Origin of the sequence: Micromonospora echinospora (assembly GCF_014203425.1) — a bacterium.
Taxonomy (GTDB): domain Bacteria; phylum Actinomycetota; class Actinomycetes; order Mycobacteriales; family Micromonosporaceae; genus Micromonospora; species Micromonospora echinospora_A.
Genome location: NZ_JACHJC010000001.1, coordinates 3,307,672 through 3,769,044 on the forward strand (window position 1 = coordinate 3,307,672; position 461,373 = coordinate 3,769,044).

The 461,373-nt window shown below is 72.1% G+C and carries 370 protein-coding genes and 9 pseudogenes (2 of these 379 cut by a window edge); 233 read left to right on the top strand and 146 right to left on the bottom strand.

Features of this window, described 5'->3' with window-relative positions; genetic code table 11:
* The 22 genes from FHU28_RS15605 to FHU28_RS15710 form a co-directional block, all read left to right on the top strand.
* Nucleotides 1-3,594, top strand: partial view of a non-ribosomal peptide synthetase gene (locus FHU28_RS15605; RefSeq protein ID WP_184684852.1) — the 3' portion only. Its footprint begins 1,371 nt before the window's first position; 3,594 of the gene's 4,965 nt are visible here — the last part of the coding sequence; its start codon lies beyond the left edge, outside the window; the stop codon is at nt 3,592-3,594.
* Nucleotides 3,591-23,642, top strand: a complete 20,052-nt coding sequence (locus FHU28_RS15610) for a non-ribosomal peptide synthetase (protein ID WP_184684856.1) — start codon at nt 3,591-3,593, stop codon at nt 23,640-23,642. The genes FHU28_RS15605 and FHU28_RS15610 overlap by 4 nt, the downstream gene beginning before the upstream one ends.
* Nucleotides 23,643-23,704: 62 nt before the next feature.
* The gene (locus FHU28_RS15615) at nt 23,705-24,952 is read left to right on the top strand and encodes an MFS transporter (RefSeq protein WP_184684859.1); all 1,248 of its coding nucleotides are present in this window, start codon (nt 23,705-23,707) and stop codon (nt 24,950-24,952) included.
* 79 nt (nt 24,953-25,031) lie between these two features.
* A complete protein-coding gene (locus FHU28_RS15620) occupies nt 25,032-25,370 on the top strand; it encodes an ArsR/SmtB family transcription factor (protein WP_184684862.1) in 339 nt (112 codons plus the stop codon).
* Nucleotides 25,367-25,630, top strand: a complete 264-nt coding sequence (locus FHU28_RS15625) for a hypothetical protein (protein ID WP_184684864.1) — start codon at nt 25,367-25,369, stop codon at nt 25,628-25,630. The genes FHU28_RS15620 and FHU28_RS15625 overlap by 4 nt, the downstream gene beginning before the upstream one ends.
* A gap of 58 nt (nt 25,631-25,688) precedes the next feature.
* Nucleotides 25,689-27,989, top strand: a complete 2,301-nt coding sequence (locus tag FHU28_RS15630; protein ID WP_221453205.1) for an MMPL family transporter — start codon at nt 25,689-25,691, stop codon at nt 27,987-27,989.
* A complete protein-coding gene (locus FHU28_RS15635; RefSeq protein WP_184684866.1) occupies nt 27,986-28,615 on the top strand; it encodes a DUF4097 family beta strand repeat-containing protein in 630 nt (209 codons plus the stop codon). Before FHU28_RS15630 ends, FHU28_RS15635 begins: the two co-directional genes overlap by 4 nt.
* Nucleotides 28,616-28,746: 131 nt before the next feature.
* Complete coding sequence (locus FHU28_RS15640; RefSeq protein WP_260413458.1) at nt 28,747-29,520, top strand: thioesterase II family protein; 774 nt, start codon at nt 28,747-28,749, stop codon at nt 29,518-29,520.
* A complete protein-coding gene (locus tag FHU28_RS15645; RefSeq protein ID WP_184684870.1) occupies nt 29,517-29,723 on the top strand; it encodes an MbtH family protein in 207 nt (68 codons plus the stop codon). The genes FHU28_RS15640 and FHU28_RS15645 overlap by 4 nt, the downstream gene beginning before the upstream one ends.
* A complete protein-coding gene (locus FHU28_RS15650) occupies nt 29,720-35,530 on the top strand; it encodes a non-ribosomal peptide synthetase (RefSeq protein WP_184684871.1) in 5,811 nt (1,936 codons plus the stop codon). Before FHU28_RS15645 ends, FHU28_RS15650 begins: the two co-directional genes overlap by 4 nt.
* 97 nt (nt 35,531-35,627) lie before the next feature.
* Nucleotides 35,628-35,960: an ArsR/SmtB family transcription factor gene (locus FHU28_RS15655; RefSeq protein WP_184684873.1), complete on the top strand. Its 333-nt coding sequence runs from the start codon at nt 35,628-35,630 to the stop codon at nt 35,958-35,960.
* A 17-nt stretch (nt 35,961-35,977) separates the two neighbouring features.
* Complete coding sequence (locus FHU28_RS15660; protein WP_311773595.1) at nt 35,978-36,241, top strand: hypothetical protein; 264 nt, start codon at nt 35,978-35,980, stop codon at nt 36,239-36,241.
* An 87-nt stretch (nt 36,242-36,328) separates the two neighbouring features.
* Entirely contained in the window at nt 36,329-39,508 is a 3,180-nt protein-coding gene (locus FHU28_RS15665; RefSeq protein WP_184684877.1) for a non-ribosomal peptide synthetase, read from the top strand.
* 237 nt (nt 39,509-39,745) lie between these two features.
* Nucleotides 39,746-50,398: a non-ribosomal peptide synthetase gene (locus FHU28_RS15670; RefSeq protein WP_184684879.1), complete on the top strand. Its 10,653-nt coding sequence runs from the start codon at nt 39,746-39,748 to the stop codon at nt 50,396-50,398.
* Nucleotides 50,395-51,483, top strand: a complete 1,089-nt coding sequence (locus FHU28_RS15675) for a serine hydrolase domain-containing protein (RefSeq protein ID WP_184684881.1) — start codon at nt 50,395-50,397, stop codon at nt 51,481-51,483. Before FHU28_RS15670 ends, FHU28_RS15675 begins: the two co-directional genes overlap by 4 nt.
* A gap of 113 nt (nt 51,484-51,596) precedes the next feature.
* Nucleotides 51,597-52,601, top strand: a complete 1,005-nt coding sequence (locus FHU28_RS33080; protein ID WP_184684883.1) for a hypothetical protein — start codon at nt 51,597-51,599, stop codon at nt 52,599-52,601.
* On the top strand, nt 52,598-53,344 hold the full coding sequence (locus FHU28_RS15685) for a DUF6182 family protein (protein ID WP_184684886.1): 747 nt from the start codon (nt 52,598-52,600) through the stop codon (nt 53,342-53,344). Before FHU28_RS33080 ends, FHU28_RS15685 begins: the two co-directional genes overlap by 4 nt.
* A complete protein-coding gene (locus FHU28_RS15690) occupies nt 53,341-55,014 on the top strand; it encodes a GH3 auxin-responsive promoter family protein (RefSeq protein WP_184684888.1) in 1,674 nt (557 codons plus the stop codon). The genes FHU28_RS15685 and FHU28_RS15690 overlap by 4 nt, the downstream gene beginning before the upstream one ends.
* A complete protein-coding gene (locus FHU28_RS15695; RefSeq protein ID WP_184684890.1) occupies nt 55,011-57,395 on the top strand; it encodes a phosphotransferase in 2,385 nt (794 codons plus the stop codon). The genes FHU28_RS15690 and FHU28_RS15695 overlap by 4 nt, the downstream gene beginning before the upstream one ends.
* Nucleotides 57,388-58,224, top strand: a complete 837-nt coding sequence (locus FHU28_RS15700) for a hypothetical protein (RefSeq protein WP_184684892.1) — start codon at nt 57,388-57,390, stop codon at nt 58,222-58,224. Before FHU28_RS15695 ends, FHU28_RS15700 begins: the two co-directional genes overlap by 8 nt.
* Nucleotides 58,225-58,569: 345 nt before the next feature.
* Complete coding sequence (locus FHU28_RS15705) at nt 58,570-58,830, top strand: hypothetical protein (RefSeq protein ID WP_184684894.1); 261 nt, start codon at nt 58,570-58,572, stop codon at nt 58,828-58,830.
* A complete protein-coding gene (locus FHU28_RS15710) occupies nt 58,787-59,491 on the top strand; it encodes a hypothetical protein (protein WP_184684896.1) in 705 nt (234 codons plus the stop codon). The genes FHU28_RS15705 and FHU28_RS15710 overlap by 44 nt, the downstream gene beginning before the upstream one ends.
* An 18-nt stretch (nt 59,492-59,509) precedes the next feature.
* On the opposite strand, the gene FHU28_RS15715 is transcribed toward FHU28_RS15710, so the two are convergent.
* Entirely contained in the window at nt 59,510-59,938 is a 429-nt protein-coding gene (locus FHU28_RS15715; protein WP_184684898.1) for a cold-shock protein, read from the bottom strand.
* A 379-nt stretch (nt 59,939-60,317) separates the two neighbouring features.
* On the opposite strand from FHU28_RS15715, the pseudogene FHU28_RS15720 reads away from it, so the two are divergent.
* The 4 genes and pseudogenes from FHU28_RS15720 to FHU28_RS15735 form a co-directional block, all read left to right on the top strand.
* Nucleotides 60,318-60,437, top strand: a pseudogene (locus FHU28_RS15720) (transposase); the annotation flags it as partial.
* A gap of 150 nt (nt 60,438-60,587) precedes the next feature.
* A complete protein-coding gene (locus FHU28_RS15725; protein ID WP_376700856.1) occupies nt 60,588-61,466 on the top strand; it encodes an IS5 family transposase in 879 nt (292 codons plus the stop codon).
* Nucleotides 61,467-62,297: 831 nt separating this feature from the next.
* Nucleotides 62,298-62,877, top strand: a pseudogene (locus tag FHU28_RS15730) (IS3 family transposase); the annotation flags it as partial.
* A 144-nt stretch (nt 62,878-63,021) separates the two neighbouring features.
* Nucleotides 63,022-63,192 (top strand): LuxR C-terminal-related transcriptional regulator, encoded by a 171-nt coding sequence (locus FHU28_RS15735; RefSeq protein ID WP_184684900.1) that lies wholly within the window; start codon nt 63,022-63,024, stop codon nt 63,190-63,192.
* 27 nt (nt 63,193-63,219) lie between these two features.
* On the opposite strand, the gene FHU28_RS15740 is transcribed toward FHU28_RS15735, so the two are convergent.
* Genes FHU28_RS15740 through FHU28_RS15750 form a run of 3 tightly spaced genes read right to left on the bottom strand, consistent with a single transcriptional unit; the run spans nt 63,220 to nt 65,378 of the window.
* Nucleotides 63,220-64,293: an alcohol dehydrogenase catalytic domain-containing protein gene (locus tag FHU28_RS15740; protein ID WP_184684902.1), complete on the bottom strand. Its 1,074-nt coding sequence runs from the start codon at nt 64,291-64,293 to the stop codon at nt 63,220-63,222.
* Nucleotides 64,290-64,667, bottom strand: coding sequence for an aldehyde dehydrogenase family protein (locus FHU28_RS15745; protein WP_184684904.1), 378 nt, complete (start codon nt 64,665-64,667; stop codon nt 64,290-64,292). The genes FHU28_RS15740 and FHU28_RS15745 overlap by 4 nt, the downstream gene beginning before the upstream one ends.
* A gap of 45 nt (nt 64,668-64,712) precedes the next feature.
* Nucleotides 64,713-65,378, bottom strand: coding sequence for a TetR/AcrR family transcriptional regulator (locus tag FHU28_RS15750; protein ID WP_184684906.1), 666 nt, complete (start codon nt 65,376-65,378; stop codon nt 64,713-64,715).
* A gap of 90 nt (nt 65,379-65,468) precedes the next feature.
* Here FHU28_RS15750 and FHU28_RS15755 point away from each other — a divergent pair, with 90 nt between their 5' ends.
* Genes FHU28_RS15755 through FHU28_RS15775 form a run of 5 tightly spaced genes read left to right on the top strand, consistent with a single transcriptional unit; the run spans nt 65,469 to nt 70,597 of the window.
* Nucleotides 65,469-66,617: an acyl-CoA dehydrogenase family protein gene (locus FHU28_RS15755; RefSeq protein WP_184684908.1), complete on the top strand. Its 1,149-nt coding sequence runs from the start codon at nt 65,469-65,471 to the stop codon at nt 66,615-66,617.
* Nucleotides 66,618-66,631: 14 nt separating this feature from the next.
* A complete protein-coding gene (locus FHU28_RS15760; RefSeq protein ID WP_116507002.1) occupies nt 66,632-67,390 on the top strand; it encodes an SDR family NAD(P)-dependent oxidoreductase in 759 nt (252 codons plus the stop codon).
* A gap of 32 nt (nt 67,391-67,422) precedes the next feature.
* The gene (locus FHU28_RS15765; protein WP_184684911.1) at nt 67,423-68,595 is read left to right on the top strand and encodes an acyl-CoA dehydrogenase family protein; all 1,173 of its coding nucleotides are present in this window, start codon (nt 67,423-67,425) and stop codon (nt 68,593-68,595) included.
* On the top strand, nt 68,592-69,056 hold the full coding sequence (locus tag FHU28_RS15770; protein WP_184684914.1) for a MaoC family dehydratase: 465 nt from the start codon (nt 68,592-68,594) through the stop codon (nt 69,054-69,056). Before FHU28_RS15765 ends, FHU28_RS15770 begins: the two co-directional genes overlap by 4 nt.
* A complete protein-coding gene (locus FHU28_RS15775) occupies nt 69,053-70,597 on the top strand; it encodes a long-chain-fatty-acid--CoA ligase (protein ID WP_184684916.1) in 1,545 nt (514 codons plus the stop codon). The genes FHU28_RS15770 and FHU28_RS15775 overlap by 4 nt, the downstream gene beginning before the upstream one ends.
* A 490-nt stretch (nt 70,598-71,087) precedes the next feature.
* On the opposite strand, the gene FHU28_RS15780 is transcribed toward FHU28_RS15775, so the two are convergent.
* Nucleotides 71,088-71,804, bottom strand: a complete 717-nt coding sequence (locus tag FHU28_RS15780) for an ABC transporter permease (RefSeq protein WP_221453206.1) — start codon at nt 71,802-71,804, stop codon at nt 71,088-71,090.
* A 29-nt stretch (nt 71,805-71,833) separates the two neighbouring features.
* Nucleotides 71,834-72,715, bottom strand: a complete 882-nt coding sequence (locus tag FHU28_RS15785; protein WP_184684921.1) for an ABC transporter ATP-binding protein — start codon at nt 72,713-72,715, stop codon at nt 71,834-71,836.
* 107 nt (nt 72,716-72,822) lie between these two features.
* On the opposite strand from FHU28_RS15785, the gene FHU28_RS15790 reads away from it, so the two are divergent.
* Nucleotides 72,823-73,977, top strand: a complete 1,155-nt coding sequence (locus FHU28_RS15790; RefSeq protein WP_221453207.1) for a sensor histidine kinase — start codon at nt 72,823-72,825, stop codon at nt 73,975-73,977.
* Complete coding sequence (locus FHU28_RS15795) at nt 73,974-74,576, top strand: response regulator (protein WP_184684924.1); 603 nt, start codon at nt 73,974-73,976, stop codon at nt 74,574-74,576. The genes FHU28_RS15790 and FHU28_RS15795 overlap by 4 nt, the downstream gene beginning before the upstream one ends.
* Here the strand turns inward: FHU28_RS15795 and FHU28_RS15800 are convergent.
* Entirely contained in the window at nt 74,549-74,815 is a 267-nt protein-coding gene (locus FHU28_RS15800; RefSeq protein ID WP_311773596.1) for a hypothetical protein, read from the bottom strand. The genes FHU28_RS15795 and FHU28_RS15800 overlap by 28 nt on opposite strands.
* 348 nt (nt 74,816-75,163) lie before the next feature.
* Between FHU28_RS15800 and FHU28_RS15805 the strand changes: the two genes are divergently transcribed.
* Together FHU28_RS15805 and FHU28_RS15810 are read left to right on the top strand one after the other, a co-directional pair.
* Nucleotides 75,164-76,624: an alpha/beta hydrolase gene (locus tag FHU28_RS15805; RefSeq protein WP_221453208.1), complete on the top strand. Its 1,461-nt coding sequence runs from the start codon at nt 75,164-75,166 to the stop codon at nt 76,622-76,624.
* A 549-nt stretch (nt 76,625-77,173) separates the two neighbouring features.
* On the top strand, nt 77,174-77,824 hold the full coding sequence (locus tag FHU28_RS15810; RefSeq protein ID WP_167944411.1) for an NAD(P)H-binding protein: 651 nt from the start codon (nt 77,174-77,176) through the stop codon (nt 77,822-77,824).
* A 530-nt stretch (nt 77,825-78,354) separates the two neighbouring features.
* Here the strand turns inward: FHU28_RS15810 and FHU28_RS15815 are convergent.
* Nucleotides 78,355-81,126, bottom strand: coding sequence for a helix-turn-helix transcriptional regulator (locus FHU28_RS15815; RefSeq protein ID WP_184684930.1), 2,772 nt, complete (start codon nt 81,124-81,126; stop codon nt 78,355-78,357).
* Between the two features lie 565 nt (nt 81,127-81,691).
* On the opposite strand from FHU28_RS15815, the gene FHU28_RS15820 reads away from it, so the two are divergent.
* From FHU28_RS15820 to FHU28_RS15850, 6 genes are all read left to right on the top strand, one after another.
* On the top strand, nt 81,692-82,645 hold the full coding sequence (locus FHU28_RS15820) for a protein kinase domain-containing protein (RefSeq protein ID WP_184684933.1): 954 nt from the start codon (nt 81,692-81,694) through the stop codon (nt 82,643-82,645).
* Nucleotides 82,646-83,948: 1,303 nt separating this feature from the next.
* Nucleotides 83,949-84,203 carry an ATP-binding cassette domain-containing protein gene (locus tag FHU28_RS15825; RefSeq protein WP_260413003.1) on the top strand — a complete coding sequence of 85 codons (255 nt, stop codon included), beginning with the start codon at nt 83,949-83,951 and terminating at the stop codon, nt 84,201-84,203.
* Nucleotides 84,204-84,276: 73 nt separating this feature from the next.
* Nucleotides 84,277-85,116, top strand: coding sequence for an alpha/beta fold hydrolase (locus FHU28_RS15830; RefSeq protein ID WP_184684939.1), 840 nt, complete (start codon nt 84,277-84,279; stop codon nt 85,114-85,116).
* Nucleotides 85,117-85,532: 416 nt separating this feature from the next.
* A complete protein-coding gene (locus tag FHU28_RS15835) occupies nt 85,533-86,843 on the top strand; it encodes a glutaminase (RefSeq protein ID WP_053659590.1) in 1,311 nt (436 codons plus the stop codon).
* Between the two features lie 226 nt (nt 86,844-87,069).
* On the top strand, nt 87,070-87,741 hold the full coding sequence (locus FHU28_RS15845) for a DUF5996 family protein (protein WP_260413006.1): 672 nt from the start codon (nt 87,070-87,072) through the stop codon (nt 87,739-87,741).
* A 27-nt stretch (nt 87,742-87,768) separates the two neighbouring features.
* Nucleotides 87,769-88,077, top strand: coding sequence for a GNAT family N-acetyltransferase (locus FHU28_RS15850; RefSeq protein WP_184684942.1), 309 nt, complete (start codon nt 87,769-87,771; stop codon nt 88,075-88,077).
* A 176-nt stretch (nt 88,078-88,253) separates the two neighbouring features.
* Here the strand turns inward: FHU28_RS15850 and FHU28_RS15855 are convergent, their stop codons facing one another.
* The 11 genes and pseudogenes from FHU28_RS15855 to FHU28_RS15905 form a co-directional block, all read right to left on the bottom strand.
* A complete protein-coding gene (locus tag FHU28_RS15855; protein ID WP_221453209.1) occupies nt 88,254-88,982 on the bottom strand; it encodes an FAS1-like dehydratase domain-containing protein in 729 nt (242 codons plus the stop codon).
* Between the two features lie 84 nt (nt 88,983-89,066).
* The gene (locus tag FHU28_RS15860; RefSeq protein WP_184690095.1) at nt 89,067-89,552 is read right to left on the bottom strand and encodes a hypothetical protein; all 486 of its coding nucleotides are present in this window, start codon (nt 89,550-89,552) and stop codon (nt 89,067-89,069) included.
* An 884-nt stretch (nt 89,553-90,436) separates the two neighbouring features.
* Complete coding sequence (gene tuf, locus FHU28_RS15865) at nt 90,437-91,624, bottom strand: elongation factor Tu (protein ID WP_184684944.1); 1,188 nt, start codon at nt 91,622-91,624, stop codon at nt 90,437-90,439.
* A 689-nt stretch (nt 91,625-92,313) separates the two neighbouring features.
* Nucleotides 92,314-93,312 carry an IS481 family transposase gene (locus FHU28_RS15870; RefSeq protein ID WP_184689574.1) on the bottom strand — a complete coding sequence of 333 codons (999 nt, stop codon included), beginning with the start codon at nt 93,310-93,312 and terminating at the stop codon, nt 92,314-92,316.
* Nucleotides 93,313-93,436: 124 nt separating this feature from the next.
* Nucleotides 93,437-93,979 (bottom strand): annotated as a pseudogene (locus FHU28_RS15875) (sigma-70 family RNA polymerase sigma factor); the annotation flags it as partial.
* Between the two features lie 62 nt (nt 93,980-94,041).
* On the bottom strand, nt 94,042-94,515 hold the full coding sequence (locus tag FHU28_RS15880; RefSeq protein WP_221453210.1) for a GNAT family N-acetyltransferase: 474 nt from the start codon (nt 94,513-94,515) through the stop codon (nt 94,042-94,044).
* 230 nt (nt 94,516-94,745) lie between these two features.
* Entirely contained in the window at nt 94,746-95,417 is a 672-nt protein-coding gene (locus FHU28_RS15885; RefSeq protein WP_184684948.1) for a hydrolase, read from the bottom strand.
* A gap of 29 nt (nt 95,418-95,446) precedes the next feature.
* On the bottom strand, nt 95,447-96,304 hold the full coding sequence (locus FHU28_RS15890; protein ID WP_184684950.1) for an NAD(P)-dependent oxidoreductase: 858 nt from the start codon (nt 96,302-96,304) through the stop codon (nt 95,447-95,449).
* A 59-nt stretch (nt 96,305-96,363) separates the two neighbouring features.
* Nucleotides 96,364-97,143, bottom strand: a complete 780-nt coding sequence (locus FHU28_RS15895; protein ID WP_184684952.1) for a GOLPH3/VPS74 family protein — start codon at nt 97,141-97,143, stop codon at nt 96,364-96,366.
* 51 nt (nt 97,144-97,194) lie between these two features.
* Nucleotides 97,195-98,034 carry an alpha/beta fold hydrolase gene (locus FHU28_RS15900; protein ID WP_184684939.1) on the bottom strand — a complete coding sequence of 280 codons (840 nt, stop codon included), beginning with the start codon at nt 98,032-98,034 and terminating at the stop codon, nt 97,195-97,197.
* Nucleotides 98,035-98,107: 73 nt separating this feature from the next.
* Entirely contained in the window at nt 98,108-98,368 is a 261-nt protein-coding gene (locus FHU28_RS15905; RefSeq protein ID WP_184684954.1) for an ATP-binding cassette domain-containing protein, read from the bottom strand.
* A 340-nt stretch (nt 98,369-98,708) separates the two neighbouring features.
* Between FHU28_RS15905 and FHU28_RS15910 the strand changes: the two genes are divergently transcribed.
* Nucleotides 98,709-101,444 carry an AAA family ATPase gene (locus FHU28_RS15910; RefSeq protein ID WP_260413008.1) on the top strand — a complete coding sequence of 912 codons (2,736 nt, stop codon included), beginning with the start codon at nt 98,709-98,711 and terminating at the stop codon, nt 101,442-101,444.
* Nucleotides 101,445-101,564: 120 nt separating this feature from the next.
* On the opposite strand, the gene FHU28_RS15915 is transcribed toward FHU28_RS15910, so the two are convergent.
* The 4 genes from FHU28_RS15915 to FHU28_RS15930 all read right to left on the bottom strand — a co-directional run bounded on the left by FHU28_RS15915 (nt 101,565) and on the right by FHU28_RS15930 (nt 104,698).
* The gene (locus FHU28_RS15915) at nt 101,565-102,527 is read right to left on the bottom strand and encodes a CPBP family intramembrane glutamic endopeptidase (RefSeq protein ID WP_184684958.1); all 963 of its coding nucleotides are present in this window, start codon (nt 102,525-102,527) and stop codon (nt 101,565-101,567) included.
* 159 nt (nt 102,528-102,686) lie between these two features.
* A complete protein-coding gene (locus FHU28_RS15920) occupies nt 102,687-102,830 on the bottom strand; it encodes a hypothetical protein (RefSeq protein WP_184684960.1) in 144 nt (47 codons plus the stop codon).
* Between the two features lie 3 nt (nt 102,831-102,833).
* Nucleotides 102,834-103,406, bottom strand: coding sequence for a small multidrug efflux protein (locus tag FHU28_RS15925; protein ID WP_184684962.1), 573 nt, complete (start codon nt 103,404-103,406; stop codon nt 102,834-102,836).
* Between the two features lie 272 nt (nt 103,407-103,678).
* Nucleotides 103,679-104,698 (bottom strand): protein kinase domain-containing protein, encoded by a 1,020-nt coding sequence (locus FHU28_RS15930; protein ID WP_184684964.1) that lies wholly within the window; start codon nt 104,696-104,698, stop codon nt 103,679-103,681.
* Between the two features lie 387 nt (nt 104,699-105,085).
* On the opposite strand from FHU28_RS15930, the pseudogene FHU28_RS15935 reads away from it, so the two are divergent.
* The 5 genes and pseudogenes from FHU28_RS15935 to FHU28_RS15955 all read left to right on the top strand — a co-directional run bounded on the left by FHU28_RS15935 (nt 105,086) and on the right by FHU28_RS15955 (nt 112,265).
* Nucleotides 105,086-106,202 (top strand): annotated as a pseudogene (locus FHU28_RS15935) (IS630 family transposase).
* Between the two features lie 73 nt (nt 106,203-106,275).
* A pseudogene (locus FHU28_RS15940) lies at nt 106,276-107,202 on the top strand (ISL3 family transposase); the annotation flags it as partial.
* A gap of 106 nt (nt 107,203-107,308) precedes the next feature.
* A complete protein-coding gene (locus tag FHU28_RS15945; protein WP_184684966.1) occupies nt 107,309-107,947 on the top strand; it encodes a discoidin domain-containing protein in 639 nt (212 codons plus the stop codon).
* A 296-nt stretch (nt 107,948-108,243) separates the two neighbouring features.
* Complete coding sequence (locus FHU28_RS15950) at nt 108,244-109,437, top strand: hypothetical protein (RefSeq protein ID WP_184684968.1); 1,194 nt, start codon at nt 108,244-108,246, stop codon at nt 109,435-109,437.
* Nucleotides 109,434-112,265, top strand: coding sequence for a right-handed parallel beta-helix repeat-containing protein (locus tag FHU28_RS15955; RefSeq protein WP_184684970.1), 2,832 nt, complete (start codon nt 109,434-109,436; stop codon nt 112,263-112,265). The genes FHU28_RS15950 and FHU28_RS15955 overlap by 4 nt, the downstream gene beginning before the upstream one ends.
* A gap of 603 nt (nt 112,266-112,868) precedes the next feature.
* Here the strand turns inward: FHU28_RS15955 and FHU28_RS15960 are convergent.
* The 4 genes from FHU28_RS15960 to FHU28_RS15975 all read right to left on the bottom strand — a co-directional run bounded on the left by FHU28_RS15960 (nt 112,869) and on the right by FHU28_RS15975 (nt 117,477).
* On the bottom strand, nt 112,869-114,302 hold the full coding sequence (locus FHU28_RS15960) for a GH1 family beta-glucosidase (protein ID WP_184684972.1): 1,434 nt from the start codon (nt 114,300-114,302) through the stop codon (nt 112,869-112,871).
* Nucleotides 114,299-115,198, bottom strand: a complete 900-nt coding sequence (locus FHU28_RS15965; RefSeq protein WP_091427581.1) for a carbohydrate ABC transporter permease — start codon at nt 115,196-115,198, stop codon at nt 114,299-114,301. Before FHU28_RS15965 ends, FHU28_RS15960 begins: the two co-directional genes overlap by 4 nt.
* A gap of 10 nt (nt 115,199-115,208) precedes the next feature.
* The gene (locus tag FHU28_RS15970; protein WP_184684974.1) at nt 115,209-116,141 is read right to left on the bottom strand and encodes a carbohydrate ABC transporter permease; all 933 of its coding nucleotides are present in this window, start codon (nt 116,139-116,141) and stop codon (nt 115,209-115,211) included.
* A 64-nt stretch (nt 116,142-116,205) separates the two neighbouring features.
* A complete protein-coding gene (locus FHU28_RS15975) occupies nt 116,206-117,477 on the bottom strand; it encodes an ABC transporter substrate-binding protein (protein WP_184684976.1) in 1,272 nt (423 codons plus the stop codon).
* 267 nt (nt 117,478-117,744) lie between these two features.
* Between FHU28_RS15975 and FHU28_RS15980 the strand changes: the two genes are divergently transcribed.
* Nucleotides 117,745-118,758: a LacI family DNA-binding transcriptional regulator gene (locus tag FHU28_RS15980; RefSeq protein WP_184684978.1), complete on the top strand. Its 1,014-nt coding sequence runs from the start codon at nt 117,745-117,747 to the stop codon at nt 118,756-118,758.
* A gap of 713 nt (nt 118,759-119,471) precedes the next feature.
* Nucleotides 119,472-120,599, top strand: a complete 1,128-nt coding sequence (locus FHU28_RS15985; RefSeq protein WP_184684980.1) for a hypothetical protein — start codon at nt 119,472-119,474, stop codon at nt 120,597-120,599.
* Nucleotides 120,600-120,675: 76 nt separating this feature from the next.
* On the opposite strand, the gene FHU28_RS15990 is transcribed toward FHU28_RS15985, so the two are convergent.
* A complete protein-coding gene (locus FHU28_RS15990) occupies nt 120,676-121,380 on the bottom strand; it encodes an SGNH/GDSL hydrolase family protein (protein ID WP_184684982.1) in 705 nt (234 codons plus the stop codon).
* Nucleotides 121,377-122,006, bottom strand: a complete 630-nt coding sequence (locus FHU28_RS15995) for a class I SAM-dependent methyltransferase (RefSeq protein WP_184684984.1) — start codon at nt 122,004-122,006, stop codon at nt 121,377-121,379. The genes FHU28_RS15990 and FHU28_RS15995 overlap by 4 nt, the downstream gene beginning before the upstream one ends.
* A 90-nt stretch (nt 122,007-122,096) precedes the next feature.
* Here FHU28_RS15995 and FHU28_RS16000 point away from each other — a divergent pair, with 90 nt between their 5' ends.
* The gene (locus tag FHU28_RS16000) at nt 122,097-122,681 is read left to right on the top strand and encodes a TetR/AcrR family transcriptional regulator (RefSeq protein ID WP_281577375.1); all 585 of its coding nucleotides are present in this window, start codon (nt 122,097-122,099) and stop codon (nt 122,679-122,681) included.
* A 277-nt stretch (nt 122,682-122,958) separates the two neighbouring features.
* Here FHU28_RS16000 and FHU28_RS16005 read toward each other — a convergent pair whose 3' ends face one another.
* Both FHU28_RS16005 and FHU28_RS16010 read right to left on the bottom strand, forming a co-directional pair.
* Nucleotides 122,959-123,441 carry a deaminase gene (locus tag FHU28_RS16005; RefSeq protein ID WP_311773597.1) on the bottom strand — a complete coding sequence of 161 codons (483 nt, stop codon included), beginning with the start codon at nt 123,439-123,441 and terminating at the stop codon, nt 122,959-122,961.
* A gap of 441 nt (nt 123,442-123,882) precedes the next feature.
* Nucleotides 123,883-124,512 (bottom strand): annotated as a pseudogene (locus FHU28_RS16010) (GNAT family protein); the annotation flags it as partial.
* Between the two features lie 1,196 nt (nt 124,513-125,708).
* Here FHU28_RS16010 and FHU28_RS16015 point away from each other — a divergent pair.
* Nucleotides 125,709-128,426 (top strand): S8 family serine peptidase, encoded by a 2,718-nt coding sequence (locus FHU28_RS16015; RefSeq protein ID WP_311773699.1) that lies wholly within the window; start codon nt 125,709-125,711, stop codon nt 128,424-128,426.
* Between the two features lie 712 nt (nt 128,427-129,138).
* Here the strand turns inward: FHU28_RS16015 and FHU28_RS16020 are convergent.
* Nucleotides 129,139-129,597: an Lrp/AsnC family transcriptional regulator gene (locus FHU28_RS16020; RefSeq protein WP_184684986.1), complete on the bottom strand. Its 459-nt coding sequence runs from the start codon at nt 129,595-129,597 to the stop codon at nt 129,139-129,141.
* Nucleotides 129,598-129,705: 108 nt separating this feature from the next.
* Here FHU28_RS16020 and FHU28_RS16025 point away from each other — a divergent pair, with 108 nt between their 5' ends.
* The 3 genes and pseudogenes from FHU28_RS16025 (at nt 129,706) to FHU28_RS16035 (ending at nt 132,554) form a co-directional block, all read left to right on the top strand.
* Nucleotides 129,706-130,764, top strand: coding sequence for a Glu/Leu/Phe/Val dehydrogenase dimerization domain-containing protein (locus FHU28_RS16025; protein ID WP_260413010.1), 1,059 nt, complete (start codon nt 129,706-129,708; stop codon nt 130,762-130,764).
* Between the two features lie 329 nt (nt 130,765-131,093).
* Nucleotides 131,094-131,309 (top strand): annotated as a pseudogene (locus FHU28_RS16030) (transposase); the annotation flags it as partial.
* Nucleotides 131,310-131,516: 207 nt separating this feature from the next.
* Nucleotides 131,517-132,554 (top strand): DUF808 domain-containing protein, encoded by a 1,038-nt coding sequence (locus FHU28_RS16035; protein WP_184684990.1) that lies wholly within the window; start codon nt 131,517-131,519, stop codon nt 132,552-132,554.
* A 464-nt stretch (nt 132,555-133,018) separates the two neighbouring features.
* Here the strand turns inward: FHU28_RS16035 and FHU28_RS16040 are convergent, their stop codons facing one another.
* Entirely contained in the window at nt 133,019-133,789 is a 771-nt protein-coding gene (locus FHU28_RS16040) for a hypothetical protein (RefSeq protein ID WP_184684992.1), read from the bottom strand.
* A 198-nt stretch (nt 133,790-133,987) separates the two neighbouring features.
* Here FHU28_RS16040 and FHU28_RS16045 point away from each other — a divergent pair, with 198 nt between their 5' ends.
* Nucleotides 133,988-135,001 carry an acetamidase/formamidase family protein gene (locus tag FHU28_RS16045; protein ID WP_184684994.1) on the top strand — a complete coding sequence of 338 codons (1,014 nt, stop codon included), beginning with the start codon at nt 133,988-133,990 and terminating at the stop codon, nt 134,999-135,001.
* Nucleotides 135,002-135,154: 153 nt separating this feature from the next.
* On the opposite strand, the gene FHU28_RS16050 is transcribed toward FHU28_RS16045, so the two are convergent.
* Nucleotides 135,155-135,565: an NAD(P)-binding domain-containing protein gene (locus FHU28_RS16050; RefSeq protein ID WP_221453212.1), complete on the bottom strand. Its 411-nt coding sequence runs from the start codon at nt 135,563-135,565 to the stop codon at nt 135,155-135,157.
* 380 nt (nt 135,566-135,945) lie between these two features.
* Complete coding sequence (locus FHU28_RS16055) at nt 135,946-136,317, bottom strand: ArsR/SmtB family transcription factor (protein WP_184684996.1); 372 nt, start codon at nt 136,315-136,317, stop codon at nt 135,946-135,948.
* Nucleotides 136,318-136,710: 393 nt separating this feature from the next.
* Here FHU28_RS16055 and FHU28_RS16060 point away from each other — a divergent pair, with 393 nt between their 5' ends.
* Complete coding sequence (locus FHU28_RS16060) at nt 136,711-138,411, top strand: HEAT repeat domain-containing protein (RefSeq protein ID WP_260413011.1); 1,701 nt, start codon at nt 136,711-136,713, stop codon at nt 138,409-138,411.
* Between the two features lie 172 nt (nt 138,412-138,583).
* On the opposite strand, the gene FHU28_RS16065 is transcribed toward FHU28_RS16060, so the two are convergent.
* Entirely contained in the window at nt 138,584-139,153 is a 570-nt protein-coding gene (locus tag FHU28_RS16065) for a DUF3885 domain-containing protein (protein ID WP_221453213.1), read from the bottom strand.
* 458 nt (nt 139,154-139,611) lie between these two features.
* On the opposite strand from FHU28_RS16065, the gene FHU28_RS16070 reads away from it, so the two are divergent.
* Genes FHU28_RS16070 through FHU28_RS16080 form a run of 3 tightly spaced genes read left to right on the top strand, consistent with a single transcriptional unit; the run spans nt 139,612 to nt 141,835 of the window.
* Entirely contained in the window at nt 139,612-140,535 is a 924-nt protein-coding gene (locus FHU28_RS16070) for an NAD-dependent epimerase/dehydratase family protein (protein ID WP_184684998.1), read from the top strand.
* Nucleotides 140,532-141,008, top strand: a complete 477-nt coding sequence (locus FHU28_RS16075) for a nuclear transport factor 2 family protein (protein ID WP_184685000.1) — start codon at nt 140,532-140,534, stop codon at nt 141,006-141,008. The genes FHU28_RS16070 and FHU28_RS16075 overlap by 4 nt, the downstream gene beginning before the upstream one ends.
* The gene (locus FHU28_RS16080; RefSeq protein ID WP_184685002.1) at nt 141,005-141,835 is read left to right on the top strand and encodes an SDR family NAD(P)-dependent oxidoreductase; all 831 of its coding nucleotides are present in this window, start codon (nt 141,005-141,007) and stop codon (nt 141,833-141,835) included. Before FHU28_RS16075 ends, FHU28_RS16080 begins: the two co-directional genes overlap by 4 nt.
* A gap of 48 nt (nt 141,836-141,883) precedes the next feature.
* Here FHU28_RS16080 and FHU28_RS16085 read toward each other — a convergent pair whose 3' ends face one another.
* From FHU28_RS16085 to FHU28_RS16110, 6 genes are read right to left on the bottom strand one after another with little or no spacing between them, the layout of a single operon-like run.
* Nucleotides 141,884-142,753, bottom strand: coding sequence for a TIGR03619 family F420-dependent LLM class oxidoreductase (locus FHU28_RS16085; RefSeq protein ID WP_184685004.1), 870 nt, complete (start codon nt 142,751-142,753; stop codon nt 141,884-141,886).
* A 4-nt stretch (nt 142,754-142,757) separates the two neighbouring features.
* Entirely contained in the window at nt 142,758-143,276 is a 519-nt protein-coding gene (locus tag FHU28_RS16090) for a nuclear transport factor 2 family protein (RefSeq protein ID WP_184685006.1), read from the bottom strand.
* Nucleotides 143,277-143,326: 50 nt separating this feature from the next.
* Nucleotides 143,327-144,223: an LLM class F420-dependent oxidoreductase gene (locus FHU28_RS16095; RefSeq protein ID WP_184685008.1), complete on the bottom strand. Its 897-nt coding sequence runs from the start codon at nt 144,221-144,223 to the stop codon at nt 143,327-143,329.
* Nucleotides 144,220-145,356 carry a TIGR03617 family F420-dependent LLM class oxidoreductase gene (locus FHU28_RS16100; protein ID WP_221453214.1) on the bottom strand — a complete coding sequence of 379 codons (1,137 nt, stop codon included), beginning with the start codon at nt 145,354-145,356 and terminating at the stop codon, nt 144,220-144,222. Before FHU28_RS16100 ends, FHU28_RS16095 begins: the two co-directional genes overlap by 4 nt.
* Nucleotides 145,353-146,228 (bottom strand): SDR family NAD(P)-dependent oxidoreductase, encoded by an 876-nt coding sequence (locus FHU28_RS16105; protein WP_184685010.1) that lies wholly within the window; start codon nt 146,226-146,228, stop codon nt 145,353-145,355. Before FHU28_RS16105 ends, FHU28_RS16100 begins: the two co-directional genes overlap by 4 nt.
* Nucleotides 146,225-146,872, bottom strand: a complete 648-nt coding sequence (locus tag FHU28_RS16110; protein ID WP_184685012.1) for a PaaI family thioesterase — start codon at nt 146,870-146,872, stop codon at nt 146,225-146,227. The genes FHU28_RS16105 and FHU28_RS16110 overlap by 4 nt, the downstream gene beginning before the upstream one ends.
* Before the next feature lie 406 nt (nt 146,873-147,278).
* Between FHU28_RS16110 and FHU28_RS16115 the strand changes: the two genes are divergently transcribed.
* The 16 genes from FHU28_RS16115 to FHU28_RS16190 all read left to right on the top strand — a co-directional run bounded on the left by FHU28_RS16115 (nt 147,279) and on the right by FHU28_RS16190 (nt 166,151).
* Nucleotides 147,279-148,850: an ABC transporter substrate-binding protein gene (locus tag FHU28_RS16115; protein WP_221453215.1), complete on the top strand. Its 1,572-nt coding sequence runs from the start codon at nt 147,279-147,281 to the stop codon at nt 148,848-148,850.
* Nucleotides 148,851-148,912: 62 nt separating this feature from the next.
* Nucleotides 148,913-150,547: an AMP-binding protein gene (locus tag FHU28_RS16120; protein ID WP_184685018.1), complete on the top strand. Its 1,635-nt coding sequence runs from the start codon at nt 148,913-148,915 to the stop codon at nt 150,545-150,547.
* On the top strand, nt 150,544-151,692 hold the full coding sequence (locus tag FHU28_RS16125; RefSeq protein ID WP_184685021.1) for a CaiB/BaiF CoA transferase family protein: 1,149 nt from the start codon (nt 150,544-150,546) through the stop codon (nt 151,690-151,692). The genes FHU28_RS16120 and FHU28_RS16125 overlap by 4 nt, the downstream gene beginning before the upstream one ends.
* Nucleotides 151,693-151,781: 89 nt before the next feature.
* Nucleotides 151,782-153,479 carry an AMP-binding protein gene (locus FHU28_RS16130; protein ID WP_184685024.1) on the top strand — a complete coding sequence of 566 codons (1,698 nt, stop codon included), beginning with the start codon at nt 151,782-151,784 and terminating at the stop codon, nt 153,477-153,479.
* A gap of 58 nt (nt 153,480-153,537) precedes the next feature.
* Nucleotides 153,538-154,722: an acyl-CoA dehydrogenase family protein gene (locus FHU28_RS16135; RefSeq protein WP_073831589.1), complete on the top strand. Its 1,185-nt coding sequence runs from the start codon at nt 153,538-153,540 to the stop codon at nt 154,720-154,722.
* On the top strand, nt 154,719-155,744 hold the full coding sequence (locus FHU28_RS16140) for a bifunctional MaoC family dehydratase N-terminal/OB-fold nucleic acid binding domain-containing protein (RefSeq protein WP_184685026.1): 1,026 nt from the start codon (nt 154,719-154,721) through the stop codon (nt 155,742-155,744). The genes FHU28_RS16135 and FHU28_RS16140 overlap by 4 nt, the downstream gene beginning before the upstream one ends.
* Nucleotides 155,744-156,871 (top strand): acyl-CoA dehydrogenase family protein, encoded by a 1,128-nt coding sequence (locus FHU28_RS16145; RefSeq protein ID WP_184685029.1) that lies wholly within the window; start codon nt 155,744-155,746, stop codon nt 156,869-156,871. The genes FHU28_RS16140 and FHU28_RS16145 overlap by 1 nt, the downstream gene beginning before the upstream one ends.
* Nucleotides 156,868-157,293 carry a MaoC/PaaZ C-terminal domain-containing protein gene (locus tag FHU28_RS16150; RefSeq protein ID WP_198937703.1) on the top strand — a complete coding sequence of 142 codons (426 nt, stop codon included), beginning with the start codon at nt 156,868-156,870 and terminating at the stop codon, nt 157,291-157,293. The genes FHU28_RS16145 and FHU28_RS16150 overlap by 4 nt, the downstream gene beginning before the upstream one ends.
* A 1-nt stretch (nt 157,294) precedes the next feature.
* The gene (locus FHU28_RS16155; RefSeq protein ID WP_184685031.1) at nt 157,295-158,476 is read left to right on the top strand and encodes a lipid-transfer protein; all 1,182 of its coding nucleotides are present in this window, start codon (nt 157,295-157,297) and stop codon (nt 158,474-158,476) included.
* A 128-nt stretch (nt 158,477-158,604) separates the two neighbouring features.
* Nucleotides 158,605-160,182: an ABC transporter substrate-binding protein gene (locus tag FHU28_RS16160; RefSeq protein ID WP_184685033.1), complete on the top strand. Its 1,578-nt coding sequence runs from the start codon at nt 158,605-158,607 to the stop codon at nt 160,180-160,182.
* 138 nt (nt 160,183-160,320) lie between these two features.
* The gene (locus tag FHU28_RS16165; RefSeq protein WP_184685035.1) at nt 160,321-161,262 is read left to right on the top strand and encodes an ABC transporter permease; all 942 of its coding nucleotides are present in this window, start codon (nt 160,321-160,323) and stop codon (nt 161,260-161,262) included.
* Nucleotides 161,259-162,224, top strand: coding sequence for an ABC transporter permease (locus FHU28_RS16170; protein ID WP_184685037.1), 966 nt, complete (start codon nt 161,259-161,261; stop codon nt 162,222-162,224). The genes FHU28_RS16165 and FHU28_RS16170 overlap by 4 nt, the downstream gene beginning before the upstream one ends.
* A gap of 26 nt (nt 162,225-162,250) precedes the next feature.
* A complete protein-coding gene (locus FHU28_RS16175; protein WP_184685040.1) occupies nt 162,251-163,318 on the top strand; it encodes an ABC transporter ATP-binding protein in 1,068 nt (355 codons plus the stop codon).
* On the top strand, nt 163,318-164,151 hold the full coding sequence (locus tag FHU28_RS16180; RefSeq protein WP_184685042.1) for an ATP-binding cassette domain-containing protein: 834 nt from the start codon (nt 163,318-163,320) through the stop codon (nt 164,149-164,151). Before FHU28_RS16175 ends, FHU28_RS16180 begins: the two co-directional genes overlap by 1 nt.
* A gap of 3 nt (nt 164,152-164,154) precedes the next feature.
* The gene (locus FHU28_RS16185; protein WP_184685044.1) at nt 164,155-165,624 is read left to right on the top strand and encodes an MmgE/PrpD family protein; all 1,470 of its coding nucleotides are present in this window, start codon (nt 164,155-164,157) and stop codon (nt 165,622-165,624) included.
* Nucleotides 165,621-166,151 carry a nitroreductase/quinone reductase family protein gene (locus FHU28_RS16190; RefSeq protein WP_184685046.1) on the top strand — a complete coding sequence of 177 codons (531 nt, stop codon included), beginning with the start codon at nt 165,621-165,623 and terminating at the stop codon, nt 166,149-166,151. The genes FHU28_RS16185 and FHU28_RS16190 overlap by 4 nt, the downstream gene beginning before the upstream one ends.
* Before the next feature lie 5 nt (nt 166,152-166,156).
* On the opposite strand, the gene FHU28_RS16195 is transcribed toward FHU28_RS16190, so the two are convergent.
* Entirely contained in the window at nt 166,157-167,110 is a 954-nt protein-coding gene (locus FHU28_RS16195; RefSeq protein WP_184685048.1) for a quinone oxidoreductase family protein, read from the bottom strand.
* 10 nt (nt 167,111-167,120) lie between these two features.
* Entirely contained in the window at nt 167,121-168,377 is a 1,257-nt protein-coding gene (locus tag FHU28_RS16200) for an FAS1-like dehydratase domain-containing protein (protein WP_184685050.1), read from the bottom strand.
* A 156-nt stretch (nt 168,378-168,533) separates the two neighbouring features.
* On the opposite strand from FHU28_RS16200, the gene FHU28_RS16205 reads away from it, so the two are divergent.
* Complete coding sequence (locus FHU28_RS16205) at nt 168,534-169,328, top strand: hypothetical protein (protein ID WP_184685052.1); 795 nt, start codon at nt 168,534-168,536, stop codon at nt 169,326-169,328.
* Nucleotides 169,325-170,140: an SDR family NAD(P)-dependent oxidoreductase gene (locus tag FHU28_RS16210; RefSeq protein ID WP_184685054.1), complete on the top strand. Its 816-nt coding sequence runs from the start codon at nt 169,325-169,327 to the stop codon at nt 170,138-170,140. Before FHU28_RS16205 ends, FHU28_RS16210 begins: the two co-directional genes overlap by 4 nt.
* A 17-nt stretch (nt 170,141-170,157) precedes the next feature.
* Here FHU28_RS16210 and FHU28_RS16215 read toward each other — a convergent pair whose 3' ends face one another.
* Genes FHU28_RS16215 through FHU28_RS16230 form a run of 4 tightly spaced genes read right to left on the bottom strand, consistent with a single transcriptional unit; the run spans nt 170,158 to nt 173,610 of the window.
* Nucleotides 170,158-170,955, bottom strand: a complete 798-nt coding sequence (locus FHU28_RS16215) for an SDR family NAD(P)-dependent oxidoreductase (RefSeq protein WP_184685056.1) — start codon at nt 170,953-170,955, stop codon at nt 170,158-170,160.
* On the bottom strand, nt 170,948-171,532 hold the full coding sequence (locus tag FHU28_RS16220; protein ID WP_184685058.1) for a nuclear transport factor 2 family protein: 585 nt from the start codon (nt 171,530-171,532) through the stop codon (nt 170,948-170,950). The genes FHU28_RS16215 and FHU28_RS16220 overlap by 8 nt, the downstream gene beginning before the upstream one ends.
* On the bottom strand, nt 171,525-172,346 hold the full coding sequence (locus tag FHU28_RS16225) for an SDR family NAD(P)-dependent oxidoreductase (RefSeq protein ID WP_221453216.1): 822 nt from the start codon (nt 172,344-172,346) through the stop codon (nt 171,525-171,527). Before FHU28_RS16225 ends, FHU28_RS16220 begins: the two co-directional genes overlap by 8 nt.
* Nucleotides 172,347-172,395: 49 nt before the next feature.
* Entirely contained in the window at nt 172,396-173,610 is a 1,215-nt protein-coding gene (locus tag FHU28_RS16230) for an MFS transporter (protein WP_260413474.1), read from the bottom strand.
* 112 nt (nt 173,611-173,722) lie between these two features.
* Here FHU28_RS16230 and FHU28_RS16235 point away from each other — a divergent pair, with 112 nt between their 5' ends.
* From FHU28_RS16235 to FHU28_RS16245, 3 genes are read left to right on the top strand one after another with little or no spacing between them, the layout of a single operon-like run.
* Entirely contained in the window at nt 173,723-174,607 is an 885-nt protein-coding gene (locus FHU28_RS16235; RefSeq protein ID WP_184685062.1) for an SDR family oxidoreductase, read from the top strand.
* A gap of 37 nt (nt 174,608-174,644) precedes the next feature.
* Nucleotides 174,645-175,793 carry an acyl-CoA dehydrogenase family protein gene (locus tag FHU28_RS16240; protein WP_311773700.1) on the top strand — a complete coding sequence of 383 codons (1,149 nt, stop codon included), beginning with the start codon at nt 174,645-174,647 and terminating at the stop codon, nt 175,791-175,793.
* Between the two features lie 10 nt (nt 175,794-175,803).
* Nucleotides 175,804-176,949 (top strand): acyl-CoA dehydrogenase family protein, encoded by a 1,146-nt coding sequence (locus FHU28_RS16245; RefSeq protein ID WP_184685066.1) that lies wholly within the window; start codon nt 175,804-175,806, stop codon nt 176,947-176,949.
* A gap of 94 nt (nt 176,950-177,043) precedes the next feature.
* Here FHU28_RS16245 and FHU28_RS16250 read toward each other — a convergent pair whose 3' ends face one another.
* Nucleotides 177,044-177,850 carry an SDR family oxidoreductase gene (locus FHU28_RS16250; RefSeq protein WP_184685068.1) on the bottom strand — a complete coding sequence of 269 codons (807 nt, stop codon included), beginning with the start codon at nt 177,848-177,850 and terminating at the stop codon, nt 177,044-177,046.
* Nucleotides 177,850-179,001, bottom strand: a complete 1,152-nt coding sequence (locus FHU28_RS16255) for an acetyl-CoA C-acetyltransferase (RefSeq protein WP_184685070.1) — start codon at nt 178,999-179,001, stop codon at nt 177,850-177,852. Before FHU28_RS16255 ends, FHU28_RS16250 begins: the two co-directional genes overlap by 1 nt.
* 183 nt (nt 179,002-179,184) lie before the next feature.
* Between FHU28_RS16255 and FHU28_RS16260 the strand changes: the two genes are divergently transcribed.
* Both FHU28_RS16260 and FHU28_RS16265 read left to right on the top strand, forming a co-directional pair.
* Nucleotides 179,185-180,789 (top strand): FadD3 family acyl-CoA ligase, encoded by a 1,605-nt coding sequence (locus tag FHU28_RS16260; protein WP_311773701.1) that lies wholly within the window; start codon nt 179,185-179,187, stop codon nt 180,787-180,789.
* A 155-nt stretch (nt 180,790-180,944) separates the two neighbouring features.
* The gene (locus FHU28_RS16265; RefSeq protein ID WP_184685074.1) at nt 180,945-182,165 is read left to right on the top strand and encodes an acetyl-CoA C-acetyltransferase; all 1,221 of its coding nucleotides are present in this window, start codon (nt 180,945-180,947) and stop codon (nt 182,163-182,165) included.
* A 144-nt stretch (nt 182,166-182,309) separates the two neighbouring features.
* Here FHU28_RS16265 and FHU28_RS16270 read toward each other — a convergent pair whose 3' ends face one another.
* Entirely contained in the window at nt 182,310-183,386 is a 1,077-nt protein-coding gene (locus FHU28_RS16270) for a phosphotransferase family protein (RefSeq protein WP_184685076.1), read from the bottom strand.
* Between the two features lie 104 nt (nt 183,387-183,490).
* Nucleotides 183,491-184,078, bottom strand: coding sequence for a TetR/AcrR family transcriptional regulator (locus FHU28_RS16275; RefSeq protein ID WP_184685078.1), 588 nt, complete (start codon nt 184,076-184,078; stop codon nt 183,491-183,493).
* Nucleotides 184,079-184,271: 193 nt separating this feature from the next.
* On the opposite strand from FHU28_RS16275, the gene FHU28_RS16280 reads away from it, so the two are divergent.
* Nucleotides 184,272-185,216, top strand: a complete 945-nt coding sequence (locus tag FHU28_RS16280; RefSeq protein WP_184685080.1) for an SDR family NAD(P)-dependent oxidoreductase — start codon at nt 184,272-184,274, stop codon at nt 185,214-185,216.
* A gap of 63 nt (nt 185,217-185,279) precedes the next feature.
* Nucleotides 185,280-186,095, top strand: a complete 816-nt coding sequence (locus tag FHU28_RS16285; RefSeq protein WP_184685082.1) for a sugar phosphate isomerase/epimerase family protein — start codon at nt 185,280-185,282, stop codon at nt 186,093-186,095.
* A 4-nt stretch (nt 186,096-186,099) separates the two neighbouring features.
* Here the strand turns inward: FHU28_RS16285 and FHU28_RS16290 are convergent, their stop codons facing one another.
* Nucleotides 186,100-186,861: an enoyl-CoA hydratase/isomerase family protein gene (locus FHU28_RS16290; RefSeq protein WP_184685084.1), complete on the bottom strand. Its 762-nt coding sequence runs from the start codon at nt 186,859-186,861 to the stop codon at nt 186,100-186,102.
* Between the two features lie 172 nt (nt 186,862-187,033).
* On the opposite strand from FHU28_RS16290, the gene FHU28_RS16295 reads away from it, so the two are divergent.
* From FHU28_RS16295 to FHU28_RS16370, 16 genes and pseudogenes are all read left to right on the top strand, one after another.
* Complete coding sequence (locus tag FHU28_RS16295; protein WP_184685086.1) at nt 187,034-187,894, top strand: CoA transferase subunit A; 861 nt, start codon at nt 187,034-187,036, stop codon at nt 187,892-187,894.
* Nucleotides 187,891-188,709: a CoA-transferase subunit beta gene (locus tag FHU28_RS16300; protein ID WP_184685088.1), complete on the top strand. Its 819-nt coding sequence runs from the start codon at nt 187,891-187,893 to the stop codon at nt 188,707-188,709. Before FHU28_RS16295 ends, FHU28_RS16300 begins: the two co-directional genes overlap by 4 nt.
* Nucleotides 188,706-189,821, top strand: coding sequence for an NAD(P)H-dependent flavin oxidoreductase (locus tag FHU28_RS16305; RefSeq protein ID WP_376700804.1), 1,116 nt, complete (start codon nt 188,706-188,708; stop codon nt 189,819-189,821). The genes FHU28_RS16300 and FHU28_RS16305 overlap by 4 nt, the downstream gene beginning before the upstream one ends.
* Nucleotides 189,822-189,823: 2 nt before the next feature.
* Nucleotides 189,824-190,699, top strand: a complete 876-nt coding sequence (locus FHU28_RS16310) for an SDR family NAD(P)-dependent oxidoreductase (protein ID WP_073831563.1) — start codon at nt 189,824-189,826, stop codon at nt 190,697-190,699.
* Nucleotides 190,696-191,489: pseudogene (locus FHU28_RS16315) on the top strand (SDR family oxidoreductase). The gene FHU28_RS16310 and the pseudogene FHU28_RS16315 overlap by 4 nt, the downstream one beginning before the upstream one ends.
* A gap of 60 nt (nt 191,490-191,549) precedes the next feature.
* The gene (locus FHU28_RS16320) at nt 191,550-192,023 is read left to right on the top strand and encodes an FAS1-like dehydratase domain-containing protein (RefSeq protein ID WP_184685092.1); all 474 of its coding nucleotides are present in this window, start codon (nt 191,550-191,552) and stop codon (nt 192,021-192,023) included.
* Complete coding sequence (locus FHU28_RS16325) at nt 192,020-192,541, top strand: MaoC/PaaZ C-terminal domain-containing protein (RefSeq protein WP_184685094.1); 522 nt, start codon at nt 192,020-192,022, stop codon at nt 192,539-192,541. Before FHU28_RS16320 ends, FHU28_RS16325 begins: the two co-directional genes overlap by 4 nt.
* Entirely contained in the window at nt 192,538-193,326 is a 789-nt protein-coding gene (locus FHU28_RS16330) for an enoyl-CoA hydratase family protein (RefSeq protein WP_184685096.1), read from the top strand. Before FHU28_RS16325 ends, FHU28_RS16330 begins: the two co-directional genes overlap by 4 nt.
* A 42-nt stretch (nt 193,327-193,368) precedes the next feature.
* Nucleotides 193,369-194,313, top strand: coding sequence for an NADPH:quinone oxidoreductase family protein (locus tag FHU28_RS16335; RefSeq protein ID WP_221453218.1), 945 nt, complete (start codon nt 193,369-193,371; stop codon nt 194,311-194,313).
* A gap of 29 nt (nt 194,314-194,342) precedes the next feature.
* Nucleotides 194,343-195,593 carry an acyl-CoA dehydrogenase family protein gene (locus FHU28_RS16340; RefSeq protein ID WP_184689610.1) on the top strand — a complete coding sequence of 417 codons (1,251 nt, stop codon included), beginning with the start codon at nt 194,343-194,345 and terminating at the stop codon, nt 195,591-195,593.
* 1 nt (nt 195,594) lies between these two features.
* Entirely contained in the window at nt 195,595-196,734 is a 1,140-nt protein-coding gene (locus tag FHU28_RS16345; protein WP_184685100.1) for an acyl-CoA dehydrogenase family protein, read from the top strand.
* Nucleotides 196,735-196,740: 6 nt separating this feature from the next.
* A complete protein-coding gene (locus tag FHU28_RS33085) occupies nt 196,741-197,757 on the top strand; it encodes an acyl-CoA dehydrogenase family protein (RefSeq protein WP_184685102.1) in 1,017 nt (338 codons plus the stop codon).
* 68 nt (nt 197,758-197,825) lie between these two features.
* The gene (locus FHU28_RS16355) at nt 197,826-198,698 is read left to right on the top strand and encodes an enoyl-CoA hydratase (RefSeq protein ID WP_311773598.1); all 873 of its coding nucleotides are present in this window, start codon (nt 197,826-197,828) and stop codon (nt 198,696-198,698) included.
* A gap of 44 nt (nt 198,699-198,742) precedes the next feature.
* Nucleotides 198,743-199,522, top strand: a complete 780-nt coding sequence (locus tag FHU28_RS16360) for an electron transfer flavoprotein subunit beta/FixA family protein (protein ID WP_184682816.1) — start codon at nt 198,743-198,745, stop codon at nt 199,520-199,522.
* 12 nt (nt 199,523-199,534) lie between these two features.
* Complete coding sequence (locus FHU28_RS16365; RefSeq protein WP_184682819.1) at nt 199,535-200,494, top strand: electron transfer flavoprotein subunit alpha/FixB family protein; 960 nt, start codon at nt 199,535-199,537, stop codon at nt 200,492-200,494.
* 57 nt (nt 200,495-200,551) lie between these two features.
* A complete protein-coding gene (locus tag FHU28_RS16370) occupies nt 200,552-201,586 on the top strand; it encodes an MBL fold metallo-hydrolase (protein ID WP_184685104.1) in 1,035 nt (344 codons plus the stop codon).
* Nucleotides 201,587-201,682: 96 nt separating this feature from the next.
* Here the strand turns inward: FHU28_RS16370 and FHU28_RS16375 are convergent, their stop codons facing one another.
* From FHU28_RS16375 to FHU28_RS16390, 4 genes are all read right to left on the bottom strand, one after another.
* Nucleotides 201,683-202,378, bottom strand: a complete 696-nt coding sequence (locus FHU28_RS16375) for an ABC transporter permease subunit (RefSeq protein WP_221453219.1) — start codon at nt 202,376-202,378, stop codon at nt 201,683-201,685.
* Between the two features lie 118 nt (nt 202,379-202,496).
* Entirely contained in the window at nt 202,497-203,444 is a 948-nt protein-coding gene (locus FHU28_RS16380; RefSeq protein ID WP_184685115.1) for an ATP-binding cassette domain-containing protein, read from the bottom strand.
* Between the two features lie 93 nt (nt 203,445-203,537).
* Nucleotides 203,538-204,209 (bottom strand): response regulator transcription factor, encoded by a 672-nt coding sequence (locus FHU28_RS16385; protein ID WP_184685119.1) that lies wholly within the window; start codon nt 204,207-204,209, stop codon nt 203,538-203,540.
* A complete protein-coding gene (locus tag FHU28_RS16390; RefSeq protein WP_221453220.1) occupies nt 204,206-205,387 on the bottom strand; it encodes a sensor histidine kinase in 1,182 nt (393 codons plus the stop codon). Before FHU28_RS16390 ends, FHU28_RS16385 begins: the two co-directional genes overlap by 4 nt.
* Nucleotides 205,388-205,626: 239 nt before the next feature.
* On the opposite strand from FHU28_RS16390, the gene FHU28_RS16395 reads away from it, so the two are divergent.
* Complete coding sequence (locus FHU28_RS16395; RefSeq protein WP_184685122.1) at nt 205,627-206,379, top strand: SDR family oxidoreductase; 753 nt, start codon at nt 205,627-205,629, stop codon at nt 206,377-206,379.
* A gap of 111 nt (nt 206,380-206,490) precedes the next feature.
* Here the strand turns inward: FHU28_RS16395 and FHU28_RS16400 are convergent, their stop codons facing one another.
* Together FHU28_RS16400 and FHU28_RS16405 are read right to left on the bottom strand one after the other, a co-directional pair.
* Nucleotides 206,491-207,129, bottom strand: coding sequence for a GntR family transcriptional regulator (locus FHU28_RS16400; protein ID WP_221453221.1), 639 nt, complete (start codon nt 207,127-207,129; stop codon nt 206,491-206,493).
* Nucleotides 207,130-207,236: 107 nt separating this feature from the next.
* Nucleotides 207,237-208,340: a Gfo/Idh/MocA family protein gene (locus FHU28_RS16405; RefSeq protein ID WP_184685128.1), complete on the bottom strand. Its 1,104-nt coding sequence runs from the start codon at nt 208,338-208,340 to the stop codon at nt 207,237-207,239.
* Between the two features lie 101 nt (nt 208,341-208,441).
* Here FHU28_RS16405 and FHU28_RS16410 point away from each other — a divergent pair, with 101 nt between their 5' ends.
* From FHU28_RS16410 to FHU28_RS16495, 18 genes are all read left to right on the top strand, one after another.
* On the top strand, nt 208,442-209,767 hold the full coding sequence (locus FHU28_RS16410; protein WP_184685137.1) for a Zn-ribbon domain-containing OB-fold protein: 1,326 nt from the start codon (nt 208,442-208,444) through the stop codon (nt 209,765-209,767).
* A complete protein-coding gene (locus FHU28_RS16415; protein ID WP_184685139.1) occupies nt 209,760-210,953 on the top strand; it encodes a thiolase family protein in 1,194 nt (397 codons plus the stop codon). Before FHU28_RS16410 ends, FHU28_RS16415 begins: the two co-directional genes overlap by 8 nt.
* Entirely contained in the window at nt 210,950-212,734 is a 1,785-nt protein-coding gene (locus FHU28_RS16420; RefSeq protein ID WP_184685141.1) for a CoA-transferase, read from the top strand. Before FHU28_RS16415 ends, FHU28_RS16420 begins: the two co-directional genes overlap by 4 nt.
* Nucleotides 212,712-213,236 (top strand): gamma carbonic anhydrase family protein, encoded by a 525-nt coding sequence (locus FHU28_RS16425; RefSeq protein WP_184685143.1) that lies wholly within the window; start codon nt 212,712-212,714, stop codon nt 213,234-213,236. The genes FHU28_RS16420 and FHU28_RS16425 overlap by 23 nt, the downstream gene beginning before the upstream one ends.
* Nucleotides 213,237-213,255: 19 nt before the next feature.
* Nucleotides 213,256-214,050: an enoyl-CoA hydratase/isomerase family protein gene (locus tag FHU28_RS16430; protein ID WP_184685147.1), complete on the top strand. Its 795-nt coding sequence runs from the start codon at nt 213,256-213,258 to the stop codon at nt 214,048-214,050.
* Nucleotides 214,047-214,835 (top strand): enoyl-CoA hydratase-related protein, encoded by a 789-nt coding sequence (locus FHU28_RS16435; protein ID WP_184685150.1) that lies wholly within the window; start codon nt 214,047-214,049, stop codon nt 214,833-214,835. The genes FHU28_RS16430 and FHU28_RS16435 overlap by 4 nt, the downstream gene beginning before the upstream one ends.
* 12 nt (nt 214,836-214,847) lie before the next feature.
* Complete coding sequence (locus FHU28_RS16440; RefSeq protein WP_184685153.1) at nt 214,848-215,597, top strand: SDR family NAD(P)-dependent oxidoreductase; 750 nt, start codon at nt 214,848-214,850, stop codon at nt 215,595-215,597.
* 5 nt (nt 215,598-215,602) lie between these two features.
* Complete coding sequence (locus FHU28_RS16445) at nt 215,603-216,760, top strand: acyl-CoA dehydrogenase family protein (RefSeq protein ID WP_184685163.1); 1,158 nt, start codon at nt 215,603-215,605, stop codon at nt 216,758-216,760.
* Nucleotides 216,757-217,509: an SDR family NAD(P)-dependent oxidoreductase gene (locus FHU28_RS16450; protein WP_184685166.1), complete on the top strand. Its 753-nt coding sequence runs from the start codon at nt 216,757-216,759 to the stop codon at nt 217,507-217,509. The genes FHU28_RS16445 and FHU28_RS16450 overlap by 4 nt, the downstream gene beginning before the upstream one ends.
* A 13-nt stretch (nt 217,510-217,522) precedes the next feature.
* Complete coding sequence (locus tag FHU28_RS16455; protein WP_184685168.1) at nt 217,523-218,665, top strand: CaiB/BaiF CoA transferase family protein; 1,143 nt, start codon at nt 217,523-217,525, stop codon at nt 218,663-218,665.
* Nucleotides 218,666-218,857: 192 nt separating this feature from the next.
* Nucleotides 218,858-220,093, top strand: coding sequence for an ABC transporter substrate-binding protein (locus tag FHU28_RS16460; RefSeq protein ID WP_184685170.1), 1,236 nt, complete (start codon nt 218,858-218,860; stop codon nt 220,091-220,093).
* A gap of 60 nt (nt 220,094-220,153) precedes the next feature.
* Nucleotides 220,154-221,020, top strand: a complete 867-nt coding sequence (locus tag FHU28_RS16465) for a branched-chain amino acid ABC transporter permease (protein WP_184685172.1) — start codon at nt 220,154-220,156, stop codon at nt 221,018-221,020.
* Nucleotides 221,021-221,024: 4 nt separating this feature from the next.
* Entirely contained in the window at nt 221,025-222,917 is a 1,893-nt protein-coding gene (locus FHU28_RS16470; protein ID WP_184685174.1) for a branched-chain amino acid ABC transporter ATP-binding protein/permease, read from the top strand.
* On the top strand, nt 222,914-223,648 hold the full coding sequence (locus FHU28_RS16475; protein WP_073829951.1) for an ABC transporter ATP-binding protein: 735 nt from the start codon (nt 222,914-222,916) through the stop codon (nt 223,646-223,648). Before FHU28_RS16470 ends, FHU28_RS16475 begins: the two co-directional genes overlap by 4 nt.
* Complete coding sequence (locus FHU28_RS16480; RefSeq protein WP_184685176.1) at nt 223,648-224,382, top strand: SDR family NAD(P)-dependent oxidoreductase; 735 nt, start codon at nt 223,648-223,650, stop codon at nt 224,380-224,382. Before FHU28_RS16475 ends, FHU28_RS16480 begins: the two co-directional genes overlap by 1 nt.
* Entirely contained in the window at nt 224,373-226,043 is a 1,671-nt protein-coding gene (locus FHU28_RS16485; RefSeq protein WP_184685178.1) for an AMP-binding protein, read from the top strand. Before FHU28_RS16480 ends, FHU28_RS16485 begins: the two co-directional genes overlap by 10 nt.
* Before the next feature lie 29 nt (nt 226,044-226,072).
* Nucleotides 226,073-227,380 (top strand): hypothetical protein, encoded by a 1,308-nt coding sequence (locus FHU28_RS16490; protein ID WP_184685180.1) that lies wholly within the window; start codon nt 226,073-226,075, stop codon nt 227,378-227,380.
* 10 nt (nt 227,381-227,390) lie between these two features.
* Complete coding sequence (locus tag FHU28_RS16495) at nt 227,391-228,011, top strand: maleylpyruvate isomerase family mycothiol-dependent enzyme (protein WP_184685183.1); 621 nt, start codon at nt 227,391-227,393, stop codon at nt 228,009-228,011.
* 4 nt (nt 228,012-228,015) lie between these two features.
* Here FHU28_RS16495 and FHU28_RS16500 read toward each other — a convergent pair whose 3' ends face one another.
* Entirely contained in the window at nt 228,016-228,951 is a 936-nt protein-coding gene (locus tag FHU28_RS16500) for an LLM class flavin-dependent oxidoreductase (RefSeq protein WP_184685185.1), read from the bottom strand.
* Between the two features lie 56 nt (nt 228,952-229,007).
* Here FHU28_RS16500 and FHU28_RS16505 point away from each other — a divergent pair, with 56 nt between their 5' ends.
* Genes FHU28_RS16505 through FHU28_RS16515 form a run of 3 tightly spaced genes read left to right on the top strand, consistent with a single transcriptional unit; the run spans nt 229,008 to nt 231,256 of the window.
* Nucleotides 229,008-230,180 (top strand): acyl-CoA dehydrogenase family protein, encoded by a 1,173-nt coding sequence (locus FHU28_RS16505; protein WP_184685186.1) that lies wholly within the window; start codon nt 229,008-229,010, stop codon nt 230,178-230,180.
* Nucleotides 230,173-230,619, top strand: coding sequence for an acyl-CoA thioesterase (locus FHU28_RS16510; RefSeq protein WP_184685189.1), 447 nt, complete (start codon nt 230,173-230,175; stop codon nt 230,617-230,619). Before FHU28_RS16505 ends, FHU28_RS16510 begins: the two co-directional genes overlap by 8 nt.
* Complete coding sequence (locus FHU28_RS16515) at nt 230,609-231,256, top strand: carboxymuconolactone decarboxylase family protein (protein WP_184685191.1); 648 nt, start codon at nt 230,609-230,611, stop codon at nt 231,254-231,256. Before FHU28_RS16510 ends, FHU28_RS16515 begins: the two co-directional genes overlap by 11 nt.
* An 11-nt stretch (nt 231,257-231,267) precedes the next feature.
* Here the strand turns inward: FHU28_RS16515 and FHU28_RS16520 are convergent, their stop codons facing one another.
* Nucleotides 231,268-231,936 (bottom strand): GntR family transcriptional regulator, encoded by a 669-nt coding sequence (locus FHU28_RS16520; protein WP_184685193.1) that lies wholly within the window; start codon nt 231,934-231,936, stop codon nt 231,268-231,270.
* A gap of 133 nt (nt 231,937-232,069) precedes the next feature.
* Here FHU28_RS16520 and FHU28_RS16525 point away from each other — a divergent pair, with 133 nt between their 5' ends.
* From FHU28_RS16525 to FHU28_RS16540, 4 genes are read left to right on the top strand one after another with little or no spacing between them, the layout of a single operon-like run.
* Nucleotides 232,070-233,233, top strand: a complete 1,164-nt coding sequence (locus tag FHU28_RS16525; protein WP_198033276.1) for an acyl-CoA dehydrogenase family protein — start codon at nt 232,070-232,072, stop codon at nt 233,231-233,233.
* The gene (locus FHU28_RS16530; protein WP_184685195.1) at nt 233,230-234,060 is read left to right on the top strand and encodes an SDR family NAD(P)-dependent oxidoreductase; all 831 of its coding nucleotides are present in this window, start codon (nt 233,230-233,232) and stop codon (nt 234,058-234,060) included. The genes FHU28_RS16525 and FHU28_RS16530 overlap by 4 nt, the downstream gene beginning before the upstream one ends.
* 18 nt (nt 234,061-234,078) lie before the next feature.
* A complete protein-coding gene (locus FHU28_RS16535) occupies nt 234,079-234,927 on the top strand; it encodes an amidohydrolase family protein (protein ID WP_184685197.1) in 849 nt (282 codons plus the stop codon).
* Nucleotides 234,928-234,937: 10 nt separating this feature from the next.
* Entirely contained in the window at nt 234,938-236,407 is a 1,470-nt protein-coding gene (locus FHU28_RS16540; protein ID WP_184685199.1) for a class I adenylate-forming enzyme family protein, read from the top strand.
* Between the two features lie 33 nt (nt 236,408-236,440).
* Here the strand turns inward: FHU28_RS16540 and FHU28_RS16545 are convergent, their stop codons facing one another.
* The gene (locus FHU28_RS16545; RefSeq protein WP_184685200.1) at nt 236,441-237,301 is read right to left on the bottom strand and encodes a hypothetical protein; all 861 of its coding nucleotides are present in this window, start codon (nt 237,299-237,301) and stop codon (nt 236,441-236,443) included.
* Between the two features lie 298 nt (nt 237,302-237,599).
* Between FHU28_RS16545 and FHU28_RS16550 the strand changes: the two genes are divergently transcribed.
* The 3 genes from FHU28_RS16550 (at nt 237,600) to FHU28_RS16560 (ending at nt 239,769) form a co-directional block, all read left to right on the top strand.
* Nucleotides 237,600-238,247 carry a hypothetical protein gene (locus FHU28_RS16550; RefSeq protein ID WP_184685202.1) on the top strand — a complete coding sequence of 216 codons (648 nt, stop codon included), beginning with the start codon at nt 237,600-237,602 and terminating at the stop codon, nt 238,245-238,247.
* Entirely contained in the window at nt 238,220-238,543 is a 324-nt protein-coding gene (locus tag FHU28_RS16555) for a hypothetical protein (RefSeq protein ID WP_184685204.1), read from the top strand. The genes FHU28_RS16550 and FHU28_RS16555 overlap by 28 nt, the downstream gene beginning before the upstream one ends.
* 488 nt (nt 238,544-239,031) lie before the next feature.
* Nucleotides 239,032-239,769, top strand: a complete 738-nt coding sequence (locus FHU28_RS16560) for an alpha/beta fold hydrolase (protein ID WP_260413027.1) — start codon at nt 239,032-239,034, stop codon at nt 239,767-239,769.
* A gap of 41 nt (nt 239,770-239,810) precedes the next feature.
* On the opposite strand, the gene FHU28_RS16565 is transcribed toward FHU28_RS16560, so the two are convergent.
* From FHU28_RS16565 to FHU28_RS16605, 9 genes are all read right to left on the bottom strand, one after another.
* Nucleotides 239,811-240,710 (bottom strand): GlcNAc-transferase family protein, encoded by a 900-nt coding sequence (locus tag FHU28_RS16565; protein ID WP_184685206.1) that lies wholly within the window; start codon nt 240,708-240,710, stop codon nt 239,811-239,813.
* Nucleotides 240,707-241,639, bottom strand: a complete 933-nt coding sequence (locus FHU28_RS16570) for a hypothetical protein (RefSeq protein ID WP_184685208.1) — start codon at nt 241,637-241,639, stop codon at nt 240,707-240,709. The genes FHU28_RS16565 and FHU28_RS16570 overlap by 4 nt, the downstream gene beginning before the upstream one ends.
* A gap of 122 nt (nt 241,640-241,761) precedes the next feature.
* Nucleotides 241,762-242,685 (bottom strand): hypothetical protein, encoded by a 924-nt coding sequence (locus FHU28_RS16575; RefSeq protein WP_184685210.1) that lies wholly within the window; start codon nt 242,683-242,685, stop codon nt 241,762-241,764.
* Complete coding sequence (locus FHU28_RS16580) at nt 242,682-243,176, bottom strand: type VII secretion system-associated protein (protein WP_184685212.1); 495 nt, start codon at nt 243,174-243,176, stop codon at nt 242,682-242,684. Before FHU28_RS16580 ends, FHU28_RS16575 begins: the two co-directional genes overlap by 4 nt.
* On the bottom strand, nt 243,173-243,538 hold the full coding sequence (locus FHU28_RS16585) for a hypothetical protein (RefSeq protein WP_184685214.1): 366 nt from the start codon (nt 243,536-243,538) through the stop codon (nt 243,173-243,175). The genes FHU28_RS16580 and FHU28_RS16585 overlap by 4 nt, the downstream gene beginning before the upstream one ends.
* 63 nt (nt 243,539-243,601) lie before the next feature.
* Nucleotides 243,602-243,925 carry a YrhB family protein gene (locus tag FHU28_RS16590; protein WP_116510267.1) on the bottom strand — a complete coding sequence of 108 codons (324 nt, stop codon included), beginning with the start codon at nt 243,923-243,925 and terminating at the stop codon, nt 243,602-243,604.
* Between the two features lie 77 nt (nt 243,926-244,002).
* Nucleotides 244,003-263,280, bottom strand: coding sequence for a DUF6531 domain-containing protein (locus FHU28_RS16595; RefSeq protein WP_184690097.1), 19,278 nt, complete (start codon nt 263,278-263,280; stop codon nt 244,003-244,005).
* A gap of 27 nt (nt 263,281-263,307) precedes the next feature.
* A complete protein-coding gene (locus tag FHU28_RS16600) occupies nt 263,308-264,192 on the bottom strand; it encodes a WXG100 family type VII secretion target (protein ID WP_184685216.1) in 885 nt (294 codons plus the stop codon).
* A complete protein-coding gene (locus FHU28_RS16605) occupies nt 264,189-264,599 on the bottom strand; it encodes a YbaB/EbfC family nucleoid-associated protein (RefSeq protein ID WP_184685218.1) in 411 nt (136 codons plus the stop codon). The genes FHU28_RS16600 and FHU28_RS16605 overlap by 4 nt, the downstream gene beginning before the upstream one ends.
* Nucleotides 264,600-264,853: 254 nt before the next feature.
* Here FHU28_RS16605 and FHU28_RS16610 point away from each other — a divergent pair, with 254 nt between their 5' ends.
* The 13 genes from FHU28_RS16610 (at nt 264,854) to FHU28_RS16670 (ending at nt 286,519) form a co-directional block, all read left to right on the top strand.
* Nucleotides 264,854-265,174 carry a WXG100 family type VII secretion target gene (locus tag FHU28_RS16610; RefSeq protein ID WP_073829923.1) on the top strand — a complete coding sequence of 107 codons (321 nt, stop codon included), beginning with the start codon at nt 264,854-264,856 and terminating at the stop codon, nt 265,172-265,174.
* A 39-nt stretch (nt 265,175-265,213) separates the two neighbouring features.
* Nucleotides 265,214-265,516 carry a WXG100 family type VII secretion target gene (locus tag FHU28_RS16615; RefSeq protein ID WP_116510285.1) on the top strand — a complete coding sequence of 101 codons (303 nt, stop codon included), beginning with the start codon at nt 265,214-265,216 and terminating at the stop codon, nt 265,514-265,516.
* A gap of 123 nt (nt 265,517-265,639) precedes the next feature.
* Nucleotides 265,640-266,497, top strand: a complete 858-nt coding sequence (locus FHU28_RS16620; protein WP_311773599.1) for a hypothetical protein — start codon at nt 265,640-265,642, stop codon at nt 266,495-266,497.
* 42 nt (nt 266,498-266,539) lie between these two features.
* A complete protein-coding gene (locus tag FHU28_RS16625; protein ID WP_184685222.1) occupies nt 266,540-269,491 on the top strand; it encodes a hypothetical protein in 2,952 nt (983 codons plus the stop codon).
* A gap of 2 nt (nt 269,492-269,493) precedes the next feature.
* The gene (locus FHU28_RS16630; RefSeq protein WP_184685224.1) at nt 269,494-269,892 is read left to right on the top strand and encodes a hypothetical protein; all 399 of its coding nucleotides are present in this window, start codon (nt 269,494-269,496) and stop codon (nt 269,890-269,892) included.
* On the top strand, nt 269,853-273,848 hold the full coding sequence (gene eccCa / locus FHU28_RS16635) for a type VII secretion protein EccCa (RefSeq protein ID WP_184689618.1): 3,996 nt from the start codon (nt 269,853-269,855) through the stop codon (nt 273,846-273,848). Before FHU28_RS16630 ends, eccCa begins: the two co-directional genes overlap by 40 nt.
* Before the next feature lie 13 nt (nt 273,849-273,861).
* On the top strand, nt 273,862-275,271 hold the full coding sequence (eccD, locus tag FHU28_RS16640; protein WP_184685226.1) for a type VII secretion integral membrane protein EccD: 1,410 nt from the start codon (nt 273,862-273,864) through the stop codon (nt 275,269-275,271).
* Between the two features lie 6 nt (nt 275,272-275,277).
* A complete protein-coding gene (gene eccB, locus FHU28_RS16645) occupies nt 275,278-276,633 on the top strand; it encodes a type VII secretion protein EccB (RefSeq protein WP_184685228.1) in 1,356 nt (451 codons plus the stop codon).
* Nucleotides 276,634-276,640: 7 nt separating this feature from the next.
* Complete coding sequence (locus FHU28_RS16650; protein WP_184685230.1) at nt 276,641-279,928, top strand: hypothetical protein; 3,288 nt, start codon at nt 276,641-276,643, stop codon at nt 279,926-279,928.
* 4 nt (nt 279,929-279,932) lie between these two features.
* Nucleotides 279,933-283,214 (top strand): right-handed parallel beta-helix repeat-containing protein, encoded by a 3,282-nt coding sequence (locus FHU28_RS16655; RefSeq protein ID WP_311773600.1) that lies wholly within the window; start codon nt 279,933-279,935, stop codon nt 283,212-283,214.
* Between the two features lie 53 nt (nt 283,215-283,267).
* Entirely contained in the window at nt 283,268-283,567 is a 300-nt protein-coding gene (locus FHU28_RS16660; protein WP_376700872.1) for a YbaB/EbfC family nucleoid-associated protein, read from the top strand.
* A gap of 119 nt (nt 283,568-283,686) precedes the next feature.
* Nucleotides 283,687-284,322 (top strand): helix-turn-helix transcriptional regulator, encoded by a 636-nt coding sequence (locus FHU28_RS16665; RefSeq protein ID WP_184685237.1) that lies wholly within the window; start codon nt 283,687-283,689, stop codon nt 284,320-284,322.
* A gap of 1 nt (nt 284,323) precedes the next feature.
* Nucleotides 284,324-286,519, top strand: a complete 2,196-nt coding sequence (locus tag FHU28_RS16670; RefSeq protein ID WP_184685241.1) for a hypothetical protein — start codon at nt 284,324-284,326, stop codon at nt 286,517-286,519.
* A gap of 85 nt (nt 286,520-286,604) precedes the next feature.
* Here the strand turns inward: FHU28_RS16670 and FHU28_RS16675 are convergent, their stop codons facing one another.
* The 4 genes from FHU28_RS16675 to FHU28_RS16690 all read right to left on the bottom strand — a co-directional run bounded on the left by FHU28_RS16675 (nt 286,605) and on the right by FHU28_RS16690 (nt 293,246).
* On the bottom strand, nt 286,605-288,638 hold the full coding sequence (locus tag FHU28_RS16675; RefSeq protein ID WP_184685242.1) for an ATP-binding protein: 2,034 nt from the start codon (nt 288,636-288,638) through the stop codon (nt 286,605-286,607).
* Nucleotides 288,635-290,824, bottom strand: coding sequence for an ATP-binding protein (locus FHU28_RS16680; RefSeq protein ID WP_184685243.1), 2,190 nt, complete (start codon nt 290,822-290,824; stop codon nt 288,635-288,637). The genes FHU28_RS16675 and FHU28_RS16680 overlap by 4 nt, the downstream gene beginning before the upstream one ends.
* A 285-nt stretch (nt 290,825-291,109) precedes the next feature.
* Nucleotides 291,110-292,351 carry a cellulose binding domain-containing protein gene (locus FHU28_RS16685; RefSeq protein ID WP_184685246.1) on the bottom strand — a complete coding sequence of 414 codons (1,242 nt, stop codon included), beginning with the start codon at nt 292,349-292,351 and terminating at the stop codon, nt 291,110-291,112.
* A 181-nt stretch (nt 292,352-292,532) separates the two neighbouring features.
* The gene (locus FHU28_RS16690) at nt 292,533-293,246 is read right to left on the bottom strand and encodes a Clp protease N-terminal domain-containing protein (protein WP_184685249.1); all 714 of its coding nucleotides are present in this window, start codon (nt 293,244-293,246) and stop codon (nt 292,533-292,535) included.
* A 225-nt stretch (nt 293,247-293,471) separates the two neighbouring features.
* Here FHU28_RS16690 and FHU28_RS16695 point away from each other — a divergent pair, with 225 nt between their 5' ends.
* The 7 genes from FHU28_RS16695 to FHU28_RS16725 are packed head-to-tail and all read left to right on the top strand — an operon-like array spanning nt 293,472 to nt 299,336.
* Complete coding sequence (locus FHU28_RS16695) at nt 293,472-294,191, top strand: class II aldolase/adducin family protein (RefSeq protein WP_184685252.1); 720 nt, start codon at nt 293,472-293,474, stop codon at nt 294,189-294,191.
* The gene (locus FHU28_RS16700; RefSeq protein ID WP_184685254.1) at nt 294,188-295,162 is read left to right on the top strand and encodes an ABC transporter substrate-binding protein; all 975 of its coding nucleotides are present in this window, start codon (nt 294,188-294,190) and stop codon (nt 295,160-295,162) included. The genes FHU28_RS16695 and FHU28_RS16700 overlap by 4 nt, the downstream gene beginning before the upstream one ends.
* 20 nt (nt 295,163-295,182) lie before the next feature.
* The gene (locus tag FHU28_RS16705; protein ID WP_221453223.1) at nt 295,183-295,920 is read left to right on the top strand and encodes an ABC transporter permease; all 738 of its coding nucleotides are present in this window, start codon (nt 295,183-295,185) and stop codon (nt 295,918-295,920) included.
* Entirely contained in the window at nt 295,917-296,681 is a 765-nt protein-coding gene (locus FHU28_RS16710) for an ABC transporter permease (protein ID WP_184685258.1), read from the top strand. The genes FHU28_RS16705 and FHU28_RS16710 overlap by 4 nt, the downstream gene beginning before the upstream one ends.
* Nucleotides 296,678-297,493, top strand: coding sequence for an ABC transporter ATP-binding protein (locus tag FHU28_RS16715; protein ID WP_184685260.1), 816 nt, complete (start codon nt 296,678-296,680; stop codon nt 297,491-297,493). Before FHU28_RS16710 ends, FHU28_RS16715 begins: the two co-directional genes overlap by 4 nt.
* A complete protein-coding gene (locus FHU28_RS16720; RefSeq protein ID WP_184685262.1) occupies nt 297,490-298,407 on the top strand; it encodes an MBL fold metallo-hydrolase in 918 nt (305 codons plus the stop codon). The genes FHU28_RS16715 and FHU28_RS16720 overlap by 4 nt, the downstream gene beginning before the upstream one ends.
* Complete coding sequence (locus FHU28_RS16725) at nt 298,407-299,336, top strand: amidohydrolase family protein (protein WP_184685264.1); 930 nt, start codon at nt 298,407-298,409, stop codon at nt 299,334-299,336. Before FHU28_RS16720 ends, FHU28_RS16725 begins: the two co-directional genes overlap by 1 nt.
* Before the next feature lie 8 nt (nt 299,337-299,344).
* Here the strand turns inward: FHU28_RS16725 and FHU28_RS16730 are convergent, their stop codons facing one another.
* Nucleotides 299,345-299,908: a DM13 domain-containing protein gene (locus FHU28_RS16730; RefSeq protein WP_184685266.1), complete on the bottom strand. Its 564-nt coding sequence runs from the start codon at nt 299,906-299,908 to the stop codon at nt 299,345-299,347.
* A gap of 102 nt (nt 299,909-300,010) precedes the next feature.
* Here FHU28_RS16730 and FHU28_RS16735 point away from each other — a divergent pair, with 102 nt between their 5' ends.
* Nucleotides 300,011-300,706: a response regulator transcription factor gene (locus FHU28_RS16735; protein WP_184685268.1), complete on the top strand. Its 696-nt coding sequence runs from the start codon at nt 300,011-300,013 to the stop codon at nt 300,704-300,706.
* Nucleotides 300,703-301,725, top strand: a complete 1,023-nt coding sequence (locus FHU28_RS16740; RefSeq protein ID WP_184685271.1) for a sensor histidine kinase — start codon at nt 300,703-300,705, stop codon at nt 301,723-301,725. Before FHU28_RS16735 ends, FHU28_RS16740 begins: the two co-directional genes overlap by 4 nt.
* Before the next feature lie 17 nt (nt 301,726-301,742).
* On the opposite strand, the gene abc-f is transcribed toward FHU28_RS16740, so the two are convergent.
* Nucleotides 301,743-303,380: a ribosomal protection-like ABC-F family protein gene (gene abc-f, locus FHU28_RS16745; protein ID WP_184685273.1), complete on the bottom strand. Its 1,638-nt coding sequence runs from the start codon at nt 303,378-303,380 to the stop codon at nt 301,743-301,745.
* 294 nt (nt 303,381-303,674) lie between these two features.
* Between abc-f and FHU28_RS16750 the strand changes: the two genes are divergently transcribed.
* The 11 genes from FHU28_RS16750 to FHU28_RS16800 all read left to right on the top strand — a co-directional run bounded on the left by FHU28_RS16750 (nt 303,675) and on the right by FHU28_RS16800 (nt 330,165).
* The gene (locus FHU28_RS16750; protein ID WP_260413031.1) at nt 303,675-304,448 is read left to right on the top strand and encodes a thioesterase II family protein; all 774 of its coding nucleotides are present in this window, start codon (nt 303,675-303,677) and stop codon (nt 304,446-304,448) included.
* A gap of 161 nt (nt 304,449-304,609) precedes the next feature.
* Nucleotides 304,610-305,617, top strand: coding sequence for a methyltransferase domain-containing protein (locus tag FHU28_RS16755; RefSeq protein WP_184685276.1), 1,008 nt, complete (start codon nt 304,610-304,612; stop codon nt 305,615-305,617).
* The gene (locus FHU28_RS16760) at nt 305,614-308,259 is read left to right on the top strand and encodes a non-ribosomal peptide synthetase (RefSeq protein WP_311773601.1); all 2,646 of its coding nucleotides are present in this window, start codon (nt 305,614-305,616) and stop codon (nt 308,257-308,259) included. Before FHU28_RS16755 ends, FHU28_RS16760 begins: the two co-directional genes overlap by 4 nt.
* The gene (locus tag FHU28_RS16765; RefSeq protein ID WP_184685278.1) at nt 308,240-309,388 is read left to right on the top strand and encodes a potassium transporter TrkA; all 1,149 of its coding nucleotides are present in this window, start codon (nt 308,240-308,242) and stop codon (nt 309,386-309,388) included. Before FHU28_RS16760 ends, FHU28_RS16765 begins: the two co-directional genes overlap by 20 nt.
* Nucleotides 309,385-310,740: a DUF6002 family protein gene (locus tag FHU28_RS16770; RefSeq protein ID WP_184685280.1), complete on the top strand. Its 1,356-nt coding sequence runs from the start codon at nt 309,385-309,387 to the stop codon at nt 310,738-310,740. Before FHU28_RS16765 ends, FHU28_RS16770 begins: the two co-directional genes overlap by 4 nt.
* Nucleotides 310,737-313,070, top strand: a complete 2,334-nt coding sequence (locus FHU28_RS16775) for a non-ribosomal peptide synthetase (protein WP_184685282.1) — start codon at nt 310,737-310,739, stop codon at nt 313,068-313,070. The genes FHU28_RS16770 and FHU28_RS16775 overlap by 4 nt, the downstream gene beginning before the upstream one ends.
* Nucleotides 313,067-314,719 (top strand): beta-ketoacyl [acyl carrier protein] synthase domain-containing protein, encoded by a 1,653-nt coding sequence (locus tag FHU28_RS16780; protein WP_184685284.1) that lies wholly within the window; start codon nt 313,067-313,069, stop codon nt 314,717-314,719. Before FHU28_RS16775 ends, FHU28_RS16780 begins: the two co-directional genes overlap by 4 nt.
* Nucleotides 314,716-318,201: a non-ribosomal peptide synthetase gene (locus tag FHU28_RS16785; RefSeq protein ID WP_184685286.1), complete on the top strand. Its 3,486-nt coding sequence runs from the start codon at nt 314,716-314,718 to the stop codon at nt 318,199-318,201. The genes FHU28_RS16780 and FHU28_RS16785 overlap by 4 nt, the downstream gene beginning before the upstream one ends.
* Nucleotides 318,198-320,513 carry a lantibiotic dehydratase gene (locus tag FHU28_RS16790; protein WP_184685289.1) on the top strand — a complete coding sequence of 772 codons (2,316 nt, stop codon included), beginning with the start codon at nt 318,198-318,200 and terminating at the stop codon, nt 320,511-320,513. The genes FHU28_RS16785 and FHU28_RS16790 overlap by 4 nt, the downstream gene beginning before the upstream one ends.
* On the top strand, nt 320,510-324,865 hold the full coding sequence (locus FHU28_RS16795) for a type I polyketide synthase (protein ID WP_311773602.1): 4,356 nt from the start codon (nt 320,510-320,512) through the stop codon (nt 324,863-324,865). The genes FHU28_RS16790 and FHU28_RS16795 overlap by 4 nt, the downstream gene beginning before the upstream one ends.
* A complete protein-coding gene (locus tag FHU28_RS16800) occupies nt 324,862-330,165 on the top strand; it encodes a non-ribosomal peptide synthetase/MFS transporter (protein WP_184685291.1) in 5,304 nt (1,767 codons plus the stop codon). Before FHU28_RS16795 ends, FHU28_RS16800 begins: the two co-directional genes overlap by 4 nt.
* Here the strand turns inward: FHU28_RS16800 and FHU28_RS16805 are convergent.
* Nucleotides 330,127-332,388 carry a lantibiotic dehydratase family protein gene (locus FHU28_RS16805; protein WP_260413033.1) on the bottom strand — a complete coding sequence of 754 codons (2,262 nt, stop codon included), beginning with the start codon at nt 332,386-332,388 and terminating at the stop codon, nt 330,127-330,129. The genes FHU28_RS16800 and FHU28_RS16805 overlap by 39 nt on opposite strands.
* 105 nt (nt 332,389-332,493) lie before the next feature.
* Here FHU28_RS16805 and FHU28_RS16810 point away from each other — a divergent pair, with 105 nt between their 5' ends.
* The 6 genes from FHU28_RS16810 (at nt 332,494) to FHU28_RS16835 (ending at nt 338,831) form a co-directional block, all read left to right on the top strand.
* Entirely contained in the window at nt 332,494-333,504 is a 1,011-nt protein-coding gene (locus FHU28_RS16810) for a 3-oxoacyl-ACP synthase III family protein (RefSeq protein ID WP_184685295.1), read from the top strand.
* On the top strand, nt 333,501-333,740 hold the full coding sequence (locus FHU28_RS16815) for an acyl carrier protein (protein WP_260413037.1): 240 nt from the start codon (nt 333,501-333,503) through the stop codon (nt 333,738-333,740). The genes FHU28_RS16810 and FHU28_RS16815 overlap by 4 nt, the downstream gene beginning before the upstream one ends.
* Nucleotides 333,737-334,639 (top strand): thiamine pyrophosphate-dependent dehydrogenase E1 component subunit alpha, encoded by a 903-nt coding sequence (locus FHU28_RS16820; RefSeq protein ID WP_184685297.1) that lies wholly within the window; start codon nt 333,737-333,739, stop codon nt 334,637-334,639. Before FHU28_RS16815 ends, FHU28_RS16820 begins: the two co-directional genes overlap by 4 nt.
* Nucleotides 334,636-336,792 carry a 2-oxo acid dehydrogenase subunit E2 gene (locus FHU28_RS16825; RefSeq protein ID WP_184685299.1) on the top strand — a complete coding sequence of 719 codons (2,157 nt, stop codon included), beginning with the start codon at nt 334,636-334,638 and terminating at the stop codon, nt 336,790-336,792. Before FHU28_RS16820 ends, FHU28_RS16825 begins: the two co-directional genes overlap by 4 nt.
* A gap of 220 nt (nt 336,793-337,012) precedes the next feature.
* Nucleotides 337,013-338,236 (top strand): multidrug effflux MFS transporter, encoded by a 1,224-nt coding sequence (locus tag FHU28_RS16830; protein WP_184685301.1) that lies wholly within the window; start codon nt 337,013-337,015, stop codon nt 338,234-338,236.
* Between the two features lie 46 nt (nt 338,237-338,282).
* Nucleotides 338,283-338,831, top strand: coding sequence for a P-loop NTPase family protein (locus FHU28_RS16835; protein WP_184685303.1), 549 nt, complete (start codon nt 338,283-338,285; stop codon nt 338,829-338,831).
* Here FHU28_RS16835 and FHU28_RS16840 read toward each other — a convergent pair whose 3' ends face one another.
* The 3 genes from FHU28_RS16840 to FHU28_RS16850 are packed head-to-tail and all read right to left on the bottom strand — an operon-like array spanning nt 338,832 to nt 340,984.
* Complete coding sequence (locus FHU28_RS16840; RefSeq protein ID WP_184685306.1) at nt 338,832-339,779, bottom strand: acyltransferase domain-containing protein; 948 nt, start codon at nt 339,777-339,779, stop codon at nt 338,832-338,834.
* Nucleotides 339,780-339,827: 48 nt separating this feature from the next.
* Nucleotides 339,828-340,142, bottom strand: coding sequence for a TraR/DksA family transcriptional regulator (locus FHU28_RS16845; RefSeq protein ID WP_184685308.1), 315 nt, complete (start codon nt 340,140-340,142; stop codon nt 339,828-339,830).
* Nucleotides 340,143-340,144: 2 nt separating this feature from the next.
* Nucleotides 340,145-340,984 carry a rod shape-determining protein gene (locus FHU28_RS16850; RefSeq protein WP_184685309.1) on the bottom strand — a complete coding sequence of 280 codons (840 nt, stop codon included), beginning with the start codon at nt 340,982-340,984 and terminating at the stop codon, nt 340,145-340,147.
* 370 nt (nt 340,985-341,354) lie between these two features.
* On the opposite strand from FHU28_RS16850, the gene FHU28_RS16855 reads away from it, so the two are divergent.
* Nucleotides 341,355-341,585 carry a cation:proton antiporter regulatory subunit gene (locus FHU28_RS16855; protein WP_184685310.1) on the top strand — a complete coding sequence of 77 codons (231 nt, stop codon included), beginning with the start codon at nt 341,355-341,357 and terminating at the stop codon, nt 341,583-341,585.
* 49 nt (nt 341,586-341,634) lie between these two features.
* Here the strand turns inward: FHU28_RS16855 and FHU28_RS16860 are convergent, their stop codons facing one another.
* Both FHU28_RS16860 and FHU28_RS16865 read right to left on the bottom strand, forming a co-directional pair.
* Nucleotides 341,635-342,855 carry a PucR family transcriptional regulator gene (locus FHU28_RS16860; RefSeq protein WP_184685311.1) on the bottom strand — a complete coding sequence of 407 codons (1,221 nt, stop codon included), beginning with the start codon at nt 342,853-342,855 and terminating at the stop codon, nt 341,635-341,637.
* Between the two features lie 124 nt (nt 342,856-342,979).
* Complete coding sequence (locus FHU28_RS16865) at nt 342,980-343,930, bottom strand: SpoIIE family protein phosphatase (protein ID WP_184689628.1); 951 nt, start codon at nt 343,928-343,930, stop codon at nt 342,980-342,982.
* A 192-nt stretch (nt 343,931-344,122) separates the two neighbouring features.
* Between FHU28_RS16865 and FHU28_RS16870 the strand changes: the two genes are divergently transcribed.
* The 7 genes from FHU28_RS16870 to FHU28_RS16900 are packed head-to-tail and all read left to right on the top strand — an operon-like array spanning nt 344,123 to nt 351,868.
* Complete coding sequence (locus tag FHU28_RS16870; RefSeq protein ID WP_184685312.1) at nt 344,123-346,957, top strand: Na+/H+ antiporter subunit A; 2,835 nt, start codon at nt 344,123-344,125, stop codon at nt 346,955-346,957.
* Nucleotides 346,954-347,421 carry a Na(+)/H(+) antiporter subunit C gene (locus FHU28_RS16875; protein WP_184685314.1) on the top strand — a complete coding sequence of 156 codons (468 nt, stop codon included), beginning with the start codon at nt 346,954-346,956 and terminating at the stop codon, nt 347,419-347,421. Before FHU28_RS16870 ends, FHU28_RS16875 begins: the two co-directional genes overlap by 4 nt.
* Nucleotides 347,418-348,989, top strand: coding sequence for a Na+/H+ antiporter subunit D (locus tag FHU28_RS16880; protein ID WP_184685317.1), 1,572 nt, complete (start codon nt 347,418-347,420; stop codon nt 348,987-348,989). The genes FHU28_RS16875 and FHU28_RS16880 overlap by 4 nt, the downstream gene beginning before the upstream one ends.
* The gene (locus tag FHU28_RS16885) at nt 348,986-349,588 is read left to right on the top strand and encodes a Na+/H+ antiporter subunit E (RefSeq protein ID WP_184685320.1); all 603 of its coding nucleotides are present in this window, start codon (nt 348,986-348,988) and stop codon (nt 349,586-349,588) included. The genes FHU28_RS16880 and FHU28_RS16885 overlap by 4 nt, the downstream gene beginning before the upstream one ends.
* A complete protein-coding gene (locus FHU28_RS16890) occupies nt 349,585-349,848 on the top strand; it encodes a monovalent cation/H+ antiporter complex subunit F (protein WP_073829889.1) in 264 nt (87 codons plus the stop codon). Before FHU28_RS16885 ends, FHU28_RS16890 begins: the two co-directional genes overlap by 4 nt.
* Nucleotides 349,845-350,243: a monovalent cation/H(+) antiporter subunit G gene (gene mnhG / locus FHU28_RS16895; protein ID WP_184685324.1), complete on the top strand. Its 399-nt coding sequence runs from the start codon at nt 349,845-349,847 to the stop codon at nt 350,241-350,243. The genes FHU28_RS16890 and mnhG overlap by 4 nt, the downstream gene beginning before the upstream one ends.
* A gap of 32 nt (nt 350,244-350,275) precedes the next feature.
* The gene (locus FHU28_RS16900) at nt 350,276-351,868 is read left to right on the top strand and encodes an amidohydrolase (protein WP_184685327.1); all 1,593 of its coding nucleotides are present in this window, start codon (nt 350,276-350,278) and stop codon (nt 351,866-351,868) included.
* 43 nt (nt 351,869-351,911) lie between these two features.
* On the opposite strand, the gene FHU28_RS16905 is transcribed toward FHU28_RS16900, so the two are convergent.
* The 5 genes from FHU28_RS16905 to FHU28_RS16925 all read right to left on the bottom strand — a co-directional run bounded on the left by FHU28_RS16905 (nt 351,912) and on the right by FHU28_RS16925 (nt 357,290).
* Nucleotides 351,912-353,666 carry an exo-alpha-sialidase gene (locus tag FHU28_RS16905; RefSeq protein WP_184685330.1) on the bottom strand — a complete coding sequence of 585 codons (1,755 nt, stop codon included), beginning with the start codon at nt 353,664-353,666 and terminating at the stop codon, nt 351,912-351,914.
* A 138-nt stretch (nt 353,667-353,804) separates the two neighbouring features.
* A complete protein-coding gene (locus tag FHU28_RS16910) occupies nt 353,805-354,800 on the bottom strand; it encodes an ArsR/SmtB family transcription factor (protein ID WP_184685333.1) in 996 nt (331 codons plus the stop codon).
* Between the two features lie 134 nt (nt 354,801-354,934).
* Nucleotides 354,935-355,426 (bottom strand): hypothetical protein, encoded by a 492-nt coding sequence (locus tag FHU28_RS16915; protein WP_184685337.1) that lies wholly within the window; start codon nt 355,424-355,426, stop codon nt 354,935-354,937.
* Nucleotides 355,427-355,484: 58 nt separating this feature from the next.
* Nucleotides 355,485-356,441 carry a hypothetical protein gene (locus tag FHU28_RS16920; RefSeq protein ID WP_184685339.1) on the bottom strand — a complete coding sequence of 319 codons (957 nt, stop codon included), beginning with the start codon at nt 356,439-356,441 and terminating at the stop codon, nt 355,485-355,487.
* 117 nt (nt 356,442-356,558) lie between these two features.
* Nucleotides 356,559-357,290, bottom strand: a complete 732-nt coding sequence (locus FHU28_RS16925) for a FadR/GntR family transcriptional regulator (RefSeq protein WP_184685341.1) — start codon at nt 357,288-357,290, stop codon at nt 356,559-356,561.
* 138 nt (nt 357,291-357,428) lie between these two features.
* On the opposite strand from FHU28_RS16925, the gene FHU28_RS16930 reads away from it, so the two are divergent.
* From FHU28_RS16930 to FHU28_RS16965, 8 genes are all read left to right on the top strand, one after another.
* On the top strand, nt 357,429-359,051 hold the full coding sequence (locus tag FHU28_RS16930) for an ABC transporter substrate-binding protein (RefSeq protein ID WP_184685343.1): 1,623 nt from the start codon (nt 357,429-357,431) through the stop codon (nt 359,049-359,051).
* A gap of 102 nt (nt 359,052-359,153) precedes the next feature.
* Nucleotides 359,154-360,110, top strand: coding sequence for an ABC transporter permease (locus tag FHU28_RS16935; protein WP_116510352.1), 957 nt, complete (start codon nt 359,154-359,156; stop codon nt 360,108-360,110).
* Nucleotides 360,110-362,068 (top strand): dipeptide/oligopeptide/nickel ABC transporter permease/ATP-binding protein, encoded by a 1,959-nt coding sequence (locus tag FHU28_RS16940; protein WP_184685345.1) that lies wholly within the window; start codon nt 360,110-360,112, stop codon nt 362,066-362,068. Before FHU28_RS16935 ends, FHU28_RS16940 begins: the two co-directional genes overlap by 1 nt.
* Nucleotides 362,065-363,132, top strand: coding sequence for an oligopeptide/dipeptide ABC transporter ATP-binding protein (locus FHU28_RS16945; RefSeq protein WP_184685347.1), 1,068 nt, complete (start codon nt 362,065-362,067; stop codon nt 363,130-363,132). Before FHU28_RS16940 ends, FHU28_RS16945 begins: the two co-directional genes overlap by 4 nt.
* Complete coding sequence (locus FHU28_RS16950; RefSeq protein WP_184685349.1) at nt 363,129-364,067, top strand: dihydrodipicolinate synthase family protein; 939 nt, start codon at nt 363,129-363,131, stop codon at nt 364,065-364,067. The genes FHU28_RS16945 and FHU28_RS16950 overlap by 4 nt, the downstream gene beginning before the upstream one ends.
* 2 nt (nt 364,068-364,069) lie before the next feature.
* Entirely contained in the window at nt 364,070-364,999 is a 930-nt protein-coding gene (locus tag FHU28_RS16955; RefSeq protein ID WP_184685351.1) for an ROK family protein, read from the top strand.
* On the top strand, nt 364,996-365,685 hold the full coding sequence (locus tag FHU28_RS16960) for an N-acetylmannosamine-6-phosphate 2-epimerase (RefSeq protein WP_184685353.1): 690 nt from the start codon (nt 364,996-364,998) through the stop codon (nt 365,683-365,685). Before FHU28_RS16955 ends, FHU28_RS16960 begins: the two co-directional genes overlap by 4 nt.
* Complete coding sequence (locus tag FHU28_RS16965; RefSeq protein WP_184685355.1) at nt 365,676-366,647, top strand: acetylxylan esterase; 972 nt, start codon at nt 365,676-365,678, stop codon at nt 366,645-366,647. The genes FHU28_RS16960 and FHU28_RS16965 overlap by 10 nt, the downstream gene beginning before the upstream one ends.
* Here FHU28_RS16965 and FHU28_RS16970 read toward each other — a convergent pair.
* The 4 genes from FHU28_RS16970 to FHU28_RS16985 form a co-directional block, all read right to left on the bottom strand.
* Nucleotides 366,644-367,687: a polyprenyl synthetase family protein gene (locus FHU28_RS16970; RefSeq protein WP_184685357.1), complete on the bottom strand. Its 1,044-nt coding sequence runs from the start codon at nt 367,685-367,687 to the stop codon at nt 366,644-366,646. The two genes, FHU28_RS16965 and FHU28_RS16970, sit on opposite strands and share 4 nt — an antisense overlap.
* Before the next feature lie 7 nt (nt 367,688-367,694).
* Nucleotides 367,695-368,105 (bottom strand): hypothetical protein, encoded by a 411-nt coding sequence (locus FHU28_RS16975; protein ID WP_184685359.1) that lies wholly within the window; start codon nt 368,103-368,105, stop codon nt 367,695-367,697.
* An 83-nt stretch (nt 368,106-368,188) separates the two neighbouring features.
* A complete protein-coding gene (locus FHU28_RS16980; RefSeq protein WP_184685361.1) occupies nt 368,189-369,574 on the bottom strand; it encodes a DUF11 domain-containing protein in 1,386 nt (461 codons plus the stop codon).
* A complete protein-coding gene (locus tag FHU28_RS16985) occupies nt 369,571-370,452 on the bottom strand; it encodes a hypothetical protein (RefSeq protein ID WP_184685363.1) in 882 nt (293 codons plus the stop codon). The genes FHU28_RS16980 and FHU28_RS16985 overlap by 4 nt, the downstream gene beginning before the upstream one ends.
* 213 nt (nt 370,453-370,665) lie before the next feature.
* Here FHU28_RS16985 and FHU28_RS16990 point away from each other — a divergent pair, with 213 nt between their 5' ends.
* The 5 genes from FHU28_RS16990 (at nt 370,666) to FHU28_RS17010 (ending at nt 377,751) form a co-directional block, all read left to right on the top strand.
* Nucleotides 370,666-372,228, top strand: a complete 1,563-nt coding sequence (locus tag FHU28_RS16990; protein ID WP_184685365.1) for a phenylacetate--CoA ligase family protein — start codon at nt 370,666-370,668, stop codon at nt 372,226-372,228.
* Between the two features lie 3 nt (nt 372,229-372,231).
* Entirely contained in the window at nt 372,232-372,672 is a 441-nt protein-coding gene (locus tag FHU28_RS16995; protein WP_184685367.1) for a DUF4188 domain-containing protein, read from the top strand.
* Nucleotides 372,669-373,751 (top strand): GNAT family N-acetyltransferase, encoded by a 1,083-nt coding sequence (locus FHU28_RS17000; RefSeq protein WP_184685369.1) that lies wholly within the window; start codon nt 372,669-372,671, stop codon nt 373,749-373,751. The genes FHU28_RS16995 and FHU28_RS17000 overlap by 4 nt, the downstream gene beginning before the upstream one ends.
* Before the next feature lie 2 nt (nt 373,752-373,753).
* Nucleotides 373,754-374,767: a nitroreductase family protein gene (locus FHU28_RS17005; RefSeq protein WP_184685371.1), complete on the top strand. Its 1,014-nt coding sequence runs from the start codon at nt 373,754-373,756 to the stop codon at nt 374,765-374,767.
* Between the two features lie 155 nt (nt 374,768-374,922).
* Nucleotides 374,923-377,751, top strand: coding sequence for a glycosyl hydrolase family 95 catalytic domain-containing protein (locus tag FHU28_RS17010; protein WP_184685374.1), 2,829 nt, complete (start codon nt 374,923-374,925; stop codon nt 377,749-377,751).
* Between the two features lie 57 nt (nt 377,752-377,808).
* On the opposite strand, the gene FHU28_RS17015 is transcribed toward FHU28_RS17010, so the two are convergent.
* Nucleotides 377,809-378,522, bottom strand: coding sequence for a hypothetical protein (locus FHU28_RS17015; protein WP_184685376.1), 714 nt, complete (start codon nt 378,520-378,522; stop codon nt 377,809-377,811).
* 73 nt (nt 378,523-378,595) lie between these two features.
* Between FHU28_RS17015 and FHU28_RS17020 the strand changes: the two genes are divergently transcribed.
* Nucleotides 378,596-379,423, top strand: a complete 828-nt coding sequence (locus tag FHU28_RS17020; RefSeq protein ID WP_184685378.1) for a PIG-L family deacetylase — start codon at nt 378,596-378,598, stop codon at nt 379,421-379,423.
* A gap of 46 nt (nt 379,424-379,469) precedes the next feature.
* On the opposite strand, the gene FHU28_RS17025 is transcribed toward FHU28_RS17020, so the two are convergent.
* Both FHU28_RS17025 and glnA read right to left on the bottom strand, forming a co-directional pair.
* On the bottom strand, nt 379,470-380,615 hold the full coding sequence (locus FHU28_RS17025; protein WP_184685380.1) for a carboxylate-amine ligase: 1,146 nt from the start codon (nt 380,613-380,615) through the stop codon (nt 379,470-379,472).
* Between the two features lie 161 nt (nt 380,616-380,776).
* The gene (gene glnA, locus FHU28_RS17030) at nt 380,777-382,201 is read right to left on the bottom strand and encodes a type I glutamate--ammonia ligase (protein WP_184685382.1); all 1,425 of its coding nucleotides are present in this window, start codon (nt 382,199-382,201) and stop codon (nt 380,777-380,779) included.
* Between the two features lie 233 nt (nt 382,202-382,434).
* Here glnA and FHU28_RS17035 point away from each other — a divergent pair, with 233 nt between their 5' ends.
* Both FHU28_RS17035 and FHU28_RS17040 read left to right on the top strand, forming a co-directional pair.
* On the top strand, nt 382,435-384,219 hold the full coding sequence (locus FHU28_RS17035; protein WP_184689630.1) for an N-acetylglutaminylglutamine amidotransferase: 1,785 nt from the start codon (nt 382,435-382,437) through the stop codon (nt 384,217-384,219).
* Nucleotides 384,220-384,251: 32 nt separating this feature from the next.
* Nucleotides 384,252-384,515: a hypothetical protein gene (locus FHU28_RS17040; RefSeq protein ID WP_221453224.1), complete on the top strand. Its 264-nt coding sequence runs from the start codon at nt 384,252-384,254 to the stop codon at nt 384,513-384,515.
* 82 nt (nt 384,516-384,597) lie between these two features.
* Here FHU28_RS17040 and FHU28_RS17045 read toward each other — a convergent pair whose 3' ends face one another.
* From FHU28_RS17045 to FHU28_RS17060, 4 genes are all read right to left on the bottom strand, one after another.
* On the bottom strand, nt 384,598-384,768 hold the full coding sequence (locus tag FHU28_RS17045; protein ID WP_013285860.1) for a hypothetical protein: 171 nt from the start codon (nt 384,766-384,768) through the stop codon (nt 384,598-384,600).
* Nucleotides 384,769-385,320: 552 nt separating this feature from the next.
* Nucleotides 385,321-386,055, bottom strand: coding sequence for a serine/threonine-protein kinase (locus FHU28_RS17050; protein ID WP_184685384.1), 735 nt, complete (start codon nt 386,053-386,055; stop codon nt 385,321-385,323).
* Nucleotides 386,056-386,102: 47 nt separating this feature from the next.
* Nucleotides 386,103-387,107, bottom strand: a complete 1,005-nt coding sequence (locus FHU28_RS17055) for an Acg family FMN-binding oxidoreductase (RefSeq protein WP_184685386.1) — start codon at nt 387,105-387,107, stop codon at nt 386,103-386,105.
* Between the two features lie 107 nt (nt 387,108-387,214).
* Entirely contained in the window at nt 387,215-388,438 is a 1,224-nt protein-coding gene (locus tag FHU28_RS17060; RefSeq protein WP_184685388.1) for a PucR family transcriptional regulator, read from the bottom strand.
* Nucleotides 388,439-388,521: 83 nt separating this feature from the next.
* Here FHU28_RS17060 and FHU28_RS17065 point away from each other — a divergent pair, with 83 nt between their 5' ends.
* The 5 genes from FHU28_RS17065 (at nt 388,522) to FHU28_RS17085 (ending at nt 396,398) form a co-directional block, all read left to right on the top strand.
* Nucleotides 388,522-389,613, top strand: a complete 1,092-nt coding sequence (locus tag FHU28_RS17065; RefSeq protein WP_184685390.1) for a ferredoxin reductase — start codon at nt 388,522-388,524, stop codon at nt 389,611-389,613.
* A gap of 15 nt (nt 389,614-389,628) precedes the next feature.
* Nucleotides 389,629-390,768, top strand: coding sequence for a fatty acid desaturase family protein (locus FHU28_RS17070; RefSeq protein ID WP_184685392.1), 1,140 nt, complete (start codon nt 389,629-389,631; stop codon nt 390,766-390,768).
* A 989-nt stretch (nt 390,769-391,757) separates the two neighbouring features.
* Entirely contained in the window at nt 391,758-392,951 is a 1,194-nt protein-coding gene (locus FHU28_RS17075; RefSeq protein WP_184685394.1) for an alanine--tRNA ligase-related protein, read from the top strand.
* Between the two features lie 149 nt (nt 392,952-393,100).
* Entirely contained in the window at nt 393,101-394,561 is a 1,461-nt protein-coding gene (locus FHU28_RS17080; RefSeq protein WP_184685396.1) for an ATP-binding protein, read from the top strand.
* 16 nt (nt 394,562-394,577) lie between these two features.
* On the top strand, nt 394,578-396,398 hold the full coding sequence (locus tag FHU28_RS17085; protein ID WP_184685398.1) for an acyl-CoA dehydrogenase: 1,821 nt from the start codon (nt 394,578-394,580) through the stop codon (nt 396,396-396,398).
* An 85-nt stretch (nt 396,399-396,483) separates the two neighbouring features.
* Here the strand turns inward: FHU28_RS17085 and FHU28_RS17090 are convergent, their stop codons facing one another.
* The 3 genes from FHU28_RS17090 to FHU28_RS17100 form a co-directional block, all read right to left on the bottom strand.
* The gene (locus FHU28_RS17090) at nt 396,484-397,953 is read right to left on the bottom strand and encodes an ATP-dependent nuclease (RefSeq protein WP_184685400.1); all 1,470 of its coding nucleotides are present in this window, start codon (nt 397,951-397,953) and stop codon (nt 396,484-396,486) included.
* A gap of 136 nt (nt 397,954-398,089) precedes the next feature.
* Nucleotides 398,090-398,665 (bottom strand): HD domain-containing protein, encoded by a 576-nt coding sequence (locus FHU28_RS17095; RefSeq protein ID WP_184685402.1) that lies wholly within the window; start codon nt 398,663-398,665, stop codon nt 398,090-398,092.
* Nucleotides 398,662-399,792 (bottom strand): helix-turn-helix domain-containing protein, encoded by a 1,131-nt coding sequence (locus FHU28_RS17100; RefSeq protein ID WP_184685403.1) that lies wholly within the window; start codon nt 399,790-399,792, stop codon nt 398,662-398,664. The genes FHU28_RS17095 and FHU28_RS17100 overlap by 4 nt, the downstream gene beginning before the upstream one ends.
* A 218-nt stretch (nt 399,793-400,010) precedes the next feature.
* Here FHU28_RS17100 and FHU28_RS32715 point away from each other — a divergent pair, with 218 nt between their 5' ends.
* The 3 genes from FHU28_RS32715 (at nt 400,011) to pyrE (ending at nt 401,214) form a co-directional block, all read left to right on the top strand.
* A complete protein-coding gene (locus FHU28_RS32715) occupies nt 400,011-400,370 on the top strand; it encodes a hypothetical protein (RefSeq protein ID WP_184685406.1) in 360 nt (119 codons plus the stop codon).
* Complete coding sequence (locus FHU28_RS17110; protein WP_013477111.1) at nt 400,367-400,585, top strand: hypothetical protein; 219 nt, start codon at nt 400,367-400,369, stop codon at nt 400,583-400,585. Before FHU28_RS32715 ends, FHU28_RS17110 begins: the two co-directional genes overlap by 4 nt.
* Nucleotides 400,586-400,689: 104 nt before the next feature.
* Nucleotides 400,690-401,214 (top strand): orotate phosphoribosyltransferase, encoded by a 525-nt coding sequence (gene pyrE / locus FHU28_RS17115; RefSeq protein WP_184685409.1) that lies wholly within the window; start codon nt 400,690-400,692, stop codon nt 401,212-401,214.
* A gap of 20 nt (nt 401,215-401,234) precedes the next feature.
* On the opposite strand, the gene FHU28_RS17120 is transcribed toward pyrE, so the two are convergent.
* Nucleotides 401,235-401,819: a GIY-YIG nuclease family protein gene (locus FHU28_RS17120; protein ID WP_184685411.1), complete on the bottom strand. Its 585-nt coding sequence runs from the start codon at nt 401,817-401,819 to the stop codon at nt 401,235-401,237.
* Nucleotides 401,820-401,878: 59 nt separating this feature from the next.
* Here FHU28_RS17120 and FHU28_RS17125 point away from each other — a divergent pair, with 59 nt between their 5' ends.
* From FHU28_RS17125 to FHU28_RS17135, 3 genes are all read left to right on the top strand, one after another.
* On the top strand, nt 401,879-402,316 hold the full coding sequence (locus FHU28_RS17125) for a YunG family protein (protein WP_311773603.1): 438 nt from the start codon (nt 401,879-401,881) through the stop codon (nt 402,314-402,316).
* Nucleotides 402,317-402,380: 64 nt separating this feature from the next.
* Complete coding sequence (locus FHU28_RS17130; RefSeq protein ID WP_184685413.1) at nt 402,381-402,743, top strand: antibiotic biosynthesis monooxygenase family protein; 363 nt, start codon at nt 402,381-402,383, stop codon at nt 402,741-402,743.
* A gap of 85 nt (nt 402,744-402,828) precedes the next feature.
* Nucleotides 402,829-403,752: an AEC family transporter gene (locus FHU28_RS17135; protein ID WP_184685415.1), complete on the top strand. Its 924-nt coding sequence runs from the start codon at nt 402,829-402,831 to the stop codon at nt 403,750-403,752.
* A 17-nt stretch (nt 403,753-403,769) separates the two neighbouring features.
* On the opposite strand, the gene FHU28_RS17140 is transcribed toward FHU28_RS17135, so the two are convergent.
* The 3 genes from FHU28_RS17140 to FHU28_RS17150 all read right to left on the bottom strand — a co-directional run bounded on the left by FHU28_RS17140 (nt 403,770) and on the right by FHU28_RS17150 (nt 405,654).
* Nucleotides 403,770-404,423 (bottom strand): Type 1 glutamine amidotransferase-like domain-containing protein, encoded by a 654-nt coding sequence (locus FHU28_RS17140; RefSeq protein WP_184685418.1) that lies wholly within the window; start codon nt 404,421-404,423, stop codon nt 403,770-403,772.
* An 80-nt stretch (nt 404,424-404,503) separates the two neighbouring features.
* Nucleotides 404,504-404,866: a nuclear transport factor 2 family protein gene (locus FHU28_RS17145; RefSeq protein ID WP_184685420.1), complete on the bottom strand. Its 363-nt coding sequence runs from the start codon at nt 404,864-404,866 to the stop codon at nt 404,504-404,506.
* Nucleotides 404,867-405,060: 194 nt separating this feature from the next.
* On the bottom strand, nt 405,061-405,654 hold the full coding sequence (locus FHU28_RS17150; RefSeq protein ID WP_184685422.1) for a CGNR zinc finger domain-containing protein: 594 nt from the start codon (nt 405,652-405,654) through the stop codon (nt 405,061-405,063).
* Between the two features lie 103 nt (nt 405,655-405,757).
* Here FHU28_RS17150 and FHU28_RS17155 point away from each other — a divergent pair, with 103 nt between their 5' ends.
* The 5 genes from FHU28_RS17155 to FHU28_RS17175 all read left to right on the top strand — a co-directional run bounded on the left by FHU28_RS17155 (nt 405,758) and on the right by FHU28_RS17175 (nt 410,004).
* The gene (locus FHU28_RS17155; protein WP_184685424.1) at nt 405,758-406,972 is read left to right on the top strand and encodes an MFS transporter; all 1,215 of its coding nucleotides are present in this window, start codon (nt 405,758-405,760) and stop codon (nt 406,970-406,972) included.
* Nucleotides 406,973-406,999: 27 nt separating this feature from the next.
* The gene (locus FHU28_RS17160) at nt 407,000-407,839 is read left to right on the top strand and encodes an AraC family transcriptional regulator (RefSeq protein WP_311773604.1); all 840 of its coding nucleotides are present in this window, start codon (nt 407,000-407,002) and stop codon (nt 407,837-407,839) included.
* 66 nt (nt 407,840-407,905) lie between these two features.
* The gene (locus tag FHU28_RS17165; protein WP_184685428.1) at nt 407,906-408,487 is read left to right on the top strand and encodes a dihydrofolate reductase family protein; all 582 of its coding nucleotides are present in this window, start codon (nt 407,906-407,908) and stop codon (nt 408,485-408,487) included.
* A gap of 288 nt (nt 408,488-408,775) precedes the next feature.
* Nucleotides 408,776-409,546, top strand: coding sequence for an ArsR/SmtB family transcription factor (locus FHU28_RS17170; protein ID WP_184689636.1), 771 nt, complete (start codon nt 408,776-408,778; stop codon nt 409,544-409,546).
* Between the two features lie 17 nt (nt 409,547-409,563).
* Nucleotides 409,564-410,004 (top strand): DinB family protein, encoded by a 441-nt coding sequence (locus FHU28_RS17175; RefSeq protein ID WP_184685430.1) that lies wholly within the window; start codon nt 409,564-409,566, stop codon nt 410,002-410,004.
* Here FHU28_RS17175 and FHU28_RS17180 read toward each other — a convergent pair.
* Both FHU28_RS17180 and FHU28_RS17185 read right to left on the bottom strand, forming a co-directional pair.
* Nucleotides 410,001-411,095, bottom strand: coding sequence for a sensor histidine kinase (locus tag FHU28_RS17180; RefSeq protein ID WP_260413041.1), 1,095 nt, complete (start codon nt 411,093-411,095; stop codon nt 410,001-410,003). The two genes, FHU28_RS17175 and FHU28_RS17180, sit on opposite strands and share 4 nt — an antisense overlap.
* A 10-nt stretch (nt 411,096-411,105) precedes the next feature.
* Nucleotides 411,106-411,789, bottom strand: a complete 684-nt coding sequence (locus FHU28_RS17185) for a response regulator transcription factor (RefSeq protein WP_311773605.1) — start codon at nt 411,787-411,789, stop codon at nt 411,106-411,108.
* Between the two features lie 112 nt (nt 411,790-411,901).
* Here FHU28_RS17185 and FHU28_RS17190 point away from each other — a divergent pair, with 112 nt between their 5' ends.
* The 3 genes from FHU28_RS17190 to FHU28_RS17200 all read left to right on the top strand — a co-directional run bounded on the left by FHU28_RS17190 (nt 411,902) and on the right by FHU28_RS17200 (nt 414,201).
* Entirely contained in the window at nt 411,902-413,179 is a 1,278-nt protein-coding gene (locus FHU28_RS17190; RefSeq protein WP_184685431.1) for a serine hydrolase domain-containing protein, read from the top strand.
* 103 nt (nt 413,180-413,282) lie between these two features.
* Entirely contained in the window at nt 413,283-413,831 is a 549-nt protein-coding gene (locus tag FHU28_RS17195) for a hypothetical protein (protein ID WP_260413042.1), read from the top strand.
* Nucleotides 413,824-414,201 (top strand): MmcQ/YjbR family DNA-binding protein, encoded by a 378-nt coding sequence (locus tag FHU28_RS17200; protein ID WP_184685433.1) that lies wholly within the window; start codon nt 413,824-413,826, stop codon nt 414,199-414,201. The genes FHU28_RS17195 and FHU28_RS17200 overlap by 8 nt, the downstream gene beginning before the upstream one ends.
* A 9-nt stretch (nt 414,202-414,210) precedes the next feature.
* On the opposite strand, the gene FHU28_RS17205 is transcribed toward FHU28_RS17200, so the two are convergent.
* The gene (locus FHU28_RS17205; protein WP_184685435.1) at nt 414,211-414,708 is read right to left on the bottom strand and encodes a DinB family protein; all 498 of its coding nucleotides are present in this window, start codon (nt 414,706-414,708) and stop codon (nt 414,211-414,213) included.
* Between the two features lie 325 nt (nt 414,709-415,033).
* Between FHU28_RS17205 and FHU28_RS17210 the strand changes: the two genes are divergently transcribed.
* Nucleotides 415,034-415,792: a GNAT family N-acetyltransferase gene (locus FHU28_RS17210; protein ID WP_184685437.1), complete on the top strand. Its 759-nt coding sequence runs from the start codon at nt 415,034-415,036 to the stop codon at nt 415,790-415,792.
* Nucleotides 415,793-416,045: 253 nt separating this feature from the next.
* Here the strand turns inward: FHU28_RS17210 and FHU28_RS17215 are convergent, their stop codons facing one another.
* Nucleotides 416,046-416,513 (bottom strand): SAM-dependent methyltransferase, encoded by a 468-nt coding sequence (locus tag FHU28_RS17215; protein ID WP_184685439.1) that lies wholly within the window; start codon nt 416,511-416,513, stop codon nt 416,046-416,048.
* A 100-nt stretch (nt 416,514-416,613) separates the two neighbouring features.
* Between FHU28_RS17215 and FHU28_RS17220 the strand changes: the two genes are divergently transcribed.
* From FHU28_RS17220 to FHU28_RS17230, 3 genes are all read left to right on the top strand, one after another.
* Complete coding sequence (locus FHU28_RS17220) at nt 416,614-417,474, top strand: PhzF family phenazine biosynthesis protein (protein ID WP_184685441.1); 861 nt, start codon at nt 416,614-416,616, stop codon at nt 417,472-417,474.
* 324 nt (nt 417,475-417,798) lie between these two features.
* Entirely contained in the window at nt 417,799-417,951 is a 153-nt protein-coding gene (locus FHU28_RS32720) for a hypothetical protein (RefSeq protein WP_260413043.1), read from the top strand.
* Nucleotides 417,952-418,046: 95 nt separating this feature from the next.
* Nucleotides 418,047-418,415, top strand: coding sequence for a YciI family protein (locus tag FHU28_RS17230; protein ID WP_184685443.1), 369 nt, complete (start codon nt 418,047-418,049; stop codon nt 418,413-418,415).
* Between the two features lie 104 nt (nt 418,416-418,519).
* On the opposite strand, the gene FHU28_RS17235 is transcribed toward FHU28_RS17230, so the two are convergent.
* Nucleotides 418,520-418,924, bottom strand: coding sequence for a nuclear transport factor 2 family protein (locus FHU28_RS17235; protein WP_184685446.1), 405 nt, complete (start codon nt 418,922-418,924; stop codon nt 418,520-418,522).
* Nucleotides 418,925-418,991: 67 nt separating this feature from the next.
* Between FHU28_RS17235 and FHU28_RS17240 the strand changes: the two genes are divergently transcribed.
* From FHU28_RS17240 to FHU28_RS17250, 3 genes are all read left to right on the top strand, one after another.
* Nucleotides 418,992-419,528: a TetR/AcrR family transcriptional regulator gene (locus FHU28_RS17240; RefSeq protein ID WP_260413045.1), complete on the top strand. Its 537-nt coding sequence runs from the start codon at nt 418,992-418,994 to the stop codon at nt 419,526-419,528.
* A 194-nt stretch (nt 419,529-419,722) separates the two neighbouring features.
* The gene (locus FHU28_RS17245; protein ID WP_184685449.1) at nt 419,723-420,511 is read left to right on the top strand and encodes an alpha/beta hydrolase; all 789 of its coding nucleotides are present in this window, start codon (nt 419,723-419,725) and stop codon (nt 420,509-420,511) included.
* 9 nt (nt 420,512-420,520) lie between these two features.
* Entirely contained in the window at nt 420,521-420,919 is a 399-nt protein-coding gene (locus tag FHU28_RS17250) for a VOC family protein (protein WP_184685458.1), read from the top strand.
* A 10-nt stretch (nt 420,920-420,929) separates the two neighbouring features.
* On the opposite strand, the gene FHU28_RS17255 is transcribed toward FHU28_RS17250, so the two are convergent.
* Genes FHU28_RS17255 through FHU28_RS17265 form a run of 3 tightly spaced genes read right to left on the bottom strand, consistent with a single transcriptional unit; the run spans nt 420,930 to nt 421,904 of the window.
* Nucleotides 420,930-421,319, bottom strand: coding sequence for a hypothetical protein (locus tag FHU28_RS17255; RefSeq protein ID WP_184685461.1), 390 nt, complete (start codon nt 421,317-421,319; stop codon nt 420,930-420,932).
* Nucleotides 421,316-421,696, bottom strand: a complete 381-nt coding sequence (locus FHU28_RS17260) for a VOC family protein (protein WP_184685463.1) — start codon at nt 421,694-421,696, stop codon at nt 421,316-421,318. Before FHU28_RS17260 ends, FHU28_RS17255 begins: the two co-directional genes overlap by 4 nt.
* Nucleotides 421,697-421,709: 13 nt before the next feature.
* The gene (locus FHU28_RS17265) at nt 421,710-421,904 is read right to left on the bottom strand and encodes a helix-hairpin-helix domain-containing protein (RefSeq protein ID WP_184685465.1); all 195 of its coding nucleotides are present in this window, start codon (nt 421,902-421,904) and stop codon (nt 421,710-421,712) included.
* A gap of 201 nt (nt 421,905-422,105) precedes the next feature.
* On the opposite strand from FHU28_RS17265, the gene FHU28_RS17270 reads away from it, so the two are divergent.
* Nucleotides 422,106-423,512, top strand: a complete 1,407-nt coding sequence (locus FHU28_RS17270) for an alpha/beta hydrolase (protein WP_184685467.1) — start codon at nt 422,106-422,108, stop codon at nt 423,510-423,512.
* A 12-nt stretch (nt 423,513-423,524) separates the two neighbouring features.
* On the opposite strand, the gene FHU28_RS17275 is transcribed toward FHU28_RS17270, so the two are convergent.
* From FHU28_RS17275 to FHU28_RS17295, 5 genes are all read right to left on the bottom strand, one after another.
* Entirely contained in the window at nt 423,525-424,529 is a 1,005-nt protein-coding gene (locus FHU28_RS17275) for a hypothetical protein (protein WP_184685469.1), read from the bottom strand.
* Nucleotides 424,530-424,561: 32 nt separating this feature from the next.
* Nucleotides 424,562-424,882, bottom strand: a complete 321-nt coding sequence (locus tag FHU28_RS17280; protein ID WP_184689646.1) for a PadR family transcriptional regulator — start codon at nt 424,880-424,882, stop codon at nt 424,562-424,564.
* 41 nt (nt 424,883-424,923) lie between these two features.
* Complete coding sequence (locus FHU28_RS17285; RefSeq protein ID WP_184689648.1) at nt 424,924-425,421, bottom strand: YcxB family protein; 498 nt, start codon at nt 425,419-425,421, stop codon at nt 424,924-424,926.
* A 174-nt stretch (nt 425,422-425,595) separates the two neighbouring features.
* A complete protein-coding gene (locus FHU28_RS17290) occupies nt 425,596-426,339 on the bottom strand; it encodes an SAM-dependent methyltransferase (RefSeq protein ID WP_184685471.1) in 744 nt (247 codons plus the stop codon).
* A 53-nt stretch (nt 426,340-426,392) separates the two neighbouring features.
* Complete coding sequence (locus tag FHU28_RS17295; RefSeq protein ID WP_260413047.1) at nt 426,393-427,169, bottom strand: hypothetical protein; 777 nt, start codon at nt 427,167-427,169, stop codon at nt 426,393-426,395.
* 112 nt (nt 427,170-427,281) lie between these two features.
* Between FHU28_RS17295 and FHU28_RS17300 the strand changes: the two genes are divergently transcribed.
* Nucleotides 427,282-427,746 (top strand): MarR family winged helix-turn-helix transcriptional regulator, encoded by a 465-nt coding sequence (locus tag FHU28_RS17300; RefSeq protein WP_184685473.1) that lies wholly within the window; start codon nt 427,282-427,284, stop codon nt 427,744-427,746.
* Between the two features lie 14 nt (nt 427,747-427,760).
* On the opposite strand, the gene FHU28_RS17305 is transcribed toward FHU28_RS17300, so the two are convergent.
* Nucleotides 427,761-427,985 (bottom strand): hypothetical protein, encoded by a 225-nt coding sequence (locus FHU28_RS17305; protein ID WP_184685475.1) that lies wholly within the window; start codon nt 427,983-427,985, stop codon nt 427,761-427,763.
* A 115-nt stretch (nt 427,986-428,100) separates the two neighbouring features.
* Between FHU28_RS17305 and FHU28_RS17310 the strand changes: the two genes are divergently transcribed.
* Entirely contained in the window at nt 428,101-428,976 is an 876-nt protein-coding gene (locus tag FHU28_RS17310) for an alpha/beta fold hydrolase (protein WP_184685476.1), read from the top strand.
* Nucleotides 428,977-428,982: 6 nt separating this feature from the next.
* Here FHU28_RS17310 and FHU28_RS17315 read toward each other — a convergent pair whose 3' ends face one another.
* Complete coding sequence (locus FHU28_RS17315; protein ID WP_184685478.1) at nt 428,983-429,588, bottom strand: YdeI/OmpD-associated family protein; 606 nt, start codon at nt 429,586-429,588, stop codon at nt 428,983-428,985.
* A 10-nt stretch (nt 429,589-429,598) separates the two neighbouring features.
* On the bottom strand, nt 429,599-429,988 hold the full coding sequence (locus FHU28_RS17320; protein ID WP_311773606.1) for a winged helix-turn-helix transcriptional regulator: 390 nt from the start codon (nt 429,986-429,988) through the stop codon (nt 429,599-429,601).
* Nucleotides 429,989-430,049: 61 nt separating this feature from the next.
* Between FHU28_RS17320 and FHU28_RS17325 the strand changes: the two genes are divergently transcribed.
* On the top strand, nt 430,050-430,715 hold the full coding sequence (locus FHU28_RS17325; protein ID WP_184685480.1) for an NAD(P)-dependent oxidoreductase: 666 nt from the start codon (nt 430,050-430,052) through the stop codon (nt 430,713-430,715).
* On the opposite strand, the gene FHU28_RS17330 is transcribed toward FHU28_RS17325, so the two are convergent.
* Entirely contained in the window at nt 430,712-431,368 is a 657-nt protein-coding gene (locus FHU28_RS17330; protein WP_184685482.1) for an HAD family hydrolase, read from the bottom strand. The two genes, FHU28_RS17325 and FHU28_RS17330, sit on opposite strands and share 4 nt — an antisense overlap.
* A gap of 62 nt (nt 431,369-431,430) precedes the next feature.
* Between FHU28_RS17330 and FHU28_RS17335 the strand changes: the two genes are divergently transcribed.
* The 3 genes from FHU28_RS17335 to FHU28_RS17345 all read left to right on the top strand — a co-directional run bounded on the left by FHU28_RS17335 (nt 431,431) and on the right by FHU28_RS17345 (nt 433,755).
* Nucleotides 431,431-432,012: a carboxymuconolactone decarboxylase family protein gene (locus FHU28_RS17335; RefSeq protein ID WP_221453226.1), complete on the top strand. Its 582-nt coding sequence runs from the start codon at nt 431,431-431,433 to the stop codon at nt 432,010-432,012.
* 84 nt (nt 432,013-432,096) lie between these two features.
* Nucleotides 432,097-433,071, top strand: coding sequence for a DUF1152 domain-containing protein (locus FHU28_RS17340; RefSeq protein WP_184685486.1), 975 nt, complete (start codon nt 432,097-432,099; stop codon nt 433,069-433,071).
* 39 nt (nt 433,072-433,110) lie between these two features.
* Nucleotides 433,111-433,755 (top strand): alpha/beta fold hydrolase, encoded by a 645-nt coding sequence (locus tag FHU28_RS17345; protein WP_184685488.1) that lies wholly within the window; start codon nt 433,111-433,113, stop codon nt 433,753-433,755.
* Between the two features lie 17 nt (nt 433,756-433,772).
* Here FHU28_RS17345 and FHU28_RS32725 read toward each other — a convergent pair whose 3' ends face one another.
* Together FHU28_RS32725 and FHU28_RS17350 are read right to left on the bottom strand one after the other, a co-directional pair.
* Complete coding sequence (locus FHU28_RS32725) at nt 433,773-434,264, bottom strand: MFS transporter (protein ID WP_311773607.1); 492 nt, start codon at nt 434,262-434,264, stop codon at nt 433,773-433,775.
* Nucleotides 434,195-435,010, bottom strand: coding sequence for an MFS transporter (locus tag FHU28_RS17350; RefSeq protein WP_311773608.1), 816 nt, complete (start codon nt 435,008-435,010; stop codon nt 434,195-434,197). Before FHU28_RS17350 ends, FHU28_RS32725 begins: the two co-directional genes overlap by 70 nt.
* Nucleotides 435,011-435,123: 113 nt before the next feature.
* Here FHU28_RS17350 and FHU28_RS17355 point away from each other — a divergent pair, with 113 nt between their 5' ends.
* Nucleotides 435,124-436,050: a LysR family transcriptional regulator gene (locus tag FHU28_RS17355; RefSeq protein WP_184685490.1), complete on the top strand. Its 927-nt coding sequence runs from the start codon at nt 435,124-435,126 to the stop codon at nt 436,048-436,050.
* On the opposite strand, the gene FHU28_RS17360 is transcribed toward FHU28_RS17355, so the two are convergent.
* Nucleotides 436,051-436,818, bottom strand: coding sequence for a class I SAM-dependent methyltransferase (locus tag FHU28_RS17360; protein ID WP_184685492.1), 768 nt, complete (start codon nt 436,816-436,818; stop codon nt 436,051-436,053).
* A 51-nt stretch (nt 436,819-436,869) separates the two neighbouring features.
* Here FHU28_RS17360 and FHU28_RS17365 point away from each other — a divergent pair, with 51 nt between their 5' ends.
* Entirely contained in the window at nt 436,870-437,508 is a 639-nt protein-coding gene (locus FHU28_RS17365; RefSeq protein WP_184685494.1) for a class I SAM-dependent DNA methyltransferase, read from the top strand.
* Nucleotides 437,509-437,741: 233 nt separating this feature from the next.
* On the opposite strand, the pseudogene FHU28_RS17370 reads toward FHU28_RS17365, so the two are convergent.
* Nucleotides 437,742-438,287: pseudogene (locus FHU28_RS17370) on the bottom strand (maleylpyruvate isomerase N-terminal domain-containing protein); the annotation flags it as partial.
* Complete coding sequence (locus FHU28_RS17375; RefSeq protein WP_184685496.1) at nt 438,284-438,838, bottom strand: P-loop nucleotide/nucleoside kinase family protein; 555 nt, start codon at nt 438,836-438,838, stop codon at nt 438,284-438,286. The pseudogene FHU28_RS17370 and the gene FHU28_RS17375, both read right to left, overlap by 4 nt.
* 38 nt (nt 438,839-438,876) lie before the next feature.
* On the opposite strand from FHU28_RS17375, the gene FHU28_RS17380 reads away from it, so the two are divergent.
* On the top strand, nt 438,877-439,641 hold the full coding sequence (locus tag FHU28_RS17380) for a class I SAM-dependent methyltransferase (protein ID WP_184685498.1): 765 nt from the start codon (nt 438,877-438,879) through the stop codon (nt 439,639-439,641).
* A gap of 4 nt (nt 439,642-439,645) precedes the next feature.
* Here the strand turns inward: FHU28_RS17380 and FHU28_RS17385 are convergent, their stop codons facing one another.
* Both FHU28_RS17385 and FHU28_RS17390 read right to left on the bottom strand, forming a co-directional pair.
* On the bottom strand, nt 439,646-440,737 hold the full coding sequence (locus FHU28_RS17385; RefSeq protein WP_184685500.1) for a winged helix DNA-binding domain-containing protein: 1,092 nt from the start codon (nt 440,735-440,737) through the stop codon (nt 439,646-439,648).
* Nucleotides 440,738-440,803: 66 nt separating this feature from the next.
* Nucleotides 440,804-440,965: a hypothetical protein gene (locus tag FHU28_RS17390; protein WP_161565977.1), complete on the bottom strand. Its 162-nt coding sequence runs from the start codon at nt 440,963-440,965 to the stop codon at nt 440,804-440,806.
* 108 nt (nt 440,966-441,073) lie between these two features.
* Between FHU28_RS17390 and FHU28_RS17395 the strand changes: the two genes are divergently transcribed.
* Complete coding sequence (locus FHU28_RS17395) at nt 441,074-441,595, top strand: hypothetical protein (protein WP_184685502.1); 522 nt, start codon at nt 441,074-441,076, stop codon at nt 441,593-441,595.
* A 10-nt stretch (nt 441,596-441,605) separates the two neighbouring features.
* Here the strand turns inward: FHU28_RS17395 and FHU28_RS17400 are convergent, their stop codons facing one another.
* The 9 genes from FHU28_RS17400 to trxA form a co-directional block, all read right to left on the bottom strand.
* Complete coding sequence (locus tag FHU28_RS17400; RefSeq protein ID WP_184685504.1) at nt 441,606-443,285, bottom strand: long-chain-fatty-acid--CoA ligase; 1,680 nt, start codon at nt 443,283-443,285, stop codon at nt 441,606-441,608.
* Between the two features lie 100 nt (nt 443,286-443,385).
* Nucleotides 443,386-443,565 (bottom strand): hypothetical protein, encoded by a 180-nt coding sequence (locus FHU28_RS17405; RefSeq protein WP_043324665.1) that lies wholly within the window; start codon nt 443,563-443,565, stop codon nt 443,386-443,388.
* Nucleotides 443,566-443,636: 71 nt separating this feature from the next.
* The gene (locus tag FHU28_RS17410; protein WP_184685505.1) at nt 443,637-444,347 is read right to left on the bottom strand and encodes a polyamine aminopropyltransferase; all 711 of its coding nucleotides are present in this window, start codon (nt 444,345-444,347) and stop codon (nt 443,637-443,639) included.
* Nucleotides 444,348-444,428: 81 nt separating this feature from the next.
* On the bottom strand, nt 444,429-445,034 hold the full coding sequence (locus FHU28_RS17415) for a class I SAM-dependent methyltransferase (protein WP_184685507.1): 606 nt from the start codon (nt 445,032-445,034) through the stop codon (nt 444,429-444,431).
* Nucleotides 444,973-445,869: a sulfite exporter TauE/SafE family protein gene (locus tag FHU28_RS17420; protein ID WP_184685508.1), complete on the bottom strand. Its 897-nt coding sequence runs from the start codon at nt 445,867-445,869 to the stop codon at nt 444,973-444,975. The genes FHU28_RS17415 and FHU28_RS17420 overlap by 62 nt, the downstream gene beginning before the upstream one ends.
* Nucleotides 445,866-446,450 carry a rhodanese-like domain-containing protein gene (locus tag FHU28_RS17425; RefSeq protein ID WP_184685510.1) on the bottom strand — a complete coding sequence of 195 codons (585 nt, stop codon included), beginning with the start codon at nt 446,448-446,450 and terminating at the stop codon, nt 445,866-445,868. Before FHU28_RS17425 ends, FHU28_RS17420 begins: the two co-directional genes overlap by 4 nt.
* Before the next feature lie 80 nt (nt 446,451-446,530).
* Nucleotides 446,531-447,928 carry an MBL fold metallo-hydrolase gene (locus tag FHU28_RS17430; RefSeq protein ID WP_184685512.1) on the bottom strand — a complete coding sequence of 466 codons (1,398 nt, stop codon included), beginning with the start codon at nt 447,926-447,928 and terminating at the stop codon, nt 446,531-446,533.
* A 153-nt stretch (nt 447,929-448,081) separates the two neighbouring features.
* Nucleotides 448,082-448,351, bottom strand: a complete 270-nt coding sequence (locus FHU28_RS17435; protein WP_013285930.1) for a metal-sensitive transcriptional regulator — start codon at nt 448,349-448,351, stop codon at nt 448,082-448,084.
* 55 nt (nt 448,352-448,406) lie between these two features.
* On the bottom strand, nt 448,407-448,760 hold the full coding sequence (gene trxA / locus FHU28_RS17440) for a thioredoxin (protein WP_073830044.1): 354 nt from the start codon (nt 448,758-448,760) through the stop codon (nt 448,407-448,409).
* Between the two features lie 560 nt (nt 448,761-449,320).
* Here trxA and eccB (FHU28_RS17445) point away from each other — a divergent pair.
* Nucleotides 449,321-450,703: a type VII secretion protein EccB gene (gene eccB / locus FHU28_RS17445; RefSeq protein WP_184685514.1), complete on the top strand. Its 1,383-nt coding sequence runs from the start codon at nt 449,321-449,323 to the stop codon at nt 450,701-450,703.
* 43 nt (nt 450,704-450,746) lie between these two features.
* On the opposite strand, the gene FHU28_RS17450 is transcribed toward eccB (FHU28_RS17445), so the two are convergent.
* From FHU28_RS17450 to FHU28_RS17470, 5 genes are read right to left on the bottom strand one after another with little or no spacing between them, the layout of a single operon-like run.
* Complete coding sequence (locus FHU28_RS17450) at nt 450,747-451,352, bottom strand: class I SAM-dependent methyltransferase (protein ID WP_184685516.1); 606 nt, start codon at nt 451,350-451,352, stop codon at nt 450,747-450,749.
* Nucleotides 451,353-451,384: 32 nt separating this feature from the next.
* Nucleotides 451,385-451,990, bottom strand: coding sequence for a phosphatase PAP2 family protein (locus tag FHU28_RS17455; protein WP_184685518.1), 606 nt, complete (start codon nt 451,988-451,990; stop codon nt 451,385-451,387).
* Nucleotides 451,991-452,012: 22 nt separating this feature from the next.
* On the bottom strand, nt 452,013-452,879 hold the full coding sequence (locus FHU28_RS17460; protein WP_116510488.1) for a carbohydrate ABC transporter permease: 867 nt from the start codon (nt 452,877-452,879) through the stop codon (nt 452,013-452,015).
* Nucleotides 452,879-453,838, bottom strand: a complete 960-nt coding sequence (locus FHU28_RS17465) for a carbohydrate ABC transporter permease (protein WP_116510489.1) — start codon at nt 453,836-453,838, stop codon at nt 452,879-452,881. The genes FHU28_RS17460 and FHU28_RS17465 overlap by 1 nt, the downstream gene beginning before the upstream one ends.
* Nucleotides 453,835-455,226, bottom strand: a complete 1,392-nt coding sequence (locus tag FHU28_RS17470) for an ABC transporter substrate-binding protein (RefSeq protein ID WP_116510491.1) — start codon at nt 455,224-455,226, stop codon at nt 453,835-453,837. The genes FHU28_RS17465 and FHU28_RS17470 overlap by 4 nt, the downstream gene beginning before the upstream one ends.
* A 121-nt stretch (nt 455,227-455,347) precedes the next feature.
* Here FHU28_RS17470 and FHU28_RS17475 point away from each other — a divergent pair, with 121 nt between their 5' ends.
* The 3 genes from FHU28_RS17475 to FHU28_RS17485 are packed head-to-tail and all read left to right on the top strand — an operon-like array spanning nt 455,348 to nt 458,534.
* On the top strand, nt 455,348-456,382 hold the full coding sequence (locus FHU28_RS17475; RefSeq protein WP_116510493.1) for a zinc-binding dehydrogenase: 1,035 nt from the start codon (nt 455,348-455,350) through the stop codon (nt 456,380-456,382).
* The gene (locus FHU28_RS17480; RefSeq protein ID WP_184685520.1) at nt 456,382-457,200 is read left to right on the top strand and encodes a sugar phosphate isomerase/epimerase family protein; all 819 of its coding nucleotides are present in this window, start codon (nt 456,382-456,384) and stop codon (nt 457,198-457,200) included. The genes FHU28_RS17475 and FHU28_RS17480 overlap by 1 nt, the downstream gene beginning before the upstream one ends.
* Nucleotides 457,197-458,534 (top strand): MGH1-like glycoside hydrolase domain-containing protein, encoded by a 1,338-nt coding sequence (locus FHU28_RS17485; RefSeq protein WP_184685522.1) that lies wholly within the window; start codon nt 457,197-457,199, stop codon nt 458,532-458,534. The genes FHU28_RS17480 and FHU28_RS17485 overlap by 4 nt, the downstream gene beginning before the upstream one ends.
* Before the next feature lie 45 nt (nt 458,535-458,579).
* Here FHU28_RS17485 and FHU28_RS17490 read toward each other — a convergent pair whose 3' ends face one another.
* Nucleotides 458,580-459,284, bottom strand: coding sequence for a CBS domain-containing protein (locus FHU28_RS17490; RefSeq protein WP_184685524.1), 705 nt, complete (start codon nt 459,282-459,284; stop codon nt 458,580-458,582).
* Between the two features lie 94 nt (nt 459,285-459,378).
* Nucleotides 459,379-461,373, bottom strand: the 3' portion of a protein-coding gene (locus tag FHU28_RS17495; RefSeq protein ID WP_184685526.1) for a molybdopterin-containing oxidoreductase family protein. It continues 120 nt past the right edge of the window; 1,995 of the gene's 2,115 nt are visible here — the last part of the coding sequence; the start codon falls outside the window, past its right edge; it ends in the stop codon at nt 459,379-459,381.

The window sequence follows — 461,373 nt, forward strand, 5'->3', positions numbered from 1 at the left end:
GTTCCCCGCACCGGTGCCGACCAGGACCTCGACGCCTCGCTGCGGACGCACCTGCTCGACAGGCTGCCGCAGTCGCACGTACCCGGCCGGTTCGTCCACCTCGACGCGCTCCCGCAGGTCGCCAGCGGCAAGGTCGACCGTCGTGCGCTGCCGCATCCCGACGAGACCGGGTCGGACGAGTCGCGCACCGCCACCGCCCCCACGACCCCGTCCGAACGGCTCGTCCAGAGCGCCTGGCAGGGCCTGCTCGGCTCCGCCGGTGACGGTCACGAGCTGACTCTCGAGGACGACTTCTTCCGACTCGGCGGCACCTCGCTGCAGCTGACGAAGCTGCTGTCCGAGCTTCGCGCGCGGACCGGGGCCGACCTCAACCTGCGCTCCCTGCTGTACGCCCCGACCCTGCGCGCCCAGGCCCGGCTGCTCGACGCCGCGCAGGCCGACCACGGGTTGCCCCGCGTCGCGCGCGAGGGCGGGGTGCCGCTGTCCAGTGGCCAGCGGCGTCTGTGGTTCATGGACCGGCTCAACCCGGCCAGCCCCGAGTGGATGGCCGGGCTGCTGTTCCGGCTGCCCGCCGGGGCCGGCCGCACGCTCGCCGAGCAGGCCCTGAACATCCTGGTGGCGCGGCACGAGGCGCTGCGCACCCGATACCGTGAGGTGGACGGCGAGCCGCGCCAGTTCGTCCGGCCCGCGCTCACGATCGAAGTCGGCGAGCAGCACACCACGCCGGCCGACCTGCCCGACCGGCTGGCCGGGCTGCTGGGCCACGGGATCGCGTTGAGCGGAGACGAGCCGCTGCTGCGCGCGGTCGTGCTTCACGTCTCCGACGGACGGCGGCTGCTGGCGGTCGCCATGCACCACATCACCACCGACGGCTGGTCGGCGGCCGTGCTGGAGCGCGAGTTCGCGCAGGTTGCCGACGCGCTGATGGCCGGTCGTGCGCCGGACCTGCCGGCGCTTCCGGTCCAGTACGCCGACTTCGCCGCGTGGCAGCGCGGCCGGCTCACCGACGAGGTCGTCAAGGCGGAGCTGGGCCACTGGGCGGGTGTACTCGACGGACACCAGCCGCTCACGCTGGCCACCGACCACCCCCGCCCGCCGGTTCGAGACGGCAAGGGCTCAATCGTCCGGGTCACCGTGCCCGCCGCGCTGCTACACAAGCTGGACGAACTCGCCGCCGGCATCGGCGCGACCCGGTTCACCGCGATCCTCGGCGTCTACGCGATGGTACTCGCCCGCTACAGCGGCCAGTGGGACATCCCGATTGGTACGGTGGTCGCCGGCCGCGGTCGCGCCGAACTGGACGGCGTGGTCGGGTTCTTCCTCAACAACCTCGTGCTGCGCTGCAAGCTCGACCCCGCGTCGACCGTGACCGAGACGGTGGCCCGGCTCGCGACCGTCACCCGGGACGCCTTCGCCCACCAGGAGCTGCCGTTCGATCTGCTGGTGGACCATCTGGTCCCGGACCGCGACCTGTCCCGTACCCCGCTCTACCAGGCCGCCTTCGACCTGCATGGCGAGGATTTCAACGAGACCGTTGACGACGACCTGGACACGGTCCGACGGATGTGGCGGGTCACCCACACCGACCTGACCCTGCTGCTGCGCCCGACCGGCGACGGCGGGCTGGTCGGCGGCCTGGAGTACGCCAGCAGCCTGTTCGACGAGGACACCGCCGAGCGGATGGCCAGGACCTTCGAGCACGCGCTGGCCGCGGCCGCCGCGGCGCCGGACACCCCGCTGGCGTCGTTGCGGGCGTTGACCGGGAAGGACGCCGCCGACCTCGAGCGGTGGAGCAACGGCGGGCCGCCGGTCGAGGGCGCGATCGTGCCCGTCCGGCTGGTCGAGCAGGGCGCCCGGACACCGGACGCGGTCGCCGTGCGCGGCGACGGCTTCGCGCTGACCTTTGGCGAGCTGCTGAGCCGGGCCGGTGCGGTGGCCCAGTCGCTGCGCGCCGCCGGCGTGGCTCGCGGTGACCGGGTCGGCGTGCTGATCGAGCGCGGCCCGTGGCTGCACGCCGCGTTCCTGGGCGTGTGGCTGTCCGGGGCGGCGTTCGTGCCGGTGGACCCGGGCTTCCCGGTGGGACGCGTGCAGTCGATGCTGGTCGGTGCCGCCGCGCTGGTGACCGACGCGTCGCAGGCCGGTGTCTTCGACGGCCCGGTGACGGTGGTCGACGACCTGAAGCCGGCGGTTGCCGCGCCGGTCGAGCTGGACCCGGACGAACTCGCGTACGTCATCTACACCTCCGGCTCGACCGGCCGGCCCAAGGGCGTCGGGGTGACCCATCGAGGGCTGGCGAACCATCTGAGCTGGGCGGTCCGGGAACTCACAACGGCCGGCGGTACGGGCGGGGCGGTGTTCTCGTCGGTGGCCTTCGACCTGGTGCTGCCAAACGTGTGGGCGCCACTGCTGGCCGGGCAGCCGGTGCACCTGCTCCCGCAGGATCTGGACCTGGCCGAGCTGGGCTCGCGGCTGGCCGCCGCCGGACCGTTCGCGTTCCTGAAGCTGACGCCGGGCCACCTGGAGGTGCTGTCCCATCAGCTCTCCGTCGACGAGGTACGGGATCTGGCCGGCGTGACGGTCGTCGCGGGCGAGGCGCTGCCGGGCGCACTGGCGGGCCGCTACTCGGATTCGGGCCGTCTGGTCAACGAGTACGGCCCGACCGAGGCAAGCGTGGGTACCAGTACCTACCAGGTCCTGGCCGACCCGGGCCCGGGCGTGGTGCCGATCGGCTCCCCGCTGCCGGGCATGGTGATGCGGGTCCTCGATGAGCGGTTGGACCAGGTGCCGGTCGGCGCGCTCGGTGAACTCTGCGTCGGCGGCGTCGGCGTCGCCCGCGGCTATGTGGACCGGCCGGCGCTGACCGCGTCCCGGTTCGTCCCCGACCCCTGTGGCCCGGGGGGTTCCCGCCTGTACCGCTCGGGTGACGTCGTTCGCTGGCGGGGCGACGGCGTGGTCGAATTCCTCGGCCGGGTCGACGACCAGGTCAAGATCCGCGGCTACCGGGTCGAGACAGGCGAGATCGAGACGGTCCTGCGCGAGCACGCCGGCATCACCGACGCGCGAGTCGTGGTCGACGAGCGAAGCGGCGCGAAGCGGCTGATCGCGTACTGGGTGCCGGTCGGCTCGGACCCGGTCGCCGACGAGGTTCTGCGCGAGCACTGCGCCGGCCTGCTGCCGGACTTCATGGTCCCCGCGTCGTTCATCGCGATTCCGGCGATCCCGCTCAACGCCAACGGCAAGCTCGACCGGACCGCGCTGCCCGATCCCACCCCACCGGCCCCGGGCACGGACGAGGAGCCGCTGTCGCCGGTCGCCGAGTTCGTCCAGCAGCTCTGGCGGGAGAAGTGCGGGATCGTGGCCCGTCCCGGGGAGAACTTCTTCCACGCCGGCGGCAACTCGATCACCGCGATCCGCCTGATCGCCGCCATCCAGGATGAGTTCGGCGTCACGCTGCCCGTCCGCGCCGTGTTCGAGGGGCCGACCGTCGTCGAGATGGCCCAGTTGATCGAAAACCTGATCCGTGACGAGATCGACCAGATGTCCGACTCGGAGGTCGTCGCGGAACTCACCATGACCGAGGAGCCGCAGGCATGACCGAGCAGTCCGCCACGAACGCCGCCGACCTCCGCGCGGCGCTGCTGCGCAAGCGGCTCGCCGGGCAGCCCGGAACGGCCCCACGGAACGCGATTCCCCGGGCGGACCGGAAAGCCGCCCTGCCGCTGAGCCACGGTCAGCAGCAGATGTGGTTCCTCAGCCGGCTGGAGCCGGACAGCATCGAGTACCTCGTGCCGCTGGTGATGCGGCTGCGCGGGCCGCTCGACACCGACGTGCTGCGCCGCGCCTGGGAGCACGTGTGCGCCCGGCACGAGGTGCTGCGTACCCGGATCGAACTGCGCGGGGTCGAGCCGGTCCAGGTCATCGACGCGCCGCGGCCGGTCGGCCTGCCCGACACCGACCTGCGCGCCATTCCCGCCGAGCTGCGCGACGACGAGGCGCTCGCACTGATCCGCCGCGATCTGCAGGCGCCGTTCGATCTGGCCGCCGAGTGGCCGGTGCGTGGCGCGCTGCTGCGGCTCGGCGACGACGACCACGTGCTCGCGGTCGTCTTCCACCACGTCGCCTGCGACGCGTGGTCCACCCGGATGTTCGGCGCCGAGTTGGGCGCCGCCTACAACGCCCTGCTGCGCGGCGCCGCGCCGTTCCTGCCCGAGGTGTCGGTGCAGTACGCCGACTTCGCCCAGTGGCAGCGACGTGAGCTGGCCGGCGAGCGCGGCGAGAAGGAGCTCACCTACTGGCGGGATCGGCTCGCCGGCCTGGAGCCGATCGCACTGCCGATCGACCGACCACGTCCGCCGGTGCGCGGCCACGACGGCGCCGACGTGGTGTTCGACGTGCCTGCTGAGCTCGCCGAGCGGGTTCGCGAGCGGGCCCGCGAGTTCGATACCACCGCCTTCACCGTGCTGCTCAGCGCCTACCAGGCGATGCTGTCCCGGTTCAGCGGCACCGCCGACGTCGCGGTCGGCACGGTGGTTTCCGGCCGCACCCACGCGGACCTGCAGCGCGTGTTCGGCTACTGCATCAACACGTTGGTGATCCGGGCCCGGTGCGAGGGTGACAGCACGTTCGCCGAACTGCTGCGCCGCGGGCGCGCCACCGTACTGGACGCGTTCGACCACCACGCGGTGCCATTCGCCCAGCTGGTCGACGAACTCGAGCCGGACCGCGACCAGTCCCGCACGCCGATCTTCCAGACCGCCTTCACCCTGCACGAGTACCGCCTCGACACGCTGCAGTTCTCCGAGCTGACCGTCGAGCCGTTCGGTGACGACGAGGGCATCGCGAAGTACGACCTCACCCTGCAGATGCAGGAGCGCCCGGACGGCACGATCCACGGCCGCCTGCAGTACGCGACCGCGCTGTTCGAGCGGTCGACCGCGGAGCGGCTCGCCACGGCGTTCCAGCGGGTCCTCGCCGCCGCGGTGACCGACCCGGAGGTACGGCTGTCGCGCATCGAGATCCTCAGCGCGGCCGAGCGGGCGGTGGTGGTGGTGCCGCCGGTGTTGGGTGCGGAGGTGGATGTTCTTGCGCATGAGTTGTTTGAGGCGCGGGTGGTGGAGAGTCCTGATGTGGTTGCGGTGGTGGCGGGGGAGAGTCGGTTGTCGTATGGGGAGGTGAATGGGCGGGCGAATCGTTTGGCGTGGTTGTTGCGGGATGTTGGTGTGGGTCCTGAGGATTTGGTTGGGGTGTATTTGGAGCGTGGTCCGGAGTTGGTTCCGGCGTTGTTGGGTGTGGTGAAGTCGGGGGCTGGTTATCTGCCGTTGGATCCGGCGAATCCGGTGGAGCGGTTGGGTTTCGTGGTGGGTGATGCGGGTGTTCGGGTGGTGGTGACGTCGGCGGGGTTGGCTGCGGGTTTGGCGGGTGTGTTCGATGGTCGGGTGATCGTGTTGGACGAGTTGGGTGTTGAGGGTCGGGTGGATGATCCGCCGCGGGTGGCGACGCCGGACAGTGTTCTCTACACGATTTACACGTCTGGGTCGACCGGTCGTCCCAAGGGTTGTGTCGTGACGCATGCGAATGTGGTGCGTTTGATGCGGGTCTGTGCTGGCGAGTTGGGGATCGACGCGTCGGGTGTCTGGTCGATGGCTCATTCGTTCGCGTTCGATTTCTCGGTTTTCGAGATGTGGGGTGCGTTGGCGTTCGGTGGCCGGGTGGTGGTGGTTCCGCGGTCGGTTGCTCGTTCGCCGGAGGATTTCCTGCAGTTGTTGGTCGATGAGCGGGTCACGTTCCTGTCGCAGACGCCGACGGCGTTTCGCGCGTTGGTTGCGGCGGCGGCGGGCGGGGATGAGCGGGTCGATCGGTTGGCGTTGCGTTCGGTGGTCTTCGGTGGTGAGAAGTTGGAGATCGCCGAGTTGAGGCCGTGGGTTGATCGGGTTTCTCTCGATCGGGTTGCTCTGGTCAACATGTACGGGATCACCGAGACCACGGTTCATGTGACGGTCCATGGGTTGACGACAGGTGATCTGGCGGCGCCGGGGGTGAGTCCGGCCGGGGTGGCTTTGCCGGATCTTGCCGTCTATCTGCTCGATCCGTGTGGTGAGCCGGTTCCGGTGGGTGTGCCGGGGGAGATCTATGTGGCGGGTCCGGGTGTGGCTCGTGGGTATCTGGGCCGGGCCGCGTTGACGGCGCAGCGGTTCGTGCCGGATCCGTTCGGTGCAGCCGGTACCCGCATGTATCGCAGCGGTGATCTGGCCCGGTGGACCGTGCACGGCACGCTGGAATTCCTCGGCCGTGCCGATGACCAGGTCAAGGTCCGTGGTTTCCGGATCGAGCTCGGTGAGATCAGCGCGGCCCTGTCCGCCTGCGCGGGGGTCCGCGACGCGGTCGCCGTGCTCCGCGAGGACACCCCTGGCGACAAACGCATCGTCGGTTACCTCGCGCCGATGGCCGGTCACCGTCCCGACTCGCGGGTGGTCCGTGACCAGTTGGCCCGTACGCTGCCCGACTACATGGTCCCCGCGGCGCTGGTCGAGATCGACGCGATCCCGGTCACCGCCAACGGCAAACTCGACAAGCGCGCCCTACCCGCCCCCGACGGCACCCACCTACGCACCGCCGGCGAGTACCTCGCGCCGCGCGACGCCACCGAGGACGCCGTCGCCGCGGTGTGGCGCAGCGTGCTCGGCGTCGAGCGGGTCGGCATCACCGACAGCTTCTTCGATCTGGGCGGCGACTCGATGCGCGCGGTCGCGCTGGTCGGCGCCCTGCGCGAGGCGGGCTACCAGGTCAGCGTCCGCGACGTGTTCGAGCACCGGACGGTGGCCCGGCTGGTCGAGTTCGCCGGCGAGGCGGGCGGGGACGCGGTCGACCGTCCCGTACAGCCGTTCGAGCTGATCGACGAGGCCGACCGGGCCCTGCTGCCGGACGGCGTCGTCGACGCCTACCCGCTCGGCCAGAACCAGCTCGGCATGGCCATCGAGATGTTGGCCGACAACGAGCAGAACAACTACCACAACGTGTCGGCGTACTGGATCCACGACGACCAACCGTTCTCGCCCGGCAGTTTCGCCGAGGCCGGGCGACTCGTCGTGGCCCGGCACGAGGCGTTGCGGACGTCGATCGAACTGACCGCGTACTCGCGTCCAATGCAGATCGTGCACGCCCACGCCGAGATGACCACCGACGTCTGGGACTGCACCGGGCTGACCGCCGACGAGGTACGCGCCGAGGTGGAGGCGTTCGGCGTACGGGAGCGCGCGCACCCGTTCGACCTCGCCGTGCCCGCGCTGATGCGCTTCCATGCGCACACCACCGACCTCGGCGGTTGGTGGATCTCCCTCGTCGAGTGCCACCCGATCCTCGAAGGGTGGAGCTACCACTCGTTGCTGATGGAGTTCGTCACCACGTACCTGACGCTGCGCGCCGGGCAGACGCCGGACGCCGTCGAGCCGCCGCCCGTCCGGTTCGCCGACGCGATCGCGGGAGAGCTGGCCGCGATGGAGTCGGAGAGCGACCGGGAGTACTGGCGCGATCTGGTGAACTCGCACGCGCCGCTGGTGCTGCCGGCGAGCTGGGGTGACCCGGAGGCGGGTGTCGCCGCGCCGTACAAGACCGGCTTCTCCTGGCGGGACCTGGAGGCCGGGCTGCGGGCGCTGGCCGCCGCGACCGGCACCTCGATGAAGGCGATCATGCTGTCCGCCCACCTCAAGGTGATGAGCCAGCTCACCGACGAGGACGTCTTCCACACCGGCCTGGTCTGCGACGTCCGGCCCGAGGTGACCGGCGCCGACCGGGTGTACGGCATGTTCCTCAACACGCTGCCGTTTCCGTACACCCGGGGTGCCGACACCTGGGGGCGGCTGGTCCGGGACGTGTTCGCGGCGGAGGTGGACCTCTGGGGACACCGCCGCTTCCCGTTGCCGGCCGTGCTGCGCGAGTGGTCGGGCAGCGGCCGACTCATGGACGTGTACTTCAACTACCAGGACTTCCGGCAGCTTGACACCGAGGTGGTCGACGCCAACTCCGGCATGGATGACAGCCCGACCGAGTTTCCGCTGACAGTCGCCTCCCGTGCCGGCTATCTGATCCTGACTGCCAACCGGCGCTACCTGACGACCGCAGCCGCGGACAGCCTCGCCGCGATGTACCGCGCAGTGCTGCAGAGCATGGCCGCCGAGGGTGAGCAGGGCGACGCGCGCGCGGTGTACCTGTCGGCGGCCGAGCGGGCCGCGCTGGTGGCGCCTCCGGTCGTGCGCGCCGGTACCGACGTGCTGGTGCACGAGTTGTTTGAGGCTTGGGTGGCGCGGGGGTCGGGGTTGGTGGCGGTGGTGGCGGGTGGGGTGGAGCTTTCGTATGGGGAGGTGAATGCGCGGGCGAATCGTTTGGCGTGGTTGTTGCGTGGTGTGGGGGTGGGTCCGGAGGATTTGGTGGGGGTGCATTTGGAGCGTGGGGTTGATTTGGTTCCAGCGTTGTTGGGTGTGTTGAAGTCGGGGGCGGGTTATCTGCCGTTGGATCCGGCGCAGCCGTTGGGGCGTCTGGGTTTTGTGGTGGGTGATGCGGGTGTTCGGGTGGTGGTGACGTCGGCGGCTTTGGCTGGGGGCTTGGCGGAGGTGTTCGATGGTCGGGTGATCGTGTTGGACGAGTTGGGTGTTGAGGGTCGGGTGGATGATCCTCCGCGGGTGTCGACGCCGGAGAATGTGGTTTACACGATTTACACGTCTGGTTCGACGGGTCGGCCCAAGGGTGTGGTGTTGACGCATCGGAATGTGACCCGGTTGTTGGACGCGGCGCAGGAGCATTATGCGTTCGACGAGTCGGATGTGTGGTCGATGGCTCATTCGTATGGGTTCGACGTGTCGGTGTTCGAGATGTGGGGGGCGTTGGCGTTCGGTGGTCGTCTGGTGGTGGTGCCGCGGGATGTGGCGCGTTCGCCGGGGGATTTCCTGGACTTGTTGGTTGATCAGCAGGTGACGGTGTTGTCGCAGACGCCGACGGCGTTTCGTTCGGTGGTGGCCGCGGCGGCTGAGGGTGATCCTCGGGTGCGGCGGCTGGGTCTGCGCGCGGTGATCTTCGCGGGTGAGCGGTTGGAGGTGGCCGGGCTCAAGCCGTGGGTTGACCGGGTCGGGTTGGGTCGGGTCGCGTTGGTGAACATGTATGGGATCACCGAGACGACGGTGCATACCACCTACCACCGGTTGACCAGGCGGGATCTGGAGCCTGGGGCGGGCAACGCGATTGGTCGGCCGTTGTCGGATCTGGCGGTGTACCTGCTCGACGCCGGTGGGCGTGCGGTGCCGTTCGGGGTGACCGGTGAGATCTATGTGGCGGGGCCGGGTGTGGCTCGTGGGTATCTGGGTCGGGCGGCGTTGACCGCGCAGCGGTTCGTGCCGGATCCGTTCGGTGCGGCGGGTAGTCGTATGTATCGCAGTGGTGATTTGGCTCTTCGGCGTCCTGACGGGACGCTGGAGTTCCTGGGCCGGGCCGATGACCAGGTGAAGATTCGTGGTTTCCGGATCGAGCTCGGTGAGATCAACGTGGCGTTGTCCGGTTGTGCCGGGGTGCGTGAGGCGGTCACCGTGTTGGCCGAGGACGGTCGTCTGGTCGGCTACCTGGTGCCGGTGCACGGTCAGCGTCTCGATCCGCGGGTGATCCGGGAGACCATCTCCCGGGTACTGCCGGAGTACATGGTCCCGGCCGCGTACGTCGAGATCGACGCGATCCCACTGACCAACAACGGCAAACTCGACAAACGCGCCCTGCCCGCGTACGGCGAGCAGGTCTACGACCGCGATCGCTACGTCGCCCCACGCACGCCCGACGAGGAGCGGATGGCGACGATCTGGGCGCACGCGCTCAAGGTCGAGCGGGTCGGCGTCGACGACGACTTCTTCGAGCTCGGCGGCGACTCGATCCGCGCGGTCAGCCTGGTGGGCGCGCTACAGGCGGCAGGCTTCGCGGTCGGGGCGCTCGACGTCTTCCAGCACACCACGATCGCGCAGCTGTGCGCATCGGCGACCGGTAACGAGATTCCGCCGTCGCCGGTGCACGCGGTGAGCCCGTTCGAGCTGATCGGCGACGAGGACCGGGCCCGGCTGCCGGAAGGGCTGGACGACGCGTACCCGCTCCTGCGGACGCAGACCGGGATGCTGGTCGAGACTCTCGCCTCCGGCGACCAGGCCAACTACCACGATTTCACGTCGTTCCTGGTCCGCGACGACGCGCCGTTCGACGCCGAGTTGTTCCGCGAGGCGGTCACGGTGGTCGGACGCCGGCACGACATCCTGCGCACCTCGGTCGATCTGACCGGATACACCGTGCCCATGCAGCTCGTGCACCACGAGGTCACGATCCCGGTGGCCTGCCACGACCTGCGCCACTTTGACCCGGCCGACCTGCCGGACCGGTTGGTCGCGTTCGCCGCGACCGAGCGGGCCACCCCGTTCGACCTGTCGTCGCCGTTGCCGCTGCTGCGGATCACCGTGCACGTGCAGACCGACGACTCCTGGCGACTGTCGTTCACCAAGAGCCACGCCCTGCTTGAGGGCTGGAGTTACCACCAGCTGCTCAAGGAACTCGTCGAGGTGCTGCGCGCGCTGCGCGACGGCATCGAGATCCGCTACGAGGCGCCGCCGGTCCGGTTCGCCGACACCGTCGCGGCCGAACTGGCCTCGCTCGCCTCGGATGCCGACCGCGACTTCTGGCACGGCCTGGTCGCCGAGTACGAGCCGCTGTCCCTGCCCGAAGACTGGCACGGCGACCTGGCCGTGCCGGCCGAGCGGATCGACGCCGGGTTCTCCTTCCAGGAACTCGAACCCGGCCTGCGCGAGCTGGCCGCCAAGACCGGCGTGCCGTTCAAGGCCGTGCTGCTCGGCGCGCACCTGAAGGTGATGAGCCAGCTCACCGGTGCGGAGCGGTTCTTCACCGGCCTGGTCGGGCACGTGCGGCCCGAGGTTCAGGGCTCGGAGCGGCTGATCGGCATGTACATCACCACGCTGCCCCACCCGTCCGCCCGCGACGCCGCCACCTGGGGAGACCTGGTGCGCCGGGTGTTCGAGGACGAGGCGGCGGCCTGGCCGCACCGCGCGTACCCGATGCCGGCGATTGCGTCGGGCGGACGGCGCCTGATCGACACGTTCTTCAGCTACCTCGACTTTCACCTGTTGGACGAGGGAGACGTGGTCGACGAGGGCAACGGCATCAACCGGACCGCGATGGAATTCGGCCTCGCGGTGACCGCGATCGGCGGCATCCTCGGCCTGCGCAGCAACACCCACGTGCTGTCCCGCGAGAACATCGACCGGATCGCCGGCATGTACCGAGCGGTACTGACGAGCATGGCCGCGGACGGCGAGCAGGGCGACGCGCGGGCGACGTACCTGCCGTCGGCCGAGCGGGCGGTGGTGGTGGTGCCGCCGGTGTTGGGTGCGGAGGTGGATGTTCTTGCGCATGAGTTGTTTGAGGCGCGGGTGGTGGAGAGTCCTGATGTGGTTGCGGTGGTGGCGGGGGAGAGTCGGTTGTCGTATGGGGAGGTGAATGGGCGGGCGAATCGTTTGGCGTGGTTGTTGCGGGATGTTGGTGTGGGTCCTGAGGATTTGGTTGGGGTGTATTTGGAGCGTGGTCCGGAGTTGGTTCCGGCGTTGTTGGGTGTGGTGAAGTCGGGGGCTGGTTATCTGCCGTTGGATCCGGCGAATCCGGTGGAGCGGTTGGGTTTCGTGGTGGGTGATGCGGGTGTTCGGGTGGTGGTGACGTCGGCGGGGTTGGCTGCGGGTTTGGCGGGTGTGTTCGATGGTCGGGTGATCGTGTTGGACGAGTTGGGTGTTGAGGGTCGGGTGGATGATCCGCCGCGGGTGGCGACGCCGGACAGTGTTCTCTACACGATTTACACGTCTGGGTCGACCGGTCGTCCCAAGGGTTGTGTCGTGACGCATGCGAATGTGGTGCGTTTGATGCGGGTCTGTGCTGGCGAGTTGGGGATCGACGCGTCGGGTGTCTGGTCGATGGCTCATTCGTTCGCGTTCGATTTCTCGGTTTTCGAGATGTGGGGTGCGTTGGCGTTCGGTGGCCGGGTGGTGGTGGTTCCGCGGTCGGTTGCTCGTTCGCCGGAGGATTTCCTGCAGTTGTTGGTCGATGAGCGGGTCACGTTCCTGTCGCAGACGCCGACGGCGTTTCGCGCGTTGGTTGCGGCGGCGGCGGGCGGGGATGAGCGGGTCGATCGGTTGGCGTTGCGTTCGGTGGTCTTCGGTGGTGAGAAGTTGGAGATCGCCGAGTTGAGGCCGTGGGTTGATCGGGTTTCTCTCGATCGGGTTGCTCTGGTCAACATGTACGGGATCACCGAGACCACGGTTCATGTGACGGTCCATGGGTTGACGACAGGTGATCTGGCGGCGCCGGGGGTGAGTCCGGCCGGGGTGGCTTTGCCGGATCTTGCCGTCTATCTGCTCGATCCGTGTGGTGAGCCGGTTCCGGTGGGTGTGCCGGGGGAGATCTATGTGGCGGGTCCGGGTGTGGCTCGTGGGTATCTGGGCCGGGCCGCGTTGACGGCGCAGCGGTTCGTGCCGGATCCGTTCGGTGCAGCCGGTACCCGCATGTATCGCAGCGGTGATCTGGCCCGGTGGACCGTGCACGGCACGCTGGAATTCCTCGGCCGTGCCGATGACCAGGTCAAGGTCCGTGGTTTCCGGATCGAGCTCGGTGAGATCAGCGCGGCCCTGTCCGCCTGCGCGGGGGTCCGCGACGCGGTCGCCGTGCTCCGCGAGGACACCCCTGGCGACAAACGCATCGTCGGTTACCTCGCGCCGATGGCCGGTCACCGTCCCGACTCGCGGGTGGTCCGTGACCAGTTGGCCCGTACGCTGCCCGACTACATGGTCCCCGCGGCGCTGGTCGAGATCGACGCGATCCCGGTCACCGCCAACGGCAAACTCGACAAGCGCGCCCTACCCGCCCCCGACGGCACCCACCTACGCACCGCCGGCGAGTACCTCGCGCCGCGCACCCCGCTGGAGCAGCAGCTCGCGCTGGTCTGGGCGCAGGTGCTGGACCTGCCGCAGGCCGGCGTCGAGGACTCGTTCTTCGACGTCGGCGGCGACTCGATCCGCGCGATCGCGCTGGTGGGTGCGGTCCGCGCGGCCGGACACGACGTCTCGGTCACCGATGTGTTCGAGCGGCGTACGGTCGCCGAGCTCGCCGAGTTGATCGGCAGCCGTACGGCGCCCGCCGAGCCGCACCAGGCCACCGCACCGTTTGCGCTGGTCGGCGCGGCGGATCGGCGGCGGGTGCCGGACGGGGTCGTGGACGCGTACCCGCTGCTCCAGGCGCAGGCCGGCATGCTGTTCGAGTTGGAGGCCGGCGATTCGCCGAACTACCACAGCACCGGCGGCTACAAGGTGATCGACGACGCGCCGTTCGACGTCGAGGCGCTGCGGGCCGCCGTACGCACGGTCTGCGCCCGGCACGAGGCGCTGCGCACGTCGTTCGACCTGTCGACGTACTCGATCCCGCTTCAGTTGGTGCATGAAAAGGCTGAGGCGCCGGTCAGCGTCCAGGACCTGCGCGGGTTGGACGCCGAGGCGGTCGACGCGGCCCTGCGCGACCACGTCGCCCGCGAGCAGTCCCGGCCGATCGACCCGGCCGCGGTGCCGCAGCTGCGGATCGGCGCGCTGGTCGCCGACGACGGCTGGTGGCTCGCGCTGTCCCGGTCGCACATGATCACGGAGGGCTGGAGCCAGCACGAGATGCTCATGGATCTCGTCGAGTGCTACCGGGCGCTGCGTGACGGTGTCACCCCGGCGCCGGCGGAGACTCCCGGGGTACGGTTCGCCGACTCGGTCGCCGCTGAACTCGCCGCGCTGGAGTCCCCGCAGCACCGGGCGTTCTGGCAGGCGGTCGTCGACGACCGCGCGCCGTTCCGCCTGCCCGCGAGCTGGGGCGACCAGACCGTGGCCGACGAGGCCTACCAGCTCACCGTGCCCGCGATGGATCTGGAGGCGCCGCTGCGCGCGCTCGCCATGAGCTCGCGGACCTCGGTCAAGAGCGTGCTGCTCGCAGCCCACCTCAAGGTGCTCAGCCAGCTCACCAACGAGCCAGCCTTCCACGCCGGGCTGGTCTGCGACACCCGCCTCGAGGTGCTCGGCGCCGACCGGGTGCACGGCATGTTCCTCAACACGCTGCCGATCCCGTACGACCGGACCGCCCGCACCTGGCGGCAGCTCGTCCGCGCGGTGTTCGACGCCGAGGTTGCCCTGTGGCCGCACCGCCGGTACCCGCTGGCCGGGGTGGCCCGGTTGGCCGGTGGCTCCGGCCGGCTCGTCGACGTCATCTTCAACTACCAGGACTTCCACAACCTCGACGCGGAGCAGATCGACCTTGCCGCGGGTTTCGGCTCCGGCACCAACGAGTTCGCGCTGACCGTCACCACCTCCAACGGCGGTCTCACGCTCAAGACCCGTACCTCGGTGCTGTCTCGGGGGCATGCTGAGCGTTTGGCGTCGATGTATCGGTTGGTGTTGGAGGCGATGGCGGCTGATTCGGAGGGTGATGCGTCGCGGGTGTTGTTGCCGGTTGGTGAGGTGGGGGTGGTTTCTGGTTGGGAGGTTGGGGTTGAGGGTGTGGTGAGTGGGTGTCCGGTGTCGTTGGCGTTGGTGGAGCGGGCGGGGCGGGATCCGGGTGCGGTGGCGGTTCGTGGGGTGGGGTTTGAGCTTTCGTTTGGTGAGTTGGTGGGTCGGGCGGGTGCGGTGGCTGAGTCGTTGCGGGCGGTGGGGGTGGCTCGTGGTGATCGGGTGGGTGTGGTGGTGGAGCGTGGTGAGTGGTTGCATGCGGCGTTGTTGGGTGTGTGGTTTGTGGGGGCGGCTTATGTTCCGGTGGATCCTGGGTTTCCGGTGGGTCGGGTGCGGTCGATGGTGGATGGTGCGGCTGCGGTGGTGACGCATGGGGATCGGGTGGGGGTGTTTGAGGGTCCGGTGGTGGTGGTGGATGGTTTGGGGTTGGTGGATGTTGAGCCGGTTGGGGTGGATCCGGATGAGTTGGCGTATGTGATTTTCACGTCTGGGTCGACGGGACGTCCGAAGGGTGTGGGGGTGTCGCACCGTGGTTTGGCGAATCATGTGGGTTGGGCGGTTCGGGATCTTGTGGGGGCGGGGTCTGTGGTGGGTGGTGGTGTGGGTGGGGCGGTGTTTTCGTCGGTGGCGTTTGATTTGGTGGTGCCGAATGTGTGGGCGCCGTTGTTGGCTGGTCAGCCGGTGGTGGTGTTGCCGCAGGATCTGGATTTGTCGGAGTTGGGGTCGGCGTTGTTGTCGTGGGGTCCGTTTGCGTTTCTCAAGCTGACTCCGGGTCATTTGGAGGTGTTGTCGCAGCAGTTGTCTGTGGATCAGGTGCGTGATCTGGCTGGGGTGTTGGTGGTGGCTGGTGAGGCGTTGCCGGGTGTGTTGGCAAGTCGTTATTCGGGTTCGGGTCGTCTGGTGAATGAGTATGGCCCGACTGAGGCGTCGGTGGGTACTTCTGTGTATCGGGTTCCTGCTGATTGTGGTTCGGGTGTGGTTCCGATCGGTGTGCCGTTGCCCGGGATGGTGGGGCGGGTTTTGGATGGGCGGTTGAATCAGGTTCCGGTGGGGGCTGTGGGTGAGTTGTTCGTGGGTGGTGTGGGTGTCGCTCGTGGCTATGTGGATTTGCCGGGGTTGACGGCGCGGCGGTTCGTTCCTGATCCGTATGGTCCGGCGGGTTCTCGTTTGTATCGCTCGGGGGATGTGGTTCGGTGGCGTGGCGACGGGGTGCTCGAGTATCTGGGTCGTTCTGATGATCAGGTCAAGATTCGTGGTTATCGGGTGGAGATCGGTGAGGTTGAGGCGGTGCTGAATGAGCATCCGTCGGTGGCTGAGGCGCGGGTGTTGCTCATCGAGGGTCGGTTGATCGGGTATGTCGTGGGTGCGGGTTTCGTCGATGCCGAGGTGCGGGCGTTCTGCGCGGGGCGTCTGCCGGAGTACATGGTCCCGGCCGTGTTCGTGGTGCTCGACGCGATGCCGTTGACCGCCAACGGCAAACTCGACCGCCGCGCCCTGCCGCCGCCCCCGGCCGCCGAGCCGGCGCTCGCCGACGACACCCCGATGACCGATGTCGAGACCGCGGTTGCCGAGGCGTGGCAGCGCGCCCTGAACACGGCGCCGATCGGCCGGCACGACAGGTTCTTCGAGCGCGGCGGCGACTCGATCCGGGCCGTCGCCGTCGTCGGCGCGCTGCGGGGCCTCGGCTACGACCTGACCGTGCGCGACGTTTTCGCCCAGCGCACGGTCGCCGACCTGGCCGCCGTCCTCGCTACCCGCGGCACCGCGGCCGAGGCGCCGGCGGGCGTCGCCCCGTACTCGCTGATCAGCGACGCGGACCGGGCCCTGCTCCCGGGCGGCACGGTCGACGCGTACCCGCTGGGCGAGGTTCAGCTGGGCATGGTGGCCGAGCAGTTGGCGAGCGGAGAGCGCCGGGTCTACCACAACGTCGCCGCTCGGCGGATCAAGGACGACCGGCCGTTCGACGAGACCGCGTTCCGCCGGGCCGTCCAGGTGCTCAGCGCCCGGCACGAGAACCTGCGTACGTCGGTGCACCTCACCGGCTACTCGGTGCCGATGCAGATCGTGCACGAGACCGCCGGCGTCCCGGTGCGGGTCGTGGACGGCCGCGGCACCGACCAGGCGACCGGCGAGCGTCGGCTCACCGCCGAGGTGGCGGCCGAGCGGGCCGCCCCGATGGAGTTCCGCTCCGCGCCGCTGATGCGGGTCGCCGCGCTGATGGAGAACGACACCACCTGGTGGTTGCTGATCACCTGCTCGCACGTGATCACGGACGGTTGGAGCAACGCCACCTTCGAGATGGAACTGGCGAACGTCTACCGCGAGATCCGCGACACCGGCGAGCCCGTACCCTACGAGCCGCCGCCAGTCCGGTACGCCGACGTGATCGCCGGCGAGCTCGCATCGCTGCGCAACCCCGCCGACGCCGCGTTCTGGAAGCGGATCGTCGACGACTACGCGCGTTTCGACCTGCCCGCCGCCTGGGTCGGCACGCCAGGGGAGGACGCCGAGCCGTACGGCGTGAGCGTGCCGATCGCCGATCTCGCCACTGACCTGCGGGCCCGGGCGGCCGAGGCCGGCGTGCCGCTCAAGACCCTGCTGCTCGCCGCCCACCTGGAGGTGCTCAGTTGCCTCACCGACGCGCCGGCCTTCCACACCGGCGTCGTCTTCCACGGACGGCCCGAGGCGGTCGGCGCGGAGCGGGTGCTCGGCATGCACCTCAACTCGCTGCCGTTCCCGCACCGGCGCGGCGCCCGGACCTGGCGCGAGCTGCTCACCCGGGTCTTCGAGCAGGAGACCGAGGTCTGGGCGCACCGCCAGTACCCGCTGTCCCGCATCCAGCGGGACACCGCAGCCGGTTCCCGGCTGATCGACGTGTTGTTCAACTACATCGACTTCCACCAGGTCGACGGCGAGATCGTCGACCAGGGCGTCGCGGTCAACCAGCAAGCCAACGACTTCGGTCTCTCCGTGCACGCGTACGGCGACCGCCGACTCGGCATCGCCACCCGCACCGGACTGCTCGCCCCGCAGCACGCGGAACAACTCGCGGCGATGTACCGGTCGGTTCTGGCCGGGATCGCCGCAGGACTGGACGAGGAGGCGACGGTGCCGCTCACCTTCGGTACGGACGCGGGCAGCGCCCCGTCCGCGGTCACCGTCTCCGACGACGGCCCGCTGGTGCACGAGTTGTTTGAGGCTTGGGTGGCGCGGGGGTCGGGGTTGGTGGCGGTGGTGGCGGGTGGGGTGGAGCTTTCGTATGGGGAGGTGAATGCGCGGGCGAATCGTTTGGCGTGGTTGTTGCGTGGTGTGGGGGTGGGTCCGGAGGATTTGGTGGGGGTGCATTTGGAGCGTGGGGTTGATTTGGTTCCAGCGTTGTTGGGTGTGTTGAAGTCGGGGGCGGGTTATCTGCCGTTGGATCCGGCGCAGCCGTTGGGGCGTCTGGGTTTTGTGGTGGGTGATGCGGGTGTTCGGGTGGTGGTGACGTCGGCGGCTTTGGCTGGGGGCTTGGCGGAGGTGTTCGATGGTCGGGTGATCGTGTTGGACGAGTTGGGTGTTGAGGGTCGGGTGGATGATCCTCCGCGGGTGTCGACGCCGGAGAATGTGGTTTACACGATTTACACGTCTGGTTCGACGGGTCGGCCCAAGGGTGTGGTGTTGACGCATCGGAATGTGACCCGGTTGTTGGACGCGGCGCAGGAGCATTATGCGTTCGACGAGTCGGATGTGTGGTCGATGGCTCATTCGTATGGGTTCGACGTGTCGGTGTTCGAGATGTGGGGGGCGTTGGCGTTCGGTGGTCGTCTGGTGGTGGTGCCGCGGGATGTGGCGCGTTCGCCGGGGGATTTCCTGGACTTGTTGGTTGATCAGCAGGTGACGGTGTTGTCGCAGACGCCGACGGCGTTTCGTTCGGTGGTGGCCGCGGCGGCTGAGGGTGATCCTCGGGTGCGGCGGCTGGGTCTGCGCGCGGTGATCTTCGCGGGTGAGCGGTTGGAGGTGGCCGGGCTCAAGCCGTGGGTTGACCGGGTCGGGTTGGGTCGGGTCGCGTTGGTGAACATGTATGGGATCACCGAGACGACGGTGCATACCACCTACCACCGGTTGACCAGGCGGGATCTGGAGCCTGGGGCGGGCAACGCGATTGGTCGGCCGTTGTCGGATCTGGCGGTGTACCTGCTCGACGCCGGTGGGCGTGCGGTGCCGTTCGGGGTGACCGGTGAGATCTATGTGGCGGGGCCGGGTGTGGCTCGTGGGTATCTGGGTCGGGCGGCGTTGACCGCGCAGCGGTTCGTGCCGGATCCGTTCGGTGCGGCGGGTAGTCGTATGTATCGCAGTGGTGATTTGGCTCTTCGGCGTCCTGACGGGACGCTGGAGTTCCTGGGCCGGGCCGATGACCAGGTGAAGATTCGTGGTTTCCGGATCGAGCTCGGTGAGATCAACGTGGCGTTGTCCGGTTGTGCCGGGGTGCGTGAGGCGGTCACCGTGTTGGCCGAGGACGGTCGTCTGGTCGGCTACCTGGTGCCGGTGCACGGTCAGCGTCTCGATCCGCGGGTGATCCGGGAGACCATCTCCCGGGTACTGCCGGAGTACATGGTCCCGGCCGCGTACGTCGAGATCGACGCGATCCCACTGACCAACAACGGCAAACTCGACAAACGCGCCCTGCCCGCCCCGGAGGCGGACCAGTGGCGCGGCGGCGGCGAGTACGCTGCCCCGAGGACTCCGCTGGAGGCCTCGGTCTCGCAGATGTGGCAGTCGGTGCTCGGCGTCGATCGGGCCGGTGTCACCGACAGCTTCTTCGACATCGGCGGCGACTCGATCCGGGCCGTGCTGCTCGTCGGCACCCTGCGCGACCACGGGTACGACGTCGAGGTCAAGGACCTCATGCGGTACCCGGTGCTCGGCGAACTGTGCGCGCTGCTCGCCCAGCGCGAGGGGGCCTCGTCGCCGCCCCCGCCGGTGCGGCCGTTCAGTCTGATCAGCGACGAGGACCGTGCGGTGCTCCCGGACGGGCTGGACGACGCGTACCCGCTGCTCCAGGCACAGATCGGCATGCAGGTCGAGATGCTCGCGGGTGGCGAGCACCCGCCGTACCACGTGGTGACCAGCGTGCGGATCCGCGACGGTCGCCCGTTCGACGCGGAGCGGTTCGAGTCCGCCGCGGCCCTGCTCGCTCGCCGCCACGACGTGCTGCGAAGCAGCATCAACCTGGACCGCTTCTCGGTGCCGGTACAACTCGTGCACGCCGAGGTGCCGGTGCGGGTCGCGGTCGAGGACCTGAGCGGGCTGGGTGCGGACGAGGCCGTCGCCGTGATCGAACGGTACGTCGCCGAGGCCGGCCGGCACCCGCTGGATCCCGCCGGTCCGCCACTGCTGCGGCTCACCGTGCACCTCTGCGCGGACAGCAGTTGGCAGCTCACCGCGGTCAACTCGCACGTCGTGCTCGACGGCTGGAGCCGGCGCACGCTCTTCGTCGAACTGTTCGAGGCCTACCACAGCCTGTTGGCGGACCAGGCGGTCGCGTGGGCGCCCCCGGCGCTGCGTTTCGCCGACACGGTCGCGGCCGAGCTGTCCGCCCTCGCGTCGGAGTCCGAGCAGGAGTTCTGGCGCTCTCAGGTGGAGGACTGCCCGCGGTTCGAGGTTCCCGCCGGCTGGGGTGCCCCGGCGGGCGAGCCGGGCGGAACGATCGTGGTGGACATCGCGTTCGACGACCTCGAGGACGGGTTGCGAACCGTCGCCGCCCGCGCCGGCGCCCCGATGAAGAGCACGCTGCTGGCCGCCCACCTCCACGTGCTCAGCGCCCTGACCCCGGAGGCGTCGTTCCTGTCCGGGCTGACCCACCATGTCCGGCCGGAGTCCGCCGACGCCGACCGGGTGCACGGCATGTTCCTGAACGTGCTGCCGCTGCGCCACGATCGGGGTGCGCGGACCTGGCGGGACCTGGTCGCGACCACCTTCGCCCGGGAACGCGAGATGTGGGCGCACCGGCACTTCCCGATGCCGCAGATCGAGCGCAGCTACGGCGACGGCGGTCGGATGATCGAGGCGTACTTCAGCTACCACGATTTCACCGGCCTGAACGGCGAGGTGACGGTCGGCGACAGCCTGGGCCGCAGCAGCAACGAGTTCGGCCTGTCGATCTCGACCGGGCCGGGCCGGCTGCACCTGCGCGGCAACCTCCAGCTGCTGTCTCGGGGGCATGCTGAGCGTTTGGCGTCGATGTATCGGTTGGTGTTGGAGGCGATGGCGGCTGATTCGGAGGGTGATGCGTCGCGGGTGTTGTTGCCGGTTGGTGAGGTGGGGGTGGTTTCTGGTTGGGAGGTTGGGGTTGAGGGTGTGGTGAGTGGGTGTCCGGTGTCGTTGGCGTTGGTGGAGCGGGCGGGGCGGGATCCGGGTGCGGTGGCGGTTCGTGGGGTGGGGTTTGAGCTTTCGTTTGGTGAGTTGGTGGGTCGGGCGGGTGCGGTGGCTGAGTCGTTGCGGGCGGTGGGGGTGGCTCGTGGTGATCGGGTGGGTGTGGTGGTGGAGCGTGGTGAGTGGTTGCATGCGGCGTTGTTGGGTGTGTGGTTTGTGGGGGCGGCTTATGTTCCGGTGGATCCTGGGTTTCCGGTGGGTCGGGTGCGGTCGATGGTGGATGGTGCGGCTGCGGTGGTGACGCATGGGGATCGGGTGGGGGTGTTTGAGGGTCCGGTGGTGGTGGTGGATGGTTTGGGGTTGGTGGATGTTGAGCCGGTTGGGGTGGATCCGGATGAGTTGGCGTATGTGATTTTCACGTCTGGGTCGACGGGACGTCCGAAGGGTGTGGGGGTGTCGCACCGTGGTTTGGCGAATCATGTGGGTTGGGCGGTTCGGGATCTTGTGGGGGCGGGGTCTGTGGTGGGTGGTGGTGTGGGTGGGGCGGTGTTTTCGTCGGTGGCGTTTGATTTGGTGGTGCCGAATGTGTGGGCGCCGTTGTTGGCTGGTCAGCCGGTGGTGGTGTTGCCGCAGGATCTGGATTTGTCGGAGTTGGGGTCGGCGTTGTTGTCGTGGGGTCCGTTTGCGTTTCTCAAGCTGACTCCGGGTCATTTGGAGGTGTTGTCGCAGCAGTTGTCTGTGGATCAGGTGCGTGATCTGGCTGGGGTGTTGGTGGTGGCTGGTGAGGCGTTGCCGGGTGTGTTGGCAAGTCGTTATTCGGGTTCGGGTCGTCTGGTGAATGAGTATGGCCCGACTGAGGCGTCGGTGGGTACTTCTGTGTATCGGGTTCCTGCTGATTGTGGTTCGGGTGTGGTTCCGATCGGTGTGCCGTTGCCCGGGATGGTGGGGCGGGTTTTGGATGGGCGGTTGAATCAGGTTCCGGTGGGGGCTGTGGGTGAGTTGTTCGTGGGTGGTGTGGGTGTCGCTCGTGGCTATGTGGATTTGCCGGGGTTGACGGCGCGGCGGTTCGTTCCTGATCCGTATGGTCCGGCGGGTTCTCGTTTGTATCGCTCGGGGGATGTGGTTCGGTGGCGTGGCGACGGGGTGCTCGAGTATCTGGGTCGTTCTGATGATCAGGTCAAGATTCGTGGTTATCGGGTGGAGATCGGTGAGGTTGAGGCGGTGCTGAATGAGCATCCGTCGGTGGCTGAGGCGCGGGTGTTGCTCATCGAGGGTCGGTTGATCGGGTATGTCGTGGGTGCGGGTTTCGTCGATGCCGAGGTGCGGGCGTTCTGCGCGGGGCGTCTGCCGGAGTACATGGTCCCGGCCGTGTTCGTGGTGCTCGACGCGATGCCGTTGACCGCCAACGGCAAACTCGACCGCCGCGCCCTGCCGCCGCCCCCGGCCGCCGAGACCTTCGAGCCGCCCTCGACCGGGATCGAGCAGGCCCTGGCCGAGATCTTCGCCGAACTGCTCGGGGTCGAGCGGGTCGGCCGCGGCGACGGCTTCCTCGCGCTCGGCGGCCACTCGATCCTGGTGATCAAGGCCGTCGCGGCGGCACAGCGCAGAGGCCTCCCACTGTCGCTGTTCATGATGTACCAGCACCAGACGCTGTCCGCGTTGGCCGAGGCGGTCGGCGCCCAGCTCGCGATCGACGCCGCCGCGAATGCCGCCCCGCCGGCCGCCGCACCCGGTGTGGTGTCCCGCCAGGACTGGCAGGAGGCCATGGAGCGGTACCGGGTGCCGGGCCTGAGTGTCGCGGTCATCGCCGCCGGCGAACTCGTCGAGGTGGAGACGTTCGGACAGGCCGCGGCGGGCACGCCGGTCACCGGGCGTACGCCGTTCCAGGCCGGCTCGCTCAGCAAGCACCTCACCGCGATGGCCGTGCTGCGCCTCGTCGACGAGGGGATCCTCGACCTCGACGAGGACGTCAACCGCTACCTGACCGGATGGCAGGTGCCGACCGGGGATGCTCCGGTCACCCTGCGGCACCTGCTGGCGCACCGGTCCGGGCTGTCGTCCACGCCGGGCGGCGGCTTCGTGCCGGGTGGCCCGGTGCCGTCGCTCACCGACCTGCTCACCGGGGCAGCCGATCCGGCGGTGCCGGCGGTCACCCGGATCGCGGCGGCCGGTGCCAGCTTCCGCAAGGCCAACGTCCACTACGTCGTCGTGCAGCAGGTGCTGACCGACGTCACCGGTGAACCGTTCGACGCGTTGATGCGCCGGTTGGTGCTGGACCCGCTGAACATGGCGGACAGCAGCTTCGACCAGGACCACCCGACGCGGGCCGCCCACCCGGTCGCGCAGGGCCACGACGCCGACGGACAACCGATCGAGGGCGGCTGGCGGGTCCGCCCCGACGCCGCCGCGGCCGGGCTGTGGTCGACGCCGGCCGATCTGACGAGGGTGGCGACCGAACTGCGGCGGGCCGCGATGGGCCGGCCGTTCGCGCTGCTGCGGCAGGACACCGCGGCCATGATGATCACACCGTACGAGGACAGCCTGTACGGCCTCGGCACGGTCGTCGACGCGGTCGCCACCGACACCGAGTTCGGCCACGGCGGCACGCCGACCGGCTACCACGGGCTGTCGGTGATCTCGCTCGGGTCCGGCGGCGGGCTCTGCGTGATGACCAACGGCCAGGCAGGGGAGCAGGTGCTCAAGACCGTCGTCGCGCGGCTGCGCTCCGACCTTCGCTAGAACACCGTCCACGGCCGGTCGGCTCGCCCGCGGCCGGTGATCCCCGTGCCAGGAGCGTGTTGATGACCTCCACCTCGCAGATCCCTCCGGACACCGAGGCGTCGGCCCCGGTAGCCCCGCTGCGTCGCAACCGGGACTTCCGGATGCTTTTGGTGGGGGCCGGCGCCTCGCTGCTCGGCACCAGGGTCGCGGTCGCCGCGTACCCGTTGCTGATCATCTGGGGCGGCGGCACCCCGGCCGATGCCGCGCTGATCGCGTTCGCCACGCTGCTACCCCAACTGCTGTTCGTGCTGCCGGCCGGCGCGCTCGTCGACCGGTGGAACCGCCGCCGCACGATGCTCGCCTGCGACGTGGTCGGCCTGTCCAGCATGGGCAGCCTGGCCGTCGCGTTGCTGCTCGATGAGTTGTGGCTGCCGCACGTCATGGCGGTCGCCTTCCTGGAGGGCAGCGCCGTGATCGTCTACCGGCTCGCGGAGCGGGCCTCGGTGCGGCACGTCGTCCATCCCGCACACCTCGGCGCCGCCCTGTCCCAGAACGAGGTGCGCGGGCAGGCGACCGGATTGATCGGACAACCGACCGGGAGCGCGTTGTACTCGGTGTTGCGGTGGCTGCCGTTCGGCTTCGCGATGCTGACCCACGCGGTGGCCTTCGTGACCTTGCTGACCGTGCGCAGGAACCTGCAGGACGAGCGGACGGGGCCGCGGCGGATGCTGACCACCGAGATCGCCGAGGGTTTCGCGTGGGTGTGGCGGCACCGGTTCATGCGCTCGGCGATTCTGCTGCTCGGCGGCAGCAACCTGGCCTTCCAGGTGATCGGCCTGACCCTGGTGGTGATCGTCAAGCAGGGCGGATATCCGCCGTACATGGTCGGGGTGATCGGGCTGCTCGGCGGCGCGGGCGGGCTGCTCGGTGCGTTCACCGCGTCCCGGATCATGCGGAGGGTGCCGGTGCAGGCGATCCTGATCGGCGTGCTGGCGCTGTGGTCCGTGCTGATCCTGCTGGTCTCGGTCACGACGCTGCCGGTCGGGCTCGGCGCGCTGATGGGCGGCATGGCGGCACTGGGCGCACTGCTCAACGTGACCGCCGCGACGTACCAGATCCGGGTGACCCCGGACGCGATGCAGGGCCGGGTGACCAGTGTGGTCGTGCTGATCGGCTCCGGTCTGAACTCGATGGGCGCCCTGCTCGGCGGGGCCCTGCTGACCGCCGCCGGGACGTCGCGGGCGGCGCTGATCACGGCCGCCGGCATGGGGTCATTGGCCTTGCTGGCGGTCTGTGTGCCGTCGATCCGGCGTCCACCCGTCGAGTGAGGCGGACACATGTCAGCTTTATTTGACAGGTGGGTGCGCCACCTGTAAAGTTCTTCTTACACATAAAGGGGCCTTGCTGATGGACGGGTCACCTCTGACCGAGGTGAGCTTGCTGGGAGTGCTCTCGGCGCTCGGAAATCCACACCGGATGCGCATCGTGGCGCGGCTGGCCGAGGGGCGCGACTACGTCAGTCGGTTGGCTCGCGAGGTGGGTATCAGTCGGCCGCTTCTCCACATGCACCTGCAACGGCTGGAGACCGCCGGGCTGATCGTCGGAACGCTCGAACTGGGGGAGGACGGCAAGGCCATGAAGTACTTCGAGCTGGTGCCGTTCGACCTGGTGCTGAGTCCGCCGGTCGTGGCCCGTGCGGTGGGCTCCCGCGACGAGAGCGAACCGGAGAGGGGGGAGAGTCGATGAACCCCGGCGACGACCTCACCGGCCTGCTGGCGGTGGCCGGCATCATCCTGGTCCTGGTCCTGGTCATCACCCAGCTCGCCGCTACCTGGCGGGCCCGCATCGTCGCGCAACGGGACGACGACCGTTACCGCGAGCTCAACCAAAAGTATGCCGAGCTGCTCCTCGAGCACGAGGACCTGCGCCAGCGGGTGGCGAACGAGCTGACCGGCGTGCGCCAGTCCGTGACCTCGATGGAACTCATGATGCGCGAGCTGGATTGAGCCGCTCCGCCCTCCATGAGATGAGCTCCTCCTTTTCGTTCATCCAGGAAGGACAGTCATGCCAGGGAAGGCATCGCCGGCGCCGACGAAGGGGCTCATGATGGAGCGGATAGTGGGCTGGTCCAGCCGCAATCCCAAGAAGGTCATCGTCGGCTGGATCCTCCTGGTGGCCGCGGCGGTGCTGCTCGGCGACGTGGCGGGCTCGGGCGCCAAGACCACTGACGCCGGCGAGGCCGGCAAGGCGCAGAGCATGATCCGGGCGCAGAAGGTGACCTCCTCCTACACCGAGAACGTGCTCATCGAGGCGCAGAACCGGGACCGGCCGTTCCTCGGCACTCCCGACCTGGAGAACGCCGCCAGAGACCTGAGCGGCCGGCTCAAGGCGCTGCCCGGAGCCACCACCGACATCGTGACCCCGCTGGACGACGAGCGGACGCGGGCGGCGCTGGTCTCCACGGACGGCAGGTCCGGCCTGGTCAGCTTCACGATCCCGGGCCCCGGGGCAGAAGCCGACAAGCACTTCGCCGAGATCAAGAAGGAGCTCGGCGCGGTCCAGGACGCGCACCCCGGCGTCCGATTCGCGATGGCCGGTGACATCTCGCTGACCTCCGCGATCGACAAGGCCGCCGACGACGACCTGGCCCGCGCCGAGCAACTGTCGCTGCCGGTGACGCTGATCATCCTGATCCTCGTCTTCGGCGCGCTGGTCGCCGCCGCGGTTCCGGTATTCCTCGCCGCCACCGCGGTGTTCGCCGGGCTCGGGTTCCTCGGACTGGTCGGCACGGTCATCCCGGCCAACAGCACGGTGTCGTCGGTGGTGCTGCTGATCGGTATGGCGGTCGGCGTGGACTACTCGCTCTTCTACCTACGCCGCGAGCGGGAGGAGCGGGCCGCCGGCAAGGACGCGAGTGAGGCGCTGAAGATCAGCGCACGGACTTCCGGGCATGCCGTCGTCGTCTCCGGTATTACCGTGATCCTGTCGCTGGCCGGCCTGTTCCTCGCCCAGGTCGACACCTTCAACGGGATGGCCATCGGCACGATCATCGTGGTGAGCCTGGCGGTGCTCGGCTCGGTCACCGTCCTGCCGGCCCTGCTGAGCCTGCTCGGCCGCAAGGTGGACGCGCTACGCATCCCCTTTCTGGGCCGCTCCCGCACCACTGCGACCAGTTCCCGCGGCTGGTCGGCGATCGCCGGCGCCGTGTCCCGCCACCCGATAGTGTTCGGCGGCATCGCGCTACTCGCGCTGGTCGGGCTCGCCCTGCCCGCGTTCGGGATGAAGCTCAGCGAGCCCGGGCAGCTCGACTCGCTGCCGCGCAGCATTCCGGCGGTCGACGCCGGGGTCCGGCTGCAGCAGGCGTTCCCCGGCGGCGCGGACCCGGCCCAGGTAGTGGTCTGGGGCGCCGGTGCCACCACCGGCGCCGCCGAGCGGGCCGTCGCGGAGTTGCGCCGCGAGGCCGCCGCGAGCGACCTGCTCGGCGACCAGATCTCGGCCTCGCCGGTCGGCGACGTGCTCAGCATCAAGGTCCCGCTGGCCGGTAGCGGCACCGACGACACCTCGGTCGAGGCCCTGCGGACGCTGCGTGAGGACGTCCTGCCCGAGGCGTTCGCGAACACGCCCGACCTCGAGTACGCCGTCGGGGGCCGCACCGCGGGTCTGCACGACTTCGCCGAGGTGCTCAAGGCGCGTACCGCCTGGGTCATCGGCTTCGTCCTGGTGCTGGCGTTCGTGGTGCTGGTCATCGCGTTCCGGGCACTGCTGGTGGCCGCGGTCTCGATGGTGCTCAATCTGCTCGCCATCGGTGCGGCGATCGGCATCGTCGTCCTCGGCTTCCAGAACGGTGACTTCGCCGACCTGCTGGGCTTCTCGTCCTTCGGCGGCGTGGTCAACTGGCTGCCGTTGTTCATGTTCGTGATCCTGTTCGGCCTGAGCATGGACTACCACGTCTTCATCCTCAGCCGGGTCCGGGAGCGCTGGGCCCGGGGCGAGTCCGCCCGGGAGGCGGTCGTCCGCGGCGTCGGCAGCAGCGCCGGGGTGGTGACCAGCGCGGCCGTCGTCATGATCGCGGTCTTCGCGATGTTCGCGACGCTCTCCGGCATCGAGTACAAGATGCTCGGTGTCGGCATGGCGGTCGCGATCCTCATCGACGCGACGATCGTCCGGGGCGTGCTGCTTCCGGCGGCGCTGTCGCTGCTCGGCGACCGGGCCTGGAGCCTGCGTGGGCGGCCCGCCACGGCGCCCGAGTCCGACCCCGAGTCCGTCGCCGTATCCGTCCGCGCCGCCTCCGACGAGAACGACAACGATGCCGAATCCCTGAGCCACGCGGCGTCCACCACGACCACGAGGAGTGAAAATCGATGAGAATCCCGACGAAGGCAGGCGTAAGCGCGCTGGCGATCGCGACGTGCGCGATGCTCGTCGCAGGGTGCGATCCGGGCGGATCCGACAACAGCGCCGTGGACACGTACGACATCAGCGACAAGGTCAACACCCTGTCCCTGACCGGTCGTGGCGGCAACGTGACGCTCACCGCCTCGGACTCCGGCTCGGTCAAGGTCACCGAGGACCTGCGCTACTCCGACACCAAGCCGAAGACGTCCCACGACGTGAACGGCAGCACGCTCAACTTGGTCGACAACGGCTGCGGCAAGGACAACTGCCACGTCGACTACAAGATCGAGTTGCCCGAGGGCACCGTCGTGAAGATCAAGACCGACGGCGGTGACATCACCGGCCGCGGGCTCGGCGCGGACACCACGGTCACCACCGCCGGTGGCGACATCGACCTGCAGTACGCCACCGCTGCCGACCTGGTCGACGTGACCAGCGAGGGCGGCAACGTGAAGATCAAGGTGCCGTCCGGGCCGTACGAGGTGGACGCGAGCACCGAGGGCGGTGACCGTACGGTCTCGGTGCAGGCCGTCCCCGGCTCCGCTCACAAGATCAGGGCGAAGTCCGGCGGTGGCGACGTCACCGTCGCCAGCTGACCCGGCGGAGGACACAAGAAATATAGACTCGCGAGGCACAGTGCGGTCTCGGACGGTCGCCGCCGTCCGGGACCGGGCCGTTCGTCGGCCACGAGCAGAGAGTCTCCACGCTCATGACTGTTGCCAAGCACATGGCGGCGCGTGACTGCTTTCGGGTGATCGCGCCTCGACCCGCCGCACGGCTCACGCTCTTCTGTTTCCCGCACGCGGGCGGTGCCGCCAGCGCTTTCCACCATCTGGCGGTGCTGCTTCAGCAGGACATCGAGCTGGTCGCGGTGCAATACCCGGGCCGACAGGACCGCTACGGCGAACCGCTGCCCCGGACGATGGCCGAGCTGGTCGACGAGATCACCGGCGCGATGCTGAAGCGCCTGGACCGGCCCGCCGCGTTCCTCGGGCACAGTATGGGCGCCACCGTCGCGTTCGAGGTGGCCCGGCGCCTGCGCGCCCGACGCCCGAACGCCCTGCGGCACCTGTTCGCCTCCGCTCGCCGCGCCCCGCACCACGACAATAGCCAGGCGCTGCGTTTCCCGGACGACGAGTCGTTGCTGCGCTACGTCGACTCGCTCGGCGGCGTCGGCGCCCGGATGCTGACCGACGCCGGGGTGCGCGAGCTCGCGATGCCGGTCCTGCACGGCGACTTCCGGCTGGTCGCCGACTACCGGTACACCACAGGCGCCCCGCTGACCTGCCCGATCACGGTCATCGCCGGGGACAGCGACCCCTCATTCACGGTGGACCACGCCCGGGAATGGCGTCGGCACACGGTTGCCGGATGCGACACCCGCACCGTACCGGGCGGACACTTCTACCTGGAGACCGCGCCGGCTGCGCTCGCGCTGCTGATCGCCGAGAAGCTCGCCGCCGACCTGCCCGTGCGCGAGAACGCCGGGGGGCAGCGATGAGCGGCAACCCGTTCGACGACGCGGAGGGGCGGTTCCTGGTACTCACCAACGACCAGGGCCAGCACTCGCTTTGGCCGGCCGCGGTTGCGGTGCCTGCCGGCTGGACGGTCGCGCTGGCCGAGTCCGAGCGCGCCGAGTGCGTCCGCTACGTCGAGCGGAACTGGACCGACCTGCGCCGCCACCCGCGCGAGCAGCCGAAGTGACAGGCGCACCGCGGCTTCCCGACGCCATCGAGGCGGCCCTGCCGCTCACCCCGCTGCAGGAGGGCCTTCTGCTGCACGCGGTCCAGGATCAGGACGACGGAGCCGGGCAGGGCGGGATCGACGTCTACACCACCCAGCTCCGGCTTGACCTGGCCGGCGAGCTCGACGCCGCCCGACTGCGGTCGGCAGCCGACCAGCTGATCGCCCGGCACGGCGCGCTGCGCGCGGCGTTCCACCACCGTGGGCTCAAGCGTCCGGTGCAGCTGATCCACCGTGAGGTTCCGGCGGCGTGGAGCGAGCACGATCTGACCGGAGCGCCTCCGGCGGCCCGAGAGGACGAGGCGACCCGGATCGCCGACGCCGAACGGGCCGCCGGGTTCGCGCCGCACCGGCCGCCGCTGCTGCGCTTCACCCTGCTCCGGCTCGCTCCCGGCCGGCACCGTCTCGTCCTCACCGTGCACCACCTGATCTGGGACGGCTGGTCGGTGCCGTTGGCCCTCGGCGAGCTGTTCACCAGCTACGTCGCCGGCCCGTCCGGGGCGTTGCCGCCGGCACCCCAGTTCCGCGACTTCCTCGCCTGGCTGCGCGCCCAGCCGACCGCGCCCGCCGAGAAGGCGTGGACCGCGACGCTCGCCGGGCTCGAGGCGCCGACCCTGTACGCGCCGCACGCCGCGAGCCTTCCCGCGGTGCGGCAGCGCGAGGTCCGCGTCGTGCTACCCGCGGAGCTTGCCGACCGGCTCGCCGACCAGGGCCGTCGCCACGGCTACACCCTCGGCACCGTGGTCCAGTTCGGCTGGGGTGTGCTGCTGTCCCGCCTTCTGAACACGGACGACGTCATCTTCGGTACGACCGTGTCCGGCCGCCCCCCGGTGCTCGCCGGCGCCGACCGGATCATCGGCCTCCTGCTCAACACCGTGCCGGTGCGGTTGCGACTGCACGGCGACGAGACCGCCGTGGCCTGCCTCGTCCGGCTCCAGGCCGAGCAGGCGGATCTGATCGAGCACCACCACACCCCGCTGGCCGCCGTGCAGCGCGCCGCCGGGCACCCGGCGCTGTTCGACACCACGACGGTGTTCCAGAACTTCCCGCTCGACCACCAGGCGGTCACCGGCCCACTCGTCGCGGCGGGTGTGCGGATCACCGGCGTCCGCATCGAGGACTCCACCCACTACCCGCTCCGTCTGGCCGTCACCGCCGGCGACGGTCTGGAGTTGCGGCTGGGCCACCGCCCCGACGTGATCCCCGAGCGCGAGGCGGCATCCCTGCTCGACCGGCTCGGCCGGGTGCTGGCCGGGGTGGCGTCCGACCCGGACGTCGCCGTCAACGACCTGGACCTGCTCGGCGCGGACGAGCGCGCCGACGTCCTGCACCGCTGGAACGACACCGCCGGCGAGGTGCCCGACGGCACGCTGATCTCGATGTTCGAGGCGCAGGTCGACCGTACGCCGGACGCGCCCGCGCTGCGCTTCGAGGGCGCCGGCCTCACCTACCGTGAGCTCGACGGGCGGGCGAACCGGCTGGCCCGGCGGCTGCTCGCCGAGGGGGCCGGACCCGGCCGGCTGGTCGGTGTCGCGCTGCCCCGGTCGTTCGACCTGGTGATCGCCCTGTACGCGGTGCTCAAGACCGGCGCCGCCTATCTGCCGGTCGACCCCGAGTACCCGGCTACCCGGATAGCTCAGCTGATCGAGGACGCCGACCCGGTCTGCGTCCTCACCGAGGGCGCCGATCTGCCCGGCCCGGCGCTGCGGCTGGACTTGCTCGACCTGAGCGAGGTGCCCGCCCACCGGCTGACCACGGCCGAGCGGCGGCCCGCGACCACGGACGACACCGCCTACGTGATTTTCACCTCCGGCTCGACCGGCCGTCCGAAGGGCGTGGCGATCCCACACCGCGGCATCGTCAACCGCCTTCGGTGGATGCAGGACCGGTACGGCCTGCGCCCCGGCGAGCGCGTCGCCCAGAAGACCCCGGCCGGCTTCGACGTGTCGGTCTGGGAGTTCTTCTGGCCCTGCCTGGTCGGCGCCACACTGGTCATCGCCCGCCCGGACGGCCACCGCGAACCCGCCTACCTCGCCGCGCTGATCCGCGAGGAGCAGATCACCACGATCCACTTCGTGCCCTCGATGCTGGGCGAGTTCCTCCGCGAACCGGCGGTGGCGACCTGCACCGGGCTTCGCCGGGTCGTCTGCAGCGGTGAGGCGTTGCCGGTCGACCTCGAGCGGCGGTTCTTCGAACTGCTGCCCGACGTGGAGTTGCACAATCTGTACGGCCCGACCGAGGCCTCGGTGGACGTCACCGCGTGGGAATGCCGGAACGAGCCGGGTGCGGTCACCGTGCCGATCGGGGCGCCGATCGCCAACATCCGCGTCTATGCGCTGGACCGGCGGCTGCGTCCGGTCCCGCCCGGCGTGGTCGGCGAGCTCTACCTGGCCGGCGTCGGTCTCGCACACGGCTATGTCGGCCGGGCCGGGCTGACTGCCGAGAGGTTCGTCGCCTGCCCGTACGGCGCCCCCGGCGAGCGCATGTACCGCACCGGGGACCTGGTCCGCTGGCGGTCCGACGGCGTGCTCGAGTACCTCGGCCGCAGCGATCACCAGGTCAAGCTGCACGGGCAGCGGATCGAACCGGGCGAGATCGAGGCCGCGTTCGCCGCCTGCCTCGGAGTTTCCCAATCACTGGTGCTGGTGCGTGAGGACCGGCCCGGCGTCCAGCGGCTCGTCGCGTACGTGATCCCCGACCCCGGAAGCACCCTTGTCCCAGCGGACCTGCTGGCGGCGGTGGCCGCCGCGTTGCCGGAGCACATGGTCCCGTCCGCGGTGGTCCTGCTCGACGCGTTCCCGGTCACCCCGAACGGTAAGGTCGACCGGGCCGCGTTGCCGGCGCCGGAGCTGCCCCGCCCCGGGCGCGGGAAGGGCGACGCGCCCACGTCGGCGGCCGAGGCGGCGTTCGTGGACGCGTTCGCCACCGCGCTCGGGCAGGACCGGGCCGGGGCCGGCGACAGTTTCTTCGACCTGGGCGGCGACAGCATCCTCGCGATGCGGGTGGTGTCGCTGGCCCGGCGTGCCGGCTGGATGGTCACCGCCAAGGACGTGTTCCGGCTGCGCACCGCGGCGGCTCTGGCGGCGATCGCCCGGCCGGTCGACGGCGCGGTGGCCGAGACCGTGGCCGATGCGATCGGGCGCGCGCCCCTGCCTCCGATCGGGTCGGCCCTGCTCGCTCGCGGCGGCGAGATCCGCGGCTTCCACCAGGCGGTGGTGGTCGAGATGCCGCCCGGCATCGACGATTTGGTGCTCGCCGCCGCGCTGCGCGACGTGGTGAACCACCACCACGTGCTGCGGGCCCGGCTGCTGGCCGGGGACGGTGGCTTCGAGATCCCGCCGTCCGGGGACGCGGACATCCTGCTTCCCACGCCCGAGGACCGGTCCGCGTACGCCGCCGCGGAATCCGCCCGGCGGCGTCTCGACCCGGCACGAGGGATCAATTTCCTGGCCGTCCGCGCCGTCGACGACCGGCTCGTGCTCTGCGCGCACCACCTGGTCGTCGACGCGGTCTCCTGGCGGGTGCTGCTGCCCGACCTGGCCGCGGCGGTCGCCGCGCGGAGCCGGGGCTCGGTCCCCACGCTGGAACCGGTGCCGGTCTCGTACCGCACCTGGGCACTGCGCCAGGCCCGCGGGGCGGCGGCGGGAAAGTGGCGCGACGAGCTGTCGTACTGGCGATCGGTGCTCGCCGGCGGTGAGCCCGTCGCCGCCCACGGCGTGGCCGGCGACGCGCGGCATGGCGAGATCACCGTGCCGGCGGACGTGGTCGAGCGGCTCGAGCGGGTGGCCGGGAAGTTCCATGCCCGGCTCGACGACCTGCTGATCACCGCGCTCTCCCGGGTGCTGACCGAGGACACGGCGTTGATCGACGTGGAGGGCCACGGCCGCCACGCCGACGTCGACCTGTCCCGCACCGTGGGCTGGCTGACCAGCGTGCACCCGGTCCGGGTGCGGGGTGCGGGCACCGACCTCCGGGCCGCCGTGCTGCGGGTGAAGGAGCAGCTGCGCGAGGCGCCGCGGGACGGGGCCTCGTACGGGGCGTTGCGCCCGCAACTCGCCGCACTCGGTACGCCGCCGGTCCTGTTCAACTATCTCGGCGACGTCGGCGGATCGGTCGCCGGGGCCTGGCCGGTGGTGACCACCGAGGCGCTTCCGCCGGGGACCGACCCGGGCATGCCGCTCGGCTACCGTGCCGAGGTGCACGTCCAGGCCCGCCCGACCGAGCGGGGGACCATCCTGCACGCGCTGTGGATCACCGCAGGCGGGGGCGCTGCGCCGGCCGGGCGATGGCGGGACGAACTGGTCGGGCTCGCCGGGTTGGCCGGCCCGGACGTCGTGGGCGGGCGCACCCCGTCCGACCTGCCGCTGGCGGCGCTGTCCCAGGCGGAGGTCGAGCGGCTGGAGTCGCTCGTGCCGGATCTGGCCGACGTCATGACGATGACTCCGCTGCAGGAGGGTTTCCTGTTCCACGCCGCGGAGGCCCGCGACGGCGGCACCTCCGACGTCTACACCACGCAGGTGCGGCTCGATCTGTCCGGGAACGTGGACCCGGCATCGATCCGGGCGGCCGGTCAGCGGCTGGTCGAACGCCATTCCGCGCTGCGTACGGGTTTCCATCAGCTCGACCGTGGCGTCGCGGTCCAGATCGTACGGTCCGGTGGTGTGCCGCGGTGGCGGGAGGCGGACCTCAGCGCGCTGCCCGGCGACGAGCGGGCGGCCGCCGCCGACCGCCTGGTCGCCGCCGAGCGTGGCGCCTTCGACCTGGACCGCCCACCGCTGCTGAGGCTGGCCCTGCTGCGGCTCGGGCCGGACGCGTGGCGGCTGGCGATCACCGGCCACCACATCGCGTTCGACGGTTGGTCGCTGCCGATTCTGGTGCGGGAGCTGCGGGAGCTGTGGGCGGATCCGGGGGTGTACGCGGGAGCCGCCGCGCCCTCGCATCGCGCGCACGTCGAGTGGCTGGCCGCCCGGGACACGGACGTCGCGGAACGGGCCTGGGCCGACAACCTGCGCGGCCTGCCCGGCCCGTTGCTGATCGCGCCGGAGAAGCCGGGTGCGGCCGGGACGGCCCAGCGCCAGCTCGGCCGCGACCTGACCGGTGACGTCGTACGCCGACTGCTTGACGCGCTACGCCCGCTGGGCGTCACGCTCAACACCGCGGTCGAGTTCGCCTGGGCGATGGTGCTGGCGCGGGCCTCGGGCCGGGACGACGTGGTGTTCGGCACGACCGTGTCGGGACGGCCCGCGGACCTGCCCGGCGCCGACCGGATGGTCGGGCTGTTCGTGAACACCGTGCCGGTACGGGTGCGGCTCGACCTCGGGCAGTCCCTCGGGCAGGCCCTGGCGTGGTTGCAGGCCGAGCAGACCGAGCTATTCGACCACCAGCACCTCGGGTTGGGTCGGATCCACCGGCTGACCGGCTGCACGCAGCTCTTCGACACCACGACGATGCTGGTCAACTACCCCTTCGACCTGGAGTCGCTCTCCGTGCCGGACGGCGCTGGCATCCGGGTCACCGGTCTCGGCCTCGACGACGCCACGCACTACCCGTTGCGGCTGGTCGCGGTCCCCGGGGCGGACGACGGGCTCACCGTGCGCCTCGGGTACCGGCCCGACCTGGTCACGATCGCCGAGGCCGAGGCACACCTGGACCGGATGGTGCTGGCGTTGGCGAGCCTGTCCGCCGGCCCCGATCTGGCGGTCGGAGAGATCGACCTGCTCACCGCCGCCGAGCGGGAGTCGGTCGTGACGCGGTGGGGCGGCTACTGACCGGCAGGCTCAGCGATTACTAACACCTGTCAGAACTCGTTGACGCACCCTCGGTGGGTGTGCGAAGCTTTGCGTGCGCCGGAAAGAGGTCACGCGGATGGATGTCACAGGTGATGACCTGCTCAAGATGTTGACGGCGCTGAACAATCAACACCGTCTCAGGATCGTGGGGATGCTCTCCAGCGAGCGGGACTACGTCAGTCGGCTGGCTGTGCGATTGGGCATGAGTCGGCCGCTGCTGCACATGCACCTCGCTCGGCTGGAGGCCGCGGGTCTCATCGAGGGAAGTCTCGAGCTGTCCCCGGGCGGTAAGGCGATGAAGTTCTTCGAGGTCACGCCGTTCGCACTGCATCTGACACCGCAGACGGTGGCGGAAGCGGTGAAGACGCTGACCGACGACCGGCGCGGCGAGAACGACGCAGAGCAGTGAGGGTGAGGGTGAGTGCGGTGGGTTCCACGAGCGACGACTGGGTGGGCGTACTGGCTGCAGCCGGCATCTTCGTCGTTCTCATCGTGATCGTGTGGCAGGTCGCCGCCACGTGGCGGGCACGTCTGGCCGCGGCACGGGAGAAGCAGTACCAGGAGCTCGCCGAGAAGTGCGCGCGCCTGCTGGAGGAGAACGCCGAGCTGCAGCGGCGTACGGTCGCCGAACTCACCCACGTCCGGGAGGCGACCGCGGCGATGGAGAAGATGATGCGTGAGGTCGGCTGACACCAAAAATATAGGCCTCATGGACACAGTGGAGCCCTGCGGATCACCCCCGTACCCAGGGCTCCACTGTCATGAGATGAGACACCTATGCAGTTACCGTTGTCGGCCGCCCAGACGGGCATCTGGCTCGGGCACGAACTCGACCCGAGCGGTCACGCCTACAACGTGGCCGAGTACACCGAGGTGGACGGTGACCTGGACCAGGACGCCTTCGAGCAGGCCTGGTCCCGGGTCCTGGAGGAGGCGCCGACCTTCAAGGTGATCGCGGTCCGCCGCGACGACCGCGGTGAACTCTGCCAGATCATCGACGACGCGCCGGCCCGGATCACCCGGGTCGACTTCCGTGCCGAGGCCGAACCCGAGGCGGCGGCCCACCGTTGGGTCCGGGAGGACCTGGATCGACCCGTCCACCTCGAGGCCGGCGGCCTGTTCACGTTCGCGCTGCTGCGGGTCGGCGACCGGCGTTTCTGGTACTACGGGCGCGGACACCACATCGCCTGCGACGGCTACGCCGCCGCGTTGCTGCTCCGCAAGATCGGCGCTTACTACACTGAGATCGTGACCGGCGAGCCGGTCGCCGACGCGCCGGCGGTCGCTGCGCCGCTGGCGGAGACGCTGGTGGCCGACGCCGAGTATCGGGCGGGCCCCGACTTCCAGGAGGACCTGCGGTTCTGGACGGAGCATGCGGCCACGGCCAGCCCGGTCAGGCTCAGCGACCACTGGGCCGTTCGTGGCCCGGTCGCCCCCGATCCGGGCACCGTGCACATCCGCCGATTCGGACACATCCCCGCCACGCAGACCGGCACGATCGCCGGGGTGGCCCGCGAACTGCGTACCCGCTGGCCGGTCCTGGTGGTGGCGGCCACGGCCGCCTTCCTGCATCGCTGCACCGGGCGCACCGACATCGTGCTCGGCTTCCCGGTCACCGGCCGGACCACCAAGCTGCTGCGCGCCACGCCGAACATGGCCTCCAACGTCGTTCCGCTGCGCGTCGAGGTGAACCCGGGGGACACCCTGCGGAATCTGATGCCGCGGGTCTCAGGTGCGCTGCGCCAGGCGTTGAAGCACCAGCGCTGCCGGTTCGAGGACTGGCAGCCGGAGCGCGGCGGCGCGGCGACCACCGGCTGGGGCACGGTCGTCAACGTGATGGCGTTCGACTACCAGGTGACCCTCGCCGGACTACCGACGGTCACGCACAACCTCACCCTCGGGCCCGTCGACGACCTGTCTCTCTGCTTCTACGACCGGGGCGACGGCAGCGGTTGGCGACTCGACGTGGACGGCAACCACGACCGCTACTCGCGCGACGACCTCATCACCATCCAGCGCCTCTATTCGCGGTTCCTTCGGGCGGTCTCGGCCGAGCCGGACGCGGCGCTCGGCGGGTTCGAGCTGGTCACCGCGGACGAGCGGCAACGGATGCTGACCGAGTGGAACGGCGCCTCGGTGGCCGAGCCGGAGGGTGACCTCGCCGCCGCCTTCGCGCGGCAGGCGGCGCGGACCCCGGACTCGATCGCGGTCGTTGCCGGGAGCCGGGAGATCACCTACGCGCAACTGGACGCCGCCACCGACGCTCTTGCCGGGCGCCTGCGGAGCCGGGGGATCCGGGCCGAGGAGCCGGTGGCGATCCTGGCCGAGCGGTCGGCGCTGGTCGTGCTGGCGACCCTGGCGATCATCAAGGCCGGCGGCGTTTACCTGCCGCTGCGGCCCACCGATCCCGCCACGAGACAGCAGGCGATGCTGGCGGACGCCGAGGTGCGGCTGCTGCTCACCGACGCGCCGACGGACCAACCGATCGAGGTGCTTCCGCTGTCGGCAGCGGACCTGGACGCGCTGGCGCCGGCCGCGGCGCCCTCGTGGGACGGCGGTCCCGATCGGCTGGCGTACATCATGTACACCTCCGGGTCCACCGGCCGGCCCAAGGGCGTCGCGATCACCCACGGGAACGTGCTCGCGTTCGCGTCGCACGGCCGCTGGCGGGACGGGGACCACGAGCGGATACTCATGCACTCCGCGCACGCCTTCGACGCGTCGACGTACGAAATCTGGGTGCCGCTGCTCACCGGTGGCCGGATCGTGGTGGCTCCGCCCGGCCAGCTGACCACCGACGAGGTCGCCCGCCTGGTCGGGACGCACGGCGTGACCTCTGCCTTCCTCACCACCGCGTTGTTCAACCTGCTCGCCCGCACCCGGCCGTCCGCGTTCGCCGGCCTGCGAACGGTGCTCACGGGCGGTGAGACTGCCTCGGCCGAGGCGATGCGTCTGGTCCGCGAGGTCTGCCCGGGCACGAAGCTGCTCCACGCGTACGGCCCCACCGAGACCACCACGTTCGCCACGCTCATGGTGGTGGACCGGGTCGACGGTGTGCCGCCGATCGGGTCGCCGCTCGACGCCACCCAGGCGTACGTGCTCGGCCCGGATCTGCGGCCGGTGCCCGCGAACGTCTCGGGCGAGCTGTACCTCGCCGGCTGGGCGACCGCCCGTGGCTACCTGAACGAGCCGGCGCTGTCCGCGGAGCGGTTCGTCGCCTCGCCGTTCGGCCCGCCGGGTTCGAGGATGTACCGCACCGGGGACATCGTCCGCTGGCGTGGGGACGGAGTGATCGAGTACGTCGGTCGCGGCGACCAACAGGTGAAGATCCGCGGCTTCCGGATCGAACTGGGCGAGGTCGAGGCCGCGCTCTGCCGACTGCCGGAGGTGTCCCAGGCGTACGTGACGGCCCAGGAGACGGCCCCGGGGGTCCGGCGCCTGGTGGCGTACGTGGTGGGCGGTGGCGACCACACCCCGGAGCCGGCCGAGGTCCGCGACAGCCTGGGCGAGACCTTGCCGGACTTCATGGTCCCGGCCGTCGTCATGGTGCTGCCGGCGCTGCCGCTCAACGCGAACGGCAAGGTGGACCGGCGCGCCCTGCCCGATCCCGAGATCGCACCGACCGGCAGCCGCGAGGCGTCCGGAGCCGCGGAGAGGGCGCTGGCCGCGGCGTTCGCCGAGGCGCTGTCGGTGTCCCGGGTCGGCGCGTCCGACTCGTTCTTCGATCTGGGTGGCGACAGCATCCGGGCGATACAGGTGGTCTCCCGGCTGCGCGACGCGGGCTGGCTGATCAGCGTGGGTGACCTGCTGACGCTGCACACGGTTGAGAAGCTCGCGGAGAAGGCGGTGCCGGCCGAACCGGCCCCGGCCACCGAGCCCGCCGTGGCCGACCTGATGGTGCTGGACGACGACGACCTGGCCACGCTGGTGTCGGCCCTCGCCGAGGACGGCACCTGACGCGGGGGAACTCCACACCGCGGGGTGGCCGTCGGCGAGACGGGATCGACCGGCGGTCCGGCGGATCCCGCGGCCGTCACGCGAAGACGGAGGTAGGCGAGATCGCACCATCCGACGGTGCTGCATCGGGCGAAGCGCGAGGGATGCCATGACAGGAGCAGCGGGATGACCGATTCAGCACAGCACGGACCAGCACGGGACCCCCGGGACGTACTGCTTCGCCGTCGGCTCGCGGGCATGTCCTCCGGCCCTCGGTCCGAGATCCCGCGGGTCTCCCGGGACGGGCCGTTACCCCTCTCGTACGGCCAGCAGCAGATGTGGTTCATCAACCGGCTGGATCCGGGCAGCACCGAGTACAACGTGCCGTTGTGCCTGCGGCTACGCGGCGCTCTGGACACCCCTGCTCTCCAGCGCGCGTGGGCCTGGACGGTCGCCCGCCACGAGGTTCTCCGCACGCGGTACACGGTGGTCGACGGCGCCCCGACGCAGGTCGTCGACCCGCCCGACGATGTCGGCCTCGCGCTCGACGATCTTCGCGGGCCGCCACCGGGCGAGCGGCGGGAGCGCGTCGACGCGCTCCTGGCGGGGGAGGTCGCCGTCGCGTTCGACCTCGAGGTCGAATGGCCGGTCCGCGCGCGACTTCTTCGCCTGACCGACGACGAGTACGTGCTGAGCATCGTCTTCCACCACATCTGCTGGGATGCCTGGTCACTCGGCGTGCTGGGCGCCGACCTGAATGCGGCGTACCGGGCGCTGACCGAGGGCGGCCCGATGCCGCCGGAGCTTCCCGTCCAGTACGCGGACTACGCGGCGTGGCAACGCACCGAGATGTCCGGACCGGTCCTGGAACGGCACCTCCGTTACTGGCGAGCCCAACTCGACGGCAACCGACCCGTCGACCTGCCCGCCGACCGACCCCGCCCGGCCGTCCGAAGCCACACGGGCGCCGCGGCACCCTTCGTCGTGCCGGCGGGCCTCGCCAGGCGGCTGGACGACATCGGTCAGCGACTCGGCACGACGCCGTTCGTCGTCATGCTCACCGCCTTCGCCGTCCTCGTGGCCCGATACACCGGCCGCAGCGACGTCGCGATCGGCACCGTGGTGTCGGATCGCAACCGGCCGGAGCTCGAGAACCTCATCGGCTACGGGATCAACACCCTCGTCATGCGGGCCGTGTGGGACGGTCCGATATCGTTCGAGAACCTGATCCATCGGATGCGGACCACCGTCCTCGACGCGTACGACCACCAGGCCGTGCCGTTCGCTCGACTGGTCGACGAGTTGGCACCCGACCGCGATCTGGCCCGTACGCCGCTGTTCCAGGTGGCGTACACCAGTCACACCTCTCCCGACCGGCTGGTCCGGCTGCCCGGCATCCGGATGGAGCAGTACGGCGACGGCGAAGCGGTCGCCAAGTGGGACCTGGAACTGCAGACCTGCCAGGCCGAGGACGGCTCGGTCCACAGCCGCCTCGTGTACCCCACCGCGCTCTTCGACGACGCGACGATGACCCGGATGGCGCGGCATCTCCTACGCCTGCTGGAGAGGGTGGCCGACGACCCGGCTGCTCCCGTGACCGGCCATGACCTGCTGGACGAGGCCGAGCGGGCCCTCGCACTCGGTGTCGCGGTCGATTCCGGCCCGAGCGACGGTGACGGGAACCGCGTCGACGGCGTGGCGGTCGGCCCGCGGTGTGTGTCCGAGGTGTTCGAGGACCAGGCGGCGGCGACCCCGGATGCGGTCGCGGTGCGATGCGGCGACGCGGAGCTCTCCTACGCGGAGGTCAACGTCCGGGCCAACCGGGTGGCCCATCTGCTGCGGGCCCGGGGTGTGGGCGCCGAGTCCCTGGTCGCCGTGCTCCTGGACCGCGGTGTCGACTTGGTGCCCGTGCTGCTCGGCGTGCTGAAGGCCGGTGCGGGCTACCTACCACTGGACCCCGCGAACCCGACGAGCCGATTGCGCCACGCCATCGCCGACTCCGGGGCCGCGCTTGTCGTGACGTGCGTGGACCTGCGGGAGACGGCCAGGCTGTGCCACGACGGCGCCCTGATCGTGCTCGACGCCCCGCGGGAAGCGGAAACGCTGGCCGCTCAGCCGGCGGACAACCCTCCGTCGGTGGTGGCACCCGACGGCGTCATGTACGTCATCTACACGTCGGGATCGACCGGGCAGCCCAAAGGCGTGTGCGTGACCCACGCCAATGTCGATCGCCTGCTCCGGACGGCTCGTGAGCATCTCGCGTTCGGGCCAGCCGATGTCTGGACGTTGTTCCACTCGTACGCCTTCGACGTGTCGGTGTTCGAGATGTGGGGCGCACTCCTCAGCGGCGGCACGTTGGTCGTCGTGCCTCAGGGCGTGACACGCTCCCCGGACGACCTGCTGGACCTGTTGGTCGACCGGCGGGTGACAGTGCTCAGCCAGACGCCGTCAGCGTTCCGCGCCCTGGTCGCGGCCGCCGAGACCGGCGACCCACGAGTCGACCGGCTGAGTCTGCGGGTGATCGTCTTCGCCGGCGAAAAGCTGGACGTGCCGTCGCTGCGGCCGTGGGCCGCGCGAGTCGGCCTGAACCGGACCGCGCTGATCAACATGTACGGCATCACCGAGACGACCGTGCACGCGACGTACCACCGCGTCACCCCGGCCGACTTCGATCCGGGGGTCGGCAGCCCGATCGGTCGGCCCCTCGCCGACCTGACGATCCGGCTCCTGGACGACGAGGGCCGTCCGGTGCCGATCGGCGTGCCGGGCGAGATCTACGTCGGTGGGCCGGGTCTTGCCCGCGGCTACCTGCACCGACCGGGCCTCACGGCAGCGGGTTTCCTGCCCGATCCGTTCGGCGCCCCGGGCAGCAGGCGGTACCGCAGCGGCGACCTCGCCCGCCGGCTCCCCGACGGCCAGTTGCGGTTCCTGCGCCGCGCCGACGACCAGGCCAAGATCCGCGGATACCGGGTCGAGCCAGGCGAGATCCGCGCCGTTCTGCTGGCGCACCCGGCCGTCCGGGACGCGGCGGTGATCGTCGACGAGGTGTCGCCCGGCGAGCACCGCCTGATCGCGTACGTGGTCCCGGCGGTTCCGGACCTGGCCGAGGGGGACCTGGGGGCGCACTGCGGCAGCCTCCTGCCCCCGTACATGGTCCCGGCGGCGATCGTGTCCTTGCCGGCGATCCCACTTACCGCCAATGGGAAGCTGGACCGCGGCAGGCTTCCGGTACCCGACCGGTCGGCGCTGGTGGGCACGGTTCGCTACCTGGCGCCGCGGTCGTCCGCCGAGGAACGGATGGCGGAGGTGTGGCGCGCGGTGCTGCGGGTGGACCGGGTCGGCGTGCTGGACAGCTTCTTCGACCTGGGTGGCGACTCCGTCCGCGCGGTCGCCCTGGTGGGACAGCTACGCACCGCGGGCTTCGAGGTGTCGGTGCGTGACGTCTTCGAGCGACGTACGGTGGCGCGGCTGTGCGAGCTGGCCGACGCGCGGCCCGCGGCCGATGGCGCGATCGTCGCGGTCGAGCCGTTCGCGCTGATCACCCCGGCGGACCGGAGGCGCCTGCCGGCTGATCTGGTCGACGCGTACCCGATGGGCCAGACTCAGCTGGGCATGGTCGCCGACATGCTGGCCCACCGGCGGCTCAGCAACTACCACAACGTCGCGTCCATTCGGATCCGTGACGGGTGGCCGCTGTCGGCGGAGGCGCTGCGGGCGGCGGCCCAGATCCTCGTCGGGCGGCACGAGGTTCTGCGGACCTCGTTCGACCTGCACTCCTGCTCCGTACCGATGCAGCTGGTACACGCCGACGCCGACCTTCCGGTCCGTATTCGCGACCTGCGCGGGCTGGACGTCGCCGACGTCCGTCGACAGATGGAGCAGTTCCACGCCGATGAGCGGACGTGTCCGTTCGACCTCGCGTGTCCGCCGATGATGCGACTCACCGCCCACGTCACCGACGACGGTTGGTGGCTGTCCATCACGGAGTTTCACGCGATCGTCGAGGGCTGGAGCTACCACTCGCTCATCCGGGAGCTGTTCGACTGCTATGAGGCGATTCGAGCGGGACGCCGACCAGCGTCGGAGCCGGTCCCCGCGGTCCGGTACGCGGATGTCGTCGCGAGCGAGCTGCGAGCGCTGTCGTCACCTGAGGACCGCGCCTACTGGCGCCGTGTCGTGGAATCCGTCGAGCCGTTCTCGCTGCCGTCCGGGTGGGGTGGGACGGGCCCTTCGGAAAGCTATTGGGTGCACGTGCCCTTCGGTGACCTGGAGCCCGGACTGCGGAGGCTCGCCGCGGCGGCGGGCGCGTCGCTCAAGAGCGTCGTCGTCGCCGCCTACGGCGCGGTGCTGGGCAGGCTCACCTACCGCAACGAGTTCAGCGCCGGTCTGGTGACACACACCCGACCGGAGGCGGCCGGCGCGGAGCGGGTCTACGGCATGCACCTGAACACGGTGCCGTTCGTGTTCGAGCGGGTGCGGGGGACGTGGCGGGAGCTGGTCGCGGCGGTGTTCGCGCAGGAGGTGGCGATGTGGCCGCACCGGCACTTCCCGATGCCGCAGATGCAGCGCCTGGCGGGCGGCCGGCGCATCGTCAACGTGCTGCTGAATTTCGTCAACTTCGACGACCTCGAGCCGGACAGCCCGGCCCTGGACCTGGCGTCGACCATGACGCCGGGCACGACGGAGTTCGACCTGGCGGTGACCACGGTCGGTAGGCGCATCTCGCTCAAGAGCCATACGCGGGTGTTGGGTCGGGGGCGGGCGGAGCGGTTGGCGGCGATGTATCGCGGGGTGTTGGAGGCGATGGCGGCTGATCCGGATGGTGATGCGTCGGGGGTGTTCCTGTCGCCGGAGGACGGTGTGGTGATTGGGGGGTTGAACCGGAGGGTTGGGGAGTTGGTGGGTTTGTCGGTGGGGGAGGCGTTCGGGGCTCAGGTGGCCGCGCGGCCTGATGCGGTGGCGGTGGTGGCGGGGGCGGCGGTGGTGTCGTATGCGGAGTTGGACCGGTATGCCGATCGGGTGGCGTGTCGGTTGCGGTCGCTCGGGGTGGGGCCGGAGTCGGTGGTGGGGGTGCATCTGGAGCGGGGTGTGGGGTTGGTGGCGGGGTTGTTGGGGGTGTGGAAGGCCGGTGGTGCGTATCTGCCGATCGACAAGTCCACGCCGTCGGAGCGGGTCGGGTATCTGGTGGCTGACGCGGGTGTGGGTGTCGTGGTGGACGAGGCGTTTCTGGAGGGTCTGCCCAGTGGTGGGGGTGAGCAGGGTCGGTGGGGTTGGTCTGCTCCGGATCCGGATCAGTTGGCGTACGTGGTCTACACCTCCGGTTCGACGGGTCGGCCGAAGGGCGTCGCGGTGACCCACCGCAGCCTCGCCAACCACCTCCACTGGGCGGTGGCGGAGTTGGCGGGCCGTGGGCAGGGCGGGGCACCCCTGTTCTCCTCCGTCGCGTTCGACCTGGTCGTGCCGAGCCTGTGGGCGCCGCTGATGTGTGGCCAGCGAACGTGGTTGTGGCCGGCCACCGCCGACGTCTCCGAGCTGGGGGAATCGCTCGCGGCAGCGGGCCCTTTCAGCTTCGTCAAGCTCACACCCGGGCATCTGGAACTGCTGGTGCGCCAGATCGGAGTCGACCGGACGGCGGGACTGGCGCCCCTGCTGCTGGTCGCGGGCGAGGCGTTCGCCGGACCTCTCGCGGCACTCTTCCGGGGCCGTCCGGTTCAGCTCGTCAACGAGTACGGCCCGACCGAGGCGACCGTCGGGACCTCCGTCCACCCGGTCGTCGGACCGGTGGGGGCGGGAATGGTGCCGATCGGCCGTCCGTTGCCGAACGTCACCACGTACGTGGTGGATGCCGCGATGCAACCGGTCCCGGTCGGTGTGGTCGGTGAGCTGTACGTCGGTGGGGTGGCGGTCGCCCGGGGCTATCTCAACCGGCCCGGCCTGACCGCCGGGCGGTTCGTGCCGGACCCGTTCGGGCCGCCCGGGTCGCGGCTGTACCGCACCGGGGACCTCGTCAGCCTCAGCGACGACGGCGCGTTGGAGTTCGTCGGGCGCACGGACGACCAGGTGAAGATCCGCGGGTACCGGATCGAGCCCGCCGAGGTCGAGTCCGTCCTCGCCGAGGCTCCCCAGGTGGCCGAGGCGCGGGTCGTCGTCCGCGAGGACAGCCCGGGTGACCGACGCCTCGTCGCCTACGTCGTGGCGGCGGGTGCCGACCCGATCCGGCCGGAGGAACTACGCGACGCGTGCCTGCGGAGGCTGCCCGACTACCTCGTGCCGACCGCGATCGTGCCGCTGGCGGAGATTCCGCTCATCGGGAACGGGAAGCTCGACCGGGCGGCCTTGCCCGCACCCGGCTTCGACGCCCGGACGAGTACGTATGTGGCCCCGCGCTCCCCCCTGGAGGAGCGGATGGCCGACGTCTGGTGTACGGCACTGGGTCTCGACCGGGTCGGGATGCGGGACAACTTCTTCGAGCTGGGTGGTGACTCACTCCGGGCCGTGGCCATCGTCGGTCCGCTCCGGGCTGCCGGCGTGGACGTGACCGTACGGGACGTGTTCGACTGCCGTACGGTGGCCCGGCTGTGTGAGCTGGCCGAGGCTCGACCGTCGGCCGAGGCCATGTCGCCGACGGCGCCATTCGCGTTGATCGACCCGGTCGACCGTGCCGCACTGCCGGGCGATCTTGTCGATGCCTATCCGATGGCGCAGACGCAGGTCGGCATGGTCGGCGAGATGCTCGCCGACGAGACGTTGAACCGCTATCACAGTGTGACGACGTTTCGGATCCGCGACGAGGAGCCGTTCTCGCCGGACGCGCTCCGTGCGGCGGCTCGCGTCGCGGTCGGGCGGCACGAGGCACTGCGTACCTCGTTCGACCTCCACTCCTGTTCGATGCCCATGCAGCTCGTGCACGCCGACGCGGAGGTTCCGGTCACGGTGCGGGATCTGCGCGGAAGCGACGCGGACGCGTTGCGGGAGTCGTTGCGTGCCTACCAGGCGGAGGAGCGGGCGCGGCTGTTCGACGTCACCCGGGCGCCCATGCTGCGGCTCGGCGCGCACCTCAAACCCGGCGGCGGGTGGTGGCTGACCGTGGTGCGCTGTCATGGCATCACGGAGGGCTGGAGCCTTTACCACCTGCTGGCGGAGCTGCTCGGCTCGTACCGGACGATCCGCGACGGCCGGGAACCGGCGCTGCCGGCGCTCCCCGCGGTCCGGTACGCCGACTTCGTCGCACGCGAGTTGCGGGCCCTCGAGTCCGCAGAGGATCGCGGTTACTGGGCACGGATCATCGAGCAGCATCCGCGGTTCGGCCTGCCCGACGGTTGGGGGGAGACGGACGGGCCGCGGGAGCGCTACCGGCTCCGGGTGCCGTTCCAGGACCTGGAGCGCGAGTTGCGCGGCGTGGCACGCGCAGCGAACGCGTCACTGAAGAGCGTCCTGTTCGCCGCGCACCTGAAGGTGCTGAGCTCGCTGGTCCGGGAACCGTCGTTCTTCACCGGTCTCGTCTGTGACGCCCGGCCGGAGGCGGCCGGCGCGGAGCGGGTTCACGGCATGTATCTGAACACGGTGCCGTTCGTGTTCGAGCGGGTGCGGGGGACGTGGCGGGAGCTGGTCGCGGCGGTGTTCGCGCAGGAGGTGGCGATGTGGCCGCACCGGCACTTCCCGATGCCGCAGATGCAACGCCTGGCCGGCGGCGGCAGGCTGGTCGATGTCTCGTTCAACTATCTCGACTTCGATCGGCTCGACACCGAGCCGGTGGACCTGGCGGCGACCCTGGCCGACGGCAACACGGAGTTCGACCTGGCGGTGACGACGCTGCGCGGGCAGCTGGGTCTCAGCAGCCATACGCGGGTGTTGGGTCGGGGGCGGGCGGAGCGGTTGGCGGCGATGTATCGCGGGGTGTTGGAGGCGATGGCGGCTGATCCGGATGGTGATGCGTCGGGGGTGTTCCTGTCGCCGGAGGACGGTGTGGTGATTGGGGGGTTGAACCGGAGGGTTGGGGAGTTGGTGGGTTTGTCGGTGGGGGAGGCGTTCGGGGCTCAGGTGGCCGCGCGGCCTGATGCGGTGGCGGTGGTGGCGGGGGCGGCGGTGGTGTCGTATGCGGAGTTGGACCGGTATGCCGATCGGGTGGCGTGTCGGTTGCGGTCGCTCGGGGTGGGGCCGGAGTCGGTGGTGGGGGTGCATCTGGAGCGGGGTGTGGGGTTGGTGGCGGGGTTGTTGGGGGTGTGGAAGGCCGGTGGTGCGTATCTGCCGATCGACAAGTCCACGCCGTCGGAGCGGGTCGGGTATCTGGTGGCTGACGCGGGTGTGGGTGTCGTGGTGGACGAGGCGTTTCTGGAGGGTCTGCCCAGTGGTGGGGGTGAGCAGGGTCGGTGGGGTTGGTCTGCTCCGGATCCGGATCAGTTGGCGTACGTGGTCTACACCTCCGGTTCGACGGGTCGGCCGAAGGGCGTCGCGGTGACCCACCGCAGCCTCGCCAACCGGGTCGACTGGAGCGTCCGCCGCCACCGGATGTCGGCGCAGGACCGCACGCTGCAGAAGACGTCGATCGGGTTCGACGCGGCGGGCTGGGAGGTGTTCGCGCCGCTGGCGAGCGGCGGGACCGTGGTGGCGGCGCCGGCCGGTGTGGAGCGCGATCCGGCCGCGCTGGTGCGTGCGGTCGCCGAGCACGGCGTGACCGTCCTTCAGGTCGTGCCCTCCGTCCTCCGCCTGCTCGTACAGACGCCCGGGTGGCGGGACTGCGGCGCGCTGCGCGTGTTGACGGTCGCGGGCGAGCAGCTCGAATCGGAGCTGTGCCAACGCTTCCTGGACCTACGGCAGGCAGAGGTGTGGAACACCTACGGCCCGACCGAGTGCACCATCGACGTGACGGCGTACCACTACGCGCCGGACCGACTCGCCGGGCCGGTGCCGATCGGCCGTCCGTTGCCGAACGTCACCACGTACGTGGTGGATGCCGCGATGCAACCGGTCCCGGTCGGTGTGGTCGGTGAGCTGTACGTCGGTGGGGTGGCGGTCGCCCGGGGCTATCTCAACCGGCCCGGCCTGACCGCCGGGCGGTTCGTGCCGGACCCGTTCGGGCCGCCCGGGTCGCGGCTGTACCGCACCGGGGACCTCGTCAGCCTCAGCGACGACGGCGCGTTGACGTTCCGAGGCCGTGTCGACGATCAGCTCAAGATCAACGGAGTGCGGATCGAGCCGGGCGAGGTCGCCGCCGCCGTGCGGCAGCTGCCCTCGATCGCGGCGGCGGCCGTGGTCCCGTGGCGGACCGGCGACGGAGAGGTGCGGCTCGCGGCTTACGTCGTGGCCGAGGACGCCGGGCAGTTGGACCAACGGGCGCTGCGACGAGGGCTCGCGCGGACGCTCCCGGATGCGATGCTGCCGGCCGTGTTCGTGCCGCTCGACCGACTCCCGCTCACCGCGCACGGCAAGCTCGACCGCCGTGCGCTGCCGGAGCCCGAGTTGACCAGCCCGCACGCGCACGTCCCCCCGTCGACCCCGACCGAGCGCGCACTGGCCCAGGTCTGGTCGGCGGTGCTCGGACGCGAGCGGGTCGGCGTGCACGACACGCTCCTGGACGCCGGCGCCAACTCGTTGATGATCATCAGGGTGATCGCCGCGGCCCGGCGGCGCCGGATTCCCCTGACCCTGCGGATGTTCTACGAGAACGACACCCTTGCCGATCTCGCCGCGGCGGTCGACGCGCTGCCTGCGGACGCACAACCGGCCGAAGAACCGCCTACCGAAGGCAGGAGCATCACGACGGACGGACGGTCGACGGGCCCGGCCGAGGCGGCCGGCGGCGCTCTGATCGACCCGAGGGCTCTGATCGAGGTGATGGCCCGGCACCACGTGCCCGGAGTGAGCGTGGCGTTGCTTCGAGGCGGCGAAGTGGTGCATGCGCAGGGCTACGGGGTGACCGCGGCGGCCCGGCCGGAGGCAGTCACCACCCGGACGCCGTTCCAGGTGGCGTCGATCAGCAAGCACGTCACGATGCTCGGGGTGTTGCGGCTCGTCGCGGACGGCGTGCTGAACCTGGACGCGGACATCAGCGGGTACCTGACGTCGTGGCGGGTGCCCGGGGACGCGGTCATCACCCTGCGCGAGTTGGTCAGCCACCAGTCGGGCCTGAGCCACGTCCCGGCGACCAACCACCTGCCGGGCGAGACGATGCCCACCGTCGTGGAGATCCTCAACGGGTGCCCGCCGGCCCGCAACGAGCCGGTTCACGCCCAGCACCGGGCCGGAGACGTCTTCAAGAAGACCAATATCAACTACTCGGTCCTGGAACAGCTTCTCGTCGACGTGACCGGCGAGCCCTTCGACGCGCTGATCCAGCGGCTCGTCCTCGACCCGTTGGAGATGACGGACAGCACCTTCGACCAGGACCACCCGCAGCGGTCGACGATTCCCGTCGCGATCGGTCACGATGCGTACGGCGATCCGATCGCGGGCCGGTGGAGAGTTCGCAACGAGGTCGCGGCCGGCGGGCTCTGGACGAGCGTCCGGGACCTCACCAAGGTGGCCCTCGCGGTGCGCCGCTCCTACCAGGGCCAGCCGGGTGCGTTGCTCACCCGACCGCTCGCCCAGCAGATGGTCACGGTCTGGCACCCGGGGAGCTTCTACGGACTCGGTACCGTCGTCGATCCGAGCGACGGTGACGTGGAGTACGGCCACGGGGGGAGGACGGTCGGTTTCCGCTGCATGACGGTCACCCGGGTGGTCAGCGGTGACGGACTGATCGTCCTGGCGAACGGCGAGAACGGAAAGCGGGCCCACCTCGCGTTGGTCGAGGCCCTGCGCCGTGCCGACGCGTCAGCCGCCGCGTCACCGTTCGGCAGGTCGTGGGCGGAGACCCCGGACGAGCCGGTTGAGGCGCCGGGGCGGCCGGCGCATGCCGGCGGGCTGCGGTGAGCGGCGCGGCGCGACCGGCGGACGCCGCCGGCGGGGACGCGTTCGCCGCGGTTCGTCGGGTGGTCGGGCAGCGGCCAGACGACGAGGCGACGGCGGTGGTCGTCCGGTTGACCGGTCCGGACGGTCGCTGGCAGTGCGCGTCCGGCGTGGCCGATCTCGCCACCGGCGCGGCCGTCCGGGACGACCAGCGGTTCCGGATCGGGGGCGTTACGAAGACCTTCGTGGCGGCGACGGTGTTGAGCCTCGCCGCCGAGGGTCGCCTCGGCCTCGACGATCCGGTGCGCGACCATCTGCCGGACCTGCTCCCGAGGGCGGTCACGGTGCGCCGGCTCCTCGACCACACGAGCGGTCTCGCGGACGAGAGCGATGTCCGCTACAACGACACCGAGTGGTTTCTGGCGCACCGGTTCGACACGTTCACCCCGGCCGACCTGACCGCCCGGTCGCTGCGGCGACCGCTGCTGTTCGAGCCCGGCACCGCGCAACAGATCACCCGAGCGAACTACGTCATCGCCGGGATGCTCGTCGAGCGGGTCACCGGCCACCCCTATGCGGACGAGGTCGAGGCCCGGATCCTGCGGCCCCTCGGCCTCACGGCCACCTCCCTCCCGGGAATCGACCCGACGATGCCGGAGCCCCACGTCCGCGGGTACGACCACGGCGTCGACGTCACCGAGCACAGCCCGTCGATCCACGGGGCGGCCGGGGAGATGATCTCAACCGTGGCGGACCTGGACCGGTTCCTCGCCGCGTTGTTCGCCGGTGAGGTCCTGTCCCGGCCCTGGCTGGCGGAGATGCTCCGGGTACCGCCGGGGCCGTACGCCCGGGGTGGCCCGGCGTTCTGCGGCGCCGGGCTGGACCGGGCCGAACTGCCGAATGGTCTGACCGTCTGGGGCATGGCTGGGATCGTGCACGGCTGCCTCAGCGGCATCGTGGCGACCCCGGACGGGCGGAGCCGGTTCGTCTACCTGGTCGCCCCCACCAGCCGTGGCGGGCTACGCGTCCCTCCCCTCGTCCAACTGCTGGTCACCAACGCGTTCGCCCTCTTCCCGCCGTCGTCTCCCGGGGGAGCCGGATGCGAGTAGAACCTTCCCGCGTCGTGCTGGCGCCGGTGTCGATCACCCCGACCAAACCGTTGACCCCTACCCATGTGAAGGGCCTTCTCTGGCTCGACGTGGCTTACCGCGCGACCCAGCGAGTGAGGTCCGTCGACTACCTGTGGAATCAGCGGAGCGCCACCCTGACCGCGCAGACCGTGGCGTTCTGGGCCTACCTGGACCGCGTCGCCGCGGGGCGTCAGTGGTCGGCGGTGACCGGGAACGAGATAGGTGAGCTGTACGTCCGGTCGCACGCGGAGGGAAGCCGTCCGAGCCGCGCCGTCCTGGCCCCGTACCTGGAGCGGGTGGACGCCGAGGGTTGGATCCACCCGGCCAGTGTGCGGCTGCTCGAACTGTGGCGAGACGAACTGCGGCTACTGGGCGTCGGGGATCCGGGGCTGACCGCGGACCGGCCGATGGCGCTGTCCACGGACGAGACCCTCGACATCCTCGCCGAGCGGGACCTCCTGGTCGACCATCGCCGATTCGGCGGGCCGGTTCTGCTGGACGGTCCTCGGTGGGGGCTCCCACTGCGTCAGCTTGTCGGCCCGGACGGGCACCCCAATTACCTGGTCCCGATCCTGCGGGACCTGATACCCCGGGCGCGACACGCCGAGCGGGTCGTACTGGTGCACGACACCGAGCTGACCCAGGACTACACGACGCTGGACCGGGTGCTGGGAACCCTCGGGGCGACCGTGTCCCGGCTGGCCCTCGGTCGGGTGCCGATCGGCGGGGCGATCCGCTCCAGTCGGCACGGCGACTGGACGGGCGTCACCCTCGACCACATCTCGCGCGCCTGCCTGGAGCACGTGGAGCTGCCGGTCTACCAACTCGGCATGCGGATCTACTTCATCGCGGTGCTCCAGCGCGGCTCGCGCCGCTCGGTGGAACCCGAACTGCTGCGGCGTTGCCTGTGGAAGGCCCGGCGGATCCTGTCGAGGGTCGAGCAGAGCGGCGACACCGGTGCCGCCGCCGCCACCGCCCTGCTGACGAAGCTCTGCGACGACCGGGGCTACGTCGACCCGTACGGGCTGACCTGCCGTCTGCTCAGCAGGCGGCGCAGGACATCCGCCGGGCCACTCCTACGAGAGGTCTACCTGTGACCGGGACGACGGAGGAGCAGCGTCTGCTGCGTACCTGGCTGGTGGCCCACTACCACCGTGTGACGGGTGCCGGGGCGCCCGGCCGGCCGTCGCCGGCGCCGCCCGAGCGCTCGACCCTGCGCGCCGTGGCCGTGCTCCGTGACCTTGACCTGACGGCGTTCCTGAACGGCACGCTCGCCTTCGCCGTCGCGGTTCCGGACGAGCTGGCCGGCCCCTGGTACGGCGCCTTCACCCGAACCCTCTTCCTCGCCGGCAACCCGGCGAGCCTGGTCCACCGGGTGCGGTTTCTCCACCGCACCGAGGACGCCATGATGGCCTGGACCGCGCCGGTACACCCGGAGCGGGACCCGGCCCGGCAGCTCAGCCGGATGCTGAAGCTGTTTCACGGGCCCGTCGTGTGGCCGGGCGAGCGCCGGCGGATCACGCTCCGGGTGCCCGGTGCTGGCCGGGACGGCCGGTCGGCCCTGCTCCGGGTCGCCACGGCCAGAGTCAGCGCTGCGGAGTACCTCATCCATCTCAACCACGTGCTGTGTGAGTCGGTGCTGTCCGGGCTGCTGCGCCCGGGAGACCGGCTGGCGATCGACCACCCGGCCGAGCTTGATCCACGCGACGTCGACGTCGCGCTGGGCCACGCGCCCCGCGCCCCGGCCCACTTCCGCATCGCGCAGGACCCGCACCGTCCCGGAGCCCTGCGACTGTACGCACATCTGGCCGTGACGGAACAGACGGGGGAGTTACCATGAACCAGCAGGACCACGCCGTCCGGCTGGCGCGACGCATCCGAGACGAGAAGCAGCGCCTGCTCGCGACGCTCGACGATCCTCGCCGGACGCAGGAACTCGTGCTCGCCGACGTCCTCACGCGCAACGGCGACACGGCCTTCGGCGCCGAGCACGGCCTGTCTGCGGTCGCCGGCGTGGACGACTACCGTCGCGCCGTGCCGATCCGCACCCACGAGGCGCTGATGCCGTGGATCGAACGGAGCATCGCGGGCGAGCGCCGGGTCCTGACCGCTGACCAGCCGGTGGCGTACTTCTCGTCCAGCGGCACGACCGGCCGGGAGAAGTTCATCCCGGTCACCCCCACCTACCTGCGTACCACGTTTCTCGCCTTCTACTACGCCGGGTTCGCCGGTGTGCTCGATCGTCACCCGGAGTTGATCGGCGCCGAGGAGAAGGTGCTCAACCTCTGGCAGGATCCGACCACCCGGATCAGCCAGACCTTCGGCGGGCAGCCACACATCGGGCTCAGTCAACTCGACTACCGCACGTACGGTGAGCCGTTGGCGACCGGACCCGGCACCGGCGGTGGGTGGACCGAGGTGCTCGACTCCTATCCGGACGGCGGACCGTGGGAGCGGGCATACCTGCGGCTGCGACTTGCCGTCGAGCGTGACGTCAGGTGGATCATCGCGGTCAACCCGGCGATCGTGGCCGCGCTGCCCTACCAGCTCGCCCAGTGGTGGCCCCGCATGGTGGCGGAGCTGCACGCCGGGACGCTGGGCGGACGACCGTACGGCGAGCCGAACCCGGCCCGGGCGCTGGAGCTACGGCAGGTCGCCGAACGGCACGGCACCCTGCGTCCGGTCGACCTGTGGCCCAACCTCCGGGTGATCCTGTCCTGGAACACGGCCCTCGCCTCGCTCTACCTTCCCCCGCTGCGGGAGGCGTTCGGCGCCGACACCATCGTGCTGTCACCGCCGATCGCCTCCTGCGAGGGACCGGTGGCCATCCCCCTGAGGGCTGACCCCGCCTCGGGACCGTTGTTCCTGCCGGGCTGCTTCTACGAGTTTGTGCCGGCCGACCGGGACATCGAGCCGGACTGCGACACCCTGCTCGCCGACGAACTGGAGGAGGGCCGTGACTACCACATCGTCCTCACCCACGTCGGTGGCCTGTACCGGTGCGCCACGCTGGACATCGTCCGCGTGGTCGGCTTCGCCGGGCGTACCCCGGCAGTGGCCTACGCCGGTCGCGGCACCATCAGCTCCGGCTCCGGCGAGCGGCTCCGGGAACCCGACCTGATACGCGCCCTCGGTGCGGCCCTGGCCGAGGTTGGCCTGGAGATCCGGAACGCCACGGCCCGACGGACGGGCTCGTCCCCCGCCCGCTACGAGGTGGCGCTGGCCCCGGTCGCCACCCCGCCGAGCGACGTGGTCGCGGCGCTCGCCGAGGCGCTGGAGCGACGGCTGGCTGAGCAGTCGCCGGGCTACCGGCGGGCCCGAGCCTCCGGTGGGCTCGGAGCGGTCCGGCTGACGGTGACGCACCCGGACGCGTTCCTTGTCGAATGGGAGCGCCGGGTCAGGGCCGGCGAACGGCCGCCGCGGGTCAAGGATCGGGTCTTCCAACCGGATCCGAACGTCTGGGACCGGATCACCACTAACGCGCCGACGATCGTCGGGAGCCAGCGGTGAGCGCCATTCCCGGCCGCGGCCGATACACCGAGTCGGCCCGCATCGAACGGCTGGAATGGCTACGCCGTCGCAGCCGGATGCCGCTGGCCTCGCTCGGCGCCGACGGTGTCCTCGCGGCGGAACAACTGACCGGCAACATCGAGAACTTCATCGGCACCGTGGCACTCCCCGTGGGCCTGGCCGGTCCCCTGCTCTTCACCGGCGGTGAGGTCCACGGTTCGGTGGTCGCACCGCTGGTCACCACCGAGGGTGCCCTGGTGGCCTCGGTGTCGCGCGGTGCCCGGGCGATCACCCGCGGCGGCGGCGTGGCCACCCGGACGTTGGGCCAGCGGATGACCCGGGCGCCCGCCTACGAGTTCAGCGACCTCGCCGCCGCCGCCGCGTTCGTCGACTGGCTCGGCACCGTCCGGCCCGGCATGGAAGGGCAGGTACGGGAGGTCTCCCGGCATACCACGCTGGTCTCCGTCGAGCCGTTCCAGATCGGGCGGTACGTGCACCTGCTTCTCGGCTACGAGACGGCGGACGCGGCAGGACAGAACATGACGACCGTCGCGACCTGGCGGATCTGCCAGTGGCTCGACGAGGCCCTCGTCGGGCGGCCCGAGATCACGCCCGTCCGCTACTTCGTCGAGGGCAACCTCAGCGGGGACAAGAAGGTGAGCCATCTGTCAATGACGGGCGGTCGTGGCATCCGGGTGACGGCCGAGTGCCATCTCGACCGCGCGACGGTGGAGGCCACGCTCAAGACCACACCCGAGTCGCTCATGGCCCTCTATCACTGCTCGGTACTGGCCAGCCAGCAGGCCGGAATGGTGGGGCACAACATCAACGTCTCGAACGTCATCTCGGCGATGTTCATCGCCACCGGACAGGACGTGGCGTGCGTACACGAATCGGGCGCCGGGATCTTCTCGCTGGAGCCGACCGACGGCGGGCTGCTCGCCACCCTGCTGTTACCGAACCTTGTGCTGGGCACAGTGGGCGGTGGTACCGGGCTACCGCAGCAGCGGGATCTGCTCGCGGTGCTCGGCTGTGCGGGGGAGGGGACCGGGCGGCGGCTGGCCGAGATCATCTGTGGGTTCGCCCTAGCGTTGGACGTCTCGACGTGTGCGGCCGTCAGCGGCGGGCAGTTCGCCGACGCCCACCAGCGGCTCGGTCGGGCCCGTCGGGTGAACTGGCTGACCCGGGAGGAACTGCAGACGGTGATCGCGCCGCGGTTGTTGAGGGGGACGATCCCGTCCGACGAGGTGACGGTGACCGCCGCCCCGGCCGAGGAGTTCGGCGGCTCGGGCATTCTCAGCGACCTCGCGGCCCGCGGTGAGCGGCGAAAGTTCACCGGTCTGCATCCGTTGCGCGTTGACTGTGTCGGCCTCGACGGCCAGCGGCACCGGCTCGGTGTCGTCGCCAAGATCAAGGCACTGGACGACGAGGTGCTGGTCGAGATCGGCAAGATCGCCTCGTTGGGGGGTCAGCGCCTCGGGGCCGCCTGGCGGCGTCATGGCCGTGCGGTCGGTGGCTTCTCGGGTGCGCACCGGCGGGAACTGGCCATCTACCGCAGCCAGCATCCGTCCCTGGTCGATGTGCTGCCGCGGTGTTACGGATGGCACGACGATCCGGATCGGGAGGCGTACGTCCTGCTGTTGGAGGATCTGCGGGAAAGTGCGGTGCTCCTCGATCCGGCGGACGGCATCAGGGGGTGGACATCGGCGCATGTCGGCGCCGCCGTTGCCGGGATCGCCGGCGTGCACAGCGGGTGGCTCGAGCGTCGGGAGGATGCGGCGGCACTCGGGGTGAGCGACGGGCTGCCGGGCCTGGCAGCCGCCGGCGAACTGTGGACGGCCTTGATCGACCACAACGCCGCGACCTATCCGGACCTGCTGAAGGCCGGTTCGTCCGGTCTGGACCTGGCTACGCTGGCCCGCTGGCTCGTGGAGCGGATCGCCAGCTGGACCGCCGAGTTGGCGGCGATGCCGAGGACACTCGTGCACCACGACTTCAACCCCCGCAACATCGCATTCCGGCCGAACGGTCGCCTGCCCATCGTGTACGACTGGGAGTTGGCCACCTGGCACGTGCCGCAGCGCGACCTGGCCGAGTTGCTGACCTTCGTGCTGACTCCCGAGGCATCGCCGGACGAGGTGGAGTCCTATCTGGTCATGCACTGGGAGCGACTCGGCGGCCCGGCGTGCGGCGCGGACCTCACGCTGTGGCGGCGCGGCTACCAGTTGGCTCTGTGGGATCTGCTGCTGAGCCGGTTGCAGCTGTACCTGCTGGCACACGAGCATCGGGAGTACCCGTTCCTGGAACGCGTCGTGGGTACCACTCGCCGGCTGTGCGAGATCGAGGCGCAGGTGGGACGGGTGGGGGTCGGCCATGGCTGACCGGGCGCCGTACCGGGTGGCGCTGGTCGGCATCGACGGCAGCGGCAAGACCGCCGTCGCCCAGGGCTTGGCCGCGCGTGCGGCCGGCTCCGGGCACCGGGGCGACCTGGCGGTCCTGCACGCGGTTCGACCGCACGAGAACGGTGAAGGGCCCGCGCGGCAGCTGTCCCGGCATCTGCATCGCGTGTCGGTGGTCGCCGATCAACTCGGTAGCCCGGAGCTGAAGATCGGGACCTACTATTTGCAGCTGCGTACGTACTCCTCGGTCGAGCGGCATTTCCGCGACCGACGCCAGCCTCGGGTGATCCTGGCCGAGCGGCATCCGCTCATCGACACCATGGTGTACCTGCCCCTCTACGGACGGATGGCCGCAGCACGGCCGTCGGACGCCATCTCGCCGGACGAGTTCGCGCGGCAGGCGGCGACCGTCGGTCCGCTGGCCATGCGAGCGGTCCTGGACTGGGCGGAGCGGGTGGGTGGTGGGCGGGATCTCTGGCTGCTCGGGCGCCGCCTGCTGGCGTTGCACGACCTGCCGCCGGAACTGCTGCTCAAGGAGTTCCGGAAGCTGATGCGCACCGAGCTGCCACACAAGATCATCCTGCTTGACATCGGGGTGGAAAAGGCGCTTGCCCGGATCGCCGGTCGGCGACAGGGCGCGGAGATGCACGAGACCGGCGCGCGTCTGGCGGCGGTGCGAGACCGTTACGACCTGGTCCTGGGCTGGCTCGCCGACGCCCGCGGGGTGCCGGTGCTGCGGATCGGCAACAACGGCACCCCGGTGGCCAGGACAGTCGACGTGATCTACTCCGGTCTCACCGAGGGCCGGTGACGCGAGGGTCGGTGACGTCCCGGGAGGATGCTCACCGGGACGATCTCGGCAGCGGCGAAAAGCCCGTCTGCGTCACCGTCGGGCGACCACGATGCCCGCGGGCGCCGGTCCGGTCGGAACTCGGTGTTCCGCAGTCGGTCACGGAGTTCCTCGACGGCCCTGAACGCGTCGCGGAAGGCTTCCGGCTCCTGGTCGAGCAGTTCTCAATAGCTCCGGACGGATTCGTCGCAGCCGGCGAGTGCGGTGGGGCGATCCACGCGAAAGGCCTGCCGGACATGGGCAGCGGTCCAGAGCGATCCCGCCAGTGCTTGCGGGTGGCGCCCGGCCCTGCCCAGCCAGATAGCCATGGTGTTGATGGTCGCCGTCCTCATCCAGCGCATCGACCTGTCCAGCATGGCGGACGGGCTGGACACCCCGCTGTACGGCATGCAGGCACCCGGCCTGGACGGCAAGCGCCCGCTGTGCACGTCGCTGCGCGAGGCCGCCACCGTGCCGCTCGAACACGTCCGTTCGGTGCAGCCCACCAGGCCGTACCAACTGCTCGGGTGGTCCCTACGGCGGCGTGCTTGCCCACGAGATCGCGGTGCAGTTGCAGGCCGTCGGTGAGACGGTCGGCGCGCTGATCATCCTGGACCAGTATCCCAAGGACCCGGGGATCCGGACGGTCATCGGGGACGAGCCCGCCCCCGACGAGGAGGCTCAGCTCGCCGCGCTCACCGAAGTCGTGCGCAAGGAGGCCGGTGCCGTGCCCGGCAACGCTCCCGACGAGGAGCTGCGCCGCTTCGCGGTCCTCCGGCGCAACAACTTCACCTGCATCAACGCCCACGAGTACGGTCGGTTCGACGGTGACGCGCTGCTCGTCGTCGCCGATCGGAGCATCCCGGAGCGCGCGCCGACGGCCGAGTTGTGCAAGCCGTACATCACCGGCGAGATCAGCGAGGTCCGACTGCCCTGCGGGCACGAGGACCTGAACACCCCGGCGATGCTGGGCCAGATGTGGGCCGTCGCCGCATCGTGGTTGGGTCGGAACGGGGACGCGCCCAGCAGCTGGCCTGCGGCCCGGGGGCCGCCGCGGCACGCACACGGCGGCCCGGCCCGGCGCCTGATCGGGCGCAGCGCAGCGGGCGTGGCACCATCACCTGGGCGCTGCCTGCTGCTGGTGTCCGACCTCCTGCAGGTGGCAAACCTCTTGGTGGTCGCACAAACGGCGACGACGGCTGGTGCCCGGGCACCTGGGCCCGGGCACCAGCCGTCGTCTACGCGTTGACGCAGGGCACGCTGCGTGTCAGCCGTCCACCCAACCGTGGGACCGGCTGAATTCGATGAACCTCTTGCGTACCTCGATGATCTGGGAGCCGGTCAACGATGGCGCGCACTGCAGGAGCATTTCGGTCACGGCCCCGACGAACTCGGCGGACGCGAGAACGTCGCACATCTCTTCGTCGCCGTCCGTGCGGATCCGGGATCGGATCTCGTCTCCGTTGGTCGACGCGTGCGGCGTCTCGGTCGTTTCCAGAACCCGGACCGACCGGGCGCGTAGGCCGCGGTCGCCATCTATGACGTCGTACTCGATCGGCAGGCCGATCCGCACCAGCTGGCGTTGTTCGCCGAAGTCATTGGCATGAAAGAAGACGTCATCGCCGCCGCCAGTCGGGGCGATGAACCCATAACCACGCACATCATCGAATCGGATGATCTTACCCACAGAAGACATCACACCACCACATATGCTCAAACGCCTGAACGCTCACCGACAAGGGTGCCATCCGGGTTCACACAGGTGACCCGGTTGCCAGTGAAGGATCTGCGGCGTCCTTCGGTGACGCCCTGTTCAACTCCCGTGCTTGAACATGCGTCCATTCCCACAAATTTCCGCACTCTTGCCCAGCATCTCCGAGGGGCGGTCCCCACGCCATTGCCTGGGCTGTCGGGGCCTATTCCGTGGCCCCAGGATGACGATTCTCCACTGCCCTCCTCAACTTGGTCAGGATTCACCAGGTCGACCACGCCCAGGAACCCGATGGGCGAGGATCACGCAGCGAACCATGGCGCGATCATCTTACGTCGGTGGACTGGAACTGTCTGCGAGGAAACATGGGCAACGCAGCGACGAGCGGGTCAACTCCCGCAACGGCTACCGGCAGCGCGAGTGGGACACCCGGGCCGGAACGATCGACCTGGCGATCCCCAAGCTCCGCCAGGACAGCTACTTCCGGGAGTGTGGATCTAAGGCGTGTTTCGTAACTCGGGGTTGGCCGGTTGAAGTCACGGCGTGGCGGTGATCGATAACTGAAGAGGTCTCCGGTACTTGGTACAACGACCAAGAAGCACCATGCACCGGAGACCTCGTGGCCACCTTAGCGGTGACGAGGCGGCATGACCTGACTGACGCGCAGTGGGCTGTCCTGGCCCCGTTGCTGCCTGCTGCGTCGTCTACCGGTCGGCCGCCGAAGTGGGAGAAACGGCAGCTCATCGACGGGATTCGGTGGCGGATCCGGATCGGTGCGCCGTGGCGAGACGTGCCAGCGGAGTACGCGCCCTGGCCGACGATCTACGGACTGTTCCGTCGGTGGCAGCGCGATGGCACGTGGGACCGAATCTTGTCAGCGTTGCAGGCGCAGGGCGACGCCCGGGGACGCATCGACTGGACGGTCAGCGTGGACTCGATGACCAGTCGCGCTCACCAGCACGCCGCAGGTGCCCGCACCGACGGTCATCTGCAGAAGGAACCACCCGGCGGGGTTCATGACGAGCCGGCCGATCACGGGCTGGGCCGCTCCCGTGGCGGGCTGACGACCAAGACGCATCTGGCCTGTGAGCAGGGCCAGAAAGTCTTGTCCCTGATCGTCACCGCCGGGCATCGCGGGGACAGCCCGCAGTTCATCCCGGTCCTGCGCCGCATCCGCGTGAACCGCCTCGGTGTCGGCCGGGCCAGGACCAGACCGATGCTGGTGCTGGCCGACAAGGCCTACACCAGCCGCGCCAACCGCAGATACCTGCGCTCTCGCGGGATCCGGGCGTGCATCCCGAGCAAGAAAGACCAGGACGCCCACCGCAAAGCCAAAGGCTCCCACGGCGGGCGCCCACCGGCGTTCGACCCGCAGCTCTACCGGCTACGCCACGCTGTCGAGAACGGCATCAACAGGCTCAAACGCCACCGCGGCGTCGCCACCCGCTATGACAAGTTGGCCGTCCGGTTCCACGCCGTCCTGACCATCACCATCATCACCGAATGGCTCTGACCGGCTTATGAAACACGCCTTAACGGCACCTCTCTGCTGCCGACGCCTTGACACAGAGAGGTGCCGTTAGCGAGACAGCCCCCCACGTAGCCGCCCCTCGGCCCGACCGGCGCTGACTGGATGCCTCCGGCGGCAAGGGCTACCCGCCCTTGGACCCGGGCAGCTCTGGGATGCCCGACCGATCCGGTGCCACCCGCCGCACACCACAGGCAGCCAGACCGGGCCTGCACCCGCAGGTGCTGCGGACGACCACACCCAGCGGTTGGACGCGGTGGGGCGCCACGGAATCCAACAGCGCCACCGGGGACCAGTGGGGGACCACACGCCCACCCCGGACGGACACGGGCAGCGCGGCCGCCGACGACGTGCCACCGGGCGCGCCGTTGCTGACGTGCGCCAACGCCTACCGCGACGTCCTGGGGGTCAAGGGGTCGTCGGTTCGAATCCGGCCGTCCCGACGCAGGTCAGAGGGCTGATCCGGATATCGGGTCGGCCCTTTCGCCGTTCTGGGGACCAAGATCAGTCAAGTTGAAACGTGCCTAGCGCTGCTTGACCGACGGTCAGGTCTGAAGTGTCCAGCCGGGACGGCTGCCGAATCGCTTGTTCTCTGGATCAAGGCAGCCGCCAGCAGGCCGGGGCCGCGCCGGCCCGGCCCCGGCCTGCTGGCGACCTCCGGCCGGCCACGCTTCGAGATTGCCAGACCTGGAAGACCTCGGGGCTCCGCCCTGGAGCTTGTTCGGCTGTTGTCGGAGGGAAGTCAGGCGCGGGCGACCGGTTCGGCAGCGGTGGCGGCAGGGCCGTCATCCAGCCCACCGTCGGGTGACGGGGCGCAAGCGTCGCGGCAAGGGCCGCAAGCCAGGCCCACCGGTGCACGACGACCTGGTCCAGCGGGACTTCACCGCCGACGGCCCGAACCGGCTGTGGCTGGCCGACATCACCGAGCACCACACCGCCGAGGGCAAGCTCTACCTCTGCGCGATCAAGGACGTCTGGTCCCACCGCATCGTCGGCTACTCCATCGACTCGCGGATGAAGTCCCGCCTGGCCGTCGCCGCACTGGACAACCCGCCGCCAGACGCGGTGACCTGGCCGGGTGCATCCTCACACCGACCGCGGATCCCAATTCCGGTCCCGGAAATTCGTCCGAGCCCTGAACCGTCACCACATGACCGGATCGATGGGCCGCGTCGGCGCCGCCGGCGACAACGCCGCCATGGAGTCCTTCTTCGGACTCCTGCAGAACAACGTCCTCAACCGGCGATCATGGACCACCCGCCAACAACTACGGATCGCGATCGTGACCTGGATCGAACGGACCTACCACCGCCGCCGACGCCAGCGGTCACTGTCCCGGTTGACCCCCATTGAATTCGAGACCATCATGCACCCACCGGCCAGTCAGGCCGCGTGACTACACCTGTCACCTGCCGGTGCAGCAGGCCCCTGTGACCCGATTGGCCGATCGTCGCTACGAGCACTGCTGGGCTGCTACTGGCCGGTGAAGCGAGCGACGACTGGGGCGTGGTCGGGAACGACGGCCGCGTTCCGGGCACGGGTGGAGGCGCCGATCGAGGTGATGTCGGACCCGGTGCTGGCGGCGGAGCTGGAAGCCGTGGCCGGCGGGGACGACGGGGTGGCCGCCCGGACCGTCGACCACCACCTGCGCAACATCTTCCATCGGCTCGGCATCCGGTCCCGTACCGAGCTCGCCTGCGCGCTGCACTGAACCCGGCGCGGCGGCGGGCAGCGGCGGTCAGGGCAGCACGACGGTACGGGCGCCCTCGCCGCGGGCCATCCGGTCGAACGCCGCCGCGGCGCCGTCCAGGCCGGTCCGGTCGGTGATCAGGGTGGCCGGGTCCAGGGTGCCGTCGAGCACGGCGCGGGCCAGCTCGGGCAGGTCCCGGTCCGGGTCGGACGAGCCGTACACCGAGGAACGCAGTGTCCGCCCGGAGTGGAAGATGTCCAGCGCGCTCAGGCTGACCACGTCGTCCCGCGCGCCCATCCCCACGACGGTGACCTGCCCTCCGCGCCGGGCGACCCGCCAGGCGGCGCGGATGGTCACGCCGCGGCCGACGCACTCCAGGGCGTGGTCGACGCCACGCCCGTGGGTGCGCTCCCGGATCGCCCGGCTCAGCGCGTCGTCGGCGACGAGGAAGTCGGTGGCCCCGGCGGCGGCGGCCAGTTCGGCCTTGGCGGGCGACACGTCGACGGCGAGCACCGGATCGGCGCCGGCGGCCCGGGCGGCGGAGACCACCGACAGGCCCACCCCGCCGAGACCGATCACCGCCACCGAGTCGCCGGGCGCCACCCGGGCGGTCCGGCGCACCGCGCCGACCCCGGTGAGCACGGCGCAGCCCAGCAGGGCCGCAGTGGCGAACGGCAGCTGCGCCGGAACGTCGATCACCGCCTCCTGCGGCACCACCACCTCCTCGGCCAGCGCGCCGAGGCCGAGGGCGACGTGCAGCGGCGAACCGTCCGAGGTTCGGCCCCGGGCGGTCGCGGGGGAGCCCGTCCGCTCGCAGAACCACGGCTCGCCGCGACCGCAGTACCAGCACCGCCGGCAGGGCGGCGCCCAGTTCAGCACCACGTGCGTGCCGGGCTGGACCCGGTCGACGCCGGGGCCGACCTCGATCACCTCGCCCGCCGTCTCGTGCCCGAGCACCAGCGGGTACGGCGGCGCGACCGTGCCGTTGACCATGGACAGGTCCGAGTGGCAGACCCCGGCGGCCCGTACCCGCACCCGTACCTCACCCGGCCCGGGGTCCGGCAGCTCCACCTCCTCCACCGTCAGCGGCTGGTCCACGCCGCGGGCGAGCAGCGCCCTCATCGCTGGATCGCCTTGGTCTGGAGGAACTCGTCGAGCCCGTAGCGACCCAGTTCCCGGCCGGGGCCGGACTGCTTGTAGCCGCCGATCGGGGCGAGCGGGTTGAACGGCGCGCCGTTGATGTCGACGGCTCCGGTGCGGATCCGCCGCGCGACCCGCACCGCCCGCTGCTCGTCGGCGGACCAGACAGCGCCGGCCAGGCCGTACCGGGAGTCGTTCGCGACGGCCACCGCTGCCTCTTCGTCGTCGGCCGCCGTGCCGGCCGGCACGCTCGCCAGCACCTCCTCGGTCGCCGGGTTGTGCACCGCGATGGTCTGTCCGCAGGAGGGGGCGACCCACGCTCCGTCGAGATAGATGTCGGTTCGTGCGAGATCCATCGCGTCCCTCACGGTGGTCAAAAACTAGCGCTGCAAGTTTTTACTCTAGTGCCCCGGATCGGCTGGCGGGAGGGGTGGTAGCGGCCCGACGTGCTCCTCGTAGGTGCGGGAGAGCCCATGGATGAGCGCGTCGAGGCCGAGCGCGAAGGCGCCCTCGTCCACCCGTTGCTGATGCTCGGCGAGCCGGTGCGCCTGGGTCAGGTGCGGATACCGCTCCCCGTACAACCCCGGGTCCTCGACGAAGCCACGGGCGAACGATCCGAGCGCGGAGCCCGCCACGAAGTAGCGCATCAGCGCGCCGATGTGCGTCGCGCGCGCGGGCGGCCAGCCGGCAGCGACGAGCCCGCCGTAGACCGCGTCGGCCATCGCCAGCGCCGCCGGCCGCCGGCCCGGCCCGCGGGCCAGGTACGGCACGATGTTCGGGTGCGCGGCCAGTGCCGCCCGATACGAGTGCCCCCACCGGCGCAGCGCCTCGCGCCAGTCGAGGCGCCCGAAGAAGGAGACGTCCACCTGGGCGGTGACGCTGTCGGCCACCGCGTCGAGAATGTCGTCTTTGGTGGCGAAGTGGTTGTAGAGCGAGGGCCCGCGTACGCCGAGTTCGGCAGCGAGCCGGCGGGTGGAGAACGCCTCCAGCCCGTCCGCGTCGATCAGCGCGGCGGCGGCATCGACGATCCGCTGCCGGCTGAGCAGCGCCTGCCTCGGCCGGGGCATCCGCGCCTCCCTCGCTCACTCGCCGGTCGCGGCAACTCTGCCACAGCCGGGTCTGGACGTACTTAAACTTGCAGCGCTAGTTTATGCCGCATGGACCTTCAGCTCTCCGCGGAGCAGGCGGCGGTTCGTCAGCTCGCCGCCGAGTTCGTCGACCGTGAGGTGGTTCCGCACGCCGCGGCCTGGGATCGGCGCGAGTCGGTCGACCCGGAGATCGTGGACAAGCTCGGCCGGCTGGGCTTCCTCGGGCTGACCATCCCCGAGGAAGACGGCGGGTCCGGCGGCGACCACCTCTCCTACTGCCTGGTGCTGGAGGAGCTCGGCCGGGGCGACTCCGCCGTCCGGGGCATCGTCTCGGTGTCGCTCGGGCTGGTCGCCAAGGCCATCGCCGCGTACGGGTCCGCCGCGCAGCGGGCCGAGTGGCTGCCCCGGCTCTGCGCCGGCACCGCGCTCGGCTGCTTCGCCCTGACCGAACCGGACAGCGGCTCGGACGCGGCCGCGCTGACCACCCGGGCGACCCGCGACGGCGGCGACTGGCTGATCACCGGCGCGAAGACGTTCATCACCAACGGCACCGTGGCCGACGTGGTCCTGCTCTTCGCCCGCACCGGCGGACCCGGACACCGGGGCATCAGCGCGTTCCTGGTGCCCACCAACGTCGCCGGGCTCACCCGGAGGGAGATCCACGGCAAGCTCGGGCTGCGCGGGCAGGCAACCGGTGAGCTGCGCTTCGACGCCGTCCGGGTGCCCGACTCGGCGCGCCTCGGCCCGGCCGGCGGCGGGTTCCGGCTGGCCCTGGCCACCCTGGCCAAGGGCCGGATGTCGGTGGCCGCCGGCTGCGTCGGCATCGCCCAGGGCTGCCTCGACGCGGCGGTCGGCTACGCCGGGCAGCGCACCCAGTTCGGCAAGCCGATCGCCGGGCACCAGCTGGTGCAGCAGTTGCTCGCCGCCATCGCCGTGGACACCGCCGCCGCCCGGCTGCTGGTGTGGCGGGTGGCCGACCTCGTGGACCGGGGCGAGGCGTTCGCCACCGAGGCCTCGATGGCCAAGCTCTTCGCCAGCGAGGCAGCGGTCCGGGCGGCCAACAACGCCGTCCAGGTCTTCGGCGGGTACGGCTACATCGACGAGTACCCGGTCGGCAAGTACCTGCGCGACGCCCGGGTGGCCACCCTCTACGAGGGCACCAGCCAGATCCAGCAGCTGCTCATCGGGCGCGCGCTCACCGGCGTCAACGCCTTCTAGCAAAGGGGAGAACCGTGACCAGATTCGCCGACCGGGTGGCCGTCGTCACCGGCGCCGGGCAGGGTATCGGCGCGGCGACCGCGCACCGGCTGGCCGCCGAGGGCGCCGCCGTCGCCGTGGTCGACCTCGACGAGGAGCGCAGCCGGGCGGTCGCCGACGAGATCACCGCGGCCGGCGGCCGGGCCGTCGGCATCGGCTGCGACGTGACCGACCCCGCGGCGGTGGCCGCGATGACCGACCGGGTGGTGCAGGCGTACGGCGGGTTGCACGTGCTGGTGAACAACGCCGGCATCACCCGCGACGACCTGCTGTTCAAGATGCCCCTGCCACACTGGGAGGCGGTGCTGACCACCAACCTGACCAGCATGTTCCTCTGCTGCCAGGCCGCCCAACAGCACATGGTCGCGGCCCGCTACGGCCGGATAGTCAACCTCAGCAGCCGCTCCGCCCTCGGCAACCGGGGCCAGGTCAACTACGCGGCGGCCAAGGCGGGGGTGCAGGGCCTGACGGCCACCCTCGCCATCGAACTCGGCCCGTACAACGTCACGGTCAACGCCGTCGCCCCGGGCTACGTGGCCACCGCGATGACCGCCGCCACCGCGCAGCGGGTCGGCAGCAGCCCGGAGGAGCATCAGCGGACGGTCGCCGAGCACACCCCGCTGCGCCGGGTCGCCCAGCCGACCGAGATCGCTTCGGTGATCGCCTTCCTGGCCAGCGACGACGCGTCGTACGTCAGCGGACAGACCCTGTACGTCAACGGCGGCGCGCGCTGAGGCGCGCCGGCGGACCAGCACCCGGAGGGGACATGGACTTCGCGCTTTCCGACACCGAGCGGGCGATCCGCGACACCGCCCGCGACTTCATCACCAGGGAGGTCATGCCGCTGGAGCAGGAGCTGCTGCGGCGGGAACGGGCGCACCGGCCCGGACTGGAGCACAGCGAGCTGCGCGAGTTGCAGCTCAAGGCGCGCAAGTTCGGGTTCTGGGGGCTGGCCACCCCGGAGGAGTACGGCGGCATGGACCTGCCGGCCGTCACCCAGTCCCTGATCTGGACCGAACTCGGCCGCTCGTTCGTGCCGTTCCGGTTCGGCGGCGAGGCGGACAACATCCTGTTCCACGCCAATGACGAGCAGAAGCGCGAGTACCTGGTCCCGACCATCGAGGGGGAGCGGCGCAGCTGCTTCGCGATCACCGAGCCCGGCGCCGGCTCCGACGCGGCCAACATCAAGCTCAGCGCCCGCCGCGACGGCGACGACTGGGTCCTCAACGGCGAGAAGACCTTCATCACCGGCGGTCACGACGCCGACTTCGCCATCGTGATCGCGGTGACCGACCGGGAGAAGGGCGCCCGCCACGGCGGCGCCACCGCGTTCCTGGTGGACCGGTCGATGGGGTGGCGCTCGGAGTTCATCCAGACGATGGGCGAGGGTGGCCCCGCCTCGCTGGTCTTCGACGACGTCCGGGTGCCCGGGCGCAACATCCTCGGCGAGCCCGGGCAGGGCTTCAGCCTCGGCATGGAGTGGATCGGCAAGGGCCGCTACATTATCCCGTCGCACGCCGTCGGCATCGCCGAGCGGGCGTTGTCGATGGCCATCGACTACGCCAACACCCGGGAGACCTTCGGCGCGAAGATCGGCACCAACCAGGCCATCCAGTGGATGATCGCCGACTCGGAGACCGAGCTGGAGGCGGCCCGCTGGCTCATCCTGCGCGCCGCCTGGACCGTCGAGCAGGGCATGGACCCGCGGCACGCCTCCTCGATGGCGAAGCTTTACGGCGCGGGCATGGTCAATCGGGTGGTCGATCGCGTCCTGCAGATCCACGGCGGCATGGGCTACACCCGCGAGCTGCCGATCGAGCGCTGGTACCGGCAGGTCCGGCTCTACCGGATCTTCGAGGGCACCGACGAGATGCAGCGACTGATCATCTCCCGCGACCTGCTGCGCGGCTACACGAAGCTGGGAGGGCACCTGGCATGAGGGTCTTCGCGTCCATCGAGGAGTTGGCCGAGGCGACCGGCGAGACCCTGGGCCCCGGCCCCTGGTTCCGGATCGACCAGCAACGGGTCGACCGGTTCGCCGACGCCACCGACGACCGCCAGTGGATCCACATCGACCCGCGACGGGCCGCGGCCGGCCCGTTCGGCGGCACCATCGCGCACGGCTACCTCACGTTGTCCCTGCTGCCGGCGCTGGCCGGTGGCCTTTACCGGGTCGAGGGGGTGGCCATGGGGGTCAACTACGGCCTCAACCGGGTGCGCTTCCCGGCCCCGCTCCGGGTCGGCAGCGCGGTCCGCGCCAGCGCGAGCCTGGCCGGGGTGTCACCCGTGGACGGCGGCGTGCAGGTGGTCACCGCGGTCACCGTGGAGAGCGACGCCGGCGGCAAGCCGGTCTGCGTCGCCGAGACGGTCAGCCGCCTGGTGCGGGGCGTGGCCCGATGACCGCGCTGTCGCTGGCCATGGTGCTGGCCGAGTCCGCCCGCCGGCACGCCGACACCGTCGCCGTGGTCGACGGCGACACCCGGGTGACGTACGCCGAGCTGTGGCTGGAGGCGCGCAGCTACGCCGCCGGGCTGCGCGAGCGGGGGGTCGGCCCCGGCGACAAGGTGGCCCTGTTGGCCCCGAACGTGGTGGACTTCCCCCGGGTCTACTACGGGGCCCTCGCCGCCGGCGCGGTGCTCGTCCCGGTGCACCTGCTGCTGACCGTGGACGAAGCGGCGCACGTGCTGACCGACAGCGGCACGAAGCTGCTGGTGTGCCACAGCTCCCAGCTCGCCCTGGGCGCCGCCGCCGCGGCGGCGGCCGGCGTGCCGCTGGTGACCGTCGGGCCGGCGGCCGCCGGCGCGGTCGCGCCCCGCCTGGAGGAGCTGAGCCACCCGCTGCCACCGCTGCCGTCGTACGTCACCCGGTCGGCGGAGGACCCGGCGGTGGTGCTCTACACCAGCGGCACCACCGGGGTGCCCAAGGGCGCCGTGCTCACCCACCTCAACCTGGTCATGAACGCCACCGTGAACGTCTTCGACGCCAACGACGCGCGCAGGACGGACGTAGTGCTCGGCTGCCTGCCGCTGTTCCACAGCTTCGGCCAGACGGTGGCGATGAACGGCACCTTCCGGATCGGCGCGACGCTGGTGCTGCTGAGCCGGTTCACCGGGCCGGCCGCCATCGACCTGATGCTGCGTGAGGGGGTGGACGTCTTCCACGGCGTGCCCACCATGTACGTGGCGCTGCTCGACGCCGCCCGGGACCGGGACGACCTGCCCCGGCTGCGGCTCTGCGTCTCCGGCGGGGCGTCGCTGCCGGTGGCCGTGCTGGAACGGTTCCACGCCGCCTTCCAGACGACGGTCTTCGAAGGGTACGGGCTCTCCGAGACCTCACCCACCGCCACCACCAACCAGCCGCACTTCGGCACCCGCGCCGGGACCATCGGGCACCCGGTCTGGGGCGTGGAGGTGGAGATCGCCCGCGCGGAGGTGGACGAGCGGATCGAGCTGCTGCCGACCGGAGAGCTCGGCGAGATCGTCATCCGGGGGCACAACGTCTTCGCCGGTTACCTGGGGCGGCCCGAGGCGACCGCGGAGGCGGTGGTGGACGGCTGGTTCCGTAGCGGTGACCTGGGACGCAAGGACGCCGACGGGTTCATCACCATCATCGACCGGAAGAAGGACATGATCATCCGGGGCGGCTTCAACGTCTACCCACGCGAGGTGGAGGAGGTCCTTGCCAGGCACCCGGCGGTCGGCCAGGTGGCGGTGATCGGGGTGCCCGACCCGCGTCACGGCGAGGAGGTCTGCGCGGTGGTGGTGGCGGACCCGGCCGGCCCGGGCCTGCCCGACGAGCAGGAGATGATCGACTGGTCGCGGGAGCATCTGGGCCGGCACAAGTACCCGCGGCAGGTCCGGTATGTCGACGACCTGCCGCTCGGGCCGAGCCACAAGGTGCTCAAGCGGGAACTGCGTCGCCGGATGGCCCCGCCCGACTGACCACCGCCCGCCGTCCGCTGCCACCCGCCCAGGCCGCGGCCCTCGTCGCGCTCGCCGCGCATCGAGGGCCGCTTCCTCCGGCTGTCGCGCCGGCGAGCGTCGCCCGCAGTCGTGCTCGGCGGGCGGTCCCGGCGGTGGCGTCGAATATTGAGCCGATGACCAACCCCGACCTCGATCCCGAGGTGTACCCGCCGGTCGACCCGCGTGTGGACGTGCCGGACGGCCCCGGCGCACTCCTCCGAGGAAGGGCTCGCCGAGTCCGGTTGGCCCCGCTACAGCTTGTCCCGGATCGCCGTCGGACGTGTGGTGGACGGCCTGACGCGGATGAACCTCGAAGACGCCGACGCGAAACTCAGTCTCTTCCAGTGGATCGGCAGGGTGGTCCCGGCGAACCGTCGGACGCCGCCGGCCGCGGAGTACTGCGTCGACCCGTAGCCAGCGGCATGCTGCAACCGGGGCGAGGTGTCCGAATGCCCTCGGGGTTCGGTGTTCATCGGCGGGGATCCCAGCGGAAGAGTCGGGTGGCGAGGGCGACGGCGATGACGACCCAGCCCAGGGTGGGGGCGAGCAGGGGCAGGGATTCGGTTACGGCGACGCCGCCGTTCCAGGCGTTCATGGTCAGTTCAGTGACCGCGCCGCCGGGCAGCAGCCGCTTGAGCCAGGCGAGGTCCGCGGTGCCGCTGATGCCCACCCAACTGGCCACGGCGATCACGCCGAGCGTGACGGGCAGGGTGGTGACCTGGGCGTGCTCGGGGGAATTGGTCAGGCCCGCGGTGGCCAGGGCCAAGCCGATCATCATGGCCAGGGTCGCGAGGACTGCCACCACGAGTAGGGCGCCGTTGGCCGGTTTACCGGCGACCATGGCCAGCGCGGTCAGGATCGCGGCCACCTGCACCATCGCGATCGCCGTGGGGGGCAGCAGCAGACCGGCGAGAATGGTGGAGTCGGCGGCAGCGGTGGACCGCAGTCGTTTAAGGAAGAGGTTCTGGCGCCGGGAAGCCAGGGTGGTGACGGCGGTGGCGTAGAGCCCGAACGCGGCCACGGTGAACATCACCATCGCCGCGATGTAACCGAGGCTGCCGATGGCGACGAAGGTCTCGTGCCTGCGGACGAAGAGGGCAGAGACGGCCACCGGGATGATGAGGCTGGTGATCAGCACCAGCCGGTTCCGGAAGATCTGGATCAGTTCGCTGGACGCGATGGACAACATGGCGGCACTCCTGTCGATGGGACGAATCAGCTGCTGATGGCGCGGAACACGTCGTCGAGCCGGGTCGGCCCGGCCTCCAGGTCCCGCAGCTCCACCCCCTGGTCCTGTGCCCACCGCAGCAGCAGGTGCAGGTCCTTCTGCAGGGCGAAGGTCTCAACCACGGCCTTCCCGCCGGCGTCGACGACGGCCGGCAGCGGCAGCGGCGGCACCGGCGCGGGGAGGGAGAAGCGGACGACGGCGGGCAGGGTGCGGGTCAGCTCGGCCACGGTGCCCTCGCGGTGGAGGCTGCCCTGGTGCATCAGCCCGATCCGGTCGGCGCGCTGCTGCGCCTCCTCCAGGTAGTGGGTGGTGAGCACGATGGACGCGCCGTTTTCGCGTAGCCGGTCCACCGTTGCCCAGACGGCGTCGCGGGACTGGATGTCCAGGCCGGTGGTCGGCTCGTCGAGGAAGATCAGCTCCGGGGTGCCGTAGACGGCGGTGGCGAAGTCCAGCCGTCGTTTCTCGCCGCCGGAGAGCTGGGACACTCGCCGGCTGGCTCGGTCGGTCAGGCCGACGACGTCGAGCGCCCGGTCGACGTCGTCCGTACGTCCGCTGAGCCGGCCGATCAGGCCGACGGACTCGCGGACCGTGAGGTCTGGGGAGAATCCGCTCTCCTGCAGCATGACTCCTATGCGGGGACGGACCGTGCGGCGGTCCTGCGGGTTGCGCCCGAAGACGCGTACGGTGCCGGATGTCGGCCTCCGATGTCCCTCGACAACCTCCAGGGTCGAGGTTTTCCCGGCCCCGTTGGTGCCGAGCAGCGCGTAGAGTTCCCCGGCACGCACCTGGAAGGAGAGGTCTTTGACAGCGTGGAAGTCGCCGTAGGTGAGGTTCAGCCGGTCGACCTCGATGACAGATGTGGTTGACATGTACCCATGACAGCGCGGACGCAGCCGACCCGTCAGTGGCGCGGTGTCACGGCCGCTTGTGACGTGGTGTCACTGGTCGTGGCCGCTGGCCGCCGGATAATGGGAGGGTGACCGCACGAACGATGGGCTTCACTCAGTCGACGCAGGGGAGGCTGCGCCGGCTTAACCTAGCCACGTCGCTGCCGCCTGTGGTGTTCGCCTCGGTGGTTCTGCTCTACATCGACACGCGTACCTGGTGGCACGTCGTCGTCCTGCTGCCGGGGGCGGTGGCGGCCCTGGTGGCCTTCGAACGGTGGACGGCCGGCGACCTGTCCCGGTTCGTGCTGCCCTGCGTGATCGTGGCGGGCGCAGTGTGGCCGGTGGGGGTCCTTGTCACCGACAGTCCGAACGCGTTCTGGGGTATCTGCCTCGTGGGTTCCCTCGCACTGCACGAGGTCCGGCGGCGTCGAGGGCTGGCGGTGGCCGGGCTGTTCTCCTACGTCGCCGTGGTCGGTGCGGCGCGGCTGTTGGTGGAGGGGGACGACGTCGGCGACGTACTGGGTGCCTACGTCCTCGTGCCGACCTTCTTCACCGTCGGGGCGACGGTCCTGACGTTGGTGGGCGAGCGGTTCTACGACCTCATCCGGGAGCTCGAGCAAACTCGGGATCGGGAGGCGGAGCTGGCGGTGGTGCGGGAGCGCGTGCGGTTTGCGAGCGACCTGCACGACATCCAGGGCCATACCCTGCACGTGGTCAAGCTGAAGATCGCGCTGACGCAGCGACTGCTGCTCCGCGACACCGAGCGGGCGGAGAAGGAGTTGCGGGAGACGTATGCGCTGGTCAGTGACACCATCGCGCAGACCAAGGAACTCGCGTACGCCCAACGGCGACTCAACCTCACCGCGGAGATCGAGAACGCGAAGAACCTGTTCGAGGCGGCCGACATCCGCGTGCGGGTGACCCGGGGAGCCGAGGTCGACGCCCGCACCAGCGAACTGCTCGGCCAGGTGCTGCGCGAGACGACCACCAACATCCTCCGCCACGCGCAGGCCACCCAGGTGCAGATCATCCTCGCCGAGTCGGGCATCACCATCGTCAACGACGGGGTGACCACCACCACGCCCCCCGAGCTCAGAGGACTGGCGACACTCCGGCAGCGGGTGGCGGGCGACGGGGGCGAGTTGACCGTGGACCAGACGGACGAGCGGTTCCTGACGGCGGCGGTCTTCCGACCCGCTCGTGCTGGCGTGGCCCCAACGACCGCGGGGGAGGACGACCGATGACGACGATCGTGCTGGCTGACGACGAGGTCCTGCTGCGTACGGCCCTGGCCGCGCTACTGCCGATGGAAGGTGACATCACCGTTCTCGCTGAGGCCGAGAACGGAGAGAAGGCCGTTGAGGCCACCCTGCGGCACCGGCCCGAGGTGCTGGTCATCGACCTGGAGATGCCTGGCATGGACGGTCTCGACGCGGTCGCGCAGATCCGTCAAGCGCGACCGGAGCAGGTGATCCTCATGCTGACCCGGCACGCCCGCCCCGGTGTGCTGCGCAAGGCGTTGCGGCTCGGCGTCCAGGGCTTCGTCAGCAAGTCCGCCGAGCCGGCCCACATCACCTCGGTCATCGCCACCCTGCACGCGGGTAAACGCTGGATCGACCCGGATGTCTCCGCGCTGGCCGTCACCGAGGACTGCCCCCTCACCGACCGCGAAGCCGACGTGCTGCGGGTCACCGGCGAGGGCTACTCGGTCGCCGACATCGCCGCCCGGCTCCACCTTGCCCCGGGCACCGTACGCAACTACCTTTCCAACGCCATGCGCAAGACCCAGACCCGGACCCGCCACGAAGCGGCCCGCTACGCCCGCGGACACGACTGGCTGTGAGAGCGGCGTCCGGCGGATCCTTGCCATACGCGGCCCGGCAACATCAGATCGACGGACCGAGACCAGAAACCCCACCTACCATCACGCCGATCGCCGCGGGATCTGGTACGCGGCGCGCTCGGCCTGCACGGCGAATGAAGCGGATCCGCTCGATCTGACCCTCGATGTAGCGGCGGACCGCTCGGGCCGCGCAGGCTGGTGAGCAGGCGCTGCTCCTCGTAGTAGCGCAGGAATCGCACGCTGATTCCGGCGCAAGCGGCGAGTTCACCGATCCGGATGGGTGGCGGTCATCGCTGCCTCCCTGTTCCTAGCTGACGTCCGCGGGAGATTCAGCCTACTGACGTGTCGGAACGCGGCCAGTGCCGCCACGTCACACGTGGCGGTGACGTGGCAGCACTGACGCACGGCCGCGAGGGCCGCTGTCATTGAGGCATGTCCGCCTCGGCGGCGGATGGAGGCCCGACATGGTTGTGACCTGGTTGAGCCAAAAAGGCGCGGCGTCGCATCCGGGTAGGCCACCACATCGAAGAACAGGAGACCTGGACGTGTATCGAAGGCATGGCATCGCCCTGATCGGGATACTCGGCATGATCGGTGCCTTGGCCGCGGTCATCCCGGCGACGGCCGGGGAGTCGACGGCCGGGAGACCGACGGTGGGGTTGCAGTGGACGGCGTGCCCGCAGGACGTGGTGGTGCCGCCTGCGGTACAGGGGCAGGTGCAGTGCGCGAAGGTGCCGGTTCCGCTGGACTACCGCGACCCCGGCGGCACCCAGATCGAGATCATGGTGTCGCGGATCGCGAGCACGAAGCCGGAGAAGCGGCGCGGTGTGCTGATGTTCAACCCCGGCGGGCCGGGCGGCACCGGGCTGGATCAGCCGGGTTTCCTGGCCGGCCAAGGGCTGCCGGCCAGCGTCATGGATGCCTATGACCTGATCGGCATGGACACCCGGGGCGTCGGGCACTCGGCGCCGGTGAGCTGCGGCTTCGTCCTCGGCGACGCCTATTGGGCCAACATTCCGCCGTACGCGGTCGACGACGCGGACGTGACCCGGCACGCGGAGGTCGCCGAGGAGGTCGCCGCCCGGTGCGCGGAGAACGACACCGACGGGCGGCTGCGGCATTTGACGACCGCCAACATGGCCCGCGACCTGGACCGGATCCGGGCCGCGCTCGGTGAGGAAAAGGCCAGCTTCTACGGGGCGTCCTACGGCTCTGCGTTGGGTGCGGCGTACGTCTCGATGTTCCCTAGGAGCACCGATCGGATCGTGTTGGACAGCAACATCGGCGACACCCACCTCGACCGGGACGGCCTGCGGCGGTATGCGCTCGGCATGGAGCAGACGTTCCCCGACTTCGCGACCTGGGCGGCGGCGCGACACGACTCCTACGGGCTGGGTCGCACGCCACAGCAGGTGCGCAGGACCTACTTGACCCTCGCCGAGCGGTTCGACCGGACGCCGGCGCCCGACGGGCTCACCGGCGAATTCTTCCGGGGCATCACGTTCGCCTACCTCTACAACGAGAGGCAGTACGGGAACCTCGCGCGGACCTGGCAGTCGTACCTGGATCCCGGCCAGGCACCGTCGCAGGCGGAGACGGCGGCGGCGGCGCCCAGCCCGAACGACAACGCCTTCACCGTGTTCCTCGCCGTCACCTGCAATGACGTCCAGTGGCCCAAGGACGTCACGACCTATCGCCGGGCCGTCGCAGAGGACCGCAAGCGGTACCCGCTCTTCGGTGCGGCCAGCGCCAACATCACCCCGTGCGCCTACTGGAAGTACGAGCCGTCCGAGCCGCCCGTCGCAATCAGTGCCAAGGGGCCCCGCAACGTGCTGGTCCTGCAGAACCGGCAGGACCCGGTCACCCCGTTGGCGGGGGGCAAGCTGCTGCGCGAGAAGTTCGGGCAGCGCGCCCGGCTAGTGACCGCCAACCAGAGCGGGCACGGCGTCTACGTGCTGAGCGGCAACGCCTGCGCGCTGAACCTCACCACGTCGTACCTCGTGGAGGGCACGATGCCGGCCAGGGACACGACCTGTCGGGGCGACTGACCCGGATCAGGAGTCACCCGAGGGCGCGGAACACGAGGTGTTCCGCGCCCTCGGCGGGGTCGTGGTCTGAACCGACCTGCGATCCGCAACGCTCCAAGCAGCATCAAAGCCTTGCCCTGCAGAGTGCTCAAGTACTTTTCCTGGGCGTTTCCGATCGCAGCCAGAGCCACGAGTTTCACGTCTGCGGTGCCACTCCTCACGACGATCGGTTCGTCTTGAACCGGCAGCGAAGACGGATGGGTCGTGGTACTGCTCTGATCGATCGGAGTAAACGTCGCCTGTGGGCTATTCCAGACGGAATTCATGTAGATCCACGAGAGCTGCTACGAGCGAACCGGTGTCGTGGGCGGCCGATCGATCGCGACACAACGGTGCCGTCGACTGTTCTGGTGCAGGAGCAGGTGCGCGTCCTGTTCGCCGGCCAGCCCGGTCAGCGCAAGCTCCCCTCGCAGTACGTCTTCCGCGGCACCTGCGCCACCTGCAGGAAGGCTGGGCCAGCTACGCCCGGCGGCACACTGACCGAGCCGATCAGAAGGACTGGGGCACGCAATGAAGGTATTCATCATCGGGGTCAGCGGATCCATCGGAGGGCTGCTCGCGCGGAACCTGATCGATCGCGGCGATGAGGTCTCCGGCCTGGTACGTCGCGATGAGCAGAGAGCCGATCTCGCCGCGCGGGGCATCGATGCGCGTGTCGCCGACCTCGCGGACATCACCCCCGGCTCCCTGGCATCCATGCTCAGGGGGATCGACGCCGTCGTGTATACCGCCGGGTCGAACGGAGGCGCCAGGGAGGTCACGGCGGCCATCGATGGTGACGGCGTGGTGAAGGCCCTCGAAGCGACGCGTATCGCCCGAGTGAAGCGCTTCACGTTGGTATCGGTGCTTCCCGAGGCCGGGCGGGGCCAGGAATTCGACGAGGACGTGGAGTTCTACTTCGCGGTGAAGAAGCTCATCGACGTCGCCGTGTCTGAAAGTGGTCTCGACTGGCTGATCCTCAGGCCATCGGCGCTTGTCGATAACGCCGGAATCGGGGCGATAGCCCTCGGTCCGGCGCAGCCGCACGACGAGATCTCCCGCGAGGACGTCGCCGCCACCCTGGCGGAACTGCTCCACGAGCCCCGGATCCGCCGGCAAATCCTCGAGCTCACTCAGGGCTCGACGCCGATTGCCACGGCGGTTCAGACGAACATCCGCTGACCGGCTCGCGGCGGCGCGGATGGCTGTCGCTCGGCGCGTGACGGCCGTAGCTTCCGTCACGCGCCGAGCGGGCGTCGTCCTCAGCCGTGCGGGTGGATGCGGCACCAGGTCCACCACGTCGACACGCGGGTGAGTGCCAGTCAGGCATCGCTCTGTGTAGCACGCCTGACGAGCGCGATGTCGCCCCGGGCCTGGGTTTCTGGTCCCAGTGGGCGGGTCGAGCATCAAGTTGGGCACCGTGACGGTGGATCGAGGCGCGCTGCGCAGCGGCCGGCACCCCTGCCCGCCGTCGATCGTCGGCATGTTCCAGATCGCGGACTCGGTGATCCGGTCTGGTTGCAGCCCCGGACCCGGGTCGGCTCGGACCGCGTTCTTGGCGTCGTCGCGCCGTGCCTGGGCGTCGGCGCTGTCGCTGGTGATGGTGTGCGGGGTGACGACGTAATCGAGGTCGCCCGGCTCACGGGCGGCGTCCCCGACCCAGGCCGCCATAGATGGCAGCACGTCGGGCGCTGCCCCACCGCCGGCCGGCGCTACCCGCGGCCTGCCCAATCAGGAAGTGCAAGTTCTTTGAGCTGCCTGCGGGAGGTGATGCCCAGCTTGCGGAAGATGCTGCGCAGGTGGGCTTCGATCGTGCGCGGGCTCAGGAACAGCTGTGCGCCGACCTCCCGGGAGGTCGCTCCGGTGGCGACCAACCGGGCGATGTGCAGCTCATGGGCGGTGAGCGCGTCGGTCGGCTGAGCGGCGCGTTTTCGTGGGTGTTCACCGGTGGCGCGTAGTTCGCGGGCGGCACGCTCGGCGAACGCCTCCGCACCCATATCGGACAGCAGCTCGTGGGCGGTGCGAAGTTGTTCGCGGGCCTCCCGACGGCGGCCCTCGCGGCGCAGCCACTCGCCGTAGACGAGATGGGTACGAGCGAGGTAACCGCCCATCCGGCTGTGCTTGAGCTGCGCGATCGCCTCGAGGTACTGATCCTCGGCTGCCGATCCGGTGCTCGTGAGCGCCTCTGAGCGCGCCGCCATTCCCAGCGCCCACGGCGTCCCGCTGGCACGAGCCCGGGAGCAGAGCTGCTTCATCGCCTCGACCGCTCGTTCTGGTCGACCGGCGCGGGCAGCTGACTCGATGAGCTCGAAGTGGACGAGGTTGCTGAGCGCCAGCTCTGGGGAATTGAACGCCCGTACCGCAGCGTCCTGCGCGGCCGGATAGTTGCCCAGCCCGTTGTGGAGCACCGCCATCGCGTACTGAGCGAAGGAGGCCTCCGTACTCTCGTCGGAGAAGGCGACGTCCTGGGCGGTTAGGGCGTTGAGCGCCGTGGTCTCCGCCTGGTCGCCACGCCAGGCACTCAGGATGATGTGAGCGTGCCGCAGCTGTACGCCGCCGGTGGCCTGCGTGATGGTCGTCGCCTCGGTGGCGAGCTCGCCGGCTCGGGCGAGTTCGCCCATCAGGACCGACGTGATGGACAGGAAGCGCAGCGAGTCCGGGAGCGTCGTCAGCGCACCGGCCTCACGAGTCAACTGGACGTTACGGCGGGCCAGTAGGTAGAGCAGCTCGTCGTCGAGGATTGCCACCGCATTGCGGCCGGCCAGCCGCAGCCAGCGGTCGCTCTGGCAGTCTTGCTCGGGGTCCGTGAGCGGGCTGTTGCGAAACGCCTCCAGAGCGTGCCGCAGCCTAGGCGCTCCCGTCGCATATCCACCCGTCAAGGTCTTCGTGAGGCCATCAAGCAACAGGTCCGACGGCTGCGGCGACCCTGGCGGTGCAGGTGCGGCCCGAGCGGCCTCGGCGACCTCCAGGACGCCGCGGTCGGAGTCACCGGCCACGAGCGCCGCGTCGAGCGCGTGCAGGTAGGTCTCGCGGGCCAGGGCCGCATCGAGCGGGGTGAGGGTCCTGGCTGCGTCCAGCAGCATTCCCGGCACCTCGCTACCGCGCGTGGTGTGGAACGTGACCTGGGCACGCAGTAACTTCAGGCGGGCTGCTTGCAACGCGTCCAGCGGCCCGGCGGCCGCGATCGTCAGCAGTCTCAGGGAGCTCTCGGGCGCACCGGCCTCGTGCTTGGCGTGCGCGGCTACCAGCGCCCGTCTCGTACGGTCGGCCGGCTCGGGAGTCAGCTCGGCGGCTTGCTGCAGGAACGCGGCTGCGGCAGCCCACCCGCCGCGGGCTCGCGCCCGGTCGGCCAATTGCTCAAGTTCTGCGGCGGCTTCCTCGTCGGTGCCGAGCACGGCCTGCGCACGGTGCCAGGCGCGCCGGTCGGGGTCGAGCTGCGGGTCGGTGGCAGCGGCCAGCGCGCGGTGTGCGCGGCGGTGATCGGGTGGTGTGGCGGCCCGGTACACCGCCGAGCGCACCAGCGGATGGCGAAACCGCACCCGGGTGTCGATCTCCAGCAGTCCGGCGGCTTCGGCGGGTGCTGCCGCTTCGCGGGCAATCCCCAGGTGTGCGGCCGCGCGCCACAGCAGCGCCACCTCGCCAGTCGGCTCGGCGGCCGCGACCAACAGGAGCAGTTGCGTCTCGGCGGGCAGGCTACCTGAACGGCGCTGGAAGCTCTCCTCGATGCGGTGAGGAACGCTCAACGCGTCCGGCAGCTCGAACCCGCCGGCCAGCTGCGTCGGCGGCGTGCTTCGGGGAAGTTCCAGCAGCGCCAAGGGGTTGCCGCGCGACTCGGCGATGATCCGGTCGCGGACCCCGTCGTCCAGCGGTGTGGGGACCGCGGCAGCCAGCAGCGCCTGCGCGTCGGTCTCGCCGAGCCCATCCAGGCGCAGCTCGGGCAGCCCGGAGAACGGGCGAACGTCGCCTCCGTCGTGGTCGCGCAGTGCGAACACCAGCGCCAACTGCTCGGCCGCCACCCGACGTGCCACAAACGCCAGCACCTGGGCGGATGGCTGATCGAGCCACTGCGCATCGTCGATGAGGCACAACAGTGGCCCCTCCTCGGCGACCTCGGCCAGCAGGTTAAGGGTCGCCAGCCCGACCAGGAACCGGTCCGGCGCGGCACCGGCTCGCTGCCCGAACGCCACGCCCAGGGCAGCCTGCTGCGGCTCGGGTAGCGCACCCGCGCGGTCCAGCAACGGCCCGCACAGCTGGTGCAAACCGGCGAATGCGAACTGCGTCTCAGACTCCGCTCCGGCCAGAATCTCCGCCCGGAACCCCAAAGGAGCCGCGACGTCGCGGGCATACTCCACCAGCGCCGTCTTCCCGATGCCCGCTTCCCCGCGCACCACGAGCGCCCCGCTGCGCCCCGCCTGCGCCCGGGCGAGCAGTTGCTTGACCGTTTCGCGCTCCGCGTGCCGGCCTAGAAGATTCGCCAGTTTCATTCCCACCCGAATCCGTCGGCACTTAATAAGTAGGTAATTGTCACCGACGCGAGCCTCGTTCGCCAACCCCAGTTCTAAACCGTGGACGGGTGGGCGATTCGTCCGCCGTATGCCAGGCCTGCCCGCACCGGCCCATTTGCTGGTCTGGCACGCCCTGGCAACGGCCATCCACCTCTCTGCACGGTGGCGACCGGCGACGACATCAGGGGCTTCCACCGACGCGAAGGCGCCGCCGCCGATGCCAGCCTGAAGACACGCCAAACCGGCAACGACCGGACCAGCGCCAGACCTCGTCCGTCCGGGAACGGCCCTGACCCGCGAGGTCGCCCCGCTTCGGACCGTCGACGCGAAAGGAACCGCCATGTCTGTCAGCGCTGTCATCGACGTTGCCAGGCGGAACCTCAGCCGCGGCGATGTTCGTGCCGTGAAGTTCCTTTCGTTCTGTATCGACCTCGCCGGTAGGGCCGGCACCATTTATCCAGTTTCCCGGTGCTGCGAAGCGGGGTCTGGACTTCGCCGTCGTGGAACTCCACCAAGGGCGAGCGAGAGTAGTTAGGAAATCCTGATGAGCAGGAATCGAGTCCTTTATGGACATTATGAGGTAGGCGATCTCATTGGCTGGGGCGGTATGGCCAATATCCGCCTAGGTCGCGACATCCGCTCGGGTCGGTCCGTTGCGATAAAGGTGCTCCGCAGAGATCTTGCACTGGATCCCCTGTTCCAATCCAGGTTTCGACGAGAGGCGCGGGTGATGGCTCGCCTCAGTCATCCCGCAATCGTCTCCGTCTATGACACCGGATATAGCGAGTTGGAAGGAGGCTCGGCGGGTAAGGTACGAGTTCCATATATTGTCATGGAGTATGTCTCTGGCCGACCCCTGTCGGACCTCCTCAAGGTTGGCGGGCTCAGACTCAAGGACTCGATCCAGTATCAGATCGAGATCCTCTCGGCGCTTGAGTTCAGTCATCGCGCCGGCATTGTCCATCGCGACATCAAACCGGCCAATGTGATGATCACAACGGAGGGTTCCGTCAAGATCGTGGACTTCGGAATCGCACACGCCAGTGGTGATTCAGCCCTGGCGATAACCCAGGCCCACGAGATCCTTGGAACTCCCCAGTATCTCTCTCCCGAGCAGGTGCGCGGTGAGACCGTGGACGCCCGCAGCGACCTTTACTCCGCAGGCTGCCTGCTCTACGAGCTACTTACCGGGCGGCCCCCCTTTATCGGTCCTGACCCGCTCTCTGTCGCCTACCAACACGTCTATGAGGAGCCCGCACGGGTCAGCACGCGCGGTCTGGACCTCACTCCAGCGCTTGATTCCGTACTCGTGAAGGCTCTCGCCAAAGCCCGGAAGGATCGGTTCCGGAACGCGCGAGCGTTCAGAGAGGCGCTCCAGTCTGCGGCGAAGGGCATCATTAGCGAAGATGGCGGCGCCCATTTGGGTAAGTTCGAAAACGACGCGACCAAGGCACTCGCCATGGGCGGCCACGCCGGCATGGCCAGCGTCGACCGCTGACCGGCACCGCAGATCAACGAGGAGGTAGCGCGCGTGATCGCTACTTTCTCGGCGGCCAACTCTTGGGCACGGGCGAGTTCGCCGGTGAGCACGAGCACTGAGGCCGGGGTGACGAGTGCGGCGGGGAGGGCGGTCAGCGCGCACGCTTCGCGAGTGAGCCGGACGTTGCGGATGGCCGGCAGATAGGCCAGCGCTCGTCGTCCCACAGCATCGCCGCAGTGCGGTTGGCCAGCCACAGCCAGCGGTGGTCGTCGTCAGCTCGGCAGTCGTGGACTCGCAGCATCTCCAGGGCACAGGGTGGGCGCACTCACCGCGTACCGCTGTATAAACCGCGTGACGACTCCGTCGAGCAGGAGGTCGACCGGCTACGGCGCCCCGGCGGGCTGGAGGCGCGCTCTGGCGGCCTCGGGCACCTCGAGCAACCCGCGGCCCCGGCCGAGACGGCCAGCGTGAAGGCCGCGTTGACCGCCTGCAGGTACGTCTCGCGGGACAACATGGGGTCGAGCGGGCGAGCGCCTTGGCGGCGTCCAGCAGCATCCCGGCGCGTCGCTGCAGTGGGCCGGGTGGGACGCGATCCGGGCACGCAGTAGTTCGAGGCGGGCCCGCCGGCTGTCGACAGTCAGGCTCCGAGGCGGCCACGGGCGCACCGGGCCTGCGCGGCCTCGAGCGCCCGGCTCGCACGGACGGCGGGCGCCGGTGTCAGCTCGGCCGCCCGTTGCAGGACGCGGCTGCCGCGGCCTGCGCGCCGCGTGCGCGGCGCTGGTCGGGTGGCATGGCGGCCCGGCGCAGCAACTCCACGTCGTCGGTCGGCTCCGTCGTCGCGAGCGTGCTCCAGGATCGCGGCCTTTCCGATGCCCGCTTCCCCGCGCACCACAATCGCCCCGCCGCGCCGGCGGTGTTTGGGGCGAGAGATGTTCGATGGCCACCCGCCTGTACGCCAGCCCAGGAGGCCGGCCATTCCGCTCCCACCCGAGGCTGGGATGAGTCCCGACAGTGTCGGAGTAGGTAGTTGTCACCGACGCGAACCGCATTCGTTCCCGATGCCGGCCGCCTCCGCAAGGCCGCGTTCTCAGCGCGGATGGGGTTGATGACTCGGATGCCGCAGGTCGAGACAGGCCTCGAGTACGCGGCTTTCGTCGCTGGTCAAGCGCACCGGCCGTCCAAACTGGCTGACTCGCACGGACAGCGACCAGCTCGCTTGCGGCTGAGTGCGCTGACGGTAGGAGCTAAGGGGTTTGTACCGATGCCAAGGTGCCGCCATTAGCGGAAGCCTTGTGTCGAGACGAAAGGACCCTCGATGCCCATGAGACCTGTCATCGAAGTCGACCGACTGAATGTCACCTACGGCGAGTTCCACGCCGTCAAGGATTTCTCGTTCCGGGTCGCCCGCGGGGAGCTCTACGCACTCCTCGGCACCAACGGAGCCGGCAAGACCTCGACCCTCGAGGTCATCGAGGACCACCGGACGTCGCCGGCAGGCGCGGTGCGCGTGTACGGCAAGAGCCCCACGGACCGGCGCGCGGTGCGTCCCAGGATGGAAATCGTGCCCAGTCGATAAGCGCCGCGACACGACAACGACGTCCAACGCGGACACAACCCACGAAGTACGCGCCAACAGGAGGGAAACGATCATGGGATTCGTCGCCGTCGGGAACGAGAACAGCACCCCGATCGAGCTGTACTACGAGGATCAGGGTGCCGGTCAGCCGGTTGTCCTCATCCACGGGTATCCGCTGAACGGCCACAGCTGGGAGCTTCAGACGCGTGAACTGCTTGCTGCCGGATACCGGGTGATCACTTACGACCGTCGTGGCTTCGGGCGCTCGTCGAAGGTTGGTTCCGGCTACGACTACGACACGTTCGCCGCTGATCTGAACGCGGTGTTGGAGACGCTGGACCTGCGCGACGTGGTCCTGGTCGGGTTCTCGATGGGCACCGGCGAGCTGGCCCGCTATGTCTCCCGGTACGGCCACCAGCGGGTGGCGAAGCTGGCGTTCCTCGCCTCACTCGAACCGTTCCTGGTCGCCCGGGACGACAACCCCGGGGGCTTGCCGCAGAAGGTGTTCGACGGCATCGAGGCCGCGGCGAAGGCCGACCGCTACGCCTGGTACACGCAGTTCTTCTCGGACTTCTACAACCTCGACGAGAACCTCGGCAGCCGAATCAGCCAGGAGGCGGTCACCGGCAGTTGGAACGTCGCCGTCTCCAGCGCGCCCATGGCGGCCTACGCCGTCGTGTCCGCCTGGATCGAGGACTTCCGCGAAGACGTCGAGGCGGTCCGCGCCAGCGGCAAACCGGCCCTGATCCTGCACGGCACCGCCGACAACATCCTCCCCATCGACGCCACCGCCCGGCGGTTCCGCCAGGGCCTGCCCGACGCCGCGTACGTCGAAATCGAAGGCGCCCCACACGGTCTGCTCTGGACCCACGCCGAGGAGGTCAACGCCGCCCTGCGCACCTTCCTGGGCTGAACTGACGAAAGGGACACCGCGCGGAGAGAACGACGAGAAAGGGAACGACATATGGACGAGAAACCGACGTCGGTACGGGACGACCTGCTCATCGTTGACGACCTCATGCTGCTCCTGATGGACGACGACGGCGTTTCCATCCAGACAGCGGGCACCCTGCACGACGCGCTTGGCGGCGCCAGCGCATGGCCACCCGGACCGCCCGTCCGCCGACGAAGGATCCGGCCGGCGACGGCCTCTTCACCGATGGCGCCGGCCCGGACGCCAGCGCCATCGTCTGGGACTTCGCCCGACGCCACCCGAAAGGACCACCGGCGTAACCCGATGAACCGCCAACTCGCACGCGCCGCCGAGCCAGCTGCACGAGCTGGCGCGGGGTCCTGCGGACAGCCGCCGCGACAACCCGAGGAGGACGGATGCGCTCAGTCGTTCCCGACTATCTGACTGACGTACTCGGAGATGTCGAGTCGGACACCTCCGGAGAGCCGGCTGGCTACATTCCGGAGCTTGCGGCAGCTGATCCTGAGCGTCTCGCCGCGGTCTTCGCCACGGTCGACGGCACGCTGCACGGTGCCGGCGACGTCGATGCCGCGTTCACGATCCAGTCGATCTCGAAGCCTTTTGTGTACGCGATGGCGCTCTCGGATCGTGGCTTCGATCGGGTGCTCGCCCAGGTCGGGGTCGAGCCGTCAGGGGAGGCGTTCAACGAGATCTCCCTCGAAAGCGAGACGGGACGTCCCCGCAATCCGATGATCAACGCGGGCGCGATCACGACTCACTCCCTGGCCGGTGCGGAGAACCTCACGCCCGTCGAGCGGGTCGACCGCGTTGTTCAGGGGCTTTCGGCGTTCGCGGGCCGTCAGTTGACGGTCGATGAGACGGTGTGCGCATCCGAGATGGAGAACGCGCACCGCAACCTTGCCATCGCGCACATGCTCCGCAGCCATGGCATCCTCACCGAGGACCCGAGGGCCGTTGTCGATGGCTACATCCGTCAGTGCTCGGTGCTCGTGACCGCCCGAGACCTGGCGATGATGGCGGCGACACTGGCCAACCGTGGGATGAACCCCCTCTCGAACGAGCAGGTGGTGGACGGGTCGGTGGTCCGTCAGGTGCTGAGCGTCATGGCCACCTGCGGGATGTATGACGCCGCCGGCGACTGGGCCACGCAGGTCGGCATTCCGGCGAAGAGCGGTGTGGCCGGGGGACTCATCGGTGCACTACCCGGTCAGCTCGGCATCGCCACCTTCTCGCCTCGACTGGACCGGCACGGCAACAGCGTTCGCGGAGTGTCGCTGTTCGAACGGTTCTCGTCCGACATGGGGCTGCACGTGATGGAGGTGCCGCCCGCGGCACGCGCGGTCGTGCGTTCCAATCGAGTACGAGGCGGCGGAGCGGACGCGACCCGAGTCCTCCGGCTGCAGGGCGGGATCCGCTTCGCGGGAGCCGAGCGGATCGTGCGCGAACTCGTGGAGAGTGCGCCTTCGGAGCCCCGAGTGGTTCTCGACGTCTCCCTGGTGCATTCCATCGACGATGTGGCCCGACGAATGCTCCTGGAGGTCGCGCGTCGACTCACGCTGGACGGTCACGAGGTCTATCTCGTAGATCCGGAAATGATGATCCCGGACCCGGATCCCGGCGACGGCGGCCGGATCACAGTAATCGATGTCGCGCGGGCCGACGGCGCGACCGACAACCACGACCGACAACCAGAAAGGACCCCATGACCGCGACCACGATCGAGAAGCCCGACTTCACCGGGCTGCGCGCGATGTACATCAACTGCACCCTCAACCGTTCCCCCGGCCGTAGCCACACCTAGGGGGTGGTCGACCGCAGTGTGGCGATCATGGAGGCGAGCGGGGTCAGCGTGGACCAGATTCGCGCCGTCGACCACGACATCGCCACCGGCGTCCGACCCGACATGACCGAGCACGGGTGGGACACCGACGAATGGCCCGCGTTGCTGACCCGGGTGCTGGCAGCCGACATCCTGGTCATCGCCGGACCGATCTGGCTCGGCGACTCGAGGCGCCGAGCCGGCCGCACCCCAACGAGGTCGACCCGGCGATTCCCTTCGCTGAGGACCACAAACACGCCTCCTACGACGATGCGGCGGCAGCCCTGTTCTGGCGACAGCTGTTGCAGGCGAACCGGGTGATCGGCGAGTTCCGGTCACACTTCGTCGGCAAGGTCAGCCCGGTGCACTTCTTCTGGGGCGGGATGGACCTGGCCTGCACCCGCTTCTCCGGCCGGTCGGCCCCGCCGCACCCGGGCGGAATGCCCAACTGCGGGGACTGGGTCATGGTCGAGGGCTACTCCCGCGAGCTGTCCAGCTGCGGGTTCTGGCCCGGCGGCGGTGAGGAAGGGGCCTTCTACTCGTACGCCTACCCCACACCCGACGGTTTCGCCGAGCAACAGATCCTCCCCGAGGGCGCGTACTTCAGCATCGAGTACCAGCAGTTCCTGCTGCCCTACGAGGCCGTCCGTGCCGCACCGGACCCCGACCGGGCGGTCGCCGAGTTTCTCCGCACCACCTACGAAGCCGCCGCGAACCTGGGGCACTGGGACCGCTCCGCGCTGGAGGACAACCCGTTCCGGTGGCACCGCACCCCTGCTTCGTGACGACCCGACGAATCTGATGGAGGACATATGGTAGTGAATGTCAGCGACGCGCCCGAAGCCAAGCGGTACGAGGCTCGGATCGAGGGGGAGTCCAAGGTCGCGGGGCTCGCGCAGTACATCCGCACCGCGGAACTCATCGCGTTCGTCCACACCGAGGTTGCGCCGGAGTACGAGGGCAGGGGAGTGGGAGCAGCCCTGGTCCGCACCGCCCTCGACGAGGCTCGCGCCGCGAACCTGCTGGTCCTGCCCACCTGCCCGTTCTTCGCCGGCTGGATCGCCCGGCACCCCGAGTACGAGGACCTGGTGTACCAGTCCCGCAGCAGAGTCAGCGACTGAACAGCCGGACACGGCAGCGACGGAGGTCTTCGACCCGGGCCACCGCCCATGGATCCGGCCCCGTACCTTGGTGCCCACGGTGCCGTCCTCCCGCCTCGACCCGCCGAGACGTTCAGGCGGCGGTCAACGGCGGTCAGTTCCTGGACGTGACAGCCAGCGTGGTGACGCAGGTCAAGTCAGCCCAGTTGGGCCGTCATCGTCGTGATGCGGGTGGCGCCTGCGGTGACCGTGAGGGTGACCTCTGACGAGTCTGCCGCCGTGGTGATGGCGGCGGACGTGCCGCAGAACAAGGGTGCCAGGTTGCGGTGCGTGATGCGCTGCACGGGGTGATCGGGACGGTCGAGGCGTAGGGTTTCGGCCAGCACGATGGCCGACAGCGGTCCGTGGACCAGTAGGCCCGGGTGTCCCTCGATGGTGGTCGCGTACGGCCAGTCGTAGTGGATGCGGTGGGCGTTGGCGGTGGCCGCGCTGAAACGCATGAGCAGCGTCGGGTCGGTGCGGAAGGTCCATCCCTGCGGCGTCCGTTCCAGGGGTGTCACCGGCGACGCGGGTGCGGAGGGCTGGGCGCCGGACGTGCCGACTGTCGCGGCGGGGCGGTACACGATGTTCTGCTGTTCGGTCAGCAGCGGAGCGCCGCTTTCGGCGTACGCCGTGGTTTTGTTCTGTCGCAACAGGAAACGGCCGCTGCGCCCCTGCTTCATGTCCGACGATCGCACGGTCGTGTGACGGGTGATCCGGGAACCGACGACGATCGGTGCGTGGAACGTCACCGTGCCACCGGCGAACATCCGGCGCGGCAGGTCGGCCGGCACGTCGGACTCGTCGCGGCGGGGATGGCCGTCGAGACCGAGGACCGTCGAGGGCGACCAGCGGGGGAGGGCTACCCAGTGCCACAGCGGGGTCACCGGGTCGGACGGGCGGTGCTCCGCTGCTGAGCAGTGCGCTGAGGGCGGCCACCGGTGCCGGGTCGACGAGTTCTGGTTCGCCGGTCACGATCCGGCTCCTTCCGAGGGGAGGTCGAGGATGCGGCGGGCGCGGGCGATCACGGGCCGGTCGACCATCCGGCCGTCGACCAGAACGACCGCTTCGGCGCTGAAGGTGGACTCGATGACGCGCCGGGCCCAGGCCCGCTCGGTGGCGGTGGGCCGCAGCGCCTCGTCGGCGGGTGCGATTTGGCGGGGGTGGACGCAGAGTTTCCCGCCGAAGCCGAGCCGTGGACGCACGGTCAACGCCGCCTGCGCACCTTTCTTGACTCCCTCGACGACGAGGACTGCCGCGCCGCCACATGACGCACTCACATCACATGAAGGTGAGGACCAGACATGAGTCCAATCGATCAGCTCATCAGCAATTTCCAGGAGCTCGTCGCCCAAGTGCCCGGGATCGTCCAGCCGTTCATCGTCATGCTGGCGGGCGCGATCCCGTTTGTCGACGGCGAGGGAGCGGCCATCATCGGCATAGCCGGTGGTCTCCATCCCATCGTCGCAGGCGTCGCAGCAGCCGCAGGGAACTTTCTGTGCGTGCTGCTGGTCGTCGCGGTCACCTCACGCGCCAGGACGACCATCGTCGATCGACGACGCAGCCCAGTCGGGGTGAGCGGAGGCGCAGGAGCGCGATCGAGCGCCCTCGGTGCGTACCAGGAGACGGCAGCCACGAAGCCGGAGTCGAAGGGGCGTCGGCGCTTCAACAGATGGCTCGTGCGTTTTGGCGTCCCCGGTGCGAGCATCCTCGGCCCTCTCGCCATCCCGACCCAGATCACGTCGGCGATCCTCGTGGGCGGCGGAACTCCACGCCGGTGGGTCCTGCTCTGGCAGGCCGGTGCTACACGCGGGGTACAACACCCTGTCCTTCGTGTTCGATGCTGCGCTGCGCACCGATATCGCCAACGTCGTGACGGATCGCGCAGCGGGCGCCGCGACGATCGGGGTCCTCGTTCCCAGCGCAGTTGTCGTCATCACAGCCCTGGTGGTCGGGATGCGCACCCGGCGCAGCGGCCCTACGCGAACACCGCACTCGGCGGCCGCGCGACCCGCGTCCGCGCTCTCGGGGGCGCAGCTCGCGGGTAGCCAAAGATGGCCCTCGTGACGTTCTCGTGGGTGGTTCTCGACCGTGATCAACAGCGCACGCCGTGTCCCGTCCAGGTTTCCGAGTTGCGAGAGACACGGAACCGAAGATCGGGGTACGGCGTGCGCTGCTGAGCGGGTACTGACCCGCAGGTGAGCGGTTCGCTGCGGGTTCACCGCGAGGGGCAGGTGGGTGGAGTGCCACGGAGTCGGTCCTACGCGGGGCTCGGCCAGCGCACTTGAGGAAGGCCGTACGTGGCAGGGCCCCTTGCCGGTAAGGGGCCCTGCCACGTAGCTCAGTCGAGTAGTTCGGTCACGGTGCCGGCGGCCACGGTACGGCCGCCCTCCCGGACGGCGAAGCCGAGCCCGACATCCATCGCGATCGGCCTGCCAAGCTCCACCGACAGGTCGACGGTGTCACCCGGCAGGACCATCGTCAGATCACCGAGGTCTACCGACCCGACCACGTCGGTGGTGCGGAAGTAGAACTGCGGCCGGTAGTTGGCGAGAAACGGCGTGTGACGCCCGCCCTCGGCGGTGGTCAGCGCATAGAGCCTGGCCCGGAATCGCCGGTGCGGCGTGACGCTGCCCGGCAGCGCCACCACCTGACCCCGCTGCACCTGGTCACGCTTGACCCCGCGCAGCAGCACGGCGGCGTTGTCCCCGGCCTCGGCGGTGGCCAGCGACTTGCCGAACGTTTCCAGCCCAGTGGCCACAGCGGACAGCGTCGGGCTGAGACCGACCACCTCCACCGGGTCGCCGACACGTAGCACGCCCCGCTCGACAGCGCCGGTCACCACCGTCCCCCGCCCGGAGATCGTTAGCACGTTCTCGATCGGCATGAGGAACGGCTCGCCGAGTTCGCGGGGTGGCACCGGGACGTACCGGTCGACTGCGTCGAGCAGCTCCATGACGGAGGAAACCCAGCGTGGGTCGCCCTCGAGTGCCCGCAGCGCCGACACCCGTACGACGGGAACCTCGTCGCCGGGGAACCCGTACTCGGACACCAGTTCCCGCATCTCGAGCTCAACCAGGTCGAGAAGTTCCGGGTCCTCGACGGCGTCGGCCTTGTTCATCGCCACCACCAGGTAGGGCACGCCGACCCGCCGAGCGAGCAGCACGTGCTCGCGGGTCTGCGGCATCGCCCCGTCAAGCGCGGAGACAACCAGGATCGCGCCATCGACCTGCGCCGCTCCCGTGATCATGTTCTTGACGAAGTCGGCGTGGCCAGGCATGTCCACATGGGCGTAGTGCCGGGTCTCGGTCTCGTACTCGACATGCGAGATGTTGATGGTGATGCCGCGCGCCACCTCCTCCGGCGCCCGGTCGATGCCGTTGAAGGACACGAACCGGTTGACGGCGGGGTCGCGGTCGGCGAGGACCTTGGTGATGGCGGCCGTCAGGGTCGTCTTACCGTGGTCGACGTGACCCATTGTGCCGATGTTGAGGTGCGGCTTCGCGCGCACGAATTGGCTCTTGGCCATGATGAGCTCCACACCGGAGACGAATTGGCGGACGACGAACGCGGGCGGATGCCACTCCGCGAGAACCGCGCCAGAACCGCATGTCACGGCGCCTTCCAGCGCCGGATCACCGGGCCACCCTCCTCCGTGGTTCTGCCGGAGCGGGAGGAGGGTCAGCCTCGGGTATCAGCCAGCCACGCGCAGACGCCGGCGGCGCCCGGCAGGTGGAAACCTGCGGGCCGCACAGAGCCGACGGTGCCGAACATGGCGATCACGCTAGCTCTGAACCTCTTAATGGGCGACTGATATTCCCGGTCCCTCTCTGCCAGTCATCAGCGTCGAAGCCGCAGTCGAGATCTCCGAGTACGGCTGCCCCCGATGATTGGTGCGACACGACGCCACCCGGTCGAACGTTCCTGATTGTCGGCGCGTTGGGAGAGGTCTCACATGGCGGTGAGGGCGGTGACCGGGTGCGGGGCGCGGGTGGGCTCGGTCGAACGCCGCCGACCGTGGTCGATCCCCGGGAGGCGTGGATAGCCGTACCCGTCGATGAGAAATGAAAGCTGCCGGCCCTCGCGGCGCCCGCACCGGCAGGTCGTACGACACCTCGGAACGCACGGACCGCTGCAAGGAAGGCGCCTCTTGACGCCTGCGGTAGAGGGGGGCCGTTGTCAGACGCACAACGGTGCCCGGGCCGCCGTCCGCACCCACTAGTTGTACTGCCCAGGGACGTTGGTCAACCTGGTGATGGGCGGTTTGCCGCCGGTTGCGGTGTGGGGTCGGTGGTGATTGTAGTGATGTAGCCAGGCGGGTAGGGCTTTGCGTCGGGCTGCTTCGGAGGTGTAGAACCGGCCGAAGGCCCAGCCGTCGGTGAGGGTGCGGTGGAAGCGTTCGACCTTGCCGTTGGTCTGGGGTCGGTAGGGGCGGGTCTTCTTCGGGGTGATGCCCAGTTCGGTGCAGGCGTCACGCCAGGCGTAGGACTTGTAGGCCGAGCCGTTGTCGGTCAGCACCCGCTCGACGGTGATGCCTCGGGCGGCGAACCAGGCGACCGCGTGGTGGAGCACGTCGATGGCGGTGACGGCTTTCTCGTCGTCGCGGATCTCGGCGTAGGCCACCCGTGAGTGGTCATCGACGACGGTGTGCACGAACGCGGTCCCGATCCGCGGCTCCCAGTGCTGGTTGCGGGTGCCGGTGCGGCGGGCGGTGGCTTCACGGTTGCGGTCGCCCTGCACCCGACCGATGTAACGCCACCCGCCGCCGTCGGGGATCTGGCCGAGCTTCTTGACGTCGACGTGCAGCATCGCGCCCGGGTGGTCGTGTTCGTAGCGGCGCACTGGTTCGCCGGTGCGCCGGTCTATGTGCGAGAGCCGGTTCACCCGGCAGCGGGTCAGGACCGCGTGCACGGTCGAGGCGGGCATGCCGAGGCGGCCGGCGATCTGCACCGGCCCCAGACGGTGCTTCCACCGCAGGCGCACCACCTTGCGCACCAGCGGCTGGCAGGTGCGGTTCGGGCTGCGATGAGGCCGCGACGACCGATCCGTCATCGCGTCGGCGCCGAGCTCGGCATAACGCCCCGCCCACCGCTTCGCCGTCGGCCAGGACACGTCATAGCGTTCCGCCGCCCGGGCGACCGGCCACCCCTCATCCACGATCAAACGCGCCAGGCGAAGACGTGTACGAGGAGTCAAAGCGGCGTTAGCGTGGGACACGAAGGCCTCCTGGTTGCCGGAGCGGTTCCTAGACAGCTCCACTCCACAACCGGAGGCCTTCGTCATCACGTCTATCTACGCCGTGTCGTCACACGACCTCAGCCAACCTGCCTGGGCAGTACAACTAGTACGTCCCGTCCAACTGCCTGCGCAACTTGCCGAGGGCCCGAGCCAGCAACCGGGACACGTGCATCTGGGGCACACCCACCTGCTCGGCGATCTGCGACTGGGTCAGGTTGCCGTGGAAGCGCAGCGTGAGGATCCGCTGCTCGCGTTCGGTGAGCGTGGCCAGCACCGGGCCCAGAGCGACCCGCAGGTCGGACGGCTCGAACTTGCCATCCTCACCGCCGAGCAGGTCATCCAGTTCGGTGGCCTGGTCGCCGTCGCCGGTCGGCGTGGACAGCGACACCGCGTTGTACGCGCGAGCACCCTCCAGGCCCTCCAGGACCTCCTCCTCGGTGAGCTTGAGGTGGGCGGCGATGTCGGCAACCGTCGGCGGACGGCCCAGGACCCGCAGCAGTGAACTGTTGGCGTCGAGGATGGTCAGTCGCAACTCTTGAAGACGGCAGGGCGCCTGGACGTCCCAGGTGCGGTCGCGGAAGTGCCGCTTGGGCTCCCCGGCGAGGAGCAGGTCGGTGGGCGGGCGCGGGTCGAGCTTCTGGGCGGCGCACGGTCTGGTCCGCTGCTCGCTGATCGTGTGCGCGGTCATTGGTGATCCTCCCTGCACCCTCATCGCGGCGGAGAAGAGACGTGGGGCTTCGTAGCACGCCTGACGAGCGCGAAGTCGGCAGGTGTCGGCGGACGGAAATTGCCACCATCCGCGACGAACTCATGACCATGCCTTTTCAAATGGTCCGCAAACAGCGGGCACACCGGAACGACGGTGACACTCGTGCGAATGCTGTCCGCGAGCACCTCGCGGACCAGCAGCCCGGCCAGGCCCCGTCCGCCGAAATCTCGGTCGACTTCGGTGTGGAAGACGATTCGCTCTCCAACCACCTTGACAGAGTCGACGAAGTCCACCCGACCGGCAGGTGATCCCTCAGCGAGGCTGATGGTGTAGGTGCCGATCGGGAGATTTTTATTGAGTTCTACCGTTACGAGCGCCCCGGTGTTGTCATGGATTTCCCGAATCATTCGATGTCCTTTCGAGATGCTGATTGCGTCCGCGTCGGCTGCAATCCGGCCACGATTCGCCGTCACGCTGCCACCGGCGGAACTGCCCGTACACCGTCTGCCGGGCTCCGTCACATTCCGGCACGTCCCGCCACGGGCGTGCCGCCTCGTTGCCGCAGCGCTGGCCGCGAGGTCCCCGGTGCTCAGTTCTTCCTGGTCGAAGAACCATCTACCGGATACCTCGCCGTCCCTCGATCACCGACCCGCCACATTGATCAAGTCCGGTCGGCGACCCAGCTGCACTGGTGAAACACCACTTAGCAGAACAGGTCACCTGCGGACTGCCCTGCTTCACGCTTGCGGCGGAAGTAGTCGTTGATGATGGTCCGGTACCGGTCAGCGTCCGAGCGGGCCCAGTTACGCATCAGCTCACAGCCGAACGCCAGCGAGGTGATCGGCTGCGCCCCAGCCTGGAGCATGCGGTCGATGGCCGTCTGGTGGGTGACCGCCGAAACGCCTCCAACGGCATCGATCACGGGGTAGACCTCGTAGCCTTCCAAAAGCATGTCCAGGGTTGGGAACGCGAGGCAAACCTCTGTCCACAGGCCGGCCATCACGATCTTCTTGCGCCCGGTGGCCTCGATCGCGGCCCGAAAGTCCGCATCCTCCCAGGAATTGACACCTGTGCGGTCGATTTCAGTGATGCCGGGTAGTTCACGGGTGATCTCGTCGACGGTCGGCTTGTGCACTCCCATTCCCACCGCCACGGTGGTTACGACCGTCGGAATCTCATAAGCTCGCGCAAGTTGCGCCAGCGTCACCACACCGAGGTTTATCTCCTCCCGGCTGGCGGAACCGACTGTGGCGTACTGGCCTTCCTGGTAGTCGATGATCGCAATGGCGCAGTTCTGCGGTGTCAATAGGTGGTCGGAATCGGGATCGCGGATCGGTTCAGGATTGATCTTCTTGCTTGTCGGGACAGTAGTCATAGGTAATCTCCTCTGGTGGGTCTGCTCGCCTAGGAGCGGATGCTGGCGGCGCGCGAGGTGGTCTTGCGCGTCAGGTCCACGAAGTCGGGTTCGAAATTCGGATCGGCATTGACCGCCTCCCACAGTCGCTGTCGGCCCGCGATGGAGATCGGTAGCAACCTGGCCGGGTCATCGACGGCAGACACCAGCGTGTCGTCGTCCTCCGCAGAGCGACGGAGCGGACGAGGGTTGGCGACGTCCAGAGCACGCTCCACGACCGCTCTCATAGGCCCAGCCGCCATCAACTCCAACGAGGTCTCATAGTCGCGTCCGAGGATGTCCGCGAGGTCCAGCGCCTCGCGTAGTCCCGCCTCCGCGGCCATGATGGCTACGTTGGTGATCAGCTTGTAGTCCACGCCCGCACCGAACTCACCCACGTGCCGGGACCTGCCGAGACCATCGAGCACCGACTTCACCTGATCGAAATCGTCGGCCGATCCGCCGACCAGGAACGTGATCGCCCGCTCGCGCGCGTACTTCACACCGCCAACGATGGGTGAGTCGAGCACGGCCACTCCGCTGGGTGCCGCCGCGCGGACCTGGTCGATGATTGCTCGGGTGGTAGTCGAGCAGATCAGCACTGATGCACCAGATCGAGCGCCGGCGAGTACTCCGTCGTCTCCCAAGTAGGCGGTCGGGATGTCATTCGACATCACAAGGCCGAAGATCACCTCAGCGCCCCGCGCCGCTTCTGCGGCCGACGCGACCGGGGTCGTCCCCATGCTCCTAGCTGTTTCGAGCCGGGAGTCCGAGATATCAGATACCCGCACCTGATGTCCGGCAGCGAGGAGATGAGGCGCCATCTGCTCGCCCATGTCGCCGAATCCCACGATTGCGATCGTTGCCATACATCTAGCTCCTATTCAATACATCTGTTTCCACGGGCAGGAGGTGGCAGGCCATGGACTTACGCCGGTGCTCCTTCCGGGTGGCGTTGGGCGAAGTCCCGGATGATGGCGCTGGCGTCCGGGCCGGCGCGATCGGTGAATGACGGGCGATGTACCCCGGCGGCGTGGAGCCGGGGGTCGTCCGGGTCCACCTGAGCGCTTACCTCGTCGTGGTCGCCAGGTTGGCAGGCGGCAGTGGCGGCGACGATCGCCGCCGCGGTGCGAGTCACCGCGGTGGTGAGCGCCTGGGATCCCCAATGGCCGCGTCCGATCTCGCTGGCTCGGGTCACCGTCGTCGACGTCCAGGGCAGCGGGGGCCGCAGCGAAGGCACGGCGCCGCTGGCGAAGAGCAGCCCGATGATCGCCGCAGTGCGGGGATCCGCGGCTTCGCCGTCCGCCAGGACCCGGCGGATCCGCGCTCGCAGCTGCGTCGCCTCACGATGTAGCAGGCCGCGGTCCACGAGCCGGTCGAGCACCACCCACCACAGATCGGTGCCGAGCGCGACGAGCAGCGGCCGCACCCGCTGGGTCTTCTCGGCGACGGTGTCGTAGGCCGACTGCAGCAGCGGGTCGGGCAGCGGACCCTCGCCCGCCGGGGTGACCCGCGGGCCGTCCAGCACCCCGGAGTTGTCGGTCTGGATCCGACCGAGCAGGGCAAGCTCGGTGAGCACCGCGCCGCCAAGCGCGTCGTGCAGGGTGCCCGCTGTCTGGATGGAAACGCCGTCGTCGTCCATCAGGAGCAGCATGAGGTCGTCAACGATGAGCAGGTCGTCCCGTACCGACGTCGGTTTCTCGTCCATATGTCGTTCCCTTTCTCGTCGTTCTCTCCGCGCGGTGTCCCTTTCGTCAGCTCAGCCCAGGAAGGTGCGCAGGGCGGCGTTGACCTCCTCGGCGTGGGTCCAGAGCAGACCGTGTGGGGCGCCTTCGATTTCGACGTACGCGGCGTCGGGCAGGCCCTGGCGGAACCGCCGGGCGGTGGCGTCGATGGGGAGGATGTTGTCGGCGGTGCCGTGCAGGATCAGGGCCGGTTTGCCGCTGGCGCGGACCGCCTCGACGTCTTCGCGGAAGTCCTCGATCCAGGCGGACACGACGGCGTAGGCCGCCATGGGCGCGCTGGAGACGGCGACGTTCCAACTGCCGGTGACCGCCTCCTGGCTGATTCGGCTGCCGAGGTTCTCGTCGAGGTTGTAGAAGTCCGAGAAGAACTGCGTGTACCAGGCGTAGCGGTCGGCCTTCGCCGCGGCCTCGATGCCGTCGAACACCTTCTGCGGCAAGCCCCCGGGGTTGTCGTCCCGGGCGACCAGGAACGGTTCGAGTGAGGCGAGGAACGCCAGCTTCGCCACCCGCTGGTGGCCGTACCGGGAGACATAGCGGGCCAGCTCGCCGGTGCCCATCGAGAACCCGACCAGGACCACGTCGCGCAGGTCCAGCGTCTCCAACACCGCGTTCAGATCAGCGGCGAACGTGTCGTAGTCGTAGCCGGAACCAACCTTCGACGAGCGCCCGAAGCCACGACGGTCGTAAGTGATCACCCGGTATCCGGCAGCAAGCAGTTCACGCGTCTGAAGCTCCCAGCTGTGGCCGTTCAGCGGATACCCGTGGATGAGGACAACCGGCTGACCGGCACCCTGATCCTCGTAGTACAGCTCGATCGGGGTGCTGTTCTCGTTCCCGACGGCGACGAATCCCATGATCGTTTCCCTCCTGTTGGCGCGTACTTCGTGGGTTGTGTCCGCGTTGGACGTCGTTGTCGTGTCGCGGCGCTTATCGACTGGGCACGATTTCCATCCTGGGACGCACCGCGCGCCGGTCCGTGGGGCTCTTGCCGTACACGCGCACCGCGCCTGCCGGCGACGTCCGGTGGTCCTCGATGACCTCGAGGGTCGAGGTCTTGCCGGCTCCGTTGGTGCCGAGGAGTGCGTAGAGCTCCCCGCCCGCGACCCGGAACGAGAAATCCTTGACGGCGTGGAACTCGCCGTAGGTGACATTCAGTTGGTCGACTTCGATGACTGGGTTGACGGGCATCTCGGATCCTCTCGTCTTCGGCACAAGACTTCCGTCACTGGCGGCGCCATCGCATCGGTGTGAACGCCTTAGCTCGCACCGTCAGCTCACCGTGTCGGGTGCGAGCTGGTCGCTGGCGTGCGAGTAGCAGGCGAGGGGCGGCCGGTACGCGGTTGACCAGCGATGAAAGCCGTGGGCCTGGGGCCCGCCTCGACCTGCGGCATCCGCTTCGTCAGCCGCTCCGTGTGGAGATCACGGGCTTGCTGCGGCGATCAAGATCAGAAAGAATTGCGGTTCGCGTCGGTGAGAACTACCTAACTCCGGCCCGACGGACCTCAACCAGCCTCGGATGGGAGCGGAATTGACCGACCTTCTCGGCCGGCGCGCGGAGCGCATCGCCATCGAACACCTGCTCGCCCAGGTTCAAGCTGGACGCAGCGGGAAGCTGGTGGTGCGCGGGGAAGCGGGCATCGGGAAGACCGCGATCCTGGAGTACACCCGTGGCGTCGCGGTCGGATCGGGGTTCCGGGTGGAGCACTCGGTCGGAGTGGAGTCCGAGCGGCTGTTCGCGTTCGCCGGTCTGCATCAGCTGTGCAGGCCGCTGCTGGACCGCGCGGCTCCGCTGCCCGAGCCGCAGCAGGCCGCCCTCGGCGTGGCGTTCGGCCTACGCGACGGGCCTGCGCCGGACCGGTTCCTGGTCGGGCTGGCCACCCTCAACCTGCTGGCCGAGGTCGCCGAGGACGGGCCGCTGTTGTGCCTCGTCGACGATGCGCAATGGCTGGACGAGGCTTCCGGGCAGGTGCTGGCGTTCGTGGCACGTCGGTTGGCAGCCGAGCAGGTGGCGCTGGTGTTCGCGCTACGCGACGCCAGCGCCAGTCACCCGTTCTCCGGATTGCCTGAGCTGAGCCTGGGCGGACTCGGTGAGCCCGACGCCCGGACGCTGCTGACGGCCGCGGTCCGCGCACCGCTGGACGGCCGGGTACGCGATCGGATCGTCGCCGAAGCGCGCGGCAACCCGCTGGCGCTGCTGGAACTCCCCCGCAGTACGCGGCCCACCCAGCTGGCCGGCGGGTTCGAGCTGCCCGACACCCTCAGCGTCCCGTATCGCGTCGAGGACGAATTCCGGCGCCGCTCCGACGATCTGCCCCCCGACACCCAACTGCTACTGCTGGTCGCCGCCGCCGAGCCGACCGGCGACGTGACGCTGCTGTGGCGCGCCGCCGCCGAGCTGAGGATCGCCCGCGAGGCGGCCGCACCCGCAGAAGCCGCCGGACTGCTCGAGATCGATACCAGGGTGCGGTTCTGTCATCCGTTGGCGCGTTCGGCGGTCTACCGGGCCACCACGCCGCCCGACCACCGCCGCGCCCACGGCGCCCTGGCCGCCGCCATCGACCCGCAGACCAACCCGGACCGGCGCGCCTGGCACCGCGCACAAGCGGTCCTGGGCACCGACGAGGAAGCCGCCGCGGAGCTGGAGCGCTCGGCGGGCCGGGCGCGGGCCCGTGGCGGGCTGGCCGCCGCAGCCGCATTCCTGCAGCGCGCGGCAGCCCTCACCCCCGATCACGCCACCCGTGCTCGGCGGATGCTGGGAGCCGCCCGCGCCAAGCACGAGGCCGGCGCGTCCGACAGCGCGCTGGACCTGCTCACGACGGCACCGCTCGAGCCGCTGGATTCCCTGCAACGCGCGCATCTCGACCTGTTGCGAGCCCAGATCGCCTTCCACCTGACCCGAGGCACCGAGGTGCCGGGCATGCTGATGGATGCCGCCAAGGCACTCGCCCCGTTGGACGCTGCGCTGTCCCGCGAGACCTACCTACATGCGCTGGATGCGGCGATCATCAACGGAGGGGGTGACGCGGCGCGCATCGCCGAAGCGGCCTTGGCCGCCCCCGCACCCGGGACGCCGACGCGACCGGTGGACCTGCTCCTCGACGGGCTCACGACGACCTTGAGCAAGGGCTGTGCGGCGGGAGTGTCAGGTCTACGGCTCGCGTTGGAAGCGTTCCGCGACGGCCCGCAGGCGGAATCTGTGCAGTGCAGCCAGAGCGACCGGTGGCTGTGGCTGGCCGGCCGCAGCGCCGTGGCGATCCTCGACGACGAGCTGCTCCATGTGCTGGCCAGCCGCAACGTCCAGCTCGCTCGTGAGGCCGGCGCGCTGGCGACGCTCCCCGCCGCACTGAACTTCCTGTCCATCACATCGGTCCTGACGGGCGATCTCGCCCGCGCCGACGAGCTGACCACCGAGGCCACGGTGATCACACAGGCCACCGGGGGCGTGCCGTTGCGCCATGCTCGCGTCATTCTCCACGCCTGGCGTGGTGACCAAGCCGAGACCACCGCGCTCGACGCCACCGTCGCCAGCGATGACACCTACCCCGACGAGGGCGCGGAGGTCTCCCTGGCTCAGTACGCGATGGCAGTGCTCCACAACGGGTTGGGCAACTACTCGGTCGCGCAGGAAGCGGCGACGAGGGCGTGCAGGTCTGACGAACAGTCGATCAGCAGCGCGTGCCTACCCGAGCTCATCGAGGCTTCCGTCCGTGCCGGCGAGCCGGCACGAGCAGCGCTCGCACTGGAGCAGTTCACCTCACTCGCAGTTGCGTGCGGCACCTCGTGGGCGCTGGGCCTGGCCGCGCGCTCACGAGCGCTGACCAGCGCAGGGCCTGATGCCGAGGAGCACTACCGCGAAGCGATCGAACGGCTCGGAAAGTCCCGGATGGCCGGCGACGCGGCTCGTGCTCGGCTCGTCTACGGCGAGTGGCTGCGCCGCGAAGGGCGGCGCCAGGACGCGCGCGACCAACTCCACACCGCCCATCAACTGCTGTCGGACATGGGCGCGGGCGCATTCGCCGAGCGGGCCGCCCGCGAACTCCGCGCCACCGGCGAACACCCACGAAAGCGCACCGCCCACCCGACCGACGCCCTCACCCCACACGAGGTGCACATCGCCCGGCTGGTAGCCACCGGGGCGACCTCCCGGGAGATCGGCGCACAACTGTTCCTCAGTCCCCGCACCATCGAAGCCCACCTGCGCAACATCTTCCGCAAACTCGGCATCACCTCCCGCCGGCAACTCAAAGATGTGCGGCTGCCCTGAGCGGGCCGGCACCCCGCCGCCGTCTGCGAGATTCACAAGCGTCTCCACACCGAAGTAGACCGCAGGTTCGTGGACACGGCGTGCGCTGTTGATCACGGTCGAGACCCACCCACGAGAACGTCACGAGGGCCATCTTTGGCTACCCGCGAGCTGCGCCCCCGAGAGCGCGGACGCGGGTCGCGCGGCCGCCGAGTGCGGTGTTCGCGTAGGGCCGCTGCGCCGGGTGCGCATCCCGACCACCAGGGCTGTGATGACGACAACTGCGCTGGGAACGAGGACCCCGATCGTCGCGGCGCCCGCTGCGCGATCCGTCACGACGTTGCCGATATCGGTGCGCAGCGCAGCATCGAACACGAAGGACAGGGTGTTGTACGTCGCGTGTAGCACCACTGCGATCTCGATGCCCCCGGTGCGCCAGGTGATGAGCGTGAGCCCGACGCCGAAGATCAGGTACCAGAGGTTCAGCCAGATGTCGGTCGACAGGTGGACCACCGCGAAGGCGACGCTGGAGACCAGCACACCGACGGCGAGGCCCGCCCGCGCTCCGCGGGTCCAGCCACCTGCGACGCGGAAGATGAGCCCACGGAACCCGTATTCCTCACCTGCGGCCTGCAGGGGCGTGAGCAGGAGCGTGGCGAGGAGTATCCACAGCACGTCGGTGTAACTCCATTCGGTCTGCGGCAGCGGGACCCAGTAGTGGAACGCCATGACGGCAACCCACGCGGGGGTGATCAGAAGCAGCGCGCGCCCGAAGATGTCGAACCGGAATCGCGAGATCACCGAGTGCAGCGAGGGGCCTCTCAGGCCGTAGAGCCACCGCTGGATGAGCATGCTCCACGGGATGACCAGTGCGACGGAAACCATGCCGGCGGCGTGCATCAGAGGCGTCCACTCAGCGCGCCCGTCGGTGTCGATGGCGGCATCCACGAACGCCGCCATCAGGCTGAGAGCGACGCCGGACAGCGTCATCCCGACGATCAGAAGCACGATCGCGAGGATGCCACGACCGATACGACGTCTCTCCCCGGCCAGCACCCGGTGGTACTCGACATCGGGCGGAACGGTGTGCGCTTGCTGGGTCATGAGTCTTCCTTCGAGGTGGATTGCCGGAGCAGGCGTATGAGTGGTTCGGGGTTACGCGGTAAAAGCTGTCCGTGCGGCACGCACTCGAGGCGCCGAGTTGGACGATGGGGCTCTCCAGCAGGGGCCTGGCGGAGGGTCGGCCCGATCGAGGCAGGACGGTCAGGACGCCGTGAGGCTTGTCTGCCAGGTACTCGAGACGGAGCGCAGGGTCTCGCCCGACGGCGCTGTGCCGGCGTCGTCCTTCGGCCCGCCGAGGGTCGCGGCCCCGCCCTCGGCGAGTGGTTCGTCCTGCTGATCGGTCATGGCTCACGACACCTCGATGACGAAGGTGAGCGTGGCCCACGCCGCGACGGTGCCAATCGTCGTCCAGATGACGATGGAGATGGCCTGCCAGAGCAGGACCCACCTGCGTGGAGTTCCGCCGCCCACGAGGATCGCCGACGTGATCTGGGTCGGGATGGCGAGAGGGCCGAGGATGCTCGCACCGGGGACGCCAAAACGCACGAGCCATCTGTTGAAGCGCCGACGCCCCTTCGACTCCGGCTTCGTGGCTGCCGTCTCCTGGTACGCACCGAGGGCGCTCGATCGCGCTCCTGCGCCTCCGCTCACCCCGACTGGGCTGCGTCGTCGATCGACGATGGTCGTCCTGGCGCGTGAGGTGACCGCGACGACCAGCAGCACGCACAGAAAGTTCCCTGCGGCTGCTGCGACGCCTGCGACGATGGGATGGAGACCACCGGCTATGCCGATGATGGCCGCTCCCTCGCCGTCGACAAACGGGATCGCGCCCGCCAGCATGACGATGAACGGCTGGACGATCCCGGGCACTTGGGCGGCGAGCTCCTGGAAATTGCTGATGAGCTGATCGATTGGACTCATGTCTGGTCCTCACCTTCATGTGATGTGAGTGCGTCATGTGGCGGCGCGGCAGTCCTCGTCGTCGAGGGAGTCGATGAAGGTGCGCAGGGCGTCGTTGACCCCGCCAACGTGCGCCCAGAGCAGCCCGTGGGGAACGCCCTCGATTTCTACCTAGTGGGCATCGGGCAGTGCCGGGAAGAAGCGGTGGGCCGTCGCATCGATGGGCAGGATCCCGTCGGCGGTGCCGTATTCCATGGTGTTCTTTCCTGTGGTGAGCCAGTGCGGACCGTTGCCTAGGTGGATCGTGTGGCGGCTTTGTCCTTGTCACGGGCGGGTCGACGAGGCGAGTGGTCCGATGACGATGCGGTGGAGATCGTCGACGTCGGCGCGGTGTGCCAAGGCGGGCGGATCGGAATCGCGTTGTCCAACGCGTCCATGTCGGTGCGCTCGTCCGCACGGACCAGGCCCTTCGCCGCGGATTGGAGCGCTTCCCTGAACGATCGAGCGCTCTGGAACCGGTCCTTTCGGTCCTTGGCGAGCGCCGTGAGGAGCACCGCGTCAAGCGCCGGAGTCACCTCGGTGCGGTAGGCGCTGGCTCGCGAGGGCTCCTGGTGCACGTGCTGATAGGCGACGGCAACCGGGTTGTCGCCGATGAAGGGCGGCCGCCCGGTCAGCAACTCGTAGAGCAGGCAGCCCGCGGAGTACAGGTCGCTGCGCGCGTCGGCGACCTCACCGCGCACCTGTTCGGGAGAGAGGTACTGGGCGGTTCCGAGGAGTTCGTGGGTCTGGGTTGGTGGGGCGCCGGCACCACCATCGACACGCGCGATGCCGAAATCCACGACCTTGATTGCGCCGTCGGGAGTGACTATGACGTTGGCGGGCTTGATGTCGCGATGGACAACGCCTGCGCGATGGCTGAACTCGAGTGCCGACAGGACCGCTACCTGATGCTGGATCGACTCCTCCAGCGTGAGCGCGCCCTCGCGGAGGCGGGCCCCCAGCGACTGGCCGGCGACGTGCTCCATGACGATGAACGGAACGTTCGGCTCGTCCGCCCGACTGCCTTCGACGTGCTCATGTCCGACGTCATGAACGGAGACGATGCCGGGGTGATTGAGGCGGGCGACTGCCTGTGCTTCCCGCCGGAACCGGGACCGGAACAGCGGATCGTGGGCTAGCTCTGCGCGGAGCACCTTGACCGCGACCCAGCGCTTGAGCCGGATGTCACGCGCCAGGTGAACAACGGCCATGCCGCCCCGGCCCAGGACGTCGCAGAGCTCATAGCGTCCGCCAAGCACACGATCCGTACTCATGAGTCCTCTCAACTTTCTCGTGGTCGGTGCGTACCGGGAACGGGTTCGACGTGGATGGGTGCGTCTGGTCTGAAGACGCCCGCCACGGGGCTCCGGAGTCCATCAGTCCCCGGGTACGCCGGGGTCCGGACGCTCGATCCTGGCGACGTCATCAGGCTCGCACCGGGGGCACAGCCCTCGCGTCGGTCACAACCACGTAGGTCCTCACGGCCTAGCGCCGCCGAAGACCTCTGAACTTGCAGGCGCTGATTTGCAAGTACCACGCTTCGCATCAGGGATTACTACGGTGGCGGCTACCTAGTGCCGTGACCACGAACGTTCACGGTGTTGGTTGACACGCCGCGCGGCCTGTCGGCCGGGCGGCGTTGTGCCGGTCAGGCTGTGGCGGTGGCAGATCCTGTACGTGTGCGGCGGCTGAGTGATCATGAAGGTCAACAGCTGCTCAGAATCACCCGCCGGGGAACCGGTTCCCCGATCCGACTGCGACGGGCGATGGTCGTGCTCGCCTCGGCCGGCGGGAACATGGTGCCGGCCATCGCCCGCCTCGTCCAGGCCGACGAGGACACGATCCGGCAGGTCATCCACCGGTTCAACGAGATGGGGATGGCCAGCCTAAACCCTCAGTGGGCGGGTGGCCGTCCCCGCCAGATCAGTCCTGACGAAGAGCAGTTCATCGTCGAGACGGCAACACCCGCCCCGAGAAGCTGGGGCGACCGTTACCCGGTGGAGCATCCGCAAACTCACCGATCACCTGCGCGTTCACTCCGTTCGACGGATCCGCATCGGGCGGGAGCGACTGCGGCAGATCCTGCACCGACACAAGCTCACCTTCCAGCGGACCAAGACGTGGAAGGAGTCCACCGACCCGGACCGGGACGCCAAACTCGCCCGGATCGAGCATGTGAGCAGTCACTTCCCGCAGCGGGTGTTCGCCTTCGACGAGTTCGGGCCCCTCGTGATCCGTCCCCAGGCCGGCACCGGGTGGGCGCCTGCGGGCCACCCGCACCGACTGCCCGCGAACTGCCACAAGCTGCACGGCGTCCGGCAGTTCCACGGCTGCTACTCCGTCGGCGACGACCAGCTTTGGGGCGTCGTCCGACGCCGTAAGAGCGCCGCGAACACCCTGGCCGCACTCAAGTCGATCCGCGCCGCGCGTCCGGACGGGGCACCGATCTACGTCATCCTGGACAACCTGTCCGCGCACAAAGGGCGCAAGATCCGGACGTGGGCAGCCCACAACAAGGTCAGGCTCTGCTTCACCCCGACCTACGCCTCCTGGGCCAACCCGATCGAGGCCCAATTCGGGCCGCTATGCACCTTCGTCATCGCCGGCTCGAACCACCCCAACCACCCCGCGCTGACCCGGCGGCTGCAGGCCTACCTGCGCTGGCGCAACGCCAACGCCCGCCACCCCGACATCCTGGCCGCCCAACGCCGCGAACGCGCCCGAATCCGCAGCGAAAGCCAACGACGCTGGGGCCAACCCGCAGCCCGCGCAGCCTGACCCCAACACCGCGAACGTTCGTGGTCACGGCACTAGCGACGCCAGCTTGCCGACTCGACGGTGTAGCCGAGCGCCCGGCGTTGAGGTCGTGTGCCGCGACGGCTCGGCCACCTACGCCGAGGCCATCCGCCGCGCCCTGCCCGCCGCGGTGCAGGTCGTGGACCGGTGGCACCTGTGGCACAACCTGTGCGAAGCCGCCCTGAGCGAGGTGAAGGCGCACAGCACCTGCTGGGCCCCCGTCCTGGACGCACCCAACTACGACGGCCCCCGCGCGCAGACAACCCAGCAACGCTGGCACCAGGTCCATGACCTGCTCGACCAGGGCGTGGGCCTGCTGGAGTGCGCCCGCCGTCTGCAGTTGGCTCTGAACACCGTCAAGCGCTACGCGCGAGCCGACCGGCCCGAGCGGATGCTCCCCGTCCCCAAATACCGTGCCAGCCTCGTCGACCCCTACCGCGAACACCTGCGCAAACGTCGAGCCGAGGACCTCGGCGTCGGCGTCAAGCACCTCTTCGACGAGATCAAGACCCTCGGCTTCACCGGCTGCCTCAACCTCCTGCACAAGTACATCAACCAAGGCCGCGCGGACGCCGACCGCAGCCACATCTCCCCACGCCGCCTCGCCCGGATGATCCTCACCAGGCCCGACAACCTCAAACCCGAGCACCAAGGTCTACTGGCACGGCTCACCGCAGCCTGCCCCGAGATGACCCACCTCGCCGCCGCTGTCGGACACTTCGCCGAGCTCCTGACGCCTCAGCCCGGGAACACCGACCGGCTCTCGCACTGGATCCTGCAGGTCCGCGCGGTCGATCTACCTCACCTGCACGCCTTCACCAGAGGCCTGGAACGCGACCGCGACGCCGTGAACGCCGCGCTCACGCTCCCCTACAGCAACGGCCCCACCGAAGGCGTCAACACCAAGACCAAACGAATCGCACGTCAAATGCACGGACGAGCCGGCTTCACCCTGCTCCGCCACCGCATCCTCCTCGGATAGCAGCACCCTGCGTCACCACCGAATGTGAGACAGAGCCTTTAGATCCACAGACCCGCACCCGGCCGGCGAGCCCGCCGACCCGGCCAAGAGCACGGCGGACCCGCTGATGGTCGGTCCGGGAACCGCCACCTCGATCAGCAACGCCGGTGGGTACCGGCTGCGGGCCGGCTCGCCGGCCCTGGCCAGCGGCCAGGTCATGACGAACCCGGGCAGCCGGGACTTCTTCGGCGGAGCGGTCACCGCGGGATGCCGTCCCGACCGGGGGGCGCACCAGTTGACCACCACCTGCGCGCCCGGTGGCGGCGTCGTCCCGCGCACCGGCTGGTCGGTGCGGTACGTCGACAGCCAGGAGACGGCGGCCGGGAACGGGGCGGCGACCAACGCGTTCGACGGCAACCTCAGCACGATCTGGCACACGAAGTACACCGGCGGCAGTGACCCGGCGCCGCACGAGATCCAGATCAACATGGGCGCGAGCTACTCCGTTTCGGGCCTGCGTTACCTGCCCCGGCAGGATGGCGGCTCCGGCGTGGCCAACGGACGCATCGGCCAGCACGAGGTGTACGTCAGCACCGACGGCACCAACTGGGGAACGGCCGTGGCCACTGGCGCGTTCGCCAACGACGCGAGCCAGAAGGACGTCCGGTTCACCGCGAAGACCGGGCAGTACTTGCGACTGCGTGCCGTGAGTGAGGTCGCCGGCAACCCGTGGACGTCGGCCGCGGAGATCTACGCCCTCAACTGAGGCTCGTCCGTGCGTTCCTGGGGGAGTGACCGCACGGGACGGTAAGGCATGGGGTGGCCGCCACGGAGCGGGCACCCCTTGCCGTTATAAGCCGGCTGCGCCCCGGTGCCAGACGAAAGACGCATACGAACACCAAGTATCGGTCCGCTGAACAGGGATGACATGGTGCACTCCCGAAGAGTCGACGACTTCCGGAGTCAGTCTTCACCGAGCGGCGGCATAGGTCGGATCCTTGATCTGGCAGGGATCGGGTTCACGACTGCCTCGGGTGACCGAGGGCTCCTACGCTGAAATTTGTGGAAGATGTCGATGACGCCCGCGAGCTCGTTGAGCAGCGGATGCGCGTTACGGGGTTCGAGGAGGACATCCTCGACAAGGTCTTGGATCTGCTGGAACGCTTCGACACCGATCGGGAGAAGCTGTTCGAGGAGATGCTCTCCAAGCTGGAGCAACCGGGCTATGACGGCCTGACCGACCGGTGGGAGACCAACTGCGAGCAGGCCGAGGCGCTGATGGAGCGCCTCGAATCGGACATCCGGTCGGTGCTGGAGGACAGCCAGGCCAACGCGATGTCCGTCGACGAACGGTGGACCGCGGTCGGCCCGCGTGACTTCCTCGCCGGGGAGCGCAAGATCTGGGCGCAGGTCGCCCGGCTCGACGTCCCCGAGGTCGCCACGCTGATGAGCAAGGTCCTGGAGGCCGACCTCGCGCTCATCAAGAAGTGCGAGGAGGACCTCAAGAACGCGCGCAGCAACGACGCGATCGTCGAGCAGCTGCTCCTCAAGAACTTCGGCTCCATCCAGGACACGGTCAAGAGCCTGCTCGTCAAATACCTCCCGACCTCGGGCGCCCGCCTGGTCGTCCTCTTCATGAAGGACCCGTCGTCCAAGGAAGCCGCCAACGAGGCGATCAAGAACTTCGAGAAGCTCACCGCGGAGAACCTCATGGCGGCCAAGCAGAAGCGTGCCGCGAAGCAGACGGTGGTCGACAACATCAAGCTGCTGACCGCGGCCCGCGAACAGCTCGACGAGGACTGGATCGACAAGCTCTTCGCCCGCGGCGCCGAGGCGGCGGGGAACTGGCGCGGCATCGGCGCGTCCGGCGACTACCGGGCCACCGACTGGGACTGGATGAAGGAGAACGTCCTCGACCGAGGGCTCGACACGCGGGCCGAGGCGGCCAAGGAGCAGTCCAGCAAGCTCTACGACGAGCTCTTCCCCACGCTCGTGGAGGAGAGCACCAACGCCTTCGCCCAGCTGACCGATGATCCGGGCACGCTGGCGAAGTTCAACGAGGAGCTGGAGAATGCCTCGGAATCCCTGGAGTCGCTGCTGGCGACCGAGGAGGAATACGTCAAGGACCTGGCCGAGGGACCCTACAAACAGACGGGCCTCGCCGCGTTCGCGCAGGTCAGAGACGCGGTCAAGGTGGGCTTCAAGCTGCTCGCGGACAAGACGGAGGAAGCCGACGACGAGGTGAAGAAGTCATGACCGACCTCTTCGTCGCGGCGGGCGGCCCGGTCGGCGACGGCACCCGGGCCCGGCCGTTCCACGACCCGTGGCTCGCGCTGCGGCAGGCTGCGCCCGGCGACCGCATCCACATCGCGGCGGGCACCTATACCGGGCGTGGCGAGCGCTCCTCGTGGGTCGTCGACACCCCCGAGCTGACCCTGCTCGGCGGATACAGCCCCGACTTCGCCCGCCGTACCCCCTGGCAGACACCGACGGTCTTCGCGGCAAAGACCGGCCTGCGCGTCCCGAACGAGCCGAACATGCTCCAGGGCATCGGCGGCCACGACGGCCTCGTCCTGGACGGGCTGTTCTTCGACGGGGCCGGGCGCGACGACTACGACGAGCAGGGCGGCCTGAAGCGCGCCTCCTACGGGGACGGCCCGCTGGTGAGCCTGCGCGGCGAGCGCATCACCGTCCGCGACTGCTGCTTCGCCAACGGCAGTTCCGGCGCCGTCGAGCTCGGCGGCGACTCCGTGGTCTTCGAGAACAACATCGTCGTCAACTGCGTCGGCCTCAGCCTGCTCACCGTCCGCGACGGCGCCCCCGAGACCCCGGCCGCGGTCAGCCGCAACACCTTCGCCTTCGCCCACGACGACTCCGACCCGCCGCGCGGCTCCGGCGCCGACCGGGCCGTCGGCGTACGGGTCAACGGCGCTGCCGCGATCGCCGACAACGTGTTCGTCGGCTGCGGCAACGCGGCCGTCGCCTGCCTGCGCGACGTCGGGCAGATCGCCATCGACCGCAACCTGTTCTTCGCCACACCGCGCGACATCGTGCGCAGCCGGGTGTCGGGCGCGGAGGCCGAGCTCACCGAGGAGTACGCCGCGGAGCTCGAAGACGTCGGCCTGCGCTCGGCGGCCGGCAACACCGTCGGCGACCCACAGCTGACCGGGCTCCCGGCGGCGTGGCTCGACACGTACACGGTGGACGTCGCCGTCACGTACGAGCGCCCGCCGATCGTCGCCCTCAACGCGCTGCGGAAATCGGCCGGCCTCGGCGAGCTGTCGTCCACATCAGACCGTGATGTTCAGCGGCCCGTCATGCGCCGGCTCGCCCCGGCCGAGGTGCTCGCCCTCGCGGTCGGCGCGGCGTCGGGCGCGCACCCCGCCGACCTGGCGGCGCCGGAGCCGTTCACCGAGCTCCCGGCCGGTCCGGCGTACCAGGCCGTCGACTGGGCGCGGCTCTACGAGGCCGACCCGGCGCTCGCCGGAGCCCCGGTGCAGGTGCGGGCCGGGGTCGGCTTCGACCAGAACACGCAGATCCTCCCCGAGCTCGCGGAGACGCACATCGGCGTCGCCGTCTACGAGCCCGGCACCGACAACAGCCCGTGGTGGGCGCTCGCCCCGCGCTACGGCCTCGTCCATCACCAGACTGAGGAGGCCGTACGGTATTCGCGCGGCCTCGACGTCGAGTCCACGTACCTGCTCCGCGGCACGTATCGCCTCACGCCGCCCGGCGGGCGTCAGAGCGCCACCATCGTCCTCGACTCCCTCGCGCCCGTGCTCGACGTCACGGCCCCCGAACCGCCCCGGCCGGCCGGCCGCGACTGGTTCGTGCGGGCCGGATCCTCCGGCGGGGACGGCAGCCGCGAGGCGCCGTTCCGCGACCCGTTCCAGGCCCTCGAAAAGGCCGCCGAGGGCGACCGCGTCCTCGTCGCCGCAGGTGAGTACACGGGCCGCCTGCGGTCGGGCACGTGGCGCATCCCCGTACGCAACCTGACGCTGCTGGGCGGGTGGGACGCCGAGTTCGCCGCGCGCGACCCCTGGCGACACCCCGTGCGCTTCGTGCTCACTCCGGAGACCAAGGCGAAGGGCATCTTCGGCGATCCGGTGCTCACCGGCGAGGACTCGGGGGAGGGCCTCATCCTTGACGGGTTCATGTTCGACGGGGCGACCTACAACGCGTACGCCGACAGCGGCGCCCTCGACGCGGGCCATTCCCAGTCGGCGGCGCTGCTCGACCTGCGCGGCGGCAGCGGCGGCATCACCGTGCGCAACTGCGTTTTCGCCAACGCGGCGTACTGCGCCGTGCAGCTCAGTGCGGCGTACGGGACGTTCGAGAACAACGTGGTCGTCAACACGAGCGGCACCGCCGTCCGTATCCAGGCACCCGGCGCGGGCCCCTGGACCATCCGCGGCAACACGGTCCTGTTCGCCGCCGACCCCACCGGCCGGGCCTCGACCGGGCAGTCCACGACCGGCTGCCTGCTGGACATCTCCGGCCGGGGTGTCATGCGGGTCGCGGCCAACGTGCTCGCCTTCGCCGACAGCATCGCCGTCCGCGCGACCGTGCCCGACCAGAACCTGCTGCTCGACGGGAACGTGCTCGCCGCCAACCTGTACGCCGACCTCCACGACGGCCGCCACGTGCTCGTCGACGCCGAGAACCGCGACCGGGTGTTCCGCGACGCCCCGTTCGGCGCTCAGACCGGAACCCGGTTCGAGCTGCCGGCGGTGCCGGTCGACGCCGCGTACGCCGACCAGGCCGTCGGCCGCCTCTCGGCGCTGGCCGCCGCGATGCCGAAGGACGGGCTCAACGCCGCCGCGGCGGCGCTCGGCGTCTCGATCACGGCGCCGAAGACGGAGGCACCCGTCGAGGCGGCGCCCCCGGAGCCGAAGAAGGAACCGTCAGTGGCCGACCTGCTCGCGGACCTCGGCCGGGCCCGCAAGGCGTTCGAGGCGAAGGACGCGGCCCCGCCGGCCACAGACACTCCGCTGTACTGCCCGGTCTATCCGGTCGAGGCGGCGCTGAGGCTGGCCCTCGACGCCCCGCCAGGCGAGCCCGGCGCCCACGCCCCGCCTTCATGATCGAAGAGCTTGTTACATCCTGATTCCGCAGCTCATCTGGCTTGCTCCACCCACTCGCTCGAATCCGCGAGTAAGACGCGACGCACGTGGACCGGCAGGTTCGGGTGGCCGGCGACCGCGTGGCGAGCAGTCCCGCCACGAGGTCGGGCGGCGGTACCGGATGCGGTAGCCGGGCGTAGTAGGTCGAGCAGGCAGCCGCACGAACCTCGTCGACGGAGTCGGTGAGCAGGAGTCGCCGGTCCGGTCCGGGGGCCTGCGTCCACCACCGTGCGAGGGTGGCCCGGACCGGCGGGTCAGGGTCCGTGGCGAGCCGGGCGAGCAAATCGGCCGGTACGTCGTCGCGTTCGGCGAGGTGTCCCCGTACCAGCCTGTCCGGATCGTCGATGAGTCGCTCGTACAACTCGCGGGGCGCGCCACGGGCGCCGACAACCAGGGCAGCCCGGACGGCGGGATCGGCGTGGGCAGCCAGCCGCATCCGGACGGCGTTCGGCAACTGGCGGTTGAGCGCCTGACGAGTCAACCAAACCGACTCCACCGAAACCGGGGCGGTTCGTTGCCGGGTGACCGCGCATACCGTTGCCGCCACGAGCCGCGGGCGGCGCTTCAGGTGGAGGTGCGTTCCCGCCACGCCCGCAAGCGGTCACGCAGCCAGTGGTAGCTGGCCTTGGGCGTACGGGATCCGGTGCCGTAGTCGACGTGGGCCAGACCGAAGCGGGGCCCGTACCCGCGGGCCCACTCGAAGTTGTCGATGAGCGACCAGTAGAAGTACCCCCGCAGATCGAGCCGGTCGTCGACGGCGGCCGCACGGGCCGCCGCCGCCAGGTGCCCGGCCACGAACGAGATCCGTTCCGGGTCCGGCTCGGGTCCGTCCCGCAGGTCGGCGCAGCCGTTCTCCGTCACGTACACGGCAGGCAGGCCCGGGTAACGGTCCGCGAGCCCGGTCAGGGTGTCGAACAGCCCTTGCGGCTCCACCGGCCAGCCCAGGTCGGTGGTGGGCAACCCGTCCGGCCGTAGCTGCCGGACCCCGATGTCGAACGCGCTGCGCAGCGCCGGGTCGGGCTGCTCGTACGGGGCGTCGGCGACGTGCACCCGGTAGTAGTAGTTGACACCGAGGAAGTCCAGCGGCGTGGAGATCACCGCCAGGTCACCGTCCCGGCGGAACGACAGATCGCTCACCCCGGCGTAGAGCCGCTCGAACCCGGGCGGGTACGCGCCGCCCAGCACCGGATCCGTGAACTGCCGGTTGAGCATGAGGTCCTGCCGATCTGCCGCCGCCCGGTCGGCCTCGGTATCGCTGGCCGGCACGGCGGGGGAGAGGTTGAGCGTGATGCCGACGCGCGACCGCGGGCCGGCGGCGGACCGGACTGCGGCGACCGCCCTGCCGTGCCCGAGCAGCAGGTGGTGGGCGGCGGCCAGGGCACCATGTCCTTCGGCGGTGCCGGGAGCGTGCCGGCCCTCCGCGTAGCCGACCATCGACGAGCAGTACGGCTCGTTCAGCGTGATCCAGTCCTGGACCCGGTCGCCGAGGACGCCCGCCACCGCGGCGGCGTACTCGGCGAACCACTCGGCGGTGTCCCGTACCCGCCAGCCACCCTCGTCCTCGAGCGCCTGGGGCAGATCCCAGTGGTACAGCGTGACGAACGGCCGGATGCCGTGCCCGCACAGGGCGTCGACGAGCCGGTCGTAGTAGTCGAGGCCTCGCCGGTTCACCGCGCCCCGCCCGGCCGGCATGACCCGTGGCCAGGCGACCGAGAAACGGTAGGCGTCCACGCCGAGGCCGGCCAGCAGGTCCACGTCCTCCCGCCAGCGGTGGTAGCTGTCACAGGCGACCGAGCCGGAGGTGCCGTCGTCGACGGCACCGGGGCGGCGGCAGAAGGTGTCCCAGATCGACGGCCCGCGGCCGTCCTCGTCGACCGCCCCCTCGATCTGGTACGCCGCGGTGGCGGCGCCCCAGCTGAAGCCGGCCGGCAGGTCCGGCAGCTCGGGCAGGTCCGGCCGGGTTGCGGCCGCGGCGGCGCCTTCGGATGTGGTGGTCATCCCTTCACCGCCCCCTGCATGATGCCGTCGACGAGATGCCGGCCGAGGAGCATGAAGACGACGAGGATCGGCAGCGTGGCGAGCAACGTGCCGGTCAGCGTCAGGGTGTAGTCGGTGGTGTAGCCGCTGGCCAGTGCGGAGAGCGCCACCTGCACGGTCGCGTTGTTCTGCAGCACGACCAGCGGCCAGAAGAAGTCGTTCCACGCCTGCATGAAGGTGAACAGCCCGAGCACCGCCGCGGCGGGGCGGGCCGCCGGCAGGACGATGTGCCAGTACAGGCCGAACGTGCTGGACCCGTCGACGCGGCCGGCCTCCAGCAGTTCGTCGGGTACGGCGCGGCCGAGGTACTGGGTCATGAAGAAGACGCCGAACGCGGTTACCAGCCCGGGCACGATCACGGCGGTGAGGCGCCCGGTCCAGCCGAGGTCGGCCATCAGGATGTACAGCGGGATGATGCCGAGCTGGTGCGGCACCATCGAGGTCGCGATGGCCACGACGAGAAGCGCCTTTCGGCCTCGGAACCGCAGTTTGGCGAAGGCGAACCCGGCCAGGGTCGAGAAGAACACCACGGAGACGGTGATCGAGCCGCTGACGATGAAGGAGTTCACCAGGGCTCGGCCGAAGTCGGTCGTGTCGAACACGCGCGCGATGTTGTCGAAGAGGTGCCCGCCGGGCACCAGGGCTGGCGGCACCTTCGTGACGGCGTCGCTGGTCTGCGAGGACACGACGATGGACCAGTAGAGCGGGAAGACCGACCCGGCCACGACCGCCAGCAGGGCGCCGTAGCTCCAGACCGAGCCCTTGCGTGGGTACCCGAAGCTCCGGCGCCGGTGGGACCGGCGTGGCGGCGGCGAGGGTGTGGTGCCGGTCTGAATGGGGTCCGCGAGGGTGGTCACGGCGTTCTCCTCAGTCCTCGTCCTTGGCGATGCGCCGGGTGAGCAGGAAGTTGATGATCGCGAAGATGGCGATGACCAGACAGAGCGTCCAGGCGACCGCCGAGGCGTAGCCGAAGCGGAACTCCCGGAACCCCTGCTCGTACATGAACAGGGCGACGGTCTGGAACTGCCGGTCGGAGCCGCCGGTGGGCGTCTGGGAGCTGGCGAACAGCAGGGGTTCGGCCATGATCTGCAGGCCGCCGATCGTCGAGATCACCGTGGTGAAGATGATCGTCGGCCGCAGCATCGGGACGGTGATCCGCCTGAACTGCTGAGCCTGCGACGCGCCGTCGAGGTCGGCGGCCTCGTACAGGTGGTGCGGAATCGCCTGCATCGAGGCGAGGTAGATGAGGGCGTTGTAGCCGGTCCACCGCCAGGCGACGATGAACGAGATGGCCAGGTGGGAGCTCCAGGTGTTGGCCTGCCAGTCGATCGGGCCGATGCCGACGAGGCCGAGCGCCCAGTTGACCATGCCGAAGTCGCGGCCGAAAAGCTGGGTGAAGACGATCGTCACCGCCACGATCGAGGTGACGTTGGGCAGCAGCACGCCCATCCGTAGCGTGGTGCGGGCCCGCAGCCGGTGGTTGAGCAGGTGGGCGATCCAGAGCGCGGCGAGCAGTTGCGGCACGGTGGACAGCACCCAGATGCTGAGTGTGTTGCCCAGGGCGTTCCAGAAGTACGCGTCCTGCAGCATCTCGCGGTAGTTCGCGAGGCCGACCCAGCGGTGCGACCCGGAGTCGAGCAGGTCCCAGTCATTGAACGAGACGTACGCCGTGTACAGCAGCGGGAACAGCCCGAACGCGCCGAACAGCAGGAAGAACGGCAGGATGTAGAGGTAGGGCGAGCCCTTGGTGTCGAGCCGGCTCAGGCCGGCCCGCCGGGCCTGGTGGAGGTAGGTGGCCATCGTCGATCCTTCGTCGCCGGGCGCCGCCGGCGGTCAGGGGCGACCGCCGGCGGCGCGGGTCGAGTTACTTGGCGAGGCGCTCGACGTCGCTGACCATCTGCTTCCAGGACTCGTCGGAGCTTTGCTTGCCCTGTTCGATGCGGACGAGGGCGTCGCGGATGGTGGTCTGCACGTCTCCGGCTCGCGGGCCCTGGTGCTGGGGCTTGAGCTGCTTCGCCGCGGTGGTGAAGAGCTGGCCCACCGGTGCGTTGTTGAAGAAGGCGTCCTTGTACTGGGCAATGTCGGGCTTGTCGTACAGAGCCGGGATGGACGGCAGGTTGCCCCGCGCGGTGAACACCTTGGCCTGCTGTTCCGGGGCGGTCAGCCACGCCGCGAGCTTCTTGGCCTCCTCGATGTGCTTGCCCTGCTTGGGAACGGTGAGGTACGAGCCGCCCCAGTTGCCGCCGCCGCCCGGGACGCTCGCCACGTCCCACTTGCCGGCGGCGTGCTTCGCCTGGTCCTTGATCTTGGTCATCATCCAGGCCGGACACGCGATGGTGGCGAACTGGTCCTTCGCGAAGCCGTTGTTCCACTCCTGCGAGCTGCCGATCAGCTTGGCCGACAGGTTGCTCTGGATCGCCTTCACCGTCAGGTCCCAGGCCTTTCGGACATCGGGGCTGGTGCCCACGACGATGGCGTTGTCCTCGTTGTAGTACCCGACCGGGGCCTGGCCGATGATGGCGTTGAACAGTTGGCCTCCGCCATCGAAGAAGGCGCTGCCGGCCGGGGCCTTCGCCGCGTACCGCTTGCCGAACTCGATGTACTGGTCCCAGCCGCTGCCCCAGGCGGCCGACACCTGGTCGCGGTCGAACGGCATGCCGGCCTTCTCGAACAGGTCACGCCGATAGCAGATGGCCAGGCCGCCGACGTCGGTGCCGTACCCGACCTGCTTGCCGTCCTTGGCCAGCGACGCCGCCCACTTCCAGTCGAGGTACTCGGACTGGCGGTCCTTGCCCAGGTCGACGAAGAGGTTGCCCCGCTCGCGCATCTGCGCGATGAAGCCCGTGTCGACGCCCTCGATGTCGCCCGCGCCGGAGCCGGTGGCCAGGTGGGTGATCAGGTCGCGATGATGGTCGTTGTAGGCGGCCGTGCGCTCCTGGATCGTGATGTTCGGGTGCGACTTCTGGTACTCGGCGTACAGGTCCTGGTACCCGAAGTTGCCGAACAGGTTGACGTTCAGGGTGATCTTTTCGTTGCCGCCGCCGGAGCCTCCCTCGGTGCCGGTGCCACACGCGGTCAGCAGTACTCCGGCGGCCAGGGTGGCCGCCGCCAGTCGCAACAGTCGGTTTGGGTGCATGCCAGGGAACCCTTTCGTGCGCTGTAACCGGTTACCTGAAACCGGTTACATTGTCGGCGAAGCGATGGTGGTGGGGGTGGGTGGAGTTGGATGAAGATCGGATGCCGGCCGAGTTGCGGGTGATCGCCGGCGAGCGCCTTTCCTGGGAAGTGTGAACGGGTTCGGCTAGGGGGTGTCAAGTTACGAAAAGGTAACGGTCGATGCGGGTTGACCGGCGGACATCGCTGGCGCTACGGTCGTGAAACCGGTTACAGAGAAGGCACCACATTGACCACTATCAGGGAGTTGGCGCGCCGCTCCGGCGTGTCCGTCGCCACCGTGTCCCGCGTCTTCAACACCCCCGAGGTCGTCAGCCAGCACACCCGCCAGCGCATCCTCGACCTGGCCGCCGAGATCGGCTACCTGCCGAACGGGTCGGCCCGGACGCTCGCCACGAAGAAATCCAACATGGTGGGCCTGGTATGGGACACCGACCATCGCCGCCCTGGATGGCGCCACCCATTCCTGCAGGAGATCCTCGTCGCGCTCAAGACGGCGCTCAGCGCGAACGGGCTGAACCTGCTCATGCTCGCCGGCCACGACGCGGCGGGGCCGGACGACGGGCAGCGATACGTGCGCGCCGTCCGCCAGCACAACCTCGACGGCGCGGTCATCATCGACAACGGCACCCGGGACCCGGCCGTGCTCGCCCTCGTCGAAGCCCAGGTGCCGTGCGTCGCTCTCGACCTGCGGGTCGACGGCCCGACGTCGACCTACATCACCTCGGACAATGCCGGCGGCGCGGCGCTCGCCGTGCGCCACCTCGTCGAACGCGGCCACCGGCGCATCGCCACCATCACCGGCCCGCTGCGAACCTGGCCGGGAGCCGAACGGCTCGTCGGCTTCCGGGCCGCGCTGGCCGGGGCCGGCCTGCCGCTCGCCGACGGCCACGTCGTCGAGGGAGACTTCTATCTCGACGGCGGTCACGCCGCGATGGACCGGCTGCTCGCCCTCGACGACCGCCCTACCGCAGTGTTCGTCGCCGGTGACGAGATGGCTGTCGGCGCGATGCGGGCGGCCCAGGCGGCCGGCCTACGGATCCCCGACGACATTGCGATTGTCGGCTTCGACGACATCGAGGTGGCCGCGCTGATCCCGCCCGGGCTCAGCACCGTCGCCCAGAACAAGCCCGGCTTCGGCACGGCCGCCGCCGAGGCGCTGGTCGCCATGCTGCACGGCGGCGACGACCCGCCCAAGCCGACCGTGTTGCCGACGACGCTCGTCGTCCGCGGCACCACCTGACCCGAACCGCGCGACGTCGGCGCCGTCCCGCTCGCTTGACTGGTGTCGGCTGTTGTCTCGAAGCTCGCTGACGTCAGCCAACAGGGCTTCGTCGCGTCACCGCATGGCACCGGATGCCATCGCGGTGACGTCGGCATGCATCCCGGGGGCTGAGACTCGAATCCCACCCGAAGCCTGCTGACCAGGGCATCGTGCTCGGTGACCTCTTCGGCGAGCCCGAAGGTTCATGCAGCCGGGTTTCCTGACCGACGCGACGTTGTCCGGGCGGGGGAGGTCAGCTAGACCTCGGGTCCCTAAAGTCTCTGGCAGGCGCTGCCGCGCAGATGGTCAACCGGTGCTCTCAGACACGGGTGCGGATGGCCCTGACACTTGCCATCACTTCCGAGGCCGCGATTGCAGGGGTTGGGATGGATCGGGGAGACAGACGCACACGCGGAGCGGCTCGGGCAGTTGTTGCCGTACTTGCGTCCGCGCTGCTCGGGCTGGCTGGCAATTTAGTCACCAACCGCGTCGACCTGCCCGGTGAGCGGTGGCTGCTCGTGCTGCTGGGCGCCTTCCTGTTGCTGCTTGTGGTGGTTGCGACGGTAGAGGTGCGTTCTCGCAGCGACGGGTCGGCCGTGGCTCCAACGGCGACCGCTGAAGATTCCGCAGGGCGCCGGACCTCCGATGGTTGTACTTGTGAGGCGCCGCTCCAAGAGCTCCAGGTGCGTACAGTGCCTCACCAGCCGGGCCCGTGGCCGCTGCGGGCGCTGGCCGAGTTGGAAAGCAGGCGGTACTCGGTATCAGACAACCGCGTAAGGAAGGTGTTCGGCGCATCTGGCTGGGAAGGAACGCTGCGGAGGCTGTACCCCGAAATCCCGTTGGTGTCGCTGGGCGGCTGCACGTTCCCGATCTGGGCTGAGGTCGCGGCACCCGAGCTCAGAGGCGACCTCGACTCAGCGATTGGAAACATCACCGATCACGTCCGGCCTGACAGGCGTCGGTACGACGCGGAAGGTCGGGGTTTCGACCACCGTGGCAGGGCGGAGTTCCGACGCACCTACTGGCGGCGCGACGAAGTTCGGCGGTTCAACGCGGAGACGTTCGCGCTCGACAACATCGAGCGCCACGGGCCCGGCAGGTTCCGCATTCATGCCCGCTACGGCACCTACTTTCAGTCGGTGGCGACCTCGGAAATGCTTGAACGCGAGTTCATCGACGTTGTGAGTCGCCGGCCGAATGCCGTGTGGTCGTTGAGCGACTTCCCGCGACGTGCCTGGCTGCGAGAACGGGCTGACGGAAATGAACTCTTCAATGGCACCCACCGGGCGGCCGCCTTGTCGGTGGCGGCAGTAATGATCGTGAAGGAGAAGCAGGGGTACAGCGCGCTGTTAAGCCGGAGATCCGGGGACGTCAAGACGCATCCGGGCTTCCAGCATGTCTTTCCCTCCGGAATCCTCGCGCCGACCAGCTCCCGGTACGGCAGTGAGCGCGCGGAGTACTCGGTGAAACGAGCCTTCCTTCGCGAGTTCGCCGAGGAGCTCTTCGGGTACGACGACCTTGCCTACGACAGCCGGGACCTCCGCGATCCACTCGGTGGCATCTGGCCGATCCAGCACCTGCTTAACGCCACCCAGCCCGGACCCATGGGGGAGCCACCGGCGGTCGAGATCAGATATACCGGCATCTCGGTGCCGCTACTTACCCTCCGCCCCGAGGTGTACGTCCTCGTGCTGGTCCGTCAGCCAGGCTGGTTCGATGAGCTGGTGAGCGGAGCGGAGCTCAGGTGCCGACGGCACGGATTCAACCTGAACTGGGAGTTTGAGGACGACCGAGACGACATCGACGCGCCGCAGCTATAACCCGATGGTGGACCCGCTGGTGCGAACGACTCGGACCCGGTCAGGGACCCGCCGGTGTGCAGGTCGTGCCGGCTCGTCAGGGCGCTGGTTGGCCAAGGAGGAGCCGGTCGGCGACGTCCCGTGCCCAGAATCGGTATCCGTGGGTCGACGGGTGGAAGCGGTCGATGCTGAAGAAGTCGGGTGGCGGCGTCCCGGCGGGTTGGTCGATGAACGACGTTCGGGGGTGGTCCCAGCAGACCTCCCTGGTGACCGCGTCCAGTGCGGCGGCGCGCTCACCGAGATAGCGCGCGAGGGTGGCCGGAATGGCCGGGAACAGGGTGAACGGCGGTAGTCCCGCTACCGCCACCCGGTGTGCGCGGCGGGTGAGCCCGGCGAGGATACCGGTCAGGTCCTCGCGCCAGAGGTCCGGTCCGCGGCCGGCCAGCACGTCGTTCGCGCCGGCGAGCAGCACGACCAGGTCGAGGTCGTCGTCGAGGCGCGGCACGAGCTGGAATCGGATCCGGCGGGAGGTGGCGCCGAACTGGCCGACGGCCTGCCAGTCGACCGGCCGACGGGTGCGGGCGGCCAGTTCCTGTGCGAGGCTGGCCGCGAACGCCTCCTCGCCGTCGGTCACGCCGCAGCCGGCGGCGGTCGAGTCGCCCAGTACGGCCAGGCGCAGCGGCTCCGCCCCGGGACCGGGGACGGTGCCGCTGACACCGCCACCCGGTGCCGACGCGAGCCGCAGGGTCGAGCGCAGCCAAACACCCTGGACCGCGACGACCGGCAGCCAGACCGGGTTCATGCCATCACTCCGGCGCCGTTGCGGGCCAGGGTCAGGGTGGTGCGCAGGTCGAGGGTCACCGTGCCGCCGAGGTCGTCGATCACCCGGCCGAGCAGTTCGAGGCCGCGCTGCCGCAGTTGCGGCGGGGCGGTCAGAAACGGGCCGAAGGTGCGTACCAGTGCGAGGTACCGGTCCCGGGTGAGCGGCAGATGGCGATGGAACTGCTGCATCCGGGCGTCGGCGAAGCCGTACCGGTGCCCGAACAGGGCGAGGACGCCGCCGGGTGCCAGGGCGTCGCGGGCCTGGGAGTACCGGGTGTGCGGGTCCAGCCAGTGCCACGCCATGGCGCAGCCGAGCACGTCCACCCCGCCGGGCGGCGGAGTCCACTGCTCGAACGTTCCCGTATACACCTCAGCCCGCGGAACCTTGTCCTTCAGGAGGCCGGCCATGCGTGGATCCGGCTCGATGCAGATCAGCGGCGCGCCGATGGCGGCCAGCACCTCGGTGCCCTTGCCGGTGCCGGCGCCGATCTCGGCCACCGAAGCGGGCCCGCTGCCGTGGTAGGCGACGATCGCATCGGCCACCCTGGCCGGGTAAGCGGGCCGCTCCCGCTCGTAGAGCGCGGCCACGTGACCGAAGACGTTCATGACGACCTCCTGGGCGGCAGCGCCCCCGTGTACGCTGCCGTATACGGAAGGCTAGCTGGCCATGTACGGTGCCGTATACGGCGGAGTGAGGTGGATCACATCAAGTTCGAAACGCGGACCCCGCGAGACCGATGGATCGAGGCCGGCCTCGAGGCGCTCGCATCCGGCGGTCCGGATGCGGTACGGGTCGAGGCGCTGGCCAAGCGGCTCGGCGTATCCAAGGGCGGCTTCTACGGCTTCTTCGCCGACCGTGATGCGCTGCTGACGGCCATGGTGGACACCTGGGAGCGGGAGAGCACCGACGAGGTCATCAACCGTGTCGAGAAGGAAGGCGGCAGCCCGAAGACCCGAATCGCCCGAGCCGGCGTCCAGACCTTCTCCAGTGACCGGCTGCTGCCGATCGACCTGGCGATCCGTGACTGGGCCCGGCGCGACCCGGTGATCGCCGATCGTCTCCGCAGGGTCGACAACCGGCGGATGGGCCTCCTGCGGGAGATGATCGGCACCTTCTGCGACGACCCGGACGAGGTGGAAGCCCGCAGCGTCCTCGCGTTCTGCCTCCTGATCGGCGAGCACTTCCTGGCCGCCGACCACGGCGATCGGTCCCGGGCGCAGGTGCTCCGTCGCGCGGGCGACCTCATCCTGAACCGACACCCGGGTCAAACGCCAGCGTGACCGGCGAGCCCGGCCGCCGCACGGGCCAGAGTGGCGTCCGCTCATGCCGCGATTCAGCGGTTCGCCGGTCGGGGTGCGCTCAGTCGAGCCAGCAGATCACCGCGTCGCCGTCCCGTGCGGCCGCGACGGAGAAATCGCGGACGCCTGGCAGATAGTGGGCGATCAAGGCCAGACTCCCCGGTCGGTCCCACACTCGACGCCGGGTAACGCGACGAACTCGTCCATACCTCGCCGGGGCCTGCCCGCCCACCGGCCCTACCGTGACGGCGGGGCGCGATCAGGTTGCCTCGGCGGTACCGGGAATCGCGGGGACTTCCAGCAGCGCCGCGTTGATCGCCATCACCTCCGCAGCGAGTTCGGGCACCGTCACGACCTCTATGCCGACGCCACTGAGCATCGCGATGCCCACACACTTCACAAACGTCGGAGGTTCCGGGAGCGCCAGCACAACGCGGCCGATCCCGGCCGCAATGATCAGGTCGCAGCAGGTGGCCGGGGCCGAGCGCCGAGAGGTACACGGCTCCATTGAGGAATACATGGTGGCGCCCGACAGATCCCCGGCGCTTGCGCCGAGCCGCATCAGGGCGGACTGTTCCGCATGGACGACCGGGCCCTGATCGCGAGAATGTCCCCGGGAGATCTCGCGGCCATCCGCTGAGACGATGACCGCTCCGACGGCGTAGGCCGTCTTGCTGGGCACACAGAGCCGGGAGGTCTCGACGGCCTCCCGGAGCCATCGCCGGTCGACGTCCGAAACCACACTTCCCCCGTTCCTTGGGAACATCAGACTGATGTGCGTCGTACCGCACGGCACGGGTCACTTCTGTGCGCCAGGGGCAGACAGCGGCAGCAACCCGGCGGCGACTGCGGCGACGATGAACGCGCCCGCCCGGGCCAGCCATCCCCGGCCGCCGGGCTCGCGGTGATCAGGGGCGGCCCGATCACGGTCGCCCTTCGCGTCCGAGGTTGTACGTCGCCAGATAGGCCGGACGACGATCGACCGGCGTGCGCAAGCGCGAGGCCCGTGCCCCGGCCGAGACCAGCAATCCGGCGACTGTCATCACGACGACGCCCAGAAGGCAGTACGCGAGCGCGGGCCACATGCCCCGATGCGGTCCACACCGATACCGTGCTGTTGCGCGACTGGCCCGTCACCGCCGACAGGGTCCGTTGGCGAGCCTGCAGCTCGGCGGCCGGGCAGGAGCAGCGCTTCGGCTCCCACCGACCGAAACCCGGCAGCTTGAAACGCCCGCACGCTGCGGGCGTTCCCGGCGGCCTGCTGGGACCAGACCGGCTGCCGATCAGGCACCAGATGCCGTGCGGCCAGCGCCAGCGACCGCCCCAGCCCTTGATGACGAAGCCCTTCATCGACCTCTATGGAAGCCTCCCAGCGGCCCGCCACACCTTGGCCCAGGACGATCACCCCGCCGTCAGCCGCCCAGACGCGAATGTTGTCACGACGGTGGCGCGCTCTGCCCGCTCGGGGGTGATCGGCTTTCAACAGCTCGGTCAGTCGCAGGGGAGGCGCGCCGGCGAGCGGACTCGCGACAGTCAACAGATCAATCGTGTCCATGGAACGCCCTGTCCGGCCGAGCAGCGCGCTCAAAAAGCCCGGATTCATGGTGGCGGCCAGGGCATCGCAGTCCAGGGCCGCCAGGACGCCACGTACCCAGAGTGGATCCTCGTCCGTGAATACCACCGAGTGTGCGGTGAACGCGATCACTCCGGCATCGCGATGGTTTGGCTGTGGCACTACGGTGGTTCCGCCGTCCGGTGCGGGAAAGTGCCCGTGCGCGGCAGCATTCAGGATGTCGGCCAATGCACTACTCATGATCAAGCTCTTTCCTGACCGAATCGTCCAGGTGGCTTGAAGGTCGATCTTAGGCTCGCCACCCGAACCAGGGTTGTCCGCCCAATGAGTTCTTCGGCACATCTGTGGTCGTCAGCGACAGCGCTCCCAGTCGACGACGACCGCTCAGAGTCGAGAAGATTGCGGGTGATCGTGGCATGACGGCGTCTTGGCTGAATGGGGCGACGACGAGCCAACCGGCTGAACGTGCGCTCGGCTCTATTCAGCTCAGCCGCTCGTTGAGTTCGATCAGATGCCCGTCGGGGTCGCGGACAATCAACCCGGCGCGATGTTAGCCCGAACGACGCTTACGGCATGAACGGCCGCGGTCTCCAAGCGCGCGGGTCCATGGTGTGCGCGGGCGCAGGGAAGCCCCACCGGGAGTCCGGTGCTCTGCGGGGCACGATCGCCGTCGGTGTGGCTATCAATATCGTGACGACGCGAACGGACGGCCAGCCCGCCGCGGCAGCGCATCCTTGACTAACGCCTACCTGGCTAGGCTTGCGCGAGCTTCAGAGTTGCGCTGAGCGTCATCGGCGGTGGGGCAATGGGTTGTGCGCCCCACCGACACGACCCCCACGACTGCGGCCAGCGAGTAGCGAATGGGTAGGGGCGCACGGTTCCCTTGGTGGCGGGTGTTCTGCTGATGGGGGAGCGGGGCGCGGTGGACTGGCGACGCCCTTTCGGCCCCCGTTTACCCCCCGAGAACCCTGCGCATGGTTGACAACCAGTGACAATTGGCGATCGTCGCCTGACCACGTCTGCGCAGCTCAACGCCTACTTCTGATAGTCAATGACAAAGGCAGGATGGCTACGGGCGGTAACAAGGGGTCGTCGGTTCGAATCCGGCCGTCCCGACGCAGGTCAGAGGGCTGATCCGGATATCGGGTCGGCCCTTCTTGGCGTTCTGAGTACCAGATCGAGCTCACCGACGGTCACGGTGGCGAGGGAGGGCTCCGGCGGTCGCAGGTTTGCCGGCCGTCCTCCCCGGGGTTGAGCGGGCCGAGAGCGACCTTGCTGCCCTTCGATTTGAGGCGAGCCGCCTCGGCCCTACGACGCGCGGAGATTTTTATTGCTGAGTCAAAAATTCGACGTTCATCTCTGGCATTGGGAGTGGTCGTGCGTTCATGATGTTGGCGGTACGGCCGCCCGGAGATCCGCCCACCCTGTTGGATGACGTGCTCGGCAGGGCCGGCCGGTCCCCGGGCGCGTCGCTTTTCGACTGGGAGGTAGTCATGACACCGACGGGACCACGCAGGCCCGCCCTGCTCCGGTCCGGCATCGCGGCCGCAGCAACCGTGCTGGCTCTTGCCGCGAGCACCGTGTCCGCGACGGCCGCCCCAGCCGAAGGTGACATCCTCGCCGCGGGCGGCCCGACCGCCGTGGCTGGCTCCTACATCGTCGTGTTGCGGGACTCCGCCGTCAGAGTCACCGCCGTGGACACCACTGCCCGTGACCTCACCGCACAGCAGGGCGGCAGCGTCGGCCCGGTCTACCGGCACGCCCTGCGAGGCTTCGAGGCCCGACTCTCCGAGCGCGGCGCCCGCCGCCTCGCCGCCCATCCGGCCGTCGCCTCCGTTACGCAGAACCACACGGTGTCCGTGGCAGGCGTGCAGAGCCCGACGCCGTCCTGGGGCCTGGACCGGATCGACCAGCGCGCGTTGCCGCTGGACAACTCGTTCACCTATCCTCGCGTGTCGCCGGGCGTGCGGGCGTATGTCATCGACTCCGGAATCAACCTGACCCACACCGAGTTCGCCGGGCGGGCGGTGTCCGGCTGGGACTTCATCGACAACGATGCCGACGCCACCGACTGTATGGGGCACGGTACGCACGTGGCCGGCACGGTCGGCGGCGCCACCTACGGGGTGGCCAAGAACGTGCAGTTGGTGGCCGTACGCGTCTTCAACTGCGACGGCCGCGGCACCACCTCGAATGTTCTTGCCGGGGTCGACTGGGTGACCGGCGACCATGATCCGGGTGAGTTGGCCGTGGCGAACATGAGCCTCGGCGGCCCGCCGTACGCGCCCATGGTCGACGCCGTGCGACGGTCGATCGCAGACGGCGTCACCTACGTGGCGGCTGCGGGCAACGAGAGTGGCGCCGACGCGTGTTCCTACACCCCGGCCTCCGTCCCGGAGGCGATCACCGTCGCCGCCACCGACGCCACCGACGCCCGCGCATCGTTTTCCAACATCGGTACGTGCGTGGACCTGTTCGCGCCCGGCGCCGAGATCACCTCGGCCTACATCGGCAGCAGCACCGCAACCCGCACCGCCTCCGGAACCTCGATGGCCACCCCGCACGTCACCGGGGCGGCGGCGTTGATCCTGGCCGACAACCCCACCTACACCCCGGCGCAGGTGTCCCAGGCACTCCTGGCCGACACCACTCCCGGCGTGGTGACCAATCCGGGTGTCGGCTCGCCGAACCGGCTGCTCTACGTCAGCGCCACCACCCCGGCCAACGACTTCGCACTGACCGCTACCCCCGTCAGCGGCACCGTCACTGCCGGCGGCACCATCTCCACCACGATCACCGCGACCGTCACAAACGGTGCGGCCCAACCGGTCTCCCTGGTGGCCCGCGGCCTACCCGGAGGCGCCGACGCCACATTCCAGCCCGCGAGCGTTCCCTCCAATGGCAGCACCACCCTGACCATCAACACAGCGTCGACAACCATGGCCGGCGACTACACCATCACGGTGATCGGCACCGGGACCGGTGCAACCCGCGCGACGGCATTCCAGCTACACGTCAACGACCCGGCCGGCTGCGTCGGCTCGAACGGCACAGACACGGCGATCACCCAGAGCACGAGCGCCCTGGTCCCCATCGCGATCACCGATTGCCCCGGCGCCGCCGCTCGCAACAGCACCATCGAACTGCACATCGACCATTCCGGCATCGGTGACCTCGACATACGGCTGCTCGCACCCGACGGCACCTGGTACTACCTGCTGGACCGCACCGGCGGCCACAGCGACGACATCGACTACACCTTCACCCACGACCTGTCGTCCGAGACCGCGAACGGCACCTGGACGCTGTGGCTCAACGACCTCCTGCACTCGGGCACCGGGTTCCTCGACTCGTGGCGCATCAACCTCGCGGGCGCCGACCTGCCGGCACCAGCATGCGGTGGCCGCACCACCACCAACCTACGGATACCGGCCGCAGGCACGGTCGAATCGTCAATCAGCGTGGCCGACTGCGGCCTGGCGCCGTCGACCAAGAGCTACATCGAGCCCAACATCCGTCACCAGTACGGCCGAGACCTTCGAGTCTCCCTCATCGCGCCGGACGGGCAGGCAATCCTGCTCAAGGATGCCTACGTGGGGTCGTACCGAGCAAACGTCGGCGAAACCTTCATCACTGATCTGTCGAGCAAGCCCACAGCTGGCACCTGGAAACTGCGGGTCGAGAACGTCGCCAACTATGAAGGCATGTTCGAAGGCTGGAAGCTGACCCTCGATGGCGGCACCACACCACCGCCCACCACGCCGCCGCCGACGACGCCTCCCCCCACCACGCCGCCGCCGACGACGCCGCCGCCCACCACCCCGCCTCCGACCACCCCGCCCCCCGGTGGGAGCCCCGCCTGCACCGCCGTCTACTCCGTGCAGGACCAGTGGAACGGTGCGTTCGTCGCCAACGTCAACGTCACGGCAGGAGCCACCCCGCTCACCGGCTGGCGGGTCACCCTCAACCTGCCGGGCGGCGCCTCGGTCACCTCGCTCTGGAACGGTGTCAACAGCGGCACCAGCGGGACCATCACCGTCGCGAACCAGAGCTACAACGGACGTCTGGCCGCAGGCCAGACCACCAGTTTCGGATTCCAGGGCACCGGAAACGGCAACGGCGCCACCGCCACCTGCACCGGAAGCTTGAGCTAAGAGCGACCGGCAATCGGTAGGGCGTCTGGACAGAGGGGACCCCGAGGCAGCAAGCAGGCACGGGCCCATTGATCACGAGAGTTCTCTACGCTTCGTGACCGATGGAGTCCCGTGCCTGCATAGATGGGGTGCCCTCGGCGACGGTGAGCTGGTCGATCCGCCGCCGAAGTACCGGCACCAGAGCCAGCAGTTGGGCCGAGGGTGTCGATGGCCCTTTCCGCCGCCGAGTGCGACCCCCCGAAGTGGGCCCACCCCTGGAAGGCCGTCGAAATCACCTGCACCCCATCGCGATCGACAATGGACCTGAAAGCGAGTTACGAGACATGCCCTCAGCATCAAACTAAGTGGGGAGCGACAATCCTGACCACCAGTTCTCTGTGGGAGTTCACGCCGGACCGCTCGCCCGCATCACCGCACGTCAGCGCCCGTCGCCCTGTCCAGCATCGATGAGCACTTCGGGCGTGTTGACCACTTCACCGAGCTGCACCCAATCTGCTTTTCCCAACCGGGCTCGCACCGGGCCGCCCACCGATCGTGAGCTGCCAGCCCGGTGCCACCGTTGGCGCCAGCGCCTGGCTCCCACCGGGGAGCACGCCCACGATCGCCGCGCCGTGTCAGCGGCATGAGCATGCACTGATCAAACGGTCCTGGCGACCGCACCGCGCCTGATTGGCGGTAGATGAGCGCACTGTCCCAACTCTGTGGCCGTGCGTTACGGGTCGAGTGCTTCGATGACCTGCTTTCGGGCGTGTTGGTAGATGACGGAGCTGCGGAACCCGACGATCTCGCGGCGTCCGCTGAACTTGTCCATGAGGAAGGAGTGCAGGCCGTCGACGCTGGGGACAGCGACGTGGACGAGGAAGTCGTCGCCGCCGGCCACAACGTACACCGACAGCACCTCGGGCAGCTCCATCGCATATTTCTTGAAGCCGTCGATGACGGTGCGGCTCAGGGGCCGAACCTGCACGTGCAGCAATGCTTGGACGCCGCGGTTGAGGGCGGCCAGGCTGATCTCGGCGTGATAGCCGGTGATCACGCCGCGTTCCCGCAGTGCGCGCACGCGCTCTAGGCAGGTGGACGGCGCGATGCCGACCGCGCGGGCCAGTTCGCGGTTGGTCTGCCGCGCATGTGTCTGCAGGTGCTCGATGATCGCCGTATCAAGTTCGTCCACGACCGGGATCTTGTCATCTTCTCCGAACGATGTTCGCTTTGAGCTGGTCGGCGCCAACCACCTGCCTACTGTCGATCCCGTTCCGGCGAGCGCACGACAGGAGCCATCATGGTCGCGCCCCACCTCGACACCGAGTCCATGCACGAACACGTCGTCATCAGGCGGGGCGTACGGTCCGGCCTGCCGATCGTTGTCGCGGTGCACTCCACCGCGCTCGGTCAGGCCATCGGCGGCTGCCGGGTCGCGCAGTACCCGCACTGGCGCGACGGGCTTACTGACGCGCTGCGGCTGTCGGCCGCGATGTCGGACAAATGCGCGCTGGCCGGGCTGCCCAACGGCGGCGGCAAGACCGTCGTCGCCCTGCCCCCGGGCAGGACACTCGACACGGCCGCCCGTCGGGCGGTGCTGCATGACGCGGGCGACGCGATCGCCGGCCTGGACGGCGCCTATGCCACCGGACCCGACGTGGGAACCGGACCGGACGACATGGTCACGATCGCCGAGCGGACCCCGCATGCGTTCTGCCGACCGGTGCACGCCGGTGGCAGCGGCGATTCCTCCGGACACACCGCCGTCGGCGTCCTCGCCGCGCTGCATGCCCTGTGCGCCGAGCGATTCGGGTCAGCCGATCTGTCCGCGCGCAGCTTCGCCGTTCTCGGCCTCGGCCGCGTCGGCGGGCATGTGCTGCGCATGCTTGCCGACGCCGGCGCGACCCTGGTGGCCGCCGACATCGACGAGGGTAGACGAATGCTTGCCGATACCGCGGGTGCCGCCTGGACCAGCCCGCAGGACTGCCTGACCGCCGCCGTGGACGTGCTCGTCCCCGCCGCCCTCGGCGGTCTGCTCACCCCGCACACAGTGCCGACACTGCGCTGCGCCGCGATCGCCGGACCGGCCAACAACCAACTCGACACCCCGGCCACCGCCGACCTGTTGCACCAGCACGGCATCCTCTGGGCACCGGACATCATCGTCAGCGCCGGCGGCATCATCCACGCCACCGCCGTCGAGCTACACCGGGAAACGTCCGCCCAGGCCACCGCCCGGGTCCACGGCATCGCCGACACCCTCACTGACATCCTGCGCACCGCCCGCGCCACCGGCTCGACCCCGGCCGCCGCCGCCCGCTCCCGCGCCCGCCACCACATCGAAAACGGCCGCCGCTGACCCTGCCGCCACCCGACCGCAAGACAACGGCCAACCGCCACCGTTCTCGACGCAGCCGCACCACCGATACCCGGCCGAAGGCCCTTCCCGTCATGATCAGGTGCACCGTTCTCGGCATGACAGCGCACAGTGCCAGGCGCCACCAACACGCGACCTCGGCAGATGAGGACAGTGCAGAGCGAGCGCTCCACCAGCTAGAGGGCGGAGATGGAGCTGGGAGCTCGCTCTTGCCGAGCTAGCGCGCGTATCACGTTCAAGGAACCGTGTCGCCAGGCCGCGAGGCTGCTCAGCAGCTGGATTGTCGCTTCAGTCGCTGTCTGCCGAGGGCGGCCAAAACAGGCCCGAGCCCGGTCGACCGCCGCATGCCAGGCTCGGAACACCACGTCATCACCGACGGGGGCGGCATCCGACTCGCCGCGTCCCTGACCGGCGGCAACCTCCACGACGTTACCCAACTACTGCCCCTGGTCGACAAGATCCCGCCGATCAAAGGCATCCGCGGCCGACCCAGACAGCGACCGAAACGCATCTACGCCGACCCTGGTTAACGGTGACTGCGGCGGACGGGTTCGGCCTGAGCTGGCGCCAGGTGATGACCCGGGCGCGGTGGTGGCGGGTCGTCGGCTGAGCGCGGTAGCGGCTCGCCTCGAGCTCTCGCCCGATATACGACCCGGGCGGTGGCGTGCCGCGCACAGGGACCTGAGCGAGAATGGGCCAGTTCGAACTCAGCGCAACCCTGGAAGGACCCTCCCTTGGCCGGTGGACTCGTAGCCCTGCTGGATGACGTGGCGGTGCTGGCCCGAGCCGCTGCCGCCTCGATCGATGACATCGGGGCGGCCGCCGCGAAGGCCGGCGCCAAGGCGGCGGGTGTCGTCGTCGACGATGCTGCCGTCACGCCGCAGTACGTGCGGAGCCTGGCGGCCGAGCGCGAGTTGCCGATCATCAAGCGCATTGCCCTGGGGTCGCTGCGCAACAAGTTCTTCATCATCCTGCCGGCGGTGCTGCTGCTCAGTCAGTTCGTGCCCTGGCTGCTCACTCCGATCCTCATGCTCGGCGGCGCCTACCTCTGTTACGAAGGCGCGGAGAAGGTGTGGGCCAAGATCGCCCATCACGATGCCCACGGCGCGGGCGAGGAAAAGGTGCAGGACGAGACGACACTGGTGTCCGGGGCGGTACGAACCGACCTGATCCTCTCGGCGGAGATCATGGTCATCACCCTTAACGAGGTGATCGATGAGGCGTTCTGGTCCCGCCTGGCGATCCTGGCTGTCGTCGCCGTCGTCATAACCGCCCTGGTGTACGGCGTGGTGGCCCTGATCGTGAAGATGGACGACGTCGGGCTGCGCCTGTCGCAACGTTCCGGCACCGTCGCCACGTTCGGCCGCGGTCTGGTGAGGGCGATGCCGGTAGTCCTCACCGTGCTGACGGTAGTCGGCACCGCGGCGATGCTGTGGGTGGGCGGGCACATCCTGCTGCTAGGCACGAACGAGCTGAACCTGCACTTCCTGTACGAGGCCGTGCATCACGTGGAGGTCGCCGCCCACGACGCCACGGGTGTTCTCGGCGGGCTCGTCGGCTGGCTCGTCAACACGGTGGCCAGCGCGATCCTCGGGCTGATCGTCGGAGCGCTGGTCGTGCTGGTCATGACTCTCACGCTCCACCGCCGCAAATCCAAGGCTGCGGCTGCGACTGCGGCGGCCACGACTCGTACTGACGGCACCATCCCCGCGCCGCCGAGCCGTGCAGCTCAGCGTCGCGACGCTCCTGCGGACCGAGCGCCGCGCGGTTGACCGCAAAATCATCGCAACTCGACCACGGGGTCAGGCGCACCTGCCTGCGGCTTCGCGTTTTTGCAGGTCAGAGTCGGTGCCGCGTCCTGCTTCATAAGGAGTGCTCCGCGGTTTTGCGTAGCAGTCGACAGCACTCTATGTCCCCTGGTGGGGGAGTGTGTGCAGGTCGCGGCGGTAAGGAGCTGCTGGATCGGCTGGCCTTGCAAGTGGGGCAGATTGGGTGCAGTTTGGCGAAGTGGTCACCGCGTCCGAAGTGCTCACCGGCGCTGGACACGAAGTAGCGCGCTGACGTGCAGTGATGTGGGCGAGCGAGCCGGTGTGACCTCCCAGGGAAGACCGAAGTGGTCAAGGGGTGCTCCCCCGTCTGGATGGTGCCGGCTGTCGTTCTGGGCCCCGCTGACGCCATTCACGAGAGCCATGGCGCGCCGCCCACTCACCGGTCTCGTCGCCGAGGGCGACCACGGTCACCCCTTCGTCGGGCGGGGCACCCGGCGACCGGCCCAGCGGGCCAGCAGGTTCAACCCCAGGGCGTAAGCGGCGGCGCTCACCAGCAGGGCGGCGCTGCTGCCGCGCCCCCAGTCACCCACCGGCACGGGCGGTACGGCCCAGACATCCGTCGACAGTCCGGCCAGCGCGATCGCCGTGCCGGCCGCGATCGGTGGGACGGCCCATAACAGCGCGTACGGTGCGGCGAACCGGTCGTCCTGCAGCAGCCCGACCAGGGTGGCGGCGAACCAGCCCAGCAGGAGCAGGAACACGAGCGGCCAGCGCGTCGCGGCTCGCCGCAGGTGCCCCAGAAGCAGCGCGCCGAGACCGACGCCGGCAGCGGCATAGAGCGGGAAGGCGGCCAGCTCGCACAGGAGGACCCGCATCAGGATCGGGTCATCGAGTGCCGGGGTCGTGAAGTAGACGTCCTCGCGTGCGCGGGCGAGCGGGTAGGCGACCGCGACGGCCACGCCGGCCAGGAGCAGCGCGAGCGGGACCGCCACGACCAGCGCCCTCGCCTGTGTGTTGCGGCTGGCCAGGGCGGCCCCGGCCAGCAACGCCAACACTTGTCCGCAGAGGACGCCGGAGGTGTACTGGAAGATGCGCGTGGTGTGGAGCAGCTCGTACTGCTGTGAGTCACCCTGCGCGTCGTAGTTGACCCAGAAATCGTAGAACGCGTCGTTGAACGGCATGGCCACGACCACCAGCAGCGCCATCGCCGGCACCGACCAGACAGCCGGGTGCGTCACGGCACGCGGAGCCGCTGGTAGACGGCCGTCTGCCATCCCCGGGCGCATCCGCCAAGTCTGCGCGTCCCGGCTGCGGTCGGGCAAGCCTGCGCGTCATCGGTATGGTGCGGGTTTGCCATCCGGCTGCAGGTCGTGATCAACGCCCGGGTAGCAGCACAGGTGCTCGGCTTCCACCACCGACCGCGACGAGGAGTTGCCATGACCGAAGTCGTCACCTACCGGCCCGAGCCGGCGGAGATGTCGTACACCTTCGGCGGCCGGGAGCCGGTCCTGCGGGTCCGGCCCGGCACCGTCGTGCAGCTGTACACCGAGGACTGCTACGGCGGCCGGGTGCGTGGCATCGACGACCTGCCCTCGCGGGTGTGTGAGTTCCCCTATCTCAACCCGGTGACCGGGCCGATCCACGTCGAGGGCGCCGAACCGGGGGACACGCTCGCGGTGCACGTGGTGGCCGTCGAACCGGCCCGGGACTGGGCGGTCTCCAGCACCTTTCCGCACTTCGGCGCGTTGACCGGGACGCACGCCACGGCCATGCTGCACCCGCCGCTCGACGAGCTGGTCTGGATGTACGACGTCGACGTCGCCGCCGGCACCGTGACGTACCGGGCCCGGCGCGGCGACTACACGGTGGCGCTGCCGTTGGACCCGATGCACGGGACCATGGGGGTGGCGCCGGCGGCGTTCGAGTCGCGGATGACGATCGTGCCGGACGCCCACGGCGGCAACATGGACTCGCCCGAGCTGCGGGCCGGCGTGACGGCGTACTTTGGGGTCAATGTGCCGGGTGCGCTGTTCGCGGTGGGTGACGGGCACTGCCGGCAGGGGCACGGCGAGGTGTGCGGCACCGGGGTCGAGGCGGCGATGAACACCACGCTGATTCTCGACCTGGTGAAAGGCGTGTCGACGCAGTGGCCGCGGCTGGAGTCCGACGACGCACTGATGAGCACCGGCTCGGCCCGGCCGCTGGAGGACGCGTACCGGATCAGCCAGCACGACCTGGTCACCTGGACGGCCGAGCTGATGGGGTTGGACCAGCTCGACGCGTACCAGCTGGTCAGCCAGGCCGGTGAAGCGCCGGTGGGCAACGTCTGCGACCCGAACTACACGATGCTGGCTCGGGTGGCCCGCCGCTACCTGGGCGGGGTGACCGCGTACGACGGCGTGCACGCGCGGCTGCGCGAGACGGGCCGGGTCCACCTGGCCCACCGTTGACCGCCGACGCGGCCTCCTCGCTCACACCTGTCTATCCGGTCCTCGAAGCGTCGCACCTGGCGGTGCCCCGCTCCTGCGGCCAGCTCAAGCGTCGTCATCCCACTCGGTGTAGCCCTGTGCGAGTAACGCGGCCAGGAGTTGCGCGTCCCATGTTCAGCGGGGAACCGACGGAATCGCCGATTGCGGGTCGACCCCGGCGAACGCCAGCCCGATGACAAATCCGGCGACCTCCTCCAACTGTCTTACCCGGTCGAGCGTTCCGAGGACCGCGGGAACTCCACCGACGTCTCGCACGAGCGACCCGACGACATCGAGTGCGCGCTCGTCGTCACCGCACATGGCGACCGTGACCGGTCCGGCATCGGGCGTCACCCACCGCTCCGACGGGAAGAGATGGAAAGCCTTGACCACGTGCGCGCCTGGTGCGAGGGCGGCGATGTGGTCGGCGGCTGACCGGGCGGGTTCCGTCTGGAGGGTGCCGACACCGTGTTCGACGGCGTTCGTCGGGTCGATCAGGGCGAGGTCGGCCAGCGCGCCGGCGGGCCCGCCGGCCGCTGTCAGCATCTCGGTGACGCCGTCCCAGCGGACCGCGAGCAGAACCGCGTCGGCGCCGGCGGCGACTGCCGGCGCGCGACGCGAGCACCCGCCGAGGGCTGGCGGTGCCGGATTCCCGGCTCGCCCTCAGCAGAATCCGGGCGTTGATGGCGTACCGGATGGTCGTGCCCTCGCTGGCACCGAGGACTGCAGCGGCGTGTAGCAGGTCGCCGCCCGTGGCGATGGCCTGCGCAGCACAATGCAGGCCAAGCGGTCAGCAAACCGGCCGCATGAGCCGAGCGGCGAGTATGTCGAAGCGAGGGATACCAGGTCTTCCCGCGGCCAAATGGTCATGACCAAAGCGAACGCTATCGCCTGCAGACAGGCGCCCCCACCTTCACCCGTGACGCTTAGCGAGTCTTCCTGGTCGCTCGCTTGCGGGGCGGCGTCAACAGTTCGGCGAGCGCCGCGATCGCGGACGGCACGAGGCGGTAATAGGCCCAGACCCCACGCTTCTCCCGCTCGAGCAGCCCAGCCTCAGTGAGGATCCGAAGGTGATGACTGACTGTCGGCTGGGAGAGGCCGAGCGGCGCGGTGAGGTCACTGACGGACGCCTCGCCCTCAGGCGCGGCCTGAATCAAACTGAGCAGTCGCAGCCGAGCCGGGTCGGCGACGGCCTTCAGCACTCCCGCGAGCCGTTCGGCATCGGCACGCTTGATCGGCTCGCCGGCGAGCGGTGAGACAGCAGGGGCAGCGGTCTTCGTGGTTCCCACGTAATGCATCTTGCACCAAACACCATCAACAAGCTGGCGGAACCCAGTACCAGACTGAAGCTACCGCCTGCGTACCCCAACGTCGGTGGTCCCCCGGTTTGCCGGGGGGTTTGATGTTCCCCGGTTTTTCGGAGCACTACCGCGTGTCGTGTCGATTGGGGGTGGCGTTCACGGGCGTGATGGCGGCAGCATGTGTCTTCTATCGGCGGCGGCGACGCCACCTACGGCTGATCTGGAGTTGGCATGCAGCGCCCCGCGCTGTACGGGACGAAACCCAGCAGGGGTTGGATGCTGTCTGGCGGAGTGCCGCAATGGGATCGTGTGGCAGCCCTGACCGATCCCGTCCGGGTAGAGAACCATCGTTGAGATCGGCGGCTCACGAGACGGGAGGTTCAGAGCTGGGTGGAACTGCTCAGGCTTGCCGTCGGCCCGGAAAACCGGGTTCGATCGCCATGGGTGGCGAGGCAGGATGTCGGGGTGACCTGGGGCAGACGTGACGGGCAGGCCCTCCCGGCTTCGCCGGTGGAGGAGGACGGGCTGCTTTCGGTGGTCCGAGTTGCGGTCGAGTACGCCGGGGCCGGTCGATGGGAGGCGTTGGACCGGTTGGTCGACGTGCTGCTTGAGGTCGATGCGCATGGCGACGAGGTGACGGCGCGGTCGGCGTTGGCGCTGGTGGCCGCTGCGCCGGGGCTGGTGGTTCGGCTCGACGAGCACGCGCGGTCGGCGCCGTGGTACGGCCGGCACCGGGAACCCGTGTGGCGGCGGGTCGCGGGACGGTCTTCTGCGATGCCGTCGGGGCCGGTGGCGACGGCGCTGGCGAGCATGCACGGGGACGGGCGGGTTCGGGAGCGTGCGGTCGCGGAGATGATCGCCCGCCCGTACGCGGAGGTGATGCCGTTTCTGGTGGTGCGTACCGCTGACTGGGTGGCCCCGGTGCGGGATCGGGCGCGGGCCGGGCTCGCGCTGTTGCTCGCTGACGACGCTGATGTCTACCTGCCTGCTGTCCTGCCGATGGCGCTGTGCCTTGAGGCGCGGGCTCGCGCCGGCTTCGCGGTCGCTCAGGTGCGGGTGGCGGTGCTGGTGGCGCCGGAGCAGTTGTGGCGCGGCCTGTTCGCCTCGGCTGGCGGCGGGGAGCGGCGGTTCGTCTTCGACACCGTGCTGGCGCGCGGTGGGCTGCGTACGCCGGAGCTGGTGACCGTGGCCGAGTCGGATCCGGACGTGCGGGTGCGAGCGCGGGCGGCGGAAGCGGCGTGCCGCGACGCGGTCTGGACCCGCCGGCATGATCTCCTGCGTCGGCTGGCTCGCTCGGCTCGAGCGGAGGTGCGGGTGGTGGCGTTGACCGGGCTGGTTCGGGCCGGTCAGGACGCCGACGTCGCCGAACACCTGGACGACCAGGCGCCGTTGGTGCGGGCCGTGGCCCGCGATGCGGCCCGCCGACTCGGTAGGGATGCGCGGGACCACTACCGCGCGGGCGCTGACGCCGATGAGCCCGAAGCCGGTGCCATCGCCGGGCTGTCCGAGACCGGCTCGGTGGCGGACGCCCCGCTGCTGCTTCGACTGCTCGGCCACGAGAAGCCGAAGGTCCGGGCCCAGGCAGTACGAAGTCTGCGGCTGCTCGACGCGGTCGTGGTGGGGGAGATGGTGCCGCTGGTGCGGGATCCGTCACCGGCGGTGGTGCGGGAGGTGACGCTGGCGCTGCGCCCGGTTGCCGGCGCGCTGCCGCCGGCCCTGCCGTGGGAGCTGCTCCGCGACGGCCGGGTGGAACTGCGGCGCGCCGGCTACAAGCTCCTGCGCGGTCGTGGCGCCGGCGTGGAGTTGCAGGCGGCGTTGATCCTGGCCACTGACATGGACAAGCGCCTGGCCGAACGGGGCAAGGCCGATGCGGTCCGCCTCGCCAGGGACGCGGCGAGCACGACCTGGCGCTGTTCCCCTCGACCGGAGTTGCGGGTCACCGAGGCAGGGCGCGTGGAACTGCTCGCATTGGTGGCCCGAGCGGCGGCGAGGCTCGGAGACGAAACCAGCCAGCAGCTCGCCGGTTGGGTCGCGGTTACCACACTGTCGAGTGACGGAGCGCCACACACTGGAAGTCCTCAGCAACCCTGACGCTGGCAGGGCAACACCCTGCCGTCGTCCTGTGAGCCGGTCACCGGCCCGAATGAGCACGATGACCGCCACAATCGCGCGGCTTCGCCTGGCGAGGAGACACGCCGCCCCTGACACCCGCCGTTCGGTAGCGCTCCGTGACCGCTGGTCAAGGACGCTGGCCTTGCGCCATCTAAAGTCCGGACGACTGCTGAGAAAGCCAATCTCGATGCTGTGCTTTCAGCGCGTCGCGTTGCTCTTGGGTCGGCAGAATGACATCGGCTCCACCGTCGTAGGGGTGATACAACCATCGAAGATCAGTCGGCGCGAGGATCACGTTTGCCAACTCGTCGTCGGCGACAGCCCTCAACAGGACATCAATCGCGTCCGGCCGCCAAGGGATTGTCTCGGCGTAGAGCTGTGTGTACACGCGGTACTCAGGATCTTCTTCGGGGTCTTCCAGCAGTGTCTGCCAGTGCCGTGCCGACGGTGCCACTTCTGCACGCCTTGGCCACCTCTGGGGAGTGGTTGCGGGGCTCTCTGTCCACTCGCTGGTTACAACAAGAAGGACGGTGCCCGGACCGAGCTCTGACAGCACCGTGTAGTGCCGGCCGAGCACGATCCCGTACTCGCTCTCGTTGTCCGCGTACCGCTTCGATCCCGGCAGGCTGTGGAACCTCACCCACCGATCCGGGTAGTGACCGCGAAGCCAGTGGGCGAACGGAGGGCACTCGGGCCAACGCTGCTCCCACAGCTTGGTCAAGGCCGGTGGGTTCACCTCTTGGCTCGGTGTCACCGCCTTGTTGTACCTCAGGCCCAGGCGGCGTCCCTCCCGAGGATCAGACAGGGGCCACACGTCATGCGCGAGGACGGACGGCAAAGCGCGAGCCACACTCGTTCCGCAGACACCTGGCGTGCGTGGCGTGCGTGGACGTGTGGCGGATCGTCCTGGGTCAAGGGTTCGTCGGTTCGAATCCGGCCGTCGCATGTGTGCCGTCCGCTCCTGCCGCGCAATAGCGGTGGGCTGTCGGCAGGCACGGCGCCTTCGGGTCCCGATCATCTCCTTGAAGCGGGTGGCGGTTGCCGCCTGCCCACTCACCGTTGTTCCCGGTCAGGGCCTCTCGTGCTAACCTACCAATCGCTTGGTTGGTTGATTCGGAAGTCATGCCGGCTCCCAGATTCACACCGGGGAGTCGCCTCACTACGCAAGGAGACCTCGCGATGGAGGTACTCGTGGTCGGTGGAACCGGCATGATCGGGGTCCACACCGCCCTTCACCTGCGGGATCGGGGAGACAACGTCACCGTCGCCGCCCGAGGGGCGGTCGATGCGGACTCACCCGTCGCCGACCTGCCCGTCCTCCGCGGGGACTACACCCGCCAGACCTTCACCCGGGAGGACCTGGCTCCCTTCGACGCTGTCGTCTTCGCTGCGGGGCAGGACGTACGCCACCTTCCCCGCGACGTGGACGAGACGGAGTTCTGGAAGGAGACCCAGAGCGCGGGGGTGCCGGCCTTCGCCGCGCTCGCCAAGAGCGCTGGTGTCTCCCGTTTCGTCCAGGTCGGCAGCTACTACCACCATCTGCGACCCGCCCTGGCCGACTCCAGCGCCTACGTCGCCGCCCGCCGCGACGCCGACGAGGGAGCGCGGGTGTTGGCTGACGACTCCTTCACGGTCTGCACCCTCAACCCGCCCTCGATCATCGGTGCCATCCCCGGCATCACGGCCAAGCGCTACCGCCGCATGGTGTCCTGGGCGGCCGGCAACGAGCCGCAGATCCCCGACCACGCGCCGGCCGGCGGCACGAACTACATGTCGGCCCGGTCCCTGGCCGAGGCGATCGGCGGCGCGCTCGACCGCGGCACGGCGGGCGCGGCCTACCTCGTCGGTGACGCCAACCTCACGTTCACGCAGTTCTTCCAGTTGCTCGTCGACGCGGCCGGGGGCAACCGCACCATCGCCGAGCTCGACGAGCCGCACCCCTTCATGCCCGACTCGATGATCGTCCAGGGCCGCGGGAACGTCCTCGCCTATGAACCGGATCCGGCCGAGACCGCACTGCTCGGCTACACCCGCGGTGACTGCGAGCGTGCCGTCGCCGAGCTCGTCCAGGTCGTGCGCGCGGCGACCGCTCGCGCGGCGTGACCGGCCTCGACGCGGCCGACCTCACCGCGCTGCGCGCACTCTCCGAGACGTATGCCGCGGCCGCCGACGACCGTGACGCGGCAGCGATCGGCGCGCTGTTCGTCCCGGACGGCGTCCTCGTGGTTCCCGAGCCGCCGGCGCACCTCGACCCGCACGTGTCCCACGTCGGCCGCTCCGCTGTCGTGGCCGCGCTCGGGGCACTCGCCGGCACCCTGGCGACGACCCACGTCGTGGCCGGGACGCGCTACCTGCCGACGCCGGCCGGGGCCCGTGGCCGGGTCCGCGGCACGGCCCACCACCTGCTCCCCGGTCGCGACGGACCCTCGGACCTCGTCTGGTTCCTGCACTACGACGACGAGTACGCGCGTACCGACGAAGGATGGGCCTTCACACGTCGCGCGGTGACCATCAACTGGATCGAACGCCACCGCGTCTCCCTGACCAGGGCCGACGAGGAAGGAACCGGCAGATGAGCGCCACCCGCAGGCTCGAGGGCCAGATCGCTGTCGTCACCGGCGGCGCCCTCGGGATCGGCGGCGGCATCTCCCGCCGTCTCGCCGCCGCAGGCGCCCACGTCGTCCTCGTCGACATCGACGGGGAGGCCGCCGCCGGCACTGCCGCGGACATCCGTAGCGCCGGCGGCGAGGTCGAGGTCGTCCTCGCCGACGTGCGCACCGCTGACGGTGTCGCCGTCGCGGTCGCCGCCGCGGCGGCCGTCGACTCGGGGCGGGTCGACGTGCTCGTCAACAACGTCGGCGACTTCCGCCCGGCCTCCAGGACCTTCCTGCACTCGACCCCCCAGCAGTGGCAGGCGCTCTACGAGATCAACCTGTGGCACGTGCTCGCGATGACGCATGCGCTGCTGCCCGGCATGGTCGATCGGGGCCGTGGCGCCATCGTCAACAACTCGACCGTCGAGGCCTTCCGGGGTATCCCGGCGTGCGCTCCGTACTCCGCCTACAACGCCGGGGTCAGCGCCTTCACCAAGAGCCTCGCCGTCGAGGTCGCCGGCCACGGGGTGCGGGTCAACGCGATCGCGCCCGACCTCGCCGACACGCCCCAGACACCGGCCGCGGCGATGCTGCGCGGACGCGACCCGGAGCTGATCCGTACGTGGATCCCCGTCGGGCGCTTCGGCGAGCCCGACGACTACGCCGCCGTCGTCGAGTTCCTCGCCAGCGACGACGCCCGCTTCGTCACCGGGCACACGATCCCCGTCGACGGAGGGACCTTGGCCGCCTCGGGCTGGTACGCGCGTACCGACCGCAAGGGCTGGTCGAACATGCCCAACGAGGCCTGACCGTGGACGCCGGGGCTCGACGCCGGGTCCCGGCGTCCACGGCCGTGCTCAGTCGCGGCGGTCGAGACCGAAGAGCTCGGCTGCCGCCGCGAGCTGGTCGAGGTACTCGGCCAGGTCACGGTGCCGTACGACGAGGTTGACCACGGTGCCCCCCGCCTCGCCGATCCGGCCGACGAGGTCGAGCGCGGCCTCCGGGGCGCCCGTCGGGTCGAGGCGGGCCGGAGGCGTGATGACGACGTCGAACCCCTCCGGCAGGTCGTGCTCGGCGAGCATCCGCGGCAGGGTCTCCAGGTCCGGTCCGCGATACGTGACGGGGGCCGGCGCCCACCCGTCGCCCAGGGTGACCGCGCGCCGGAGGGCACGCTTGCTGTGCCCACCGACCCAGATCGGGACCTTCTCCTGAACAGCGTGCGGGCTGACCACCTGCTCGGTGAAGTGGTAGTACTCCCCGTGGTAGGTCGCGAGCCGTACCGACAGGGACGCCCGCAGGGCCCGCAGGGCGTCGTCGGCCCGTGGCCCGCGGTCGGCGAACGGACGCCCGAGCAGCGCGAACTCCTCTTCAAGGTTGCCGACGCCGACTCCGAGGACGACCCGTCCGCCGCTGAGGTGGTCGAGGGTGCCGTACCGCTTGGCCAACTCGAGCGGATGGTGCAGCCCGAGCACGAGCACGTACGGCAGGAAGCGGATCCGCTCGGTGATCGCCGCGAGGTACGAGAACGTCGCGACCGGGTCGTAGAAGCGTTCACCTCGTGCCAGCCCCGGTGACACGCTGACGTGCTCCGGGCAGGTGAAGAATTCGTACCCGAGCCGGTCGGCGGTCGTGAAGACCTTCCGCAACTCGGCGACCCCGGCCCCGGCCTCCCACGGAGGCCGGGGCCCGGAGTCGGCCAGGACCGGGGAGCTGAGGCCGATGCGCACGGCCTCAGGCCTCGGACTCGACGGCGCGGGCGAGGAGGTCGCGGCCCTCGTCGGTGCCGTCGAGCTGGCGGTTCCAGCGGTGGGTCACCTTCCAGCCCTCGTCGGTGCGGGTGAACTCCCACCGGTTTGACCCGGTACGCCAGATCCGGTAGCCGTTCTGGTCGGGAGCGCTGAGCACGAGCTGCGAGTAGTTCGTCACGACGGCCCGATCGCCGTCGACGACGATGTGCGGCAGCCCCATGAGGTGGGCGGCGCCCGAGTGGATCAGGGACTGGTGCCGCTCACCGTTGACCATGCCGCGCAGGGCGTCCCGGCCGTTGAGCACGACCGGGTAGGTGTCGTACACGCCCTCCTCGGTCCACAACTGGGCGGTGATCTCGGCCGAGCCGCTGTCCACGGCGGGGCCGTAGCTGGCCACGATCCGCCAGAGGGCGATCTGGTCCTCGGCTGCGGCGAGGCGCCGTTCGGCCTGCTCGAGGCGCGCCTCGAGCAGGGCCAGCCGGTCGGGCTGCGAGTCGGTCATGGTGGGTTCCTTTCGATCGGGCCTCGCCGGCCGAGCCGGTCGACGGCCGGTCAGGTCGTGGACGCGTTCGCCTCGAAGCGTTCCGGGGCGAGCTCGCGCAGCGCGGCCATCTGCTCGAGGTGGTGGGCCGCCGAGGTGGCCACGAGGCTCGCGTTGACAGCGGTCGCCCCGACGGCATCGGCTGTGCGCAGGTGCTCGCGGGAGCCGTCCGGGTCCCCGAGCGGGTCCAGCGGCGGAATCTGCAGCACGAGGTCGAAGCCGTCGGGGCGTTCCACGGAGTTCCACATGCGGGTCAGCTCCCGCGGCCCGAGGCCGAACGGTGCCCACCCGGTGCCGTACGCCACGGCGCGGCGTAGCGAGCGGCGGGTGCGCCCACCGATCCACAGCGGCACCGTGGTGCGCGGCGCGTGCGGTTCGACGACGAAGTCGGTGAACGTGAAGTGGGGCCCCTCGTGGTGCGGCACGGCCCTGCCCCACGCCGCGCGCAGGGCCGTGATCGCTTCGTCCGCGATCGCGCCGCGCCCGGCGAACTCGGCGCCGAGCAGGTCGAACTCCTCTTCGAGGCTGCCGACCCCGATCCCGAGGACGACGCGCCCGCCGCTGAGCAGGTCGAGGGTGCCGTAGGTCTTGGCGAGGGCGAGCGGATGGTGGTAGCCGATGACGACGACGTTCGTCGCGAGCCGGACGCGGCGCGTCGCCGAGGCGAGGAACGACAGCGTGGCCACGGGGTCGAAGTACGTCGCGCCCCGCTCGACGGCGATCGGGGCGGGCACGGCGACGTGCTCGCTGCATGTCAGATGGTGGTAGCCCAGGTCGTCGGCGGCGCGGGCGACGGCGAGCAGCGCACCGCCGACGTCGGGGCCGGACAGGACGTCCCGTTCCCAGGCGGCCGCGGTGCGCGGATGTTGGACGACGACCGGGGTGAGCAGCCCTACGCGTGCGGTCATGACAGGGTCTCCGATCCGGCGACGCCGCGCGTCGCGCTCGTGGGTCCGGCGGTCGCGGGCGGGGTGCGGGACGCGGCACTCGTCGGGATGAGCCGGAGGCGTTCGAGCAACGCGCCGAAGTCCTCGTCGTCGTCTGGGTCGAGCGGCAGCCCGAGCCCGAGCCCGTCGGCGATCCCGCCGTAGGCCTGCCCGAGCACGTCCGGCAGCTCGGCGTAGGTGCCGTGCGGGATGAGCGTGGCCAGGGTCTCGTCGTCGAGGGTGCCGGCGAGTCCCGTCCAGCGCCCGGAGGCGGCCATCGCGGCGAGCCGTTCGCCGACCCGGCCCAGGCCGAGCCGGTCCAGGGTCGTGCGGTAGGCGGGTGTGGAGAAGAGGAACGCCAGCTCCTGGCGGGCGGAGTCGCGGCTCGCGGCGAGTGCGGCCGGCGTCGGACCGGTGATCGACTTGGACACCACGACGACCCGGGGGATACCGGCGCGTCCGGCCCGCTCGGCCCCGGCGCGCAGCGCGGGAAGCACGACAGTGCGCAGGTGACTCGGGTGCGAGTTCGTCGCGTGGGTGACGAAGCCGTCGGCGAGCTCGCCGGCCACCTCACAGACGCGTCGGTTGACCCCGCCGGTGTAGAGCGCCGGGGCGGCGGTAGACAGCGGGCCCGGATTGAAGTACGGCTGGAGCCGGGTGAAGCGGTAGTGGCTGCCCTCGTGCTCCAGGGGCTCACCGGTGCTGAACGAGGCGAAGATCGCCCGGATCGAGGCGAGGTAGTCGCGCAGGTTCTCGACCGGCCGCTCCCACGGTACCGAGAAGCGGCCGACGATGTTGCCGCGCACCTGGGTGGCCAGACCGAGCTGGAAGCGACCCTCGGAGAACCGCGCGAGGTCCCACGCGGCGTACGCGGTCACCATCGGGCTGCGGGGGAACGCCAGCGTCATGCTGGTGCGTACGGTGATCCGGCTGGTGTGCTCGGCCGCGAGCAGCGCGACCGCCAGGGAGTCGTGCGTCGTCTCGGGGATGTGCACGGTGTCGAAGCCGAGCCGTTCGATGCGCGCCACTACCGCGGGCACCTCGCGCAGCGCCGTCGTCGGCGGCAGCGTCGTGGTCAGCTCCATCCGGGTGGCGGGTGCCTGTGGTGTCGTCACGGGATGCGGCCCTCCAGGGTGGCGTCGACGACCTCGTCGCCGTTGACGATCCGGGCGAGCTTCTCCAGCCGGGGCGCGCGCCGCAGGTGGGCCCCGCCCTCGACGGGCAGGCAGGCGCCGGTGATCCATGAGGAGCCGGGACCGCACAGGAAGCGGACCGCGGCGGCGACGTCCTCGGCGCGCCCGATCCGCGACAGGGGCTTCTCGGCGATGGTCGCGGCGGCCAGCTCGGGGTCGGCCAGCAGCAGGCCCGGGTTGGCCCCGTCGGTGGCGACGATGCCGGGGCGTACGACGTTGACCCGTACCGCGAGGTGGCCGAGTTCGTCGGCGGCGACCCGGACGAGTGCCTCGAGTGCGGCCTTGCTCACCGAGTACGACGGCATGAACGGGAAGGAGTGCCCGCCCGCGCTCGACGAGGTGCACACGATCGCGCCCCCACCGTGCGCGGCCAGGGCCTGTCCGCCGTGCCGGATGGCGTGCAGCGCCGTGGTGACGTTGCGCCGGAAGTCGTGCTCCAGGGTCTCGGCGTCGAGGGCGAGCACGGGACGGAAGGTGCCGCCGCCGACCGTGGTGACGACGGCCGCCAGCGGGGTCTCGTCGGCGGCGCGTACCGCGACTGCGACGTCCCGCTCGTGGGTGGAGTCGCCGGCGCTGATCCGTACCGGTGGTGCTCCAGGGGCGGCTGCGGCGATCGTCTCGGCCGCCGCCCGCAGCGTCGCCTCGGTCCGTCCCATGATCGTCACGGCGGCGCCGTCGGCGGCCAGCGCGGCGGCGATGGCGCGGCCGAAGCCGCCGCCCCCGCCGATGACGAGCGCGCCGCGGCCGGCGAGCGGGCCGGGTGCGGCGGTGCTCGGGTGGGGATCGGTGCTCATGCCTGCTCCCTCGACGGGCGGCGGAACTTCTCCCGTGTCGACGGGTCGTCCATGAGTACGAAGGTGCCCGTGGCTGTGACGCACGTCAGGTCCCCGACGCGCAGTTCGCCGGAGCTGCGCACCTTGCGACCGTCGCGACCGTCGTGCCGGGCCAGGATCGTGATCGTCGAGCCGATCGGGATGGCCGCGCGGAAGGAGATGTCGAGCCCGACGGTCACCGCGGCGTATCCGGCGCGGGCGTTGGCGATGCCGAGGGCGTGGTCCATGAGCATGGCCGAGGTGCCGCCGTGCACGTGCCCGGGTGGCCCCTGAAAGGCAAGCCTCAGGGTGACCTCCCCGCGTAGTGAGCCGTCCGGCTCGACCCAGAGGGCCACCGGCGGCGACAGCGGGTTCTCGGTGCCGCCGGCGGGGTCGAAGCGGCCCGGGCCGGGCTGGCGCCACATCGTCGCGATCCGCTCGGAGAGGTCCGGGGCGTGGGCGTCGATCCGGGCGGTGAGCGCGTCGAGGTCGGCCACGATCCGGTTGGCGTCGGCGTCGACGGCCTCGCCCGCGCGCGTGATCGCGTCGATGAGCCGGCGGGTGGCTGAGGCGACCGCGTCGATGCCGGTTTCGCGGGGCTGTGCCGTGGCGAGGGGGGCTTCCACAGTGCGGACTCCTTTGGCCGACATCAAGCAACCAAGCGCTTGCTTGATGGGCACCTTAGCGACCTGATCGCGCGCTGGCAACGGTTGCGCGCGGTGTGCCGCCCCTTGTCGATCATGCCGCCGTTCGGCTATTGACGTGCCCGCACGCTGCCCCTACGGTTCCCAATCGAGCGCTTGTTTGGATCGCGATCGGCCGCAACACCGCCAGCCTCGGGCGCGGATGCCGATCAGTTCCGGGCAGGCGCTCCACATCAGCGCCGCCATCCACCACCTCCACGACCATCGCGCCCGCACGGCCACCGCCGAACGACCTCGGCGGCACCCGGCGCCCTCCGGGGCACCTGGGACCGCCGGTGACCCGCGGAGCCGCTCCCGCTCCCGGGCCGAAGGTCAGGAAAGGAACACTGTGTCTCGCCTCCCGCGCCGCCGACGCCTCGCCGTCGCCGTGAGCCTGCTCGCCGCCACCCTCGCCGTCGGAGCCTGCTCCGCCACCCCGACCAGCGACCCCGGTGCCACCACGGGTGAGATCGACCCCAACGCCGTCCTGCGGGTGAGCGCCTCGTCGCCGTTCCAGAACCTCGACCCGGCGCAGCCGGCCCCCGGCGGCTACCCCTACCTGACGCTGATCTACGACCGGCTCACCATGGTCGACTCCACCGACCAGGTCGTCCCCGGCCTGGCCAAGAAGTGGACCTACGCCGAGGACGGCTCCTACCTCGAACTCGCCCTGCGCGACGACGTCAAGTTCCATGACGGGACGCCCTTCGACGCCAACGCCGTCAAGGTCAACATCGAGCGCGGCCAGACGCTGCCCACGAGCACCATCAAGCAGGATCTCGCCAGCATCACCGGCGTCACAGTCGTCGACGCGCACACCGTGCGCCTCAACCTCAAGCCGGGCACCGGCGCCGTGCTCCCCTCGGCCCTGGCCACCGCCGCCGGGATGATGGTCTCGCCCAAGGCGATCGCCGACGGCGTCGACCTCAAGCGCGCCCCCGGCAACGCCGGCTCGGGCCCGTACGTCGCCACCGAGTTCGTCCCCAACGAGAAGTACGTCGTCAAGCGCGCCGAGGGCACCTACTGGGACCCCAACGCCGGACGCCTCGCCGGCATGGAGATCACCCGGGTCCCCGAGGGCGCCACCCGGCTCAACGGCGTCATCAGCGGTCAGACCGATCTCAGCTTCGTCTCCTCGGCCAACGAGATCACCCAGGCCCGCCAGCTCGGCGAGACCGGCCAGCTCAAGGTGACCACCCGCCCGTTCCGTAACGTCCTCGGCATCCTGCTGCGCGCCAACATGGGCGACCTCAAGGACAAGCGGGTCCGTGAGGCCATCGCGCGCTCGATCGACCCGGCCGCCATCCGCGCGCTCTTCGCCGACACGTGCACGCCCACCCGCAGCATCTACCCGAACAGCCCGTGGGAGGACGCGGCGGCGACCTACCCGTACGAGTTCGACCTGGCCAAGGCCAAGGCGCTGATCGCCGAGGTCGGCGGGGCCAAGGTGACGATCAGCTTCTCCGCCGGCACCAACACCGAGCAGCCCGCCACCGCCATCCAGGCCGCCATGTCCCAGGCCGGCATCGACGCGAAGCTCAACCCGACGCCGAACTCCGAGACCGAGGCCCGCTTCATCGCCGGCGACTTCGAGCTCGAGGTGTCGAACACCTTCAACCCGCGTCTCGACCCGGCGGGCACTGTCGACAACTACCTCACCGGCAACTACAAGCTCGCCACCGACCCCGAGGTCATCGGCCCGATCGCGGCCAAGGCCGCCGACCCCCGCTCCAGCGTCGAGGAGCGTGCCAAGCAGTACCACCAGCTGTGGGAGCGGCTGTTCACCGAGGCGTGGTTCATCCCGATCTGCAACCTCACCAGCGCCACCATCGCCTCCCCGAAGGTCGTCGGGGCCGAGCAGCTGCCGTGGACCAACCTCGGCCTGTTCGACCTGCGGACCGTGGCGATGACGAAGGGCTGAGCGTCAGGTCCCCGCCGTCCGCCACCGCGAGCGGCCGACCCGAAGAAAGGTAGCCAGAGCCAGTGAACCGTCCCACCGCAGCCACCCCGCTCCTGCCCGCCCTGTCCCGCCTGCTCGACGAGCAGCCGGACCTCACCCTCACCCTCGCCGGCGCCCCGTTCACAGTGGCCGAGCTCGATGCCGCGTCGCGTCGCCTCGCCGGGTTCCTCGCCGACCGCGTCGCTCCCGGCGACCGGGTCGTCGTCCTCGCCCGCAACGGCCGCCTGGCCCTGGTCTCCTGGTGGGCGACGACGCTCTGCGGCGGTTTCGTCGTTCCGCTGAACACGAGCAACCGTGGCCCCGTACTGGCCCACCAGGTGCTCGACGCCGACCCGGTCGCGATGATCGTCGAGGACGAGTTCGTGCCCGTCCTGGACGACGCCCTCATCGGCACGGAGCTACGGGTGCCGGTCCTCGTCGGCGCCCCCATCCGGCCCGCCTCGGGCCCGGCGCCCGCCTGGGCCACCGAGGTCGTCGACTTCGACGTCGCCGTCGCTGAGGGATCGGCGGTGACGACCACCCCGGACCTCGACGCGTACGCCACCAGCCACCTCATCTACACGGCCGGCACGACCGGGCCGTCCAAGGCGTGCATGGTCAGCCACGGCTACGTGGCGAACATGGCCCGCCAGATGCACGAGAACCTCGAACGCCACTCCGGCGACGTCCTGTGGACGGCGATGCCGCTGTTCCACATGGCCGCCGTCGGGCACGTCATGGGTTCGCTCCAGCTCGGCTCGGCCATCGACCTCGCGTCGCGCTTCTCGGTCCGGGGCTTCTGGGACGAGATCCTGCGTAGCCGCGCGACAATGGCCGCGCTCATGGGCTCGATGCTGCCGATGATCGCCGGCGCACCCGACTCCGAGGCCGCCCGCGAGGCCTTCGGCCGGCTGCGCGTCGTGTCCGGCTCGCCGGTCACCGCCGAGCTCGCCGCTCGCTGGACGGAGCGCTTCGGCGTCGAACGGGTCGGCTCGGGCGCCTACGGCCTGACCGAGGCCTGCCTGATCACCCTCACCCCACCCGGGGGTTACCGCGCCGGGAGCGCGGGCAAGATCAACGACTCCTTCGAGGTGCGCATCGTCGACGAGCACGACAACCCGCTGCCCGTCGGCGAGGTCGGCGAGATCGTCGCCCGTCCCAACCGTCCGGCGATCATGTTCAACGGCTACTGGCGGGAGCCGGAGAAGACGCTGGAGGTCTTCCGGGGCCTGTGGTTCCACTGCGGTGACTACGGCCGTCTCGACGAGGACGGCTACCTCTACTTCGTCGACCGTGGTAAGGACTACCTGCGCCGCGGCGGCGAGAACATCTCCAGCTTCGAGATCGAGGGCATCGTCGCGACCCACCCGGCCGTCGGCGAGGTCGCCGTCCACGCGGTCCCCTCCCCGCTGGCCGAGGACGACCTCAAGGTGACTGTCGTGCCCGCGCCCGGGGCGGAGATCGACCCCGCGGAGCTCTTCGAGTGGCTGCACCCGCGGATCCCGCGGTACGCCGTCCCCTCCCACATCGAGGTCCGCACCGAACTGCCCAAGAACGCCGTCGGGCGGGTCCTCAAGCGGGTCCTGCGCGAGGAGGGCGTGACTGCGCAGACGTGGAGCACGGACCCCCGTGCCGTGACCGGCCTGCCGGTTCCGGCCGGCACCCGGGAACAGGCGTGAGCGCCGCCCCCGGCCGGCGGTTCGAGGGACCGCTGGCCGGCCTGCGCCTGCTCGAACTCGGTGGGCAGGGGCCGGTGCCGTTCGCGACGATGATGCTCGCCGACATGGGCGCCCAGGTGGTGCGGGTCGACCCGCCCGGCGAGCCCGACCGGCGCGAGCGCGCGCAGGTCAACGCGATCGACAGGGGCCGTACGACGGTCACGCTCGACCTGAAGTCCGAGGCCGACCGGGCGCTCGTGCACCGGCTGCTCGCCGACGCGGACGTGCTGCTCGACCCGTTCCGGCCCGGGGTGCTCGAACGTCTCGGCCTGGCCCCGGCCGAACTCACCGAGCGGTACCCGCGCCTGGTCGTGGCGCGGATGACCGGCTGGGGCCAGGACGGCCCCCTCGCCGCGGCCGCCGGGCACGACCTCAACTACATCGCCGTCTCCGGGGTGCTCGACACGATCGGTCTGCCCGATACCGGCCCCGTCGTGCCGCCGATGTATCTGGCCGACTTCGCCGGCGGCGGCATGGTGCTGGCCTTCGGCGTACTGGCCGCCCTGCAGGAGCGTGTCTCCTCCGGGCGTGGGCAGGTCGTGGACGCCTCGATGCTCGAGGGCAGCGCGCTGCTCACCGTCGTCATCCACTCGATGCTCGCGCGGGGCGCCTGGAACCTCACCCGTGGCACGAACTACCTCGACGGTGGGGCGCACTTCTACCGGGTGTACCGCACCGCCGACGACAAGTTCATGTCCGTGGCGGCCATCGAGGCGAAGTTCTACAACGCGTTCCTGCGTACCCTCGGCCTCGATCCGGAGGACGGGCCGGGGCAGTTCGACGAGTCGGGGTGGGCCGGCTGGGCCGAGCGGATCGCGTCGGTCTTCGCCGGACGCACCCGGCAGGAGTGGACCAGCGTCTTCGGGAGCGTCGACGCGTGCGTGCACCCGGTGCTGGACATCGCCGAGTCGGCCGAGCACCCGCAGGTGCGTGCCCGGGGCGGCGTCGTCGAGGTCGAGGGGGTCGCTCAGCCGGCCCCCACGCCCCGATTCTCGCGTACGCCCGCGGGCGTCCCACGGGCCCCGCGGCGCCGTGGTGAGGACACCGACCGGGTGCGCTCGGCGCTCGCCGCGAGCAGCCCGTGGGAAGCGTTGTCAAGGTCTTGACCTGCGGCAAGCCTCACTCTACGCTTCGACCAAGCGCTTGCTTGATTGCTGCCTCGCATTCGACGACGGACGAGACGGAGCAAACGTCAATGACGACACAGGCCCCGGTGGCCCGGAACTCGGGACCCGCCGTCTTCGCCGACATCGTGCGCGCCCGCACGGGTGACGACCATCCCGGCCTGCTCTTCGAAGGCCGCACCATCACCTGGGGCCGGGTCGTGCAGGAAGCCGCCGACCGGGCTGCCGCCCTGAACGACGTGCCCCGGCCCGAGGGCAGGCCACTGCACATCGGGGTGCTCCTGGAGAACACCCCCGACTACGTGTACTGGATCTGTGCCGCCGCGCTGGCCGGAGCCACCGTGGTCGGGATCAACCCGACCCGGCGTGGCGCCGAACTGGCCCACGACGTGCGGCACACCGACACCGACCTGCTCCTCACCGAAGACCGCCTCGCCGGCCTCGTCGACGGGCTCGACCTGGGCATCCCCGCCGGGCAGGTGCGCAACATCGACTCCCTGGAGTACGCCGCCTGGCTGGCCCGGCACGCCGGCGCGCCGGTACCCACCGACGAGGTCGACCCGCGCGCCAACCTGCTGCTCATGTTCTCCTCGGGCTCGACCGGGGCGCCCAAGGCGGTCATCTGCTCCCATGGGCGCCTCGCCGCGGTCTCCGAGGCGCTGCTGACCCGCACCGAGCTGACCCGCGAATCGGTCAGCTACATGTCGATGCCGTTGTTCCACGGCAACGCCGTCATGCTCAACCTCGGCCCCGCCATGGTCTGCGGCGCGACCATCTGCATGGTTCGCAAGTTCTCCGCGTCCGGCTTCGTGCGCGACGTGCACGAGCACGGCGTGACCTACTTCAACTACGTCGGCCGGGCCCTCGCCTACATCCTGGCCCAGCCGGTCGACCCACGCGACGCGACGAGCACGCTGCGGCGCGCCGTCGGCACCGAGGCCTCGGCCGCCGACATCGCCCGCTTCGCCGAGCGCTTCGGTGTCGTCATCTCCGAAGGCTACGGCTCCAGCGAGGGCGTCATGCGGATCAACCGCACCCCCGAGACGCCGGCCGAGGCGCTCGGCGTGGCCGTCGCCGGCGCCGAGATCAAGGTCATGAACGAGGAGACCGGGCTGGAGTGCCCCCCGGCCGTGCTCGACGGGACCGGGCGGCTCGTCAACGCCGACGAGGCCATCGGCCAGCTCGTCGGCGTCGGCATGGCCGCGAGGTTCGAGGGCTACTACAAGAACCCCGAGGCCGCCGCCGAGCGGATCCGCGGCGAGGACTTCTGGTCCGGCGACCTGGCCTACCGCGACGCCGACGGCTACTTCTACTTCGCCGGCCGCTCCTCGGACTGGATCCGCGTCGACAGCGAGAACTTCGCGGCCGGGCCCGCCGAGCGGATCATCGAGCGCTGGGACCGGGTGGCGGTCGCCCCCGTCTTCGCCGTGCCCGACCCGCGTACCGGCGACCAGGTCATGTGCGCGATCCAACTGCGTGGCGGCGCCACCTTCGACCCGGAGGCGTTCACCGCCTTCCTCGACGAGCAGGCCGACCTCGGCACCAAGTGGCGGCCCCGCTTCGTGCGGATCGTCGACCAGATCCCCAGCACGGGCAACGGCAAGGTCGCCAAGCAGGTGCTGCGCCGTACCGCCTGGGTCACGACCGACCCCGTCTACGTCCGGGACGGCGCGTCCACCGCGTACCGCCCGCTGACCGAGGCGGACGTCCGGGACCTCGAGAAGCAGTTCGCCGACAACGGACGTGCCGCGCTCCTGCCGGCCACCTGACCGGCCGGCCCGCCCGGCACACCGACTGGCGCCCACGCCCCGAGAATGAGGAACATCCATGTACCTGGAGTACACCCCCGAGCAGCGAGAGCTGAGCAGGGAGCTGCGAGCCTACTTCGCGCGCCTGCTCACGCCTGAGGTCCGCGAGGCGCTCGGCGGCACCAACGAGGACCGCCCGGCCTACCGCGAGATCATCCGTCAGATCGGCAAGGACGGCCTGCTCGGGCTCGGCTGGCCCACGGAGTACGGCGGCCAGGGCCGCCCGGCGATCGACCAGTACATCCTCTTCGACGAGATCAACCGCGCCCAGGCGCCGTTCCCCTTCGTCACCATCAACAACATCGGCCCGATGCTGATGCGCTACGGCACCGAGGAGCAGAAGCGCACGTACCTGCCGGGCATGCTGACCGGCGACGTCATCTTCGCCATCGGCTACAGCGAGCCGGGCTCCGGCACCGACCTCGCCTCGCTGAGCGCCAGGGCCGAGGCCACGCCCGACGGTGGCTGGGTCGTCAACGGCCAGAAGGTGTTCACCAGCGGTGTCAGCCAGGCCGACTTCGTCTGGATGGCCGTGCGCACCGACCCCGCCGCCCCGAAGCACAAGGGCATCACCATCCTCATCGTGCCGACGTCGGACCCGGGCTTCAGCTGCACGCCGATCGCCACCAGCGGCATCACCCACACCAACGCCTCCTACTACGAGGACGTACGCGTCGGCCCCGAGGCCCTCGTCGGCGAGGTCAACGGCGGCTGGCGCCTCATCACCGGCCAGCTCGGTCACGAGCGGGTGGGCCTGGCCGCGATGGGCGGGCGCACCGAGCAGCTGTGGACCGACGTCGCCGCGTGGGCCGCCGAGCCCGACGCCGACGGCAACCGCGTCCTCGACAAGCCGTGGGTACGCACGGAGCTGGCCCGCGACTACGCCGAGCTGACCGCGATGCGCCTGCTCAACTGGAAGATCGCCGTCGTGGGGGAGGGCCAGAACCCGGCGCCGGCCGCCGCGTCGGTCGCCAAGGTCTACGGCACGGAGACCCACGACCGGGTCTGCCGCAACCTCGTCTCCGTCGTCGGGCCCCGCGCGACCCGGCGACCCGGCGCGCCGGACGCCGTCCTCGGCGGGCAGCTGGAGGCGTACACCCGCGGCTCCTACATCAACACCTTCGGCGGCGGCACCAACGAGGTGCTGCGCGACATGATCGCGGTCGCCGGTCTCGGCATGCCGAGGAAGGGACGTTCCGCATGAGCACCACGACGCAGGCCCCCGCCCTCGACGCCACCGGCCAGGAGGCCTTCCTCGCCCGCCTGCGCGAGTTCGTCGGCCTCGAGGCCACGCCCACCCGCTACGCCCAGGACGCCGTCAACCAGGCGATGATCCGCCACTTCGTCGAGGCGATGGGCGACGAGAACCCCGTCTACGTCGATGACCAGGCCGCCCGTGACACCGGCCGCGAGGGTGTCATCGCCCCGCCGCCGATGCTGTCCACCTGGCTCATGGTCGGCTACAAGGCACACACGGCCGCGGCCGCGGGCGCCGCGCGGGACACCCCGATGGCCCGGCTGCTCGCGCTCCTCGCCGACGCCGGCTTCGTCGGGGTCGTCGCGACCAACGACGAGCACGAGTACGTGCGCGAGCTGCGCCTGGGCGACGAGATCAAGATGACGACTGTCATCGAGGACGTCTCCCCGCGCAAGACCACCGGGCTGGGCACCGGCCACTTCATCACGACGTTGCGCACCTACACCGACCAGAACGACGAGGTCGTGGCTCGCCAGCGCTTCCGCATCCTGCGCTTCGACCCGTCCGGCGCCAAGCCCGCGGCTCCGGCCGCCGCCGACCCGGCGCTGCGGCACAAGCCGTTCATCCTGCGCGACAACGCGTTCTGGTTCGAGGCCGCCGCGCAGCGTCGCCTCGTCATCCAGGCCTGCACCGACTGCGGCACGCTGCGCCACCCGCCCGGCCCGATCTGCCCCTCCTGCCACTCGTACGCGTGGCACGAGGTCGAGGCGAGCGGCCGGGGCACGGTGCACAGCTACGTCGTCAGCCACCACCCGAAGGCTCCCGGGTACGACTACCCGCTCACCGTCGTGCTCGTCGATCTCGAAGAGGGCACCCGCCTCGTCGCCGACTTCGCCGGGGACGCCGAGGAGGTCGAGATCGGCATGCCCGTGCAGGTCGACTGGCTCGACTACGACGAGAACCTCACGCTGCCGCGTTTCCGGGCCGCGACCTCCGCACCGGAGCCCACAGAAGAGGAAGGGAACTGATGGACTTCCAGCTCGCCGAGGAGCAGGTCACTGTCAACGACCTGGCGCGCGACGTCTTCTCGCGCAACGGCGACCCGCAGCGGCTCTTCGACATCGAGGCCGGGCAGGACCGCTTCGACCGCGTCCTGTACCGCGACCTGGCCGAGTCCGGCATCCTCGGGCTGCCCGTGCCCGAGGAGCACGGCGGCGCCGGGCTGGGCCTGTGGGAGATCGCCGGGGTCTTCGTCGAACAGGGCCGCACGCTGGGCACCGTCCCGCTGTGGGAGACCCTCGTCGGCGGCGTCCTGCCGCTGCTGCGCTACGGCAACGCCAAGCAGCAGGCCGAGTGGCTGCCCCGCGTCACCGCCGGGGACGCGGTCCTCACCGTCGCCGTCGATGACCTGACCGACACCCGGCCGTACGGCGCCCGCGTTCGCGCGCGGTCCGGCGCCGAGCCCGGCGGTGACGGGGTCACCCTGAGCGGCACCGCGGTCGGCGTCCGTTCGGCGCACCTCGCCGACGCCATCATCGTCCCGGCCACCGACGAGGCGGGCGCGGTCGGGCTCTACCTCGTGCCGACCGCCGGCGCCGGGGTACGCCGTGACACCTTCGAGCGCACCGACCGTGGACTCGCCTCCGACGTGCGCTTCGACGGCGCCGCCGCAGGGCTGCTCGCCGACGGCCCGGAGGAGGACCGGCTCGACTGGCTGCTGCGCCAGGTGTGGACCGCCGTGGCGGCTCTGCAGAGCGGCATCAGCCAGGCCGCCGTACGCCAGGCCGCCGACTACACCTCGGGCCGTGAGCAGTTCGGTGTGCCGATCGCGACCTTCCAGGCCGTCGCCCACCAGCTCGCCGACTGCCACATCGACACCGAGGCGATGGAGGTCACCTACCTCAACGCGCTCTGGCGCGAGACCACCGGGCGGCCGTCCCGTGCGGCAGCGCACGTCGCGAAGTACTGGGCCGCCGAGGCGGGCGACCGCGTCGCGCGCACCGTGCAGCACGTGCACGGCGGCATGGGCGCCGACGTCACCTATCCGGTCCACCGCTACATGCTCTGGACCACGCAGCTGGCCAACACGGCCGGCTCGGGGGCCTGGCACCTGCAGCAGCTCGCGGACCTCGTCGGCGAGGGGGAGCAGCTGTGAGCGGCACGCAGATCACCATCGAGCAGGTGAGCCTCGGCGACACGCTGCCGGAGCTCGAGATCCCGCTGACCCGGACCGTCATCGTCGCCGGCGCCCTCGCGACCCGCGACTACGAGGACGTGCACCACGACCCGGCCCAGGCCGAGCGTCGCGGCACCCCCGACACGTACATGAGCATCAACCACACCAACGGGCTCGTCGGCCGCTACGTCACCGACTGGGCCGGCCCCGCCGCGCGCATGGTGCGCCTGAGCACCCGCCTCGGGGTGCCGAACTTCCCGGGTGACGTGATGCGGCTGACCGGCGAGGTCGTCGGCGTCGAGGAGGACACCGTGCGCGTCGCGGTGCGTGGCATGAACAGCAAGGGTGGGCACGCCATCTCCGAGGTGACAGTGCGCCTGCCCCGTGGATCGGAGCAGTGACGTGACGTCCAACTTCCTGTCGGGTCGCACCGCGGTCGTCGGCATCGGCGCGACGGAGTTCTCGAAGGACTCCGGCCGCAGCGAGCTGCAACTGGCCGTCGAGGCCGTCACGGCCGCCCTGGCCGACGCGGGCCTGAGCCCCGCCGATGTCGACGGCATGACGACCTTCACCATGGAGACCAACCCGGAGAACATGGTCGCCCGCAGCCTGGGCATCCCCGAGCTGAAGTTCTTCTCCCGGATCCCCTACGGCGGCGGCGGCGCCTGCGCCCCCGTCCAGCAGGCCGCCATGGCCGTCGCGAGCGGGATCGCCGACGTCGTCGTGGCGTATCGCGCCTTCAACGAGCGCTCCGGCGTTCGCTTCGGGCAGGGACCTCCGCCGGCGAAGACCCAGGCCACCTCGGACAACGAGTACCGCTCCTGGGTCAACCCGTACGGCCTGCTCACTCCGGCCCAGCACACCGCGATGTTCGCCCGTCGCTACATGCACAGGTACGGCGCGACCAGCGAGGACTACGGCCGGGTGGCGGTGCTCGCCCGCAAGCACGCCGCGAACAACCCCAAGGCGTGGTTCTACGGCAAGCCGCTCACGCTCGAGGAGCACCAGGCTTCGCGCTGGATCGCCGAGCCGCTGCATCTGTTCGACTGCTGCCAGGAGACCGACGGCGGCCAGGCGATGGTCGTCGTCAGCGCCGAGCGCGCCAAGGACCTGTCCTCCACCCCGGTCTACATCCGGGGGGCGGCCCAGGGCCTGGGGCCGGACCAGTACCAGATGGTCAGCTACTACCGGGAGGACCTGACCCGGATCCCCGAGGTCGAGCTCTGCGCCCGGCAGTTGTGGGCCCAGTCGGGGCTCGGCCCCGCCGACATGGACGCGGCGATCCTCTACGACCACTTCACGCCGTACGTGCTCAACCAGCTCGAGGAGTACGGCTTCTGCGGCCGCGGCGAGGCCAAGGACTTCATCGCCGACGGCAACCTGGAGGTCACCGGGTCGCTGCCGACTAACACCCACGGCGGCCAGATCGGCGAGGCATACCTGCACGGCACGAACGGTGTCGCGGAGGGCGTCCGCCTCGTCCGGGGGACCTCGACCAACCAGCCCGACGGCGTACGCAACGTCCTCGTGACGGCGGGCGTCGGCGTTCCCACCAGTGCACTGATCCTCTCCGCGGAGGGCTGAGACGCCGGCCACCACCACAGACTCGAAGGCCGTCAGCGACCCACGGATCCCGCCCGGCAGCCGCCGGACGGGACAACACCACCTCTTATCAGCCGGAACGATTCGGCTCTTGTTCAGGAAGGATGAGAATGGGCGTCAACATAAAGGCCCGCAAACGTGTGGTCGCGTTGATCAGCGTCGGGGCTCTCGCCATGGCCGGCTGCAGCTCGTCGGACAACTCCGGCAGCGGCAGCAGCGCCGCGCAGGGCGAGATCGACACTTCGGCCGTGCTCAAGTTCGCGTCGGCGGGTCCGTTGCGTGACCTCGACCCGGCCCTCCAGACGAGCTACGGCGCCTGGGGCTACCTGTTCCTCGTGTGGGACCGGCTGACCATGCTGGACAAGGACGACAAGATCGTCCCGGGCCTGGCCAAGGAGTGGAACTTCGTCGAGGACGGCGGCGTCCTGGAACTCAAGCTCCGGGACGACGTGAAGTTCCACGACGGCACGCCGTTCGACGCCGAGGCCGTCAAGGTCAACATCGAGCGCGGCAAGACCCTCGAGGGCTCGACCCTCAAGAGCGACCTCGCCGACATCGAGTCGGTCGAGGTCGTCGACGCGACGACCGCGCGGCTCAAGCTGGTCAAGGGCAAGGGCGTCCAGTTGCCCGCGTCGTTCACCGGCACGGCCGGCATGATGGTCAGCCCGAAGGCGATCAAGGACGGCGCCGACCTAAAGAACAATCCCGGGACCGCCGGTTCCGGCCCGTACATCGCCACCCAGCTCGTCCCCCAGGAGAAGCTCGTCCTCAAGCGGGCCGACAACTACTGGGACCCGAACGTCGGCCGTCTCGGCGGCATCGAGCTGCAGCGCGTGCCCGACGCCGCCGCCCGCCTCAACGGCCTGCAGAGCGGCCAGGTCGACCTGGCCCCGCTCAGCTCGGCCGGCGAGATCGCCACGGTGGAGAAGATCGTCACCCCGGGCAGCGGTCTCCAGCAGAACCAGGTGAAGTTCAAGAACGTCGTCGGCGTCTACATGCGCGCCAACAAGGGCGACGTCGCCAAGCCCGAGGTCCGCCAGGCGATCGCCCACGCGGTCGACCCGGAGGCGATCAGCGCGCTCTTCAGCGGCTACTGCACGCCGACCCGCCAGGTCGTGCCCGAGACGGACCCGAGCCGCATCCCGAACTACACCTACCCGTACGAGTTCAGCGTGGACAAGGCCAAGGCCCTCGTGCAGCAGGCCGGCGGCGCCAAGGTGTCCGTCACCTTCGCCGCGGGCACGAACGCCGAGCAGCCGGCCAACGTCGTGCAGGCGTCCCTGCGGGCCGTCGGCGTCGACGCGACGCTCAACCCCGTGCCCAACACCGAGAACGAGCCGCGCTTCATCGCCGGCGACTTCGAGCTGATGGTCGGCACCTCGTGGAGCCCGAAGGCCGACCCGGCGGCGACGGTGAACACCTACCTGCTGAACACGTACAAGCTCGCCGCGGACCCCTCGCTCATCGCGGACAAGGCGGCCGAGGCCGCCAACCCCACGCTGTCGATGGACAAGCGCGCCCCGCTGTACCAGGACATCTGGAAGACGACGCTCGAGCAGGCCTGGTTCCTGCCGCTGTGCAACCAGACCAACGCGAACGTCTCGAAGGCGAACATCGTCGGCACCGACAACATCCCGATGTCGAACATCGGCATCTGGGACCTGCGCCACATCGCCGTCAAGAAGTAACCGGTCGCTCCTGACCACCGGTGGCGTCGCCGCCGGACCCCCCGCTGTGGCGGGGGCCGGCGGCGACACCACCGGCCTTGCCGGCACCAGGCCGTGTGAGGCGCAGTCCCAGGCACACGCTCAGAGTCGAGGTAGGACATGATCCGCTACGCCAGCAGGCGCTTACTCGCGGCAATACCCCTGCTGTTCGTCGTCCCGCTGCTCGTCTTCGCCCTGATCGAACTCGCCCCGGGCGACCCGGCCGTCGTCCTGGCCGGTGACGAACCGACCCCGGACCGTGTCGAGGCGATCCGCGAGGAGCTCAACCTCAACGCTCCGGTCCTGGTGCGCTACGCCATGTGGGTCGGCGACGTCCTCCGCGGCGACCTCGGCACGTCCTTCCTCTCTGACCAGACCGTCATCGAGCTGCTGACGCGGCGAATGGCCACGACGATGTCGCTGGTGCTGGTCGCGATGATCTTCGCCGTCGTGCTCGGGGCCACCCTCGCCCTCGTGGCCACGCTGCGCTCCGGCGGTATCGTCGACCGGATCGTCAACGGGCTCGCCTCGGTCGCGATCGCCATCCCGGGCTTCTGGTTCGGCCTCGTGCTCGCCTCGGTCTTCGCGGTGGGGCTGCAGATGTTTCCGGCGTTCGGCTACCAACCGCTGGCCGACGGATTCTGGCCGTGGCTCTCGCACCTCGTCCTGCCGGGCATCGCCCTCGGTCTGCTTCCCGCGGCCGAGGTGACCCTGCAACTACGCTCGGCGCTCGGGCAGGTCATGAAGACCGACTACGTCCTCAACGCCGAGGCCAAGGGACTGTCGCGCTCCAGCGTCGTGTTCAAGCACTCCCTGAAGAACGCGTGCATCCCCGTCGTCACCGTCCTCGGCTTCCGCGTCGCGGAGGTCCTCGCCGGATCGGTGACCATCGAGATGATCTACAACATGCCGGGCCTCGGTCGTACCGCCATCGAGGCGGTTCAGGGGCGTGACATCCCGGTGCTGCTCGGCTTCGTCCTGTTCAGCACGACTGTCGTCGTGCTCGTCAACCTCATCGTCGACATCTCCTACGGCTACTTCAACCCGAAGGTGCGGTCATGAGCGCGAACCAGACCCCCTCGTCTCCGGCGCCGGGGAACGACTCGCACGACTCCGGCGTCCTCGCCGAGACCGTCCGCGCCGAGGTGCCGACGGCGGCCATCGGCACGGGCGACCCGGAGCCGGTCGCCGCCCCCGGCATCCTCAAGAGCATCGTGCGTCGCCCCGCGACGATCGTGGCCGGCGTCTTCCTGCTCGTGCTGACCTTCATCGCGATCTTCGCACCGGCCCTGGCGCCGTACGACCCCGACGTGCAGAACCTGTTGCTGCGGCTCAGACCACCTAACGCCGAGCACTGGCTGGGGACCGACGACTACGGCCGGGACGTGTTGAGCCGGCTCATCTTCGGGGCGCGGGTCTCGCTGTGGGCGGCGCTGCAGGCCGCGGCCGTCGCGCTCGTGCTCGGTCTGCCGTTCGGCATGATCGCGGGCTACCGCGGCGGCTGGGTCGACGCGATCCTGACCCGCGTCATGGACGCGCTCATGAGCGCCCCGTCGCTCGTGCTGGCCATCACCATCGTCGCGGTCCTCGGCGCCGGCATCACCAACGCGATGCTCGCCATCGGCCTGGTCATGGCCCCGCGCTTCTTCCGGGTGGCCCGCGCCGGCACGATGGACGTGCGGCACGAGACCTACATCGAGGCCTCGATCGCCCTGGGTTGCAGCACCGCGCGTACCGCGGTGCGGCACGTGCTGCCCAACGTGCTGCCGCCGATCATCCTCGTCATCTCGGTGTCGCTGGGTACCGCCGTCGCGGCCGAGGCGAGCCTGAGCTTCCTCGGGCTGGGCGTACAGGCACCCGCGGCCAGTTGGGGCTCGATGCTCTCGACGGCCTCGTCGAACATGCGCCTCGCGCCGTACCTCGTGTGGCCGCCCGGCGTGATGATCTTCCTCGCCGTCCTCGCCTTCACCTACGTCGGTGACGGCGTCCGCCGCGCCCTCGTTCGCACCCGCTCGGGCAATTGACCGCCCGGCAACCACCAGGAGCTGACATGGCACGTGAAACGGCGTCCGGCGGGACCGCCGGCACCAGGACCGACGCCACCGGCGGGGCGGCGGACCTGCTGCGCGTGGAGAATCTCAACGTCGAGTTCCCCTCGCCCTCGGGTGGGTGGCAGACGACCGTCCAGGACGTCTCGTTCTCGCTCAAGCCGGGCGGGTCGATGGCCCTGGTCGGCGAGTCCGGGTCGGGCAAGACGGTGACCTCCATCGCGGTGATGGGCCTGACCGGGGCGACCGGAGGGCGGATCGCCTCGGGGCGGGTCGTCTTCGACGGCGTGGATCTCACCGCGGGCACCCAGAAGCAGTGGCGGGACCTGCGCGGACCGGGCATGGGCATGATCTTCCAACAACCGATCCGCAGCCTGAACCCGGCATACACAGTCGGGGACCAGATCGCGGAGTCGGTGCGCAAGCACCTGGGCATGAGCCGCAGGCAGGCCCGGGCCCGCGCCGTCGAGATGCTCGAGATGGTGCAGATCCCACGGGCGGCGCAGCGGGTCGACGACTACCCGCACGCGTTCTCCGGCGGGATGTGCCAGCGCGTCATGATCGCGATGGTCATGGCGTGCAACCCGCGCCTGCTGATCGCCGACGAGCCGACGACGGCGCTCGACGTGACGGTGCAGGAACGGATCCTCGAGCTGCTGCGCGACCTGCAGGAGCAGACCGGGGTGGCGCTCCTGTTCGTCAGCCACGACCTCGCGGTGGTGGCCGAGCTGTGCCGGGAGGTCGTGGTCATGTACGCCGGCGAGGTGGCCGAGAACGCGCCCTCCGAGCAGCTGTTCTTCAACCCGCGGCACCCCTACACGTCCGGCCTGATCGGCTCGATCCCGAAGCCGGGCCTGAGCACCGACAGGCGGCTGCGCGCGATCCCCGGTGGCATCCCGGCCCCGGGCGCCTGGCCGCACGGGTGCCGGTTCATCAGCCGGTGCGAGTTCGCCGTGCCGGGGCGGTGCGACGTGGCCCACCCCGACCTGCTCCGGCTCGACGGCGCCGCCGAGCACCATGCGCGGTGCGTGCGGGCCGCGGAGCTCTCTCTGGATGGAGTGACGGTCTGATGAGCCTGCTCGAAGTCGAGAACCTCACGAAGTCGTTCAGTTCCGGTCGGGACTGGCTCGGCCGGCGTACGAAGATGGTGCACGCGGTCAAGGGGGTGAGCTTCACCCTGGAGCGCGGTGAGTGCCTCGCGGTCGTCGGCGAGTCCGGCGCGGGCAAGTCGACTGTCGGGCGCATGGTGCTGCGTCTCATCGAGCCGAACTCCGGCTCGGTGACCTTCGACGGGATCGACGTGCTGGCCACGAAGCCGAAGCAGCTGCGCGCGCTGCGCCAGCGGATGCAGATGATCTTCCAGGACCCGTACAGCTCGCTCGACCCGCGGATGACGATCAAGGACGCGGTCGCCGAGCCTCTCCTCGTGCACACCGACAAGGGCCGGGTCACGCGGGAGAAGGAGGCCGTCGAGCTGCTCGACAAGGTCGGCATCGGTTCGCGCTACCTGGAGCGCTATCCGGCCGAGCTGTCCGGCGGTCAGTTGCAGCGCGTCGCGATCGCACGGGCGTTGACGATGAAGCCGAGCCTCATCGTGTGCGACGAGCCGGTCGCGGCGCTTGACGTGTCGGTGCGGGCGCAGGTGCTCAACCTGCTCCGGGACCTGCAGGAGGAGCTGGGTCTGGCGTACCTGTTCGTCTGTCACGACCTGGCTCTCGTCGAGGTCATCGCCGACCGGGTCATGGTGATGGCCTCCGGAGAGGTCGTGGAGACGGACACGACGGACCAGATCTTCGCCAACCCGCGGCAGGAGTACACGAAGAAGCTGCTCGCGGCGATCCCCGTGCCGCTGCCGCGCGACGCGCAGGGCAACCGGCTCGTCGCGCCGGGAAAGGTGGGCTGAGCGGTGACCGGTACGACGGGACCGACCCGGACGCAGCTGCTGGCGCAGTTCGCGACGACGCGCGACGAGGAGATCCCCGAGTCGGTACGCGACTACGGCAAGCTCGTCCTGCTCGACTCGCTCGTCTGCGGGCTGGCGGCGGTGCGGCTGCGGCGCAGCCGCATGGTCCAGCAGGTCGCCGCCCGGTTCGGCGGCCCGGCCGAGGCGACGGTGTTCGGGCTGGGGCAGCGGGTCGCGGCGATCAACGCCGCGCACGCCAACGCGGACATGATGAACGCGCTGGACGCGGACGACACCTTCTTCAACTCGGCGCACTTCGCGGTGTTCGGCGTCGCGGCCGGGCTGGCGGAGGCCGAGCGGCTGCACGCCGACGGGGCGAGCCTGTTGCGCGCGAGCATCATCGCCTTCGAGATCAACGCGCGGCTGAACCTGTCGACCTCGCTCATGGCCTTCGAGGACGGCCAGTTCCGCTGGTCGCCGCTGTCGTCGCACGGGTACGCCTCGATGGGCGCGGCCGCGGCATGCGCGGTCGTCGGCGGCTGGGAGCCGGAGCGGCTGGCCCACGCGCTCGGCCTGGTCGCCTGGCTGGCCCCGCCGGCGAAGAACTCCTACATGGCCGAGCGGCGCTCGTTCAACGCGTTCAAGTACGGCCCGTACGGCGCGATCGCGCACGCCGGGATGCTCGGCGCGGCGCTGGCCGAGGAGGGCTACACCGGCGACCTGGACGTGCTGGACCACACCCCGGGCTTCATCGAGGCGATGGGCTTCCTCGGCGGCGAGCGGCACGAGATGGTCGCCGGCCTGGGGTCGAAGTGGTGGATCAGCGAGACGTCGCTCAAGCCGTACCCGACGTGCCGTTTCACCCACGCGGCGCTCGACGCGATCCGCGCGTTCCCGAGCACCCACGGGGTGCCGGTGTCGCAGATCGAGTCCATGGAGATCCGGCTGAGCCCGGCGGCCTACCGGACGTTGCAGTTCCGGGAGCCGGCCCCGCAGATCCCGGACACTGTCGTCGCGCCTTTGGACGGTGCCTTCAACATGCCGTACGCCGCGGCGCTGGCGTTGCTCGGGCACGCCCCGGGACCGCAGTGGTACGACCCCGAGCGGCTGGCCGACCCGGCGGTGTGGGACCTGGCGCGCCGGATCACGACGGCGCCCGACCCGGTGCTCGACGCGGAGTGGGAGGCCGACCTCAGGGAACACCCGGGTGGCCAGATCCGCCGGACGCGCGGCGCCCTGACGATCCGGGCCGGTGGCCGGGAGTACGTCGTCGAGTCGGACTTCGCCCAGGGCGACCCGTGGGACGACACGACGCGGGCGGACTGGGACTTCGTGGCCGGCAAGCTGGCCTCGTTCTGCGACGGGATCCTCGACGCGGGCGCGCAGGAGCAGCTCGTCGAGGTGGTCCGGGGCATCGACGACGTCGCCGACGTCGCCGAGACGCTGTCACCGCTGCTGGCGCGCGCGCGATGAGCCGACGGGACCGGATCGGCTCGGAGACGAGGTCGTTCGCCTCGTACGGCCGGTCGTGGCTGATCGTCATCCGCGGGCCGCGCGGGATGGCGTTCGACCGGTTTCTCGTGCGACGGACCGGCTTCTCGCTCGTGTCGTTGCAGTACGCGCTGGCGGGCAGGTTTCCCTACCACCCCACGCTGCTGCTGACGACTGTGGGCCGTCGTTCCGGGGAGCTGCGTGACGCGGCGCTGCCCTACGTGCCGTACGGAAAAGATCTGGTGGTCGTCGGCTCCAAGGGGGGCGGCCCCAAGGACCCGGCCTGGGTGGTCAACGCGCGTCATCACGAACTCTGCTGGATCGTCCTGCGGCGCAGGACGATCCCGGTCCGGGCGCGGGTGACCGACGGCGAGCGCGACCCGGACCTGTTCGCGCACGTCGTGGCGCGCAAGCCGAACGTGGGACGCTACGCCGAACGGGCTGCGGGCTTCGGGCGGCAGATCCCGCTCGTCGTCCTGACCGCCGTCTCGGGGGAGTCGCTCACCTGAGCGGCTCAGCTGGTCGTGAGGACGATCCGCCCGACGAACTCGGACGCCTCCAGCCGGTCGTGCGCGACAGTGGCCTGCTCGAGCGGGTACGTCGCGGCGATCGCGGGGGCGGCGGCCACGGCCGAGAGGGTGAGGGCCTCGCGTAGCTGACAGGCCACCGCCTCGGGACCGGGCCGGCCGATCCCGCGCAACGTCCAGCCCTTGACCATGAGGCGACCCAGGTGCAGGTGGGCGTGGCTGTCGGCGGTGACGCCGCAGGTGACCAGCCGACCGCCGGGGGCGAGGACCTTGAGCACGTCGGACCAGAGGGTGCCGCCGACCGACTCGACGATGACGTCCACCTCGCCGCCGGGCAGGGCGGCACGCAGGGACTCGACGACGTCGGGACGGTAGTGGTCCACGACGTCGAGAGCGCCGAGGGCGCGTACCGCGTCGGCCTTCGCCGGGGCGCTGGTGCCGAAGACGCGCGCGCCCAGGTGGTGGGCGTACTGGACGGCGAAGGTGCCGACGGCGCCCGCGGCGGCGACGACGAGGACCCGTTCGCCGGGGCGTACGCCGGCGAGGTTGACGACCGCGTCGTAGGCGGTGCGTCCGGCGGTGGGCACCGCCGCGGCGTGGACGGCGTCGAGCGCGGCCGGTCGCGGGAAGCAGTGCGTGGCCGGGACGACGGCGTACTCGGCGTGGGTGCCGGTGGTCAGCCCGACGACCGCGTCGCCGGGAGTGAAGCCGGTGACGCCGGCACCGGTCGCCACGACGGTGCCGGCGACGTCCCGGCCGAGGATCGTCGGGCCGGTGACCGCCATCCCGTGGGTGCCGCGACGGATGTAGGTGTCGACCCGGTCCAGGCTGGCTGCCTGGACCCGCATGAGCACGTGACCGGGGCCGGGCGTCGGGGCCTCGAGCCGGCCGAGACGCAGGCTGTCGGGGGATCCGGAGTCGACGACGTAGCTGGCGAGCACGCGATTCCTCTCAGGGCAGGGCGATGGTGGCGGAGGCGATGACGTGGTCGCCGAGGCTGTTGGTGCCGCGGACGTCGACGGTGACCTGCGTTCCCCCGTGCGCCGGCCTCAGGCCGGTGACGACGCCGTCGAGGGTGCAGGTGTCGCCGGGGTGGTTCTGCGCGGCGAGGCGGGTGCGGAAGTCGACGACGCGAGCCTCCGGTCCGGCCCAGTCGGTGAGGTAGCAGTTGACCAGGGCACTGGAGCCGAGGATGTTCATGTAGACGTCGCGGGCGCCTCGTTCGAGGGCCGCGTCGCGGTCGAGGTGCACGTCGTTGAAGTCGAAGGTCGCGGTCGCCAGCGCCGCGATGGACAGCTGGGTGACGGGGACCGGCCAGGGGGCGAGGCGTTGCCCGATGCTCACCTCGGCCGCGGTACGGGTGCTCGTGCGGCGTTCGGGCCGGGGGGCGGTGAGCACCGGCAGGATCTGGCCGTCGCGGGTGCGTCGGTGCGCCACGACGACCGGCATGCCGTCGTGCACGAGGTCGGGGCGCAGGTACGCGACGTCTCCGCTGAAGCGGGTCCCGTCGGCGAGTTCGGCGCTGCCGACGAGGTAGGGCCGCTCGTCGAGGGGGTCGGCGGCGTAGCCGGGTTGCAGGTGCGCGGTCAGGGTGCCGGTGGTGCCGGCGGGCGGCAGGTCGATCGGGGCGGCAGTGGCCGGGCGTACGGGGCGGGCGAGGCGGTCCCCGGTCGTCGCCGGGACCTCGGTCCGGGTCGCCGGGTTCCAGCGCAGCATCCGCAGGACGACCCGCCCGACCGGTTCGCCCTCGACGGTGCGGTAGTCGCTGACGAGGTCGACGAAGTGGCCACGGCCGAGCCGGGTGGACTTCTCGGGGGAGACCGCGCCGATGGAGGGGAACTGCTCCAGGTGGTCGCCGGGGCGCAGCGGGCGTACGTGGGTGTGCTCCGTCTGCACCGCGGCCACCGAGGTGAACCCGCGCGTGGCGAGGACCTCGTTGACCCGGTCGAGGCTCTCGGCGTGGCGGTGACTGCGCCTGTTGCCCGGCAGGGTCCACATGTTCAGCGAGGTCGCCGGGGCAACGATGCCGCCCCAGACGGAGCGGGCGGCCCACTGGGGGTCCTGGTACGCGGGGTTCTCGTCGCCGACGGCGTCGCACCAGATGCGGATGGCTGCTTCGGTGATCGCGTCCTTGGCCCGGCGTGGCGGGTCGGTGAGGCCGATCAGAGCGTCGAGTCGGGCGCGGAAATCCGCGTCACTGCCGGTCATGGGGCTCCTCTTGCGGACAACGGTGTCAACCAAGCGCTTGCTTGACCATATGAGGGGCGCTGCCCTAGGGTCAAGGGCCAGAACACCGGCCGCGCCCGGCGGCGACACCGGACCGATCGTGCGTCACCAGCGCCCCGACCCGCGAAGAGGGCCGAGATGCTCCCGAGCACCCCAGCGACCGCCACCCGAGCCTTCTTCTCGTTCCCGAAGGTGACCGACCCCGCCCGCCACCGCGACTACAACGCGTGGCATCAACTCGACCACCGCCCCGAGAACCTCGCCCTGCCCGGCGTCGTGCACGGCGACCGCTGGGTGCGTACCCCCGCGTGCGAGCGGCTCGGCAGCTACCCCGACCCGGCCCTCGCCGGCAGCCAGTACATGGCGATGTACTGGTTCGCCGAGCCGGCCGCGGACTCGGTCCCCGAGTGGAAGGACCTCGGCGACCGGGCGATCCACCAGGGTCGGCGTCCGGAGCTGGCCTGGACCGAACGGCCGATGACCCGGATGTTCCGGCCCGTCCAGGGCCACGTCGCCCCCCGGGCCCTCGTCACCCTCGCCGCGTTGCCGTTCCGGCCCCACCGCGGGGTGTACGTCGAGGTGAGCCGGGTCGAGACGTCCCTGCGCCCCGACGTGGCCGACCTGTCCCGGTTCGAGCACGAGACCCAGCTGCCCGACCTGCTCGCGCGCGACGGCGTCGCCGGCGTGTGGACCTTCCGCAGCGCCCCGAGCCGCAGCCGTCCCGACGGACCCGTCGTGCGGATCCGGCTCACCTACCTCGAAGCCGACCCGGTCGAGTTCACGCGTGCCCTGGCCGCGGATCCGCTGGCGGCCCCGCCCGCGGCGCTCGCCGGCACGGCCACCCCGCTGTTCACCGGGCCCCTGGCCACCATCACACCCTGGGAGTGGGACTGGTTCGACGAGCCCGCCACGGTGACGGACAGCGGGGCATGAGCGAGGCCACCGGCGGGACCGGCCGGTTCGAGCGCTACGGGCCCTGGGCCCTGGTCGTCGGCGGTTCCGAGGGGGTCGGCGCCGCGTTCGCCGAGCAGCTGGCCCGGGCCGGCCTCGGCATCGTGCTCGTCGCCCGCAAGCCGGTGGCCCTCGGGGAGACCGCCGAGCGGGTCCGGGCGCACGGGGTCCCGTGCCGCGTGCTCGCCCTGGACCTGCTCGACGCGGACGCGACCGCCCGGATCGTCGAGGCCGTCGCCGACCTCGACGTCGGCCTGCTCGTCCTCAACGCCGGCGCGAACACCTACCGCAGCCGCTTCGTCGAGGCGGACCTCGCCCGGGTCCAGGCCGTCATCGATCTCAACATCACCCGTCCGCTCGAGCTCTGCCGGGAGTTCGGCGCACGGCTCGCCGCACGCGGCCGCGGCGGCATCCTCGTCGTCGGCTCCTCGGCCGGCTACCTCGGCCACGCCGACATCGGCGTCTACGCCGCCGCCAAGGCCTTCACCCGGATCTTCACCGAGGGCCTGTGGCTCGAGCTGGGGCAGGTCGGTGTCGACGTGCTGCACCTGGTGCTGGGGCTCACGGCCACCCCCGCCATGGAGCGTGCCGGCCTCGACCTGACCGGCGCGGCCGACCCGGCCGACGTCGCCGCCCAGGGGCTGGCGGCCCTGGGCTCCGGCCCGGTGCACGTCGTGCGCCAGCAGGCCGAGGTCGCCGCGCGGCGCTCCGGCCCGGACCGGGCCGCCCTCGTCGCCGGCAACCACGGCGGGATGCGGGCGATGCTCGGCGGGCCGGGCCCCGACCCGCGTTGACCGCCCACGGGCAGCGCTCACTGCGTGATCGTCCACCCGCCGTCGACGACGAGCAACGCCCCGTTGACGTACGAGGCCAGCGGCGAGAGCAGGAAGAGGATCGGCCAGGCGATCTCGTCCGGCGTGGCCATCCGGTGGCTCGGCACCCGGGCCAGCACGGACTGCCCTGCCGGGGACCCGGCGAAGCCCTGCAGCCTCGGAGTGTCCACCATGCCGGGGGCGACCGCGTTGGCCCGTACGGCGTCGGCCCGGTGCGCGGCCAGGTGCCGGGTGTAGCCGACGATCGCGGCCTTCGCCGCGCTGTACCAGTCGGAGGCGGTGCCCACGACGGTGCCGGCGACCGAGGCGGTGTTCACGAGGGTCGCCCCGGGCGGGGCCTGTTCGAGCCAGACCTGGGTCACCGACCGCACGCTGCCGACACACAGCCGCACGGCGTGGTCGAAGTCGAGCTCGGTCGCCGAGGACGGGCCGGCGTTGTTGACGAGGTGGCGCACCGGCCCGTACGCCGAGCGGGTCCCGGCGAGGGCCGCGCGCACGGCCGAGGCGTCGGCGACGTCGACCACGTGGGGGTCGACCACCCCGCCCGCCGCGCGGACGGCGGCGCTCACCGCCGTGAGGGCGGCGGCGTCGAGGTCCCACGCGGACACCACGAGTCCCTGGGCCGCGGCGGCCGCCGCTGTCGCTGCTCCGATCCCGCTGCCGGCCCCGGTCACGACGACGATGTCGCCCGTGCGGAAGCCGAGCCGTGGCGCGCCGGCGTCGGCCCCGGGCCTCCGGTCGCCCGCCTCGTGTGCCGGAGTCCGCGGGTCACTCATCGGAGTGCCCGGGGTCGCTGTCCGGGGCCGGGCCGTCGGGCGGCCACGGGCGGCTGATCGGGTCGGAGGCGTCGCGGGCTCCCCGCAGCGACGCGTCGGGGATCGGCCACTGGCCGGCGAGGTCGTCGACCCGTTGCCACTCGGAGACGGTGAGGCGTTCCTGAACCCGCCACTCGCCCGCGCGCCGGGTGACGAGGTCGACGTAGCGGAACCCGCTGATGATGTTGCCGCGCGGCGGCTCGGACGTGCTGCGCTGCAACGCGATGCCGTACGTCTCGGCCCGGGCGCGGTCCGGGTCGGCCGGGTCGAGTTCGACCAGGGTGTTCGTCAGGTAGTGCATCGTCATGGTGCGCCGCGCCACGAGCGCGAAGACCATGTCCAGCGTCGTGTCCCGTTCGGCCACGGTCCCGCCGAGGGTGATCCGGGCGTCCGGGTGGAAGGCGCTCGCGGCCAGGTCCCGGTCCATCCGGTCGATCCCGCGCGCATAGCGCAGCAGGGCACGCTCGACGGCCCGCTCGGCGAGCAGTGCGTCCAGCTCGACCGGGCCGGCCGGAAGGGACCGCGACGGTTCAGACACCGAAGCCTCCGTCGACGTCGAGCTTCTGCCCGGTGATGAAGCCGGCCCGGTCGCTGGCCAGGAAGCAGGCGGCCTCGGCGATGTCGAGGGCGCTGCCGAACCGCCGCAGCGGAGTCGAGGACCGGGCGACGGCCAGGGCGCGTTCGTCGAGGTCCCCCGAGGAGATCAGCCGCTCGGCCATCCCGTCGGTGAGCATGCCCGGCCCGACGCAGTTGAACCGGATGCCGAAGCGGCCCTCCTCGTTGGCGAAGGCCCGTACGAGCGCCTCGACCGCCGCCTTCGGCGCGGCGGAGAGGCCGTCCCGGGCGGGATAGCGCGTCGTCGCCGCGGTCGTGATCGCCACGACGTTGCCGCGGCTCTGACGCAGGGCCGGGAGGCAGGCCGAGACCAGCGTGAAGAAGGCGGTCGTGTCGTTTGCGACCTGCGTGGCGAACTGCTCGGGACGCACTGTGGACAGGTGCCGCATGGGCACGTGCGGCCCGGCCGCGTGCACGATCGTGTGCAGCGGCCCGCGGCTTCCGGTGAGCTCCGCCACCAGGGCGGCGGTGGCCTCGGCGTCGGTGAGGTCGAGGTGGTGCGCCGAGTGCGTGCCGGACGCGACGGACGGCAGCTCGTCGATCACCTGCCGGGCGGCGTCGGCGTCGCTGCGGTAGGTGATCGCCACCGCCGACCCCCGGCGCGCCAGTTCGCGGGCGACGACCCGGCCGAGGCCGCCGGTGCCGCCGGTGACGAGCGCGACACCGGCGCGGTGGACGAAGTCGGCGGGCACGGGCAGCGCCACCGCGGGTGCGGTCGGGGAGGAATGGTCGGTCACGACGAACTCCTGGAAGAGCGGGGCGGACAACGGGACGGGCCGGGGTCGGTCAGGTCGCGGGAAGGGGGTCGGCGCGTCCGCGACGCAACCACAGGAGCACCGTGGCGGCCGTGGCCAGGCACGCGGCGGCGTACAGCATGAAGGCGGCCGTGGAGCCGAACCACGTGCTCAGCCCGCCGAGCAGGAGGGCGCCGAACGGCATGCCACCCCAGCCGAGGAAGTAGAGGCTCATCACCCGGCCGCGCTGCGCGTCGTCGACGACCTTCTGGACCACCGTCTGCAGGGTCACCATGGCGGCGAGGCTGAACGTGCCGCACAGCAGCGCGGCCGCCGCGAGTACGGGCACCGTCGTGGCGGCCCCGAGCAGGGCGTTGCTCAGGCCGAGCAGAACGAGGGTGACAGCGGCATGCCACACGGTGGCGATGCGCTCGGAGAGGCGGGCCACGACGAGGATGCCGAGGAGCGAGCCCAGCCCGGTCAGCGCCACGAGCATGGGGAAGACCGGGTCCGGGTTGTCCGTGGTCGCGGCCGCCCGGACGGGGAGCTGGGTCGTGAAGGCGCACCCGAAGAACGCGTTGACCGCGACGATGACGAGGCAGAGCGCGGCCGGGGGACGCTCGCGGGCGTGCCGGATCCCCGCGCGGACCTGCGCGACCAGGCTCTCGCGGGCCGCCCGGACGGCCGGCGGGACGCGACGGGTGCGGACCGCGACCGCGGCGGCGGCCGCGGCGAGGGTGAGCGTCGCGTACATCACGAACGTGCCCAGCGGTCCCCAGGCCACGAGGATCAGCCCGGCGACCGCGGGGCCGATCGAGCGGGCGAGGTTGAGCCCGGCAGCCTGGATCGGTACGGCCTGGCCGAGCGCCTCGGCCGGGACGGTGTTGGCCACGAGTGCCTGGGTCACGGGGGACAGGAAGCTGATTCCGGTGCCGGCGAGGAAGGCGAGCGCGAGCATCACGGGCAGGGCGACGATCCCGGCCGCGATCGTCGCCGCACAGACTCCGGCCAGGACGGTGGTCGCCAGGAGCACGCCGATCTGCAGCCGCCGCCGGTCGACGGCGTCGGCCAGCACCCCGGCCGGGATGGAGAAGAGCGTGAACGGCACGAGCAGGCAGAAGAAGAGCGCCCCCATCGTCGCCGGGGTGGCGTCGCTGTCGATGAGCACCGACTGGAAGGCGATGTTGCAGCCCCAGTAGCCGGCCTGGGACAACACCAGGGTCAGGAGTACGAAGCGGAAGTCTCGGAATTGCAGGGCCGAGAACATTTTCACGTCTTTCGCCATCCTTCTGTCGTTTCCGGGACCCTACCAAGCGCTTGCTTGCATCGCTAGTGTCGGGTGTGGTTTTCTTCCCGTACCTCGAGTGAAAGGGCGTGCCGTGAGCGGCTTCTGCGCAGGACGAACGGTGATCGTGACCGGAGCCGGACAGGGGCTGGGCCGGGTCCACGCCCTTGAGTTCGCCCGGCAGGGCGCCGCCGTCGTCGTCAACGACATCGACAGCAGCCGGGAGGCGGCCCAGGCCGTCGTCGACGAGATCCGCGCACTGGGCGGTCGCGCGGTCGTCAGCACCGGCGACGTCAGCGACTGGGCCTACGGCGAGCGCCTCGTGCGCGAGGCGGTCGAGACCTTCGGCGGGCTGCACACCCTCGTCAACAACGCCGGCATCAACCGCGACCGGATGCTGGTCAACATGAGCGAGCAGGAGTGGGACCTCGTCCTGCGGGTCGACCTCAAGGGACACTTCGTCCCGATGCGCCACGCCGCCGCCTACTGGCGGGACGCGGCCAAGGCCGGCCGCCGGATCGCCGCGCGCGTCGTCAACACGTCCTCCGGCGCGGGGCTCATGGGCAGCGTCGGACAGGGCAACTACGGGGCCGCCAAGGCCGGGATCGCCGCCCTGACCCAGATCGCGGCCGCCGAGTGGGCCCGCTACGGCATCGTCGTCAACGCGATCGCCCCCTCTGCCCGTACCCCGATGACCGAGGCCGTCTTCGCCGAGGCGATGGCCGCCCCCGAGACGGGCTTCGACGCGATGGACCCGGCCAACGTCTCCCCCCTCGTGGTCTGGCTCGGCTCCGACGCCGCGCAGGCCGTCAGCGGCGCCGTCTTCGAGGTCGCCGGGGGCGAGGTCTCGCTCGCCGACGGCTGGCGACACGGGCCGGCCGTCGGCAAGGGCGCCCGTTGGGAGCCGGAGGAGCTCACCGACGTGGTCGCCGACCTCATCGCCCGCTCCGAGCCGCCGACCCCCGTCTACGGTGCCTGACATGGGTGCTGACGCAGCGCGGGCCACCGGTGCGCCGGTGAGCGACGAGCAGTTCCGGGCCGAGATCCGCGGCTGGCTCCAGGAGGCCCTCACCGGGCCGTTCGCCGAGGCGGTCGGCACCGGCGGTGAGGGACGCGAGCACGAGGCGCACGAGCTGCGCCGCGAGTGGGAGCGCCACCTGGGCCGGGCCGGCTGGATCGGCCTCTCCTGGCCCACCGAGTACGGCGGTCGCCCCGCGACCCTCGCCCAGCAGGTCATCTTTCACGAGGAGTACGCCCGCGCCGGCGCACCCGGCCGGCTCGGGCACATGTCCGAGCAGCTGCTCGGCCCGACCCTGCTCGCATTCGGCACGCCGGAGCAGAAGGCGCGCTTCCTGCCCCGCATCACCAGCGGCGAGGACATCTGGTGCCAGGGCTACTCCGAGCCCGGCGCGGGCTCGGACCTCGCCGGGGTGCGCACCCGCGCCGTGCGCCGGGGCGACCACTACGTCATCACCGGGCAGAAGGTGTGGACCTCGCTGGCGCACCTGGCCGACTGGTGCTTCGTGCTGTGCCGCACCGACCCCGGCTCGACCCGCCACGCGGGGCTTTCGTACCTGCTGGTGCCGATGGACCAGCCCGGCGTGACGGTGCGTCCGATCACCCAGCTGACCGGCACGAGCGAGTTCAACGAGGTCTTCTTCGACGAGGCCGTCGCTGCCGTCGAGCATCGCGTCGGCGCCGAGGGCGAGGGCTGGAAGGTCGCCATGGGCACCCTGGGCTTTGAGCGCGGCGTGTCCACCCTCGGCCAGCAGATCGGCTTCCGCCGGCGCCTCGATGCCGTCATCGCCCGGGCCCACTCCAACGGCGCCTGGCTGGAGCCGGCGCTGCGTGACCGCCTCGTCGACGCCTACATCGGGCTCGAGGTGATGCGGCACTCGGCGGTGCGGCTGCTCGCGTCCGCAGGTGAAGGGCTGTCCGGCCTGGAGGCGTCGATCTCCAAGCTCCAGTGGGCCACGTGGAACCGCTCGCTGGGCGAGCTCGCGGTCGACGTCGAGGGGGCCGGGGCGCTGCTCACCGGGCCCGGGTACGAGCTGGACGACGCCCAGACCCACTTCCTCTTCAGCCGCGCCAACACGATCTACGGCGGCTCCAACGAGATCCAGCGCAACATCATCGCCGAGCGCCTGCTCGGCCTGCCCCGATGAGGTGAGGACGATGACCGGATCGCACGCCGACCCTCGTGCCGTGGCCGAGACGTCGCACACGGAGGCGGCCGAGGATCTCGCCCAGATCCGTGCCTCCGTGGCCGAGGTGCTCGACGGGCAGGCCGACCTGCGCCGAACCCACGAGGTCATGGTCGGGGAGCAGGGCTACGACCCGCTGCTGCACGAGTTGCTCACGGCCGAGCTGGGCCTGCTCGGCCTCGTCGTACCGGAGCACCTCGGCGGGCTCGGCCTCGACGTGGCCGCCGCGACCGCCGTCATCGAGGAGCTCGGGGCCCGGCTCGTGCCGGGCGCCCTCGCGACGAGCCTCACCGCGATCCTCGCCGCCCGCGCTCTCGGTCCCAACGCCGAGCCCCTGCTGGCACGCGTCGTGGACGAGCAGCTGACCCTGGCCGTTGCGCTCGCGGAGGACGGCGCGGGCTGGGATCTCGAACAGACCGCCACCCGGGCCACCGGCGCCGGGGACGAGTGGGCGCTGACCGGGACGAAGACCGTCGTCGCCGGGGTCGAAGCCGCCCGGGTCGTTCTCGTCACCGCCCGGAACCCGGGTGGTGAGCTCGGCGTCTACGCCGTGGACCTGGCCGCCGACGGGGTGGACGTGCGGACGCACATGACGCTCGACCAGACCCGGCGGCTGAGCACTGTGCACCTGCGCGGGGCCGCCGCCAGCCGGGTCGACGCCCCCGGTGGCGAGGGGGCCCGGGTGCTGCTGGACCACGTGCGCGCCATGCTCGCACTGGAATCGGCGGCCGCCGCCCGCGCCTGCCTCGACCTCACCGTCGACTACCTCAAGGTCCGGGAGCAGTTCGGCCGCCCGATCGGGTCGTTCCAGGCCCTCAAGCACCGCTGCGCCGACCTCGCCGTCGCGGTCGCCGGAGCGCGGGCCACGGCTGACCACCTCGTCACGACGCTACGCACCGGTGCCGCCACCCGCTCGCACGACGCGGCACTGGCCAAGCTCGTGTGCGCCGACACGCTGATGACGGTCGCAGCCGAGGCGATCCAGTTGCACGGCGGTATCGGGTTCACCTTCGAGCACCACGCACACCTGTTCTTCAAGCGCGGCAAGTCGACCCAGCTGCTGGCTGGTTCTCCGACGGCGGTTCGCGCCGAGGTGGCAGCGCTCGCCGGCCTCTGAGCCGGCCGCCGAAGTCCACGACAGGCAGGAGCGGAAGGACGGAGGGGCCGCACCGAACCGGTGCGGCCCCTCCGTCGTACGTGGGCCGCCGGGCTCAGCCGAGCGGACCGGTGCCGGGCGGCTGGGCGGCCAGGTGCCGCGACGGGATCTCCCCACCACCGTCGATGACGATCTCGGTGCCGGTGACGTAAGCGGAGAGCGGCGAGACGAGCAACAGGCAGGCTGCGGCGATGTCGGCCGGGGTGGCCATCCGCCGCATGGGGATCGTCCGCGCCACACGATCCTGCCCCGCCTCGTCGCCGTAGTAGAGGTGCGAGAGCTCGGTCTGTACGAGCCCCACCGTCACCTGGTTGACCCGTACGGCGGGGGCGAAGTCGAGCCCGAGGCAGCGGGTCAGCATCGTCAGGCCCGCCTTGGCCGCGGCGTACGCGGCGGTGTCCGGGGCCGGGTTGGCTCCGGCGACCGAGCCGATGTTGATGATAGTGCCGCTGCCCTGACGCTGCATGACCTCGTTGGCCTGCTGGGCGACGTAGAACGGGGCGAGCAGGTTGAGCGTGACGACCGCCGAGACGAAGCGGGGGGACACCGTCGCGGTGTCGGCGCTCGGTGCGCCGCCGGCGTTGTTGACCAGGATGTCGAGCCGGCCGAACCGCTCCACCGCCGCGGCGACGAGGGCTTTGGCCTGCTCCGGATCGCGTACGTCCGACTGGACGAAGACGGCGGCGCGTCCGTCGATCCCGGGCAGTTGTTCGGGCTCGCTGCGGCCGCACACGAGCACCCGCGCCCCGGCCTTGAGGAATGCGCGGGTGATCTCGGCGCCGATGCCACGGGTGCCGCCGGTGACGATGGCGACCTGGCCGGTCAGGTCGACGCCGCCGGGCGTCGTGGGGGAGTGGGTCATCAGAGCCTCTCGATGATCGTGACGTTGGCCTGGCCGCCGCCCTCACACATCGCCTGCAGGCCATAGCGGCCGCCGGTGCGTTCGAGCTCGTGCAACAGGGTGGTCATCAGCCGGGCGCCGGTGGCGCCGAGCGGGTGGCCCAGGGCGATCGCGCCGCCGTTGACGTTGACCCGCTCCGGGTCGGCCCCCGTCTCCTTGAGCCAGGCGAGCACGACCGAGGCGAACGCCTCGTTGATCTCGAACAGGCTGATGTCGTCGATCGACAGCCCGGTGCGCTCGAGCGCGTGGGCGGTGGCGGGGATCGGGGCGGTGAGCATCAGCACCGGGTCGTCGGCGCGCACCGACAGGTGGTGGATCCGGGCGCGCGGGGTCACCCCGTGCTCGGCCACTGCCCGCTCGCTCATGACGAGCAGGGCCGCCGCGCCGTCGCAGATCTGGCTCGCCACGGCGGCGGTGACCCGGCCGCCCGGGGTCAGCGGGTCGAGGCTGGCCATCTTCTCCAGGCTCGTGTCGGGGCGCGGACAGGTGTCGGTGTCGACGTCGCCGACGGCGTGGATCTCGCGGCTGAAGCGGCCCTCGGCGATGGCCCGCAGGGCCCGCTCGTGGCTACGCAGGGCGAAGCGCTCCATGTCCGCTCGGCTGACGCCCCACTTCTCGGCGATCATCTCGGCTGAGCGGAACTGCGAGATCGGCTCGTCGCCGTAGCGCTTGCGCCAGCCGACGGACCCGGAGAAGGGGTCGTCGAAGCCGTACTGCTGACCGGTGAGCATCGCGGCCGAGATGGGGATGGCGCTCATGTTCTGCACACCCCCGGCGACGACGACGTCGTTGACTCCGGCCATGACGGCCTGGGCTGCGAAGTGCACCGCCTGTTGGCTCGAGCCGCACTGCCGGTCCACGGTGACGCCGGGTACGTGCTGCGGGAGCCCGGCGGCGAGCCAGGCGGTGCGGGCGATGTCACCGGCCTGTGGGCCGATGGTGTCGACGCAGCCGAACACGACGTCCTCGACGGCGTCGGGGTCGACCCCCGAGGAACTCATGAGGCTGGTGAGCGCGGCGGCTCCCAGGTCGGCGGAGTGGATGTCGGCGAGCGCGCCACCGCGTCGCGTGACGGGGGTGCGGACGGCGTCCACGATGTATGCCTCTGCCACCGGGTTTCCTTCCTTCACATGCCTCACCGGTCGGTGCCGGAGGTCGGATCGGTTGAGTCGGCGTGGCTCGCTGACGCTGGTCGCCGGCATCGCCACCGCTAGTCTAGCAAGCGCTTGGTTGGTAGTCTGTGCTTCGTTTCGACAAAGTGACCGGCTCCGCGTGAGGAGATGTGCGTGAGTGACGTGTTGACCACGATCCCCGCCCTGCTGCGGCAGGCCGCGCAGGACGCCGCCGAGCTCGAGGCCCTGGTCGACGGTGACGTGCGGATGACCTTCGCCGAGCTCGACGCGGCCGTCACCCGGTTCGCGCGGGCCGCGGTCGCGCACGGTCTCGAGCCGGGGGACCGCGTCATCGTCTGGGCCCCGAACAGCGCCGACTGGGTCATCAGCGCCCTCGGCGTGCTGGCAGCGGGGGGCGTGCTGTGCCCCGTCAACACCCGCTTCCGTGGTGCGGAGGCGCGGTCCGTCATCGCCAAGGTCCGGGCCACGATGGTCGTCCTCGACGACGCCTTCCTGGACGCCCACTACCTGGCCGCGCTGCGCGGCGACGGGCCGTCACCGGCCATCGGCCGCCCGGTGCCGCTGCTGCCCTCGGTGCGTACCGTCGTCGACCTGTCCGCCACCGGCCCCGAACAGACCGATGACGGCGTGTGGTCCCTGGCGGGCTTCACCGCGCTGGCCGACGAGGTCGACCCCGAAATCATCGACGGACGGATCGCCGCCCTCGCCCCGGAGAGCGTGGCCGACATCCTGTTCACCTCAGGCACCACCGGCTACCCCAAGGGCGCGATGGTCTCGCACGCCTCGAACCTTCGCGTCGACAGGGAGTGGGCCCGCCTCGTCGGGCTGCGGCGAGGCGACCGCTATCTGATGGTCAACCCGTTCTTCCACAGCTTCGGCTACCGGGCCGGCATCCTGGCCTGCCTCCTCATGCGCGCCACGATCATTCCGGTCGCGGTGTTCGCCGTCGAGACCGTGCTGCGTCTCATCGAGCAGGAACGTGTCACGGTCTTCCCCGGCGCACCCACCGTCTACACCTCCCTGCTCGAACACCCCGACCTCGGCACGTACGACCTCAGCTCGGTACGCCTGGCCGTCACCGGGGCCACGATCGTGCCGGTGTCGCTGCTGCGCCGGATGCGCGAGGAACTCGGCTTCCGCGACGTCATCACCGCCTACGGCCTGACCGAGACGTGCGGCACCGCGACCGTGTGCCCGCCCGACGCCGGCCTCGAGCGGATTTCGACCAGCTGCGGGCGGGCGATCCCGGGCACCGAGTTGCGGATCGCCGGTCTCGACGGACAGGCGCTGCCGGCCGGTGAGTCGGGCGAGGTCCTCGTGCGTGGCTACAACGTGATGTCGGGCTACTTCGAGGACCCGGTCGCCACGGCGCAGGCCATCGACGAGGACGGCTGGCTGCACACCGGTGACGTCGGCTGGGTCGACGAGGACGGCTACCTGCGCATCACCGACCGGATCAAGGACGTCTACATGGTCGGGGGCTTCAACGTCTACCCCGCCGAGGTCGAGCGTGTGCTGTCCGAACATCCCGCCGTCTTCGACGTCGCAGTCGTCGGGGTCCCGGACGCGCGGATGGGCGAGGTCGGCAGCGCCTTCGTGCAGACCGTTCCCGCCTGGAGCGGGGACGAGTCGGCGCTCATCGACGAGCTCGAGGCGTGGTGCCGGGAGCGGCTGGCCAACTTCAAGCGCCCGCGCAGCTTCACAGTCGTTCCGGCGCTGCCACGAACCGCGAGCGGAAAGATCCAGAAGTTCAAGCTCACCCGGTGAGCCCGGCGTTCGCGGGTCCCCTCACCGGGGTGCTGCCCGCGAAGGCGCTTCGCACTGGCCCAGTGCCCCGCGGCCGGCAGGCCCGACGCCCCGACCAGACCTGACACCGACGGCACCGCCGTCACGGGCGCCAGCCCGAGAACCGGAGGACACCAATGCAGGACGCAGTCATCGTCGCCGCGGCGCGCTCGCCGATCGGCCGGGCCTTCAAGGGGTCGCTGGCCTCGATGCGGGCCGACGACCTGGCCACCCAGATGATCCAGGCGGCCCTGGCCCAGGTGCCGGCGCTCGACCCGGCCCAGATCGACGACCTCATGCTCGGCTGCGCTCAGCCGGCCGGCGAGCAGGGCTGGGGCCTCGGGCGCGTCGTCGCGGTCGAGCTCGGGCTCGACCGGGTCCCCGGGACGACCGTGCAGCGTTACTGCGCATCGAGCCTGCAGACGACCAGGATGGCGCTGCACGCCATCCGCGCCGGTGAGGCGGACGTGCTCGTCTCCGCCGGGGTCGAGGTCGTCTCGCACTTCGCCGCCGGCAAGTCCGACGGCATGCCGGACACGAAGAACCCGATCTTCGCCGCGGCGGGGGAGCGCACCGCCACCCGCGGACGGGGTGGCGCCGGCCCGTGGACCGACCCACGCGACGCGAATGAGCTTCCCGACGTCTACATCGCGATGGGCGAGACCGCCGAGAACGTCGCGAGCCACCGCGGCGTGAGCCGCGCCGAGCAGGACGAGTGGGCCGCCACGAGCCAGCAGCGGGCCCGGGCCGCGATCGAGTCGGGCTTCTTCGCCACCGACATCACGCCGGTGACCCTCGCCGACGGCACCGTCGTGGCCACCGACGACAGCCCTCGCGCCGGAGTGACGGCCGAGTCGCTGTCCGGCCTCAAACCGGCCTTCCGGCCCGACGGTACGGTGACCGCGGGCAACTGCTGCCCGCTCAACGACGGCGCGGCCGCCCTCATCATCATGTCCAGCCGTAGGGCCGCCGAACTCGGCGTCACGCCGCTGGCCCGGATCCTGTCCACGGGCGTCTCGGCGATCTCGCCGGAGATCATGGGTCTCGGCCCGGTCGAGGCGTCGAGGCGGGCCCTCGCGCTGGCCGGGCTCTCGATGGCCGACATCGATCTCGTCGAGCTCAACGAGGCGTTCGCCGCTCAGGTCGTCCCCTCCATCTCGGACCTCAAGGCCAACCCCGAGCGGGTCAACGTCCACGGTGGTGCGATCGCCCTGGGCCACCCGTTCGGTCAGACCGGAGCGCGGATGACGACGACGCTCATCAACGGGCTGCGGGCCCGGGACGGCCAGTTCGGTCTCGAGACGATGTGTACCGCCGGTGGCCAGGGCATGGCGATGGTCATCGAGCGGCTCTCCTAGGCCGGTGCGCCGACGTCCCCGGTCGAACCGGGGACGTCGACACCCGGCTCATGCCCCGCGCCCGACCGGGACGGTGGCCCCGGCCGCGTTCGCGACCGGGGCCACCACGCCGAGTGGGTACGTGCGTGTGCGGTCAGGCGAGGATCAGTGCCGGCGCAGCGCCGCCGCGAGGGTCGCCGCCCGGCCGGCGACCGCGGCCGACTGTGCGGCGAACGAGGCCGCGGTGCGGTCGCCACCGCTCATCGCGCCCTGCGCGACCCTGGTGTACACGCCCTCGAGGATGCACGCGGTCTTCCACCAGTTGTAGGCGACGAAGTAGTCGATTCGCGCCGGGTCGGTGCCGGTGGCGAGGCAGTACCGGGAGAGCAGTTCGTCCCGGGTCGAGAAGCCGGGCAGGACCGTGGCCGGGTCGTGCAGCGCGCGGGCCGGGTCGTCGGCCTGCGCCCAGTAGACGAGCAGTTGGCCGACGTCGGCCAACGGGTCTCCGATCGTGGCCAGCTCCCAGTCGAGCACGCCCTGAACCTGCCATCGAGAGTCGAGCATGCAGTTGTCGAGGCGGAAGTCGCCGTGCACGATCCCGGAGCGGGACTGCTCGGGCGCCGCCGCCACGAGGTGCTCGTGCGCGGTCTGCAGATCGGGCAGGTCGCGGATCCTGCTCCGGTGCCAGTTCTCGTGCCAGCGCCCGAGCTGCCGGGTGATGTAGTCACGGCGACGGGCCAGACCTCCCAGCCCGATGACCTCCGGGGCGAGTCGGTGCAGGGCCACGAGTGCGTCGACGAGCGTGGGGCCGATGAGCGCGCGGTCGGCCTCGGTGGTGAGCCGCCCGACGTCGGCGGGGCTGCGCAGGATCACGCCGTCGAGGTGCTCGAGTACGACGAGAGGGGCGCCGGCGACCTCGCCCGTCTCCTCGACGGCGAGCACTCGCGGCACCGGGAGGTGGCCGTGCAGACCGCGCAGGATCCGCGCCTCGCGCAGTACGTCGTGTGCGGTGGCCGGGTGGTTTCCGAGCGGTGGACGGCGCAGCACGACGACGTGGCCGGCCGCGTCGGTGGTCCGGTAGGTCAGGTTGGAGCGCCCTCCGGCGATGACCTCGTGTCGGAGGTTCCCCTGCAACTCGGGCACCGCGCTGCCGAGCCAGGCGTCGACCCCCGCCGGGAGCCCGGCGTGCCGGGTGGTGTCGATCGGGGCCGGGCCTGTCTGGGCGTGACCTGCTGCCGTCATGGGTGCGCCTCCTCGTCAGGCACGACCCTAGCAAGCGCTTGGTTTTTTCGGCGTGTCGTGTCGGACACCCCAGGTGGGCATCCGGATGCGGGCGGGGTCCGCGCTCAGTCGCGGGCGAGAATTCCGTCGAGGAACACCGAGACGAAGTCGTCGGCGAACTTCGCCATGGAGTACGACGGGGTCGGCTTGAACCAGCGGACCGAGAGCCACAACGAGTCACGCAGCATGCCGTGCAGCACGCGTACCGGGATGTCGTTGCGGAAGTCGCCCGTGGCGATACCGGCCTCGAGCACCTGGATCCAGGCCCGCTGGATCGCGGTCGCAGCGTCGCGGATGTGCTCGTAGCCGTCGATCTTGGGCAGGTAGTTGCTCGAGTTCTGGTATATCTCGGTCGCGTGCGGGTGAGCCTCGATGTTGGCCAGCGAGCTCGTGACGAGCTTGCGCAACTGGATCGCCGGCTTCTCCTCGGACTCCAGGACCTGGGCGTAGCGGTAGGTCAGGTCGGTCAGATAGTCCGAGATGATCGCGTTGACCATCTCGTCCTTGGACTTGAAGTGGTGGTAGAGGCTGCCCGAGAGGATGCCGACCGAGTCGGCGATCTCGCGGACTGTCGTGGCATCGATTCCTTTGGCCGCGAAAAGGTGCGCGGCGTTGTCGAGGATGACCGAGCGCCGGTCCTGGGTCGTCGACATTGGGGTGCTCCCGGTTCCTCGAGCATATGTGTTGGTCAAGCGCTTGCTTTATATCACTTCGATGCCTTCAGCATGATAAAGGCAGCCTCCCTTGACCGGGGGGTCGCAAAATGCCTATGGTGCAGCCAACCAAGCGCTCGTTCGGTTGCCGGAGCCCGCGCTGCGGATCCCGATCAGCCGAGAGGGGCTGCCCGTGTCCGACCCGAAGACCGGCCCGATCCCTGCCGTCCCGTCCGGGCGTCCGCCCGCCGCCGGCCCTGACCAGGCAGCCGGCCTGCTCGCCGGCCGCGTCGTCCTCGTCACCGGCGCCGCCAACGGGTTGGGAGCGGCATACGCGCGCGGCATCGCCGCGGCCGGGGCCCACGTGGTCGCCGTCGACGTCGACGCGGAGGGACTCCAGCGGCTGAGCGGGCAGCTCGCCGCGGCTGACGGCCAGGGCTCGATCAGGGTCGCCGACGTCGCGGACTGGGCGGGCGCCCACGACCTCGTGCGTGACTGCGTCGCCGAGCACGGCAGGCTCGACGGCCTCGTCAACAACGCCGGCGTCTTCGCCATGGCCCGCGCCGGCACCGAGTCCGAGGCCACGGTGCGCCGGATGCTCGAGGTCAACGTGCTCGGCGCCGTCGCCTGGGGAGACGCCGCTGTCGCGGCGATGCGTACCCAGGGTCACGGGGTCCTGGTCAACGTCACCTCGGGTGAGCAGATGGGCCGTGCCGAGACGGCCGTGTACGGGGCGACGAAGGCCGCGATCGCCACGCTCACCTATGCGTGGGCGGCCGAACTCGCCGACGTCGGGATCCGCGTCAACGCGATCTCCCCCAACGCGCAGACCCGGATGGCCGAGGTGCTCGAGCAGTTCCGCGGCGCACCGAGCGGGCAGAACGCGGGCATCGCGCCCGAGGCCAACGTGCCGCTGCTGCTCTACCTGCTCTCCGACCTCAGCGTCGAGCTGACCGGCCAGGTGCTGCGCTCCTACGGTCCCGAACTCATGCTGACGACCCACCCGGCGCTCGCCGAGCCCGTGCTGCGGCACACGGCGTGGACCCCGGAGCGCATCGCCGAGGCCGTCACGGCGCGGCTGCTGCCGCACCTGGCACCCCTCGGGATGCGCCGGGCGCGCATCGAATACCTCGACTGATCCGACGTTCGAGACTGACCCGACGTCCGACACCCGGACGACCCCCGAGCCGACAGGAGCCCGATGTCCGTCACGACCAACCCGGTCTGCGTCAGCGGCATGGCCGCGATGTCCTGGGACCTGCCCGAGGAGATCGCGATGTACCGGCGTACCGGTACCGACCTCGTCGGCCTGCAGCGCAGCAAGGTCGCCTCCTTCGGCGTGCCGGCTCTCGGAGACCTGCTCGCCCGGCACGACGTACGGCTCGGCTACCTCGTGCACAGCTTCACCGCCCACCCGGACGACGAGCCGGGCTGGGCGCAGCAGGTCGCGGCGTTGCAGGACGGCGTCGTCGACGCCCGTCGGCTCGGGGCCGACCTCGTCTACCTCACCTCGGGCCCCTCGGCGCACCTGACGTGGGAGGAGGCGGCCGGCCGGTTCGCCGAGCGGATCGCTCCGGTCGTGGCCACCGCTCGCGAACACGGGGTGCGCCTGGGTGTGGAGAACACCCTGCCGGTCAAGTGCGACCTCAGCTTCACCCACACCGCGCGGGACGCCCTCGCCCTGGCCGACCTCTGCGGCATCGGCATCTGCCTCGACCTCTACTGCTGCTGGCAGGAGCGGGGCCTGACCGACCTCGTCCGCGATCGGGTCGGTCAGGTCGAGTTGCTGCAGGTGTCCGACTTCCGGGTCGGCACCTCGACCTTCCCGAACCGGTGGGTGCCCGGGGACGGCGACCTGCCGATGGCCGGTCTGTTGGCGAGCGTGCTGCGGGCCGGCTACACCGGCATCGTCGACGTCGAGTTGATCGGTCCGGCCATCGAGGCCGAGGGCGCCGAGTCGGCGGTGACCCGCTCGATCACCTGGACGCGCGAGCAGATCGCGGTGGCGCGTCCCTGAGCGCTCAGGGCGCGTCCGCCCATCGCGGCGCGCGCTTGGCGACGAACGCGGCCGCGCCCTCGGCGGCATCCGGCCCGGCGAGCAGTTCGAGGGTCGCGAGCCGGTTGACCGCACCGAGATCGCCCACGCGGGGGTCCAGGCTCAGGTGCATGAGCCGCTTGGTCGCCCGCACCGCCGCGGGGGAGTGGGTCGCGATCCGGGCGCCCAGCTGGAGCGCGCGCGGAAGGACCTCGTCGGCGGGGACCACGGCATTGACCAGGCCCAGCTCGTGGGCCCGGGCCGCGGGAAGCGGTTCGGCAGTCAGCCCGAGTTCCAGGGCTACGGCGACCGGCACGCGACGGGGCAGGTCGGTGCCGCCCTCGGTGGCGGCGATGCCGCGCCCCACCTCGGGCAGCGCGAAGTAGGCGTGCTCGGCCGCGACGACGAGGTCGCAGGCGAGGGCGAGTTCGAAGCCGCCGCCGACGGCGGGCCCGTTGACCGCGGCGATGACCGGCTTGCGGTAGCCGCCGCGCAGCAGCGTCAGCGGGCTGCGGGCCACGTCGACCAGGCGCCCCTCGGCCGCGGCGCGCAGGTCCATCCCCGCGCTGAAGGACAACTCGCCGGTGCCGGTCAGCACGACCGCGCGCACGCCCGCGTCCGCGTCGTACCCGAGCAGGGCGTCGGTCATCGCCAGGAGGGTGTCGGGATCGAGGGCGTTGCGTACCTGCGGCCGATTGATCCTGATGACTCCCACCGCGCCGACGCGCTCGCGCACCACGGTGTTCATGTTTCGTCCTCCTTCGCAACAGGGTCTTGACCCTCTCCCTGTGGCTGTTAGGGTACCAACCAAGCGCTTGCTACATGGCGAGCCGGCCGTGGAGGCCCGGCACGCGACTCGCCCTTCGCGCTGCTCACCACCCGTCGGGCAGTGCTCCGACAGACGCGATGATGAGGGACACATGGCCGACAAGACTCTGACAGCCCGCGACGTCGTGTCGCGGCTCGATTCCGGAATGATCATCGGCATCGGCGGCTGGGGCTCACGCCGCAAGCCCATGGCCCTCGTGCGCGAGATCCTGCGTTCCGACCTCAAGGACCTGACCGTCGTCAGCTACGGCGGGCCGGACGTCGGGCTGCTCTGCGCCGCGGGCAAGGTCAAGAAGGTCGTCTTCGGGTTCGTCTCCCTCGACAGCATCGCCCTCGACCCGCACTTCCGCGCCGCGCGGCAGAAGGGCGCCGTCGAGGTCGCCGAGTACGACGAGGGCATGCTCCAGTGGGGGCTGTACGCCGCCGGCATCCGCCTGCCCTTCCTGCCGACCCGCGCCGGGCTCGGGTCGGACGTCCTGAAGCACAACCCCGACCTCAAACTCGTCCAGGACCCGTACGGCACCGAACGGCTCGTGGCGATGCCGCCGCTGCGCCTCGACGCGGCCCTCGTGCACATGAACCGCGCCGACGCCCAGGGCAACGGCCAGTTCCTCGGGCCCGACCCGTACTTCGACGACCTCTACTGCCTCGCCGCCGACCAGGCCTTCATGTCCTGCGAGCGGATCGTGCCCACGGCCGAGCTGAGTGCCGCCGGGCACTCGGCGACCATCAAGATCAATCGCCAGCTCGTCGCCGGCGTCGTCGAGACCCCGAACGGCGCGCACTTCACCTCCTGCGCCCCCGACTACGAGCGCGACGAAGCCTTCCAGCGTGAGTACGTCAAGGCCGCCGGCGACCCGCAGGCCTGGGCCAGGTTCGAGAAGCGGTACCTGTCCGGCACCGAAGATGACTACCAGGCGGCCGTCGCCGCCCGAGCCGAGGAGGTCGCATGAGCAGCGCCGCCACCGAGCAGCCCACGGGCAGCGCCACCACTGCCGACGCGCCGGTGACCCGCGCCGAGTACTGCGCGGTCGCCGTGGCGGACACGTTCGCCGGCGACGGCGAGTCCATCGCCAGCGCCTTCGGCACGATCCCGGCCATCGGCGTCCGCCTCGCCCGGCTCACCGTCGCCCCCGACCTGCTGCTCACCGACGGTGAGGCCCACTTCGTCTCCGGCTCCTGGGAGATCGGCGCGGACCCGCACGCCACCGAGGGCGTCGTCATCGAGGGCTGGAGCCCGTTCCGCACGATCTTCGACCTCGTCTGGCACGGCAAGCGGCACGTCATGATGATCCCGGTCCAGATCGACGGGCACGGCAACACCAACATCTCGGCCATCGGCGACTACGCCCGGCCCAAGGTCCAGCTGCTCGGCGTGCGCGGCGCCCCCGGCAACAGCATCTACCACCCGACCAGCTACTGGATTGCCAACCACTCCACGCGTAGCTTCGTCCGGACCGTCGACATGGTCTCCGGCGTCGGCACCGACAGCGCCCGGGCCGCCGGCCCGGCCGCGACCGCGCACCACGATCTGCGCCGCGTCGTCACCAACCTCGCGGTCCTCGACTTCGGCGGCCCCGACGGCACGATGCGGCTGCTCAGCCTGCACCCCGGCGTCACGCTCGAGGAGTTCCGCGCCGCCACCGGCTGTGCCGTGCACGTCGAGGATGAGGTCCCGGCCACCCGCGAGCCGAGCGCCGAGGAGCTGCGCCTCATCCGCGAGGTCATCGACCCCCGCTCGCTGCGCGACCGCGAGATCCCGGCATGAGCCAGGGCCGCGGGCTGCCCCCGACACTGCGTACCCGGGCGACCGACCTGTTCGGGGTGCGGTACCCGATCGTCCAGACCGGCATGGGCTACGTCTCCGACGTGCGCCTGACCACCGCGACGGCCAACGCCGGTGGACTGGGCATCCTCGCAGCCGGCCTGCTCTCCTACGACGAGCTCGTGGTGGCCGTCGAGCAGATCCAGGCCGGCACGCACGCGCCGTTCGGCGTCAACATCCGTGCCGACCAGCCGGACGTCGTCAAGCGCATCGACCTGCTCATCTCGGCCGGCGTCAAGGTCGCCTCCTTCGCGCTGGCTCCGAAGCAGGAACTCATCGCCAGGTGCAAGGACGCCGGCCTCGTCGTCGTTCCGTCGATCGGCGCGCGCCGCCACGCCGAGAAGGTCGCCGCGTGGGGCGCCGACGCCGTCATCGTGCAGGGTGGCGAGGGCGGCGGCCACACCGGCGGGGTGCCCACCAGCCTGCTGCTGCCCCAGGTCGTCGACGCCGTCGACATCCCGGTCATCGGCGCCGGTGGCTTCTTCGACGGCCGCGGCCTCGTCGCCGCGCTCGCCTACGGCGCCGAGGGCGTCGCCATGGGCACCCGCTTCCTGCTCACCAGCGACTCGCCGGTCCAGCCGTCGGTCAAGGACGTCTACCTGTCCAAGACGGTAAACGACACCGTGCTGACCCTGCAGGTCGACGGCGTTCCGCAGCGCGTGCTGCGCGCCGGCACGATCGAGGAGCTGGAGCGCACCTCCGCCGCCGGCCGGCTGCTGCGGGCCGTACGCAACGCCTTCGCCTTCCAGAAGCTGTCCGGCACGCCGTGGGGCGACATGGTCCGCGAGGGCCTGGCCATGCGCAAGGCCCACGACCTGACCTGGAGCCAGGTCGTCATGGCGGCCAACGCTCCGATGCTCTACCGGTCGGCCCTGCTGGAGGGCAGGACCGACCTCGGCGTCATGGCCACCGGCCAGGTCGTCGGACTGATCGACGACGTCCCGAGCGTCGCCGAGCTCATCGACCGCATCATCGACGAGGCCACCCGGACCCTCGACCGACTCGGCGTGCCCGCGCCGGTCGCGTCGACCCCGGCCGGGCACAAGGAGGACTAGTCATGGGAGCACTGCAGGGACGCGTCGTCGTCGTCACCGGTGCCGGCCGCGGCCTCGGCCGTGAGCACGCCCTGCTCGCCGCCGCCGAAGGCGCCTCGGTCGTCGTCGCCGACACCGGCGCCGCCGCCGACGGCACCGGCAGCGACCCCTCGGTCGTCGAGGCCGTCGCCGCCGAGATCACGAACGCCGGCGGGCGGGCCGTGGCCAGCACCGCGGACGTCGCCACCACCGAGGGCGCCCGCGAGCTGCTCGCGCTCGCCCGCGACACCTACGGACGCGTCGACGGCCTCGTCAACAACGCCGGCATCCTGCGGGACCGGATGTTCGTCAACATGAGCGAGGACGACTGGGACGCGGTGATCCGTGGCCAGCTGCGCTCGACGTTCGCGCCGTGCCGGGTGTTCGCCGACCACTGGCGCACCGAGTCCAAGGCCGGCAACCAGCCGGTCGCCTCGATCGTCAACGTCTCCTCGACCTCCGGCATCATCGGCGCCGTCGGGCAGACGAACTACGGCGCGGGCAAGGCCGCCATCGCCGCCCTCACCGTCATCCTCGCCCAGGAGATCGGCCGCTACGGCGTACGCGTCAACGCGATCGTCCCGGTCGCGCGTACCCGGATGACCCAGGACCTGCCCGGCATCGGCGAGATGGTCGCCGCCCCGGCCGATCCCGCCGCGTTCGACGTCTACCACCCGGGCAACGTCTCCCCGCTCGTCGCCTGGCTGCTCACCGCCGACGTGCCGGTGACCGGCGAGGTGTACTACGCCAAGGGCGGCGAGATCCGTCGCTGCGCGCCGTGGAGCTACGACTGGACCATCGACAAGGGCGCCCGCTGGACCGTCGAGGAGATCGCGAAGGAGATGGCCGCCCGTGTCTGACACCGGTCACACCGAAGCCGCCGACTGGGCCGGCCCTGCCCACGGGCTGCTCTCCGGGCGCTCGGTGCTCGTCACCGCCGCGGCCGGCACCGGCATCGGCTTCTCGACGGCCCGCCGCGCCGCCGAGGAAGGCGCGCGTGTCGCCATCAGCGACCGCCACGAACGCCGCCTCGCCGCGTCCGCCGACGAGATCGAGCGCCGCACCGGGACCCGGCCGCTCGCGGTGCCCTGCGACGTCACCGACCAGGCGCAGCTCGACCACCTCATGGACACCGTCGCCGCCGAGTTCGGCGGCATCGACGTACTCGTCAACAACGCCGGCCTCGGCGGCACCGCGGCGGTGCAGGACATGACCGACGAACAATGGGACTCCGTCCTGTCGGTGACCCTGACCTCGACGTTCAAGGCGACCCGGTCGGTGCTGCGGCACATGATCCCGGCCGGCAAGGGCGTCATCGTCAACAACGCCTCCGTCATCGGCTGGCGCGCGCAGAAGGGGCAGGCGCACTACGCCGCGGCCAAGGCCGGAGTCATGGCGCTGACCCGCTGCGCGGCCCTCGACGTCGCCGAGCACGGCATCCGGGTCAACGCGGTGTCCCCGAGCATCGCGATGCACGCCCATCTGGCCAAGGTGACCAGCGACGAGCTGCTCGCCCAGCTCTCGGACCAGGAGGCGTTCGGCCGGGCCGCGGCGCCGTGGGAGATCGCCAACGTCATCGTCTTCCTCGCCAGTGACTACTCGTCGTACATGACCGGCGAGGTCGTGTCCGTCTCGAGCCAGCACCCGTGACCACCCGCTGCGTGCCGGCGACCCGTGCCGCTCGCAGCGGACCAACGAAAGGAGCTCGTCGTGGCCAACCCCGACGCGCAGGGCGTCACCGGCGCCCCCTTCCGGCTCGACGTCGAGCGCGGCAAGATCCGCGAGTTCGCGCTGGCCACCGGAGCGGCTGACGCGGCCTACCTGCGGGAGGAGAACCCGGTCGTACAGCCGACGTTCCTCACGACGACCTTCTTCTGGCAGGGCGAGGACTCCAACCCGTGGTCCGCGGTCGAGCTCGACCAGCAGCGCGGCCTGCACGCCGAGCAGCAGTACACCTTCTTCGGCGAGCCGCCCCGCGCCGGCACCAGGCTCACCTGCCAGTCGCGCATCGGCGAGATCTACACCAAGGTGGGGCGTCGCGGCGGGGAGATGACCTTCGCCGTGATGTACACCGACTTCCACGACGAGACCGGGCGTCTCGTCGCCCGCGCCAAGCTCACCGGTGTCGAGACTGCCCGCCCGCCGGTCACCGGGGACGCGACGCAGGACGGAGCGTCCGCATGAGCGACACAGCCACCGCCCAGCCCCGTACGACCGGGGTCGGCCTGCCCGTCCCGGCGACCCCTCCGGCGCGCGCCTACGGCCCGGTGACCCGCACCGACTTCGTCCGCTACCAGGGCGCCTCGGGCGACATGAATCCGATCCACCACGACGAGGTCTTCGCCAGGGCCGCAGGGTTCCCGAGCCCTTTCTCGGTGGGCATGTGGCAGGCCAGCCTGCTCGGCACCTACGCCACCGACTGGCTCGGCGGCCCCAACGTGCGTGACTTCCGCATCCGGTTCCTGGCCCAGGTGTGGCCCGGCGACGTCCTCACTTTCGAAGGCGTTCCGCTGCGCACCTACGTGCTCGAAAGTGAGGACGGCCGTGAGGGCCGCGTCGACATCGAGCTGACCTGCCGGCGGCAGACCGGCGACACGGCCGTCACCGCGTGGGCGACGTTCGTGCTGCCCCTCGACGCCTCCGTCGGGGACGCGACACCCGAGGCCGGCGAGCAGCCCGAGACCACCGAGGAGCAGGGATGAGTCCCACGAGCCACGCGTCGGTGACGACGACAGTGCACCCCGACGGGATCGCCGAGATCGTCGTGGACAACCCGCCGGTCAACGCGCTGCCGGTGGCCGGCTGGTTCGCGCTCGCCACCGCCCTCGACGCCGCCGGCGCCGACGAGTCGGTGCGTGTCGTCTTGCTGCGCGCCGAGGGCCGCGGCTTCAACGCCGGCGTCGACATCAAGGAGATGCAGCACACCGACGGCTTCACCGCGCTGCTTGGCGCCAACCGCGGCTGCTTCGCCGCGTTCAAGGCCGTCTACGAGTGCCCCGTCCCGGTCGTCACCGCCGTCCACGGCTTCTGCCTCGGGGGCGGCATCGGCCTGGTCGGCAACTCCGACGTCATCGTCGCCTCCGACGACGCCACCTTCGGCCTGCCCGAGGTCGACCGCGGCGCCCTCGGCGCGGCCACCCACCTGTCCCGGATGGTGCCCCAGCACCGGATGCGCGCCATGGTCTACACCTCGGCCACCGCCACCGCGCAGGAGCTGCACGCGTACGGCTCGGTGCACAGTGTCGTACCCCGAGAGCAGTTGCGCGCGGCGGCGCTCGCCGTCGCGACCAGCATCGCCGAGAAGGACCCCACAGTGATCCGGGCCGCCAAGGCCTCGCTCAACGGCATCGACCTGTGGGACGTCAACCGCAGCTACCGCTTCGAGCAGGGCTTCACCTTCGAGCTCAACCTCACCGGGGTCGCCGACCGGATCCGCGACGAGTTCGCCGGCACCGACAAGGCGGCGCGCCCGGGCAGCGAGGGCTGAGCCGTGCGGTCGATGGTGGTCCGCGAGCTCGGGGGTCCCGAGGTGCTCACGGTCGTGGACGGGCCGCAGCCGCAGCCCGGACCGGGGCAGGTACTCGTCGACGTCGTCGGCGCCGGGGTGAACTTTCCCGACGGCCTCATCGTCGCCGGCACCTACCAGACCAAGCCGGAGCTGCCGTTCGTGCCCGGCTGCGAGGTCGCCGGCACGGTCGCGGCGCTCGGCGACGGGGTGACCGGCCCACCCGTCGGCACCCGCGTCGTCGGCTTCTGCGGCATCGGCGGCTACGCCACCCAGGTGCTCGTCGACGCCCGCATGGTCCACCCGTTGCCCGAGGGCGTCGACCTCGTCGAGGCCAGCACGATCCCCGTCGTCTACGGCACGTCCTACCACGGCCTCGTCGACCGGGCCGGCCTCGCCGCCGGCGAGACGCTGCTCGTGCTCGGCGCCTCCGGCGGCGTCGGCCTCACCGCCGTGCAGATCGGCAAGGCCCTCGGCGCGACAGTGATCGCGGCCGCGTCGAGCGAGGACAAGCGTGAGCTGTGCCTGGCGCACGGGGCCGACCACGCCATCGGCTACGACGACCTGACAGCGACGGTGCGCGCGCTGACCGGCGACGCCGGCGCCGACGTCGTCTACGACCCGGTCGGTGGCGACGCCTCCGCCGTGGCGCTGCGTGCCCTCGCGTGGGCCGGCAGGTTCCTCACCGTCGGCTACGCGGCGGGCGCGATCCCGCAGGTCAAGCTCAACCGGCTGCTGCTCACCGAGGGCGCGGTGCTGGGGGTCCTCTGGGGCGCCTGGGCCAGGCGCGACCCGGCGGCGAACGCCGCCAACATGACGACGGTGCTGGAGTGGATCGCCGCGGGCCGGCTGGGGCCGCACGTCAGCGAGGTCTTCCCGCTGGAGGAGGCCGCCCGCGCGCTCGGCACGGTGCTGAACCGTGGCGCTCGCGGCAAGATCGCCCTCCGCACGAGCACAGGCAAGGAGTGACGGTGGCTGACGCGACCGACCTGACCCGGATGGACCTCGGCCCCGGCCCGCGCGCGAGCGAGCTGCTCGCGACGTTGCGCACGTTCATGGCCCAGCACGTCTACCCCGCCGAGAAGGTGTACGCCACCGAGCTCGCCGCCGCGGCCCGCGAGAACGGCGGGGTGTCCCACGTCCTGCCGCCGGTCGTCGAGGAGCTCAAGGCGACGGCGCGCGAGCTGGGGCTGTGGAACCTCTTCCTGCCTGACCTGTCGGGCCTCACCAACGTCGAGTACGCCTACCTGGCCGAGGAGACCGGACGCTCGCCCTACCTCGCCCCCGAGGCGATCAACTGTGCCGCGCCGGACACCGGCAACATGGAGCTGCTGCACATGTTCGGCACGCCCGAGCAGAAGCAGCGGTGGCTGACCCCGTTGCTCGAGGGCACGATGCGCTCCGGCTTCTCGATGACCGAGCCGGACGTGGCCTCCTCCGACGCGCGCAACATCGCCACCTCGATCGTGCGCGACGGCGACGAGTACGTCATCAACGGACGCAAGTGGTGGACGACAGGCGCCGCGGACCCGCGTTGCGACATCCTCGTGCTGATGGGCAAGACGGACCCGGAGGCGGCCGTCTACCGGCAGCAGTCCATGATCCTCGTGCCGGTCGACACCCCCGGGGTGACGATTCTGCGTTCGCTGCCGATCTTCGGTTACCACGACCAGCACGGCCATTGCGAGATCCGGTTCGACGACGTGCGGGTGCCGGTGACGAACCTGCTCGGCGCCGAGGGCGAGGGTTTCGCGATCGCCCAGGCCCGCCTCGGCCCGGGCCGCATCCACCACGCGATGCGCTGCCTCGGCATGGCCGAGCGGGGCCTCGAGCTGATGGTGCGCCGGACGATGGCCCGCGAGGCGTTCGGCGGTCCGATCTCCGACCAGGGCGTGGTGCGGAACTGGATCGCCGAGTCCCGCATGGAGATCGAGCAGGCCCGCCTGCTCGTGCTCAAGGCGGCGTGGCTCATCGACCAGGTCGGGATCAAGGGTGCCGCGACTGAGATCGCCGCGATCAAGGTCGTCGCGCCCCGGGTCGCCCGCAACGTGCTGGACCGTTCGATCCAGGCGCACGGCGGCGGTGGGGTCACCGACGACTTCCCGATGGCCCGGATGTGGGCGAGCGCCCGCATCCTCGGCATCGCCGACGGTCCGGACGAGGTGCACCTGCGTACGGTGGCGCGTACGCAACTACGTCGCTACCGCGACACGCCGCCGACGGTCCTCGCCGGGACGGGACGGGACTGAGATGGACCTGACCTGGGCGGCGCAGGACGAGCAGTTCCGTGCGGAGGCCCGCGACTGGCTCGCCGCGAACGTGCCGCGGCAGCCGCTGCCCTCCGGGGACACCGCGGCGGGCTTCGCCGCCCACCTGGAGTGGGAGCGGGCACTGCACGCGGACCGGTGGTCGGTCGTGTCGTGGCCCGAGGAGTACGGCGGCCGTGCGGCCTCGATATGGCAGTGGCTCATCTTCGAGGAGGAGTACTACCGGGCCGGCGCGCCGCAGCGGGTGACGCAGAACGGCATCTTCCTGCTGGCCCCGACGATCTTCGAGTTCGGCACGAAGCAGCAGCAGGACGAGCTGCTGCCCCGGATGGCGGCGGCGCAGGACCTGTGGGCACAGGGCTGGTCGGAGCCGGGCGCGGGCAGCGACCTGGCGGGGATCAGCTCCCGGGCGGTACGGGACGAGCAGGCCGGCGGGTGGCGCCTGAGCGGGCAGAAGACCTGGTCGACCCGGGGCGCGTTCTGCACCCACCTGTTCGGGCTGTTCCGCACCGATCCGCAGGCGCAGCGGCACCGGGGACTGACGTACTTCCTCGTGCCGCTGGACGCCCCGGGCGTGACGGTGCGCGGGTTCGACCGGCTCGACGGTGACGAGGGCTTCGCCGACGTGTTCTTCGAGGACGCGTTCGTACCGGACTCGGCGGTCCTCGGCGGCGTCGACCAGGGCTGGTCGGTCGCGATGTCGACGACCGGCTCGGAGCGGGGACTGACGCTGCGCTCACCGGGGCGTTTCCTCAAGGCGGCAGCCGCGCTCGTGGCGCTCGCGGGTGAGCGGGGCGAAGCGGCGACCGACCTGCTCCGCGACCGGGTGGCGCGCTCGTGGATGCAGGCGCACGCCTACCAGCAGTTCACGCTGGCTCAGGTCACCGACATCGTCGAGGGTCGCCCGGCCGGTGCGCGTTCGAGCCTCAACAAGGTCTTCTGGTCCGAGCTGGACATCGCGTTGCACGAGACGGCGCTGGAACTGCTCGGCCCGGACGCCCTCGTCGACGGCCCGTGGACCCGCGGCTACCAGTTCTCGCTGTCGGGTCCGATCTACGCGGGCACCAACGAGATCCAGCGCAACATCATCGCCGAGCGCCTGCTCGGTCTGGCGAGGAGGTGATCAGGCGTGCGTTTCGCTCCGAGTGACGAGCAGCGGGAGCTGGAGGCGGTCGTCCGTCAGGTGCTCACCGACCGGTGCCCGCCGGGGACGGTACGCGCCGGAGCCGGATCGGCGCAGGTGGCCGCACTGGCCGAGAGCCTGGCCGGTCTCGGTGTGGCGGGGCTGCTCGTGGCCGAGAGCGACGGCGGGCTGGGCCTGGACGAGAACCACCTCGTGTCGGTCTTCGAGCAGATCGGGTACGCCGCCGCCCCGCTGCCGCTCACGGCGACCCTCGCGGTCGCTCCGGCGGTGCTCTCCTCGGGCGCTCCGGACCTGCTGGTGAAGCTGGTCGAGGGGGGCCTCACGGTCGGCGCCGACCCTGCGGTGACCGGGCATGTCGCGTTCGGTTCCGGTGTCGACCTGGTGCTGCGCGGCGGCTTCGGTGGGACGGGGCCCATCGAGATTCTCGACGTGTCCGACGCGGCGGCGTCGACGTCGCCGTCGGTGGACGTCGCGCTGGACCTGACCGGCTACGCCGACGCGCGGCTCGTCGCGACAGTGGACGACCCGCAGGTGGTGCGGCTGGCCTGGGAGCGGGGGGTGCTGGCGACCTCGGCCGAACTCATCGGGCTGTCCCGGCGGATGCTCGAACTCACGGTCGAGCACGTCCGCGCCAGGGAGCAGTTCGGGGCACCGATCGGCAGTTTCCAAGCGGTCAAGCACCACCTGGCCACGGCGCTGCTGCACCTGGAGTTCGCCGCGCCGGTGGTGGCGGCGGCCGGGTTCGAGCTGGCCGCGGGCGTCCCGGGCCGACTGCGTTCCCTGGCGACGGCCAAGGCGCTGACGTCCGAGGCGGCGCACGTCGTGGGCCGGGCCGCTCTGCAGTGCCACGGCGCGATCGGTTACACGACGGAGTACGACCTGCACCTGTTCCTCAAGCGGTCGTGGGCTCTGGAGTCGTCGTGGGGCAGCGCCGCCTGGCACCGGGCGGTTCTGCTGGAGGACCTGGGTGTCGGCCTGACCGGCGTGCGCCCCGCGTCCTGACCGCTGGCGCTCACCGGCGGCCCACGATCCGCACGACGTACACCCGACCCGGCGAGAAGGAGATCCAAGTGAGCGAGACCAGCGGCGTGGACCCGCAGGCGGAGGTCGTCCGGTACGAGACGCGGGGGCCGGTGGCCGTCGTGACGATGAACCGGCCGGAGTACCGCAACGCGCAGAATTCGGCGATGACCTACGCGCTCGACGACGCGTTCTACCGCGCGGCCGCGGACGACGAGGTGAAGGTCGTCGTCCTGGCGGGCGCGGGGAAGCACTTCTCGGCCGGCCACGACATCGGCACGCCGGGCCGGGACATCGACTCGTCGTTCGACAGGCGTGCCGGCCTGTGGTGGGACCATGTGGGTAAGGCCGGGGCGGACAGCCGGTTCGCCCGGGAGTCCGAGGTGTACCTCGGGATGTGCCGCCGCTGGCGTGAGCTGCCCAAGCCGATGATCGCGATGGTGCAGGGAGCGTGTATCGCCGGCGGCCTCATGCTCGCCTGGTCGTGCGACCTGATCGTCGCCGCGGACGACGCGTTCTTCGCCGACCCGGTCGTACGCATGGGAATCCCCGGCGTCGAGTACTTCGCCCACCCGTGGGTGCTGGGTCCGCGCTTCGCCAAGGAGTTCCTCTTCACCGGCGACCGGATGCCGGCGGCGCGCGCCGCCGAGCTCGGCATGGTCAACCGGGTGGTCGCCCGAGACGAGCTCGAGGCGGAGGTCATGGGGCTCGCCGAACGGATCGCGCAGATGCCGCGCCTGGGTCTTGCGCTGACCAAGAAGGCGGTCAACCAGGCCGAGGACCTCATGGGCCTGCGGGCTGGGATGGATTCGGTGTTCGGGCTGCACCACGTGGCCCACGCGCACAACGCCGAGGTGGGCAGTGACTCCCTCGGTGGCCAGGACGCCCGAAGCATGCGTGACGCCGCGAGACGGGCAGAGTAATCCGTGTGGAGAGCAATCACCTAGGAAAGGGTCGTCGAAGCGCGATGAATATCGTCGTACTCGTCAAGCAGGTGCCTGATTCGGGCGCGGACCGCAGCCTGCGTTCTGACGACAACACCGTCGACCGCGGTTCGGCGAACAACGTCATCAATGAGATGGACGAGTACGCCATCGAAGAGGCGTTGAAGATCAAGGAGGCGCACGGTGGTGAGGTCACCATCCTGACGATGGGTCCGGACCGGGCGACCGAGTCGATCCGTAAGGCGCTGTCGATGGGCCCGGACAAGGCCGTGCACGTCGTGGACGACGCCCTGCACGGTTCCTGCGCGGTGGCCACCTCCAAGGTCCTCGCCGCTGCCCTCGGGCAGCTCAACGCCGACCTGGTCCTGTGCGGCGCCGAGTCGACCGACGGCCGGGTGCAGGTGATGCCGCACATGATCGCCGAGCGGCTCGGTGTGGCCGCCCTGACCGGCGCGCGGAAGCTCACCGTCGACGGGTCGACCCTGACCGCCGAGCGGCAGACCGAGGAGGGCTACGAGGTGGTCACCGCCTCGACCCCGGCCGTGGTGTCGGTCTGGGACACCATCAACGAGCCGCGGTATCCGTCGTTCAAGGGCATCATGGCCGCGAAGAAGAAGCCGGTGCAGACGCTCGCCCTGGGCGACCTGGGCGTGGCCCCGACCGAGGTGGGCTTCGACGGCGCCACCAGCGCCGTGGTCGAGCACTCCAAGCGCCCGCCGCGCTCCGGCGGCGAGAAGATCACCGACGAGGGCGACGGCGGCGTGAAGCTGGTCGAGTTCCTCGCTGCCGAGAAGTTCGTGTGAGGGGACTGGGACATGTCTGAGGTTCTCGTCGTCGTCGAAGCCACCAAGGAATTCGGCGTCAAGAAGGTCACCCTCGAGATGCTCACCCTCGCCCGCGAGCTGGGCAGCCCGAGCGCCGTCGTGCTCGGTGGCGTCGGCGCGGCCGACGCGTTGAGCGCGAAGCTGGGTGAGTACGGGGCGGGGAAGATCTACGCCGCGGAGGGTGAGGAGATCGACGGCTACCTGGTCGCCCCCAAGGCGACTGTGGTCGCCGAGCTGGTCGCGCGGGTGCAGCCTGCGGCGGTGCTGCTCGCCTCGTCGCAGGAGGGCAAGGAGATCGCCGCGCGGCTGGCGGTGAAGCTGGACAACGGGATCCTGACCGACGTGGTCGCCCTGGCTGCGGACGGCACCGCCACGCAGGTGGCGTTTGCTGGTTCCACGATCGTCAAGGCGAAGGTCACCAAGGGTTTGCCGTTGGTGACCGTCCGGCCGAACTCGCTCGCCCCGGTCCCGGCCGCGGCCACCCCGGCGGTCGAGCAGTTGACCGTAGCGGTCACCGACGCGGACAAGCTGGCGAAGGTCGTGGAGCGGGTCGCGGAGCAGAAGGGCTCCCGTCCGGAGCTGACCGAGGCGTCGGTGGTTGTCTCCGGTGGGCGGGGTGTCGGTAACGCCGACAATTTCAAGCTGGTCGAGGAGATCGCCGACCTGCTCGGCGGCGCGGTCGGCGCGTCCCGCGCGGCGGTCGACTCCGGCTACTACCCGCACCAGTTCCAGGTCGGCCAGACCGGCAAGACCGTCTCCCCGCAGCTGTATGTCGCGCTGGGTATCTCCGGCGCGATCCAGCACCGGGCCGGTATGCAAACCTCGAAGACCATCGTCGCGGTCAACAAGGACGCCGAAGCGCCGATCTTCGAACTCGCCGACTACGGCGTGGTCGGCGACCTGTTCAAGGTCGTCCCACAGGCCGCCGAGGAGATCCGCAAGCGCAAGTGACACAGTCGTGTCGGTCATGCTCTGGATGGAGGACGGCGGATGGGGGGTGCAGCAGCGATGCGGGTCGAGCCCGATGATGTGACGGCGGACTGGACGCGTCCGGGCGTGTTCGAGGTGGCCACCGGGGTGTATCGCATTCCGCTGCCGTTGCCGCAGGACGGTCTGCGATCGGTGAACGTGTACGCCCTGGCGGGTGACGACGGCCTCGTGCTGGTCGACTCGGGCTGGGCCATCACGGCGGCCCGACAGACATTGGATGCGGCCCTGGCTGCCCTGGGCGCGGGCCTCGCAGATGTACGTCGGTTTCTCGTGACGCACGTGCACCGCGACCACTACGCGATGGCGGTCGCCGTACGGCGTGAGTTCGGCACGGCAGTGAGCCTCGGCGAGGGCGAGGAACCCGCCATCCGCGAGCTGTCGGCCCCCGATCGTCGACCGATGTCCGAACACTGGCAGGCGCTGACGCGATGCGGTGCGGGCGAGATCGTCGACGCGCTGCGCGCGCGGGCCGAGTCGGCGCCGCATGATCCGACGGACTGGGCGGCGCCGGACGACTGGTTGACCGGGGGGACCGATGTCGTCCTACCGACCAGGACCCTGCGGGTGGTGGCGACCCCTGGACACACCCGTGGGCATGTCGTCTTCATCGATCGCGACGCGCAGCTGATGTTCACCGGTGACCACGTTCTTCCCCACATCACACCGTCCATCGGCTTCGAGGCGGTGGCCGCCGCGCTGCCACTCGGGGACTACCTGGATTCGTTGCGGTTGGTCCGGTCTCTGCCCGACCAGCGGCTGCTGCCGGCGCACGGCCCGGTCGGCCCGAGTGTCCACGCGCGCGTCGACGAACTCCTGCACCACCACGCGAAGCGACTCGACCAGGCGTGCGGGGTCGTGCGGGACGCGATGACGGCTTACGAGACGGCAAGTCAACTGACCTGGACCAGGCGTGAGCATGCCTTCGCCGACCTGGACCTGTTCAACCAGATGCTCGCCGTCACCGAGACGGCCGCCCACCTCGATCTGCTCGTGGCGCAGGGGCGGCTGAAGGCTGCCGACGTCGATGGAGTGCGCCGCTACGCCCCGGCGTGACCGCGCGGCATCTTCCGGTTGAAGCCGGCCGACGAAGCCTCGAGGCTCTCGCCGGGCTCCGCAGGACCTCCCGCCTGGCCGTCCCCCTGCATGGGGTCAGGCGTCTCGGGCGCGGAGCAGCCAGGCGCTCGCCGCCAGCGCAGCGACGCTGTAGCCGCAGACCAGCCACAGCGTGGGCCAGGCACCCAGGCTGCCGAGCGTGTGAGAGCCGGCGTCGGAGGTCTGGACCAGTTTCTGGAGGGCTGCGACCGGGGAGGCCCCGGCGACCCACCGTTGCCAGTCACCGAGCAGAGGGCCGATCAGTGTCGGCAGAAGCAGGAAGCCGATCACGGCGGCGACGGCTGCGGCGGAGTGGCGCAGCACGGTGCCCAGTGCCACACCGAGCACGGCGACCGCGGCATAGCTGAGGGCCAAGCCGACCAGGGCCGGCATGGGCTTGCCCGGCAGGTAGCCCTGTCCGGACAGCATCACGGTTGCGGCCTGGTAGGCGCACAGCGCGGCGGTGAAGGCCACGACGAACACGAGCGCGGCGACCACCAGGGCCTTGGCGGCCAGTACGGTCAGTCGTCGGGGGCAGGCGGCGAAGGTGGCCCGGATGGTGCCGCTGCCGTACTCGCCGCAGACCACCAGGACGCCGAGGGCGCCGGCGGCGATCTGGCCGGGCACCAAGTTGCCGAGACTGCCGCCGAGGATGGTGTCGTCCGGCTGCAGGCTTGCGGTGGCGGCGACGAGCACGGCGATCCCGACGGTGGCCACCGCCACGGCGGCCAGCGTCCCCATCGTGGACCGCACCGTCCGGATCTTGGTCCATTCGGCGGCGAGAGCTTGTCGCAGTCCCGCCCGAGGGGTGCCGTCATCGGAACGGGGCCGGCCCGTCGTCGTGGTCTCGGTGCCTGTGTGGGCCATGTGGTCACTCCTGGTTTCCGGGCGCCGGCAGGCCGGCGGAGGTGATCCCGGTGCCGCCGCGGTATTCGACGCTGACGCCGGTCATGCGGGTGTAGACGTCTTCGAGGGAGTCGAGGCGGGCGGTCAGCTCGTGCAGCGGGACGTGGTGGGCGTTGGCGATGTCGCCGATCATGGCGGTGTCGATGCCGCTGATCCGCAACGCGCCGTCGGGGTCGAGGCGCACCTGCGCGCCGCTTTCCTGCAGGACGGCGGTGAGCCTGTCCGGTTGCGGGGACCGCACCAGAGTGAACGGGTACGAATTCCGCTCGATGAACTGGCGCATGCCGATGTCGGCGATGAGCCGGCCCTGGCCGATGACGATGAGGTGGTCGGCGGTCAGTTCCATCTCGCTCATGAGATGGCTGGACAGGAACACGGTGCGGCCCTGTGCCGCCAGGCTCTTGAGCAGGCCGCGGATCCAGCGGATGCCGTCGGTGTCCAGTCCGTTGACGGGTTCGTCGAGGATCAGCACGCCGGGGTCACCGAGCAGCGCGGCAGCGATGCCCAGGCGTTGCGACATGCCCAGGGAGAAGCCTTTGGCCCGTCTGCCGGCGACGGCGGCCAGGCCGACCAGGTCGAGAACCTCGGCGATCCGACGCCGGTCGATGCCGTTGCTCTGGGCCAGGTACAGCAGGTGGTGGTAGGCGGTGCGCCCGCCGTGCACCGCCCTCGCCTCCAGCAGCGATCCCGCCTCGCGCAGCGGTGCCGCCAGCAGGCGGTAGGGGCGTCCGTTGACGCTCGCCTGACCCCCGGTAGGCGCGTCAAGGCCCAGGATCAGGCGCATGGTGGTGGACTTCCCGGCACCGTTGGGTCCGAGGAACCCGGTGATCCGGCCGGGCCGGACCTGGAAGGACAGCCCGTCGACGGCGAGTTTGTCGCCGTAGCGTTTGGTCAGGTCCCGAACTTCGATCATGGAGGGGACGGTACGCAGAGCCGGTGCCGCGGCCATCCGCCCGCGGGAGGCGAGCGATACATCGCCGGGAGTAGCGCCGGCCGGCCGGGCTGCTCAGGTCGTGGCGTCGCCGATCCGGGCCAGACCGGTCTCGTAGGCGAGCACCACCAGTTGCGCCCGATCGTGGACATCCAACTTGGTCATCGCCCGGCTGATGTGGGTCTTCGCGGTCAGCGGGCTCATCAGCAGCCGGGCGCCGATCTCGTCGTTGGACAACCCTGCCGCGACCAGGGCTACGACCTCGCGTTCCCGGTCGGTGAGCACGTCGAGCCGTTCGACCCCGACCCGCCGGCCCCGCAGCCGGGAGAACTCGTCGATCACCTTCCGGGTGACCGCCGGGGCGAGCAGGCTGTGCCCGGCCGCCACGACGCGGATCGCCGCACACAACTCGTCGGGTTCGACATCTTTGAGCAGAAAGCCGCTGGCGCCCAGGCGCAGCGCCTCGAACACGTACTCGTCGATCTCGAAGGTGGTCAACACCAGCACCCGCACCCGGTCGAGGTGGGGATCGGCGACGAGCCGCCGGGTCGCCTGCAGCCCGTCGAGGACGGGCATGCGGATGTCCATCAGCACGATGTCGGGTCGGGTCCGTCGCGCGCAGGCTACCGCTTCCTGCCCGTCGGCGGCCTCGCCCACCACCACCAGGTCGTCGGTGAGGTCGAGCAGCGCCCGGAACCCGGCCCGCACGATCGTCTGGTCGTCGGCGAGGACCACCCGCACCGTCACGGCGGGCCCCCGGCGACCGGCAGGACGGCGTGCACCCGGAAACCGCCGCCGGGCACCGGTCCCCACTGGACCCGGCCGCCGATCGCCGCGGCGCGTTCGGCCATCCCGGTCAGACCGTACCCGCCCGGGCCCGCCGACCCGGATGAGTCACCCACCAGCAGGCGACGACGGTGGTCGCCGATGCCCGCCCCGTCGTCGGTGACCTCCACCACCACCGCGTCGCCGCCGCACGTCACCGACACCGCCGCCGCGTCGGCGTCCGCGTGCCGGATCACGTTCGTCAGGGCCTCCTGCACAATCCGGTACGCCGCCAGCTCCACCACAGCCGGCAGCTCCCGCCCACCGGTGTCCCGGTGCAGCGAGACGCTCAGCCCAGCGCCGTTGGTCCGAGCCACGAGCTCATCGAGCTGACCGAGGCGCGGGGCGGGATCGATCGAGTCACCGGGCGCCGCGTCGCGCAGCAGCGCCACCGTGGCCCGCAGCTCCCGCAGGGCGTCCCGGCTGGACGCCCGCGCGGAAGCCAACGCCGCGCGCGCCGCGTCCGGACGCCGGTCGAAGGCGGCCACTGCTACTCCCGTCTGCACGTTCACCGCCGCTATGGTGTGCGCGACCACGTCGTGGAACTCCCGCGCCAACCGCAACCGCTCCTGCTGCACTCGCCGGTGGGCCTCCCGTTCCCGGTCGGCTGCGGCCCGCGCCTCCCGCACGGCGAACTCGGCCAGTAGCTCCCGGCGCCCCCGCACCACCTCGCCGAGCAGCAACGCGACTGCCGGCCACAGCATGTCTGCGACCGGAGCGCTGGACCGCCCGCCGGCCACCCAACCGAGCCCGGCCGACCACACCACCGCCACCAGGCCGATGAGCACGGTGCGGCGCCGAGCACTCTGCACCGCCACCGTGTACAGCGCCACCATCGACGGCAGGTTCAGCAGCTCCCCGCGGTGGCCCAACGCGTACCAGGATGTCAACGCCGCCATGCAGACCACGGCCACCACCACCGGCCGGCGGCGGCGCGCCAGCACCGCCACGACCGACACCACGAGCAGCAGGTAGGTCAACCCATCCGCCTGGCGGGTGCCCGGCTGGTTCCACCACGCATCCATCCCCGTCAAGGCGGCGACCACCGCGGCGACCGCCACATCCACCGGCGACCGCATCCCACCACCGGGGATCCTCACCACTCCACGGTACGGTCCACCGCAGCACCCCACGTACAACCACCGGAGTACGCAGACCCGGCGGACATCACGTGCCGCGTGTGCGCCCTGCCAGAAGTCTTGGAAACTCGCCCGGTACCAGGGGACCCGAGACGATCTCCGTCGAGCTGTTTTCGGCGAATTCCCTGCACCCGCGCAGGGTTTCCGCCCTACTGGTGGCAGCGCCAATCAGCCAGTGCCGACCAGGGAGGGGCTCGATCATGAAGGTCGTCGTCATCGGTGGCAGTGGGCTCATCGGCTCCAAGCTTGTGAAGATCCTCGATGCCCAGGGTCACGAGGCGGTGGCGGCGTCGCCGAAGACCGGCGTGAACACGCTGACCGGCGAAGGAGTGGTGGAGGCCCTGGCCGGTGCCGGCGCCGTCGTCGACGTGTCGAACTCGCCGTCGCTGGAGGGCAGCGCCGCGTTGGAGTTCTTCGAGACCTCCACGCGGAACCTCCTCGCCGCCGCCGCGGACGCCGGGGTGGGTCACTACGTGGCGCTGTCCGTCGTGGGCTCCGAACGACTTCCGGACAGCGGATACATGCGGGCGAAGGTCGCCCAGGAGAAGCTCATCACGGCGTCCGGGCTCCCGTACTCGCTGGTGCACGCCACCCAGTTCTTCGAGTTCGTACAAGGGATCATCGACGCCGCCACGGACGGCGACACCGTGCACCTCGCGCCGGTGCTCATCCAGCCGATGGCAGCGGACGACGTCGCCGCCGCGGTGGCCGAGGTCGTGGTCGGCGCGCCGACGTACGCCGTGGTCGAGGTCGGTGGCCCGGAGCAGTTCCGCCTCGACGAACTGGGATCCGTCCTCGAGGCGCAGCGGGATCCTCGTTCGGTGGCGGGTGACTCCGACGCCCGGTATTTCGGTGCCGCGGTGGCTGAACGCTCGCTGGTTCCCGCCGACGGCGCCCGCATCGCCGGTACGCGACTGGACGAGTGGCGAACGCGGGCGAGCCACGTTCAGTAAACCGGGGCGAGGGCTCCGGCCAGAACGTTGCGCGACACCCGTCCGGCCCAGACACCGATACGCGATGCCGCCGTCATCCGACGGATCGAGGCTCGTACCGGCCGACAAGCACTACGTGAGACGCACCCCTTTGGACGTGAGGTATTCGATGAGCCCTTCGGCCGAGCTGACCAGATGGTCGGTCATCATGTGCTCGACCCGCTCGCCGTCGCCGGCCCGCATCGCCGCGAGTATTCCCTCGTGGTCGGCGTTGGAGCGCTTCCTCCACTGCGGCACCTCGAGCAGGTAGTCGCGCGGCACGTTCAGCGACACCACCCTGATCGCGGCCATCAGCTTGCGGGAGCCGGAGAGCTTGTTGATGTGCCGGTGGAACTGCCAGTTGAGGTCGGCGAGGTTGGTGCGTTCGGAGTTCTCGTGGTAGCTCTCCATGCGCCGGTGCAGGTCTTCGAGGACCGCGTAGTCCGCTTCGGTGGCGAACTCGATCGCTCGCCGCGCGGCGAGCCCGTTGAGCATGCCCTCGATGAGGAACGAGTCGCGCAGGTCGGCTTTGTTCAGCGGCGCGACGACGGTGTGGCGGCCGCCGTCGAGTTCGAGCAGGCCGTCGTAGACCAGCTCGCGCAGGGCGTCACGCACGGGCATCCGGCTCGTGCCGAAGTGCTCGCACAGCTCCTGTTGCGACAGTCGTGTGCCGGGCAGCAGTCGACCGAAGAAGATGTCCTGCCGGAGGGCGGCCGCGATCTGGGTGCCCAACGGATCTCGCTGGATCACCGGTCGGGCGCTGGCGCTGCTGTCGATGCCCACCTGTCCGCCTCTCTCACGTGGTGAACCTGTGCACGGTATCCGGTGCCGGGGGAGATTTACGAATTTGCCATGCCCAATGGGCGCGCAGGGTCCGGCACGGCCTGTCCGGCACGGCCGGATTCGGCGATCTCGGCGAGCAAACGGTGCCGGCGGACCGCGTGGTCGAAATCCGGTACGGCGCTGTCGCCGGCCGCCAGCAGGGCGTACGCCTCGGCGATCGGGCCGGCCGGCGCGGCCAGGCCGGACGAGTGGTCGTAGCGGGCCGGGACGGGCAGGTCGGTGAGCTCGCGGTCGTCGTCCCGCCCGCCGCGGATGCGGACGGGGCCGTGCTGCAGATGCCCGGGGCAGGTCACGAGCAGTTCGCCCGTGGTGCCGGTGATCTCCCAGCGAAGTCCGTCGCCGCGTGCCGGTCCGCCCCGGTAGTGGACGGTCGCCACGGCGTCGTCGTCCACGAGCCCGACCGCCACGACCTGGTCGTCGGTGTGCTTCACCGCGATCTCGCCGGTGCGGGCGTGGCGTACCCGGGGCAGCCGGTTGGCCGTCAGGGCGCGTACCGGGCGCAGCTCACCGAGGACGGCGCACAGCGCGTCGACCGCGTGTCCGAACGGCACGGACAGCAGGGTCGCTCCGTACGCGGGGTCGAGGGTGTAGGCCGCGTAGGAGCCGTAGGTCGGTCCCCACAGCCCTCCGGCGCCGGTCATCGTGGTCGACAGCACCCGGCCGACGTAGCCGTCGGCGACCAGGTCGCGCAGGTACCGGATCGGCGCCGCCGACCGGGCCTGGAGGCCGACGGCGGTACGCGTCCCGCGCGCGGCGGCGGCGAGTTCCTCGGCCTCGGCGAGGCCGGTGCCCAGCGGCCATTCGCAGAGCACGGGTTTGCCGGCCGCGAGCGCCGGCAGCAGGCAGGCCCGGTGCCGGTCGGCCCGCACGGCGACGACGACCAGGTCGACGCTCTCGTCAGCCACAAGGTCCTCGACTGTGGCGTACGCGCGCGGGACGCCGTACCGTCGCCCGGCCTCGGCCGCCGCGGTGGCGTCGCTGGCGGCGAGCGCCCGCAACTCGTAGCCCGGGAGCGCGGCGAGCGCCGGCAGGTGGGCCCGTGCGGCCCAGCCGCCTTTCGCGCTGAGGCCCACCAGGCCCACACCCACAACATCTGTCATGGGAGCACACCTTAGCGCCAATCTTCGTTGCCCGTATCCGGGATTCGGTATACAGTCTGCGGACAACCGATCACGACGGACAGGGGCCGAGCGTGCATGAGGTGGGGATTGCCGATGTCTCCGGATACGTGCCGGCATACCGGCTCGACGACTACCTGACGCGCGAGACAGCGAGCTCGCCGGACGTCTCGGTGCCCGGCCCGGACGAGGACGCGTTCACTCTCATGTGGGCGTCGCTGACCGGTCTGCCCCGCGCCGAGGCGGAGGGCCCGGTACTGCTTCGCGTGCCCGACAGCGACATCGAGACGCGTGCGCTCGTGGCACACGCCCGGGCGACCGGCGTGCTCGGCGAGCCGGCGGCAGTGGTTCCGCTCGCCCCCGACGCCGGGGTGCCGGACCTGCTGGCGCTCGCCACCCGGCTGGCGCAGCCCGGCCTGGGCCTGCTGGTCGACCACCGCCGCCCGGCCGGGGCCGGCGTGCCGGCGACGGCCTCCGCCGCGGCCGCCGTCCGCTTCGGCCCGCCGCGGGTGGCCCGGGTGGCCGCAGTGGCGACCCGCCACACGCTGACCTTCGACAGGTGGCGCACCGGCCCGGCGCCGGACCAGCAGGACGCGCGGTTCGTCGAGGAGGCGCTCGTCGCCGTGGAGGGCGACGCGCTCCTCGCCGAGCTGCTCAAGTCCGCCGGCCGGACCGCTGCCGACCTCGCCGGTGTCGTCGTCACGTGCGGCGCCCGGCTGCGCGGCGCGCGATGGGCCCGGCGGTGGGAGGTGCCGGCCGTGTGGCAGGCCGGCGGCGGGGCGGGCGGTCCCGGCGCCTCGGCCGCGCACGCGCTGCTCACCGCGCTCGACCGGCTGTGCGCCGCCGGGCCCGACGGCGCGGTGGCCATCCTCGACCTCGGCTGGGGCGGTGGCGGCGCGGTCCTCACCGCGGGCACCGACGCCGCGGAGGACACCGCGAAGCCGGCCGCGAGCGCGGCGACCACGGCGCGCGACACGAAGGCGTACGGCCTCGCCGCCTGGCACGGACGCGCCACCGAGGCGCCCGGGCCCTGGACGTCGCCGGCCGAGCTCTGGCGGGAGATGCCGGCCCTGCTCGGGCCCGTCGGATACCGGTGCTCCGACTGCGGCGGCATCGGGTTCCCGCGGGCCGGCGTCTGCGAGCTGTGCGGGTCGTTCGAGGTCACCGACCAGCCGTTGCGGCGCACGGGCGTCGTGGCGACCCACTCGGTCGACCACCTCTTCGACGCGTCCGACCCGGTGCAGATGGTCGTGGTGGACCTCGACGGCGGCGGTCGCTTCTTCGGGCAGGCGGTTCGCGACGTGCCACGCCGGCTCGTCGTCGGCGACCGGGTCCGGCTCGTGCTCCGCCGGCTGCACACCGCATCCGGCCTGCCGCACTACTTCTGGAAGGTCGATCTCGATGGGTGAAGACATCGTCGCCATCGGCGCGGCGAGCACCAAGTTCGGCGAGTTCTTCGACCGCGGCTACGCCGACCTCGTCCGCGACGTGGTGCGGGCGGTCACCGCCGACGCCGGCATCACGCTCGCCGACGTCGACGCCGCGTGGCTCGGCACCGCGTTCGCCTACACCTACTCCGACGAGGGCAACGCCGGCACGTCGCTCGCCGAGCCGATCGGCATGCACGGACGGCCGGTCACCCGGGTCGCCGCGTACTGCGCGTCCGGCCTGGACGCGATCCGGCAGGCCGTGGCCGCGCTGCGCGCGCACACCTGCGACGTCGCGCTGGTCGTCGGCGCGGAGAAGATGCGCGACGTGGGCCCTCGCGGCAGCCTCGTCATGCAGCACGTCAACCGCGGCCATCCGGTGCTCAGCAAGGGCCGGACGGCGCCGGGCATCTTCGGGCTCGTCGCCGAGCGGTACCGGGCCGTCTACGGGGATCCGCGACCGGCGATGACCGCGGTCGCGATGAAGAACCACGCGTACGGCGAGCTCAATCCCCGGGCCCACTTCCGCCGGGCGGTCTCGGCGGAACAGGTCGAGGCGGCGCCGCCGCTGTCCGGCCCGATCGGTCTGCTCGACGCCTGCCCGACCACCGACGGCGCCGCGGCGCTGGTCCTGGTGCGCGAGTCGGACGCCCGTGGACGGCGGGCCGCCGCGATCAGCGGCATCGCGATGTCCAACGACCTCGGGTACTTCACCGCCAACACCAGTTCCCGCTCGGACCTGCTGGGGTTCGAGTCCACCCGCTCGGCCGCCGCGAGCGCCTACCGGCAGGCGGGCGTCATCCGGCCGTTCGACGAGATCGACGTCGTCGAACTTCACGACTGCTTCACGATCACCGAAGTGGTCAACTACGAGGACCTGGGCCTGTGCGGCAAGGGGGAGGGGCGTGACCTGGTGCTGAGCGGCGCCACCGGTCCGGGAGGCGCGCTGCCGGTCAACACCAGCGGCGGCCTCAAGGCCTGCGGGCACCCGATCGGCGCGACCGGCGTACGGATGGTCGTCGACGTGTGCGACCAGGTGTGGGGCCGCGCGGGCGTTCGGCAGGTGCCCGGCGCCCGCACAGGGCTCGCTCACGCGCTCGGCGGTCCGGGATCGCTGGCCTGCGTCGCCGTGGTCACCGACGCCGGTCCCGCGCGGGCGGCGGCGTGACGGCGGCGACCGGCGCGGGTCCGAACGGGCGGTCGCCGGACAAGGTCAGCACGCTCGCGGCCGCGGTCGAGCGGCACGTGCGGCCGGGCGACGTCGTGCACGTCGCGTACGCCGATGCCCGGCCCAACGCGGCGCTGCACCAGCTGGTCCGCCGCTTCGCCGGCCGACCCGCCGGGTTGACGCTGGTCACCGCCGGGCTGGTCAGCAGCCAGCACGCGCTCGTGGAACTCGGCGTGGTCGACCGTCTGGTGGCCTCGTTCGCCGGCGAGAACCTCCCCGCTCCCCGCCCGAACCGGGCGTTCCAGCGGGCGGTGCGCGAGGGCCGGATCGAGGTGGAGAGCTGGTCGCTGTGGTCGCTGACGGCCCGCCTCATGGCCGCCGCGCTGGGCGTGCCGCACCTGCCCGTCCGGTCGCTCGCCGGCAGCGACCTGGGCGCCGCACTGCACGGCCGCGGATTCGCCGAGGTCGCCGACCCGTTCGGCGGACCGCCGTCCGGTGTCGTCGCCGCCCTCCGGCCGGACGTGGTGCTGCTGCACGGCGTGGCGGCCGACCGGGCCGGCAACGTGGTGCTCTCCGCGCCGTACGGCGAGGGGGCGTGGGGCGCGCTCGCGGCGCGGCGCGGCGCGATCGCCTCCGTCGAGCGCATCGTCGACACCGAGACGATCCGCGAGCACGGCGCTCTCGTGCGCGTACCGGCGCACGCTGTCCTCGCGGTCTGCGAGGTGCCCCTGGGCTCACACCCGTACGGGCTGTTCAACCCCGGCCTCGACGGGATCGCCGGCTATGTGCCCGACGAGGAGTTCATGGCGGAGGTGGTGCGGGCGTCCAACGACCCGGCCGAGTTCCGCCGGTGGATCGACGAATGGCTGCTCGGCACCGCCGACCACGACGCCTACCTGGCCAAGCTCGGGCCGGAGCGGATCGCCGCGCTGCGGGCCCAGGCCGAGGAGGACGGCTGGCGCTCGACGCTGACCGTCGCGGCCGACCCGCCGGACCGGTGGACCGACGCGGAGGCGATGGTCGTCACGGCCGCCCGCCGGATCGCCGGGCGGGTGCGCAAGCAGGACTTCGACGCGGTCCTGGCCGGTGTCGGCCAGGCCAACCTGGCCTCGTGGCTGGCGGTGACCGGCCTGCAGGCCGTCGGCGCCGACGTGGAGCTGATGGCCGAGATCGGCATGTTCGGCTACCGCCCCCGCCCCGGCGAGCCGTTCATCTTCGCGCACCGCAACCTGCCCACGTGCGCCCTGCTCACCGACGTCGCCACCGTGCTCGGCGCGTTCGTCGGCGGACCGGCCACCCGGTCCCTGGGCGTGATCGGCGCCGGGCAGGTCGACGCCGACGGCAACACCAACTCGACGTACGCCGAGGACGGCAGCTACATCGTGGGCTCCGGTGGGGCCAACGACATCGCGACCTCCGCCGAGGAGGTGCTGGTGACAGTGGCGCACGGCAGCCACCGCCTGGTCCGGCGGGTGCCGTACGTGACGTCGCCCGGTCACGGTGTCCGTACCGTCGTCTCCACCGCCGGGGTGCTGGAGCGGGTGGACGGACGGTTCGTGGCCACGGCGTTCGTCGCGCGGTCCGGCGAGTCCGACGCCGACGCGGTCGAGCGGTTGCGCGCCGGCTGCGGCTGGGACCTCGAGATCGCCCGCGACGTCGTCCGCGAGCCGGAACCGACGTCCACTGAGCTGTCCGCGTTGCGGCGGTACGACCCGGCCCGGACGTTCCTCGGCCGGCTCTCCGGAAAGGCGGACGGCGATGCCTCTGTACGCACTCGGTGACCGGACGCCGCGGATCGACCCGTCGGCGTACGTGCACCCGGACGCCGTCGTGATCGGCTCGGTGGAGCTGGGACCGGAGTCCAGCGTGTGGCCGGGCGCGGTGCTGCGCGGCGACTACGGCGTGATCCGGGTCGGCGCCCGGACCTCCGTGCAGGACGGAACGGTCCTGCACAGCGTGGCGGACCACCCCACGGAGATCGGTGCCGACTGCGTCGTCGGGCACCTGGCGCACCTGGAGGGCTGCGCGGTCGCCGACCGGTGCCTGATCGGCTCGGGCTCGATCGTGCTCAACCGGGTACGGATCGGCGCCGGCAGCGTGGTGGCCGCCGGCGCGCTCGTGCGGGAGGGCGCGGAGGTGCCGCCCGGACGGCTCGCGGTCGGCGTACCGGCCCGCCTGCGCGACCTGCCCGCCGGCCAGGAGGACTGGCAGGCGCACGCGGTGCGGGCCTACGTCGAGAACGCGGCCCGTTTCCGGCGCGAGTTGCGGCGGATCGACCCCTAGACCCGCGAAGGAGGAACGGATGCCCGAGGAAGTGCTACTGGAACGTGCGGACGGAGTCGCCCACCTGGTGCTCAACCGTCCCGACCGGCTGAACGCGATCGACCCGGCCACGTTGCGGCTGCTGCGCGAGCACATCGCCACGATCGAGGCCGACCCGGGGGTGCGGGCGGTCGTCGTGCGCGGCAACGGCCGGGTGTTCAGCGCCGGCGCCGACATGCACGCCCTCGGCGGCATCGTCGGTGATCCGGCGGCGTTCGCCGCCTTCATGCAGGACTGGCACGACGCGTTCGACGCGGTCGCGGCGTGCAGCCGGCCCACCGTCGCGGCGGTGCACGGGATCGCTTTCGCCGGCGGCTTCGAGCTGTTCCAGGTGTGCGACGTCGCGGTCGTCGCCGACGACGCCCGGCTCGGCGACCAGCACGCCCGCTACGGGCTCTTCCCCGGCGGGGGCAGCGCCCAGCGCCTGCCCCGGCTGATCGGTGACCGGCGGGCCCGGTGGCTGCTGCTGTCCGGCGAGGAGATCCCGGCGGCCGACGCCGTGGCCGCGGGCCTGGCCAACGAGGCGGTGCCGGCCGACCGGGTCGTCGCCCGGGCGAGCGAGATGGCCGCCCTCCTGGCCACCCGCAGCCCGCTCGCCAGCGCGGCGATCAAACGCGCGCTGGCCGCCGGCGCCGGACTCGACGTGGGCGCGGCCCTCGCCGCCGAACGCCCGATCGCGCTGGCCCACATGGCCTCCGCCGACGCGCGGGCCGGCCTGGACGCCTTCTACCGACGTGTGGCCCCGAGATTCCCCAGCAACCAGGGAGAGGCATGAGCAGCTACAGCGACATCCTGTACGAGGTCGTCGACAACGTCGCGACCATCACCATCAACCGGCCGGAGCGGCGTAACGCCTTCCGGGCGGAGACGCTCGACGAGCTCATCGACGCGTTCCGGGCCGCGGAGGCCGACCGCGAGGTGGGCGTGATCGTGCTGACCGGCGCCGGGGACAAGGCGTTCTGCGCCGGCGGGGACATCCACTGGGAGGAGGCGTCCGACGAGTCCGGCGCCATCCAGATGGCCCGCCGTACGACGATCCTCTCGCTGGTCATGCGCGGCTGCGGCAAGCCGATCATCGCGCGGGTGCGCGGCTTCGCCGTCGGCGGCGGCAACGAGCTGCAGATGCTGTGTGACCTCACGGTCGCCTCCGAGGACTCCCGCTTCGGGCAGTCCGGGCCGAAGATGGGCTCGGTGCCGGTGTGGTGGGGCACGCAACTGCTGCCGCGGATGGTGGGCGAGAAGAAGGCCCGCGAGATCATCTTCCTCTGCGAGCAGTACACCGCGCGCGAGGCGCTCGAGATGGGCCTCATCAACAAGGTCGTGCCGGTGGAGGAACTCGACACCACGGTACGCGCGTGGTGCGACCGGATGCTGACGCTCAGCCCGCAGGCGCTGCGGGTCGCGAAGATCTCGCTCAACTACGAGTCCGACCAGCTGTGGCCGTCGGTGCTGCACGGCAACCAGATGATCTCGTTCATCCACGGCACCGAGGAGTTCCACGAAGGCACCCGCGCCTTCCTGGAGAAGCGCCCGCCGCAGTTCGGCAAGTTCCGCAAGTGAGGGGAGACGCAGGTGCGGTGTGACGGCAAGGTGGCGCTCGTGGTGGGCGCCGGCAGCGGCATCGGGGCATCGACCGCCGAGGTGTTCCACGCCAACGGCGCCACGGTGGCGGTCGCCGACATCAATCTCGCGGGGGCGCAGGACACGGCGGGCCGGCTGGTCGAGGCGGGCGCCAAGTCCTCCGCGTTCGCTGTCGACATCACCCGCCGGGACCAGACCGAGGACCTGGTACGCGACGTGCTGGCCGAGTACGGGCGGATCGACATCCTGGTCAGCACGGTCGGATGGTCGGACACGACGTTCCTGGTGGACGAGGACGAGGCGTACTGGCGCCGGATCATCGACATCAACCTGATGGGGTCGATCTTCCTGTGCCGGGCGGTGCTCGACCACATGATCGAGCGGCGCTCCGGATCGATCGTGCTGACCAGCTCCGACGCCGGGAAGGTCGGCACCATGGGGGAGACGGTGTACGCGGCGGCCAAGGCCGGCGTGATCGGCTTCGTCAAGTCGCTGGCCCGGGAGGTCGCCCGGCACCAGCTGCGGATCAACGCGATCTCGCCCGGGCCCACCGACACCCCGCTCATCCGGGCCCAGACCGACCAGCGGGTGATCGAGAAGATGGTACGGGCGGTGCCGCTCAAGCGCATGGGCCAGCCCGTCGAGCAGGCCAGCGCGCTGGTCTTCCTGGCCTCGGACGCCGCCTCGTACATCACCGGCCAGACGGTGAGCGTCAGTGGCGGCCTGACCATGACGTCGTAGCGGCCATGTCCACGATGGACGACATCGAGTTGTCGGCCGAGGACCGGGCGCTGCGCGACCTGGTCGGGCGGCTGGCGAGGGAGCGGATCGCCGGGGAGGCCCGGCGGATCGACGAGGCGGAGGAGTACCCGCACTCGTCGATGCGACTGCTCGGCGAGGCCGGGCTGTTCGGCCTGGTGATCCCGGAGCGGTACGGTGGCCAGGGCGCCGGCATGCGCCAGTACGCCCTGGCCACCGAGGAGCTGGCGCGGGCCTGCGCGGCCACCACCACCGCGTTCATCACGCAGACCCACGCGATGCTGCCGATCCTGGCCGTCGGCGACGACGAGCAGAAGCGCCGGTGGCTGCCCGGCCTCGCCGCCGGGCGGGCGCTCGGCGCGATCGCCATCACCGAGCCGGAGGCCGGCACCGACGTGCCGGCCCTCGCGACGCGGGCAGTCCGGGACGGCGACGGGTACGTCATCTCCGGCCGGAAGATGTTCATCACCAGCGGCGGCGTCGCCGACCTGATCACGCTGTTCGCCCGCACGTCGCCGGGACGCGACGGGATCAGCGTCTTCGTCGTCGAGGCGCGCTCGCCGGGGGTACGGCCGGGCCGGCCGCTGGCGAAGATGGGCATCCGCGCGTCCAACACGGTGGAGCTGGCGTTCGACGAGGTGCGCGTGCCGGTCTCGGCCCGGCTCGGGCCCGAGGGGATCGGCTTCCACACGGCCGTGCACGTGTTGTCCGACGCGCGGATCAGCACCGCGGCCCAGGCGGTGGGCATCGCGCAGCGCGCGTACGACATCGCCGACGAGTTCACCCGGCAGCGGCGTCAGTTCGGCCGGCCGGTGCGGGAGTTCCAGGCCGTGCAGTTGCGGCTCGCCGACATGTACATCGCCGTGGTCACCGCCCGCCTGCTCGTGCAGCGGCTCGCCCGGTTCGTCGACGCGGCGCCGGACGGGAACCGGGCGGTCGAGGCCGCCGCGGCGAAGGTCTACTGCTCCGACGTCGCGATGCGGGTCGCCGGCGACGCCGTACAGCTGATGGGTGGCTACGGCTACATGCGCGAGTTCGAGGCCGAGCGGTGCATGCGCGACGCGAAGATCACGCAGATCTACGACGGCACCAACGACGTCAACCGGCTGGTGCTGGCCCGACAGCTCGCGAAGCGGTCGGCATGACGCCGCTGTCGGGCCGGGTAGCGGTCGTCACCGGCGCCAGCCGCGGGCTCGGCCGGCAGGCCGCCCTGGCGCTGGCCGGCGCCGGCGCCGCCGTGGTGGCCGCCGGCCGCGACCGCGCGGCGCTCGACGAGACGTGCGCGCTCGTCGCGTCGGTGGGCCCCTCGGCCCTGCCGGTGGTGTGCGACGTGACCGACGAGGAGCAGGTGGACGCCCTCACCCGGTCGGCCCTCGACCGGTACGGGCGCATCGACGTGCTGGTCAACAACGCCGGCATCGCGTCGGAGCACAAGGCGCTGGACCTCGACGTCGCGGAGTTCCGCCGGGTCTTGGAGACCAACGTGATCGGCACGTTCCTGCCGGCCCGGGCGGTCGCAGCGCACATGCGTGATCGGGGCGGCGGCGCGGTGGTCAACATCGGGTCGGTGATGGGCCGTTCGGGCACGTCCGGGCTGTCGCACTACGGCGCCAGCAAGGCCGCCGTCTTCCAGCTCACCCGCGGCTGGGCGGTGGAGTGGGCCCGGTACGGCATCCGCGTCAACTGCCTCGCCCTCGGCTACTTCCCGACCGGCATCAACAGGGACCGGCTGGCCGAGGAGGGGGTGGCCGAGCGCGTGCTGGCGCGGGTGCCGGCCCGCCGGTTCGGGGACCCGGCGGAGATCGGGCCGACGGTGGTCCACCTGGCGTCCGACGCCAGCCGCTACATGACCGGGCAGGTCGTCTACCTGGACGGCGGGATGTCCGCACGCTGAGGAGGTACGGGAGATGACGGGACCGTTGACGGGTGTCCGCGTGGTGGAGCTGGCCGGACTGGGACCGGCGCCGTACGGCGTGATGCTCCTGGCCGACCTCGGCGCCGACGTCGTCCGGGTCGACCGGGCCCCGGCGGACCCGGCGGATCTCGGCCGGCTCATGGCCGGCTGCTGGCGGGGCCGGCGGTCGGTGGCGGTGAACCTCAAACACGACGCCGGCCTGCGGATCCTGCTCGACCTCGCCGACAGCGCGGACGTCCTGGTCGAGGGTTTCCGGCCGGGCGTGGCCGAGCGGCTCGGCTTCGGGCCGCAGGTGTGCCTGGCCCGCAATCCGCGCCTCGTCTACGCGCGGATGACCGGCTGGGGGCAGGACGGGCCACTGTCGACCGCGGCCGGTCATGATCTCAACTTCCTCGCCGTCGCCGGCCTGCTGCACGGGATGGGGCGGGCGGACGCGCCGCCTCCACCGCTGCCCGGCTATGTCGGTGACTTCGGTGGCGGCGGGGCCTTCCTGGCGATCGGCGTCCTTGCCGCGCTGCTGGACCGGCGCCGCACCGGGCTGGGCCAGGTGGTCGACGCCTCCGTGCTGGACGGAGCGGCGTCGCTCGGCTCGTTCGTGTACGGCCTGGCCGGGATGGGCGAGTGGACCGACGAGCGGGAGGCCAACCTCAGCGACGGCGGGTGCCCGTTCTACGACACGTACCAGACCGCTGACGGCGGTTACGTGGCGGTCGGGGCGCTGGAGCCGCGCTTCTACGCGGAGATGCTGCACGGGGTCGGCCTGGACCCGGCCGACTGGCCGCAGCACGACCGGACCCGGTGGCCGGCGTTGCGGTCCGCGCTGACCGCGCGGTTCGCGACGTCCACCCGGGACGAGTGGGCGCAGCGGTTCGCGGGGCGGGACGCCTGCGTCAGCCCGGTGCTGCGGTTGGCCGAGGCGCCGAACCATCCGCACAACGTCGCCCGGGGAGTGTTCGAGGAGGCGGCGGGCCGGTGGCAGCCGGCGCCGGCGCCGCGGCTGTCCCGTACCCCGCTCTCGGTCGGTCGGCCGGCGCCGCGGATCGGCGAGCACACCGCCGAGATTCTGACCGAGCTGGGCCGAACGGCGGATGACGTGGCACGTCTTCGGGCGATCGGCACGGTCGGCGAAAACTGAATACTGGACACTGGATACCGTTTTTCCTATGCTCCTGAGGCAGCCCGGTTGAGGCGACGAGTCCGGCCGACAGGGCGATGAGCTGGTGCTCTTCCGCCCGGTGACCTTCGGAGCCGGCCTGGCGAGCGACGGCATCACCCGACGCCTTCCGCGTCGTCCGCCGTCGCGGCCACAGTTTGGAGGCAGCTCATGGTGCGAAAGTCGGTTACGGCGATCGCCCTGTTGGCGTTGGCGCTTGCGGGTTGCACAACCACCTCGAGTGAGGGCGGCGGCACGCAGGTCAGCACACAGGGCGTCACGGACACGGAGATCTACATCCAGGGGTTCGGCCCCATCACCGGTCCGGCCAGCTGGGTCGGCCTCGGCAACCGCGACGGCTTCGCCCTCGCGGTCAAGGAGATCAACGCCGCGGGCGGTGTGCACGGCCGCAAGATCCGGTTCGAGTTCCACGACGACGCGTTCCAGGTCGCGCAGGCCCAGCAGGTCGCGCGGCGCATCATCCAGCAGGACAAGCCCTTCATGGTCTACGCCGGCACGGGCAGCACGACCTTCCTCGCCGTCGCCGACCAGCTGCGGCAGAGCGGACTGCCGGTCTACAACGGCTTCTCCGGCAGCGAGGCCGCCCGCAAGACCCCCGAGGTCGACAACATGTTCCACGGCGAAGCCGTCTCCACCAAGTGGGTCGCGCCCAGCATGGCCGACATGATCGCGGACAACCTCAAGGCCACCCGGGTCGCGATCCTGCACGAGGACGGCGAGTGGGGCCGCACGCTGTGCGCCCAGGTCACGACCGAACTGCAGGGCAAGAGCGGCCTGCAGGTGGTCGCCAACGAGACCTACCCGGCCGCCGGCAACGACTTCACCGGCCAGCTCGTGGCGATCCGCAACGCCAACCCGCAGGTCGTCGTCAACTGCGGCCTGTTCCCGGCCGCGAAGATCATCCTGCGGCAGGCTCGCGAGCTGGGGCTGAAGGCCCAGTTCGTCGGCGACGCGGGACAGGCCAACGCCACCGTCTGGACGGGCAACGAGGCGGCCGCCGAGGACTGGCTGTTCAACTGGTACGAGCCGCAGTTCCTCACCGACACCACCGGCGCGCAGGGCGAGTTCCTGCAGAAGTACAAGGCCGAGTACCCGTCGGCGCCGACCGGGCGGCCCAACCACGCCGACAACTTCTCCTACACCGCGGCCTATCTGCTCAAGGGCGCTCTGGAGAAGGCCGGCAAGGACCTCACGGCGGAGAAGTTCATCGAGGCGCTCGCCGCCGTCAAGGACGCCCGGCCGACGCCGATCAGCCCCAACGTGAGCTGCGCCAACGAACGCCACGAGTGCTTCGTCGACCTGGTCTGGATGCGGATCCAGGGCGGCAAGGCGGTACCGGTGGACGACGCCGGCCTCGCCCAGATCGCCGGCAAGGTCTCCGGCTCCTGAGTCCACCCCTCCCGGGCCCGGCCGCACCGGCCGGGCCCGCGGCGCAAGCGAGGTACTGATGTGACAGTCATCCAACTGCTGGTCAACTCGCTCACGCTCGGCGCGATCTATGCGCTCGTGGCGCTGGGTCTCGTACTGGTCTTCAAGTCCTCCGACCTGGTCAACTTCGGGGCCGGCGACTGGGTGCTCGCCGGCGCGTACATCGCGCTCGCCCTGCTGACCGCCGGCCTGCCCCTCTACCTGGTGCTGATTCTGGCGCCGCTGGGTGGCGCGCTGATGGGGCTGGTCATCGACCGCGCGGTGTTCCGTCGGATCATGAGCGCCTCACCGTGGACGTTCGTCGTAGCGAGCCTCGCGGTCGGTGGGCTGCTGCGCGAGCTCGCCGTCCTGCGCTACCAGTCCAACCACTTCCCGTTCCCGCCGGTGCTGTCCCGCGACCCGGTCGAGGTCCTCGGCGTACGCATCACACCGCAGAACCTGTGGGTGCTCGGGGCGACAGTCGTCGTGGTGATCGCGCTGTTGCTGTTCTTCCGCTACACCACGTACGGGCGCGCGCTGGAGGCGGTCGCGCAGAACCGGGTGGGCGCCCAGATCGTCGGCATCAACCTGAGCCGGGCCCTGATGGTCACCTGGGCACTCGCCGGCGCGGTGAGCGCTGTCGCCGCCGTCCTGATCGCCCCGTCGACAGACGTCTCACCGGAGATCGGCCTGCTGCTGGTGAAGGGATTCGTCGCCGCGGCGCTCGGCGGCCTGGACAGCCTCGAAGGCGCGGTGATGGGCGGCGTCGCGGTGGCGGCGATCGAGACCTTCACCCAGGTCTACCTCAACCAGGCAGCCGTCGACGTGGTCGTCTACGGCCTGCTGCTCGTCGTCATGTGGGTGCGGCCGGCCGGCCTGCTCGGCCGCCGCGTGGTCCGGAGGGTCTGAGCGGATGAGGAACCAGACCGTAGGCAGCACCGAGAAGGCCCCGGCGGCCACCGTCCCCCCGCCGCAGACGGCCGGCGACGGCCGCCTGCCGCGCGCCGCCCGGGCCGTGGCATGGCTCCTCGTCGGAGTCGTCCTGCTGGCGCTCCCGCTGCTGCTACCACCGTTCCGGACCTACCTGGCGACAGTGGTCCTCGTCTACGTCATCGCCGTGGTCGGCCTCAACGTCGTGATGGGCTTCTCCGGGCAGATCTCCATCTCGCACGCGGCGTTCATGGGAGTCGGCGCCTACACCACAGCCGTCCTCATGGGACGCTGGGAGCTGCCCTTCCCGCTCGCCGCGCTGGCCGGCGTCCTGCTCGCCACCCTGCTCGGCTACGTGGTCGGCCTGCCGGCGCTGCGCATCGCGGGCCACTACCTGGCCCTGGCCACGCTGGCGTTCCAGCTCATCGTGCAGAGCGTCATCTTCAACTGGGAATCGGTCACCAACGGGCCACGCGGCATCGCCGTCCCGCCCGCCGTGGTCGGGGTGTTCCCGCTGGCCGACCGCAACCTGTACTACCTCGTCCTCGTCGCCGCGCTGCTCAGCCTGCTCTTCGTGCGCAACGTGGTGCGGTCCCGGGTCGGGCGGGCGTGGCGGGCGATCCGGGACAAGGAGATCGCCGCGTCCGTGTTCGGCGTCGACGTGGCCCGGTTCAAGACGCTCGCCTTCGGGGTGAGCGCCGGGTACGCGGGCCTGGCCGGCGCGCTGTTCGCCATCACCGTCGGCTTCCTCGACCCGGGCGCGTTCAACCTGTGGGAGTCGGTCAAGCAGCTCACCATGGTGCTCTTCGGTGGGCTCGGCACGCTCGTCGGACCGCCGCTCGGCGCGGCGCTCCTCGTCCTCGCGCCGGAGTTCCTGACGCCGTTCCGTGAGCACTCGCTGCTCGTGTTCTACGTCGTACTCCTGCTTGTCCTGATCTTCCTGCGGGGCGGACTCGCCTCCGGGGTGAGCCGGACCGCCGCGTGGGTCCGGCGCCGCCGCTCCGGCGCGCCGCCCTCCGACGCCGTCGTCACCGACGCCGCGGTGACCGCGGCCCGCGACCGGCCGGCGCCGCCGGTGGAGCGGTCCGCGGAGGCCGGCAGCGCGGTGGGGGAGTCGATGCTGACTGCCGACGGGGTCACCGTGCGCTTCGGCGGGCTGATCGCGCTCGACGGCGTCGACCTGCGGGTGCGCGACGGCGAGATCAAGGGGCTGATCGGCCCGAACGGCGCCGGCAAGACGACGCTGTTCAACGTCCTGACCCGGGTCTATCCCGTGCACGCGGGGTCGGTCACCTTCGCCGGCCGCGACATGCTCCGGCTGCGCCCGCACCAGGTGGTCGGCGCCGGCCTGGCCCGCACGTTCCAGAACGTGGAGATGTTCCGCTCGATGACCGCGCTGGAGAACGTGCTCGTCGGCCGGCACCACCGCGACGCCTGCGGGCTGTGGCGGACCGGGCTGCGCCTGCCGTCCGCACGGGCGGAGGAGCGGCAGGCCCGCGACGCCGCGCGGGCGGCGCTGGCGACGCTGGGCCTGGAACGCTATGCGGACACCCCGGCCGAGAGCCTGCCGCTCGGCGTGCAGCGACGACTGGAGATCGCTCGGGCGATGGTCGCCGAGCCGCGGCTGCTCATGCTCGACGAACCGGCGTCCGGCCTCACCGCGGCCGAGGCGGCCGCGCTGATGGACGACGTGCGCCGGATCCGGGCCGCCGGGGTCACGGTGCTGCTGATCGAGCACAACATGCGGTTCGTCATGGGCCTCTCGGACTCGGTCACGGTGCTCGACCACGGCCGGGTCATCTTCGACGGCTCACCGCAGCGGGCGCAGAGCGACCCCGCGGTGGTGGCCGCCTATCTGGGCGAGGTGGAGTCATGACAGCGCTGCTCGAACTCGATCGCGTGACTCTCGGCTACGGCAAGATCGTCGTCGTCCACGAGTTGTCGCTGCGTCTGGACGCGGGGCGGATCGTCTCCGTCCTCGGCCCCAACGGCGCAGGCAAGACCACCACTGTCCGCGGCGTCGCCGGACTGCTGCCGTTGCGCGGCGGCGAGGTGCGGCTGGGCGGCAAGCGGGTCAGCGGCTTTCCGCCGCACCGCATCGTCGCCGAGCGGCTGGCCTACGTACCCCAGGGCCGCGAGCTGTTCGCGGACATGTCGGTGCGGGACAACCTGCGTCTCGGCGGCTTCACCATGCGCCGTCGTGACGTCCCGGCCCGGATGGAGGAGCTGTTCGAGTTCTTCCCACGGCTGCGCGAGCGGGCCGGGCAGACCGCGGGCAGCCTGTCCGGCGGCGAGCAGCAGATGCTGGCCATCGCGCGGGCGCTGATGCCCCGGCCGACAGTGCTGATGCTCGACGAACCGTCGGCCGGGCTGGCGCCGCGCACCATGCGGCACGTCTTCGACATCGTCGCCGACGTCGCGCGTTCGGAGGGCGCGGCCGTGCTGATCGCCGAGCAGAACGCGCACCAGGCGCTGCGCGTCACCGACCACGCCTACGTGCTGAACACCGGGGTGATCGAGGCGTCCGGCCCGCCGGCGGAACTGCTCGCCGACGACCGGATCCGGGCGGCCTACCTCGGTGAGGCCGTCGAAGGAGGGCCGGTCTGATGGTCGCGGTGGTGACCGGCGCGGCCGGGGCGATGGGCGGCGCCATCGCGGCGGAGCTGGGCGCCCGTGGGCACGCGGTGGTGCTGGCCGACATCTCCGGCCGCCGGCTCGCCGAGGCCGCGGACCGGTTGACAGCGGACGGCCGGGCGGCGCACCCGTACCGGTGCGACGTCACCGACCGGGCCGAGGCCGAGGCGCTGGCCGCGTCGGCGCTCGCCGCCTTCGGCCGGGTCGACGTGCTCGTCAACGTGGTCGGCGGTTACCGCGGCCGGATGTACGAGCACGTCCTCGACATCCCGCTGGACCGGTTCGACGAGGCCGTGCGGCTCAACCTGCGCGGCACGTTCAACCTCACCCAGCTGTTCGGCCGGCATATGCGTGAACGCGGCGCGGGCCGGATCGTCAACATCTCCTCGGTGGCCAAGAACGGGGCGTCCGGCCAGGCCGACTACGCCGCGGCCAAGGCGGGTGTCGTCGCGTTCACCCGCAGTTGCGCGCTCGAACTCGGCCCGGCGGTCACCGTCAACGCCGTCGCGCCCGGCGTCATCCGCACCTCGGTGATGGAGCGGATCCCGGCCGACGTCCAGGCGCGCTACCGCGAGCGGATCCCGCTCGGTGACTTCGGTGATCCGGTCGACGTGGCCAGGGCCGTGGCGTTCCTTGCCGGGGACGACGGCCGGTACGTCACCGGCGAGGTGATCCACGTGTCAGGAGGGTTCTTCGGATGTCTGTGACCGTACCGGGTGTCATCACCTCGGCCAGTGACGTGTACACCCCCGAGCGGATCGCCGCGTTCAAGGCGTCCGGGCAGTGGCGGGGCCAGCTGATAGTCGACTTCCTCGACCGGCACCGGCGACAGCGCCCGGACCGGACCGCGGTGGTCGACGAGAACGGCCGGATCACCTGGGCCGCCCTCGCCGACCGCGTCGACCGGCTCGCCGCGGCCTTCGTGGACGCCGGGCTGCGGCCGGGCGAGTTCGTCGCAGTGCAGATGCCCAACCGGATCGAGTTCGTGGAGATCTACCTCGCGATCCAGCGGGCCGGCCTGCGCGCGCTCACCATGATGTCCATCTACCGGGAGCACGACGTCGCGTACATGCTGCGTACCACCGGCGCCCGGGCGTACATCGTGCCGGACACGCACCGCCGGTTCGACTTCGTCGCGATGGCGCAGCGGCTGCGCTCGCAGGCGCCCGACCTGCGCACCGTCATCGTGCTCGGCGAGGCGGGCGAGGGCATGGTGCCGTACGAGCGGTTCCTGGCCGAACGCGCGCCGGCCCCCGGCGCCTTCGCGCACCTGCGGCCCGACCCGGACCAGGTGTCCAAGGTGAGCTTCACGTCGGGCACAACCGGGCTGCCCAAGGGCGTCGTGCACACGCACAACACCGACCTGTCGCCGCCCACGATGATCGCCGGCGCGCTCGGCCTCGGCCCGGAGACGCCGATCTGGATGCCGAGTCCCATCGCGCACGCCACCGGCCTGCTGTTCGGCGTCTACGACTCGCTGCTGTGCGGGGCCAAGCTCGTGCTGCAGGACCAGTGGGACCCGCAGCGGGCGCTGGAGATGATCAGCCGGGAGCGGGCCACCTTCACGGTGAGCGCCACCCCGTTCATCGGTGACCTCGTAGAGCAGGACAACCTCTCCTCGTACGACCTGTCGTCGTTCCGCTACTTCGTCTCCGGCGGCGCGCGGGTGGCGCCGGCACTGGTCGAGCGGGCCCGCTCCGAGCTGGGATGCCTGCTGCTGCGGGTCTTCGGCCAGTCCGAGGCGCCGCTGCACACGCTCAACTTCCCGGACGACCCGTGGGAGAAGGTGACCGGCCGCGACGGCCGGCCGTTCGACGGCATCGACGTCACGATCGTGGATCCGTCCGACCGCACGACACCGGTGCCGGTGGGTGAGGTCGGCGAGTACTCCACCGCCGGGCCGCACGTGTTCCTCGGCTACTACGGCAGTCCGGAAGCCACAGTGGAGGCCCGCGACGAGTCCGGCCGCTACTACAGCGGCGACCTCTGCACAGTCGACGAGGACGGCTACGTGCTGTACGTCGACCGCATGAAGGACATCGTCAACCGCGGCGGCGTGAAGATCAGCGCGCTGGAGGTCGAGAACCTGCTCGCCGCGCATCCGCTGGTCCAGGCGGCGGCCGTCGTCGCGGTGCCCGACCAGCGGCTCGGCGAACGGGCCTGCGCGTTCGTGGTCACCCGGGGCGGCGCGGAGCTGACCCTGGCGCAGATCTCCGCGTTCCTCGACGAGATGGGGGTCACCCGGCAGAAGTGGCCGGAGCGGCTCGAGGTGATCGAGACCCTGCCGGCCACTCCCACCGGGAAGATCCAGAAGAACGTGCTGCGCCAGCGGCTCACTGCCGATTCGGCGTCGTCCGGCCGGGTATGACCCGGGCCGGCGTCGCGCCGCGGTTGGGCGTGCCCGACGCCGTCCTGTGGCTGAGCGCGGCCGCCGGCGTCGGCACCCTGGTCGTGCCGGCCGCGCGGCCCGCCACGGCGCCGCTGCTGGTGGTCGGCGTGGTGGTCGTCGCCGCGACGGCCTGGTCCACGCTGCGCCCGCCGGTGCGCCGCACGGTGCTCGCCATGATGCTCGCCGGCGCCGTGCTCTGCCTGGTGGCGGGCGCCCGCTGGTCCGACGTGTCGGCCGCGTTCGCGACGATGTGCGGCGTCTTCTCGTTCGTCGCCGTCGTGCGGCTGCTGGAACTGCCGATGCTGCGTCGCGGCTACCACACGGCGATCGCCGAGGTCACACTCGTGTGGCTGCGCCGGACCCGCGCGGTCTGGTCCGCGGCCACGCTGACCTACCTGCTCTCGCTGGCGCTGTCGTTCGGCGGGGTCGCCCTGGCGTACCGGTCGGTGCGGGCGATGGACTCCGCCGCCGACGAGGCGGGCTCGGCCGGAGTCGTCTGCCGCGCGTTCATCGCGGCCAACCTGGTGACGCCGCTGTCGCCGCCGCTGGCCGTGGTGCTCACGCTCACCGGCCTGACCTGGACCGGCTTCCTGCCGTACGCGCTGGCGCTGGGCCTGGTCGCCGCCGTGCTGGTGCCGCTCGGGCCGGCGCCGCGGGCCCGGGCGCTGCCGGCGCCGCGGCCGGACCGGGGACGGCTGGCCGCCGGGTTCGCCGCGATGATCGGCTGTGTCGTGGCAGTGCTCGTCGCGCTGGAGATGGTCACGCCGCTCAGCCATCCGGCCGCGACGATGGCGGCGGTCCTGCTCGTCGTGCCGCTGTGGGAACGCGGGGCCCGCCTGCCGGCCCGCGCCGTGGCCCTCGCGCGCTCGGAGGCCGGTTCCTGGCGCGAGCAGTTCCTGCTCTTCGGCGCGGGCGGCTTCGTGGTCGCCGCGGCCGGCCGGTGGACGGCCGACGGAGCGGTCGGCCGGCTGCTCGACGCCGCCGGGTTGCCCGCGTGGGCGCTGCTGGCCGGTGGCGCGCTGGCCATCACCGTGCTGGGGCTCGCCGGGCTGTACCCGCTGACCACCCTCATCGTGGTGACGACTGTGCTCGCCCCGCTGGGCACCGGCGCCTGGCCGGCGCTGGTCGCGGCGGCCGCGCTGGTCGGCACGATGGCGGCCTTCGTGTTGTCCCCGCTCAGCGGCCTGACACTGCTGGTGTCGGCGCTGAGCGGGCGCAGCGCCGTCCACATCGGACTGCGTTGGAACCTGCCGTTCGGCCTGGCGCTGCTGGGCGCCGGCGGCGCCGCGATCGGCCTGGTCGCGGCAGTGACCTGAGAGGAGTCGCATGCGTACGGAGACGGAGGTCCTCGGGGACCTGTGGCGGGTTTGGGGCGCCTGGGGCGCGGACCTCGACGAGGCGCAGTGGACGGCGCCGACGCGCTGCGCCGGCTGGGACGTGGCCGCGCTCTACGCGCACGTCTCGCAGGGAGTCGGCGGGCTGGCGGCGCTGGCGCAGCGGCGCCGGGCCGAGGGACCGCCGGAGCACGGCGACGCCGTGGCCCTGCTGCGTGCCCTCAAACCGGACGGGCGCGTGGCGGCGGATCTCGCCGCCCGCAACGCGGATGCGGCGGTGGCGGACGCCCGCGCGGCCGGTACCGCGGAGCTGGTGCGCCGGCTGGCCGTGGACGGCCCGGCGGCGGTGGCGCTGGCCGCGGCCGGGCCCGACCAGACGGTCGAGTACTTCCGCCGGGGCACCACGACAGTGCGCGCCGCGGCCGTCGTGCGGCTCGTGGAGGCCACCGTCCACCTGCTCGACCTCGCGGTGGCGCTGGGCCGCGAACCGGATCTGCCGGACGGGGCCACCGAGCACACGCTGCGCTTCCTGACCGGCATGGCGCCGCCGCTCGCGCTCATCGAGGTGGCCACCGGCCGGCGGGCGCCGGACATCTTTCCGGTGTTCGGCTGACGGGTCAGCGCAGCGCCTGCACGACCTCGGCCGCGAGCCGGCGCAGCTGCCCGCGCGGGTCCGGCCCGGCGATGTTGAACACGACGTCGGTCATGCCGGCCTCGACGTACGGAGCCAGGTACTCGCGGATGTCGTCGGCGGTGCCGTAGGCGCTGTACCGCTCGAAGCTGTCGAACGGCAGCCCGTACGCCGTGGCGAGGTGGTTCGACACGGCGTCGCGGGCCGCCTCGCGGGTGTCGGCGATGGTGGTGAAGAGATTCAGCGCGAAGGCGAAGCCGGAGAGGTCGCCGCGGATCGTGCCCACGGTGTCCGCGGCTGCCCGGAAGCGGCCGGCGCTGACCCACACCGGGAACCAGCCCTCGGCGCCGCGGGCCGCGCGCTCGACGACGGCGGACGCGCGCCCGCCGAGCCACAGTGGCACGGGCCGCTGCACCGGCAGCGGCTCCATCGTGAACGCCGGCAGGTCGACGACGCGCCCCTGATACGGCTCGCCGCTGCCGGCCAGCAGGCCACGGACGGCGGCGGCCGTCTCCTCGAAGCGGCGGGCCCGCCGGCCCGGGTCCACGCCCAGGGCCCGGTACTCCTCGGGGTTGTCGCCGCCGATGCCGGCGCCCAGCACGAGCCGGCCGCCGGAGAGCACGTCCACTGTCGCGACGTCCTTCGCGGTCAGTGCCGGATGCCGCAGGTTCAGCAGGTAGACGCCGGTGCCGAGACGGACCCGCCGGGTCACCGCGGCGACCGCGGCCAGCGTCGGCAGGGGCGAGAGCATGCCGACGTTCCAGATGTAGTGATCGCCCACCCAGACGTGGTCGAGGCCGAGTTCCTCCACGTCACGGGCCATGTCGAGCACCGACGCGGGCTCGATCGGACCACTCGCGGAGTAGGTGGGCAGGAAGCATCCGACGTTCACCATGACGACCCCCTTCAGCAAAAACAGCATACGGGATACAGTATGTCGACCGCTAGGAGCCGTCTCATCGACCGACGGAGGCCCTCATGACCCTCGTACCGTCCGCGGCCCCCGCCGAGCAGGTCCTCGAGCCGCTCGACGGACCTGAGCACGACGCGGTGAACCGCGCCCGGGAACTCGTCGCCCGCATCAACGACGAGACGGCCGCCGACCTGGCCGCCCGCACCGAGTTTCCCGCCGACCTGTGGGAGTGGGCCGCGGAGCACGCCCTGCACCGGGTCGGGATCGCCGAGGAGCACGGCGGCGAACCGGCCGACATCGTCGCGAAGATGCGCATCGCCGAGGTGCTGGCCGAGCGGGTCGGCGTGCTGGCCTGGGTGTGGGGCATCTCCAACTGCTTCGCCGCGCCGCTGCTGGCCGCGCTGGCCGACGAGCCCACCCGCAAGGAGCTGCTGCCCGGGCTGGCCGCCGGCCGCCTGCGCTTCGCGTTCGGGGTCACCGAGCCGGGCGGCGGATCCGACCTGTTCGGCGCGCTGGACACCACACTGGCCGACGGGCGGGTCAGCGGTCGCAAGCGCTACTGCACCGCCGCCGCCTCGGCCGACCATCTCTTCCTGCTGGTCCGGGAGGCCGGGGCGCCCGCCGGCGGGACGAGCGGGCTGGCGTTCGCGCTCGTGCGCACGAACGCGCCCGGGCTGTCGATGTCCCGGGTGCCGACGCCCAGCTTCGCGTCCTCGTTCGGCACGTACGAGGTCGACCTCGACGGCGTTGCCGTCGACCACGCGTTCACCGGTCCGGCGGTCAAGGCGGCGCTGCGCACGGTGCTGGTGGAGGAACGGCTGCTGATTCCGGCCATCGTGATCGGCGCCGCGCACGGCGCGCTGCGGCGCGGACTGGCCTACGCGGCCCGGCGTACCGCGTTCGGCACCCGTGTGGACAGCTACCAGGCGCTTCAGCATCAGGTCGCCGACGCGGTCATGGACCTCGAGACGGCCCGCCACTACGCGTACGCCATGGCGCGGCGGTGGGCGGCCGGCGCGCCGGTCACGATTGGCGCGGACGTCGCGAAGTCGCGCAGCGTGGACGCGGCGCAGCGGGTCGCCGACGTCGCGGTGCAGCTGATGGGCGGCATCGGTTTCACCCGCTGGGGCGGCGTCGAGCACGTGTGGCGGGACCTGCGCGCCTTCCGCCTCGCGCCGATCACCGAGGAACTCGTGCGCAACCGGGTGGCCCGGTCGCTGGGGATGGGCCGTGACTGACGGCGTCGCGCCGCTGCTCGCCCGGCTCGGGCTGCGGGTGCCGATGCGCGACGTCGACCAGGCCGGTGTCATCTACTACCCGGCCCCGCTGGCCTGGCACGAGCAGCTCTACACCGGCTGGCTCGACGCGATCGGCCATCCGCTGAGCGGCCTGCTGCGGGCCGCCCAGGCGACCGCCACGGTGAGCGCGAACGCCGACTACCTCGCGCCGGTCAGTCTCGACGACCGGGTCGACCTGGAGCTGCGGTCCGGACCGGTGGGGCGCAGCTCGTTCACGCTGTGCTCGGTCGGCTTCCGCCGGCCCGACCGGTGCGAGGCGGTGCGCGTGCGCACGGTGCACGTGTGGTCGCGGCTGGACGGTGGCCGGCTGAGGGCGGCCCCGATGCCGGACTGGCTGCGCGAGGCGCTGTCCGGCGGGGCGGTGCCCGATGTCAGCTGACCGCACCCTGGCCGACCGCTACCTCGGCGGACGGTGGACGCCGGCCTTCGACGCGATCGCGGTCGAGGCGCCACAGGTGCTGGAGGCGTACCTGCGCCTGGCGGCCGTGCCGTGGCGCGGGCGGGAGCTGCCGGTGGCGCTCAAGGAGCTGATCTGCGTCGCGTTGAGCGCGGCGCCGGGTCACCTCTATCCGGCCGGGGTGCGCATGCACGTCGCCGGCGCGCTGCGCGCCGGTGTGCCACGCGCGCACGTCATGCACGCGGCGGCGGTGGCCGGCTCGGTCGGCATCCGGGCCGCGACGCTGGCGCTGCCGATCCTCGCCGACCTTGCCGGCCCGGCCGCGGACGGCGACGCCGGACCGCCACCGGTCGGCGCAGGGCTCGCCGCGGCCCACGCCGAGGTGGTCGACGCGGGCGGAGCGGCGGGGTTGCCGGCCGTCGACCGGGAGCTGATCGCGGTCGCCGTCGCGGCGGCGGTCACCCTCGCCGACGCGGACGTCGTCCGCGAGCACATCCGGACCGCCCTGGACCTGGGCGCCACGCCGGGGCAGGTCGCCGAGGCCGTCGCGCTGGCCTGCGGCATCGGCCTGCACGGGTGCCTGCTCGTCGCCGACGAGCTCGCGGCGGCAGTGCCATGACCGCCACCGGCTCAGGTCAGGTCGACGCCCTTCTTCTCCAGGTAGCGGACGAGGTCGCGGCCGGCCTCGGCCACATGGTCGCGCATGAGGTCGGCGGCCTGCTCGCCGCGGCCCGCCGCGACCGCCGCGATGATCTGCGCGTGCTCGTCGTTGGCCCGGTCGATCCACTGCGGGAACTCCAGGAGCAGGTCGCGCGGGATCGTGACCGCCAGGGCCCGCAGCGCGACGATCAGCCGGCGCGACTGCGCCATCTGGTTGATCCGCCGGTGCAGGTGCCAGTTCAGATCGGCGGCGAGCTGGGCGTCCTCGGCGGCGCCGCACATCTGCGCGTGCCGCTCGGCCAGCTCGGCCAGGTGGGCCGGGTCGCCCTGCTCGGCCACCCGGCGGGTGGCGATGCCGTGCAGTTGGCCCTCGATGAGGAAGCTGTCCTCGATGTCGTGCCGGCGCAGGGGCGCCACGACGCTGTGCCCGCCGCCGTCGCCGGTCAGGAAGCCCTCGTACGTCAGCTGCCGCAGCGCGTCGCGGACCGGCATCCGGCTGGTGCCGAAGCGCTCGCACACCTGCAGCTGGGCCAGCTTGGTGCCCGGCGCGAGTCGCCCGAACAGGATGTCGTGCCGCAGCGCGTCGGCGATCCGCCGGCCGAGCGGCGTGCGGTCGAGCCGTTCCGACGTCAGACTCACAGGTCCTCCTCTGCGGCCGATTTGTTCGTTTCCGCCGCTTACTGCCATTTTGCCGCACCGCGCCCGGAGTCGCGGTCATCCCGTCCCTTCCAATATCCCGTATACCGGCGCTTGAGCTGAAAGGGATCCCCACGTGTTCTTCGACATGTTGCCAACGGAGCTACGGGACCTCGCGGCGGTCGCCCGCGACGTCGCGACGGAGCGGATCGCGCCGCTCGTACCCGAACTCGAGCGCGGCCGCACGTTCTCACCGGAGCTGCGCAAGATCCTGGCCGGCGCCGGCTTCACCGGGCTCGTGGTGCCCGAGCGGTTCGGCGGCGTCGACACCGACGTCCGGGCCGAGGTCGTCGTCCTCGAGGAGATCTCCAAGGTCTACCCGAGCGCGTCCACCGTGCTGACCGCGACCTGGTTCCCGACCAAGGTGATGGTGCGGGCGGCCGACCGGCCCGACGCGCCGGCCTGGCTGCCCGGCGTGCTGCGGGACGTCGCGTCCGGCGACCGGCTCGGCGCGATCGCGGCCACCGAACCCGAAGCCGGCTCGGACCTCGGCGGCGTGGCGACCACCGCGCGGCGCGACGGCGACGAGTGGGTGATCAACGGCAGCAAACGGTTCATCACCAACGGCGGCCACGCCGACTTCTACGTCGTCGTCGCCCGGACCGGTGGCCCCGGGCCGCGCGGCGTGTCCGCCTTCTACGTCGAGGCCGACCGGCCCGGCGTCGAGGCGGTGCGGTTCGAGGAGAAGATGGGCCTGCACGCCTCGGCGACCGCCGAGATGGTCTTCGCCGACGTCCGGGTGCCGGCCGACCACCTGCTCGGGCCGGAGAACGGCGGCTTCCCCCTGCTGATGCAGGGCTTCGACGAGGGCCGCATCGTCGTCGCGGCCCTCGCGCTCGGCATCGCCGAGGGCGCGTTCGACGCGGCCGTCCGGTACGCCGGCGAACGGCGGCAGTTCGGCCGGCCGATCGCCGCGTTCCAGGGCATGCAGTTCCTCATCGCCGACATGGCGATCCCGTTGCACGCCGCCCGCTCGCTGGTCTACGACGCGGCGCAGGCATACGTCGACGGCCATCCGGACGCCGCCCGGCTGGCCTCGATCGCCAAGACGTACGCGAGCGACATGGCGATGGCGGTCACGACCGACGCGGTCCAGGTGCACGGCGGCTACGGCTACGTCACCGACTTCCCGGTCGAGATGTTCATGCGCGACGCGAAGATCAACCAGATCTACGAGGGCACCAACCAGATCCAGCGGATGATCATCGCGCGCTCCTACTTCCCGGACGTCGCCCGATGACCGCGCCGGCCCCCGAAGCACGCGGCGACGTCACCGGGCGGCTGCACGACCGCGTCGCGATCGTCACCGGGGCCGGGTCGCTCGGCCCCGGATGGGGCAACGGGAAGGCGGCGAGCGTGCTGTTCGCCCGGGCCGGCGCCCGCGTCTTCGCCGTCGACCGGCGCGCCGACGCGGCCGAGCAGACGGCCGGGATCGTCCGGGCCGAAGGCGGCGAGTGCGAGCCGTTCACCGCCGACGTGTCCCGCCCGGACGGGGTGGCCGCGCTGGTCGAGGCCTGCCTGCGCCGGTACGGACGGGTCGACGTGCTGCTCAACAACGTCGGCGTCGGCGTCGTCGCGGGTATCGAGGACACCGAGCCGCGGCACTGGGACCTGGTCCACCGGATCAACCTCACCTCCGCGTACCTCACCACGCGGGCCGTCGTTCCGCACATGCGCGAACAGGGCGGCGGCGCGATCGTCAACGTCTCGTCGGTCGCCTCGCTCGGCGCGACCGGCGACCGGCTGACCGCGTACGGCGTGAGCAAGGCCGGCCTCAACCACCTCACCCGTGCCGTCGCCGCCGAGCACGCGGCGACCGGTGTCCGCTGCAACGCCGTCGTGGTGGGTCTGGTGGACACGCCGACCGTGTACGCCGGCCAGCCGGACGCCGACCCGGCGGTCCTGCGCGCGCGCCGGGCCCGGCGCTGCCCGACCGGTGCCATGGGTGACGCGTGGGACGTCGCCCACGCGGCGCTGTTCCTGGCGAGCGAGGAGGCCCGGTACGTGACCGGCGCCCTGCTCGTCGTCGACGGAGGACTGTCGCTGCGCTTCGGCGCGGCGGTGTGAGCAACGAGAGGAGCACAGATGAGCGAACGCCCGTACGGCATCGTGGACGCCTGGGCGATGCCCTGCCACCCGCCGATCTCCGACCGGTGGAACGCCGACCCCAAACGGACCCACGGAATGTCCTTGTTCGGCGCGTCCGGCTTCGGCGGCTGGTCGATCGACGAGCAGGTCGAGGAGATGGACCGGTGGGGTGTCGAGATCGCCGTGCTGTCCGCCATCCGCGAGGCCGACGATGTGAAGATCAGCAACGAGGAGGTCGCCGCCTGCGTCGAGAAGTACCCGACGCGGTTCCGCGGCAGCCTCGCCGTCGACCCGCGCCGGCCGATGGCCGCGCTACGCGAGATGCAGACATGGGTACGTGACTACGGCTTCGTGAACGTGAAGGTGTGCCCGTACGCGTACGGCTACGACAACCCGCCGAACAGCAAGCTGTGGTACCCCATCTACGCGAAGGCCTGCGAGCTCGGCGTCTCCGTCACCATCCAGGTGGGACACACCGGGCCACTGCTGCCGTCGGAGCCCGGCCGGCCGATCTACCTCGACGAGGTGGCGCTCACGTTTCCCGAACTGACCATCGTCGGGGCGCACATCGGGTGGCCGTGGGAGGAGGAGATGGGCATGCTCGCGTGGAAACACGACAACGTGTACGTCGACACGTCGGCCCACGCTCCCACCCGCTACCCGGAGCGGTTCGTCCGATTCCTCAAGCGCCGGGCACCGCACAAGGTGCTGTTCGGCACCGATTACCCGGCGCTTCGCTACGACCGTGCGGTCGGCGAGGTGTCCGCTCTCGATCTTCCGGCCGATGTCGAGCGGATGTTCCTGCGCGACAACGCCTGGAAGGTCTTCGGCCTGGACCGGAGCTGAGGGAGGGAACGTGCTGCATCCGTACGCGCACTACCTGCGGCGCGCCGCGCTGCTGTTCCCGGACCGGCCGGCGGTAGCGGATCCGGCCCGGGACGTCGAGCTGACCTGGCGGGAACTGGCCGACCGGGTGGCCCGTCGCGCCGCCACCCTGGCCCGGGCCGGCGTCGGCCCCGGCGACCGTGTCCTCGTCCGGCAGGCGAACACGCACGGCTACCTGGAGGCGGTGCTGGCGGCGGCCTGGCGGGGAGCCGCGTACGTGCCGGTGCTGGGGGTGCTCTCCGCGGGGGAGCGCCACTACATCGAGGAGACGGTGGAGCCGGCAGCCGTGCTCGACGCCGCCGACCCCGGCCCGCCCGGCGATCACGGCGGTGAGGCGCCGGTGGACGTGCCGCCGGGCGCCGTCTCCCAGGTCCTGTTCACGTCGGGCTCGTCCGGCCGGCCCAAGGGCGTCGTGCACAGCTTCGACAGCACGGCCGGGGCGATGGGGGCCTGGGCCGCGGTGACGAAGGCGGGACCCGACCAGGCCGTCCTGGTGACGACCCCGATGAGCCATGCCGCCGGCCGGCTGGTGGAGTCCGCCCTGGTCGCCGGCGGACGGGTGGTGATCGCCGAGTCGCCCCGGCCCGGCCCGGTCGCCGCCGCGATCGAGCGGTACGGCGTGACCCACATGCTGCTGGTGCCGACGGTGCTCCAGGACCTGGTCGACGGCTCCGCCGGGGCAGACCTGTCGTCGTTGCGGCAGGTGGTGTACTCGTCGGCCCCTGCGTCCCCGTCGTTGGTGCGGCGGGCACACGAGCGGCTCGGCCCGGTCGTGGCGTCGGTGTACGGGTCGACAGAGGTGCCGGCTCCGGTGACCGTGCTGGACACGGCCGATCACGAGCGGGCGATGGCCGGCGCCGCGCATCTGCTGACCTCGTGCGGGCGGGAACACCCGTGGGGCGTGCAGACGCGCATCGTCGACGACGACCTGCGCGAGGTGCCGCATGGTGAGGTCGGACAGCTCGCCCTCTGCACGCCGTGGCTGGCGTCCGGCTACTGGCACCAGCAGGAGGCCTGGGCCGACCGGCACCGGGACGGCTGGTTCCTCACCGGCGACCTCGGCCGGTACGAGGACGGCTACCTCTACCTGGTCGACCGGCGCGACGACATGATCATCTCGGGCGGCTACAACGTGTTCCCGACCGAGGTCGAGCACGTGCTCGGCGAACACCCGAGCGTGCGCGAGGTGGCGGTGTTCGGAGCGCCCGACGGACGGTGGGGCGAGGCGGTGGTCGCCGCGGTGGCGCTGCGGCAGCCCGCGCCCGCCGACCCGCCGGCCGCGCTGATCGCCCATTGCCGCGACCACCTGCCGCGCTACAAGGTGCCGAAGCGGATCGTCGTGCTCGACGATCTGCCCAAGTCGGGGCACGGCAAACTCTCCCGCCGCCTGACCCGACAGCGCGTCGTCGGCGACAGCGCCGTCGTTCATGGCGCGGAGTGAGGTGTCGCGTTCCGCAGCCGGGAGTACGGCCCGTCATCCGCCTGCCAGGGCAACGCCGTCGGGTGGCGGGTCGGTGAACAGCTCGGCGAGCCGGGCCCTGGTCCGGTCGGTGAGGATCTTGGTGGCGTCTTCTCCGAGTGGTGTCAGCGCATGCTGCCGTACCGCGGGGTGTTGTGCCGGCGCGGGGCAGATGAACACCGCGAGGATCCGCAGGGCCCGCAAGGCTTCTTCGTTGGAGATGAGGTCGAGCAACGGTACGCCGGAGAATGCCGCTACCTGGAACCCGCGCCACGCCTTGTCGACGATCAGGCCGACGACTGCTTCGGTGACGTTCGGCCGGCCGGCTTGCAACGGCGAGCGCAGGATCATGTCCTTCACCTGACCGGGGATGCTGTCGAAGCCGCGCCGGGTCACCTCGATGACCCGGGCCATGGCGATGAAGAGGTCGCACCAGCCGTGATGCCTGAGGTCGCGCCTGACGCCCTGGGCATCTGCGGCGGCGCGATAGAGCTCCGGTGTGATCTCCCGCCATGCTCCGCGCGCCATCTCTTTGGCGAGCGCGGCCACCTGCTCGGCGGGTGACGGGTGGTCCTCGTCGGCCTCGGCTCCCGTGTGAGGAGGTGAAGGGCTGGCAAGCCACTCCGCGATGTCCACGCGGGCCAGGTCGGTGGCGGCCTCCTTGTTGACGCGGGTCATCCGCAGGCGCCGTGGCCGATTCGGCGTCCAGGATAGTTTGCCTTCTAAGGACTCCCGTCGCCCACGACGGCCTGCATCGTCCTGGTTGACGAGGTCGAGCCATCCCTGCACGCCGTGCTGAGAGCCGCCGCACTCGCTGCAGACGCAGCGATGTTTTTCAGCCTTCGCGCAACGAGGGTTGTGCCTGTCGGCGTCCATGTCGGGGCCACCTCGCTCATCCGGCAGGCCCGGGTCGCGGCGCGGCCGGAACGTTACTCAATGCAATTTGATCGATACCTCACGTTACTTGTCGACCGACGTCAATGGAAGCCGGAACGGTCGGGCACCTCGAACCGTCCGGACAGTGTTCGGAACGACGCGACCCGGCGGAGCTCGGTCAGGGGCGCAGGGTCCGGCCCCCGGTCTCCGGACGGCGAATGCCCGCTACGCCACCGCCGACCGAGCCGCGCCGGTCCCCACCGGAGAATCAAAGCGCCTGGATGTACGGTCCTTCGTCATGAGCTATGACCTGATCTTCGTACCCCGAGGCGACGACCAGTCCTGGGAGGACGCCTTGAAGGCGGCGGCGGAGGCCGACACCGCTGAGCGTCCGCGTGCCGAGGCGTGGGACGGGATCGTGGCGGCGGCGCGGCAGGTGCTCGGTGAGGTCTCCGTGTTCGAGGGGGCCGACAACTACGAGCTGACGCACGAGCCGACCGGCGTCCAGGTCAGCTACTACGCGGACGAGGTCAGTGTCACCGTCCCGTACTGGTACCGGGGCGGTGACGCAGGCGACGTCGTCACGGCGGTGTACCAGCTCGGCGCGGCCGTCGAGGCGGTCACCGGCCTGTCCGGCTACGACCCTCAGGTGGAGCTGCCGTTGGCCGAGGCCGGGAGCTGGCAGTCGCGGCCTTCGACGAGGTCGCCGAGTCCTTCGCGAGGCGCGGGATCTCCAGCCCCAGCAACGGCTGAGCGCCTGCCCGCACGCCGGCAGGTCGCAGTGGCGGCGCTGTCGGATCGGCTGCGGCGTGCGACGCTCGTGGCGTGCGTAGCGTCTTTGTCTTCCCGGCCGTGCCGCAGGCCGCCGTCGTCGCCCTGCTCGACCGGCTGTCGCCGGATCAGAGACATCCGTGGCTGGTGGACGGATGCCTGTACCCGGATCTGACCGACGAGGACGAGCACCTGTACGCGGACTGGGAGCCGGCGGCGGTGCGGGCCCTGAGCCGCGCCCGCGGTGACCGGCCCAGGTGGGCGGTGCAGGTCGACGTCTCGGGCCGGGTCGACGGGACGGTGGAGGTCCGTCGCCTCACGTTGGCGCTGCTCGGTCGGGGCGGCGTCGCGATGGACGACTACTCCGACCATGTCTGGACGGCGGAACAGATCGCTGCCGACGTGACTGTGGACGGGCTGCGCTTCTTCGACTTCAGAGGCCATTACGAGCGGAGCCGGCTCGCCCGGTAGCCGGCCGACCGGGCAGGCCCCCGCCGCGCTCAACCGCCGACGCAACTCGTCTCCGCCCGGCACGTCGGTGCCACGAGGAACATTGGCGGTGGACGATGACCTCCCGATGGACCGGATGATTCTCGTCCGGATATTCCGTCGCCGCATTGAGAAAAGCGCAGCCCCGAAAACCGGGGGACTGGATTGTGGCGGCCGAATGGATGCCCTCGGCGCAGAAGCGAACGTTCGGTCCCGGCGACGACCGTCCGCCTCGCCGCACTCTCAGCTTCTTCTCAGGCGAAGAATTGTGGGAACCGGTTGCGCGGAGCCGGTTCCTCGCATAGCGGCGGGAGGACGCGCAGCCTTTGCGGCGGCGTTTTCCGAATCCCGCTGACAGGCGTTCCGCCAGTGCCGGATATTGGGTTTCGCAAACGTCGAACCGGCGTCGCCGGCCGGTCGCCCTGTGCTGTCCGGCTCTCCGTGCGGCAGATCACCGAAAGGAATGTCAGATGAACGCTGCGCCTGACACGACCGGAATGCCCACCGTCGTACTCGTTCACGGGGCGTTCGTGGACGGGTCCAGCTGGAACGGGGTGATCGCCGATCTACAGCGCCGTGGCTACCCGGTCATCGCGGTCGCGAATCCGCTGCGCAGCGTGCAGGGGGACGCCGCCTACCTGCGCGCGCTCGTGGACAGCCTGCCCGGACCGGTCGTGCTCGCCGCCCACTCGTACGGCGGCGCGATCATCACCGAGGCCGCGGACGGCGCCGCCAACGTCCGGGCCCTGGTGTACGTGGCCAGCTTCAGCCCGGACGTCGGCGAGTCGGTGGCCGACCTGAACGCCCGGTTCCCCGGCAGCCAGCTCGCCGACAACATCCACGCGGTGCCGATCCCCGCCCAGGACGGCAGCGCGGACATGGACCAGTACGTCAAGCAGGAGACCTACCCGGACTTCTTCGCCCCCGACGTCCCGCGGGATGCCGCCGGGGTGATGGCGGCCACGCAGCGGCCGGCCGCGGGAAACACGCTGACCGACAGTGTGACGCGGGCCGCCTGGCGGAGCATCCCGTCCTGGACGCTGATCACCGCCCAGGACCTGGCGATCCCGCCGGATCTGCAGCGCTTCCTCGCCGAGCGGGCCGGATCCACGACGATCGAGGTCGCCGCCTCGCACGCGGTGACGGTCTCCCAGCCGGGCGCCGTCGCGGACCTCATCGACACCGCCGCCGGCGCCACGTCGATGTGACGTCACCCGGTCGGCAACCCGGTGTCGGTGGCGGGCGCTGGTCAGAGCAGCACGAGTTCCTGGGCCAGCATGTCGGTCCAGGTGCGGCGGGTGAAGTTGCAGCCGGTGTGTGCCACGAACTGCCGCAGCGTGCGTACCGGGCCGATGCCGAGCCGGTCGACCGGCGGCGTGTGCAGCATGTAGAGCACCCGCCGGCGGCTCAGCTCCTCATAGCGGGCCCAGTCGGACTCGACGTGGTCGCTCCAGTGGCGCGGCCTGTCCTGGCGGATGTAGTAGTGCCAGGCCAGCACCTCGGTGGGGTGGAACAGGTCGTAGCCCCACGTGTAGGCGCGCAACGCCAGGGTGATCTCCTCGCCGTGGAAGTAGATGCCCGGGTCGTACGGCACCTCGACCGCGAACGAGCCGGGTGCGAAGAGGAAACCGGCGGCCAGGAACAGCGCCGGCTTGGGCGGCACGCCCGGCGCAGCGCCCTCGATGGGACGCTGACCGAAGATCGGTATGCCGAACGCCGTCCAGTCGCTGACGACGATCTCGGCCGGCACGCCCTCGCCGGTGAACTCCCGCTCGGGCTCGTAACTCGCCGGGTACGCGGTCAGGATCGGCTTCGCCGCGCCGGTCTCCCGCGCCATCCGGATCAGCCGCACGTCCCAGTCCGGCGCGAACCGGGTGTGACTGTCCACCTGCAACAGCCAGTCCTCGCCCCGGTACCGCTGGAACGTCTGGTCCCGGGCCCAGCAGGCGCCGCGGCTGTCGCGGGCGTCGTGCTCCTGCACGTCCACCTGCGGCAGTTCCCGGATGGCCGAGATGTCCTCGTCGCCGAGGTGCTGCCAGCAGACCGCGACGCGGACGTCCTGTGGGCGCGCCGCCTTCGCCAGGCAGTCCAGCACCGTCGGCACCAGCTCCCGGTCCCGGTACGACGCGATCGCCACGAAGATCGTCATGCGTCCGGCGCCGCCGGCACGAGGGCATACGACTGGAACAGCAGGGCCAGCGCGCGGTGCTCGTCGGCGGGGTCGGTGACCGGGAGCAGGTCACCGTGCGAGCGGATGTGGGCCAGCAGATCCGGCTCCGGCGCCAGCCCGTACGCCTGCAGGTAGTAGGCGACCGACTCGGGCCAGAGCCAGCGGCCGTCCGTGCGATAGGTCATCGGCACGACCCGGCCGCGTTCGGGCCGGACCACGTCCGGTCCCCGCGCGGTGGTGGCCAGCACCGGGGTGCCCGCGTCGAGGTACGCCGCCACCCGGGCCAGATCCGGGCCCGACAGCCGCTCGCGGCCGGGTGCGAAGCGTGCCCCGTCGTCGTCCACCTCGTCGTGGACCCGGGCGATCCGCAGCGGCTCGGCGTCCCGGTCGGCCCAGAGCAGAGCGCCGCAACTGCGGGCCGCCGCCGCGTACGGCGGAAGCTTGTCACCGGAGCGGTACACCTCGACCAGCGGCGCGGTGAGCCCGGCCCCGGCCAGCGCCCGCATCACGTTCGCCGCCGTCACGGCCTGCGGCCCGTTCGCCTCCAGCACGTAGACCGGCGCGGGCGGGATCACCGAGGCCGCCCACTCCGGGGCGATCCGCCAGGCGCGCCACAACGCCACGGCGTCGGGTTGCCGCCGTACCGCCGCGACGGCGACCCGGTCGGTGTCGTCCATCAGGCCCTCGCGGCCGGTGAGGTCCGCCAGCGGCGGCACCCGCCCACCGAAGACCCGGGGATTCGGTACGGCCGAGGCGAACGTGAACGCCAGATCGAGGGCACCGGGCGGCTCGGGCAGGGACACCGTGCCGGTGTCGGCGAGCCGCAGCCGCGCCTCGGCCAGCATCGCGTCGGGGACCTGCCCGCCGAGCCGCAGCAGCGCGACGTGCAGCTGGTCCTGCTCCGTCATTCCCGGCCTCCTCGCGTCCTCGTCGGCGGCGCTCGGCGCATTCGACCACGCCGGGCGCCGCGAGCGCCGGTCCCGCCGGACGGTCGTGCCCTAAGGACACCCCGACCGAAGCCGTTCGTGCATCAGCGCGGCCGGCCGGCCCGTACCAGCGCGGCGAGCGCCCGGTGCACGGCGACCGCGTCGGCCGGCGGCCCCGGCTCGGCCCGGCGCAGCCGCAGGTGCCGGCGCAGGCCCTCGTCGGCCAGCGCGCCCTCGTCGAGCACCCGGTCGGCCAGGTCGGCCGGCCAGATCCAGTCGCCGTCGGTGCGCAGGCGCGCGGTCAGCGCGGGCGCGGACCGCAGGTAGGTGACGAACGGCGCGATCTCGTCGTCGTCCAGCGGGAGCCGCCCGTCCCCGTCGGCGGCCACGCGGACCTCGCCGGGTGGACGCGGGGCCCAGATCAGCGCCGACCGGGACCGGGCCGCCCACTGGTACGCGGGTAGCGGCAGGCCGGGCCGGTAGACCTCGACCGGCGCGGCGTGACCGGCGGCGGCGAGCGCCCGCTGCCCCCGGTCGGCGACGTCGGGCAGCTCGTCGTCGGGCAGCGTCGCCTCGACCAGGTAGACCCGCACGGCGCTCGCCGTGTCGTCCGGCCCGGCGGTGATCCGCCAGCACCGCCACACCCCGGCGGTGTGCGCCGGGTCCAGCACGTCGAGCAGGGCCCGGTCGAGGTCGTCCACGGCGCCGCCCGCGGTCTCGTCCACTACGAGCGGCGCGGCGGTCGCGTACAGCGGCAGGTCGGCCGGCGGGAACGGGACGAACGGGGTGCGTGGCTCGGTGTCCACGTCGTCGTCGGCCGCCGGGTCGGGCGGCAGTGGCGTTTCCGGGGGCAGCAGCGCGGCCAGCGCCGCGATCTCCGCCGCGGACTGCGGGAACGCGCCGAGCAGCCGGGCCGCGCAGGCGCCCCGGTCGCCGTCGGCGAGCAGCGCGCGCAGACGGAAGAGGTCGTCGTCCGGGATGCGGCCCGCGGCGCGCAGCAGGAGCAGGTGCAGCGTCCCGGCGCTCACGGCGCCGTCTCGCGCAGGAAGGCGGCGGACAGGCGGGCCGGCGCCGGGCCGCCCGGGTTGACGATCGTGTCGTACGCGCCGGCCACGGTGGCCAGTTCCGCCAGGTCGAGCAGCCGCCATCCGGGGGCTGGCACCCGCTCCCGGTGCGCCGTGCTCGTGGTGACCACCACGCAGTTCCCGTCCTCGGGGTCGGGCAGGACGAGTGGCCGCCCGTCGCCGTTCGTCGCCAGGTGGAACGTGGAGTCCCGCAGGACCGCGAGCAGGTCCGCCGGCTCGGCCTCGCCGGCCGCGGTCAGCCGCAGCAGCGCGTCGGCCGGGTCGGTGGGGGAGTCCGGGAAGCGTGGACGGTACTCCGGGTTGCTCCGGAACGGGCCGACCTCGCCGTGCGGGCCGACCGGCCACATCCCGACGACCGCCTCGAACGGCGGTTCGTCGTCCTCGCCGTCGGTCCACTCCGGGTCGAGCAGCAGGAGGAACTCGTCGTCGCTCATCCGGTGGCCTCCTCGTCGGCGGGTCGCAGGGCGTGCCAGACGATCGCGGCGGCCAGCCGTACCGGCTCGGGACCGTCCGGGTCGACGAGCAGGTCGATGCCGTCGGGCAGCAGTTCGGCGAGCTCGGCCAGCTCGACCGGGCGCCACCCGGGGGCGAACGTGGCCGCCGAGGTGGCCACCACCACGCAGGGCATGTCGTCGAAGGAGCGCACGACCAGCGGCCGGCCGTCGCCGTTCATCGCGAGGTCGAGCCGGGCGTCGCGCAGCGCCGAACCGATCCGCTCCACCGGTTCGTCGCCGCGCATCATCCGGCGCAGCAGATCGGCCAGCGGCGGTCCGGGCGGGAAGGGGCGGTCCGTCATGGTCCCTCCAGGTGGCGGTGGCCCGCCGCGACCGTGGCGCCGGTCGCGGCGGACCGTCCGGGCTCAGGCGAACGGGTCCGGTGCGGCCGGAACCGGCACCGCTGGCAGTCCCTCGCGTGCGGCGTACTCGTTGAGCCAGCGCTCCAGCGGCGGGCCGGACGGGGCCACCCAGGGCTCGGCGCCGTTCTTCGGCACGACGAGCGGGCCCACCGCGAGCGTGTCCATGATGCTGCCGGTCTCGGTGGCCCGGACCGTGTTGAACGGGTAGACCCAGCACCAGGCGTACTCGGCCGGGGCGTCCGGGGCGAGCAGCGTCAGCGGCTGCGCCGGGTTCTCCAGCCGGCGCAGCGCGTCCTGCGCCCGGGTGCGGGCGTCGTCGGCGTCCATCAGGTTGTCCTTGTCTGTCGATGGTGGTCGGGCGGGTGCCCGCCCCGGCCGCCGTGACGGCCGGGGCGGGCGGCTGGTCAGCGCCGGGGCGCGGGCGCGGTCCGCGACTCCGGCAGGAGACCGCCGGACGAGGTGGACGCGGTGGCGCCGTTCACCGGCTCGGCGACCACCCGGGCGGCGGCGTCGCGCTCCGGCCGGATCTGCGAGTCGTCGCCCTCGGCGGAGACGGCCCGCCCCGCCGGGTCGTACGCGAAGCGCGTCACCGCCTCGCCGGTGCGCCGCTCCACGAGCCGACCGAGCAGGTCGTACGTGTAGCGCGTGACCTCGCCGGCCGCGTCGGTGCGCTCGACGAGCTGCCCGGCGGCGTCGTGGACGTACCGCTGGGTGCGGCCGTCGAAGTCGGTCTCGGACACCATCCGGCCGTTCGGGTCGTACACGTAGCTCCACGTCGCACCCGCCGGGTTGGTGACCCGGACCAGCCGCAGCTCGGTGTCGTACGCGTACTCGGTGCGGTTGCCCTCGTCGTCGATCTCGGCCGTGACCAGGTCGAACGCCCCGTACTCGCGGATCGTCCGGCGGCCGGTGGCGTCGACCCACTCGACCAGGTTGCCCTCGCCGTCGTAGAGGAACTCCTCGACGGAGCCGTCCGGGTTCTCCCGCCAGGCCAGGTCACCCTCCAGCGTCCAGCCGAACTCGGTGAGACCGGTGTCGTCCTTCATGCTGGACAGGCGGCCGAGCGCGTCGTAGACGTACTCCGTCTCGCCCTGCCCGTTGCTCACCGAGGTGATCTGCCCGGCCGGGTCGCGCACGACGGCGGTCGGGCCGACGTGGGTGGTCGTGCCCCGGCCGTCGGCGGCCGGCTGCTCGTACCGGACCACCTCACCGGAGGCGTCCACCTCGGCGATCATCAGCCCGTCGGGGCCGAACTGGCGGTTGCGGGTGCTGCCGTCGAAGTCGGTCCAGGACACCGCGCGACCGAGTTCGTCGTACGTGGTGACGGACCGGCTGCCATCCGGCCGGGTGACCGAGACCAGCCGCCCGAGGGCGTCGTACTCGCTGGACGTGGTGCGGCCCAGCGGGTCGGTCGTGGACCGCAGGCGGTACGCCTCGTCCCAGACGTTGCGCGTGGTGGCGCCGAGCGCGTCGGTCTCGGCGACCACCTGGAAGCGGTCGTTGAGCTCGTAGACGCGCACCGCGCCGAGCGAGTCGGTCACCACGGTGCGGCCCGGCTGGTAGTCGAACCGGTAACGCAGGTAGCCGCCCTTGCCGTCGGTGGCGACGCACCGGCCGGCCTCGTCGTAGGTGTACGTGTACCACTCGCCGTTGCGGTCCTCCCAGCGCACCAGCCGCCCGTCGGCGTACGTGAAGCGCTCGGGGTCGCCCGAGGAGTTCGTCACCTCGATCAGGTTGAGGTCGCCGTCGTAGCCGAACTGCGACGCCGCCATCAGGTCACCGGCCGCGTTCGGCAGCGAGACCATCGTGATCAGCCCGGCGGACGAGGTGAACGCGATCACGGCCCCGGTGGACGACACCAACTGCGTCGGCGTACCCCGGCGGTCGCGGCCGATCGTCCAGCGGACCCCGGCCTCGGTGACGTCGGTCAGCAGCGACTCGGTGCGCGACGCCGCGGCGAACAGCAGGCTGCGGCCGGATGTCGGATCGGTCAGCAGCCAGCCGCCACCCACCAGCCGGCGCAGCGGCAGCGTCCGGCCGGTCTCCGGCTGCGCCACCTCGCCCTCGGCGGGCAGCGGGTACGTGAGCAGCGAGCCGTCGGCGGCCAGGTAGCGGACCTGCTCGCCGTCGACGATGATCCGCTGGTCGAGCGTCGAGGCCCAGGCCCGGCCGAACGACCGGCCCCACCGGTAGTCGGAGCGGTAGGTCCGCTCCAGCGTGAGCCCCGGCATGACCGCGTCGGTGTGGGTGAGGATCATCCGGCCGGTGGTGACGTCGATCGGGTCACCCACCGTCGGCGTCTGCGCGGTGGTCTTCGCCACCGCCTCGGGCGCCACACCTGCGAACGTCTCGGTGGTCGGCGAGAAGTCCGCCATGTCCACGTCGCTGTCGGCGTCGCGGACCGACGCCATGTCGACGTCGCTGTCGGCGTCGCGGACGGAGGCCATGTCCGTGTCGGAGTCGCTGTCGCGGACCGAGGCCATGTCGACGTCGCTGTCGGCGTCGCGGACGGAGGCCATGTCCGTGTCGGAGTCGCTGTCGCGGACCGAGGCCATGTCCACGTCGCTGCCGGGAGCCGGGTCGCTGGTCCGGATGACGACGACCGAGCCGTCCGGGGAGATCGCCGGGAGCGTGGCGAGCCCGGGGACCTGGGCGTCCTCGAAGGTGACCCGGCCCTGACCGTCCTTCGACACGTTGATGACGTGTCCGACGGTCCCCGGGCCACCGGACCGCAGGCCGACGATCGCTGTCGTGCCGTCCGGCATGGCGGCGAGGGCCTCCATCAGGCCGCGGATGCTGCCGACCTCGTCCACACTCCGGCCCGGGTACCGCTTCATGACCTCGCCGATCTCCATCGGCTGGGTCTGCGCCGGCACCTGGGTGACCGCACCGGTCTGCCGGTACGCGTCGACGGCCAGGGTGAGCGGCACACAGTCGACGTTGGCGGTGACGCTGCCGGCGTCCCGGTGGTCGTTGATCCAGCGCAGGTGCTCGCGGTCGGCGGCGTTCAGCGTGGCCAGGTCGGCGCCGGTGTTGGCGGTGTCGCCGTGCAGGTTCGCGGCCAGCACCCGCAGCGTCGAGCCGTCGTTCAACGTGTACTCGTACGACAGTTGGTCCCGGAACGAGTCGAGAATCCGGACCTGCGCGCGCGGGTCGCCCTGCGCCGCCGTCAACTGGTCGGCGAGCGGGGTACGGAACTGGTCAGTGACCGGCGCGGTGGCACCCCGGACGTCGGTGGTGCCGGTCTGCGGGCCCTGGAAGCCGTACTGGTAGCGCCTACGGCTGCTGCCGCCGCGGCGCTCCGGGCTTCGCGACCGGTGGTCGCGCTGCCGGCTCGGCCCGGCCTGGGCATTCGAGGAACTCGCCGGTGGAGGCGCGTCGGTGATCTCGACCATGTTGTAGTACGAGCCCGTCCGGGTGACCCCGTCGGGCCGTTGCGGCGGCATGATGCTGGCCACCGGAGGCCGGCTCTCGCGCGGCACGAACTCGTCGCTGGCGTATCCCTGCGCCGCCGGGGGGAACCACGACGAGATGTTCCGCCACATGGCGGCGATGTCCGCGTCGTTCGTCGCGTTGGCGAGGTGGTCCAGCGCGATCGGCAGCGTGCTGACCTCGGACTCGTAGCCCCGGGCGTTCTCCGCGAAGAGCACGATCCGGGCGAAGTCCTGTCCGGCCACGGAGCCGATCTGGTCGTGATTGATCTCGCCGCGCAGGAAGCTTGCGATCTGACGTGCGGTTTCCCGGCCACCGCCGGCCTCGTTGGCGATCTGGTCACCGAGACCCTGGTGCGTCCTCGTCACGCCCCGGCGCCTGGTCGTGGTGGTGTTGTAGTAGTTGAGCCCACCGACGAGCGGTTCGTTGAGGTGGCCGATCGCGTTCGACCGGAAGCCGGTACGGGGCTGCGTCCCGATGTACGGCTGAACCGCCTCGCGGATCTCGTGGTAGGTCTGATGCGCGGTGGAGGTGCCGTCGTCCAGCGCGGTCCTCGGCGCGGGCGCGACGTCGTCGAACCACTGGCGGGCGTGATACCCCACTACGCCGGCCGCGGTGGAGACCGGCGGCGGCGACGGGGTGTCGCGCATGACGGTCTCGTACCCCAGGAACTGGCCGTACTCGTCCTCGACTCTGACCTGCAACTGGAACGGCATGCCGTAGAGCGCGCTCGGCGGCGGCGGCGCCGCGTTCGTGGGCAGGCTGCTGGGCGTCTGGTCGGTGGGTGCGGCGAGCGCCGGCTCCACGGTGGCCAGCGGGTGCGGTGTCGCCGGGGCGGGCGTGCAACTGGTCAGGCCCAGCGGGTCGGCGACGGTGAGCGGGTCGCTGACGTACGCGGTCGGGTTCGGGCCGCCGGTCAGGCCGAGCGGGTCGGGGCTGACGTACCGGCCGGTCGCCGGGTCGTAGTAGCGGAACCGGTTGTAGTGCAGGCCGGTCTCGGCGTCGACGTACTGGCCGGGAAAGGCCAGCGGCGTCGCGGTGCGGTCGGCACCGCGTCCCCACAGGTCGCCCCGCGACCACCAGCGCAGCCCGCCGCCCGGCTCGACCAGGTGGGTCGGGGTGCCGATGGTGTCGGTGATCACCGCGCGGAGCGTGCCGTCGTCGGTCTGCGCGACCGGCACCGGCGCGTCCGGGCGGTAGTCCCACGTGGTCGTGGTGGTCGCGCCGGTGACGTCGCGGTGCGTCTGCTCCAGCATCAGGTCGCCGGACCAGGCGAAGGACACCTCCTCCAGCACCCGGTCGCCGTCGCCGAGGCGCTGCTTGGCGATGCGCCGTCCGAAGCCGTCGTAGCGGTAGCGCCAGCGGTCGCCGCCGGGCGTCACGGCCAGGACCAGCCGGTCCTCGGCGTCCCACTCGAAGCGCCACGCGCCCGCGGCGTCGACCCGGCCGGTGAGGCGGCCCTTCGCGTCGTAGGAGAACGTCGCGTCGTCGGAGCGCACGAGCATCGTGCCGGTGAACTCCCAGCGCCCGCCGCCGGCGCCGACCAGGTTGCCGGCCTCGTCGTAGTCGTACCGCTGCGGGACGTCCCCGTCGACGGCCCGGATGCGGCCGGTGTCGTCGGCGGTGAAGGACTGGTCACCGGCGAGCGAGTCGGCGATCGCGGCGACCCGGTCGGCGGCGTCGTAGGTGTAGCGGCGCTCGGCGGTGTCGGCGATGTGCTGCCGGGTGAGCCGGCCCGCCGCGTCGAAGGTCTGCCGCAGCGCGACCAGGCCGCCGATGGTCCGGCCGATCTCGCGGCCCGCGTCGTCGTGCGTGAAGCCGAGCAGGTGCTCGGCGGCGGTCAGGCTCTCCGGGCGTCCGTCGGCGTCGAACGTCCACCGGCTCGACCGGCCCGACGGCGTGGTGCGCGTCGCGACCGCCCCGGAGTCGGTGTACGAGGTGTGCACCGTGCGGCCGTTGATCGTCTCGGACAGCACCCGGCCCTCGGCGTCCCGGGTGAACCGCACCTGCGCGTCCGGGCTGGTCACGGCTGCGACGTGGCCGTCGGCGTCGTACTCGACGCGGGTGACGGCGTCACCGACGCGGCGTTCGACTACCCGGCCCAGCGCGTCCCACAGGTAGCGGGTGACGGTGCCGGCGGCGTCGGTGTGCGCGACCAGTTGGCCCGCGTCGTCGTGCTCGTAGCGCTGGGTACGGCCGTCGAAGTCGGTCTGCCCGCACAGGCGGCCGGCCGCGTCGTACTCGTAGCGCCACGTCCGGCCCGCCGGGTTCGTCACGGCGGTCAGCCGTAGTTCCGTGTCGTACGTGAACTCGGTGCGGTTCCCCGCCTGATCCACCCGTGCCGTGGGTAGATCGAAGGGGCCGTACTCGAAGCTCACCGCCCTTCCTGATGCGTCGATGACGTCCACCAGATTCCCTTCACCGTCGTAGAACCACCGTTGCGTGGAGCCGTCCGGGCGGACCCGCCACGCGAGGTCCCCCTCGGCGGTCCAGCCGTACGTCGTGACCGCCCCGTCCGGGGCCCGGGTCGCCCGGACCCGTCCGAGCGCGTCGAACTCGATGCCGCCCGCGGGCGCGGGCCGGCGCGGCGGGACCCGGTGGGTCGAGCCGTCCGGCAGGGTGAGCGTGCGCGCGTCGTGGTCGAACCGGGTGACGCGCCCGAGCGGGTCGGTACGCGACAGCAGCCGGTTCGCCGCGTCCCACTCCTGCCGGGTGGTCGCGCCCAGCGGATCGACGATCGCGGTGACCTGGCGGCGCTCGTTGATCTCGTACCGGGTCACCTGGCCCAGCGAGTTCGTCACGGACGTGACGCCGTCGTCGTACCGCAGGCGGTAGCGCAGCCAGTCACCGGCGCCGCCGGCCCGGACGCAGCGGCCCGCCTCGTCGTAGTCGTAGCCGAACCACTCGCCGTTGCGGTCCTGCCAGCGCACCAGCCGGCCCGCCTCGTCGTAGCGCAGCCGGGTCGCGTGGCCCGAGGAGTTGCGTACCTCGACCAGGTGCCGCCTGTCGTCGTAGGTGAAGGTGGGCAGGTGGACCGCCTCGGCGGCGGTGTCGCCGGGTGCCCGTACGTGCGCGCCGACGACCAGGCCGCCGGCCAGGTGCGGCACCACGACCACGCCGGACGTGCAGGTCAGCAGCTCGGGGGTGCCGTCGGCGGCGCGTTCGACGTGCCAGCCGACGTCGTCGGTGACCACGTCGCTGAGCCAGGAGTGACCGTGCCCGGCGGCCGGGGCGAACAGCAGCCGCCGGTCCGGCCCGGTGAGCAGCCAGCCGCCGCCGGTCAGCCGGCGCAGCGGGCCGCCGGGGCCCAGGACCGGCCGGGCCTCGTCGCCCTCGGTGGGCAGCGGGTACGTGTGGACGGAGCCGTCGGCGGCCAGGAACCGCGCGTGCGTGGCGTCGGTGACGACGCGCTGGTCCAGCGTGGAGGCCCAGGCCGAGCCGAAGCAGCGGCCCCAGCGGTAGTCGGAGCGGTGGGTCCGCTCCAGGGTGAGCCCGGGGAGCCGGGCGTCCACCTCGGTGTAGATCACCCGGCCGGTGGCGACGTCGACCGGGTCGCCGACGAGCGGGGTCTGCGCGGTCGGGGTGGCGACGGCGGCGGCCGGCACGGTAGCGGGCGGGACCGGGACCGGCGGCCGGGTCACCTCGGTCTCGTGCGCGTGGTAAGCGTCCCACCAGGTCTTCTCGGCGTCCGCCACGGCCCGTTCGGCCCCGGCGACCTCCTCCGGGTCCGCGTCCGCCCGGGACGTCAGGCCGTCCAGGCGGGCCGTCGCCTCGGACAGCGTCTTCGCCGCGCCGGCGACGGCGAGCGCGGACGCGCGCAGCCCCGGGGAGAGGTCCCGGCCGGTGACGGCCCGGGCCGCCTCCTCGTCCAGCCGGACCACGTAGCCGCCCGGCACCCGGACCTCGGCGCCGCCCCGGTGCTTGCCGGCGGCGTCGCGGGAACGCGCGACGAAGCGGAACTCGACGTCGTACTCCACCGCGGCGGTGAGCTTGTCGTCCGGATCGGTGCGCCGGGTCGGCTTGTCGGTCGTGCTGACCGCGACCTTGCCCTCGTCCTTCACCTGGGCGGCCGGGTCGGTGCGGTAGAGCTGATGCTCGACGAGGGTCGCGGCGTTCACCGCGTTGAAGGCCTCCCGCTCGCCCACCCGGCTCGCGCCGCCCGGATGACCGACGCCGCCGACGACCAGCGGCCCGGCCGTCTTCAGCGCGAACGAGTGGCCGCTGGTCTGCTCGAACTCGGTGTCGGCGCTCCGCTTCGCCGAGCCGCCGATCTTCACTGTGGCGTCCGCGCGCAGCAGCTTCGGGCGGGCCACCAGGCGGGCGTCGAGGTACAGGTCGCGGCCCAGCCGGGCCGGCATCGGCAGCGGGAATGCGCCGGCCAGCATGGCCGGCAGCGCCTTCATCCGGGTGACGGTCAGTGTGTCGCGCAGCGCCGCGGTGACGTCGCGGCCGGGTTCGACGCCCGACGCGACAAGCGCCTGCCGGGCCGCCTCGTGCAGGTCGGGCAGGTCGACCAGGACGTCCTCGACGGCGAAGCGGCCCGGCTCGGGCAGCGGATCGAAGCCGGTGGCGCCGCGCCACAGCTGCCGCCCCGCATCGGTGGTCTGCGCGGCGGGCACCGTCGTGACCGGCCCGGAGACGGCCTGCGACCGGCCCTGCGTGGCCGAGTACGTGGTGACGTCGCGGACGGTCTGGATCGACACGCCGTCCTCGGGCAGCCCCTTGCCGGTGACGGTCAGCGTCAGCCGGACCGCCCCGCGGTACGTCGGCACCGGCCCGGAGACGGTGAGCGTCTGCTCGTACGTGCGGCCGGTGCGTTCGGTCGCCTTGGTGGCCCGGTTGTCGAGGGCGGCGGAGCCGGTGAGGCCGGCGGCGACGGTGCCGGAGGCCGGGCCGTGCCCGGTGGTACGGGTGGCATCGTCCTCGACCCGTTCGGTCTCGGTGCCCTGCGCCCGCGCGGTCAGCGTCACCTGTGCCGCCGTCCGGGAGGTGGTGCGGGTGTGCGCCTCGCCGACGACCGAGCGGTCGGTGACCGACATCTCGTCGACCAGCTCGATGCCGGTGAAGCTCGGCTCGCCGACCGGCTCGGCGGTCAGCGTGACGTGGTAGGTGGAGCCCCGGAAGCGCCGCTCCACGCGGATCGGCTCGCTCCGGCCGCCGTTGAGCGCGTCCGCCAGGTGCAGGTGGGCGGCGCCGAGGAAACCGGAGCTGCCGAGCCCGCGTACCGGGTCGAAGGGGCTGCGGTCCTGGGTGGACGGCAGGATGGCCTGGGCGAGTTCCTCGCTCGACGCCCGGGCCAGGGCCCGCCGCAGGTGCGGGATGCGGTCGCTGAGGTCGACGTGGGTGGTGACGCCGCCGATGCCGAGCGACCGCTGCGGTCCGGGCCGGAACGCTGGTTGTTCCCTGTCGTCCGGGGTGCCGGGGTCGGCCGTGGCCTCGTCCTGCCGCTGCTGTTCCTGCCGGACGATGTCGCGTTCGCGCTGCTGGTGCTCGGCCTGCGCGGCCCGCTGGCGTTCCTGCGCCTGAAGCAGCGCCTGCGTGGCCTCGTCGTGCGTCGCGGTCAGCTCCGCGAGCTCGCGCCGGTGCCGCTCCTCCTGCGCGGCGAAGGACTGGTCGACGAGCCGCCGCTCCGCCTCGCCGACGGCGCGGCGCCGGCGCACCCGGTCGACGTAGTCGGAGGCGTCGCGGCGTTCGGTGTGCTGCCGCCGCAGCAGTTCCCCACGCTCAGTGGCCTGTGCCCGTGCCATGCGGGCGCGCTGCTCGCGCTGGTCGGCGCGTACCGTCTCGGCGTTCTCGGCGTGTCGCAGCTGCAGCCGCACGTCGGCGCTCTGGTGCCGGCGGGCCCGGTCGCGGTCCTGGAGCCGCTTCAGCTCCGTCGGTGTCATCCGCATGACCACAGCGCCCGGCAGGGTGAGCCGCCGGCCGGCGCGGCGGGCCGGGGAGGCGGGCCAGAGGCCCAGCGGAAGCAGGTTGGTGTCGTGCCGTGCCTCGGCGACCACCTCCGCCTCCACGTCGACCCGCACCAGCAGCTCGCGTTCGGGCCGGCCGCCGACGCGCAGCTTGGAGATGCCCGAGACGCTGCGCTCGCTGATCCGGCCCCAGGCGCGCCGCCACGGCGTGACGGACAGGACGACGGCGCCCGCCGGCCGGCCGGTGCTGCCGCCGTGGTCGGCGGATGGGCCGCTTACCGTGGCGACGCCGGTGGCGGAGAGGCTCAGCTCGACCGAGCGGCCGTGCGTGGTCTTGCGGGCGGTGCCGCTGGCGAAGGTCCGCTTGATCCGGCCGAACTCGTCCGCGTCGTCGAGCACCACCGGGTTCGTCGGCCGCAGCCGTACCCGCACGTCGGCGCGGGCGTCCGCGGCCCGGCGGCCGTGCCACAGGTTGCTCAGCGCCAGCGGGCGGCTGAACAGCTCGGCGTCACCGGTGAGGCGCTCCGGCGACAGCTCGTCGGCGACGACAGTGGAGATCCGGCCGTCCTCGACGGTGTAGATGTCGTCGCCGCTGGCCTCGTGGAGCGTGTCGACCACGGCGTCCTGCAGCCGGCCGGCGCCGACGAAGGACTCCACCCGGCGCCCGTCGAGGTCGTGCGGGCCGCCGGTCATCCGGCTCAGCGGGGGCGGGTACGCGATGGTCTGCTCGTCCCGTGCGGCGGGGCCGGGATCGGGATCGGGGCGCTGCCGGGAGACCCGCGTCTCGGGGACGAGCATGCGCACGTCGAGGCGGTGGGTGCGGGGGCGCTGCTCGGACGTCGCGACGACGGTGGGCACGTCCCGGCCGTACGCCCCGACGGACAGCTGCCGGCCCGCCTGGTTGACCCGCACGCTCGACCGGGCCGTGACGGTGAGGTCGAGGGTGGCGGCGAACTCGCGCAGCCGTACGCCGGTGGGCTTGCCCTCGCCGTCGAGCGCCGGTCCGTGGCTGCTCTCGGCGGCCTGCCGGCCGGTGATCGCGCTCTCGTCGGTGGCGCTCCAGGTGACGGCGGCGCGGGGGCCGCCGAGCATCGCCGAGGCGGCCTGGCCGAGCGGGCCGAGGATGCGGGGCTCCAGGCTGATCTCGGCTGACTTGCTGCTGTCGCGCCCGCTGGTCACTGTGGACCGGGCGTCCCGTTTGGCATCGGTGCCGATCTTCTCGCGGTCGAGCAGGTCGCCGTCGGACACGTCGCGCAGGGTGCCCCGGATGGTCACCACCGTGACGTGGTCGTGGAACGTGCCGGTGCGGATCAGCGGGATCTTCAGCCCGGGCCCGACGATCCGGTCCGCCAGGTGGCGCAGCTGGTCGGGGGAGAGCTGGGTACGCAGGTCCGCGTCGCGGCTCAGCGCCGCCTGCAGTTGCGGGGTCAGCCCATCGGCGAGCCGCGGGTCGTCGAAGTGCCGCAGCATCTCGTCCCGGGTGGCCAGGCGGAACCGGTCGTGACCGGGCACCGACCGCACCGCCTCGGCGACCGTCTCGTAGAGCCCCCGGTCGCCGAACCGGGTCAGGTGCGCGCCGCCGAACGACTCGCCCCGCTCGATGCGGGCCGGCGCGAAGTGGGTCCGGGCGACGCCGCGCCGTCCGTGCCATTCCCGGCCGCCCGGGTCGAGGGCGGTGCCCGGCAGCCGGTCCCGGGTGGTCCACTGAAGGGCCTCGACGGAACCGGCCAGCATCCGCGGCTCGCGGCCCAGGACGCGCACCTGGACGCCGTACTCGACGCGGTACCGGATGCCGGGGGCGGTGCCCGTCACGGTCTGCTTGGCACCGGTCCGCTCGGTGACCGTCCGGCTGACGCCGGCCTCCCGGCTGCCGCCGACCCGGGGCGCGACGACCAGGCTGAGCGGCCCCGCGTCCAGGCCGGGGCCGGCGGTGGCCCAGCCGCCCCACAGCCGCTTGGCGGTGGCGCCGGCGCTGCTCTCGGCCGCGAGCGCGGACGTGTCGACGTGGGCGGTCCCGTCGACGCTCTCCACCTGCTCGATGCGGCGGGCGACCAGGCGGACCTCGACCTGCTGGCTGCGGCCCGGGAAGAAGCGCCGCCAGCCCGTACGCGCGCCGCGCGGCAGCGAACCGGACCGGACCCAGCCGTCGTGCCGGTTCGCCGGGTCGGTGACGACCGTCGTCGGCAACGTGCCGGCGAACGCCGCGTCGCTGAGCAGCTTCTGCACGGCCGGCCGGCCGGGCGCGCCGATGCGGACCACGTCGGCCATGCCGTCCTCGGCGAGGATCGCCTCTACCTGCTCGAAGAACGTGGCGCCCGGATCGGCCGGGCGGCTGCGTACGCTCTCCACCGCGAACCGGGCCGGGACCGGTCCGTCGAGCGCCGGGTCCGCGGCGGACGTCGCGGTCGTACCGACCGGGCGCAACCCGGTCGGTACGGCGAGAGCGACGGTGCCGGCGGCCTGGACCGGTCCGGTGTCGGGGCGGCCGGGCCGGACGAGCCGGGCGACGAAGCGGACCGGCACGCTCACCTCGGCCATGTCGGTGACCTTGACAGTGGTGGTGGACGTGTAGGTGCCCTTGTGGGCGGTGGAGTGTTCGGTGGTGGGCGCCGTCGGTACCGAGCCGCCCACGCCGACGACGACGCCCGGCAGCGCGGTCACAGTCACCTTCGGCTCGACGTGCCGGTCACGGTTGTGCCGCAGCGTGTGGGTGAGGTTCTCCCGGGTCCTGGTGGTGACCTTGCGCGGATCGTCGTGAAGCCGGTCGACTGTCAGCCGGTCCCAGTCGAGGACGGCGGTCACCACCAGTTCGGCGGGGCGGCCGCCGACGGTGACCGGGTAGGGGCGGCCCGCGCCGAGGAACTGGTCGATGTCGTCGCGGCTGTCGGCCTCCACCGCGGCGACGACGTCGGCCGGCAGGCGGGGGTCGAGGGTCCGCAGCGCCGCGCCGAGCGCCGCGTCCCGGGTGGCCCGTAGCTGCTCGGCGATGCCGAGGGTGTGGCTGTCCCGCAGGTAGGTGGGCAGGTGACGGCGTACCGCCTCGGGTGACGGCAGCGCCACCTCGCCCTCGGTGGTCAGCGCCGTGCCGATCTCCTCGGCGGCCTCGCCCTGGGCCGCCTCGCCCGTTGTGGCCGCGTCGGTCCCGGTCTCCGGTGGCGAGAACGGCGCCAGTCCCGCCGGTCCGGTCTCCACCAGCAGGTCGGCGGGCGGCTCCAGGTCGGAGTCGGCGTCGTCCTGCGGCGTCGTCGCGTCCGGCGCGTCGGCCGGCGCCGGCGCGGGTGACGGGGGCCGGGGCGGCACGCCCAGCCGCTCGGCCAGGTCGTAGACGTCGTTGAGCCGTTCCTCCGACTCGGTCAGCGAGTCGTGGGCGTCGTCCATGTGCGACAGCGCGGCCGTGTGCGCCGCGTACGCGCCGGGCGCCCGGGACGCCACCTCGGCGACCAGGCGGTCGGCCCGGGCGGCGGCGTCGCGCCGGTCCCGCACCGCGGCCGGCAGGTCACCGAGCGGGGCCAACTCGGCGGTGATCCGGTCGAGGTCGGCCCGCCGTCGCGCGGTCGCGTTCACCGCCGGGTACGCCCGCAGCAGCGCGTCCGCGAGCGCCAGGTCCCGTCGCGGGCCGGGCGGGAGGCCGAGCGCCGCGGTGGCGTCGGCTGCCGCCCGGGCGGCCTGGTCCGCCCAGTGCCGGGTCTCCGCCCGCAGGACGGTGAGCTGGTCGTGCCGCTCTCGCAGGAACCGCAGGTCCTCGTCCGCGCGCGCCGCCGTCGTCTCGGCCCACGCGGCGTCGTCGCGCAGGTCGCGTACGGTGGCCACCTCGGCGGCCGAGGCGGCGAGCGAGGCGCGTACCCCGTCGTCCCGGTCGCGGATGTGCTCCTCGGTCCGTCCGGCGATCTCGCGCAGCCGCCCCGCGTCGGCCGTGTCCCCGGCGCGGGCCGCGGCGTCGACGCCGGCCCGCGCCAGCTTCGGCGCCTCGTCGGCGCGCTGGTCGAGCTGGAGCTGGCTCGCCGACAGGTCGGCCAGCCGGTTCGCCGCGTCGCGGTGCAGCCCAGCGGCGCGCCGGTACGTGGCGTCGGCCCGGGTGGCGTCGTCGAGGGCGGGCGCGAGCGCGTCGAGCGCCGGCCCGGTCCGGGCCTCGACCTCGGTGGCGTCGGACTGCGCCCAGGCGGCGAGCTGCGCGACGGACCGGGCCGTCCGATCGGCGTCGACCTGACCGACCGGGGTGTACGCGTCGAGGACGTGCGACAGCTCGGTGACGGTGAGCCGGCCGGGGTCGGTGGGCGACGCCTCGAACTCGACGAACCGGGTGTCCCCGGTCGGCGGGGTGAGAGCCTCGCCGTCCGGGCCGCGACTGTCGCTCCCGGTGACGATCGCATGTCCGGTCGGCCCGGCCCACACCACGCCGCCGGGCGCGATGATCCTCGTCCCGGGCAGCTCCCGGGCGAGCTGCGCGGCGAAGCCGTTGCTGCGGTCCGTGCCGCTGTCGCAGACGATCAGGACGATCGGGCGTCCCTCCCAGCGGTCGCGGTCCTGGCGGATGCGCGCGGCGAGCTGCGCCGGGGTGATCCGGGCCTCGCCGACCCGGATCGCGTCCGTCTCGCCGTGTCCGAACACGTGGTAGCGGTCGGGCCGGTCCGGGAAGTCCCGGGCGGTGGACCTGGTGGCGCGGTCGCCGGGCGCGGCGAACACCAGGCCGGAGTCGACGGCGCCGGCCACCGGCGGCGAGGCGGCGCCGCTTGTCGTGGCGCTCGTGGTCGCGGTGCCGGTCGGCGCGGTGGCGGTCGGCGCGAACGTGGCGAGGCCGGCCACGTCGTCGCCGAACATCCCGAAGTCACCGGACTCGCTGTCGCTGTCGTCGCCGGTGTCACTCGCCGCGGGCGGCGGCGGCACGTACGGCGCGTAGGTGACCCGGCCCCACGCATCGATCGTCCGGACCAGCGCCAGCCGGCCCTGCGGCCTGGCGCCGCGCACCGGGTACTCCCGGACCGGGCCGCCCGCCCCGTCGTGCACGGTGAGGTGCACCCGGGCGCCCCGGGCGGCGGCGAACTCGACCACGTCGTGCGCGTTGCCGATCCGCTGCCGTTCGGCGTCGCCGATCGGGGTTCCGCGGCGCTGCGTGCCGGGGTCGGGTGCGAGGGCCGCCTTCACGAAGTGCCCGTTGTCGTACGGGCGCTGCTGCCGCATCGCCGCGGCGTCGTCCAGCACGATGGTGTCCCGGCCGGCCCGCAGGGTGTCGATCCGCAGGGTGTTCGCGTCGGCGCCCGGCAGCCCGGCGGCGATCGCGTCGTAGAGGGAGTCCGGCTGCCGGCTGAGCCCGCCACGATCGGCGATGGCGGTGGCGGCGGCGAACTCCTGCTGGATGGTCCCGGAGTCGTTGGACGTGGCGACCAGGTGCGCGGCGACGAGGCGCTGGCTGGTGGGCAGGCCCACGGTCCGGGCCGGCTTCGACGGGTCCAGGTCGGGGTCGACCGTGACCTCGCCGCTCGGCTCCGGCGCGGGACCCGCCCCGGGCGGCGGCAGCGAGACGGTGGTGACGAGCCGGTTGTGCGGCTGCGCGCCGAGCTGCTGGAGCTGCTCCGGCGTCAGCGACTCCTGCCACGTCCTCGGCGGCTCGCCCGGGGCGCGCGTCACCCCCGCGCGGCGGGGCACCACGTCGGTGGGGGCGGCGAACGGCTTGCCGGCGGCGATGCCGGGCTTGCGCAGCTCGGCCCGGTACTCCTTGAAGCCGGTGCCCTCGGTGTAGAACAGCTGCCGGTTGGCGTTCGTGGGCACGGCGTGCGACTGGGGCAGGAAGTTGCCGGCGGCGAAGTCGGCCGCCAGCCGGGACAGGTCGGTGGGCGTGGCGGCGCCCACGAAGTCCGTCATGAACCCCAGGTCGCGGTCGGGGTGCCTGTTGTTCTGCGACTCGACCTGGACGTCTGTGGTGAGGACGTCCGGGGGCAGGTCGGCCGGCGTCGCCGCGCCGTGGGCGACGGCCAGCTCGTCGCCGTACGCCTGGTGCAGGCTCTCGGCCAGCAGGAGGAACTCGGCGCCCGCGTCACCGAACCGGACCTCGGGCCGGCCGAGGACGAGCAGGCCGTCGACGAAGAGGTTCGGCTCCGGCGAGTACGGGAGCATGGGGTGGACGGTGGCCTGCCGGTCCCGGGAGCGCATGTCCTCGTCCACGGCCGTGGCGAAGTCCCGGACGAACGTGTCCTGCCCGGCCCGGGTGGCGAGCTTGCCGAGCCCGCCGTGGACGGCGGCCAGCTTCTGTCGCTCGATCCCGAGTTCCCTGCGCGCCTCCTTGTCGTCGCGCGTGGCGAGTTCGGCGATCCTCGCCTCGTGGTCGCGGGCGCGTCGTTCCAGCCGTTCCCGGGTACGGCGGACCAGGTCCGCGGCGTCGCCGACGCGGTAGCCGCCGGAGATCATCAAGGGCCGGGCCGGGGAGTCGGTCTGCGGCCCGGTCGCCTCCGGATCGAACCGGGTCGCCCGGTTGATGCGGTCGAAGACGTGGGTGCCGTCGGCGATCGTACGGGCGCCCCCGTCGAAGTCCTGGATCGAGACGTACGGGTAGCGGCGGTCCGCGCCGTCCGGGCCGCCCTGCGCGAGACCCTGGATCGCGGCCACCGTGTCGCTGTCGCGCAGCACCTGGTTGCGGGTGCGGCCGTACGGGAACTTGTCGTTCTTCGTGCCGACCGCGTAGCCGTTCACCGCCACCGGCACGTCGAGGCTCTCGGCGAGCCGGGCCGCCCGGGCGACCGCGTCCCGGAACGCCAGGTCCGGCACCTCGGCGGTGGTGTTGACGCCGAAGACGAACGCGACCCGGGTGCCCGGGGCGAGGCCCTCGGTGACGGCCCGGACCACCTCGGGGATCTGGTCGACGTCGGCGGCCGGGAGCATCGAGTTGACGACGAACCCGATCGGCGCCGCCTCGTTCTTGAGGTCGATCGTCGCCTGCCGGTAGTTGCCCGGGTTGACGTCGCGGGTGTGCCCGGCCAGCTCGTCGAACCGCGCGTTGCGGCCGCCGGCCACCCGTACCGGCTCGAACCGGGACGGCCGGGTCCGGGGCGGCAACGCGCCGCGATCGGGCGAGAGGACGTCGTGCCGCGGGCCGGCGATCTGGGTGGCGGAGGCGGCCGACGCCGGTGCCTGCACTTCCGGCGACGGCGGCATGCCGGGCGGCGGTGGGGCCGGGGCGCGGGACGGGACCTGCGGGTTCGGGTGCGGGTCCGGCGCCTGATCCCGCGGCGCACGCGGGACCGGCAGCTCCCGCACCGGGCCCGCGGTCAGCGCCGCGTCGTGGATCGTCGCCAGGTCCTGGGCGGTGAGATAGGCGGTCGGCCCGGTCGAGGCCGCGGCCTGCTCCGACGACGTCGGCAGGGCGTCGACGTCGAGCCCCATCACGCCCGGGCGGTCCACCGTGGTCAGCAGGTGTTCGGCGGCCTGGTGTCCCTCCTTGGCGCCGAGGTAGTGCATCACCTCGTGCACCATCACGCTGAGGCGGTCACCGGTGTTCCACAGATGCTGGTCGGTGCGCACACCGGTCTCGGAGGTCACCTCGACCGGCGGGTTGCGGCGCGGATCGGCCTGCCAGTCGCGGGTCATGCCGTCGCGCCACGGCGGCGTGTCGACCACGAGGTCGATGTGCAGCAGCCGCCCGTCGGGCAGCGTGTGCCGGCCGTTGACCATCTCGTCGAGGGTGTGTTGCACGGCGTCTGCGAAGTCCCGCAGCTCCTGCGGGGACATCTGGTCGTTCTTCGACACCAGATCCAGGTGTACGTCGAACGACCGGTGGTCGCGTCCGTCGGCGGTGAACTCCCGCGTGGTGAAGTCAATGGTCGTGATCTCGCCGCGCAGCAGGTGCGTGCCGGGTACGACGGTGTCCTTCCACGGGACGTACCGCTCGGTGCGCAGCCGCTTCGGTTCCGCGTCCGCCTTCGCCCGCTGGAACTGCGGGCTCGGCGTGGCCCGCACGGGTGCTCCGGCATACGGGGTGGCAGCACCGTCCCGAGGGCTGTCCCGGGTCTGCTCAGGGGTGACGGGCTGAGCCGTTCCCGGGTCGCCGGTCTGGTCCGGGTCGGGCTGGGAACTGGCCTGCGCAGGGTCGGTGCGGTCCGCGTCCACCGGGGCGTGGACGGTCGTCGAACCGTCAGTGGTGGCCGCCGGACCGGTCATTGGACCGTTCGTGGTGGCCGCCGGATCGTCCGGTGTGGACGCCGCCGTCGCCGGTGCCAGGGTGGCGGGCGCGTCGATGCCCACTGTGGAACCGGTCGCCGGGGTTACGCCGACCGCCGGTACCTCGACCGAGACGCCGCCCGCCAGCCCTTGCGCCGGTGGCAGCACAGGGGTGGAACCGGTGCTGCCGGGCCGCCCCGGCGCGGGCGTAGCCGCCGACGGCGAACTCGACGACGACGTACCGGTGGCGGGTGTGGCTGCTGCGGGTGTGGCGGCCGACGGCGTGGCCGCGGCAGGCGCAGCGGGGGACGGCGCGCTCGGGGCCGGTGCCGGTCCGGCCTGGGTACCCGGTGGCGAGCCGAAGGCGGCGGGCGGCTGCGTCGCCGATGTCACTGGCGTGATGGTGTCGAACCCCGGCAGTCCACCGCCCGACGTCGGGCCGTCCGGTGCGGTGAGGGCACCTCCGCGCGGCGTGGTGGCGTCGGTGACCGGCGTCGTGGGGACGGCCGAGGGCGCGCCGTTGGCGATCGGCGGGCTCCCGGCCGGAGTGCCCGTCGAGTCCGCCCGCGCGGATTCGTTGCCGGTGGCGACCGGGGCGGCCGTACCCGCGGCGGTGTTGCCGGCTCCGGCCGGAGGGCTGGCCCCGGCAGGACTGCCGGATCCGACGGGGTCGCTGGCTCCGGCGGGGCTCCCGGATCCGGTGGGGTCGCTGGCTCCGGCTGGATTGTCGGCTCCGGCGGGGTTGCCGGTCGCGTTCGGGTTGCTGGCGGCCGGGCTGCCGGCGCCGTCGCGGCCCGCGCCCTGACCGTCCGGGACCGAGCTTCCGGCACCGTTCTGGCCGCCGGCCGTCGAGTTTCCAACGCCGTTCTGCCCGCCGGCTGCGGAACTCCCACCCGCCTGGACGCCTTGACTTCCGGTGCCCTGCTGTCCGGCGCCTTGGCCCGGCGGGACCTGACTTCCCACGCCCTGCTGCCCGGCGCCTTGGCCCGCTGGGGCCTGGCTCCCGGCGCCCTGCGGACCGAGCCCTTGACTGCCGGGACCCTGGCCACTGCCCTGACTCCCGGAACCCTGGCTCCCGGAATCCGACCGGTCGAGACCCGGGTCGCCGACGGCGCCACCCGCGGTGCCGGAGCTGTCCGACGGCCGGCCACCGGCGCCCTGGTTCCCGGCAGCGCCGTGACCTGCGGGGCCGCCCGCCCCGGTGGGGGAACCGACGGGCGGGGGAACAGGTGGTCCGTCCACGCTCGTCGTCGGCGGAGGCGCGGACGGCGTGGTGGTGAGGCTGTTCGTCTCGATCTTCGGCGGCGCCTTGGCGCCGGCGCCGGGGCCGTAGCTGTTGCCGACCACAGTGGCGTAGTGGTGCGCCATCCCGCCGATCAGCGAGGAGGACATGGTGGCCCACGGGTTGAATCCGCCGCCGCCGACCATCATGGTGAACAAGCCCTCGAACAGCGTCTCGGCGAGCGCCGACAACCCTTCCCGGGACAGGACGCTGTCGTTGATCTTCGGGAAGAACTTGCCGCCGATCATCTGCACGCCGCTGACGCCCGCGCCGATGAAGGCGCCACCGGCGAACGCGATCGCCAGATCCTTGTAGTCCAGGGACTTGCGGTTTCCCTCGATGATCTGGGTCACCTGGGCGGCGGCGCTCTGCCAGAGTTCCTCCAGGCCCTCCTGGAACGCCTCCCAGGCCAGCCGCATCAGCATGTGCCGCAGGCGCTGCCGGAACAGGTCGATCAGGGCCTTGACGATCTCCTGACCGATCTTGATCAGTGCGGGAACCGCTGCGGCGCCGAAGCCGGAGGCCAGCGCGATGGCGATCTCGACGACCTGGGTGAAGGCCGCGATGACGATGTTGTACTGGGTGTTCTCCGAGTCCAGCGCGAAGTTGTAGGCCGACCCGCCCAGCGCCAGCGCGATGTTGCCGCCGGCCGGCACGTTCCTGGTGATGCCGACCTGGTACTGCTGGAACGCGTCCATCGCCGGGCCGGACAGGCTCCCGGCCAGCCCGTAGCCGAGGTTGGCGGTGGCGCCCATCCCGTTGAGGATCGTGCTGCTGAGCGCGTACAACTCGTCGCCCATGGCCCGCAGGGCGGTGGGGTCGGCCTTCGGGTACTCCTCACCGACGGCGACGAGGATGAGGTCGTACGCCCACTGCCACTGCGGGTCGTTGGGGATGTGGAAGTCGGGCATGTCCTACCGGCGGCGGGTGGTGGTGGCTCAGACGCCGGGGATGATCGGTGTCGGCGTGCCGTCCGGCGCGTAGCTCAGGTATAGCGGCTGGTAGCCGGGGACGGTGGGGTCGGCGACCGGGTTCTCCTTGACGACGAAGAACCGGCCCTGTCCGGGATCGATCGCCCTGCCGTCCGGGGTGGTGACGGGCGTTCCGGCCAGCGGGGTGATCGAGTCGTAGAGGTTCGCGTCCACCCGGGTGCTGCCGTCCTCGAACGGGTTGAGCGCGATCAGCCGGTACCCGTCGGGCAGCGGCCGGCCGCCGACGTGCGCGGACGCGTACTCCGGCTTGGAGAAGTAGGACGAGATGGCCGGCTGGGCGGCGGTGAGCGGGATCAGCGGCTCGGCGGGCTTCACCGGCAGCAGCGGCGTGCCCTGCTGCCGCGCGACGAGCCCGGCCTGCTCGGCGACCGGCTCGCCGACCGCCCGGCGGCGGGACAGCAGATGAGGTCGGCGCGGCTCACCCTCCGCGGCAGGTTCCGGCACGTCGCCGGTGACCGCCGCCCGGATCGGGTACGCGGGGCGCCGCAGGCCGTCGAAGTCCTTGGCCAACATCCGGCTGACGTCGGCGGCGGCCTCGTCGGCCTCGCGGTACGCCCGGCCGCTCTCCTTCAGGCCCTCGGCGGTGTAGTGCAGGGTGCCCTTGACGCCGCCGATGATCGCTTCGAGGTTGTCCATGCCCTGCAGGAACTTCTCCGAGAACTCCTTGCCCATGTCGTCGTCGCCCCAGGCGTTGGAGTACCGGGCGCGCAGCGCGGTCACCTGGGCGAGGTAGCTCTCGTAGAGCTGGACGTGCGACTCGTACGCCTTGCCGAGCCCTTCCACACCGTCCGGGTCGACCCACAGCCGGCCGCCGGGATTGTTGCTGATCATTCGGGTCCCCGGGTCAGGAGTTCCCGCACGCTCGTCACCATGCGCGGCTCCTTCGGCAGGAACGCCTCGGCGCCGGCCTGGCCCCGGACCAGCTTGTGGGCGTCGAGACCGTCCGGCAGCATCGGCGCCAGCAGGTCGGCCGCCTGGTTCATGACCTGTTCCTTGGCGTCGGCGTAGGTGTCGAGGATGAGCCGGGTCAGGTCGGCGGTGGTGAGCCGCTTGTGGGCGCCCGAGGGGAACTGGATGTCGGTCAGCACGCCGTTCTGGCCCACGGTGACGCTCACCTCGCGCCGCGGCGACGACGCGGTGGCCGAGAGCGCGCTCATCCGGGTCTGCATCTCCGTGAGGCTGTTGCGCTGCCGCTCGTACTCCTGGAACAGGCCTTCGATGCGCTCGCTGTAGTTCAAGCCGGACCACTCCCTCGACGTCGCGCGCTCCAGTGAAGACGCGCCGGTCCGGCGGCCGGAACTCGGATCGGGGATCAGTGCATGAAAGTGCAACCACTTTTCCCGGCCTCCCGGCCGTGGCCGCCGGGCGCGGGGGCGCTGCCGTGCAATGTTGGGTGACGTTCGGACATGGCGGCGCGACGGAGTTGCGCCCGCACGGGGCGGCGCATAAACACTCTTCCCTGCCACCTTTCCCTGACATGAGGAGTCCGGCCGTGACGATGCCGACCGTCAGCACCACCGAAGCGGGTATGCAGCGGGCTGCCCAGGAGTTCTCCGACAAGGCCACCGAATTCACCGGCCAGCTGCGCGCGGTCAACGGGCAGATGGCCGTCCTGATCTCCTCCTGGACCGGCCAGGCGTCGCAGGGCTTCAACCAGGCCATGGACAACTGGGAGAACGCGTTCCAGCGGGTGATCAACGAGCTGCTGAACATGCTCGAGGTCATGGGCGTGACCACCAAGGGCTACCAGGCGGCCGAGGACGAGGCGTCGAGCGTGGCCAACTCCTTCGGCGCGGCCCTGCCGGGCATCTGAGCCGTACCCCCGATCCCCTGATCTCCCGAGAGGACTGACGTGTCCAACTACACCTTCGACTTCGTGCAGGCAGACGCCGTGCTGACCGACATGCACCGCATCAACGGCCAGATCCAGACGTCGCTGGAGGAGATGGAGCGCACGGTCGAGGCAAGCCTCGCCGAGTGGACCGGCGCCGCCCAGCAGCAGTACCACGTCTCGAAGGCGGCCTGGAACCAGGCGGCCGACTCGATGGTGGGCTACCTGGAGCAGGCCCGGCAGACGCTGCTGCGGATCTCGGACAACTACGGCACCACCGAGCAGCGCCACGCCATGATCTGGAACGACGTCCGCGGCGGTTGATCCGCCGGGCGGCTGCCGCGGACGCGGTGCGGCAGTCTCCGTCGTCCGTCCCCGGCCCGGTGAGCTAGACGACCCGGGCCGCTGGGGTCTGCGCCTTCGTCCCGCCGTCGACAACCGAGTGGAGTGAGTTCCTTGGCCCGCATTGACTGGGGATACGCCAGCCCCGAAGCCATCGCCGCGATGAACGCCTACGGCATGGGCGACGCCGCCATCGGGAAGCCGGAAGGCACCACTCAGGCGGCGTACGACTCCTGGATGGCCTACTACCACGAGCACGGCAGGAACAGCCGGTACGGCACGGGGGTGAACCTCGAAGGGTGGAAGAACGAGGTTCGCGCCGAGCACCCGGAGTGGATCGAAGCCCGCGAGTGGTACGACAAGAACGTCCTCGACATCAACGGCTGGCGGAACCTCGTCAAGGAGTACAAGGCCAACATCACCGACCCGTCGAACGTGAAGCCGCCCGCGTTCACGGACAAGCCCGACTGGATCGACGAGACGAAGACTCCGACGAACTCGGGCTTCACCCCGCCGGGCATCAATCCGACGTTCAAGGGTGACACCGCCTCGACCAGTGGCGTGGCCGTGAACACCGCCGCGCTGGAGTGGTTCGCCAACGAGGTGCTGGGCCGGATCACCGGTCCCGGGAACGTCCTACTCACCACTGTGGATCAGTTGAACGCGGTCGACCCGCGGCCCGGCGCGTTCGCCCGCGCGGAGGTGCTGCGGCAGGCGGTGGTCGGGGCGACCGCCCAGGACGGCGGCGTCAAGGGCGACACGAAGGACATGCTCGTCGACATGAACACGGCCCTCCTCGCCGTGCAGCACGCCCTGCTGAAGATGGCCGCCCAGTACAAGAACCTCGAAGAGCTGAACTCGCTGACCACGGAGAAGCTCACCGAGGTCATGGGTGACTCCTTCAAGGGCCTCGACAACCTGAGCACGTACGGCCAGAAGATCATCAAGACCGACGGCAACTAGCGCGGGCGAGCGGCTCTCGCCGCTCGCGAAGAGGGACGGGGCATGGGCAACGGTCTCGGTGAGAGCAAACTCGACGGGTGGAACGACCCGGCGGAGGAGGCAGGAACCTTCCCGCCGAAGGTAATTCCCGTCGGTGACCTGTACGACTACCGGACCTGGGCGACCGAGACCCGGGGCTGGCGAAAGCTCGAGGCCGCGGTCAACGGCGGCGCCGCGGTGTTCAGCGAGGCGGGACTGCAGTACGCCGCCTCGCGCGTCAACGTCGCGTCGGTGGTCGAGGCGGCCCGGGCCTTTCAGGCGACGCAGGATCTGCTGATCTGGCTGGAACAGACCCTCCGTACCGCTGTCGCCTCCATGGTCGGTGACGAGAAGGCGTGGAAGGGGCCCGCCGCCAGCGCGTTCCGCGACAAGATGAACTTCTACGCGGACCTGCTCGGCAAGCAGGCCGAGCACCTCGCCGGCGGCAAGGTTCCGGACTCCACCACAGCGGCGAACGCCGTCAACTCCTCGCCGAACCTCACGTCGCTGCCGTCGCAGCTCTACGACGCCGCCAACCACCTCTCCTGGGCCCAGCAGACGATCGCCTACCTGGACGGCGCCTGGGCGACGATCGCCTCCCAGAACGGCGTCGGCAGCGGCAGCGGCCCGGTGCCGATCAGCGGCACCGAGTACGAGAAGCCGATGGCGCAGCAGATGGCCGAGGTCGTCCACACGGTCGCCGAGCAGTACCGGATCACCACCGACAAGGCGAAGACGGCCGGGGTCACCATGCCGACGCCCAGCATCAGCATGCCGACGACGTCGCCGTTCCCGACGCAGAACATCACCACGATGAACCTGTCGGCACCCCCGACGCTCACCCCGCCGGTGTTCACCACGCCCTCCATCGGCGGCATCACCACCGCGCCCTTCACCGCGCCGCCGAACATCACCGTCCCCACGATCACGCCGCCGAACCTCAGCGGCATCGGCGGCCCGGGTCCCGGCCAGGGTCCGGGGAACATCACCCCACCGTCGTTCTCGGGCCCGGGTGAGATCGGTGGCCCCACCCCGGGCGGAGGTGGCGCCGGCGGCGGACTGCCCGGATTCGACGCCCCGGTGTTCAACGGCCCGGGCGGCATCGGCGGGGGCGGCGGTGGTCTCGGCGGTGGCGGCGTCCCGGGCGGGTTCCCCGCGGTCGTGCCGCCGGGCATCAAGCCACCCGGCTCGGCGAATCTCGGCGGCGGCTCGGCCGGCGGCGGTTCGGTGAAGCCGCCGTCGTTCTCCGGTCCGGGCGAGGTCGGCGGTCCGAAGCCCGGGGGCGGAGTCGGCGGGGGCACCGCCGGCGGTGGGTTCACCCCGCCCGGCGTTCCGGGACTCGGCTCACCCGGCGGCGTCGGCAACGGCGCCGGCGGTAGCCCTGGCCTGCCGGAGAAACCGGACGCGAACGGGCTGCTGGGCAACGGCAAGGACTTCACTCCCGGCGCGATCAGCGGCGTGGACATCCCGGCCGCCCCCGGTGGCGCGGTGCCCGGTGGTGGCGGTTTCCAGTCGCCGATGATGCCGGGCATGCCCGGCGCCGGTGCTCCCGGCGCCGGTGGCGGTGGCGCGCCCGGCGTTCCCGAGGCGCCGGACGCCAAGGGTCTGGTGCAGGGGGACGCGGCCGACTGGCAGTCGCCCGGGTTCGACGGCGTGCAGGTTCCCGGTGCCCCGGCCGGCGTGTCGTCCGGCGGCGCCGGGCTGGGCGCGCCGATGCCGGCCATGCCCGGCATGCCGGGCCCCGCGGGCGGCGCGAACAGTCCCGGCGCGACCGAGTCGCCCGACGCCGGAGGGCTGGTCAGCGGCGACGCCGACGACTGGCGGCCCGGCGTCGACGCCGGTGTGCCGGACGGGTCCGGCGGCGCTCCGGCCGGTGGCGACGGGCTCGGCGGCGTCGACGGGCCGCAGCTTCCCGCCGTGTCACCAGTGAGTCCGGACGTCGGTGTCGAATCGCCGGTGGCCACGGCGCCGGCCGGCGCCGGCATGCCGATGATGCCCGGAGCGCCGGGCGCTCCCGGCGCGGGTACACCCGCCGGTGGCGTGCCGGACGCGCCGGACGCCTCCGAGTTGATCGAGGCGGATCCCGGCGACTGGAGCCCGTCCGCCCCGGACACGGCAGCGCCGGACGCGCCGTCGGGCACGGGAGCGGGCGGCGCGGGGCTGGAGAAGCCGGTCCGGTCGACGCCGGACGTGCCGCCGCCGCTCGCCGGTGACTCGTCCACCGGCGGGGTGGTCGTACCCGAGGCGACCCTGCCCGGCCGGACGGAGACGATGCCGGTGGCCGTCGGGACGCTGCCGCCGACGCCCGGCCCGGCGGGCGGCCACGTGCCCGCCGGAACCCCACCCGCGGGCAGGCCCGGCGTGTCCGGGCCGGTCCGGCCGGGCGGGGCCGACCGGATCCCGGCCGGGCCGGAGGGTGGCTCGCCGGACGCGGACGTGGTGGGGGAGTCGCGCGAGACCGACGGCGCCGAGCCGCCGGGCGCGTCCGTGGCCGAGGTGGTCGCGCCACCCACTGTGGTGGAGGTGCCGACGGCGGTGGAGCCGCCCACCGGTCAGGCGGACGGCGGAGACCCGGACGGGACACGCCGCAGGACCGGCGGCGGCGTCCCGGTGGCGGACGTCGAGACCGTCGTGCTCCCCGGGGCGCTCGGGCCGGCGGGCGCCGCCGTCGTGGCCGGTCTCGCCGGCCGGGGTCCTCAGCCGGGCGGCCCCGACGACCCGGCCCGGGCCGGTGCGCTGCGGCGTCGCTCCGGACGCGACGGTGACCGGGAGCCCGCGGACGGCGCCGACAGCACCGCCGGGCTGCGCGAGGACGACGCCGTCTGGGGCGACGACGACACCCGCCACCACTCCGCCGACGACCACGTCCCGCTGGTCCGGCCGGACGAGGACCCGGACGACAAGGCCGGGTGGGACGACCTCAGCGACGCCGACTGGCTGACCGGCGCGCCCGCCGACCAGGGCACGGAAAGGTGACCATGTCCGACACACCGGGGCCGCGGCGTGCCGTGTGGCGGCGGGTCGCGCCCACGAAGGCGCCCCGGCCGGTCGACGGCACGTTCGACTTCTTCGGCGCCGACCTGGACAAGATGCGCCGGTGCGGCGAGCCCGGGGCCGGCGACGCGGAGTTCATGGAGGCGCTCGCCACGGCGGAGAAGGAGGAGGCCGAGCGCGCCGAGGCGTTCTGGGCCGAGCAGGACCGCCGCCGCAAGGAGGAGCAGGAGCGGGCGGAGAAGGAGAAGAAGCGCCAGGCCGAGGAGGACGACGACGTCAAGGTGGCCGAGCGTTACCGCAACGACCGGTACGCCGTGAAGCTGCTGCGCCAGGAGAACACCGCCTGGGGCGGCGACGACGCCGGGGTGGAGAGGCTCGGATGAGTACGGTCACCGTCAAGCGCCCGCCCCGCGCCACCGGTCCGGAGGCGCCGGAGGGCTCGATCGAGCTCCAGGAGCCGCCGCTGATGGCCGAGGAGGCCCCCCTCGACTTCCGCTCGTTCGCGATGGTCGTGCCGATGGGCCTCGGCATGGGCGCGATGCTCGCCATGTTCGGCCTCTACAACCGCGCCCCGATCATGTACGTGATGGGCGGCGCGATGGCCGGCGGCATGCTGCTCATGGGCGTCATGCAGATCGGCCGGGCGGCCTCCGAGCGCAAACGCAAGATGCGCGGCGAGCGGCGCGACTTCCTGCGCTACATCGGGCAGCTGCGCAAGCAGGCCCGCGACGCGGCCGACCAGCAGCGCCGGCACGTCCTGTGGAACAACCCGCAGCCGGGCTGGCTCTGGTCGATCGCGATGGGCAGCCGGCTGTGGGAGCGGCGGCCCAGCCACGACGACTTCGGCCGGGTCCGCATCGGTCTCGGCCGGCAGGCCGCGATGCTGAAGTTCAACCCGCCCTCCACCAAGCCGATCGAGGATCTGGAACCGCTGTCGTCGATCTCGCTGCGGCGCTTCTCCGAGGCGTACCGCACGGTGTCGGGCATCCCGACCTCCGTCGGCCTGCCGAGCTTCACCAGCGTCGAGTTCGAGGGGGCCGTCGACCCGGCCATCGACCTGGCCCGCGCCATGGTGGCGCAGCTCGCCACCTTCCACGCCCCGGACGAGCTGCGGATCGCCGTGCTCGCCGCCGAGGTGCACCGGGGCCCGTGGGAGTGGGTCAAGTGGCTGCCGCACAACGCGCACCCCACGGCGTACGACGCGGCGGGCCCGGTCCGGATGTTCGCCGGCAGCCACGACGCGCTGATGGACATCCTCGGCCCCGAGATCACCGACCGGGGCGACCACGACCGGGCCGTCAGGCCGACCACGAGCGAGCCGTTCCTGGTGATCGTCGCGCACCTGGTGGACCTGCCGGACAGCTCCCGCCTGCTCGGCGCGGGCATCCGCAACGTGGTGCTGCTGGACCTGACCGGCGCGATGCCCGGCGGCCCCAAGGTGCTGCGGCTCACCGTCACCGACGACGTGGTGGAGTTCCCGGCCGGCGCGACGACCGGCACGGCCAAGCGTGACGGGCTCGACGAGACCCAGTGCGAGGCGCTCGCGCGGATCATCGCGCCGAAGCGGACCAGCGGCACCCTGGACGTCTCCGACGAGCCGCTGGACACCAGCTTCGAGCTGACCACGCTACTCGGCATCCGCGACGCGATGACCTTCGACGTGCAGGCGCTGTGGCGGACCCGGACCCCGCAGCGCAACCGCCTCATGGTGCCGATCGGCGTCACCGAGGAGGGTGAGGTCATCGAGCTGGACCTGAAGGAGTCCGCGCAGGGCGGCATGGGACCGCACGGGCTGCTCATCGGCGCCACCGGCTCGGGCAAGTCGGAGCTGCTGCGTACCCTCGTCTGCGGCCTCGCCGCGACGCACAGCTCGGAGATCCTCAACCTGGTGCTCGTCGACTTCAAGGGCGGCGCCACGTTCCTCGGCATGGACAAGCTGCCGCACACCTCGGCGGTGATCACCAACCTGGCCGACGAGCTGCCGCTTGTCGACCGGATGCAGGACGCGCTCAACGGCGAGATGACCCGGCGGCAGGAGATGCTGCGCGCCAGCGGCTACGCCTCGCTGTTCGACTACGAGAAGGCGCGCGGCAACGGCGCGCAGCTCGTGCCCTTCCCGGTGCTGCTGATCATCGTGGACGAGTTCAGCGAGCTGCTGTCCAGCAAGAGCGAGTTCATGGACCTGTTCGTCTCCATCGGCCGCCTCGGCCGGTCGCTCGGCGTGCACCTGCTGCTCGCCTCGCAGCGCCTGGACGAGGGGCGGATCAACCGGGTCGAGGGACACCTGTCCTACCGGCTGGCGCTGCGCACGTTCTCCTCGATGGAGTCCCGGTCGGTCATCGGCGTGGGCGCGGCGTACGAGCTGCCGCCCGAGCCCGGCAACGGCTACCTGAAGGTCGACACCACGAACCTGGTGCGCTTCAAGGCGGCGTACGTCTCCGGCGCGTACACCGGAAGCGGCCGCCTCAGCGGCGTCGTCGACGCCGACGACGAGCTGACCGCCGACGTGGTGCCGTTCACCACCCGGCAGGTCGCCGCGCGCCACGACCCCGGCCGGGACCGCCCGGTCGAGCAGGCCGAGGAGCCCGCCGTGGACGCCGGCGGGCCGAGCCTGGTCGAGGTGCTGCTGGACCGGCTCGCCGGCTCCGGCCCGCCGGCCCGCCAGGTCTGGTTGCCGCCGCTGTCCAGCGCGCCCAGCCTGGACTCGCTGATGCCGAGCGTGCTGCCCGACCCGGTCCGCGGCATGACCATCGACGACCCGCAGGTCCAGGGCGGTCTGCGGGTGCCGGTCGGCGTGGTGGACCGGCCCGCCGAGCAGTTGCGCGAGCTGCTGGTGGTGGACCTGAACGGCGCGGACGGCCACGTCGGCATCGCCGGCGCGCCGCAGAGCGGCAAGTCGACGCTGCTGCGCAGCCTGATCCTCGCGCTGTCGCTGGCGAACACGCCCCGGGAGGTGCAGTTCTACGGCCTCGACTTCGGCGGTGGCGGTCTCGCCTCGATCTCCGGCCTGCCGCACGTCGGCTCGATCGCGACGCGGATGGAGCGCGACCGCGTCGTCCGTACCGTCGAAGAGGTCCTCCAGGTCATGGAGAAGCGCGAGGCCGAGTTCGCCCGGCACGGGCTCGACTCCATGTCCAGCTACCTCGCAAAGGTCGCCGAGGGGGTGATCGAGGACAGCTTCGGGCACGTCTTCCTGGTCATCGACGGCTGGTACACGATGAAGCAGGACTTCCAGGAACTGGAGCAGAAGTTCCAGGAGCTCGCCTCGCGCGGCCTGTCGTTCGGCGTGCACGTGATCGTCACCGCTACCCGCTGGTCGGAGCTGCGTACCTGGATGCGGGACCTGCTCGGCACCAAGCTGGAGCTGCGGCTCGGCGACGCGATGGAGTCCGAGCACGGCTCCCGCAAGGCGGCCACGGTGCCGAGCCAGGTCGGCCGCGGCCTGACCGAGGGCGCGCTGCACTTCCTGGCCGCCCTGCCCCGGATGGACGGCAGCTCCGCGGTGGGCGACCTGGCCGAGGCGACCAAGTCGGTGGTCGAGGAGATCAGCACGTTCTGGCCCGGTCCGACCGCCCCGCCGGTACGGATGCTCCCGGCGCACCTGATGGTCGAGACGCTGCCGCCGCCCGAGTCCGAGTTCAAGGTCGTCATCGGCCAGGACGAGCAGCGTCTCGCCCCGGTCTGGCACGACTTCATGGCCACCCCGCACATGCTGGTGTTCGGCGACAGCGAGACCGGCAAGACCAACATGCTCCGGCTCGTGCTGCGGGCCATCCAGCAGCACTACCCGCCGGAGCGGGCGAAGGTCGTGCTCGGCGACTCCCGCCGCGACCTGGACACCGCGATCGGCGCCGCGTACCAGGTGGGCTTCGCGTTCACCGGCGACAAGATGTTCGAGCTGGCCGGCCAGACGTCGGTCTCGATGAACCGGCGGCTGCCCGGGGCGGACGTCTCGTCGGAGCGGATGCGCAAGCGCGACTGGTGGGAAGGGCCGGAGCTGTTCGTCATCGTGGACGACTACGACCTGATGACCAAGGGCACCGGGATGGGCTCGACGCTCGACCCGCTCCTGCCGTTGCTGGCCCAGGGCACCTTCATCGGCCTGCACGTGATCGTGGCCCGGAGCACCTCCGGCGCGATGCGGGCCATGATGGACCCGGTGATCCGGCGGATGTGGGAGCTGGGCACGCCCGCCGCGCTCTTCTCCTACCCGAAGGAGGAGGGCAAGTTCCTCGGCGAGGCGAAGGCCCGCCAACTGCCGCCCGGGCGCGCCCAGCTCGTCACCCGGCGCGGCGTACGTCTGATGCAGACCGGTTTCGTGTCGGACACGGCCCGATGAGAGAGGCTCGCTGGTGAGCGCAGCGCTTGACGACCAACTGTGCCGGATCACCGTGGTCGGGCCGGCCCGCCGGGCCGACCTGGCCGTGCCGGCCCGGATGCCGGTGGCGAACCTGATGCCGCTGCTCGTGCGGCACACCACCGACCTGGCCCGGGTCCCGGACGGCGACGTGCCGGACGAGTCGTGGGTGCTGCAACGTCTCGGCCAGGCGCCGTTCGAGCTGTCCGGCACGCCGGAGAGCCTGGACTGGCTGGAGGGCGAGGAGCTGCACCTGCGCCCGGCCGAGGATCCGCTGCCCGAACTCGACTTCGACGATCTGGCCGAGGGCGTCGCCACTGTGGTGAACCGGCGCGCGGACCGGTGGCAGCCGGAGTACCGCCGGGTGCTGTTCCTGGTGCTCTCCCTGGTGGCGATGGGGCTGCTCGCCGCCGTACTCGTCGATCGCGGCCCGGTGCTGCCCCAGGTGATCGGCGGCGCGGTGCTCGCGGCCGGTCTGTTCACCGCCGCTATGGTCAGCGCGCGCCAGCAGACCGACGGCGCGTTCCCGCTGCTGTTCGGCGGCGGCGCGGCGTTCTTCGCGGCGGTCGCCGCGTCCAGCGCCGTCGACGGCGACCCCGACGGCGTCGCCTGGAACGCCGACGCCGCGCTGGCCGCGGCCGTCGCGATCGTCGCGGTCACCGCGTTCCTGCTCGTCGCGCAGCGTACGGTCACGCCGGTCATGCCGTTCGCCCCGCTGCTGATCGTCGCGCTGACCGCCGCGATGGTGGTGCTCGTGCTGCTGGCCGGCGCCGGCTTCCAGCTCACCGCGCCGGAGGTCTCCGCCGTCGCCGTCTCGGTGATCCTCGTGCTGATCGTGATCGCGCCCCGGGCGGCGGTGAAACTGGCCCGGCTGCGCGGACCGCAGTTGCCCAAGACCGGCGCCGACATGTCCTACGACATCGAGCCGGAGGACTCCGACCTGGTCAAGGCCCGGGCCGACGAGGCGGACACCTACCTGACCGCCTGCATGACCGCCTCCGCGCTGGTCCTGCCGGTCCTGCTGCACCACACCATGCAGGTCCCGGGCTGGTCCGGGTGGACCCTGGTGCTCGTGACATCGAGTGCAATCCTGTTGCGCTCGCGTACCTTCTTCGGTTTCTGGCAGCGGATCGCCCTGGTGGCGGCCGGTACCGTCGGCTACCTCATGGTGGCCCTGATGTTCTCCGACACGCTCGCCCCGGCCGGCCGGTACGTCCTGCTCGGCGGGCTCGTCGCCCTCCTGGTCCCGCTGGTGATGGCCGCGCTGCGGCCGTGGCCGCGGCGAATGCTGCCGTTCTGGGAGTACACCGCGGGCGGGCTGGACGTCGCCACCGGGCTGGCCGTGCTGCCGGTGCTCGCCCAGGTGCTGGGGCTCTACGCCTGGGCCCGCGGACTGTTCGGGTAGCCGACCGTGCAGACCCAGCGCGACCATGTGCACGCCCACCAGTTCATGATGGGCCGGCTCAGTTCCGCCCTGGTGCAGGGCGACCCGTCGACGGCGGAGATCCCCGGCCGGCGCGCCGTCACCGGCCTGGCCTTCGGCGTGCTCATCAGCGTGCTGGTCGTGGCCGGGTTCGCCGTCTACGGCTGGATCGTGCCCGGCGGCAGCAAGGCGTACACCAAGGCCGGCGTGATCCTGGTGGAGAAGGAGAGCGGCACCAGGTACGTCTACCTCGACGGGATGCTGCGGCCGACGCCGAACCTCACCTCGGCCATGCTGATCCAGGGCGGCGCGGCCACCGTGAAGCTGATCTCCCAGGAGTCGATCAAGGACGTACCGCGCGGACCGTCGATCGGCATCGACGGCGCGCCGCAGTCGATCGCCACCGGCTCGATGGTCGCCGGGCCGTGGCTGGCCTGCCTGCCCGGCTCGGTCGCCGACACCCCCGGCGACCGGCTCGGCCTCAACCTCGACCCGCGCGCGGAAGCCACTGCGGTACCGGCCGACCGGTTCGTGGTGGTCCGTGGCGCCGACGGGCCGACCTACCTGGTGACCGCCGAGCGCAAGTACCGGGTCGGCGACCCGGCAGTGCTCGTCGCGCTCGGCGCCACCACGACCCGCCGGCTGCCCGCGCCGGAGAACTGGCTCGCCTTCCTGCCCGACGGGCCGGCCCTGGCGCCGGCCACGATCCCCGGCGAAGGCCAGTCCGGCCGGGTCGGCGACCGTACGTACCCGGTCGGCACGCTGTTCCGCCAGCAGCCCGACACCGGCGCGGAGCAGCTGCTGGTGCTGCGCCGCGACGGCCTGGCGCCGCTGAGCCGCACCGAGTTCCTGCTCGCCACGGCCACCACCGGCGCGAAGGTGGTCGAGTTGACCGCCGCCGACCTCGCCGCGGCGCGTATGTCGACCGACCGGTCGCTGCTGACCCGGCTGCCCGACCTGACCGGCCTGACCCCGCAGGAGCCCGCCCCGAACGCGCTGTGCCTGCGGCAGAGTGCCGTGGACGGCACGCTGTTCGCCAGCACCGCCGTCCTCGTCCCGCTGGACCGCTCCGGCGTCGGCCCCGCCGGGCAGACGTCGGTACACACCCGGCCGGGCAGCGGCATGGCAGTGCTCCCGGCGCCGTTCGCCTCGGACACGGTGCCGCCCCTGCCCACGTACATCGCGGACGACGGAAAGGCGTACCCGGTCGGCGACCAGGACTCGGCGAAGGCGCTGAAGCTCGACCGGGTCACGCACGTGCCCTTCCCGAAGGAGTTGCTCGCGTTGCTGCCGCAGGGCCCGGCGCTGAGCCTGAGGGCCATCGCGGCCGCGGAAGTGGGGTAGGTCGACCATGGCGACCCGGATCCGGGACCTGTTCGGCGGCGGCAAGGACCGCCCCGGCGGCGTCGTGCAGCACACGGTCGGCAACGCCCTCGTGGTGCACGTCGAGGATGCGATCAGCCCCGAGGCGCAGTCGCTGGCGCTGTCCATGATCGAGGACGCGGAGAACGACGTCGTCGTGCTCGACCTCGGCGACGGCATGCCGATCAGCGCGTGGGAGTCGATGGCGGGAGTGCTGCCGCGCCGCCGCCGGGGCATCCGCCTGGTCGCCTGCGGCCGGCACGGCAACTCCGCGGCGATGGCCGGCCAGTGGCTCTCCGAGCGGCTCAACCGCACTGTCATCGCCCCGGACGGCGACCTGGTACGCGGCTCGGCCGGCACGCTGTTCGTCCACTCCGTCCCGGGTAGCGGCTGGGTGCGGTTCCGGCCCGGCCGCCCGCCGGCCTGGGACGCCAAGCGCTACCCGACGCCGGCGTGGGACCGGGCCGCTGTCGACACCCGGCCGTCCAGCGCCGTCGCCGAGATCGAGCCGATCCCGGCCGGGGTCTGGATCCACAGCAACCGCGACCCGCAGGTGGTCGACCCGCAGCGGCGGCGGCTGACCGCGTACGTGCCGTGCCAGGCGGAGACCATGTCGGTGCTGCTGGGCTGCCCCGGGACGCCACCGCTGTCACTCGACGACGTGGTGCGCTTCTGGCGCGGGCTCGACGAGGAGCACCGGCAGCGGGTGCGCTTCGTGCAGTTCGGCGAGGTTCGCATGCCGGAGGGCGAGGCGTTCGGCCAGGCGATCGCCGACCTGCTCAACACCGAGGTCACCTGCTACACCGGCGTGCCGATCGGCAGCCCGCAGAAGTACGAGATCCGCACCGTGCTGCCGGACGGCGCGTTCGGCTGGGCCCCGTACGCGCTGGAACTGTCCTACTCGCCCCGGGCACACCCCAACTCGCGGGCCCGCCGGCCCACTGTGCTGCGCCACCGCCCGCCGCTGGCCGGCGCCGAGGAACTCGCGCCCCGCGTCTACTGGTTCGCCCCGGGCGCCGTTGTCGAGGTGGTGCAGAGCGGGCTCTGGGTACGGGCCACCGCCGAGCCGAAGAACGCCGAGCAGGTCCGGGCCGCGATGCTCGACGCCCGCAGCGGCACGCTCGTCTTCGACGACACCGTCCACGCCGCCGCCGAGCGGATGCGGGAACTGGCGGCCGACCTGGCCGCACGGGTGGACGGCATGGCGGGCACGGGCCGGACGCTGATGTCGGCGTCGGTGCTCGTACCCGGCGCGAAGCCGTCCAGCCCGGCGCAGGTGGTCGTCGACCTGGAGGCCGGGACGCGCGCCGTGGGCGTCCCCGCTGCGATGCCGGCGTACGTGGAGGTGGCCCCGCCCGCGCCGGTCGCCCCGGTGTCGGCCGACAGCGTGGTGGTCGCCGTTCCCGCCCCGAGCGGTGGGCGCGAGGTCGCCGCGCCGGACCTGCTCGCGAACACGCCCCCGTTGCCGCCACCGCCTGTGGTGCCGCGTCCGGTCGCGCCCGTGGGCCCGGCGGCGCCCACGCTGCCACCTCCGCCCGTGCTGCCGTTGGCGTCCGAGCTGCCGGCCCCTCCCGTGGTGCGGTTCCCGTCCGAGTTGCCGGCGCCGCAGTCGGCGACCTCCACGCCGGATCTGCCGGCGCCGCCGTGGGTGCCTTCCGCGTCGGATCTGCCGGTGCCGCCGTCGGTGCCGCACGCGCCGGAGCTGCCGCCGCCTGTGGTGCCGTTCGCCTCGGGCCTGCCGTCGCCGCCCGTGATGCCGCTCGTGTCGGAGCTGCCGTCGCCGCCTGTGGTGCCGCCGTCGGTCGAGCCGGTGCGGCCGGCCGTCCCTGGCGAGCGGGCCGCCACCGGCCTGACCTCCGCCGTGTCCGCTGCCACCGGCCCGTCGCCGGTGCTGCCGGCCGCCCCGGCCGGGCCGGACACTCCGGGCCGGTCGGTCATCTCCGGCGGATCAGGGGAGTCGGCGGGCCAGGACGGGCGGGCCGCGCTGCCCGAGCCGGTCGCCATGGTCGAGCCCGTCACGCCGGTCGGGCCGCCCGGACCGGTCAAGCCGCCCGGGTCGGGCCCGGCCGGGCGAGCAGGGCTGCCTGAGCCGGTGGCGCAGACCGAGCCGGTGGTCCGCGCCGAGCCGCCGGCGCACACCGCGCGCACCGAGGCAGGGCCGACGGCGGCAAGGGGCCAGGACGCCGCGTACCCGGTCCCCGAGCCGCCCACCATGCCGGCCGGCTTCGGCGAGCCGGAGCCGCCTACCATGCCGGCCGGTTTCGGCCAGGCGCTCGCGACGCCGCCACCGGTCGCGCCCGCTGTGCCGTCGCTGACGGTCCACGCCGTCGACCCGATCCCCACCCCGACGGCTCCGGCCCTCGCACCGGCGCCGGCCACTGCGGCGGGTGAGGCCGTGCCGTCCGGCGAGGCCGAGCCGACCGACGGAGCCGAGCCGGCCGACAGGGCCGAGGACAGCGCCGAGGCCCGGGTGCAACCGGTGCCCTCCGCCGGCGCGGGCGCGCTGCTGTCGGAGAAGAAAGGGCTCGCCGACGAGCGGGCCTGGCTGCGCCGTACGCTCAGCCGCGAGTTCGACGTGATGGCCAGCTCGGTGTCGCGGATCATGTCGCAGCACCCGGGCATGCAGGGGTCCGGCGTGTCCAAGGAGGACGTGCTCGCCGACTCGGTCGCGCTTCGGCTCTACCTGACCGGCCGGGGCCCGGGCGTCGACGCCGGCCTGCGTTCCGGCCGCAAGGGACCGCACGTGCCGTTCGCGCGTTGCGTGGTCGCCGGGGTCTCCCGGATGCCGTCCTTCCGGGGGACCACCGTCTACCGGCTGTCCCCGACCGACCGGGAGTGGGAACTCTACCGGGACCGCCGGCTGGTCACCGACTGGAGCTTCGTCAACGCGCTCACCCAGCCGTGCGCGACCGAGGACGGCGACACCGACGTGCTGATCTGGTCGATGACGGCCCGCCGCACCAGCCTGCTGGAGCCGGAGGGGGACGAGCACGTCGAGGACCGGGTGCTGTTCCTGCCGGGCACGAACTTCAAGGTGCTGGACCTGCGCCGGCCCGCGGCGGGCGAGCGCGGCGCGGTCCTGCTGCGGGAGATCGGCGCCAACGAGATCGACGACACCGGCCGGGTCGACTCCAACCGGGTGTCGCTCGACGAGCTGGCGGTCACGTCGCTGCGGCGCAGCCTCGACCGGTGGGCCACGGCCGAGCCCCGGGAGCGGATCGGTGCCGGGGCCCGTGGCCGCCTCCGGGTGCTGCCCGGACTGGACCGGAAGGGGTGACGCCGTGAGTCGGCAGGTTCTCGTGGTGGGAGACCGCAGGGCGGGCTCCTATCCGACCATCGGCTCGGCGCTGTCCCGGGCCGAGCCCGGCGCCACCATCAACGTCCACCCCGGCCGGTACGTCGAGAAGCTGGTGGTCGGCGACCGGGTGACGATCAGCGCGGTCCAGCCCGGCACCGTCGAGGTGCACGTGGAGGAGGGCAGTGTCCTCGTCGTCCGCGGTGAGGGCGCCCAGTTGCGCGGCATCACGCTGGGCAGCGCCGACGCCACGCTGGCCGCCGTCGACGTGTACGCGGGCGAGGTGGCGCTGGACGACTGCCGGGTCAGCGGCGCCTCCTGGGTCACACTGCTGGCGCGTATGCAGGGCACTGTGGCTCTGCGCGGCTGCGACGTGACCAGCTCGGCCGGCGCGGGCGTGGTGGTGATGTCGGCCGGGTCCAGCACGATCGAGGACACTGTCGTCCACGACGTCGCCACGAGCAGTGTCGTGGCGGGGGAGAGCAGCGCCCTGACCCTGCGCCGCTGCCGCCTGCAGACGGCCGGCGCGAACAGCGTCTGCGTGGGCGGCGACGCCCGGCTCACCGTCGAGCAGTGCGAGATCGCCGGGGCGGGCAAGCCGGCTCTCGTGGTCGAGCAGCGGGCCTGGGCCCGCATCCGCGGCCTGACCGTCACCGGAAGCGGGAACGTCGACGTCTTCGTCCGTGGCGAGGCTGACGTGCAGATCAGCGACTCGACGTTCACCGGCGCCGCGGTGCAGTCGGCGCACATCGCCGAGGGCGCGTCGCCGTCGTTCCGGAACTGCACGTTCGGCGGGGCCGGGCACACCGCCGTGCAGGTGCTCGGCGCCGGGCGGCCGACCTTCACCGACTGCACCGTCCTGGACTCGCCGGTCGGCGTCGCGGTCAGCGGCGGCGCTCCGCGTTTCCTCGGGCTGACGGTCCGGGGCACGCGGGAGCACGTCGCCATGCTCACCGGTGAGTCGACGGTCGTCATGCAGCGGCTGCGGGCCGAGATCACCGCGGGCGCCGGGCTCCTGGTCCAGGACGGGGCCTCGCTGGAGGGCGCCGACCTGGCCGTCGACGCCGGGGACGCGTCCGCGCTCACGCTGACCGGCCCCGCGCGGGCCGTCGTGCGGGAGGCCCGCTTCACCGGTACGGGGGCCGCCTGCGTGCGGGTGGGCCCCGGTGCCGACCTGACGCTGCGCGCGGCCCTGCTGCGGGGCTCCGGCGTACTCGTCGAGGGTGCTCTCCAGATGGGCGACAGCGAGATCGCCGACGCGGCCCGGGACGGCCTGCGGGTGACCGGCTCGGCGACAGTGACGCAGGTCCGGGTGCGCAACGCCCGGGCGGACGGTGTGGTCTTCGAGGCGGGGTCCCGAGGCTCCGTCACCGACGGCGAGGTGCTCGGCAGTGGCGCGGCCGGGATCGGCGTGGACACCGAGGAGCCGGTCGCGCTCACCCGCTGCGTGGTGCGCGACAGCGGCGGCGAGGACGTGCGCCGGGCGCCCGGCGCCACGGTGACCGCCGAGGCCCTGACGGTGGGCCGTCAGCAGGCCACGCCGCCGCCGGTCCCCGGCCCGGTGCCCGTCCCGGCGGCCGGCGACGGCGGTACGGCGGAGCGGAGCGGCGGCGACGAGCTGAGCGAGCCGTTGCGCCAGTTGAACGGGCTGATCGGTCTGCGCGGGGTGAAGCAGGAGGTCACCGCGCTGATCAACCTGATCAAGATGTCGCAGGTGCGGCTCCAGCTGGGCCTGCCGATGCCGCCGATGAGCCGGCACCTGGTCTTCGCCGGTCCGCCCGGTACGGGCAAGACCACAGTGGCCCGCCTCTACGGCTCCGTGCTCAAGGAGCTGGGAATCCTGTCCAAGGGCCACATGGTCGAGGCGGCGCGGGCCGACCTGGTGGGCCAGTACATCGGCTCCACCGCGATCAAGACCACCGAGCTGGTGACCAAGGCGCTCGGCGGCGTGCTGTTCATCGACGAGGCGTACACGCTGTCCAGCGGCTCGGGCGGCTCGGGCCCGGACTTCGGTCAGGAGGCCATCGACGCGCTGATGAAGATGATGGAGGACCACCGCGACGAACTGGTGGTCATCGTCGCCGGGTACTCCGAGCTGATGGAGCAGTTCCTCGCCTCCAACCCCGGTATGGCGTCCCGCTTCACGCGCACCATCGAGTTCCCGAACTACTCGGTCGGGGAGCTCGTCACCATCACCTCGAACCTGGTCAGCAAGCACTACTACGAGTTGACCGACGACGCGGTGGACGCGCTGACCGCGTACTTCACCCGGGTGCCGAGGAACGCGACGTTCGGCAACGGCCGGGTCGCCCGCAAGCTGTTCGAGGCGCTGATCAACAACCAGGCGTCCCGGCTGGCGGCCAACCCGCCGACGAAGGACAACGAGCTGAACCGGCTCACCGCCGCCGATGTCGAGCCCGAGCTGGCGCTGCTGGAGGACCTGCCGGTCGAGCCCGGTGAGCAGCCCGACGCGGCGACCGACCCCACCGGCGCGATCAACGCGGCCCGTAGCTGGAAGCGGATCTGCGGGCTGGTCGGCGGGCAGCGGGTGAAGGAGGCGGCCGGGCAGACGCTGTTGCGGCTCTGCGAGGGACGCAACCGCCGGCGTGGCCCCGGCCGTACCGGAAACGTGCTGATCGGCGGCGCGGCCGGCAGCGGCCGCAGCGAGTACGCCCGGCTCTACACGGCCTGCCTGTCGGAGCTGGGCCTGGTGCCGGTCGGCCAACTGGTGCGGGTGAGCACGCGCCGGGAGCTGGCGCCGCAGTGGCCCGGCCAGGCGGCCAGCCTGGTGGCCGCGGTCCTCGACGACGCGGCCGGGGGTGTGCTCCAGCTCGACTACGCCGACGACGGGTCCGGTGTGGCGCCGGAGATCGCCGAGGCGCTCGTCGCGCAGATGCGCTCCCGGCTCGGCGACCCGGTGGTGGTGCTGACCGGCGAGGAGCCGGCGTTGGCGAGCCTGCGGGCCGCGGTGCCCGAGGTGAACGAGGTGTTCGGCCAGCAGTGGTCGGTGCCCGAGTTCAGCACCGACGAGCTGGCCGAGATCGTGCTGCGGCATCTGGTGCGGCGGGGCCACGAGGTCCCGGACGACGTCCGGGAGGCGCTGCCCCGGATGGCCGGTCAGCTGCCCGAGCGCACCGTCCACGCCGCCCACCAGTTCTCGCTCGCCCTGACCCGCCGCACCGGCTCCCGCACGCTCGCGCTCGCCGACCTGGCCGCGCCGCCGCCCCCGGTCGGCGAGCGTCTCGGTGGCCTGGCCGCCGTCGGCTGACCACCCGCCCGTCGCAGACAGAAAGGCCCGGCATGCACCCCGAATCCAAGCCGATCCCACCCTCGTTCCAGGAGTTCATGGCGAACGCGCAGCGGCTCGAGGACCAGATGCGCGTCGCGCAGACGGAGCTGGAGAAGGCGATCGTCACCGGCCGTTCCCAGGACGCGACGGTAGTGGTGATGGCCAATGGCCTGGGCAAGGTCCAGGCCGTCCGGGTCGACCCCCGGGTGTACGAGCAGCGTGACGCGGCGTCACTTCAAGCGGCGATCATGGAGGCGATCCAGGCCGCCGCCGCGAACGCCGGGAAGCTCGCCACGGAGAAGATGGGTCCCGTCGAAATCAATCTTCACTGACTGAAAAAAGTCTGACCAGGGATTACGTGCACATCTTCATGGGTTGCCGAGCCCTGCGGTGCCACTGTGGAGATTTCCTGAAGGAGTCTCCACGAGACTGTCAGCCCCTACTGACAGTGATGGAGATGGCTGTGGAGCAAGTTGCCGTCTTTGTGCACGCGCCGGACCCGCTGACCCACACCGGGCTGACCGCCCACCTCCGGTCGCGGTCGGACGTCACGCTGCTGGACAGCGCGGACCGGACCCGCGCGCAGGTGCTGATCGTCGCGGCGGACCGGCTCACCACCGACGTGATCGCCATGCTGCGCCTCGCCGCGACCGAGATCGGCGCGCCCGTCGTGCTGGTCACGACGGACATCAGCGAGCAGGAACTGCTGACCGCTGTGGAGTGCCGGGTGGTGGCGGTCCTGCCCCGGGCGGCGGTCACCGCCGAACGCCTCGCGCACAGCGTGCTGGCGGCGGCCTCCGGCGGCGGGGTGCTGCCCCCGAACCTGGTGGGCGAACTGCTCAAGCACATCGAACGGCTCCAGCGCGACGTGCTCAACCCGAACGGGCTGAACGCCTCGGGGCTCACCGCGCGCGAGATCGACGTGCTCCGGCTCATGGCCGAGGGCTTCGACACCAACGAGATCGCCGACGAGCTGCGCTACTCCGAACGTACGGTGAAGAACGTCATCTACGGCCTCAACCACCGCCTGAAGCTGCGCAACCGCTCACACGCGGTCGCCTACGCCCTGCGCTCCGGCATGATCTGAGGTGATCACCCGCCACACCGTCGGGAACGCTCTGGTGCTGCACCCCCGGGAGCGGATCAGCCCGGAGGCCCGTACGGTCGCGCTGTCGGTGGACCCGGATCCGGACAACGACATCGTGATCCTCGACCTGCAGCACGAGCTGCCCTTCGACGTCTGGGACACGGTCGCGACCGAGTTGCGCCGGCAGCGCCTGCGCCGGGGCATCCGGCTGGTGGTCTGCGGGGCGCGCCCCGAGACCGGGGCGCTCGCCGGCCAGTGGCTCTCCGACCGGCTGGGCCGGCCGGTGATCGCGCCGTTCGGGCAGATGATCCCGGGTGCCGCCGGACTGCTCTTCGTGCACGGCACGGACCTCGGCGGCTGGGTCTGCTACCGGCGCGGCCGGGCACCGGCCTGGCAGTCGAAGCGCTATCCGGCGCCGGCCTGGGACGGGGCCGCCACCGACCACCTCACCATCAGCTCCACCTGCGCCGCGGAGCCGCTGCCGGGTGGTGTCTGGCTGCGGGAGAGCCGCGACGAGGCCGCGGTCGCCGGGCACGGCAGCCGTCTGACCTCGGCCATGGCGTGCCTGCCGCAGGCGATGCCGGTCCTGGTGGGCTGTCCCGGCACGGCCCCGCTGCGGCTCGACGACGTCGCCCGGTTCTGGCGTGGGCTCGCGCCGGAGGGCCGCGAGCACGCCCGCTTCATCCAGTACGGTCCGGTCGCGCTGCCCGACGGCGAGCAGTTCGGCCAGGCGCTCGCCGACGTGCTGGGCTGCTCGGTACGGGTCTTCACCGGGGTGCCCACCGGCCGGCCGGACGACCCGGCCATGTTCACCGTCACCGCCGACGGCGGGACTGGCTGGCAGGTGTTCGCACAGGAACTGGCGTACGGTCCCCGGGCGGCGCTCGGGGCGGCGGCGACGCCGCGCATCGTCAGCCACCGCGCGCCCCCGGAACTCGGCGAGCCGGTCGGCCCCGGCGTCTACCAGTACGCCCACGACGCGGTGGTCGAGGTGATCCCGTCCGGCCTCTGGCTGCGTGGCCCGCAGCCGTCGCGTGACGCCGACCGGATCCGCGCCGTACCGCTGGACCCGGCACAGGCCCGGCTGGTCGTGGACGACCCGGTGCCGGCGGTGGCCGACCGCCACCGGGAACTGGCCGGCGACCTGGCCGCGCGGCTCGACCCGGCCACCCGCGGGCGTACGGCGGTGCGTCCGTCCTCGCTCGTGGCGCCGGCACGCCCGTCGGCCCCGGCGTTCAGGACGCGCCGGCACGCGCCGGATCAGGCCCCGGTGCCCCCGGTTCCCGCCCCGCCGCCGGTCGACCTCACCGTGCCCGGTCCGGTCGCCGCGCCGCTGGCCGCCGAGGTGCTCCTCCCCGCCGTGGCCGGCGGCGGTGGGGCGACCTGGGCGAGCGCTCCGACGATGGCGCTGCCGGTGTACCGCGCCACGGCGGCCGCCAGCTTCCAGCGCACCCCCGTCGACGAGGCGAGGGGCGTACGCCCCGGTCCCGACCTGGACGAGGAGCGGGCCTGGTTCCGCCGCGCGTTCCGGCACCAGATCGCCGCTGTCGCCGCCGACGTCGCCCGCGTGCTCGCGGCGCACCCGGCCCTGCCGGACGGCGCGGACGCGGTGGAGTACGCGACAGCGGTCCGCCTCTATCTCACCGCCGCGGGGGACGGCGTCGACCGGGCACTGCGGTCGGCCGAGCCGGGTGGTCACGTGCCGTTCGCCAGGTGCGTGGCTGCCGGGACGCGCCCGCTGCCCGTGCACAGCGGCGTCACGTACGCCACCGCCGCCGTGGCCACGGCGGACCTGCGCCGGATCGCGCAGCGCCGGGTGCTGACCGACTGGGGGTTCACCAACGCGCTCGCCGAACCGCCGGCCGACCTGCCGGGCGACGTCGAGGTGCTGATCTGGTCGGCCACCGGGCGGCGCACGGGCGCGCTGGAGACCGCCACCGGCGTGCCCGGCCGCGTCCTCTTCCTGCCCGGTACGGCCTTCGCGGTGCTCCACGTGCGGGAGCCGGCCGCCGGTGCTCGCGGCCGGCTGCTGCTGCGTGAGCTGGCCGCCGGCGACGCGGCGGCGGACGAGCGGGCGCGGCACGACGCGCTGGCCCTCGCCGCCCTGGACCGGCACGTCGCGGGCGGCGCCGGCCCGGGTACGCCGGTCCCGCCGGCCGCGGCGCGCCGCTTCGTCGGCGTGCCCGGGCTGCGCTGAGCCGCTGCCCGCGCGCTGCTATCCGCGCCCGCCGCTGTCCGGGCACGCCGCTGCCCGCGCGGCGCTGCGCGGGCAGCGTTGCGCGCTACCCGGCGAGGCCGTCCAGGAGGGCCGCGAGCGTCTGCCGCTGCTCCGGCGGGCACCGGCCGCTCGTCAGGGCCCGGCGGAACAGCTCGCGGGCCGGCTCCGGCGCCTGCCGGGACACCTCGTCGCCGTGTGCGACCAGCCAGTCCACCTGCCAGTCGTCGACCTCGGGCGGCCCGGCGAGGAGGTGTTCGGCGACTCGGACGGCGGCGCTGCCGTTGTCCGCGAGCGCCTGCGCCGCGTACCTGTGCAGGGTCGGCCGCAGCGCGGCGGGGATGCTCCCGGCGAGCGCCCGCCGCAGCACCGGCTGCCGGAACGCCAGCTCGCTGCCCGCGCCCACGAGGACGGTCGCGGCAACGGCCTCCTCCAGGTCGGCCATCAGGTCGAACGGCGTCCGCCCGGTGACCGCGGCGAGGTCGGCGACGGCGAACTCGTCGCCGAGCAGGGCCGCGTACCGCAGTGCCTCCCGGGCGCCGGGGGAGAGGTGGTCGAGGCTGGCCCGGACGGTGTCCACAAGTGAGCGCGGCATGCCGTCGGCCCGCACGTCGACCTCGGCGAACCCGTCGACCACCCGGACCCCGTCCTCCGCCACCAGACCGCTCACCAGCTCCCGCGCGTACAGCGGATTGCCCCCGGTCAACGGCGCCAGCGACCGCAGCGTGGCGCCGGGCGGGACGCCCACCGCCGTGCCGAAGATCTGCTCGATGTCCGACCGCGGCAGGGGAGCGAGCCGCATCAGGTGCCCGTCGCGTGTCGCCACGCCCCGCCGCAGCCGGGCCAGGTCGCGGCGGCTGGGCTCGGGCCGGGTCGTCGCGACGAGCAGCAGCGGCAGCCACCGGGTCAGCGCGGCCAGCCGTTCCCAGGTCAGCAGGCTCGCCTCGTCGGCCCACTGGAGGCGCTCGACGGCCAGCACCAGCGGACCGGCGGCGGTCAGCTGACGGACGTGCGCGAGCACCCGGTCGACGGCCGTGTCCGGGTCGTCGTGCGGCGCCGCCTCCTCGCCCAGCGCCGCGCGCATCACGTGCAGCGGGATGCGGCTGCTCAGTTCCTCGGCGACGCCGTGCACGACCCGCAGGCCGAGGGCCCGCGCCTCGTGCAGCGCCGCGTCCAGCAGCGCGGACTTGCCGATGCCGGGCTCGCCCTCGATCCACACGATCGCGCTGCGTCCCTCGCGCGCCTCACCGAGCAGGCCGCGCAGCAGCGCCAGCTCGCCGTCGCGTCCGACGAGGCGGCGACGCCGCACGGCCGGCCGGGCGACCACGGCGGCCGCAGCGGCGGCCGGGGTCGTGGGCGGCCCCGACTCGGTGAGAATCCCGCTCTGCAGCTCACGCATCGCCGTGCCGGGCTCGACGCCGAGCTCGTCGGCCAGCACCCGGCGCGCCGCGTGGTAGACGTCGAGCGCCTCGGTGCCGCGACCGGCCCGGTGCAACGCGCGCATCAGCAGCTCGTGGAACGGCTCGTGCAGCGGGTGGTCGCGGACCAGGGCGGTCAGGTCGGCGATCGGGCTCTCGTCGCATCCACCGTCAAGGATCAGCCGGGCCCGCCGTTCCGCCGCGGCGATCCGCAGCTCCGCCAGGCGGTGCCGGTCGAGCTCCGCGAACAGCGCGGCCACGTTGGCGTACGCGTCGCCGTGCCACAGCGCGAGCGCCTCGTCGAGCAGCGCCACGGCCTCGCCGGGCCGGCCCGCGGCGGCCGGCGCCTCGGCCGCCTCGCACAGCGACACGAACCGGTCGGCGTCGAGCGCGCCCGGGTCGAGGCGCAGCGTGTAACCGGCCCGGCCGGACAGCAGCCGTCCGCCGGCCCGGCCCAGGCTGCGCCGCAGGCCGGAGACGTACGTGTAGACGTTGCCCGCCGCGGCGCCGGGCGCGGAGCCACCCCACAGCGCCCGGATCAGCTCGCCACGGGTGACCGGCCGGTTGGCGTTCGCGGCGAGCATCGCGAACAGGGCACGCCGCCGGGCCGGTCCCAGGTCGATCTCGGCTTCGCCGTTCCAGGCGCGTACCGGCCCCAGAACGTTTACCCGCAGTTGCGTCACGAGCGGCCGACGACCGCCGGCCCGGCGCTGCGGGGCGGGCTGTCGGAGCCGGCGATCCGGCTCATCTCGGCGCGCGTCGCGGCGTCCGCGGTGTGCGCCGACACCCAGGTCGCCTCGGCCCGGGCCGGGAGGCCGCAGCGGTGCAGCACCCGGGCCAGCTGCGCGGTGAGCACCTCGCGGGACGACGCGGAGAGGCCGGGCGAGGCGACGGCGTGCCGCAGCACCGCGATGGCGGGCGCGGGAGCGGCGACGCTCAGCTGCGCGGCGTGGGCGGTCAGCCAACCCTGCACCCAGGCGTCGACCGGCACCGGCCCGGCCAGCAGCTGACCGGCGACCCGGCCGAGGTCGCCGCCGGCCTCGGCGATCCGCTGCGCGAACTGCCTGTGCATCAGCACCCGCAGCGCGGTCGGGATCGCGCCGCGCAGCACCCGGCGGATCACCGGGTGCCGGAACCGCAGGCGACGGCCGTCCTCGACGAGCACCCCGGCGGCGAGCGCCTCCTCCACAGCCGGGACGAGCTGCGGCGCCGACCTGCCGGTGACCGCGGCGAGGTCGGTGACCAGGTAGTTGTTTCCCAGGAACGCGATCGCCCGCAGCAGCTGCCGGGTGTCGTCGGCAAGCGGTTGCAGGTGCCGGTTGACGGCTTCGGTCAGCTCGGGCCCGGGCGTGTCGGCGGTCCGGCCGTCGCGGTCGGCGAGCACGAGCTGGCGGAGGTAGAACGGATTGCCGGCGGAGGCCGCGACGAGCGCGCGTACGGTGTCCGCACCCGGGCCGGGCGGACGGGCCCAGGAACGCGCCAGTCGGGTCGCCGTGTCGTCGTCCAGCGGCCCGAGTTCGACGAGCGCGGTGCCGTTGCGGGGCAGCACCCTGCGCAGGAGACGCACCTCGTACCCGGCGGGCACCGGGCGGCAGGCGGAGACGAGCAGCAACGGCAGCCGCTCGGTGAGGTTGTGCAGCGCGTGCCAGACCAGCAGCGACATGTCGTCGGCCCACTGGAGGTCGTCCAGGACCAGCAGCAGTGGCCGCTCGGCGCAGCGCGCCACCACGAACCGCTGGACCGTGTCGACGACAGTCATGGTCGGTGGCGCCCCGCCGGAGCAGGCGTGCAGCGAGGCGGGCAGGCCGCCGTCGTCGCCCAGCGACAGGCACTCCAGCACGATGCTCAGCGGCATCCGGTACGCCAGCTCGTCGCCGACGCCCCAGCCGACCTGGACGCCGAGCGGCGCCGCGTCGCGCAGTCCCTCGGCGAGCAGCGCCGACTTGCCGATGCCCGCCTCGCCGCTGATCCAGAGGCTGCCCCCGCGCCCGGCCGTGAGCGCGGTGACCGCCTGCCGCAGCCGGGCCAGCGCAGCCCTACGCCCCTGGAAGCCGGGGTGCGGGGGCGGCGCCGGGCTGTGTCCGCGCGTCACGGTGGGATTCGTGCCGAGTATCTGTTCGTGGATCCGGCGGACGGCGGCGCCGGGCTCGGTGCCCGACTCCTCCACCAGACGGTCCCGCAGCGTGGCGTAGAGCGCGCGGGCGTCGGCGGTGCGGCCCTGCGCGGCGAGCGCCCGCATGGCCACCGCGTACAGGCTCTCCCGGCCGGGGTGGCGGTCGACGAGCGCGAGCAGGCGGTCGACGACCTCGGCGGCGCGCCCGAGGCCCAGCAGCAACTCCGCGCGCCGCTCCACCGACGTCAGGTACAGCTCGCCGAGCCGGATCCGCTGGCTGACCGCCCGGGGCCCGGGCACGCCCACCAGCGCCTCGTCGCCCCGCCACTGGGCGAGCGCGGCGTCGAGCGCGGCCAGCTCGCCGGCCACGTCACCGGCGGCACGCGGCGTGCGGGCGCGTTCGCGCAGCCGTTCGAAACGGTGGACGTCGACGGTGTCCGCCGCGACGTGCAGGCGGTAACTGCCACCCTCGGACGTGAGCACGCCGCCGGAGGACCAGCGGCCGCGATCGGGTTCGAGCACCCGGCGCAGCGCGGAGACGTACGTGTAGAGGTTGCCCTGCGCGCTGGCCGGCGGCCGGTCGCCCCAGACGGCGGCGATCAGCTCGTCCTTGGACAGGCCGCGATGCGGGGTGAGGGCCAGCGCGGTGAAGACGGCCCGGCGCTGGGCCGACCGCATCGTCAGTTCCTGCCCGGCGAACGTGACCCGGAGGGGGCCCAGCAAGCGGATGTCGAAGCCACTGCACTGTGCCGTCATGCCGTCCTCGTGGTGACCCTGTCCCGGTGACAACCATCCGGGCGGAACCCTAGCTCACCCATCCATTATGTCAACTTCGTCGGCATGGCCTGAAGCCTTACGGCACATGGCTTCCGGTGCGCTCACCGGTCGGTGAAGGCCCCTGCCGATCGCGCTAGCAGGGGCCTTCCGGCGGCGGGCTCGCACTGGCCGCGACGGCGGCCCGGCGACCGCCCGGTGCCCGGCGAGACGTTCCTCACCTCCCGGCGGGCGGACGCGGCCGGTCGCCGCCGTGTCAGTCGTGTCTCAGCTTCCGGCGCACGTGACGGTGGCGCCGCTGCCGTTGCCGGCGCCCTGGAATCCGAAGGTGGTGCTCTGGCCCGCGCCGACTCGCCCGTTGTAGCTCTGGTTCGCCACGGTGACGGTGCCGCTGGTTCCGCTGGGCACGCCGTTCCACAGGGAGCTGATCGATGCTCCGCCCGGCAGGGTGAGCGTCACGCGCCAGCCGGTCAGCGCCGTGTTGCCGGCGGTGACGGTGACGGTGACGGTGGCGACGAACCCGCCGTTCCACTGGTCCTGGACCACGTAGGCGGCCGAACAGGACGGGCCGCCGCCGGGCGGCGGCGTGGTGGGCGGGGGAGCCGTGGGTGGCGGCGTCGTGGGCGGAGGGGTGGTGGGCGGCGGCGTGGTAGGCGGCGGGTCGCCGTCGAGTGTCAGGTTCTTCTGCTGAACCGTCCACTGGGTACGGCACAGGCCGCAGTCCGGGCCGACGAAGTTGGACCCGGCGCTCACGTCGCCCTTCAGGCGCCATTTCAGGTAGAGCACCGCCACCCGGCCGAACTCGCCGCCGTTGGGCTGGTCGTAGGTGCCGCCGTGCCCGACGTTGAGGTTGCCCATGAACGCGGGCAGCCCGGACGGCAGCTTGCCCCAGTCGTCCATGGCGTTGGGGTAGGCGATGTCGCTGGGCCCGCCGACGAAGTAGGCGATGGGCTTGGTCAGCCTGCGCAACTGGTAGTCGTCGGCGTCGTTGAGCAGCCCGCTGCTGAAGATGCCGGTCGTGGTGACGCGCGGGTCGTTGGAGACGGCGTACGCCTCCAGGCCGCCGCAGGAGAAGCCGGCGACGGCGATCTTCGTGGTGTCGAGCCGGTTGTAGTACTTGCTGCCCGACCGGGAGTTCTCCGCCACCGCCCAGTCGATGGACTGGGTGAGCATCTGGGCGTTTGTGGAGCCGGAGCCGTTCGGCGCGCCGTTGGCGATGGCGAGGAAGCCGTGGGAGGCGATCTCGCGGAGGAAGTTGCCCTGGGACAGGCCGTTGGCCGAGCACGCGCCGTTGCCCCACACCAGGACGGGTAGGCGTTCGGACGGGAGTGTCTGGGGCCGGAAGATGGTGTGGTTGGCCAGGGTGGACGAGGTTTCGTAGTCGGCGGGGTAGGGGCCGGAGCCGCCGATCGCGGCGCCGGCGGGCGTCGCGCCGAAGGCCATGATCACGGAAGCGGCCGAAACGACGGCGGCCGCCAGCCCCGCGTAGATGCTCGATCTCCTTCTCATCGGTCCTCCAGCGACTGACGCGACGGCGCCCTTGGTGGTGACGGTGTGCGGTCACTATCACCAGCGTAACGAAAAGTGTCAATGTAAGGTCCGCTGGGTGGGCGCGACTTCGCGCTGGTCGAGGGCCCGAGGTGACGCCTCGGTCGAGCGATGCGAAGCCGGCCCACCTCTGCGCCGCGCGTCAGGCGTCGGTCGCGTCGAGCCGCTTCTGCAGGCGGTCGAGCCGGTCGAGGACGTCGTGCATCATCACGCGCAGGACCGTCGTGTCGGCGTCGCGTCCGGGCAGCATCCGCCCGAACGCGACGCCGTGGTAGAGAGCGGAGAGGGCGGCGGGCGTGATGACAGCTGTCACCCCGGTGCGGCGCAGCGCGTCGCCCGCCTCGCCGTCGTCGCGCAACAGCCCGAGCAGCAGGTGGCTGCCGGTGGTGACGGGCGAGGCGTGCGCGGTGGCCTGCCCGGCGGCGGCCGCCAGCACCGCCAGGGTGGCCGGTGACGTGGCCGGCACGGTGGGCGTCGCCGTGGCGGCGGGGGCCTCGCCCAGGGCCGCGCGGATCGTGGCGGCGGGGAAGCCGAGCAGTTCGACGGTGTTCAGCACCAGGCTCTCGCCCTCGTCGAGGAAGGCCCGCAGCAGGTGGACCGGCTCCACAGTGCCCGCCCCGGAGGTGGACGCGAGGGCGTACGCCTGGTGCAGGATCGCCGCGACGTGGTGGTTGGCCGGCGGGGTCAGGGTGAGCGCGGCGGGCAGTGCCCGGGTGGTGGGTGTCTCGTGGGCCGCGCCCGCGGCGCCGTCCAGCGCCTGGGTCAGCGCGGTCTGGCAGATCCGGGAGACCGGTAGCCGGGCGTCGCGGACGCGGTCGGCGAGGGCGTCGGGCAGATAAACGTTGACCTTGGGCACCTGACCGATCCTGTCACGCGAGCGCTGAGCAGGTCACCCCTTGATCGCCTACATTTCCTAGGGTTATAGTAGGGTTATGCCCGCGCTGCTGACCACCCGACGAGCCCTCGACCAGGGCCGTACGTCCAGCGCGCTCTGTCGCCGCTGAGCCCTACCGGCTCGCTTCGCACACGTCGCCTCGTCGTGCCCCCTGGGCGCGGCCGACTCCTTAAGGCCCGACACGCCATGACTCAGCACGACCCTGTCCAGAAAGCCCGCGCCGACCTGACCGCCGGCATCAACAAGCTCTTCGCCGCCTCGGCCATGTCGGCCAGCGGACACGGCAACATCAGCGTCCGGATCCCCGGCCACGACGACCGCCTGCTCGTCAACGCCGGTGAGCTGCTGCGCCCGTGGCCCGCCGACGACCTGCGGGTCGCGGCGCCCGCGCTGCGCACCGTCAACGACCACGTCGTCGTGGTCGGCCTCGACGGCACTGTCCACGAGGGAACTCCCAGCCCGTCGGTGGCCGCGATCCTGAAGATGCACATCGGCGTCTACCAGGCCCGGCCCGACGTCAACGCCGTCATCCACACCCATTCGCCGTACGCCACCAGCTACGCCCTCGCCGGTGTGTCGCTGCCGGCCCGGTACGAGGCCCTGCTGGTGCACGGCCAGCCGGTCGACATCCCCGTCGCGCCGTGGGCGCCACGCGGCACCGAGGAGGCGGTGCGGTCGATCGCCGAGACGTTCGCGGCGCACCCCCGCACGTACGCGATCCTGCTCGGCAACCACGGCCTGCTCGTCGCCGGCGACTCCGCCCGGCACGCCGCGAGCCTCGTCGTGGCGATCGAGGAGGCGGCCGTCTCCAGCATCGGCGCCGAGCCGCTCGGCGGCCCGGCCCCGTTCCCCGACCACGTCCACGACCTCGACCTGCGCCTGCGCTTTGAGGAGCCGACCGCATGACCACCCGTAGCCGCCGGATCGCCGGCGCCCTCGCCGCCGTCCTGCTCACCACGTCGCTCGCCGCCTGCGGTGAGGACGACGCGCCCGCCGCGGCGAGCGCCGACGGACTCACCACCGTCCGGCTCGCCTCGTCGCCGCTGGGCCACCTCGCGCCCATCTACCTGGCCCAGGAGCGGGGCATCTTCGCCAGGCACGGCCTCAAGGTCGAGGTCGACACCGAGACCTCCGACCTGACCTCCGTGCCGGCCGTGCTGGCCGGCAAGGTCGACTTCGCCACCGGCGACCTCACCACGCTGATCGTCGCCCGGTCCAAGGGCCTGGACGTCAAGGCCGTGGTGCCGGCCTCGGCGTCCACCGGCAAGGCCGGCGCCGACTACGGCGCCCTGGTGGTCAAGGGCGACTCCGGCATCACCAGCGCCAAGCAGCTCGAAGGCAGGACCGTCTCGGTCAACATCCTCACCAACATCGCCGCGGCGGCGGCCCGCGAGGCCGTCCGCGCCGACGGCGGTGACCCGGCGAAGGTCAAGCTGGTCGAGATCCCGTTCCCGCAGGCGCCCGCGGCGGTCGGCGCGGGCCGGGTCGACGGCGCCTGGGTGGTCGAGCCGTTCCTGTCGGCGGCCAAGGCGCAGGGCGCGGTGCCGGTCGGCTGGGGCTTCACCGACCTGGCCCCCGACCTCACGGTCTCCGCCTGGTACGCGGCCGGCTCCTACGCCTCGAAGAACGCGAAGACCGTCACGGCCTTCCGGGGCGCGGTGCGTGAGGCGTACGCGTACGCCCGCGACCACGAGGACGAGGTACGCGCGAAGATCCCCACGTTCACCGAGATCAAGCCGGAGGTGGCCGCGAAGATCACCCTGACCGGCCTGCGTGACGAGGTCAGCCGGCAGGCCGCCGAGAAGCTCGCCGGCTACGCCCAGCGCGACGGGCTCATCACCACCACACCCGACCTCGACGAACTGATCCTCAAGTGAGAAGGGGTTGGCTCGGCGCCGTGGGCCTGGCGGGCGCGGCCACGGCGTACGAGATCCTCGCCCGCCTGATCCTCGGCCCCGAGCACGTGCCGCCGCTGAGCGCTGTGGTTCCCGAGGCGCTGCGACTGCTCACCGGGGAACGGTTCTGGACGGCGACCGGTCGTACGCTGGCGGCGGTGGCGGTCGGCCTGGTCATCGCGCTGGTCGCCGGCATCCTGGCCGGGTTCGCGCTCGGCTCCGTGCCGCAGGTGCGCCGGGCCACCTCCTCCACTCTGGACTTCCTGCGGCCGGTCCCGTCGATCGTGCTGATCCCGGTGCTGGTGCTCGTGCTCGACGTCCGGCAGATCACGGTGCTGCTGGTCGCCGTGTCCTGCTTCTGGATCGTCGTGTTCCAGGTGCTCTACGGCCTGCGCGACGTGGACCGGGTGGCGGTCGAGACCGCCCGCGCCTTCCGGCTCGGCCGGCTGGCCCGGATCGTGCACGTCACCTGGCCCACGGTGCTGCCGTACCTGGGCACGGCGCTGCGCCTGATCGTCTCGGTCGCGCTGGCGCTGGCCCTGACCGGCGGGCTGGTGATGGGCGCCGCCGGGCTCGGCGAGATGATCTGGAGCAGCCAGGAGTCCGGCGAGTCCACCGGCATGTACGCGCTGGTGCTGCTCACCGGCGGGCTCGGCATCGGCCTCGACCAGCTCGCCCGGCTGGCCGAGCGGCGGCTGCTGCACTGGCACGTGGCGACCCGCCGGGAGGCCGTGGCATGAAGGCCCTCGGTTACGCGCTCGGCCTGCCCGCGGTGCTCGTGGCCGCCTGGTGGGTGGCCAGCGACGGCAGCACCAACGTGTTCCTGCCGCCGCTGCGCACGATCGTCGAGGCGTTCGGGGACGTCTGGTTCTCCGACACGTTCGTCAGCGACGTGGTGCCCAGCCTGTGGCGCCTCGCCGCCGGTTACGCGATCGCGCTCGCCGCGGGCGTCGTACCCGGCTTCGTGATCGGGCGGTGGGCGGTGCCCCGCGCGCTCACCGGCCCGCTGCTGGCGTACTTCCGGGTGCTGCCCGCCCCGGTGCTGATCCCGGTGCTGCTGGTCGCGGTCGGCATCGGCGACGCGACCAAGCTGATCGTCATCACTGTGGGCGCGGTCTGGCCGATCCTGCTCAACACCGCCGACGGCGTCCGCGCCGCCGACGAGGTCGGGTTGGAGACCGCCGCGGCGTACCGGCTGCCGCGCCGCACCCGGCACCTGCTGGTGCTGCGCGGCGCCAGCCCGCAGATCTTCGCCGGCGCCCGTCAGGCTCTCGGCCTGTCGATCATCCTGATGGTGGTCAGCGAGATGCTGATGAGCACCGACGGGCTGGGCTTCACAGTGGTGCAGTTCCAGCGCAGCTTCGCCATCCCGCAGATGTGGAGCGGGGTGCTGCTGATCGGCCTGCTCGGGTTCGGGCTCGCCAAACTCTTCGAACTCGTCGAGCGGCGCGCGTTGCGCTGGCATCGCGGCCACACCGGACAACTCACGGAGCGACCATGACCTCCCTGCTCGAGATCGCCGGGGTCGGCAAGACCTACCGGGCCCGGGAACGCACCGTCGAGGTGCTGACCGAGATCGACCTGACCGTGTCCGAGGGCGAGTTCGTCGCGCTCGTCGGCCCGTCCGGCTGCGGCAAGACCACCCTGCTCAAGATCGTCGCCGGGCTGCTGCCGGCCACGGCGGGACAGGTCCGGTTCGGCGGCCGTCCGGTCACCGAGCCGCCGCCCGGCCTCGGCGTCGTCTTCCAGGAGTACGGCCGCAGCCTGTACGCCTGGAAGACGGTCCGGCAGAACGTCGAGCTGCCGCTGCGGCACCTGGGCCTGAGCCGGGCGCGGCGGCGGGAACTCGTCGCCGACGCGCTCGACGCGGTCGGTCTCGGCGCGGCCGGCGACGCGTACCCCTGGCAGCTCTCCGGCGGCATGCAGCAGCGCGTCGCGATCGCCCGCGCGGTCGCCTACCGGCCCCGGCTCCTGCTGATGGACGAGCCGTTCTCCGCCGTCGACGCGCAGACCCGCGCCGACCTGGAGGACCTGGTGGCCGCGTTGTGGAAGCGCTACGGCATGACCATCGTCTTCGTCACCCACGACATCGACGAGGCGGTCTACCTCAGCCGGCGTGTGGTGGTGCTCGGCACCGGCGTCTCCGGCGTCCAGGCCGACATCCCGGTCGATCTGCCCGCCGACCGGGAGCAGGTCGGCACCCGTTCCTCCGCCCGCTTCGGCGAGCTGCGCACCCGAGTGTGGACGCAGGTCCGCCGTACCCCCGACGGCGAGCCGCACGCTCGCCGGACACCCGAGAGCGAGATGGTATGAGCAAGGCCCGCTGGACCGACACCGGCGGCGGCGAGGGCCCGCTGTGGTCCTTCCGAGTCGGTGAGGTCGAGGTCTTCCCGATCCGCGAGGTCGACTACTTCGTGGACCCGGCCGAGTTCTTCCCGCAGCTGGCGACCGAGTCGTGGACCGACGGCGCGTTCTACACCCGGGAACCGTTCACCCACGACGGCCGGATCCTGCTCAACCAGGAGGCCCACCTGCTGCGTACGCCCGACCGGCTGATCCTGGTCGACGCGGGCGGCGGCAACGGCAAGCCACGCAACGGCGGCGTGTTCGACCGGGCGGACCGGCCGTTCCTGGAACAGTTCGCCCGCGCCGGGGTGTCGCTCGGCGACATCGACACCGTCGTCTTCACCCACCTGCACGTCGACCACGTCGGGTTCGCCACCAGCGCGGACGGCCGCGGCGGCTGGGAGCCGACCTTCCCGAACGCCCGGTACCTGGTGGTCCGGGAGGAGTTCGACTGGTGGACCGGCCCGGACGGCGCGCGAGCCATGCAACGGACCGGCGACTACATCGCCGACAGCATCCTGCCGCTGCGCGACGCCGGAGTGCTCGACCTGATCGAGGCCGACCACGTCCTGTCCCCGCAGGTGCACCTGGTGCCGGCGTTCGGCCACACGCCGGGCAACGTCTACCTGGTCGTCGAGTCGGCCGGGCAGCGGGCGCTGTTCGCCGGCGACATGCTGCACCACGGCGTCCAACTGGAACGGCCGGAGTGGAGCATCCGCTACTGCGTGGTGCCGGGCGACTCCGCCGACCAGCGCCGCCGGCTGCTCGAACGGGCCGCCGACTCGGGTGACCTGCTCGTGCCGGCGCACTTCCCGTTCCCGGCGGCCGGGTACGTGCGCCGGGCCGAGCGCGGCTTCACCTACACGTTCCTCGACGTCTGATGTTCATCGCCGACTTCCACACCCACCACGCCTGTCCGGACTATCCCGCGGTGCTGCCGCACAACGCCACGGGCGTGCTCGCCGCCCGCTGGGCCGACACGGCCCGGCGGGTCGCCGACCTCGACGGCCTGCTCGCCGAGTCCGGCCGGCACGGCGTGGACCTGCGCGTCCTCAGCGCCCCGCCGGCGATGGTCACACCGCACGGCGAACGGACACGGCCGGACGACCAGCGACGGCTCAACGACCATCTGGCCACCGTGGTCGCCGGGGATCCGGGCCGCCTCGCCGGGCTCGCCACGATCGACGCCTTCGGCGGCGACGCGGCCGCCGGGGAGGTGGTCCGGGCCGTCCGCGAGCTGGGCCTGCCGGGCATCGTCGTCGACTGCGCCGCAGCGGACGGGCGGCTGCTCGGCGACCCGGCCGCCCGTCCGACCCTGTCCGCCGCGGCCGAGCTGGGCGTGCCGGTCTTCGCGCATCCGATCAGCAGGTCCACGCTGACCGCCGAGTTCGCGGGCCTGGGCCGGCTCGGCACGTCGCTGGCCCGCGGCACGATGAACGCCGCCGCGCTGCTGTCCCTGCTCACCGGCGGCGCCCTGGCCACGCTGCCCGGCCTGCACGTGGTCTTCCCGATGCTCGGGGTGGCCGGCCTGGCGCTGGCCGCCGCCACGGACGAGGGCGCGTTGCTCACCGCGCCCGACCGCCGCGCCCACGTGTACGCCGACACGATGGGCTTCGCGCCGTCGGCGATCCGCTTCGCCACCGACCTGCTCGGCGCCGACCATGTGGTCGTCGGCGGGGACTGGCCGGTCGCCGAACGGGAAACCACCCGGGAGCGGGTCGAGGCGGCGCTGCGCGGCGCGGGCCTCGACCCGGACGAGCGCGCCCTGGTGGCCGGCGGCAACACGCTGCGCCTGCTGGGGCGCGGCTGAGACGCCGATCAGGCCGGCGCCGATCCCGTCCCCGCCGCGGCCAGCGGGGCCGCGCCGAACGACACCGCGAACCGCTTGCACCAGATGGACACGCTGCGCAGCCCGTCCAGGTCCACCGACGCCGGGATGTCGTACGCCTGGTCGCCGATGTTGCCCTTGAGGCGGCCCAGTTCCACCCAGCGGCCGTCGTCGAACACCTGCCAGCCCGCGCGGCCGGTCAGCACCTTCCGGTCGGTGAGCCAGACCCGCAGGTCGGGACCGTCCGACGTGTTCAGTCCCCGCAGCAGCAACTGGCGGCGGCCGTCGGCGAGACGGACCAGCTGCGCCCGGCCGGACGTGTCGTGCTCGTGGGTGACGAAGTCGCCGGCGGCGAGGACCACGTCGGCGGGCGCCTCGCCGGTGGCCGGCGGGCCGCTCGTGCCGGCCGTCGGCGTCTCCGTCACCGACGGCAGCGCTTCGCGCACCTCGCGGTCGGTCACCAGCCGCCACGGCTGGAACAGGTACAGGCTCACCCCGAGACCGGCGACGATCACGACGGCGAGCACCGACAACACCACACGTCTTCTGCCCATGTCGTGAACCGTAGGCCCGGACGGGGCCGGCGGATCTTTCCGTCCGCTTACGGCCCGACCGCGGCCCGCCGCACCGGGACGCCGGTGGGTAGCGTCAGGCCCATGGAGCGCTACGTGCTCGTCGTCGACGACGACCGGACGGTGAGCGACGTCGTCCGGCGCTATCTCGAACAGGACGGCTACCGGGTCCGGCTGTCGTTCGACGGGGCGGACGCGCTCATCGCGGCCGGGGAACAGCCGCCCGACCTCGTGGTCCTCGACCTGATGATGCCGGGCCTCGACGGCATCGAGGTGTGCCGGCGGCTGCGTCGCCGGCTGCCGGGACTGCCCGTCGTCATGCTCACCGCGCTCGGCGACGAGGCCGACCGGGTCGCCGGGCTGGAGGTCGGCGCGGACGACTACGTGACGAAGCCGTTCTCCCCACGGGAACTGGTGTTGCGCATCCGGTCGGTGCTGCGGCGCACGGCCCGCGACGACCGGGGACCGGCCGGGGTGCTGCGCGACGGCGACCTGACCGTCGACGCCGACCGGCGGGTCGCCGAGCGTGGCGACGACCCGCTGGCGCTGACCGTGCGGGAGTTCGACCTGCTCGCGTTCCTGCTGGCGAACCCGGGGCGCGCGTGGTCCCGGGCCGAACTGCTGGACCGGGTGTGGGGCTGGCGCTTCGGCGACCAGTCGACAGTCACCGTCCACGTCCGGCGGTTGCGGGAGAAGATCGAGGACCGTCCCGCGCAGCCGTGCCGCATCGTCACCGTGTGGGGCGTCGGCTACCGCTACGAGCCGCTGGCGTCCCGGTGAACGAGCTGCTGGTCATCGGGTTCTACGCCCTGCTGGCCGGCGCGGTCGTCGGCGCGCTCGGCGTGGGCGCGCTGCGGCTGGTGCGCCGCCGGTCGATCCTCGTGCACATCGCGGTGCTGCTCGCGGTCACGATCGCCTCGGTGACGGCGGGCGTCACCGCTGTCGCGCAGGCCATGTTCCTGTCCGCACACGACCTGCAGGTCGTCCTCGTGACGGTCGCGGCGTCCGCGGCGGTCAGCCTGGCCGTCGGCGTGGCGTTCGCCCGCCGGCTGGCGCGGGCAGCCGTCTGGGCCGACCAGGCCCGCCGGCGCGAGCGGCAGCTGGAGGCCGGCCGCCGCGAGCTGGTCGCCTGGGTCTCCCACGACCTGCGGACGCCGCTGGCCGGCCTGCGGGCGATGGCGGAGGCGCTGGAGGACCGGGTGGTCGACGACCCGGCGACGGTGGCCGAGTACCACCACCGGATCCGGGTCGAGACCGACCGGATGACGCGCCTGGTCGACGACCTGTTCGAGCTGTCCCGGATCAACGCCGGCGCGCTGCGGCCCGCGCTGTCCCCGGTGCCGCTCGGCGACGTCGTGTCCGACGCGATCGCCGCCACCGCGCCGCTGGCCGCCGACCGGGGGGTGCGCGTGCTCGCCCCGGAGGCCGGCTGGCCCACGGTCCGGGCCGCCGAGGCCGAACTCGCCCGCGTCGTCACGAACCTGCTCGTCAACTCGGTGCGGTACACGCCGCCGGACGGCACGGTGCGCGTCGACGCCGGCCACGACGAGGGCGACGTGTGGTTCGCCGTCTCCGACACCTGCGGCGGCATCCCCGAAGCGGACCTGCCCCGGGTGTTCGACGTGGCGTTCCGGGGGACACGGGCCCGAACACCGGCCGGCGTCGACCAGCCCGCGCCGGCCGGTGGCGGGCTGGGCCTGGCCATCGTGCGCGGCCTGGTCGAGGCGCACGGCGGGCGGGTGCACGCGCACAACGTCACCGGCGGCTGCCGGTTCGTCGTCCGCCTCCCGCCCGCCTGACCTCCCGCCGCGCCGGGTCAGCCGGCGTCCGGGGGACCGGTCTCCACCAGGCGCCCGTCGACGAGCCGCAGCCAGCGGTCGACCCCGATCGCGGCGAGGAACCGCTCGTCGTGGCTTACCACGAGCAGCGCCCCCTGGTACGCGTCCAGCGCGCTCTCCAACTGGCCGACGCTCACCAGGTCGAGGTTGTTCGTCGGCTCGTCGAGCAGCAGGAGCTGCGGCGCCGGTTCGGCGCCCAGGACGCAGGCCAGGGTGGCCCGCAGCCGCTCGCCGCCGGAGAGCACCCCGGCCGGCAGGTGCGCCCGGGCGCCGCGGAACAGGAACCGGGCCAGCAGGTTCATCCGCTGCGCGTCCGGAGCCTGCGGCGCGAACGCGGCCAGGTTCTCCGCCACCGTACGGTCCAGGTCCAGCAGGTCCAGTCGCTGCGACAGGTAGGCGATCCGGCCGTCGGCCCGCTTGATCCGGCCGGCCTCGGGCTCCAGGTCGCCGCTGATCAGGCGCAGCACTGTGGACTTGCCGGCGCCGTTGGCGCCGAGCAGGGCGATCCGCTCCGGACCTCGGATCGTCAGGTCGACGCCGTCGGCGGCGAACAGGGGCTCGTCGCCGTACCGGACCTGCATCCGTTCGGCGGTCAGGAGCGTACGTCCGGCCGGCACGTTTGTGGCGGGCAGCTCCACCGAGATCTTCTGCTCGTTGCGCAGCGCCCGCTCGGCCTCGTCGAGCCGGACCCTGGCGTCGTCGACCCGCCCGGAGTGCATCTCGTTCGCCTTGCCCGCGGCCACCTGCGCGTCCCGCTTCATGCCGCCGGCGACGATCCTCGGCAGCCCTGCGTTCTTCAGGTTGCGGGCGGCGTTGCCGGCCCGGCGGGCCGCCCGCTCGCGGGCCTCCTGCAACTCGCGCTTCTCCCGCTTGAGTTCCTGCTCGGCGTTGCGGACGTTCTTCTCCGCCACCTCCTGCGCGGCGCGCACCGCCGCCTCGTACTCGGTGAAGTTCCCGCCGTGGAACCGCACCTCGCCGCGGTCCAGTTCGGCGATGCGCTCCATCCGGTCCAGCAGCGCCCGGTCGTGACTGACGAGCAGCAGGCAGCCGTTCCACTGCTCCAGCACGTCGTAGAGCCGGTGCCGGGCGTCGAGGTCGAGGTTGTTCGTGGGCTCGTCCAGCAGCAGCACGTCGGGCTGCTTCAGCAGCTGCGCCGCCAGGCCGAGGGAGACGACCTGCCCGCCGCTGAGGGTGTCCAGGCGCCGATCGAAGGCGAGGCCGCCGAGGCCGAGCCGGTCGAGCTGCGCGCTGGTGCGCTCCTCGATGTCCCAGTCGTTGCCGATGGTGGTGAAGTGCCTCTCGTCGGCGTCCCCGGACTCGATCGCGTGCAGCGCCGCGATCAGCGGGGCGATCTCCAGCACCTCGGCCACTGTGAGGTCGCCGGACAGCGGCAGGCTCTGCGGGAGATAGCCCAGCAGGCCGTTGACCGTGATCGAGCCGGCGGTGGGCCGCTGTTCACCGGCGATCAGCTTGAGCAGCGTGCTCTTGCCGGCGCCGTTCGGCGCGACCAGACCGGTACGGCCTCCGCCGAGCGTGAAGGAGAGGTCCTGGAAGACCGCTGTGTCGTCCGGCCAGGAGAAGGTCAGGTTCGAGCAGACGATGAAGGAATGGGACATCGGGGAGACAACCTCGGAGTGAGGGCGGGCGGACCGGAGCCGCCCGGCAGGGGACAGGTCTCGGGGAACGACGAAGCGACCACGGCGAACGGCGCTGATGCGCGTGCCGGTGGTCTGTCACATGCCCGGGCTCACCCGGAGATGTCGTCGTCACCCGCCATGTCTGGTCTCCCTGCTTGCCAGTCCTGGACTGGATCACTCCGCTCCACCGTAGCACCGGCCGGCGGCGGGCGGCGTGGAGGAACCGGACGTGACGATGCCCTCCGCCGCCGACGCGGCCCTATGCTCCTGGCCATGTCCCTGGTGAGTGCGGGCGGCGCGAGCCGCTGGTTCGGGCCGGCCGGATCCCCGGCCGGGGACGCCCAGGTCTTCGTCTTCCCGTACGCCGGCGGCGTGGCGGCGTCGTTCGCGCAGTGGCAGGAGCTGGCCGAGCCGGAGCTGTCGGTGCACGTCGCGCTGATGCCGGGCCGGGGCGCCCGGCTGCACGAGCCGCCCGTCGACGACCTGACCGAGGTGGTGGACCAGCTGGCGACCGCCGTCACCGAGCGGGCGTCCGGACCGTTCCTGCTGTTCGGCCACAGCCTGGGGGCGCTCGTGGCGTTCGAGGTGGCCCGGGAGCTGCGCCGTCGCGGCGCACCCGCTCCGCTGGCGCTGCTCGTCGGCGGCGCGGAGGCGCCGCAGACCCGGCTGGTGCGGCGGCGCGTCCACGATCTCGACGACACCGGCCTGATCGACGCGTTGCGCGACTTCGGGGCCACGCCGGCCGGGCTGCTGGCCGACCGCGAGCTGATGGAGCTCGTCCTGCCGGGGGTACGGGCCGACTTCGCGCTGTCCGAGCGGTACGCCTACCGTCCCGAGCCGCCGCTGGACCTGCCGGTGCACGTGCTGCTCGGCGACGGCGACGAGCACGTGGACCCGGACCGGGCCGCCGGGTGGGCGCGGGAGTGCGTGACCGCGCCGCGGCGGCACGTCTTTCCCGGCGGGCATTTCTTCCTTACCGACTGTGAGCCGGAAATCATCGACCTAATGCGACACATCGTCGTCAGTCACACCGCTGTACCGGAATAGGCGACAAAGAACGGGTAAGGACCCGTACCCGCTCCGGACCTTCCACAATGTCCGGTATTCGACCTGGTGAATCGGCGAGAGGCGATGCTAAAGTTCGCCATCCGTTCGCCGAAGGGACGTCGCTGACGAGGCGGCATACTGTCGCGTGCGCCGAGGTGTTCATGAACCGGCCGTACCTTCCGTCCCTGGTCCTGCGCGATTACCTGCACACCGTGGCGACCCTCCACCCGCAACTGCGCGAGCTGCTCGACTTCGGGCGTCCGGGCGCGGCCGAGGCGCTGGCGGAGCTGGCCGGCACGGTGAGCGAGTTCGACAGCGACTCCACCGGCCGGGGCGACTCGTACCGCCGCGCGCAGCGGGACACGCTGGTGCGCTGGACCGGCATGCGGCAACTGCTGGAGCTGGCCACTCCGGACGCCGCCGCGCCGGTCACCCTCATCCTCGACGTGCTCGGCGGCGACGGCACGGTGGCACGCGCCGCGAGCAGCCAGTCCGCCTGCTTCGAGTCGAAACTGGCGTTCATCACCGGCGACCTGTCCGGCCACATGGTCGACAAGGCGCTCGCGCACGGCCTGCCCGCCGTACGCCAGGCCGCGCACTTCCTGTTCCTGCGCGACGCCGGCGTGGACGCGGTGCTGCTCGCCTACGGCACCCACCACATCCCGGCGCGCCGACGGCCGCAGGCGGTGGCGGAGGCGGCCCGGGTGGTCCGCCCGGGCGGCCGGATCGTGCTGCACGACTTCGACGAGTCCAGCCCGATGGCCGGGTTCTTCGGCGAGGTGGTGCACCCGCACGCCTCCGGCGGCCACGACTACCGGCACTTCAGCCGCGCGGAGCTGACCGGCCTGTTCGCCGCGGCCGGGCTGCCGGTGCGCGTCGTCGACCTGTACGACCCGCTGATCGTGCGCGCCGACACCGCCGAGTCCGCGTACGCGGGGATGCGCGACTACGTCGGCGACATGTACGGCGTGCGGGAGTTCTTCGCCACGCTGACCGACGACGAGGTGTGGCGGTTGCTGACGCGCCACTTCGACCACACCCGCTACCTGGCCGGCATCGGCGGCCCCGGCGACGTCCCGGCCCGGCCGCTGGTCTATCGGGCCGACGGGCAGTTCGTCGCCGAGGTGCCCCGGATGGCGATCGTCGCGGTCGCGACGAGGACGGCGTGACAGTCGTGTCCGGCCCGCGCTACCTGACCGACCTGGTGCACCGGCCCGCCGGCGCCGACGGCGACCGGCCCGCGATCGTCGGCCCGGACGGCGAGCTGAGCTACGCGGGGCTGTGGGAGCGGGTCGGCGCGACGGCCGAGCTGCTGCGCCGGGCCCGCGTCGGTCCGGGTGACCTGGTCGGCCTGTACCTGCACCGGTCCGCCGACTACGTGACGTCGTTGCTGGCGACGCTCGCGGTGGGCGCGGTCGCCGTGCCTGTCGACCCCGAGCTGCCCTCCGGCCGGGCCGAGCAGATGCTCGCCCTGGCCGCGCCCCGGCTCGTCCTGTACGCCGACCGTCCGCCCACTGTCGCCGCGCCGGCGGCCACACGGTGGCGGGACGTCCGTACCGCGCGGGCCGGGTCGCCGGTCGACCTGACCGACCGCGCCGGCTGGCTGCCGCCGGAGCAGCACGCCGCGCTCGTGCTGTTCACCTCCGGCTCCACCGGGCAGCCGAAGGGCGTCGTGCTGCACCACGCCGGGCTGGTCAACCGGCTGGCCTGGGGCCACGACCGGTTCGGCTTCACCGCCGCGGACCGGGTGCTGCACAAGGCGTCGATCGGGTTCGACGCGTCGGTGCACGAGATCCTCTCCCCGCTGATCGCGGGCGGCGCCGTGGTCGTCGCCGGGCCGGGCCTGCAGTTCGACAGCCTCGGCCTGGTCCGGCTGATCCAGCGGCGGGCGGTCACCACCGCACACTTCGTACCGACCATGCTGCGGCACGTGCTCGACGAGCCCGAGTTCGCCGGCTGTGTCACGCTGCGGCGGGTGCTGTGCGGCGGCGAGGCGCTGGACATGCAACTGGTCCGGCGGTTGCGCGAGGTGCTGCCGTGCGATCTGTTCAACGGGTACGGCCCGAGCGAGACCTCGGTGAACGTGTCCTACTGGGACTGCTCCGAGCCGTACGCGGGCGGCATCGCCCCGATCGGCCGGATCATCGACGGTGTCACGGCCCACGTGCTCGACGACGACATGCGGCCGGTGCCCGACGGCGAGACCGGCGAGCTGTGGATCGGCGGCGTCGCGGTCGGGCTGGGCTACCTGCGCGACGACCAGCGGACGGCCGAGCGGTTCCGGCCCGACCCGGCACGGCCGGGCGCGCGGCTCTACCGCACCGGTGACCTGGTGCGGGTCGCGCCGCAGGGCTTCCTGGAGTTCCGGGGCCGGGCCGACGACCAGGTGAAGATCCGGGGCGTCCGGGTGGAGCCGGGCGAGGTGGCCGCCGTGCTGCGCCGGCATCCCGCCGTGCACGACGCGGTAGTGGTGACAGTGCCCGACGCCGACGCCGACGCCGACGCCGGGCCGCGCCTGGTCGGGTACGTGGTGCCGCAGCGCCGGCAGGCCCCGGCGGTCGGCGGGCTGCCCCGGTTCCCCCTGCCCAACGGCATGGCGGTGACGGCGGCGTCGCCGGACGAGGCGGTCTTCCTCTACCGGCAGATCTTCGACCAGGCGGAGTACGCGCGCTTCGGCGTCCGTGTCGGTGACGACGCTGTCGTCCTCGACGTCGGCGCCAACATCGGCCTGTTCTCGCTCTGGGCGTCGCGGCAGGCACGCGACGTGCGCCTGGTCGCTGTCGAGCCGAACCCGGACACGCTGCCCTACCTGCGCGCCAACCTCGGCCTCTACGCCGGGTCCGCGTCAGTCGTGGAGGCCGCCGTGACCGATGTTGCGGGCACCGCCGAGCTGACCTCGTTCCCCGAGCTGAGCTACCTGTCCGGGCTCGGCGCCGACCGGGCCGGGGCCGCGTCCGACCTGGTCCGCTCGCACTACCGGCGCGGAGGCGGCGACGCCGACGAGACCGAACAGGCGGCGCTGCTGGCCGACGCCCGCCGGCGGCTGGCCCCGGTGGCGCACGTGGTGCCGACCGTGACGCTGTCGGAGCTGCTGGACCGGTTCGGGCTGGACCGCGTGGACCTGCTGAAGATCAACACTGAGGGCGCCGAGCTCAGCGTGCTGCGCGGGCTGCGCCCCGAGCACTGGCCCCGCATCCGCCAGGTGTGCCTGGAGGTCGAGCGCAGCAGCGTGACCATGCCCCAGGTGCGCGAGCTGCTGAGCGCGGCCGGGTTCGAGGTGCACGAGATCGGTGACTGGAACGTCGGCGCGGACGCCGACGTCAGCTACGTCTACGCGGTGCGGCCGCAGGACCGGCCGCCGGCGGCGTCGCCCCGGGACGAGCCCGCCGACCACCTGCTGACCACCGGCATGCTCCAGGCATACCTGGCCTCGGCGCTGCCGCCCGCGATGCGCCCGGACCAGCTCGTCCTCGTCGACCGCCTGCCCCGCCTCCCGAACGGCAAGGTGGCCCGGCTGGAGCTGCCGCCGCCACCGCCCCGGCACACCGGGGCCGCCCCGGAGCCGGGCAGCGCCCTGACCGACCGGCTGCGCGAGGCGTGGCGGGCCACGCTCGGCGTCGACGCGGTGCGCGACGACGACACGTTCGTCGCGCTCGGCGGGCACTCGCTCACCGCGCTTCGGATGGCGCTGCGGGTGCGGGAGATGGCCGGCCTGGAGGTCTCCCCGGCGAGCTGCCTGCGCGCCGGGTCGTTCGCCGACTGGGTGGCCCGGATCACTGATGCGAGTCGCGATGTCAGCCCGGCCCGCTGACGCGCGGCACGTCGTCGTGGCGGGCGGCGGCCGGCTCGCCCGCTCGCTGTGCCACTCCCTGGCCGCGATCCACCCCCCGGTGCCGGTCCGCGTGACAGTGCTGGCCCGCGACCTGGACGCGGCGCTCGGCCTGGCCCGGGCCGCGCGGGTGCGCGCCACGGTCACCGGAACCCCTGTCGCCTTCACCGCCCGGCCGTTCACCGCCGAACCCGGCGCCGACCCGGGGGAGGGGTACGCCGCCGACGCCGCGTCGATGGCCCGGCTCCGCCCCGACGTGCTGGTCTGCGCCGCGTCGGCGCAGTCGCCGTACGAGCGGGCGGCGGCGCCGTCGGCCTGGACGGAGCTGATCGCCGCGGCCGGCTTCGGGGTGACGCTGGCGTTGCAGGCCGAGCTGGTGTCCCGGCTGGCCGCCGCGCTGGCCGGCGGCGCGCCGGACGCGACGCTCGTCAACGGCGCCTTCCCGGACGCGGTGAACCCGCTGCTGGCCGCGCTGGACCTGTCGGCGCTCTGCGGCATCGGCAACGTGGCGACGCTCGCCGCGTGCCTGGACGCCGCGCTGGGCCGCCCCGGGCCGCGGCGGCTGGCGGTGCTCGGCCACCACGCCCACCTCGCCGCGCCCGGTAGGGACGGCGACGACACCGCCGAGGTACGCGCCTGGCTGGACGGCCGGCCCGTCCCGGACGTCACCGGGCTGCTGGCCGACTACCGCGCGCTGCCCCGGCCGGAGCTGAACGCGCTCGCCGGACACGCCGGGGCCACCCTGGTGGCGGCGCTCGCCACCGGCACGGACGAGGTGGCGGCGAGCCTGCCGGGGCCGCTGGGGCTGCCGGGCGGCTACCCGGTCCGGTTCACCGGCGGCCGGACCGAGCTGCGGCTGCCGGCCGAGGTCTCCGTCGCGCAGGCGGTGGCCTGGAACACCGCCGCCGGACGCCGCGACGGCGTCGAGGTCGGCGGCGGCCACGTGCGCTACCCGGAACGCGCCCGGGCGGCGCTGTCGGCGTACCGGCCGGACCTGGCCGACGGCTGGCACGCGAGCGAGCTGCCCGACATCGCCGGCCGGTTCACCGCCCTGCGCGACCATCTGCGAACGGTGCCACCGGCCCGGAGTGTGTTGGAGGAATCCCGATGACCGTGACCACCCCGGCCACCCGCAACCTGATCACCGACTACTACGACGTCATCGCGTCGGCGGTGCGACAGTGCGGCGCGACCCCCGGCGACGCGCCCGGCACCCCCGGCTTCGCGCCCGGCTTCGACCTGCCCGAGCTGACCCCCGCGGTACGCGAGTTCTACGCCGCCGCCACCGTCAGCTGGTCCCCGCTCGGCGAGTACGGCGGGCACGACCTCACGATGCTCGACCTGACCGCCAACCCGGGCACCCGGACCACGAAGACGTTCGCCTCGATGGTGATCGTGGCCCGCGCTGTGGAGCACATCCGGCGCACCGGCGACCGGCTGCGCATCGTCACCCCCACCTCGGGCAACAAGGGCGTCGCGCTGCGCGACTCGGTGGCCCGCGCGTACGCGGCCGGGCTGGTGACACCGGAGCAGTTGTCCATCGTGGTGCTGGCGCCGAAGGCGACCCGGCACAAGTTCCGCCACGACGCGCTGGCCGCCGACCCGCGCACGCGCCTGCTCAACCCGCTGCTGCGGTACACCGGCGCGGACCCGGAGGGCGTCAAGGCGCTCGGCCGCGCGTTCGTCGACGAGCACGCCGCCACCGTGCACGCCAAGCACGGCGTCACGCTCTGGTACACCCTCGACCTGCGCAACTACCTGGTCGCCGACGCCGCCCGGGCCGCCTTCGAGGCCGACGTCGCGCCCGCCACCGGTGCGCGCTGGCACGCGCACGCCGTCTCCAGCGCGTTCGGCCTGCTCGGCTACAACCTGGGCCGCGACGTGCTGGAGGCGGCCGGCGAGGCGGACCCGGCCGACCGTCCCGGCTTCCTGCTCGTGCAGCACCTCGGCACGCCCGACATGGTGCTCAGCCTGCGCCACGGCTCGTTCGACCGGCGCCACTGCCCGGCGTACACCCGGGACGAGGGCCTGGGCGCCTGGACGCAGGACGCCGACCCGCGCTTCCCGGCCGTCACCGACGACCCGGCCGAGGTGCTCGACCCGACGTTCTACACCCACCGCCCGGTGACCTCCCCGGCGATGAACGCGCTCGTCGAACGGCACGGCGGCGACGGCATCGTGGTGTCGCGGCGCGAGTGCGCGCAGCGCTACCCGGTGGCCCGCGAGTGGCTGGCGAACGCCGGGCTGACGTTGCCCGCCGACCCGACCCGGCTGCGGGAGTGGTCGATCGTGATGGCGCTCACCGGCGTCTGCAACGCCGTCGACCGCGGCCTGGTGCCGGCCGGGCACCAGATCGTGGTGCACGGCACCGGCAGCTACTGCGACGACTACCGGGTCGCCGAGGCGGACGCCGAGGTGTCCACGCTCGACGCCGTCGTCGCCGCCGTCCTGGACGAGCGGTGAACCCGCCCCACCGCCCGCTCGGCCTGCCACCCGGGCCGGCCGCGCGGCTCGCCGCCCGGGCGCGGGCCGCGGGCGTCGGCCCGGCCGCCGTCGTCCTCACCGCGACGGCCCTGCTGGTACGCCGGTACACCGGCGCCCAGGTGGTGACGCTGCGGCACGGCGACGACCCGGTGACGCTCGACCTGACCGGGGACGCGCCGATCCGGGAACTGTGCCGGTCGGTACGCCCGGCGCCGCCGGGCAGCGCGGTCGACGCCACCGTGCGGGTGGGCCCCGACCTGCGCGACGTCGCTCTGTCCGGGCTGCCCGCCGACTACGCCGAGGATCTGTGCGCAGACCTGGCCGAGTTCCTGTCCACGCTGGACCCGGACGCGTCGTCGGCCGGTGTGGTGCCGTCGGCCCGCTACGAGCGGCGCCCGGCGCCGGACCGCTGGCGGCTGCACGGCGGCGACGGCGCCGAGGCCGGCCGGGTACGCGGTGACACGATCCCTGCCGCGTTCGCGGCGACGGTCGAGGCGTACCCGCAACGGCTGGCGCTGCTCGCCGACGACGCGACTGTGACCTACCGCGAACTCGGCGCCGCCGTCGCCGCGACGGCAGTGGCCCTGGCCGGGCCCGGTGATCTCGCGGCGCCGGTCGCGGTGCTGTGCCGCCACGGCGTCGCCACTGTCACCGGCATCCTGGCGGCGTTGGCGTCGGGGTCGCCGTACGTGCCGCTGGACCCGGCGTACCCGGCGGCCCGGCTGGCCGCGATGCTGCGCGACGCCGGGGTACGGGCGATCGTCACCGACCCCGTACACGAAGGGCTCGCCGTGACGCTCGCCGCCGACGCCGGGCCCGCGCTGCCGGTCGTGTTGCTGCGCCAGGGCGACCCGGGCGACCGCGGCGTGCCGGTGCCGGCCGGTCCGGCGCGGCCGGACGACCCGGCGTACGTGCTCTACACCTCCGGCTCGACCGGACAGCCCAAGGGCGTGGTGCAGAGCCACCGCAACGTGCTGTTCGGCGTCCGCAACCACGTGCGCAACTTCGCCGTCCGGCCGGACGACCGCACCAGCGTGCTCACCTCGTTCGGCTACGACATGGCCGTCACCGACACGTTCAGCGCGCTGCTGTCCGGCGCCGCCGCCGTCCCGGTCGACGTCCGCGCGCACGGCCTCGGCCACCTGACCGGCGCGCTCGCCGACCGGGGCGTCACGATCTACCACTCCACCCCTACCGTCTACCGGTACGTGGTGGCGAGCCTGGGCGAGGGCGGGCGGCTGCCGTCGGTCCGCGCGGTGGTGCTCGGCGGCGAGGAGGTCACCCGGCACGACGTGGTGCTGGCCCGGCGGTCGTTCGCGCCCGGCGTGGTGTTCGTCAACGGGTACGGCACCACCGAGATCAGCTTCGCCGCGCAGCACCACCTGCCGCCGGACGCCGAACCGGCGCGGGCAGTCGTGCCGATCGGGCACCCGCTGCCCGGCATCGAGGTGGTGTTGACAGATCCGGCCGGACGCCCGGCCTGCCTCACCGGCGAGGTGGTGGTGCGTACCCCGCACGTCGCACTGGGATATCTGGGCCTGCCGGAACTCACCGCGGCCCGGTTCACCGAGCACGGCGGGGTGCGGGCGTACCGGACCGGGGACGTCGCGCGGCGGCTGCCCGACGGCACGCTCGTCTACCTGGGCCGCGGCGACCGGATGGTGAAGATCCGCGGCTACCGGGTGGAGCTGGGCGAGATCGAGGCCCACCTGGCCGCGCTGCCCGGGGTGGCCCACGCGGCGGTGGTGGCGCGTCGCGGCGCGTCCGGCGCGGGCGAGCAGGAGATCGTCGCGTACGTGGTGCCGGTCGCCGGAGCGAACGTCGAGCCGGGACCGCTGCGGGAACGGCTGGCCGGTCTGCTGCCGGACTTCATGGTGCCCCGGGCGGTCGTTGCGGTACCGGAGCTGCCGACGGGACCGACCGGCAAGCTCGACCAGGCCGCCCTGCCCGACCCGGACGCCGACCGGCCGGCCGCCGGGGGACCGCCGTCCGGGCCGGTCGAGGAGACGATCGCGGCGGGCTGGCGCGCGGTGCTGGGACTGCCCGCTGTGGACCGCCAGGTGAACTTCTTCGAGGCGGGCGGGCACTCGCTCCAGCTCGCCCTGGTGCAGCGGTACCTGGAGGAACACCTCGGCCGCCGGGTGCCGCTGGCGCGGCTTGTGGAGTTCCCGACGGTGGCCGCGCTCGCCGAGCACCTGGCGACGGCCGGGGACGCGGGCGGCGTACCGGATGACGGTCGCCTGGCGGCGGTCGGGCGCCGGATGGCCCGCCGCAGCGCCGCGCGGGCCGGCGGGGAGGGCCGGGCGTGAGCGACGACGACCGGATCGCTGTGGTGGGCCTGGCCTGCCGGGTGCCGGGCGCTGACGACGCGCCCACGCTGTGGCGCAACCTCCTGGCCGGGTTCGACGCGGTACGCCGGACCGCCGGAGAGGGCGTGCCCGCCGGTCCCGGCTGGGTACCGGCGTTCGGGCGGCTCGACGACCTGGAGGGCTTCGACGCGGACCTGTTCGGCTATCCCGCCGAAGCGGCGGCGCTGCTCGATCCGCAGCACCGGCTGTTCCTGGAGGTCGCCTGGCACGCGCTGGAGGACGCCGGGATCGACCCGGACCGCGATCCGGCCCAGACCGGCGTGTTCGCCGGGTGCGGACCCAACCGCTACCTGCACCACCACCTGCTCGGCAACGCCGCGCTGGCGCCTGGCGCGGACGCGCTCGCCGAGGACTGGGACGACGCGCTGACCGGCTCCGGCTGCGACTACCTGCCGACGCGTACCGCGTTCGCGCTGGGACTGTCGGGCCCGGCCGTGGCGGTCCAGACCGCCTGCTCGACCTCCCTCGTCGCGGTGTGCCAGGCCGGGCAGAGCCTGCTGGACTACCGCTGCGACGTGGCGATCGCCGGCGGCGCGGCCGTCGTCTCCACCCGGCAGGCCGGATACCGCCTGCGGCCGGGCGGCCTGCTGGCCACCGACGGGGTGTGCCGTCCCTACGACGCCGCCGCCACCGGGCAGGTGTTCGGCAACGGCGCCGGCGCGGTGGTGCTCAAGCGCCTCGCCGACGCCCGCGCCGACGGCGACCACGTCCACGCCGTCCTCGCCGGGTGGGCGGTGAACAACGACGGCGCCGACCGGCCTGGCTTCACCGTGCCGGGGGTGTCCGGGCAGGCGGCGGTCATGGCGGAGGCGCTGGCGTCGGTCGGCTGGGACGCGGCCGACGTCGGCTACCTGGAGGGGCACGGCACCGGCACGCCGGTGGGCGACGCGATCGAGGTCGACGCGCTGGCCCGGGTACGCCGGGGCGCCCCCGGCCCGCTGCTGCTCGGCTCGGTCAAGGGCAACCTCGGCAACCTGGACGCGGCGGCGGGCGTGATCTCGCTGATCAAGGCCGTGTACGCGGTCCGCACCGGACAGGTGCCGGGCACCGCCCACTTCACCGGCGCGCACGGCGACGTCGACCTGGCCGCCGCGCACGCCGAGGTCAGCGCTTCGACCCGGCCGTGGACGGGGGAGCGGCGCGCCGGGGTCAGCTCGTTCGGCCTCGGCGGCACGAACGCGCACGTGCTGGTCGAGTCCGCGCCCGCCTCGCCCGAGCCGGACCGGGCCGCCGACGCCCCCGGCCCGGTGGTGCTGGGACTGTCGGCGGGCAGCCCGGCGGCGTTGCGGGAACTGGCCCGGCGGCTGGCCGCACGGCTGGCCGAGGGCGACCTCGCGGTGGCCGACGTGGCGCACACGCTCGCCGTGGGACGGCGGCGGCTGGCGTACCGGGACGCGGTCGGATGCGCCGACGCCGGGGAGGCGGTGCGCCGGCTCACCGCGCTCGCGTCGGGCGGCCCGGCCGCCGAGGACGACGCCGCCCGCTCCTGGCGTGCCGCCGGTGACCTGCCCGTGACGCCGGGCCGGCGGGTGCAGCTGCCCGGCTACCCGTTCCGGCGCACCCGGCACTGGATCGAGGCACGGCGATGAACGGTCCCGAGCTGCCCTACCCCGAGGTGTGCCTGCCCGACCTGGTCGCCGCGCACGCCCGGCGGCGTCCCGACGCCCCGGCCGTGGTGCAGGGCGGCCAGACGCTGAGCTACGCCGGCCTGGTCGGCCGGGCCGCCGCGCTCGCCGCATCGCTGCGCGCGCACGGCATCGGCCCGGACGACCTCGTCGGGGTCTGCGTCGACCGCCGTCCGGACCTGGTGGTCGCGCTGCTCGGCGTGCAGGCGGCCGGCGCCGGGTACGTCCCGCTCGACCCGGCGCTGCCGACCGGACGGCTGCGCGAGCTGTCCACCGAGGCCCGCCTGCGCGTCGTCGTGGGTACCCCCGCCACCGCCGCCGAGGCGTTCACCGGCCTGACCGTGCAGGGCGTGCCCGCCGGGACGGCGCCCTGGCAGCCGACCCCGGCGACGCTGTCCACCACGGCGTACGCGATGTTCACGTCCGGGTCGACCGGGCAGCCGAAGGGCGCGGTGATCGAGCACCGGGCGCTGACCGAGAAGGTCACCTCCATCGCGCAGTTCTCCGGGTTCGACGCGGCGACCCGGTGCCTGGCCTTCGCCTCGATCGGGTTCGACGCGTCGGTGGCCGACATGCTCGCCCCGCTCGCCGCCGGCAGCACCGTGGTGCTCGCCGGTGACGCCGAACGGGCCGACCCGGCGCGCCTCTACCGGGTCTGTGCCGGCCAGGACGTCGACGTCGTGGTGCTGCCGCCGCCGATCCTGCCGCTGCTCGACCCGGCCCGGCTGCCCGGCGTACGGCTGGTCGTCACCGGCGGCGAGGCGACCGGCCCGGAGCAGGTCGGCCGCTGGACCGCGGGTGGCCGCCGCTTCATCAGCGTGTACGGCCCGACCGAGGCGACGGTGCTGGTGACGTGGTTCGAGGGCAGCGGCGACTGGACCCGGCCCATCCCGATCGGCCGGCCCGCCGCCAACCACCGCATCCACCTCGTCGACGACGATCTGCGCGAGGTCGGTCCGGGCGAGATCGGCGAGGTGCTCGCCGGTGGACCCGGCCTCGGCCGCGGCTACCTGTCCGACGCCGCCCGCACCGCGCAGCGGTTCGTCCCCGACCCGTTCTCCGGCCGGCCCGGCCAGCGGCTCTACCGCACCGGTGACCTGGCCCGGTGGTTGCCGGACGGGAACCTGGAGTTCCTCGGCCGGGCCGACCGGCAGGTCAAGATCCGCGGGCAGCGGATCGAACTGGGCGAGGTCGAGGCCGTGCTGCGCCGCCACCCCGATGTCGACCTCGCCAACGTCCAGGTCCGCGTCGGCCCCGGCGGCCAGGAGCTCGTCGCGTACGTGGCCACCGGCCTGGACGTGACCGAGCTGCGCGCCTACTGCGCCCGGCTGCTGCCGCCCGCCGCCGTACCGGCGCGGATGCACACCATGGCCGCGCTGCCGATCACCATCAACGGCAAGATCGACACCGAGCGGCTGGCCGCGCTCGACACCGCCGGATCCGCCCCGGCGCCGGGCGGCGAGGCGCCCGCCACCGACACCGAACGCCTCGTCGCGCAGGCGTGGGCGGCGCTGCTGGACGTGCCGGCCGTCGGCCGCGACGACGACTTCTTCCACCACGGCGGACACTCGATCACTGCCATGCGGCTGGTCGCCGACCTACGTGAACGGCTGGGCCGGGACCTCGCGATCGAGGACGTGCTGGTCGGGCGGACGCCACGCGGCATCGCCGCCCGCGCCGACGCCGCCGCCGGAACCGGCCCGGCCACCGCCGTCCGGGGACGGCCACCGGCTCCGTCCCCGGCGCAGCAGCGGCTGTGGTTCCTCGACCGCTACTTCCCGGCCGCCGCGTCGGCGTACAACGTCGCCTTCGCCGAACGGCTCACCGGCCCGCTCGACGTCGCGGCGCTCGCCACCGCGCTCACCGCCGTCGCGGACCGCCAGCAGATCCTGCGCTGGCGCATCCCGGACCGTGACGGCGTCCCGTACGCCGTCGCCGACCCGTCCACGCCGGTGCCGCTGCCCGTGCGCGAGCTGCCCCCGGGCACGGACCTCGCCACCCACCTCGCGGCGGGCGCGGCGACACCGTTCACGCTGGCCACCGACACGCTGTGGCGGGCCGAGCTGATCCGCACCGGCGCCGACGAGCACGTGCTCGCCGTCTACGCCCACCACGCCGTGTTCGACGGCTGGTCCCAGTCGCTGTTCTACGCCGACCTCGCCACCGCGTACCGGGCCGCGCTCGGCGACGGGCCGCCGCTGCCGCCGTTGCCCGCCACCTACGGCGACTACGTCGCCTGGCGCGCCGACCGGGCCCGGCGCCGCGCCGAGGCGGACCTCGACTGGTGGCTGGAGCACCTGACCGGGGCGCCGGTGGTGGTGCAGCTGCCCGGGGGACGGGACCGGCCCGCCGAGCAGACGTACACCAGCGCGACAGTGAGCACCCGGCTGGACCCGGCAGCCACTACCGCCCTGACCGACCTCGCCGCCGGGCTCGGCGCGACCCCCGCCGCCGCCGTGCTCGCCGCGTTCGCGCTGGTGCTGGCCCGGCGCACCGGCCTGGCCGACCTGGTCGTCGGCACCCCCACGGTGGACCGGCGCGTCGCCGACTTCGAGCCGATGGTCGGCTTCTTCATCGAGATCGCGCCACTGCGGCTGCGGCAGACCCCCGGGGCGGGCTTCGCCGAGCACGTCCGCGCCGCCTGGGAGGAACTGCTCGCCGCGCTCGCCCACCCGGAGGCGCCTGTGGAACGCGTCGTCGGCGGCCTCGGGCTGGGCGGCCTGCTGGACCGCAGCCCGCTGGTGCAGGTGCTGTTCAACATGTACACCTTCGACGAGCCCCGGCTGGACCTGGCCGGGCTGACCGACGAGCCGGTGCCGGTGCCCGCGCCCGGATCCCCGTTCGACCTCACGCTCTACGGCGTCACCCGGGACGGGCGGCTGCGCGTGGAGATCGTCTTCAATCCGGACGTCTACGGCGAAGCCCTGATCGCGGCAGTGCTCGGCGACGTCGAGCGGCTGCTGCGAGCCGGCGCCGCCGACCCCCGGCGGGCGGTGTCCGAGCTGCCCGCCTTCACCGCCGTCCCGGCCGGGACACCGGGTGACGTGCCCCGGGCCGTCCGCATCACCCGGACCGTGGGCCGGGCGAGCGCGACCGCCGCACGCCCGGCCACCGCCACCGAGCGGCAGATCGCGTCGGTCTGGTGCAACGTGCTCGGCGTACCGGAGGTGGCGGCGACTGACAGCTTCTTCGACGTCGGCGGCGGTTCGCTCGCCGTCGCCGTCGTGCAGCGGCAACTCAACCGGCTGCTCGGCACGAACCTGCGGGTCGTGGACCTGTTCCACCACCCGACAGTCCGTACGCTCGCGGCGCACCTGGACAGCGTCCGGGCGTCGTCGCCGGCCGAGGACGCCGAGGACGAGGCGGTGGCCCGGGCCGCGCGGCGGGGCGCCGTGCGCCGTCAGCGTGTGCAGCGCCGCCCGGCCGTGGAGGACGATCAGCGGTGACGCATCTGGTTCCCCTCGGTGACACCGGCTGGTCGGTGTGGCGCGACGTGCTGCTGCGGAGCGCCGGGTTCCCCGCCGACGGACTGGACCGCTTCGCCGCGCCGGACTGCGCCGACGCCGCCGACCGCCACCTCGCCGGTGACCTGGACGCCTCCGCGTTCAGCGCCGCGTACGCCGACGCCACCCGGGCGTCCTCGGCGGCGGTGTGCGAGGTCGCCGCCGACCCGCTGTTCCGGGAGGCCGTCGCCTGGCAGAACCCGGAGGCGCTCGTCGCGCTGGACGGGCTGCTCCGCGACGGCCCGGACGCGCCCCGCAACGTACGCCGCCGGGGCCGGGAGAACGTCGTCGCCGGGTACTGGCAGCGCTACGTCGCCAAGTGCGAGACCATCGGCTTCTTCGGGCCGGTGTGCTGGGGAACCGTGGAGCCAGGCCCGCCCGGCGTCGTCGCCACATCCGGCCCCGGCCTGCTCCGCCGCCGCGCCGTCCAACTCGAGTACTGGGCGCTCGCCGCGTACGCAAACCGCCTGGCGGCGGATCCGGAGGTGCGGCGATGGCTGGCCCCGGCCCGGGCGCCGCACGTGCACCTGGACGGGCGGGTCGTGCACCGGCCCGCCCAGCGCCCGGCGCCGGTGTCGCTCACCGAGTCGACCGCGCTGCTGCGGTGCGACGGCATCCGCCCGGCCCGGGACATCGTCGACGACCTGGTGGCCGACCGGCAGACCGGCGTACGCCGGGCCGAGGAGGGCTTCCTGCTGCTGGCGCACCTGGTCGAGCGGGGCCTGCTGCGCTGGGACTTCGACCTGCCACAGGGGTTCGTCGCCCAGGAGTGCCTGCGCGAGCGGATCGAGGCGATCGGCGACCCGGAGTGCCGCAAGGAGGCCCTCGCCGGGCTGGACCGGCTGGCCACCGCCCGCACCCGCGTCGCCGACGCCGCCGGTGACCCCGCCGCGCTGGCCGGCGTGCTGTCCGCCCTGGACGCCGAGTTCACCGCGCTCACCGGGCTGCCGCCGCGCCGCCGGGCCGGGCAGAACTACGCCGGGCGGGCGCTGTGCCACGAGGAGACCGTCCGCGACGTGGAGCTGACCGTCGGCGCCGGAGTGCTCGACGCACTCGCCCCGGCGCTGGACCTGCCGTTGCGCGCGGCGCGCTGGCTCACCGCCGAACTGGCCACGGCGTACGGCGACGCGCTGCGCGACCTGTACGCCGATCTGAGCGGCGACGGGCCGGTCCGGCTCGGTGACCTGTGGTTCGTCGCCCAGGGGCCGCTGTTCGGGCCCGGTGACCGGCCCGTCGACCGGGTCGCCGGCGAGTTCGCCGCCCGCTGGGAACGGGTGCTCGGGCTGGCCGATCTGCCGGCCGGGGCGGCGCGCCTGGACCTCGGCTCGACCGAGCTGGCGCCCCGGGTGGCCGAGCAGTTCCCGGCGACCCGTCCCGGGTGGAGCGCGGGCCGGGTGCACAGCCCCGACCTGCAACTGTTCGCCGAGTCACCGCAGGCGCTCGCCGCCGGCGAGTTCGGGGCGGTGCTCGGCGAGCTGCACGCCGCGTACGCCACGTTCAACGCCGAGCTGTTCACGCACTGCCATCCCGACCTGGACCGGCTGCGGCGCGCGTACGCGGCCGACCTCGGCACCGGGCGGCTGCGCCCGCTCTACCCGGTCGACTTCCCCCGCGTCGGCGGACGGCTCTCGGCGTCCCTGTCCGGGCCGGACGACTACCGGCTCGCGTTCGCCGACGCGCCGGGCGCCCCGCGGGACCGGCTCGTGCCGGCGAACGCGGCGATCGTGTCCGAGGTGGACGGCGTGCTGGTGGCGACCGGGCCGGACGGCGCGCGCTGGCCGCTCGTGGAGGTGTTCTCCGACCTGATCGCGGTGCACGCCGGTGACGCGTTCAAGCTGATGACCGACCGCCCGCACAGTCCTCGGATCACTGTGGACCGGCTCGTGCTCCACCGGGAGACCTGGCGCACCACGGTCGGGGCGTCGGGTCTGACGGACGCCGCCGACCAGGCGCAGCGCTACCTCGCGGTACGCCGCTGGCGCGCGGCGCTGGGCCTGCCGGAGCGGGTCTTCGTCCGGGTGGCCACCGAACTCAAACCCGCCTACGTGGACCTGACCAGCCCGCTCTACGCCAACCGGCTCTGCCTGCTGCTGCGCGCCGCCCGGCGGGCCGAGGGCGACGAGGTCACTGTGACGGTGTCGGAGCTGCTGCCCGCGCTCGGGCAGGCGTGGTTGCCCGACGGCGCGGGCCGCCGCTACGTCAGCGAACTGCGCCTGCACATCAGCGATTCGGCCGAGGCGGAGGTCATGGCGTGACGAACGAGACAGTGGAGCCGATCGCGATCGTCGGGCTCAGCCTGCGCGTACCCGGGGCGTCGTCGGCGGAGGAGTTCTGGCGCAACCTGGTCGTCGGCGCCGAGTCGCTCACCCGGTTCGGCCGGGCGGAGCTGCTGGCCCAGGGCGTCGCCGAGGAGCAGCTCGACGACCCGGCGTACGTGCCGGTGGCGGCCGTGCTCGACGGGGTCGACCAGTTCGACGCGGAGCTGTTCGGGATGAGCCCGCGCGACGCGGAGCTGACCGACCCGCAGCAGCGGCTGTTCCTGGAACACGCGCACGCCGCGCTCACCGACGCGGGCTGTGACCCGGCCCGCTACGACGGCGAGATCGGCGTCTACGCGGGCGGCAACGCCGACCTGTACCAGTGGCTCAACGTCCGGCGGAACCCGCAGGCCCTCGCGGACGCGGGCGAGTTGCGGGTGTCGCTCGGCAACAAGCCCGACTACCTGGCCAGCACGGTGGCGTTCCGGCTCGGCCTGCGCGGCCCGGCCCTGACCGTGCAGACCGCCTGCTCGTCGTCGCTCGTCGCGGTGCACCTGGCGAGCGAGGCGCTGCGCAGCGGCGAGTGCGACACGGCGCTGGCCGGTGGCGTGTGCGTGGAGCTGCCGCACGCCGTCGGGTACGTCGCCGACGAGGGGTACACCTCCGCCGACGGGCACTGCCGCCCGTTCGACGCCCGCGCCGACGGCACCGTCTACGGCAGCGGCGTCGGTGTGGTCGTGCTGAAGCGGCTGTCCGACGCGCTCGCCGACGGCGACGACATCCGGGCGCTGATCATCGGCAACGCGGTGAACAACGACGGCTCGACGAAGGCGAGCTTCACCGCGCCCAGCGTCACCGGGCAGGTGGAGGTCGTCACCCAGGCCCTCGCGGTTGCCGACGTTCCCCCGCGCTCGGTCGGCTACGTCGAGGCGCACGGCACCGGCACGGTCCTCGGCGACTCGATCGAGATAGCGGCGCTGAGCGCGGCCTACGGGCGGCGCGCCGCCGAGCGGGGCTGGTGCGGCGTCGGCTCCACGAAGGCCAACATCGGTCACCTCAGCGCGGCCGGCGGCGTGATCGGCCTGATCAAGACCGTGCTGTCGATGCGGCACCGGCTGATCCCGCCCAGCATCAACCACGACCGTCCGCACCCGGACATCGACATCGAGGCGAGCCCGTTCTACGTCGTGTCCACGCTGACCAAGTGGGAGCCGGAGGAGCAGCGGCCGCTGCGGGCCGGGGTCAGCTCGCTCGGTCTCGGCGGCACGAACGCGCACCTGGTGCTCCAGGAGGCGCCGCCGCGCGTACCCCCGGCGCCGGACTCCGGGGGCGGTGAGCTGCTCCAGGTGTCCGCCGCGACCCCGGCGGCGCTGGCCGCGGCGTGCGCCCGGCTGGCCGAGCGGCTCACCGGCGAGCCCGAGCTGGACCTGCGGGACGTGGCGTACACGTTGCGGGACGGCCGGCCGGCCTACCGGCACCGGGCCGCGGTCGTCGCGGTGGACCGGGCCCGGGCGGCCGCGGCGCTCACCGACCCGAAGCGCCGGGCCGGCGGCGACGCCGCGACCCCGCCCCGCGTGGGTCTGCTGCTCCCGGGCCAGGGTGCGCAGCACCCCGGCATGGGCGCGCGGCTGGCCGCTACCGAGCCGGTGTTCGCCGCCGCCGTCGACGAGTGCGCCGCGATCCTCGGCTGGGACGCAGGCGACATGATCTTCGACGCCGGACCCGGCGCCGACGAGCGGCTCGCCGAACCGGCCGTGGCGCAACCCGCGCTGTTCGCCGTCGAGTACGCCCTCGCGACGCTGTGGCGGCACTGGGGCGTCACGCCCGCCGCGATGATCGGCCACTCCGTCGGCGAGCTGGTCGCCGCGACCGTGGCCGGGGTCTTCGACCTGCCCGACGCGCTGCGGCTCGCCGCCGCCCGGGGCCGCCTGGTCCAGGCCGCGCCGCAGGGCCGCATGCTCGCCGTGCAGCGCGGCGCCGAGGAGATCGCGCCGCTGCTGCCCGACGGCGTCGCCGTGGCGGTCAGCAACGGCCCGCAGACCTGCGTGCTGGCCGGCGCGCCGGAACCGGTCACCGCCGCCGCCGACGCGCTGCGCGAACGCGGCATCGGCTGCACGCTGCTGCGGTCGCCGTACGCGATGCACGTGCCGCTGCTGGAGCCGGTGCGCGACGAGTTCGCGGCGCTCGTCGCGGCGGTGCCGCGCCGGGCGCCGGACCTGACGGTGTTCTCCGCCGCGACCGCCGCGCCGTTCACCGACGCGCAGATCACCGACCCGGCGTACTGGGCCGGGCAGCTGTGCCGGACGGTGCGGTTCGGGGACACAGTGGCGGCGCTCGCCGCTACCGGCGCCGCCGACGACTGGCTGCTACTGGAGTGCGGCCCCGGCCGGCAACTCGCCGGACTCGCCCGGCTCAGCCTGCCGCAGGGGGCCCGGGCGCCGCTGCGCACGCTGCCCGCGCCGGGGGAGCGGCTGACCGACCGGCAGACCGCGTACGAGGCGGCGGGCCGGCTGTGGACCGCAGGGGTGCCGGTGCGCCTGCCCGCCTCCGGCACGCCGCGCCGGGTGCCGCTGCCGGGTTACCCGTACCAGCGGGCCCGGTACTGGATCGACCCCGCGCCGGTGGCCGCACCCGCCGAACCGGCCACCGACCGGCGGTACGACGACGGGGTGGTCGAGGTCCCGGTCTGGCGTCAACTGCCCGACACCGCGCCCGCCGGGGCACCCGGTCCGCTGCTGCTGTTCGCCTCCGGGGAGCGGGGCACGGCGCTCGCGGACCGGCTGCGCGAGCGCGGCGTGGACGTGACAGTGGTCCGTCCCGGGCCCGCCTTCGCGGTCCGCCCGGACGGCTTCCGGCTGCGTCCGACGAACGTCGCCGACCACCGGCGGCTGCTCGACGAGTGCGCCGACGACGGCCGCGCCGGCCGGATCGTGCACGCGTGGGCGCTCGACGGCGACCCGGCCGGCGCCGACGCGGACGCCGTGGCGGCGGCACAGGAGCACGGGTACCTCGCGCTGCTGACGCTGCTGGAGGCGCTGCCGGCCGCCGACCTGGAACTGGACGTGGTGACCGCCGGGACGGCCGACGTGACCGGGAGCGACCTGCTGCGCCCGGAGCACGCCACAGTGGCCGGGGTGGTGCGCTCGGTGCCGCTGGAACGCCCGGGGCTGCGCTGCCACTGGGTCGACGCCGACCCGGCCGACCCGGGCGCGCACGCGGTGGCTGACGAACTGCTCGGCGCCGAGCGGGCCGAGTCGGTCGCGCTGCGGCTGGGCGGGCGCCGCTGGACCCGCGAGTTCGCGGCGGTCCGGCCGGGTGGGCATACCGGCCCGGGGCCGGTCCTGCGCGACGGCGGACGCTACCTGATCACCGGCGGGCTGGGGCGGATCGGCGGCGCGTTCGCCGCCGAGCTGGCCCGCCGGGGCGCGCGGCTGGTGCTGCTCGGCCGCGCCACGCAGCCACCACCGGGCGTGATCGAGGCCCTGGAACGGGCCGGCGCGCAGGTCCGCCACGTCAGCGCCGACGTGACCGACGTGGACGCGCTGCGGGCGGTACGCACCGACGTCCTGCGCGACCTCGGCGGACTCGACGGAGTCATCCACGCCGCGCGGCTGCCCGACACCGGACTGTCCGCCGGGTCGCGACTGGCCGAGGCGGCGGCGGAACTGCGGCCGAAGGTCACCGGCACGCTGGCGCTGCGCGAGGTCTTCGGTGACCTGCCGCTCGACGTCGTCGTGCTCAACTCGTCGGTGACAGCGCTCGCGGGCGGCCTGGGCCGCGCCGACGACACGGCCGCCAACGCGTTCCTCGACGCGTACGCGCGCGGCCCGCACGGGTGGCGGGCACCAGTCGTGTCGCTGGCCTGGGGAGCGTGGCGGGAGGAGGGCGTCCCCGACCACGACGGGCTGTCCCCGGCGGCGGCCGTCGGCGCGGCGAACCGGGTCCTCGGTGAGGGGCGTACCGGCTCGGTGGCGGTCGGCGCGTACACGGTGGCCGCTGTCGCCGGGCACGAGCGGCGGCTCGCCTCGGCCACCGCCGCCACCGCCTCGACGGCGCCCGCCGCCGACGGCGACCTGACCGCCACAGTCGCCCGGATCTGGCGGGACGTGCTCGGCGTGGCCGAGGTCGGCCCGTATGACAACTTCTTCCGGCTCGGCGGCACCTCGCTCGTGGCCGCGCAACTGGTGCTGCGCATCCGCCAGGCGGTCGGGGCCCGGCTGTCCATGCGGGTGCTGTTCGACGCGCCGACCGTGTCGGCGATGGCGGCCCGGATCGAGTCGCTGCGCGCCGCCCCACCCGCCGCCGCGTCCGCGGAGGCGCCCATCCCGCGCCTGCGGAGACCGGTATGACGGAGTCGCGGCAGGACGTCACGCCGGTGGAGGACGTCTACACGGTCCCGGCCTCCTACGCGCAGGAGCGGGTCTGGTTCACTGCCCAGCTCAGCCCCGGGCAGCCGTTGTTCACCATGACCGACGCGGTCACCCTGCCGCCGGGCGCCGGCCCGGAGCAGGCGCTCGCCGCGCTGCGGGCGGTCACCGACCGGCACGAGTCCATGCGCACCACACTGCGCCTCGACGACGGCCGGCTCTACCAGGACATCCACCCCACGGTGCCGGTCGAGCTGCCGGTCACCGACCTGTCCGGGCTGCCCGAGCCGGAGCGCAATGATGCCCGTGCCCGGATCGTCGCCGAGTACGCAGGCCTCGACCTGCCGATGGACACCGCGCCGCTGTGGCGGGCCCGGCTGCTGCGGCTCGGCCCGGACACCTGGTGGCTGCTGTTCGCCGGGCATCACGTCGTCCTCGACGGCACGTCCCTGCTCATCCTGCGCGCCGAGCTGACCGAGCTGTGCGCCGCCGCCGTCGCGGGCCGCGAGCCGGACCTGCCCGACCTGCCCATCCAGTACGCCGACTACGCCGCCTGGGACCGCGACCGCCTCGACGGCCCTCGCTGGGACGAGCTGCGCGAGTACTGGCGGGAGGCGTTGACCGGCCTGCCGGCAGTGCACGCGCTGACCACCGACCGGCCGCGCCCGCCGACGCTCTCGTTCGACGGCGCAGACGTCCGCCGTACGCTGCCGGCTGACGTTACGCGGGCGCTGCCCGAGCTGGCCCAGCAGTCCGCCGCCACCCCGTTCATGGTGCAGCTGGCCGCCTACGTCGCGCTGCTGCACCGGCTGTCCGGAAGCGACGACGTGGTGGTCGGCATGCCGGTGACCGGCCGCGACCGCGCCGAGCTGGAACCGCTGCTCGGCATGTTCATGAACATGCTGGTGCTGCGGGTCGACGTGTCGGGCGACCCGCCGTTCCTGACCCTGGTCCGCCGGGTACGCAGGGTTGTGCTCGACGCCTGGGACCACCAGGACATGCCGTTCCAGCGGCTGGTCGAGGAGCTGGCGGTACGGCGCGACCCGGGCGTGCCGCCGCTGTACCAGCTCACGTTCCACCACCTGCCGACCGGCCGGGGCGAGGCGTTCGGCGGCGCCATGGACGACCTGTCGCTGGAGATCGCCGGGGACGAGCTGCGGCTGGAGTACCGCACGGCGTTGTTCGAGCGCGCCGGCATGGAGGCGTTCGCCGACCGTTACCTGCTGCTGTTCGCCGCCGCCGTGGCGGCGCCCCGCACCCGGGTGAGCGCGCTGCCGGTCATGTCGGACGCCGAGCGCGCCAAGGTGGTCACCGGCTGGAACGCCACCGACGGCCCGGTACGCCGGACCACGCTGGCGGAGCTCTTCGACGATCAGGTCCGGCGCGCGCCGGACGCGGTGGCGCTCGTCGACGGCGACACCCTGATGACGTACGCCGAGCTGTCCGCGGCCGCCGAGCAGGTGGCGCGGCGGCTGGTCGCGTACGGCGTGGGACCGGAGTCGGTCGTCGCGATCCACGAGCCCCGCTCCAGCCGCCTGGTCGCCGGGCTGCTCGGCATCCACCGGGCCGGCGCGGCGTACCTGCCGCTGGACCCGGACCACCCGGCGCAACGGCTGGCCTTCATGCTGGCCGACGCGGGCGCCGGGGTGCTGCTCGCCGACGAGATGCCGGACGGGCTGACGGCGCCGGGCGCGGTGCTGCCGCTGACCGCGCCGGACCAGCCGCGCACCGGCGAGCGCGTCGCCGCCGGGCCGGGGAACGCGGCGTACGTGATCTACACGTCCGGTTCCACCGGGCGGCCGAAGGGCGTGGTGAACGAGCACGCCGCGATCGTCAACCGGCTCGACTGGATGCAGGACGCGTTCGCGCTCGGCCCGGACGACGCGGTGCTGCACAAGACGCCGATCGGCTTCGACGTGTCGGTGTGGGAGGTGTTCTGGCCGCTGATCGTGGGCGCACGGCTGGTCCTCGCCGCGCCGGGCGGGCACCGCGACCCGGCGTACCTGCGGGAGCTGATCGAGCGGGAGCGGATCACCACTGTCCACTTCGTCCCGTCGATGCTCGACGCGTTCCTGTCCACCGCCGACCCCGCCGGGCCGGCCCGCTGCGGGTCGCTGCGGCGGATCGTGTGCAGCGGCGAGGAGCTGCCGCCGGACCTGGCCCGCCGCGCCGTGACGGCGTTCCCGTCGGCCGCGCTGCACAACCTCTACGGCCCCACCGAGGCCGCGATCGACGTCACCGCCTGGGCGGCCACGCCCGCCGCGCTCGCCGGGGTGACCCGGGTGCCGATCGGCGGGCCGATCCGCAACGTGCGCACCTACGTGCTCGACGAGGCGATGCGGCCGGCGCCGGTAGGCGTGGCCGGGCAGCTCCACCTCGGCGGCGTGCAGGTGGCCCGTGGCTACCTGAACCGGCCTGCGCTCACCGCCTGCGCGTTCGTCCCCGACCCGTTCGGGGCGCCCGGCGGGCGGCTGTACGCCACCGGTGACCTGGCCCGCTGGCATGCCGACGGCACGCTGGAGTTCCTCGGCCGCATGGACGACCAGGTGAAACTGCGGGGCCTGCGGATCGAACCGGGGGAGATCGCCGCGGTGCTGCGCGAGCAGCCGGGCGTCGGCTCCGCCGCAGTCGTCGTCCGGGGCGCCACGCCCGCCGAGCAGCGCCTCGTGGCGTACCTGACGGGCGAGGCCCCGGACCCGGCCGCGCTGCGCGCGGCGCTGAAGCGGCGGCTGCCGGAGTACATGGTGCCGTCGGCGTTCGTGCGGCTGGACGCGCTGCCGCTGTCCGCCAACGGCAAGCTCGACACCGCCGCGCTGCCCGCCCCGGTGTCCGGCGGCACCGCGGTGGAGCGCCGGACGCCGGTCACCCCGGTCGAGCAGGCGGTCGCCGCCGCCTGGCGCGACGTACTCGGCGTCACCGACGTCGGCCTCGACGACGACTTCTTCGAGCTGGGCGGGCACTCGCTGCTGGCGATCCGGATGTTGGCCATGCTGCGCGCTGTGTACGGGCAGGTCGACGTCGGCGTGATGGACGTGTTCGCCCACCCGACGGTGGAAGGGCTGGCCGCGCTGATCGACGGCCCGGCCGACCGGGAACGCCCGCTGCTGTACGAGCTGACCCGGCCGGTCCCGCCGGGGCAGCGGGTGCGCTCCTACGTGTGCGTGCCCTACGGCGGCGGCCTGGCCAGCATCTACCAGCCGCTCGCCGACGCGCTGCCGCCCGGGCACACGCTGTTCTCCGTGGCGGTCCCCGGCCACGACGTCGGCGTCGACGACACCGAGCTGCCGTTCGACGAGCTCGTCGAGCGGTGTGTGGCCGAGATCCAGGAGCGCGTGGACGGCCCGCTGGTCCTGTACGGCCACTGCGTCGGCGGCGCGCTGCTGACCGGCATCGCCCGGCGGCTGCACGAGCGGGGCCGCCCGATCGAGGCGATCTACGCCGGGGGCGTGTTCCCGACGGCGCGGCCGGACAACATGCTCGGCCGGCTCGTCGACTGGGCCGACTCCCGGGGCGCGGACCGGCGCTACGAGACGTTCCTGCGCTCGATCGGCGCGGAGCTGGCCGACCTCGACCAGGCGCAGGTCGACCGGTTCGTCCACCACGTACGGCGGGAGGCCGCCGAGGCGCAGGAACGGTTCACCGGGTGGCTGGACGCCGAGCCGGTTCGGGTGCCCACGCCGGTGATCTCGGTCGTCGGCACCCACGACGTGCTCACCGAGTACTACGAGGAGCGGTACCGCGAGTGGAGCTTCCTCGGCGAGTCCACCGCGCTCGTGGTTCTGGACCAGGCCGGGCACTACTTCGTCAAGCAGCGGGCCGCGGCGCTCGCCGAGGTGCTCACCCGGACTCACCCCCGGCTGGCCGAGCCCGCCGCGCCGCGCCGGCTCGCCGGTGACGGCTGGGAACTCGCCGCGACGAGCACCGACCCGGTTGCCGCCGAGGCCGCCGTGCAGCCGGGGGTACGCCGGTTCCTGGCGCTCACCGCCAGCCAGCTGATCTCGTCCACCGGCTCGGCGTTGACCCAGTGGGCGGTGCCGGTCTGGGTCTACCTGGAGACCGGGTCGATGCTGTGGTTCGGCCTGTCCGGGGTGATCGCCTACCTTCCGGCGCTGCTGACGCTGCCGGTCGCGGGCGCGGTCGCGGACCGGTTCGACAGGCGCCGGGTGCTGCTCGCCGCGTGCGCGGTAGCGGTGACCGCGGAGGCGCTTCTCGCAGTGCTGCTGTGGACCGACCGGATGGGACTGGCAGCCGTCTACACGCTCGTCTGTGTGCTCGGCGCGGCGTCGGTGTTCCAACGCATCACCTACCTGGCCGCGATCCCGCAGGTGGTGCCGAAACGCTATCTGGGCCACGCCAACGGCATCGCCCAACTCGCGGTCGGGCTCAGCTCGCTCGCCGTGCCGCTGCTGGCGGCGGGCCTGCTCGCGGCGATCGGCCTGGCCGGCGTACTGGTGATCGACATCGTGAGCTACGTGGCGGCGATCGGTGTGCTGGTGGCGGTGCGCTTCCCCGACCTGCTCGGCCGCCGCCGCAAGGAGCCGTTCCTGGCCGAGCTGGTCGGCGGCGCGCGGATGGCGTGGGCGGAACCGGGGTTCCGGGCCATGCTGGGCTTCTTCTCGCTCTACAACCTGTGCCTGGCCAGCCTGCTGCTGGTGCCGCCGATGGTGCTCGCGTTCGGCACGATGGGCCAGGTCGGCACCGTCGCGTTCGCCGAGGCGCTGGGCGCGGTCCTCGGTGGACTCGCCATCGCGATCTGGGGCGGCCCGACCCGCCGCCGGATGCCCGCGCTGATCGCCATCGCGTTCGGGGTGGCGATCAGCCTGGTGCTCAGCGGCGTACGCCCGAGCCTCCTGCTGGTGGCGCTCGGCAGCTTCGGCGTCGGCCTGGGCCTGGGCCTGCACAACGGCATCTACCTGTCGATCATCCAGGTGAAGGTGCCGCAGCGGTTCCACGGCCGGGTACTGGCGATCATCCAGACGCTGACCTGGGCGACGCTGCCGCTGGGCTTCGCCGTGCTGGTGCCGCTGAGCGGGTCGCTGCTGGAGCCGATGTTCGCGCCGGGCGGCGCCCTGGCCGACAGCGTCGGCGCGCTGATCGGCACCGGCCCCGGCCGAGGGCTCGGGTTCGCGTTCGTGGTGTCCGGGCTGGCACTGGTTGTGGTGTCGCTCGGCGCCTACGGCGTACGCCGGCTGCGCCTGTTCGACACCGAGACCCCCGACGCCCCGGCGGACGCCACCGAGTGGCTACCGCACCTGCGCCGGCACCGGGTCGACGATCTGTAGCCGCAGCTCCGAGGCGTACGCCCGGCCGGCCCCGTCGGTCAGCCAGGCGTCGTCCGGGCCGGGCAGCAACTCGGTGACCGTCAGGCCGACGCCGTCGCCGCCCTTGGCGTGCGCGCCCCGCAACAGCGTGCACAGCAGTCGGGTGTAGACGCCGCTGGTCAGGTCGACGTAGCTGGGCTTGAGTTCGGTGTCGACCCGGACGAAGACCTGCTCGGGCAGGCCCATCGCCAGCCGCCAGCGGCGTACCGCGAGGTAGCGTTCCCGCTCGCCCTTGACCGTGTGCAGGCCGGTCTCGCCGACCGTGGTGCGCCACGTCTCGCGTACCAGCACCAGGCCGTCGACTGTGACGCGCGGCGTGCGCCCGGCGTTGCCGGCCAGCTTCCACGTGTCGAACACCTGGTAGTCGAACAGCGGCGCGAACACCTCCAGCAGCGGCCACCGCCGGCCGTCGTCCGCGTGCGCGGTTAGCGTGCCGTCGGCGTCCGGCCGCACGGTCAGGGCGGTGATCGGCACGAGGCGGTCCGGGTCGGCGCCGGGAGCGTCGACGAAGCCGATCTGGGCGTCGGCGGGCCCGTGCAGCCACTCCGCGATCCGGGCCGTGTGCCGGGGCCAGTCCACCGGCGCCAGCAGCCGTACCCGGCCGTCGGGCAGGTCGGCGCGCATGCCGTCGCGCAGCCGCTGCGGGTCCGGGTGCCCGTACGCGAAGAAGTGCGTGTCGAACGCGGCCAGGGCGACGTGCAGCTCGCCGAGCACGACCGTGAAGTCCCCGCGCAGCAGCGCCGTCTCGTCAGTGGCGCACACGTGCACGTCCGGGCTGTGGATCCGGGCGGCGGCCCAGCCGGGCGCGGTGGCGGGGAAGGCGGCGGCGACCCGCTCGGTCAGCTCCGCGGCGTCGAACCGCAGCTCCCGGGCGTCGCCGTCGGCGTCGGCCAGGCCGAGCACCGTCGCCCACCGGCCGAGGAAGTCGGCGGTGACTGCGGCACCGGGCGGGTCCGCCCCGAACACCATCGCCTGCGCCAGGAACCACAGGTCGGCCAGGGCAACGTCCACGGTGGCCGACTCCGCCGCCAGGTCGCGGTACAGGGCGGTCAGCGCGTCGGCGTACGCCGCACCGATCGCCGAGGTCAGCCACCGCGCCGACAGCAGCAGCGGCGCCAGCGGGGCGAGCCGTTCCAGCAGCGCGTCACCGAAGCCGACGTCCAGGTCGCGGACCGTCTCCAGGTGGCAGAGCGTGCGACCGGCGTACACCTCGCCGGGCTGCTGCCGCGCGGCCCGGCCGGTCAGCTCCACGAACCGCCGGTCCAACGCGGACATCGCCTCGGCTAGTGCGTCCGGGCCGTCGGCGGCGGCCACCGCGTCGCGCAGCGCGCCCACTGTGGACAGGTCGCCGAGCACCCGTTCCCGGGCCGTGTCGTCGCCGATCGCGGCCAACTGTTCGCGCAGCACGTCCTCGGCGGTGAGGTCGACCGGCAGGTCGAAGCCGATCCGCAGCACGCCGCGCCCGGCGAGGTCGTCCAACTGGGCGTGCACGTCGGCGGCGCGGCGGAAGCCGCTCGCCGGGTCCGCGAGCAGCGCGGCGACCAGATCGGCGACGCGCGGCCCCCGCTGCGCCAGCGCGAGCAGCGCCGCAGTCGCTGCGGTCACCGTCTGCGGCGGGTGGTGCGGGTGCCGCAGCACCCGCTCGCGCACCGTCAGGTGCGGGGCCAGCCGCACCGGCAGCCAGTCCCGCACGCCCGGCGCACGGGCGAACGACTCGCCGAGCGCGTCCAGGCCCCACCGTTCCAGGAACACCTTGCGGGTACGCGTCAGAGCCGCGCCGGGGCGTACGGTCGCGACCGGACCCGGGCCGCCCAGCTCGGTCCAGCAGATGGGGCCGAAGAAGCCCACTGTGTCGTTCTTCAGGCAGTACCGCTGCCAGTACTTCGCGATCACCTCCTCCCGGTGGCGGCGGCGCAGATTGCGCGGGGCGTGCGGGCCGTCGCGCCGGATCGCGTCGACAGCGAGCAGGACCGCCGGGTTCTGCCAGATCAGCGCCGTGCGGAACGCGTCGTCGCAGGCGATGTCGTAGACCGCCTGCCCGAGTTCGGTAGCGGCGGCGTCGAACGCGGCCCCGAAGTCCGCCGCGTCGCCCTCCCCGCGCAGATGCCTGTCGGCCGCCGCCGCGAGCGCGGGCGCGGCGAACCGCCGCATCCCGGCGGCCGGAAAACCGGCCGACCGGAGCAACGCGGAACGCCATACGTGCCAAGGGGTTCCGGGCAGGGACGTGAGATGCTCTCGGGGCATGGGGGAATGGTATGCACCAGCGGATCAGCGGCGGGACGGTCGACCATGAGTTTCGGGCTGGTGTCCTTCGGCGAGGCGCTCGGCGAACCGGCGCCGGTGGCGGACGTGGTGGGGCAGTACACCGACGACGTGCGGCGGGTCCTCGGCTACGGCTACCGGCGGGTGCACCGCAGCGCGCCGGACGTCGGCCTCACCGACCTCGCCGAAGATGCCGCCCGCCGGGCCCTCGACGCCGCCGCGCTGCCCGCCGAGCGGGTGGACCTGCTGGTGCTGGCCGTCACCGACCTCACCGAACACCTCTACTGGGACGCCGCCGCCGAGTTGGCGCACCGGCTCGGCGTGGTCGGCGCCGAGGCGGTGCTGCTCACCCAGGCGTGCACCACGGGCGTGCTCAGCCTCGACACCGTCGCCGGCAAGTTCGCCACCCACCCCGGGTACGACCACGCGCTCGTGGTGGCCGCGAACCGGACCTGTGAGGCGTACTGGAACCGGATGGACACGCAGCCGATGGTGTTCTCCGACGGCGCGGTCGCCACAGTGGCCCGGCGCGGGCATCCCCGGCTGCGCTGGCAGGCCACCGAGGCCGCCACCGACGGCCGCTACGCCGGGTTCTACCGGCTCGACACCGGTGGCGCGGCGGCGCCGTTCGGCCCCGGCGCCGAGCCGCCGGCCGCCCGCGACGTGTGGCACGTGATGGAGTTCTTCGACTACGACGCCGAGCAGTTCGAGCAGTACGCCCGGCACCTGGACGAGCGGGCCGTGCGGGTCACCGAGCGGGCCTGCGAGCGGGCCGGCGTCAAGGTCGCCGACCTGGCGCGGCTGATCCTGGTCGCCGACAACGAACGCGCCATGACGTCGCTCGCGCAGGCGCACGGGGTGCCGCCGGAGCGCACGAACCGGGAGCTGGCGGCCGAGTACGGGCACCTCGGCGCGGCGGACCAGATGTTCGGGCTGAGCCGTCTGCTCGCCGCCGGTGAGCTGGCCGACGGCGACCGGATCGCGTTGATCTCGCTGGGCCGGGGCACGCACTGGGCCTGTACCATCATCGAGGTATGAGCATGTCCAGCCGGCTGGTGCGGCTCGTCGCCGACGTGCTGGAGCTGCCGGTCGATCAGGTCGACGACGAGACCGGCCCCGCGACCACCGCCGCCTGGGTGAGCCTGCGCCATCTCCAGATCGTCGCGGCGGTCGAGGACGCGTACGGGATCGCGCTGAAGCCCCGGGAGATCCGGACCGTGCGGTCGGTGGCCGATCTGCGCGCGCTGCTCGCGCAGCGGGGTGTGCCGGAGTGACCGCCGCGCCGTCCCCGCTCGACGACGCCGACCTCGACGCCGGGCTGCTCATCCGCCGCTTCGAGGAGCAGCTGCTCCGCCTGTACGCCGACGGCCACCTCGGCGGCACCACGCACACCTGCCTCGGCCAGGAGTACGTCCCGGTCGCGCTGGCCCCGCTGCTGACCGGCGACTTCGTGTTCAGCAACCACCGCGGGCACGGGCACTACCTGGCCCACTGCGGCGACCCGGAGGGCCTGCTCGCGGAACTGCTCGGCCGGGAGGGCGGGGTGTGTCACGGGTACGGCGGCAGCCAGCACCTGCGCCGGGAGCGGTTCCTGTCCACCGGCGTGCAGGGCGAGAGCCTGCCCGCCGCTGTCGGCGTGGGGCTGCACCTCAACCGCACCGGGCAGGACCGGATCGTGGTCGCGTACATCGGGGACGGCACCTGGGGCGAGGGTGCGGTCTACGAGGCGCTGAACATGGCGGCGCTGTGGCGGGTGCCGCTGCTGGTGGTGGTCGAGCACAACCGGATCGCCCAGTCCACCCCGACCGGCGCGCAGCTCGCAGGCACCATCGCCGGCCGGGTCACCGGGTTCGGCATCACAGTGAGCGAGTCCGACTCGCTGGACCTCGCCGAGGTGCGGGCCGCCGCCGCGCCGCACGTCGAGCGGGTCCGTACCACCCGGCAGCCGCACGTGCTGGTGCAGCACACGGTGCGGCTCGGCCCGCACAGCAAGGGCGACGACACCCGGCCCGCCGAGGAACTCGACCGGCTGCGCCGCTTCGACTGGCTCCAGCGGTACGCGGCCGCGTACCCGGACCGGTTCTCGGCCGCCGACGCGCGGGCCCGGCGGCGGGTCGCGGAGATCTCGGCCGACGTGCTGGCCCGGCCCGCGGCGCGGGGAGGCGTGGCGTGACGCGCGCCGAACGGGTGAGCCGCAACCTCAACCGTGCCCTGCACGGGCTGTTCGCCGCCGACGAGCGGGCCTGGCTGCTGGGCGAGGACGTCGCCGACCCGTACGGCGGGGCGTTCAAGGTCACCCAGGGGCTCTCCACCGTCTACCCGGACCGGGTGCTGTCGACGCCGCTGAGCGAGAACGGCATCACCGGCGTCGCGGGCGGCCTGGCGCTCTGCGGCGACACCGTCGTCGTGGAGATCATGTTCGGGGACTTCGTCGGCCTCGCGTTCGACCCGATCCTCAACCTCCTCACCAAGTCCGTCACCATGTACGGCGAGCGCACCCCGATGCGGGTGGTGATCCGCTGCCCGGTCGGCGGCGGGCGGGGCTACGGCGCGACGCACAGCCAGAGCCCGCAGAAGCACTTCATCGGCATCCCGCACCTCGCGCTGTACGAGCTGTCGCCGCTGCACGACGCGGCCGACGTGCTGGCCGCCGCGCTGAGCCGGGGCGAACCGGCGATGCTGTTCGAGGACAAGATCCTCTACACCCAGCGGCGGTACGTGGACAACCGCGTCGACGACCGCCTCGCCTTCGAGCTGCGGGGCGGGGACGGCAACTGGGCCCGCGTCCACGACCCGGCCGCCACCGCCGCGCCGACGCTCGTCATCGCGCCCGGCGGGGTCGCCAACCGGGCGATCACCGCCGCCACGGAGGCGGCGCGGCGAGGGCGCACCGTCGAAGTGCTGGTCCCGGCGCGGCTCTATCCGGTGGACGTCGAGGGTCTGCTCGACCTGCTCGACGGCGCCGACGGCGTGATCGTCGCCGAGGAGAGCACTGCCGGCGGCACCTGGGGCAGCGAGGTCGCCGCCCGGCTCCACGCCGAGGCCTGGCCGCTGCTGCGCGGCCCGGTCGAGCTGGTCAGCTCCGCCGACCGTGTCATCCCGTCCGCGCCGCACCTGGAACGAGCGGTCCTGCTCGGCGCGGACGCGATCCTGGATCGGATCATGCGCCTCCCCGCCGGTCCGGTGGCCCGCGACCGGTCCGCCCCGTCGCCGGACGGGTCCGGCACCATTGCGGCAGCGCGCACCGGTCCGTCACCCGCCGGTCGGGTCCCGGCGGCACAGCGGGGCGTCGCCGTGGACGTACCCAGGCTCAACCCCAACGACGACAGCTACGTGCTGCTGGAATGGCTGGTCCCGGCCGGCGCCACGGTCGAGGCCGGCGAGCCGGTCGCGGCGGTCGAGACGTCCAAGGCGATCGAGGAACTGCCCGCGCCGGACTCGGGCATCCTGCGTCAGGACGTGGCGGCCGGCGCCGACTGCGTCCCGGGCGCGACAATCGGCCACATCCTGCCCGCCGCGGCGGTGCCCGCTCCGGCTACGCCACCGGCCCTGCCCGCCCAGGCCGCGTCCGTGCCGGATGCGCCCGCCCGCGCCGGCTCCGGTCCGGGCGTGCCCGCCCCGGCGTACCCGGAGTCGGAGGCGGCAGCCGGGACGCGGGCCGCGCCGCCGGGACGGCCGCTGCCACCGGCGCAACGTCGCATCGCCGACGTGGTGACGACGTCGCACCGGGAGATCCCGGCCGCCTTCACCGCCGTGCGCGTCGACGTCACTGCCGCGCTCGCGTACGCACGCCGCGCCGCCGACGAGGCCGGCGCCGCGGTCGGCCTGACCGAGGTCGTCATCGCCGCCGTGGCCGCGCTGCACGAGCGGTTCCCCGCCCTCTACGCCCGGCTCACCGACGGCGGCCTGGTCGTCGACGCGGCGGCACCGGCGATCGGGGTCACCGTGGACGCCGGCACCGGGCTGTTCCTGCCGGTGATCCGCGACGCGGCCGGGCTGGACCTCGGCGACCTCGCCGACGCGGTGGTCGAGCTGCGGATGAAGGCGCTGCGCAACCGGCTGCGCGAGGAGGACATGGCCGGCATGACCTTCCTGGTCGCGCTCAACGACACAGCCGGCGTCACGCTGGCCCGGCCGATCATCCCGCCCGGCGTCACCTGCGCCCTGTCGGTGCCGGACGTGCACCGCGAGGTCGTGCTCGACGGCGACGGCGGGGTACGCGAGCGGATGGTGGCGGACCTGGGCCTGGCCTACGACCACCGGCTGGTGAACGGGGCGCAGGCCGGGGCGTACCTGGCCGCGCTCGGCGAGGCCCTGCAACGCTGACGGCCGGGCCCGGCCCGGGGTCGGGACGGCGTCGCGAGGGGCGTGACCTGCGTTACCTCTGGCCGAGACGGGAATGCGCCCGTCCGGGGCGTATTTGACTGAGGGTGTGAGTGCCGCACCGTCTTCCGCCCGGCCGCACGCCGACCGGACGGAGATCTCCCCGTTGACCGATGCCGCCCCCGGCCCGCTTCCGACGCCCGGCCCGACCCCCGGTGACCTGATGAGCCGCGCCCAGCGGCTGAAGCTCGTGCTGGTCCTCGGCTCGCTGATCGCTGTGGGTCCGCTGACCATCGACATGTACCTGCCCGCGCTGCCCGCGATCGTGACGGACTTCGCGACCACGTCGGCGGCGGTGCAGTTGACGCTCACCGGGACGCTCGCCGGGCTCGCCGTCGGGCAACTGCTGATCGGGCCGTTGTCTGACGCGGTCGGGCGGCGCCGTCCGCTGATCGCCGGTCTGCTGCTGCACATCGTGGCGTCGGCGCTGTGCGTGGTCGCCCCGAACGTCGCCGTCCTGGGCGTGCTGCGGGTCGTGCAGGGCCTCGGCGTCGCCGCGACCGCCGTCGTCGCGATGGCTGTGGTGCGTGACCTGTTCAGCGGGTCGGCGTTCGCCACGATGCTGTCCCGGCTGCTGCTGGTGATGGGCGCGGCGCCGGTCCTCGCCCCGACGCTCGGCGGCGGTGTGCTGCGGTGGACGGACTGGCGCGGCGTGTTCGTGGTCCTCGCCGTCTTCGGGGTGCTGCTCGTCGTGCTGGCCACGCTCGCCCTGCCGGAGACGCTGCCGCCCGCGCGCCGTCAGCGCGGCGGAGTCGTGGCGACCGTGATGAACTACGGCGGGCTGCTGCGGGACCGTGTCTTCGTCGGCCTGGTCCTGGTGGCCGGCCTGGCCATGGCGGCGCTGTTCGCGTACGTGGCCGGCTCGTCGTTCGTCCTTCAGGACGGGTACGGCCTCGACGAGCAGGAGTTCGGGCTGGCGTTCGGGGCGGGCGCGGTGGGCCTGATCGGCGCGACGCAGTACAACGTGCGGCTGCTGCGCCGCTACCCGTCCCAGTGGATCCTGGTGGCCTCGCTGGTGGGCGGCACGGTGGCCGGGCTGGCGCTGCTGGTGTTCGCCGCGACCGGTTTCGGCGGGCTGCCCGCGCTGCTGGTGTCGCTGTGGGTGGTGCTGGCGGCGGCGGGCCTGGCCATGCCGAACGCCCCGGCGCTGGCCCTGTCCCGCCACGGCGAGGCGGCCGGCACCGCGTCCGCTCTGCTCGGTGCGGTGCAGTTCGGTGTGGGCGCGGTGGCGGCGCCGCTGGTCGGCGTGCTCGGCACCGGCGCGGTGGCGATGGCGCTGGTGGTGGCCGGCGGGATGGTGGCCGCCCTGGTGGTGCTGCTGGTCGTCGTGCGGCCGTCCCAGCTCGCCGGACTGGAGGCGGATCCGGCGGTCGCGGTCGCGCACTGACGGACCGCCCGGCGGCGCGGGTGCGCGCGGCGCCTACGCTGCTGCCATGACCGCCCCGGCCCGCATCCTGGTCGAGGGGATCCACGGGTCCGGCAAGTCGACGCTGGCCGCACGGCTGGCGCAGCGCTTCGACCTGCCCTGGTATCCGGTCGACGACCTGCTGTGGGAACCGGGCTGGGTGGAGGTGCCGGTCGCCGAGCAGCGGCGGCGGATCGAGGAGATCTGCCGGCGCGACAGATGGATCCTCGACGGCGCCTACCACGGCTGGCGGGACGTGGTGCTCGGCCGCGTCGACCTGGTGATCGGGCTGGACTACCCGCGCGGGGTCTCGTTCCGGCGGCTGCTGCGGCGTACGCGGCAGCGGCTGGCCAGTGGCGAGGAGATCTGCAACGGCAACCGGGAGTCGTGGGGAAGCGTGCTGTCCCGCGACTCGGTGGTGGTCTGGCACGTCACCGGGTTCAGCCGGGCGCGCCGGCGCCTGCGGGCCTGGGCGGCCGACCCGGCCGGACCGCCGGTGCTGCTGTTCACCGACCCGGCCGCCCTCGACGACTGGCTGGCGAGTGGCTCGCCGGCGCCGGGCCGGCGCGGGACGTGACTACATCGGGAAGCGGCCGCGACGCCACTGCCAGTGACGGCCGGCCCGCAGGTGGTCGATGACGGCGCGCTGCAGCGCGGTGCGGCGGGGCAGCCGGTCCAGCGGCGTGTTCAGGCTGCGGAAGACGAAGCGCAGCACCTCGACGTCGCCGTCCAGCCCGTCGATCTGCTGGTAGGGCTCCAGCGTGAACCGCCGCTGGAACCGGACGATGTTGGAGTCCTCCGGCAGGTATTCGCTCAGCTGCGGGTCGAGCAGCCAGGAGCCGCAGGAGAAGGCGGTGTAGCTCTCGTCGGGGAAGTGGCGCGGGAAGAACGTCCGGGCCCGCTCCAGCGACGCGTCGACCGCCTCCGGGGTCAGCGGCCCCGAGTCGGGGATGTGCAGGTCGACGGCCCCGGTGTCGCCGCGCTGGTGCTGCAGGCGGCCCAGGTCGTAGATGCCGCCGCGCGCGTGCAGCGTCAGCCATGCCTGCATGACCGGCCAGCCCTCACCGTGCATCCGCCGGTCGACGGCGAGGTTGTTGCCCAGGTCGGCGAGCGTCGCCCAGGAGACCTCGTCGGGGACGCCGTGGTCGGCGTGGTACGCCCGGACGACGTCGACCAGGGCCAGGTACGCGTAGGCGTAGAGGTGCCGCCAGGCCGGTCCCCGGTCGCGGGGCAGCGCCGGGCCCGGCGGCAGCCAGCCGAAGCCACCGAGGTCGGCCCGGACCAGGGCGATCGAGCGGTCGAGCAGCCAGCGCAGCTCCGGTGTCCACAGTGGGGACTCCGGCTCGGGCCAGGCCGCCATGATCTCGGCGGCGTCGTCGGGGCGGACCGCGAGCCGCTGCAGCAGCGCGGGCGCGTCCGCCTGGGCGGGCAGCGGCGCGGACGGCCGGTCGCCGGCGAGCCGGCGCACCCTGTCGATCTCCTCGGCGGGCACGCCGAGCCGGCCGGCGACGTCGTCCACATCCATGGGGACGACGCTACCGGCCGGCGTCCGCGCCGGCAGCCCCGTGCGGTGTCAGCGCCGTTGCTGGCACGGCACGCAGAAGCGGGCCGAGGGGCGGATCTCCAGGCGGGCGGTGGGGATGTCCTGGCCGCAGCGCTCGCAGACGCCGTACGTGCCCTCGGACATGCGCTTGAGCGCCTGGGCGCTGTCCGCGACGCCCTGGCGCGCGGCCTCGATCAGCCGGCGCAGGGTGTCCGGGTCGTGGCCGCCGTGGTCGGGCTGCCGCGTGTGCAGCGTCAGCTCGGTGAGCTGGTCGGTGTACTCGTTGAACTGCCGGTCCAGCAGTTCCCGCAGGGTGTCGGTGCGGTCGTTCAGGGCGTGCGTCATGATCAGGCGCTCCTTTCCGGGCGGCGCTTGGTGTCGTGCGGGTGGCGCAGGGCCGAGATGGCGGCCATGCCGGCGCCGGTCAGGGCGGCGGTCCGGGGTGAGGCGGCGCGGTGAACGGCGGCGCCGAGTGTCGAGACCATCCGGGCGGTCACGTCGGGCCGGGTCGCGCCGTCGCCGATGACGATCACGCCGCGGGCCAGGGACGTGCGGACCAGGGGCCGCAACGCCGGGTCCTGGCGCAGCTCACGGACCAGTCGCGCGGCGGCGTCGGCGAGCATGCCGGCGGTCGTCGCGTGGTTCAGGTCGCGGGTGCCGACCTCCGCACGGCGGGCGGCCACGACACGGCCGTCCTCCAGCAACGCCACCTCGGTGAGCTGCGCGCCGATGTCGGCGAGCAGCAGGGTGCCGGCGGCGGCGCCGGCGCCGATGGCGCCCGCCCGGACGCTGTCGAGGAACAGCAGCCGGGACGGCGCCAGGACGGCGGCGAGCACGCGGCGCGTCGCCTCCTGCTCGGCCGGCGCGGCCAGCACCGGCCGGCAGGCCACCACGAGCCCGCCGACCGGCACCGACGTGCGGTGGTCACGCAGGATGCGTCGCAGCTCGGTGACACAGGCCGGACCGTCCACGATCCGCCCGCGCCGCACGACCGGGCTGCGCAGGCCGTGACCGAGCGGGACGCTGAGCGTCCGGCCCGGCCCCAGCCAGATCCGCAGCACGCTGCTGCCGAGGTCCACGGCGATCGGCGCCGCGTCGACGGCGACCGGCGGGCGGGTGGTGTGGGACCGGCCGATCAGCAGACCGGTACGCGCCGCTGAACGGGCAACGGTGACGGGATGCGGCATACCGACCTCTTTCGGATCAGGCGCCCAACCGGGCGGTGGACGGTGCGGGGAAGGGGTGTGGCCGGGGGGCCGGGGCCGGACGCCGGATTCGCTCGACGGCGCCGGCGGCCAGGGCTCAGGCGCGCCGCTGGTCGCCGCTCGCGGACCGGGACGCGCCGAGACCGGCGAACACCGGTGGTGAAGCCATCGACGTGCGGGTCATGGTCACCACCTCCTCGCTGCTCGGGTACCGCCTGGGACCTCCAGCGTCGCCCGGAAAACCGCGCTCGGCATTGCCCGCTACCGGCCAACAAAGGGCCGAATGATTGCCGGTCACTGGACAACCGATCCGGGCACCCCCCGGAGCTATGGTTGACGTGAGGAGGTTCCCGTGATCATCGAACGCACGTTCCTCCCCGGCATCGGGGTACGGCACACGCTGACCACCGAAGAGGGCCGCCGCATCGGAGTGATCGACTACCACACCGGCGGCCGGCGCGACGTCGTCCACGACGACCCGGACGACCCGGACGGCATGGTGACGCTCAGCCTCACCCGCGACGAGGCCTCGGCCCTGGCGAACCTGCTCGGCTTCCCGGAGCTGGTCGCCGTTCCCGCCTGAGCGTGACGCCGGCAGCGGCCTGAGTGTCAGGCCGGCAGCGGCCTGAGTGTCAGGCTGGCAGCGGCTTGCGCGGCCAGTCCAGCGCCCGCGCGCCGAGGACGGCGGCGTGCAGCGTGAACCGGTCCCGCGCGTCGGCGGGGTCGTAGCCGCTCAGCGCCCGGACGCGGGCCAGCCGGTAGGTGACGGTGCGGACGGAGACGTGCAGCCGGCGGGCCGCCTCGGTGCCGACCTCGCCGCAGGCGAAGTACTCGTTCAGCGTGTCCAGCAGCGGCTCGGCGCCGCCGCGCGCCTGGGCCAGCGGCGTCAGCACCGCCCGGACCAGGTCGACCATGGCGGGCTGGTCGCGCAGCAGGACGCGGTAGATGAGCAGGTCGTGCGCGTCGATCACGGACGTGTCGGAGTGCAGCCGCCGCGCCGTGGTCAGCGCCTCCCGCGCCTCCTCGTAGGAGCGGGCGATGCCGTACACGCCGGGGTGCGGGCGACCCACCGCCACCTGCCACGGCCGGCCCCGCACCAGGCGGTCCAGCTCACCGTGCATCAGCGTGCCCAGATTCCCGGCCGGCCCGCGGCCCCGGTCGCCGGCCACCGGATCGGCCGGGGCGATCACCACGAGCAGCCCTTCCTTCGTGGCCACCAGGACGTCCCGGTCACCCAGCCGGTCGAAGACGGCCCGTTCCAGCGCGCTGATCGCCGCCTCCGTGTCCGGCAGCCGGCGGCCGGGCGCGGCGAGCGCGACCTGGTGTACGCGGGCCAGGTCCAGCCCGAACGGCTCGGCCCGTTCCACCAGTCCGCCGAGGTCGGAGTCCCCGCGCAGCAGGTCGTCGACGAGTTCCCGGCGCAGCGACTCCTCGCGCCGGACCAGTTCCCGCCGGGCCACCGCGTAGCCCTCGGCGAGCGTGGCGACGGCGGTGTCGACCACGTGCAGCACGGCGTCGGCGGCAGCGCGGACCGCCTCGCTGTCGTCGGAGCGGTCCAGGTGCGGAAGCTGCCGCCACACCCGCCGCGCCGCGGACAGGTAGAGGCGTACCGCGCGTCCGGCGGACACCCCCTGCTCGGCCGCGCGCCGGCCGTGGGCGCCGACCGCGTCGAGTTCGGCGCGGCGCGGACGGCGGCCGGTCACCGCCGCGTCGGTCAGCAGCCGCAGGTAGTCGCCGAGCAGTTCCACAGGCACGCCACCGGCGTCGGCGCTCGCCTCGCGGGCCACCTCGGCCAGCCACTGCTCGTCCTCGCCGCCCGCGGCCGGCGCCGGCCGGCGGACGTTGTCGGTCATCGCGGTCTCCCCGTGCCGGGCCGGCATCCGATGCCGGCCCACCGCGCCCAGCGTAGGCCGCGGGTCCGGCGCCGGCGGACGCGACCGGCCCGCGCGGCCGGTCCGGGAGCGGGCGCGCCCGGTTTCATGCCCGCGACGGCGGGCCCGGGTCGACCACGAGCGCCGGACCGATCCGCCGCCCACCCCGGGGACCGCGGGTCAGCCCCCGCGCCGCCCTCGCCGGGTCGTCGTCGGCCGCCACCTGATCGAGTACGCGAGCCCAGCGCTCGCCGTGCGCGTCGGCGAACGTGGCGCCGACCACGGCGACCCGTCGGCCCGTGACCGGCGACGGCGGCGCGTCCCCGGCCGGGACAGTGGTGGAGCCGAGCGCCGGGCCCGCCGGCACCCCGGCGAGGTCGGCCCGGTCTCCGCCGACGGTGATCAGGTCGGGCGAGCCGCAGCGCACCGCCTCCACCGCGCCGGACCGGTCCACCCGCACGATCGTGGCGAGCAGGTGACCCGCCGGCGCGAGGTCGCGTACCGCCTGGTCGAGCACGCCGGCGAGGTGCGGCGGCGACGCTGCCGGCCGGGCGTGCCGGCGGAACGTCTGCTCGACCGCCCGCCGCCCGGCGGGCGTGTCCAGCGCGGCGCCGGTGACCGTGCCGACCAGGGCGAGAAGCCCGCCGCCGCGCAGCGGAACGGCGGCGCCGATCTCACCGGGCGAGCCGCAGACCGCCAGCGCCGCGCTTCCCGGCCCGGCCGGCACGGTGAAGACCGCGACGTCCGGCGGCCCGGTGGCGCGCGTCACCGACGCGGTCCGCGTCCGTCGGCGGGCCCAGGCCAGCAGGGGCACCGCGGACAGGCTGACCGCGGAGGCGAGCAGCGCCTGCGGGTCGGTGCGATGACCGGGGATCACCGGTACGAGGACCGACGCCACCACCAGCACGCCCGCCCACGCCGACACCAGCGCCGCCACTCGGGGCCGGGCCGAGACGCCGAGCAGGCCGGGCAGCAGCACCCAGCCGATCGGGGTGCCGACCTCGGCGACACCCATCAGCACCGCGTTCCCGGTGGTGCCCGCCAGGGCGGCTCGCATCGGCAGCACGCCCAACACCCTATCGGGGGTGCCTGCCGGGCGGCGACGGCGTACCGGCCGAGACCTAACCTCACTCCTTACCCTGAGCCGGGCCCGGGTGACACGACACGAGCGCGTGATTCTCTCGACATTTTGTCTCGCCGCATCGCCAGTTAGGGTTGACGTACCGGGCGTCGATCTTGAGGAGTGTGTGTGCTGGTTCTGGTGGCGGTCCATGCGCTCGCAGCCGTGATCGCCCCCGTGCTGGTACGCCTAGTCGGTCGACGCGCTCTCTACCTGCTGGCCGCCGTTCCCGCCGCGGCGCTGGTCTGGGCTCTGACCCGGACCGGGCAGGTGCGCTCGGGCCGGCCGGTCGTCGAGACGGTCACCTGGGTGCCGCAGCTCGGCCTCGACCTCGCGCTGCGGATGGGCACGCTGTCCTGGCTGCTGGTGCTGCTCGTCGGTGGCGTCGGCGCCCTCGTGCTGATCTACAGCGCGCGCTACTTCCACTCCGACGACCCGAGCCTCGGCCGGTTCGCCGCGGTGTTCGTCGCGTTCGCCGGCGCGATGCTCGGCCTGGTGGTCTCCGACGACCTGCTGCTGCTGTACGTGTTCTGGGAACTGACCACGGTCTTCTCGTACCTGCTGATCGGCAGCGACCCCACCAAGCGGGCCAGCCGGCGCGCCGCGATGCAGGCGCTGCTCGTGACCACGCTGGGCGGCCTGGCGATGCTCGCCGGGTTCGTGATGCTCGGCCAGCACGCCGGCTCGTACCGGTGGTCCGAGATCGCCGGGAACCTGCCGGAGGGCGGGTACCTCACCACCGCGCTGGTGCTCGTCCTGCTCGGCGTGACGAGCAAGTCGGCGATCTTCCCGTTCAGCTTCTGGCTGCCCCGCGCGATGGCCGCGCCCACGCCGGTCAGCGCCTACCTGCACGCCGCCGCCATGGTCAAGGCGGGCGTGTTCCTGGCCGCGCTGATGGGCCCCGCGGTCGGCCAGGCCACCGTGTGGCGCGCCATCCTGCTCGGCGGCGGCCTGATCACGCTGTTCCTCGGCGGCTGGACGGCGCTGCGGCAGGTCGACCTCAAGCTGCTGCTGGCGTACGGCACGGTCAGCCAGCTCGGCCTGCTGATGGTGATCCTCGGCGCGGGCACCCGCGACACCGCGCTCGCCGGCGCCGCGATGCTGCTGGCGCACGCCCTGTTCAAAGCCACCCTCTTCCTCGTCGTCGGCGTCGTCGACCACGTCACCGGCACCCGGGACCTGCGCGAGCTCAGCGGGCTGGGCCGCCGCGCGCCGGTGCTGGCGGCCGTCGCCGGGCTCGCGGCCGCCTCCATGGCCGGCCTGCCGCCACTGTTCGGCTTCGTGGCCAAAGAGGCAGCGCTGGAGGCGTTCCTGCACGGCGGACCCGTCGAGCTGCTGGTGCTCGCCGGGGTGGTGGCCGGCTCGGCGCTCACCGTCGCGTACACGTTGCGTTTCCTCTGGGGCGCGTTCGCCGCCAAGCCCGACGTGCCCGAGACCCGGCCCGAGCGGATCGAGCCGGCCTTCCTCGGCCCGGCGGCGGTGCTCGCCCTCGCCGGCCTCGTGGTCGGGATCGCCGCCCCGGCGGTGGACCGGGTGCTCGCCCCGTACGCCGACCAGTTCCCGACCGCCGACCCCGGCTACCACCTCGCGCTCTGGCACGGGCTGACGCCGGCCCTCGGCCTGTCGGCGCTGGCCGTCACCGGCGGCGTCGGGCTGTTCCTGCTGCTGCAGCGCCGCCGCCCGTACCTCGCCCGGCTGCCGTTCGACGGCGCCACCGGCTACGACCGGCTGGCGGGCGCCGTCGACCGTGCGGCGGTGGAGCTCACCGGCGCCACCCAGCGCGGATCACTGCCGTTCTACCTCGGCGTCATCCTGCTGGTGCTGGTGATCCTGCCGGGCGGGGCGGTGCTGGCCGGCATTCCCTGGGCGCAGCGGTTCCAGCTGTGGGACACGCCGTTGCAGGCCGCCGCGGGCGCTGTCGTCGTGGTCGCCGCGCTGGTGGCCGCGCGCGCCCGCCGCCGGCTGACCGCGATGATCCTGGTCGGGGTGACCGGCTACGGCACGGCGCTGCTGTTCATCCTGCACGGCGCGCCGGACCTGGCACTCACCCAGTTCCTGGTGGAGACCGTCACGATCGTGATGTTCGTGCTGGTGCTGCGCCGCCTGCCGCGCCGGTTCTCGGCCCGCCCGATCCGCGCCACCCGGCAGTTCCGCGTCGCGCTCGGCGTGGCCGTCGGCGTGGTCACCGCCGGCATGGCGTACGTCGCGGCGGGCAGCCGGGTGGCCACGCCGATCTCGGTCGACTTCCCGGACGAGGCCGTGTCCTACGGCGGCGGCAAGAACGTGGTCAACGTGACGCTCGTCGACATCCGGGCCTGGGACACGATGGGCGAGATCGCCGTGCTGGTGGTGGCCGCCACCGGTGTGGCCAGCCTGATCTTCCGTGGCACCCGCGCCCTGGACCTGCGCAGCGGCATTCCCGGTGCCGGCCGGCAGCAGTCGTCGCGCCCGCGCTGGCTCACCAGCGGCGCGACCTCCCGGCAGCAGTCGGTGATCCTCCAGGTCGTCACCCGGCTGCTCTTCCACGCCATCCTGCTGTTCTCCATCTACCTGCTCTTCTCCGGCCACAACGCGCCGGGTGGCGGGTTCGCCGCCGGGCTGGTCGCCGGCCTCGGGCTCGCGGTGCGGTATCTGGCGGGCGGGCGTACCGAACTCAACGGCGCCGCGCCGGTGGACGCCGGTTTCGTGCTCGGCGCGGGACTGTTCGTGGCGGTCGGCACCGGCGTCGCCGCGATGCTGCTGGGCGGCGAGTTCCTGCAGAGCGCGACGCTCGACTTCCACCTGCCGCTGCTGGGCCATGTCCACTTCGTCACGTCAGTCTTCTTCGACGTGGGCGTCTACCTCATCGTGGTCGGCCTTGTGCTGGACATCCTGCGCAGCCTGGGCGCCGAGATGGACCGCCAGGAGGAGGACGACGAGCAGGAGACCGATCCGGCCGGCGTACGGGAAGAGGAGCTGGTATGAGCCCGAACATTCCCAACCTGGTCTACATCCTGGTGATCGGCGTCCTGTTCGCCACCGGGGTCACGCTGCTGCTGGAACGCAGCCTCACCCGCGTCCTGATGGGGGTCATCCTGCTCGGCAACGGCGCCAACCTGCTGCTGCTCACCGGTGGCCGGGCCGGTGGCCCGCCGATCGTCGGCACCACCGACCAGGAGGACATGTCCGACCCGCTGCCGCAGGCGATGGTGCTGACCGCGATCGTCATCACCCTCGGCATGACCGCGTTCCTGCTCGCCCTGGCCTACCGCAGCTGGCACCTCAACGGCCACGACGAGGTGCAGGACGACGTCGAGGACCGCCGGATCATGGAACTCGCCGACCGGGACGAGGGCCCCGGCACGTCCGACGCCGACACCGCGGACGGCGGCCCCGCCGACGGCAGCCCCGAGGCGCGGGTCCTGGCTGAGGCGGAGGGCGGCCGATGACCTGGCTCGTTCCGCTGCCGGTGGTGATGCCGCTGCTCGGCGCGGCCCTCACGCTGCTGCTCGCCCGGCGGGCCCGCGCCCAGCGCTGGGTCAGCATCATCGTGCTCGCCGCCACCGTCGCCGTGGCGGCACTGCTCCTGGTCCAGTCGTCGCTGGACGGCCCGCTCGTGGTGGAGGTGGGCGGCTGGGCCGCGCCGATGGGCATCGTGCTCGTCGCCGACCAGCTCGCCGCGTTGATGCTCGTGGTCTCCGCCTCGGTCACCCTGTGCGTGCTCGTCTACTCCATCGGGCAGGGCATGGCCGACGGCAACGAGGAGACGCCGCTGTCGGTCTACCACCCGACCTATCTCGTGCTGACCGCCGGCGTGTGCAACGCCTTCCTCTCCGGCGACCTGTTCAACCTCTACGTCGGCTTCGAGATCCTGCTGGTGGCCAGCTACGTGCTGTTGACGCTCGGCAGCACCGAGACGCGGATCCGGGCCGGCACCACGTACGTCGTGGTCAGCCTGCTCTCGTCGTTGATCTTCCTGGTGGCGATCGGCCTGGTCTACTCGGCCACCGGCACGCTGAACCTGGCCCAGCTCGCCGACCGCCTGGACGCGCTGCCCGACGACATCCGCCTGGTGCTGCAGGGCATGCTGCTGCTCGCGTTCGGGATCAAGGCGGCGGTGTTCCCGCTGTCGGCGTGGTTGCCGGACAGCTACCCGACCGCGCCGGCGCCGGTGACAGCGGTCTTCGCGGGCCTGCTCACCAAGGTCGGCGTGTACGCGATCATCCGTACCGAGACGCTGCTGTTCCCCGGCGGCCGCACCGCCGACCTGCTCATGGTGATAGCGGCGCTCACCATGGTGGTCGGCATCCTGGGCGCGGTGGCACAGTCGGACATCAAACGACTGCTGTCGTTCACGCTCGTCAGCCACATCGGCTACATGCTGTTCGGGGTCGGCCTGACCACCCCGCTCGGCCTGTCCGCGGCGATCTTCTACGTGGTGCACCACATCACCATCCAGACCACGCTGTTCCTCGCCGCCGGCCTGGTCGAACGACGCGGCGGCAGCACCGCGCTGGATCGCCTCGGCGGGCTGGCCCGGCTGTCGCCACTGCTGGCGCTGCTGTTCTTCGTACCGGCGCTCAACCTGGCCGGCATCCCACCGTTCTCCGGGTTCCTCGGCAAGCTCGGCCTCGTGCAGGCCGGGGTGGACGACGGCGGGTTCCTGGCCTGGGTGCTCGTCGGCGGTGGACTGCTGACCAGCCTGCTCACCCTCTACGCCATCGCCCGGGTGTGGAACCTGGCGTTCTGGCGTGCGCCGCACCCGGACATGCCGGAGCCCGGTGACGCCGACCGGGCGGCCCGGACCGACGGCGCCGAGCAGCCGCACGAGGGCGCGTCGCCGGCCGGGGCCGTGCTGCCCCGGCTGATGACGGTGCCGACCGCCGCCCTGGTGGTGCTCGGTCTGGCGCTGACAGTGGTGGCCGGGCCGCTGTTCGAGATCAGCACCGACGCCGCCGACGACCTGCTGCGCCGTGCCCCGTACGTGGAGGCCGTGTTCCCGGAGGGACCGCCGTGACAAGTCAGCCGAAAGCGCCGCTGACCCCCCGCGACCGCTGGCGCAACCGCGCGATCGCCGTGACCGGCCTGGTCACCGTCTGGGTGCTGCTGTGGGGCACCTTCAGCTGGGCGAACGTGATCAGCGGACTGGTGGTCGCCGCCGTGTTGCTCGTGGTCTTCCCGCTGCCCCCGGTGACGTTCGCCGGACGGATCCGGCCGGTGCCGCTGCTGAGATTCCTGGCCCGCTTCATGCGCGACCTGGTGGTCGCGTCCGTCCAGATCGCCTGGCTGGCCGTCCGGTCCAAACACCCGCACTCGGCGATCATCGCGGTGCCGCTGCGGGTGAACACCGACCTCAACCTCACCCTCAACGCCGAAGCCCTGTCGCTGGTGCCGGGCAGCCTGATCCTGGAGGCCGACCGGAACACCGGCACCCTCTACGTGCACGTCATCGGCATCCGCAGCCTCGACGAGGTGGAGCGCTTCCGGCGCGACGTGCTGGAGCTGGAGGGGCGCATCGTCGCCGCCGTCGGCTCGGCCGAGGAACTTGACCTGATCCGTCGATCCGCACCCACCGGCCCGTCCGGGTCGGTCGAGCTGGAAGGAGCACCGACGTGACCGTCGTCGCCGTGATCGTCACCGCCCTGCTCGTCGCGGCCGGTGGGCTCACCCTCGTCCGCATCATCCGTGGGCCGTCGATCCTCGACCGGGCCGTCGCCACCGACGTGCTGCTCGCCGTCGCGGTCGCGGCCATCGCCACCGAGGCCGCCTACAGCCGGGACGCCACCGCGCTGCCGGTGCTCGTGGTCCTCGCCCTCGTCGGGTTCGTCGGCTCGGTGAGCGTCGCCCGCTTCGCGTCCCGGAGAAACCCGAAATGACGCTCGACACGATCCTGGACACCGTCGCCGGCGTCTGCCTGATCGCGGGCGCCCTGCTCTCCCTGGCCGCCGGCATCGCGCTGATCCGCTTCCCGGACGTGCTGTCGCGGATGCACGCGGCGGCCAAGCCGCAGGTGCTCGGGCTGCTGCTGGTGCTGCTCGGCTGCGCGTTGCGGCTGCGTACCGGGGTGGACATCACCACGCTGGTCCTGGTGGGCCTGTTCCAGCTCGCCACCGCCCCGGTCGCCGCGCACATGGTCGGGCGGACCGCGTACCCGCACGACGACATCCGGCGGGACCTGCTGATCACCGACGAGCTGTCCGGTGACATCGACCGGATCCGGGCGGACCGGGCCGGTGAGCCGCAGGAGACGTCGCCGGCCCACACGTCCTGAGACTGCGCGCGAGCGCCGAGGCAGGGAGCCCCATGAGCGGCACGGTCTACGAGAACGCCCGCATCCACACGCTCGACCCGGCCCGCCCGTACGCCGAGGCGATGCTGGTCCGCGGCGAGCGGATCGTCGCCGTCGGTGACCTCGCCGAGTGCCGGGACCGGGCCGGCGGCGGCGCCCGCCGGGTCGACCTCGGCGGCATGGCCGTGCTGCCCGGGCTGATCGACAGCCACATGCACTCGGCGTCCTACGTACGCGGGCTGGACCAGGTGGACCTGCGCGGCACGGCAAGCCTCGACGAGGCGCTGACCCGGATCGCGCGGCGCGCCGCGACCCTGCCGCCGGACGCCTGGCTGCTCGGCGGGCGGTGGGACAGCAACAGGTGGACCCGGCCGGTGCAGCCGACCCGTACCGACCTGGACCGCGTCTGCCCGGACCGCCCGGCCGCGCTGCCCAGCATCGACGGTCACACCATCTGGGTGAACAGCGCGGCACTGGCCCGGCTCGGCATCGACGCCGCCACCCCCGACCCGCCCGGCGGGCAGATCGCGCGCGACGAGCAGGGCGAGCCGACCGGCATCCTGCGCGAGGCGGCGGCCGACGCGGCGTACGCGGTGGTGCGTTCCCCGCACGCCGGTGACCTGGTCGCCCAGTTGCGCGCCCACCTGCCCCGGCTGCTCGCCGCCGGGCTGACCGGCATCCACGACCTGGACGGGCAGGACGCCCGCGCCGCCTACGAGACGCTGTACGCCCGGGGCGAGCTGCCGCTGCGGGTGCACAAGACGATCCCCGCCACGGCGCTGGACGAGGCGATCGACAGCGGCTGGGCCACCGGGGACGGGGACCGGTGGCTGAGCACCGGACCGGTGAAGATCTTCACCGACGGCGCGCTCGGCTCGCACACCTGCCTGATGACCGAGCCGTACGACGGCGAGCCCGGCAACCACGGCATCGCGGTCACCCCGGCCGAGGAGTTCGAGCGGCTGCTGGCCACTGCCGCCGGGGCCGGCATCGCGGTGGCGGCGCACGCCATCGGCGACGCGGCGAACCGGATGGTGCTGCGGGCGTACGCGCGCTGGCGCGACTCTGCGGGGCCCGGCCCGGCGGCGCGGCTGCGGCACCGGATCGAGCACACCCAGCACCTGCTGCCGGACGACGTGCCACTGCTCGCCCGCTGCGGCGTGATCGCCTCGATGCAGCCCACCCACTGCACCAGCGACATCCCGCTGACCAGCCGGATGCTCGCCGGCCGGGACCTCGCCTCGTACGCCTGGCGCAGCCTGCTCGACGCCGGGGCCGTCGTGGCGTTCGGATCGGACGCCCCGGTGGAGGACCCCGACCCGTTCTTCGGCATCCACGCCGCGGTGACCCGCGAGCAGTCCGACGGCGTCCCGCCCGGCGGCGTCGACCCGCAGGAACGGCTCGACCTGGACACGGCGCTGCGCTGCTTCACCGAGGCCGGCGCGTACGCCTCCTACGAGGAGCACCTGAAGGGCCGGCTGCGCCCCGGCATGCTCGCCGACTTCATCGCGCTGCCCACCGACCCGTACCAGGTCGAACCGGCGGAGCTGCGCGACCTGACGGTGGCGCTGACGGTGGTCGGCGGCGTGGTCCGCTGGCAGCGCTGACCGTGCCCCGCCCGGACGCCGCTGTCCGGGCGGGACACGGCGGTCAGGCGCCCTTCACCCAGCCGAGGCTGAACCGGGCGAAGTAGATGCCGCCGGTGTCGCCGACCTCGTACAGGTTGCCGACCGTGCCGTCGGCCAGCACCGCCATGGTCGAGTAGCCGGCGCCGCCGGGCTTCACCAGCGCCCGCGCCGGCCAGCTCGCGCCGTCGTCGGTGGACAGCCGCACGGTGAGGTCGTTGCGCGCGCTCGGGTGCCCGTTGTTGCTGAACAGCGCCGTGCGGGTCCGCACCGGCGCCCGGTTCGCGCCGACCTCGGCGGGCCGCAGGTAGGACATCTCGTCGGCGTTGCAGAGCGGGTCGGTCAGCAGCGGGCTGGCCGTCGCCGCGCCGAACGTCGCGCCCCCGTCGGTGGACGTGGCGTAGAAGCGGCTGCGGGTCGAGTTGTGCCGCATGTTCTGCACGACCGCGCCGGTGCCGCGCTCGATCGCCTTGCTCTCGTTGATGGTCCCGCCGGCGGATCCGCCGCGCCGCCACGTCGCGCCGTGGTCGTCGCTGTAGATGTTCGCGGCGTGGCTGGTGCCGGCTGCGTCCCGGTAGGCGATCGGCTGGATCAGGCGGCCGGTGCTGGTCTGGATGCCGTGGCCGGAGGAAAAGAACACCTGCCGCCAGGTCGGGTCCTTGACCGCCGGGTTCAGCTCCACCGGCGCGCTCCAGGTGGCGCCGTTGTCCCGGCTGGTGATGTAACGCAGGTGCATGCTGTTCGGGTCGTCGGCGGTGTTCAGGCCGGATCCGCCGGACCAGAAGCTGATGCCGGGCCGGGGGGAGTAGGTGAAGAAGCAGTAGACGACGCCGGTGGCGCGGTCCACGAGCAGGCTGGGGTCGCCGACGCCCTCGCTGGTGGTGGGCGGGGCGTGGATGACCCGCGGCTGCTCGAAGGTACGGCCGCCGTCGGTGCTGCGGATCATCACGATCTGGATGTTGTTGGTGCCGCCGCCGAGGTCGTACGAGCCGTTCACCCGGGCGTCGGCCACGGCGATGACGGTGCCGTTGTTGGTGACCGCCAGGCCGGGGATGCGGACCGAGGCGACGGTGCCGTTGTACCGGCCGCCCGGGCCGTTGAGGTCGCGGATCACTGTCTGCGTGGTGAGCAGCGTGGTGCTGGTCATCTGCGGGTTACCGAGGGCCAGGTCGCAGGAGGTGACGCCGCGCAGCGTGGTGTCGAAGCCGGGGGCGGTGACCCGCAGCGTGTACGGGGCGCCGGCGCCGACGGTCCAGTAGTGCAGGTAGTTGCCGCCGGCGGCGATCGTCCGGGTCCACGGCGAGCCGGCGCGTCCGGGCCACGTGACTGTGAAATCCCGGGCGGTCGTGGTGCGGTTCTCCAGCGCGAGCTGGAGGCGGCCGTTGGTGCAGTCGAAGCTGGCGAGCGCGGACATGCCGGTGCCGCAGTGGAAGAGGCCGGCGGTGGTCTCGTCCAGGCCCGTCGGGGTCGTCGTGCGCAGCGTGTACGCGGTGCCGGGCGCGAGCGTCCAGTACAGCTCGGCGCCGGCGCCGGCGGCGACCGTGCGGGTCCACGGCGAGCCGGACCGTCCGGGCCAGGTGACGGTGTAGGTCTGTGCCGCGGTGCTGCGGTTGTCGAGGAGCAGGAGCAGCCGGCTGGTGGTGCAGTCGGCGCTGACGGTGGCGATCACGCCGGCGGGCGCGGCGGCCTGGGCGGGGCCGGCGGGCAGCACGGTGAGCAGGGCGAGGACGGCTGCCGCGAGGACTGTTGCTCGGCGCGGTATGGCGCGGAGAGGGGACACGGGGTTCCTTCCGTGACGGGGGAGGGGACGGACCATCTGTACGACGTCAGATGTCCGATGTCGGCACGCTAGGCGGATTCACCCCGGGCCGTCAAGGATCGGTTCCGGTCGACGCCTCGAGTCCGGCTCGGGGAGCCGTCAGCGGTCGTGCCCGGGCGTCTCGCCGAGCAGCGCCTCGCCCATCGCGGTGAGCCGGTGCAGCACGAGGTTGCCGTGCCGCTGGCTGGTGATCAGCCCGGCCTCGCGCAGGATCGTGGTGTGGTGGCTGGTGGTGGCCGGCGAGATGCTGGCCCGCCGGGCCAGCTCGCCGGTGGTCGCGCCGCCCGCGGCGGCGCGCAGGACGGCCACGCGGGTGTGGCCGAGCAGCGGGCCGAGCCGGCGTTGCGGGCTCCCGGTCGCCGGTTCCGGTCGCTGCCGCCGGGCCGGGTAGACGAGCGTCGGGGGCAGGCCGGGATCGGCCAGCGTGATCGGCGCGTGCCAGCAGAAGTACGAGGGGACCAACGTGATCCCGCGACCGTCGAGGTGCATGTCCCGGTCCTCCGGGTAGCCGCTCACGGACAGCACCGGCGGATCCCAGCGCGCCTCCGGGCTCAGGTCGTCCAGGATCTGCCCGGCGCCGGTGTCGAGCACCCGGGCCCCGCGCAGGGCCCGGTCGCCGGAGACGGCGGAGACGATGTCCGTCCAGTGCGGAGCGACGGCGACCCGGAAGTAGGCGCGCAGCGCGTCGCCGAGGCCGTGCAGGGCGGCGAGTCGACCGGCGGCCAGGTCGCCCAGCCAGGCACCGCCGAGCGGGGTCACCATCCGGCCCATCTCGGTGCGAATCCGCCGGGTCGGGGTGCCGAGGATCCGGTCGATCCCGTCGTCGAGGTCGATGACCAGGCTGGGCGTCAGGAAGTCCGGGAAGTACCGCTTGCGGGGCGCGACGGGCAGCAGTCGCTCACGCACCGCCGGGACCAGGCCGGCTCGTTGCAGATCCGCACGCACCTGCCGGTGCCAGCGGTCGTAACCCGCGTACCCGGCGCGGGTCTGCAGGCGGTGCAGGCTGCAGATGATCTCCCACAATGGATCGGGCCGGGTCGCCAGCCGCGTGCGGCTGAGGTCCCCGGCCGTGAAGTGGATGCGTAGCGTCCCCATGACGCTCAGTGTTCCGAGGTGGCCCGCCGCGCTCAGTCTCATCCATGACATTGACGTACATCGCTGTAGCTGGACCCCGGGCAGCCGGAGAGGGGCGGCAGCCGGACGGCTGCCGCCACCTCGTGGTCGTGGTCTCAGCCGGCGCTGCAGCTCGTCCGCCACCGGTGGGAGGCGATGTTGTCGTTCGTGTTCGCCATGTAGCCGTCGCGGTTGGAGCCCCAGGTGAACCAGGCCCCGGTGAGGTCGTCCCACGCGTCACCCGCGCCGAGGCAGGCGTACGCGCCGGTGTAGTTGGTGTGGATGTAGAGGGCGACCGGGCGGCCGCTGTTCGAGTCGTTCCACGCCGAGGACGCCAGGTTGCGCATGCTGGCCCTGTTGTTGTTGTCGCAGTTGGCGTTCTCGGCGACGTTGATCGTGTCCCAGTTGGTGTCGGCGTTGTACCACCAGCACCACCGGCCCGACCAGTAGGCGTCCTGGCTGACGTACAGGTAGCCGCTGCCGGCCGCCGCGCGCTGGGTGTCGGCGTGCGGGGTCGGCCGGGGCGCGGCCTGGGCGGCGGTGGCGGTGAAGGCCAGCGCGGCTGCCGCCGCGACCACTGTGGCCAGCACGGCACGTACTGCTCTCATGGGTTTCCCTCCGGTCGGGTCCTGCCGTGGCGGTCCGCCACGGACGTCGTGGGGTGGGTCAGCCGGCGGCCAGCGCGGCGCGGGCCCGCGGCAGCGCGGCGGTTTCGAGGCGCAGCCGATCGGCCACCTCGGTGCGGAACCGCCGTTCGACGGCGCGGCGGTGCTCGGCGTCGAGCCGCCGGGCGAGCCGGCCGAGCCCGGTGCGCGTGGCGCACGTCGCCTCGCTCACCGCCAGCCCGACCTCGCCGGCCGCGACGGAGCCGGACGCCGGTTCGGGCACCGACGCGCGGGCCGCGGCCGGGTCGGCGACGTCGTGCCCGGCGGCGCGCATGCACCGCCGCCACGCCGTCACGCCGCCGGCGTAGCGGGGGTCGGCGAGCACCCGGCCGACGCGCAGCCCGGCGAGGTTGTCGGTGATTTTGACGGCGCGATACCAGCCCGGCAGGTCGAGATAGAGCCGGCGCTCCGCCTCCGAGGTGCAGCTGTGACTGCTGCGGCGCAGCACGCCGCCGGCCGGCAGCGTCGCGCGCAGGGCGTCCGGCTCGCCGGGGTCGCCGTTGACCGCGCGTACGGCGGCGGCGCCGCGCTCCGGCGGCAGCTCGCGGACGTACCGCGCGTTCGGGTCGGCCGCCATCGCCTCCTGGAGCCGGCGTTCCAGGACGCCGCCGTATCCGTGGCGGCGGGCGTAGGACACGTCGTCGAGGACGTACGGGAACTCACGCAGCTCCGGCACCGGGCGCCGGGGGACCGGCCAGTAGCGGAACCCGCGGCGCTGCATGCAGTCGCGGATCAGCAGCTGCGTGGCGGCGTACAGCACCTCCGCGGGCGGGGCGGACGGGGGTGGGGCGGACACGGCCGGCGCGCTCGCGGCGGGCGGTCCGGCCGCGCCGCGCTCGTCGGGCGGCGGTGTGGTGTCCCGGCTCGCGCCCATCGCCCCGGCGACCGCGGCCGCGAGGGCGGCCGGAACCGCGACGGCGTACCACAGTGACCGCACCCGTCGCGACACATCCGCCATGACACCCACCTCGGCCGTCCGGGGCGCCCGACGCGCCCGTCACAAGACAGCTTCGGCACGGGGCGCGCCCCGGGACAGAGGACTTCGATCAGGCTCGAACGACAGGTCCCCGGCGGGTCAGGGCTGCGCGGCGCGGGCGATGCTCGCCCGGATGGGCGCGTAGTGCTCGGCGATGGCCGAGCGCAGCGCCGCCGCGTCCCCAGCGGTGAGGGCGGCCACGATGGCCTGGTGCCGCTGGGCGGTGATCACCCGGTCCTCCGGCTCGGTGCGCAGGGTGGGCGCGACGATGGCCTGCACCTGCCAGAACGCCTCGGTCAGCTGGACCAGCAGGTCGTTGCCGAGCGGCTCCATCAGCTTCAGGTGGAAGGCCCTGTCGACGTCGAGGAAGTCCTCGCCCTGTGCCGCCCGGCTGTGCATCTCGTCGGCGAGCGCGGACAGCTCCGACCGGTGCTCCTCGTCCAGGGCGTCGATGACGGTGGCCGCCAGTCCCTGCTCCAGCGTCTGGCGGATGTCGACGACCTGGGCCAGTACGTGGTGGTCGTCCTCGCCGCTGAGCAGGCCGCGGAACGTCAGGCTCTCCACCAGGGCGTTGAGGGACATCCGGCCGACGAACGTGCCGTGACCGTGGCGCACCTCGACGATGTCCAGCGCGGAGAGGATCTTGACGGCCTCGCGGACGCTGGAGCGGCTGGCGCCGACCGCCTCGCACAGCTCCGTCTCGGTGGGCAGGAGGTTGCCCGGCTTGAGGCGGTTGCGCAGGATGTACTCCTTGATCCTGGTAACGACCTCCTGCCGGCGAGGGCTCGGCCGCTCGGCGCCGCGTAGCGGACTGGCGTCAATGGTCGTCATCTGCCCCTTGCCCTTCGTTTCCGAATCTGACACTCTCACCCTACCGGCATCAGACGTCAGACGTCATACACCTTACACTTCACATCCCCCAGCGTGAGCGGCGACGCGAGCGCATGAAGAGCCTATGGAGGCATCTACGTGAGCACCACCGGTAAGTCGCGGAGCTGGCGCGTTCCGCGCCGCCGCGTCCGCCCCCTGGCCGTCGCGTCCCTCGGCGCGACCCTCGCCCTCGGGCTGGTGGCCTGTAGCGGCGGTCCCGCCTCGACCAACGCGGTCAGCGGCGGGAAGGCGGGCACGTCGATCGAGGCCACCCTGGCGTTCACGCTCTCCAGCGGTTTCGACCCGGGCAACGCCTCCTCGGCCGTGGCGACCGCTGTCAACCAGCACGTCTTCGAGGGTCTCGTGGACCTCGACCCGATCACGCGGGAACCCTACAACGCCCTGGCCAAGAGCGACCCGACGCCCGGCGCCGGCGGGCTCACGTACACCGTGACGCTGCGCGACGGCGCGAAGTTCTCCGACGGCACCCCCGTCACCGCCGAGGACGTCGCCTGGTCGTTCACCCGCGTGCTCAAGCCGGCGGACCCGAAGGCGCCGCCGCTGATGCAGGGGTTCGTGTCGTTCCTCGACACCGTCACCGCCAAGGACGCGGCCACCGTCGAGTTCACGCTGAAGTACCCGTTCGCGCTGTTCAGCGAGCGGATCTCGGTCATCAAGGTGGTGCCCAAGGCCAAGACCGGTGACGCGGCGGCGGCCAAGGCGTTCGACACCGCGCCGATCGGCTCCGGCCCGTTCAAGGTGGACAGCGCGTCCAAGGAATCCGGCATCAAGCTGAGCAGGAACGAGACCTACAACGGCCCGCGCCCGGCCAAGGTCGAGACGATGACGTGGAACACCACCACCGAGGCGTCCGCCCGCGTGTCGGACCTGCAGGGCGGTCGTGTGCAGGCCATCGAGGCCGTGCCGTACCTGAACGTGGACTCGCTCAAGGACAAGTACACGATCGACGTGAAGCAGGCCTTCAACCAGGTCTTCCTCATGTTCAACAACGCCGCCGCGCCGTTCAGCGACAAGCGCGTCCGCCAGGCCCTGCACTACGCCATCGACAGGGACGCCGTCATCAAGACCGCGCTCAACGGCTACGGCAGCCCGGCGACCAGCTACCTCGACGAGGGCAACAAGGCGTACCAGAAGGCCGGCACCGTCTACGACTACAACCCGGACAAGGCCAAGGCCCTGCTCCAGGAGGCGGGCGTCACCAACCTGTCGTTCCGGCTCGACACCACCGACAACTCGGTGGTCAAGGACGTCGCCCCGCTGGTCATCGAGCAGTGGAAGAAGATCGGCGTCAACGCCACGCTCAACACCGTGCCGTCCTCGGCCATCTACGGCGACATCGTCCCCAAGGACACGTTCCGGGTGCTCATGGCCACCGGCGACCCGAGCGTCTTCGGCGTCGACACCGACCTGCTGATGCGCTGGTACTACTTCGGCGAGACCTGGCCGGGCCAGCGTTACCGCTGGAGCGACGCCAACCGCAAGACCATGGGCGACCTGCTGGACAAGGCCGCGCAGACCTCCGACGAGGCGGCCCGCAAGGCGCTGTGGAAGCAGGCCCTGGACATGGTGGCGGACGAGGTCCCGCTCTACCCGATCCTGCACACCAAGGTCGTCACCGCGTACGACCCGGCCAAGCTCGACGGCTTCTCGGGCGCGTCGACCACCGGCCTGTACTTCATGGGCACCGGCCGGACCGGCTGAGCCCACACTCGGGGCTCCGCCCCCGCCTCCGTCCCGTCCGGCCCACGTGACCCGTGCGGCCGGACGGGACGCCCCGGCGCCCCGCCACGAGAAAGAGAATCCATGCTGACCGTCCTGAACCTGGTCGCACGACGATTCCTGACGCTGATCCCCCTGGTGCTGGGCATCACGCTCTTCGTCTTCGTGATCATGCAGTTCTCCCCGATCGACCCGGCGCTGTCGGTCCTCGGCGACCAGGCCACGCCGGCGCAGGTCGAGGCGTTCCGCGCCGCGAACGGGCTCAACGACCCGCTGCCGCTGCGCTACCTGCACTTCCTCGGCGACCTCGTGCGCGGCGACCTCGGCATGACGTTCCCGCCGTCGGTCCCGGTCGCCGAGAAGATCGCCCTGGCGCTGCCGCTGACCATCCAGCTCACCGCGCTCGGGGTCGTCGGCGCGCTCGTCATCGCGCTGGCCCTCGGGATCCCGGCCGCCCTGTACCGGGACCGCTGGCCCGACCAGGTCATCCGGATCGTCTCCATGGCCGGCATCGCCACGCCGTCGTTCTGGCTGGCCCTGCTGTTCATCCAGGAGTTCTCGGTCCGCCGCCCGATCTTCCCGACCGGCGGATACGTCAACCCCGCCGACTCGGTCGGCCTCTGGCTGCAGTCCCTCGCCCTGCCCGCGCTGGCGCTCGCCGTCCCGGTCGGCTGCTCGCTGGCCCGCATCGTCCGCACGTCGATGGTCGAGGAACTCGACAAGGACTACGTCCGCACCGCAGTCGGCGCCGGGCTCCCGCCCCGCGTGGTGATCGGCCGCAACGTGCTGCGCAACGCGCTGGTCAACCCGCTCACCGCGCTCGGCCTGCGCATCGGTTACCTCATCGGCGGCACCGTCGTCATCGAGGCGATCTTCTCGCTGCCCGGCATGGGCACCCAGATCATGAGCGCGGTCCAGCAGAACGACACCGCGCTCGCCCAGGGCACCGTCCTGACCATCGCCATCGGCTTCGTCGTGGTGAACCTGGTCGTGGACATCCTCTACCTCTTCGCCAACCCCCGACTGCGCGGAGGCCACTGATGCGCCGGTCCCTCACCACCCGGCTCTCCCGACCCGGCATGGCCTTCGCCCGCCTCGGCCTCGCGGCCCGGTTCGCGCTCGGCTTCGTCGTCCTGATCGTCCTGGTGGGCGTGCTCGCCCCGCTGCTGCTGCGGCACGACCCCACCCAGACCGGCCTCGGACCGGCGCTCACCGGCCCGAACGGCGACTTCTGGTTCGGCCTGGACAAGCTCGGCCGGGACGTCTTCTCCCGGCTGGTGGCCGGCACCCGGCGGTCGCTGATCGTCGGCTTCGGCGCGGCCGGCATCGCGCTGGTGCTCGGCGCGATCCTCGGGGCCTTCGCCGGGAGCAGCCGCACCGCCGTCGACGAGGTCGTCATGCGCTGCCTCGACGTGGTGATGGCGTTCCCCGCGATCGTGCTCTCCGCGCTGCTGATCATCTCGTTCGGCAAGAACAGCCTGCTGGTCCTCGTGATCGCGATCGGTTTCGTGTTCACCCCGTCGGTCGCGCGCATCGTCCGCGCCAACGTGCTGTCTCAGTACGGCGAGGACTACGTGGCCGCCGAGCGGATCATCGGCGCCCGCCGCCCGCACATCCTCTGGCGGCATGTCCTGCGCAACTGCGCCGCCCCGATCCTCGTCTTCGTCACCGTCATGGTGGCCGACGCGATCGTCTTCGAGGCGTCCCTGTCCTTCATCGGCGGCGGCCTCGCCCCGCAGGAGGCGGCCTCCTCGTGGGGCTCGGTCATCGCCTTCGGCAAGGAGATGGTGCAGATCGGCGGCTGGTGGGCCACGTTCTTCCCCGGCCTGCTGATCCTGCTGACAGTGCTGGCGCTCAACGTGCTCTCCGAGGGCATGTCCGACGCGTGGGCCGCCCCGGCCGCACGCCGCGCCACGTCCACCACCAGCGGCGACGCGCTGGAGCAGGCGCAGCCGGGCACCGGCGAGGTGGTCGAGCTGCCCGGTCTCGCCGAGGCGGCGCAGCGGCTGCGTGAGCGCGCCCGCCCGCTGCCGCAGGGCAAGCCGGTCCTCCAGGTCAGCAACCTGTCCATCGGCTTCGAGGGCCGCCACCGCGGCGTCGACATCGTCGACGGGCTCACCTTCGACGTACGCCCCGGCGAGGTCGTCGGCCTGGTGGGGGAGTCCGGCTCGGGCAAGTCGCTGAGCGTCCTCGCGGTCATGGGCCTGCTGCCGCAGGGCGCCCGGGTACGCGGTGGGATCCGCTTCCAGGACACGGACCTGTTGACGCTGAGCGCCAAGGGCCGCCGCGCCCTGATGGGCCGTGAGATCGCCATGGTCTACCAGGACGCGCTGTCGGCGCTGAACCCGGCGCTGCGCGTCGGCGCCCAGCTCGCCCAGATGATCCGCCGCGGCGGCACCCGCTCGGCCGAGGAACTGATGCGGCTGGTCGGGCTGGATCCGCGGCGCACGCTCGCCGCGTACCCGCACGAGCTGTCCGGCGGGCAGCGGCAGCGGGTCGTGATCGCCATGGCGCTGTCCCGCGACCCGAAGCTGATCATCGCGGACGAGCCGACCACCGCGCTCGACGTCACGGTGCAGGCCCAGGTGATGGCGCTGCTGCTGGAGCTGCGCGAGCGGCTCGGCTTCGCTCTCATCCTGGTCAGCCACGACCTCGCCCTGGTCAGCGACGTCTGCGACCGGGTCGTGGTGATGTACGGCGGGCAGATCGTCGAGACCGGTGTGACCGCCGACGTGATGGAGGCCCCCGCGCACCACTACGCCCGCGGGCTCCTCGGTTCCGTCCTGTCCCTGGAGACCGGCGCGGAGCGGCTCACCCAGATCCGCGGCGTGGTGCCGTCACCGGCCGACTTCCCGAAGGGCTGCCGGTTCTCCGACCGCTGCCCGATGGCGACCGAGATCTGCCGGGACACCGCGCCCGCCCTGGCGGGCACGGACGGCCACGGGTACGCCTGCCACCACCCCGCCGTCACCGTCAGCGAGAAGGAGCCGGCCCGATGAGCGCCACCGCCGAGCACCGGCCGATCGCCGAGCTGAGCGACGTGCACGTGGTGCACGCCTCGCGCGGCGGCGGCATGTTCAGCCGGGAGAAGGTCTACGCGCTCACCGGGGCCGACCTGGTCATCCGGGCCGGCGAGACGGTCGGCATCGTCGGCGAGTCCGGCTGCGGCAAGTCGACGCTGGCCAAGGTGCTCGTGGGCCTGCAACGGCCGACCGCCGGCACGGTGTCATTCGCCGGCAAGGACGTGTGGTCGATGAGCGCCGCCGAGCGGCGGGAGCACATCGGTGCCGGCGTCGGCATGATCTTCCAGGACCCGGCCACGTCGCTGAACCGCCGCATGCCGGTACGCGACATCCTGCGGGACCCGCTCGACGTGCACCGCCGGGGCACCCGGGAGCAGCGCGAGAAGCGGGTGACCGAGCTGATGGCCCTGGTCGGCCTGCCCCGCTCGGTCGCCGACGTGCTGCCCAGCCAGCTCTCCGGCGGCCAGCGCCAGCGGGTGTCCATCGCCCGCGCGCTGGCCCTGGAACCGGGGCTGGTCATCGCCGACGAGCCGACCAGTGCGCTCGACGTGTCGGTACGCGCGCAGATCCTCAACCTGCTGCTGGATCTCAAGGACCGGCTCGGACTGGCCATGGTCCTGGTCTCGCACGACATCCAGACCGTCAAGCGGGTCAGCGACCGGGTCGTCACCATGTACCTGGGTCGCATCGTCGAGCAGACGCCCGCCGACCTGCTGCCCGAGGGCGGCCGGCACCCGTACACCCGGGCGCTGTTCTCCGCCACGCCGGGCCTGCTCTCGCCGATCGAGCCCATTCCGCTGGTCGGCCCGGTCCCGTCCGCGACCCGGCCGCCGAGCGGCTGCCCGTTCCGGACCCGCTGCTGGGCCGCCACCGACGGCTGCGCCGTGGACATGCCGGCGCCGCGCCCCGCCGCGGGCACGGGCCACGAGTTCCGCTGCCACCACCCGGTGCCCGCCGGCACCGCCAACACCGAACTGGTCGCGCTCGCCACCTCGGCGACCGGCCGCACCACATCCGAGTCTGTCGAGGAGAACCTGTGACCACCCCCGCCCCGCGGTTCGCCGGAGTCGTGCCGCCGGCCGTCACCCCCCTGACCGAGGAGGGCGAGGTCGACGTCCACTCCCTGGAGCGGCTGGTCGAAAGGCTGCTCGACGCCGGGGTCGACGGCATCTTCGCCCTCGGCAGCTCCGGCGAGACGGTCTTCCTCACCGACCGGCAGCGGGACCTGGCGCTGGAGACCATCGTCAAGACCGCCGGCGGCGCCGTGCCGGTCCTCGCCGGCTGCATCGAGCCGACCACCCGCCGGGTCGTGGAACGGGCCGAGGCGTCCACCCGGCTGGGCGCGGACGGGCTGGTAGTGACCGCCCCGTTCTACGCCATCGTCGGCCCGCACGAGATCGAGCGGCACTTCCGCGCCGTCGGCGCGGCGGTCGAGCTTCCGCTGCTGGCGTACGACATCCCGGTCTGCGTGCACAGCAAGCTCTCCGTCGACCTGCTGACCCGGCTCGCCGTCGACGGCGTGCTGGCCGGCGTCAAGGACTCCAGCGGCGACGACGTCGCGTTCCGCCAGCTCGCGCTGGCCGTCGCCGAGCACGCGCCGGAGCGCGACTTCAGTCTGCTCACCGGCCACGAGGTGGTGGTCGACGCGATGATGCTCGCGGGCGGGTCCGGCTCGGTGCCCGGACTGGGCAACGTGGACCCGGCCGGCTACGTGCGGCTGCACCGGGCCTGCGTGTCCGGCGACTGGGCCGCCGCCCGGCAGGAGCAGGACCGCCTGACCCGGCTGTTCCGCATCGTCGACGCCGCCGACCCGGCCACCTCGGCTGGCGCCACCCGGGGCGTCGGCGCGTTCAAGACCGCCCTGGCGCTGCTCGGCGTCATCGCCGGCAACGCGGTGTCGCTGCCGCTGCGGCCGCTGGACGCCGCCGAGACCGGCCGCGTGCGTACCCAGCTGGAACTGGCTGGACTGCTCTGACCATGCCTGAGGTGAGCACGACCGGCCTGGTCGCCGCGCTCGACATCGGCGGCACCAAGACCACCGCCGCCCTGGTCACAGCCTCCGGCGAGATCGTCGGCCGGCGCACCGCGCCGACGCCGGGCCGCTCCGGCGCCGCTGCGGTTCTCGACACCGCGGCCGGCCTGGTCGAGAAGCTGCGGGCGGACGCGCCAGGCGTCGTACGGGCGCTCGGCGTCGGCAGCGCCGGCGTCATCGACAGCGGTTCCGGCCTGGTGCTGTCCGCCACCGACGTGCTGACCGGGTGGACCGGCACGGACCTGCGGGGCGACCTGGCCCGGCGCCTGGGCGTGCCGGTCACTGTGATCAACGACGTGCACGCCCACGCGCTGGGCGAGGCGCGCCACGGCGTCGCGGCCGGACACGACACGGTGCTCTACGTCGCCGTCGGCACCGGCGTCGGGGCGTCGTTCGTCCTCGGGGACACCGTGCTCACCGGTGCGCACAGCGCGGCCGGGCACGCCGGGCACCAGCCGTCGGCGTACGCCGGGTCGCTGCCCTGCACGTGCGGCCGGCGCGGGCACCTGGAGGCGATCGCCGCCGGGCCCGCCCTCGCCGCCGAGTACGTCCGGCGTACCGGCCGGCCGGTGGCCGACCTGCGGGCCGTCGCCGCGCTCGCCGCGGACGGCGACAAGGCGGCCCGCGACGTCGTCCGGCTGGGCGGCACGGCGATCGGATCCGCCGTCGGCGGCCTGGTCAACGTGCTCGACCCCGCCGCCGTGGTGGTCGGCGGCGGCGTCACCGGCCTCGGCGAGCCGTGGTGGCGCGCGCTGCGCGACGCGGTGCCCGCCGAGACGCTGCCCGCCCTGGCCGGCGTCCCGGTCCTCGCCTCCACCCTCGGCCCCGACGCGCCGCTGCTCGGCGCCGCCTCGCTCGCCTGGAAGGTCTCATGAACGCGCTCGTCGACCAGCTCTGTCACCGCCTGGTGGTCTCCTGCCAGGCGTACCCGGGTGAGCCGATGCGTGACCCGGACACCATGCGCCGGGTCGCGCTCGCCACCGCCCGCGGTGGCGCCGCGGGCATCCGCGCCCAGGGCCTGGCGGACATCGCGGCGATCCGCGCGGCGGTGGACCTGCCGCTGATCGGGCTCTGGAAGGACGGCGACGACGACGTCTTCATCACCCCGACGCTGGAGCACGCGCTCGCCGTCGCCGACGCCGGGGCACACGTCGTAGCGCTCGACGGCACGTCCCGGCCCCGGCCCGACGGCCGCACGCTCGCCGAGACGATCGCCGCCGTGCACGAGCGCACCGGCGCGCTGGTGATGGCCGACTGCTCCACGTTCGACGAGGGCATCGCCGCCGCCGCCGCGGGCGCCGACCTGGTCGGCACCACGCTCGCCGGCTACACCGCGTACACCACGAAGGGCGACGGGCCGGACCTGGACCTGGTCGCCCGGCTCGCCGCCGCGCTCGACGTCCCGGTGGTCGCCGAGGGACGCATCCACACCCCGGAGCAGGCCGCGCAGGCGCTGCGGGCGGGCGCGTGGACGGTGGTGGTCGGCACCGCCATCACCCACCCCAGCACGATCACCGGCTGGTTCGCCGCCGCCGTACAGGAGGCCGCGTCGTGCCGCTGACCGACCTCGACCTGGCCGGCTGCATGGCGTACCGGCCGGAGCTGGACGTGCCGGCGGACCTGGACGCGTTCTGGGCGCGCACGCTCGACGGCGGCGGTGACCCGGAGGCGGCGGTCTACGAGCCGGTCGACACCGGCCTGACCCAGATCCGCACGTACGCCGCCACGATCCCCGGTTTCGGCGGCGAGCCGGTACGCGGATGGCTGCACCTGCCGGCCAATGCCGACAGGCCGCTGCCCTGCGTGGTCGAGTACCTCGGCTACGGCCGGGGCCGCGGCCTGGCGCACGAGAAGTTGTTCTGGGCGGCGGCCGGCTTCGCACACCTGATCATGGACAGTCGTGGTCAGGGCTGGAGCGCCGCCACCGGCGGCACGCCCGACCCGCACCCCTACCCGGCCGGCACCGTGCCTGGCTTCCTCACCCGGGGCGTCGCCGACCCGGCCGACCACTACTACCGGCGGCTGATCACCGACGCGGTCCGCTTCGCCGAGGCCGCCCGGCGGCACCCGGCCGTCGACCCGGACCGGGTGGCGGTCACCGGATTCAGCCAGGGCGGCGGCCTGGCCCTCGCCGCCGGCGCGCTGTGCCCGGGCGTCGCGGCCGTCATGCCGGACGTGCCGTTTCTCTGCGACATCCGCCGGGGCGTGCGCGTCGCCGGGCCGGACAGCCCGTACGCCGAGGTCGTCGACTACCTCGCGCTCCACCGCGACCGCGCCGACCAGGTGTTCCGCACGCTGTCCTACCTGGACGCCGCCGTGCTCGCGCCCCGCGCGACCGCGCCGGCGCTGTTCTCCATCGCCCTGCGGGACCAGGTCTGCCCGCCGTCGACCTGCTTCGCCGCCTACCACCGCTACGGCGGCGACAAGGACGTGCGGGTGTACGAGTTCAACGACCACGAGGGCGGCGAGGCGGCGCACCAGCGCGAACAGCTCACCTGGCTGCGCGGGATCCTGGGCGCCTAACGGGCACGTTCCACCACGTAGTCGGTCAGCTCCAGCAGGAAACGTCCGTCCTCGGTGTCGGCCGCGGCGCCCAGCGCCCGCTCACCCTCACGCCGGGCGGCGAGCGCGAGGTCCCGGGCGCTGCGCCGCGCCGACTCCACGCAGTCGTACGCGAGCAGCCGCCCGTGCAGCCAGCGCACCTCGGCGTCGGTGCGCTGCGCGCGGGTCCGGCTCAGCAGCCGCACGAGCCGTTCGCGTTCCGCAGCCGTGCACCGCCGCATGAAGTCGATCAGGATCAGCGTGCGTTTGCCCTCCCACAGGTCACCGGCGATCTCCTTGCCGTACCGGGCGTAGTCGCCGGTGAGGTTCAGCGCGTCGTCCTGGATCTGGAACGCCGCGCCCAGGTACCAGCCGTAGCGGTCCAGCACGTCGACAGCGTTCTCCCGGCCGGTCGCCACGAGGACGCCGGTGCGACACGGGTAGATGCAGGTGTACCAGGACGTCTTCTTCAGGCACATCCGGTAGTAGTCGTCCGCGTCCAGATCGCACACGTTGTCGCGGATCCAGCCGATCTCGATCGCCTGCCCCTCCAGCGAGTGGCGCATCATCAGCTCGGTCTCGGTGAACAGCCGCCAGGCGATGCCGGAGCCGAGCGCCGCCCGGTTCGCGGCCAGCCGCCGCAACGCCAGCAGGTTCGTCATGTTGCCGACGTTCAGCGCGACGCCGACGCCGTACTCGGCGTGCAGCGTCTGCCCGCCGCGCCGCTGTTCGCTGGAGTCCTGGATGTCGTCGTGGATGAGGAAGGCGTTGTGGAACAGCTCCACAGTCACCGCGGCGTTGAGGCCCACCGCGTCGCCGCCGCCGAACGCCCGGCACGTCGCCAGGCACAACGCGGCGCGCAGCCCTTTGCCCCACCGGCGGGGATATTCCGCGACCAGGTCGTAGAGGTATCGCGGGCCGCCGTCGGGCACGTCGTCGAGCAGCGCGCCGAGGGCGAGCCCGCGATAGCGCTCCAACATCCGTTCCACGTGCCCGCCGGCCACCCCCGCGGTCGGCGCCATCGCGCCGCTACCGGTCCGTCGGCCGCTTCGGGGCCGGCGGCGCCAGCCGGTCCGCGAGCCCGTTGGCCACCTCGGGGGCCAGCCTCGCCAGATTGAGTACGGTGTCCAGCGCGTCGTGCGCGTCCGACGTGTACCGCCGGATCACCTCACCGCGCTGGTCGTCGGCCATCTTCAGCTGCCCGACCACGGTGTCGATGAGGGCGTGCCCGTCGGTGCGGACCCGGGCGACGAGTTCGTCGAACGCCTCCGGGTCCACCCGCCGGCTCTCGGTCAGCTTCTCCTCGAGCCGCCGGGCGCCGGCCAGCCCCGCCGCGAGTTCCTCCTCCAGCACCGTGGCCGCGTGGGTCACTGTCTCCGAGGTCTCCTCGGCCACCTTCTCGAAGCGCTCGTTGCTGCGCTCACGCTCCACGTTCTCCATGCGGCGGAGTCTCCACCCGGCTCCGCGCGGCGGGCTAGCCATGTGTCGCGATAGTGACTGACGGTAATGACCGCAGGTGGTGGTCAGGGGTGTCGGCGCGAGCGCCGGGTCAGGACCAGACCGGCGACCAGGAGCACGCCGAGGGTCACGGCGGCGAGCCCGATCGAGGCGATGGTGACCACGCCACTGCCGGTCACCGGCAACGGCGGCATCGGCTTGTGCGGCCCCGGCTTGGGCGGCTTCGGTGTGGGCGGTTCCGGTGTCGGCGGTACCGGGGTGGGCTGCACCGGCCCGGCGACGACCACCGTCGCCGAGCAGTTCGGCGTGCAGCCCGGGTCGGCGGCACCAGACGGCGGGGTGACGGTGGCGGTGTTGGTGAGGTCTCCCGCGGTCCCCGCCGGCACCGTTCCGGTGATGGTGTAGACGACCGACTCACCGACCCGGATGGTGACCCGGTCGTTGATGTCTCCGAGCCCGGAGGCGGTGCAGGTGCTGCCGATGCCGGCGGCGCACGTCCACTCGAACCCGGCCAACGGCTCGGGCAGTGCGTCGGTCACCGTGGCGCCGACGGCGTCGGAGGGGCCGCCGTTGGTGATGGTGACGGTGTACGTGAACGGCGCACCCGGCACGTAGGGGTTCGGAGTGGCGGTCTTGGTGATCGCGAGGTCGACGGTGGGGAGGCCGGGTGTCACAGTCGTGGACTGGCAGCTGGGGGTGCAGCCGGGGTCGGCGACGCCCTCCGGTGGGGTGAGGACAGCGGTGTTGGTCAGGTCGCCGGCGGTGCTCGACGGCACGGTCCCGCTGATCGTGTACGTGAGCGTCCCGCCCGCCAGCACGGTGACCGTGTCGCTGATGTCCCCGCTGCCGGAGGCGGCACACGTGCTGCCGGTGGACGCCGCGCACGTCCACGTGAAGCCGGGTGCCGGCAGGGTGTCGGTGACCGTGGCGCCGACGGCGTCGGACGGCCCGCTGTTGGTCACAGTGACCGTGTACGTCAGCGGCGCCCCCGGCACGTACGGGTTCGGGGTCGCCGTCTTCGTCACCGCCAGGTCGACCAGGGGGATGACCTGGAGCGTCGCGGAGCCGGGCGGGTTGATCCCGACGATGCTCGGGAAATTGCTCGCACAGCCGGGGATCGGTGTGCCGTCCGGTCCGGCGCATCCGGTGTTCGTGTACGAGCCGACCACGTCCGCGGTCACCTCGACCGAGACGGTGCAGGAGGCGGCGCCCAGGCCGATGTCGCCGTCGAAGACCACCGAGGTCGCGCCCGCTGCCGCGGTCACCGTGGCGTCCGAGCAGGTGGTGCTGTTCACCCCGGTCGCGGTCACGCCTGCGGGAAGGTCGTCGGTGAAACTCATCCCGTTCTTGGCCCGCAGGTCGTCGGTGTTGGTGATGGTGAACGTCAGCGTGGACGTCTGCCCCTGCGCGATGGTGGCCGGGCTGAACGCCTTGTCCAGTTGCGGGGTCACGTCCACGATCTGCGGAAGGTCGAACGCACGTCGTTGCCGGTGCCGGTGGCGGTCGCGTTGTAGAGCCGGAGCCCCAGTGTCGGCGTGTCGGCCACCGACAGTTGCAGCGCCGTCGACTGCAGCTTCGCGATCCACGTGTTGTTGACGATCACGGCACCCGGATCCGTACACGGGCTCAGGTTCTCCGCGAGCACCGTCGGCACCCCGTTGAGCAGCAGTTCGAAGCGCAGGCGTGCCCGCTGCGCGCCGGGGACCGTGCAGTTCCGCTCGGCGAAGATCGCCGAGACCTCGTAGAAGTGTCCGCCCACCGCCGGGATCGAGTTGTTGTTCGTCTCCAACAGGTATCCGGGCAGCTGGGCGGTCGTGCCGTTGGTGTACTCGGTGAGCACCTGGTTGCTGGCCGCCTCCTCCGCGCTCTGCCCCTGGAACAGCCCCATGTCGCGGGCCATCTCGCGCAGCCGGTCCCAGGCGGCGTTCCGGGCGCAGTTGTCGTTGTTGGTCACCGGAGGGCTGCCGCCGTTCGGCGGCAGCGGCGACGTCTCGCGCATGATCCAGCCGTTGCACTGCCCTGCGCCGGGGCTCCACGCCGGGTCCGCCGTGTACGTCTCGCTGTCCGCGCCGCTGCCTCCCGGCCCCGGCACGTAGACCGAACCGGGGGAGCCGGTGTAGGAGCCGATGCGGATCGGCGCGTCGGCCGCGCTCTCGTTGGAGAAGTCCTCGGTGAAGATGGGTGTGCCGGGCTGGGGTACTCCCGGCTGGCCGGGGACGGTGGCCGAGGCGGGCGGGGGCAAGACCACCACCGCGAACGTCGTCGACGACGCCAGCACGGCGAGCACCGCCAGCGCCGACGACAGTCGGGGCCATCCCTTGTGAACCATCTTCGTCTTCCCCCCCCCCCCCGTTGCGGCAGGCCGGGTCCGCGCAGGATCCGACACCTCACAGCGGTAAAGGTTTCAGGCAGCCGTGCCATAAGTCTTGTTTTTCACGATTTGCGAGTCAGATCTGACGCTGTTCACCTGGGTACGGGTACTCAGCGCAGTACCGTCTCGTCGCTCATGTGCGGGCGTCGCAGCGTCGGCAGGATTCTTGTCATGGCCGAGACGCTGCACCGACACGCTGCTGCACGTACCGTCGACATGCCGCTGCCCGCCGAGGCCGCGCTGGCCCCCGCCGGCCGCGCGGTCGCCGCGCTGGCCCGGCTCATCGCCCACCACCCCGCCGGCTGGCGATGGCTGGCCCGGCGCCACCACCCGGTCCTGGACCAGCTCGCCGCCGCGAACGCGCGGTCGACCTGCCTGCGGGCGGCCCGGCGGGTGCCCGCCTACCAGGCGTTCCTGCGGGCCCGCCCGGGCGGGCTGCGCCGCCGGCTGCGGGACTTCCCGGAGACCGACAAGCGCGGGTACGTGATGGCGTACGACGCCTCCGCCCGGTGCCGGGACGGGCGGCTGCCGGAGCGGGGCGTGGTGGTCGACGAGTCGGCCGGCTCGTCCGGGCGGCCGTTCAACTGGCCGCGCGGTGAGCGGGAGCTGCTGGCGGTGCACCGCGACATCGCCGGGTACACCGGGCTGGCGTTCCCGATGCGCCGCCCGTTCGTCATAAACGCGTACTCGATGGGCGCCTGGGCGACCGGCACCACCACCGGCGCGGCGATGGCCCGGATCGCGACGGTGAAGAACACCGGCCCCGACCTGGGGAAGATCGTCGACACGCTGCGCGAGTTCGGCCCCGGCCACGACTACCTGGTGACCGCGTACCCGCCGTTCCTCAAGCACCTGCGGGACCGCCTCGACGCCGAGGACTTTCAGTGGTCGCGGTACCGGATCTTCGCCAGCTGCGGCGGCGAGGGGATGACCGAGGCGCTGCGCGACTACCTGGAACAGCGGTTCGTGCGGGTGCGCTCGGCGTACGGGGCGTCGGACCTGACCATCGGCATCGGCGCGGAGACCCGGCTCACGGTGTGGCTGCGGCGGCGGCTGCGCACCGACGCGGGACTGCGCGCGGAACTGCTCGGCCGCGACGAGCAACGGCTGCCCATGGTGTTCCAGTACAACCCGTTCGCCACCTACCTGGAGACCAACGAGCGGCGGGAGCTGCTCTGCACTGTGACCGGCCCGCACGTGCTCCAGCCCCGGCTGCGCTACAACGTCGGTGACGAGGCGCTGCTGGTGCCGTACCGGCGGATCGTGGAGCTGGCGCACGCCGACCCGGTGCGCCGCGCCGAGTTCCGTACCGCGGTGTCCGAGGAGCGGATGACGCTGCCGCTGCTGCTGTTGTTCGGCCGCAGCGACTCCACCGTGTCCTACCTGGGCGCGAACCTCTACCCGCAGGACGTGGAGTACGGCCTCTACACCGGCAACCCGTACGCCGCGCAGATCAGCCGGTTCTGCCTCACGCTGCACGAGGACGCCGAGCTGGAGACCCGGCCGGTGATCCACGTCGAGCTGCGCCGTCCACTGGAAGCCGCGGCACGCGCGGCGCTCGCCGACGCCTGCCGCGACGGGGTACGCGCGCACCTGACCTCGGTGTCGCGGGACTTCGCGCAGTCCCTGGTGGAGGACCCGACCGCCGGTGACCTGCGCGTGGAGCTGCACGAGCCGGGCGGCGGCCCGTTCGCCGGCATGGAAAAGCTGAAGAACGTCTACCTGGTGAGGTGAGTGATGCGTACCCGTGACTTCTCCCGCGCCCCGGCCCAGGCCCGCGCCGGCGCCATGTTCATCGGCGGCACCCGGTACGCGAACCCGCTGGTGCTGCTGCGCCTGGCCCCGGACTGGATCCGGATGGTGCGCGACATGCGCCGGATGTCCGGCTACTGCTGGCACACCGTCTACTGGCAGTTCCCGCTGACGCTCGGCACCATCGCGTTCTTCACCGACCGGGACGCGCTGCTGCGCTTCGCCCGGACCCGGCACCACCGCAAGCTGATGATGTGGCTGACCGACGGCAACCGCAATGCCACCGCCGGGTTCATCCGGCTCTACACCGCCTCGCCGGACGGCTACTCCAACGGCGCGTGGCGGGCCGAGGACGGCGCGATGGGCCACATCGAGCAGTTCAGCCCGCTGGGCGCGGAGACGACCGGGCCGGCGGTGCGCCGGTGACCGGCCACCGGTTCGAGCGCGTGACCGGCCGGCGCGGCCTGCGCGACTTCCTCACCCTCACCGACCGGCTCTACGCGGACGAGCCCCGGTACGTGCCGACGCCCCGGCAGCAGATCCGCCGCTGGTGGCGCGACGGCGTGCCGATGTACGTGCTGCACGACGCCGACGGCGTCGTGGTCGGGCGGACCACGTTGCACACCGACGCGGACCTCGACGCCAAGCTGGGCCGCCGGTGCCAGCTGTTCGGGCTGACCGAGTTCACCGCGCCGGCCGCCCGGCCGCTGTTCGACGCGATCACCGCGCATGCGACACCCGGCCGGGACCTGCTGTTCGGGCCGGTGGCGCTGCTGCCCAACCAGGCCGGGGGAGTGATCACCGCCGGGTACGCCGACCGGGGCTTCGTGGACAGCGCCTGGAACCCGCCGCACTACCCGGACGCCTACGAGGAGAACGGATTCACCAGGCGGTTCGTCTCCGACACCTGGATCTGCCCGGTGCCGCCACCGGCCGGACCGCCGCCCGCGCTCGGCGTCCAGCCGGACGGCGCGCGGCTGGAACTGCACAGAGGGGACATCCGGCGGCTCGACGCGCAGCTCGACCTGCTGCGCGGGATGCTCAACGACTCCTTCGCCCAGCTCGGCTACTACACGCCGATCTCGGCGGCGCAGCTGCGGCGGCAGACCGACGGGCTGGCATACCTGCTGGATGAGTCGCTGCTGCTCTACCTGACCCGCGACGGGCGCCCGGTGGCGTTCGTGCTCTGCGTGCCGGACATCAGCGACTTCCTGGTAGCTGTGCGCGGCGATCTGAACCCGGTCAACCAGCTGCGGCTGCTGGCCACCCGGCGCCGGTACCGGCGGGAGGCGGTGCTGATCGTCAAGGGCGTGGTGCCGCAGTTCCAGGGGTGCGGCTACCAGCGGCTGCTGTCGGCGCACCTGCACCACAACCTGCACGACGGCGGCTACACGGCGCTGCGCAGCACGTATGTCGGGCGGGACAATCCGGCGTCGGCTGCCCAGTACCGGCGCCTCGGCGGACGCCCGCTGCACGGCTACACGTTCTACGCCAAGGAGCGGTGAGCATGGACCTCGCCGCGTTCCGCGCGCTGGAGCCGCTGTGCTGGCGGGCCCCGAGCGCCCACAACACGCAACCGTGGCGGCTGCGCTACGAGCACTGGGCGGTCACCGTCGGCTGGGACCCGGCCGACGCGCTGCCGGCGGGCGACCCGACCGGCCGGGACCTGCGGCTGTCGCTGGGCGCGTTCGTGGAGACCTGCCTGATCGTCGCCGCCGACGCGGGGCTGCGGCTGGACTGGACCGCCGACCACGACGAGGCGGACCGGCGGGTGGGGCGGCTGCGTCCGGGACGGCAGCCGTACCGGACGCCGTTCCGCGCCGCCGACGTGCGGGACCGGCGCACCCACCGGGGCCGGTTCACCGGCGGCCCGGACGCCGACGTGGTCGCTGCGGTGGACGCGGTCGTCCGGCGGGCCGGTGGCGCGGCCCGCGTCGTGCCGGCGGCCGGGCGGCTGCGCGCGCTGCTGCGCACGGCCGACCGGCGGGTGTACGCCGAGCCGGCGGTGGTCGCGGAGCTGCGCCGCTGGCTGCGCCTGGACCGGGCGTGCCCGCGCTACCGGACCGACGGGCTCAGTGACAGCTGCCTCGGGCTGGGCCGGGTGGCGGCCACCGGGCTGCGGGCGGCGCTCGCGGCCTACCCGGCGTTGCGCCCCCTGGGGCTGCCGCGCCTGCTCGCCGCCGGTGACGATCCGCTCGCGCGCGGCGGCGGGGTGCTGGCGCTGATCGCGCCGCCGGACCTGGACGCGGCCGGGCAGGTCGAGTTCGGACGGGTGCTGATGCGGGCGTGGCTGACGTTGCACAGCGCCGGGCTGGCCGCGCACCCGCTCAGTCAGCTCGTCGACGTGGCCGACACCCGGGACGCGCTCGGGACGCTGCTGGACGTGGCGCCGGAGCGGATCGTGCACGTGGTCCGCGTGGGCCGGCCGGCCGATCCGGCGCCCCGCTCGGCCCGCCGGGTGCAGCACAGATCCTCCCTGTTAGCGGTAACACCCCTTGACGCGGTGTCACTTCATCCATGAGAGTCCATGTTGGCTCACGTGTAGCCCGGTCGGGAGCCCTGGGCGCGGAGTGGCAGGAAACGGCGTCCGGGCGCACGAGGCGGTTCTGTTAGCGATAACAGGAACGCTTCGCGCGCCCGGGCCCGCCACTGATCCGCGTGGTTGGGAGAAGAACCATGTCTGAAATGACACGACGAAACGTCATCAAGGCCACAGCGGCAGGCGCCGGCGCCGCGCTGGTGCCGGCCGCCTGGAGCGCCGCCGCCCGCGCCGGCTCGGCAGCCCCGGCGCAGGTGCTCGCCGCGAACGACCTGGCACTCTGGTACGACGAACCGGCCGGCACCGACTGGCTGCGCGCCCTGCCGATCGGCAACGGACGGCTCGGCGCGATGGTGTTCGGCAACACGGACACCGAACGGCTCCAGCTCAACGAGGACACCGTCTGGGCCGGTGGCCCGTACGACTCGGCAAACACCCGGGGCGCGGCCAACCTGGCCGAGATCCGCCGCCGCGTCTTCGCCGACCAGTGGACCTCGGCCCAGGACCTGATCAACCAGACAATGATGGGCAGCCCCGGCGGTCAGCTCGCCTACCAGACCGTCGGCGACCTCCGGCTCTCCTTCGGATCGGCGAGCGGGGCGACGCAGTACAACCGGACGCTCGACCTCACCACCGCCACCGTCACCACCACGTATGTGCTGGGCGGCGTACGGCACCAGCGGGAGGTGTTCGCCAGCGCCCCCGACCAGGTGATGGTGCTCCGGCTGACCGCCGACCGGGCGAACGCGATCACGTTCTCCGCCGCCTTCGACAGCCCGCAGCGGACCACCGTGTCCAGCCCGGACGGCGCGACCGTCGCGCTCGACGGCATCTCCGGCTCGATGGAGGGGGTCAACGGCTCGGTGCGGTTCCTCGCCCTGGCCAACGCCGCCGTCACCGGTGGCACGGTCAGCAGCTCCGGCGGCACGCTGCGGGTCTCCGGCGCGACCAGCGTGACCGTCCTGATCTCGATCGGCACCAGCTACGTCAACTACCGCACCGTCAACGGCGACTACCAGGGCATCGCCCGCAACCGGCTGAACGCCGCCAAGAGCGTGGGCGTCGACCAGCTCCGCAGCCGCCACCGCGCCGACTACCAGGCGCTGTTCGACCGGGTCACGATCGACCTGGGCCGCACCGCCGCCGCCGACCAGCCCACCGACGTACGGATCGCGCAGCACGCGAGCACGAACGACCCGCAGTTCGCCGCGCTGCTGTTCCAGTTCGGGCGGTACCTGCTGATCTCCTCGTCGCGCCCGGGCACCCAGCCGGCGAACCTCCAGGGCATCTGGAACGACTCGCTGACGCCGTCCTGGGACTCGAAGTACACGGTCAACGCCAACCTGCCGATGAACTACTGGCCGGCCGACACCACGAACCTGTCCGAGTGCTTCCTGCCGGTCTTCGACATGGTCAAGGACCTCACGGTCACCGGCGCGCGGGTCGCCCAGGCGCAGTACGGCGCCGGTGGCTGGGTCACCCACCACAACACCGACGCCTGGCGGGGCGCGTCGGTCGTGGACGGCGCGTTCTGGGGCATGTGGCAGACCGGCGGGGCCTGGCTGAGCACGCTCATCTGGGACCACTACCTGTTCACCGGCGACCTCGGATTCCTCCAGGCCAACTACCCGGCCCTCAAGGGCGCCGCGCAGTTCTTCCTCGACACCCTGGTCGCCCACCCGACGCTCGGTTACCTGGTGACGAACCCGTCGAACTCGCCGGAGCTGGCCCACCACGCGAACGCCAGCGTCTGCGCGGGCCCCACGATGGACAACCAGATCCTGCGTGACCTGTTCGACGCCGCGGCCCGGGCCAGTGAGGTGCTCGGCGTCGACACCACGTTCCGGTCCCAGGTGCGCACGGCCAAGGACCGGCTCCCGCCGAGCCGCGTCGGCTCCCGGGGCAACGTGCAGGAGTGGCTGGCCGACTGGGTGGAGACCGAGCGCACCCACAGGCACGTCTCGCACCTGTACGGGCTGCATCCCAGCAACCAGATCACCAGGCGGGGCACCCCGGCGCTGTACGAGGCCGCCCGAAAGACGCTGGAGCTGCGCGGCGACGACGGGACCGGCTGGTCCCTCGCCTGGAAGATCAATTTCTGGGCCCGGCTGGAGGACGGCGCCCGCGCCCACAAGCTCCTGCGCGACCTGGTACGCACCGACCGGCTCGCGCCGAACATGTTCGACCTGCACCCGCCGTTCCAGATCGACGGCAACTTCGGCGCCACCTCGGGCATCGCCGAGATGCTGCTGCACAGCCACACCGGCGAGCTGCACCTGCTGCCCGCGCTACCGACCGCCTGGCCCGCCGGGCAGGTGGCGGGGCTGCGCGGCCGGGGCGGCTACACGGTGGGGCTGGCCTGGAGCAACGGCCAGACCGACGAGATCAGCGTCCGCGCCGACCGCGACGGCACGGTGCGACTGCGGTCCCGGCTGTTCACCGGCAGCTTCACCGTCACCGACGTCACAGACGGCAGCACACCCGCCACCACCCGCCCGGAGTCCGACGTCGTCGCGCTCAGCGTCCGCGCCGGCCACACCTACCGGGCGGCCCGGCCCGGCGTGACCCCCTCGCCGACGGTGACGCCGACGTCCACGCCGTCACCGACCCCGACCCCGACTCCGACCCCGACTCCGACCCCGACCACCAGTTCGCCGGCGCCGTCCGGCGCACGGGCCACGTACGCGGTCACCGGCTCCTGGTCCGGTGGCTTCCAGGCCGAGGTCACGGTGACCGCCGGCGCCACCGCGATCCGCGGCTGGACGGTGTCCTGGACGTTCCCGAACGGTCAGGTGATCAACCAGATCTGGAGCGGCACGCACACCCAGAACGGCGCGAACGTGACGGTGCGCAACGTCGACTACAACGGAGCACTGCCGGCCGGCGGTTCCACCACGTTCGGCTTCATCGGCACGGCCGGCGGCGCCAACAACCCGCCGACGAACCTCACCTGCACCACCACCTGACCGCCGGCGCGGCACGCCGCGCCGCCGCCACCCGGCCGGGGCGGGGCGTGCCGCCGGTCAGGCCAGCAACGTCTCGCGCAGCCGCGCGCCCAGATTCAACTCGCCGACCACCCGGGGGCCGGCCGGGTCGTACACGGCGATGCGATGGTTGCGGCGCATCATCTCCCGCACCGCCGGCGGCAGCCGGGGCGGGTCGTCCATCGTCGCGAGCACCCGCGCGCCGGTGTCCGTCAGCCGCTCCACCAGCGACGCGCCGTCGGTGTCCACCCGCACCCGGCCGAACTCCCAGCCGACGGTGGTCAGGTCGAGCACCTCGAACAGCCGCGTCACGAACGGCTGCGGATCGGTCACCTTGTCCAGCCGGTCCGCCCGCCCGCCGACCGTCGCCACGGCGCCGGCCAACTGCGCGTACGGGTGCAGCCCGCTGGGCAGCGCGCCGAGCGGCCAGCGCAGCGCGGGCCCGGCCTCCTTCCACAGGGGCCGGTAGTTGCGGCGGTGCACCAGCAGCCGCCTCCCGGTACGCCGGAACACTTCCTGCGCCTGGCACTGCAGGTCGGCGTGGGCCTGATCGGCGGCCTCGCAGACGATGCCGGCGGCCACCACGAGACCGTCGTCATCGGACAGCAGCCGGGTGATCGCGTCCACCTGGTCCGGGAACCGGAGGCGGGCGTGCGCCCCGTAGGACTGCCGGACGTCCCGCAGCAGTTCCTGCTGGCGTGTGGGGTCCAGTTCGACCCGTCCACCACCGAGCAACCGCTGGAGCCAACCCATCGCGCCTCGCTTCCGTCGCGGTCTGCGGACCGGGCAATGCTAGTTCGTCGGCCGTTGCTCGTATGGTGACGGGGTGACGGATCGATCCCTGACCCTGATGGCGGTGCACGCGCACCCCGACGACGAGGCGACGAGCACCGGTGGCGTCCTGGCCCGCTACGCGGCCGAGGGCATCACCACGGTGCTCGTGACGTGCACCGACGGGGGGTGCGGCGACGGTCCCGGCGGGATCAAGCCGGACGACCCCGGGCACGACCCGCAGGCCGTGGTCCAGATGCGCCGCGCCGAGCTGGCCGCCAGTTGCGAGGCGCTCAAGGTGACCCACCTGGAGACGCTCGACTACGGTGACTCCGGGATGATGGGCTGGGCGACGAACGACGCGCCCGGCGCGTTCTGGAACACGCCCGTGGCCGAGGCGGCCGGCCGACTGGCCGAGCTGATCCGGCGCTACCGCCCGGACGTCGTGGTCACCTACGACGAGAACGGCTTCTACGGCCACCCGGACCACATCCAGGCGCACCGGGTCACGATGGCCGCTGTCGAGCAGACCGGCATCCCGGCCAAGGTCTACTGGACCACCGTGCCGCGCAGCGCGTTCCAGCAGTTCGGCACCGTCATGCGCGAGATCGGGGTGGAGTTCCCCGAGCCGGAGGCGACCGACGAGATGCCGGCGCTGGGCCTGCCGGACGACGAGATCACCACCTGGGTCGACACCAGCGGCTACGGCGGGCAGAAGTTCGCCTCGCTGGCCGCGCACGCCAGCCAGGCGGAGAACATCTTCTTCCTGCGGCTGGGGCAGGAGCGGTTCACCGAGCTGATGGGCATGGAGACGTTCGTGCGCGTGCGGGACACCACTGGCGCCCCGACGCCGGAGGACGACCTGTTCGCCGGGCTGCGCTGACCGGCCGCCGGCCCGGTCCGGCGTGTCGTCGGCCGGGCCGCACATCTCAGGCCGCAATGGTCTGCGCGGCCAGGTGCGCGAGCACCACGCGGACGTCGCCGCCGGTGTCGGCCATGACCTGACGCTGCCGGGTGGCGCCGGTGCCCTCCTGGCGCACCCGGTCCATCTGCCGCCGCACCAGGTCCAGGTCGCCGTGGCGGGTCAGCGCGGGCGTGACGATGTCGAGCATGTCGTCGACGAGGTCCCAGGCGGGCCGGGGCCGCCCGGTGCGCAGGTCGACCAGGTCACCGTCCACACCGTCGTGTGCGGCCCGCCAGTGCGCGGCGGCGACCAGGCAGTCGCGGATGCGCTGGGCCGGTACGCCGTCGCGTATGTCGCCGATCGCGGTGGCGACCAGCGCCCGGACCAGCCCGGCGATCAGGACCGTGTCGTCGACAGTGGGGCAGACGTCGCCGACGCGGATCTCCACCGTGGGGTACGACGCCGACGGCCGGGCGTACCAGTAGGCCATCGCGGCGTCGAGCATGACGCCGGCGGTGATCAGGTCCCGGACCGTGGCGTCGTAGTCGGCGGCGGACTGGAAGTGCGGCGTCGGTCCGATGCTCGGCCACCGTTCCAACTGCATCGAGCGCCAGCTGGCGTGTCCGGTGTCCCGCCCGTCGTGCAGCGGCGAGTTGGTGGTGAGCGCCTGCACCACCGGCAGCCACGGACGCAGGTGGTTGCAGACCTGCACGGCCAGCTCCCGGTCGGGCACGCCGATGTGCACGTGGCAGCCGCAGACCGCGGGGTCGTGGGCAACCGGGCCGAACCGGCGGGACATGTCGTGGTAGCGCTGCTCGTCGGGCACGGTGCGGTGTGCCTCGCAGACCGGCGTGGCGCCGACTGCGACCAGTCGCGCCCCGGCTGCCTCGGCTGCCCGGGCGGCGGCCCGGCGCAGCGTGACCAGGTGCTCGCGGAGCTGACCGAGGTCGGGGCTGACCGGGGTCACCATCTCCACCATGCTGTGCCGGAACTCCTGCCGGCTCTGCTCGCGGGCGGTTCCGGAAAGGGCGTCACGGACCCGGTCGGCGACCGGCATGCTCTCGCCGGTGACCGGGTCCAGCAGCAGGAACTCCTCTTCCACCCCGAGGGTCAGGACGGTGGGAATCTCCGGTGTCGGGGTGGTGGCGGTGGTGGTGGGCCGCGGCCTCACCGACGGCTCCACCGGCACGGAACGGTCGGCGTGTCGTCGTGAGGCGGAGTCATGTCTCGACGGTACGAGGCCGAGGGCTTTCCCGAGGCCGTTTCCGCCGACCACCGCCCCCGCGGGTGGCGCGGGGGCGGCGGGGTCGCTCAGCGATCGTCGTACGTCGCTCAGCAGTCGTAGTACATGGCGAACTCGTGCGGGGTCGGGCGCAGGCGCACCGGGTCGACCTCGTTGGCCCGCTTCCAGTCGACCCAGGTGGAGATCAGGTCGTCGGTGAAGACGTTCCCGTCGAGCAGGTAGTCGTGGTCGGCCTCCAGCGACGTCAGCGCCTCAGTGAGGGAGCCGGGCACCTGCTTGACGTCGCCCCACTCCTCCGGCGGGAGGTCGTAGAGGTCCTTGTCGATCGGCGCCGGCGGCTCGATCTTGCTCTTGATGCCGTCGAGACCGGCCATGAGCATCGCGGAGAAGGCGAGGTAGACGTTCGCCGACGGGTCGGGGACCCGGAACTCGACGCGCTTGGCCTTCGGGTTGCTGCCGGTGACCGGGATGCGGGTGCACGCGGAGCGGTTGCGCTGCGAGTAGACCAGGTTCACCGGCGCCTCGAAGCCCGGCACCAGACGACGGTAGGAGTTGATCGTCGGGTTGGTGAAGGCCAGCAGTGACGGGGCGTGGTGCAGGAGGCCGCCGATGTACCAGCGGGCGGTGTCGGACAGGCCGGCGTAGCCGGTCTCGTCGTAGAACAGGGGTTCGCCGCCGCGCCAGAGGCTCTGGTGGGTGTGCATGCCGGAGCCGTTGTCACCGAACAGCGGCTTCGGCATGAACGTGGCCGTCTTGCCGTGCGCCCACGCCTCGTTCTTGATCAGATACTTGAAGAGCTGAAGCTGGTCGGCCGAGTGCAGCAACGTCGAGAACCTGTAATTGATCTCGGACTGGCCACCCGTGCCGACCTCGTGGTGTGACCGTTCCACAGTGAACCCGGCGTCGACCATCCGGCGGACCATGCTGTCGCGCAGGTCGGCGTAGTGGTCGACCGGCGGCACCGGGAAGTAGCCGCCCTTGTAGGCGGTCTTGTAGCCGCGGTTGCCGCCCTCTTCGATGCGGCCGCTGTTCCAGGCGCCTTCGATCGAGTCGATGTAGTAGAACGACTGGTGGGCGGAGGTTTCGTGGCGGATGGAGTCGAAGATGTAGAACTCCGCCTCGGCGCCGAAGTAGGCGGTGTCGGCGATGCCGCTGGCGGCGAGGTAGGCCTCGGCCTTCTTGGCGACGTTGCGGGGGTCGCGGGAGTAGGCCTCGCGGGTGAACGGGTCGTGGATGAAGAAGTTCAGCGCGAGGGTCTTCTGGGCCCGGAACGGGTCGATGAAGGCGGTGGCGACGTCCGGCAGCAGGAGCATGTCGGACTCGTGGATGGCCTGGAACCCGCGGATCGAGGAGCCGTCGAAGGCGAGGCCGTCGGTGAACACGCTGTCGTCGAACGACTCGACCGGCAGGTTGAAGTGCTGCATCACGCCGGGCAGGTCACAGAAACGTACGTCGACGAACTTCACGTCCTCGTCGGTGAGGTATCGCAGGAGTTCCTCGGAATTGGCGAACACACGTCCTCCTGGCAGGCGTCGTTGATCCTGGCCACGTCCCGTGGCCGGACCGCCCGGGGACATGGCCCGTACCGCCACCGTACGACGGCTCGCCGTGCCCGGCTCGGCAACCGCCCATCCGGGTTTCCTTCGCCACATGCCGGGTAGTCGCCGTACCCGGCGGACCGCCCGGGAGACGACGCGGCGGGAGGTTGGCATGGTGAGTGCTCCGCGACTGACCGGTGGGCGCTGAGATGTGCGGGATCAGCGGTGAGGCCAGGTTCGACGGGGTCACCCCCGACACCGACGCGGTGAAGCGGATGACAGCGGCCATGCGCTCACGCGGCCCGGACGGCGAGGGCGCGTGGGACGACGGCTGGATCGCGCTGGGGCACCGCCGGCTCACAGTCATCGACCTGTCCGAGGCCGGCGCCCAGCCGATGGTCCGCGACGACCTCGGCTTGGCGCTCGTGTTCAACGGCTGCGTCTACAACTACCCGCAGCTGCGCGACGAACTGCGCGCCGCGGGGCACACGTTCCACAGCACCAGCGACACCGAGGTGATCCTGGTCGCGTACGCGCAGTGGGGGGAGCGGTTCGTCGATCACCTGGTCGGCATGTTCGCCGTGGCGCTCGTGGACCGGCGGCGCCGCCGCCTCGTGCTGGCCCGCGACCGGCTCGGCATCAAACCGCTGTACCTCGCCGAGTCCCCGGGCCGGCTCCGGTTCGCCTCCACGCTGCCGGCGCTGCTGGCCGGGGGCGACGTCGACACCGGCATCGACCGGGTCGCGCTGCACCACTACCTGTCCTGGCACTCGATCGTGCCAGCGCCGCGCACGATCCTGCGCGGGATACGCAAGCTGCCCCCGGCCACCGTCCGGGTGGTGGACGCCGACGGGAACAGCAGCGAGCGCGTCTACTGGCGGCCCGAGTACCGGCGCGACCGGGCCCACGACGGCATGGACGCCGCCGACTGGCGGGCCGCCGTCGGGGACGCGCTGCGCACCGCCGTACGCCGCCGCCTGGTCGCCGACGTGCCGGTCGGGGTGCTGCTCTCCGGCGGCCTCGACTCCAGCATGATCGTCGCGCTGCTCGACGGCGCCGGCCAGCACCACCTGCAGACGTTCAGCATCGGCTTCGACAGCCGCGGCGACGAGGCCGGCGACGAGTTCCACTACTCCGACCTGGTCGCCCGCGCGTTCGGCACCGACCATCACCGCATCCAGCTCGCCGACGACGACCTCGGACCGGCCGTACGCGCCACCGTGGCGGCCATGACCGAACCGATGGGCAGCCACGACGTGGTGGCGTTCCACCTGCTCTCCGAGCAGGTCGCCCGGCACGTGAAGGTGGCACAGTCGGGCCAGGGCGCCGACGAGGTGTTCGCCGGCTACGGCTACCACCACCGGCTGGCCGACGCGGCGCGGGAGAACGCCGCGGCCGAGTTCACCGCCGCGTTCTTCGACCGCGACCACGCCGAGCTGAACCGGGTGGTCGACCCCGCGTACACCTGTGAGCGGGACGCCAGCGGCGAGCTGGTCGCCGCGGACCTGGCCGCGCCGGGCGCGCAGACCGCCGTGGACGCGGTGCTGCGCCTGGACACGCACCTGATGCTGCCCGACGACCCGGTCAAGCGGGTCGACAGCATGAGCATGGCCTGGGGACTGGAGGTGCGGACGCCCTTCCTCGACCAGGACCTGGTGACGCTCGCCGCGGCCTGCCCGCCCGAGCACAAGCTGGCCCAGGGCGGCAAGGGCGTGCTCAAGGAGGTGGCCCGGGAAGTGCTGCCGGCCGAGGTCATCGACCGGCCCAAGGGCTACTTCCCGGTGCCGGCGCTGCGCAACGTCGACGGGCCCGTGCGAGAGCTGGTGGTCGAGGCGCTCAGCGCGCCGGAGGCGCGCCGGCGCGGGTTGTTCCGCCGGGAGTACGTCGACGAGCTGCTGGCCGAGCCGGACCGGGCGCAGGCCGCCGCCGGCAGCAACAAGTTGTGGCAACTGGGCCTGCTGGAGTTGTGGTTGCAGTCGCACGGCGTGAGCTGAGTGGCCGCCCGGCCCGGGGCGGCGAGAGGAGCATGGTGAAGTTCGTCATCGAGAGCGAAGCCGACGGCACGGTGGGGTTCACCGTGGTGGGCGGCGACGGACGGGTGCTCGCGACCGGGCAGCCCTGCCCGGACAAGGGCGCGGCGCTCGCCGCGGTGGGGGAGATGATGCACGCGCTGGGTGACGCCTGCATCGAGGACCGGACCGGGGCGGCCGCCGGGCCGGTGGCCGGCACCCGGACCGAGATCGGCGACGACATGTCGGACATCGGCCGATCCGGCATCCCGCCGGTCTGAGGCTGCCCCTCCGGGGCCGCTCTCCGGGGCCGCTCTCCGGGGCCGCCGGAACCCGCCCGGTCGGCCGGGCGGGTTCGCGCGCTCACTGCTCGTCGTCGAGCACGTCCGTGTGGCCGTCGCGGGTGACGGTGGGTGGGAGATGCTCGTCCGGCTGGGGCGCCTCGGCCAGCGTGTGGTGCGGGTCGCCGTCGGGCGAGAACAGCACCCGATCGGTCTTGCGGGTCTTCTCCTGCTCCTCCTCCGGCTCCGTCACCGCGTTCTCCCTCCGCTCACCGGCGCCCCGGGCAGGTCACCTCGCCCCACGCTATGCGCCGGACGGGCGCCGGGAGCGGGTTTCCGCCCGACGGCCCCGCGGTCACCGGTCCGGCCGGTCACATCCGGACTGCGCGGCCGCCGGGGTGGGGCTCGCCTACGCCGTCGTGGCCGGCGCGCCGATGTCCGGCACCGGCCGCCTGATCGTTCCGTCGCGCCACTTGGCCGTCACGCACGGTAGCGCCGAAGCTGCTGCCGCATGGTTCACCTCGCGCCCCTTTGCTTTGCAGCCATCGACGCGGCGGTGACTCACGGCTATCGCTGCGTATGGGGCTGCAGAGCAAAGTCGGCGGAGAGGCAACAGCACCGCCGACGACCAGTCGAGCATTTTTGCTGTTCAGAGGCGCTGCACGCGGAATTCGGTGCACTAGACCGGGAAACCGCACCTCACCCTCTGTGACGAGCTGCTGGATCGGGGCTGAGGTGACGGGCAGTCACACCCCGGGACGCGGGCGGGTCGCCGAAGGCCGGTCGGGCGGCAGCCGGCGAAGGGTCAGGCGGCCCGCCAGTCGCGCACCAGGGCGGCCACGGTGGCGTGCCGCGCCGCCGGGTCGGGCCGGGTGGCCCGGTCGACGACCGCGCGTTCCACGGTGGTGCCGCGCCAGCCGGATGGGCCGTCGAGCAGGTGGTGCAGCGTGCGGCCGAGCGCGTGGACAGTGGTGCGCTCGTCGATGGTCGCGCCCCGGGTCAGCTCCTCCGGCGACAGGTAGCGGCGGGACCCGGGCAGCCGGTCGGAGTCGAGTACGAACGCCCCCGGCCGGTACTCGTCCAGGTCGATCAGCCACATCCGGCGGGCGTCGAAGTCGTAGAGGAAGCAGCCGTCGTACAGGTCGACAGCGACGTACCCGGCCGCGCTCACCGCCGCATGCGCGTCGAGGATCGCGTCCAGCGCCGCGCGCACCTCGGCGAGCGGGAGCCGCTGGAAGCGGGCCAGCCCGCTCCGGTCGCTGCCGTGGACGGTGGCGTGGTTGAGCACGACGCCGTCGCGCCACGGGTACACGATCGTTGGGCCGTCGGCGCCGTCGCGTACCAGTTCGGGCCGCACGAGCGCGGAATGCCGGACCGCGGCGTGCAGGCCCAGGGCGCGCGTGAGCGACTCGCGCGCCCGCGGTGTCCCGGCCCGTTTGACGAACCAGCGCCTGCCCGCCGACTCCACGCCGTAGGAGACGCACCCGGAGTCCTGATCCCCGAAGACCACGAACGCGGCGCCCGGGTCCAGGTTCAGCATCGGTCGATGTTACGACGACCGCCCGGCCGGCGAGGGCCCCGTCCGGGTCACCGCGGCGGGTCCACCACCTCGATGACGTCCGCCGGCGCGCGGCGGGGCGCGGGCGGCAGCTCGGCCTCCGGACCCCAGCCGACGCGCACGATCAGGTACGGGTCGCCGATGCCGGCGAGCAGCTCACGCATCATCCGGCGCGGCCAGGTCAGCTCGACGGCGTCGCTGAGCGGCGCGCTGGCCAGCCCTTCGGCGGTGGCGCTGAGCAGCAGCGCCGACAGCGCCTCACCGCCGCGCAACCAGGCGGCCGGCTCGTCGCCCTCGCCGAACAGGATCAGGTACGCCGCGCCGCGGTCGAAGTCCGTGCCCGCGCTGAGCCCTGCCGCCCCGCCGGGCGCGTAGTCACGCAGCGGCACCCGTCGTGGGGAGGGCCGCACGGCGGTCGCGGCTGGTACGCCGTCGCCGCTGCCCGCCGGCCGGTTCGTCCACCGGTTCAGCTCCTCCCGGTACGCGGGGTCGGCCAGCTCCGCCTCGGCGGCACGACCGGTGGACACGGCGAGCATCGGCATCTGGTCCGGCCGGACCACGTGCAGGTGGGCGCCCTCGGCTTCGACGGCGTCCCCGAGGCGGGCCAGCACCGCCTCCGGCACCGGCCGGTCGCCGTACGCCCGCCGGTCGGTGCGGCGGCGCGGGATCGCGTCGACCAGCCGGCCCGCCGGCACGTCCAGGTCGGCCGGGCCGGTCGTGCGCAGCCGGGCCAGCAACGACGGGTCGGCCGGGTCGGGCAGCCGCTCGACCACCGCCGCCCAGCCGAACGCCGCCAGCGACACGCGCGCGTGGTGCAGGGCGGCGCCGCAGCTCAGCATCAGCAGCCGGCCGTCCGGGTCGGTGTGGGTGAGCTGCCGGTCCGGCTCGGCGCGCAGCTCCAGCGTGTCGCCGGTGATCCGCCAGCGCCAGGGCTGGGTGTTGAACACCGACGGGGCGTGCAGGGACTGCCGGGCGGCCGCCTCCAGCACCCGTACCCTCGGGTCCTGCTCGACGCGGGTCGACGCGCTGTTCATGGCGGCCCTCCTTGCTCGCTCGTCCCCTTCCGAGCCTGCCCGCCGCCCTCGCGGGCGGACAGGGCCGGAGGTCCCGGCCGCACCGGGCCGTGCGCCCCGGCGCGGCGTCAGGCGTCGCCCGGCTCCGGGGGTACGGCCAGCGCGATGGTGAGGTCGAGGACCGTGGCGGGGTCGTGCAGCCGGTCGCCGAACAGCTCGCGGAGCTTGCCCATCCGGTAGCGGACGGTCTGGGGGTGCACGAACAGGTCGGCGGCCACCTCGTCGCGGCGTCCCTGGTGCAGCAGCCACGACCGCAGCGTCTCGGCCAGCCGGTGCGCGGTGGCCGGAGGCAGCGCGGCCAGCGGCGCGAGGGCCTGCGCGCGCAGGTCGGCAAGGGCCTCCGGGTCCATGCTGAGCAGCAGAGTGGCCAGGTGACGCTCAGTGTCGACCGGCCCGGCGTCCGGCTCGCCGAGCCCGAGCGCGAGCGCCCGGGTGGCCCGCTGGTACGACGCGGCCACCCGGTGCCAGGGGCGGGCCGGGCCGAGCACCGCCCGGTGCCCGTGCAGCAGCCGGGTGAGCTGGCGGCGCCGGCCGCCGTGCATGTCCGGCACCAGCAGTACGGCCAGCTCCTCGACCGGGTTCATGCCGGGCAGGTCCTCGCCGCTCTCCAGCGTGTGCGGACTGAGCAGCGCCAGCACCGCGCGCAGGTGCCGGCGGGGCAGCAGCACCACTGTGAGTGTCTGCGGCGGCGGCCAGTCGGCGCGGTCCGCACTGCGCCGCAGCGACTCCTCCGGCTCGCCGGCCAGCAACTGCTGGGTGAGCCGTTCCATACTGCGGCGGCGCATCCGGCCGGCGCTGGCCAGCTCGTCGGCGTGCCCGGCCACGCTCGCGGCCGACAGCTCGTCGATGTACGCGAACATCAGCTCGGCGAACTCGGCCACCGTCGCGGCGGCGAGCCCGCTGCGCACCGTCGTGGTGGACACCTCACGCCAGGCCACCCGGGCGCCCACCCGGTACGCGGCCAGCAGCGCGTCCATGCTCCGCCCCGAGCGGGCCTCGCCGCTGCCCAGCGCGTACGCGGCTTCCAGTGCCGGGGCCAGTGGAGTGCTCGGGTCGGACGCCTGGGTACCCTCTATGAGCTGGAGGAACGTGCCGAGCGCGATGCGTACCGCGTTTTCGATCTTCGCTCGCATGGCGCCGGTGAGCGCGCCGGAGTAGTCCGGCACCTCGGCGGTGATCGCGGAGACGGTCCGCTCGGCGACCATCGGCAGCCCTTCGCGCAGGGTCTCGGCCATCCCGGCCTCGAGGTTGAGGTGCGCGGCGCGCTGCCCGGTGCCGACCTCCAACGTCATGTTGTTCCCTCCGAACAAAAACCCGCGACCGTTTCACCTTTGTCGGTCAAGATGTTATGCGATCGGGCGGTCACGCTGGTCATATGACCACAACTGCCTCCCGCCGCCCTCAGAAGGTCACCTTCCGGGACAGGCTGCTGCGGCTGGCCGGAGCGGTCACCACGCCGGTGCTGCCCGACGACTATCTCGACCTGATCGCGCCGCTGCGCGCGGGCGCCCCGCTGCGCGGGCGGATCGTCGCGGTCCGCCCGGAGACCCGGGACGCGGCCACGCTGGTGATCCAGCCCGGCCGTGCCTGGCAGGGGCACCTGCCCGGGCAGTACATCCGCCTCGGCGTCGACGTCGACGGCGTGCGCCAGTGGCGCGCGTACTCGGTCACCTCGGCGCCGGACGCCGCGGACGGCCGGATCAGCGTCACGGTGAAGGCCATCCCCGACGGCAAGGTCAGCAACCACCTGGTCCGCCGGATCCGGCCCGGCACGTTGATCCACCTCGACCAGGCCCAGGGCGACTTCGTGCTCCCGAGCGCGACGCCCGAGCGGGTCCTGTTCGTCACCGCAGGCAGCGGCATCACCCCGGTCATGGGGATGCTGCGCTCCGGGCTGGCCGACCGGGCCGACGTGGTGCTCGTGCACTCGGCGCCCACGCGCGACGACGTCATCTTCGGCGCGGAGCTGCGCGCGCTCGCCGAACGCGGCGCGTTGCGGCTGGTCGAGCGGCACACCGACACCGACGGCCTGCTCGACGTCGCCGAACTGGCCGGGCTGGTGCCCGACCACTTCGACCGGGAGGCGTGGGCGTGCGGGCCGATCGGCATGCTCGACGCGGTTGAGGGGTACTGGTCCTCGAACGGCCTCGTCGAGCGGTTGCACACCGAACGTTTCCGTCCGACGGTGATCACGCCGGGCGAGGGAGGCACTGTGACGTTCACCGGAGCAGGGGTGACCGTCGAGTCCGACGGCGCCACCACCCTGCTCGACGCGGGGGAGAACGCCGGAGTGCTGATGCCTTCCGGGTGCCGGATGGGCATCTGCTTCGGCTGCGTCGTACCGCTGCGCCAGGGCGCCGTCCGCGACCTGCGCAACGGCGACGTCACCACGGCCGTACCGGGGGACGGCGTGCTCGTCCAGACGTGCGTGTCGGCCGCCGCCGGTACTTGCGACATCGATCTCTGAACAGGAGCCACCCACGTGACCGTCATCCAGAAGAAGGCCGTCAACCCGATCGCCCACCTGAGCGCCGAAGACATCGAGATCATCGGCAAGGAACTGGACGCGATCCGGGACCGGGTCCTCGCCGACCGGGGGGAGCGGGACGCCCGCTACATCCGCAAGGTGGTCAAGACCCAGCGGACACTGGAGATGAGCAGTCGGGCGGTGCTGCTGTTCTCGCTGTTCCCGCCGGCCTGGATCGTCGGCACGGCCGGCCTCACGGTCGCCAAGATCCTGGAGAACATGGAGATCGGGCACAACGTCCTGCACGGCCAGTGGGACTGGATGCGCGACCCGAAGATCCACTCCACCACCTGGGAGTGGGACCACGTCTCCCCGGCCGACCAGTGGAAGCAGTCGCACAACGAACTGCACCACCGCTACACCAACGTCGTCGGCAAGGACAACGACCTCGGGTACGGCATCATGCGCGTCGACGAGGACCAGCCATGGCACCCCATGCACCTCGGCCAGCCGCTGTGGAACCTGCTCAACGCCGCGTTCTTCGAGTACGGCATCGCCGCGTACGACATGGAGCTGGGCGACCACCTCAAACAGCGCAACCTCAAGGACCCGAAGTTCCGGGCCAAGGCCAGGGCGGTCGGCCGCAAGATCCGCCGCCAGGTGCTCAAGGACTACGTGGTGCACCCGCTGCTGTCCGGCCCGTCGTTCCTGACCACGCTCGCCGCCACGTTCACCGCGAACCTGCTGCGCAACGTGTGGAGCCACTCGGTGATCATGTGCGGGCACTTCCCCAACGGCGTGGAGACGTTCGAGAAGACCTCCATCGAGGGCGAGACGCGCGGCGAGTGGTACCTGCGCCAGATGCTCGGCTCGGCCAACATCAGCGGCAGCCCGCTGCTGCACATCATGACCGGCAACCTGTCGTACCAGATCGAGCACCACCTCTTCCCCGACCTGCCCAGCAACCGCTACCAGGAGATCGCGCCGCAGGTGCGGGCGCTGTTCGACAGGTACGGCCTGCACTACACCACCGGCCCGCTGCCCAAGCAGGTCGCCTCCGCGTGGTGGAAGGTCATCCGCCTGTCGCTGCCCAACCGCAACGACAGCCGGCAGCCGGTCGCCCCGGCCGCGCTGGCCTCCTCCGGCACGGCCTGACCCGACCGTTGGGTGCACGGCCGGTGAACTTACACCGGCCGGCACCTGACCGTCCGGTGCACAGTCGGCGTCCGCGCAGCTCAGAGCGGTTTGCGCGGCCGTCGCGGCAGCCCGGCCTCCCCGTACACTCGCGCCCGTCCGGCATACGGGTGAATGGGTGTTCGGCGATGCGGCTCGGCCGGCGGGTGGTCATGCTTGTCGACAACGCGGTCGAGGGTGACTCGCGGGTGCAGGAGGCGGCCCGGTCCGCCGCCGACGTCGGCTGGGACGTCACGCTGATCGGCTGCGCCCACGTCGACGCCGAACGCCGCTGGCGGCTCGGCGACGCCGAGGTACGCGTCCTGCCGCTCGCCGCCGCTCGCGCTACTCCATCCGCCACCGCATCGGCCGTCGTCTGCCGCCCGGGCGGCGGTGTCCCCGGCGCCGGCGTCTCCGCCGACCTCGGTCCCCGGGGGCGGCGACGTCTCCGCCCTGCCCGACCGCCCGACAGTGGTGCTGAACGCCCCGGTCACCGGAGGCGCAGGCCGAACGCCTCGACGCCCTCTACCGCCGCCTGCTCACCCTCACCCGCTGACGCCCGCCGCCCGGGTGGAACACCATGGGTGTCTCCGGCCCGTTTTGACACCCATGGCGTTCCACCCGCGCCCTTGGGGAGGCATGGTCAACTCCATCTCGCCGGAATGGCGGCATCCGAGTGCCGTTGACCCCGCCATTTCGGGGGAGTGGTGTTGATCTTGCGAGGGCGAGGGCGAGGGCGCGGGAAAAGGGCTGGGCGGGACGGTGTGGGCCGGGCTACCGTCCAAGGTATGCAGAGCAGGCGCACCATTACCGCCGCGGCCGCGCGAGCTTTCCGCTCGCCGGTTGCCGCCGCCTGACCTGCCCCACACCCACGCCGGCGACCGGAAACGGTCCGCCGGCGTCGTCGTGTCCACGCCGTGAAACGCGTCGCGGCGGGCCGTCCGGTCACCCGTACCCGGAAGGCACCCGCCATGACGCCCGACGACATCACCCGGACGTTTCTCGACCACTACCACCGGCACGACCATCAGCGTGCGCCGGAGAGTTCCCTCGTTCCGCCACCCGGCGACCCGGTGCTGTTCACCACGTCCGGCATGCACCCGCTCACCCCGTATCTGCTGGGGCGCCCGCACCCGGGCGGACGACGACTGGCGAACGTGCAGCGGTGCCTGCGCACGACGGACCTGGACGAGGTCGGTGACGACACCCACCTGACCGTGTTCCAGATGCTCGGCTCGTGGTCGCTCGGCGACTACGACATCGCGACCAGCCTGCGCTGGGGCTTCGACCTGCTCACCGGCGGGTTCGGCATCCCGCTGGAGAGGCTGCACGCCACGGTCTTCGGTGGCGGCAGCGGTGAAGGGCCGGACGACACCGCGCGGGACACCTGGACCGGGCTCGGTGTGCCGGTGGAGGCGCTGGGCGAGGACAACTGGTGGTCCAACGGCCCGACCGGCCCCTGCGGACCGGACTCGGAGATCTTCGTGTGGACCGGCGACGGCCCGCCCACCGGCACGCCCAGCACCGACGCGCGCTGGGTGGAGGTGTGGAACCACGTGCAGATGCGCTACCACAGGCACCCCGACGGCCGGCTCACACCGCTGCCGCACTCCAGCATCGACACGGGCATGGGCCTGGAACGACTGGAGATCGTGCTGCGCGGCGACCGGTCCGTGTTCACCGGCGACGGGCTGCGCCGGTGGGTGGACGCGGTGGGGGACCGGTGGGACCTGCGCGATGAGGACCTGCGCGTGGTCTCCGACCACCTGCGGTCCGCGGTGGTCGTGCTCGGCGACGGGGTACGCCCCGGCAACACCGGCCGCGGGTACGTGCTGCGGCGGCTGCTGCGCCGCGCGCTCACGGTGCTGTGGCGCGACGACCCGGCGCGCAGCCTGGACGGGCTACCGCCCGAGCTGTACGCGGACACGCTGCGCCGCTTCCGCCAAGTGCCCGGTCCGAGCGCGCTGCCGGTCGACGTCGGCTCGCTGCACGCGACGCTGGTGGACGAGGAACGCCGCTTCCGAGGGCTGCTGCGACGCGGACGGCCGCTCGTGGACCGGGTACGGGAGCGTGGCCCGCTGACCGAGCGCGACTACCACTGGCTGCACGACACCCACGGGCTGCCCCGCGACCTGGTCGACGGTCTGCTCGCCGAGGCCAGCTGAGTAGCGGCAGGGGTGAGCGGGGGCCGGGCGGCCAGCAGCCGGGGGAGCAGCAGCCGGCTCAGCGGTGGCCGCCCGGCCGGGCCGGTGCCAGACTCGGAGGCGGACGCCACGCGAGGGAAGCGGACGCCGCCGCGAGGAAAGGGCTGCCGATGACCGAGGTACGGCCGGACGAGAAGACGGTGCCGCTGCTCGGCGCCGAGGTGCGCATCGCCGACGCGGCCGGGTTGCTCGCCGCCGCCGTCGACGGGCCGGTGGAGCTGCTGGTCGACGGCGACTTCCCGGCCCCGGTGCGGGAGGTGCGCTGCACTGTGCGCGCCGACACCGCAGACGGGCAGCCGGCGCACCGCTTCGAGGCGTACCTGCGGGTGGAGAGCACCCCGGCGGGCCTGCTCGCTCTCGGTCTGGCCGGGCCGGTCGGCGTGCTGCTCGCCGAGCGGCTGGCCGCCCGCGGCGGTGACGGCCCGGCCGCCGCGGTGGGCCGGATGGCCGCGGAGGCCGGACGGCGGATCTGGCCGCGACCGGTCGCGACGCTCGCCGCGCCGCCCGGCGACGAGGCCGGCCGGGAGGTGCTGCGCGTGGCCCGGGAAGCCGGGCTGCGGCCCCGCGTCGACCAGGACAACGGCACGGTACGCATCAGCGCCGACGTGCCCAGCGCCGAGGTGGATGCGGCGCACCTGCGGGCGATGCTCGGTCTGCTGCTGCAGGCCGTACGCGAGTTGTCCGGCGACAGCGACGAGCCGACTGTGCTGCGCGGACGGACGTACCTCGTGGGGCGGCGACCGGTGACGGCGGCCGGGCCGCGTAGCGCGGCGGTGACCCTCGACCAGGTCGGCGGACTGTCCGACGTGGTCGCGCAGTTCCGCGAGGTGGCGGTGTCGTTCCGGCACCCGGCGGCGATGGCCCGCTGGGGCGCGCGTCGGCCGCAGGGCATCCTGATGTACGGGCCGCCGGGCACCGGCAAGACCATGCTGGCTCGGGCGCTGGCGAACGAGATCGGCGCGGACTTCGTGGAGATCCGCACCCCGGAGATCCTGGACAAGTACCTCGGCGGCTCGGAACGCAACATCAAGCGGATCTTCCGGGAGGCGCGCCGCTACCGGCGGCCCACCGTGATGCTGTTCGACGAGTTCGACTCGATCATCAGCTACGCCGGTGCCGGCGGCGACGCGGCCAGCCAGGCGGTCAACGCCGTCGCGGGCATCTTCAAGCAGGAGATGAACACGCTGTTCGAGGAGAACCCCGACGTCATCGTGGTGGCCACCACCAACTTCCCGCAGCGCGTCGACGCCTCGCTGATCCGCTCCGGCCGCTTCGACCTGAAGATCGCCATTCCGGCGCCGGACGAGACCGGACGCGCCGAGATCCTCACCAAGATGGTCCGCGAGCTGATCGACCGGCACGAGCGGCCGGGCTTCAAGATGTTCGCCGACGACCTCGACCCGGCCGCGCTCGCGGCCGACACGGCCGGGCTGACCGGCGCGGACCTCCGGGAGGCGCTGCGCCGGGTGCAACTCGCCAAGGCGCTCCGGGAGGCGGCGGAGGGTGCGCCGCCGGCTCCGATCGGTCAGGATGACCTGCGGGAGGCCGTCGCCGGGTTGCGCCGCGGCTGACCGGAAGGAGTCCACGTTGTCCTCGTCCGATCTGCTGCTGTCCCGCCGTGACCTCGCGTTCCTGCTGCACGACTGGCTGGACGTGACCCGGCTGACCGAGCGGCCCCGCTACGCCGAGCACACCCGGGAGACAGTCGACGAGGTGCTGGACCTCGCCGCCCGGGTCGCCGCCGAGCGCTTCGCCCCACACAACCGGGCCGCCGACACCGGTGAGCCCACGTTCGACGGGCAGCGCGTGCGGACCATCCCGCAGGTGAAGGCCGCGCTGGAGGCGTTCGCCGAGACCGGGCTGCTCGCCGCCACCATGGACGAGTCGGTCGGCGGGCTGCAACTGCCGCACGTGGTGGCCGCCGCCGCGTTCGCCTGGTTCCAGGCCGCCAACGTGGGCACGTCGGCGTACCCGATGCTCACCCTCGGCAACGCCAACCTGCTGCTCGCCCACGGCAGCGCCGAGCAGATCGACACCTGGGTACGCCCCATGGTCGAGGGGCGCTTCTTCGGCACCATGTGCCTGTCCGAGCCGCAGGCCGGCAGCTCCCTGACCGACCTCACCACGCGGGCCGAGCCGCAGGACGACGGCACGTACCGGATCGTCGGCACCAAGATGTGGATCTCCGGCGGCGACCACGAGCTGGCGGAGAACATCGTCCACCTGGTGCTGGCCCGCATCCCCGGCGCGCCGGCCGGCGTGAAGGGCCTGTCGCTGTTCATCGTGCCCAAGGTGCTGCTCGACGACGACGGCAACCTCGGGCCGCGCAACGACGTGGTGCTGGTCGGCCTCAACCACAAGCTCGGCTACCGGGGCACCACCAACACGCTGCTCAACTTCGGCGAAGGCGTGCACCGGCCGTACGGGCGGGCCGGGGCGGTCGGCTACCTGGTGGGGCAGCCGCACCAGGGGCTCGCGGTGATGTTCCACATGATGAACGAGGCGCGCATCGGCATCGGGGCCGGCGCCACGGCGCTCGGCTACACCGCGTACCTGAAGTCCGTCGCGTACGCCCGGCAGCGCCCGCAGGGCCGCCCGGTCGCCGACAAGGACCCCACCACGCCGCAGGTGCCCATCGTGGCCCACCCCGACGTACGCCGGATGCTGCTGGCCCAGAAGAGCTACGTGGAGGGCGCGCTCGCGCTCGTGCTCTACTGCGGACGGCTGCTCGACGAGCAGAAGACCGCGCCCGCCGAGGCCGACCGCGAACGGGCACAACTGCTGCTGGACCTGCTCACCCCGATCACCAAGAGCTGGCCGGCGCAGTGGTGCCTGGCCGCCAACGACCTGGCCATCCAGGTGCACGGCGGGTACGGCTACACCCGCGACTACGACGTCGAGCAGCACTGGCGCGACAACCGGCTCAACGCCATCCACGAGGGCACCCACGGCATCCAGGCGCTGGACCTGCTCGGCCGCAAGGTCACCATGCGCGACGGTGCCGCGCTGGAACTGCTGCTGGAGACGATCCGCGGCACCGTCAGCCGAGCGTGGAAGGCTGACGGGTTCGCCTCGGAGCTGGCCGGACAGCTCGCCGCCGCGGTGGACCGGATCGCCGTGGTGACGCGGCGGTTGTGGGCACCGGGCGATCCGGAGCTGGCGCTGGCGAACGCCTCGGTCTACCTGGAGGCGGTCGGGCATGTGGTGATCGCGTGGATGTGGCTGGAGCAGGTGCTGGTGGTGGAGGCGCTTGGGTCGCCGGAGGGGGCCGAGGGGGAGTTCCTGGCGGGGAAGAGGCAGGCGGCGCGGTACTTCTACCGGTGGGAGCTGCCGAAGGTGGGGGCGCAGTTCGACCTGCTGGAAGGGCTCGATCGGACGACGCTGGACATGCGCGAGAGCTGGTTCTGAGGCCATCCGACAGTTTGAAGCGAAGCCCCGAACACGGATTGTGTGTGCGCCGCCGGAAGGGCTTTCTTCTCCGGCGGCGCAACCGTCAGTCTTCTCCCGCTGCTTCAGGTATTAGCTGCTGGACTGGACCCCATATCGCGTCCACCTCGTCAGGGAACGCATACGCCCAAGTTGTTACGAAAGCCCTCTGAACCACCGTCTCGCTCAGGAAATCTAGGTCCTCGCCGATCTGGGCGTAGATTAAATGACGGTCCCTGTTGGTGTTGCCACGCTCGATAATCGAAGACCGAACGCGAGATTGCATCGGCGTATCCAGCTGCAGGGCCAACGTCAACTTGCCAATTAGATTTCCGCTCTCCATGTTGGAGCGTATCGTGGAGAAAACGTGCTCTTCGGGGTCCGACAGCCCGGGTGCATAGACGATATCGACACCGGTTCTCTCAACTCCATCTCGCCGGTGCGTGAGAGGTAGGGGAACGTACCCACCCTCATGGCGCATGTCGCCATCGAGTAAGCAAACTGCGGGAAAGGTGCGTGTGGGGTTTCCATTATGAAATCGTGTATGATCTCGGGCCGGCGCTGAACCGCCAAGTGCGTGGATTCGAATGCTTGACCGGTCCAGCGACTTCCTTTGGGCGTACGCCCGAAGAGTTACGTCGGCAAACATTTCATCAAAGCGGTCTTCCGTGAAGATGGCGAGTTGGGCGTCGATTTGGCCGGTAAGAGTGCGCAATGCCGACACATCGAGCTTCCCTTGCGTTAAACGCCCCTTGTATGACGACCAGACCGCATCGGTGGGAAGTGGTGCCAAAGCGTCGTTCGAATGTGTGGTGAAGATGATCTGGCAGGACTTCCGGCGAGCCACGTCAATTAGGTACTCGACGAGTCGTCGCGTAGCAACCGGATGTAGCCCGTTTTCGATCTCCTCGATTAGAATAAGGGAGTCGTTGGCAGTTTCCTCGATCTTCGACACAATCCGAATGATGCTGGCCTCACCCGCTCCGAAGTGGAATTCGGAGTAGTTCTCATCCGGGCGATCCTCGTCCCTAAGCGCGAAAATCTGGGCCTTCCCCGCCTTGTCGGCTGCCACCTTCAGGTAGTTCTCAGCATCTTTGCCGAGGATTCGTCGCACGGCCTCAAGGACGGGAGGGTCGAACGATATTTCACCCGCAGCCGTAAAGTCGTTCCGAGCAAAGCGATACATATCGTTTCGTTCGCTGGCAGGTAGAGTGCGCGCAATTCCAATGATCGCGACATCCCGTTTAACTGCGTCTCGATTCCACTTTGCTCTCAGATAGCTTGCTGTTCGGGTTCGAGTGGATCCAGTTTTTTGCGAGGTATCGATCAGATTGTACTCGACGCGCCAGCCCTTCATGCTGTTGTCGTACGCACCGCTCTTTACGAAAAACTGTCGTGGCCGCACCTTTTCGTAGATGAGCCCCGCTGCGCCGAGAATGGTTGTCTTTCCTGCTCCGTTTGGCCCAACGAGAGCCGTTACGGGAAAATCAAACCTGATTTCGCGATCACGAAATCCTCGAATCTTTACCAGCCGCATGCTCGTAAGGTACTTGTTGTAGGTTCGCTTGCGTACTCGGTCAGAAAGCGCTTGAATCTCGCTACTCCGGATCTCGCTTTGAGTCAACTAGCCACCTCGTGAGTTCCCTCGCTTGTTACCCCTGAACCTATGGTGTTCATGCATTGGGCGGCGCCAGCCAGGATAGGGTTTGCTCGGTCAGGGCGGCGTTGGCGAGACGGTGAGCGGACGCTGTCTTAAGCGCCGCCCGCGAGCTGTCGATCCAGCGCTGAACGTCCGCGACTCCCTGATGCCGGTACTCGACCGCTTGGACGAGGCACTCCAACTTGTCCGCGTCGCGGGCCACGATGGCTTCCAGGGTTTCGCCGTCCTCATACTCTGCAACGGCAGCGTTGATCACGTCGGCAACGGCGGGCGGGCAGCCGGCGACCTGGTCGGCGGTGACGGCGGTGTTGGGCGCGGCGGTGAGGTAGCGCTTGGCGATGTGCGGGATGTCGGTGATCCGGGTTTCCTGCGTGTCGTGCAGGACGCAGAGCATCGATACCCGAGCCGGGTCGGCGCCCTCCATGGCCGCGAGCATCATGCCGATGAGCGCCGTGCGGAACGAGTGCTCGGCGATCGACTCGGGGTGCTTCACGCCGGCAAACCACCAGCCGGTACGGGCGGCGCGCTTGAGCACGCCGGCCTCGAAGATGAAGCTCATGGCTCCTGCGGCGTCCTGGTCCTCGCTCATCTGCCCGTCCCTGTACCGGTGACTCCGTCAGCACGGAGGCTGTAGAGGATAGACGTTAGTTCTTGTCGTGACTGCCTGGATACCTCGTCGCCGTCGAGCAGCGTGCCGCACCGGTCAGCCAGTGCTTGCCCGGTCGCGACGTCATCGCGGGCGAGGCCGCGTCTCACCATGAGTAGAGCCCAGAGGTTGTGCACGTTGAGGTCGACGAACGGGTGGCCGATGGTGAGGCGCTCAACCAGGTGCCGGAGCAGGACGACTCCTCGCCAGTCACCGAGAGCAGTGGGCATGAACGAGTCGTCGCGATGCCGGTACGGAATCTCGCCGACCCAGTAGGCGGAGTAGTTGAGTGCGGCCCGCTCACAGGCATCGTCCGGGTGAGCGCGCTCGATGAAGTCTCTTAGCGGTTCCGGGTTTCCCTGATTCGCGAGGGAGGTCACCATCGACCGGATGTCGGGCCACAGCGGCGACCAGGTGTGGAAGCGGGTGATCTGGCGGGCTGTCCGGGTGGTGCCTTCGGCGAGCCATGACGCGGACGCGCCTGTGGGATCCATGCCGGCAAGGAAGCAGGCTTGCCGGTGCAGCAGAACATCTGGCTCGCGTTCGGACGCCGAACGTTCGGCGAGCATGCGGAGGCGTGCGAAGAAGGCCCGCCGCTCGTCGGCGGACAAGATCGGGGCAGTAGCCACAGGGCCGCGTCGCCGGTGGGGTGTGGGGATACTCCGAAGGAACGTCGGCGTCTGCCCGAGAACGCTCCAGAGGATCAGGTCGGTCAGACGGTGCGTCAGCACCGACCAGCCGAGGGGCTGTTCGGCGATGGGGTAGCGGCCCGCCTCATCCCGGAGGAGCGCCGCAAGGATGAGGTCTGCCTCGGCGGCATCGTCGAGAGCGGCCAGCAGCTTCGTGTTTGCCCCGAGGCGTCCGAGCCGCTGGCGAATCGCAACGGCCTGACCGAATGGCACGGCGGTGAACGGTCTGCGCCCCGACTCCCAGCTCTGAACGGTCACCCGGTCCACGTCCAGATGCGCGGCGAGTTGCTCTTGGGTCAGCGGGACGGATTCCCGAACGAGCTTCAGGAGATAGCCCGTCACCTCGCCTCGATGCGGCGTGGAACTGCGGTGACCTGCCAACTGACATCCCTACGTTGACCGGTGGTCGACGTTTCGCCGGACGCGGACCGCGAGGTGGCGTTCCTGATCGGCTCACTCGTACCGCTGGTGAGTCCAGTGATCGACGCCGTGATCGTAGCGTCGCAGTTACCGAACGTTCCAGATCCGGTCCGCGATTCGCGGCCGGTCGAATTCCGCTGCCCTGCGGAGGAAACGGCGATGCGGGAGAGGACACCACCGTGGAGACGAGTCACCTACGACCAGTACGTGATCGCTGCTGCTTTGACGCTCGCACGTCGGCATCGCCCGAAGTGGTCGTGGCGGAAGTGGCGGTGGGTGTGCCGGTGTGGTGCGGAGCTGCCGTGCCGGAACCGCCACCGCGTACCGATCAATCGCGGTCACTGGCCGTCGCAGGAGGACCAATGAGCACTGCGGAACAGGCGATCCTGGCGGTGCACGTACGGGGTCTGGACGGGATGTGCGTGGGTTGCCGGCTGTGGTGGGCGCGGCTGACTCCGTACCCCTGCTGGCAGGTCGCGTGGGCGACCAGCCGGCAGGCGCGCGCGAGCGTCGCCCGCTTCCTGGGGGTGCGCGGGTGAGCACCCACGGGCCGGTGCTGCCGGTCTGGACGTGCGGTGGGTGCGGTGCGCCGTGGCCGTGCGCGACGCGGCGGCGGGAGCTGCTTGCGGAGTACGAGGGCGCGCCGGTCTCGCTGGCGGTGTACCTGGGGGCGCAGCTGGTGCGGGCCACGGCGGATCTGAGCTGGGCGCCGGCGGGGACGTTGCACCGGCGGTTCCTGGGGTGGCTGCGGTGAGCGTGCTGCGGGCCGGGGACGAGAAGTTCCACTACAGCGACGGGTACGCATTCGACGGATCGTGTGATCCCAGCCGATCGTGCGGCGAATGCGAGACTGTGCCGGTGACTCACCCGCTCGCGCGCCGCGTCTACGACACCTGCCATCTCACCGGGCGGTTCCATCTCCGATCCGGGCAGGTCAGCGACGAGTACTTCGACAAGTACCTGTTCGAGGGGAAGCCGGAGCTGTTGCGCGAGGTCGCCGAGGCGATGGTCGCTCTGCTGCCGGAGTGTGACGTGTTGGCGGGGATGGAGATGGGCGGCATTCCGCTCGCCACGGTGATGTCACAGCTGACCGGGCTGCCCACTGTCTTCGTGCGGAAGCAGGCAAAGGAGTACGGCACCGCGAAGGTGGCCGAGGGCGGGCCGGTGACCGGTCTGCGGGTCGTCGTGGTCGAGGACGTCGTGACCACCGGAGGCGCGCTTCTGGCCTCGTGCGGACACCTGCGGTCCGTCGGCGCGCAGGTCGAGACGGTGGTCTGCGCCATCGACCGCGAGCAGGGCGGCCGGGAGAACCTGGCGGCCGAGGGGCTGCACCTCCGCGCCGCCCTCACCCGCCGGGATCTGGAAGCCGCACTGACGGCGTGAGGCTCGCCCCCCACCTGTAGCTAGGGCTGCGCCGGGCCGCTGCTGGCGTCGTACGAGTTCTTGGCGGCGACCACTGCCGCCTGGATGTGCTCGGGGTCGACGCCGTGGACGTTGAGCGGCGGGTGCAGACGCCGGACGAGTTCGGCCTCGATGTCCGCCGGCTCGGGGTCCTCCGCCCAGGTCAGGCGCAGGTGCTCGTGCATCCAGGCGGTCAGCCGTGTCTCGTCCTCGGGGACCAGGACGACGCGGTCGGTCCAGGTCGTCCGGTAGCCCTCGGACACGAGAAGCCCGGCCAGCGTGCGGCGCAGGGTCGAGCTGCCCGACCGTCGCAGATGGTTGCGCAGGATCCGGCCGCGCAGGCTGGTCGCCCGGCCGAGATAGAGCATCCGCCGCGACGGGTCGCTGTCGTTCGGCGGCCCGGGGAGGTCGGGAAGGACCGAGGGCAGGGCCCACCAGGCGTAGACGCCGCTGCCACGGGCGAGCCGCTTGACGGCGACGTCGAGCGCGACCGGCGGGCCGGAGAGCAACCGCAGGGCCTCGTCGACCCGTTCTTCGTCGGTCGGGACGTCGGCGGATCGCCGTTCGGGGAAGGTCACCGGGACCATCCTAGGCGGTTGGCGGGTTCCCTTGACTCTCGACCCGGTCGAGGGCCGACCCTTCCCGGGTGACGTCTGAGAAGCACGACCGACTATCAGTCCCACTCGCGATCGACCTGGAGACGCTGCGGCCGGTGCTGCGCGCCGGCTGGGGAGCGGACACCTGCGACCCGCACGACGTGCGGGATTGGCACGCCGGCAACCCAGCCCGTGGTCAATGCGGGGTGACCGCACTGATCATCCAGGACCTGCTCGGCGGAGAGCTGATCCTCGGCGAGGTCCACGCCGGGGGCGCCAAGGTCGGCCACCACTACTGGAATCGACTGGCCGACGGCCGCGAGGTGGACCTGACTGCTGACCAGTTCCAGCCACCGGAAGTCGTTGTCGGCGGTCAGGTTCAGCAACGCCCGCCGGGCCCACCCGTCCGGTGCCGCCGGCAGTACGAGATCCTGCGGGACCGCGTCCTCGTAGCCCTCTACGGCGGCAGGTCAGTCAGCGCACTCTAGATGTCAACCTCGGTTGAGGTTGCAGGATGGCAGCGGCCTGCCCCGCATGACGAGGAGTGCGTTCGTGAGCGCCGATATCAGCTTCCACTCGATCATCGACTACACGGTTGACGGCCCCGACACCCAACAGGAGTTCGTAGCGGTCTTCGCGGAGATTCAGGAGCGCTGGGTGCGCTTCTATCCTGGCTACCAGTCGGCCCGCTTCTACCTGAGCACCGACGGCACCCGGGTGTACACCATCGTGCGTTGGGCCAGCGAGGCGGACTACCGCAATTTCGTGGAAACCTCAGACACCGAAGGTCGAATGGCCGCCATCTCTCAGGCCCTGGCGGGCCTGTCCGGCAAGGCCGAAGCGCGCATGAGCGGCGTTCCCACGTACACCGTCGCCCGCGAGGTCGGCCCCGGGCCACAGCGTCTCGACGTCTGACCGGACGGTGGGGGAGGAGCGGGCCTCTGACGGGCGATCAGGTCAGGGCCTCGCCCGGCACGGACGAGATGCGAGGCTGAGCGCGATGAACCTGGCGTCGGCGTTCGTACCGATCTGGATCCTCACCGCGCTCGGCTACGCGGCCTGTCGGTGGGGTCTGCTGGGCGAGGCGGCGGCGTCGGTGCTCGGCCGGTTCGTGTTCCATCTGGCGATGCCCGCCGCCCTGTTCCTGGCCCTGTCCCGGATGCCGCTGTCCGGGTTCGCCGGGCGGCCGCTGCTCGCCTTCGGGGTGAGCACCGCAGCGGTGGTCGGTTTCGGGTGGGTCGGCGCGAGCCGGCTGTTCGGTCGCGAGCCCGGCGAACGGCCGATCTGGGGCATGGCCGCCGGGTACGTGAACTCGGCGAACCTTGGCATCCCGATCGCGACGCAGGTTCTCGGCAGCGTGTCGTTCCTGGCCGAGGTGGTGCTGCTGCACGTGCTGGTGGTGACGCCGGTGATCCTGGTCGCGCTGGACCGGCACCGCGACCCGCACGGGCGGGTGAGGGTGCGCCGGACCGCCTCCCTGCCCGTACGCAACCCGGTGATCCTCGCGTCGCTGCTCGGTGTCGCATGCTCCGCTGCCGGGCTGCGCCTGCCGTCGGCGGCCGCCGCGCCGCTGACCCTGCTGGCGGGCGCCGCGGTCCCGGCCGCGCTGGTCGCGCTCGGCGCGTCGCTGCACCGCACGGCGCCGTCGCGGGCCGAGCCGGTCGAGCCCGCCGCGCTCGCCGTGATCACCGCGCTGAAGCTGGTCGCGCAGCCGGTCATCGCGTACGCGGCCGGGCTGGCCCTGCACCTGTCCGCGCCGCAGTTGCTCGCCGTGGTGGTGTGCGCGGGCCTGCCGACAGCGCAGAACACGTTCATCTACGCCCAGGAGTACGACGCCGGCGAGACGGTGGCCAACCGGGCGGTGGTGGTGACCACGACGCTGTCGCTGGTCACAGTGGCCGCAGCGGCGACGCTGCTCGGCTAGCTCCGGGGCGATCGCCGCTACGCGGGGAACCGCTTCCAGTGCCCCTCGGAGACGACCTCGACGGCGCCGTCGGTCACCGTGATGGCCGTCTGGTCGTCGATCGCGTACGCCGGACCCGCGATCTCGGCCGCCCACTTCTCGGCGTTCGCCATGGTGTTGTCCGGTTCGAGGCCGAGGTGCGGGAAGATCGAGAAGTCGACCACCCCCAGCGTGCGGTCGTCGGACGCGGACTGCCACTCGACGAAGTCCTTGCCGACACGGGGGGTCAGCACCATGCTCCCCGCGCTCAGCCCCACCCAGACGGTGTCCCGCAACGACGGCAGCAGGTCCGCCAGCCCGGACTGCCGCATCCAGTGGCACAGGTACGTCGCGTCGCCGCCGTGCACCAGGATGACGTCCGCCTCCCGTACCCAGGGGACCCACCGATCCTCGCCGATGCTGGGCAGCGCGGTCAGCTCCAGGACGCCCAGCGACTTCCAGCCCAGGCCGGTCATGGGCAGCGGTGTCTGACCGGTGATGAAACGCCAGGCCGAGGCCGGCCCGCCCATCGGGTAGGCGGCCGTGGGAATGCAGAGGGCGGTGGACTCGGCGATCGGCTTGCCCAGCAGGCTGACCAGCGCATCGTGGATGCTCGGGTTCTGGACCCCCGCGGATGTGAGAAGAAGCTTCACGCCTACCTCCTGTGCGTAGCGGTTGGGTGCACGGGAATACAGACCGGGCACCGTATCGAAACTCATCGCCACGCCTCGCGTCACTCGCGGATCTCCATCGCTGTCACCAGGCCGTCAGCGAGGCGGTAGACGTGCGTGACGGTGTGGTCGGCGAGCTTCGCTCCGGCTTTGTCATGGACGACCTGATGAACGGTGACGGCGATGCGGCCGTCGGCCTCCGTGCTGAACGCGGTCGGCGTGACAACAGGTTCGAGCTGGTCCCACTGCCGGCGCCAGTAGGCACTCACCTGGTCCCGGCCGCGAAGGACGCCTCCCTCCCAGCCGTTGGGCCACGAGACATCGGGCGTCATGGCGGCCAGCAGCGTGGGGATGTCACGCCTGTTGAAGGCCGCGTAGAGGTTCGTGAGCAGGGCCTGGGAGGTAGGGCGTCGCGGCGAATCCACGGACCCAGCATGGCCGGTGGGTGAGACCTTGTGCAGACGTCTTAGCGGTCAGCAGAAGGCGAGCAGACCCGGACGGTAGGGACGCAGCCATGCGGCGGGCCACGACCGTCCCGTTGCGATCTCCGCCCACCTGCCGGCGCGTGCCCGCATCTGCTCCTCGAAGGCGCTGCGGCCGGCCGTCTCGCGCCGTGTGCTCACCGTCTTGTGCGGATGCGTCGTACCTCGACGTAGCGGCGGATCTTCTCTGCGGTCCCGCAGTCGTCCATGCTGCACCAACGACGGCTGCGGTTCTTGCTCTCGTCGATGAACAGGAAGCGGCAGCCCGCGCATCGTTTGATCCGGTCGAGCCCACCCGTGGTGAGAAGCTGGACCGCAGCATGGACCACCGGCCGTAAGGGCCGGGCAAGCGTGTGGTCGTCCCGCCAGGACCATGCGAATGTCTTCCCGCGCATGAGCTGTGCGTGGGCCAGCGCGTCGGCTTCGTCGTCGCGCAGCCGGGTCAGCGCCGCGACGCCCGGGTCCTCGCCGGCGGCCAGTGGCCGGAACACCTCGTCCAGGTAGTCACGGGTGCGCAGTGCCTGCGCGAAGGTGGTGCGGGTGCTGTCCGGACTGCCGCGGGACAGCCGGCGCAACGCCGCCGCCTGCGTTTCGGTGAGGGTGCCCGCGTACACGCTCCAGGCGACCAGCTCGGCGTAGCCGGTGAGCACGTCGTCGTCCGGAGGCCCGACGGGTGGGCCGGCGCGGGTGTTGAGGAAGTCCAGCGCGAGGTCGCCGCCGACCAGGCGCATCCGCGTAACCCCTGCTGTTTCCATCATAACCGACTTTACCAGTTGCCCCGTGACGAGGAACCTTCCTAGAGTGTTTCCGTCATAGCCGGTTTAGGGGGTAACGATGGGCCAGGCGCACGCACACCGGCGGGCAGTGGGCGCGCTGATCGGCCTTGCCGGCGGAACGTTCCTCTACACCGCAGCGGAGGCGCTGCCGATCGGGCTCCTGTTGCCGATGGCCGTGGACCTGGCCGTACCGCCGTCCCAGGTGGGCATGCTCGTCACCGTGTACGGCGCAGTGGTGATGGTCGCCTCGGTCCCGTTGACGGCGCTGGTGCGCAGAGTTCCTCGCCGACGGCTGCTGTCGGCGCTCCTGGCCGGCTTCGTCGTCAGCAACGCGATCACGGTGTTCGCGAGTACGTTCACCATGCTGATGGCAGCCAGGATCGCCACCGCGGCCACTCATGCGTTGTTCTGGGCGGTCGTCGTGCCGACCGCGGCTGAGCTGTTCCGGCCCGGACTGCACGGACGGGTGGTCGCGGTCGTGTTCGCCGGCGGCAACGTCGCTCTGGTCCTGGGTGTGCCCGCGGGCACCTGGCTGGGTGAACGTGCCGGCTGGCGGGCATCGTTCCTGGCGGTGGCCGGGCTCGGTGTGTTCGTCTTCGCCGTGGTGGCCTGGTTGCTGCCGTCGACGGGGCCGGCACAGGGACACGCCGACCGGGGCAGAACCCCTGACTCCCGCCGATTCTGGCTCCTGGTCGTCGTGGCCGTCCTGTCGACCGCCGGCGCCATCGCCGCCTACACCTACATCGCCCTGTTCGTCACCGAGGTCACCGGACTGCCCGCCGCGTCGATGGCGACCACCCTGCTGGCGCGCGGCGTCGCCAGCGTCTTCGGCATCCTCGCTGCCGGACCGATGGTCGACCGCAGCCCGTGGTCCGTCCTGGTCGCGACGGTCGCACTGCAGTGCGTGGCGCTGCTCGGCCTGTACGCGTTCGGCCACCACCCGGCGGTTGCCGTCGTCCTGATCGCACTCGCCGGCCTGGGGTTCGCCGCGTTCACCGCGGCGCTCGGCGGCCTCGTCCTTCAGGTGGCGCCCGGCCGCTCCGATCTCGCCGCCGCGACGCTGTCCGCCGCCGTCAACGTCGGCATCACCGGCGGCGCCTTTTTCGGGGCCCTCGTACTGGAAAGCCACGGTGCCGCCGGCACCATGTTGGTCGGCGCCCTGCTCGCCGCTGTCGCCCTCGCACTCGCCCTCGGCGAACGACTCATTCCGCCGCCGCGCACCAAGGACGACGCGGCCGTCCGTGAGTCGATCCCGGCGGGGCGTCGGCGGTGACGGCGGGCCGTCCGCGATGCTGTGGACGTGGAGTACTTGTCCAGAGTGCCGCGACCGCCGCTGGACGGGCTGATCGACGACCTCTACTACCTGGAGGGCACGCCCCCGTACCCCCGGCTGACGCTGCCGCCGATGCCGGCGGCGCTGCTCATCGTCAACCTCGGCGCGCCGGTCCGCGTCCGCGGTGGCACCGACATCGAGACCACCGAGTACGCCGACGGCTGCGTGATCACCACGCCCACCCGCGCGTTCGAGTTCGGCTACCCGCGCCCGACCCGGTCCGTCGGCGTACACGTCAAGCCGTGGGGCCTGGCGCCGTTCCTGCCGATGCCCGCGGCCGAACTGCGCGACCGGCCGGTGACGCTGGAGCAGGTCTGGGGCCGGCCCGCCGTCGCCGAGCTGCGCGACCGGCTGGCCACGGCCGACGGGCCGCACGCGATGCTGACGCTGCTCGAGGAGGAGCTGAGGCGACGGCTGTCCGAGACCACCGGCCTGGGGCTGGTCCGGCACACCAGCGGCGTCATCGCGGCGACCAGCGGCGCGGTGCCGATCGGCGACCTGAGGACGGCGGCCGGTGTCAGCAGCACCCATCTGGCGCAGCGGTTCAAGGAACTCGTCGGCGTCACGCCGAAGCGGCTGGCCCGCACCTACCGCTTCGCCGCCACCGTGTTCGCGATCGACCCCGCCCGACCGGTCGACTGGGGCGCGCTCGCCAGTGGGGCGGGTTACTTCGACCAGGCCCACTTCGGCCACGAGTTCCGGGCGTTCACCGGGCTCACGCCGACCCGGTACGTCGAGGTCCGGCGGCGGTTCCTGCGCGAACACCCCGGCCACGTGATCGACGGCTGGTCGCTGCCGGCCGATTGATTTCCTACAAGAACAGCGGCTCACGGGACGCTAGCTTGGGGACAACCGAGGCAGAGGAGAGCCGGCGTGGGCACTGTGGTCCTGTACAGCTCGGTGTCGGTGGACGGCTTCGTCGCGGACGAGAACGACCAGCCCGGCCCGCTGTTCGACTGGTTGACCAGCGGTGACGTCCCGTTGGACGCCAGCGGCGCGTTGCAGGTGTCGCGGGTATCCCACGACTACGTCCGGCCGTACTGGGACCAGATCGGTGTGACTGTCGTCGGGCGGCACGTCTTCGACCTGACCGACGGCTGGGACGGGACACCGCCGAGCGGGATCGACCACGTGGTCGTCGTGACGCACCGGCCGGCGCCCGAGGGCTGGGACCCCAGGGCGCCGTTCCACTTCGTCCACGGCGTCGAGGCGGCCGTGGCCAGGGCGCAGGAACTCGCGGGGGACCGCATCGTCGAGGTCGCGGCCGGTGACGTCGGAGGCCAGGCGCTCGCCGCGGGCCTTGTCGACGAGGTACGGATGGACGTCGTACCCGTGGTGTTCGGGTCCGGCAAGCGCTTCTTCGGGTCGGTCGACGCGCAGCACCTGCTGGAGGATCCCGACGTGGTGCTTCCGGGCGAGCGGGTGCTGCACCTGCGCTACCGGGTGCGCCGCTGACCGCGCACGGGCCACGGGGTGGTGCGGACCCGTCCTACCGTGAGGACATGCGGTGGTATCTCCAGCTCGCCGCGCCCGGGTCGCGACATCTTCGAGCGCGGCCGGGGCGTCCCCGACCGGCACTCCGCCGCCATCGCGGAGAACGCTGTCTACGGCGACACCGCGACCTTCGATTCCGGCGGTGGCGGCGGGGGAGCGGACTGAGGCGTACTGCGTCCTCGCCGCGATGGTCGGCCCTTTACGTTGACATTAGGCAGGCAAAAACCTGCATAATGAGGCGTGAGTGAGATGGAGCTGGTCTTCAAGGCGCTGGCCGACCCGACGAGGCGGCTCCTGCTCGACCGCCTCCGCGAACGCAACGGCCAGACGCTGCGCGAACTCTGCGAGCACCTGGCCATGGCCCGCCAGTCGGCCACCCAGCACGTCGACGTCCTCGTGCGGGCCAACCTCGTCACGGTCGTGCGGCGAGGGCGGGAACGCCTGCACTACCTGAACCCGGCGCCGATCCACGAGATCGAGGAGCGCTGGATCTCCGGCTTCGACAAGCCCCGTCTGGCGGCGCTCAGCGCGATCAGACACCGAGCAGAGGAGTACGCCATGACGTCCGTGCCGACGTACGTGTACGTCACCTACATCCACGCCACCCCCGAGCAGGTGTGGCGCGCGCTCACCGACGCCGACCTGACGGCCCGGTACTGGGGACACGCCAACGTCTCCGACTGGCAGCCCGGCTCGGCCTGGGAGCACCGGCGCGCCGACGGATCGGGCGTCGCCGACGTGGTGGGCCGGGTGCTCACCGCCGAGCCGCCGACGCGCCTGGTCATCACCTTCGAGGACAGCCCGGACGCCGAGCGCGAGCCGTCGGTCGTCACGTTCCTCGTCGAACCGCACCAGGACATCGTGCGTCTCACGGTGACCCACGAGAACCTCGCCGACCTCGACATGTTCCACGGCATCTCGAACGGGTGGCCGGCCGTCCTGTCGAACCTGAAGTCCCTGCTGGAGACCGGCGACGCGCTACCACAGGCGCCGTGGGAGATGACCGGCGCACACGCCTGAGAGAGAGGACCGCCCCGATGGACACCGACCCGCTCCGGCAGGCGTACGACGCGCTGCTGGCCGCCGAGCCGAGAACCGTACCGCCGCCCGGCGAGTGGAACACCGCGCAGATCCTGGCCCACGTCTCCCTGGTCGGCGCGGCCACCATCAGCACCGTCACCGCGGTCGCCACGGGAGCGGTCTCGACGTACGACAACCGCCCGTCCCAGGACCCGTGGACCCTGGACCGCGTCATCGCGCTCGCCGGTGGCGAGGCGTGCCTCCGGGAGCGCATCCGCGCGCAGAGGGAGGCGCTGTGCGCCCTGGCGGCGGTGCTGAGCGAGGCCGAGCTGGTCACGACGGTGCCGGCGCTGCTGCTGTCGAACGGCTCGTGCCTGGTGGACCAGCCACTGTCGGTGCGGGACATCCTCGCCGGTCTGGCCGATGTGGAACTGCCCGGGCACACGAAGCAGCTCTAGCGGGTGCGGTCGGCGGTGCCGGTAGGTAGTCGTACCTCGACGCGGAGCCCGCCCTCGGGACGGGGGACGAGGGTGAGCGTTCCGTCGTGGGCGTGGGCGATGCTCCTGACGATCGCCAGACCGAGCCCGACACCCGCGTGGCTGCTCCGGGCGCGTTCGCCGCCCCGCTGGAACGGCTCGGCGAGTGTGGCGACCATGTGGCCGGCGAGCGGCGCGCCGGTGTTCTCGACGATGAGCACCACCGCCTCGGGGTGAACCGTGGTCGTGACCCGGACGGCGCCCCGGTCGGGCAGGTTGTGGACGATCGCGTTGTACACGAGGTTCGTGGTCAGCTGGAGCAGCAGAGCGTGTGAGCCGACGGTGGGGCTGATGTCGCCGGCGGTTTCGACGGTGAGGCCGCGTCCTTCCGCGAGAGGGAGAAGCATCTCGGCGGCCTCTTCCGCGAGAAGGGACAGGTCGACGCGCTCGCGGGTGAATGATCGTTGGTCGGCGCGGCTGAGCAGGAGCAACGCCTCGGTGAGATGGATCGCCCGGGTGTTGACGGCGTGGAGGCGGTCGATGAGGTCGCCGATGTCGCGGTCGGGGTCGCTGCGGGCCACGTCGAGAAGCGTCCGCGTGATCGAGAGCGGGGTCCGCAGCTCGTGGGAGGCGTTGGCGGCGAATCGCTCCTGCTCGGCGACATGTGCTTCGAGCCGCGCGAGCATGGTGTCGAAGGCGTCGGCGAGTTCCCGGAACTCGTCCCGGCGGCCGGGCAGCCGGATCCGGTGGGAGAGCGATCCGGCGGCGGCCAGCCGGGTGGCGTCGGTGATGCGCGTCAGGGGGGCGAGCATCCGGCCGGCCAGAAACCACCCGCCCAGCAGACCTGTCACCAGCAGGAGAGCCCACACGACGGCCGCACGCGGGGCGAAGGCACGCAGGAGGTCGGACCGGTTGGGGATGACCGGACCCGGGGGAGAGCCGCGCTGAGGGACGGTCAGCACGGTGTCGGGCACGTAGCGGAGCAGGAACACCCACACGACCGCGAGGAGCAGGGTCACCGCGAGCATGAGGAACCCGGCGTAGCTGAGTGCGAGTTTGAGGCGGACGCTCAAACCGGGCTGCCTATCGACTGTCCTCTCCCTCGGACGCGGTGTCGATGCGGTAGCCGCTGCCGACCGCGGTGGAGATGATCCACGGTTCGCCTAGCCGCTTGCGCAGTGCCGAGACCGTCAGGCGTACGGCGTTCGTGAACGGGTCGGCGTTCTCGTCCCACGCCCGCTCCAGCAGCTCCTCGGCGCTGACGACGCCGCCTTCGGCAGCGACGAGGACCTCGAGCACGGCGAACTGTTTGCGGGTCAGCGCGACGTAGCGGCCGTCGCGGTGGACCTCGCGGCGGAACGGATCCAGCCGCAGGCCGGCGATCTCGCGTACGGGTGGCCGGCTGTGCGCGCGCCGGCGGTCGAGCGCTCGCAGCCGGAGCACGAGTTCCCGCAGGTCGAAGGGCTTGGTGAGGTAGTCGTCGGCGCCGAGGCCGAAGCCGGAGGCCTTGTCGTCGAGCCGGGCGGCGGCGGTGAGCATGAGGATCGGGATGCCGCTGCCGGACGCGACGATGCTCTCGGCGATCTCGTCACCGGACGGGCCGGGGATGTCGCGGTCGAGGACGGCGATGTCGTAGGCGTTGACGCTCAGCATCTCCAGCGCGGTGTCGCCGTCTCCGGCGATGTCGGCCGCGATCGCCTCCAGGCGCAGGCCGTCGCGGACGGCCTCCGCCAGATACGGCTCGTCCTCCACGATCAGCACACGCACACGCCCGATGCTACGAGCCGGCCCATGTGGTTTCCGTATGCAAAAGGGCATACGCCGCCGCAACAGTCCTCCGCCTTCACTGGAGCCACCTGACCAGGAAAGGACTGTGATCATGGACTTGGACTCCGTGCGTGGTGGTGTCGACCGGCGGCGGCTGCTGGGATGGGTCGGGCTGGCGACCGCCGGGCTCGCGGCCGGCGCGCCGCTGCTGGGCGCCGGACCGGCCCACGCCGCCCCCGGTTCGGTCGGCCCCGGCGGACCCCAGGCGCCCGGGCACGGCCGGATTCCGCGGGACACCCGGCCCGGCGGCGCCTACGACCGGTTCGTGGCGGAGCTGGCCGCGCAGGACAGGTTCTCCGGCGTGGTGCTGCTGTCCCACCAGGGACGGACGGTGTTGTCCCGCAGCTACGGCATGGCCGACCGGGCCAGCGGCATCCGCAACCACGAGGACACCGCGTTCAACCTCTCCTCGGCGAGCCAGCCGTTCCTGTCGGTGGCGATCCTCCAGCTGGTGCAGCAGGGCCGGATCGCGTTGTCGGACACGGTGGGCACCCACCTGACGGGCCTGGCTCCGGCCATCGCCGAGCAGGTCACCATCCATCACCTGCTCACCGGCACCTCCGGCGTGGACGCGCCGATGCCCGACTGGCGTCGCGTCTTCCACAGCCGCGACGAGGTGCACGAGTACGGCGAGCAGTGGGCCCGGCAGGCGACCCTGGCGGGAGTCCCCGGCGCGGGCTCCAACGGCCATCTACCCGGTGGAGGCGTGAGCCTCGCCATCGCCGCGCAGATCGTGGAGGCCGTCTCCGGCATGACGTTCTGGGACTATGTGCACGAGCACGTCTTCGGACGCGCCCGCATGACCCGCTCGGCGTTCTACACCAGACAGCAGTGGCTCACCGACAGGCGCATCGCGCACCCGTACATGCGCCAGGCCGACGGCAGCCGGATCGACGCCGTCCGCAACCTGGACAAGGGCAGCGTGAGCCCGCCCATCCAGGGCCGGAATCCCGGCCGCGGCTTCATCGGTTACGCCTCCGGCGACGGCTTCGCCACCGCGCCGGACCTGGTCCGGTTCGCGCACGCGCTACGCGACGGCACGCTGCTCGACCGGCCGTACGCCGACCTGTTCGCCGGGGCCAAACTCCCCGGCCCCGAACCGACGTCCTTCGAGGCCTACACGATGCCGATCTCGATCATCGGCGGGCAGTGGGTGATCGGACGCGGCGGTGGGGCCGGCGGCGTCGGTGCGAACTGGACCATCTACCCGGACACCGGGTGGGTCGGTGTCGTCCTGAGCAACTACGACGACATGCCGCTGCTGGAGATCTGCCTGCGCGAGGTCGAGGCCGTCACCGGCCAGCACATCGATCCGCCCGGCGGCGGCTGAGGCGCGGCCACCGCGCGGACAGGCCGGGTCACCCGCGCGACGAGCGTGGAGAGTACGCATTTCGGATCGTCCGAGCGTCGTCGGGTCCGGATACCGCTGGCGCGTGCCGGGCGGGCGCGGGTACACCTGGGTGGTGATCCTCATCCAGCGGGTCCGCGTCCGGTGGACCGCCGACGCCCGCGGTGCGCCCGCGGCGAACGCCCGTCGCGGGCTCGCGCGGGCGATGCCGCTGCCCCGGGCGCTGCCGGAGGGCGAGGTGGTCCTGGTCCTCCACGACGTGCTCGCCGACCAGGCGGCCGGCTACCGACACCGGGACGGGGTACGCGCCGGGGACGTCGCGCTGGCCCGCGAGGCCGGGCTCTGGCTCGGGCGTGACCAGGCGTCGATCGTCGTCGACCGGCTGCCCGGGTCGGCGGCCTTTCCGCGCCCGTCGGCGTCGGCGCGGCTGTTCACGCTCGCCCCGGGGCAGGTCGGCCGCTACCGGGCGAACTTCCGGTTCACCGGCTGCGGGTGCGATCCGAGCTGGTACTACGAGGAGTGGCTGGTGCACGTCGGACACGGCGCGGTGGCATCCTTCGGGCAGCCGGACCGCGACGTCGACCACCGCGTACACCTGTACGGGGGAGCGTCCCGGGGTGACCGTCATGGTTGACGCGGACGACGTCCGTCGGGTGGCGTTGTCGCTGCCCCACGTGGTCGAGATCGACAGTGACGGCTTCGACTTCCGGGTCGCCGGCAAGGGGTTCGTCTGGTCCTATCCCGAGCGTACGCCCGGGAAGCCGCGGCGCATCCGCACCGACATCGCCGTGCTGTACGTGGGCGACGAGGCGGAGAAGCAGGCGCTGCTTCTCGGCGAGCCCGACCTCTTCTTCACCACGCCCGCGTACGACGGGTCACCCCTGGTCATGCTGCGGCTGGCGCACGTCGGCGTCGAGCGCCTGACGGAACTGGTCACCGACGCGTGGCGGATGCGTGCCCCCGACTCGCTCACCGGTGAACCCGACGAGGGCGCCGGCGCGTGATCCCGCACGCTATCCGTCGAGGATCTGCTCCCGGAGGATGTCCGCGTGCCCGCAGTGCTGGGCGAGCTCGCGCAGGACGTGGAGATACACCCAGCGCAGCGGAAGCGGGCCTCGCCGGTGGCCGGTGAGGATGTCGTCCATACCTCGCGTGGAGGTCGCCCGGCGTGACACGTCGCGGGCGTCGCGGTAGGCCTGCCGGATGCCCGCGATCGTGTCGCCGGCGTCGAGGAGAAAGGAGTCCTCCGACCGTTCGGGGATGCCGATCTCGGCACGCGACCGGCCTGTGACGGCCTCGTCGAACCAGACCTTCTCGACGAAGGTCGCGTGCTTCACCAGACCCAGCAGTGTGGTCCGGGATGCCACCAATGATCGGCGCGCCTGCTCCTCGGTCAGTCCGTCCAGGCAGCGGTCGAGCGCGTCGCGGTGCTCGTCGAGAAACGCCTCGAGCTGGGCCTGGGCCGGCTGCGCGACGACTTCGGCGGAGAAGGTGGGCGGGAAGGACGGCATGGAGGAAGCATTCCAGATCGGCGCCCGCCACCCGGCGGACGAACGGCGATCGGTGTCGGGGGTGCCCGCACGGCCGACAGGTCCGCGTCAGGTGCCTGGTTGAAAGGTGATTGACACACTCGCGCCAGATGGGGAATGGTTGCCGTCGACCCCGCGATGCGCGTGGGCACTCTGCATGAAGGAATGACGCCTGTGATCCGGGTAGGCCGAGCGGCCGCCTGAGTGTCGAGCGCACGACGGATGACCGTCGTGCGGCTGCGGCACGGTGGAGCGGCCCGACGTTTCCTCCGCCCATCGCAGCTCTTCTCATGCATCGAGGTTCACCTTGAACACGGATGTCCGCATCCAGCAGTCTGTCGTCGCCAACCTGTCCCACCGGCCCGCGCCCGTCGAGGTGGGGCCGTTCGTGATCGGGTTGGACCCGACAACGACCAGCCCGCACATCAACTACGCCGCGCCGCGCCCCGGGACCACCGCCACCGAGGCCGACGTCACCGCCCTCGTCGCGGCGTTCCGCGCCGCCGGTCGCAGACCCCGCCTGGAGTACGTCACCAGGTGCGCCCCCGGACTGGAGGCGCTGCTGACCGCCGTCGGCTTCGCCGTGGAAGCCCGGCACACCTATCTGCTCTGTGTGCCCGGCACCCTGGCGGCAGCACCGACTCCGGCCCGCCTCGACCTGCGGGAACCGGACACCGATCCGCAGCGCGCCGCGTTGATCAGCGCCCAGAACGAAGCGTTCGGCGGCGAGCCGGCTGCCTCCGACGCCGACGTGGCTCGCCTGCGGCGCCAGCAGGACGCCGGGGGCGTGGCCGTCATGGCCGTCACCGGGGACGGCACCTGCGCGGGAGGTGGCGGGGCGGCCCAGCCCGTCGACGCGGTCAGTGAGGTGGCCGGCATCGCCGTGCGCCCGCCCTACCGCCGTCGGGGACTGGCGTCCGCGATCACCGCGGACATCACCCGGCGACTGTTCACCACCGGCGCGGAGGTCGCCTGGCTGGAGGCCTCCGGCGAGGACTCGTGGCGGGTCTATGAGCGCGTCGGCTACCGGCCCGCCGGCGAACGGCTCTACATCGCCATGAGGTGAGCCCTGACGAGGAGCCCGGGCTGCGGGTGCGCGGCCACCGCACCTTGATGCGGCCAGAGGAGCGCATGGCGTCTCAGGTGGGTCGCTGACGAACCGCGCCGTGGAGGGCATGGTGAGCATGCCCTCCACGGCGCGGTGCAACTCGTTGAACCGGAGCGACCGTACTCGCCGACCGGAACCGGCATCGGCAGCCGAGGCGGTGTGCGCCTCGCCGGGTACGCCGGCACGGGGATGCACGCGCGCCGCGCCGACGCTACGGCTGGAAGTAGTCGGACATCATGCCGCTGACCCACTCCGGCTGCCGGACGTCGGCGGGAACGAACTCCTTCAGCACCGGCTTCAGGTCGATGACCGGCGTGCCGGACACCGCGTCGAGGCCCACCACCGTCAGCTCACGGCTGTCGACCGACTCGATGCGGCAGCACGTCACGCCGATGCGGTTCGGCCGGCGGGGGCCACGGCCGGCGAAGACGCCCATCGGCGGCAGGTCGGCCCGGCCCCGGTAGGGACGGGGCTCGCGGTGGTCGCCGTCGTCCGGGAGCCGGTCGAAGACGAACACGACCTCCACGTGGGAGAACTCCTCCAGGCCCTGCAGGCACGCCTCGCCGAAGCGTTCGTCGACGACGATCGTGCTGCGGACGGCACCCCAGTTGTCGCTGTGCTGGATGTCCGTCCGATCGTTGCGGACGGTGCCGATCGGAGTGATCTCGAAGGCGCTCATGACCGGAGACTAGTTCCGCGTCGACCGGCCCGAGGGCCCGCTGCGCCGTCAGCAGGTCACGGGGCACACGCGGTCGACCGCCGCCGCTAGGCTCATGATCATGGACATCCTCCGATACGCCGCGTTCACCGCCGACCCCGCCGGCGGCAACCCGGCCGGTGTCGTCCTGGACGCCACCGGGGCGGACGACGCGGAGATGCAGCAGGTGGCGGCCGAGGTCGGCTACTCCGAGACGGCGTTCCTCGCGCCCGCCGGGGACGGGCAGTTCACGGTGCGCTACTTCAGCCCGAAGGCGGAGGTGCCGTTCTGCGGCCACGCGACCATCGCTTCGGCGGTCGCCTACGCCGAGCGGCACGGCCCCGGTGTGCTGCACCTGGACACGCGCGCCGGGCTGGTCGCGGTCGCCACGAGCGTGCAGGCGGACGGCATCACCACGGCCACGCTGACCAGCGTCGCGCCGCGCAGCGTACCCCTGGCCGTGGACGACCTCGCGGCGCTGCTCGCCGCGCTGCGCTGGTCGCCGGGCGATCTCGACCCGGCGCTGCCGCCGCGTGTCGCGTACGCCGGGGCCTGGCATCCGATCGTGGCCGCCGCGACCCGGCAGCGCCTGGCGGACCTGGACTACGACATGGCGGCGCTGAGCGCGCTGATGGCCGAGCGGGACTGGACGACCATCGACCTGGTGCACCGGGAGTCCGAGCTGGTGTTCCACGCGCGCAACCCGTTCCCGCCCGGCGGCGTGGTCGAGGACGCCGCGACCGGCGCGGCGGCCGCCGCGTTCGGCGGCTACCTGCGCGAGCTGGGCCTGGTGCGACCGCCCGCGACGGTCACCGTGCGGCAGGGCGAGGACATGGGCCGCCCGAGCCTGCTCACCGTTGGCATCCCCGCCGATCCCGGCGCCGGGATCGCGGTGACCGGCACCGCCGTGCCCATCCCGCCCACCGGGGAGGCAGCCTGGTGAGGCCGGACCACTACGACGGTTTCGCCGGGCGGTACGCGGCGGAGAACGAGTCCAGCCTGTTCAACGCCTACTACGAGCGGCCCGCGATGCTGGAACTCGCCGGGGACGTGCGGGGCCGGCGGATCCTCGACGCCGGCTGCGGCGCCGGGCCGCTGTCCGAGGCGCTCGCCGCGCGCGGGGCCGTCGTGACCGGCTTCGACGCCAGCCCGGCGAGGTGGCGCGTTTCCGGACGCCGACTACTTCGCCGTCGCGAGCTGGTCCGAGGAGTACGACTTCGACGGGCAGCGGGCGACGCTCACCTACTGGCACCGGCCGTTGCAGGCGATGACGACGGCGTTCACCGACGCCGGTTTCCGCCTCTCGGTGCTCAGCGAACCGCCGTTCTCGCCCGACACACCGCGCGAGCTGCTGCCTCCGGAACTCGACGGCCGTACTGCTTTCCTCTGCTTCATCTTCTTCGTCCTCGAAGCGCGGTGAATCCACCGGCGGCATAACGTCGGATCCGGGGCGGCTCGTTCGTCGTACGGGTGAGAGGCGGCCGGACCGGGCCGCCCGGACAAGGGAGTCATGGCATGCCGCGGTACCTGATCTCGTTCAACGACGGCGCGATGGACCACATCCCCGCCGAGGAGCTGCCCGAGGTGGGCAGGGACGCGCACGCGGTCATCCAGGAGGCCGTGAACGCTGGTGTGTTCGTGTACGGCACCGGGCTCGAACGCCAGCAGGCGAGCATCGTGGGTACCGACGGGGTGGTCACCGACGGGCCGTACCCGGAGACCAAGGAGGTCATCGGCGGGTTCGTGGTCCTCGACGCGGCCTCACGCGACGAGGCGCTGAAGTGGGCCGCCAAGATCGCGGTTTCGTGCCGTTGCGCCCAGGAGGTCCGGGAGATCATGCCCGACCCCGAGACCGAGGCGATGCTCCGCGCGGCGGGCCGCTGACAGGCGCGAAGTCGACGCGATCACGGGTGGGCGGGGCACCCGGACGGAGGTCACGCCCACCGTGATCGCCGGCCTCGTGCGGAGACACCCCTGCGGCCGCATGCTCATGCCTGTCCGGCGGCCTGAGCGATGGCGAGGGTGTGCTGATATTCGCGCCAGTGGGCCAGCTTGCCGTCCCGGGTCCGCAACACCCCGATGAACGGCGCGGAGGCGGTCACCCCGGTCACCGTGTGCGTGCCGACGAGTTCGTATTCGACCACGATCACCTCGGGATCTGCGGTCTCGTGCACGACCACGCCGCGGCACTCCTCGAACCGCACCGGGAACGACGCCCGGCCCGCTCGCGTGTACGCGAGAACAGGTTGCTTCCCCTCGGTGCGCGTCGGGTGGCCGGGCGCGGCGAAGGGCGTCTCGATCACCACGTCGTCGGTCAGCGAATCTGACTCGAAGGTGGGCAGGTTCGCCAGCCACCGGGCGCACATGCTCTCGAAGATCTGCTGCGGTGTCACGCCGGCCTCCGCGATAATGAGTCGTGACTCGACTTGTGCCACACAGAATAATGAGTGGAGGCTCACTTTGGTAGAGGGGCCGCCCCTGCGCGCCGACGCGCAACGCAACCGGGCACGCATCCTGGACGCCGCCGAGGCGGTCTTCGCCGAGTTCGGCGCACGTGCCTCCACCGAGGAGGTGGCCCGCCGGGCCGGCGTCGCCATCGGCACGGTCTTCCGTCACTTCCCCACCAAGGAGGACCTGCTCGCCGCGCTCATGAAGCGACTGCTCGCGCAGCTCGCCGAGGAGGCTGGACGGCGCGACCTCTTCGGGTTCTTCCGACACACGGTGGCGCAGGCCGCCGCGAAGAAGACGGCAGTCGAACTGCTCGCCGGATCCGGGGTGGACATCCGGCTTCCGGACGCGGTAGGTCACCTGGAGGAGGCGATGGGCAGGCTGCTGGAACAGGCCCAAGCCGCCGGCACCGTCGCCGACTCGGTACGGCTGCCCGAGGTGATGGCGCTGCTCGCCTCCATGTGCCAGGGCGCACTGCACGGTGGATGGGACGAGCATCTGCAAGCCCGGACGCTGGCGGTCGTCTTCGCCGGATTCGAGCGCGGCTGACGGTCCGGCGCCGATCACGCCGCGATAACCGGTTGTCCGGCCCCGGCGAGCACTGTTAGCTTGCCGGTGGCCGTGCCGGAGGACGAGGGAGGTGGTACCCGTGACCGCAGTATCGACATGGGTGCTCCCCTCGGGGGTCACGGCCGGGCGATAGGTCGTCCGGGAGCGCCGTCGCACTCCCGAAAGGCACGACCATGCGCTTCATCTCCGAACAGCGCCTCGCCGACGGCGTCCGCGAACGCGAGTTCACCCTCGGCGGCATCCCCGGCATCCTGTGGACGCCCGCGCCCGCGTCCGAGCCGGTCCCGCTGATCCTGCTCGGCCACCCCGGCGGGCTGCGCCGGATGTATCCCCGCCTGGTGGCCCGGGCGCAGGGCTGCGTCGAGCAGGGCTTCGCCGCCGCGACCATCGAACTGCCCGGCAGCGGCGACCGGCCCGCGTCCGCCGCCGCCGAGCAGGCCCGCGCCGACCTGCGCCGGGCACTCGCGGCCGGTGAGCCGGTCGCCGACGAGGTGGTCGACCGGCTCGTCCTGCCGCTGGTGGAGAAGGCGGTCCCGGAGTGTCGGGCCGCGCTGGACGCGCTCCTCGCGCTGCCCGAGGTCGGCGGCCCGGCCGGGTACGCCGGTGGGGTGATCTCGATCGGCGTACGGCTGGCGGTGGTCGAGCCGCGCATCGTGGCCGCGCTCCTGTTCGCCGGGAGTTTCGTGCCGCGCGCCATCGTCGCCGAAGCCCGGCGGGTCACCATTCCGCTGCACGTCCTGCTGCAGTGGGACGACGAGGGCAACGACCGGCAGATGGCCCTGGACCTGTTCGACGCCTTGGGCTCGGCGGAGAAGACGCTGCACGCCAACATGGGCGGGCACACCGGCGTCCCGTGGTTCGAGGGAGAGGCCGCGAACCGGTTCTTCGCCCGGCACCTGAAGGCTGGCCCACCGGCGGCGGCCTCGGCGGATCCGGGGGAGCGGACGCCGTCCGGCCAATAGGGTGATCGCATGGCGCCCGTGACCGGACTGGACCACGTCGTCATCGCCGCGTCCGACTGGCGGACCGCCACCGACTTCTATCGCGACGTCGTCGGCGCCGAGGTGATCGGCGCCGGCGGCGACCGCGTCGCCTTCCGGATCGGCCCCAATCAGTTGAGCGTGCACGGGCCGGGCCTCGACCTCGGCGGCAACGTCGCCCGCGTCCCGGTCCGCCCGGGCAACAGCGACATCTGCCTCGTCTGGGCGGGGCCGATCGAGGAGGCGGTGGCGCACCTGCGGCGGCACGACGTCGAGGTGGAAACCGGACCGGTCCGGCGGGTCGGCGCCGGTGGCGCCGGGACCAGCGTCTACTTCCGCGACCCGGACGGAAGCCTGCTGGAGTTCATCTCCTACCAGGAGGCGCCGTGACGGTGTCCGGTCAGAGCGGTGACACCACCAACTCGACGTGGCGGGCCTCCGTCGCGTCGTCCACGGCGAACTGCAACAGCCAGCGGCCCGGCGCCAACTCGATCTCGTCGTTGTCGTCGGCGTCGCCGACGTAAAGCCGTCCGGAGGGGACGTCCAGGGCCGCCTCGTACGGATGCCCCGTGACGCGCTGCGACGTCGCCCGGATGTCGAGGGTGACATCTGCCTTTCCCTCGTCCGCCACGGCGGCGGAGGCGACCAGGACCGCGACGTGGTGCGTCGTGGCGAGCACCGGCGCGTCAGCGGCGTGGAAGTCGATGTCGAAATCGGCCTCGCAGTGAGCGTCGCTGAGGTAGACGGCACCCCAGTGGTAGGTGCGGACCCGGCGTACAGGTGGATTCACGCGGACCCGCCCACCGGCGACGCCCAGGTGGGACGCCGGATCAGGCAGAACGGGTGACCGGCCGGATCGGCGTACACGTGGTCGCCCTGCAGCCGCCGCGCGCCCAGTGCGAGCACCGCCGCGCCCGCCGCGTCCTGGTCGTCGACCATCACGTCGAGGTGCATCTGCTGCGGCACTTCCGGCTCCGGCCACGTCGGCGGCGTCAGCTCGGGGGCGCGCTGGAACGCCAGCCCGGACGCCGCCGTACTGGCCGACACCACGGCGAAGTCGTCGTCCGCGTACGTGACCGGGTCGCCGAGGACCGCGCTCCAGAAGCGTGCCTCGGTCATCGGATCCGGGCAGTCGACGATCAGGTGGTGGAGCCGCCCGAGCGGCATCGCGATCACCTCGTCAGCTCAGCCGCAGGTCGTGCTCGTCGAGGGCGGCCTCGATGACGTCCAGCGCCTTCGGCCCCATGCCGTGCAAGCGGGCCAGCTCCGCTCGCGGCACCCCGGCGAGCTGGCGCAGCGTGGTGTAGCCGGCGGCGGTCAGCGCCCGCGTCGCCGGCGCGCCGATCTTCGGCAGACTGTCCAGGGACGACGTCATCGCCCGATGCTAGACCGCCGGCGCCGAGCCCGATGCCCCGGCGAGCGCCCGGCCGCCCCGGACGCGAACTCGTCCCCCTTCATGTGGCCCTCAGGGCGGACTCGGGGAGAAGGCCCGATGGGCATATCGGGGCGTTTCCGTATAGGACTCGGGTGGGACGCCGCTGAAGAATCGACGAACATCCACACACCGGGAGGCGCCGTGTTCCGACGTACCGTGGCCGTCGCTCTGGCCGCGCTCACCGTCCTGGCGGGACTGCCCGGCGCGGCGCGCGCCGATGGTCCGCCGCAGCGGCTCGTCTGGGGCGAGTGCGCCGACGATCTGCCGAACGTCCCGCCGGATGAGCGCGTGCGATGCGCCCGGCTCCGCGTGCCGGTGGACTGGAACCGGCCGAACGGCCCGACGTTCGAACTCGCTGTGGCACGCCGGCTCGCGCGAGCGCCGGAGCGGCGGGTGGGCATGCTGGTCTTCGGGCCGGGAGGCCCCGGCGACTCGGGGGTGGAACGCATCCGTAAGGGCGACCGGTTCAGCGGCGAGTTGCTGGATCGGTTCGACCTGGTCAGCTTCGACCCGCGCTCCGTGGCCCGCACGGCCGCGCCCGTCTGCACGCCGGATCCGGCGCTACGCAAGCCGCCCGTCCCGCTGACCGGTCAGGCCGACTTCGACGCCGCGGTGGCGTACAACCAGGCCCTGTGGGGCAGGTGCCGCCCGACCAGCCCGGTGTTCGACCACGCCGACACGCTCAGCACCGTCCGTGACCTCGACGCGTTACGGCGGGCGCTGGGGGAGCGGCGGCTGTCCTTCCACGGCAGCTCGTACGGCACATTGCTGGGCCAGCAGTACGCCGAGCGGTATCCCGGCCGCGTGCGGGCGGTCGTGCTGGAGGGCGTGTTCGACCACAGCCTCGACGTGCGGTCCTTCGTGCGGACGCAGGCCGCCACGTTGCAGGACTCGTTCGACGAGTTCGTCTCCTGGTGCGACAGGTCGGCGGACTGTGCGCTCCACGAAAGGGACGTGCGGTCGGTGTGGGCGCGGGTGCTGGCCCGCGCGGACCGTGGCGAGTACACCCCTCGTACCGCCTTCGACGTCACCGCCGTGGCACTCGGCCTGCTCGCCGGCCCTCGCTGGCCGCAACTCGCGGTGATCGTGCGGGACATGGACGCCGGCGCGCCGCCACCGGAGGTGAATCTCCCGCTCTCGGTCGCGGCGTTCTGCGCGGACTGGCCGGCCCGGGTGCGCGACTACACCGACTACGCCGGCCTGGTCCGGGACGCCGTGGCCGTCGCCCCGGACGTCCGGTACGGCGCCGGTCTGCTGGCCGTGCAGATCTGCCTGGGCTGGCCGTCCCCGGTCCGCAACCCGCCGCACGCGCTGAATGTGCACACCCGCACGCCGCTGCTGCTGCTCAACGCCCGGCACGATCCCCGCACCGGCTACGCCTGGGCGGTGAACGTCGCCCGGCAACTCGGCCGGCATGGACGTCTGGTCACCTACGAGGGCTGGGGCCACGGCACCTACCAGCGCAACGACTGCACGGAAGCGGTGGTGGACAGGTACCTCGTCGACCTGACGTTGCCCGCCCCCGGCGCGCGATGCCCGGCGGGCTGACCCGGCGCGCTGCTAGCCGGCCCGGCCCGGCGCCCCGGCGAGCGTAGGGTCGGCCGGCCGCCGGTGCGGCAGCGCCGCCAGGCCCAGCGCGAGCAGCAGCAGGACCGCGCCGAGCAGGAACGGCAGCGACATGGTGGGCTGGCCGAGCCACTCCCACGGCACGTGCCAGCGGGGATGCGGCTCGTCCAGGTGGTGCGTGAGCATCAGTGGCGCGCTCAGCAGGATCGGCGCGGCCCAGAACACCATCGCGACGCCGTACAGGACCTTCGCCGGCCCCTGCACCAGCGGGCGTCGTCCCTCGGTGCGCCGGCTGGCCCAGCCGAACAGCACCCAGCCGCCGACAGTGCCCAGTGCGAAGGCGAGCAGACCTGCGGGGTGGGCGGCGCCGGGGGTGGCGCGGCTGAGGGTGAGGCTCATCGAGCCCTCGGCGTTGAGTTGCACAGCGAGGATGTGGTCGCCGCGTTCGGCGTACACGGTGGCGTCGGAGTGGACGGGCTCGCTGTGCTCCCACCCGGCGGCGTCCAGGCGCTGCCGCAGCTCGGTGAGGCCGGCGGCCGGCGTCTGGTCGAACGACGCGGTCAGCTCGGCCAGCGCGTACTCGCCGCCGTCGCCGAGCAGCAGCTCGGACACGAGATCCTGGTCCAGCGGGTGGCCGTAGATGAGGAACACGGCGGACGGGTCGTCCTGGTCGATGTGGCTGACCTGCCGGTCCGGGTAGAGCTGGCCGACCACGGCGGCGAGGTCCCGGTGGTCGAGCGGACGGGAGCCGAGCCAGGCGAGCCAGGTGCCGAACGACGCGGCGAACAAACCGCAGGCCACCGCGAAGACCGACGCCCAGGCCACCACGGAACGGCTCGCCGGCCGTCCCAGCCGGGCACGCAGACCATGGCGTACGAGATTCGCCGCCACCCGGGTACGGCGGTGTGCCGGGCCGACGTCCCGTACCGTCTCCAGGATCTCGGCCCCGCGCGCGCGGCGGTAGTCACGGGGGTAGGCCAGCAGCAGCCAGCGGTGCATGGGTTCTCCCTACGGGGCCGCGACGGTGGGGGTCAGGCGGGGCGGGGCCGCAGGGCGCGCAGCCGGGTCTCGGCGGCGGACGCGAGCTGCCGCAGCCGCTCGGTCTGGCGTGCCAGCTCGGCCTGGCCGTCGGCGCGCAGCCGGTAGTAGCGGCGCAGCCTGCCGTCGACCACCTCTTCGTGACTGAGTTCGACGAGGCCCTGCGCGGCGAGCCGGTCCAGGGCGGCGTAGAGGGTGCCCGGCAGCAGGTTGACGCGACCGCCGGACAGGCCGGCGACCTCCTGGATGATCCCGTAGCCGTGGCGCGGCTCGTCGGCCAGCGCGGTCAGGATCAGGAAGGTCGCCTCGCGCATCTCACTCACCGAGGCAACATATATAGCCGATCAATACATCGTCAATGGCTGCCGAGCAGTCCGCGTTCCGTCATGAAGGCGCGCAGCGTCCCGGCGTCCTCGGCGGACATCAGCCACCGGGGAATCACCGTGGCCGGCATGCGTCCCACGTACACGATCCAGAAGTCCGGGGTCTCGGTGACCCGCTCGACGCCGTCCCAGGCGATGCCGCCGGACTCCGGACCGCTGCGCATCATGATGTTGCGGTCGTCGATGTCGTAGCCGCCCTCGACGGCGTAGCCGCCGGAGCGGCGCCGGGCCCGCCACCGCACCCACGGCGCGTAGAGCATCGACAGCACGCCGGCCACGATGAACGCGGTCCACAGCGAAGCGAACCGGCCACCTCGGTCCGACGCCTGGGAGGCGACCCAGCCGATCACCCCGATCGCGGCGAGGACCGCGCCGATGTAGCCGAACCGGCGCAGCCGGGCGGCGGCGAGCGCGGCGGCCACGCGGGCCGGATAGGCAGGGTCGGCCGGTACGGCGAAACGGATCTGCATCGGCACCGAGGACCACCCACCGGACTCGTGTTCTGGACGGCGGGAGCGCTGCCCCGCGAGGACGTGCGGCTCCACGTTACCGGTGACCGGCGGGGGCGCGGTTCTCCGCACCCCGGCGGCTCGGGCCGGCCCGCTGAGGTCGGCGGTCGCAGCGCCACCTGGGCTCCTGAGGTCTCAGATCCGGCGCAGCACGAACGTCACGAAGCCCAGCATGTTCCGGTACCCGCGCAGCCACTGGTCACGGTGCTCGCGGGCGGCCGTCAGCGCCCCGGCGGCGTCCGGGTGACCGGGGTTGTCCAGCGCCCACTCGGTGAGCGAGCCGGTCCACGACCACTCGTAGTCGTCCCACTCGGCGGTGTCGCTGACGTGCGCGTACACCGGGGCCCAGCCCGCCTGCTCGGCGGCGTCGACCAGGCCGGCGAGGTCGGCGTGGTCGTCCGGTTTCGCGCCCAGCGCCGCCAGCGCCCCCGGCGTCGGCGGCACCTGCCAGAACCCCTCGCCGACCATCAGGATGCCGTCGGCCTTCACGTGCCGGCCGGCCAGCCTCAGCGTCTCGCTGAAGCCGCCGAGCGCGTGCGTCGACCCGACGCACAGCACCAGGTCGTAGTCGCCGTCCGGCACGTACGCGCGGGCGTCGCGCTCGTGCAGGGTGAGCCGTTCGGCGAGGCCGCGTTCGGCGGCGGCGTCCGCTGCGCGTTCGAGCGCGTACGGGCTGAGGTCCACGCCGTCGGCGTGCCCGTCCGGGTAGTGCGCGAGGGCCTGCAACGCCCAGGCGGCCTCACCGCAGCCGAGGTCGAGGATCCGGGCCTCCGGCCGCCGGCCCGCCCGGCGCAGCAGCCGGTTGAGGCTGAGGCCCGAGATCGGGGCCGCGATCGGGTGGTGCGAGTGCGCGATGCTGCTCAGGCGTTGACGGTCCATCGCCGCAGTCAACACGAGGACGGCGGGCCCGCGCACGCGGGTGGCCGCGCCGGTCAGTGCCGCCAGACGATCGTGGCGTCGTCGGCGCCGACGCCCTCGCGCGCCTCGGCCTCGCGGACCCGGCGGATGACGTCGGCGGGGCCGTCGGTCTCCAGCAGGCGCAGCAGCCCTGCCCAGTCGGAGAGCCCGAACGTGTCCACGAGCCGGCTCGCGCCGTTGCTGAGCAGCGCCGCCACGGTCACGTCGTCCGCCGGGCTGCTGCCGGCGACCGCCTCGTCCACCACCCGCGGGTCGTCCTTCGCGACCCAGAACCCACCCGGGCTGTTCCGCCTTGCCCGCAGCTCCATGAACAGCCGCCGGTACTCGTCGCTGTCCTCGGGCACGTCCTTCAGCCGCTCCTCGAAGGACCGGGCGATCACCACCTCGCGCGGATCGTGGGCGACGACGGGCTCACCCGCCGCCCGGCCGACGACCGCCACCGCGTCGCCGAGGACCAGGTGCTCGACGGTCCCGCCGGAGAACCGGAGCATCGCCACGGCCGCGAACGGGCTGATCGGATGGGTGACGTCGCATGTGTCGCGGTGCGCGTCGGTGACCCACTCGATGCCCTCGGCCAGCACGTCGCGCAGGCTGCGCTCCTGGTCCAGCGCGCCGAGGAGGGCACCACCGAGCCGGGTCGCGTACCAGGCGACGCCGTGGCGGCAGACCTTCTCCACGCCGGAGATGCCGCCGGCGCCGTCGACCAGGACCATGCCGCACGGCACGGCGCCGGCGAAGTCCTCGTTGCTGCGCCCCGGATGTCCCGCGTCGGTGGCCATCGTTACCCGCATCGGCCCATCATGCCGTCATCGACAGGTACGCGACGCCCCTCACGACTTGATCTGAAGCGTGGTTGAGGTCCTAGCGTCGTGCTCACCCGACCACTGCCGGAGGTAGATCACCATGACGACGCCGCACCTGTCCGACGCCGAACTCGCGGGCCAGCCGGCCGCCTACTGGACGGGCGTCGCGTACGAGTCGCTGATCGCCTTCACCCGGGCCCAGCAGGCCGTGCACGGCTTCACCCAGCCACAGTTCTGGCTCCTGCGCAACCTGTCCACGAACGACCTTCTACCAGGCGGTGGCGGGCTGACCGTCCCCGAGCTGCGGCAGGCGATGCGCTCCTACCTGCGCGCCGAGGACGATCTGGACTCCGAGGCGGAGGTGTTGCTGGAGCGCGGCTGGCTGACCCGCGACGCGGACGGCAGGCTGCGGATCACCGAGGCGGGGGAGGACGCCCGGCTCCGCCTCAAGCAGCACGCGCCGGGGATCCGGGCCCGCATCCACGAGGGCGTGGACGACGCCGACTACGTCACCACCCTCAAGGTGCTCCGGCAGATGATCCGGAACACCGGCGGCACCGTGTAGCGCACGGACCCGCCTCAGGACGCCCGAAGCCGCCGGATCGCCAGGCGGGCTCCCTGATGGAGCAGCACGCCGGCGCCGCAGTTCGCGACGGCGAGCACGGCCGCGCCGAGCAGCCCGACGTCGGCGTCCATCACATCGGTCGCGACCAGTAGGACCGGCCAGCCCAGCGCGGCGGCGACGAGCGACGACCGCCACCAGCGCCCGAGGAGAACCCCGAACAGGATCAGCACCGGGATCATCGCGGGCGACCTCCTGCCGTCGGCTCGTTCGAGCGTACGCCCAGGTCGCCCCCGCCGGTCGTCGTGGCTGCCGGAATCGGCCGTACGGGCGCGGCCGGGCCGCCAGGATGAGGTGATGCGCGCCAGTCAGAAGATCCGCCACCGGCACGCCGACGTCGACGGGCTGGAGGTGTTCCTCCGCGAGGCCGGACGCCCCGGCGACCCGGCGGTGCTGCTGCTGCACGGATTCCCCAGCTCGTCGCACACGTTCCGCGAGGTCATGCCCGCGCTCGCCGAGGTCGCGTACGTGCTCGCGCCCGACCTGCCCGGCTTCGGCATGTCGTCGTCGCCCACTGTGGCCCGGTACGACTACACGTTCGAGAACCTGTCGTGGACCGTCGAGCGCCTGCTCGGCATGCTCGGCGTCGAACGCTTCTTCGTCTACCTGCACGACTTCGGCGCGCCGGTCGGGTATCACCTGGCCCTGCGGGCTCCGGAACGGATCCGCGGCCTGATCGTGCAGAACGGCAACGCGCACGCCGACGGGCTCGGCGCGCAGTGGGACACCGCGCGGGCGTACTGGGCCGACCCGGGCGAGGCCACCCGCGCCGCGCTGCCGGACTGGCTGACCTTCGCCGGCACCCGGGACCAGTACCTCGCCGGGCTGCCCGAACACGTACGGCCGTTGCAGGCGCCCGAGGCGTGGCACCTGGACTGGGAGCGGATGACCCGGCCCGGCAACGTCGAGGCGCAGTTCGCGCTCTTCACCGACTACGCGAACCATGTCGCCCGGTTCGGGGAGATCGCCGAGTACCACAGCGCCCACCAGCCGCCGGCGCTCGTGCTGTGGGGCCGGCACGACGCGTACTTCGACGTGGAGGAGGTGCTCGCCTACCACCGGGTGCTGAACCGGATGGACGCACACATCCTCGACGGCGGCCACCTGCTGCTGGAGACGCACGCGGCCGAGTGCGCCGCGCTCATGCACGCGTTCGTCCGGGACCACTCGTGAGCCGGGTCACGGCGTGGCCGGCGGCTTCGCCTTCTGCGGGTAGAACGTCTCGTGGCGGGCCAGCATGGCGACGAACTCGCCGATCTTGCGCGTGCGGGTCTCCGCGCGTTTGACCGCGTTGAGCCGGTGGATGAGCGCGAACCTGTTGGCGCTGGTGAGGACGTCGAGCATGGCCTGGGCGGCGGGCTCGGCGGCGACGGCGGCGAGCAGGTCGGCCGGCACCTCGGCCTCCGACGGTGGCGCGTAGGCCGCCGCCCACCGGCCGTCCGCCTTCGCGGCCTCCACCGCGGCCCGGCCCGCCGGTGTCATCCGCCCCTGCTCCTCCAGCCGGGCCACGTTGGCGACGTTGCGTTGAGACCAGGCACTGCGTGCCCGTCGCGGGGTGAGCCGGATCCAGGAGCTCTCGTGGTCGCGCTTGCGGGCCTGCCCGTCGATCCAGCCGAAGCACAACGCCTCGTCGACCGCCTGCTGCCAGGTCAGCGTGGTGAGCGTGCCGCCCTTGCGGGTCAGGGCGAGCCAGACGCCGGGCGACGTGTCGTGGTGGGCGGACAGCCACACGCGCAGCGCGTCCGCGTCGGCCACGATCAGGTCGTCCAGCTCGGCGGTTCCCATGACCGGCAGACTATGCCGGGGGTACGACATCGGCGCCCGCCCGCCGCTCGTGCGACTTCCGGGCCGCCAGCAGCTCGTCCAGGTGCTCCTCGCTCCACGACCGGGCGGCCGCGACCAGCGTCAGCAGGCTGCGGCCCAGCGGCGTCAGCGCGTACTCCACGCGCGGCGGGTTCTCGTCGTAGGCGGTACGCGTGACCAGCCCGTCGCGTTCCATCGCCCGCAACGTCTCGGCCAGCACCTTCGGCGTGATCGTGCGCAGCGGCGCGCGCAGCTCGGTGAACCGGCGCGGCCCGTGCTCCAGGCACAGCACCACCATCGCGGTCCACTTGTCGCCGATCCGCAGCGGCATCACCCGCGACGGACACGCGGGATGGAACATGTCCGGATCGAGCGGCGTCACCGCCCGAGCGTAACGCCGGTACCGTTGCGGTAACCGGCACCCGGCGCTCTAGCGTCGCGCCATGACCAGCATCGCCGTCTTCGGCGCGGGCGGCCGGGCCGGCCGCGCGATCACCGCCGAGGCCCACCGCCGTGGCCACCGCGTCACCGCCGTCGTCCGCGATCCGGCCCGCCATCGCGACCTCACCTCCGCGGTACGCGGCGATGTCACCGACCCGGAGACGGTCACCTCGATCGGGTACGGGCACGACGCCGTCGTCCACGCGGTCAGCCCGGCGTCCGGGCCGGACGCGCTCGCCGCCATCGGCCTCGATCCGGAGTTCTTCGTCCGGGCGGCCGACGCGCTGCTGCACGGACTGACCCGCGCAGGCGTGCCCCGGCTCGTGGCGATCGGCCTGTTCGCCACGCTCACCGACGCGCACGGCCGGCCCCTCCACGACGACCCGGCCGTCCTGTCCGCCGAGCTGCGGCATTTCGCGCTCAGCCACGCCGCCGGCCTGGACCGGCTCCGCGCGGCGGACACCACAGTCGACTGGCTCGTGCTCACCCCGCCCGCAGCGCTGAACGTGGACGGTCCCCGCACCGGCCGGTACCGCCTCGGCGGCGAGCGCGCCCCGGCGTCGGCGCACCTGTCGTACGCCGATCTGGCGGTCGCGGTGGTCGACGAGATCGAGTCGCCGCGCCACCACCGCACCCGGGTCTCGGTCTTCGCCGACGCCCCGGGCTAGCCGCCCGCCGCGTTGTGCCGCTGCACCAGGCCCGGCAGCTCGTCCAGGGAGCCGATGCGGAACAGGCACCGGTCGGCCACGTCCGGCATGTCGATGATGTGGCCCCACGGTCCGCGCCGGATCAGGCACGCCGACATGCCGGCGGCCATCGCCGGGGCGGCGTCGTTGTCCGGCCGGTCACCGACGTACAGGATGGTGGACACGTCGCCGCCGCTCTCCTGGACGACCCGGGCGAAGAACTCCGGCGCCGGTTTCGCCACGCCCCAGGCCGCCGACGTGCCGATCACGTCCACCGACAGGTCCAGCGCCCGCAGCGTCGCCTCGGCGTGCTCCGGCTGGTTGCCGGCCAGACCGACGCGCAGACCCTGGTCCTTCAGGGCGGTCAGGCACGCTCGCGCGTCCGGGTAGAGGTCCTGCTCGCCGAACGACTCCGGGTCACCGGCCGCGACCCGGCGGGCCAGTTCGGCGGTGAGGTCGAAGTCCGGCCGGAACGCCCGGAACACCTCCTCGTAGTCCAGGCCCCGGGCGATCACCGCGCCGAAGACCGCGGAGAACGTGTGCCGGGGTACGCCCAGCCAGTCCGCCCAGGTCGCGAACTCGCGGGTCTCGTCGAGGATCGTTCCGCCCACGTCGAAGAAGACCGCCTGGATCATCAGCGGATCGTACTGTCGTTGATCCGTCTGTGGGGGGCGACCGGGTGGCGCAGACTGCCCGCATGAATTCCGCCTTCCTTCCCGAACCACCGCAGAGCCCGGCGGCGAAAGCCGCGTACGAGGACGACCTCTCCTCCGACGGCTACGTCAACAACCTCACCCGCGTCTGGTGCTGGCGTCCCGACGTGCTGATGTCGTTCCAGAACACGCGCACCGAGCTGCTGTCGGAGTCCACGTTGTCCGCGCGGGAGGTGGCGGTGCTGGTCGCCGCCACCGCCGCGGCCCGGGGGGACTCGTACTGCGCGCTGGCCTGGGGCGCGCGGCTGGCCGGGATGAGCGACGAGACAACCGCCGCCGGGGTGCTGCGTGGCGCCGAGGCGGACCTGTCCGAGCGGGAGACGGCGCTGGCCGACTGGTCCCGCCGGGTCGTGACGGACCCGAACGCCACCACCGAGGCCGACACGCAACGCCTGCGCGACGCCGGCCTGAACGATCGCGAGATCTTCGAGGCCACCACGCTGATCGCGTTCCGGCTGGCCTTCTCCACTGTGAACGACGCGCTCGGCGCGCGCCCGGACGCGCAACTGGCGGAGAAGGCCCCGAAGCTGGTCCGGGAGGCGGTGACTTTCGGCCGCCCGGCCTGAGCGAGCGGGCCCCGACCCCGGGCCGCGCCTCGACCGGGCGGCCACGGGGCAGCGGTCCGGCACGCGAGCGGAGATCATCATCTGGTGACCGACACCGCCGCGTACACGTTGGCCGTTCCGCCGTTGTTCGCCGCCCTGGCTCCGGCACGCGACGTCCTGATCGCCGGCGCCGGTGGCGGCTTCGACGTCTACGCCGGCCTGCCGCTGGCGCTGGCGCTGTGGCAGGCCGGCAAGCGGGTGCACCTGGCCTGCCTCTCCTTCTCGGAGCTGGAACTGCTCGACCGGCAGGTGTGGGTGCACGAGCACGTCGCGGCGATCCGGCCGGACACCCTCAGCCCGGACTGGTACTTCCCGGAGGGGCACCTGGCCCGCTGGCTGGCGGGCCGGGACCTGCCGTCGACCGTGTACGCCTTCCCGCCGCTGGGCGTGCAGCCGCTGCGCGAGGCGTACCGGCACCTGGTCGACCGGCTCGACGTCGACGCGATAGTGCTCGTCGACGGCGGCACCGACATCCTGTTGCGCGGCGACGAGAGCGGCCTGGGCACCCCGGTGGAGGACATCACCAGCCTGGCCGCCGTGGCCGGGCTGGACGTGCCGGTCCGGTTGGTGAGCAGCCTCGGTTTCGGCATCGACGCGCACGACGGCGTCAACCACGTCGAGGTGCTGGAGAACCTGGCCGCGCTCGACCGGGAGGGCGGCTACCTCGGCGCGCTGTCCATTCCGGGCTCCAGCCGTGAGGCGATGCTCTACCGTGAGGCGGTCGCGCAGGCCCAGGTCGCCACCCCGCACCGGCCGAGCATCGTCCAGGGGCAGATCGCCGCCGCCACCGGCGGCGCGTGCGGAGACGTACGGTTCAGCCGGCGCACCGGCCACGGCGACCTGTTCGTCAACCCCCTCATGGCGATCTACTTCTCCGTGGACCTGCCCCGGCTCGCCGCCCGCTGCCTCTACCTCGACCGGATCGAGAACACGATCGGGCGGCGTCAGGTCATCACCCGCATCGAGGCGTTCCGCGACGAGCTGCGGGCCACCCGGGTCCCCCGGGCGTATCCGCACTGACGGCCACGGCATGTCGTACCCGTGTGGGAGGGTCCGGGCATGACGACGTTCGTGCTCATCCACGGTGGCGGGGGCAGCACGTGGGACTGGCATCTGCTGGTTCCCGAGCTGGCCGCGCGGGGTCACGACGCGGTGGTGCCGGAGCTGCCGATCGGGGACCGGTCGGCGGGGTTCACCGACTTCCGCCAGGCGGTGATCGACGCTGTCGGCGATCGCGACGACCTCGTGGTGGTCGGGCACTCGTACGGCGCGTTCACCGCGCCGCTGGTCGCCGACCGGCTGCCGGTGCGGCTGCTGGTCCTGCTCACCCCGATGATCCCGCGGCCCGGTGAGAAGCCGGGGGACTGGTGGGGCAACACCGGCTACCGCGAGCCGGAGGGGCTCAGCGAGGAGCAGCAGTTCTACAACGGCGTGCCGGCCGAGATCGTCGCCGAGGCGCCGTCGCACGGCCGGGAGCAGGTCAGCGCGGAGTGGGACGAGCCGTGGCCGCCGGCCGCCTGGCCGGACGTGCCGACGGCGGTGCTGATCGGCCGCGACGACCGGTTCTTCCCCGCCGACTTCCAACGCCGGGTGGCCGCCGACCGGCTCGGCGTGGTGCCGGACGAGATCGACGGTGGCCACGCGGTGGCGCTCAGCCGTCCGGGTCCGCTCGCCGACCGGCTGACCGCCTATCTGTCGGCCTGACCCTCCGGCCGCCGGGCTCAGGAGACCGCAGCGGCCGGGCGCGCGGGCTCCGGGTCGCGGGTGCGCCGACGCGTCGGCAGCAGCAGCGGCGTGGCGAGCAGCAGCACCCCGGACGCGGTGATCGCGGCGAGCGGGCCGACGACGGTGGCGAGGACGCCCCACAGGGTCATCAACGCGGCCTGGGTGAGCCGGCCGGTGACGCTCCACGCGGTCAGGACCTGTGCGGTGTGCGCCTGCGGGGTCCGACGCAGGCGCTCAGTCGCGTAGATCGGGTTGAACACGCCCATACACGTGATGAGCACCGACTCGACGGCGATCACGGTCAGCAGTCCGGTGGTCCCCGGGTGGGTGAACGCGAGACCGAGCGGAACGATCGACCGCAGCCAGCCGGACACCGTCGTCACCCGCTGCTGCCCGTACCGCCGCACGAGGCGCGGGCTCAGTCGTGCGCCGAGCACGCCGCCGAGCGCGGAGACGCCGAAGACCAGCCCGTACTGCCAGGCCGCCACCGGTACTCACCCAGCAGGAGCACCGCCAGCAATGGCGCGGTCGCCATGATCAGGCCGCCGACCAGCACCGAGTTGAGGAACAGCCGCCACAGCACCGGGTCGCGGCGCACGAACAGCCAGCCCACGCCCAGGTCAGCGGCACGCGAGCTGCCCGCCGGGACGCGGGGCGCCGCCGTGTCGCCGACTCGGATCCGCCGTACCGCGAGCGCCGACAGCAGGTGGCTCACGGCGTCGGCGGTGATGGTGACGACTGGGCCGAGCAGCCCGACGAGCGCGCCCCCGAGCGGCGGCCCGGCCGCCGTCGCGGCCCAGCTCGTCGCCTCGAACCGCCCGTTCGCCGCCAGCAGCCGATCACCGCGGACCAGGCTCTTCAGGTACGCCCCGGACGCGGCGGTGAACGTGATGCCGGCCGTCCCGCAGACCACCGCGACGACGAGCAACTGGCCGTAGGACAACACCCCGAGCGCGTACGCGGCCGCCACGCTCGCCAGCGCCGCGAACCGGACCAGATCCGTCGCGACCATCACCGGCAGCTTGGGCCGGTACGCCACCCACGGGCCCAGCGGGACCGCCAGCACCGCCGCCACGGCGAGCCCGGCCGCCTCCAGGAGCGACACCGCGAACGCCGACGAATCAAGCACCCGCACCGCGATCAGCGGAAACGCGCCGAACGCCAGCCAGGTGCCGTACGTGCTCACCGCGTAGGCCGACCACAGCCACCCGAAATCCGATCCCCGTCTCCGCACGCCCGCCCCCGTCACCGATGCCCCGCGCATCAGACCGGCCGCGCGGGTGCCGCAGCAAACAACCGCCGCCCGGCGCGCCACAACCATCGGCTGGAGCCGCCTACTGTGGGCCGGTGGACAGCGAGGCGGTGCGGTCGTTCGTGCGGGCGGCCGAACTCGGGCAGTTCCGGCACGCCGCCGACGAGCTGGGCGTCACCCAGCAGGCCGTGTCGAAGCGGATCGCCGCGCTGGAGCGCGAGCTGGGAGTGCGGCTGTTCACCCGTACACCCCGGGGCGTCGAGCTGACAGGCGACGGCCGGGCATTCCTCCCGCACGCCCGGGGCGTCGTCGCGGGCGCGGACCGCGCGGTCGCCGCGGTCCGGCCCGGCGCGCGGGCGCCGCGCGTCGACGTGCTCGGCCTGCGCAGCGCGCAGGCCGTCCTGCTGCACGACTACTGGCGCTCCCACCCGGGCGTCGACCTCGACGTGGTGACGCTGCGGGTCGACGATCCCCGGCAGGTCGCCGCCGCGGTCCGGGCCGGCGACGTGGACGCCGCGTTCCGCACCGTCACCGACCCGGCCGCGCTGCCGCCCGAGGTACGGATGGTCCGCGCCTTCGACTCGCCGCTGCAACTGCTCGCCGGGCCCCGGCATCCGCTCGCGTCCGCGCGCACGCTCACGCCGTCCCAGCTGCGCGGACACCGGCTCCGGGTGCCGGGCATCGTGCCGGGCAGCGAGTGGGGCGAGTTCTACGAGCAGCTCGCCGACGCCTTCGACCTGTGGGTGGACGCGACCGGGCCGAACTTCGGCACCGAGGTGCTCCTCGACACGCTCGCGGACTCGGCGGACGTGGCGACGCTCGTCGGCGCCCGGGACCGCTACCTCTGGCCCGCCGACCACGACCTGCGCCGCATCCCGATCACGGGTCCGGCGCTCGCGTACCCGATCAACCTCATGCTGCCCCGGACCGGCCCGCACCCGGGGCTGCGGCCGGTGATCCGCCACTTCGCGGGCCTACCGCCGCTGACCGGGCCGGCCTGGCGGCCCTCGTGGGCCGCATGATCAGGGCTGCGGTGCTCGCCGCGCCAGGTGGACCGTGACGTCGGCGGTGACCTCGACCGTGCCGGGCAGGACGTCCCGGACGCGGCGGAACACCTGTTCGCGTACCGGCGGCGGCAGTTCGAGATAGGCCGAGACGGTCGACAGGAGACCGACGAGGTCGTCGGCGCTCATGGGGATCCGGCGCTCGATCGCCGTCTGCCGCACGTCGGTGAACCACTCGGAGGCGCGCAGCTCGGTGCCGGGCCACTGCATCTCGGCCGCCGGTGACGTCCCGTCCGGCGACGGGATCTCGTCGTCGGCGAGGTACTCGGCGCGGGCGGCGGCGACCGCGTCGCGCAGGGCCGGGTCGGCCAGCCGCAGCGGCCCGCCGAACGAGGCGAACACACCATCGGGCGCCAGCAGCGCGGCCACCCGCTCCCATCGCCGGTCCGGGACCGTCCAGTGCAGCGCCGCCGCCGCGTACACCAGGTCGTGGCGCTCGCCGGCGGGCAACTCCTCGAACGCGGCCTGCCGGACCCGCACGTCGGCGGGCACGTGCCGGCGCAGCTCGGCGAGCATCGCGGCGTCCGGGTCGGTGGCGGTGACCGTGATGCCGCGCCGGGCGAACAGCCGGGTCGCCTTGCCGGTCCCGGCGCCGATCTCCAGCGCGGTCCGGACGGGCCTGCCCGCGTAGGCCAGCACCAGATCGGCGAGTTCCTCCGGATAGCCGGGCCGGAACCGCTCGTACGCCTGCGCGGCCGCTCCGAAGCTCAACGCACGACCCGGCATGCCGAGCATCCTCCCACGGTCGTCCGTTCGTTCGCGGCTATCGTGCGCGGTGTGGGCGCACCCGGCTGGCTGGACGACACCCGTACCTCCTACGACACAGTGGCGTCCAGTTACGCCGACCTGCTGCGCGACGCCCTGGCGAACGAGCCGTTCCAGCGCGGCATCCTCATGCTCTTCGCCGAGCTGGTTCGGGCGCGGGGGAGCGGGCCGGTCGCGGACGTCGGCTGCGGGCCGGGCCGGATCACCCGGCATCTGCACGATCTGGGCCTGAGCGCGTTCGGCATCGACCTGTCACCGGCGATGATCGACCTGGCGCGGCGCGACCACCCGGGCCTGCGCTTCGAGGTGGGCTCGATGACCCGTCTCGACCTCACCGACGAGTGCCTGACCGGGTTGCTCGCCTGGTTCTCCCTGATCCACGTCCCGGACGACGAGGTGCCCGCCGTCCTCGCCGGATTCCACCGTGTGCTGCGGCCCGGCGGCGTCGTGCTGCTCGGATTCCACGCCGGTGACGGCAGCCGGCTCAAGACACAGGGGTACGGCGGGCACCCGATGCGCGTCCACGCGCACCGCCGTCCACCGGGGCGGGTCGCGGCCTGGCTGACCGACGCCGGGTTCACCGTCGAGGCCGAGATGACGCATCGCCCCGCGCCGGACGTCGAGGGCGGATTCGTCTTCGCCCACCGGTGACGTGCCGTCCTACGCGTCCGGGTCCCACGCCGCGATCCGGTCCAGTACGCGCCGGTCGCCCTCGATGGTGAGCGCGTCCAGCGGTATCCGGCCGTAGAAGGCCAGGCCAGTTCACCGGCGGTGGAACGGGCGGCGGTGTCGGCCGGGCCCGCATCGTCTCCGGCGGGCAGGCGGGTGACCTGTACGCCGTCGGGGGAGAGCCGCACGCGCCACCATCCGCCCTCGGTGACGTGGTAGTCGAGGACGGCGGGCTCGTACGGCCACGGCACAGTGGTCGCGCAGCAGGTGAACAGGAAGTCCTCCACACCGTCGAGGGCCACCTCGACCGGCAACGGCTGCGGTGCGCCCACTGTGAGCTGGGCGTCGTAGGTGTGCACCGCGATCTCCTGAAGCTGGTGCCGGGCGACGGCGCCACAGGTCTGCGGGGACTGCGACGTGTCCCACCACGTCCAGCAGCCACGATCGGGCCCGGCGTCGCGCAGCGCGACGAGCAACTGCTCGGTGGACTCGGCCAGCCAGTCCCGCAGCGCCGTACGCTTCCGGGGCGCGCCCGGACCGCCGGGCGCGGCCCGCCCGGGCGCCTCGGGGCCGGCGGCGACGGTGGCCGCCCAGGAGCGGCGTCCCTCGCCGATGTGCCGGGCCAGGTCGAACAGCGTCCACCCGGGACAGGTGGGCACCGGCGCGTCGAGGTCCGGCGCGGCGGCGACCGCGTCCCGGAACGCGGCCGACCGGTCGTCGATCAGCCGCAGCCGATCGGGAAACGTCAGGGGTTCGGTCACTCCGGCTGTCTACCACCGTCCCCGGGAGCCGGACAGCGAGTTTCGGCGCGCACGTGCGCGGCGACGGCGTCGGCGACCTGCTCGGGCGGGGCGGAGGCGTCGATCAGACGGGCGTCGGTCACCGACGCGAACGTGGCGAGCGCCCGGGCGGCGTGGTCGTGCCGCCAGCCGCGCGCGCCGGCCTCGACCTGATCGGCGTCGATGCGCTCGCGCAACCGGTCCTCGGGGAGCGTGAGCACGACCTCGCGGACGTCGGCGCCCGCCTCGCGGATGCCGCCGAGGATCTCCGCGCGGTACGCCGGATCGAGCAGGCTCATCGGCACGATCCAGACGCCCCCGTGGTGTCGGTCCAGGCCGGTGACGGTCTGCACGACGAGGTGACGCCACAGCGGCAGGTCCTGGAAGTCGCCGGTCGGCGGGGTGACGAACGCGGTGAGCATCGAGCCGAGGAACTCCGGGTCGAACAGCCGCGCGTCCGGCAGCGCGCTCGTGAGCAGCCGTGCCGTGGTCGTCTTGCCGACGCCGAAAGCGCCGTTGAGCCAGACAATCATGGGCATGATCATGGCACGGGCGTTGCTAGCCTCATGCGGTGAGCTTCGATGTGGACGCTTCCGCGTACGGCCGGTCCATGGGCCGATTCGCCGAGGCGTTGGCGGTGCGCTTCGCCGACGCCGCGGGTGTCACGCCGGGGCAGCGGGCGCTTGACGTCGGGTGCGGGACCGGCGCGTTGACCGCGGAGCTGGTGGCACGGCTGGGCCCCGAGGTGGTGTCGGCCGTCGACCCGTCGGCGCCGTTCGTGGAGGCGGCCCGGGTACGCCTGCCGCAGGTGGAGATCAGGCGGGCGTCGGCCGAGCTGCTGCCGTTCCCAGACGGCGGCTTCGACGTCACCCTCGCCCAGCTCGTCGTGCACTTCATGACGGACCCGGTGGCCGGCCTGCGGGAGATGGCCCGGGTGACCCGCCCCGGGGGCGTGGTGGCGGCCTGCGTGTGGGACCACGCCGGCGGGCGCGGGCCGCTGACCGTGTTCTGGCAGGCGGTCCGGTCGCTCGACCCGGACGCGTACGACGAGTCGGGGCTCGCTGGGGCGCGGGAGGGCGACCTCGCCGACCTGTTCGCCGCCGCCGGTCTGCGGGACGTGCAGTCGTCCATGCTCACCGTCCGGGCGAGTTTCGCGAGCTTCGACCAGTGGTGGGAGCCGTACACGCTCGGGGTGGGCCCGGCCGGGGACCACGTCCAGCGGCTCGACGTCGCGGGCCGCGCGGCGTTGCGCGACAGGTGCGCGTCGCTGCTCGGCGACCGGTGGCCGGTGGAGGTGCCGGCCTCGGCCTGGACGGCGATCGGCCGGACGCGGTAGGCGGTCAGTCGGCGAAGTCGACACCGGCCAGCGACACGCCCCGGTACGCGGCGAGGCGCTCGGCCTCCGCGACCACCGCGTCGCGGGTGCTGCCGGTGAGCTTGCGCCACGGCTGGACAGCGACGGTGAACGTCCGGCCGGACTTGCGGGGACGCCAGGCGCCGGCCAGCTCACCGTCGGCGAGCACCGCTCCGGGGCGGCCCAGCACCGGCCACAGTTCCTTGGCGCGGGCCGCGTCCGGCACCAGCGTCGCCCGGTCCTTCGCCTGGAGGAACAGGTCGAACGGGCCGAGCAGGCGGGTCGTCGTGGCGTCCGCCGACGCCAGCGCCGCCTCGTCGGCGGCGAGCAGCCAGCGCGTCTCACCGTCGACGCTCACCTCGACCGCGTCGCGCGGCCAGCGGGCCTTGACCTCCTTGACCGGGGCGTCGAGGTAGTCGGCGACGTGCTTCGGGGTGGCCGGGCCGAGCAGCCGCAGGTAGGCGCGGATGAGATCGAACCGGTCGCCGGGCGTGGCTGCCGGACGGAAGGCGCGGATGCGTTCCAGCACCGGCGGTGACGTGTCGAGCCGCAGCTCCAGCCCGGCGCGTACGGCGGCCAGCCGGAACGGCATCTCGTAGAGGTGGGTCGCGTCGCAGGGACGGCAATGCCGCAGGTAGGGCTCGGGCATCAGCTCGGCGAGCCGCCCGGAGACCTCGCCCTTGGCCGTCGGCTCGCGGACGATCTCCCGCATCCGCGTGGCCACCTCGTCCAGCGCGGCGAGGATGCCGATGCCGGCCGCCTTCAACGGCTTCGCCGCGTCGTAGATGCGCTTGCCCGCGTCGGCGTCGGAGAACGGCTCGACCGCGGCGGCCACCGCTCCCACGTCGGCGCGTCGGTAGAGGTGCGGGGCGCCGCGTACGGTCCAGAGCATGACCACGTCGTCGCCGGTCAGCGAGGTCACGTCGACCCCGCGCGTGGCCAGCGCCCAGCGCCCGCCGTCGGGGCCGGTGTCCTGCACGCCGATGTCGAGCACCGCGGTGTCGGCGAGCGGGCCCTGCGCCCGGTCGAGTTGCTGAGCGCGTACGCGGAAGGCCATGACCTGACGCCTGTCGACCACCGACACAGCGTAGGCGGCGGCACCGACATCTCCGGGCCAGCGCGCGGCCCGGCGCGGCGGGTGCCGTCAGCGAGCGGCGCGCGGCACTGAATCCGTCCGCCGGTCGCCGCCGGAGCGCTTGAGCAGGAACACCCCGCCGCCGATGAGAACGAGGCTGAACACGATTCCGAACAGATTGCCCTCGGCGAGCGTGCCGAAGATGCCGAGCAGGCCGAAGATGACGGCCACACCCCCGACGAGACGCATGACGTAACGACCGACCGACTTGCCCCGCGAATCCACCATGGACGGTACTACGCCTACGACCCGGCCTGGGGAGCGGACGAGGCGGCGTTGATGAGCAACGGCGGCGGGGACGAGTGGGCTGTCGTCTTCACCCCGGAGGGCGCCTTCATCCGGGTCTTCGACCATGAGTCGTCCATGTCGCCGTACGCCGACGACGACGTCGAACTGTGGCCGGGCCTGCTCGACGGCCTGCCGGCGCAGTTCCGCGGGCTGGTGGACGAGCCCGCGTTCGGCGACGAGGGACGGTTCGTCGCCACCGCTGTCCTGTGGCGGCTGACGGGCGACGACCGCTGGCACGCCGGTCAGGGAATCGACTTCCCGCCGTTGCGTGGGCCGTACGACCACACCGGGCCGGACGGCTCGCCGATGCTGGAGATTCTCTGCGACGACGTCGTGGACGAGTTCGTGGAGTTCGCCGGCGACTACCACGAGGTGGCGCTGGATCGGGAGGCGGTCGCGGCGGTGGTCGCCCACCGGCCGCTCACGGAGGCGCTGGTGCGGGCCGTGAACCCGGAGGCGTCGCTCGCCGCGGTCCGCGCCGATGTCGAGGCCATGGGTTACCCGGTCGTCTGAGAACGACGGGTCAGCGGGCGGCGAGCAGCCGTTCGCGGACCTCGCGGCGCAGGATCTTGCCGATCTGGGAGTACGGCAGTTCGTCGACGATCACGACCCGGCGCGGCACCTTGTAACCGGCCAGGCGGGTGCGGCACGAGGTCCGGATCGCCTCCGGGTCGCCGGCCACCGCCGGGTCGACCACCACCGCCGCGACGACCTCCTCGCCGTCTGCGGTGGGCATCCCCACGGCGGCGGCCTCGCGTACGCCGGGGACGCGGCGCAGCGCCTCCTCCACCTCGGACGGGTAGACGTTGAAGCCGCCGGTGATGATCAGCTCCTTGATCCGGTCGACCACAGTGACGAAGCCGTCGGCGTCCATGGTGACGATGTCGCCGGTGCGCAGCCAGCCACCGGGCAGCAGCACCTTCGCGGTCTCCTCCGGCCGGTGCCAGTAGCCGGAGAACACCTGCGGGCCGCGGACCAGCAGCTCACCGGCCTCGCCCGGGGCGCGGTCGCGGGACGGGTCCTCCGGGTCGACGATGCGTACGTCGGTGGAGGGGAACGGCACGCCGACGGTGCCGGGCCGCCGGGTCGGCGCGACCGGGTTGCCGACGGTGATCGGGGAGGTCTCGGTCATCCCGTACCCCTCGACCAGCAGGCCGCCGGTCACCTGTTCCCACAGTTCCACGGTGGCCGGTGGCAGCGACATCGCGCCGGACAGCGCGTACCGGATGGAGGTGAGGTCGACGCCGCGCTCGCGGGCGACGGTGGCCAGCTTCGCGTAGACCGGCGGCACCGCGGGCAGGAACGTCGGCGGGCGGCGGCGGACCGCGTCGAGCACCTGGTCGGCGTCGAAGCGGGGGAACAGCACCAGCGTGGCCCCGATGCTCACCGCGAAGGTCAGGCAGAGCGTCAGCCCGTAGGCGTGGAACAGCGGCAGCACCGCGTACACCGTCTCCGCGCCGTCGCGCAGGCCGGGCACCCAGGCGCGGCCCTGCGCGGCGTTGGCCCGCAGGTTGCGGTGGGTGAGCACCGCGCCCTTGGGCTCGCCGGTGGTGCCGCCGGTGTACTGGAGCAACGCGACGTCGCCGGCCTCCGGCGCGGGATGCCCGGCGGGCAGCGGCCCGGCAGCGGCGACCAGGTCCGACCAGGCCAGGGCGCCGGGCGCGGGGGCGGTCATCGCGGCGCGGGCGGCGCGGACCTTCGGCAGCGGCGCCCGCAGCGCCCAGCGCTTGAGCCGCGGCAGCGCCGCGGTCAGGTCGACCGCCACCACGGTACGCACGGCGCCGCGTCCCGCCACCAGCGGCGCGACCTTGTCCCACGCGATCGCGACCGTGGCGCCGTGGTCGGTGAGCTGCCGGTCCAGCTCGTCGGCGGTGTAGAGCGGGTTGTGCTCGACCACGACCGCGCCGAGGCGCAGCACGGCGTAGAAGGCGACCACGTGCTGCGGGCAGTTCGGCAGCACCAGCGCCACCCGGTCGCCCGGGCCGACGCCGAGCCGGCGCAGCGCCTCGGCGGCGCGGGCCACCTGCTCGGCCAGCTCGGTGAACGTGGTGGTGGCGCCGTAGAAGTCGAGCGCGACGCGGGGGCCGAACCGTCCGGCCGCCTCGGTGAGCAGGTCGACGAGCGAGCCGTCCGGCTCGGCGATCTCGGCCGGTACCCCCGGCGCGTAGCTACGGGTCCAGGGTCGCTGGGTGGTCGCGTCCATCGCCGTTACTCCTCGTCGCGCGGATGACGACCCCAGCCTAACGTGACCGGGCGGTAACCTACGCTAACGTAGGTTGCCGGGTAGGTCACACCTGCGCAGGTCAGTGCCGGCGTGTCGAATGCTGGTGCACCACCCGCCGGCCCTTCACGATGCCGACGATGATGACCGCGGCGAGCGCGATCACGCCGATGATCACGAGCCAGCGGACCGCCTCCAGCAGCAGCCCGAGCAGGATGATCACACCGGCGACCACGCCGACCACCCAGAGCAACGCGCGCATGTCCCAGCCTCCCGTCGTACGGTCGGCGTCCGCTTTCCCGCTGGTCGTGCGGCCATGCGCGGCCGGGCCGGTCAGTGCCGGGCCACGTACACGGTGTTCGCCGCCTCCCGGCCCTGCAACGGGTTCGGGAACCGGACGACGTGCGCCACCGAGGTCGGGAACACCTCGGTGAGCGTGCGCTGGAACGCCGGGTCCGGCGGGTCGTTCGACCAGAGCGCGAAGACCCCCTGCGGATGCAGCAGCGCGGCCAGACGGCGCAGCCCGTCGACCGTGTAGAACGCGGCGTGGCTCGGGTGCAGCACCTGGCGGGGGGAGTGGTCCACGTCCAGCAGCACGGCGTGGAAGCGGCGGCCCGGCTCGTCGGGGTCGAAACCGCCGTCGGCGACCGCGGCGAAGAAATCCGCCCGGACGAACCGGGTACGCGGATCAGCGGCCAGGCCGGCGGCGAACGGCAGCAGGTCCCGGCGGTGCCAGTCGATCACGTCCTCGATCGCCTCGACCACCAGCAGCGAGCGCACCCGGGGATCCTCCAGCGCGGTCCGCGCCGTGTAGCCGAGGCCCAGCCCGCCGACCACCACGTCCAGCTCCGTGCCGGTGAGCGGGGCCAGCCCGAGCCGGGCCAGTTCGATCTCCGCCACCGGGAAGGCGCTGGACATGAGGTACTCGTCGTCGAGCTTCACCTCGTACACCTCGGAGCCAAGCGCCGGGTCGCGCCGCCGCCGCAGGCTGATCTCGCCGATCGGTGTCTCCCGCCAGGCCAGTTCCTCGAAACGCGCGCCCACCCGGTGTCCTCTCCGCCGATCCGTCCCCGGATGCTACCGGCCGGCCCCGGCCCGGCCCGGCGAAACCCCGGCGCGCGGCGCTCAGTCGGCGGGGCGGGTGGCCACCACGACCGTGTCCAGCGCGTCGACGGCGCCGTCGCTCGTCGGGACCGGCCGGCGCGTGGTCTCGGCCCGCTGGACCCGCAGCCCGGCCAGACCGTCGACCACCGCCTCGGGGGTGAGCAGCACGGCGGGGTCCTGCGGGCCGCCGGTGCCACCGGTGAGGTTGGCCAGGTCGTGCCCGACCACCACGAGCGTGCCGCCGGGACGCAGCGCCGACTTCGCCGCGGCGAGCACGCCGGCAAAGTCGGCGGCGGGCAGGTGCAGGTAGCTGATCAGCACCAGGTCGTAGCTGTTCGGCACCGGCCGGTACGCGGTCACGTCCGCGACCCGCCAGTCGACAGTCACGCCCCGCGCGGCGGCCATCTGCCGCCCCCGCTCGACGGCCACGGTGGAGAAGTCCACCGCGTTCACCCGCCAGCCCTGACCGGCCAGCCAGACCGCGTTGCGTCCCTCGCCGGCAGCGATGTCCAGCGCCGATCCGGGGGTCAGCCCGGTGACCGACTCGACCACGAAACGGTTGGGCTCAGCGCTCCACACCAGTCCGGGCGTGTCGGCGTACCGGCCGTCCCAGGCGCTGCTGTCCACTGTGTCCCCTTCCTCGGCGGCCCCACACCGCCATGGTGACCGTACCGGCCACGGCAACCGCTCCCACGGCGAGTCCCCAGACCGGCGGCAGCTGCTGTGCGAGCACGAACACGCCCATCACCACGACGAACCAGCCGAACCCGCGGCGCAGCAGATCGGCCGGGATCCGCCCGGCGAGCCGGCCACCGAGCAGGCTGCCGACGACCGCGGCGACCGTCACCGCGCCGGCCAGCCCCCAGTGGATCTGCACGCTGGACAGGTAGCCGGCCAGGCCGGCGAACGACTTCATCGCGATGACGACGAGCGAGGTGCCGACCGCCACCGGCATCGGCAACCCACCCAGCAGGGCCAGAGCCGGTACGACCAGGAAGCCGCCGCCCGCGCCGACCAGGCCGGTGACCAGACCGACGACCACGCCGTCCCCGACCACCCGCAGCATCGGCAGCTCGTGCGGCTTCGGCCGGCCCTCGGCGGACCGGCGGCCCCGGAGCATCGCGACCGCGGTGGCCAGCATCATCAGGGCGAACCCGGTGAGCAGGACGCCGGCCGGGACGAACTCGGCCAGCCGGCCGCCCGCGTACGCGCCGGTCATGCCGGCCACGCCGAAGATGAGCCCGGTACGCCAGCGGACCCGGTTCGCCCAGGCGTGCGGCAGCACGCCCACCGCGCTGGTCACGCCGACGACGAGCAGCGAGGTGGCGATGGCCTCCTTCGCGGGCAGGTCGGCGACGTAGACCAGCAGCGGCACCGCGAGGATCGACCCGCCGCCGCCGAGCAGGCCCAGCGTCACGCCGATCAGCACCGCGCCGGCCAGCGTCAGCGCGAGGGTGGTCACCTACGGCCCCCGTCGCGCAACTGCCCCACGATCGTGTCGAGGTCGCAGCTCGCGCCACGGTTGTACGGCAGCTTGCTCAGCAGCATGCCCATGGCGCAGGTGTTGGTGAGCGCGGCGAACGTGAGGCCCGCGCCGATGAACGCGGCGACCCACTTCAGGCCGGGCACGAGCACCGAGCCGAGCACGGCGGCGAGCACGATCGCGCCGGCGACGAGGCGCACCTGGCGCTCCAGGTCCCAGCGGGCCCGGCCCTGGTTGACCTGCGCGCCGGTGGCCTGCCAGGCCAGCATGCCGCCGTCGAGCACCTTGAGGTTGGGCAGGCCGACGGCGCCGAGCGCCTGGCCGGCCTGGCTCGCCCGGGCGCCGGAGCGGCAGACGAGCACCACGTCCTCGCCCAGGTGGTTGCGCAGCTCGGCGCGGTGCTCGCGGAGCAGGTCCAGCGGCACGTTGTACGCGCCGGGGATGTGCGCCGCCTCGAACTCGCCGGGCGTACGCACGTCCAGCATCCGGGGCGGACGGCCGGCGGCGATCAGCTCGCGCAGGGTGGCCGCGTCGATGGTGGTGGGGGTGGTCGTGGTCATGCTGTCTCCTTGACTGTTTTCGGGCAGGCACCATCGCCGGCCGGCGTGTCGGCACGCCGGCCGGGCGTCGGGGAAGAGGGTCAGGCGGCGGGCGCCATCCGTACGCCGGCCTCCGCGGCCCGGGCGTACGCGTCGTCGATCAGCACCACGTCGCGGCCGGCGTTGGCGAGCAGGGACGCGGCTGCGGTGGCCCGGTAGCCGGAGCCGCAGTGCACCCAGATCGTCCCGGCGGGGATGTCGGCGAGCCGCTTCGGCACGTCCGGCAGCGGCACGTGCACTGCGCCGTCGATGTGCCCGGCCTTCCACTCGTTGGTCATCCGCACGTCGAGGACGACCTGCGGCTCGGGCAGTCCGGCCGGGGTCTTCCCGGCCTGCGCGGCGGCAAGCGCCGGGAAGTCGGCCACGGGCATCTCGCGCAGCTGCGCCGGGTCGCCGGCCCACTGCTCGGGTTCGCCGGTGGCCTGCGCGGCCGGGCGGTCGATGCCGATGCGGACCAGTTCCCGCTGGGCGTCGGCGACCTGCTCCGGGGTCTGCGCCAGGAACGTCACCGGCACGCCCCAGTCGATCAGCCAGCCGAGCCACGTCGACATCGGCCCGTCCAGGCCGAGGCTGACGGTGCCGGCCAGGTGCGAGGTCGCGTACGCCTTGCGGTGGCGCAGGTCGACCACCCACTCGCCGGCGGCGATGCGACGGCGCAGCTCGTCGGCGTCGGCGCGGGCCACCGGTGTGAGGTCGACCGGGGCGGGCCCGGCCGCGTTCGCCACGCCCATGTGGGCGTAGTACGCCGGGTAGGCGTCCAGCCCGGCCAGCGTCTCGGTGACGAACCGGTCGGCGGCCAGCCGCAGCACCGGGTTGGCCTCCTTCTCCCGGCCGATCGTCGACTCGGGGGCGTCGGCCTGGCTGGCTGAGCAGAAGCTGCCGAAGCCGTGCGTGGGCCACACCTGCGCGCCGTCGGGCAGCAGGTCGGCGAGCTTGCGGGCCGAGGCGTGCTGGTGGTGCGCCAGTTCGTGCGCGTACTGCTGGCCGAGCAGGTCGGTACGGCCGGTGGTGCCGAACAGCAGCGACCCGCCGGTGAACACGCCGGCCGGCGTCCAGCCGCCGTCGCGCTCGTCGAGCACGTACGACAGGTGGTGGAACGTGTGGCCCGGCGTGCCGAGCACCCGCAGCCGCATCGTGTCCGAGACCGGCACGGTGTCGCCGTCGGAGACCGGCGTGCGGTCGAACTCGACGGTGTCGGCGGCGGCCACCAGGTACTGCGCGCCGGTGATCCGGGCCAGCTCCAGGCCGCCGGAGACGTAGTCGTTGTGGATGTGCGTCTCCACCACGTGGGTGATCCGTACGCCCTTGGCGCCGGCCAGGTACAGGACGCGGTCGATGTCGCGCTGCGGGTCGACCACGATCGCCACGCGGCCGTCGGAGGCCAGGTAGCTGCGGTCGCCGAGCGAGGAGGTCGCGATGACGGACACGTCGAGAGTCATGTCGTTCCTCTCTTTGCCTTATATACCCCGGGGGGTATGCGTGGGACGGTCTGCGGCCCGGGTTCTCCGGGTAGTGGTTTACCCACCCGCGCCGTGGTCACACGGCGCGGGTGGGATTCAGCTGGTCAGGCGGGCGCCGTCAGGGGGGCGCCGTCAGGCGAGGGACAGGAAGAGCTTCTCCAGCTCCTCCTCGGTCATCTCCGGCTCCTCGCCGGCCTGGCGGGCGGCGTCGCAGTAGCGCATGCCGGAGGCGATGATCTTGAAGCCGGCCCGGTCGATGGCCTTCGAGACCGCGGCGAGCTGGGTCAGCGCGGCGCGGCAGTCCTCGCCGTTCTCCATCATCTCGATGACGGCGTTGAGCTGCCCCCGGGCCCGCTTGAGCCGGGTCAGCGCCTCGCCGGTCATCTCGGGTCGAAGATTCACGTCGCACCTCCTGTGCTCGAAGATACCCCAGGGGGTACCCCTGTTGCCACCCCGATCAGACGCCGGCCTGAGCCCGGACCTCGTTCATGTCGAGGTCACGCACGGCCCGGATCAGCTCCTCCAGCCCGGCCGTCGGCAGAGCGCCCGGCTGGGCGAACACCAGCACGCCGTCCCGGAACGCCATGAGTGTCGGGATCGACCGGATCTGCGCCGCGGCCGCGAGGGCCGGCTCGGCCTCGGTGTCGACCTTGCCGAAGACGATGTCCGGATGCTGCTCGGCGGCCTTCTCGTAGACCGGCGCGAACGCCCGGCAGGGGCCGCACCAGCCGGCCCAGAAGTCGACCAGGACGATGCCGTCCCGGTTGACGGTCTCCGCGAAGTCGGCGGTGGTCAACGCCACGCTGGCCATCAGTACCTCCGTTGGTTCGGGTTCCGGCATGTGTAACACACCCCCGGGGGTATCCATTCCGGGTGGGTGCCTGGTTCGGCGCGCCTTGATCTCACCTTTGACGGGTCCGGCCGCCTTGATCGACTCCAGTTCGGGGAGGTGGTGTGGTGGTTCAGGTGGGTGTGATGCAGCCACGTCGGGGAGCTGGCGGGGCGGGCGCTTCGGGGGTCTCGCTTGGGTGTGGTGCGTGGCCCACACCTGCCCCTGTCTTGATCCACTTCACCTCGGGGAGGTGGTCGGGTCCGGGCTGGTGGGATGCGGCCACCTCGGCGTACTTGCGCCCGGCCTGGCGCGGGCGCGGGCGTGCCGGTGTTCGGGCGAAGCGGGGTGGGCGCTCACCCTGTGGCTTGATCGACCCCAGTTCGGGGAGATGGTCGGGTTCGGGTGGGTGGGATGCGGCCACTTCGGCGTACTGGCGGAACGGGCCGACAACCGAGGGGCGGTGAGGGACACGCAGGGTCGCCGGGGCATCGACGGAGCGCTTATCCTGTGCGCCGACCATCCCGGCGGGAAGGGACCCGATGGCGTCGCGGCAGGACCAGCTGCACTCGTACCAGTTCACCGTCCAGCGGGCGGTCGCCGCGCTCGTCATGCGGGAGACCGACCCGCCGCAGTCCCCGTTCCGCCGCCTGGCCGGCGCCGGTCTGGCCAGCGTCCTGGTCGCGGCGATCGCGCTCGGCGGGGTCGCCCTCTACGGCCTGTTCACCGGCGGCGGTGACTCGTGGCGCGAGACGGGCGCGGTGATCGTGGAGAAGGAGTCGGGCGCGCGGTTCGTCTACCGGGACGAGAAGCTGCACCCGGTGCTCAACTACGCCTCCGCGCTGCTGATCATCGGGGCGGAGCAGCCCAGAACGGTGCTGGTATCCCGCCGCGCCATCGAGGGGGTGCCGCGCGGCCTGCCGCTGGGCATCGCCGACGCGCCGGACTCGCTGCCCGCGCCGAACCGGCTGGTCCGCGACGCGTGGACGCTCTGCTCCATGGAGGGGGACGAGAGCGGGCGCGGCGAGGCCCGGTCGGTGCTGCTGATCGGGCGGGAGGCCACCGGCGGCCGGGCGCTCGGCGACCAGGGCCTGCTGGCACGCCACCCGGACGGCGGCCTGCACCTGGTGTGGCACGACCGGCGCTACCTGCTGCGCGACACCGACCGGGTGCTGGCCGCGCTGGCGGCCACCCGGGAACGGGCGGTGCCGATCGCGGCGGCGCTGCTCAACTCGCTGCCGGCCGGCGCCGACCTGGCCCCGCCGCCGGTCGGCGACCTCGGTGAGCCGTCCGAGCGGGTCACCGGCGCGACTGTGGGTGACGTCTACCTGGTGCGCAACTCCGGTGGCGGACGGCAGTACGCGGTGGCCCAGCGCGGCGGACTGGCCGGCATCACCGAGTTGCAGGCGGCGCTGCTGCTGGCGCGCACCGGCCAGGGGGAGCCGGAACCGATCACGCTCGGTCGGTTCGCCGCGCTGCCGAAGCTGCCCGGTCTGGTGCCCGGCGGCCCGGCTGCGCCGCCCGCCGTACCGCCCTCTCTGGCCGCCGCCGAGGGCGGTGCGTTCTGCGCGCGGGCCGGTGACGACACCGGGGTACGCGAGATCCGCGTCGGCGTCACCGCGCCGGACCTCGCCGCCGCCACGCGGACACCCGGCGGCCGGGCCGGGCTCGCCGACGAGGTGGTGGTGGAGCCGGGACGCGGCGCGCTCGTGGAGGCGGTGTCCGCGCCGGGCGCGACCGGCGGCGCGATCTGCGTGGTCACCGACCTGGGACGGCGGTACGCGCTGGCCGGCGCGGAGGTGGCCGGCATGCTCGGGTACGCGGGCGTGCGCCCGGCGCGGCTACCGGCGGGCCTGGTGGACCTGCTGCCTGCGGGCAGCCCGCTCGACCCGGAGGCCGCCCGCGCTGTGGCCGCACCCGCCTGACCGCCAGGAGCACGGGCACAGGCCGGGCGAGAAGAGCAGCGGGTCAGTCAGCGGGGCGGCGCAGCACGGTCACCGCGAAGTCGGCGTCGTCGCGCCATGGGCGCAGGTCCCAGGTGGCGAAGCGGTGCTCGGGGCGCAGCCCGGCGGCGACGGCGTCGGCGTCCAGGTCGGCCACCGGGTAACCGCGGTCGGTGCCGAAGCCGACCACGACCAGGCCGTCCGGGCGCACGTGCGCGGCGACCCGGCCCAGCACGTCGCGTTCGGTGCCGGGGGCGACGAAGACCATCACGTTGCCGGCGAGCACCGCGGCGTCGAACGGTTCGGCCTCGCCCTGTGCGGGCAGGTCCAGCTCGGCCAGGTCGGCGACCAGGAAGCGGGGGCCGGGGTGGTCGGCACGGGCCGCCTCGACGAGTGTCGGGTCGGCGTCCACGCCCACGGCGTCGTGCCCCCGCGCGGCGAGCGCGGCGGCGACCCGGCCGGTGCCGCAGCCGGCGTCCAGCACGCGCCCGCCGGGCGGTACGAGCGCGTCCAGCAGCCGCGCCTCACCGGCCAGGTCGGCGCCCTCGGCGGCGAGCTGGCGGAAGCGGTCCACGTACCACTGGGAGTGGCCGGGCTTCGTGTCGGTCACCCAGCGGGTCGGCTTGCCCATGAGGCCACCGTAGCTGATCTTGTGGGCCCGGGTCAGGCGAGCGCCAGGAACGTGCCGGCGGCCAGCGGCCCGCCCAGCGCGACGCCGGCCAGCACCTGCGGCCAGGTGTGGTCGCGCAGCCGTACCCGGGACCAGCCGACCGCCGCCACGAGCGGCCAGCCGAGGTGTGCGACCGGGCCGACCAGCGGCACCAGCACGGCGACGGTGGCGGCGACCACCGCCGCGTGGATGCTGAGCTTCCACCAGTGGTTCACCAGCGCGCACGCCGCGCCGACCACGAAGACCACGACGATGACGGCGAACAGTTCGGCGGGCGCGCGTACCGCCGCCAGTAGCAGCAACCCGGCCGCGACCGAGGCGAGCCCGATCGACAGCGGCCGGGCCCGCTGGGTGCGGTCGCCGACGTGCCGGTCGGTGAGCCGCCCCCGGCGTACGCCGTGCACGAGCACGCCGATCGGGATGACGGCGCAGAACGTCAGCGCGATGCCGCCCCAGAGCAGGAACTGGCCCGCCGAGCGGCTGACCCGGGCGGCGGCGATCAGCGGCAGCGCCGTGACCAGGACGGTCGGGGCGAGCGCCTCGGTGAGTAGCCGGGCCGCCCGCGCGCCGGCCGGCTGCTCCTCCCGTGATGCTCGCACCCGATCATCCTGGCACGGACGCTCAGCCCTTCTCGGCTCCGCTGGTGAGTCCCTCGGTCAACAGCCGCTCACCGGCGAAGAAGAGCACCACGATCGGCAGCGTGAGGATGACCGAGCCGGCCATCAGCACGGTCTTGGGCACCTCGACGCCGTCGGCGAGCAGCGACAGCCCCAGCGACACGGTCCACCGGTCGGGCCGGTCGACCAGGAACAGCAGCGCGAACAGGTACTCGTTCCAGGCGATCATGAAGTCGTACAGCGCGACTGCCATCACCGACGGCGCAGCGAGGGGCAGGCTGACCCGGCGGATGATGCCCAGGCGGCCCGCGCCGTCGATCGCCGCCGACTCCTCCAGGCTGACCGGGATGGTCTCGAAGTAGTTCTTCAGCATGTAGACCGAGACGGGCAGCGTCTGCGAGATGTAGACGAGCACGAGCCCGGTCAGCGACCCGCGCAGCCCGGCCCGGCTGAAGACCACGAACAGCGGGATCGCGATGACGATCGACGGGAACAGGTAGACCGCCAGGAACAGCGCGCTGACCTGCCGGCGGCCGAAGAACCGCAGGCGGGACACCGCGTACGCGCCGGGAATGGCGATCACCAGGGTGAGCGCGGTCGCGGCGAGCGCCACCAGGCCGCTGTTGCGGATGAACGTGAGGAAGCCCTGGCCACCGTCGGAGACGGACTTGAGGACCTCGGCGTACGTGGCGACGGTCAGCTCGCCGAACGGCACCCAGAGCGAGCCGGGTTCGAGCAGCAGGCGTTCGATCGGGCGCACCGAGAGCACCAGCATGTACCAGAACGGCAGCAGCGTGACCACCAGGAAGCCGGCGATCACCAGCCGGCGCAGCCAGCGCAGGCTCACCGTCTCGATCCGGTCCCGGTCCATCACGCCTCCCGTCGCGCGCCGAAGAAGCGCAGGTAGATCGCCACGAACACGAGCAGCACCACGGCGAGCACTACCGCCTGGGCGGCGGCCGCGCCGATGTCGGTACGGGCGGTGAGGAACTGGTAGACGCGGACGCTCACCACCTCGGTGCCGGCCGAGCCGCCGGTGAGCAGGTAGACGTCGTCGAACTTGTTGAACGTCATGATGAAACGCAGCACGCCGATCAGCGCGATCACCGGCATGAGCTGCGGCAGGATGATGTGCCGGAACCGCTGGGTGGGTGTCGCCCCGTCGACCCGGGCGGCCTCCTCCAGTTCGCCGGGCACCGCTTGGAGCCGCGCGAGCAGGAACAGGAACGCGAACGGGAAGTAGCGCCACGCCTCGAACGCGATCACCGTCCACAGCGCGGTGGACTCCTGGGACAGGAACGGCACCGGCTGATCCCAGCCCAGGAAGCGCTTCCCCCAGTCGTTGACGATGCCGAGCTGCGGGTCGAGCATGACCTGCCAGACGAACGTCATGGCGACCACCGGCGCCACGTACGGCAGCAGCATCGACGCGCGTACCAGGGTGCGGCCCCGGAACGGCCCGCGGACGGCCAGCGCCGCCACCAGGCCGACCAGAATCGAGCCGGCGGTGCCGCCGACGCTGTAGAGCACCGTGGTCCAGAGCGTGTCGGCGAATCCGGGGGTGTGCAGGACCCGGTCGATGTTGTCCAGCGTCAGCTCGCCGAACAGGCCGGTCTTGCGCAGTGTCGCCAGGCGTACCCGCTGGAAGGCCAGCACCACCGTCCAGACGATGGGTATGCCGATCACCGCGAGCACGACGAGCAGGGTCGGGGCGACGAGCGCGAGCCCGGCGCGGGACTCGCGGCGGCGCAGCGTCAGCGGGCGGCGGCCGGGTCGGCGGGGTCGCTCCGGTGCGGGGGAGCGGCCGGCCTCCGGCGCGGTGGTGGTCAATTGACGCCCTTGGCTATCGCCTCGACGTCCTTGCGGGCGCGTTCGGCGGCGGCGCGGGCGTCGGACTTGCCACCGACGACGTCGGCGAGCGCCTTGGGCACTGGTAGTTCACCCAGGATCGCGCCGACCAGCTTGCCCTGGTTCTCGGTCAGGCCCCAGCGCTGGAACGTGTCGGGGCTGCGCCGCAGCGTGGCGAGCACGTCCTCGCCGTAGACCTCGGACAGCGGCTTCTTGGTGTCCACCCCGGCGGGGCTGGTGTTCCAGGCGGTGCGGAACTTCTGCTTGTCCTCCGGCGTGCCGGTGCGCACCGGGAAGCGCCCCTCGGGGGACATGCCGAACCAGCGGGGGTAGCCGTCGGAGAGCATGTACTCCACGAACGACTTCGCCGGGTCGGCCGCGCCGTCGAGCACCGACCAGGAGCTGACCTCGCCGTACTGGGCCGGCTCGGTGCCGTTCGGGCCCTTGATCGCGGTGACGAAGCCGCTGTTCTTCGCGAGCCACGCCGCGTCGGACTGGCACTGGGGGCAGGTGGGGCGGGCGTCGGCGCGCAGGCCGGCCAGCTCGTCGAGGATGAACGGCGACCAGATCAGCATGGCTGCCTTGCCGGCGAAGTAGGTGGCGCGGGTGGTGTCCACGTCCTGGGCGCCCTTGACCGAGTTGTTCCGCATCAGGTCGCCGTAGAAGCGGAACGCCTCGACGCACTCGGGGGAGTCGAGGGTGATCTTGCCGGCGTCGTCGGTGAGCCGGCAGTTGTTCGCCAGCGCCAGGTGTTCGAACGTCTGCTGGGTGAACACGTCGCCGGGCGCGGTGGCCGCGGTGATGCCGGCGACGCCGCCGGTGTTCAGCTTCGCCGCCGCGGCGGCGATCTTCTCGTACGTGTCGGGCACGGGCAGGCCGGCGGCGGCGAACAGGTCCTTGCGGTAGACGAGCAGCTGGCCCCACCCGTCGCTGGGTACGGCGAGCTGCTTGCCGCCGTCGCTGGTGAGTTCCAGCGCGCGGGGCGTGAACGTGTCTTTGCCGAGCCGGTCGACGACCGTGCCGTTGGCGTCGGCGTCGACCAGTTCGTTGGCGGACAGCGTGCGCACCCCGGCCAGGGAGACGGAGCCGACCACGTCGGGCAGGTCGCCGGCGGCGGCGCTGGAGGCGATCAGGGACGGGAACTGGTCCTCGTTGACGGTGACGAGGTTGACCTTGACGCCGGTCTTCGCGGTGTAGTCGGCGATGATCGCCTTGGTGGCGGCGACCCGGTCCGCCACGTCTTCCAGGCTCCAGACGGTGATCCGGGAACTGTCGGATTTCTGCCCGTCGTCGCTGCATGCGGCCACGCCGGTCCCGGCCAGTGCCAGGATCAGGCCTAGTGCGAGCCGCCGCGTTGAGGGTGATGACATCGGTGGCACTCCTCTCGAAAGAGTACGGCTTGCCGCTAATACCCATCGATTCATCAATGTAATCACATATGCCCATTTTTTGGGTTAGAATCGAGGTCGGCACTTTCTTCGGAGCGACGCCATGAGCAACTGGGTTGTCTCTCTGGCCGGGCCCCGGCACGTACGCCTGGAGCCCTGCCCCGCGGACCGGCTCGGTCCGGGCCAGGTCCGCGTCCGCACCCGCTACTCGGGCATCTCCGCCGGCACCGAACTGACCCTCTACCGGGGCAGCAACCCGCGCCTGCGGAAAGACTGGGACGCCGGCAGCCGCATGTTCGTGCCCCGGCAGGCCGGCCCCGCGTACCCGGTGGTGGGTTTCGGCTACGAGGAGGTCGGCGAGATCGTCGAGGCCGCTCCGGACGTCGCCGACCGGCGGCCCGGCCAGCTCGTCTGGGGCATCTGGGGGCACCGCGCCGAAGCGGTGCTGCCCGCCGCGGCGGCGCATCCGCTGCCGCCCGGCATCGACCCGCTCGCCGCCGTCTTCGCCCGACCCGGCGCCATCGCGCTGACCGCGGTGCTCGCTGGTGACCTGCACCTGGGCGACTGGGTGGGCGTGTTCGGGCAGGGCGTGATCGGGCTGCTCGGCACCCGGCTCGCGGTGCTCTCCGGCGCCCGCGTGGTAGCCGTCGACCGGATGCCCGGGCGGCTCGCGCACGCCACCGGGCTCGGCGCCCGCCGGGTCGTCGACGCCGCCGAGTCGCCCGCCGCCGCGCTGCGCACGGCCACCGGCGGCCGGGGCGCCGACGTGTGCCTGGAGCTGTCCGGGTCGTACCCGGCGCTGCACGAGGCGATCCGGGCCACCGCGCACGCCGGCCGCGTCGTCGCCGCCGGCTTCTACCAGGGGTACGCCCACGGGCTGGAACTCGGCGAGGAGTTCCACCACAACCGGATCCAGCTGGTGGCCGCCCAGGTCTCCGGGCCGGACCCGGCACCCGGCACGGCCGGCCGGTGGTCCGGGACCCGGATCGCGGACACGTTCATGGACCTGGTGGCCGAGGGCAGCGTCGACCCGCTGCCGCTGGTGAGCCACGTCGTCGACGCGGGCGCGGTGGCCGACGCCCTGGCGTTGCTCGACCGCGGTGACGGTGACGTCCTCCAAGTGGTGCTGAGGTTCTGATGGAATTTCCCCTAGCCTGCCAGGAGCAGTTGCTCCCCGGCGCCGACCTGACCCGGAAGTACGCCCTCGCCGTCTCCCTCGGCTACCAGGGCATCGAGCTGCGCGGGCGGGGCGACCACGCGCTGGCCGGGCGGCTGCCGGAGCTGCGGCGCGCCCGCGCCGCCGGTGTGGTCATGCCGACCGTCTGCGTCGAGATGGACCATTTCATCGGCGACTTCGACCCGGCCCGCTCCCGCGACGCGGTGGACAACCTGCGCTCCCAGCTCTCCGTGCTCGCCGAGCTGGGCGGCGTCGGCGCGATGACGCCGGCCGCGTGGGGCATGTTCTCCCGCCGGCTGCCGCCGTTCGAACCGCCACGCTCGGCCGACGACGACCGGCGGGTGCTCGTCGACGCCCTGGGCGAGCTGGCCGGGCACGCCCGCGCCGAGGGGGTCACGGTGTTCCTGGAACCGCTCAACCGGTACGAGGACCACATGGTCAACCGGCTCGACCAGGCCGTCGAGCTGTGCCGCGCGGTCGGGTCACCGGCGCTGCGGGTGGCCGCCGACACGTACCACATGAACATCGAGGAGGACGACCCGAACGCCGCGCTGCGCGCCGCCGCGCCGTACCTCGGGCACGTGCAGGTCAGCGACTCCAACCGGCACCAGCCCGGCGCCGGGCACCTGGACTGGGCCGCGCTGCTGGCCACACTGGACGCGATCGGCTACTCCGGCTGGCTCGCGCTGGAGTGCCGGCTGCGCGGCGAGCCGGTCGCCGCGCTGCGCCAGGCCGCCGACGCGCTGGCCCAGGCCCGTCCCCGGCGGGCCGCCGCATGACGCTGACCACCGGGGTACGCGCCGACGCCGGCCGCCACGCCCGGCTGCGCGGCCTCGCGCTGGCCACCCTGGACGCCAACTGGGAACACGACCATACGGTGCCCTCCCGCACGCTCTACCCGCACCAGTGGAGCTGGGACTCGGCGTTCATCGCGATCGGCCTGGCCCATGTCCGTCCCGACCGGGCCTGGCGGGAGCTGCGCACGCTGTTCGCCGCGCAGTGGGTCGACGGGCGGGTGCCGCACATCGTGTTCAACCCGGCCTCGCGTGCCGGGCCGTACTTCCCCGGGCCGCAGTTCTGGGACTCCGCGCGCGCCGACGGCGCCCCGGCCCGGGCCACCTCCGGGATCGTCCAGCCGCCGGTGCACGCCCCGGCCGCCTGGCTGGTGCACCGCCGGGCACCCGGCGAGGCGTCGGTGGCCGCGCTGCGGCGGCTCTACCCGAGGCTGGTCGCGCAGCAGCGCTACCTGACCGGTCGACGCGACGCCGGCGGCGGCGGGCTGGCGTCGATCGTGCACCCGTGGGAGTCCGGGCTGGACAACAGCCCCGCCTGGGACGCGCCGCTGGCCGCGGTGCCGGCCGACGAGGCGGTGATGCGCGCGTACCGCCGGCACGACACCGCGCACGCCGACGCGGCGCAGCGCCCCACCGACCTGGACTACGCGCGCTACGTCGCGCTGGTGGAGTCGTACCGCGCCGGCCGCTACCGGGACGAAGCGCTGCTCGGACGGCACCCGTTCCTGGTGGAGTGCCCCCTGGTGAACGCGGCGCTCGGCGTCTCCGAGTACGCCCTCGCGCGCATCGCCACCGTGATCGGCGCCGACCCGGGACCGCACCGCGACCGGGGGGCCCGGATCACCGAGGCGATCGTCAGCCGCCTCTGGGACCCGGTCACCGGCACGTTCCGCCCCCGCGACGTACGCGCCGACCGGCTCGTGCCGGCCCGCACCGTGCTCGGGCTGATGCCGCTGGCGCTGCCCGAGCTGCCGTCGGCGCAGGTGAGCGCGGTGCTGGCCGAGGCGTGCTCGCCGCGCTTCGGGCTGGCCGCCCGGATGGACCGGCCGCTGCCCACCTACGACCGCACCGCGCCGGACTTCGAGCCGCTGCGCTACTGGCGCGGCCCGAGCTGGATCAACACCGGCTGGCTGCTCTGGCAGGGCCTGCGTACCCACCGCCGGGCCGACCTGGCCGCCGGGCTGCGCGAGTCCCTGCTCGACCTGGTCGACCGGGCGGGCTGCCACGAGTACTTCCACCCGGACACCGGCGTCGGGCTCGGCTCACCGGCGTTCAGCTGGACCGCCGCGCTGGTGCTGGACGCGCTCGCCCAGGAGTGACACCGGTGGGCGCCGGACACCGGCGCCCGCCGGATCCGTGCCGGGTCAGACGAGGCCGGCCGGGGCGCCGCCGCCGATGCGCAGGGCCGCCATCGGGGCGTCGTCGATCGCGTAGCCGAGCGCGTCGACCACCTCGACCACGCCGCTGACCTGCCGGGCCAGCCGCACCGCGAGCTGAGCCGTGGAACGGCGCTCCACCTGCCCGGTCAGCGTCACCACGCCCCGCTGGACGGTCACGTCGACCACGCCGTCGCGGACGCCGAGGCTGCGCCACAGCACCTCCTCGACCACGTCGCGCCGGATGCCGGCGTCCGGGCGCAGGTGCACCTTGAGCAGGTCGCCGCGGGTGACGATGCCGACGAGACGGCCGAGGTCGTCGACCACCGGCAGCCGCTTCACGCCGCGCGCGTCCATCAGCCGGGCCGCCTCCACGATCGTCGCGTCCGGCGTGACGGTGACCGGCGGGGCGGTCATCAGGTCCGCGGCGAGCGTCGCGCCCGCCTTCGCCCGCGCCTCCCGGCGGTGCCGGTCGGGCAGGATCCGCCGCTCCCGGGGCTGCCCCAGCAGCTCCACCTTGTACATCAGGTCCGCCTCGGACACCACGCCGAGCACCCGCCGGGTCTCGTCCACCACCGGCGCCGCCGTGACGTGCCGGTCGGCCAGCACGTCGACGATCTCCCGGTACGCCGTGCCCTCCCGTACCGACGCCACGTCCCTGGTCATCACGTCCTGCACCTGCCACGTACGCATGGCGAACCTCCCTGTGTCCGCCTCCGACGCTAGGTGGCGGCGACGGGCCGGAGCAGGGGCGCAAAGACCAGGTCAGGGGGCCGGAGGTCCCGAATCACCCAGCCGCGACGGGCTCGGCGACCTCGTCGGCGGGCGGCTCGACGATCAACAGGCCGGCCGGCACCGGCTCGACCTCCACCCGGCAGTCGTGGAACGTCGGCGCCTCGCCCAGATCGGTGTCGCGGACCCCGGTGACGGCGTTGACGGTGGAGCGCCCCGGGCTGCGCCGCGCCCAGTACGCCTTGTACGTGAACGCGCACCCCGGCCGGGCCGCCTCGTCGACGGCCACCGCCGCGAGGAACGCGCCCCGGTCGTTGTGCACGCGTACCGCGTCGCCGTCGGCGAGCCCGCGCGCCGCCGCGTCGGCCGGGTGCAGGTGCACCCGGGGCGGACCGGCCCGGCGGGCGTGCCAGGGCAGCGAGGCGAACGTGGAGTTCATCAGGTAGCGGTTGGCCGGGGTGAGCAGCGTCAGCGGGAACCGGCGGGCCAGTTCCGGGTCCGCCGCCTCGGCCGGCGGCGTGTACCCGGGCAGCGGGTCTACGCCGAGCGCTGCGAGCGCCGGGTCGTGCAGCCGGGCGCGGCCGTCCGGCGTGGGGAAACCGCCCTCGGCGTACGGCGCGGAGCCGACCGGCACGCCGGTGAGCCGGGCGTACGTGCGCTCGCGCAGCTCCTCGAACGTGATCGGCGCGCCGGCCAGCAACTGCCGGGCCAGGTCCTCGTCGCTGTCCGAGAACGCCGGATGGTCCACGCCCAGCGCGGCGGCGATGCGGCGGAAGATCTCGGTGTTCGGCAGCGCCTCCCCGGGCGCCCGGGTGACCGGCAGGTTCAGCGTCGTGTAGTGGTGCCCGTACGACGTCTGCAGGTCCAGGTGCTCGGGCTGCATGGTGGCCGGGAGCACCACGTCGGCGTAGTCGCAGGTGTCGGTCCAGCGCTGCTCCAGCACCACTGTGAACAGGTCCGCGCGGCCGAGCCCGGTCAGCAGCCGGGCCTGGTCCGGCGCGGTCGCCGCCGGGTTGGCGTTGAACACCACGAGCGAGGTGACCGGCGGGTCCGCCTCACCGGTGAGCACGGCGGCCAGCCGGCTCATGTTCAGCGTCCGGGCCGGCGGGGCCGGCATGCCGGCGGGCCGGATCACCGGGCCGTTGTCGACCGGGTGATGGCCGCTGGTGGTCACCAGGGCCCCGCCGCCGGGGTGCCGGAAGTCGCCGGTGACCAGCGGCAACGCGCAGATGGCCCGGATCGCCTGCCCGGCGCCGTGGTGCCGTTGCAGGCCCAGCCCGACTCGTATCGCGGTGGGCCGGGTGGTGGCGATCCGCTCGCCGAGCCGGCGTACCGTCCCGGGCGGCAGGCCGCACTCGGCGGCGGCCCGCTCGACCGGCCACTCGTCGAGCCGGGCGGCCAGCTCCGGCCAGCCGGTGGTGTGCGCGGCCAGCCACGCCTCGTCGGCCGCCCCGGCGTCGCGGACGTGGCGCATCAGCCCGAGCGCGAGCGCCGCGTCGGTGCCGGGCAGCGGCGCGACGTGCTCGTCGCTGCGGGCCGCCGTGTCGGTACGCAGCGGGTCGATGGTCACCACGTACGCGCCGCGTTCGCGGGCCTGCTGCACGAACGGCCACAGGTGCAGGTTGGTCACCAGCGGATTGGCGCCCCAGAGCACGATCAGGTCCGCCTCCACGATCGACTCCGGCTCGAAGCCGACCGAGCTGCCGTAGAGCGAGCGCAGCGCCGCCCGTGCCGCCGCCGTGCAGATGGTGGTGTCCAGCCGGGACGCGCCCAGGTGGGCGAAGAGCCGGGGGCCCATGGTCCAGCCCTGGACCAGGCCCATGGTGCCGGCGAAGTAGTAGGGCAGCACCGATTCCGGGCCGTTCCGTTCGATGCTCGCGCGCAGTCCGGCGGCCACCCGGTCGACTGCTTCGTCCCAGCTCGCCGGCCGGTACGCGACCCGGCCGGCGCCCTTCGGGCCGGTGCGGACCCAGGGCGTGGTGAGCCGGTCCGGCCCGTTCACCGCGTCCAGGTAGCGGTTGACCTTCCCGCAGAGCGCGCCCCGGGTGAA

What these genes read in the sequence shown, in the direction of transcription:
- FHU28_RS16810 (WP_184685295.1), top strand. Translation starts at nt 332,494, where the DNA reads ATGAGTTTCGGGCTGGTGTCCTTCGGCGAGGCGCTCGGCGAACCGGCG.
- FHU28_RS16710 (WP_184685258.1), top strand. Translation starts at nt 295,917, where the DNA reads ATGAAGGCCCTCGGTTACGCGCTCGGCCTGCCCGCGGTGCTCGTGGCC.
- FHU28_RS16585 (WP_184685214.1), bottom strand. Translation starts at nt 243,538, where the DNA reads ATGACGGACCGCCCCTTCCCGCCCGGACCGCCGCTGGCCGATCTGCTG.
- FHU28_RS15915 (WP_184684958.1), bottom strand. Translation starts at nt 102,527, where the DNA reads ATGACCCAGCAAGCGCACACCGTTCCGCCCGATGTCGAGTACCACCGG.
- FHU28_RS16495 (WP_184685183.1), top strand. Translation starts at nt 227,391, where the DNA reads ATGCGTACGGAGACGGAGGTCCTCGGGGACCTGTGGCGGGTTTGGGGC.
- FHU28_RS17005 (WP_184685371.1), top strand. Translation starts at nt 373,754, where the DNA reads ATGGACCTCGCCGCGTTCCGCGCGCTGGAGCCGCTGTGCTGGCGGGCC.
- FHU28_RS16045 (WP_184684994.1), top strand. Translation starts at nt 133,988, where the DNA reads ATGACCGAAGTCGTCACCTACCGGCCCGAGCCGGCGGAGATGTCGTAC.
- FHU28_RS15945 (WP_184684966.1), top strand. Translation starts at nt 107,309, where the DNA reads ATGGTCGGTCCGGGAACCGCCACCTCGATCAGCAACGCCGGTGGGTAC.
- FHU28_RS16940 (WP_184685345.1), top strand. Translation starts at nt 360,110, where the DNA reads ATGCGCCGGTCCCTCACCACCCGGCTCTCCCGACCCGGCATGGCCTTC.
- FHU28_RS16880 (WP_184685317.1), top strand. Translation starts at nt 347,418, where the DNA reads ATGACCTGGCTCGTTCCGCTGCCGGTGGTGATGCCGCTGCTCGGCGCG.
- FHU28_RS16565 (WP_184685206.1), bottom strand. Translation starts at nt 240,710, where the DNA reads ATGACGATCTTCGTGGCGATCGCGTCGTACCGGGACCGGGAGCTGGTG.
- FHU28_RS16545 (WP_184685200.1), bottom strand. Translation starts at nt 237,301, where the DNA reads ATGGACGCCGACAGGCACAACCCTCGTTGCGCGAAGGCTGAAAAACAT.
- FHU28_RS16770 (WP_184685280.1), top strand. Translation starts at nt 309,385, where the DNA reads ATGACCGTGACCACCCCGGCCACCCGCAACCTGATCACCGACTACTAC.
- FHU28_RS17065 (WP_184685390.1), top strand. Translation starts at nt 388,522, where the DNA reads ATGACCACAACTGCCTCCCGCCGCCCTCAGAAGGTCACCTTCCGGGAC.
- FHU28_RS17010 (WP_184685374.1), top strand. Translation starts at nt 374,923, where the DNA reads ATGTCTGAAATGACACGACGAAACGTCATCAAGGCCACAGCGGCAGGC.
- FHU28_RS16365 (WP_184682819.1), top strand. Translation starts at nt 199,535, where the DNA reads ATGTCTGAGGTTCTCGTCGTCGTCGAAGCCACCAAGGAATTCGGCGTC.
- FHU28_RS17305 (WP_184685475.1), bottom strand. Translation starts at nt 427,985, where the DNA reads ATGATCCCGGTGCTGATCCTGTTCGGGGTTCTCCTCGGGCGCTGGTGG.
- FHU28_RS15900 (WP_184684939.1), bottom strand. Translation starts at nt 98,034, where the DNA reads ATGGGATTCGTCGCCGTCGGGAACGAGAACAGCACCCCGATCGAGCTG.
- FHU28_RS15610 (WP_184684856.1), top strand. Translation starts at nt 3,591, where the DNA reads ATGACCGAGCAGTCCGCCACGAACGCCGCCGACCTCCGCGCGGCGCTG.
- FHU28_RS16270 (WP_184685076.1), bottom strand. Translation starts at nt 183,386, where the DNA reads ATGACGGCAGCAGGTCACGCCCAGACAGGCCCGGCCCCGATCGACACC.
- FHU28_RS16205 (WP_184685052.1), top strand. Translation starts at nt 168,534, where the DNA reads ATGCTCCCGAGCACCCCAGCGACCGCCACCCGAGCCTTCTTCTCGTTC.
- FHU28_RS16200 (WP_184685050.1), bottom strand. Translation starts at nt 168,377, where the DNA reads ATGACCGGCAGTGACGCGGATTTCCGCGCCCGACTCGACGCTCTGATC.
- FHU28_RS15795 (WP_184684924.1), top strand. Translation starts at nt 73,974, where the DNA reads ATGACGACGATCGTGCTGGCTGACGACGAGGTCCTGCTGCGTACGGCC.
- FHU28_RS17170 (WP_184689636.1), top strand. Translation starts at nt 408,776, where the DNA reads ATGGAGCTGGTCTTCAAGGCGCTGGCCGACCCGACGAGGCGGCTCCTG.
- FHU28_RS16990 (WP_184685365.1), top strand. Translation starts at nt 370,666, where the DNA reads ATGGCCGAGACGCTGCACCGACACGCTGCTGCACGTACCGTCGACATG.
- eccB (WP_184685514.1), top strand. Translation starts at nt 449,321, where the DNA reads ATGGCGTCGCGGCAGGACCAGCTGCACTCGTACCAGTTCACCGTCCAG.
- FHU28_RS16700 (WP_184685254.1), top strand. Translation starts at nt 294,188, where the DNA reads ATGACCACCCGTAGCCGCCGGATCGCCGGCGCCCTCGCCGCCGTCCTG.
- FHU28_RS16290 (WP_184685084.1), bottom strand. Translation starts at nt 186,861, where the DNA reads ATGAACACCGTGGTGCGCGAGCGCGTCGGCGCGGTGGGAGTCATCAGG.
- FHU28_RS16570 (WP_184685208.1), bottom strand. Translation starts at nt 241,639, where the DNA reads ATGACGGAGCAGGACCAGCTGCACGTCGCGCTGCTGCGGCTCGGCGGG.
- FHU28_RS17205 (WP_184685435.1), bottom strand. Translation starts at nt 414,708, where the DNA reads ATGCCGTCCTTCCCGCCCACCTTCTCCGCCGAAGTCGTCGCGCAGCCG.
- FHU28_RS16275 (WP_184685078.1), bottom strand. Translation starts at nt 184,078, where the DNA reads ATGTCGACGACCCAGGACCGGCGCTCGGTCATCCTCGACAACGCCGCG.
- FHU28_RS16105 (WP_184685010.1), bottom strand. Translation starts at nt 146,228, where the DNA reads ATGAGCACCGATCCCCACCCGAGCACCGCCGCACCCGGCCCGCTCGCC.
- FHU28_RS17395 (WP_184685502.1), top strand. Translation starts at nt 441,074, where the DNA reads ATGAGCAACGGCGGCGGGGACGAGTGGGCTGTCGTCTTCACCCCGGAG.
- FHU28_RS16625 (WP_184685222.1), top strand. Translation starts at nt 266,540, where the DNA reads ATGGGCAACGGTCTCGGTGAGAGCAAACTCGACGGGTGGAACGACCCG.
- FHU28_RS15715 (WP_184684898.1), bottom strand. Translation starts at nt 59,938, where the DNA reads ATGTCTTCTGTGGGTAAGATCATCCGATTCGATGATGTGCGTGGTTAT.
- FHU28_RS16485 (WP_184685178.1), top strand. Translation starts at nt 224,373, where the DNA reads ATGTCTGTGACCGTACCGGGTGTCATCACCTCGGCCAGTGACGTGTAC.
- FHU28_RS16840 (WP_184685306.1), bottom strand. Translation starts at nt 339,779, where the DNA reads ATGGATGTGGACGACGTCGCCGGCCGGCTCGGCGTGCCCGCCGAGGAG.
- FHU28_RS15755 (WP_184684908.1), top strand. Translation starts at nt 65,469, where the DNA reads ATGGACCTTCAGCTCTCCGCGGAGCAGGCGGCGGTTCGTCAGCTCGCC.
- FHU28_RS17405 (WP_043324665.1), bottom strand. Translation starts at nt 443,565, where the DNA reads ATGCGCGCGTTGCTCTGGGTGGTCGGCGTGGTCGCCGGTGTGATCATC.
- FHU28_RS16340 (WP_184689610.1), top strand. Translation starts at nt 194,343, where the DNA reads ATGGACCTCGGCCCCGGCCCGCGCGCGAGCGAGCTGCTCGCGACGTTG.
- FHU28_RS15955 (WP_184684970.1), top strand. Translation starts at nt 109,434, where the DNA reads ATGACCGACCTCTTCGTCGCGGCGGGCGGCCCGGTCGGCGACGGCACC.
- FHU28_RS16300 (WP_184685088.1), top strand. Translation starts at nt 187,891, where the DNA reads ATGAGCAGCGCCGCCACCGAGCAGCCCACGGGCAGCGCCACCACTGCC.
- FHU28_RS16170 (WP_184685037.1), top strand. Translation starts at nt 161,259, where the DNA reads ATGAGCGCGAACCAGACCCCCTCGTCTCCGGCGCCGGGGAACGACTCG.
- FHU28_RS17480 (WP_184685520.1), top strand. Translation starts at nt 456,382, where the DNA reads ATGGAATTTCCCCTAGCCTGCCAGGAGCAGTTGCTCCCCGGCGCCGAC.
- FHU28_RS16715 (WP_184685260.1), top strand. Translation starts at nt 296,678, where the DNA reads ATGACCTCCCTGCTCGAGATCGCCGGGGTCGGCAAGACCTACCGGGCC.
- FHU28_RS15925 (WP_184684962.1), bottom strand. Translation starts at nt 103,406, where the DNA reads ATGAGTCCAATCGATCAGCTCATCAGCAATTTCCAGGAGCTCGCCGCC.
- FHU28_RS15740 (WP_184684902.1), bottom strand. Translation starts at nt 64,293, where the DNA reads ATGAGGGCGCTGCTCGCCCGCGGCGTGGACCAGCCGCTGACGGTGGAG.
- FHU28_RS17295 (WP_260413047.1), bottom strand. Translation starts at nt 427,169, where the DNA reads ATGCGGGTAACGATGGCCACCGACGCGGGACATCCGGGGCGCAGCAAC.
- FHU28_RS15970 (WP_184684974.1), bottom strand. Translation starts at nt 116,141, where the DNA reads ATGGCCACCTACCTCCACCAGGCCCGGCGGGCCGGCCTGAGCCGGCTC.
- FHU28_RS16480 (WP_184685176.1), top strand. Translation starts at nt 223,648, where the DNA reads ATGGTCGCGGTGGTGACCGGCGCGGCCGGGGCGATGGGCGGCGCCATC.
- FHU28_RS15615 (WP_184684859.1), top strand. Translation starts at nt 23,705, where the DNA reads ATGACCTCCACCTCGCAGATCCCTCCGGACACCGAGGCGTCGGCCCCG.
- FHU28_RS17335 (WP_221453226.1), top strand. Translation starts at nt 431,431, where the DNA reads ATGAATTCCGCCTTCCTTCCCGAACCACCGCAGAGCCCGGCGGCGAAA.
- FHU28_RS16535 (WP_184685197.1), top strand. Translation starts at nt 234,079, where the DNA reads ATGAGCGAACGCCCGTACGGCATCGTGGACGCCTGGGCGATGCCCTGC.
- FHU28_RS16515 (WP_184685191.1), top strand. Translation starts at nt 230,609, where the DNA reads ATGTCAGCTGACCGCACCCTGGCCGACCGCTACCTCGGCGGACGGTGG.
- FHU28_RS17050 (WP_184685384.1), bottom strand. Translation starts at nt 386,055, where the DNA reads ATGCTGAACCTGGACCCGGGCGCCGCGTTCGTGGTCTTCGGGGATCAG.
- FHU28_RS16210 (WP_184685054.1), top strand. Translation starts at nt 169,325, where the DNA reads ATGAGCGAGGCCACCGGCGGGACCGGCCGGTTCGAGCGCTACGGGCCC.
- FHU28_RS16835 (WP_184685303.1), top strand. Translation starts at nt 338,283, where the DNA reads ATGACCGCCCCGGCCCGCATCCTGGTCGAGGGGATCCACGGGTCCGGC.
- FHU28_RS16080 (WP_184685002.1), top strand. Translation starts at nt 141,005, where the DNA reads ATGAGCGCCACCCGCAGGCTCGAGGGCCAGATCGCTGTCGTCACCGGC.
- FHU28_RS17035 (WP_184689630.1), top strand. Translation starts at nt 382,435, where the DNA reads ATGTGCGGGATCAGCGGTGAGGCCAGGTTCGACGGGGTCACCCCCGAC.
- FHU28_RS17345 (WP_184685488.1), top strand. Translation starts at nt 433,111, where the DNA reads ATGACGACGTTCGTGCTCATCCACGGTGGCGGGGGCAGCACGTGGGAC.
- FHU28_RS15805 (WP_221453208.1), top strand. Translation starts at nt 75,164, where the DNA reads ATGATCGGTGCCTTGGCCGCGGTCATCCCGGCGACGGCCGGGGAGTCG.
- FHU28_RS16560 (WP_260413027.1), top strand. Translation starts at nt 239,032, where the DNA reads ATGAACGCTGCGCCTGACACGACCGGAATGCCCACCGTCGTACTCGTT.
- FHU28_RS17060 (WP_184685388.1), bottom strand. Translation starts at nt 388,438, where the DNA reads ATGACGTTGGAGGTCGGCACCGGGCAGCGCGCCGCGCACCTCAACCTC.
- FHU28_RS16265 (WP_184685074.1), top strand. Translation starts at nt 180,945, where the DNA reads ATGCAGGACGCAGTCATCGTCGCCGCGGCGCGCTCGCCGATCGGCCGG.
- FHU28_RS16695 (WP_184685252.1), top strand. Translation starts at nt 293,472, where the DNA reads ATGACTCAGCACGACCCTGTCCAGAAAGCCCGCGCCGACCTGACCGCC.
- FHU28_RS16245 (WP_184685066.1), top strand. Translation starts at nt 175,804, where the DNA reads ATGACCGGATCGCACGCCGACCCTCGTGCCGTGGCCGAGACGTCGCAC.
- FHU28_RS15920 (WP_184684960.1), bottom strand. Translation starts at nt 102,830, where the DNA reads ATGACCGATCAGCAGGACGAACCACTCGCCGAGGGCGGGGCCGCGACC.
- FHU28_RS17450 (WP_184685516.1), bottom strand. Translation starts at nt 451,352, where the DNA reads ATGGGCAAGCCGACCCGCTGGGTGACCGACACGAAGCCCGGCCACTCC.
- FHU28_RS16725 (WP_184685264.1), top strand. Translation starts at nt 298,407, where the DNA reads ATGTTCATCGCCGACTTCCACACCCACCACGCCTGTCCGGACTATCCC.
- FHU28_RS16815 (WP_260413037.1), top strand. Translation starts at nt 333,501, where the DNA reads ATGAGCATGTCCAGCCGGCTGGTGCGGCTCGTCGCCGACGTGCTGGAG.
- FHU28_RS17155 (WP_184685424.1), top strand. Translation starts at nt 405,758, where the DNA reads ATGGGCCAGGCGCACGCACACCGGCGGGCAGTGGGCGCGCTGATCGGC.
- FHU28_RS17075 (WP_184685394.1), top strand. Translation starts at nt 391,758, where the DNA reads ATGACGCCCGACGACATCACCCGGACGTTTCTCGACCACTACCACCGG.
- FHU28_RS15705 (WP_184684894.1), top strand. Translation starts at nt 58,570, where the DNA reads ATGGTGTTGATGGTCGCCGTCCTCATCCAGCGCATCGACCTGTCCAGC.
- FHU28_RS17080 (WP_184685396.1), top strand. Translation starts at nt 393,101, where the DNA reads ATGACCGAGGTACGGCCGGACGAGAAGACGGTGCCGCTGCTCGGCGCC.
- FHU28_RS17230 (WP_184685443.1), top strand. Translation starts at nt 418,047, where the DNA reads ATGCCGCGGTACCTGATCTCGTTCAACGACGGCGCGATGGACCACATC.
- FHU28_RS17040 (WP_221453224.1), top strand. Translation starts at nt 384,252, where the DNA reads ATGGTGAAGTTCGTCATCGAGAGCGAAGCCGACGGCACGGTGGGGTTC.
- FHU28_RS15630 (WP_221453205.1), top strand. Translation starts at nt 25,689, where the DNA reads ATGCCAGGGAAGGCATCGCCGGCGCCGACGAAGGGGCTCATGATGGAG.
- FHU28_RS16550 (WP_184685202.1), top strand. Translation starts at nt 237,600, where the DNA reads ATGAGCTATGACCTGATCTTCGTACCCCGAGGCGACGACCAGTCCTGG.
- FHU28_RS17150 (WP_184685422.1), bottom strand. Translation starts at nt 405,654, where the DNA reads ATGCGCCTGGTCGGCGGCGACCTCGCGCTGGACTTCCTCAACACCCGC.
- FHU28_RS16470 (WP_184685174.1), top strand. Translation starts at nt 221,025, where the DNA reads ATGAGGAACCAGACCGTAGGCAGCACCGAGAAGGCCCCGGCGGCCACC.
- FHU28_RS16140 (WP_184685026.1), top strand. Translation starts at nt 154,719, where the DNA reads ATGAGCACCACGACGCAGGCCCCCGCCCTCGACGCCACCGGCCAGGAG.
- FHU28_RS16445 (WP_184685163.1), top strand. Translation starts at nt 215,603, where the DNA reads ATGTCCACGATGGACGACATCGAGTTGTCGGCCGAGGACCGGGCGCTG.
- FHU28_RS17425 (WP_184685510.1), bottom strand. Translation starts at nt 446,450, where the DNA reads ATGACCACGACCACCCCCACCACCATCGACGCGGCCACCCTGCGCGAG.
- FHU28_RS16925 (WP_184685341.1), bottom strand. Translation starts at nt 357,290, where the DNA reads ATGACGACCATTGACGCCAGTCCGCTACGCGGCGCCGAGCGGCCGAGC.
- FHU28_RS17290 (WP_184685471.1), bottom strand. Translation starts at nt 426,339, where the DNA reads ATGGACCGTCAACGCCTGAGCAGCATCGCGCACTCGCACCACCCGATC.
- FHU28_RS15785 (WP_184684921.1), bottom strand. Translation starts at nt 72,715, where the DNA reads ATGTCAACCACATCTGTCATCGAGGTCGACCGGCTGAACCTCACCTAC.
- FHU28_RS16955 (WP_184685351.1), top strand. Translation starts at nt 364,070, where the DNA reads ATGCCTGAGGTGAGCACGACCGGCCTGGTCGCCGCGCTCGACATCGGC.
- FHU28_RS16435 (WP_184685150.1), top strand. Translation starts at nt 214,047, where the DNA reads ATGAGCAGCTACAGCGACATCCTGTACGAGGTCGTCGACAACGTCGCG.
- FHU28_RS15745 (WP_184684904.1), bottom strand. Translation starts at nt 64,667, where the DNA reads ATGGATCTCGCACGAACCGACATCTATCTCGACGGAGCGTGGGTCGCC.
- FHU28_RS15670 (WP_184684879.1), top strand. Translation starts at nt 39,746, where the DNA reads ATGTCCTCCGGCCCTCGGTCCGAGATCCCGCGGGTCTCCCGGGACGGG.
- FHU28_RS17430 (WP_184685512.1), bottom strand. Translation starts at nt 447,928, where the DNA reads ATGACTCTCGACGTGTCCGTCATCGCGACCTCCTCGCTCGGCGACCGC.
- FHU28_RS17015 (WP_184685376.1), bottom strand. Translation starts at nt 378,522, where the DNA reads ATGGGTTGGCTCCAGCGGTTGCTCGGTGGTGGACGGGTCGAACTGGAC.
- FHU28_RS16165 (WP_184685035.1), top strand. Translation starts at nt 160,321, where the DNA reads ATGATCCGCTACGCCAGCAGGCGCTTACTCGCGGCAATACCCCTGCTG.
- FHU28_RS17135 (WP_184685415.1), top strand. Translation starts at nt 402,829, where the DNA reads ATGAACCTGGCGTCGGCGTTCGTACCGATCTGGATCCTCACCGCGCTC.
- FHU28_RS16130 (WP_184685024.1), top strand. Translation starts at nt 151,782, where the DNA reads ATGACGACACAGGCCCCGGTGGCCCGGAACTCGGGACCCGCCGTCTTC.
- FHU28_RS15655 (WP_184684873.1), top strand. Translation starts at nt 35,628, where the DNA reads ATGGATGTCACAGGTGATGACCTGCTCAAGATGTTGACGGCGCTGAAC.
- FHU28_RS16360 (WP_184682816.1), top strand. Translation starts at nt 198,743, where the DNA reads ATGAATATCGTCGTACTCGTCAAGCAGGTGCCTGATTCGGGCGCGGAC.
- FHU28_RS15845 (WP_260413006.1), top strand. Translation starts at nt 87,070, where the DNA reads ATGGCCCGCGTTGCTGACCCGGGTGCTGGCAGCCGACATCCTGGTCAT.
- FHU28_RS16995 (WP_184685367.1), top strand. Translation starts at nt 372,232, where the DNA reads ATGCGTACCCGTGACTTCTCCCGCGCCCCGGCCCAGGCCCGCGCCGGC.
- FHU28_RS15905 (WP_184684954.1), bottom strand. Translation starts at nt 98,368, where the DNA reads ATGCCCGTCAACCCAGTCATCGAAGTCGACCAACTGAATGTCACCTAC.
- FHU28_RS17250 (WP_184685458.1), top strand. Translation starts at nt 420,521, where the DNA reads ATGGCGCCCGTGACCGGACTGGACCACGTCGTCATCGCCGCGTCCGAC.
- FHU28_RS16345 (WP_184685100.1), top strand. Translation starts at nt 195,595, where the DNA reads ATGGACCTGACCTGGGCGGCGCAGGACGAGCAGTTCCGTGCGGAGGCC.
- trxA (WP_073830044.1), bottom strand. Translation starts at nt 448,760, where the DNA reads ATGGCCAGCGTGGCGTTGACCACCGCCGACTTCGCGGAGACCGTCAAC.
- FHU28_RS16455 (WP_184685168.1), top strand. Translation starts at nt 217,523, where the DNA reads ATGACGGGACCGTTGACGGGTGTCCGCGTGGTGGAGCTGGCCGGACTG.
- FHU28_RS17490 (WP_184685524.1), bottom strand. Translation starts at nt 459,284, where the DNA reads ATGCGTACGTGGCAGGTGCAGGACGTGATGACCAGGGACGTGGCGTCG.
- FHU28_RS32720 (WP_260413043.1), top strand. Translation starts at nt 417,799, where the DNA reads ATGACGACGGCGTTCACCGACGCCGGTTTCCGCCTCTCGGTGCTCAGC.
- FHU28_RS15830 (WP_184684939.1), top strand. Translation starts at nt 84,277, where the DNA reads ATGGGATTCGTCGCCGTCGGGAACGAGAACAGCACCCCGATCGAGCTG.
- FHU28_RS17260 (WP_184685463.1), bottom strand. Translation starts at nt 421,696, where the DNA reads ATGCCGCTCGGGCGGCTCCACCACCTGATCGTCGACTGCCCGGATCCG.
- FHU28_RS16055 (WP_184684996.1), bottom strand. Translation starts at nt 136,317, where the DNA reads ATGCATTACGTGGGAACCACGAAGACCGCTGCCCCTGCTGTCTCACCG.
- FHU28_RS16175 (WP_184685040.1), top strand. Translation starts at nt 162,251, where the DNA reads ATGGCACGTGAAACGGCGTCCGGCGGGACCGCCGGCACCAGGACCGAC.
- FHU28_RS16935 (WP_116510352.1), top strand. Translation starts at nt 359,154, where the DNA reads ATGCTGACCGTCCTGAACCTGGTCGCACGACGATTCCTGACGCTGATC.
- FHU28_RS15890 (WP_184684950.1), bottom strand. Translation starts at nt 96,304, where the DNA reads ATGGCAACGATCGCAATCGTGGGATTCGGCGACATGGGCGAGCAGATG.
- FHU28_RS16160 (WP_184685033.1), top strand. Translation starts at nt 158,605, where the DNA reads ATGGGCGTCAACATAAAGGCCCGCAAACGTGTGGTCGCGTTGATCAGC.
- FHU28_RS15815 (WP_184684930.1), bottom strand. Translation starts at nt 81,126, where the DNA reads ATGAAACTGGCGAATCTTCTAGGCCGGCACGCGGAGCGCGAAACGGTC.
- FHU28_RS17095 (WP_184685402.1), bottom strand. Translation starts at nt 398,665, where the DNA reads ATGAGCGAGGACCAGGACGCCGCAGGAGCCATGAGCTTCATCTTCGAG.
- FHU28_RS16830 (WP_184685301.1), top strand. Translation starts at nt 337,013, where the DNA reads ATGAGCCGCGCCCAGCGGCTGAAGCTCGTGCTGGTCCTCGGCTCGCTG.
- FHU28_RS16285 (WP_184685082.1), top strand. Translation starts at nt 185,280, where the DNA reads ATGTCCGTCACGACCAACCCGGTCTGCGTCAGCGGCATGGCCGCGATG.
- FHU28_RS15860 (WP_184690095.1), bottom strand. Translation starts at nt 89,552, where the DNA reads ATGGAGACCACCGGCTATGCCGATGATGGCCGCTCCCTCGCCGTCGAC.
- FHU28_RS16050 (WP_221453212.1), bottom strand. Translation starts at nt 135,565, where the DNA reads ATGCTGACAGCGGCCGGCGGGCCCGCCGGCGCGCTGGCCGACCTCGCC.
- FHU28_RS16845 (WP_184685308.1), bottom strand. Translation starts at nt 340,142, where the DNA reads ATGACGCACGCCCTGAACGACCGCACCGACACCCTGCGGGAACTGCTG.
- FHU28_RS16975 (WP_184685359.1), bottom strand. Translation starts at nt 368,105, where the DNA reads ATGGAGAACGTGGAGCGTGAGCGCAGCAACGAGCGCTTCGAGAAGGTG.
- FHU28_RS16630 (WP_184685224.1), top strand. Translation starts at nt 269,494, where the DNA reads ATGTCCGACACACCGGGGCCGCGGCGTGCCGTGTGGCGGCGGGTCGCG.
- FHU28_RS16800 (WP_184685291.1), top strand. Translation starts at nt 324,862, where the DNA reads ATGACGGAGTCGCGGCAGGACGTCACGCCGGTGGAGGACGTCTACACG.
- FHU28_RS16910 (WP_184685333.1), bottom strand. Translation starts at nt 354,800, where the DNA reads ATGGGGACGCTACGCATCCACTTCACGGCCGGGGACCTCAGCCGCACG.
- FHU28_RS16600 (WP_184685216.1), bottom strand. Translation starts at nt 264,192, where the DNA reads ATGATCAGCAACAATCCCGGCGGCCGGCTGTGGGTCGACCCGGACGGT.
- FHU28_RS16900 (WP_184685327.1), top strand. Translation starts at nt 350,276, where the DNA reads ATGAGCGGCACGGTCTACGAGAACGCCCGCATCCACACGCTCGACCCG.
- FHU28_RS16190 (WP_184685046.1), top strand. Translation starts at nt 165,621, where the DNA reads ATGAGCCGACGGGACCGGATCGGCTCGGAGACGAGGTCGTTCGCCTCG.
- FHU28_RS16785 (WP_184685286.1), top strand. Translation starts at nt 314,716, where the DNA reads ATGAACGGTCCCGAGCTGCCCTACCCCGAGGTGTGCCTGCCCGACCTG.
- FHU28_RS15975 (WP_184684976.1), bottom strand. Translation starts at nt 117,477, where the DNA reads ATGCACCCAAACCGACTGTTGCGACTGGCGGCGGCCACCCTGGCCGCC.
- FHU28_RS16305 (WP_376700804.1), top strand. Translation starts at nt 188,706, where the DNA reads ATGAGCCAGGGCCGCGGGCTGCCCCCGACACTGCGTACCCGGGCGACC.
- FHU28_RS16505 (WP_184685186.1), top strand. Translation starts at nt 229,008, where the DNA reads ATGACCCTCGTACCGTCCGCGGCCCCCGCCGAGCAGGTCCTCGAGCCG.
- FHU28_RS16405 (WP_184685128.1), bottom strand. Translation starts at nt 208,340, where the DNA reads ATGACAGATGTTGTGGGTGTGGGCCTGGTGGGCCTCAGCGCGAAAGGC.
- FHU28_RS17200 (WP_184685433.1), top strand. Translation starts at nt 413,824, where the DNA reads ATGGTTGACGCGGACGACGTCCGTCGGGTGGCGTTGTCGCTGCCCCAC.
- FHU28_RS16395 (WP_184685122.1), top strand. Translation starts at nt 205,627, where the DNA reads ATGAAGGTCGTCGTCATCGGTGGCAGTGGGCTCATCGGCTCCAAGCTT.
- FHU28_RS17475 (WP_116510493.1), top strand. Translation starts at nt 455,348, where the DNA reads ATGAGCAACTGGGTTGTCTCTCTGGCCGGGCCCCGGCACGTACGCCTG.
- FHU28_RS16500 (WP_184685185.1), bottom strand. Translation starts at nt 228,951, where the DNA reads ATGCTGTTTTTGCTGAAGGGGGTCGTCATGGTGAACGTCGGATGCTTC.
- FHU28_RS16985 (WP_184685363.1), bottom strand. Translation starts at nt 370,452, where the DNA reads ATGGTTCACAAGGGATGGCCCCGACTGTCGTCGGCGCTGGCGGTGCTC.
- FHU28_RS17325 (WP_184685480.1), top strand. Translation starts at nt 430,050, where the DNA reads ATGACCAGCATCGCCGTCTTCGGCGCGGGCGGCCGGGCCGGCCGCGCG.
- FHU28_RS16370 (WP_184685104.1), top strand. Translation starts at nt 200,552, where the DNA reads ATGCGGGTCGAGCCCGATGATGTGACGGCGGACTGGACGCGTCCGGGC.
- FHU28_RS16295 (WP_184685086.1), top strand. Translation starts at nt 187,034, where the DNA reads ATGGCCGACAAGACTCTGACAGCCCGCGACGTCGTGTCGCGGCTCGAT.
- FHU28_RS16090 (WP_184685006.1), bottom strand. Translation starts at nt 143,276, where the DNA reads ATGACCGACTCGCAGCCCGACCGGCTGGCCCTGCTCGAGGCGCGCCTC.
- FHU28_RS17485 (WP_184685522.1), top strand. Translation starts at nt 457,197, where the DNA reads ATGACGCTGACCACCGGGGTACGCGCCGACGCCGGCCGCCACGCCCGG.
- FHU28_RS16450 (WP_184685166.1), top strand. Translation starts at nt 216,757, where the DNA reads ATGACGCCGCTGTCGGGCCGGGTAGCGGTCGTCACCGGCGCCAGCCGC.
- FHU28_RS16750 (WP_260413031.1), top strand. Translation starts at nt 303,675, where the DNA reads ATGTCCCTGGTGAGTGCGGGCGGCGCGAGCCGCTGGTTCGGGCCGGCC.
- FHU28_RS17090 (WP_184685400.1), bottom strand. Translation starts at nt 397,953, where the DNA reads ATGCGGCTGGTAAAGATTCGAGGATTTCGTGATCGCGAAATCAGGTTT.
- FHU28_RS15995 (WP_184684984.1), bottom strand. Translation starts at nt 122,006, where the DNA reads ATGAACGTCTTCGGTCACGTGGCCGCGCTCTACGAGCGGGAGCGGCCC.
- FHU28_RS16380 (WP_184685115.1), bottom strand. Translation starts at nt 203,444, where the DNA reads ATGATCGAAGTTCGGGACCTGACCAAACGCTACGGCGACAAACTCGCC.
- FHU28_RS16425 (WP_184685143.1), top strand. Translation starts at nt 212,712, where the DNA reads ATGCCTCTGTACGCACTCGGTGACCGGACGCCGCGGATCGACCCGTCG.
- FHU28_RS15620 (WP_184684862.1), top strand. Translation starts at nt 25,032, where the DNA reads ATGGACGGGTCACCTCTGACCGAGGTGAGCTTGCTGGGAGTGCTCTCG.
- FHU28_RS15960 (WP_184684972.1), bottom strand. Translation starts at nt 114,302, where the DNA reads ATGACCACCACATCCGAAGGCGCCGCCGCGGCCGCAACCCGGCCGGAC.
- FHU28_RS15770 (WP_184684914.1), top strand. Translation starts at nt 68,592, where the DNA reads ATGAGGGTCTTCGCGTCCATCGAGGAGTTGGCCGAGGCGACCGGCGAG.
- FHU28_RS15690 (WP_184684888.1), top strand. Translation starts at nt 53,341, where the DNA reads ATGAACCAGCAGGACCACGCCGTCCGGCTGGCGCGACGCATCCGAGAC.
- FHU28_RS17360 (WP_184685492.1), bottom strand. Translation starts at nt 436,818, where the DNA reads ATGCCGGGTCGTGCGTTGAGCTTCGGAGCGGCCGCGCAGGCGTACGAG.
- FHU28_RS15850 (WP_184684942.1), top strand. Translation starts at nt 87,769, where the DNA reads ATGGTAGTGAATGTCAGCGACGCGCCCGAAGCCAAGCGGTACGAGGCT.
- FHU28_RS16665 (WP_184685237.1), top strand. Translation starts at nt 283,687, where the DNA reads ATGGAGATGGCTGTGGAGCAAGTTGCCGTCTTTGTGCACGCGCCGGAC.
- FHU28_RS16475 (WP_073829951.1), top strand. Translation starts at nt 222,914, where the DNA reads ATGACAGCGCTGCTCGAACTCGATCGCGTGACTCTCGGCTACGGCAAG.
- FHU28_RS16530 (WP_184685195.1), top strand. Translation starts at nt 233,230, where the DNA reads ATGACCGCGCCGGCCCCCGAAGCACGCGGCGACGTCACCGGGCGGCTG.
- FHU28_RS16860 (WP_184685311.1), bottom strand. Translation starts at nt 342,855, where the DNA reads ATGACCGACAACGTCCGCCGGCCGGCGCCGGCCGCGGGCGGCGAGGAC.
- FHU28_RS16960 (WP_184685353.1), top strand. Translation starts at nt 364,996, where the DNA reads ATGAACGCGCTCGTCGACCAGCTCTGTCACCGCCTGGTGGTCTCCTGC.
- FHU28_RS17280 (WP_184689646.1), bottom strand. Translation starts at nt 424,882, where the DNA reads ATGCGCGAGGCGACCTTCCTGATCCTGACCGCGCTGGCCGACGAGCCG.
- FHU28_RS16680 (WP_184685243.1), bottom strand. Translation starts at nt 290,824, where the DNA reads ATGACGGCACAGTGCAGTGGCTTCGACATCCGCTTGCTGGGCCCCCTC.
- FHU28_RS16720 (WP_184685262.1), top strand. Translation starts at nt 297,490, where the DNA reads ATGAGCAAGGCCCGCTGGACCGACACCGGCGGCGGCGAGGGCCCGCTG.
- FHU28_RS16945 (WP_184685347.1), top strand. Translation starts at nt 362,065, where the DNA reads ATGAGCGCCACCGCCGAGCACCGGCCGATCGCCGAGCTGAGCGACGTG.
- FHU28_RS16095 (WP_184685008.1), bottom strand. Translation starts at nt 144,223, where the DNA reads ATGACCGCACGCGTAGGGCTGCTCACCCCGGTCGTCGTCCAACATCCG.
- FHU28_RS16920 (WP_184685339.1), bottom strand. Translation starts at nt 356,441, where the DNA reads ATGGCGGATGTGTCGCGACGGGTGCGGTCACTGTGGTACGCCGTCGCG.
- FHU28_RS16755 (WP_184685276.1), top strand. Translation starts at nt 304,610, where the DNA reads ATGAACCGGCCGTACCTTCCGTCCCTGGTCCTGCGCGATTACCTGCAC.
- FHU28_RS17245 (WP_184685449.1), top strand. Translation starts at nt 419,723, where the DNA reads ATGCGCTTCATCTCCGAACAGCGCCTCGCCGACGGCGTCCGCGAACGC.
- FHU28_RS15825 (WP_260413003.1), top strand. Translation starts at nt 83,949, where the DNA reads ATGAGACCTGTCATCGAAGTCGACCGACTGAATGTCACCTACGGCGAG.
- FHU28_RS15885 (WP_184684948.1), bottom strand. Translation starts at nt 95,417, where the DNA reads ATGACTACTGTCCCGACAAGCAAGAAGATCAATCCTGAACCGATCCGC.
- FHU28_RS16310 (WP_073831563.1), top strand. Translation starts at nt 189,824, where the DNA reads ATGGGAGCACTGCAGGGACGCGTCGTCGTCGTCACCGGTGCCGGCCGC.
- FHU28_RS17120 (WP_184685411.1), bottom strand. Translation starts at nt 401,819, where the DNA reads ATGGTCCCGGTGACCTTCCCCGAACGGCGATCCGCCGACGTCCCGACC.
- FHU28_RS16850 (WP_184685309.1), bottom strand. Translation starts at nt 340,984, where the DNA reads ATGCCGCATCCCGTCACCGTTGCCCGTTCAGCGGCGCGTACCGGTCTG.
- FHU28_RS17215 (WP_184685439.1), bottom strand. Translation starts at nt 416,513, where the DNA reads ATGAGCGCCTTCGAGATCACTCCGATCGGCACCGTCCGCAACGATCGG.
- FHU28_RS16325 (WP_184685094.1), top strand. Translation starts at nt 192,020, where the DNA reads ATGAGCGACACAGCCACCGCCCAGCCCCGTACGACCGGGGTCGGCCTG.
- FHU28_RS16180 (WP_184685042.1), top strand. Translation starts at nt 163,318, where the DNA reads ATGAGCCTGCTCGAAGTCGAGAACCTCACGAAGTCGTTCAGTTCCGGT.
- FHU28_RS16730 (WP_184685266.1), bottom strand. Translation starts at nt 299,908, where the DNA reads ATGGGCAGAAGACGTGTGGTGTTGTCGGTGCTCGCCGTCGTGATCGTC.
- FHU28_RS17470 (WP_116510491.1), bottom strand. Translation starts at nt 455,226, where the DNA reads ATGTCATCACCCTCAACGCGGCGGCTCGCACTAGGCCTGATCCTGGCA.
- FHU28_RS15765 (WP_184684911.1), top strand. Translation starts at nt 67,423, where the DNA reads ATGGACTTCGCGCTTTCCGACACCGAGCGGGCGATCCGCGACACCGCC.
- FHU28_RS16595 (WP_184690097.1), bottom strand. Translation starts at nt 263,280, where the DNA reads ATGCCCGACTTCCACATCCCCAACGACCCGCAGTGGCAGTGGGCGTAC.
- FHU28_RS16580 (WP_184685212.1), bottom strand. Translation starts at nt 243,176, where the DNA reads ATGAGCGACGACGAGTTCCTCCTGCTGCTCGACCCGGAGTGGACCGAC.
- FHU28_RS15635 (WP_184684866.1), top strand. Translation starts at nt 27,986, where the DNA reads ATGAGAATCCCGACGAAGGCAGGCGTAAGCGCGCTGGCGATCGCGACG.
- FHU28_RS16415 (WP_184685139.1), top strand. Translation starts at nt 209,760, where the DNA reads ATGGGTGAAGACATCGTCGCCATCGGCGCGGCGAGCACCAAGTTCGGC.
- FHU28_RS17460 (WP_116510488.1), bottom strand. Translation starts at nt 452,879, where the DNA reads ATGGACCGGGACCGGATCGAGACGGTGAGCCTGCGCTGGCTGCGCCGG.
- FHU28_RS16915 (WP_184685337.1), bottom strand. Translation starts at nt 355,426, where the DNA reads ATGAGAGCAGTACGTGCCGTGCTGGCCACAGTGGTCGCGGCGGCAGCC.
- FHU28_RS17175 (WP_184685430.1), top strand. Translation starts at nt 409,564, where the DNA reads ATGGACACCGACCCGCTCCGGCAGGCGTACGACGCGCTGCTGGCCGCC.
- FHU28_RS16215 (WP_184685056.1), bottom strand. Translation starts at nt 170,955, where the DNA reads ATGAGTGACCCGCGGACTCCGGCACACGAGGCGGGCGACCGGAGGCCC.
- FHU28_RS16865 (WP_184689628.1), bottom strand. Translation starts at nt 343,930, where the DNA reads ATGCGAGCCGCCCTGGCGGGCACCACCGGGAACGCGGTGCTGATGGGT.
- FHU28_RS17190 (WP_184685431.1), top strand. Translation starts at nt 411,902, where the DNA reads ATGGACTTGGACTCCGTGCGTGGTGGTGTCGACCGGCGGCGGCTGCTG.
- FHU28_RS16070 (WP_184684998.1), top strand. Translation starts at nt 139,612, where the DNA reads ATGGAGGTACTCGTGGTCGGTGGAACCGGCATGATCGGGGTCCACACC.
- tuf (WP_184684944.1), bottom strand. Translation starts at nt 91,624, where the DNA reads ATGGCCAAGAGCCAATTCGTGCGCGCGAAGCCGCACCTCAACATCGGC.
- FHU28_RS15645 (WP_184684870.1), top strand. Translation starts at nt 29,517, where the DNA reads ATGAGCGGCAACCCGTTCGACGACGCGGAGGGGCGGTTCCTGGTACTC.
- FHU28_RS17310 (WP_184685476.1), top strand. Translation starts at nt 428,101, where the DNA reads ATGCGCGCCAGTCAGAAGATCCGCCACCGGCACGCCGACGTCGACGGG.
- FHU28_RS15930 (WP_184684964.1), bottom strand. Translation starts at nt 104,698, where the DNA reads ATGAGTACGGATCGTGTGCTTGGCGGACGCTATGAGCTCTGCGACGTC.
- FHU28_RS17275 (WP_184685469.1), bottom strand. Translation starts at nt 424,529, where the DNA reads ATGCACCGCTGGCTGCTGCTGGCCTACCCCCGTGACTACCGCCGCGCG.
- FHU28_RS16765 (WP_184685278.1), top strand. Translation starts at nt 308,240, where the DNA reads ATGTCAGCCCGGCCCGCTGACGCGCGGCACGTCGTCGTGGCGGGCGGC.
- FHU28_RS16025 (WP_260413010.1), top strand. Translation starts at nt 129,706, where the DNA reads ATGGTCGCGCCCCACCTCGACACCGAGTCCATGCACGAACACGTCGTC.
- FHU28_RS15820 (WP_184684933.1), top strand. Translation starts at nt 81,692, where the DNA reads ATGAGCAGGAATCGAGTCCTTTATGGACATTATGAGGTAGGCGATCTC.
- abc-f (WP_184685273.1), bottom strand. Translation starts at nt 303,380, where the DNA reads ATGTCCCATTCCTTCATCGTCTGCTCGAACCTGACCTTCTCCTGGCCG.
- FHU28_RS16145 (WP_184685029.1), top strand. Translation starts at nt 155,744, where the DNA reads ATGGACTTCCAGCTCGCCGAGGAGCAGGTCACTGTCAACGACCTGGCG.
- FHU28_RS16230 (WP_260413474.1), bottom strand. Translation starts at nt 173,610, where the DNA reads ATGTTCTCGGCCCTGCAATTCCGAGACTTCCGCTTCGTACTCCTGACC.
- FHU28_RS16250 (WP_184685068.1), bottom strand. Translation starts at nt 177,850, where the DNA reads ATGACCCACTCCCCCACGACGCCCGGCGGCGTCGACCTGACCGGCCAG.
- FHU28_RS17315 (WP_184685478.1), bottom strand. Translation starts at nt 429,588, where the DNA reads ATGGGAACCGCCGAGCTGGACGACCTGATCGTGGCCGACGCGGACGCG.
- FHU28_RS15990 (WP_184684982.1), bottom strand. Translation starts at nt 121,380, where the DNA reads ATGAACCCGGTCTGGCTGCCGGTCGTCGCGGTCCAGGGTGTTTGGCTG.
- FHU28_RS15640 (WP_260413458.1), top strand. Translation starts at nt 28,747, where the DNA reads ATGGCGGCGCGTGACTGCTTTCGGGTGATCGCGCCTCGACCCGCCGCA.
- FHU28_RS15895 (WP_184684952.1), bottom strand. Translation starts at nt 97,143, where the DNA reads ATGGACGAGAAACCGACGTCGGTACGGGACGACCTGCTCATCGTTGAC.
- FHU28_RS16650 (WP_184685230.1), top strand. Translation starts at nt 276,641, where the DNA reads ATGGCGACCCGGATCCGGGACCTGTTCGGCGGCGGCAAGGACCGCCCC.
- FHU28_RS16875 (WP_184685314.1), top strand. Translation starts at nt 346,954, where the DNA reads ATGAGCCCGAACATTCCCAACCTGGTCTACATCCTGGTGATCGGCGTC.
- FHU28_RS15775 (WP_184684916.1), top strand. Translation starts at nt 69,053, where the DNA reads ATGACCGCGCTGTCGCTGGCCATGGTGCTGGCCGAGTCCGCCCGCCGG.
- FHU28_RS15625 (WP_184684864.1), top strand. Translation starts at nt 25,367, where the DNA reads ATGAACCCCGGCGACGACCTCACCGGCCTGCTGGCGGTGGCCGGCATC.
- FHU28_RS15665 (WP_184684877.1), top strand. Translation starts at nt 36,329, where the DNA reads ATGCAGTTACCGTTGTCGGCCGCCCAGACGGGCATCTGGCTCGGGCAC.
- FHU28_RS16135 (WP_073831589.1), top strand. Translation starts at nt 153,538, where the DNA reads ATGTACCTGGAGTACACCCCCGAGCAGCGAGAGCTGAGCAGGGAGCTG.
- FHU28_RS16330 (WP_184685096.1), top strand. Translation starts at nt 192,538, where the DNA reads ATGAGTCCCACGAGCCACGCGTCGGTGACGACGACAGTGCACCCCGAC.
- mnhG (WP_184685324.1), top strand. Translation starts at nt 349,845, where the DNA reads ATGACGCTCGACACGATCCTGGACACCGTCGCCGGCGTCTGCCTGATC.
- FHU28_RS16970 (WP_184685357.1), bottom strand. Translation starts at nt 367,687, where the DNA reads ATGGCGCCGACCGCGGGGGTGGCCGGCGGGCACGTGGAACGGATGTTG.
- FHU28_RS16430 (WP_184685147.1), top strand. Translation starts at nt 213,256, where the DNA reads ATGCCCGAGGAAGTGCTACTGGAACGTGCGGACGGAGTCGCCCACCTG.
- FHU28_RS16685 (WP_184685246.1), bottom strand. Translation starts at nt 292,351, where the DNA reads ATGAGAAGGAGATCGAGCATCTACGCGGGGCTGGCGGCCGCCGTCGTT.
- FHU28_RS17055 (WP_184685386.1), bottom strand. Translation starts at nt 387,107, where the DNA reads ATGAACAGCGCGTCGACCCGCGTCGAGCAGGACCCGAGGGTACGGGTG.
- FHU28_RS17220 (WP_184685441.1), top strand. Translation starts at nt 416,614, where the DNA reads ATGGACATCCTCCGATACGCCGCGTTCACCGCCGACCCCGCCGGCGGC.
- FHU28_RS17285 (WP_184689648.1), bottom strand. Translation starts at nt 425,421, where the DNA reads ATGCAGATCCGTTTCGCCGTACCGGCCGACCCTGCCTATCCGGCCCGC.
- FHU28_RS15700 (WP_184684892.1), top strand. Translation starts at nt 57,388, where the DNA reads ATGGCTGACCGGGCGCCGTACCGGGTGGCGCTGGTCGGCATCGACGGC.
- FHU28_RS15810 (WP_167944411.1), top strand. Translation starts at nt 77,174, where the DNA reads ATGAAGGTATTCATCATCGGGGTCAGCGGATCCATCGGAGGGCTGCTC.
- FHU28_RS15750 (WP_184684906.1), bottom strand. Translation starts at nt 65,378, where the DNA reads ATGCCCCGGCCGAGGCAGGCGCTGCTCAGCCGGCAGCGGATCGTCGAT.
- FHU28_RS17265 (WP_184685465.1), bottom strand. Translation starts at nt 421,904, where the DNA reads ATGACGTCGTCCCTGGACAGTCTGCCGAAGATCGGCGCGCCGGCGACG.
- FHU28_RS16590 (WP_116510267.1), bottom strand. Translation starts at nt 243,925, where the DNA reads ATGGACGCCGACGACGCCCGCACCCGGGCGCAGGACGCGCTGCGCCGG.
- FHU28_RS15835 (WP_053659590.1), top strand. Translation starts at nt 85,533, where the DNA reads ATGCGCTCAGTCGTTCCCGACTATCTGACTGACGTACTCGGAGATGTC.
- FHU28_RS17375 (WP_184685496.1), bottom strand. Translation starts at nt 438,838, where the DNA reads ATGATTGTCTGGCTCAACGGCGCTTTCGGCGTCGGCAAGACGACCACG.
- FHU28_RS17300 (WP_184685473.1), top strand. Translation starts at nt 427,282, where the DNA reads ATGACGACGCCGCACCTGTCCGACGCCGAACTCGCGGGCCAGCCGGCC.
- FHU28_RS16735 (WP_184685268.1), top strand. Translation starts at nt 300,011, where the DNA reads ATGGAGCGCTACGTGCTCGTCGTCGACGACGACCGGACGGTGAGCGAC.
- FHU28_RS17330 (WP_184685482.1), bottom strand. Translation starts at nt 431,368, where the DNA reads ATGATCCAGGCGGTCTTCTTCGACGTGGGCGGAACGATCCTCGACGAG.
- FHU28_RS17400 (WP_184685504.1), bottom strand. Translation starts at nt 443,285, where the DNA reads ATGGACGCGACCACCCAGCGACCCTGGACCCGTAGCTACGCGCCGGGG.